The sequence below is a fragment of the Salinifilum ghardaiensis genome (genome assembly GCF_054491345.1).
The window spans coordinates 2,175,920-2,629,678 of sequence record NZ_CM137101.1 but is presented as its reverse complement, the minus strand read 5'-3'; the positions used below and the strand labels follow the sequence as shown (position 1 = coordinate 2,629,678).

The 453,759-nt window shown below is 72.2% G+C and carries 412 protein-coding genes, 2 rRNA genes, 13 pseudogenes and 2 riboswitches (2 of these 429 only partly in view); of the genes and pseudogenes, 189 read left to right on the top strand and 238 right to left on the bottom strand.

Annotation, left to right across the window (positions count from 1 at the left end; genetic code table 11):
- A protein-coding gene (locus ACVGV0_RS12070; protein WP_459155761.1) for an alpha-hydroxy-acid oxidizing protein crosses the window boundary here: on the bottom strand, nt 1–522 show its 5' end (the start). The gene continues 636 nt to the left of window position 1, outside the view; only the first 522 of its 1,158 coding nucleotides appear in the window; the start codon lies at nt 520–522; the stop codon falls past the left edge of the window.
- A gap of 211 nt (nt 523–733) precedes the next feature.
- Here ACVGV0_RS12070 and ACVGV0_RS12065 point away from each other — a divergent pair, with 211 nt between their 5' ends.
- Together ACVGV0_RS12065 and ACVGV0_RS12060 are read left to right on the top strand one after the other, a co-directional pair.
- A complete protein-coding gene (locus ACVGV0_RS12065; protein WP_459155760.1) occupies nt 734–3,187 on the top strand; it encodes a PEP/pyruvate-binding domain-containing protein in 2,454 nt (817 codons plus the stop codon).
- 325 nt (nt 3,188–3,512) lie between these two features.
- Nucleotides 3,513–3,986 (top strand): erythromycin esterase family protein, encoded by a 474-nt coding sequence (locus ACVGV0_RS12060; RefSeq protein WP_459155759.1) that lies wholly within the window; start codon nt 3,513–3,515, stop codon nt 3,984–3,986.
- Between the two features lie 21 nt (nt 3,987–4,007).
- Here the strand turns inward: ACVGV0_RS12060 and ACVGV0_RS12055 are convergent, their stop codons facing one another.
- From ACVGV0_RS12055 to ACVGV0_RS12040, 4 genes are all read right to left on the bottom strand, one after another.
- Complete coding sequence (locus tag ACVGV0_RS12055; protein ID WP_459155758.1) at nt 4,008–4,811, bottom strand: ABC transporter ATP-binding protein; 804 nt, start codon at nt 4,809–4,811, stop codon at nt 4,008–4,010.
- Complete coding sequence (locus tag ACVGV0_RS12050; RefSeq protein ID WP_459155757.1) at nt 4,808–5,851, bottom strand: FecCD family ABC transporter permease; 1,044 nt, start codon at nt 5,849–5,851, stop codon at nt 4,808–4,810. Before ACVGV0_RS12050 ends, ACVGV0_RS12055 begins: the two co-directional genes overlap by 4 nt.
- A complete protein-coding gene (locus tag ACVGV0_RS12045; protein ID WP_459155756.1) occupies nt 5,848–6,885 on the bottom strand; it encodes an ABC transporter substrate-binding protein in 1,038 nt (345 codons plus the stop codon). Before ACVGV0_RS12045 ends, ACVGV0_RS12050 begins: the two co-directional genes overlap by 4 nt.
- Nucleotides 6,886–6,947: 62 nt before the next feature.
- Nucleotides 6,948–7,157: riboswitch (cobalamin riboswitch) on the bottom strand.
- Nucleotides 7,158–7,313: 156 nt separating this feature from the next.
- A complete protein-coding gene (locus ACVGV0_RS12040) occupies nt 7,314–10,526 on the bottom strand; it encodes a UvrD-helicase domain-containing protein (RefSeq protein ID WP_459155755.1) in 3,213 nt (1,070 codons plus the stop codon).
- Between the two features lie 69 nt (nt 10,527–10,595).
- Here ACVGV0_RS12040 and ACVGV0_RS12035 point away from each other — a divergent pair, with 69 nt between their 5' ends.
- Nucleotides 10,596–11,744 carry a hypothetical protein gene (locus ACVGV0_RS12035; protein WP_459155754.1) on the top strand — a complete coding sequence of 383 codons (1,149 nt, stop codon included), beginning with the start codon at nt 10,596–10,598 and terminating at the stop codon, nt 11,742–11,744.
- Nucleotides 11,745–11,995: 251 nt separating this feature from the next.
- Nucleotides 11,996–12,433, top strand: coding sequence for a PepSY domain-containing protein (locus ACVGV0_RS12030; RefSeq protein ID WP_459155753.1), 438 nt, complete (start codon nt 11,996–11,998; stop codon nt 12,431–12,433).
- A gap of 91 nt (nt 12,434–12,524) precedes the next feature.
- On the opposite strand, the gene ACVGV0_RS12025 is transcribed toward ACVGV0_RS12030, so the two are convergent.
- The 7 genes and pseudogenes from ACVGV0_RS12025 to ACVGV0_RS11995 all read right to left on the bottom strand — a co-directional run bounded on the left by ACVGV0_RS12025 (nt 12,525) and on the right by ACVGV0_RS11995 (nt 17,844).
- Entirely contained in the window at nt 12,525–13,601 is a 1,077-nt protein-coding gene (locus ACVGV0_RS12025; RefSeq protein WP_459155752.1) for a cation diffusion facilitator family transporter, read from the bottom strand.
- A gap of 114 nt (nt 13,602–13,715) precedes the next feature.
- The gene (locus ACVGV0_RS12020; RefSeq protein WP_459155751.1) at nt 13,716–14,129 is read right to left on the bottom strand and encodes an MmcQ/YjbR family DNA-binding protein; all 414 of its coding nucleotides are present in this window, start codon (nt 14,127–14,129) and stop codon (nt 13,716–13,718) included.
- Nucleotides 14,130–14,355: 226 nt separating this feature from the next.
- Entirely contained in the window at nt 14,356–14,541 is a 186-nt protein-coding gene (locus tag ACVGV0_RS12015; protein WP_459155750.1) for a hypothetical protein, read from the bottom strand.
- 464 nt (nt 14,542–15,005) lie between these two features.
- A pseudogene (locus tag ACVGV0_RS12010) lies at nt 15,006–15,389 on the bottom strand (peroxidase-related enzyme); the annotation flags it as partial.
- Between the two features lie 250 nt (nt 15,390–15,639).
- On the bottom strand, nt 15,640–16,626 hold the full coding sequence (locus ACVGV0_RS12005) for a malate dehydrogenase (RefSeq protein WP_459155749.1): 987 nt from the start codon (nt 16,624–16,626) through the stop codon (nt 15,640–15,642).
- Between the two features lie 161 nt (nt 16,627–16,787).
- Complete coding sequence (locus ACVGV0_RS12000) at nt 16,788–17,438, bottom strand: acetoacetate decarboxylase family protein (RefSeq protein WP_459155748.1); 651 nt, start codon at nt 17,436–17,438, stop codon at nt 16,788–16,790.
- Nucleotides 17,439–17,541: 103 nt separating this feature from the next.
- Complete coding sequence (locus tag ACVGV0_RS11995) at nt 17,542–17,844, bottom strand: helix-turn-helix domain-containing protein (protein ID WP_459155747.1); 303 nt, start codon at nt 17,842–17,844, stop codon at nt 17,542–17,544.
- Between the two features lie 117 nt (nt 17,845–17,961).
- Between ACVGV0_RS11995 and ACVGV0_RS11990 the strand changes: the two genes are divergently transcribed.
- Nucleotides 17,962–18,684, top strand: coding sequence for a 3-keto-5-aminohexanoate cleavage protein (locus ACVGV0_RS11990; protein WP_459155746.1), 723 nt, complete (start codon nt 17,962–17,964; stop codon nt 18,682–18,684).
- Between the two features lie 11 nt (nt 18,685–18,695).
- On the opposite strand, the gene ACVGV0_RS11985 is transcribed toward ACVGV0_RS11990, so the two are convergent.
- Together ACVGV0_RS11985 and ACVGV0_RS11980 are read right to left on the bottom strand one after the other, a co-directional pair.
- Nucleotides 18,696–19,418: an alpha/beta fold hydrolase gene (locus ACVGV0_RS11985; protein ID WP_459155745.1), complete on the bottom strand. Its 723-nt coding sequence runs from the start codon at nt 19,416–19,418 to the stop codon at nt 18,696–18,698.
- Nucleotides 19,419–19,706: 288 nt separating this feature from the next.
- On the bottom strand, nt 19,707–20,147 hold the full coding sequence (locus ACVGV0_RS11980) for a VOC family protein (protein ID WP_459155744.1): 441 nt from the start codon (nt 20,145–20,147) through the stop codon (nt 19,707–19,709).
- Nucleotides 20,148–21,179: 1,032 nt separating this feature from the next.
- Here ACVGV0_RS11980 and ACVGV0_RS11975 point away from each other — a divergent pair.
- The 6 genes from ACVGV0_RS11975 (at nt 21,180) to ACVGV0_RS11950 (ending at nt 25,955) form a co-directional block, all read left to right on the top strand.
- A complete protein-coding gene (locus ACVGV0_RS11975) occupies nt 21,180–21,686 on the top strand; it encodes a hotdog fold domain-containing protein (protein ID WP_459155743.1) in 507 nt (168 codons plus the stop codon).
- 42 nt (nt 21,687–21,728) lie between these two features.
- The gene (locus ACVGV0_RS11970) at nt 21,729–22,577 is read left to right on the top strand and encodes an NmrA/HSCARG family protein (protein WP_459155742.1); all 849 of its coding nucleotides are present in this window, start codon (nt 21,729–21,731) and stop codon (nt 22,575–22,577) included.
- 36 nt (nt 22,578–22,613) lie between these two features.
- Nucleotides 22,614–23,597, top strand: coding sequence for a ring-cleaving dioxygenase (locus ACVGV0_RS11965; protein ID WP_459155741.1), 984 nt, complete (start codon nt 22,614–22,616; stop codon nt 23,595–23,597).
- Complete coding sequence (locus ACVGV0_RS11960) at nt 23,594–24,217, top strand: alpha/beta hydrolase (protein WP_459155740.1); 624 nt, start codon at nt 23,594–23,596, stop codon at nt 24,215–24,217. The genes ACVGV0_RS11965 and ACVGV0_RS11960 overlap by 4 nt, the downstream gene beginning before the upstream one ends.
- Nucleotides 24,218–24,343: 126 nt before the next feature.
- A complete protein-coding gene (locus ACVGV0_RS11955) occupies nt 24,344–24,949 on the top strand; it encodes a DedA family protein (RefSeq protein ID WP_459155739.1) in 606 nt (201 codons plus the stop codon).
- Nucleotides 24,950–25,136: 187 nt separating this feature from the next.
- Nucleotides 25,137–25,955 carry an SAM-dependent methyltransferase gene (locus ACVGV0_RS11950; RefSeq protein WP_459155738.1) on the top strand — a complete coding sequence of 273 codons (819 nt, stop codon included), beginning with the start codon at nt 25,137–25,139 and terminating at the stop codon, nt 25,953–25,955.
- Between the two features lie 72 nt (nt 25,956–26,027).
- Here the strand turns inward: ACVGV0_RS11950 and ACVGV0_RS11945 are convergent, their stop codons facing one another.
- A complete protein-coding gene (locus ACVGV0_RS11945; protein ID WP_459155737.1) occupies nt 26,028–26,438 on the bottom strand; it encodes a nitroreductase/quinone reductase family protein in 411 nt (136 codons plus the stop codon).
- 237 nt (nt 26,439–26,675) lie between these two features.
- On the opposite strand from ACVGV0_RS11945, the pseudogene ACVGV0_RS11940 reads away from it, so the two are divergent.
- A pseudogene (locus ACVGV0_RS11940) lies at nt 26,676–27,776 on the top strand (IucA/IucC family C-terminal-domain containing protein); the annotation flags it as partial.
- 165 nt (nt 27,777–27,941) lie between these two features.
- On the opposite strand, the gene ACVGV0_RS11935 reads toward ACVGV0_RS11940, so the two are convergent.
- The 5 genes from ACVGV0_RS11935 to ACVGV0_RS11915 all read right to left on the bottom strand — a co-directional run bounded on the left by ACVGV0_RS11935 (nt 27,942) and on the right by ACVGV0_RS11915 (nt 32,255).
- Entirely contained in the window at nt 27,942–28,583 is a 642-nt protein-coding gene (locus ACVGV0_RS11935; RefSeq protein WP_459159994.1) for a DJ-1/PfpI family protein, read from the bottom strand.
- A gap of 171 nt (nt 28,584–28,754) precedes the next feature.
- Entirely contained in the window at nt 28,755–29,816 is a 1,062-nt protein-coding gene (add, locus tag ACVGV0_RS11930) for an adenosine deaminase (RefSeq protein WP_459155736.1), read from the bottom strand.
- 257 nt (nt 29,817–30,073) lie between these two features.
- Nucleotides 30,074–30,799, bottom strand: coding sequence for a class I SAM-dependent methyltransferase (locus ACVGV0_RS11925; RefSeq protein ID WP_459155735.1), 726 nt, complete (start codon nt 30,797–30,799; stop codon nt 30,074–30,076).
- Between the two features lie 293 nt (nt 30,800–31,092).
- A complete protein-coding gene (locus tag ACVGV0_RS11920; RefSeq protein WP_459155734.1) occupies nt 31,093–31,656 on the bottom strand; it encodes a dihydrofolate reductase family protein in 564 nt (187 codons plus the stop codon).
- Nucleotides 31,657–31,811: 155 nt separating this feature from the next.
- The gene (locus ACVGV0_RS11915) at nt 31,812–32,255 is read right to left on the bottom strand and encodes a GNAT family N-acetyltransferase (protein WP_459155733.1); all 444 of its coding nucleotides are present in this window, start codon (nt 32,253–32,255) and stop codon (nt 31,812–31,814) included.
- Between the two features lie 217 nt (nt 32,256–32,472).
- On the opposite strand from ACVGV0_RS11915, the gene ACVGV0_RS11910 reads away from it, so the two are divergent.
- The 4 genes from ACVGV0_RS11910 to ACVGV0_RS11895 all read left to right on the top strand — a co-directional run bounded on the left by ACVGV0_RS11910 (nt 32,473) and on the right by ACVGV0_RS11895 (nt 37,219).
- The gene (locus ACVGV0_RS11910) at nt 32,473–34,278 is read left to right on the top strand and encodes a flavin-containing monooxygenase (RefSeq protein ID WP_459155732.1); all 1,806 of its coding nucleotides are present in this window, start codon (nt 32,473–32,475) and stop codon (nt 34,276–34,278) included.
- A complete protein-coding gene (locus ACVGV0_RS11905; protein WP_459155731.1) occupies nt 34,268–35,857 on the top strand; it encodes a Vgb family protein in 1,590 nt (529 codons plus the stop codon). Before ACVGV0_RS11910 ends, ACVGV0_RS11905 begins: the two co-directional genes overlap by 11 nt.
- A 161-nt stretch (nt 35,858–36,018) precedes the next feature.
- A complete protein-coding gene (locus ACVGV0_RS11900) occupies nt 36,019–36,633 on the top strand; it encodes a class I SAM-dependent methyltransferase (RefSeq protein WP_459155730.1) in 615 nt (204 codons plus the stop codon).
- Between the two features lie 58 nt (nt 36,634–36,691).
- Complete coding sequence (locus tag ACVGV0_RS11895) at nt 36,692–37,219, top strand: dihydrofolate reductase family protein (RefSeq protein ID WP_459155729.1); 528 nt, start codon at nt 36,692–36,694, stop codon at nt 37,217–37,219.
- A 183-nt stretch (nt 37,220–37,402) separates the two neighbouring features.
- Here ACVGV0_RS11895 and ACVGV0_RS11890 read toward each other — a convergent pair whose 3' ends face one another.
- From ACVGV0_RS11890 to ACVGV0_RS11865, 6 genes and pseudogenes are all read right to left on the bottom strand, one after another.
- A complete protein-coding gene (locus ACVGV0_RS11890; RefSeq protein ID WP_459155728.1) occupies nt 37,403–38,647 on the bottom strand; it encodes a cation:proton antiporter in 1,245 nt (414 codons plus the stop codon).
- Between the two features lie 81 nt (nt 38,648–38,728).
- Entirely contained in the window at nt 38,729–39,211 is a 483-nt protein-coding gene (locus ACVGV0_RS11885) for a cation:proton antiporter regulatory subunit (protein ID WP_459155727.1), read from the bottom strand.
- Nucleotides 39,212–39,895: 684 nt separating this feature from the next.
- Nucleotides 39,896–40,117, bottom strand: a pseudogene (locus tag ACVGV0_RS11880) (VOC family protein); the annotation flags it as partial.
- A gap of 61 nt (nt 40,118–40,178) precedes the next feature.
- Nucleotides 40,179–43,073 carry an FAD-binding and (Fe-S)-binding domain-containing protein gene (locus ACVGV0_RS11875; protein ID WP_459155726.1) on the bottom strand — a complete coding sequence of 965 codons (2,895 nt, stop codon included), beginning with the start codon at nt 43,071–43,073 and terminating at the stop codon, nt 40,179–40,181.
- 96 nt (nt 43,074–43,169) lie between these two features.
- A complete protein-coding gene (locus tag ACVGV0_RS11870) occupies nt 43,170–44,351 on the bottom strand; it encodes a mandelate racemase/muconate lactonizing enzyme family protein (RefSeq protein ID WP_459155725.1) in 1,182 nt (393 codons plus the stop codon).
- 90 nt (nt 44,352–44,441) lie between these two features.
- The gene (locus tag ACVGV0_RS11865; protein ID WP_459155724.1) at nt 44,442–45,590 is read right to left on the bottom strand and encodes a M24 family metallopeptidase; all 1,149 of its coding nucleotides are present in this window, start codon (nt 45,588–45,590) and stop codon (nt 44,442–44,444) included.
- 72 nt (nt 45,591–45,662) lie between these two features.
- Between ACVGV0_RS11865 and ACVGV0_RS11860 the strand changes: the two genes are divergently transcribed.
- From ACVGV0_RS11860 to ACVGV0_RS11850, 3 genes are all read left to right on the top strand, one after another.
- A complete protein-coding gene (locus tag ACVGV0_RS11860; protein WP_459155723.1) occupies nt 45,663–46,598 on the top strand; it encodes a LysR family transcriptional regulator in 936 nt (311 codons plus the stop codon).
- Nucleotides 46,599–46,882: 284 nt separating this feature from the next.
- Nucleotides 46,883–48,400, top strand: a complete 1,518-nt coding sequence (locus tag ACVGV0_RS11855) for an NAD-dependent succinate-semialdehyde dehydrogenase (protein WP_459155722.1) — start codon at nt 46,883–46,885, stop codon at nt 48,398–48,400.
- Nucleotides 48,401–48,758: 358 nt separating this feature from the next.
- Nucleotides 48,759–50,084, top strand: coding sequence for an MFS transporter (locus ACVGV0_RS11850; RefSeq protein WP_459155721.1), 1,326 nt, complete (start codon nt 48,759–48,761; stop codon nt 50,082–50,084).
- 13 nt (nt 50,085–50,097) lie between these two features.
- Here ACVGV0_RS11850 and ACVGV0_RS11845 read toward each other — a convergent pair whose 3' ends face one another.
- Nucleotides 50,098–50,523, bottom strand: a complete 426-nt coding sequence (locus tag ACVGV0_RS11845) for a pyridoxamine 5'-phosphate oxidase family protein (protein ID WP_459155720.1) — start codon at nt 50,521–50,523, stop codon at nt 50,098–50,100.
- Nucleotides 50,524–50,612: 89 nt separating this feature from the next.
- On the opposite strand from ACVGV0_RS11845, the gene ACVGV0_RS11840 reads away from it, so the two are divergent.
- A complete protein-coding gene (locus ACVGV0_RS11840) occupies nt 50,613–51,011 on the top strand; it encodes a cupin domain-containing protein (protein ID WP_459155719.1) in 399 nt (132 codons plus the stop codon).
- Between the two features lie 73 nt (nt 51,012–51,084).
- Here ACVGV0_RS11840 and ACVGV0_RS11835 read toward each other — a convergent pair whose 3' ends face one another.
- From ACVGV0_RS11835 to ACVGV0_RS11800, 8 genes are all read right to left on the bottom strand, one after another.
- Nucleotides 51,085–51,711, bottom strand: a complete 627-nt coding sequence (locus ACVGV0_RS11835) for a hydrolase (RefSeq protein WP_459155718.1) — start codon at nt 51,709–51,711, stop codon at nt 51,085–51,087.
- Between the two features lie 73 nt (nt 51,712–51,784).
- Nucleotides 51,785–52,267, bottom strand: a complete 483-nt coding sequence (locus ACVGV0_RS11830; protein ID WP_459155717.1) for a carboxymuconolactone decarboxylase family protein — start codon at nt 52,265–52,267, stop codon at nt 51,785–51,787.
- A 4-nt stretch (nt 52,268–52,271) separates the two neighbouring features.
- Nucleotides 52,272–52,610 (bottom strand): GNAT family N-acetyltransferase, encoded by a 339-nt coding sequence (locus tag ACVGV0_RS11825; protein WP_459155716.1) that lies wholly within the window; start codon nt 52,608–52,610, stop codon nt 52,272–52,274.
- A gap of 9 nt (nt 52,611–52,619) precedes the next feature.
- Complete coding sequence (locus ACVGV0_RS11820) at nt 52,620–53,219, bottom strand: FMN reductase (RefSeq protein ID WP_459155715.1); 600 nt, start codon at nt 53,217–53,219, stop codon at nt 52,620–52,622.
- Complete coding sequence (locus ACVGV0_RS11815) at nt 53,216–54,307, bottom strand: LLM class flavin-dependent oxidoreductase (protein ID WP_459155714.1); 1,092 nt, start codon at nt 54,305–54,307, stop codon at nt 53,216–53,218. Before ACVGV0_RS11815 ends, ACVGV0_RS11820 begins: the two co-directional genes overlap by 4 nt.
- A gap of 108 nt (nt 54,308–54,415) precedes the next feature.
- A complete protein-coding gene (locus ACVGV0_RS11810) occupies nt 54,416–54,565 on the bottom strand; it encodes a hypothetical protein (RefSeq protein WP_459155713.1) in 150 nt (49 codons plus the stop codon).
- Nucleotides 54,562–55,083: a MarR family winged helix-turn-helix transcriptional regulator gene (locus ACVGV0_RS11805; protein WP_459155712.1), complete on the bottom strand. Its 522-nt coding sequence runs from the start codon at nt 55,081–55,083 to the stop codon at nt 54,562–54,564. The genes ACVGV0_RS11810 and ACVGV0_RS11805 overlap by 4 nt, the downstream gene beginning before the upstream one ends.
- Nucleotides 55,084–55,237: 154 nt before the next feature.
- Nucleotides 55,238–56,293 carry a tyrosine-type recombinase/integrase gene (locus ACVGV0_RS11800; protein ID WP_459155711.1) on the bottom strand — a complete coding sequence of 352 codons (1,056 nt, stop codon included), beginning with the start codon at nt 56,291–56,293 and terminating at the stop codon, nt 55,238–55,240.
- Nucleotides 56,294–56,553: 260 nt separating this feature from the next.
- On the opposite strand from ACVGV0_RS11800, the gene ACVGV0_RS11795 reads away from it, so the two are divergent.
- The 3 genes from ACVGV0_RS11795 to ACVGV0_RS11785 are packed head-to-tail and all read left to right on the top strand — an operon-like array spanning nt 56,554 to nt 57,090.
- Nucleotides 56,554–56,742 carry a hypothetical protein gene (locus ACVGV0_RS11795; RefSeq protein ID WP_459155710.1) on the top strand — a complete coding sequence of 63 codons (189 nt, stop codon included), beginning with the start codon at nt 56,554–56,556 and terminating at the stop codon, nt 56,740–56,742.
- A 25-nt stretch (nt 56,743–56,767) separates the two neighbouring features.
- Entirely contained in the window at nt 56,768–56,929 is a 162-nt protein-coding gene (locus ACVGV0_RS11790) for a hypothetical protein (RefSeq protein ID WP_459155709.1), read from the top strand.
- Nucleotides 56,926–57,090 (top strand): hypothetical protein, encoded by a 165-nt coding sequence (locus ACVGV0_RS11785; RefSeq protein ID WP_459155708.1) that lies wholly within the window; start codon nt 56,926–56,928, stop codon nt 57,088–57,090. Before ACVGV0_RS11790 ends, ACVGV0_RS11785 begins: the two co-directional genes overlap by 4 nt.
- A 285-nt stretch (nt 57,091–57,375) precedes the next feature.
- Here ACVGV0_RS11785 and ACVGV0_RS11780 read toward each other — a convergent pair whose 3' ends face one another.
- From ACVGV0_RS11780 to ACVGV0_RS11760, 5 genes are all read right to left on the bottom strand, one after another.
- Nucleotides 57,376–59,358, bottom strand: a complete 1,983-nt coding sequence (locus tag ACVGV0_RS11780; RefSeq protein ID WP_459155707.1) for a primary-amine oxidase — start codon at nt 59,356–59,358, stop codon at nt 57,376–57,378.
- Entirely contained in the window at nt 59,355–59,948 is a 594-nt protein-coding gene (locus tag ACVGV0_RS11775) for an alpha/beta fold hydrolase (RefSeq protein ID WP_459159993.1), read from the bottom strand. The genes ACVGV0_RS11780 and ACVGV0_RS11775 overlap by 4 nt, the downstream gene beginning before the upstream one ends.
- 121 nt (nt 59,949–60,069) lie before the next feature.
- Nucleotides 60,070–60,516, bottom strand: coding sequence for a PPOX class F420-dependent oxidoreductase (locus ACVGV0_RS11770; protein ID WP_459155706.1), 447 nt, complete (start codon nt 60,514–60,516; stop codon nt 60,070–60,072).
- A gap of 94 nt (nt 60,517–60,610) precedes the next feature.
- Nucleotides 60,611–61,648, bottom strand: a complete 1,038-nt coding sequence (locus tag ACVGV0_RS11765; protein WP_459155705.1) for a methyltransferase — start codon at nt 61,646–61,648, stop codon at nt 60,611–60,613.
- A gap of 61 nt (nt 61,649–61,709) precedes the next feature.
- Nucleotides 61,710–62,621, bottom strand: a complete 912-nt coding sequence (locus tag ACVGV0_RS11760; RefSeq protein ID WP_459155704.1) for an alpha/beta fold hydrolase — start codon at nt 62,619–62,621, stop codon at nt 61,710–61,712.
- 191 nt (nt 62,622–62,812) lie between these two features.
- Between ACVGV0_RS11760 and ACVGV0_RS11755 the strand changes: the two genes are divergently transcribed.
- The 6 genes from ACVGV0_RS11755 to ACVGV0_RS11730 all read left to right on the top strand — a co-directional run bounded on the left by ACVGV0_RS11755 (nt 62,813) and on the right by ACVGV0_RS11730 (nt 68,793).
- Complete coding sequence (locus tag ACVGV0_RS11755) at nt 62,813–63,439, top strand: TetR/AcrR family transcriptional regulator (protein ID WP_459155703.1); 627 nt, start codon at nt 62,813–62,815, stop codon at nt 63,437–63,439.
- 697 nt (nt 63,440–64,136) lie between these two features.
- The gene (locus tag ACVGV0_RS11750; RefSeq protein ID WP_459155702.1) at nt 64,137–64,436 is read left to right on the top strand and encodes a hypothetical protein; all 300 of its coding nucleotides are present in this window, start codon (nt 64,137–64,139) and stop codon (nt 64,434–64,436) included.
- A 452-nt stretch (nt 64,437–64,888) separates the two neighbouring features.
- The gene (locus tag ACVGV0_RS11745; protein ID WP_459155701.1) at nt 64,889–66,130 is read left to right on the top strand and encodes a hypothetical protein; all 1,242 of its coding nucleotides are present in this window, start codon (nt 64,889–64,891) and stop codon (nt 66,128–66,130) included.
- Nucleotides 66,131–66,219: 89 nt separating this feature from the next.
- Nucleotides 66,220–66,933: a VOC family protein gene (locus tag ACVGV0_RS11740; RefSeq protein WP_459155700.1), complete on the top strand. Its 714-nt coding sequence runs from the start codon at nt 66,220–66,222 to the stop codon at nt 66,931–66,933.
- A gap of 262 nt (nt 66,934–67,195) precedes the next feature.
- Nucleotides 67,196–67,786: a TetR/AcrR family transcriptional regulator gene (locus tag ACVGV0_RS11735; RefSeq protein WP_459155699.1), complete on the top strand. Its 591-nt coding sequence runs from the start codon at nt 67,196–67,198 to the stop codon at nt 67,784–67,786.
- The gene (locus ACVGV0_RS11730) at nt 67,783–68,793 is read left to right on the top strand and encodes an EamA family transporter (RefSeq protein WP_459155698.1); all 1,011 of its coding nucleotides are present in this window, start codon (nt 67,783–67,785) and stop codon (nt 68,791–68,793) included. The genes ACVGV0_RS11735 and ACVGV0_RS11730 overlap by 4 nt, the downstream gene beginning before the upstream one ends.
- A 165-nt stretch (nt 68,794–68,958) precedes the next feature.
- On the opposite strand, the gene ACVGV0_RS11725 is transcribed toward ACVGV0_RS11730, so the two are convergent.
- From ACVGV0_RS11725 to ACVGV0_RS11715, 3 genes are all read right to left on the bottom strand, one after another.
- Complete coding sequence (locus ACVGV0_RS11725; RefSeq protein ID WP_459155697.1) at nt 68,959–70,173, bottom strand: erythromycin esterase family protein; 1,215 nt, start codon at nt 70,171–70,173, stop codon at nt 68,959–68,961.
- A gap of 219 nt (nt 70,174–70,392) precedes the next feature.
- Complete coding sequence (locus tag ACVGV0_RS11720; RefSeq protein ID WP_459155696.1) at nt 70,393–71,673, bottom strand: MFS transporter; 1,281 nt, start codon at nt 71,671–71,673, stop codon at nt 70,393–70,395.
- A 162-nt stretch (nt 71,674–71,835) separates the two neighbouring features.
- Nucleotides 71,836–72,495, bottom strand: coding sequence for an ArsR/SmtB family transcription factor (locus ACVGV0_RS11715; RefSeq protein ID WP_459155695.1), 660 nt, complete (start codon nt 72,493–72,495; stop codon nt 71,836–71,838).
- Between the two features lie 73 nt (nt 72,496–72,568).
- On the opposite strand from ACVGV0_RS11715, the gene ACVGV0_RS11710 reads away from it, so the two are divergent.
- Both ACVGV0_RS11710 and ACVGV0_RS11705 read left to right on the top strand, forming a co-directional pair.
- Nucleotides 72,569–73,930 (top strand): MBL fold metallo-hydrolase, encoded by a 1,362-nt coding sequence (locus ACVGV0_RS11710; protein ID WP_459155694.1) that lies wholly within the window; start codon nt 72,569–72,571, stop codon nt 73,928–73,930.
- A complete protein-coding gene (locus ACVGV0_RS11705; RefSeq protein WP_459155693.1) occupies nt 73,927–75,177 on the top strand; it encodes an MFS transporter in 1,251 nt (416 codons plus the stop codon). The genes ACVGV0_RS11710 and ACVGV0_RS11705 overlap by 4 nt, the downstream gene beginning before the upstream one ends.
- Here the strand turns inward: ACVGV0_RS11705 and tnpB are convergent.
- From tnpB to ACVGV0_RS11690, 3 genes and pseudogenes are all read right to left on the bottom strand, one after another.
- A complete protein-coding gene (tnpB, locus tag ACVGV0_RS11700; RefSeq protein WP_459155692.1) occupies nt 75,163–76,533 on the bottom strand; it encodes an IS607 family element RNA-guided endonuclease TnpB in 1,371 nt (456 codons plus the stop codon). The two genes, ACVGV0_RS11705 and tnpB, sit on opposite strands and share 15 nt — an antisense overlap.
- Nucleotides 76,530–77,081 (bottom strand): annotated as a pseudogene (locus ACVGV0_RS11695) (IS607 family transposase); the annotation flags it as partial. The gene tnpB and the pseudogene ACVGV0_RS11695, both read right to left, overlap by 4 nt.
- A 173-nt stretch (nt 77,082–77,254) precedes the next feature.
- Entirely contained in the window at nt 77,255–78,382 is a 1,128-nt protein-coding gene (locus ACVGV0_RS11690; RefSeq protein WP_459155691.1) for a Gfo/Idh/MocA family protein, read from the bottom strand.
- 295 nt (nt 78,383–78,677) lie between these two features.
- On the opposite strand from ACVGV0_RS11690, the gene ACVGV0_RS11685 reads away from it, so the two are divergent.
- From ACVGV0_RS11685 to ACVGV0_RS11665, 5 genes are all read left to right on the top strand, one after another.
- Nucleotides 78,678–80,069, top strand: a complete 1,392-nt coding sequence (locus tag ACVGV0_RS11685) for an MFS transporter (protein WP_459155690.1) — start codon at nt 78,678–78,680, stop codon at nt 80,067–80,069.
- 171 nt (nt 80,070–80,240) lie between these two features.
- On the top strand, nt 80,241–81,389 hold the full coding sequence (locus ACVGV0_RS11680) for a Gfo/Idh/MocA family protein (protein ID WP_459155689.1): 1,149 nt from the start codon (nt 80,241–80,243) through the stop codon (nt 81,387–81,389).
- Entirely contained in the window at nt 81,386–82,561 is a 1,176-nt protein-coding gene (locus tag ACVGV0_RS11675) for a dihydrodipicolinate synthase family protein (RefSeq protein ID WP_459155688.1), read from the top strand. The genes ACVGV0_RS11680 and ACVGV0_RS11675 overlap by 4 nt, the downstream gene beginning before the upstream one ends.
- A complete protein-coding gene (locus tag ACVGV0_RS11670; protein ID WP_459155687.1) occupies nt 82,558–83,412 on the top strand; it encodes a sugar phosphate isomerase/epimerase family protein in 855 nt (284 codons plus the stop codon). Before ACVGV0_RS11675 ends, ACVGV0_RS11670 begins: the two co-directional genes overlap by 4 nt.
- 494 nt (nt 83,413–83,906) lie before the next feature.
- Complete coding sequence (locus tag ACVGV0_RS11665) at nt 83,907–84,419, top strand: GNAT family N-acetyltransferase (protein WP_459155686.1); 513 nt, start codon at nt 83,907–83,909, stop codon at nt 84,417–84,419.
- Between the two features lie 90 nt (nt 84,420–84,509).
- Here ACVGV0_RS11665 and ACVGV0_RS11660 read toward each other — a convergent pair whose 3' ends face one another.
- From ACVGV0_RS11660 to ACVGV0_RS11630, 7 genes are all read right to left on the bottom strand, one after another.
- A complete protein-coding gene (locus ACVGV0_RS11660) occupies nt 84,510–84,794 on the bottom strand; it encodes a hypothetical protein (protein WP_459155685.1) in 285 nt (94 codons plus the stop codon).
- Nucleotides 84,795–85,004: 210 nt separating this feature from the next.
- Nucleotides 85,005–85,769 carry a cation transporter gene (locus ACVGV0_RS11655; RefSeq protein ID WP_459155684.1) on the bottom strand — a complete coding sequence of 255 codons (765 nt, stop codon included), beginning with the start codon at nt 85,767–85,769 and terminating at the stop codon, nt 85,005–85,007.
- Nucleotides 85,766–86,119, bottom strand: a complete 354-nt coding sequence (gene cmtR / locus ACVGV0_RS11650; protein WP_459155683.1) for a Cd(II)/Pb(II)-sensing metalloregulatory transcriptional regulator CmtR — start codon at nt 86,117–86,119, stop codon at nt 85,766–85,768. Before cmtR ends, ACVGV0_RS11655 begins: the two co-directional genes overlap by 4 nt.
- 71 nt (nt 86,120–86,190) lie before the next feature.
- A complete protein-coding gene (gene rox, locus ACVGV0_RS11645; RefSeq protein WP_459155682.1) occupies nt 86,191–87,618 on the bottom strand; it encodes a rifampin monooxygenase in 1,428 nt (475 codons plus the stop codon).
- Between the two features lie 475 nt (nt 87,619–88,093).
- Nucleotides 88,094–88,459: a hypothetical protein gene (locus tag ACVGV0_RS11640; protein ID WP_459155681.1), complete on the bottom strand. Its 366-nt coding sequence runs from the start codon at nt 88,457–88,459 to the stop codon at nt 88,094–88,096.
- Entirely contained in the window at nt 88,456–89,286 is an 831-nt protein-coding gene (locus ACVGV0_RS11635) for an alpha/beta fold hydrolase (RefSeq protein ID WP_459155680.1), read from the bottom strand. The genes ACVGV0_RS11640 and ACVGV0_RS11635 overlap by 4 nt, the downstream gene beginning before the upstream one ends.
- Nucleotides 89,271–89,981 (bottom strand): DUF998 domain-containing protein, encoded by a 711-nt coding sequence (locus tag ACVGV0_RS11630; protein ID WP_459155679.1) that lies wholly within the window; start codon nt 89,979–89,981, stop codon nt 89,271–89,273. Before ACVGV0_RS11630 ends, ACVGV0_RS11635 begins: the two co-directional genes overlap by 16 nt.
- A gap of 89 nt (nt 89,982–90,070) precedes the next feature.
- On the opposite strand from ACVGV0_RS11630, the gene lysX reads away from it, so the two are divergent.
- Complete coding sequence (gene lysX / locus ACVGV0_RS11625; protein WP_459159875.1) at nt 90,071–93,394, top strand: bifunctional lysylphosphatidylglycerol synthetase/lysine--tRNA ligase LysX; 3,324 nt, start codon at nt 90,071–90,073, stop codon at nt 93,392–93,394.
- A 241-nt stretch (nt 93,395–93,635) separates the two neighbouring features.
- A complete protein-coding gene (locus ACVGV0_RS11620) occupies nt 93,636–93,818 on the top strand; it encodes a hypothetical protein (protein WP_459159874.1) in 183 nt (60 codons plus the stop codon).
- A 164-nt stretch (nt 93,819–93,982) separates the two neighbouring features.
- On the opposite strand, the gene lacZ is transcribed toward ACVGV0_RS11620, so the two are convergent.
- Both lacZ and ACVGV0_RS11610 read right to left on the bottom strand, forming a co-directional pair.
- Nucleotides 93,983–97,108, bottom strand: a complete 3,126-nt coding sequence (gene lacZ, locus ACVGV0_RS11615; protein ID WP_459159873.1) for a beta-galactosidase, LacZ type — start codon at nt 97,106–97,108, stop codon at nt 93,983–93,985.
- Nucleotides 97,109–97,335: 227 nt separating this feature from the next.
- Nucleotides 97,336–98,787, bottom strand: coding sequence for an Nramp family divalent metal transporter (locus ACVGV0_RS11610; RefSeq protein WP_459159872.1), 1,452 nt, complete (start codon nt 98,785–98,787; stop codon nt 97,336–97,338).
- 235 nt (nt 98,788–99,022) lie between these two features.
- On the opposite strand from ACVGV0_RS11610, the gene ACVGV0_RS11605 reads away from it, so the two are divergent.
- The 6 genes from ACVGV0_RS11605 (at nt 99,023) to ACVGV0_RS11580 (ending at nt 105,571) form a co-directional block, all read left to right on the top strand.
- On the top strand, nt 99,023–99,745 hold the full coding sequence (locus ACVGV0_RS11605; RefSeq protein WP_459159871.1) for a GntR family transcriptional regulator: 723 nt from the start codon (nt 99,023–99,025) through the stop codon (nt 99,743–99,745).
- Between the two features lie 96 nt (nt 99,746–99,841).
- Entirely contained in the window at nt 99,842–100,978 is a 1,137-nt protein-coding gene (gene solA, locus ACVGV0_RS11600) for an N-methyl-L-tryptophan oxidase (protein WP_459159870.1), read from the top strand.
- A gap of 15 nt (nt 100,979–100,993) precedes the next feature.
- Nucleotides 100,994–102,433: a sodium:solute symporter family protein gene (locus tag ACVGV0_RS11595; RefSeq protein ID WP_459159869.1), complete on the top strand. Its 1,440-nt coding sequence runs from the start codon at nt 100,994–100,996 to the stop codon at nt 102,431–102,433.
- Entirely contained in the window at nt 102,430–103,596 is a 1,167-nt protein-coding gene (locus ACVGV0_RS11590; protein WP_459159868.1) for an NAD(P)/FAD-dependent oxidoreductase, read from the top strand. Before ACVGV0_RS11595 ends, ACVGV0_RS11590 begins: the two co-directional genes overlap by 4 nt.
- A gap of 97 nt (nt 103,597–103,693) precedes the next feature.
- Entirely contained in the window at nt 103,694–104,623 is a 930-nt protein-coding gene (locus ACVGV0_RS11585; protein WP_459159867.1) for a hypothetical protein, read from the top strand.
- Between the two features lie 252 nt (nt 104,624–104,875).
- On the top strand, nt 104,876–105,571 hold the full coding sequence (locus tag ACVGV0_RS11580; RefSeq protein WP_459159866.1) for a GntR family transcriptional regulator: 696 nt from the start codon (nt 104,876–104,878) through the stop codon (nt 105,569–105,571).
- A gap of 145 nt (nt 105,572–105,716) precedes the next feature.
- Here ACVGV0_RS11580 and ACVGV0_RS11575 read toward each other — a convergent pair whose 3' ends face one another.
- The gene (locus ACVGV0_RS11575) at nt 105,717–107,141 is read right to left on the bottom strand and encodes an NCS1 family nucleobase:cation symporter-1 (protein WP_459159865.1); all 1,425 of its coding nucleotides are present in this window, start codon (nt 107,139–107,141) and stop codon (nt 105,717–105,719) included.
- A 436-nt stretch (nt 107,142–107,577) separates the two neighbouring features.
- Between ACVGV0_RS11575 and ACVGV0_RS11570 the strand changes: the two genes are divergently transcribed.
- Nucleotides 107,578–107,781: a DUF4158 domain-containing protein gene (locus ACVGV0_RS11570; protein WP_459159864.1), complete on the top strand. Its 204-nt coding sequence runs from the start codon at nt 107,578–107,580 to the stop codon at nt 107,779–107,781.
- A gap of 70 nt (nt 107,782–107,851) precedes the next feature.
- On the opposite strand, the gene ACVGV0_RS11565 is transcribed toward ACVGV0_RS11570, so the two are convergent.
- On the bottom strand, nt 107,852–107,986 hold the full coding sequence (locus ACVGV0_RS11565; protein ID WP_459159863.1) for a helix-turn-helix domain-containing protein: 135 nt from the start codon (nt 107,984–107,986) through the stop codon (nt 107,852–107,854).
- A 6-nt stretch (nt 107,987–107,992) separates the two neighbouring features.
- Between ACVGV0_RS11565 and ACVGV0_RS11560 the strand changes: the two genes are divergently transcribed.
- Both ACVGV0_RS11560 and ACVGV0_RS11555 read left to right on the top strand, forming a co-directional pair.
- Nucleotides 107,993–109,126 carry an FAD-dependent oxidoreductase gene (locus ACVGV0_RS11560; protein ID WP_459159862.1) on the top strand — a complete coding sequence of 378 codons (1,134 nt, stop codon included), beginning with the start codon at nt 107,993–107,995 and terminating at the stop codon, nt 109,124–109,126.
- A 270-nt stretch (nt 109,127–109,396) separates the two neighbouring features.
- Entirely contained in the window at nt 109,397–109,642 is a 246-nt protein-coding gene (locus tag ACVGV0_RS11555; protein ID WP_459159861.1) for a VOC family protein, read from the top strand.
- Here the strand turns inward: ACVGV0_RS11555 and ACVGV0_RS11550 are convergent.
- The 3 genes from ACVGV0_RS11550 to ACVGV0_RS11540 all read right to left on the bottom strand — a co-directional run bounded on the left by ACVGV0_RS11550 (nt 109,615) and on the right by ACVGV0_RS11540 (nt 110,673).
- Nucleotides 109,615–109,836, bottom strand: coding sequence for a DUF4158 domain-containing protein (locus ACVGV0_RS11550; protein ID WP_459159860.1), 222 nt, complete (start codon nt 109,834–109,836; stop codon nt 109,615–109,617). The two genes, ACVGV0_RS11555 and ACVGV0_RS11550, sit on opposite strands and share 28 nt — an antisense overlap.
- A gap of 143 nt (nt 109,837–109,979) precedes the next feature.
- On the bottom strand, nt 109,980–110,195 hold the full coding sequence (locus tag ACVGV0_RS11545) for a hypothetical protein (protein WP_459159859.1): 216 nt from the start codon (nt 110,193–110,195) through the stop codon (nt 109,980–109,982).
- Nucleotides 110,196–110,208: 13 nt separating this feature from the next.
- Complete coding sequence (locus ACVGV0_RS11540; protein ID WP_459159858.1) at nt 110,209–110,673, bottom strand: hypothetical protein; 465 nt, start codon at nt 110,671–110,673, stop codon at nt 110,209–110,211.
- Nucleotides 110,674–110,814: 141 nt separating this feature from the next.
- On the opposite strand from ACVGV0_RS11540, the gene ACVGV0_RS11535 reads away from it, so the two are divergent.
- The gene (locus ACVGV0_RS11535; RefSeq protein WP_459159857.1) at nt 110,815–111,000 is read left to right on the top strand and encodes a hypothetical protein; all 186 of its coding nucleotides are present in this window, start codon (nt 110,815–110,817) and stop codon (nt 110,998–111,000) included.
- Between the two features lie 230 nt (nt 111,001–111,230).
- Here ACVGV0_RS11535 and ACVGV0_RS11530 read toward each other — a convergent pair.
- Nucleotides 111,231–111,973 (bottom strand): annotated as a pseudogene (locus ACVGV0_RS11530) (SAM-dependent methyltransferase).
- A 199-nt stretch (nt 111,974–112,172) separates the two neighbouring features.
- Between ACVGV0_RS11530 and ACVGV0_RS11525 the strand changes: the two are divergent.
- Nucleotides 112,173–113,189: a DUF4185 domain-containing protein gene (locus ACVGV0_RS11525; protein WP_459159856.1), complete on the top strand. Its 1,017-nt coding sequence runs from the start codon at nt 112,173–112,175 to the stop codon at nt 113,187–113,189.
- 31 nt (nt 113,190–113,220) lie between these two features.
- On the opposite strand, the gene ACVGV0_RS11520 is transcribed toward ACVGV0_RS11525, so the two are convergent.
- On the bottom strand, nt 113,221–114,576 hold the full coding sequence (locus tag ACVGV0_RS11520; protein ID WP_459159855.1) for an MFS transporter: 1,356 nt from the start codon (nt 114,574–114,576) through the stop codon (nt 113,221–113,223).
- Nucleotides 114,577–114,734: 158 nt separating this feature from the next.
- Nucleotides 114,735–115,379: a GntR family transcriptional regulator gene (locus ACVGV0_RS11515; protein WP_459159854.1), complete on the bottom strand. Its 645-nt coding sequence runs from the start codon at nt 115,377–115,379 to the stop codon at nt 114,735–114,737.
- 76 nt (nt 115,380–115,455) lie between these two features.
- On the opposite strand from ACVGV0_RS11515, the gene lhgO reads away from it, so the two are divergent.
- The 10 genes and pseudogenes from lhgO (at nt 115,456) to ACVGV0_RS11465 (ending at nt 124,422) form a co-directional block, all read left to right on the top strand.
- On the top strand, nt 115,456–116,697 hold the full coding sequence (lhgO, locus tag ACVGV0_RS11510) for an L-2-hydroxyglutarate oxidase (protein WP_459159853.1): 1,242 nt from the start codon (nt 115,456–115,458) through the stop codon (nt 116,695–116,697).
- A gap of 100 nt (nt 116,698–116,797) precedes the next feature.
- Nucleotides 116,798–118,096, top strand: a complete 1,299-nt coding sequence (locus ACVGV0_RS11505; protein ID WP_459159852.1) for an Nramp family divalent metal transporter — start codon at nt 116,798–116,800, stop codon at nt 118,094–118,096.
- Between the two features lie 328 nt (nt 118,097–118,424).
- Nucleotides 118,425–118,808, top strand: a complete 384-nt coding sequence (locus ACVGV0_RS11500; protein ID WP_459159851.1) for a helix-turn-helix domain-containing protein — start codon at nt 118,425–118,427, stop codon at nt 118,806–118,808.
- 172 nt (nt 118,809–118,980) lie between these two features.
- Nucleotides 118,981–119,412, top strand: coding sequence for an ImmA/IrrE family metallo-endopeptidase (locus tag ACVGV0_RS11495; protein WP_459159850.1), 432 nt, complete (start codon nt 118,981–118,983; stop codon nt 119,410–119,412).
- Complete coding sequence (locus ACVGV0_RS11490) at nt 119,412–120,647, top strand: MAB_1171c family putative transporter (protein ID WP_459159849.1); 1,236 nt, start codon at nt 119,412–119,414, stop codon at nt 120,645–120,647. The genes ACVGV0_RS11495 and ACVGV0_RS11490 overlap by 1 nt, the downstream gene beginning before the upstream one ends.
- Nucleotides 120,644–121,864, top strand: coding sequence for an amidohydrolase family protein (locus ACVGV0_RS11485; RefSeq protein WP_459159848.1), 1,221 nt, complete (start codon nt 120,644–120,646; stop codon nt 121,862–121,864). Before ACVGV0_RS11490 ends, ACVGV0_RS11485 begins: the two co-directional genes overlap by 4 nt.
- A pseudogene (locus ACVGV0_RS11480) lies at nt 121,861–122,154 on the top strand (NAD-dependent epimerase/dehydratase family protein); the annotation flags it as partial. The gene ACVGV0_RS11485 and the pseudogene ACVGV0_RS11480, both read left to right, overlap by 4 nt.
- Nucleotides 122,070–122,795 (top strand): NAD-dependent epimerase/dehydratase family protein, encoded by a 726-nt coding sequence (locus tag ACVGV0_RS11475; protein WP_459159847.1) that lies wholly within the window; start codon nt 122,070–122,072, stop codon nt 122,793–122,795. The pseudogene ACVGV0_RS11480 and the gene ACVGV0_RS11475, both read left to right, overlap by 85 nt.
- A gap of 98 nt (nt 122,796–122,893) precedes the next feature.
- On the top strand, nt 122,894–123,604 hold the full coding sequence (locus tag ACVGV0_RS11470; RefSeq protein ID WP_459159846.1) for a DsbA family oxidoreductase: 711 nt from the start codon (nt 122,894–122,896) through the stop codon (nt 123,602–123,604).
- Nucleotides 123,601–124,422: a maleylpyruvate isomerase family mycothiol-dependent enzyme gene (locus ACVGV0_RS11465; RefSeq protein ID WP_459159992.1), complete on the top strand. Its 822-nt coding sequence runs from the start codon at nt 123,601–123,603 to the stop codon at nt 124,420–124,422. Before ACVGV0_RS11470 ends, ACVGV0_RS11465 begins: the two co-directional genes overlap by 4 nt.
- Nucleotides 124,423–124,454: 32 nt before the next feature.
- Here the strand turns inward: ACVGV0_RS11465 and ACVGV0_RS11460 are convergent, their stop codons facing one another.
- Both ACVGV0_RS11460 and ACVGV0_RS11455 read right to left on the bottom strand, forming a co-directional pair.
- Entirely contained in the window at nt 124,455–124,811 is a 357-nt protein-coding gene (locus ACVGV0_RS11460) for a histidine triad nucleotide-binding protein (protein WP_459159845.1), read from the bottom strand.
- A gap of 81 nt (nt 124,812–124,892) precedes the next feature.
- Complete coding sequence (locus ACVGV0_RS11455; RefSeq protein ID WP_459159844.1) at nt 124,893–125,903, bottom strand: GlxA family transcriptional regulator; 1,011 nt, start codon at nt 125,901–125,903, stop codon at nt 124,893–124,895.
- Between the two features lie 99 nt (nt 125,904–126,002).
- On the opposite strand from ACVGV0_RS11455, the gene ACVGV0_RS11450 reads away from it, so the two are divergent.
- The 9 genes from ACVGV0_RS11450 to ACVGV0_RS11410 all read left to right on the top strand — a co-directional run bounded on the left by ACVGV0_RS11450 (nt 126,003) and on the right by ACVGV0_RS11410 (nt 133,245).
- Complete coding sequence (locus ACVGV0_RS11450; protein ID WP_459159843.1) at nt 126,003–126,641, top strand: HD domain-containing protein; 639 nt, start codon at nt 126,003–126,005, stop codon at nt 126,639–126,641.
- A 210-nt stretch (nt 126,642–126,851) separates the two neighbouring features.
- A complete protein-coding gene (locus tag ACVGV0_RS11445) occupies nt 126,852–127,952 on the top strand; it encodes an LLM class flavin-dependent oxidoreductase (protein ID WP_459159842.1) in 1,101 nt (366 codons plus the stop codon).
- The gene (locus ACVGV0_RS11440) at nt 127,942–128,178 is read left to right on the top strand and encodes a hypothetical protein (RefSeq protein ID WP_459159841.1); all 237 of its coding nucleotides are present in this window, start codon (nt 127,942–127,944) and stop codon (nt 128,176–128,178) included. Before ACVGV0_RS11445 ends, ACVGV0_RS11440 begins: the two co-directional genes overlap by 11 nt.
- Nucleotides 128,179–128,327: 149 nt before the next feature.
- Nucleotides 128,328–128,810 carry a VOC family protein gene (locus ACVGV0_RS11435; protein ID WP_459159840.1) on the top strand — a complete coding sequence of 161 codons (483 nt, stop codon included), beginning with the start codon at nt 128,328–128,330 and terminating at the stop codon, nt 128,808–128,810.
- A 351-nt stretch (nt 128,811–129,161) separates the two neighbouring features.
- On the top strand, nt 129,162–129,725 hold the full coding sequence (locus tag ACVGV0_RS11430; RefSeq protein WP_459159839.1) for a hypothetical protein: 564 nt from the start codon (nt 129,162–129,164) through the stop codon (nt 129,723–129,725).
- 283 nt (nt 129,726–130,008) lie between these two features.
- Nucleotides 130,009–131,253 (top strand): MFS transporter, encoded by a 1,245-nt coding sequence (locus ACVGV0_RS11425; RefSeq protein WP_459159991.1) that lies wholly within the window; start codon nt 130,009–130,011, stop codon nt 131,251–131,253.
- Nucleotides 131,250–131,594, top strand: a complete 345-nt coding sequence (locus ACVGV0_RS11420) for a VOC family protein (protein ID WP_459159838.1) — start codon at nt 131,250–131,252, stop codon at nt 131,592–131,594. The genes ACVGV0_RS11425 and ACVGV0_RS11420 overlap by 4 nt, the downstream gene beginning before the upstream one ends.
- A 51-nt stretch (nt 131,595–131,645) precedes the next feature.
- Complete coding sequence (locus ACVGV0_RS11415; RefSeq protein ID WP_459159837.1) at nt 131,646–132,167, top strand: GNAT family N-acetyltransferase; 522 nt, start codon at nt 131,646–131,648, stop codon at nt 132,165–132,167.
- A 49-nt stretch (nt 132,168–132,216) separates the two neighbouring features.
- A complete protein-coding gene (locus ACVGV0_RS11410) occupies nt 132,217–133,245 on the top strand; it encodes a translation initiation factor eIF-2B alpha/beta/delta subunit family protein (protein WP_459159836.1) in 1,029 nt (342 codons plus the stop codon).
- A 5-nt stretch (nt 133,246–133,250) separates the two neighbouring features.
- Here the strand turns inward: ACVGV0_RS11410 and ACVGV0_RS11405 are convergent, their stop codons facing one another.
- Genes ACVGV0_RS11405 through ACVGV0_RS11390 form a run of 4 tightly spaced genes read right to left on the bottom strand, consistent with a single transcriptional unit; the run spans nt 133,251 to nt 136,427 of the window.
- Nucleotides 133,251–134,006, bottom strand: coding sequence for a M24 family metallopeptidase (locus tag ACVGV0_RS11405; RefSeq protein WP_459159835.1), 756 nt, complete (start codon nt 134,004–134,006; stop codon nt 133,251–133,253).
- 29 nt (nt 134,007–134,035) lie between these two features.
- Entirely contained in the window at nt 134,036–135,226 is a 1,191-nt protein-coding gene (locus tag ACVGV0_RS11400; protein ID WP_459159834.1) for an RtcB family protein, read from the bottom strand.
- A gap of 16 nt (nt 135,227–135,242) precedes the next feature.
- Nucleotides 135,243–135,674, bottom strand: a complete 432-nt coding sequence (locus tag ACVGV0_RS11395) for a DUF6314 family protein (protein WP_459159833.1) — start codon at nt 135,672–135,674, stop codon at nt 135,243–135,245.
- A 48-nt stretch (nt 135,675–135,722) separates the two neighbouring features.
- Nucleotides 135,723–136,427: an MSMEG_4193 family putative phosphomutase gene (locus tag ACVGV0_RS11390; RefSeq protein ID WP_459159832.1), complete on the bottom strand. Its 705-nt coding sequence runs from the start codon at nt 136,425–136,427 to the stop codon at nt 135,723–135,725.
- A 160-nt stretch (nt 136,428–136,587) separates the two neighbouring features.
- Here ACVGV0_RS11390 and ACVGV0_RS11385 point away from each other — a divergent pair, with 160 nt between their 5' ends.
- Both ACVGV0_RS11385 and ACVGV0_RS11380 read left to right on the top strand, forming a co-directional pair.
- The gene (locus ACVGV0_RS11385) at nt 136,588–137,565 is read left to right on the top strand and encodes a YncE family protein (protein WP_459159831.1); all 978 of its coding nucleotides are present in this window, start codon (nt 136,588–136,590) and stop codon (nt 137,563–137,565) included.
- Nucleotides 137,562–137,792 (top strand): DUF5703 family protein, encoded by a 231-nt coding sequence (locus ACVGV0_RS11380; RefSeq protein WP_459159830.1) that lies wholly within the window; start codon nt 137,562–137,564, stop codon nt 137,790–137,792. The genes ACVGV0_RS11385 and ACVGV0_RS11380 overlap by 4 nt, the downstream gene beginning before the upstream one ends.
- A 47-nt stretch (nt 137,793–137,839) precedes the next feature.
- Here the strand turns inward: ACVGV0_RS11380 and ACVGV0_RS11375 are convergent, their stop codons facing one another.
- Together ACVGV0_RS11375 and ACVGV0_RS11370 are read right to left on the bottom strand one after the other, a co-directional pair.
- Nucleotides 137,840–138,253, bottom strand: a complete 414-nt coding sequence (locus tag ACVGV0_RS11375) for a hypothetical protein (protein ID WP_459159829.1) — start codon at nt 138,251–138,253, stop codon at nt 137,840–137,842.
- Between the two features lie 89 nt (nt 138,254–138,342).
- On the bottom strand, nt 138,343–139,392 hold the full coding sequence (locus ACVGV0_RS11370) for a lipoate--protein ligase family protein (RefSeq protein ID WP_459159828.1): 1,050 nt from the start codon (nt 139,390–139,392) through the stop codon (nt 138,343–138,345).
- A 234-nt stretch (nt 139,393–139,626) separates the two neighbouring features.
- On the opposite strand from ACVGV0_RS11370, the gene ACVGV0_RS11365 reads away from it, so the two are divergent.
- On the top strand, nt 139,627–139,794 hold the full coding sequence (locus tag ACVGV0_RS11365; protein ID WP_459159827.1) for a hypothetical protein: 168 nt from the start codon (nt 139,627–139,629) through the stop codon (nt 139,792–139,794).
- A 193-nt stretch (nt 139,795–139,987) separates the two neighbouring features.
- Here ACVGV0_RS11365 and ACVGV0_RS11360 read toward each other — a convergent pair whose 3' ends face one another.
- Complete coding sequence (locus ACVGV0_RS11360; protein ID WP_459159826.1) at nt 139,988–141,142, bottom strand: GDSL-type esterase/lipase family protein; 1,155 nt, start codon at nt 141,140–141,142, stop codon at nt 139,988–139,990.
- 203 nt (nt 141,143–141,345) lie between these two features.
- On the opposite strand from ACVGV0_RS11360, the gene ACVGV0_RS11355 reads away from it, so the two are divergent.
- Complete coding sequence (locus ACVGV0_RS11355; protein WP_459159825.1) at nt 141,346–142,731, top strand: MFS transporter; 1,386 nt, start codon at nt 141,346–141,348, stop codon at nt 142,729–142,731.
- 48 nt (nt 142,732–142,779) lie between these two features.
- On the top strand, nt 142,780–142,926 hold the full coding sequence (locus ACVGV0_RS11350) for a hypothetical protein (RefSeq protein WP_459159824.1): 147 nt from the start codon (nt 142,780–142,782) through the stop codon (nt 142,924–142,926).
- A gap of 287 nt (nt 142,927–143,213) precedes the next feature.
- Here the strand turns inward: ACVGV0_RS11350 and ACVGV0_RS11345 are convergent, their stop codons facing one another.
- Nucleotides 143,214–143,954 (bottom strand): TetR family transcriptional regulator, encoded by a 741-nt coding sequence (locus ACVGV0_RS11345; protein WP_459159823.1) that lies wholly within the window; start codon nt 143,952–143,954, stop codon nt 143,214–143,216.
- 128 nt (nt 143,955–144,082) lie between these two features.
- Here ACVGV0_RS11345 and ACVGV0_RS11340 point away from each other — a divergent pair, with 128 nt between their 5' ends.
- Nucleotides 144,083–145,237 (top strand): acyl-CoA dehydrogenase, encoded by a 1,155-nt coding sequence (locus tag ACVGV0_RS11340; protein WP_459159822.1) that lies wholly within the window; start codon nt 144,083–144,085, stop codon nt 145,235–145,237.
- An 11-nt stretch (nt 145,238–145,248) separates the two neighbouring features.
- On the opposite strand, the gene ACVGV0_RS11335 is transcribed toward ACVGV0_RS11340, so the two are convergent.
- The 6 genes from ACVGV0_RS11335 to ACVGV0_RS11310 form a co-directional block, all read right to left on the bottom strand.
- Nucleotides 145,249–146,013 carry an SDR family NAD(P)-dependent oxidoreductase gene (locus ACVGV0_RS11335; RefSeq protein WP_459159821.1) on the bottom strand — a complete coding sequence of 255 codons (765 nt, stop codon included), beginning with the start codon at nt 146,011–146,013 and terminating at the stop codon, nt 145,249–145,251.
- Between the two features lie 66 nt (nt 146,014–146,079).
- Nucleotides 146,080–146,889, bottom strand: a complete 810-nt coding sequence (locus ACVGV0_RS11330; protein ID WP_459159820.1) for an SDR family NAD(P)-dependent oxidoreductase — start codon at nt 146,887–146,889, stop codon at nt 146,080–146,082.
- A 37-nt stretch (nt 146,890–146,926) separates the two neighbouring features.
- Entirely contained in the window at nt 146,927–148,297 is a 1,371-nt protein-coding gene (locus ACVGV0_RS11325; protein ID WP_459159990.1) for an MFS transporter, read from the bottom strand.
- A 137-nt stretch (nt 148,298–148,434) separates the two neighbouring features.
- Entirely contained in the window at nt 148,435–149,586 is a 1,152-nt protein-coding gene (locus ACVGV0_RS11320) for an NAD(P)/FAD-dependent oxidoreductase (RefSeq protein ID WP_459159819.1), read from the bottom strand.
- Between the two features lie 3 nt (nt 149,587–149,589).
- The gene (locus ACVGV0_RS11315; protein ID WP_459159818.1) at nt 149,590–149,784 is read right to left on the bottom strand and encodes a ferredoxin; all 195 of its coding nucleotides are present in this window, start codon (nt 149,782–149,784) and stop codon (nt 149,590–149,592) included.
- Between the two features lie 13 nt (nt 149,785–149,797).
- A complete protein-coding gene (locus ACVGV0_RS11310; protein WP_459159817.1) occupies nt 149,798–151,018 on the bottom strand; it encodes a cytochrome P450 in 1,221 nt (406 codons plus the stop codon).
- 157 nt (nt 151,019–151,175) lie between these two features.
- Here ACVGV0_RS11310 and ACVGV0_RS11305 point away from each other — a divergent pair, with 157 nt between their 5' ends.
- On the top strand, nt 151,176–151,640 hold the full coding sequence (locus ACVGV0_RS11305; RefSeq protein WP_459159816.1) for a MarR family winged helix-turn-helix transcriptional regulator: 465 nt from the start codon (nt 151,176–151,178) through the stop codon (nt 151,638–151,640).
- Nucleotides 151,641–151,844: 204 nt separating this feature from the next.
- The gene (locus tag ACVGV0_RS11300) at nt 151,845–152,735 is read left to right on the top strand and encodes a dihydrodipicolinate synthase family protein (RefSeq protein ID WP_459159815.1); all 891 of its coding nucleotides are present in this window, start codon (nt 151,845–151,847) and stop codon (nt 152,733–152,735) included.
- A 114-nt stretch (nt 152,736–152,849) separates the two neighbouring features.
- Here ACVGV0_RS11300 and ACVGV0_RS11295 read toward each other — a convergent pair whose 3' ends face one another.
- The gene (locus ACVGV0_RS11295; RefSeq protein ID WP_459159814.1) at nt 152,850–153,677 is read right to left on the bottom strand and encodes a class I SAM-dependent methyltransferase; all 828 of its coding nucleotides are present in this window, start codon (nt 153,675–153,677) and stop codon (nt 152,850–152,852) included.
- Here ACVGV0_RS11295 and ACVGV0_RS11290 point away from each other — a divergent pair.
- Complete coding sequence (locus ACVGV0_RS11290) at nt 153,627–154,880, top strand: NAD-dependent epimerase/dehydratase family protein (protein WP_459159813.1); 1,254 nt, start codon at nt 153,627–153,629, stop codon at nt 154,878–154,880. The two genes, ACVGV0_RS11295 and ACVGV0_RS11290, sit on opposite strands and share 51 nt — an antisense overlap.
- A 123-nt stretch (nt 154,881–155,003) precedes the next feature.
- On the opposite strand, the gene ACVGV0_RS11285 is transcribed toward ACVGV0_RS11290, so the two are convergent.
- The 3 genes from ACVGV0_RS11285 to ACVGV0_RS11275 all read right to left on the bottom strand — a co-directional run bounded on the left by ACVGV0_RS11285 (nt 155,004) and on the right by ACVGV0_RS11275 (nt 158,566).
- Nucleotides 155,004–155,807: a sulfite exporter TauE/SafE family protein gene (locus tag ACVGV0_RS11285; protein WP_459159812.1), complete on the bottom strand. Its 804-nt coding sequence runs from the start codon at nt 155,805–155,807 to the stop codon at nt 155,004–155,006.
- Between the two features lie 197 nt (nt 155,808–156,004).
- Nucleotides 156,005–156,994 (bottom strand): LLM class flavin-dependent oxidoreductase, encoded by a 990-nt coding sequence (locus tag ACVGV0_RS11280; RefSeq protein ID WP_459159811.1) that lies wholly within the window; start codon nt 156,992–156,994, stop codon nt 156,005–156,007.
- 339 nt (nt 156,995–157,333) lie between these two features.
- Entirely contained in the window at nt 157,334–158,566 is a 1,233-nt protein-coding gene (locus ACVGV0_RS11275; protein ID WP_459159989.1) for an MFS transporter, read from the bottom strand.
- A gap of 75 nt (nt 158,567–158,641) precedes the next feature.
- Here ACVGV0_RS11275 and ACVGV0_RS11270 point away from each other — a divergent pair, with 75 nt between their 5' ends.
- Nucleotides 158,642–159,613, top strand: a complete 972-nt coding sequence (locus ACVGV0_RS11270) for a LysR family transcriptional regulator (protein WP_459159810.1) — start codon at nt 158,642–158,644, stop codon at nt 159,611–159,613.
- Between the two features lie 110 nt (nt 159,614–159,723).
- On the opposite strand, the gene ACVGV0_RS11265 is transcribed toward ACVGV0_RS11270, so the two are convergent.
- Nucleotides 159,724–161,364 (bottom strand): thiamine pyrophosphate-binding protein, encoded by a 1,641-nt coding sequence (locus tag ACVGV0_RS11265; RefSeq protein WP_459159809.1) that lies wholly within the window; start codon nt 161,362–161,364, stop codon nt 159,724–159,726.
- 118 nt (nt 161,365–161,482) lie between these two features.
- Between ACVGV0_RS11265 and ACVGV0_RS11260 the strand changes: the two genes are divergently transcribed.
- A complete protein-coding gene (locus ACVGV0_RS11260) occupies nt 161,483–162,679 on the top strand; it encodes a PucR family transcriptional regulator (RefSeq protein WP_459159808.1) in 1,197 nt (398 codons plus the stop codon).
- Nucleotides 162,680–162,756: 77 nt separating this feature from the next.
- Here ACVGV0_RS11260 and ACVGV0_RS11255 read toward each other — a convergent pair whose 3' ends face one another.
- From ACVGV0_RS11255 to ACVGV0_RS11240, 4 genes are all read right to left on the bottom strand, one after another.
- The gene (locus tag ACVGV0_RS11255; RefSeq protein WP_459159807.1) at nt 162,757–163,551 is read right to left on the bottom strand and encodes an aldo/keto reductase; all 795 of its coding nucleotides are present in this window, start codon (nt 163,549–163,551) and stop codon (nt 162,757–162,759) included.
- Nucleotides 163,552–163,729: 178 nt separating this feature from the next.
- Nucleotides 163,730–164,377: an MBL fold metallo-hydrolase gene (locus ACVGV0_RS11250; RefSeq protein ID WP_459159806.1), complete on the bottom strand. Its 648-nt coding sequence runs from the start codon at nt 164,375–164,377 to the stop codon at nt 163,730–163,732.
- Nucleotides 164,378–164,407: 30 nt separating this feature from the next.
- Nucleotides 164,408–164,803 carry a VOC family protein gene (locus ACVGV0_RS11245; RefSeq protein WP_459159805.1) on the bottom strand — a complete coding sequence of 132 codons (396 nt, stop codon included), beginning with the start codon at nt 164,801–164,803 and terminating at the stop codon, nt 164,408–164,410.
- Between the two features lie 55 nt (nt 164,804–164,858).
- Nucleotides 164,859–165,449: an NADPH-dependent FMN reductase gene (locus tag ACVGV0_RS11240; protein ID WP_459159804.1), complete on the bottom strand. Its 591-nt coding sequence runs from the start codon at nt 165,447–165,449 to the stop codon at nt 164,859–164,861.
- Nucleotides 165,450–165,570: 121 nt separating this feature from the next.
- On the opposite strand from ACVGV0_RS11240, the gene ACVGV0_RS11235 reads away from it, so the two are divergent.
- On the top strand, nt 165,571–168,858 hold the full coding sequence (locus ACVGV0_RS11235) for a BTAD domain-containing putative transcriptional regulator (protein WP_459159803.1): 3,288 nt from the start codon (nt 165,571–165,573) through the stop codon (nt 168,856–168,858).
- A gap of 172 nt (nt 168,859–169,030) precedes the next feature.
- Here the strand turns inward: ACVGV0_RS11235 and ACVGV0_RS11230 are convergent, their stop codons facing one another.
- Nucleotides 169,031–170,569, bottom strand: coding sequence for a class I adenylate-forming enzyme family protein (locus ACVGV0_RS11230; protein WP_459159802.1), 1,539 nt, complete (start codon nt 170,567–170,569; stop codon nt 169,031–169,033).
- The gene (locus ACVGV0_RS11225) at nt 170,566–171,558 is read right to left on the bottom strand and encodes a phosphotriesterase family protein (RefSeq protein WP_459159801.1); all 993 of its coding nucleotides are present in this window, start codon (nt 171,556–171,558) and stop codon (nt 170,566–170,568) included. Before ACVGV0_RS11225 ends, ACVGV0_RS11230 begins: the two co-directional genes overlap by 4 nt.
- A 268-nt stretch (nt 171,559–171,826) precedes the next feature.
- Here ACVGV0_RS11225 and ACVGV0_RS11220 point away from each other — a divergent pair, with 268 nt between their 5' ends.
- Nucleotides 171,827–172,345, top strand: a complete 519-nt coding sequence (locus ACVGV0_RS11220) for a DUF309 domain-containing protein (RefSeq protein ID WP_459159800.1) — start codon at nt 171,827–171,829, stop codon at nt 172,343–172,345.
- Between the two features lie 168 nt (nt 172,346–172,513).
- Complete coding sequence (locus ACVGV0_RS11215; RefSeq protein WP_459159799.1) at nt 172,514–173,209, top strand: hypothetical protein; 696 nt, start codon at nt 172,514–172,516, stop codon at nt 173,207–173,209.
- A gap of 75 nt (nt 173,210–173,284) precedes the next feature.
- Here the strand turns inward: ACVGV0_RS11215 and ACVGV0_RS11210 are convergent, their stop codons facing one another.
- The 5 genes from ACVGV0_RS11210 to ACVGV0_RS11190 form a co-directional block, all read right to left on the bottom strand.
- Complete coding sequence (locus ACVGV0_RS11210) at nt 173,285–174,064, bottom strand: 3-oxoacyl-ACP reductase (protein WP_459159798.1); 780 nt, start codon at nt 174,062–174,064, stop codon at nt 173,285–173,287.
- Nucleotides 174,065–174,157: 93 nt separating this feature from the next.
- Nucleotides 174,158–175,156: an LLM class flavin-dependent oxidoreductase gene (locus ACVGV0_RS11205; RefSeq protein WP_459159797.1), complete on the bottom strand. Its 999-nt coding sequence runs from the start codon at nt 175,154–175,156 to the stop codon at nt 174,158–174,160.
- Between the two features lie 65 nt (nt 175,157–175,221).
- On the bottom strand, nt 175,222–176,718 hold the full coding sequence (locus ACVGV0_RS11200; protein WP_459159796.1) for a purine-cytosine permease family protein: 1,497 nt from the start codon (nt 176,716–176,718) through the stop codon (nt 175,222–175,224).
- A gap of 39 nt (nt 176,719–176,757) precedes the next feature.
- Entirely contained in the window at nt 176,758–178,365 is a 1,608-nt protein-coding gene (locus ACVGV0_RS11195; protein ID WP_459159795.1) for a thiamine pyrophosphate-binding protein, read from the bottom strand.
- Between the two features lie 78 nt (nt 178,366–178,443).
- Entirely contained in the window at nt 178,444–179,883 is a 1,440-nt protein-coding gene (locus ACVGV0_RS11190) for a sodium:solute symporter family protein (RefSeq protein WP_459159794.1), read from the bottom strand.
- A 142-nt stretch (nt 179,884–180,025) separates the two neighbouring features.
- On the opposite strand from ACVGV0_RS11190, the gene ACVGV0_RS11185 reads away from it, so the two are divergent.
- Entirely contained in the window at nt 180,026–181,399 is a 1,374-nt protein-coding gene (locus tag ACVGV0_RS11185; protein WP_459159793.1) for a PucR family transcriptional regulator, read from the top strand.
- A gap of 160 nt (nt 181,400–181,559) precedes the next feature.
- Here the strand turns inward: ACVGV0_RS11185 and ACVGV0_RS11180 are convergent, their stop codons facing one another.
- The 4 genes from ACVGV0_RS11180 to ACVGV0_RS11165 all read right to left on the bottom strand — a co-directional run bounded on the left by ACVGV0_RS11180 (nt 181,560) and on the right by ACVGV0_RS11165 (nt 187,835).
- On the bottom strand, nt 181,560–184,583 hold the full coding sequence (locus ACVGV0_RS11180; protein WP_459159988.1) for an alpha-mannosidase: 3,024 nt from the start codon (nt 184,581–184,583) through the stop codon (nt 181,560–181,562).
- Nucleotides 184,584–184,665: 82 nt separating this feature from the next.
- The gene (locus tag ACVGV0_RS11175) at nt 184,666–185,577 is read right to left on the bottom strand and encodes a carbohydrate ABC transporter permease (protein ID WP_459159792.1); all 912 of its coding nucleotides are present in this window, start codon (nt 185,575–185,577) and stop codon (nt 184,666–184,668) included.
- A complete protein-coding gene (locus ACVGV0_RS11170; RefSeq protein ID WP_459159791.1) occupies nt 185,574–186,515 on the bottom strand; it encodes a carbohydrate ABC transporter permease in 942 nt (313 codons plus the stop codon). The genes ACVGV0_RS11175 and ACVGV0_RS11170 overlap by 4 nt, the downstream gene beginning before the upstream one ends.
- Before the next feature lie 48 nt (nt 186,516–186,563).
- Nucleotides 186,564–187,835, bottom strand: coding sequence for an extracellular solute-binding protein (locus tag ACVGV0_RS11165; protein ID WP_459159790.1), 1,272 nt, complete (start codon nt 187,833–187,835; stop codon nt 186,564–186,566).
- Between the two features lie 269 nt (nt 187,836–188,104).
- Here ACVGV0_RS11165 and ACVGV0_RS11160 point away from each other — a divergent pair, with 269 nt between their 5' ends.
- A complete protein-coding gene (locus ACVGV0_RS11160; RefSeq protein WP_459159987.1) occupies nt 188,105–189,094 on the top strand; it encodes a LacI family DNA-binding transcriptional regulator in 990 nt (329 codons plus the stop codon).
- Nucleotides 189,095–189,188: 94 nt separating this feature from the next.
- Nucleotides 189,189–190,394: an AGE family epimerase/isomerase gene (locus tag ACVGV0_RS11155; protein ID WP_459159986.1), complete on the top strand. Its 1,206-nt coding sequence runs from the start codon at nt 189,189–189,191 to the stop codon at nt 190,392–190,394.
- Between the two features lie 25 nt (nt 190,395–190,419).
- Here the strand turns inward: ACVGV0_RS11155 and ACVGV0_RS11150 are convergent, their stop codons facing one another.
- On the bottom strand, nt 190,420–192,417 hold the full coding sequence (locus ACVGV0_RS11150; protein ID WP_459159789.1) for a neutral/alkaline ceramidase: 1,998 nt from the start codon (nt 192,415–192,417) through the stop codon (nt 190,420–190,422).
- A 301-nt stretch (nt 192,418–192,718) separates the two neighbouring features.
- Here ACVGV0_RS11150 and ACVGV0_RS11145 point away from each other — a divergent pair, with 301 nt between their 5' ends.
- Complete coding sequence (locus ACVGV0_RS11145; RefSeq protein ID WP_459159788.1) at nt 192,719–192,910, top strand: ferredoxin; 192 nt, start codon at nt 192,719–192,721, stop codon at nt 192,908–192,910.
- Nucleotides 192,911–193,082: 172 nt separating this feature from the next.
- Here the strand turns inward: ACVGV0_RS11145 and ACVGV0_RS11140 are convergent, their stop codons facing one another.
- Nucleotides 193,083–194,525: an MFS transporter gene (locus tag ACVGV0_RS11140; protein ID WP_459159787.1), complete on the bottom strand. Its 1,443-nt coding sequence runs from the start codon at nt 194,523–194,525 to the stop codon at nt 193,083–193,085.
- A 285-nt stretch (nt 194,526–194,810) separates the two neighbouring features.
- Here ACVGV0_RS11140 and ACVGV0_RS11135 point away from each other — a divergent pair, with 285 nt between their 5' ends.
- From ACVGV0_RS11135 to hutH, 5 genes are all read left to right on the top strand, one after another.
- Nucleotides 194,811–195,839 (top strand): Lrp/AsnC family transcriptional regulator, encoded by a 1,029-nt coding sequence (locus ACVGV0_RS11135; protein WP_459159786.1) that lies wholly within the window; start codon nt 194,811–194,813, stop codon nt 195,837–195,839.
- 163 nt (nt 195,840–196,002) lie between these two features.
- Nucleotides 196,003–196,773 (top strand): histidine utilization repressor, encoded by a 771-nt coding sequence (hutC, locus tag ACVGV0_RS11130; protein WP_459159785.1) that lies wholly within the window; start codon nt 196,003–196,005, stop codon nt 196,771–196,773.
- 349 nt (nt 196,774–197,122) lie between these two features.
- Nucleotides 197,123–198,454: a YjiH family protein gene (locus ACVGV0_RS11125; RefSeq protein WP_459159784.1), complete on the top strand. Its 1,332-nt coding sequence runs from the start codon at nt 197,123–197,125 to the stop codon at nt 198,452–198,454.
- A 168-nt stretch (nt 198,455–198,622) separates the two neighbouring features.
- On the top strand, nt 198,623–200,089 hold the full coding sequence (locus ACVGV0_RS11120) for an amino acid permease (RefSeq protein WP_459159783.1): 1,467 nt from the start codon (nt 198,623–198,625) through the stop codon (nt 200,087–200,089).
- Nucleotides 200,086–201,657: a histidine ammonia-lyase gene (gene hutH / locus ACVGV0_RS11115; RefSeq protein ID WP_459159782.1), complete on the top strand. Its 1,572-nt coding sequence runs from the start codon at nt 200,086–200,088 to the stop codon at nt 201,655–201,657. The genes ACVGV0_RS11120 and hutH overlap by 4 nt, the downstream gene beginning before the upstream one ends.
- A 102-nt stretch (nt 201,658–201,759) precedes the next feature.
- Here hutH and hutI read toward each other — a convergent pair whose 3' ends face one another.
- Genes hutI through hutU form a run of 4 tightly spaced genes read right to left on the bottom strand, consistent with a single transcriptional unit; the run spans nt 201,760 to nt 207,131 of the window.
- Nucleotides 201,760–202,917: an imidazolonepropionase gene (gene hutI / locus ACVGV0_RS11110; RefSeq protein WP_459159985.1), complete on the bottom strand. Its 1,158-nt coding sequence runs from the start codon at nt 202,915–202,917 to the stop codon at nt 201,760–201,762.
- Nucleotides 202,914–204,212 carry a formimidoylglutamate deiminase gene (locus tag ACVGV0_RS11105; protein ID WP_459159781.1) on the bottom strand — a complete coding sequence of 433 codons (1,299 nt, stop codon included), beginning with the start codon at nt 204,210–204,212 and terminating at the stop codon, nt 202,914–202,916. The genes hutI and ACVGV0_RS11105 overlap by 4 nt, the downstream gene beginning before the upstream one ends.
- Entirely contained in the window at nt 204,209–205,453 is a 1,245-nt protein-coding gene (locus ACVGV0_RS11100; RefSeq protein ID WP_459159780.1) for an allantoate amidohydrolase, read from the bottom strand. The genes ACVGV0_RS11105 and ACVGV0_RS11100 overlap by 4 nt, the downstream gene beginning before the upstream one ends.
- Nucleotide 205,454: 1 nt before the next feature.
- Nucleotides 205,455–207,131, bottom strand: coding sequence for a urocanate hydratase (gene hutU, locus ACVGV0_RS11095; protein ID WP_459159779.1), 1,677 nt, complete (start codon nt 207,129–207,131; stop codon nt 205,455–205,457).
- Nucleotides 207,132–207,320: 189 nt separating this feature from the next.
- Between hutU and ACVGV0_RS11090 the strand changes: the two genes are divergently transcribed.
- On the top strand, nt 207,321–208,139 hold the full coding sequence (locus ACVGV0_RS11090; protein ID WP_459159778.1) for a bifunctional allantoicase/(S)-ureidoglycine aminohydrolase: 819 nt from the start codon (nt 207,321–207,323) through the stop codon (nt 208,137–208,139).
- Nucleotides 208,140–208,235: 96 nt separating this feature from the next.
- Here ACVGV0_RS11090 and ACVGV0_RS11085 read toward each other — a convergent pair whose 3' ends face one another.
- The 3 genes from ACVGV0_RS11085 to ACVGV0_RS11075 all read right to left on the bottom strand — a co-directional run bounded on the left by ACVGV0_RS11085 (nt 208,236) and on the right by ACVGV0_RS11075 (nt 212,901).
- On the bottom strand, nt 208,236–209,582 hold the full coding sequence (locus ACVGV0_RS11085) for a DUF2252 domain-containing protein (RefSeq protein WP_459159777.1): 1,347 nt from the start codon (nt 209,580–209,582) through the stop codon (nt 208,236–208,238).
- A 96-nt stretch (nt 209,583–209,678) separates the two neighbouring features.
- Nucleotides 209,679–211,295, bottom strand: coding sequence for an amidohydrolase (locus ACVGV0_RS11080; protein ID WP_459159776.1), 1,617 nt, complete (start codon nt 211,293–211,295; stop codon nt 209,679–209,681).
- Between the two features lie 76 nt (nt 211,296–211,371).
- Nucleotides 211,372–212,901: an APC family permease gene (locus tag ACVGV0_RS11075; RefSeq protein ID WP_459159775.1), complete on the bottom strand. Its 1,530-nt coding sequence runs from the start codon at nt 212,899–212,901 to the stop codon at nt 211,372–211,374.
- Nucleotides 212,902–213,167: 266 nt separating this feature from the next.
- Between ACVGV0_RS11075 and ACVGV0_RS11070 the strand changes: the two genes are divergently transcribed.
- Nucleotides 213,168–213,788: a TetR/AcrR family transcriptional regulator gene (locus ACVGV0_RS11070; protein WP_459159774.1), complete on the top strand. Its 621-nt coding sequence runs from the start codon at nt 213,168–213,170 to the stop codon at nt 213,786–213,788.
- Nucleotides 213,789–214,150: 362 nt separating this feature from the next.
- Nucleotides 214,151–215,752 carry a hypothetical protein gene (locus tag ACVGV0_RS11065; protein WP_459159773.1) on the top strand — a complete coding sequence of 534 codons (1,602 nt, stop codon included), beginning with the start codon at nt 214,151–214,153 and terminating at the stop codon, nt 215,750–215,752.
- A 133-nt stretch (nt 215,753–215,885) separates the two neighbouring features.
- On the opposite strand, the gene ACVGV0_RS11060 is transcribed toward ACVGV0_RS11065, so the two are convergent.
- Nucleotides 215,886–217,931 carry an NB-ARC domain-containing protein gene (locus ACVGV0_RS11060; RefSeq protein WP_459159772.1) on the bottom strand — a complete coding sequence of 682 codons (2,046 nt, stop codon included), beginning with the start codon at nt 217,929–217,931 and terminating at the stop codon, nt 215,886–215,888.
- A gap of 386 nt (nt 217,932–218,317) precedes the next feature.
- Between ACVGV0_RS11060 and ACVGV0_RS11055 the strand changes: the two genes are divergently transcribed.
- A complete protein-coding gene (locus ACVGV0_RS11055) occupies nt 218,318–219,760 on the top strand; it encodes a YfcC family protein (RefSeq protein WP_459159771.1) in 1,443 nt (480 codons plus the stop codon).
- A 47-nt stretch (nt 219,761–219,807) separates the two neighbouring features.
- Here the strand turns inward: ACVGV0_RS11055 and ACVGV0_RS11050 are convergent, their stop codons facing one another.
- The 7 genes from ACVGV0_RS11050 to ACVGV0_RS11020 are packed head-to-tail and all read right to left on the bottom strand — an operon-like array spanning nt 219,808 to nt 227,957.
- Nucleotides 219,808–221,397 (bottom strand): ABC transporter ATP-binding protein, encoded by a 1,590-nt coding sequence (locus tag ACVGV0_RS11050; RefSeq protein ID WP_459159770.1) that lies wholly within the window; start codon nt 221,395–221,397, stop codon nt 219,808–219,810.
- Nucleotides 221,394–222,206, bottom strand: a complete 813-nt coding sequence (locus ACVGV0_RS11045; protein WP_459159769.1) for an ABC transporter permease subunit — start codon at nt 222,204–222,206, stop codon at nt 221,394–221,396. Before ACVGV0_RS11045 ends, ACVGV0_RS11050 begins: the two co-directional genes overlap by 4 nt.
- Before the next feature lies 1 nt (nt 222,207).
- Complete coding sequence (locus tag ACVGV0_RS11040; RefSeq protein ID WP_459159768.1) at nt 222,208–223,152, bottom strand: ABC transporter permease; 945 nt, start codon at nt 223,150–223,152, stop codon at nt 222,208–222,210.
- Entirely contained in the window at nt 223,152–224,693 is a 1,542-nt protein-coding gene (locus ACVGV0_RS11035; RefSeq protein ID WP_459159767.1) for an ABC transporter substrate-binding protein, read from the bottom strand. Before ACVGV0_RS11035 ends, ACVGV0_RS11040 begins: the two co-directional genes overlap by 1 nt.
- Before the next feature lie 2 nt (nt 224,694–224,695).
- Nucleotides 224,696–225,976 (bottom strand): MFS transporter, encoded by a 1,281-nt coding sequence (locus tag ACVGV0_RS11030; protein ID WP_459159766.1) that lies wholly within the window; start codon nt 225,974–225,976, stop codon nt 224,696–224,698.
- On the bottom strand, nt 225,973–227,097 hold the full coding sequence (locus ACVGV0_RS11025; protein ID WP_459159765.1) for a PLP-dependent cysteine synthase family protein: 1,125 nt from the start codon (nt 227,095–227,097) through the stop codon (nt 225,973–225,975). The genes ACVGV0_RS11030 and ACVGV0_RS11025 overlap by 4 nt, the downstream gene beginning before the upstream one ends.
- Complete coding sequence (locus ACVGV0_RS11020; RefSeq protein ID WP_459159764.1) at nt 227,094–227,957, bottom strand: Rossmann-like domain-containing protein; 864 nt, start codon at nt 227,955–227,957, stop codon at nt 227,094–227,096. Before ACVGV0_RS11020 ends, ACVGV0_RS11025 begins: the two co-directional genes overlap by 4 nt.
- Nucleotides 227,958–228,122: 165 nt before the next feature.
- Nucleotides 228,123–228,322, bottom strand: a riboswitch (cobalamin riboswitch).
- A 178-nt stretch (nt 228,323–228,500) separates the two neighbouring features.
- On the opposite strand from ACVGV0_RS11020, the gene ACVGV0_RS11015 reads away from it, so the two are divergent.
- Nucleotides 228,501–229,061, top strand: coding sequence for a GNAT family N-acetyltransferase (locus ACVGV0_RS11015; RefSeq protein ID WP_459159763.1), 561 nt, complete (start codon nt 228,501–228,503; stop codon nt 229,059–229,061).
- A gap of 195 nt (nt 229,062–229,256) precedes the next feature.
- Here ACVGV0_RS11015 and ACVGV0_RS11010 read toward each other — a convergent pair whose 3' ends face one another.
- The 11 genes from ACVGV0_RS11010 to ACVGV0_RS10960 form a co-directional block, all read right to left on the bottom strand.
- Nucleotides 229,257–230,585, bottom strand: coding sequence for an MmgE/PrpD family protein (locus tag ACVGV0_RS11010; protein ID WP_459159762.1), 1,329 nt, complete (start codon nt 230,583–230,585; stop codon nt 229,257–229,259).
- Nucleotides 230,582–231,592 carry a glycine betaine ABC transporter substrate-binding protein gene (locus tag ACVGV0_RS11005; protein WP_459159761.1) on the bottom strand — a complete coding sequence of 337 codons (1,011 nt, stop codon included), beginning with the start codon at nt 231,590–231,592 and terminating at the stop codon, nt 230,582–230,584. The genes ACVGV0_RS11010 and ACVGV0_RS11005 overlap by 4 nt, the downstream gene beginning before the upstream one ends.
- Before the next feature lie 22 nt (nt 231,593–231,614).
- Nucleotides 231,615–232,418 (bottom strand): ABC transporter permease, encoded by an 804-nt coding sequence (locus ACVGV0_RS11000; RefSeq protein WP_459159760.1) that lies wholly within the window; start codon nt 232,416–232,418, stop codon nt 231,615–231,617.
- Nucleotides 232,419–232,422: 4 nt separating this feature from the next.
- Nucleotides 232,423–233,589: an ABC transporter ATP-binding protein gene (locus tag ACVGV0_RS10995; RefSeq protein WP_459159759.1), complete on the bottom strand. Its 1,167-nt coding sequence runs from the start codon at nt 233,587–233,589 to the stop codon at nt 232,423–232,425.
- Between the two features lie 16 nt (nt 233,590–233,605).
- Nucleotides 233,606–234,244 carry an ABC transporter permease gene (locus ACVGV0_RS10990; RefSeq protein WP_459159758.1) on the bottom strand — a complete coding sequence of 213 codons (639 nt, stop codon included), beginning with the start codon at nt 234,242–234,244 and terminating at the stop codon, nt 233,606–233,608.
- An 11-nt stretch (nt 234,245–234,255) separates the two neighbouring features.
- Nucleotides 234,256–235,191 carry an alpha/beta hydrolase gene (locus ACVGV0_RS10985; RefSeq protein WP_459159757.1) on the bottom strand — a complete coding sequence of 312 codons (936 nt, stop codon included), beginning with the start codon at nt 235,189–235,191 and terminating at the stop codon, nt 234,256–234,258.
- Nucleotides 235,192–235,218: 27 nt separating this feature from the next.
- Nucleotides 235,219–236,094, bottom strand: coding sequence for an IclR family transcriptional regulator (locus ACVGV0_RS10980; protein WP_459159984.1), 876 nt, complete (start codon nt 236,092–236,094; stop codon nt 235,219–235,221).
- Between the two features lie 5 nt (nt 236,095–236,099).
- Nucleotides 236,100–238,973 (bottom strand): FAD-binding and (Fe-S)-binding domain-containing protein, encoded by a 2,874-nt coding sequence (locus ACVGV0_RS10975; RefSeq protein WP_459159756.1) that lies wholly within the window; start codon nt 238,971–238,973, stop codon nt 236,100–236,102.
- Nucleotides 238,974–238,998: 25 nt separating this feature from the next.
- Nucleotides 238,999–239,829, bottom strand: a complete 831-nt coding sequence (locus tag ACVGV0_RS10970) for a DUF6282 family protein (protein ID WP_459159755.1) — start codon at nt 239,827–239,829, stop codon at nt 238,999–239,001.
- A gap of 63 nt (nt 239,830–239,892) precedes the next feature.
- A complete protein-coding gene (locus tag ACVGV0_RS10965) occupies nt 239,893–240,744 on the bottom strand; it encodes a nitrilase-related carbon-nitrogen hydrolase (protein WP_459159983.1) in 852 nt (283 codons plus the stop codon).
- A 273-nt stretch (nt 240,745–241,017) separates the two neighbouring features.
- Complete coding sequence (locus ACVGV0_RS10960) at nt 241,018–241,737, bottom strand: DUF2278 family protein (protein WP_459159754.1); 720 nt, start codon at nt 241,735–241,737, stop codon at nt 241,018–241,020.
- 404 nt (nt 241,738–242,141) lie between these two features.
- Here ACVGV0_RS10960 and ACVGV0_RS10955 point away from each other — a divergent pair, with 404 nt between their 5' ends.
- Nucleotides 242,142–243,353 (top strand): YncE family protein, encoded by a 1,212-nt coding sequence (locus ACVGV0_RS10955; RefSeq protein ID WP_459159753.1) that lies wholly within the window; start codon nt 242,142–242,144, stop codon nt 243,351–243,353.
- 110 nt (nt 243,354–243,463) lie between these two features.
- On the opposite strand, the gene ACVGV0_RS10950 is transcribed toward ACVGV0_RS10955, so the two are convergent.
- A complete protein-coding gene (locus tag ACVGV0_RS10950) occupies nt 243,464–244,087 on the bottom strand; it encodes a TetR/AcrR family transcriptional regulator (RefSeq protein ID WP_459159752.1) in 624 nt (207 codons plus the stop codon).
- A 211-nt stretch (nt 244,088–244,298) separates the two neighbouring features.
- On the opposite strand from ACVGV0_RS10950, the gene ACVGV0_RS10945 reads away from it, so the two are divergent.
- On the top strand, nt 244,299–245,273 hold the full coding sequence (locus ACVGV0_RS10945; protein WP_459159751.1) for an aldo/keto reductase: 975 nt from the start codon (nt 244,299–244,301) through the stop codon (nt 245,271–245,273).
- A gap of 71 nt (nt 245,274–245,344) precedes the next feature.
- Here ACVGV0_RS10945 and ACVGV0_RS10940 read toward each other — a convergent pair whose 3' ends face one another.
- Nucleotides 245,345–246,142 carry an SAM-dependent methyltransferase gene (locus ACVGV0_RS10940; RefSeq protein ID WP_459159750.1) on the bottom strand — a complete coding sequence of 266 codons (798 nt, stop codon included), beginning with the start codon at nt 246,140–246,142 and terminating at the stop codon, nt 245,345–245,347.
- Nucleotides 246,143–246,317: 175 nt separating this feature from the next.
- On the opposite strand from ACVGV0_RS10940, the gene ACVGV0_RS10935 reads away from it, so the two are divergent.
- Both ACVGV0_RS10935 and murJ read left to right on the top strand, forming a co-directional pair.
- Nucleotides 246,318–246,791: a DoxX family protein gene (locus tag ACVGV0_RS10935; RefSeq protein ID WP_459159749.1), complete on the top strand. Its 474-nt coding sequence runs from the start codon at nt 246,318–246,320 to the stop codon at nt 246,789–246,791.
- Nucleotides 246,792–246,899: 108 nt separating this feature from the next.
- Entirely contained in the window at nt 246,900–248,540 is a 1,641-nt protein-coding gene (murJ, locus tag ACVGV0_RS10930; RefSeq protein WP_459159748.1) for a murein biosynthesis integral membrane protein MurJ, read from the top strand.
- A gap of 56 nt (nt 248,541–248,596) precedes the next feature.
- Here the strand turns inward: murJ and ACVGV0_RS10925 are convergent, their stop codons facing one another.
- From ACVGV0_RS10925 to ACVGV0_RS10895, 7 genes are all read right to left on the bottom strand, one after another.
- Nucleotides 248,597–249,313, bottom strand: a complete 717-nt coding sequence (locus ACVGV0_RS10925) for a type 1 glutamine amidotransferase (protein WP_459159747.1) — start codon at nt 249,311–249,313, stop codon at nt 248,597–248,599.
- On the bottom strand, nt 249,310–250,725 hold the full coding sequence (locus ACVGV0_RS10920) for a DUF1727 domain-containing protein (protein ID WP_459159746.1): 1,416 nt from the start codon (nt 250,723–250,725) through the stop codon (nt 249,310–249,312). The genes ACVGV0_RS10925 and ACVGV0_RS10920 overlap by 4 nt, the downstream gene beginning before the upstream one ends.
- Before the next feature lie 621 nt (nt 250,726–251,346).
- The gene (locus tag ACVGV0_RS10915) at nt 251,347–251,973 is read right to left on the bottom strand and encodes a transglycosylase family protein (protein ID WP_459159745.1); all 627 of its coding nucleotides are present in this window, start codon (nt 251,971–251,973) and stop codon (nt 251,347–251,349) included.
- A 572-nt stretch (nt 251,974–252,545) separates the two neighbouring features.
- Entirely contained in the window at nt 252,546–253,538 is a 993-nt protein-coding gene (nrfD, locus tag ACVGV0_RS10910) for an NrfD/PsrC family molybdoenzyme membrane anchor subunit (protein ID WP_459159744.1), read from the bottom strand.
- Nucleotides 253,535–254,419, bottom strand: a complete 885-nt coding sequence (locus ACVGV0_RS10905; protein ID WP_459159982.1) for a 4Fe-4S dicluster domain-containing protein — start codon at nt 254,417–254,419, stop codon at nt 253,535–253,537. Before ACVGV0_RS10905 ends, nrfD begins: the two co-directional genes overlap by 4 nt.
- A gap of 2 nt (nt 254,420–254,421) precedes the next feature.
- Nucleotides 254,422–257,655 carry a formate dehydrogenase gene (fdh, locus tag ACVGV0_RS10900; protein ID WP_459159743.1) on the bottom strand — a complete coding sequence of 1,078 codons (3,234 nt, stop codon included), beginning with the start codon at nt 257,653–257,655 and terminating at the stop codon, nt 254,422–254,424.
- 133 nt (nt 257,656–257,788) lie between these two features.
- Nucleotides 257,789–259,504, bottom strand: coding sequence for an MFS transporter (locus ACVGV0_RS10895; RefSeq protein WP_459159742.1), 1,716 nt, complete (start codon nt 259,502–259,504; stop codon nt 257,789–257,791).
- Between the two features lie 112 nt (nt 259,505–259,616).
- Between ACVGV0_RS10895 and ACVGV0_RS10890 the strand changes: the two genes are divergently transcribed.
- Nucleotides 259,617–260,357, top strand: a complete 741-nt coding sequence (locus tag ACVGV0_RS10890; protein WP_459159741.1) for a TetR family transcriptional regulator — start codon at nt 259,617–259,619, stop codon at nt 260,355–260,357.
- A gap of 128 nt (nt 260,358–260,485) precedes the next feature.
- Here the strand turns inward: ACVGV0_RS10890 and ACVGV0_RS10885 are convergent, their stop codons facing one another.
- The 9 genes from ACVGV0_RS10885 to ACVGV0_RS10845 form a co-directional block, all read right to left on the bottom strand.
- Nucleotides 260,486–261,190 (bottom strand): methyltransferase, encoded by a 705-nt coding sequence (locus ACVGV0_RS10885; protein WP_459159740.1) that lies wholly within the window; start codon nt 261,188–261,190, stop codon nt 260,486–260,488.
- Nucleotides 261,191–261,295: 105 nt separating this feature from the next.
- A complete protein-coding gene (gene selD, locus ACVGV0_RS10880) occupies nt 261,296–262,294 on the bottom strand; it encodes a selenide, water dikinase SelD (protein ID WP_459159739.1) in 999 nt (332 codons plus the stop codon).
- Between the two features lie 46 nt (nt 262,295–262,340).
- Nucleotides 262,341–262,751, bottom strand: coding sequence for a PPOX class F420-dependent oxidoreductase (locus ACVGV0_RS10875; protein WP_459159738.1), 411 nt, complete (start codon nt 262,749–262,751; stop codon nt 262,341–262,343).
- 80 nt (nt 262,752–262,831) lie between these two features.
- On the bottom strand, nt 262,832–263,344 hold the full coding sequence (locus ACVGV0_RS10870) for a YbaK/EbsC family protein (RefSeq protein WP_459159737.1): 513 nt from the start codon (nt 263,342–263,344) through the stop codon (nt 262,832–262,834).
- 207 nt (nt 263,345–263,551) lie between these two features.
- Nucleotides 263,552–264,535, bottom strand: coding sequence for a transketolase family protein (locus ACVGV0_RS10865; RefSeq protein WP_459159736.1), 984 nt, complete (start codon nt 264,533–264,535; stop codon nt 263,552–263,554).
- Nucleotides 264,532–265,416: a transketolase gene (locus tag ACVGV0_RS10860; protein ID WP_459159735.1), complete on the bottom strand. Its 885-nt coding sequence runs from the start codon at nt 265,414–265,416 to the stop codon at nt 264,532–264,534. Before ACVGV0_RS10860 ends, ACVGV0_RS10865 begins: the two co-directional genes overlap by 4 nt.
- 69 nt (nt 265,417–265,485) lie before the next feature.
- Nucleotides 265,486–266,823 (bottom strand): GntP family permease, encoded by a 1,338-nt coding sequence (locus ACVGV0_RS10855; RefSeq protein ID WP_459159734.1) that lies wholly within the window; start codon nt 266,821–266,823, stop codon nt 265,486–265,488.
- Between the two features lie 87 nt (nt 266,824–266,910).
- Nucleotides 266,911–267,678: an SDR family NAD(P)-dependent oxidoreductase gene (locus tag ACVGV0_RS10850; protein ID WP_459159733.1), complete on the bottom strand. Its 768-nt coding sequence runs from the start codon at nt 267,676–267,678 to the stop codon at nt 266,911–266,913.
- A gap of 71 nt (nt 267,679–267,749) precedes the next feature.
- Nucleotides 267,750–268,517 (bottom strand): sugar phosphate isomerase/epimerase family protein, encoded by a 768-nt coding sequence (locus tag ACVGV0_RS10845; protein WP_459159732.1) that lies wholly within the window; start codon nt 268,515–268,517, stop codon nt 267,750–267,752.
- Nucleotides 268,518–268,714: 197 nt separating this feature from the next.
- Here ACVGV0_RS10845 and ACVGV0_RS10840 point away from each other — a divergent pair, with 197 nt between their 5' ends.
- Nucleotides 268,715–269,383, top strand: a complete 669-nt coding sequence (locus ACVGV0_RS10840; RefSeq protein ID WP_459159731.1) for a GntR family transcriptional regulator — start codon at nt 268,715–268,717, stop codon at nt 269,381–269,383.
- A gap of 215 nt (nt 269,384–269,598) precedes the next feature.
- Nucleotides 269,599–270,498, top strand: coding sequence for an amidohydrolase family protein (locus ACVGV0_RS10835; protein WP_459159730.1), 900 nt, complete (start codon nt 269,599–269,601; stop codon nt 270,496–270,498).
- Nucleotides 270,499–270,560: 62 nt separating this feature from the next.
- Here ACVGV0_RS10835 and ACVGV0_RS10830 read toward each other — a convergent pair whose 3' ends face one another.
- Genes ACVGV0_RS10830 through ACVGV0_RS10820 form a run of 3 tightly spaced genes read right to left on the bottom strand, consistent with a single transcriptional unit; the run spans nt 270,561 to nt 273,622 of the window.
- On the bottom strand, nt 270,561–272,066 hold the full coding sequence (locus tag ACVGV0_RS10830) for an ABC1 kinase family protein (protein WP_459159729.1): 1,506 nt from the start codon (nt 272,064–272,066) through the stop codon (nt 270,561–270,563).
- A 25-nt stretch (nt 272,067–272,091) separates the two neighbouring features.
- Nucleotides 272,092–272,463, bottom strand: coding sequence for a hypothetical protein (locus tag ACVGV0_RS10825; RefSeq protein ID WP_459159728.1), 372 nt, complete (start codon nt 272,461–272,463; stop codon nt 272,092–272,094).
- A gap of 58 nt (nt 272,464–272,521) precedes the next feature.
- Nucleotides 272,522–273,622 (bottom strand): polyprenyl synthetase family protein, encoded by a 1,101-nt coding sequence (locus ACVGV0_RS10820; RefSeq protein ID WP_459159727.1) that lies wholly within the window; start codon nt 273,620–273,622, stop codon nt 272,522–272,524.
- 361 nt (nt 273,623–273,983) lie between these two features.
- Here ACVGV0_RS10820 and ACVGV0_RS10815 point away from each other — a divergent pair, with 361 nt between their 5' ends.
- Nucleotides 273,984–275,048 (top strand): terpene synthase family protein, encoded by a 1,065-nt coding sequence (locus ACVGV0_RS10815; RefSeq protein ID WP_459159726.1) that lies wholly within the window; start codon nt 273,984–273,986, stop codon nt 275,046–275,048.
- 308 nt (nt 275,049–275,356) lie between these two features.
- On the opposite strand, the gene ACVGV0_RS10810 is transcribed toward ACVGV0_RS10815, so the two are convergent.
- Together ACVGV0_RS10810 and ACVGV0_RS10805 are read right to left on the bottom strand one after the other, a co-directional pair.
- Nucleotides 275,357–275,791 carry a DoxX family protein gene (locus tag ACVGV0_RS10810; protein ID WP_459159725.1) on the bottom strand — a complete coding sequence of 145 codons (435 nt, stop codon included), beginning with the start codon at nt 275,789–275,791 and terminating at the stop codon, nt 275,357–275,359.
- 51 nt (nt 275,792–275,842) lie between these two features.
- Nucleotides 275,843–276,622 (bottom strand): dioxygenase family protein, encoded by a 780-nt coding sequence (locus ACVGV0_RS10805; RefSeq protein ID WP_459159724.1) that lies wholly within the window; start codon nt 276,620–276,622, stop codon nt 275,843–275,845.
- 90 nt (nt 276,623–276,712) lie between these two features.
- On the opposite strand from ACVGV0_RS10805, the gene ACVGV0_RS10800 reads away from it, so the two are divergent.
- The 4 genes from ACVGV0_RS10800 (at nt 276,713) to ACVGV0_RS10785 (ending at nt 280,139) form a co-directional block, all read left to right on the top strand.
- Nucleotides 276,713–277,183 carry a MarR family winged helix-turn-helix transcriptional regulator gene (locus ACVGV0_RS10800; protein ID WP_459159723.1) on the top strand — a complete coding sequence of 157 codons (471 nt, stop codon included), beginning with the start codon at nt 276,713–276,715 and terminating at the stop codon, nt 277,181–277,183.
- 137 nt (nt 277,184–277,320) lie between these two features.
- Nucleotides 277,321–278,724: a TrkH family potassium uptake protein gene (locus ACVGV0_RS10795; protein WP_459159722.1), complete on the top strand. Its 1,404-nt coding sequence runs from the start codon at nt 277,321–277,323 to the stop codon at nt 278,722–278,724.
- Between the two features lie 248 nt (nt 278,725–278,972).
- Entirely contained in the window at nt 278,973–279,149 is a 177-nt protein-coding gene (locus tag ACVGV0_RS10790) for a hypothetical protein (RefSeq protein WP_459159721.1), read from the top strand.
- Nucleotides 279,150–279,293: 144 nt separating this feature from the next.
- Nucleotides 279,294–280,139, top strand: a complete 846-nt coding sequence (locus tag ACVGV0_RS10785; RefSeq protein ID WP_459159720.1) for a SigB/SigF/SigG family RNA polymerase sigma factor — start codon at nt 279,294–279,296, stop codon at nt 280,137–280,139.
- Between the two features lie 172 nt (nt 280,140–280,311).
- Here the strand turns inward: ACVGV0_RS10785 and ACVGV0_RS10780 are convergent, their stop codons facing one another.
- The 6 genes from ACVGV0_RS10780 to ACVGV0_RS10755 all read right to left on the bottom strand — a co-directional run bounded on the left by ACVGV0_RS10780 (nt 280,312) and on the right by ACVGV0_RS10755 (nt 284,302).
- Complete coding sequence (locus ACVGV0_RS10780; protein ID WP_459159719.1) at nt 280,312–280,521, bottom strand: DUF2795 domain-containing protein; 210 nt, start codon at nt 280,519–280,521, stop codon at nt 280,312–280,314.
- 78 nt (nt 280,522–280,599) lie between these two features.
- Complete coding sequence (locus tag ACVGV0_RS10775; RefSeq protein ID WP_459159718.1) at nt 280,600–281,016, bottom strand: DUF2267 domain-containing protein; 417 nt, start codon at nt 281,014–281,016, stop codon at nt 280,600–280,602.
- A 21-nt stretch (nt 281,017–281,037) separates the two neighbouring features.
- Nucleotides 281,038–281,346, bottom strand: a complete 309-nt coding sequence (locus ACVGV0_RS10770; RefSeq protein ID WP_459159717.1) for a DUF2267 domain-containing protein — start codon at nt 281,344–281,346, stop codon at nt 281,038–281,040.
- A gap of 132 nt (nt 281,347–281,478) precedes the next feature.
- Nucleotides 281,479–282,120 (bottom strand): TetR/AcrR family transcriptional regulator, encoded by a 642-nt coding sequence (locus ACVGV0_RS10765; RefSeq protein WP_459159716.1) that lies wholly within the window; start codon nt 282,118–282,120, stop codon nt 281,479–281,481.
- 164 nt (nt 282,121–282,284) lie between these two features.
- Nucleotides 282,285–282,974, bottom strand: coding sequence for a PIG-L deacetylase family protein (locus ACVGV0_RS10760; RefSeq protein WP_459159715.1), 690 nt, complete (start codon nt 282,972–282,974; stop codon nt 282,285–282,287).
- A gap of 83 nt (nt 282,975–283,057) precedes the next feature.
- Nucleotides 283,058–284,302, bottom strand: coding sequence for an alanine racemase (locus tag ACVGV0_RS10755; RefSeq protein ID WP_459159714.1), 1,245 nt, complete (start codon nt 284,300–284,302; stop codon nt 283,058–283,060).
- A gap of 75 nt (nt 284,303–284,377) precedes the next feature.
- On the opposite strand from ACVGV0_RS10755, the gene ACVGV0_RS10750 reads away from it, so the two are divergent.
- On the top strand, nt 284,378–285,682 hold the full coding sequence (locus tag ACVGV0_RS10750) for a D-arabinono-1,4-lactone oxidase (protein ID WP_459159713.1): 1,305 nt from the start codon (nt 284,378–284,380) through the stop codon (nt 285,680–285,682).
- 195 nt (nt 285,683–285,877) lie between these two features.
- On the opposite strand, the gene ACVGV0_RS10745 is transcribed toward ACVGV0_RS10750, so the two are convergent.
- Together ACVGV0_RS10745 and ACVGV0_RS10740 are read right to left on the bottom strand one after the other, a co-directional pair.
- A 23S ribosomal RNA gene (locus ACVGV0_RS10745) occupies nt 285,878–288,961 on the bottom strand.
- A gap of 186 nt (nt 288,962–289,147) precedes the next feature.
- A 16S ribosomal RNA gene (locus ACVGV0_RS10740) occupies nt 289,148–290,682 on the bottom strand.
- The 16S and 23S rRNA genes sit together here, the layout of an rRNA operon.
- A gap of 474 nt (nt 290,683–291,156) precedes the next feature.
- Between ACVGV0_RS10740 and ACVGV0_RS10735 the strand changes: the two genes are divergently transcribed.
- Entirely contained in the window at nt 291,157–292,890 is a 1,734-nt protein-coding gene (locus ACVGV0_RS10735; RefSeq protein ID WP_459159712.1) for a TIGR03767 family metallophosphoesterase, read from the top strand.
- A 133-nt stretch (nt 292,891–293,023) separates the two neighbouring features.
- Here ACVGV0_RS10735 and ACVGV0_RS10730 read toward each other — a convergent pair whose 3' ends face one another.
- The 5 genes from ACVGV0_RS10730 to ACVGV0_RS10710 form a co-directional block, all read right to left on the bottom strand.
- Nucleotides 293,024–293,263 carry a hypothetical protein gene (locus ACVGV0_RS10730; protein ID WP_459159711.1) on the bottom strand — a complete coding sequence of 80 codons (240 nt, stop codon included), beginning with the start codon at nt 293,261–293,263 and terminating at the stop codon, nt 293,024–293,026.
- Between the two features lie 177 nt (nt 293,264–293,440).
- Nucleotides 293,441–294,193, bottom strand: coding sequence for a Crp/Fnr family transcriptional regulator (locus ACVGV0_RS10725; protein WP_459159710.1), 753 nt, complete (start codon nt 294,191–294,193; stop codon nt 293,441–293,443).
- Between the two features lie 83 nt (nt 294,194–294,276).
- Nucleotides 294,277–295,089, bottom strand: coding sequence for a class I SAM-dependent methyltransferase (locus ACVGV0_RS10720; protein WP_459159709.1), 813 nt, complete (start codon nt 295,087–295,089; stop codon nt 294,277–294,279).
- Entirely contained in the window at nt 295,086–296,717 is a 1,632-nt protein-coding gene (locus ACVGV0_RS10715) for a radical SAM protein (RefSeq protein WP_459159708.1), read from the bottom strand. Before ACVGV0_RS10715 ends, ACVGV0_RS10720 begins: the two co-directional genes overlap by 4 nt.
- 83 nt (nt 296,718–296,800) lie before the next feature.
- Nucleotides 296,801–297,232: a hypothetical protein gene (locus ACVGV0_RS10710; protein WP_459159707.1), complete on the bottom strand. Its 432-nt coding sequence runs from the start codon at nt 297,230–297,232 to the stop codon at nt 296,801–296,803.
- Nucleotides 297,233–297,433: 201 nt separating this feature from the next.
- On the opposite strand from ACVGV0_RS10710, the gene ACVGV0_RS10705 reads away from it, so the two are divergent.
- Nucleotides 297,434–297,820: a hypothetical protein gene (locus ACVGV0_RS10705; protein ID WP_459159706.1), complete on the top strand. Its 387-nt coding sequence runs from the start codon at nt 297,434–297,436 to the stop codon at nt 297,818–297,820.
- 47 nt (nt 297,821–297,867) lie between these two features.
- Here ACVGV0_RS10705 and ACVGV0_RS10700 read toward each other — a convergent pair whose 3' ends face one another.
- Nucleotides 297,868–298,548, bottom strand: coding sequence for a GntR family transcriptional regulator (locus tag ACVGV0_RS10700; RefSeq protein WP_459159705.1), 681 nt, complete (start codon nt 298,546–298,548; stop codon nt 297,868–297,870).
- 76 nt (nt 298,549–298,624) lie between these two features.
- On the bottom strand, nt 298,625–300,250 hold the full coding sequence (locus ACVGV0_RS10695; RefSeq protein ID WP_459159704.1) for a thiamine pyrophosphate-binding protein: 1,626 nt from the start codon (nt 300,248–300,250) through the stop codon (nt 298,625–298,627).
- 246 nt (nt 300,251–300,496) lie between these two features.
- Here ACVGV0_RS10695 and ACVGV0_RS10690 point away from each other — a divergent pair, with 246 nt between their 5' ends.
- Both ACVGV0_RS10690 and ACVGV0_RS10685 read left to right on the top strand, forming a co-directional pair.
- Complete coding sequence (locus ACVGV0_RS10690) at nt 300,497–301,114, top strand: TetR/AcrR family transcriptional regulator (RefSeq protein ID WP_459159703.1); 618 nt, start codon at nt 300,497–300,499, stop codon at nt 301,112–301,114.
- Between the two features lie 58 nt (nt 301,115–301,172).
- The gene (locus ACVGV0_RS10685) at nt 301,173–301,721 is read left to right on the top strand and encodes a carboxymuconolactone decarboxylase family protein (RefSeq protein ID WP_459159702.1); all 549 of its coding nucleotides are present in this window, start codon (nt 301,173–301,175) and stop codon (nt 301,719–301,721) included.
- 241 nt (nt 301,722–301,962) lie between these two features.
- On the opposite strand, the gene ACVGV0_RS10680 is transcribed toward ACVGV0_RS10685, so the two are convergent.
- Both ACVGV0_RS10680 and ACVGV0_RS10675 read right to left on the bottom strand, forming a co-directional pair.
- Entirely contained in the window at nt 301,963–302,331 is a 369-nt protein-coding gene (locus ACVGV0_RS10680) for a substrate-binding domain-containing protein (protein ID WP_459159981.1), read from the bottom strand.
- Nucleotides 302,321–302,611, bottom strand: a complete 291-nt coding sequence (locus tag ACVGV0_RS10675) for a hypothetical protein (RefSeq protein WP_459160132.1) — start codon at nt 302,609–302,611, stop codon at nt 302,321–302,323. Before ACVGV0_RS10675 ends, ACVGV0_RS10680 begins: the two co-directional genes overlap by 11 nt.
- Here ACVGV0_RS10675 and ACVGV0_RS10670 point away from each other — a divergent pair.
- Nucleotides 302,601–302,984, top strand: coding sequence for a hypothetical protein (locus ACVGV0_RS10670; RefSeq protein ID WP_459159701.1), 384 nt, complete (start codon nt 302,601–302,603; stop codon nt 302,982–302,984). The two genes, ACVGV0_RS10675 and ACVGV0_RS10670, sit on opposite strands and share 11 nt — an antisense overlap.
- Before the next feature lie 27 nt (nt 302,985–303,011).
- Here ACVGV0_RS10670 and ACVGV0_RS10665 read toward each other — a convergent pair whose 3' ends face one another.
- The 3 genes from ACVGV0_RS10665 to ACVGV0_RS10655 form a co-directional block, all read right to left on the bottom strand.
- Entirely contained in the window at nt 303,012–303,431 is a 420-nt protein-coding gene (locus ACVGV0_RS10665) for a GNAT family N-acetyltransferase (protein WP_459159700.1), read from the bottom strand.
- 249 nt (nt 303,432–303,680) lie between these two features.
- Nucleotides 303,681–304,790, bottom strand: coding sequence for an NDMA-dependent alcohol dehydrogenase (locus ACVGV0_RS10660; RefSeq protein ID WP_459159699.1), 1,110 nt, complete (start codon nt 304,788–304,790; stop codon nt 303,681–303,683).
- Between the two features lie 220 nt (nt 304,791–305,010).
- Nucleotides 305,011–306,969 (bottom strand): primary-amine oxidase, encoded by a 1,959-nt coding sequence (locus tag ACVGV0_RS10655; protein WP_459159698.1) that lies wholly within the window; start codon nt 306,967–306,969, stop codon nt 305,011–305,013.
- Nucleotides 306,970–307,157: 188 nt separating this feature from the next.
- On the opposite strand from ACVGV0_RS10655, the gene ACVGV0_RS10650 reads away from it, so the two are divergent.
- The gene (locus ACVGV0_RS10650) at nt 307,158–307,763 is read left to right on the top strand and encodes a TetR/AcrR family transcriptional regulator (protein ID WP_459159697.1); all 606 of its coding nucleotides are present in this window, start codon (nt 307,158–307,160) and stop codon (nt 307,761–307,763) included.
- A gap of 15 nt (nt 307,764–307,778) precedes the next feature.
- Here ACVGV0_RS10650 and ACVGV0_RS10645 read toward each other — a convergent pair whose 3' ends face one another.
- The 5 genes from ACVGV0_RS10645 to ACVGV0_RS10625 all read right to left on the bottom strand — a co-directional run bounded on the left by ACVGV0_RS10645 (nt 307,779) and on the right by ACVGV0_RS10625 (nt 311,823).
- A complete protein-coding gene (locus tag ACVGV0_RS10645) occupies nt 307,779–308,243 on the bottom strand; it encodes a PPOX class F420-dependent oxidoreductase (RefSeq protein WP_459159696.1) in 465 nt (154 codons plus the stop codon).
- 189 nt (nt 308,244–308,432) lie between these two features.
- The gene (locus ACVGV0_RS10640; protein WP_459159695.1) at nt 308,433–308,810 is read right to left on the bottom strand and encodes a DUF2255 family protein; all 378 of its coding nucleotides are present in this window, start codon (nt 308,808–308,810) and stop codon (nt 308,433–308,435) included.
- A 243-nt stretch (nt 308,811–309,053) separates the two neighbouring features.
- On the bottom strand, nt 309,054–310,016 hold the full coding sequence (locus tag ACVGV0_RS10635; RefSeq protein WP_459159694.1) for an NAD(P)/FAD-dependent oxidoreductase: 963 nt from the start codon (nt 310,014–310,016) through the stop codon (nt 309,054–309,056).
- Between the two features lie 366 nt (nt 310,017–310,382).
- A complete protein-coding gene (locus ACVGV0_RS10630; protein WP_459159693.1) occupies nt 310,383–310,742 on the bottom strand; it encodes a hypothetical protein in 360 nt (119 codons plus the stop codon).
- Nucleotides 310,743–310,803: 61 nt separating this feature from the next.
- The gene (locus ACVGV0_RS10625; protein ID WP_459159692.1) at nt 310,804–311,823 is read right to left on the bottom strand and encodes an NAD(P)/FAD-dependent oxidoreductase; all 1,020 of its coding nucleotides are present in this window, start codon (nt 311,821–311,823) and stop codon (nt 310,804–310,806) included.
- Between the two features lie 79 nt (nt 311,824–311,902).
- Between ACVGV0_RS10625 and ACVGV0_RS10620 the strand changes: the two genes are divergently transcribed.
- Nucleotides 311,903–312,490, top strand: coding sequence for a helix-turn-helix domain-containing protein (locus ACVGV0_RS10620; RefSeq protein WP_459159691.1), 588 nt, complete (start codon nt 311,903–311,905; stop codon nt 312,488–312,490).
- A gap of 148 nt (nt 312,491–312,638) precedes the next feature.
- Here the strand turns inward: ACVGV0_RS10620 and ACVGV0_RS10615 are convergent, their stop codons facing one another.
- Nucleotides 312,639–314,597, bottom strand: a complete 1,959-nt coding sequence (locus ACVGV0_RS10615) for a YhgE/Pip family protein (protein ID WP_459159690.1) — start codon at nt 314,595–314,597, stop codon at nt 312,639–312,641.
- 18 nt (nt 314,598–314,615) lie between these two features.
- Nucleotides 314,616–317,339, bottom strand: a complete 2,724-nt coding sequence (locus tag ACVGV0_RS10610) for an MMPL family transporter (protein ID WP_459159689.1) — start codon at nt 317,337–317,339, stop codon at nt 314,616–314,618.
- Between the two features lie 210 nt (nt 317,340–317,549).
- Here ACVGV0_RS10610 and ACVGV0_RS10605 point away from each other — a divergent pair, with 210 nt between their 5' ends.
- Complete coding sequence (locus ACVGV0_RS10605; protein ID WP_459159688.1) at nt 317,550–318,254, top strand: TetR/AcrR family transcriptional regulator; 705 nt, start codon at nt 317,550–317,552, stop codon at nt 318,252–318,254.
- Nucleotides 318,255–318,401: 147 nt separating this feature from the next.
- Here ACVGV0_RS10605 and ACVGV0_RS10600 read toward each other — a convergent pair whose 3' ends face one another.
- Both ACVGV0_RS10600 and ACVGV0_RS10595 read right to left on the bottom strand, forming a co-directional pair.
- Nucleotides 318,402–318,848 carry an XRE family transcriptional regulator gene (locus tag ACVGV0_RS10600; protein WP_459159687.1) on the bottom strand — a complete coding sequence of 149 codons (447 nt, stop codon included), beginning with the start codon at nt 318,846–318,848 and terminating at the stop codon, nt 318,402–318,404.
- Nucleotides 318,849–319,058: 210 nt separating this feature from the next.
- The gene (locus tag ACVGV0_RS10595; RefSeq protein ID WP_459159686.1) at nt 319,059–321,050 is read right to left on the bottom strand and encodes a cation:proton antiporter domain-containing protein; all 1,992 of its coding nucleotides are present in this window, start codon (nt 321,048–321,050) and stop codon (nt 319,059–319,061) included.
- Nucleotides 321,051–321,250: 200 nt separating this feature from the next.
- Here ACVGV0_RS10595 and ACVGV0_RS10590 point away from each other — a divergent pair, with 200 nt between their 5' ends.
- The gene (locus ACVGV0_RS10590; protein WP_459159685.1) at nt 321,251–321,790 is read left to right on the top strand and encodes a class I SAM-dependent methyltransferase; all 540 of its coding nucleotides are present in this window, start codon (nt 321,251–321,253) and stop codon (nt 321,788–321,790) included.
- A gap of 173 nt (nt 321,791–321,963) precedes the next feature.
- Nucleotides 321,964–322,737, top strand: a complete 774-nt coding sequence (locus ACVGV0_RS10585; protein ID WP_459159684.1) for a VOC family protein — start codon at nt 321,964–321,966, stop codon at nt 322,735–322,737.
- 36 nt (nt 322,738–322,773) lie between these two features.
- On the opposite strand, the gene ACVGV0_RS10580 is transcribed toward ACVGV0_RS10585, so the two are convergent.
- Entirely contained in the window at nt 322,774–323,487 is a 714-nt protein-coding gene (locus ACVGV0_RS10580; RefSeq protein WP_459159683.1) for a FadR/GntR family transcriptional regulator, read from the bottom strand.
- Between the two features lie 141 nt (nt 323,488–323,628).
- Here ACVGV0_RS10580 and ACVGV0_RS10575 point away from each other — a divergent pair, with 141 nt between their 5' ends.
- From ACVGV0_RS10575 to ACVGV0_RS10560, 4 genes are read left to right on the top strand one after another with little or no spacing between them, the layout of a single operon-like run.
- Nucleotides 323,629–325,098, top strand: a complete 1,470-nt coding sequence (locus tag ACVGV0_RS10575; RefSeq protein WP_459159682.1) for a sialate:H+ symport family MFS transporter — start codon at nt 323,629–323,631, stop codon at nt 325,096–325,098.
- A gap of 37 nt (nt 325,099–325,135) precedes the next feature.
- A complete protein-coding gene (locus ACVGV0_RS10570; RefSeq protein ID WP_459159681.1) occupies nt 325,136–326,065 on the top strand; it encodes a dihydrodipicolinate synthase family protein in 930 nt (309 codons plus the stop codon).
- On the top strand, nt 326,062–327,009 hold the full coding sequence (locus ACVGV0_RS10565) for an ROK family protein (protein ID WP_459159680.1): 948 nt from the start codon (nt 326,062–326,064) through the stop codon (nt 327,007–327,009). The genes ACVGV0_RS10570 and ACVGV0_RS10565 overlap by 4 nt, the downstream gene beginning before the upstream one ends.
- Nucleotides 327,006–327,758, top strand: coding sequence for an N-acetylmannosamine-6-phosphate 2-epimerase (locus tag ACVGV0_RS10560; RefSeq protein ID WP_459159679.1), 753 nt, complete (start codon nt 327,006–327,008; stop codon nt 327,756–327,758). Before ACVGV0_RS10565 ends, ACVGV0_RS10560 begins: the two co-directional genes overlap by 4 nt.
- A 63-nt stretch (nt 327,759–327,821) precedes the next feature.
- Here ACVGV0_RS10560 and ACVGV0_RS10555 read toward each other — a convergent pair whose 3' ends face one another.
- Nucleotides 327,822–328,784 (bottom strand): LacI family DNA-binding transcriptional regulator, encoded by a 963-nt coding sequence (locus tag ACVGV0_RS10555; RefSeq protein ID WP_459159678.1) that lies wholly within the window; start codon nt 328,782–328,784, stop codon nt 327,822–327,824.
- Nucleotides 328,785–328,936: 152 nt separating this feature from the next.
- Between ACVGV0_RS10555 and ACVGV0_RS10550 the strand changes: the two genes are divergently transcribed.
- The 3 genes from ACVGV0_RS10550 (at nt 328,937) to ACVGV0_RS10540 (ending at nt 334,187) form a co-directional block, all read left to right on the top strand.
- On the top strand, nt 328,937–330,457 hold the full coding sequence (locus tag ACVGV0_RS10550; RefSeq protein ID WP_459159677.1) for a sugar ABC transporter ATP-binding protein: 1,521 nt from the start codon (nt 328,937–328,939) through the stop codon (nt 330,455–330,457).
- Nucleotides 330,450–332,387: an ABC transporter permease/substrate-binding protein gene (locus tag ACVGV0_RS10545; RefSeq protein ID WP_459159676.1), complete on the top strand. Its 1,938-nt coding sequence runs from the start codon at nt 330,450–330,452 to the stop codon at nt 332,385–332,387. Before ACVGV0_RS10550 ends, ACVGV0_RS10545 begins: the two co-directional genes overlap by 8 nt.
- Nucleotides 332,388–332,660: 273 nt before the next feature.
- A complete protein-coding gene (locus ACVGV0_RS10540; protein ID WP_459159675.1) occupies nt 332,661–334,187 on the top strand; it encodes a sodium-dependent transporter in 1,527 nt (508 codons plus the stop codon).
- Nucleotides 334,188–334,337: 150 nt separating this feature from the next.
- On the opposite strand, the gene ACVGV0_RS10535 is transcribed toward ACVGV0_RS10540, so the two are convergent.
- The 12 genes from ACVGV0_RS10535 to ACVGV0_RS10480 all read right to left on the bottom strand — a co-directional run bounded on the left by ACVGV0_RS10535 (nt 334,338) and on the right by ACVGV0_RS10480 (nt 345,063).
- Nucleotides 334,338–335,720: an MFS transporter gene (locus ACVGV0_RS10535; protein WP_459159674.1), complete on the bottom strand. Its 1,383-nt coding sequence runs from the start codon at nt 335,718–335,720 to the stop codon at nt 334,338–334,340.
- A gap of 142 nt (nt 335,721–335,862) precedes the next feature.
- Nucleotides 335,863–336,531 carry a dienelactone hydrolase family protein gene (locus ACVGV0_RS10530; RefSeq protein WP_459159673.1) on the bottom strand — a complete coding sequence of 223 codons (669 nt, stop codon included), beginning with the start codon at nt 336,529–336,531 and terminating at the stop codon, nt 335,863–335,865.
- A gap of 12 nt (nt 336,532–336,543) precedes the next feature.
- Nucleotides 336,544–338,175, bottom strand: coding sequence for a thiamine pyrophosphate-binding protein (locus ACVGV0_RS10525; protein ID WP_459159672.1), 1,632 nt, complete (start codon nt 338,173–338,175; stop codon nt 336,544–336,546).
- Nucleotides 338,176–338,192: 17 nt separating this feature from the next.
- Nucleotides 338,193–338,969 carry an SDR family oxidoreductase gene (locus tag ACVGV0_RS10520; RefSeq protein ID WP_459159671.1) on the bottom strand — a complete coding sequence of 259 codons (777 nt, stop codon included), beginning with the start codon at nt 338,967–338,969 and terminating at the stop codon, nt 338,193–338,195.
- Between the two features lie 12 nt (nt 338,970–338,981).
- On the bottom strand, nt 338,982–339,731 hold the full coding sequence (locus tag ACVGV0_RS10515; RefSeq protein ID WP_459159670.1) for a 3-oxoacyl-ACP reductase family protein: 750 nt from the start codon (nt 339,729–339,731) through the stop codon (nt 338,982–338,984).
- Entirely contained in the window at nt 339,728–340,516 is a 789-nt protein-coding gene (locus tag ACVGV0_RS10510; RefSeq protein ID WP_459159669.1) for an alpha/beta fold hydrolase, read from the bottom strand. The genes ACVGV0_RS10515 and ACVGV0_RS10510 overlap by 4 nt, the downstream gene beginning before the upstream one ends.
- Nucleotides 340,513–341,295 carry an aspartate dehydrogenase domain-containing protein gene (locus ACVGV0_RS10505; RefSeq protein ID WP_459159668.1) on the bottom strand — a complete coding sequence of 261 codons (783 nt, stop codon included), beginning with the start codon at nt 341,293–341,295 and terminating at the stop codon, nt 340,513–340,515. The genes ACVGV0_RS10510 and ACVGV0_RS10505 overlap by 4 nt, the downstream gene beginning before the upstream one ends.
- The gene (locus tag ACVGV0_RS10500) at nt 341,292–342,227 is read right to left on the bottom strand and encodes a VOC family protein (protein ID WP_459159667.1); all 936 of its coding nucleotides are present in this window, start codon (nt 342,225–342,227) and stop codon (nt 341,292–341,294) included. Before ACVGV0_RS10500 ends, ACVGV0_RS10505 begins: the two co-directional genes overlap by 4 nt.
- A 15-nt stretch (nt 342,228–342,242) precedes the next feature.
- On the bottom strand, nt 342,243–343,292 hold the full coding sequence (locus ACVGV0_RS10495) for a Rieske 2Fe-2S domain-containing protein (RefSeq protein WP_459159666.1): 1,050 nt from the start codon (nt 343,290–343,292) through the stop codon (nt 342,243–342,245).
- The gene (locus ACVGV0_RS10490) at nt 343,292–343,519 is read right to left on the bottom strand and encodes a recombinase-like helix-turn-helix domain-containing protein (protein WP_459159665.1); all 228 of its coding nucleotides are present in this window, start codon (nt 343,517–343,519) and stop codon (nt 343,292–343,294) included. Before ACVGV0_RS10490 ends, ACVGV0_RS10495 begins: the two co-directional genes overlap by 1 nt.
- 62 nt (nt 343,520–343,581) lie before the next feature.
- Nucleotides 343,582–344,523, bottom strand: coding sequence for a PDR/VanB family oxidoreductase (locus ACVGV0_RS10485; RefSeq protein ID WP_459159664.1), 942 nt, complete (start codon nt 344,521–344,523; stop codon nt 343,582–343,584).
- A gap of 21 nt (nt 344,524–344,544) precedes the next feature.
- Nucleotides 344,545–345,063 (bottom strand): cupin domain-containing protein, encoded by a 519-nt coding sequence (locus ACVGV0_RS10480; RefSeq protein ID WP_459159663.1) that lies wholly within the window; start codon nt 345,061–345,063, stop codon nt 344,545–344,547.
- A gap of 216 nt (nt 345,064–345,279) precedes the next feature.
- On the opposite strand from ACVGV0_RS10480, the gene ACVGV0_RS10475 reads away from it, so the two are divergent.
- Entirely contained in the window at nt 345,280–346,758 is a 1,479-nt protein-coding gene (locus ACVGV0_RS10475) for an aldehyde dehydrogenase (protein ID WP_459159662.1), read from the top strand.
- 46 nt (nt 346,759–346,804) lie between these two features.
- Here ACVGV0_RS10475 and ACVGV0_RS10470 read toward each other — a convergent pair whose 3' ends face one another.
- Nucleotides 346,805–347,341 carry a MarR family winged helix-turn-helix transcriptional regulator gene (locus tag ACVGV0_RS10470; RefSeq protein WP_459159661.1) on the bottom strand — a complete coding sequence of 179 codons (537 nt, stop codon included), beginning with the start codon at nt 347,339–347,341 and terminating at the stop codon, nt 346,805–346,807.
- A 149-nt stretch (nt 347,342–347,490) separates the two neighbouring features.
- Between ACVGV0_RS10470 and ACVGV0_RS10465 the strand changes: the two genes are divergently transcribed.
- The 3 genes from ACVGV0_RS10465 to ACVGV0_RS10455 are packed head-to-tail and all read left to right on the top strand — an operon-like array spanning nt 347,491 to nt 349,599.
- Complete coding sequence (locus tag ACVGV0_RS10465; RefSeq protein WP_459159660.1) at nt 347,491–348,102, top strand: TetR/AcrR family transcriptional regulator; 612 nt, start codon at nt 347,491–347,493, stop codon at nt 348,100–348,102.
- 31 nt (nt 348,103–348,133) lie between these two features.
- A complete protein-coding gene (locus tag ACVGV0_RS10460; RefSeq protein ID WP_459159659.1) occupies nt 348,134–348,868 on the top strand; it encodes an ABC transporter ATP-binding protein in 735 nt (244 codons plus the stop codon).
- A complete protein-coding gene (locus tag ACVGV0_RS10455; RefSeq protein ID WP_459159658.1) occupies nt 348,865–349,599 on the top strand; it encodes an ABC transporter permease in 735 nt (244 codons plus the stop codon). The genes ACVGV0_RS10460 and ACVGV0_RS10455 overlap by 4 nt, the downstream gene beginning before the upstream one ends.
- Before the next feature lie 106 nt (nt 349,600–349,705).
- On the opposite strand, the gene ACVGV0_RS10450 is transcribed toward ACVGV0_RS10455, so the two are convergent.
- From ACVGV0_RS10450 to ACVGV0_RS10435, 4 genes are all read right to left on the bottom strand, one after another.
- Nucleotides 349,706–350,488: a sulfite exporter TauE/SafE family protein gene (locus tag ACVGV0_RS10450; RefSeq protein ID WP_459159657.1), complete on the bottom strand. Its 783-nt coding sequence runs from the start codon at nt 350,486–350,488 to the stop codon at nt 349,706–349,708.
- 111 nt (nt 350,489–350,599) lie between these two features.
- Nucleotides 350,600–351,202: a rhodanese-like domain-containing protein gene (locus ACVGV0_RS10445; protein WP_459159656.1), complete on the bottom strand. Its 603-nt coding sequence runs from the start codon at nt 351,200–351,202 to the stop codon at nt 350,600–350,602.
- A 50-nt stretch (nt 351,203–351,252) separates the two neighbouring features.
- Nucleotides 351,253–352,680, bottom strand: coding sequence for an MBL fold metallo-hydrolase (locus tag ACVGV0_RS10440; protein WP_459159655.1), 1,428 nt, complete (start codon nt 352,678–352,680; stop codon nt 351,253–351,255).
- Between the two features lie 124 nt (nt 352,681–352,804).
- A complete protein-coding gene (locus ACVGV0_RS10435; RefSeq protein WP_459159980.1) occupies nt 352,805–353,074 on the bottom strand; it encodes a metal-sensitive transcriptional regulator in 270 nt (89 codons plus the stop codon).
- Nucleotides 353,075–353,625: 551 nt separating this feature from the next.
- On the opposite strand from ACVGV0_RS10435, the gene ACVGV0_RS10430 reads away from it, so the two are divergent.
- The 3 genes from ACVGV0_RS10430 (at nt 353,626) to ACVGV0_RS10420 (ending at nt 357,077) form a co-directional block, all read left to right on the top strand.
- Nucleotides 353,626–354,939, top strand: a complete 1,314-nt coding sequence (locus ACVGV0_RS10430) for an MFS transporter (RefSeq protein WP_459159654.1) — start codon at nt 353,626–353,628, stop codon at nt 354,937–354,939.
- Nucleotides 354,936–356,156, top strand: a complete 1,221-nt coding sequence (locus tag ACVGV0_RS10425) for a M24 family metallopeptidase (RefSeq protein ID WP_459159653.1) — start codon at nt 354,936–354,938, stop codon at nt 356,154–356,156. Before ACVGV0_RS10430 ends, ACVGV0_RS10425 begins: the two co-directional genes overlap by 4 nt.
- 93 nt (nt 356,157–356,249) lie before the next feature.
- Nucleotides 356,250–357,077 carry an IclR family transcriptional regulator gene (locus ACVGV0_RS10420; RefSeq protein WP_459159652.1) on the top strand — a complete coding sequence of 276 codons (828 nt, stop codon included), beginning with the start codon at nt 356,250–356,252 and terminating at the stop codon, nt 357,075–357,077.
- 14 nt (nt 357,078–357,091) lie between these two features.
- Here ACVGV0_RS10420 and ACVGV0_RS10415 read toward each other — a convergent pair whose 3' ends face one another.
- Entirely contained in the window at nt 357,092–357,970 is an 879-nt protein-coding gene (locus tag ACVGV0_RS10415; protein ID WP_459159651.1) for a polysaccharide deacetylase family protein, read from the bottom strand.
- Nucleotides 357,971–358,014: 44 nt separating this feature from the next.
- Entirely contained in the window at nt 358,015–359,490 is a 1,476-nt protein-coding gene (locus tag ACVGV0_RS10410) for a purine-cytosine permease family protein (protein ID WP_459159650.1), read from the bottom strand.
- Between the two features lie 112 nt (nt 359,491–359,602).
- Between ACVGV0_RS10410 and ACVGV0_RS10405 the strand changes: the two genes are divergently transcribed.
- The 7 genes and pseudogenes from ACVGV0_RS10405 (at nt 359,603) to ACVGV0_RS10375 (ending at nt 366,238) form a co-directional block, all read left to right on the top strand.
- Nucleotides 359,603–361,114 (top strand): PucR family transcriptional regulator, encoded by a 1,512-nt coding sequence (locus ACVGV0_RS10405; protein ID WP_459159649.1) that lies wholly within the window; start codon nt 359,603–359,605, stop codon nt 361,112–361,114.
- A gap of 493 nt (nt 361,115–361,607) precedes the next feature.
- Nucleotides 361,608–361,910 carry an urease subunit gamma gene (locus ACVGV0_RS10400; protein ID WP_459159648.1) on the top strand — a complete coding sequence of 101 codons (303 nt, stop codon included), beginning with the start codon at nt 361,608–361,610 and terminating at the stop codon, nt 361,908–361,910.
- A pseudogene (locus tag ACVGV0_RS10395) lies at nt 361,907–362,188 on the top strand (urease subunit beta); the annotation flags it as partial. The gene ACVGV0_RS10400 and the pseudogene ACVGV0_RS10395, both read left to right, overlap by 4 nt.
- 185 nt (nt 362,189–362,373) lie before the next feature.
- The gene (locus tag ACVGV0_RS10390) at nt 362,374–364,083 is read left to right on the top strand and encodes an urease subunit alpha (protein ID WP_459159647.1); all 1,710 of its coding nucleotides are present in this window, start codon (nt 362,374–362,376) and stop codon (nt 364,081–364,083) included.
- A gap of 11 nt (nt 364,084–364,094) precedes the next feature.
- Nucleotides 364,095–364,763, top strand: coding sequence for an urease accessory protein UreF (locus ACVGV0_RS10385; protein WP_459159646.1), 669 nt, complete (start codon nt 364,095–364,097; stop codon nt 364,761–364,763).
- Nucleotides 364,756–365,457 carry an urease accessory protein UreG gene (ureG, locus tag ACVGV0_RS10380; RefSeq protein WP_459159645.1) on the top strand — a complete coding sequence of 234 codons (702 nt, stop codon included), beginning with the start codon at nt 364,756–364,758 and terminating at the stop codon, nt 365,455–365,457. Before ACVGV0_RS10385 ends, ureG begins: the two co-directional genes overlap by 8 nt.
- A 7-nt stretch (nt 365,458–365,464) precedes the next feature.
- Nucleotides 365,465–366,238, top strand: coding sequence for an urease accessory protein UreD (locus ACVGV0_RS10375; RefSeq protein ID WP_459159644.1), 774 nt, complete (start codon nt 365,465–365,467; stop codon nt 366,236–366,238).
- Between the two features lie 150 nt (nt 366,239–366,388).
- On the opposite strand, the gene ACVGV0_RS10370 is transcribed toward ACVGV0_RS10375, so the two are convergent.
- The 3 genes from ACVGV0_RS10370 to ACVGV0_RS10360 form a co-directional block, all read right to left on the bottom strand.
- Complete coding sequence (locus tag ACVGV0_RS10370) at nt 366,389–368,884, bottom strand: penicillin acylase family protein (RefSeq protein WP_459159643.1); 2,496 nt, start codon at nt 368,882–368,884, stop codon at nt 366,389–366,391.
- A gap of 156 nt (nt 368,885–369,040) precedes the next feature.
- On the bottom strand, nt 369,041–370,339 hold the full coding sequence (locus tag ACVGV0_RS10365) for an MFS transporter (protein WP_459159642.1): 1,299 nt from the start codon (nt 370,337–370,339) through the stop codon (nt 369,041–369,043).
- A 114-nt stretch (nt 370,340–370,453) separates the two neighbouring features.
- The gene (locus tag ACVGV0_RS10360; protein ID WP_459159641.1) at nt 370,454–371,665 is read right to left on the bottom strand and encodes a M20 metallopeptidase family protein; all 1,212 of its coding nucleotides are present in this window, start codon (nt 371,663–371,665) and stop codon (nt 370,454–370,456) included.
- Nucleotides 371,666–371,791: 126 nt separating this feature from the next.
- On the opposite strand from ACVGV0_RS10360, the gene ACVGV0_RS10355 reads away from it, so the two are divergent.
- A complete protein-coding gene (locus ACVGV0_RS10355; protein ID WP_459159640.1) occupies nt 371,792–372,817 on the top strand; it encodes an Lrp/AsnC family transcriptional regulator in 1,026 nt (341 codons plus the stop codon).
- A 15-nt stretch (nt 372,818–372,832) separates the two neighbouring features.
- On the opposite strand, the gene ACVGV0_RS10350 is transcribed toward ACVGV0_RS10355, so the two are convergent.
- Nucleotides 372,833–373,015 (bottom strand): hypothetical protein, encoded by a 183-nt coding sequence (locus tag ACVGV0_RS10350; protein ID WP_459159639.1) that lies wholly within the window; start codon nt 373,013–373,015, stop codon nt 372,833–372,835.
- Between the two features lie 27 nt (nt 373,016–373,042).
- A complete protein-coding gene (locus ACVGV0_RS10345; protein ID WP_459159638.1) occupies nt 373,043–374,311 on the bottom strand; it encodes an NAD(P)/FAD-dependent oxidoreductase in 1,269 nt (422 codons plus the stop codon).
- Nucleotides 374,312–374,581: 270 nt separating this feature from the next.
- Here ACVGV0_RS10345 and ACVGV0_RS10340 point away from each other — a divergent pair, with 270 nt between their 5' ends.
- Nucleotides 374,582–376,123, top strand: a complete 1,542-nt coding sequence (locus ACVGV0_RS10340) for a PucR family transcriptional regulator (protein WP_459159637.1) — start codon at nt 374,582–374,584, stop codon at nt 376,121–376,123.
- Nucleotides 376,124–376,190: 67 nt separating this feature from the next.
- Here ACVGV0_RS10340 and ACVGV0_RS10335 read toward each other — a convergent pair whose 3' ends face one another.
- On the bottom strand, nt 376,191–376,880 hold the full coding sequence (locus ACVGV0_RS10335; protein WP_459159636.1) for a DUF1028 domain-containing protein: 690 nt from the start codon (nt 376,878–376,880) through the stop codon (nt 376,191–376,193).
- 109 nt (nt 376,881–376,989) lie between these two features.
- On the bottom strand, nt 376,990–378,069 hold the full coding sequence (locus ACVGV0_RS10330; protein ID WP_459159635.1) for a YeiH family protein: 1,080 nt from the start codon (nt 378,067–378,069) through the stop codon (nt 376,990–376,992).
- 11 nt (nt 378,070–378,080) lie between these two features.
- Between ACVGV0_RS10330 and ACVGV0_RS10325 the strand changes: the two genes are divergently transcribed.
- The 5 genes from ACVGV0_RS10325 (at nt 378,081) to ACVGV0_RS10305 (ending at nt 381,906) form a co-directional block, all read left to right on the top strand.
- Nucleotides 378,081–378,992, top strand: a complete 912-nt coding sequence (locus ACVGV0_RS10325; protein WP_459159634.1) for a LysR family transcriptional regulator — start codon at nt 378,081–378,083, stop codon at nt 378,990–378,992.
- Nucleotides 378,993–379,144: 152 nt separating this feature from the next.
- On the top strand, nt 379,145–379,516 hold the full coding sequence (locus ACVGV0_RS10320; protein ID WP_459159633.1) for a BlaI/MecI/CopY family transcriptional regulator: 372 nt from the start codon (nt 379,145–379,147) through the stop codon (nt 379,514–379,516).
- Nucleotides 379,513–380,463, top strand: coding sequence for a M56 family metallopeptidase (locus tag ACVGV0_RS10315; RefSeq protein WP_459159632.1), 951 nt, complete (start codon nt 379,513–379,515; stop codon nt 380,461–380,463). The genes ACVGV0_RS10320 and ACVGV0_RS10315 overlap by 4 nt, the downstream gene beginning before the upstream one ends.
- Before the next feature lie 424 nt (nt 380,464–380,887).
- On the top strand, nt 380,888–381,505 hold the full coding sequence (locus ACVGV0_RS10310) for a class I SAM-dependent methyltransferase (protein WP_459159631.1): 618 nt from the start codon (nt 380,888–380,890) through the stop codon (nt 381,503–381,505).
- 89 nt (nt 381,506–381,594) lie between these two features.
- Nucleotides 381,595–381,906 (top strand): monooxygenase, encoded by a 312-nt coding sequence (locus tag ACVGV0_RS10305; protein WP_459159630.1) that lies wholly within the window; start codon nt 381,595–381,597, stop codon nt 381,904–381,906.
- Here the strand turns inward: ACVGV0_RS10305 and ACVGV0_RS10300 are convergent.
- On the bottom strand, nt 381,878–382,363 hold the full coding sequence (locus ACVGV0_RS10300; RefSeq protein ID WP_459159629.1) for a hypothetical protein: 486 nt from the start codon (nt 382,361–382,363) through the stop codon (nt 381,878–381,880). The two genes, ACVGV0_RS10305 and ACVGV0_RS10300, sit on opposite strands and share 29 nt — an antisense overlap.
- Before the next feature lie 202 nt (nt 382,364–382,565).
- On the opposite strand from ACVGV0_RS10300, the gene ACVGV0_RS10295 reads away from it, so the two are divergent.
- Entirely contained in the window at nt 382,566–383,543 is a 978-nt protein-coding gene (locus tag ACVGV0_RS10295; RefSeq protein ID WP_459159628.1) for a TRAP transporter substrate-binding protein, read from the top strand.
- Between the two features lie 34 nt (nt 383,544–383,577).
- A pseudogene (locus ACVGV0_RS10290) lies at nt 383,578–383,976 on the top strand (TRAP transporter small permease); the annotation flags it as partial.
- Here ACVGV0_RS10290 and ACVGV0_RS10285 read toward each other — a convergent pair.
- Complete coding sequence (locus tag ACVGV0_RS10285; protein ID WP_459159627.1) at nt 383,964–384,104, bottom strand: hypothetical protein; 141 nt, start codon at nt 384,102–384,104, stop codon at nt 383,964–383,966. The pseudogene ACVGV0_RS10290 and the gene ACVGV0_RS10285 sit on opposite strands and share 13 nt — an antisense overlap.
- On the opposite strand from ACVGV0_RS10285, the pseudogene ACVGV0_RS10280 reads away from it, so the two are divergent.
- Nucleotides 384,104–384,958: pseudogene (locus ACVGV0_RS10280) on the top strand (TRAP transporter large permease); the annotation flags it as partial. The gene ACVGV0_RS10285 and the pseudogene ACVGV0_RS10280 sit on opposite strands and share 1 nt — an antisense overlap.
- An 82-nt stretch (nt 384,959–385,040) precedes the next feature.
- On the opposite strand, the gene ACVGV0_RS10275 reads toward ACVGV0_RS10280, so the two are convergent.
- The 9 genes and pseudogenes from ACVGV0_RS10275 to ACVGV0_RS10235 all read right to left on the bottom strand — a co-directional run bounded on the left by ACVGV0_RS10275 (nt 385,041) and on the right by ACVGV0_RS10235 (nt 395,728).
- Nucleotides 385,041–386,471 (bottom strand): phytoene desaturase family protein, encoded by a 1,431-nt coding sequence (locus ACVGV0_RS10275; protein ID WP_459159626.1) that lies wholly within the window; start codon nt 386,469–386,471, stop codon nt 385,041–385,043.
- Nucleotides 386,472–386,759: 288 nt separating this feature from the next.
- Nucleotides 386,760–387,776, bottom strand: a complete 1,017-nt coding sequence (locus ACVGV0_RS10270) for a class I fructose-bisphosphate aldolase (RefSeq protein WP_459159625.1) — start codon at nt 387,774–387,776, stop codon at nt 386,760–386,762.
- Between the two features lie 382 nt (nt 387,777–388,158).
- The gene (locus ACVGV0_RS10265; RefSeq protein ID WP_459159624.1) at nt 388,159–388,875 is read right to left on the bottom strand and encodes a GntR family transcriptional regulator; all 717 of its coding nucleotides are present in this window, start codon (nt 388,873–388,875) and stop codon (nt 388,159–388,161) included.
- A gap of 214 nt (nt 388,876–389,089) precedes the next feature.
- Nucleotides 389,090–389,875 (bottom strand): SDR family NAD(P)-dependent oxidoreductase, encoded by a 786-nt coding sequence (locus tag ACVGV0_RS10260; RefSeq protein ID WP_459159979.1) that lies wholly within the window; start codon nt 389,873–389,875, stop codon nt 389,090–389,092.
- A gap of 71 nt (nt 389,876–389,946) precedes the next feature.
- A pseudogene (locus ACVGV0_RS10255) lies at nt 389,947–390,177 on the bottom strand (SDR family oxidoreductase); the annotation flags it as partial.
- Nucleotides 390,178–390,238: 61 nt separating this feature from the next.
- Nucleotides 390,239–390,823, bottom strand: a pseudogene (locus ACVGV0_RS10250) (SDR family NAD(P)-dependent oxidoreductase); the annotation flags it as partial.
- Nucleotides 390,824–390,884: 61 nt separating this feature from the next.
- Nucleotides 390,885–392,140: pseudogene (locus ACVGV0_RS10245) on the bottom strand (alanine/glycine:cation symporter family protein).
- A gap of 706 nt (nt 392,141–392,846) precedes the next feature.
- Complete coding sequence (locus tag ACVGV0_RS10240; RefSeq protein WP_459159623.1) at nt 392,847–394,190, bottom strand: aminotransferase class III-fold pyridoxal phosphate-dependent enzyme; 1,344 nt, start codon at nt 394,188–394,190, stop codon at nt 392,847–392,849.
- Nucleotides 394,191–394,216: 26 nt separating this feature from the next.
- Complete coding sequence (locus tag ACVGV0_RS10235) at nt 394,217–395,728, bottom strand: CoA-acylating methylmalonate-semialdehyde dehydrogenase (protein WP_459159622.1); 1,512 nt, start codon at nt 395,726–395,728, stop codon at nt 394,217–394,219.
- Nucleotides 395,729–395,847: 119 nt separating this feature from the next.
- Here ACVGV0_RS10235 and ACVGV0_RS10230 point away from each other — a divergent pair, with 119 nt between their 5' ends.
- The 7 genes from ACVGV0_RS10230 to ACVGV0_RS10200 all read left to right on the top strand — a co-directional run bounded on the left by ACVGV0_RS10230 (nt 395,848) and on the right by ACVGV0_RS10200 (nt 403,571).
- The gene (locus ACVGV0_RS10230; RefSeq protein WP_459159621.1) at nt 395,848–397,506 is read left to right on the top strand and encodes a PucR family transcriptional regulator; all 1,659 of its coding nucleotides are present in this window, start codon (nt 395,848–395,850) and stop codon (nt 397,504–397,506) included.
- Nucleotides 397,507–397,821: 315 nt separating this feature from the next.
- A complete protein-coding gene (locus ACVGV0_RS10225; protein WP_459159620.1) occupies nt 397,822–399,093 on the top strand; it encodes an NAD(P)/FAD-dependent oxidoreductase in 1,272 nt (423 codons plus the stop codon).
- Nucleotides 399,094–399,133: 40 nt separating this feature from the next.
- The gene (locus ACVGV0_RS10220; RefSeq protein WP_459159619.1) at nt 399,134–400,036 is read left to right on the top strand and encodes a dihydrodipicolinate synthase family protein; all 903 of its coding nucleotides are present in this window, start codon (nt 399,134–399,136) and stop codon (nt 400,034–400,036) included.
- 10 nt (nt 400,037–400,046) lie between these two features.
- Complete coding sequence (locus ACVGV0_RS10215; protein ID WP_459159618.1) at nt 400,047–401,006, top strand: proline racemase family protein; 960 nt, start codon at nt 400,047–400,049, stop codon at nt 401,004–401,006.
- On the top strand, nt 400,901–401,161 hold the full coding sequence (locus ACVGV0_RS10210) for a proline racemase family protein (RefSeq protein WP_459159978.1): 261 nt from the start codon (nt 400,901–400,903) through the stop codon (nt 401,159–401,161). The genes ACVGV0_RS10215 and ACVGV0_RS10210 overlap by 106 nt, the downstream gene beginning before the upstream one ends.
- Nucleotides 401,158–402,645 carry a gamma-aminobutyraldehyde dehydrogenase gene (locus tag ACVGV0_RS10205; RefSeq protein WP_459159617.1) on the top strand — a complete coding sequence of 496 codons (1,488 nt, stop codon included), beginning with the start codon at nt 401,158–401,160 and terminating at the stop codon, nt 402,643–402,645. The genes ACVGV0_RS10210 and ACVGV0_RS10205 overlap by 4 nt, the downstream gene beginning before the upstream one ends.
- 326 nt (nt 402,646–402,971) lie before the next feature.
- Complete coding sequence (locus tag ACVGV0_RS10200; protein WP_459159616.1) at nt 402,972–403,571, top strand: short chain dehydrogenase; 600 nt, start codon at nt 402,972–402,974, stop codon at nt 403,569–403,571.
- Between the two features lie 208 nt (nt 403,572–403,779).
- On the opposite strand, the gene ACVGV0_RS10195 is transcribed toward ACVGV0_RS10200, so the two are convergent.
- The 4 genes from ACVGV0_RS10195 to ACVGV0_RS10180 all read right to left on the bottom strand — a co-directional run bounded on the left by ACVGV0_RS10195 (nt 403,780) and on the right by ACVGV0_RS10180 (nt 408,096).
- On the bottom strand, nt 403,780–404,673 hold the full coding sequence (locus ACVGV0_RS10195) for a PrsW family intramembrane metalloprotease (protein WP_459159615.1): 894 nt from the start codon (nt 404,671–404,673) through the stop codon (nt 403,780–403,782).
- Nucleotides 404,674–404,828: 155 nt separating this feature from the next.
- Nucleotides 404,829–405,935 carry a mandelate racemase/muconate lactonizing enzyme family protein gene (locus ACVGV0_RS10190; RefSeq protein WP_459159614.1) on the bottom strand — a complete coding sequence of 369 codons (1,107 nt, stop codon included), beginning with the start codon at nt 405,933–405,935 and terminating at the stop codon, nt 404,829–404,831.
- Between the two features lie 184 nt (nt 405,936–406,119).
- Complete coding sequence (locus tag ACVGV0_RS10185) at nt 406,120–406,902, bottom strand: SDR family NAD(P)-dependent oxidoreductase (RefSeq protein WP_459159613.1); 783 nt, start codon at nt 406,900–406,902, stop codon at nt 406,120–406,122.
- A 57-nt stretch (nt 406,903–406,959) separates the two neighbouring features.
- Nucleotides 406,960–408,096 carry a mandelate racemase/muconate lactonizing enzyme family protein gene (locus ACVGV0_RS10180; RefSeq protein WP_459159612.1) on the bottom strand — a complete coding sequence of 379 codons (1,137 nt, stop codon included), beginning with the start codon at nt 408,094–408,096 and terminating at the stop codon, nt 406,960–406,962.
- 113 nt (nt 408,097–408,209) lie between these two features.
- Here ACVGV0_RS10180 and ACVGV0_RS10175 point away from each other — a divergent pair, with 113 nt between their 5' ends.
- The 4 genes from ACVGV0_RS10175 (at nt 408,210) to ACVGV0_RS10160 (ending at nt 412,605) form a co-directional block, all read left to right on the top strand.
- Complete coding sequence (locus ACVGV0_RS10175) at nt 408,210–408,884, top strand: GntR family transcriptional regulator (protein WP_459159611.1); 675 nt, start codon at nt 408,210–408,212, stop codon at nt 408,882–408,884.
- 530 nt (nt 408,885–409,414) lie between these two features.
- Nucleotides 409,415–410,659 carry an MFS transporter gene (locus ACVGV0_RS10170; RefSeq protein WP_459159610.1) on the top strand — a complete coding sequence of 415 codons (1,245 nt, stop codon included), beginning with the start codon at nt 409,415–409,417 and terminating at the stop codon, nt 410,657–410,659.
- Nucleotides 410,660–410,983: 324 nt separating this feature from the next.
- Nucleotides 410,984–411,712 (top strand): DsbA family protein, encoded by a 729-nt coding sequence (locus ACVGV0_RS10165; protein ID WP_459159609.1) that lies wholly within the window; start codon nt 410,984–410,986, stop codon nt 411,710–411,712.
- The gene (locus tag ACVGV0_RS10160; protein ID WP_459159608.1) at nt 411,709–412,605 is read left to right on the top strand and encodes a cytochrome c biogenesis CcdA family protein; all 897 of its coding nucleotides are present in this window, start codon (nt 411,709–411,711) and stop codon (nt 412,603–412,605) included. The genes ACVGV0_RS10165 and ACVGV0_RS10160 overlap by 4 nt, the downstream gene beginning before the upstream one ends.
- Nucleotides 412,606–412,853: 248 nt before the next feature.
- On the opposite strand, the gene ACVGV0_RS10155 is transcribed toward ACVGV0_RS10160, so the two are convergent.
- The 3 genes from ACVGV0_RS10155 to ACVGV0_RS10145 all read right to left on the bottom strand — a co-directional run bounded on the left by ACVGV0_RS10155 (nt 412,854) and on the right by ACVGV0_RS10145 (nt 416,038).
- Nucleotides 412,854–413,588 carry a haloacid dehalogenase type II gene (locus ACVGV0_RS10155; protein WP_459159607.1) on the bottom strand — a complete coding sequence of 245 codons (735 nt, stop codon included), beginning with the start codon at nt 413,586–413,588 and terminating at the stop codon, nt 412,854–412,856.
- A gap of 1 nt (nt 413,589) precedes the next feature.
- Entirely contained in the window at nt 413,590–415,023 is a 1,434-nt protein-coding gene (locus ACVGV0_RS10150) for a sodium:solute symporter family protein (RefSeq protein ID WP_459159606.1), read from the bottom strand.
- Between the two features lie 109 nt (nt 415,024–415,132).
- Nucleotides 415,133–416,038, bottom strand: coding sequence for a MurR/RpiR family transcriptional regulator (locus ACVGV0_RS10145; protein WP_459159605.1), 906 nt, complete (start codon nt 416,036–416,038; stop codon nt 415,133–415,135).
- A gap of 95 nt (nt 416,039–416,133) precedes the next feature.
- Between ACVGV0_RS10145 and ACVGV0_RS10140 the strand changes: the two genes are divergently transcribed.
- Both ACVGV0_RS10140 and ACVGV0_RS10135 read left to right on the top strand, forming a co-directional pair.
- The gene (locus ACVGV0_RS10140; protein WP_459159604.1) at nt 416,134–417,363 is read left to right on the top strand and encodes a metal-dependent hydrolase family protein; all 1,230 of its coding nucleotides are present in this window, start codon (nt 416,134–416,136) and stop codon (nt 417,361–417,363) included.
- A gap of 115 nt (nt 417,364–417,478) precedes the next feature.
- The gene (locus ACVGV0_RS10135; RefSeq protein ID WP_459159603.1) at nt 417,479–417,721 is read left to right on the top strand and encodes a phosphate acyltransferase; all 243 of its coding nucleotides are present in this window, start codon (nt 417,479–417,481) and stop codon (nt 417,719–417,721) included.
- Nucleotides 417,722–417,886: 165 nt separating this feature from the next.
- Here the strand turns inward: ACVGV0_RS10135 and ACVGV0_RS10130 are convergent, their stop codons facing one another.
- Nucleotides 417,887–419,299, bottom strand: coding sequence for a CitMHS family transporter (locus ACVGV0_RS10130; RefSeq protein WP_459159602.1), 1,413 nt, complete (start codon nt 419,297–419,299; stop codon nt 417,887–417,889).
- Between the two features lie 207 nt (nt 419,300–419,506).
- Here ACVGV0_RS10130 and ACVGV0_RS10125 point away from each other — a divergent pair, with 207 nt between their 5' ends.
- The 4 genes from ACVGV0_RS10125 (at nt 419,507) to ACVGV0_RS10110 (ending at nt 423,593) form a co-directional block, all read left to right on the top strand.
- Entirely contained in the window at nt 419,507–420,430 is a 924-nt protein-coding gene (locus tag ACVGV0_RS10125) for a LysR substrate-binding domain-containing protein (RefSeq protein ID WP_459159601.1), read from the top strand.
- Between the two features lie 131 nt (nt 420,431–420,561).
- Nucleotides 420,562–421,779: a CaiB/BaiF CoA transferase family protein gene (locus ACVGV0_RS10120; RefSeq protein WP_459159600.1), complete on the top strand. Its 1,218-nt coding sequence runs from the start codon at nt 420,562–420,564 to the stop codon at nt 421,777–421,779.
- Entirely contained in the window at nt 421,769–422,689 is a 921-nt protein-coding gene (locus ACVGV0_RS10115; RefSeq protein WP_459159599.1) for an HpcH/HpaI aldolase/citrate lyase family protein, read from the top strand. The genes ACVGV0_RS10120 and ACVGV0_RS10115 overlap by 11 nt, the downstream gene beginning before the upstream one ends.
- Before the next feature lie 382 nt (nt 422,690–423,071).
- Complete coding sequence (locus ACVGV0_RS10110) at nt 423,072–423,593, top strand: DUF488 domain-containing protein (protein ID WP_459159598.1); 522 nt, start codon at nt 423,072–423,074, stop codon at nt 423,591–423,593.
- A 28-nt stretch (nt 423,594–423,621) separates the two neighbouring features.
- On the opposite strand, the gene ACVGV0_RS10105 is transcribed toward ACVGV0_RS10110, so the two are convergent.
- The gene (locus ACVGV0_RS10105; protein ID WP_459159597.1) at nt 423,622–424,572 is read right to left on the bottom strand and encodes a LysR family transcriptional regulator; all 951 of its coding nucleotides are present in this window, start codon (nt 424,570–424,572) and stop codon (nt 423,622–423,624) included.
- Between ACVGV0_RS10105 and ACVGV0_RS10100 the strand changes: the two genes are divergently transcribed.
- The 3 genes from ACVGV0_RS10100 (at nt 424,556) to ACVGV0_RS10090 (ending at nt 426,307) form a co-directional block, all read left to right on the top strand.
- Nucleotides 424,556–425,452: an SLC13 family permease gene (locus ACVGV0_RS10100; RefSeq protein WP_459159596.1), complete on the top strand. Its 897-nt coding sequence runs from the start codon at nt 424,556–424,558 to the stop codon at nt 425,450–425,452. The two genes, ACVGV0_RS10105 and ACVGV0_RS10100, sit on opposite strands and share 17 nt — an antisense overlap.
- Before the next feature lie 95 nt (nt 425,453–425,547).
- Entirely contained in the window at nt 425,548–425,817 is a 270-nt protein-coding gene (locus tag ACVGV0_RS10095; RefSeq protein ID WP_459159595.1) for a hypothetical protein, read from the top strand.
- A gap of 190 nt (nt 425,818–426,007) precedes the next feature.
- Nucleotides 426,008–426,307: a hypothetical protein gene (locus ACVGV0_RS10090; RefSeq protein WP_459159594.1), complete on the top strand. Its 300-nt coding sequence runs from the start codon at nt 426,008–426,010 to the stop codon at nt 426,305–426,307.
- 19 nt (nt 426,308–426,326) lie between these two features.
- Here the strand turns inward: ACVGV0_RS10090 and ACVGV0_RS10085 are convergent, their stop codons facing one another.
- Complete coding sequence (locus ACVGV0_RS10085) at nt 426,327–426,788, bottom strand: SRPBCC family protein (protein ID WP_459159593.1); 462 nt, start codon at nt 426,786–426,788, stop codon at nt 426,327–426,329.
- A 227-nt stretch (nt 426,789–427,015) separates the two neighbouring features.
- Nucleotides 427,016–427,621, bottom strand: a complete 606-nt coding sequence (locus tag ACVGV0_RS10080) for a glycoside hydrolase family 25 protein (RefSeq protein WP_459159592.1) — start codon at nt 427,619–427,621, stop codon at nt 427,016–427,018.
- Between the two features lie 205 nt (nt 427,622–427,826).
- Here ACVGV0_RS10080 and ACVGV0_RS10075 point away from each other — a divergent pair.
- Nucleotides 427,827–428,043 (top strand): annotated as a pseudogene (locus tag ACVGV0_RS10075) (LysR family transcriptional regulator); the annotation flags it as partial.
- Nucleotides 428,044–428,512: 469 nt separating this feature from the next.
- On the opposite strand, the gene ACVGV0_RS10070 reads toward ACVGV0_RS10075, so the two are convergent.
- The 4 genes from ACVGV0_RS10070 to ACVGV0_RS10055 all read right to left on the bottom strand — a co-directional run bounded on the left by ACVGV0_RS10070 (nt 428,513) and on the right by ACVGV0_RS10055 (nt 433,508).
- Nucleotides 428,513–429,004 carry a hypothetical protein gene (locus tag ACVGV0_RS10070; RefSeq protein WP_459159591.1) on the bottom strand — a complete coding sequence of 164 codons (492 nt, stop codon included), beginning with the start codon at nt 429,002–429,004 and terminating at the stop codon, nt 428,513–428,515.
- A 110-nt stretch (nt 429,005–429,114) separates the two neighbouring features.
- Nucleotides 429,115–430,515, bottom strand: coding sequence for an APC family permease (locus ACVGV0_RS10065; protein WP_459159590.1), 1,401 nt, complete (start codon nt 430,513–430,515; stop codon nt 429,115–429,117).
- A gap of 117 nt (nt 430,516–430,632) precedes the next feature.
- Nucleotides 430,633–432,000 carry an aminotransferase family protein gene (locus ACVGV0_RS10060; protein WP_459159589.1) on the bottom strand — a complete coding sequence of 456 codons (1,368 nt, stop codon included), beginning with the start codon at nt 431,998–432,000 and terminating at the stop codon, nt 430,633–430,635.
- A 23-nt stretch (nt 432,001–432,023) separates the two neighbouring features.
- Nucleotides 432,024–433,508 carry an aldehyde dehydrogenase gene (locus ACVGV0_RS10055; RefSeq protein WP_459159588.1) on the bottom strand — a complete coding sequence of 495 codons (1,485 nt, stop codon included), beginning with the start codon at nt 433,506–433,508 and terminating at the stop codon, nt 432,024–432,026.
- A gap of 153 nt (nt 433,509–433,661) precedes the next feature.
- Here ACVGV0_RS10055 and ACVGV0_RS10050 point away from each other — a divergent pair, with 153 nt between their 5' ends.
- The 11 genes from ACVGV0_RS10050 to ACVGV0_RS10000 all read left to right on the top strand — a co-directional run bounded on the left by ACVGV0_RS10050 (nt 433,662) and on the right by ACVGV0_RS10000 (nt 443,908).
- Nucleotides 433,662–434,297, top strand: coding sequence for a TetR/AcrR family transcriptional regulator (locus ACVGV0_RS10050; RefSeq protein WP_459159587.1), 636 nt, complete (start codon nt 433,662–433,664; stop codon nt 434,295–434,297).
- 54 nt (nt 434,298–434,351) lie between these two features.
- Entirely contained in the window at nt 434,352–435,260 is a 909-nt protein-coding gene (locus tag ACVGV0_RS10045) for a LysR family transcriptional regulator (RefSeq protein ID WP_459159586.1), read from the top strand.
- Between the two features lie 412 nt (nt 435,261–435,672).
- Nucleotides 435,673–437,115: an aspartate ammonia-lyase gene (locus ACVGV0_RS10040; RefSeq protein ID WP_459159585.1), complete on the top strand. Its 1,443-nt coding sequence runs from the start codon at nt 435,673–435,675 to the stop codon at nt 437,113–437,115.
- Between the two features lie 63 nt (nt 437,116–437,178).
- Nucleotides 437,179–438,525, top strand: a complete 1,347-nt coding sequence (locus tag ACVGV0_RS10035; protein ID WP_459159584.1) for an MFS transporter — start codon at nt 437,179–437,181, stop codon at nt 438,523–438,525.
- A gap of 141 nt (nt 438,526–438,666) precedes the next feature.
- A complete protein-coding gene (locus tag ACVGV0_RS10030; protein ID WP_459159583.1) occupies nt 438,667–439,953 on the top strand; it encodes a flavin-containing monooxygenase in 1,287 nt (428 codons plus the stop codon).
- A gap of 18 nt (nt 439,954–439,971) precedes the next feature.
- Nucleotides 439,972–440,439: a RidA family protein gene (locus tag ACVGV0_RS10025; protein ID WP_459159582.1), complete on the top strand. Its 468-nt coding sequence runs from the start codon at nt 439,972–439,974 to the stop codon at nt 440,437–440,439.
- Complete coding sequence (locus ACVGV0_RS10020) at nt 440,436–441,104, top strand: DUF1028 domain-containing protein (protein ID WP_459159581.1); 669 nt, start codon at nt 440,436–440,438, stop codon at nt 441,102–441,104. The genes ACVGV0_RS10025 and ACVGV0_RS10020 overlap by 4 nt, the downstream gene beginning before the upstream one ends.
- Nucleotides 441,104–442,273 carry a M20 family metallopeptidase gene (locus tag ACVGV0_RS10015; RefSeq protein WP_459159580.1) on the top strand — a complete coding sequence of 390 codons (1,170 nt, stop codon included), beginning with the start codon at nt 441,104–441,106 and terminating at the stop codon, nt 442,271–442,273. Before ACVGV0_RS10020 ends, ACVGV0_RS10015 begins: the two co-directional genes overlap by 1 nt.
- A gap of 124 nt (nt 442,274–442,397) precedes the next feature.
- The gene (locus tag ACVGV0_RS10010; RefSeq protein ID WP_459159579.1) at nt 442,398–442,700 is read left to right on the top strand and encodes a putative quinol monooxygenase; all 303 of its coding nucleotides are present in this window, start codon (nt 442,398–442,400) and stop codon (nt 442,698–442,700) included.
- A 27-nt stretch (nt 442,701–442,727) separates the two neighbouring features.
- On the top strand, nt 442,728–443,522 hold the full coding sequence (locus tag ACVGV0_RS10005; RefSeq protein ID WP_459159578.1) for an acetoin reductase: 795 nt from the start codon (nt 442,728–442,730) through the stop codon (nt 443,520–443,522).
- Entirely contained in the window at nt 443,519–443,908 is a 390-nt protein-coding gene (locus tag ACVGV0_RS10000) for an isocitrate/isopropylmalate family dehydrogenase (protein ID WP_459159977.1), read from the top strand. The genes ACVGV0_RS10005 and ACVGV0_RS10000 overlap by 4 nt, the downstream gene beginning before the upstream one ends.
- 113 nt (nt 443,909–444,021) lie before the next feature.
- Here ACVGV0_RS10000 and ACVGV0_RS09995 read toward each other — a convergent pair whose 3' ends face one another.
- Nucleotides 444,022–444,267 (bottom strand): ion channel, encoded by a 246-nt coding sequence (locus ACVGV0_RS09995; protein WP_459159577.1) that lies wholly within the window; start codon nt 444,265–444,267, stop codon nt 444,022–444,024.
- Nucleotides 444,268–444,299: 32 nt separating this feature from the next.
- Nucleotides 444,300–444,443 carry a hypothetical protein gene (locus tag ACVGV0_RS09990; protein ID WP_459159576.1) on the bottom strand — a complete coding sequence of 48 codons (144 nt, stop codon included), beginning with the start codon at nt 444,441–444,443 and terminating at the stop codon, nt 444,300–444,302.
- 295 nt (nt 444,444–444,738) lie between these two features.
- On the opposite strand from ACVGV0_RS09990, the gene ACVGV0_RS09985 reads away from it, so the two are divergent.
- The 5 genes from ACVGV0_RS09985 to ACVGV0_RS09965 all read left to right on the top strand — a co-directional run bounded on the left by ACVGV0_RS09985 (nt 444,739) and on the right by ACVGV0_RS09965 (nt 450,310).
- A complete protein-coding gene (locus ACVGV0_RS09985; protein WP_459159575.1) occupies nt 444,739–445,746 on the top strand; it encodes an NAD(P)-dependent oxidoreductase in 1,008 nt (335 codons plus the stop codon).
- Nucleotides 445,743–446,834 (top strand): DUF1015 family protein, encoded by a 1,092-nt coding sequence (locus ACVGV0_RS09980; protein ID WP_459159574.1) that lies wholly within the window; start codon nt 445,743–445,745, stop codon nt 446,832–446,834. Before ACVGV0_RS09985 ends, ACVGV0_RS09980 begins: the two co-directional genes overlap by 4 nt.
- A 514-nt stretch (nt 446,835–447,348) precedes the next feature.
- Nucleotides 447,349–448,476 (top strand): amidohydrolase family protein, encoded by a 1,128-nt coding sequence (locus ACVGV0_RS09975; RefSeq protein WP_459159573.1) that lies wholly within the window; start codon nt 447,349–447,351, stop codon nt 448,474–448,476.
- On the top strand, nt 448,476–448,859 hold the full coding sequence (locus ACVGV0_RS09970) for a Rieske (2Fe-2S) protein (protein ID WP_459159572.1): 384 nt from the start codon (nt 448,476–448,478) through the stop codon (nt 448,857–448,859). The genes ACVGV0_RS09975 and ACVGV0_RS09970 overlap by 1 nt, the downstream gene beginning before the upstream one ends.
- 26 nt (nt 448,860–448,885) lie before the next feature.
- Entirely contained in the window at nt 448,886–450,310 is a 1,425-nt protein-coding gene (locus ACVGV0_RS09965) for an FAD-dependent oxidoreductase (protein ID WP_459159571.1), read from the top strand.
- Between the two features lie 30 nt (nt 450,311–450,340).
- Here ACVGV0_RS09965 and ACVGV0_RS09960 read toward each other — a convergent pair whose 3' ends face one another.
- Nucleotides 450,341–451,102, bottom strand: coding sequence for an IclR family transcriptional regulator (locus tag ACVGV0_RS09960; protein WP_459159976.1), 762 nt, complete (start codon nt 451,100–451,102; stop codon nt 450,341–450,343).
- A gap of 440 nt (nt 451,103–451,542) precedes the next feature.
- Between ACVGV0_RS09960 and ACVGV0_RS09955 the strand changes: the two genes are divergently transcribed.
- Complete coding sequence (locus ACVGV0_RS09955; RefSeq protein ID WP_459159570.1) at nt 451,543–452,400, top strand: hypothetical protein; 858 nt, start codon at nt 451,543–451,545, stop codon at nt 452,398–452,400.
- A gap of 209 nt (nt 452,401–452,609) precedes the next feature.
- Here the strand turns inward: ACVGV0_RS09955 and ACVGV0_RS09950 are convergent, their stop codons facing one another.
- Together ACVGV0_RS09950 and ACVGV0_RS09945 are read right to left on the bottom strand one after the other, a co-directional pair.
- Nucleotides 452,610–453,158 (bottom strand): MFS transporter, encoded by a 549-nt coding sequence (locus ACVGV0_RS09950; RefSeq protein WP_459159569.1) that lies wholly within the window; start codon nt 453,156–453,158, stop codon nt 452,610–452,612.
- Nucleotides 453,159–453,160: 2 nt separating this feature from the next.
- Nucleotides 453,161–453,649, bottom strand: coding sequence for an MFS transporter (locus tag ACVGV0_RS09945; RefSeq protein ID WP_459159568.1), 489 nt, complete (start codon nt 453,647–453,649; stop codon nt 453,161–453,163).
- 59 nt (nt 453,650–453,708) lie between these two features.
- Here ACVGV0_RS09945 and ACVGV0_RS09940 point away from each other — a divergent pair, with 59 nt between their 5' ends.
- A protein-coding gene (locus ACVGV0_RS09940) for an alcohol dehydrogenase catalytic domain-containing protein (protein ID WP_459159567.1) crosses the window boundary here: on the top strand, nt 453,709–453,759 show its 5' portion. Its footprint extends 354 nt past the window's final position; 51 of the gene's 405 nt are visible here — the first part of the coding sequence; its start codon is at nt 453,709–453,711; its stop codon lies off the right edge, out of view.

The following is a 453,759-nucleotide window of genomic DNA, read 5'->3' as shown; positions in this document are numbered from 1 at the left end:
CTGGTAGCCGGCGCGTTCGGCGCGGTGGACGAGGCTGAGCATCAGCTCCTCGTCCTTCGGCGGGTACAGCTGGAACATCCCCGGCGTGCCGTCGAGGGCCGCGGCCACGTCCTCCAGCGGGTCCTGGGTGAGGGTGGAGGTGCTCAACGGCACGCCGGTGCGGGCGCAGGCGCGCGCGGTGGCCAGGTCGCCGTGGAAGTCCTGCGAGCACAGTCCGAGCACGCCGATCGGGGCGAGGAACAGCGGGTGCGGCCAGGTGTGGCCGAACAGCGTCACCGACAGGTCGCGTTCGTAGGCGCCGTTGAGCATGCGCGGCACCAGGCCCCACCGGTGGAACTCGGTGGTGTTGCGCTGCTGGGTGTTCTCGTCGCCCGCCCCGCCGGCGACGTAGGAGTGCACCCACCACGGCAGGACTTCGGCGGCCTTGCGCTCCAGGGAGGGCACGTCCACCGGGTAGGTCGGCATCTGACCGGACAGACCGCCGAGGTAGATCTCGTGCTGGAAGTCGCCGTACTGGGCCATGGCTGCGCCTCCTGCGCCGGAGTTCGGACCGCGGATGATCGCCGCCGACCCTAGCCGCCGCGCCAGTGCGGCGGCGAGCACTCGCCGCAGCCGGTGGTTGACGGCTGCCCGCGGCGGGAGCAGTGTCCGGTTCGGAAACACCACCGCTCTTCCGCGCGGCGGTGGTCACAGAGGACAGCACCGCGCAGCGCTGCCGGGGAGAGGACCGCCCGTGCTCGTCGTCGACCTCGACGCCGTCGACCCCGCCGCGCAGCCGCTCGTCGGCGGCAAGGCCGCCGGGCTGGCCCGGCTGCGCGCCGCCGGGGAACGCGTGCCCGACGGGTTCTGCATCACCACCGAGGCCACCGGCCTCGACGAGGACCTGCGCGAGCAGATCGCCGCCGCCTACGACCGCCTCGGCGGCGGGCCCGTGGCCGTGCGCTCCAGCGCCACCACCGAAGACCTGCCGCAGGCCAGCGTCGCCGGCCAGCACACCACCGTCTGCGACGTCACCGGGGCGGGGCAGCTGCACACCGCGGTGCAGCAGTGCTGGGAGTCGCTGCGCACCGACCGCGCCACCGCCTACCGCGCCCACCACGACCTGCCGGTGCCGCGCATGGCCGTGGTGGTGCAGCGCATGATCCCGGCGGCCGTGTCCGGGGTGCTGTTCACCGCCAACCCGCTGACCGGCAGCCGCGGCGAGATGACCGTCGACGCCGCGCCCGGGCCCGGCAGCCGCGTGGTCGACGGCACCGTCACCGGCGACCACTACGTGCTCGCCCACGCCGACACCTCCGCGCCCGCCCCGCACGGCTGCCTCGCACCGCCGCAGCTGCAGCAGCTGCGGCGGGTGGGACGCCGACTGGCGCGGCAGTGGCCCGCACCGCAGGACGTGGAGTGGACGATCGACGGCGACGGCGCGCTGTGGCTGCTGCAGGCCCGCCCGATCACCACCCCGTACCCGTTGCCGCCGGAGACGAGTCGCCCCGGACCGCGGGTGTACCTCAACGCCAGCCACGTGCAGGGCATGCGCCGCCCGTTCACCCCGATGGGCGCGGCGCTGATGACGCAGGCCGCCGCCGTCGCCTACGACGCGTTCGGCCTGGCCGAGGCCGACCACGTCGGCGAGAGCATGCCGGTGATCGGCGGGCGCCTGTTCGTCGACATGACCGCGTTCGTGCGCGCCGGCGCGGGACGCGCCGGCCTGGTCGGGGGAATGCGCACCCAGCAGGGCCCCACCGCCGCGGCGGGGCTGGCCGCCGTGCTCGAGGACCCGCGGTTCGCCCCGACGCGGCGGCTGCCGGTGCGGCTGCGCGGCGTGGCCCGGTTCCTGCGGCGACTCGGACCGTCCCTGACCAGCGGCACGGCCCGCGCCCTGGCCCGCCCTGCCGCGGCCCGCGCCCGCGCGTTCGCCGCGGCCGAGGTGGTGATGCGCGTGCGCGGGCCCGGCGACGGGGCGAGCGCGCACGAGCGGCTGCAGTTCGTCGACACCGCCCACCAGCGCCTGTTCACCCCGCGGGTGTTCGAGCGCATGCTGTGGCCGCTGCACGCCGGGCTCGCCGCGGGCAAGGCCCCGCACGGGCTGCTGTCCGGCATCGCCGCCGACGGCGAGGTCGACGCGGTGCTGCGGGGCATGCCGCACAACCCGACCACGGACATGGACCTGGCCCTGTGGCGGCTGGCCCGCGACGCCGCCGCGCACCGCGAACTGCTGACGAACACCCCGCCGCAGCAGCTGGCCGCCGACTACCAGCGGGGCCGGCTGCCCGACCTCGGGCTGGCGGCGTTCCTGGCCCGCTACGGGCACCGCGCCGCGGCCGAAGTGGACGTGGGCACGCCCCGCTGGCGCGAGGACCCCACGCCCGTGTTCACCGCGCTGGCCAACTACCTGCGCGTGACCGACCCGTCCGAGGCGCCCGATCGCCGCTACGCCACCGCGGCGGCCGAGGCCGAGGCCACCCTGGACGACGTGGTGGAGCGCGCCCGGGGCGAGCGGCCGCTGCGGGCCCGGCTGGCCGGGTTCTGCATGCGCCGCGCCCGCGCCCTGTCCGGGCTGCGGGAGCTGCCGAAGTCCGCCTGGTCCCACCTCATCGGCGAGGTCCGCGAGCAGCTGCTGGCCGTCGGCGCCGAACTCGCCGCCGCCGGGCGGCTCGACACCGCCGAGGACGTGCTGTTCCTCGAGGTGCTCGAAGTCCGCGCCGCCGTCGACGGCGGCGTCGACCACCGCGCGCTGGTCGCGCAGCGCCGCGCCGAGCACGCGCGGGAACAGCGTCGGCCCCGCGTGCCCGAACTGCTGCTGTCCGACGGCACCGAACCGGAGCTGCTCGCCCCCGAGGACGGCGGTGACGGCGCGTTGCGGGGCACCTCCGGCGCGCCGGGACGCGTCACCGGCACCGCTCGGGTGCTGTCCGACCCGCGCACGGCGCGGATCGATCCGGGCGACGTCCTCGTCGCCGCGACCACCGACCCGGGGTGGACGCATCTGTTCCTGACCGCCGGCGGGGTGGTCACCGAAAGCGGCGGGCCCAACGCGCACGGGCCCACCGTGGCCCGCGAGTACGGCATCCCCGCCGTCATCGGTGTTTTCGGCGCGACCCGCCGCCTCGTCGACGGGCAGCGGGTCACCGTCGACGGCACCGCCGGCACCGTCACCGACGCCGGCGCTGCTGCGGCGCGCGGCGGGTGAGGCCCTGCGGTGCCGGCAGCGCCGCCCCGCTCGGTGCCGCGTCCGGGGTGGGGGACGACGCGGTCTTCCGGTGTGCTCGCCACCCCGGACGGTGGTGTCCGTCCGGGGCTTTCAGCGGGAGAGCCGTCACCTTCGCAGGGGCGGACCGTCAAGACTTTCGGGGCTGTTTGCGGAAGGCCAGGGCCGCGAGGCTGATCAGCACTCCGGACAGGGCGAGGATGCCGGCGGATCGCAGTAGTGTGCGCACGTCGTTCTCCAACTCGTGTGATGTGCACTGACATGTCGCCGGTCGGCGCACCGCCGCGCCCGCACCGGCGGAGTTACGGTGGCACTCCACACTGGAGTCGGCCAGCCAGCTCACCCGGACGGATGGGCGGGGCGGCGGGATTCGCCAGCTCAGCGTCGCGAGGGGCTGCCACCGCGGACTCGCCCCGGCGGCGGCACGCACCGCAGTTCCGGCGGGCACCTCCGCGCCGAGCTCGGCGACGGCTGCGTCGCGGTCGCGGCCACCGTCGGGGAAGTCGACGACGGATCGGTCCCGCCGACCCCTGCCCAGTTCACCGAGGCGCCGCTGTCGGTGATCGACGCCGGCTCGCTCCCACTCCGGGACGTCGAGACCCCGCCGGCGGTGCAGGACTGGCTCGACGGACCCTGGCGGACCCGGCTCGTCGGCCCGCACTACGACCCTGCCGCCGATGCGGACCACCACGTCACCGGCCCGTCGGTGCGCGACGCGCTCGACGGGTTCCTGCACGTGCGGCGCAGCGCGCCGATGCGCCCGCTCCGCAGCACTGCATGAAACCGGGAACCGGCACCCGGCCTACCCGGAGGGCGCGGCGGCCCGCGCGTCGCGGCGCGCGGGCACGAACCGCACGTGCGGGTATCCCTCGGGTTCGTGCGTGACCACCGCGGTCACGCCCCACACCTCGGCGATGCGCTCGGCGGTGAGCACCGCGTGCGGCTCCCCGGCGGCGACGACGCGGCCCTGGTCGAGCACGACGACGTGGTCGCAGTACATCGCGGCGACGTTGAGGTCGTGCAGCGCCACCACGGTCGTCGTCGGCAGGTCGACGAACAGGTTCAGCAGGTCGAACTGGTGCTGGATGTCCAGGTGGTTCGTCGGCTCGTCCAGCAGCAGCTCCCGCGGCTGCTGCGCCAGGGCGCGGGCGATCTGCACCCGTTGGCGCTCCCCGCCGGACAGCGTCTGCCACCGCCGGTCGGCCTTGCCGGCCAAGCCGGTGCGCTCCAGCGCGTCCTGCACCGCGGTCTCGTCGGCGGCCGAGGCGGGCTGCCACGGCCGGCGGTGCGGGATGCGGCCCAGCCGCACCACCTCGACCACGGACAGCGGCACCTGCGTGTCGCTGTGCTGCTCGACCACCGCCACTCGCCGGGCCACGGCGCGGCGGCCGAGGTCCGCGAGCGCGCGGCCGTCCAGCGTGACCACTCCCGCGGTCGGGGAGAGCACCCCGGCCAGCAGCCGCAGCAGCGTCGACTTGCCGGACCCGTTCGGTCCGAGCACGCCGACGGTGGAACCCTCCTGCGGGGTGAGGCTCACCCCGTCGAGGACGAGCGCGCCGCCGAGCGTGCGGGTCACGCGGTCCGCGGCCAGTCCGTCACCGGTCATCGCGTCTCCCGGGCGCGGTAGAGGATGAGCACGAACGCGGGCACGCCGATCAGCGCGGTCATCACGCCCACGGGGATCTCCTGCGGGTCGAGCAGCGTGCGGCCGAGGGTGTCCACCCACACCAGGAACACCGCCCCGGCCAGCGCCGTCACCGGCAGCAGCCGCGCGTGGTTCGCCCCCGCCACGGCGCGCGCGGCGTGCGGCAGCACCAGGCCGACGAACCCGATCGCGCCGACGGCGCTGACGACCACCGCCGTGAGCAGCGCCGTGGTGCACAGCAGCACCAGCCGCGTGCGGGCCACCGCCACGCCGAGAGCGGCCGCGGCGTCCTCGCCGAAGGCGAACGCGTCCAGCGACCGGGCGTGGCCGCCGCAGAGCACCAGCGCCACCGCCAGCGCCGCGGTGCACGTGGCCACCTCGGTCCAGGCGGCGTTGCCCAGCGACCCCAGCAGCCAGAACATCACCCCGCGCGTGGTCTGCGCGTCGGCCGAGGTGAGCACGATGAACGAGGTCAGCGCCGAGAACAGCTGCATCGCCGCCACCCCGGCCAGCACCACCCGGTCGGTGGTGCCGCCGAGCAGGTGCGCCAGCACCAGCACGAGGGTGAACGAGACGATCGCGCCGGCGAACGCGCCGGCCGACATCGACACCGCCCCGCCGCCGAAGCCGAGCACGAGCACCAGCACCGCCCCGGTCGACGCGCCGGAGGACACGCCCAGCACGAACGGGTCGGCCAGCGGGTTGCGCAGCAGCGACTGCATGATCGCCCCGCAGGTGGCCAGGCCCGCGCCGCACACCGCGGCCAGCAGCGTGCGCGGCAGCCGCAGGTTCCACACGATGCCCTCGCGGATCAGCGACAGCGAGGACTCGCCGAGCCCGAGGCGGGCGGCCACGGTGGCGTACACGTCGCCGACGCGGATCTCGGCCGGGCCGATGGTGATGGCCACGGCCACCGATCCCGCCAGCGCGGCCAGCCCCACCACCAGCAACAGCGGCAGCCACGCGCGCCGGGCCGCGCGGGTCGTCCCGGCCGCGCTCACCGGTCGCGCCCGAACTCGCGCAGCTTGGCGGCGACCTTCTCCACTCCGGCCACGGTGCGGATCGACGGGTTCATCGCCTGCCCGCTCAGCCGCACGTACCGGTGGTTCTCGACCGCGTCCATGTGGGCCGTGGCCGGGTGCGACTCGAGGAAGGCGATCTTGGCGCGCGCGGTCTCGGCCGTCTCCGACCGGCGCGAGAGGTCGCCGAGCACGAGCACGTCCGGGTTGCGCTCGGCCACGGTCTCCCAGTTGATCTGCGGCCACTCCGCGTGCGTGTCGGCGAAGGCGTTGCGCGCGCCGACCTGGTCGGTGATGATGCCCGGCGCGCCGCAGCAGCCCGCCAGGTAGGGCGACTCGGAGTTGGCGAACCAGAACATCAGCGACGTGCCGGAGGCGTCGAGGCCGCGGGTGGCGCGGTCCATGCGTGCCTGCAGGTCGGCGACGAGTCGTTCGCCGCGCCGGGGCACGTCGAACAGCTCCGCCAGCTCGCGGACCTCGCGGTAGAGGGTCTGCATCGACAGCGGGTGCTGCCGCCGCCCGTCGCCGGAGCCGCTGTTGTCCTTGGCGCAGTCGGCGGGGGAGAGGTAGCTGTTCACGCCGAGCTCGGCGAACTGTCCCCGCGTGGCGACCCCGCCGGGGCCGAGGGTGGACACGAACGAGGCGGTGACGAAGTCGGGTTCGGCGGCCAGCACCGACTCGAACGACGGCATGTCGTCGGCCAGGCGCGGCACCGACGCGTTCGCCGCGGCCAGTTCCTGCGGCAGCGGGTCGGTCCACATGGACGTGCCCACGATGCGGTCGCCCAGCCCGAGCGCCAGCAGGATCTCCGTGGTGCCCTGGTTCAGCGACACGACCCGCTGCGGCGGCCGGTCCAGTTCGGTGCGCGTGCCGCAGTTGTCCACGGCGCGGGGGTAGCCGGGGGCGGGCGGTTGCTGCTGCGGCGCCGCTGCGGTACCGCAGCCGGCCAGCAGCGCGAGCGCGGACAGCAGGGACAACGGCAGAGCGAGGCGGTGCAGTGCCGACAGCAAGCGCACGAACGCTCCTCGGTGTCGAAGGGGCCGAGACGCGGGCCCGCGGGTGCATGACAAGACCCGGCCGCGCGGGCCGGGAGCCAGCAGGTCTTCGGACTCGGGGTCTTCCGGGCGGAACGCCTTCCCGGAGGGCGTGCTCCAGTGGCTGAGCCCGGGGCCGTTCCACGACTCCGTGTTCCGCCCGTCGCCCACACCGCTGCGCGTCAGTTCCGGATTCGCACCGGATTCCCTGACTCACGTCGCGCGTGAGTTCGACTGGCGAACGACAACGTACCACCCGCGCCGACCCGGCCCACCCGCCCCGGCGAAACCCCTGGTCACGCCGCGATCCGGCGGGTGAGGGGTGAGTTGGGGCACCCCCGCGGCCCCGCCCGGACGACCCGGGCGGTCGGGTCAGGCAGCCGCGGCGGCACCCCCAGGCCGTCGAGGAGTCACAGCAGGCTCAGCTGCCGCGGCCGCGGCTGGCGCCGCACCGGCTGCGCATCGACGACCGCATCGCCCAACCCGTCCAGCAACGGGCTGCGGCGCCGGTCGCGACCGCCGCGGCGCGCCGCACCGGTGAGGTACAACCGCTCGTGCGCGCGGGTCATGCCCACGAACACCAGCCGCCGCTCCTCGGCGAGCGCCTGCTCGTCCGGCGGGGACTGCGGCCACGACAGCGGCAGCAGCCCGTCCTCGCAGCCGGCCAGGAACACCACCGGGAACTCCAGGCCCTTGGCCGCGTGCAGCGTCAGCAGGCACACCGCCTCGGCCCGCGGGTCCAGCACGTCGACCTCCGCGCCGAGCGCGACCTCGCGGGCCAGCTCGGTCACGTCGCGGCAGCGGCGGGCCAGCGGCAGCAGCAGATCCACCGCGTGGTGCACCTGCGCGGCCGTCTCGTCCGGCACCCGCCCGGCCACCACCTCGGCCGCCCGCCGCATCCCGGTGACCACGTCGTCCGCGGCGCCCCCGCCGGCGCGGGCGAGTTCGTCGGTGACCAGCCGCACCCCGGTGCGCTGGGCCAGCCGCTCGTGCGAACGGCGCTGCACCGGCAGGCCCTGCCGGTCCAACGCCTCGGCCAGGGCGTGCGCCTGCGCCTCGGTGCGGTAGAGCACGGCGACGTCGCCGAAACCGAACCCGCCGCGCTCGTGCCCGCTGGCCCGACCCGCGTCCAACGCGTGGAACGACGCCCCGCCGAGCAGCTGCTCGACCGTGCCGGCGATGTAGGCCGCCTCGGCGTGCTCGTCGGCGGCGGTGTGCCGCACGATCCGGTGCGCCGGCCGGTCCCCGGCCGCGGCCAGCACCCGGTCCGGCACGAACGTCGACGCCGCCACCGCCCGCTGCGCCGCGGTGAGGATGTGCGCCCCGCTGCGGTAGTTGCGCTGCAGGTGGCACACCCGCGCGGTGGGGAAGTCCGCGGTGAACCGCAGGAAGTAGCCCACGTCGGCGCCGCGGAAGGCGTAGATCGCCTGGTCCGGGTCGCCGATGGCGGTCACGTTGCCCTCCGGCGGGGCCAGCTGCCGCAGCAGCCGGTACTGCACCGCGTCGACGTCCTGGTACTCGTCGACGGTGATCCACGCGAACCGGTCCCGCCACGCCGCGGCGGCCTGCGGGTGCTCGGCGAGCACGGCCACCGCCGCGTCCAGCAGCCCGTCGAAGTCGACCAGGTCGCGCTCGGCCAGCGCCTGGTGGTAGCGCCGCACCAGCGCGGCCACGTCCTCCTCGACCGGCTCGCCCAGCCGGACGCGGCCGGCCGCGTCCGCCAGCCGCCGCGCCCCGCCCTGGTCGCCGGCCAGCGCCAGCCGCAGGTCGTGCTGCACGGCCGCGTCGGCGATGCCGAACCCGGCGGTGAGCCCCGCCGCGTCGGCGTGCTCGCGCAGGATCCGCAGCGCCAGGCCGTGGAACGTGGTCACCGTCATCTCCGCGGCCGGAGCACCGAGCAGCCCCTCCAAGCGCTGCCGCATCTCCGCCGCGGCGCGGCGGGTGAACGTGACCGCCAGGCACGTCCGCGGGTCCGCGCCGCGCTCGGCGACCAGGTGCGCCAGCCGGTGGGTGACCGTGCGGGTCTTGCCCGTGCCCGGTCCGGCCACGATCAGCAGCGGCCCGCCGGCGCAGGCCGCGGCCGCGGCCTGCGCACCGTCCAACCCGGCCAGCAGGCCCGTCGCCGCGACCGCGTCCGGCTCCGGGGGTTCCGTGCCGTCACCGGTCTGCTCAGCGCCGACCGCGACGCCCGGGCGGGCGGGCGCGGCCTGACCGGGGGGCTCCTCGGCAGCCTCCCTGCCGCCGGTGGCCGCATCCGCGTGCTCGCCCGCCCCGGCTGGCGCCGCAGCCCCGCCCGGCGCGTCCGCAGCGCGCCGGGCCGGCACGGTGGGGGTCGGCGCGTCGAACAGGGCTAACGCGGACCCGCCCCACTCGGCCGCCTCGCCCGGGTCGAACAGGCGGATCACCCCGTACTGCCCGTCGAAGCCGGCCTCGCGGCGCACCCGCCCGGCACGCAGCCGACGGATCGCCTCACCCAACGCGGGATCGTGCCCGGCCAACTGCTCGACCGGCACCTCGTCGAGCACGTGCAGCTCCGGCCCGAACGCGGCGGTCACCCGGGAGGTTTCCGCGAACACCGTCTTGCTCTTGGGCCCCACGCCGCGCAGCTCGCCGATGATCTCCGGTAGCGGGATGCGGTTGCGGTAGTCCACCGCGCCCTGCGGGCGCGCCCCGGCGGGCCGGTCGGCCACCGCCGCGACCCGGTTGAGCACCCCGACCGTCAGCGCCTTGCCGCAGTCGGGGCACACCCCGCCGTGCGCGGCGGTGTCCTCCGGGGCGCAGCGCAGCCCGCAGCCGCGGTGCCCGTCGAGGTGGTACTTGCCCTCCTCGGGGAAGAACTCCACCGTGCCGGCGTAGCCGCGGCCGGTTTCCAGCGCGGACTTCACCGCGAAGTAGTCCAGCTCCACGTCGAACGCTGTCGCCTCGCGCGCGACCATCGGCGGCGAGTGCGCATCCGAATAGCTCACCAGCGTGTAGCGGTCCAACCCGGACACGCGCCAGTTCATCTCCGGATCCGACGACAACCCCGTCTCCACGGCGAAGACGTGCCCGGCCAGGTCCCGGTAGCACTCGTCGAGCGAATCGAACCCGGCCTTGGAGCCGAGCGCGGCGAACCACGGCGTCCAGATGTGCGCCGGCACCAGGTACGCCCCGTCGCCGGATTCGAGGGTGATCTCCAGCAAGTCGCGGGAATCCAGCCCGAGGATCGGCCGCCCGTCCGAGGCGAGGTTGCCGATCGTCGACAGCCGCGCGATGAACCGCTCCGCCGCGGCGAAGTCCGGCAGGTAGCACAGGTGGTGCACCTTGCGGGTGTGCCCGCCGGCCTTGTAGATCGTGGAGATCTCCACCGACAGCGCGAACCGCACCGTCCCGCGGCACGACTCCGGCAGGGTGGCCAGCACCTCGGCGTCGACGTCGTCCCGCAGCCGGTACAGCCCCGGCTCCTCGGCCGGCGTCAGCATCTCCTGCGCGTGCGCGAACCAGGCCGGATGGGTGATGTCGCCGGTGCCGAGCAGCGCAACTCCCTTGCGCCGCGCCCACCAGGCCAGGTTCGGCAGCGTCCCGTCCTTGCTGCAGGCCCGCGCGTACTTCGCGTGGATGTGCAAATCGGCGTAGAAGCGCACGCGGAGATCCTGCCAGCCGGCGTGCCCACCGCCCCTGCCGGGGCGATCACCCTGCTAGCGTCGGCCACCGTGAGCGAGGCCGAGGTCGACACCGCGGGCGTGTGCAAGTTCCCCGGCTGCGACCGTCCCGTGGCCGCCGCCTCCGGGCCCGGACGCCCCCCGGAGTACTGCGACCTGCCCGAGCACACCCGCTGGCGCGCGTGGAAGGAGCGGCAACGCCGCGCGGGCGAGACCACCGGCGGCGAGGCCGGCGCGGACGGCGCCACCTCCGACCGGGAGGCCACCCGGCTGCACACCGCCGAACTGCTGCGCCAGTACCGCAGCCTCTCCGAGCAGCTCTCCCGCACCCTGCACGGTGCGCTGGAACACCTCGACGGCCTCACCGACCCCAGCACGGCCGACGCCCAGGTGCGCGCCGCCCACGCCGACGCGGCCGGCCGCGTCGCCCGGGCCGAGCAGGAACTGGCCACCGCGCTGCACCGCGCCGAGCAGGCCGAGACGGCCCAGCAGCAGGCCGAGACCGACCGCGACGCGGCGCGCGCCGACGCCGAAACCGCGCGGCAGCAGGCCGAACAGGCCCAAGCCGACCAGCAGGCCGCCGAGCAGCGCGCGAGCCGCGCCGAGGCCGACGCGGCCGAGCAGGTCGAAACCGCCCGCAACGAGGCCGACGTGGCCATCGACGCCGCGGCCCGCGAGGCCGACCAGCGCGCCGCCGACGCGGAAGCCGCCGCCGAACAGGCCCGCACCGAGGCACGCGAGACCGCCGAGGCCGCCCAGCAGCAGGCCCGCGACGACATCGCCGCCGCAGCAGCCGACCGCGACACCGCCCACGACCGCGCGGTGCGGGCCGAACAGGCCCGCGACACCGTCGAGCAGCAACGCGACGAGCTGCGCGCCGAACGCGACACCGCCCGCCAGCAGCTGCGCGAGGCCCAGGCCGAAACGGACCGGCTGCGCCGCGAGCACGACGAGGCGCTGGGCCGCGAGCGGCAGCAGGCCCAGCACCTCGTGCAGCAGGAACGCGAGGCCGCCGAGCAGCGCGTCGCCGCCGTCGAAGCCGCCCGGCGGGAAACGCTGACCCGGGCGCAGCGCGCCGAGACCCAGCTGGACCAGGCCCAGGCCGACCTGCGGCGCTGGCAAGCCGCCGCGGCCGGGCGGAACGACTCGGAGGAGACCGACGCCGCAGCCGCGAACGCCTCCGGCGAGGCCGCCGGCTGAACGGTGGGCGGATGCCCCGGCGCGAGGCGGGGGCGCGGAGCCGAACCGCGGGTAGTGCTCGGCGTGAGCGCTGACGGGGCACCGCACGGCGGGGCACGAGCTGCCACCGCATTCGGCGCACTCGTGTGACCTGCAGTGATGCTTTTTAGCGTTTTCTTAGTGTGCGAGTAGTGCGCTCTTAGCTGCCGCGTTGCGACTGTGGTGATCGACGGCGGCGAGGGGCCGCCGACCGCGACGAAAGGGCGGAGCACATGCGCAAGAAGCTGATCGGCGCGATCGCGGTGACGGGCGGCCTGCTCGGCCTGGGCGGCACGGCCGTCGCCGTCGGCGGCGCCAACGAACCGGACCCGCAGGACCAGGTCCAGCCGGCGGCTGCGCAGGCCGATCACCGCGTTGACCGTGACGACGACCGTGACGACTGGGACGACGCCGAGGAAGGCCGGCCGCACCGCGGCAACCCCTGGCCCGAGCACTGCAGCACCGGCGAGCCCACCATCAGCGGGAAAAACGCGGAGCAGCTCGCGAAGACCCGGGCTTCCGGAGCGGAGGTCACGGAGATCAAGCTCGACCGCTGCTACGGCCCCGAGTGGGAGCTCGAACTGCGCGAGGGCAATCTCGAATACGACGTGGACGTCGATGCGAACAGCGGCAAGATCGTCGAGTTCGAAACCGAACGCGAGGACGACTGAGCGGCACGCGAACTCGCAGGTCTCGACAACGCGTGTCGACGAACAACGCCGAGTACCCCGCAGGGCCCCGAGTCCGGTGGCGGTGCGGCTGTCAGGTCGGGCGCTGCCGGTGGTGGGCGAGCGCCGCGTGCGGATCGTGCCCGGCGGTGGGGGCGGGGTCGGTGTGCACGGTGGCCCGGGCCAGGCGGGTGACGGCGTGCAGCAGGCGGTGTTCGGCGTCGGCGGTGATGGCGTGCGCCTCGAGCACCGACAGCTCCGCGTCGACGACCAGGTCGGTTTCGGCGTGCAGCTGGTGCCCGACCCAGCGCATGCGCAGCGCCCCCACACCGCGCACCCCCGGGGTGGTGCGGAGCGCGGCACGGGCCTGCTCGACCAGGGCGGGGTCGACCGCGTCGAGCATCCGGGCGAAGACCTGCTTGGCCGCCCCGGCGAGCACGGCCACGATCGCCGCGGTGATCACCAGCCCGGCCACCGGGTCGGCCCACTGCCAGCCCAGGGCGGCACCGCCGGCGGAGAGCAGCACGCCCAGCGAGGTGAACCCGTCGGTGCGGGCGTGCAGCCCGTCGGCGACCAGCGCGGCCGAGCCGATCCGGCGCCCGACGACGATGCGGTAGCGGGCCACCAGCTCGTTGCCGGCGAAGCCGACCACTCCGGCCGCGGCGACCCAACCGAGGTGGGGCAGGGGTTGCGGGTGCACGAGCCGGTCGAGGGCCGTCCAGGCGGCCAACCCGGCCGAGGCGGCCATGACCAGCAGGACCACCAGCCCGGCGAGGTCCTCGCTGCGGCCGAGCCCGTAGGTGAACCGCCGCGTGGCCGCGCGCCGGCCGAGCAGGAACGCGATCGCCAGCGGGACGGCGGTCAACGCGTCGGCGAGGTTGTGCAGCGTGTCGCTCAGCAGCGCCACCGAACCGGTCATCGACAGCAGCACCGCCTGCAGCAGTGCGGTGGCCGCGAGCCCGGCGAAGGAGACCCACAGCGCCCGCATGCCGGTGCGGCTGGTCTGCAGCGCCTCGTCGACGCTCTCGGTGCTGCCGTGGCTGTGCGGCACCACCGCGTGTTTGACCCGCGACCACAGGCGCAGCGCCCGGGACCCGCCGCGGGCACCGCGGTGGTCGTGCCGGTGCTGTCCGTGCTCGTGCTGGCCGTGGTGCTGTTCGGTCACGGTCATCCACTCCCGGGTGGACGGAGGATGGTGACCAGCCGAGCGTATGCGCCCCTGTGCGCAGGCGACAATCCTGCAGGTGCTGGGGGAGAACCGGGCAGCGGGGCTGGGCGGGAGCGGTCAGGAACCGACCGCCTCCGGCGGCACGGGCCGACGAGTGCGGGGAAGCGCCTCGAGCACGATCCGGTAGGAATCGGTCACCAGCTCCTCGACCCGCTTCTTGGTGAGCGAACCACCGGGCCCCAACGTGATCCAGTGCCGCTTGTTCAAGTGGTAGCCGGGAGTGATGTCCGCATGCTCCTGCCGGAGAGCCGCGGCGTCGCTCGGATCGGCCTTGACGATCACGACCGGCTGGCCGGCCACGACCCTGCCGTCCCGCACGCGGGAGTGCCGCGGGACGTCGGTCATGAGCATGAACACCTTGCCACCGACCTTGTACACCTCCCAGTCCGGTCCGAAGGGGTGTTCGAGCGCCACCGCGGGCAGGTTCTCCGCCCGCTCGTGCGCCGTCCCCTGCAGGGTTCTCCCCTTCATCAACACTCTCCTCATCACCACGAGCACAGCCGCACCACCGGCGCACAGTGGACTGGTCACCGTCCACGGTGACCAGCACCGGCCTCCGTCGGGTCAGGGCTGCGAGGCCTCGGCAGCCCGCCACAGTGGACGAGCGTCCCGCCGCGAACCCCGAGAAGCAACGACGCCGGCGGCCTCGGCGAACCGAGACCACCGGCGTCGCGGGCCGCGCTTCCTGCGCGGCGTGTCACATGTCCTCGTCCTCGTCCACGAGGAGCTCACCGCCGCCCACGTCGTCCAGCTGACGACGGGCGCGGGTGAGCGCCTGCGTGCGGGACCCGTTGATGTGCGCGGTGTGCTGACCTTCACCATCGGTGATGATCCAACCGCGCAGCAGTCCCGGGCTGACACGTCGACGGTGCGTGATCGTCATGAGGAACCCTCCTCCTTCGTGTCCAACGGGCGGACCCACCGCCCGAGCACGAGCCACACCGGGGAGAGGTCTGCACGCACGGCCGCACTCGACGCGCACCGGCACCGCGCGGGGCACCCCGTGCCCCGCCGCGACAGCCATCGCGCGGATGCAGCACCGACGCGGCACCAGCGCCGCGCGTTCACACGCAGACCACAGCGTCGTGACCAGGAGCACCTGAACCGGCTCCACCCGACTGTCACGACAGGTCGCGCAACCGCCACCTCGATCAGCCGCCACCGTGCTCGGCGATCGATTCCCCGTGGCTCGTCACCACCCACCATACACCCGTTCGACGCGCGCGTCCACGCGCAGCGCGCACGGGGGCCACGCACGGCAACACCGCGCGACGGCCGTCGAACCCGTCGGGCGCGACCAAGTTCCGATGTGGGCGGTGGAGCGCCCCGACGGTCACCGGGGGACGGTCACCGGGGAAGCCGCCCCATGAGGAAGAACTCGGGGTCGGGTTGCAGCGCGGTCAGGTGGGCCATCCGGTTGGACAGGCCGAACAGGGCGGTGATCGCGCCGATGTCCCAGACCTCGTCGTCGGTGAGGCCGGCGGTGCGGGCGGTGTCGAGGTCGGCGTCGGTCAGGGTCGCGGAGCGGGTGGCGATGAGCAGGGCGAGGTCGACGATGGCGCGCTCGCGGGGGTTCAGCCACACGCCGCAGGGGTTGGTGGCGACCCCGTCGGCGATCTCGGCGTCCTTGGCGCGGACGCGCAGGATCGCGCCGTGGGCGACGACGCAGTACGTGCAGTGGTCGGCCCCGGAGGTGGCCACGACGACCAGTTCGCGCTCGGCCCTGCTCAGGTCGGACGTGGTGCCCTCAAGCACCTCGCCAGTCTGCTCGGGCAGCAGGAAAGTGGCCAGGCAACCGGAAAAATCCAGCACCCGCGACGCCTACGACGCAACGAGAGCGCACCGGACGGCACCCGCCGCGACATGCACCGGCAACGTTCCCGCGGGCAGCAGCGCCACCACCCGCCGCTGCGCAACGGGGCGGCCGGCGTCCACACCGGACACCGACCGCCCCGCGGTCACCTGCGCAGTCGCGCCGCGGTCACACCAGCCCCAGCCGGCGCACCGTGTCGCGCTCCTCGACGAGCTCGTTGACCGTGGCGTCGATCCGCTCGCGCGAGAACTCGTTGACCTCCAGGCCCTGCACGATCTCGAACTTCCCGTCGCGCGCCCGCACCGGGAACGAGGAGATCAAGCCCTCCGGCACGCCGTAGGAGCCGTCCGAGACGACCGCCGCCGAGGTCCAGTCGCCCTCGTCGGTGCCGTTGACCCACGTGTGCACGTGGTCGATCGCCGCGTTCGCCGCCGACGCCGCCGAGGACGCGCCGCGCGCCTCGATGATCGCCGCGCCGCGCTGGGACACCGTGGGGATGAACTCCTCGGACAGCCACGCCTGGTCCACCTGCTCGGCCACCGGCTTGCCGCGGGCCTCCGCGTGGAACACGTCCGGGTACTGCGTGGCCGAGTGGTTGCCCCAGATGAACAGACGGCGGATGTCGGCCACCGACACGTCCAGCTTCTTCGCCAACTGGGTCAGCGCCCGGTTGTGGTCCAACCGCGTCATCGCCGTGAACCGGTCGGCCGGGATGTCCGGCGCGTGCGCCTGCGCGATGAGCGCGTTCGTGTTCGCCGGGTTGCCCACCGCGAGCACCCGCACGTCCGAGGCCGCACCGGCGTTGAGCGCCTCGCCCTGCGGGCCGAAGATGCCGCCGTTGGCCTCGAGCAGGTCACCCCGCTCCATGCCCTTGCCGCGCGGCCGCGCACCCACCAGCAGCGCGACGTTGGTGCCGTCGAAAGCCTGCCGCGCGTCATCGGTGATGTCGATGCCGCTCAGCAGCGGGAACGCGCAGTCGTCCAGCTCCATGGCCGTGCCCTCGGCGGCCTTGACCGCCTGCGGGATCTCCAGCAGCTTCAACCGCACCGGCGTGTCCGGGCCGATGAGCTGGCCGGAGGCGATGCGGAACAACAGCGCGTAGCCGATCTGACCGGCGGCACCGGTGACGGTCACGGTAACGGGCGTGGGGGTCATCAGCGTTGATCTCCTGCTAGCCGGGTCGATTACCTAGCGGGATGCTATCCGGCCAGCGCAGCCAGCCAATGCACCCCGCTGCGGATCACATCCGGCGCGTTCGAGAGGTGTGCCACACCGCCCGCTGCGCGGCCTCGGGCCCAGCGCCCGCGGCGGGCCGGTCACGGCCGGCAGCGGTCGACCGCCACGCCGAACAGCACCGCCGCGTCCGCCACCACCGCAGCGGCCACCGGCCGCACGCCGTGCAGGAACCCCAACGGCCCCGAGGGGTCGAACTCCCACGCGGCCCGCATCCCGCGCACCCGACCCAGCAGCAGGTTGTGCGCCACGATGCTGCGGCCCTGCCACAGCTGCGCCGTCGACAACGGCACCCGACGCCGCCCCGGCAGCACCGCCCGCCCGTCACGCGCCCGCAACCGGACCACCGAACGATCACCGACCCGCAGCACCGCCTCCATCGCCGCACCTTCCACGCGGCGCTCGAAGGAACCGAGCTGCTTGGGAATGCCCCACAGCTCGCGGCCCCCGTGCTGCGCGCGCTCGTCGTCCACCCAGATCCGCGGAATCGAGCAGTGCACCCGCACACCCCGCCGCACGGCCACGGCCAGCAGCAGCTCCTCGTACTGCAGCACCCCGCCGGGCGCGTAGTGCACGAACGCCACCCCGAGCGTCACCCGTCCACCGAACGTACTCAACCGGTGCCCCGGCGGCACGTGCGCGAACACGTCACCGGGAACCGCCGCCACCGGCACGCGGAACACCGACATCCGCAGCGTCCCGCCCAGCAACCACGGCTCCGGCGGATAGTCCACCCCCGCGGCACCGCGCCACCACCCCGATCGCTGCACGCCGCTCACCGCCTTCCCACCGACAGCCCGCGCCACCCGCCGCGGGCGAGGGGAGAGGTCCGGCTGGTCACGCACCCGAACCGGACCAGAAAGCCCGCCCCACCTCGGACAGGTGAAACCCCTCCGGCGCCGACTCCACCAGCCCCAGCTCGCGCAACCGCCACACGTCCGACTTCACCCGCGACACCGGCCGGTGCACCTCGGCGGCCACCTCCGCCGCCCGCACCGGACCGCCGCACAGACGCCCCAGCAACCACCGCGTCCACGGACCCCGATGACTCGACGTGTCCAACCGCGCCAGCCCGCGCTCGATCGCGTCCTGCTGCCGCTGCGACAACCGCCCGCCGCGGGCGTAGACCCCGCCACTCACAGCGCCCCACGATAACCGCGCCAACCGCCCGCCGCCGACACCGCGATCACCACCGGCAAGAACGCAGCGCAGCGCCTCGACTACCGCACGAGGGCCACAGCGGCGACAATGGGGACCATGTTGCAGGTCTGCCTCAACGGTGCGCGCTCCGCGCAGGAACACTTCGACCTGCCCGTGCGGGCCGAACAACTCGCCCGGGCCGCCGCCGACGCGGTCGCGGCCGGCGCCACCGACATCCACCTGCACCCCAAAGGCCCCGACGGCACCGACGACCTCTCCGCTCCCGCCGTGGCCGCCACCCTCCGCGCCGTGCGCGCCGCCACCCCCGGCGTCCGCATCGGCATCGCCACCGGCTCGTGGACCATGCCCGAACCCCGCGCCCGCCTCCGCACCATCAGCTCGTGGACCGTGCTGCCCGACCACGCCGCGGTCAACTGGCACGATCCCGCCGCCGACGACATCGCCCGCGCCCTGCTCGACCGCGGCATCGGCGTCGAAGCGGGCGTGCACTCCGGCACCGACGGCGACCAGCACTTCCTGCGCTCACCCCTGCGGCACCACGTGCTGCGCGTGCTCGCCGAAATCACCGACACCACCGCCCGCGGCGCCGAGCGCACCGCCGCCTCCCTGCTCGAACGACTCCGCCCGGTGACCGTGCCGATCCTGCTGCACGGCGAAGGCCCCGGCGCCTGGACCGTCCTCGACGTCGCCGCCCGCCGCGGCCTGGACGCCCGCATCGGCCTGGAAGACACCCTCCACCTGCCGGACGGCGACGTCGCCACCGACAACGCGGCCCTGGTCACCGCCGCGCTGCACCGATGGGAGAGCCGCGTCGGCTGACCCGGCCGGGCTCAGGCCGAGGTGTCACCACTGGCGGTGACCACGTCCGCCACCGCACCGGCCACCAGGTCCGGACGGCTCCAGTTCGGACAGTGCCCGGTCGGCAGCACCACCGTCGACACCGACTGCCACGGCACCTGCGCCGACACCAGCTCGGGCAGCCGGTCCTGCGCGCACCGCAGCACCGTCGTCGGCACCGACCGCCACGCCGCCGCACGCACTCGCTGCGTGCCCACCTCCGGATTGCTCGGCCGCAGCAGCGCGCACGCGTCCCGCACCCGACGCGCCGAGCAGTCGTGCAGCAACGCGTTCCGCGCCGACTCGTCGGTCAACTCCACCAACCCGTCGGTGCGCCACCGCACCTCCTCACCGGCCGCCGACGGGGCAGGGGTGGGCGAGAGGTCCGCCATGCTCTCACCCACGTCAGGCATCGCCGCGGCCACGTACACCAGGTGCCGCACCGCCGGATGCGGCCCCGCAGCCGCCTCCGTGATCACCACACCGCCGTACGAGTGCCCGCACAGCACCGCCGGCCCGGACAACTGATCCAGCACCGCCCGCACGTGCGCGACGTCGTCGTGGAGATCTCCCGGCGCCTGGAACAGCCCGCCCCCCGCGCTCGGCAGGTCCACCGTGACGCTGGGAACCTGCCGCGCGTCGAGATCCGCCACCACGTCCTGCCACGACCACGGGCCCAGAAAACTGCCGTGCACCAGCACCACCGTCGTCGCCATATCGAAACGCTAGCGCGTCACCGCCGGGAGCAACACTCCGCGGCACGCCGGACCCGCCGCGGAACATCCGTCCACACGCGACACCGATCGCGACATGCCGGGACCGGACGGCTGCTCGCGCTGCGAACGCGCACCCGCACCGAGGCCCGGGGAAGGACGGTGGGAGCGGATGGCGCCCCGACCGGTCCGTTGTCGAGGCCGCGTCCGGGAGCGCCGATCCGACGGTGCAACTGCGGTTCCTGGCCGGCCCGAGGGGGGCGTTCGGCGCCCTCTGATCCGGCTGCTGGTTCACCCGAGTTCCTGTGCCAGCCCGACGATGATTCCCTCCGGGCCGCGCACGAAGCACAGCAGGTAGCTGTCCTCGAACTGCGCCACCTCGCCGACGAGCTCGGCACCGTGGGCGCGAAGCCGGGGGAGGACCTCGTCGAGATCGTCCACGGCGAACATGATCCGCCGGATCCCCAGGGCGTTCACCGGCGCATCCGCCGGCTCGGCCCGGATCGCCTCGGGCTGGTGGAACTCGGACAGCTCCACCCGGCCGTGCCCATCGGGGGTGCGCAGCATCGCGATCTCGGAACGCGCGTCGTCGATGCCGATCACGCGGTCCGCCCAACGTCCTTCGATCGTCGTGCGGCCTTCGAGCTCCATGCCGAGCTCGGTGAAGAACGCGATGGCGGCCTCCAGGTCGTCGACGACGAGGAGGACGTTGTCCATCCGCTGCAGCGCCATGCCCGGCAGCGTAACCCGCCCGCTGAGGGCCGGCACCGTTCGACGATGCGCCGTCGGAGGAGGGGCCGCCGACTCATACTTAACATAATGTGCATTATCGGACCGCGAGATGCCCGTGGTGATCATTCACGAGAGCGGTTCGCGCCGCCCGTTGCGACGTCGCGAACGCGCGGCGCGCCACCGGCCTCGTGCCGGCCGGTCGGCTGCCGGCGCCTGCTGCTGCCACGTCGCCGGTCCGGATCAGCCGTGACGCGGTCGCACGCGCGATTCCGAGCGCATCGCAACGGCCGCGCGGTCGCTGTTGATCATCGATGGCCGGACCGATCATCGGTGACCGGGTCGTGCGCCCCCGCGGTCGGACGCTCCTGCGCCGCCTCCGCGGCCCTGCGGAGGAGCTCGACGGACGTGGCTGCGCGGGCCCGTTCACTCGTTGTCGCCACGAGACCCTTCACCGGTCCTGCTGTTTCCGCCCGGGTTTGTTCACCGCACTTTCGTCACTGTGACGAATTCCGAGGGGTGGGGCTCGAGGTTGAGCGGCTGCCGGCGAGCAGTCGTTCCGCCGCAGCCGGCCCGTGCGGCGACCTGGCGCGGGCACGACGTGTCGGCGCTCGACCCCGGCTGCGCTGAGTTCGTGCCCGCCGGATCGGTTGCCCCGCCGGGTCGTTGTGCATCCGGGTGCGGGTGGCGAACGCGCGGAACGGTGGGTGCGCGACCTCTCGGGCGGCGGACGTGCGGTCTCGCCTGCCCCGCGACCGCTCTCCCGCGCTGATCTTTTTTCATGCATAATGTACGTTATGCATGAAATATGAGGTTCCGATCCGCACGTGCGCGGCGGTCCCTCGTCGCCGAACCTCTCGTCGGCCGTCCGCGCTCCCCGCGCGGACCACTTCGCTCCCCCGTCCGGACTCGTCGCCTGCCGCTTCCCCGCGGCCACGCGCTCCCCCTCGCTCCGCCGGCGTGCACCGAGTCCCCCTCCCCGATCGCGCCGAGGCCGGTTCCCCCATTTTGTTACTTCCGAGTAGCATCCTGGGCATGGCTGATGTCGACCCCGGGACGAACCCCGCCTCCCACCCCACCGGGACGCTGAAGACGTGGCAGCGGCTGTCGGCCCGCCCGGGCGGGCGCATGTTGTTCTCCCTGGCCACGGCGCTGCGCGCGCCGTACTTCGGCACCGTGCTGCCGAAGGTGCGCGAGATGCGCCCCGGCCGGTCCGTGGTGACCGCGCCGAAGTGGTGGGGCGTGCACAACCACATCGGCACGTTCCACGCCATCGCGGCCTGCAACCTCGCGGAGATGGCCATGGGGATGCTCGCCGAAGCCACCGTGCCCACCACGCACCGGTGGATCCCCAAGGGCATGCGCACCTCCTACGTCGCCAAGGCCACCACGGGCCTGCGCGCCGTGGCCGCGCTCGACCCGCTGCCCGCGTTCGGCGAGCAGGGCCAGGAGATCGACGTCCCCGTCGGCATCTACGACACCGCCGGCACCGCCGTGGTCGAGGTGACCATCACGATCTGGGTGACGCCGAAGAAGCGGTGAGCCACCGGGCGCCGCGTGCGCCCCGCTCGCACCCTGAGGAGCATGGACGAGCCCACCACGACCGTGCTCGGCGCGACCGGAGGGCAGGGCGGCGCGGTGCTGCGGGCGCTGCGCGCCGGGCGGCACCCGGTGCGGGCGGTCGTGCGCGAGACCACCTCCCCCGCGGCGCAGCGGCTCGCCGGCGAGGGGGTGGAGGTCGCTGCGGCGGACCTGTTCGACGCGGACGGCCTCACCCGCGTGTTCACCCACGCCTCCGCGGCGTTCGCCGTGACCACCCCGTTCGAATCCGGCGCGCAGGCCGAGGTCGCCCAGGGCGAGGCGATCGCCACCGCCGCCGAACGCGCCGGGTTGCCGTACCTGGTGCTGGCGTCGGTGGCCAGCGCCGACCGCCACACCGGGGTGCCGCACTTCGACAACAAGGCCGCCGTGGAGCGGCGGCTGGCGGACACGTCGGTGCGGCACGCGGTCGTGGCACCGACGTTCTTCTACGACAACGTGCTCGGCGATCCGGCCATCGGTGAAGGGCGGCTGCCGCTGGCGCTGCCGGGTGACCTGCCGCTGCAGCAGACCGCCCGCGAGGACGTGGGGGCGCTGGTGGCGCACCTGCTCACCCGCCAGGACCCGCCGGTGGGCGTGCGCATCGAGGTGGCCGGGGACGATCCCACCCCGCGGCGGATGGCCGCGGTGATCACCGCGGCCTCCGGGCACCCGGTGCACCACGACCACGTGCCGGTGGAGGCGGTGCGGGCCGACAGCGCTGATCTGAGCGCGATGTTCGCCTTCCTGGCCGAGACGGGCTACCAGGTGGACGTGCCCGCGCTGCGGCGCGCTTTCCCGGGAGTGCCCTGGACGGGTTTCGCGTCGTGGGCCTGGCGGCAAGCCTGGCCGTAGCGAGCCGAGGCCGACCGGTTCCGGGAGGCGAGGATCATGCCGAGCGTGCCCGCAGGGCTGCACCACGTCACCGCGATCGCCACGGATCCCCAGCGCAACGCGGATTTCTACCACAGCGTGCTGGGGCTGCGGCTGGTGAAGACGACGGTGAACTTCGACGCGCCCGAGACGTATCACCTGTACTTCGGCACCGAGGAGGGCGCACCGGGCACGTTGATCACGTTCTTCCCGTGGCCGCAGGCGCCGCGGGGCCGTCCGGGCACGGGGCAGGCGACGACGGTGGCGTTCTCCGTGCCGAGCGGGTCGTTGGGCTGGTGGCAGCGGCACCTGCAGCAGGCCGGTGCGGCGGCCTCCGCCCCGCACGCGCGGGAGGACGAGGAGGTGCTGGGGCTGCGCGATCCGGACGGGTTGGCGCTCGAGCTCGTCGCGCACTCCGGCGGGGACGAGCGTCCGCCGTGGCCGGGGGGTCCGGTCCCGGTCGAGCACGCGATCCGCGGGTTGCACGCGGTGACGGTGACCGAGGCGAGTCACGAGCACACCGCGGCGTTGCTGTCGGAGACGTTGGGTTTCCGGCTGGAGCGCGAGCAGCGGGCGCGGTTCCGGTTCGGCGCGGGGGCCGGCGGTCCGGGTGCGCGGGTGGACGTGCTGTGCAGTCCGGAGGCGCCGCAGGGCCTGGTGGCCGCGGGCACGGTGCACCACATCGCCTGGCGCACCCCCTCGGACGAGGAGCAGGTGTCGTGGCGGGAGACGCTGGTCGACGAGGGGTTGAACGTGACGCCGGTGCTGGACAGGCAGTACTTCCACTCGATCTACTTCCGCGAGCCGGGTGGGGTGTTGCTCGAGATCGCCACGGATCCGCCGGGGTTCACCGCGGACGAGCCGTTGATGGCGTTGGGGCGGGCGTTGCGATTGCCGCCGTGGTTGGAGCCGTCGCGGGCGGAGATCGAGCGGAACCTGCCGGCGTTGCGCTCGCCCGGCCCGGACGAGGAGCTGCTCGCGGGCGGCAGCGGTGGGTCGTGATCGGTGAGCTGGTGCACCGGTTCGTGCCGGCGGGGCGCGGCGAGGCGCTGACGCTGGTGCTGCTGCACGGCACCGGTGGTGACGAGCACTCCCCGGTCGGATGCGGTGCGCGGTTGGACCCGGGGGCGGCGCTGCTGTGCCCGCGCGGTCCCGTGGGGCTCGGCGGCGGTGGGTTCGGCTGGTTCCGCCGTGACGACGCGGGCGCTGTGCTCGCCGGTGATCTCGTGTCCTGCGGGGCGTTGCTGGGCGCGTTCCTGCCGGCCGCGTGCGTGCGCTGCGGGGTGGATGCGGCGCGGCTGGTGCTGGTCGGCTGCGGTGATGCGGCGACCGCGGTCGCCGCGGTGGTGCTGCAGCAGCCGCAGCTGGTGCGGGCGGCGGTGGTGTTCTCGCCGGGTGTGCCGTTCGACGCGCCGCCGGCGGTGGATCTGTCGGCGGTGTCGGTGTTCGTCGCGGCCGAGCGCGCGGGTCCCGGCGTGCCGCCGCGGCAGGCGGTGCGGTTGGTCGAGCAGTTGCGCAAGCGGGGCGCGCCGGTGCGGACGTGCTGGGACGGTGGTGCGGCCGAGGTGGTGTCGTGGTTGGCGGCGCTGCGCGTGGCGCTCGGGGTGGGTTCCGCGCCGTGAGGCGGGTGGGAGCTCGCGCTGGCCGCATTCGACCGCTTCGCCGCTGGCTGAGGGCCCACCGGATGCGGTGCGCGGAACTGCGGGATGGTTGCGGGGACGGTGACGCGGTGCCGGGGAGAGAGCGCGATGGTTCCTGTGGAGGCGGTCCTCGCCTCGGGGTGGGCTCCGTTGCTCATCGCCCTGGTGATCCTGGGGTCAGCCGTGTTCCCGCCGCTGCCGAGCGAAACGGTGCTCGTCGCCGCCACCGGTGCGGCCCTGGCCGGTGGTCTGCCCGTCACGCCGGTGCTGCTGGCGACCACGAGCGGTGCCCTGCTGGGGGATGTGGCGGCGTACGCGCTCGGGCGCGTGCTCAGCCGTCGCGCACGCGGCGTCGCTGCTCGCCCGATGCGCGGCCGGCGCGTGCTGCGCTGGCTGGAGGAGCGCGAGACCACCTGGGGGGCGGGGATGGTGGTCGCCGGACGTTTCGTCCCCGGCGGCACCACCGCCGTCGGTGTCTCGGCCGGTGTTCTGGCGTATCCGTTTCCGCGTTTCCTCGCGGCCGCCGCCGTCGGGGCGGTGCTCTGGACGGGCTACGGGCTGACGTTGGCCTCCCTGGGCCGTGCTGTCCTGCCCGGCAGCTCCTGGGGCGGTGTTCTGCTGGGCATCGCGCTCACGCTGACCGTCGCCGGGCTGCTCCGCCTCCTCTGCGGCGTGCGCATCCGGGGGCGTCGCACTGCGCGTGCGCAGCGGTAGCGCGGTCCGGGCAGCAGGCGTTTCACGTGGGCGTGCTGATGCGGGCGGTCCACCGGCGGGTGGAGGTCGTTTCGCGTGCGGAGGGTTCCTCCGCCGGGGGTGACGCCGGGGTGCGTGCGGCGTTCGCCGGGGACGGGTGGTGTAGAAACGGGGTGATCGCCCCTTGCGTCGAGATCCGGGAGTGCGGATGAGTGCCGAGTCGCCGATGAGCATGCAGCCCCCGCCCGAGGTCAACGATGCGCAGCCGAACTCGGCGCGGATGTACGACTTCCTGCTCGGCGGGTCGGCGAACTTCGCCGTCGACCGGGAGGCCGTCGCCGACATGCAGCGCGTCTTCCCCGACGCGGCCCACTACGCGGGTTGCAACCGCGCTTTCCTCGGCCGCGTGGTGCGGTACCTGTGCCGGATCGGCATCGACCAGTTCCTCGACCTCGGTTCGGGGGTACCCACTGTCGGCAACGTCCACGAGATCGCTCTCGCCGAGAACCCGGCCGCGCGGGTGGCCTACGTCGACCACGAACCGGTCGCGGTGCACCACGCCCGGCGGTTGCTCGGTGCGGGCGAGGAGCGCGTCAGCGTCACCCAGGCCGATCTGCGGGATCCCGATGCGGTGTGGAACGCGCCCGGTGTGACCGGGTTGCTGGATCTCACCCGTCCGGTGGGGTTGCTGGCCGTCGGGGTGCTGCCGTTCGTGCTCGGTGGGGAGGCGCGCGCGCTGATGACCGAGTACCACCGTCGGCTGGCGCCCGGCAGTTACGCCGCGGTCAGCCACCTGGCGCAGCTGGGCATGACCGACGAGCAGCTCGCCGCCGGGTTGGAGGTCATGCGCCGCACCCCCACCCCCGAGGAGCCCCGCACCGTCGACGAGGTGCGCGAGGTCCTGGCTGCTTACGCACTCGTCGAGCCCGGCATCGTGCCCGTGCCCACCTGGCATCCGGAGTCCTCGCCCAGCGAGGACGAGGTCCAGCGCAGCAACTGCATCGGCGGGATCGGCCGCCGTGCGTAGCGGGGTGTCCCGGCGCGTGCCGGGGTGCGTGCGCGTCGTCGCTGGTCGGCTTCGCCTCCCCCGGCGGCTGCGTCACCGCGGGTCGAGGCGGATGGTCAGCAGTTCGGTGCCGAATCGCCGCACGGCCGCGGCGTGGGCGGGGCGGTCGAAGCTGTCCAGCCGGGCCTGCGGGTCGTCCTGGCCCAGCACGTGGGCGGTGGCGGGGAACCAGGTGCGGTCGAGGCGCAGTCGCACCTGCGGGTCGGCGCGCAGGTTGGCCACGTAGCCCGCGTGGCGGCCCTGTTCGGCGACGATCCATCCGCTGCCGCCGGCCAGGTGCAGGCCGACCGCTGTGCGGCGGGTCCGGCCGGTGCGGCGTCCGGTGGTTTCCAGCAGCGTGTAGCCGGGGGTGAGACCCGCCCACGCGGCGAGTTTGATCGGCGGGTTGAGCAGGTACTTCTGCAGCAGCCGCACGCGTCGGCGGCGCAGGGCGGCATCGGCCACGATGCGGGCTCCTTCCGCTGGGGTGTGGTGTCCCGGGTCAGTGTGCGCGGGGGGACCGGTGTCGTGGAGACGCCGCGCCGCGATGGACGTGCCACCGTGAGATCGCCGCATACCGCCGCCCGGGCGGTGTGCGGGGTGAGATGGCCTTCGCCGTTTCGAACCACGCAGCGGCCTGCGCGCGGGCCGTAGGATCGGCGCGCCACGCGCCGCGACGTTCCGGAAGGGGCATCGACATCCATGTTGCTCGACGGGACGGGAGGCTGGCTGCGCACGTGGCAGGAGTCCGAGCGCTACGCCGGCGGCGGCACGCGCGACTACAGCCGCTTCGCCGCGGACATGGACATCGCGGCGGCCTACCACCCGCAGCGCGGTGCGGAATCCTTCACCGTGCCCACCTTCCGCATCGCCCCGGAGCGCGGGCGGTTCCTGCGGGGCGCGTTGGCCTCGCCGGTGGTGGAGCACTACCGCTGCGGCGACGGGTTCGTGCTGCCGGTGCATCCGGAGACGCTGACCGTGCCCGACCTGCTCGGGCGGGAGGAGTTGCTGGCGTGCCCGCGTGGACCGGATCTGGAGGTGGTGCCCTCGGCGAACGCGCGCACCGTGTTCGTCGAGAGCATCGGTGGTGAGCCGGTGGAGCCGCACTTCGTCAAGCTGCACTACCCGAAGCGCCTGTCGCGGTTCACCCGCAGGCTGCGGCAGCCGATCATCCGGTTGCAGCTGTGGGCCGCCGCGGAACTGGTGGCGGTCGACGTGCCCTTGGTGGCCGAAGTGGCCGGTGGGGTGTTCGGGCACGACGAGCGGGACGCGTGGGGTTTCCTCGTGCGCGAAGCCCGTCCTCGCCTGACCGGCGGTGGGGTGGGCTCCGCGTCGGAGTACGTGCTGCCGCTGCTCGCGCTGTACGGCCGGGACGTGCGGAGTCCGGGTGATCCGCCGCTGCTGCGGCAGTTGGTCGACCGCAGCGGTGAGGATCCTGGTGAGTGGCTGGCCCACCGGGTGGTCGCCCCGGTGGTGCGGTTGTGGGTCGAGACCCTGCGGCGCACCGGGTGCGTGATGGAACCGCACGGGCAGAACACGTTGCTGGCCACCACCGCCGACGGGCGGGATACGCGGGTGCTCTACCGGGACTCCGACGTGTACGTGGACCCGGTCATCCGCCGCGGGAGGGGGTTGACCGGCCCGCTGCCGCCGGTGAACGTGATCTCCCACGATCTGCACCGCCCGCGGGAGCACGTCTTCAGCCTCACCTACGACAGCTTCATGGGGCATCACACGCTCGATCGGCTCGCCCGGTGCGTCGAGGAGGTGTACGGGGTGCCGCCGCGGCGGTTGCAGCGGGTGGCGCGGGAGATCTTCGTCGAGCAGGCGGGGGCGGCGCTGCCGCTGCCGGGTTCGGTGCACTACTACGACGATCAGCTGCACCCCGATGGCGGGTGGCGGCTGGTGGACACGGGGGAACTGCCGCGGTGGCGGTCGGTGAGTGGTGCGCGAGCCGGCCGGTGTCGGTCAGGACTGTCCGGTGTGGAACCGGCTGGTGCTGCGCAGGTCCGCGACCAGTTCGGCGGGTGCGGTGCGCGGCGAGCCGGCCGCGTGGGGCGGGTGCGGGTCGTATTCGATGCCGAGTTGGATGCGTTGCGCCGCCGCGTCGCCGGCCAGTCGTCCGGCCAGGGTCAGGGCCATGTCGATACCGGCGGACACACCGGCGGCGGTGAGGTACTTGCCGTCGGCGACGACGCGTTCGTCCGCGGCGGTGGCGCCCCAGGTGGTCAGGTGTTCGCGGCCGAGCCAGTGCGTGGCCGCGCGGCGGCCGGACAGCAGCCCGGCGGCGGCGAGGACGAGCGTGCCGGTGCACACGCCGGTGGTGTAGGTGCTGGTCGCGTCGGCGGTGCGCAGCCAGCGGTGCAGCGGCCCGTCGGCCATGTGCTCGCGCTGCCCCGGGCCGCCGGGGACGAGGACCACGTCCGGGGCGGGCACGTCGGTGAAGGCGGCGTCGGCGGTCAGCGCGAGCGTGCCGGCGTTGTCGCGCACCGGTCCGGGCTGTTCGGCGGTGAGGACGACGTCTACCCCGTCGATGCGGTGCAGCACTTCGTAGGGGCCGACCGCGTCCAGCGGGGCGAACCGGTCGAACAGGGCGATCGCGATGCGCATGCTCCTCCTCCGCTCGTGTGCGCCGCGTGTCTCCGCGTCGTCGGCGACTGCCAGCCAACCAGCTCGGCCGTCGGAGATCAATCGGTGCTGGGCAAGGTCGGTGCCGGCAAGCGCGTCATGCAGCTGCTCTGGTGAGGTGCCCGGCGCTGCCGGGCACGAGAGCTCTCCGAGTCACAGCACGTCCTCGCTTCCTGCTGCCGGTGGTGACGGTGCTGCGGCGTCCGGGACCGGGATGGCGTCGATCTCGGCGAGCAGCGCGGTTTTGCGTGCCGGTTCGGCGAAACTGGCGTGCACACCGTTGCGGGCGAGCTGGGCCAGGGCGGCGGGGTCGAGCCCCATCGCCGCGGCGGTGCGGTACTCGCCGGTGAGGTCGGTGCCGAACATCGGCGGATCATCGGAGTTGAGGGTGACCAGCAGTCCGGCCTCGAGCATGCGCGGCAGCGGATGCTCCTGCAGCGAGGGCACCGAGCGGGTGCACAGGTTGGAGGTCGGCGAGACGTCCAGCGGCAGCTGCTGTTTGCGCAGGTGCTCGACCAGGGCGGCATCGCGCACGCTGCCGATTCCGTGGCCGATCCGTTCCGCTCCCAGGGCGTGGATCGCCGACCACACCCGCTCCGGTCCTTCGGTTTCGCCGGCGTGCGGCAGGCTGCGCAAGCCGTGCGCGCGGGCGCGGGCGAACAGGTCGGCGAAGGGATCGCGGTCGACTTCCAGCCCGCCGATGGACAAGCCCAGCACGCTGGCCGGGCCGTGTGCCAGCACCGCCGCCAGGGTGTCCTCTCCAGCGGCGACGCCGTAATCGCCGGCGAAGTCCGGTACCCAGCGGATGGTGATGTCGTGCTCGGCTTCGACCTGCTTGCGTCCCCGCTCGAGTCCGGCGAAGACGACTTCGGCGGGGATGCCGCGTTCGAGGTGGTCGCTGAGGCTGACGTTGACCTCGGCGTAACGCACGTTCTGCCGCGCCAGGGAGCGGGCGGTTTCGGCGGCCAGCAGGGCGAAGTCGTCCTCGTCGTGCAGGACGCGCACGGCGTTGCGGTACACCTCGAGGAAATGGCCGAAGTCGCGGAAGGCGTACCAGGAGCGGATCTCGGCCAGCGAGCGCCGCAAGTCACCGATCCGGTGCTTGCCGGCCAGGGCCAGCAGCGTGGCCGGCTGCATCGAGCCTTCCAGATGCACGTGCAGCTCGACCTTGGGCAGCGCGGCGAGGAACTCCTCGAACGAAGCGGCCGCGGTCATCACGGGTTTCCTCCAACGGTCAGCTCGCACCGTACACACGCACTCTGCTGAGTGCGCGGCGGGGGGCGGGAACGGCGAGGGCGTCTCCAGCCCATTACCAGGCGAGATCGCCGCGTTCGTGCTCCTGACCGTAGAGCGGCAGTGCGGGCACCACCCACCCCACAACGCTGTTGGAAGGCGCCCACGTCAACACACCCGCATACTAGATCACCGCGCGAGCCCCGTCGACTCCGCAGCGTGACGCTCGGAGGCAGAACTCACACGACGCGTGCCACGCACAGGACCGACTGGCCGAACGGCACCCTGACGAACCGCTCGATGCCCCGGGTCACCGGCACCGCGCAGCGGTCGTAGAGCGAGACCAGCTTCGGGTTCGGCGCAGCGACACCGCCCTTGCGGACCGCGGCCCACCAGGCGAACCCGCCGAGGAAGTTCACCGGCCGCGCCAGGTCGACGTGCAGCCCCGCAGCGCGCACCGCCGCGCTGAGGGTGGCGGGCGTGTAGCGGCGGACGTGCCCGACCTTGCGGTCGAACTCGCCGTAGAGGCGCTGGTAACCGGGCACCCACAGCACGATCGTGCCGCCCTGCACCACCGACTTCGCCAGCCCCTGCAGGGCGGCGACGTCGTCGTCGATGTGTTCGAGCACGTTGATCGAGACCAGGGAGGCCACCGGCTCGGACAGCGGCGTGGACCCGTCCACGTCGAACGTGCCGACTTCGACCTCGGGCCGGTCGGCGAAGCGCTGCCGCATCCGCTCCACCGCTGCCGGATCGACGTCGGTGACGACGTAGCGGTCCCGGCCGGTGAACCCCTCGGCGAACTCGCCGAGGCCGGCGCCGACTTCCAGCACCGTCCGACCGCAGTACTGGCCGATCAAATCGCGCTGGTACTGCAGGTAGTTCGGCTTTCCGCGGTCGTTCTCCAACGCACGCCCGGTCGCCGCGGTGAACGCGCCCTCACCGTGTCCGCCGTCCTCGCACATCCCCTGCTCCGGTCCCCGCTCGCCTGGCCGTTGGTCACGTGTTCGGAGCAGGCCCGGGCGCGATGCGTCAGCGAAAGCCGGAACCGCCCCGGAGCAGTCCGAAATGCCCTTGATGTCCACGAAGTTCGAGCGAACCGTAGCAGCGCATCCCTGTCGTTGGGGACGATCACCACGCGGGCGCTGCGATTGTCACCGGAACGTGTGTGCTCGAGCAGGGCTGCCGCAGGTTCCCCGAGCACGATGCGCTCCCGGTCGAAGGCGGCCGAAACCCGCGCCGATCCGAGGTCGGGCACTCAACGCCTGGTCTCGTACCTGGTCAGGACCACGCCGTCGGGAAACGTCCGCGTCTCCACCAGGGTCAGGTTCACCCAGTTGTCCAGGGCCGCAAAGAACGGCGTGCCGCCGCCCACCAAGACCGGTGCGGTGGCCAGCACGTACTCGTCGATCAACCCGGCCCGCATGGCCGCCGCGGCGAGTGTGGCGCCGCCGATGTCCATGGGGCCGCCGTCCTCGGCCTTGAGCCGGGTGATCTCGGTGACCGCGTCGCCGGTGACCAGGCGGGTGTTCCAGTCGACCGTGCTGGTCGTCGCGGAGAACACCACCTTTGGCATGTCCCGCCAGCGGCGGGCGAACTCAATCTCCGCCGGTGTGGCGCCAGGCTGCTGGTCGGCGGTCGGCCAGTGGGAGCTCATCGTCTCCCACAGTTTGCGCCCGTACAGCGCCAGGCCCGTCGCGCCCACCCGGTCGGACCACCACTGGAACAGCTCGTCGCTCGGGACGCTCCAGCCGAGGTCACCGCCGGGCGCGGCGACGTAGCCGTCCAGGCTGAGGTTCATGCCAAAGGTCAGTTTCCGCATAGCGTCAGCCCCCCGTTGGTCGGTATTTCGGCGTGCAGACCAGCACAGTGCGGAAAAATCATCGCTCAGGACACACCGAGAGCCGGTTGACCACCGCGCTAAGTGGATGCTGCGTGCAGCAGGTCTTCGGCGGGAAGTACCTGAGCAGCGGTAGTTCACGGCCGGGTATCGAGCCGGACGCGGCAGCGCCGACCAGGTCGGCTCCGCGCGACTGGTAGAAGGACGTGGCGTCGGGGGTCGGACGCGATGCGGACCTGACGGAAGCCCAGCCTGCGGGCGGTGTCGCACATGTGGTTCCAGAGCTGTCCGCCGATGCCGTGGCCGACGGCGGACGGCTCCACGAACAAGTAGCCCAGCTCCCCCTCCGGGGGCTGCCCTTCCAAGCTGTAAAAGCCCATGGGTCTGCCTCCGCTGTCCGCGACGATCACCCGGCGCGCCTCCAGCTCCGCCGGGTGCAACGTCAGCTCGTCACGGCACGCCTCGAGGAACGTCCGGTCGTATCCCCAGCAGCCTTTCGAGCGCAAGGCCAACTCCGTCAAGACGCCCACCTCAGCAGCGGCCGCGGGCCGCAACACGATCTCCTCCAGCACGCGTGCCACGCCACCAGCCTGCATCGGCAGCGATCATCCGGGCCGCGGAATTTCAGTTGCGGACCCCCTTGCGTGCACCCGCGGACGCGGCGCTCAGCGGGGTGTGGCCTGGACCTGCGGTGTTGCAGATGCACGGAAGCCGCACGCGCGGTCTCGGCGGCGGCGCTGCGGGGCTGCTACCGTTGTAAGTCAGTTGACTGATTTAGATGGTGGGAGGAAGGTCGGCATGGTGCCATCGCGGTCCCCGCGAACCCCCGAGGAGCTCGACTTCGACCCCGAGGAGCTCCGCGCCCGCTACCGGGCCGAGCGCGCGCGCCGCGTCCGCCCCGACGGCAGTGCGCAGTACCGCCGCGCGGCCGGCGAGTTCAGCGACTACGCCGAGGACCCGCACGCGCAGCCCCAAGCTCGGGATCCCCTGGTCGACCGCGTGGACGCGGTGGTCATCGGCGGGGGCTTCGGCGGACTGCTCGCGGGCGCGCGCCTGCGGCAGCAGGGGCTGGAGCGGATCCGCGTGGTCGAGAAGGGCGGTGACTTCGGCGGCACGTGGTACTGGAACCGCTACCCCGGCATCCACTGCGACATCGAGTCCTACGTCTACCTGCCGCTGCTGGAAGAGGTCGGCCACATCCCCGAGTGGAAGTACTCCCCCGGCGAGGAGATCCGCCAGCACGCCATGGCGATCGGCCGCACGTTCGACCTCTACCGCGAGGCGTGCTTCCACACCGGTGTCACCGAGCTGCGCTGGGACGACTCCGAGTGGGTCGTGCGCACCGACCGCGACGACGAAATGCGCGCGCACTACGTGGTGGTCTCGAACGGAACGCTCGACCACCCGAAACTGCCGGGCATCCCGGGCATCGAGGAGTTCGCGGGGCACATGTTCCACACGAGCCGCTGGGACTACGACTACACCGGCGGCGACGCGAACGGCGGCCTCGCGGGGCTGGCCGACAAGCGCGTCGCGATCATCGGCACCGGCGCCACGGCGATCCAGGCGGTGCCGCACCTGGCACGCGACTGCCAGCACCTGTACGTGTTCCAGCGCACGCCCTCGGCGGTGGACGTGCGCGCCAACCGCCGCACCGACCCGGAGTGGGCCGAGTCGGTACGGCCCGGTTGGCACGCCCGGCGCCGGGAGAACTTCCAGGCGCTGGTCACCGGCCACGAGGTGGACGAGGACCTCGTGGACGACGCGTGGACCGCGAGCGGCCACCTGCTCGGCAAGATCACCCCGACCGACGCCCGCGCGCACCGCGACCGCGACGAGTGGGAGCGCACCGAGGAGCTCCTCGACTTCGAGAAGATGAACCGGCTGCGCGCCCGCGTCGACGACGTCGTCGACGACCCGGCGACGGCCGAGCTGCTCAAACCCTGGTACCGCTACGGCTGCAAACGCCCAACCTTCAGCGACGAGTACCTGCAGGCGTTCAACCGGCCCAACGTCACGCTGGTCGACACCGCGGACCGCGGCGGAGTCGAGCGGATCACCAGCAACGCCCTCGTGGTCGGCGAGCAGACCTGCGAGGTGGACTGCGTCATCTTCGCGACCGGTTTCGAAGTGGGGCGGTCGGACGTGCTGACCGGGCGACTGCCGGTGCGCGGCAGGGACGGCGTCAGCCTGCTCGAGTCGTGGCGCGCCACCGGGACGCGCACGCTGCACGGCTTCTGCAGCAACGGGTTCCCGAACCTGTTCCACCTCGGTCCGCTGCAGAACGCCCCGTCGGTGAACTTCACGCACGTGCTCGACGAGCAGGCCGTGCACGTCGCCGCCGTCATCGCCGAAGCCCGCCGCCGCGGGGTGAAGTGCGTCGAACCGACCGTCGAGGCGGAAACCGCCTGGGTGGAGACGATCCGGCGGACGGCGCCGCAGCAGGAGTGGTTCGACGCCGAGTGCACACCGGGCTACTACAACAACGAGGGCGATCCGCGCACCCGGCAGATCTACGGCCGCGGTCCCGCGGCGTTCCACCAGCTGCTGCGGGAGTGGCGCTCCGGCGACGGGATCAACGAGGTGCTCGGCGATGCGCGTTGACCCGACCCGCGGCAGCGCGCACCCGCGCGACGAGCGGTGGCGGGCCGCGCGCCTGACCGGAACCAGCCCGCTGCAGGGGTCCAACGGTGTCGCGTTCGGACCGGACGGCCGGCTGCACGTCGCCGAGTACCTCGCCGGGCGGATCAGCGCCGTCGACCTCCCCTCGGGCGAGGTCGAGGTCGTCGTCGACGGGCCCGTGCAGTCGCCCGACGACCTCGCGTTCGGCACCGACGGCTCCATGTACATCGCCGACCTCACACCGGGCCGGGTGTGGCGGCGCAGCCCCGACGGCGAGTTCGCGCTCGTCGCCGAGGTGCCGGTGCCCAACGGCATCACCTGCCTCGGCGACCGGTTGTTCGTCAACGAGATGCGGATGGGCGGCCGGGTGCTGGAGCTGTTCCCCGGCGGAGGGGATCCGGTGGTGCTCGCCGAGGGGCTCGCGATGGGCAACGCGATGCAGTTCGGACCCGACGGCTACGTGTACTACCCGCACATGCTCACCGGCGAGGTCCACCGCGTGGCACCGGACGGCGGCGGGGCGGAACTGGTCGCCGAGGGCGTGCACGCGCCCGTGGCCGTGCGGTTCGACCGCAGCGGGGTGCTGACCGTGCTCTCCCGCGGGCAGGAGGGCATCGTCACCCGGATCGACCTGTTCGGCTCCGGTGCCCGCACGGTCGGCGCCACCGAGCTGTCCGGCATGGACAACGCCGCGTTCGACGCGGACAACCGCATGTTCGTCTCCAGCTTCGCCGAGGGCGGCATCGCCGAACTGGCACCCGACGGGCGCGCGCGCCGGATCGTGCCGACCGGTTTCTGCGGCCCGTACGGGGTGGCCGTCGACTCCTCCGGGGCGGTGTTCGCCGGGGACAACTACCGGTTGGCCGAGGTCGAGGGCGCAGCGGCGCGGACGCGGGAACTGCTCGTGCTCAGCCACGGGGTCGTCGCCGACGACCGCGGCCGGGTGCACCTCACCTCGCAGTACGGCGCGGTCAGCAGTTACGAGCCGGACCGGCGGGAGCTGACCAGGCGCGCTGCGGAGCTCGACCAGCCCATGGGCCTGGCCGCGCGGTCCGACGGCGCGCTCGTCGTCGCCGAGGCCGGCGCGGGGCGCGTCGTGACCATCGACGAGGACGACGTGCTCGACGTGCTCGTCGGCGGGCTGGACGCGCCGGTGGACGTCGCCGTCGACGCGGAGGATCGCTGCCACGTCTGCGACGAGCGGCGCGGCGCGGTGGCGCGCGTCGACGACGGCGCGCTCGTCCCGCTGGCCGAGGGGCTGGATCGCCCGCAGGGCATCGCCGTGCACGGCGGTGAGCTGTTCGTCGTGGAGGTGGGACGGCGTCGGCTGCTGGCGATCGACCTGGGCAGCGGTGCGAGCACCGTCGAGGCCGAGGAGCTCGGCGTCGGGCCGCCCGCAGGGACGTCGCGGGCCCAACCGGCGCTGTTCAACCACGGCCTGCCCGGGGTGCCGGCCCCGTTCGCCGGGGTCGCGGTCGGCGGGGACGGTGCGCTGTACGTGTCGGCCAGCGACGCCGGCACCGTGCTGCGCCTGCAGCGCAGCGGTCGGGCGCCGGCGTGATCCGGTACCGCTGCGCGAGGGGGCGCGCTGCCGGTGTGCCGGCCGGTGCGGCGAGTCGCACACTGGAGGCTCGCGGACGTGCCGGAGGCGGGGCGTGCTCCGGCCCGACCCGCCTCGACCCCGGGCACGCCCCGCCCCGAGACCACCGGAAAGAGCGCGCCATGACGTGGGACGAGCGACACGAGGGCGTGGGCGCTCGCCTGCTGCGCCGCAGCTTCGGACGTCCGAGCGGGCTGCTGGGCCGCGTCGGCGGATGGGTGATGGCGCGGGGGAACGCCGCCACCGAACGGCACGTGGTCGAGCTCGCGGACCTTCGCCCCGAGGAGGTGGTGGTCGTGCTCGGGCCCGGGCCCGGCCTCGGTGTGCAGGCCGCAGCGCAGTGGTCGGGACACGTCATCGGGATCGACCCGTCCGGGGTGATGCTGGCCAGTTGCGCGCGACGCTGCGCTGGGCTGATCGACCGGGGCAGGGTCCGACTCCGGCGGGGCACCGCCGACAGCACCGGCCAGCCCAGCGGGTCGGTGGACGTGGTGCTCGCAGTGAACACCGTCCAGCTCTGGCCGGACTGGGACGCCGCGCTGGCCGAGCTGCACCGCATCCTGACCCCGGGCGCGCGCCTCCTGCTCTCCGCGCACCGCAGGTGGCTGCCCGGCGGGTTGGCCGCGCACGTGGAACGAGCGGGGTTCGACGACATCCGCACCTGGAGGTGGGACCCGCCCGGCCGAGGCGCTGCTACCGCGGTGCAACTGCGCGCTCGACGCGCCGAACACGCATGAGCCGATCAGCTGGTCGTTCGGTGTCGGCGGCCAGGAGAGGATCCACGGAGGCGAGGCCATGGCCAAGCTGCTGTACTCGGTGAGCATGTCCCTCGACGGCTACATCGCCGGCCCCGGCGGCGACATGTCCTGGCTCACCGAGCACCTCGCAGGTGAAAACCCAACGGCGGAGCGCTTGCTCGCCAACGTGGGCGCGATCCTCGCCGGGAACACCACGTTCGGCGGTGACGACCCGAACCGCGGCACCGACAGCGAAGGCGCGTTCGGCGGTCGCTACCACGGCCCGGTGTTCGTGCTGACCCATCGACCACCGGTCGAACCGCCCGCGGGTGTCACGTTCCTGACCGACCTGCGCAGCGCGATCACCCGGGCGGGGGAAGCTGCGGGCAATCAGTACGTCACCGTCCTCGGGGCGAACGTCGCCGCGCAGTGCATCGAGCGGGAACTGCTCGATGAGGTCCTGGTGTTCCTCGTTCCGGTGCTGCTCGGCGATGGCGTGCGCATGTTCGACCGCCCGGGGGGAACGAACGTGCGGTTGGAACCGGTTCCCGGCGAGGCGGCGCACTGGTACACCGTCTGCTACTGATCCGGTACCGGCGGAGAACTCCCGGCGACGGGGTCACGCCCGGTTGCGTCGCTGTGCCCGTTGACGTGGTGCCGGCGGATCTCACCGCACTGCCCGGCAGCTGAGCGCGCCCACCCGGGGCGCTCGGCCCCGAGCCGCCGTCTACTGCCCCGCCCCGGAACGTGAATCCGCGAGGAGGCACCGCTACTGCCCTGATCCGTCCACCGGACCGGGTGCGGAGGAGGTCGTGCTCGCCACGCGCGGCTGCGTCCCCGTGGCAGAAGTCGATCGGTGCGGGAGGAGGCGGCGCGCCAGCGGTTCCACGAAGCGGGCTGCCACCGGCCCGAGGATCGCCATGAGCAGGACGTAGGCGGTGGCCAGGGCGGCCAGCTGCCCGGACACCGCGCCGGAGGACACCGCCAGTCCGGCGATGACGATAGAGAACTCCCCGCGGGCGACCAGCGCCGCCCCGGCCCGCAGGCGCCCCATCCGGCCCAGACCCTGCAGGCGGGCGGCCAGCCACCCGGTGAGGACCTTCGTCGCGGTCGTGGCCAGCGCGAGCAGCAGCGCGACCGCCAGCACGGGCGGGATCTCCGCCGGGTCGGTGTTGAGTCCGAAGACCACGAAGAACACCGCCGCGAACAGGTCGCGCAGCGGCTCCAGCATGCGGGTGGCGTTGGCCGCGGTGGAACCGGAGATCGCGATCCCCAGCAGGAACGCCCCGACCGCGGCCGAGACCTGCAGCTCCGAGGCGACCCCGGCGACCAGCAGCGCCGCGCCCAGGAGCCGCAGCAGGAACACCTCCGAATCGGGGCTGTGCACCAACGCCGAGACGTACTTGCCGAAGCGCAGCGCGACCACCAGCACCAGGGTGATCACCACCATCGACACCCCCACCGCGGTGAGCCCGCCGAGGAAGCCGACCCCGGCCAGCAGGGCGGTCAGGATCGGCAGGTAGATCGCCATCGCCAGGTCCTCGAACACCAGCACCGACAGCACCACCGGGGTTTCCCGGTTCCCCAGCCGGCCCAGGTCACCGAGCACCTTGGCGACGATCCCGGAGGAGGAGATGTAGGTGACCCCGGCCATGGTCAGCGCCCCGATCGGCCCCCAGCCCAGCAGCCAGGCCACGAGCGCGCCCGGCGCCGCGTTCAGCGCGATGTCGGTCAGACCGGCCAGCCAGGACCGGCGCAGCCCGGTGACCAGTTCGCTCGCGGAGTACTCCAGGCCCAGCAGGAACAGCAGCAGCACCACGCCGATCTCGGAGGCCAGGTGGGTGAACGGTGCGATGCCGTGCAGCGGGAGGAGCCCGCCGGAGCCGAAGGCCAGCCCGCCCAGCAGGTACAGCGGGATCGGGGAGATCCCGATCTTCCAGGCGAGTCTGCCCAGCAGGCCGAGGCCGAAGAACACCGCTCCCAACTCGATCAGGGAGATCGCCGTGTCGTGCACCGTGTTTCCTCTCGCATGGTCCTGCCTATGGAGTTGTCGCGCGGCACGCCCGCTGCGGGCGGGCAGGCGGGTGCTCAGCGCTCAGCCGCGTTCCAGGATGCCGTTGGCGTCCCGCAGCCCTTCGACGGTGCCCACGGCCACGACGAGGTCGCCGGCGGCGAAGTGGAAGTCCGGCCGCGGCGAGGGGTGCACGTCGCCGTCGCGGACCACCGCCACGATCGACACGGACGTGCGGGTGCGCATCTCGGTGGCGCCGAGGGGGCGGTCGACGTACGGGGATCCGGCGACGACGGGCAGCTGCCAGGTGGTGACCCCCGTGACTTCGCGCTGCTGCTCGGTGAGCTGGGCGACCAGCTGGGGAGCGCCCAGGAGGTTGGCCAGCGCGCTGGTCTCCTCGGTGGTCAGCTCGACGGACGCGGCCACCGCGTCCCGGTCCTGCCCGTCGGAGACGATCAGCTCCAGCCGACCGTCCCGATAGGTGATCACCCCGACCCTGCGCCCGGACCGGGTGATGAAGTCCTGCTGCGTGCCAAGCCCCGGAAGCGGAGTCACCGTCACGTCCACGCCGGGGAGCCTACGAGCACGCGCCCCGGCTCCCCAAGCCGGCGCGGCACCGCGGTACGGGACATCACCCCGTGGTCGGGGCGCGACGTCGTGCGCTCGACTCGGACGAGATCAAGGGCCCTGGACGCTGGGCCGACCTCCGGGACGTGCAGGACTGAGCGGGGCGCCGCAACCCGCGCCGTCCGCTGCTACGACCACTCCCGGCGGCAGCCTCCGACCGGAGTCCGGGTCTGCACCCTGGCGAGTGCCTCGCCTAAGGGGCTGCGCGGATTGGCGGCCATGTGCTCGACCGCACCGGCCCGTCAGGCAAGCGGCGCAGCCGCTTCATCGCCACGTACGCAGAGCGTCCCGCCGCGGGTTCTCCGGCGCCGCCTCGCGAGGACAGCCCCGACGTTGTGTAGGTGGCTACTCGATGTCGGGGATCCCGGAGCGAGGTGCCGCCGGAGGTTCCGCTACCGGCCCCACGACCCCGGCCAATCCGCGGACTCTCTAAGGCTCGGCGGTGTAGGCACGGTGTACGACCGACTCAATGGCCGTGGCCGTCTCGTCGGCGCGCGGAGCGCGGGAGGGGATCGCTTGTTCGTTCTCCGTACGCGGAAAGTCTTCTCATGATTCCTCCCCCATGCGGAACGCCCCACCGCAGGGGTGGTCGTCCTCCGGCCCGGAACGGAGCGTGTTCCGGGCCTAGTGGTGCTGGGCGATCTGGATCAGGTTGCCGCAGGTGTCGTCCAGAACCGCGGTGGTGACCGGTCCCATGGCGACCGGTTGCTGGGTGAACCGCACGCCGAGGCCGCGCAGGCGCTCGAACTCCGCGGGGACGTCGTCCACGGCGAAGGAGGTGGCGGGGATGCCGTCCCGGACCAGCGCCTCCTTGTAGGGCTTGACGGCGGGGTGGGTGTCCGGTTGGTGGACCTCCGTGCGGGCCGCCTGATCCCTCAGCTCCGCATTCGGCGACGTGCCCGGTAGGTTACAACTCCTCGACGGCGCGGGCGACGAGGCTGGCCAGGTGGTCCGGTTCGACGCCGGCGCTCTGGCGAAGCTGGGTGCGGCAGCTGAAGCCGTCGGCGATGACGCGCGTGCCCGGTTCGGCCGCGCGCACGGCCGGCAGCAGGGCCTGCTCGGCGCAGGCCACGGAGACGTCGTAGTGGCCGCGTTCGAACCCGAAGTTGCCGGCGAGGCCGCAGCAACCGGAATCGAGGACCTCCGCCCGGATCCCCGTCGCCTCCAGCGCGGACCGGTCGGCGTCGAAGCCGAGTTCGGCGTACTGGTGGCAGTGCATCTGCACCAGTGCCCGTTCGCCCCCGGTCTCGACCTGCCAGCGCTCGCGGGTGGGGGCGACCTGCTCGGCGAACGAGCGGGTCGCCCCCGCGAGGGCCTGGACGTCCTCGTCGTGCGGGGCGAGTTCGAGCGCGTCGTTGCGCAGGAACGCGGTGCAGCTCGGCTCCAGGCCGACCACCGGCGCGCCCCCTCGCACGGCGGGCCGCAGCGCCCGGGCGGTGCGGCGCACCGCGGCCCGCGCGATGCCGAGCTGGCCGGTGGAGGCCCACGTCAACCCGCAGCAGACCTGCTCGCGGGGCAGGTGCACGGCGAAGCCCAGCCGTTGGAGCGCGGCGATCGCGTCCCGGCCGACGTGCGGGTCGAAGTGGTTGGTGAAGGTGTCCGGGAACAGCAGCACCGGGTGATCGCCGCGGCTCCGGGGCCTGCCGCGCCGCGCCCACCAGGCGCGCAGCGTCCGGTGGGCCAGCCGTGGCAGGTCGCGTTCGGGGGCGATCCCCCCGAGGCGTTTGAGCGCTCCGGCGGCGGGACCGGCCATCACCCGGTTGACCAGCCCGGGGGCGTGCTGGCCCAGGGCCAGCCACGCGGGCAGGAATCCCATCGAGTAGTGCGAAGCCGGGCGCAGGCGACGCCGGTAGTGGTGGTGCAGGAACTCGGCCTTGTAGGTGGCCATGTCCACACCCACCGGACAGTCGGTCTTGCAGCCCTTGCAGGACAGGCACAGGTCCAGCGCCTCGCGGACTTCCGGCGAACGCCAGCCGCCGGTGATCACGTCGCCGGCGAGCATCTCGTAGAGCAGGTGCGCCCGCCCGCGCGTGGAGTGCTGCTCGGCACCGGTGGCCCGGTAGCTCGGGCACATCACACCGCCGGAGGAGTTCAGGCACTTGCCGACGCCGACGCAGCGGCGCGTGGCCGAGGCGAGGTCGCCGTCGTCGGCGTGCAGCGCCAGTTCGGTGCGGGTGGGCAGGCGGGCCGGTGCCACGAGCGGGCGCAGGTCGGCGTCCACGGGCCGGGGTCGGGCGATCTGTCCGGGGTTGAACAGCCCGTCGGGGTCGAAGGCGTCCTTGAACGTCTCGAACGCCGTGATCAGCCGCGGCGAGTACATCCGCTGCAGCAGTTCCGAACGGGCCTGGCCGTCGCCGTGCTCCCCGGACAGCGAGCCGCCGTGGGCGACGGTGAGGTCGGCGGCGGCCTCCAGGAACGCCCGGTAGTCGCCGGCGCCGGCCTGCGACAGCAGGTCGAAGTCGATGCGGACGTGGATGCACCCGTCGCCGTAGTGCCCGTAGGTGACGCCGCGGCGGCCGAAGCGCTGCAGCAGCTCGTCGAACTGGCGCAGGTAGGTGCCGAGCCGTTCGGGGGGAACGGCGGCGTCCTCCCAGCCGGACCACCGCTCGGAGCCGTCAGCCATCCGCGTGGAGTAGCCCGAGCCCTCCTCGCGGATCTTCCACAGCGCTGCCATCTTCGCCGGGTCCGTGTGCACGGCGACCTCGGCGCGGCCGTCGAGGGCGCGGGCGATGCGCTCCGCGGCGGCGCGGGCCTCGCCCACCTCGCTGCCACCGGTTTCCACCAGCAGCCAGCTGCGTCCGCCCGGCAGCAGCCGCAGGGCGGGTGACCGGGGGTTGCGGTCGCGGACGACGTCGACGAGGTCGGTGCTGATGCCTTCGACGGCCAGTGCGCCCTGCCCGGTCAGGCGGGGCACCTCGTCGGCGGCGGCGTAGGTGTCGTCGAAGCCGAGGACGACCACCGCCCGGGCGCGGGGCGCGTCGACGAGCCGCACGTCGGCGTCGAGCACGATCGCGCAGCTGCCCTCGCTGCCCACCAGCGCCCGAGCCACGTGGAACCCGTTCTCCGGCAGGAGCTGGTCGAGGTTGTAGCCGGAGACGCGGCGGGGCAGGTCGGGGTACTCCCGGCGCACGTCGTCGGCGGTCGCGGTGCTCAGCGCGCGCAGGTCGCGGTGCAGCGCGCCGGTGCGGTCCTGCCGCGCGCACAGCCGGTCGAGCTCGGCGGGGTCGGCGGGGCCGAGCTCCAGCCGGGTGCCGTCGGAGAGCAGCACGCGCAGGGCGTGCACGTTGTCGACGGTCTTGCCCCAGGCCACCGAGTGCGTGCCGCAGGAGTTGTTGCCGATCATCCCGCCGAGGGTGCACCGGCTGTGCGTGGAGGGGTCCGGGCCGAAGGTGAGGCCGTGGCTTCCGGCGGCCGTCCGCAACGAGTCCAGCACCACGCCCGGCTGGACCCGCGCGCGGCGCCGGCTCGGGTCGACGTCGAGGATCCGGTCGAGGTAGCGGGCGCAGTCCAGGACCAGCCCGGGTCCGCAGGCGTTGCCGGCGATGCTCGTGCCCGCGCCGCGGCTGGTGATCGGCACCTCGTGGTGGCGGGCGTGGGCGACGGTGGCGAGCACGTCGTCTTCGCTGCGGGGGCGCACCACGCCGACCGGCACCTGGCGGTAGTTCGAGGCGTCGGTGGCGTACAGCGCCTGCGATCCCGCGTCGAACAGGACGTCGCCGCTGACGTCGGCGCGCAGAGCGGTTGCGAGCGCGCGGTCCCGCGCCGCCGTGCCCGGCGCTCCCGGGTTCGCTGCAGTGCTCATGGTGCTGCCGTCCCCTCGTTGGTGGTGTGCGTGCCGGTGCCCCGCCGCGCCGGTAGCGGGCGGCGGCCGGTGCGGCGGGGCGGGCGGGTGGTGGGCTCAGGCTTTGGGAAGTGCCGGAGCCGCGGTGTGCTCCCCGTCGCTGAAGGAGAAGTCCTGGCTCTTCTCCTGGTACAGCTCGGCGTAGCCGGCGACCTTGTCGGTGTCCAGCTCGACGCCGAGGCCGGGTGCTGCGGGAACCGCGAGGCAGCCGTCGCGGTAGTTGCTGTCCGGGCCGCCGAATGCCGTGGTGACGTCGTCGGACAGCAGCGCGCCGTAGGCCTGGTTGGCGTGGCGGAAGTTGGGGGTGGCGGCCACCACGTGGGTGGCGGCTGCGAGGGCGACCCCGAGTTCGCCGAGGCTGTGCTTGACCACCGGCAGGCCTGCGGCCTCGCAGATGCCGGCTGAGCGCTTGAGGTTGAGCAGCCCGCCGTCGGCCTGGTTGTCCGCGGAGAGCACGTCGGCGGCGCCGGCGCGGATCACCGCCAGTTGGTCGTGGCGGGTCCAGCAGGCCTCGTTGGCCAGCAACGGGGTGTTGGTGCGGTGGCGCACGTAGGCCATCTCCGCGAGGTTGCGGCCGGAGACCGGTTGTTCGATGAGTTCGAGCTCGGCTTCCTCCATGGCCCGGATGGTGCGGACCGCGGTTCCCGGTGACCAGGCCTCGTTGGCGTCCACCCGGATCTGCATCCCCGGGCCGACACCCTCCCGCAGGGCGGTGACCCGCTCGACGTCGGTGCGCGGGTCGTCGTGGACCGCCTTGAGGTAGCAGGTGCCGAATCCGCCGGCCTGGGCGCGGCGGCCTTCCTCGGCGACCTCGTCGGGGCGGGTGCGCGCGACGTAGTAGAAGTACTCGACGGTGTCGCGGAACCGACCGCCGAGCAGGGTGACCAGGGGCTGCTGGCAGACCTTGCCGAGGATGTCCCAGCAGGCCATCTCCACGGCGGCGATCGCGGGGCTGCTGGCCTTGACGTGGTGCCAGGTGCCGATGAGGTCGATGCGGTGGATGAGCCGCTCGATGGCGAGGGGGTCCTCGCCCACGACGAGGGGTTCGATGCTGCGGAAGACGGCGAGCACGATGTCGGCGCTGGGGTAGGCGGCGGCTTCGCCGAGCCCGATCAGCCCTTCGTCGGTTTCCACCTCCAGCAGCACGCTGATGTGGCCGGAGCGCTTGCCGAACGCCCAGACCTCCTCGGTGCGGTAGGGGACGGCGACGGGGGTGGTCTTGAGTCCGGTGATGCGCACGGTGGGTTCCTCCCGCGTGGTGTGACGGATGGTTGGCGGGTGCGTGCAGGGCGGCGTGGGGTTTTCAGGGTGGGCGCGGACGCCGCGGGGTCAGGACGGTGCTGCGAGCGTGCGCGGCAGGGTGGTGAGCAGTTCGCTGCCCGTGGCCGTGACGAGCGCGGTGTCGGAGAGCACGTGCCCGACCGGCTGCGTGATCCAGGACATGAGGTGGAAGGTCATCCCCGAGGTGATCTCGGTCCGGCCGCCGGCGCGGATGCCCAGCACTTCCCCGCCGCCCGTCCAGCTGGGCGGGAAGCCGATGCCGATGAGGTATCCGCAGTGGTGGCGCAGCGGGCCCGCCTCGTCGGAGACCGCGTGCTGCCACGCGCGGTAGACGTCGCCGGTGCGGGCGCCGGGACGCAGCGCCTGCTGGGCCGCTTCGAGGCCCGCGTGCGCGGTCGCGGCCGCTTCCGCGGCCCCCTCAAACGGGTGTCCGATGTAGGTGGTCCGGCTCATCGGGGCGTGGTACCGGTGCACGCTCGCCCCCAGTTCCAGGAACAGCCCCTGGCCCGGTTGCAGGGTGCGGTCCCCCCACGAGACGTGTTCCTGGTGGAGCAGGGAGGTCGGGCGGATCAGCGGGGGGAAGCCAGGAGGGTCCCCGCCCGCGTCGATCATGGTGCGGTAGACGTCCGCCGCGACCGTGCGTTCGGAGGCGCCGGCCTCGGCGGCGTCGAGGCCGGCCTGCATCGCGGCGTCGGACAGCGAGGCCGCGCGGCGCACGCACTCGAGCTCGGCGGGGGATTTCACCGCGCGCTGCGCGGTGAGCAGATCCGTGCCGGAGCGCCACCGCACCCCGGAAAGCCCGTCCCGGATCGCGGCGGCGATCGCCGGGGGGAAGAACATCGAGTCCTCGTCCAGGGCGACGGTGCCGCCGTCGCCGAGGAGTTCCCCGAGCGCCGCCACCACCGCGCCGGCCGGCGTGTCACCGTCCTGGAAGGTCACGTGCCGGCACCACGGCACCTGCGCGCGGATCGTCGGCCGCTCCATCGCCCGGGTCACCAGGACCGGCTGCTCCTCCGCGGGCACCACGAGCAGGGTGAAGGCGAAGTAGCCGAGGTGGTCCAGGCCGGTCAGGTAGTAGATGTTCTCCGGGCTGGTCAGGGCGGCGGCGTTGATGTCCTCGGACCGCATGCGCTCGCGCAGCGCGACGAGGCGCTGCCTGTGCTCAGCGGCACCGTCAGCAAGCGAATCGACTCTCACGCCGCCCAGGCTGGAGCAGCACTACCGTTAGAACAATCAAATATTTTTGACGAGCTCCATTAGCCTAGCTGCATGCTGGATGTGCGCCGCCTTCGGCTGCTCCGGGAGCTCGCCTCCCGCGGCACCATCGCCGCCGTCGCGGAGGCTTGCTCGCTGACGCCGTCCGCGGTCTCGCAGCAGTTGTCGCAGCTGCAGCGGGAGGTCGGCGCTCCGCTGCTGCTCCGGGACGGGCGACGGGTGCTGCTCACCGAGGCCGCGCAGGTGCTGGTCTCCCACACCGAGCGGGTGCTGGCCGAGCTGGAAGCCGCCCGGGCCAGCGTGGCCGCGCTGTCGGGCAGCGTGGCCGGCAGCGTGCGGCTCGGGGCCTTCGCCACCGCGGCCAGCGCGCTCGTCCCGCCCGCCCTGACCTCCTGCCACCGGGACCACCCCGACCTCAGGGTCGTGCTGGAGGAGTGGGAGACCCCGGACGGCATCGACGCCCTCAAGGCAGGCAGCATCGACGTGCTGCTGACCTACGAGTACAACCTCCTGCCCGCCATCGATGATCCCGGCGTCGAGCTCACGCCGCTGCTCACCGAATCGCTGCTGGCCACCGTTCCGCCCGCGTTCGACATCCCGCCCGGTCAACTGCGGCTCGAGGCGCTCCGCGACGAGCACTGGATCGCGCCCCGCAGCGACACCGCCCTGCGGGCGACCCTGGAACGCGCCTGCGGACTCGTCGGGTTCGCCCCCGAGCTGGAGCACACCAGCGACGACTACACGGTGGTGCTCTCGCTGGTCAGCGCCGGACTCGGCGTCAGCCTCGTGCCGCAGCTGGCCACCGAGCGCCTGTCCTCCGCAGTGCGGCTGCTGTCGGTCACCGAGCCGCTGCTGTCCCGCAAGGTGTCGGTGGCGGTGCGGGCCGGCACCAGCGGCGTGCCGAGCCTGGCCGTGCTCATCAGCGCGTTGCGCGAAGCCGCGACGCAGCTGAGTCTCGACACCGCGCGGCCGACCCACCCGGAGGGGTAGTTCAGCTGCGCTAACCAATGCTGAAGCAGCAGTTCAGCTGAGCTGCGCCGATTTCGACGCGGCCTGCCAGTTCCGCCGCGAAGTCCGCGCCCACCACCGCAGCGTTCCCGCCGCCACAGCGGATCCTGCCCCGCCTCCTGACGTAGGATTGTTGACAATCTCCGCTGAGATGGAACGATGACGCCCCGTCGGCGTGCCCCTCCCCGTCCAGCACGCCCCGTCCGCGAGCGGAGAAGCAGAGCGAACAGCTCCCGCTGCAGCACGCACAACGGAGGTTTCCCACCATGACTCCACCCGACGCACTCGCGGCCCCGTCCGCGCCGTCCCCGTCCGCCTGCGAACGCACCGACGAGGAACGGTCTGTTGTGGATGCCGTGCCCAAGCAGCTGCTCATCGGCGGTTCGTGGCGCGCGGCCACCGGCGAGCGGACCTACGAGGTCGAGGACCCGTCGACGGCGTCGGTGCTCTGTTCCGTCGCTGATGCCTCCCCTGCTGACGGGGTGGCGGCGTTGGCCGCCGCGGCCGAGGCGCAGCAGAGCTGGTCGGCTCACCCGCCGCGGGAACGCGGTGAGATCCTGCGTCGCGCCTACGAGCTGATGATGCAGCGTCGTGAGGACCTCGCGCTGTTGATGACGTTGGAGATGGGCAAGCCGCTGGCCGAATCGCGCGGGGAGATCACCTACGCCGCGGAGTTCTTCCGCTGGTTCGCCGAGGAGGCCGTGCGCATTTCCGGCGACTACGCGGTGGCCCCCCACGGCACGAGCCGCTTCCTGGTGATGCACCAGCCGGTCGGCCCGGCCCTGTTGATCACACCGTGGAACTTCCCCGCCGCGATGGGTACCCGCAAGATCGGTCCGGCCGTGGCGGCCGGCTGCACCATGGTGGTCAAACCGGCCCACCAGACCCCGCTGTCCATGCTCGCGCTGGCCGAGATCCTCGGCGAGGCCGGCCTGCCCGACGGCGTGCTCAACCTCGTGCCCACCCGCCACGCCGGAGAGCTCACCGAACCCCTCATCCGTGACGGCCGGGCGCGCAAGCTGTCGTTCACCGGTTCCACGGCGGTGGGCCGCACCCTCATCGAGCAGTCCGCCGAGCAGGTGCTCAACGTGTCGCTGGAGCTGGGCGGCAACGCCCCGTTCCTCGTCTTCGACGACGCCGACCTCGACGCCGCCGTCGACGGAGCCCTGCAGGCGAAGATGCGCAACATCGGCCAGGCATGCACCGCGGCCAACCGGTTCTACGTGCACACCGCCGTCGCCGAGGAGTTCTCCGACCGATTGGCCGAACGGATGGGCGCGCTGCACGTCGAACGCGGCGTCTCCGAGGACTCCCAGGTCGGCCCGCTGGTCGACACCGCGCAACTCGACAAGGTCGCCGAACTGGTCGACGATGCGGTCCGGCGCGGCGCGCGGGTGAGCACCGGCGGCAACCGCTGCGAAGGGCGGGGCTACTTCTACCCGCCGACGGTGCTCACCGACGTGCCCGCCGCCGCGCGGATGCACCACGAGGAGATCTTCGGCCCCGTCGCCCCGATCACCACCTTCACCACCGAAGGCGAGGCGCTCGCCGCGGCCGACGACACCGAGTACGGCCTGCTCAGCTACGTCTACACCACCGACCTCCAGCGGGCGCTGCGGATCTCCGAGGCGCTGGACAGCGGCATGGTCGGCCTCAACCAGGGCGTCGTGTCCAATCCGGCCGCCCCCTTCGGCGGGATCAAGCACTCCGGCCTCGGCCGCGAAGGCGGCAAGGTCGGCATCGACGAGTTCCTGGAGACCAAGTACGTCGCCGTGGGGCTGTAACCCGCGGAATCCCGCGCCCCCGCAGCCGGCCCCACGCCGCACGAGGGGAACGTGCGGATCGCTCGGCGCGGGTGCGCCCGGATCCGCGATCCACCGAATCCGGTTCCTTTCTGTCCGGTTCCTTTCTGTCCGGTTCCTTTCCGGCGGGGTCGTTCCGCGGAAGTGCGGGATTCCGCGGAACGACGCCGGAACGATCATTCAGCCGACCTGAGGCCGCACATTAAGTTCTTTTGCTTGTAGCGGCGAGAATTCTGACGCAGCCTGTGTGGCCAGAGCACCACGACATGTGATCCGCAATACACCTGAAAGCTGCTGCAGCACGTGCGCCCCCGGCGTGCGCGTGCTCGAGGAGAGCGCTATGACCACCGCGGAAACCGAGAGAGGGTCGGAAGTCGACCAATCGACCGTGCGCAGGGCGGTTATGGCCTCGGCCATGGGAAATGCCGTCGAATGGTACGACTACGGCGTTTTCACGTCCGGGGCGCTCACCGTTGCCGTCGGATCCCAGTTCTTTCCCGGCGACGAGAACAGCGTGCTCAAGTCGCTCGCGCTGGTCGCCGCCGGGTTCATCGTGCGCCCCCTGGGAGGCGTCGTTTTCGGCCCGCTCGGCGACAAGCTGGGACGCCAGCGCGTGCTGGCGGCGACCATCCTGCTGATGTCGGGCTGCACGTTCCTCGTCGGTGTCCTGCCCACCTACGCCGGGCCCTACTCGTTCGGGATCGGCGCATCGCTGATGGTCCTCGCGCTGCGGATCGTCCAAGGGTTCTCGACCGGCGGCGAGTACGGCGGAGCGGCGACCTTCATCGCCGAGTACGCCCCCACCGCGCGCCGCGGGTTCTTCGGCAGCTTCCTGGAGTTCGGCACGTTGTCGGGCTACGTCCTCGGCAACGCCGTCGTGCTCGCCACGGTCTTCTCCCTCGACGCGGACTCGATGGCCTCCTGGGGATGGCGCCTCCCGTTCCTGCTGGCGCTGCCGCTCGGCCTCATCGGGCTGTACCTGCGGACCAAGCTGGAGGACACCCCGGAATTCCACAAGCTCCTCGAACGCGACGGCAACCCGCAGAAGGCCCCGCTGCGGGAGACGCTCGTCCAGCACTGGCGCATGATCCTGAACTTGTTCGGCATCGTGTTCCTGCTCAGCGTCGCCGACTACATGCTGCTGACGACCATGCCCTCCTACCTGCAGGAGCACCTCGACCTCGACGACACCGCCGCCGGGGGGATCATCGTCTTCGTGGAGATCGTCCAGATCCTGGTCATCGTGCCGCTGGGAGCGCTGTCCGACCGGATCGGGCGCAAACCCCTGCTGATCACCTCCGCCCTCGGTTTCATCTTCCTGAGCTACCCCTCGCTGCAAGCGATGCAGACCGGCAACATCGCCTTCCTGCTGGCCGGCTTCCTGACCATGGCCTTCCTGCTGGTTCTGATGCTCGCGGTCATCGGTTCCACGTTCCCCGCGATGTTCCCCACCCGGGTGCGCTACGGCGCGTTCGCGATCGGCTACAACATCTCGGTGTCGCTGTTCGGCGGGACGTGCGGTGCGCTCGTCGAGTTCTTGATCCAGATGACCGGGGACAACGACATTCCCGCCTACTACCTGATCCTCGCCGGCGTCATCGGGATCATCCCCATCCTGAAAATTCCGGAAACCGCGCGGGTTCCCCTCGACAGCATCGGCCGGTGACGGCCACGGAGCGCTACAGAGCGCCCAAGTCCCCGGAGAGCCAGTGCTCCGGCCGCATGGAGATGACGACGTGCTCACCGAGGTGGGCCCGTTCGTACTCGACGAATTCGGCGGCCTTGTCCGGCGGGAGGTACCGCGCGGCCATCTCCCAGGACCGCTCGCGGCTTCCCGGTTCCGTCCCGGTCACCGGGCCCTCCACGGACGCGTAGCGCACCGTCGGTTCGGTCCGCTGCACCATGAGGCTGAAACGCCCTGCCGAGGAGATCGCCCGCGCCTTCCGGGAATCGGAGCCGGTGTACACCCACAACGGCCCGCCCGGGGCGTAGTGGTACCAGATCGGGACCGTCAGCGGGGCGCGCTCGGACCGTTCGACGACGGACAGCGCACCGATGTGCGGTTCGGCCAGGAACTGCTCGCGCTCGAGCTTCGACAACGCCATGGGGCAGACCGTACTGACGAGCCCCGACAACCGCCCGTTCAACTGCACCCGAACTGGGCCCGCGGGCCCGCCCTGCTAGGGTGCGCCCGATGACCAGCGAGCAGCCCGAGCCCGACGCGCCGCACCTCACCGCGCTCGGGGACGTCGAGGTCGTGCAGCCGGACAGCACCAGCGGCAGCGGCGGTGTGCTGTGGCGGCTGCAGCGCTCCGATCGCCAGCTGGACGCCAACGTGGTGCACCTCCCCCCGCGGGAGCACGTCGATTGGCACGTCGAGCACCAGCGGGACGTGCTCGTGGTGGTCCTGGCCGGTGCGGGCACCGTGCGCACCGATGCGGGGCGAGCTCCGCTGGCCACCGGCGCGGTGGTGTGGCTCCCCCGCGGCACCCGGCGCAGTCTCGCCGCAGGTCCGCGCGGGATGTCGTACGCGACCGCCCACCAGCGCCGCCCCGGACTGCAGATCCGGAGCCGCACGGACCCGGCCGGTTGACCGCGGTCCCGCGTCGTCGGCGAGCCGTTCGCCGACGACGCGGACGAGCGAGTGACCGCGCTCGTCGTCGGCGTCACCCGTTGGCGCGAATCTCCTGCAGCCGGGGGAAGTACCAGCGCAGGATGCTGCGGAGGCTGTCCGCGTTGGCCCGGCCCCAGTCGCGTTGCAGTTCGGCCACCAGCGAGATCGCAGTGACCGGTTGCGCCCCGGCCTGCAGCACGCGCTGCATCGCGTTGTCGTGGGCGTCGCGGCTGATGCCGCCGATGGCGTCGGCCACGGGGTAGACTTCGTAGCCCTCGCGCAGCATGTCCAGGGCCGGGAAGGCGACGCAGACTTCGGTCCACAAACCGGTCATGATGATCTTCGTGCGGCCCGTCGCCTCCACGGCGGCCCGGAAATCGGGATCTTCCCAGGAGTTCAGCGTGGTCCGGTCGATCTCCCCGGTGGGTGGTAGCGCGTCGCGGAGTTCGGCGATGGTGCCGCTGTTGGCCCCGAGTTCGACGCCGACGGTGCTCAGCACGACCGGGAGCTGGTAGGAGCTGGCCGCGCGAGCAACAGCGGTCACGTTGAGCATCAGCTCGTCGTGGCCGATGGAGCCGACGGTGCCGACCTGTTCGGGCTGGTAGTCGATCAGCACGAGCGCGGCGTTGTCCGGGGTCAACAAGTGGTCGTTGCTGCGGGCAGGCGTTTCACCGGCCATGTCGTTCTCCTCGAGGAGTCGTGGGGCTGTGCTTTGTCGATGATGGTGCCCAGCGCCGCGACCGGCCGCCACCTCATGAGTCCGGCTCCCCGGAGGCGCGGTGCCGAGCGCGGACCGGGTGGTGCGAGAGGATGGAGACGCGGTTGAAGGCGTTGATGGCAACGGCCGCCCAGGCCACCAGCGAGACCTCGTCGTCGGTGAGCACCGTGCGTGCTCGCGCGCAGTCGGCGTCGTCGGGGTGCTGCTGGGCGACGAGGGTCACCGCTTCGGTCAGCTCCAGGGCCGCCCGCTCGCGCGGGGTGAACAACTCGGTGTCGCGCCAGCCCGGCAGCACGGCCAGCCGCTGGGTCGTTTCACCGGCGTCGAGGGCGCGGTGGGTGTGCAGGTCCAGGCAGTACGCGCACGCGTTGATCTGCGACGCGCGGATGTTGACCAGTTCCAGCAGCGCGTGCTCCAGGTCGAGCTCGTTCGCCCGAGCGCGGATCTCGGCTGCGGTCGCGGCCAGCGCCTTGAACACCGCCGGTGTCTGCTCGTCGAGGAAGATCCGGTCCGACATCGGCTCATCCGGTCCGTTCCCGCACCGCGGCGAGCGCCTCCGGGGTGACCTTGTCGACGACGTCGTCGACCTCGTGGTGGTTTTCCAGGTACTTCTGCACGAACGGGCACACCGGCACGAGGCGCAGGCCGGCCGTCCGGGTATCGGCCAGCGCCCGGCCGATCAGGGTGCTGCCCAGCCCGCGTCCACCGAAGTCCGCGCCGATTTCGGTGTGGTAGAAGATGCGTTGCTCGCCCCGGTCGACGTAGGCGGTGTGGCCCGCTCGCTGGCCGTCGACGGTGATCTCGTAGCGGTCCCGGTCGGCCGAGCGGGCGACCGCGACCTCGGGGGATTCCTCGGACATGGTGCTCCTTCAGCGCGTCGTGTTCTCGTGCAGGAGTTGTTCGAACGGTACGGGATCGGTGAACGGGTCGGTCTTCTTCTGGTCCGGCCGGGCCTGCACGGCCGCGGCGAGTTCGCCCGCCGCTCGGGTGATGCGCCGGGTGAGGTCGGTGTCGTTGCCCCAGTCGGCGCTGGCGGCGTAGACGGCGGTGGGCACGGCCGGTGCGCGCAGGTAGGACAGCAGCGGGCGCAGCGCGTGCTCGAGGACGAGCGAATGCCGCTCGGTGCCGCCGGTCGCGGCCAGCAGCACCGGTGTGCCCTGCACCGACTCCGGTTCGACGATGTCCATGAAGGACTTGAACAGACCGCTGTAGGAGGCGGTGAACGTCGGGCTGACCAGGATGAGCCCGTCGGCGGCGTCGACCTGCTCCAGCACGGGCCGCAAGCGCTGGTTGGCGAAGCCGGTGAGCAGGTGATCGGTGATGTCGTGGGCGTAGTCGCGCAGCTCGACCACCTCGGCGGTGGCTTCTGCGCCCAGCTCGCCGCGCGTGGCCGTGACCAGTCGGTCGGCGAGCAGCCGGGTCGAGGAGGGCTGCGACAGGCCCGCGGATACCGCGAGGACGTGCGTCATGCCGCGCTCCCTTCTGCGTGCTGTGCTTGGACCAGGGATTCGTGGGTGGGCGCTTCGGGCACGTGGGCGGGTGTGCGGTCGGCGAATTCCTTGCGCAGCACCGGGACGACCTCCTCGCCGAGCAGGTCGAGCTGTTCCAGCACGGTCTTCAGCGGCAGTCCGGCGTGGTCGATGAGGAACAGCTGGCGCTGGTAGTCGCCGACGTAGTCGCGAAAGCCCAGGGTGCGGTCGATGACTTGCTGCGGGCTGCCGACCGTCAGCGGGGTCTCTTCCATGAACTGCTCCAGCGAGGGTCCTCCGCCGTAGACCGGGGCGTCGTTGAAGTACGGGCGGAACTCCTCCACCGCGTCCTGCGAGTTGGCTCGCATGAAGACCTGCCCGCCCAGGCCCACGACGGCCTGGTCGGCGCGGCCGTGGCCGTGGTGCTCGTAGCGCTGCCGGTAGAGCTGCACCATGCGTTGGGTGTGTTCTTTCGGCCAGAAGATGTGGTTGTGGAAGAAGCCGTCGCCGTAGTAGGCGGCCTGCTCGGCGATCTCGGGGCTGCGGATCGAGCCGTGCCAGACGAACGGCGGCACCCCGTCCAGCGGCCGCGGGGTGGCGGTGAAGCCCTGCAGCGGGGTGCGGAACGTGCCCTGCCAGTCGACCACGTCCTCGTGCCACAGCCGGTGCAGCAGGTGGTAGTTCTCGATCGCCAGCGGGAGGCCCTGGCGGATGTCCTGGCCGAACCACGGATACACCGGGCCCTGGTTGCCGCGGCCCAGCATGAGGTCCACGCGCCCGCCGGCCAGGTGCTGCAGCATCGCGAAGTCCTCGGCGATCTTCACCGGGTCGTTGGTGGTGATCAACGTCGTTGAGGTGGACAGGATCAGCCGCTCGGTCCGGGCGGCGACGTAGCCGAGCATCGTCGTCGGCGAGGACGGCACGAACGGCGGGTTGTGGTGCTCACCGGTGGCGAACACGTCCAGGCCGACCTCCTCGGCCTTCTTGGCGATGGCCACCATCGCCTGGATCCGCTCGTGCTCGGTCGGCGCCCGTCCGGTGGTCGGGTCCGGGGTGACGTCCCCGACCGTGAACACTCCGAACTGCATCGCGATCTCCCCAATTCCTTCAGATTTTAAGTAATGGGGGAACGGGTGCGGCGGGAGCGCTATTCCCCGCCGGCCGGGCGCAGTGCTGCACACCACACCTGCGCTGGCTCAGCGATGCGGCGGGTAGCGCTCCTCGGCCGTCAAGCGCGCGTTCGGCAGTGCGGGCGCCGGCAACAGCTCCGCGTCCGGCTCGGCCACGAGGGTCACCTCGGCCGAGCGCACCGCCTGCTCGGCGGGATCGTGCCCGCCATCGCTCATGCGGAGCTCCTGCTCCGCTCCCCCGGCCCGTCAGCGCCGGGCGCGACTCCCCCGCCCGCCTGCTCGCCGGATCCGTGCAGGCGAGACCGCAGCCGGGTGAACACCCCTGCGAGCACGTGCAGTTCGTGCTCGTCGAGATCATCGGTGAACAGCCGCTGCACCGTCGCGATGTGGTGGCAGTCCGCCGCGCGGAACGCCTCGAGCCCGGTCGCGGTCAGCACCGCGTGATTGACCCGCTTGTCCTCCGGTGCGGGTTGCCGCAGCACCCACCCGTGCCGCTCCATCACCTTGACCTGATACGTCAGCCGGCTCGGGGAGAACACCATGCGCGCTGCCAGCTCCCCCATCCGCAGCCGGTGCGCCGGGCTCTCCGAGAGCACCAGCAACACGTGGTAGTCCATCAAGCTCATTCCGGCGGCCGCCCGCAAGTCCTCGTCGAGCTGGGTCTGCAGCAGCACGCTCGCCTCGATGTACGGGCGCCACGCCCGCCGCTGCGGCGAATCCTGCCAGGTCGACATACCGGCAAGCATACCGTTTTACTTCAAATATCGAAATAGTTCCGGTCCGCCACACCGGAGGGCGCACGCCGACGAGCGGCAGTCCGCGCCGCCCCCACCGCTCGGGAGCCCCCGGGGCTTGAAGACCGGTCGCGCCACAGCTCCACATTTTTCGTCACCGTGACGAAGACCCCTCGGACCGCTGCTCCGATGAATCATGGTCCGATTCGTCGGTTCCGGTGGCCGCGGCGACGAGGTGCGCGGGATCCTGGTGCAGCGACAGGGCCACGTGGTCGTAGAGCTGCGTGATTGCCGCCGAGGAGTGGCCGAGCGCATCGCGGCGGTCTTCCAGCGCGGCCCCGCCCTCCCGGGCGAGCGTGTTGAACGTGTGCCGCATCGCGTGCGGGGTGATGCGCTCCGGTGCGGGCACGCCGGCCTGCTGGGCCATGCGCTGCACGAGGCGGTAGACCTGGTGCCGCGTCAGCCGGGTGGCCGCGCGCGTGGTCACCAGCGGATCCCGGTCCCCGACCCCGGAGCGGGTGGCCAGGTGCCGGTCGATCGCGGCGGCCGCCGCCGGCGGCAGGGGCCGCGTGCGGGTGGTGCCGCCCTTCATCCGCACGGTGAGCACGCGCATCCCCTCGCGCGCGCCGAGGTCGCCGACGGCGGCCTGGCACAGTTCGGACACGCGCACGCCGAGGTCGACCAGCAGCCGCATGACCACGGCCGTCGCGTGCTCGTCGAGGGTGCGGTGCGCGTACCGGGTGCTGGCGGCGAGCATGCCGCGGGCCTGCTGTTGGGAGACGCTCGCCGTCGGCGAGTGCCCCCGGTCGTAGCGGGGGCGGGCGACGTCGCGGGCCGGGTTGGCCTCGAGCGTGCCGGCGCGGACGAGGAAGGTGTACCAGCTGGACACCGCGGCGAGCTTGCGCGCGCGAGTGTTGGCGGCGAGAACGCGGCCGGTGCGGGGATGTTCCGCACTGGCCAGTTCGGTGGCGTACATCTGCACCTCCGGCAGTCGCACCGACAGCGGGTCCAGCTCGCGGCGCAGGCACCAGCTCAAATACTCGTGCACATCGCGGCCGTAGGCATCGCGCGTGGCCGCGGACTCGCTGAACGAGCCGAGCCAGGCGGCCACGAGCGCGCCGAGGCGGTGACCCGTGCGGGTTTCCGTGCCGAGCAATTCCGTTGGCCCCGTGCTCGCGGCGGGGCGCGGCCGCTGCCCTTCGATCGCCATCACGATCATCCTACCGCACATAAGCCGGATTATGCGCGGTGCTCATCCCGCCGTCTCCCCTCGACATCGTTCTGTTTAGTATCGTTGGTTACGTTATATAAACGGTTACGAAAAAGGGGGCGTGCGACTGGGACCCGGGCGCGGAGGGGCACCTCCGCCGCAACGGCGGGCGCGACGCCGCGCGGGTGCGAGCGCAACGCATCGGGGTGTCGTGGTGCCGGTCAGGAACGCGTCACCAGCCGCCATCGGGCTCTGCCGAGGTGATCGGTAGCGTTCGCGCATGGCGCGGGCAGTTGGCTCAGGACGAGCTGGTCGAGCACTGGACGCTGATCGGTGACGATCTGGACCGGGTGGCGGGCAAGCGTGGTGCGGCGAAGCGGGGCTTTGCCCTGTTGCTGAAGTTCTTCGCCGCCCGCGGTCGGCTTCCCCGGCCCCCGGGGGCGCAGTGAGCTGCCGCCGGCGGCGGTGGAGTTCGTGGCCAAGCAGCTGCAGGTTCCGGCTGCTGATCTGGGGTTTTACGAGTGGTCGTGGCGCAGCATCGAGCGCCACCGTGCGGAGATCCGCGAAGCGTTGGGTTTCCGCGAGTGTTCGGTCGCCGATGCCGACAAGCTCCCGACTGGCTGGTCGCGAACGTGACGCAGGCTGAACGCCGGGCGGATCAGGTGCGGGCCGCTTTACTGCAGCGGGAAATCAACGCCGGGCTCAACGTCGCCGAGAGCTGGAACCGCGCCAACGCCGAATCTTCTGTGGCAAAGCCCGCGACATCGCCTCCCACCGCCGCGACGAGCAGGAAATGAGCGTGCTGTGCCTGCACGCCCTGCAAGCCGCCGTGGTCTGCGTGAACACCCTCCGAGCTACGCGCAGGTCGCTGAGTGACCGGTACGGCCTCTGCGGGCGTGGCCACCGGAGCAGCGACTGTCGCCTCGCTCGCGGCCGGCGGCAGCTCCATTGCCGGCAGGCCGGATCCAGGAGTGGCAGATGTCCGGGACGTGCCGCCTGCGCCCCTCCGGGGCGGGGTGGATCCGGTCCGCCGCAGCGGGGCGTCGGACCGGATCGTGGTGCCTGGTGGGGCGGTCGCCGGATTACTCCTGGTGGCAGGTGTGGCTGCCCTGGGAGGAGGCAGGCAGGTTGAGGGCGGGATTGCCGGCGTGGAAGCCGACCGGGCTGAGGGTGAACCCGATGTGTTCGACGGGCATCACGGGCCAGTCCTCGGGGCGCACGATGTGGTTGGTCCCGAAGGTGTGCCAGAGCACGACGTCGGTGTCGACGAGGCCGCGATCGGCCTGCACGTAGTCGGCGATGCCGTCGGAGCCTTCCCGCTGATTGGGGTAGTCGCCGGCAGCGAAGTTCTCGTCAGGGTGATAGCGCGAGACCCACAGGTGGCGGGAGATGAAGGTGGCGCGCCGGCGAGCGGGATTGTCCTCCCGGGTCAGGGGCCGCACACAGCTGGTGGGCGTGAGCTTGTAGCTCACCGGCGTGCCCAGGGCGTTGCTCCGCGTCGAATTCTCGATCTTCCAGTACCGCCCGGCCAGGGGATCGGCGAGCCGCTGGGCCTGGCTCTCGCGGGCGAGCTCATGTTGCTGCCCGATCCAGGCGTTGCCGCGGGGGTTGTCCACCCCCACCGGCTGGGGGGCGGGGTCGACCTCGTGGACCGTGTTCTGCCGCCCGTCGACCTCCATGTCCAGCCGGGCGGAGACGAAGTGCTGGTGATTCGGACCGTAGAGCCCGGGGGCGACCAGTGTGCCGAACCGCGGGCGCTGTCCGTCGGCGACGGCTCCGGTGGAGATGATGCCGGTCAGTTTGACTTGGCATTCGAGGGTGCCGTCGAGGTAGAAGTACCAGTAGAAGGCGTACTCGTAGTTGGCCACCGTGGCGATGAAGGACACGACGAGCCGACGCGATCTGCGCACCTCGCTGCGCCCCGTGCGCAGGTCGAGATGCTTCCACAGGATCCCGAAGTCTTCCTCGTGGATGCAGATGGCGTTGGTGACGGTGGCGGGCGTCCCGTCGTTGCGCACGTTGACCGCGTCGAGGTAGCGGATCTCGCCGAGGCAGTCACAGCCCCGCTCCAGCGAGTTCGCGAGTACTCCGAGCCCGTACTCGCCCGAGTCGAAGGCGTTCTTGCGCCAGTGCGTGGGGGCCGGGTCGCCGTAGGGCACGAACAGGTCGGTGATCGAGGCGCGGTGCACCACCGGACGCCAGTCGTCGCCGTCGCGCCACCGGATGCGGTGCAGCACCAAGCCTTCACGGGCGGTCCAGCCGAGCACGAAGCTCCAGTTCGCCCAGGTCAGCTCCCGGTCGGTGATGCTGAAGCTCGGCCCTTCGGGCTGCACGATGTCCAGCGGTTCGAGTTGCGGTGCGGCGGAGTCGAATCGCGGGAAGTTGTCCTCGCGGCTGATCTTGTCGGCTTCGTAGTTGCCCCCCTTCGGCGGGACGGGGACGACCCCGTGGTCTTCGACGTCGAGCACCTGGAGCTCGTCGAGGTCGAAGACCGTGATCAGACCCTCGACCGGGTGCGCGTAGGCGTTGTCCCCGGGTGCGGACCGCACCCACGTCAGCGCCAACAGCCGTCGGGTGTCGGGCTCGTCGTCGGCCTGGTAGTGACCGGCTGACCACGGGTCCACCAGCGCGTCCTCGGGGTTGGTGATCCCCCTCTTGCGGAGGGCTTCTTGCCAGCGGGGGTCTTGTTTGACCGCCTGTTCGCACTCGTCGAACTCCTCGGCCGTCACGGCGGGCTGCACTCCGGGCAGGACGCGCAGGTGCTCGACCGCTCCCGACTCCACCGCGACCGTCGCCTCGACGGTCTTGCGTCGTCCCCGATCCCGCAGGACGACTCGAGCCCGACGCGGTGCCGGAACCGGGTCCCCGGCCTCCCAGTGATCGACGTCGGCCTTGGCCGGCTCCACGAGCGTGACCGAGACGAACGCGACTCGGTCGCTGAGCTCCCCGGTGGTTTTCACGGCGGTCGTGGCGCGTTCGATTTCTTCCGCGCGGAGCGGGGTCAGCGGGTGGGCCGCTGCTACGGGGGTCTCACCGGATGGTTCCCTCGATCGTGTCGCTGTCATGATTTCTCCTCGGCTGTTGCTGATCGCGCTTGCGATGCATCGGATTCCCGCTCCCCGGGTGAGCGCGTTCCTCGGTGCTCTCCAGCACGACAGGATCGATGTTTTCGTAGCGGTCTGGTTGGCGTCAGCGTAGATGACGTTCCGGGAGCAGGCGCGCAGAAAGCAACGCGGAGTGACCGCGGATGCTGGCCGCGGTCGTCGAGTTCCCACGCGAGTCCTCGTCGCCAGCACCCGCGGAGGGGCCGCTGGGGGAACCATCCTGGGGCGGGCTGCGCGAAGGGCGACGTGAGGTGGGCCAGCAGCTGTGCCGGTGCGTCCTCCTGCAGGACGTGGCCGGCTCCTTCGATCCAGTGCAGCTCGGCGTGCGGGATCCGGTCGTGCAGCCAGCGCGCGTAACCGGGTGGGAGGATGCGGTCCTCGGTGCCCCAGATCAGGCGGGTCGGGATGGTGATCTCGCCGAGCAGGTGCTCGTAGGCTGCCGTGTGCTCCTGCTTGATCTGGCTGTACTGGCGGTAGAAGGCGGCCTGTCCGGTGTCACCGCGCCAGGGGGCGAGGAACGCGTCGAGGACCGCCGGCCGGTAGCCGAGGATCTGGCCGATCGCCCGTCCTCCCGCTAGCCGGGATCGGGGAAGAATCGAGCGATGCGCAGATCAGGAAGTGCGCGCTGCGACACCTTCCGAACGGAGCGAGGCGGGATATCCCGGTGGTCGGTCAGGAAGCGGGGACGGGACCGCCGGGTCGGAACCGCTCCACTCCGATGATGTGCCGCACCTTGACCGGCCGCACGATCACCGCGACCCGCTCCTCCCCCGGCATGATCCACTCGAAACGCTCGTTGCCCAGGTACTTCTGGGCCAGCCGGTCCATCCGGTCGTGCGCCTCCTCGCCTTCGATGAAGCGGGCCACCTCGCCGCTGATCTGCACCCGGTCGAAGGGGTCGGCGGCATCCGCGTGCGAGAGGTAGACACGGGGATCGCGGCGCAGGTTCTCCTCCTTCACCCGGCCCACCGAGGTGTTGAACGCCAGCTCCCCCTCGCCTTCCAGCGCCACCCACATCGGACTGACCTGCGGCGCTCCGTCGGCGAAGACGGTGCCGACGTACCAGATGTTGGGGGCTTCCAGCCGGGCTCGGACGGCTTCGTCGAAGTGCGCAGTCATTACGGCAAACTACCAATGCTGGGCCAGCGGAAAACCACAGGCCGCGATCCCGCGGCAGCGACTCCGGCCGCCGCGGTTCACCGGGAGAACCGGATCACTCGCTCGGCACGGCTTCGAGGATCACCTTCTCCGAACTCGTCCGCGTCAGGTTCGACCGGCTCAACCCGGCCGCGGCGAACAGCGCGTCGTACTCCTGCAACGTGCGTTCCTTGCCGGACACCACCGCCAGCATGTTCATGTCCATCAGCGGTGCCAGCCCCGGCTCGCCGAGCTCGCCGATGAGCAGCTCCACCACCGCGACACGGCCGCCCGGGTTCAACCCGGCGCGGCAGTTGCGCAGGATGCGCACGCAGGCCTCGTCGTTCCAGTCGTGCAGGATGAACTTCAGCAGGTGCAGATCCGCTGCCGGCACCGATTCGAAGAAGTCCCCGGACACGGCCACGAACCGCTCCGACAGCCCCTTGTGCTCCGCCGCGGCCTCCGCGTCAGGGACCACGTGCGGGTGGTCCAGCACGCTGCCGTGCAAATCCGGGTTCGCCCGCATCAGCGCGTGCACGAGGCTGCCGCTCGCCCCGCCGATGTCCACCGCAGTCTTGGTCGCGGACGTGTCCAGCAGGCGGGCCGCGTCATCCACCACCATCGCCGACAGCTCGTCCATGGCCGTGGTGAAGACCGAGCCCTCCTCCGGGAACTGGGCGTAGTAGTCCCACAGCTCCGGCCCGTGGTACTCGGGGGGCTGCCGTCGGCCCGCGCGCACCGCCTCCGGGAAGTTGCCCCATGGTTCCCAATGCCCCGGCGCGCCCTGCGCCACGGCCCAGCCCTTCAGCGATCCCGGCACGTCCGGGAGAAGCGTGCGCAGCAGCTCCGTCGCGGCGAAGTGCACTCCGTCGTCCGAGGTGACCAGCCCGAGCGCAGCGGAGGTGCGCAGCAGCCGCCGCGTCGCGTCCACATCCAACGACTCCGCTGCGGCGACCTGCTCCGCCGTCGCCGGGGATCCGGTCAAGTGCTCCGCGAGCGAATACTGCGCCACCGTGCGGACGACCTGCGTCACCCAGTGCCCGGTGACCATCGACATCATCCGGTCGTAGTGCTCCCCGGTCGGGGAACCGGCCGATTCAGATGCGCGTTCCATGGCAAGCCCTCCGTTCGTCGATCTCGGGAGCTTCACTGTAGGGGAGTCCGATCGCGTGGTGTCATTGCGGTGGCTGCGGTCTCCTGGCCGCGACGCCGGCTGGTTGGCCGACGTCGTGCTGCTCGCTGCGGGATCCTCCTGCGGCGGGGCAGGCGGGCTGCTCGAAGGGCGACGTGAGGTGGGCCAGCAGCTGTGCCGGTGCGTCCTCCTGCAGGACGTGGCCGGCTCCTTCGATCCAGTGCAGCTCGGCGTGCGGGATCCGGTCGTGCAGCCAGCGCGCGTAACGGGGTGGGAGGATGCGGTCCTCGGTGCCCCAGATCAGGCGCGTCGGGATGGTGATCTCGCCGAGCAGGTGCTCGTAGGCTGCCGTGTGCTCCTGCTTGATCTGGCTGTACTGGCGGTAGAAGGCGGCCTGTCCGGTGTCACCGCGCCAGGGGGCGAGGAACGCGTCGAGGACCGCCGGCCGGTAGCCGAGGTTGGTGGCGTGGCGCATGTGCCCGGCGACGAGTTCTCGGTGGACGTAGTCGGGAAGCTGGTGGAACACCTCGGGGTGCTCCAGGATGAGCTGGAAGAGGCCGCGTTCCCACTCGCCGCCGCTCACGGCGTCGAACAGGGTGAGGTCTCGGAAGCTCGCCCCTTCCAGCAGCATGCTCCGCAGCGTGACCGCCCCACCGATGTCGTGGGCCACCACGCTGGGGTGGGACAGTTCCCAGTGCTCGAGGAGCCGGGCGAAGTTCCGGGCGTGCGCGGCGAGGCTGAGGTCTTGACCCTCGCGTTGCTCGGACTGGCCGAAGCCGAGCAGGTCGAATGCGTAGACCCGCCGCGTTCGAGCGAGTGCCGGCGCGAGGTCACGCCAGAGGAAGGACGAGTACGGCGTGCCGTGCACGAGCACGAGCGGCTCCCCGCTTCCCAGGGCCGTCCACCGGATCGTCCCGCCCGGTGTTTCGAACTCGTCGTCCAGTGACCAGGTCATCGTGGTCCTCCCGTTGTGAGTTCCTGCTCGCCAGCGCGAAGGAGCCGTGCCGGATCGGCGCGGGCGGTGCGATCCGCTCCCGGCCTCGCGCGCACTCGGGCAACCGGTGCACCGCCCGCACGCCTCCTACACTGGTCTGTGAAGTTACCGGCCCGACCATAGGTACACAGGTCTGTGAAGTCAATGGAGTGATGATGAGCACCGACACCGGTCCGGACCGATCGCTGACGCGGGGTGCCCAGCGGATCCTCGACGTCGCCTCCGAGCTGTTCTACTGGCGCGGCATCCACGCCGTCGGCGTCGACACCATCGCCGCCGAATCCGGCGTGACCAAGCGGACCCTCTACGACCGGTTCGGGTCGAAGGACAACCTCGTCGCCACCTACCTGGACGCCCGGGACCGGCGCTGGCGCGAGACGGTCACCACCCGCCTCCACGACGCGCCCCCTGACCCCGTGGCACGCGTACTGGTGCCGTTCGACGTACTGCCCGACTGGCTCACGCCGAGCACCCGGGGCTGCGGCTTCATCAACGCCTTCGCCGAGCTGCCCGAGCCCGACCACCCCGGCCGGCGAATCGCAGTCGCCGAGAAGGCGTGGTTACGCGCCCTGTTCCGCGACCTGCTCACCGAGGCGGGCGCAACGGGCAACGACGTCGAGACGCTCGCCACCCAGCTGCTGAGCCTGCACGAAGGCGCCATCGTCAGCTACGCCATCACGAACGACACGTCAGCCGCGGCCGCCACTCGCGCGGCCGCGAAGACCCTCGTGACCGGCGCGTCACCCGGCCCTCCGGCCGACAGCCCCTCGTCCCGCTAGCCGGGCCCGGGGAAGAGCCGAAGGTGCTGCTGCCGGGGATCGCCACCAGCTCCAGCGCAGGAAACGACCGCAAACGTGAGGAGGCCCCGGTTGCCGGTGTCTCCGCGGCAACCGGGGCCTCGCAGTGCACCGCTGCCCCCGACGCGGTGGCGGACCGGCGTCATGATCTCGGAAAGCCCTCCCAGGCGGAACCGCGCCCAGCGGGATGCCGGCTCCCGTTCAGGCGGTTCACGAGCAGCGCGTTCTCGGATTCGTAGGTCGAGTTCCGCCCTTCATCGCTGTGTTCAGGGCGTTTTCGCACGCCACTGGCAGCGCAGGAGATGACCACATCGCCCGTAAGAATGCTCTTGAACGGCTCCGACCGCCCTCACCTACCGAAAACCGTTGCGACCAGCAGGAATCGACCCGCGAACCGCCACGGATCCCGTCGGGCGGAGCGGCGCGCGTCGATCGCGACCATCGGCGCACATGCGGACTTCTCCGTTCACGCCCGGATCGTCCGGTGATCTCCGATCCACGTCCACATCGGTCTGTTCGGCGGATGCGAGTGGAGGTGAACCGCCGTTGAAGGTGCCGCATCGAAGTCCCTTCGAGTGAACGTGGATCGCATCTCACCGATGAGACTCCAAGATCAACTACGCTCCGGTGCCGCGTCAGCACGCTCCGGCTGCCGCACGAACTGTCGAAAGGATTGAACGTGTCGATTTTCGATGACATCGGTAACGGCTTCAAAAAGGCGGGACAGGCCATCTTGGACGGCACCGGAAAGGTCAACGGCGCCATCCTCAACGGTTTGGGCAAGGTTGTGCACGTCGAGGGCTTCTCCAACGAGGAGCTGGCCGAGCTTCCGGACGGCGTGACGCCGAGCGAGAGCTGGGCCAAGCTGTCGGCAGCCCTGGCGGAGGCGGAACAGCACGCACAGGTGCTGGCCGACGACTGGGACAACCAGAAGCACGTCGCCGCTCTCCTGGAGAAGGAAACGGCGCAGACTGGATAACGTGCTGGGCGGGTGGCCCGTTGCGGGCCACCCGCCCAGCCGCACCGGGGACGCGGTCCTGCCCGCAGGCGACTGCTTGCGCAACGCGGTCCGCGCATGCGGATCGACTACGGGTGGTGCGCCCCGGAGTTTCCGAACTCGCAGCAAGGGCATCTCAGCAGTCGTCCGGTCTCGATCTCGCGCGGGGTTTCCGGTGAGATTCCGGCCGCGCACGCGACCTGCTCGAGAGCGCGCCCTGCTCGCGCGTCGCGCAGCAGCGTGCCGTGGCGCCTGCCGATTCCGCTCTGTTCGGCCACGCCGCACTGCTCCACGCGATGCCCACCACCGGCACTTTTGGTGTTTTTGCCTTGATCTCGCCCTGGTGTCGTTGTCACCATCCGCCACCGGTGATGCGGAGAGTGATCTCCACATCACCGAGAGAAGAGGATCAGGCATCAGGAACAGGAGCAGGCATGACCGCTGAGGCGCCGAACGAACGCGCACCCGGGGGCAGTGGTTTCGAGCGCAGGAACTTCATCAAAGGCGGCGCGGTCGGAGCCGCCGGAGTGGCCGGACTGGCCCTCACCGGCGCTTCGGGAACTGCGGCGGAGCGAGCGGGGCGGCGCGCTCCGCTCGAGGCCGTTCGCCACTTGCCGGATCCCGCACCGGAGGACCTCGAGCAGGGAGGCGGGAAGACCTACAACGGCGGCCCGGGCGGCCAACCCGCGTACCGGGTCGACGACGCGAAGGGGCTCAAACGGGCCCTGTCGAAGGCGAGCAGCGGCGAGATCATCCGGGTCGAGGACGACGCGGTGATCGACCTGACCGGCGACGAGGGCCTGTCCGTGCCCTCCGGAGTGATCATCGCTGGTGGGCGCGGGAACAACGGGAGCAGCGGCGGTGTGCTCCTGACGCAGCGGAACACGACCGGCACGCCGGACGAGGACCTCCCGCTGTTCGCCGTCGAGGGCAGCGGGGTGCGGTTCACCGGGTTGCGCATCCAGGGACCGCGGCTGGCCGACTACTGGGACCCGGAAGGCTACGACACGCCGGGCGAGCACACCGAGTACAAGACCCGGATCATCGGCGGTCTGAAATTCCTGGGGGACGACGGCCGCGTGGACAACTGCCAGATGTACGGGTTCACGCACGCGGCGGTGTCGTTCGGTTACGCGAAGTCCTCCGGGGCGTCCGGCCGGGTCGAGTACTGCAGCATCCACAACAATCCGATGGAGCACTACGGCTACGGCGTCAACGTGTGGGGCGTCGGCAGCGCCGCGATCATCGAGTGGAACTACTTCGACTACAACCGCCACTCCATCGCCGGGTACGGCGGGGCGGACAACCACTACACCGCCCGCAACAACCTCGTCGGGCCGAACCCCATCAGCCATGCCTTCGACATGCACGGCAAGAGCGGCGTCGCGGGCGGCACCATCCTCATCCACCACAACACGTTCCAGTTCAGCGAGAACACCGACGACGCCTACCCCGCCGAACGCAGCCAGGAGGCGATCAAGATCCGCGGTGTTCCCGACGGTCGCTGCGACATCAACAAGAACTGGTTCCACCACACGTACAAGCCGACGGACCCCGACGGGGAACCGGCGCAGGCGTACCGGCAGAACGGTGTCGACAGCTGGACCAACATGTACGCGGACGGCAACCACTTCGGCAGCGACGAACCCTCCACCGACATCGGCCACCCGCGGTGACGCCGCCGCCCCCGCGGTGCGGTTCGCGGCTGCCGCGCGGGCGCGGAAAATCCCTTGCCCACCACCGGTCGCCCGACTAGTAAGAGTCCATGCACTTGGAGAACATCGTCTGGGATGCCCGTGACCCGCATCGACTCGGTGCGTTTTGGAGCGCTGCGCTCGATGCTGTTCCGATCACCGACGAACCCGACGGGTACGAGGCGCGGATGAGCTTGGGCGCCGATGTCTTCCTCGATCTGGGCTTCCAACGCGTCGGGGACGTGTCGACGTCACCGGCGCGGTTGCATCTCGACCTGGCCGGCGACGACGAGCGGGCTGAGCGCGTGGAACAGCTGCTCGACCTCGGCGCCGAGCACACCGACACGGGCCAGGGCCAGACGTCACGGGTGGTGCTGGCCGACCCGGAGGGGAACGCCTTCTGCGTCAGGGAGCGCCGGGAGGCCCACCGCGCGACCGGCCCGCTCGCCGCGCTTCCCGTGGACAGCGCCGACCCGGCCCGTGATGCGGAGTTCTGGGCACGGATCACCGAGTGGGTCCCCTGCGGCGGAGCGGCTCCGGCGTCGCTGCGGCACCGGTCAGGCCGCGGCCCTGCCCTGGAGTTCCACCATGAACCCGAACCCAAGCAGGGGAAGAATCGACTGCACCTGGACGTGCGCCCCGCCCCCGGCGAGACGAACATCGTCTCCCGGGTGCTCGCTCTGGGCGCGCGCCGTATCGACGAGGCCGAGGGCCTGCCCTGGGAAGTGTTCAGCGACCCCTCGGGCAACGAGTTCTGCATCCTCGCCCCGCGCGAGCGTTCTTGACCGCGTTCTCCGCCCGCGTCCGGTTGCCCCCGGTGCGGCGGGGTCGTCGGGGTGGTTGCTCATGCCCGCGGCGGAACCGGCCGTGCTGCTGACTCGGAGTCCGATCCGCGGTTGGGTGGCGCGACCGGTCCTCAGTTCCGGCGATGGTCGGTGCGCCGCTCGGGATCCTGGGGGCCGAAGTCGTGCCAGCCGCCACTGTTGCGGCGCTCCCCGACCTCCCGCGTTAAGGTAGACCAGTCTACCTAGTCATGGGGAGGAACGGATGGTGCGCGCGGCAACGGGAGCCGGTCGAGCGGGCTCGGCGCGTGCTCGCCTGCTCGATGCGGCCTCGCGGTTGTTCTACGCCGACGGGGTGGCCGCCACGGGCATCGATGCGATCACCGCCGAGGCCGGCGTGGCGAAGATGAGCCTGTACAACAACTTCTCCTCCAAGGAGGAGCTGGTGTCGGCCTACCTCGAAGACCGGCACGCGGAATGGCTGGAGCTCTACCGTGCGCGCGCGGAAGCGGCCGCGACACCGCGCGAGGGGGTGCTGGCGGTGTTCGACGCCTACGTCGACCACGCCTCGGCGGAGTACGCGCGCGGGTTCCGGGGGTGCGCGTTGCTCAACGCGGCCGCAGAGTTCCCCGCCGCCTCCCCCGGCCGGGAGGTGGTGCGCCGGCACAAGGAGCAGGTCGAGGCGGTCCTGGTCGAGCACCTGGCGGCGATCACGTCGGCGGAGCAGGCAGCGCAGGCGGCTGAGCACTGCTCCTTCCTGCTGGAAGGCGCGATGTCCCGCGCCGGGTTGGAAGGTCGGCCCGATCGGCTGACCCGTGCCCGCGGCGTCGCCTCCGCACTGGTGGACGCCCTGTGAGCGGCGGCCACCGCGCCGGCCTCGGCGCGATCACGGTCACCTCGATCCTGTGGGGCACGACCGGAACGGCCGCCACGTTCGCCCCCGCGGCGGGGCCGCTGGCCATCGGCGCGGCGGCACTGGGCATCGGCGGGATCCTGCAAGCGCTGATCGCGGTGCCGGCGCTGCGTTCCGCGCGGTCGGCACTGCGCCTGAACCTGCCTCTCGTGGCCGTGGGGGCGGTGGCCGTCGCGGTCTACCCGCTGGCCTTCTACAGTTCCATGCACCTGGCCGGGGTGGCGGTCGGCTCGGTCGTCTCACTGGCTTCGGCCCCGCTGGCCTCCGGTGTGCTGGAACGACTCGTCGACCACCGCAGGTTGAGCCGCTGGTGGGTGCTCGCCGCCGGTCTGGGAATCCTCGGCAGCGCGCTGCTGTGCCTGTCCACGATGCACGGCACTGCTTCCTCGACCCCGGCGACGCTGGCGGGCATCGCGCTCGGCCTCGTGGCCGGAACGACCTACGCGGCGTATTCGTGGGTGGCGCACCGCCTCATGACCCGGGGCCTCGGCCGGGCGGCTGCCATGGGAGCCGTCTTCGGGGCCGGCGGAACGCTGCTGCTGCCCGTGCTCGCGGCGACCGGTGCCCCCTTGATCGCCGCACCCGAGGCGTTCCTCGTGGCCGCCTACATGGCGCTGGTGCCGATGTTCCTCGGCTACCTCCTCTTCGGCTACGGCCTGACCCGCGTGCCGGCCAGCACGGCCACCACCGTGACGCTCAGCGAGCCCGCGATGGCGGCGCTGCTGGCCGTCGTGGTCGTCGGCGAGCGGTTGGCCCCGGCCGGGTGGCTCGGATTGGCCGTCATCGGCCTGGTGCTGGTCCTCCTCGCCGTCGCCCCCACCAACGCTGCCCCCTCGACGGGAGCGCGTCGGAGCGGACCGGGGTTCCCCGAACGCGGTGGAAGTGCTGCGGTGCCCCGGGAGCGCGAGGGGGGAGCGAGCGAGCTCGCCCGGCACCACGAGCGGGGGTAGGGGCGGTCTTCGCCGAGCTGTTCCCGCGGCCCGACCGCGCCCACGTCAACGAACGCGCCCGCACCGGGCGGGGAGGGCGGCCCCGCTACGACTTCCGCCACGTCCTCGACCGCATCGCCGCCGGCGATCCCCCGACCTGCTCGCCCGCGCGGTGGGCGCCGAGGTCTACCACTCCTCCGGGGTGTCCACCGACCGCTCATCGGTGGCGCCGCGTGCCGGGGTGATGTGCTGCACGTGGACGACGGCGTCGAACGCCTGGTGCGGGTCGAGGTCCACGAGCAGGGTCCGGTGCGGGGTCTGCGCCCGCGTCGCGGTGATCCCGCCGAGGGCCTCCGGCGGGGTGCGGCGCAAGTCCACCAGCTGCAACGGATGTCCGGTGGCGTCCAGGGCTGCTTCGAGGGTGCGCGGCTCCGGGGGCGGCGGTGCGGGGCCGGTGACCGGGTAGCGCCCCTCGGGGCCGGCGTCGAGGTCGAGGTCGGGGATCGCTCCCGCGGTGTGGGTCCCGCCGATCACCACGAGATCGTCGCCGAGCTCCTCGGCCAGCACCATGCCGATGGTGGCGGTCCCGTCGAACGAGGGACTGCGCTGCAGGTGCATGTTGTGCGCGCCGACCACGACCCGCTGCTCGCGGCCGAGCAGCGCGCGCAGGTTCTCAGCCATGACCTCGTTGCGCAGATTGCGCCCCGGCGCGGGGCAGAGACCGCCCTCGAGGAACTCCACCACGCCCAGGGCGCTGCGGGCGCACTGCCGGGCCGTGTCGTCACCGGCGGCCTCGGCCCGCTCGACCAGCTCGGCGATCCGCGCAGCCAGCCCGGGCGGTACGCCCGGTGCGCCGGCCGCGTCGGCGGCGGGTGCCCCGGCAGGGGTGCCGAGGTCCGCGGCCGCGAGCAGCTCCCGGTCCCCGGGACGCGGATCCAGGCGAGCGAGGCAGGCCTGCACGCCGGGCCCGGGGTTGGTGCACCAGCCCGGGACGTCCATCCCGTGGAAGCTCACCGGACGCGCGGCCGCGGAGTTGTGCTCGCGCAGCCACCGCAGCTGGGCGTGCATCTCCGCGCAACGCCCCATCGCGTAGGTGATCCCGCTGCGCGCGACGGCGGAGAGCGCGCCCGGTCCACCGCGCACCCAGCGGTCGACGAGCAGCCCTTCGGGCAGGCCGGACTCCAGCACGAACGCGGAGAACCCCAGCTCCCGCACCAGAAACCGCGTCAGGCGATCGCGCAGCCGGGTGAACTCCGAGACGAAGTGCGCGCTCTCACCCAGGAACACCACGCGCGCACCACCCACGACCTCGCGCAGCACCTCGAGGTCGGAGTCGTCTCCGGAGTCGGGATCCAGGCCGCGCAGCGGTGTCGCAGCATCGGCGAGCAACGTCGGGGACATCAGCAACCCGTCTTCCGATCGGTCGGCGTCGTGGCGCGGTCGGGGCGCCGCACCTCACCACCCGAGGTTCCCAGAGGTGGGGTGCGGCGCTCCGACGGGTGCGCGGAGGCGGTCCGTGCTGCAACGCAACGCCTTTCCGGAGGACCTCGCCGGGGCGGTGCTCGCCCCGGCCTGCCGTTCCGGTCCACCGGATTCCCCGACGACGGCGACGTTTCAGGCTCACCGGCTGGTCGATGTGGAGGTGGTTCGGCGGGTGCGGGAGCGCGGTGTGCCGTCGGCTCGTGCGACGTGCACGAGGACTGGCAGCAGGGCTGCTGCGATGAGACCTCCGGTGAGGGCGAGCAGGGCATAGCTCCCGGCTGCCACGACCACGCCGGAGGCCAGCCCTCCGCCGGCTCCCGACGCGGCGATGGCGACGTCGACCAGGCCCTGGGTCTTGGCGCGCGTGGCCAGCGGGGTGTTGTCGGTGATGATCGCGGTGCCGCTGACCAGCCCGAGGCTCCACCCCAGGCCCAGCAGGCCGAGTGCGACGGTCAGCAGCGCGACCGAGGAGGGCGGGGCGAAGGCGGCCACCAGTCCCGCGACCAGCAGGGTGGCCCCGGAAGCGGCGGCAATGGGCATCCGGCCGAAGCGGTCGACCAGGAAACCGCTCAGCGGCGACGGGAGGTACATCGCCGCGATGTGCACGGCGATGACGAGTCCGGCCACGCCCACGGAGTGGCCGTGGTGCTGCATGTGCACCGGCGTCATGGTCATGATCGCGACCATGACCAGCTGGGAAATGACCATCACCGCCGCCCCGAGCAGCACCGGGCGCCGGTTGCCGGTTGTCGTGCTCGACCGAGCCGTGTGGGACTCGGCGCCGGAATCGGCCAGCGTGCGCGCCGTGAGCAGCGGGTCGGGGCGCAGCAGCAGCCACAGCACGAACCCGGCGGCGGCGTAGGCGGCAGCGGCCAGCAGGAACGGGCCGGCCAGCGGGGGGACGCCCCAGGCCAGGGCCAGTGCGCCCAGCGGGGTGAGCAGGTTGGGGCCGACGACGGCGCCGAGGGTGGTGGCCACCAGCACGGTGCTGAGGGCGCGAGCGCGGTGACCGGGGGTGGCCAGGTCGGCTCCGGAGTAGCGGGCCTGCAGGTTGGTGGCGGTCCCGGATCCGTAGACGACCAGGGCGAGGAACAGCAGCCCGACGTTGTCGGCGGCGGCGGCGACCACGACACCGGCAGCGCCCAGCGCCCCGGCGGCGTAGCCGGCCGCGAGCCCGGTGCGCCGGCCCAGGCGTTGGGAGGTGCGTCCGATCAGGGCGGCCGCAGCGGCCGAACCGCCGGTGAACAGGGCGCTGGGCAGGCCGGACAGGCCCGTCGTGCCGAGCATGTCCTCGGCCAGCAGGGCACCGGTGGTGACGCCGGCGGCCAGCCCCGCACCGCTGAAGACCTGGGCGGTGACGAGGACGGCGAGGATCCGTCGTTGGGCGGGGTGCAGTGCGGCCGCGGTCGCGGTGGCCATCACGGTCCCTTCGGGGCAGTGGGGGAGCAAGCAGCGGTGCCGGGCAGGCCCTCGTGGCAATCCCGCGTCCAGTCGGCCCGGGAAAAGCCGCGCTCGACGGTGCTCCCGTCGGCAGGCGAGTCGTCAGCGGGCGCGCTGCATCCGCGAGGTGCGCGGTGCTCGTCAGGTGGTGGCCACGGGCAGGTCGGCGAGTCGCCATTCGAGCATCCCGTCGTCGAGCCGGCGGGCGGTGCGCCCGTGGTCGGTCAACAGCCGCACCGCGTCGTGGGCGAGCACGCAGTAGCGGCCGCGGCAGTAGGCGACGACGTCCTGGTCGGCCGGGATGGTGTCGAGCTTGCCCGCCAGTTCCTCCACCGGGAGTGACACCGCGCCGGGGATGTGCCCGGCCTCGTATTCCTCGCGCGGGCGCACGTCGAGCACGACCACGTCCTCGTCCTGGACTCGCCGGAGCAGTTCCTCACGGCTGACGTGCTCGGCATCGTCCGGGCCGAGGTAGGCGGCGCTGGCCGCCTCCACGTCGGGCAGGTGGGCGCTGGCCACGCTGCGCACCAGCGCGTAGAGGGCGGCGACGTCGGTGCCGGCCAGCCGGTAGTAGCTCTTGGTGCCTTCCCGGCGGGTGGTGACCAGGTTCGCTTGCTTGAGGGTCTGCAGGTGCGCCGAGGTGGTGGTGGTGCCCAGCTGGGCCGTGCGGGCCAGCGATTCGACGGTGCGCTCGCCCTGGGCGAGCAGGTCGAGCAGTTCGAGCCTCTTGCCACTGCCCAGTGCCTTGCCGACGCGGGCGAACTGGTCGAACAGCGCCGTCTTGGCTTGTTGATCAGCCATCCTTTCTCCAATCTTCCTTGGAATAGTGTATAACTGGTGCTGCGGAAAAGCCACCCCGGCAGGAGGTGCTGCGATGAGCACGGTGGATCTGGTCCCGCTGCTCGACGAGGGCCTGGGCAACTCCGCCTACCTGGTCGACCTCGGCGACGGGCGGGCCTTGGCGGTGGACGTGAGCCTGGACCTGCGCGGCGCCTGGGAGGCAGCCCGGCGACGCGGCGTGAGGTTGGCGTTCGCCGCGGACACGCACCTGCACGCCGACTTCGTCTCCGGCGTGCGCCAGCTGGCCACGACCGAAGGAACCCAGGTGCTCGCCTCGGCCGCCGGGCACCGCGAGTTCGCCCACACCGGACTGCACGACGGCGACGAAGTCGACCTCGGCGGATTGCGGCTGCGGGCGCTGGCCACACCCGGGCACACGCGCGAGCACCTGGCCTTCCTGCTGCTCGACGCCGACCGACCGCTCGGCGTGTTCACCGGTGGCTCGTTGATCGTCGGGGCGGCCGCGCGCACCGACCTGGTCTCGCCGGAGGAAACCGAATCGCTGGCGCGGCAGCAGTACGCCTCGCTGCAACGCCTGACCGGCCTGCCCGACGACGTCGCGGTCTGGCCCACCCACGGCGCCGGATCGTTCTGCTCGGCCCCGCCCGGTGCGCAGCGCACCAGCACCATCGGTGCGGAGAAGACCGGCAACCCGCTGCTGCAGGCCCGGGACGAGGACGCGTTCGTGACGGCCCTGCTCGACTCGCCGGGCAGCTTCCCGCCGTACTTCCTGCGGCTCGCCGAGCACAACCGGCGCGGGCCCGCCGTGCTCGACGCCGACCCCGCCCTGCCGGCGCTGGACGTGGCACGGGTGCGGTCGCTGCAAGCCGAGGGCGCGCAGGTGGTCGACGTGCGCCCGGTGCGCCAGTTCGCCACCGGCCACGTCCCCGGGGCGCTGTCCATCCCGCTGCGACCGGCGTTCGCCTCCTGGCTGGGCTGGCTGACCTCGCCCGAGCACCCACTGGTGATCGTCCGCTCGGAGGAGCAGGACCCGGCCGAGATCGCCTGGCACGCCGCCAAGATCGGCCGCACCGACCTCACCGGCGAACTGTCCGGCGGCATGCCCGCCTGGACCTCCGACGGGCAGCTCACGGCCAGCACCCGAGTGATCAGCGCCGACGAGATCACCCACCAGCGCGTCCTGGACGTGCGCCAGGACGCCGAGTTCGCCGAGGCGCGCGTGCCCGGGGCCGCCCACGTCGAACTCGGCGCGCTCGCCGAGCACGTCGAAGCCCCGCCCGCCTCGCCGACGGTGGTGATGTGCGGGCACGGCGAGCGCGCGATGAGCGCGGCCAGCCTGCTCGAACAGGCCGGGCACCGCGACCTCGCCGTCCTCGAAGGCGGCCCGCAGGACTGGGCCGCGAGCACTGGGCGTTCCCTGGAGGGGGGAGCATGACCACCACCGGCCTGCGATTGGGTCTGCGCGCCAACCTGGCCCAGTTCAGCCTGCTCGTGCTCGTCAACGCCCTGGTCGGCGGCATGGTCGGCCAGGAGCAGACCGTGCTGCCGCTGCTGGCCGAGCAGGAGTTCCACCTGGCCGGCTACACGTTCCTGCTGAGCTACGTGCTCGTGTTCGGGCTCAGCAAGGCCGCCACCAACTACTTCGCCGGCACCTGGTCGGATCGCTTCGGCCGCAAACCCGTGCTGATCGCCGGCTGGCTGATCGCCGTCCCCGTGCCGGCGATGCTCATCTTCGCGCCCAACTGGGGCTGGATCGTGGCGGCCAACCTCCTGCTCGGCATCAACCAGGGACTGACCTGGTCGACCACCGTGATCATGAAGGTCGACCTCGTCGGCCCCCGCCAGCGCGGCCTGGCGATGGGCTTCAACGAAGCCGCCGGCTACGGCGCGGTCGCGATCACCTCTGCCCTGGCCGGCCACCTCGCCGAGCACTTCGGGCTGCGCCCCGTACCGTTCCTGCTCGGCGCGGCCTACGTCGTGCTCGGCCTCGCCCTGTCGACGCTGGCAGTCGGCGAAACCCGCGAGCACGCCCGCCTCGAAGCCGCCCACTCCACCGGCAGCTCCGACGAGGGGCACACCGAGCTGACCAACCGGCAAGTCTTCACCCGCACCACCCTCACCGAACCGGCCTTGTCCTCGGCCAGCCAGGCCGGCCTGGTCAACAACCTCAACTTCGGCCTGTCCTGGGGCCTGTTCCCACTGCTGTTCGCCAGCGCCGGACTGCCCGTCGGCCAGGTCGGCCTGCTGGTCGCGCTCTACCCCGCGGTCTGGGGGGCGGGCCAACTCGCCACCGGAGCGCTGTCCGACCGGTGGGGCCGCAAGCACCTCATCACCGTCGGCATGCTCACCCAAGCCGCGGCCCTGGCGCTCATCGCCGTCGCCGGCGCCTTCCCCACGTGGGCGCTCGCCACCGTGCTGCTCGGTGCCGGTACAGCGATGGTCTACCCCACGCTGCTGGCCGCCATCGGCGACGTCGCCCGCCCCAGCTGGCGCGCTCGCTCCGTCGGCGTCTACCGCCTCTGGCGCGACAGCGGATACGCCGCCGGCGCCGTCCTCGGCGGCATCGTCGCCGACCTCACCGACCTGCGCGCCGCCGTCTGGGCCGCCGCCGCCCTCAGCCTCACCTCCGCCTGCAGCCTCGCCCTGCGCATGTACGAAACCCACCGTTCAGGAAACGTGTGAAAACGTTCCGGAGCCGTCGCCTTGCGGCGCGGCGTTGACCCCGGCCCGATGAGCTGGGGTCTTCCCGTGGCGATACCCGCTGCCAGCATGGCTGGTCTTACGTGGGTTTCCAGCGGGCTCGTTTTCCGTCGCCCCGCAACTCGGGGAGGACGCCAGGCCCGCGAGGTTGCGAGCCGCGTTGAGATCGCGATCAGCCGTGTGGCCGCAGTGATCGCAAGTAAAGGTCCGCTCGGACAGGCGCAGTTTGGCTTTCACCGCACCGCAGTCTGAGCAGGTTTTCGAACTGGGGTAAAACCGGTCAGCCACCACAAGGTGACGTCCTGACCAGGTAGTTTTGTAGTCGAGCTGGCGACGCAACTCGCTCATGCCAACACCGGAGACGGCGCGGGCCACCCGGCGATTGCGCACCATTCCAGTGACGTTGAGGTCTTCGACCACGACGGTGTCGAACTCGGCGGAGAGTCGGGTGGAGAGCTTGTGCAGCCCATCGCGGCGCGCGTTCGCCACGGCGGTGTGTAGCTTGGCGATGCGTGCTTGGGTGTTGTGCCACCGGTTCGACGGTGTGCGCTTGGTGCGCCTGTCCGGGCCTTGTCGACGGGCGGCTTGGCGCTGCAACCGGCGCAGCTCTCGCTGCGCAGCTTCGAGGTGCTTCGGGTTGGCGATGGTTTCGCCGGTGGACAGCACTGCCAGGTGCTTCACGCCGAGGTCCACACCGACCGCCCCGCCCTTGGTGGCGGGTGCGGGCTCGGTCTTGGTGATCTCGACGGAGAACGACACGTACCACCGGCCGCGCTGGAACGACACGGTGGCCGATCGGATGCGGGCGGTGCCGCGTTCGACGTGTCGGGCGAGTGTGCGGGTGGACTCGTGGGTGCGGACCAGCCCGATTCGGGGCAGCTTCACATGCCGCCGGCCCGAATCGGACAGCCCGAACGAACCGGTGGAGAACCGGCACGAAGAGCGGTGGCGCTTGGACTTGAACCGGGGAAACCCGATCCGCTTGCCGGCGCGTTTGCCGGTGCGGGACTTGTGCCAGTTGCCCAGAGCATCAGCCAGATTGGCCAGCCCCGAGGCGTAGGCTTCCTTCGAGTTCTCGCCCCACCACGGGGCCACCTCGTTCTTCGCCGCGTTCCAGGATTTGCGCAGGGAGTAGGCCGACCAGTTCATCGCCGGGGTGAGCTGGTCCTCGGCGAGACCGTAGGAGCGTTCGGCTTCCCGCTGGTTCATCACGGCCCTGACCTGCGCGAGCGCCCAGTTGTAGGCAAACCGGGACGCGCCACAGTGCGACGACAACATGGCCTGCTGCTGCTCGGTCGGGTCGAGCGCGAATTGGTACGCCTGCAACACCGTGCTCATCGCGGCGGCACCTCCGCCGCTTTCAGTGCTGCTTTCGCGCGCTTGGCCGCCGACCGGCGCCCGTAGAGTCGCGCACACATCGAGGTCAGCACCTCGGTCACGTCGCGCACCAGGTCATCGGCTACCTCAGCGTCGTCGAGCACGACAATCCGGCGGGACTGGGCGGACAAAGCAGATTCCAGGTGTTCCACCCCGAACCGGGCCAACCGGTCGCGGTGCTCCACCACGATCGTGGAAGCGGTCGGATCGGCCAGCAGCTTCGCCAGCTTGCGCCGGTTTCCGTTCAGCCCCGAGCCGATCTCGGTGACCGTGGAATCCAGTGTGAGACCACGGCGAGCGCACTCTTGGGCCACTCGACCCGCTTGCCGGTCGAGATCGTCGCGCTGATCGGCACGAGATACCCGGCAGTAGGCCACCGCCCGTCCGGTGTCGGCGCTGGGCGGTTCGACCAGGATCGTGCCGGTGGGGAGCTGGCGAGCGGAGGCGGGCAGGGTGCCCGCGTGGAACCAGTTCAACGCGGTCCGGTACGAAACCCCCTGCTCCCGCGCTCACTCCTTCAGCCTCATGGGGACAGTTTAACGCAGAGCGACATGAAATTACGCAGAAGCCCAAACGGTTGCCCCACCCCCGCACCCAGCGCACCGCCGAAAGCACAACCTGACAACGTCCCGAGAACATCGGCCGCTCAGCGCCGCCTGCCGTTCCGATGTTCCTCGAGCCCTCAACCGCCGGGAAAGCCCAGCGCGGACAGCGGGACGAGCTCGTGGGCCGCACGCACGACCGCCGCGTCGACGCCCCGCACGACGCACCGCGGATGCCTCCCGGAGCGGTCGACGTCGACCCGCTCCGCCGGGATCTCCCGCGGATCGGGCGCGAGGCGCACCGCCTCCAGCACCTGCATGAACGGGCGCGTGGACGGCAGCGGCACGAGCAGCGGAACAGCGGGATCGCGCGCGTGCGCCGCCAGGTTCTCCAGCAGGTCGGTGGAACCGTGCTCGGTGGTCTCCACCCGTCCGCCGGCTTCCAGGCGGACCCGGCCGGTGCGGTAGGTCAGGACGATGCGGCCGCGGGTGCCGTGCACCACGACGTGCGGGGCGACCTCGTCCTCGGCGCACAGCGTGACCGCCACCGCGACCGGGGTGCCGCGCCCCGTGACCAGGCGCAGGCACGAGGTGTCGTCGGCTTCGACGGCGTTCGCCCGGTACAGCTCCACGTCGAGTTCCCGCAGCCGTTCGTCCCCGCGAGCACCGTCGAGGGCCAGCGCGGTGGCGGTGGCGTGCGCGAACGCGTTGGTCAGCGCGCCGTCGACGACCGGGTGCCCGTCCAACGTGCGGCGGCCGGCCCACCGGGCACGCGCGTAGTACGCCGCGTCGCGCTGCCACGCCCCGGCCGCGCCGATGCCGACGACCTCCCCGATCGCGCCGTCGGCCAGCAACGCGCGCACGTGGCCGAGGGCGCGCGACCCCAGGCTCTGGAACCCGACCTGGCACGCGCGGCCGGTCGTCGCGATTCCCGAGGCGAGCCGGTCGAACTCGGCCAACGTGGGCGTCGGCGGTTTCTCCAGCAGCACGTGCGAGCCGGCCTCGGCGGCCGCGACCGCCAGGTGGGCGTGGGTGTGGATCGGTGTGCAGATGATCGTCACGTCCGGGCGCACCTGCGCGAGCAGCTCGTCGAGGCCGGCGGCGACGGGAACGCCCCCGAGGAGGTCGCGCTGCTCCTCCTGCGGTGGCCGCGGATCGCAGACCCCGACCAACCGCACCCCCGCCCCCCGCAGCCGTTCGAGGTTGGCCAGGTGCCACTGGCCGTGCCCGTGCACTCCTGCCAGGACGACGGTGCTCGGCTCGGTCATCGGTTCCTCGCAGGGGGTTTCGGCTCGGTCGTTGGCATCGTAACGAGGCACCTCCTCTCTGGAAAGCGCATTCCACAAAATAGCAGACCGGCCTGCGACAACTGCGTGCTTCCACCTCTCAGCAGTGCGCTCTCGGGCAGCTGCGGCCGCGCTCGGGCATTGACAGCGAGGAATACGGCCTGTCCTATGGAAAGCGCTTCCCGAAAAGCCGCGTGCGAATCCGCACCGACCGCGCAGCGGCCCGCACCCCGCTGATCGGGACGACGACGTGCCTGCACCACGCGGAGGAGAAACAGTGACAAGCGAAGTCGGGGAATCCGGCGCCCCGTCGAAGGATTCCCGGAGAACGTCGAAGAAGGCCGCCGCGAGCGGGTGGGTCGGCAGCGCGCTCGAGTACTACGACTGGTTCGTCTACGCGCAGGCCGCCGCGCTGGTCTTCCCCAGCATCTTCTTCCCCGCCGGTAGCCCCACCGTCGCGCTGGTCTCGTCGCTCGGCACCTACGCCGTCGGCTACGTCGCGCGCCCCCTCGGCGCGCTCGCCCTCGGGCACTGGGGTGATCGCCGGGGGCGCAAGAACGTGCTGGTCCTGGCGATGCTGATGATGGGCCTGTCGACCTTCGCGGTCGCGCTGCTGCCCACCTACGGCCAGGTCGGCCTGCTGGCGCCCGTGCTGCTGGTGCTGCTGCGGTTCGTGCAGGGCTTCGCGGTGGCCGGCGAGCTCAGCGGCGCCAGCGCGATGATCGTCGAGCACGCGCCGTTCGGCCGGCGGGGCTACTACGCGAGCTTCAGCCTGCACGGCACGCAGGCCGGCCAGGTCATCGCCGCCGCGGTGTTCCTGCCGCTGTCCGCGGTGCTGTCCGACGAGGCCTTCAACGCGTGGGGCTGGCGGGTGCCGTTCCTGCTCAGCGCGCTGGTCGTCTTCGCGGGCTACCTGATCCGGCGCCGCGTCGAGGAAACCGAGGTGTTCCTGGACGAGCAGGGCGAGCAGCAGGCGGCCACGAGGCCGAAGACCCCGTTCGTGCAGGTCTTCCGGGAGTGCGGGCTGGACGTTCTCCGGGCGGTGTGCATGACGCTGGTCAACGTCATCGGCGTGGTCGTGTCGGTCTTCGGCGCGGCGTACGCGACGCAGGCGGGCTACGGCATCGAGATGAGCAGGAGCATCTACCTGTGGATCCCGGTGGTGGCCAACCTCGTCGCGCTGGCGTTCATCCCGTGGTTCGCCATCCTCTCCGACCGCTTCGGCAGGCGGCCGCTGATGATCGTCGGCTCGCTGGGTTCGGGACTGCTGTCCTACGCCTACCTGTGGGCGGTCAGCCAGAACAACGTACCGCTGACCCTGCTGCTGGCCATCCTCACCTGGGGCGTGCTGTACCAGGTGTGGAACGCGACGTTCGCCAGCTTCTTCCAGGAGTTGTTCCCGGCCCGGGTGCGGGTCACCGGTTTCGCCGTCGCGCAGAACATCGGCCTGGCCATCTCCGCGTTCCTGCCGAGCCTCTTCACGCTGGCCGCCCCTCCGGGCTCGGCGCACGTACCGCTGGTCATCGGCACGCTGGCCTTCGGCATCACCGCGATCGGCGCGGTGGCCGCGTACTCGGCGCGGGAGACGCACCGCCTCCCGGTCGAGGATCTCGGCAACCCCGAGGCCGCTCCCCTTCCCCGGGAGGAGTTCGAGCGTCTGCGCACCTGATCCCGCTGCACCGGTGGGTCCCGATCATCCCGGCACCCACCGGGCGCAGCGCGGGCAACTCCCGGCGCAGGTGCGCACCGCGCCATTCGGAAATCGCTTTCCCGCGATGCTTGCACCGGTTCCCCGACGCGACTTACGCTTGGTAAGCGCTTTCCAGAAAGGTGGTACGGCATGGCCGAGCGAAGGCTGGGCGTCGTCCTGAACGGCGTGACCGGCAGGATGGGGTACCGGCAGCACCTGCTCCGATCGGTGCTCGCCCTGCAGGAGCGGGGCGGGGTCGAGCTCTCCGACGGCACGCGCGTGCAGCTCGACCCGCTCCTGGTCGGCCGCAACGCGGAGAAGCTGCGGGAGCTCGCCGAGCAGCACGGCCTGCAGCGCTGGACCACCGACCTGGACACCGCCCTGTCCGACTCGGACGAGCTGTACTTCGACGCCCAGCTGACCACGGTGCGCGAGCCCGCCATCGCCGAGGCGATCGCCGCGGGCAAGCACGTCTACACCGAGAAGCCGATCGCCGAGGACTGCGACGGCGCACTGCGGCTGGCCCGGCTCGCGCGCGACGCCGGCGTGAAAACCGGTGTGGTGCACGACAAGCTGTACCTGCCCGGGCTGCGCAAACTGCGGCGGCTGGTCGACAGCGGTTTCTTCGGCCGGGTCCTGTCGGTGCGCGGCGAGTTCGGCTACTGGGTCTTCGAGGGGGACCTGCAGCCGGCGCAGCGCCCGAGCTGGAACTACCGCGCCGAGGACGGCGGCGGCATGACCGCCGACATGTTCCCGCACTGGAACTACGTGCTGGAGAACCTCTTCGGCCGGGTGGAGGCGGTCATGGCGAAGACCGCCACGCACATCCCCGAGCGGTGGGACGAGCGCGGGCAGCGCTTCACCGCGACCGCCGACGACGCGGCCTACGGCATCTTCGAGCTCGCCGGCGGCGCCATCGCGCAGATCAACTCCTCGTGGGCGACCCGGGTGCACCGCGACGAGCTGGTGGAGTTCCACGTGGACGGCACGCACGGCAGCGCGGTCGCCGGGCTGCACCACTGCACCGCGCAGCACCGCAACCACACCCCCAAGCCCGTGTGGAACCCCGACCTGGTGGAGACGACCCCGTTCCGGCAGCAGTGGTCCCCCGTGCCGGACAACGCGGAGTTCGACAACGGTTTCAAGGCGCAGTGGGAGGAGTTCATCCGCTTCCTGTCCGATGACGGCCACCACCCGTACGACTTCCTGGCCGGGGTGCGCGGCGTCCGCCTGGCGGAGGCCGCGCTGACGTCCTCGCGCGAGGGTCGCCGCGTGGAGCTCGGGGAGGTGGAACTGTGACCGCGCTGCCACTGCCCCGTCCCGACGGGAGCCTCGCCGAGCACGTGCTGCGCGGCCCGCGCGAGTGGCCGCTCCCCGGAAGTCCGCTCCGGACGCGCGCGGCCTACGCGGCCGCGCACGTGGTGCCGCGGGTGCTCGGTGAGAACGTGCCGGGCGCGCCGGCGGACATCGACTGGGACGCGACCCTGGCCTACCGGCACCGGTTGTGGTCCTACGGTCTCGGCGTGGCCGAGGCGATGGACACCGCGCAGCGCGGCATGGGCGTGGGCTGGCAGCAGGCCGCCGAGCTCGTGCGGCGTTCGGCGGCCGAGGCGCGCTCCGCCGGTGGCGCGATCGCCGCTGGGGCGGGCACGGACCACCTGGATCCCGCGGACGTGCCGCCCGGGCGGGCGGGCCTGGCCGCGGTGCTGGCGGCCTATCGCGAGCAGGTGGAGGTCGTCGGCGGCAGCGGGGCCCGGGTCATCCTGATGGCCTCCCGCGCGCTGGCCGCGGTGGCGCGGTCGGCGGAGGACTACGCCGCGGTGTACGGCACGCTGCTGGAGGAGTCCGACGAACCGGTGATCCTGCACTGGCTGGGGCCGATGTTCGACCCGGCGCTGGCCGGCTACTGGGGCAGCGAGGACATCGCGGCTGCCACGGAGACGTTCCTGGAGATCATCCGCGCCCGCCCGGACAAGGTCGACGGGGTGAAGGTCTCGCTGCTCGACGCCGAGCACGAGGTCGCGCTGCGGCGCCGGCTTCCGGGGGGCGTGCGGCTGTACACCGGCGACGACTTCAACTACCCGGAGCTCGTCGTCGGCGACGGCGCGGAGCACTCGGACGCGCTGCTGGGGGTGTTCGCCGCGATCTACCCCGCCGCGTCCGCGGCGATCCAGGCCCTCGACCGGGGCGAGCCGGCCTCGGCGCGGTCCATCCTGGACGAGACCGGGCCGTTGGGCCGGGTGCTGTTCGCAGCACCCACCTACCACTACAAGACGGGGATCGCGTTCCTGTCCTGGCTCAACGGGCACCAGCCCGGGTTCGCGCTGGCGGGCGGTCTGCACGCGGGCCGTTCGGTGCCCCACCTGGCCGAGGTGTTCCGCCTCGCCGACCAGGCGGGGTTGCTGCGCGACCCGGACCTGGCGGCGGGTCGGATGCGGCAGTTCCTCGCGGTGAACGGAGTGCAGCAGTGACCGAACAGGACGGACTGGCCAGGCTCTCGCTGAACACGGCGACGACGAAGGCGTGGACGGTGCGCGAGGCGGTCGACGGCGCGGCGCGGGCCGGGCTGCCCGCCGTCGGGCTGTGGCGCGACCGGGTGGCCACGGCCGGGTTGGACACCGCGGCGAAGGTCGTCCGCGATGCGGGGGTGCGGGTCTCCAGCCTGTGCCGGGGAGGTTTCCTCACAGCCTCCGATCCGCGGGGCGTGCAGGCCGCGCTCGCGGACAACCGCGCCGCGGTGGTCGAGGCCGCCACCCTGGGCTCCGACGTGCTGATCCTCGTGGTCGGCGGTCTTCCCGCGGGCGAACGCGATCTGGCGGGAGCGCGGTCGCGGGTCGCCGACCGGCTGGCCGAACTGGTGCCGTTCGCCCGCGAGCACGGGGTGCGCTTGGTGCTCGAGCCGCTGCACCCGATGTACGCCGCGGACCGCGCGGTGCTCTCCACGCTGGAGCAGGCGCTCGACCTCGCCGAGCCGCACCCGGCGGAGGCCGTGGCCGTGGTCGTGGACTCCTTCCACGTCTTCTGGGACCCGAAGGTGCAGCAGAGCATCGCGCGGGCCGGTCGCGCGGGGCGCATCGCCGTCTACCAGGTGTGCGACTTCAACCTCCCGATCGCGGCCGATCCGCTGCTGTCGCGAGGCATGATGGGGGACGGCGTCATCGATTTCGCCGCGCTGACCCGCGCGGTCGCGGCCGCCGGCTACACCGGTGACGTGGAGGTGGAGATCTTCAACGCCGACGTCTGGGCCACTCCCGGGGATGCGGTCATCGCCACGATGGTCGACCGCTACCGCGAACTGGTGCTGCCGCACCTGGAGGGGTGAGCGCCGGTCGCGCGGCGGGGTGGGGAACACTCGCGGACGTGGAGCTACCGGAACCGATCGCGCCCGAGCTGGACGCGCTGGCGCTGGTCCTCGTCGGCGTGCAGCGGGCGTTCGACGACGCGGCGCCTCGACGCCTGGCTGGGTTCCCCGGGGCCTGGACGGCTTCGTGCTGGCCGGGATCACCACCAACCACTGCTGCGAGACCACGGCCCGCGTCGGCGGCAGCCTGGGCCCCACCGCGTCCTGCTGGCCCTGGACGCCACGCACACCTTCGACCGGCGCGGCCCCGACGGGACACCGGTCACCGCGGAGGAGCTCACCCGTATCACCGCCGCCAACCTCCACGGGGAGTTCGCGACCGTCGTCAACACCCACCAGCTGCTGCGGTAGGACGTCCCCGCGAGCGCGCTCCGGCGCGCCCGCGGGTGCCCCACCTGCTGGACACTTCTCGATGCCCGCACGAACCTCGCTGCAGAAACGGATTTCCACCCGCCATGCGCACCACGTGGAGCACGCGCGCCGAGACCGGCGCCGACGTCCCCGTCATCCGCGAGATCAACCTGGCGGCCTTCCCCACCGCCGAGGAGGCCGACCTCGTCGACGCGCTGCGCGCCGACCCGGCCGCGTGGATCGAGGGGTTGTCGCTCGTCGCTGCGGACGAGAACGGCGAACTCGTCGGCCACGCGCTGCTGACCCGCTGCCACATCGGCGAGGTCCCGGCGCTGTGCCTGGCCCCGTGCGCCGTGCTGCCCGAGCGGCAGCGCAGCGGGGCGGGGTCCGCGGCCATCCGCGCGGCCCTCGCCGCGGCCGCGACCATGGGTGAGCACCACGTCGTCGTGCTGGGGCATGCGACGTACTACCCCAGGTTCGGCTTCACCCGCGCCTCGGCGCACGGCATCGGGCTGAGCGTCGACGTCCCGGACGAGTCGTTGATGGCCCTGAGCCTCGACGCCGAGCACCCGCTGCCGAGCGGAACCGTGCACTACGCCGCCGCGTTCGGGATCTGATCCCTCCAGGCCCTCGGCGCCGCGCGGGGCGGGGCTCGGCCAGGCTTGCCTGGTCGTGGCTCGTCTCGCCGACGTCGGCCGGACCGGCTCCTACTGGACGCCTCCCGAGGCCGCGGGCAGTTCGGGGGCGCGGCGCCACAGCTGCAGCGTGCGGGTGCGCAGTTCGCCGCTGTCGGCCACCGGGCCGCCGTGCGCCGAGGCGCACGTGACGTACCAGGGCGCGCATTCCAGCATCGTCTGCAGCACGTCCAGGTAGGCGACCTGCTCGCAGGTGCCCCACTCCAACCAGCCGGCGATCCACCGCAGCGGTGTCCAGTCGCCGTCCATCTCGTCCACGTGCGCGGCGAGCGCGTTGAGCAGCGTTGTCTCCGGCACCGTCGTGTGTCCCCCTTTCGGAGTTGCGTCCGTCCTGGGGGTGCGACGGGCACGACGGCGGGGCATGACGCCGACCTCGGCCGACCGCCTGCGTGTCGCGGCGGCCACGCGTGGTGACGGGTCCGCGGGCGCCCGCCGCTCCGGCCGCGGCAGTGGGCGCAACCCCCGCCGCGCGAACGGCGTGGTGGCGGCGTCCGCGCGGCGGGCTCGTCAGCAGCACTGGTCGCCGTCGTCGGTGCGCGGTGTGGCCAGGGCCAGCCCGGTGGGGGCGCAGCAGTTGTCGCCCCGCCAGGCTTCGCGGCCTTCCTTGATCGCGACCACGGCGAGGACCAGCGCCACCGCCGGATCGGCCCACGACCAGCCCAACAGGCTGTTGAGCAGCAGTCCGACCAGCAGCACGCCGGAGAGGTAGGTGCACAGCAGCGTCTGCTTGGAGTCGGCCACGGCGCTGGCCGAGCCGAGCTGCCGCCCCGCGTGGCGCTGGGCCAACGACAGGGCCGGCATGATCGCCACCGACAGGGCGGCCAGCACGATGCCGACCGTGGAGGGCTCCGCACCGGCCCCGCCGGCCAGCGAGCGGATCGCCTCGACGGTGACGTAGGCGGCCAGCACGAAGAACGACACGGCGATCACGCGCAGCGCGGTGCGCTCGCGGGACTGGCGCGCCGCGGCGTCGCGGGCGGAGAACTGCCAGGCCACGGCGGCGGCCGAGGCGACCTCGATGACCGAGTCGAGGCCGAAGCCGATCAGCGCGGTCGACGAGGCCAGCACACCGGCGGTGATGGCCACGACCGCCTCGACGACGTTGTAGCTGATCGTGGCCGCGACGAGCAGCCGGATGCGCCGGGACAGCACCGCCTGGCGCTGCGGGGTGGGGCCGCTCGTCGCGGTGGCGGGTGCGGGGCAGCAGCCGTCGGCGCAGGCCTCGTCGCTCGCGGCCGCTGCGGAGGTCTCGTCGCGGGGGTGCGTGCTCATGCCGTGGCCACCTCCCCGGCCGCGGTGGCGGGTGGCTCGTCGAGGCAGGCCTCGGACGTGTCGACGGCCAGGACCACCTGGACGAGTTCGCGCAGCGCCTCGGCCAGGTGCGCGTCGGCGAGGTCGTAGCGCACCTGCCGTCCTTGGTAGGTGGCCGCGACGAGTCCGCAGCCGCGCAGGCAGGCCAGGTGGTTGGACACCTTCGACCGGCTCAGGCCGAGGGCCTCGGCCAGTTGTCCCGGGTAGTGCGTGCCGTCCAGCAGCGCGGTGAGGATGCGGCACCGCGTCGGGTCGGCCAGGGCCCGGCCGACCCGGACGAGCGCGTCCTGGCGGGTCTCACCTGTCAACATGCGTCCAACAGTACAGCAGAAACTGAATTACAGTACAGGCTGAACTGTTCGGGCCCGGGCCACCGGCGCGTTCACCCGGCGGACGCGCCGAACCACCTCGGCAGCTGGCCGAGCAGCTCCGCCTGGTCCTCACCGGCCCAGGCCACGTGACCGTCCGGCCGCAGCAGCACCGCGGGCACGTCCAGCTCCTCGCTGCCGTCCACGACGTGATCGACCCGGTCGGACCACCCGGCGACCGAGAGCCGACCGGTGCTGTCCAGCAGCAGCCCGCGACCGCCGCGCAGCAACTCGTAGAGGCGGCCCCGCTGCAGGGCGATGTCGCGCATCCGCTTGCCGAGCAGCTCGTGGCCGTCACCGAAGTCGTAGCGGACCCCGAGCGCGGTGATCTTCTCGATCAGGTACCGGTTCACCTCCTCGACGTCCATCAGCTCCGCCACCAGCCGCCGCACCGACCGCGGCCCCGGCTCGGAGGACAGCAGCTCGGTCTGCGCGCGGGTGTTCTCCAGCACGTCGGCGGCCACGGGGTGCCGTTCGGTGTGGTAGCTGTCCAGCAACCCCTCCGGGGCCCACCCGCCGACCTCGGCGGCCAGTTTCCACCCGAGGTTGAACGCGTCCTGGATGCCGAGGTTGAGCCCCTGCCCGCCGGTCGGCGGGTGAACGTGCGCCGCGTCGCCGGCCAGCAGCGCCCGGCCGCTCCGGTAGCGCTCGGCCTGCCGGGTGGCGTCGCCGAAGCGGGAGAGCCAACGCGGTGCGTGCACGCCGAAGTCGGTCCCGGCGATCGCCCGCAGCTGTTGTTTGAGCTCCTCGAGGCTCGGCGGGACCGAGCGGTCCGCGGCCACCCCCTCGGCGGGCACGATGACGCGGTACACCCCTCCTCCGAGGGGAACGGTGCCGAACCGCTTCTGGCTCCTGCGGACGTCGGCCACCACGGCGGCCAGCGTCTCCGCCGGCACGGCCACCTCCACCTCGCCCAGCAGCGTCTCGACCCTGGTGGGCTCGCCCGGGAAGCCGATGCCGAGCAGTTCGCGCACCGCGCTGCGGCCGCCGTCGCAGCCGACGAGGTAGCGCGAGCGCAGCTGCGTGCCGTCGGCCAGCTCGGCGGTCACCGCGCGTTCGTCCTGGCGCAGCGCCACCAGTTCGCAACCGCGGCGGATCTCGGCGCCGAGCTCGGTGGCGTGCTCGGCCAGCAGCGCCTCGGTGGTGCTCTGCGGGATGGCGAGGACGTACGAGTGCGCGGTGTCCAGCTGGTCCGGCCACGGTTTGTCGATGCCGGCGAAGAAGCCACCCGCCACGACCTGCTCGCCGCGCGCGAGGAACCGCTGCAGCAGTCCGCGCTGGTCCAGCACCTCGATGCTGCGCGCGTGCAGCCCGAGCGCGCGGACGTGCCCGGTCGGCGCCGGCTCCCTCTCCAGCACGAGGGTGCGCACACCGTGCAGCCGCAGCTCGCCGGCCAGCATCATGCCCGTCGGCCCGCCCCCGACCACGATCACGTCGATCACGAAACCCCCCGTGCGGCGAGGTCGAATTCAACACCGCGAACGCGTTGCGCGTGCTCGGAGTCCGGGCAGAACGCTTTCGGAGGAACTTGTGCTGCTCTCCGGCGAGCACGGTTTCGCGGTGACAGCGGCACACGCATCTCACGACCCCATTTCCGCAGATTCCGGCAACGACCGGCGAATTCTGCGGTACGACCCGGGTCTTGCCGCAAGTACCCCGGTGCGCTACAAAATGAGAACGGGACGGAGCGCTCCCCTCGTCCCGCCTCTGCCCTCCTCTCGCCGTCGCCGGATTCGCCGTCCTCGTCCGTCGTGGACGGACGCGCTCCCGCGCAGCGGTTCCGCACCGCATTCCCGGATCGCGGTCCGGGGGACTGTCCGAGCCCGGGGAACGCAGCCGCGGAACGCGGAGCTCCTCGTCCCGCTCGGCGGACCGGTTCGAGCACCGCCGGGTGCGCCGCCGTTTCCGTGGAATCCGTCACCGGGGCTGCCCGAGGTGCTCGGTGCGGAACACCTCGGTGCCGGCGAGCAGCACGCGGAAGCTCACCTGCTGGTGCTCGGTGCCGGCCGCGGTGACCCGCCCGAACGCCACGACCGGTCGTCCGCGGGCGGTGACGGCGGTGCAGCGCGTGCTGAACGCCTGAGCGGGGCGGATCCGCGCAGCACCCGGGCTGCGGCACTCCGGTCCGCGGGCCGCGGCGATGCCGTGCCGGTCGAACGCGGTGCGCAGGTCCCGCTGCACGGCGTTGTGGTAGGCGGTCACCGAGACGACCTTGCCCGGATCGGCGCACCCGGCCAGGGTCGCCAGCACCAGCGCGACGACCAGCAGCCCCCGCCCGCTCATCGCGCTGCCCCGCTGCCGGCGACGGCGGCCACGGCCGCCACCACCCGGTCCGGGCGCTCCCACGCGAGGTGGTGGCGCGCCGCGGGCAGGAGCTCGTGCTCGGCGCGCAGCACCCCGGCGAGTCGGCGGTGGCACCGCCGCCAGCGCCGCGCCGCCGGTGACGGCATGCCGGCGGTGGCGGTGAGGATCCGCACGGCCACCGCGGGAAACCGCGTGCGCTGCCGCAGCGCGACGAGATCACCCAACATGCCCGGGTAGGCGAGGTACTCCTGCCAGGCGGCGGTCCAGGCGGTGGCCGAGCGGAACGCGGCACGCCCCCGCCTGCGCACCTCCTCGGGAACGGGCCTGCTGGTCTGCCCGCGCGCGACGAGCGACCACGCGGCCGGACCGAGCCGCGCGGTCACGCCGAGGTGCTGCGCGCCGTCCGCGAACGCGCGCCCGCAGCGCTCGGCCGCGCCCCGCCACCGCTGCGGCCGCCCCGGGCTGCCCGGTCCGCAGCTCGGGTCGAGCAGGACCAGGCCGCGCACCAGCTCGGGGTGGCACCGGGTCATCGCCTCGGCGTGCAGGCCGGCCACCGAGTGCGCCACGAGCACCACCCCGCCGGGCACGTCGGCGGCGACGGCGGCGAGCGCACCGGCCTCCTCGCGCAGGCTCGGCACTCCGGCACGCGGCGGGGCGCTGCCCAGGCCGGGCCGCTCGACGCGGAGCAGGCGGTGCCGCCGGGCCAGGTCCTCGACCACCGGCAGCCAGTCGTGGGCGGTGCCTGCCATCCCCGGTGTCAGCAGCAGCGGCGGGTCGCCGGACCCGCCGGTCACGACGTTGAGCACGTCTCCCCTCCCCCCTCGCAGACGGCCAGGGCCACCAGCCAGGTCGAGATCCCGGCGAGCTGCACGCGCTGGAGCACTCCGGCGCCGGTGCCGAGCACCAGCGCCGCCAGCGTGAGCACCGTCGCCGCCGCGGTGACGGCCAACCACGTCCACGCCCACCGCGGCGGCGGGCCCGGGCCGCCCTCGCGGGCCGCGGCGAGGGCGAACGCCGCCATGCCGGCCAGGGCCGCCGCGCCGGCCAGCGAGCTGGTCAGGGCGTGCAGCTCGTGCGACAGCGACAACGTCCCGGCGAGCTCGCGCACCGCGCAGGCCGCGTCGACGAAGGGGGCGCAGTCCATCGGCGTGAACGCCGCGTCGGTGGTGGTGGCCAGGCCGAACACCGCGACACCGGCCCACCCGGTCACCGCCCGGCGACCCGGTCGCCGCCGCAACCCGCCCACCGCGGCGGCGGTGGCGCACAGCCCGGCGAGCACGTCGCCGGTGCGGAAGAACGCGCTGCCCGGTTGGTCGCGCGCGGCGAGCTCGCTGACGTAACCGTCGACCACGTCCATCCCGGGGTTGACCCACGGGCCGGCCAGCCACGCGGCGTAGAGCAGGCCGGCGGCCAGCAGCAGGACGCAGCGGCCGCGCCCGGCCGGTGGACTACCACCGGTGGCGGTGCCCCGGCAGGTGCGGGCACCGGACTCGTCGACCATGCGCCGTCCTAAGCTCCCGGTTGGCATTGCTGGTTCGATCTGTGGTCGCCGACCCGCGCTCGCAGGGGCGCACGAACGCGGAGGAGTCGATGAACCGGAGGCCCGTCGGCACGCCGACCGAAGTGCTCCAGGCCGCCCAGTCGAGCTGGACCGCCCGCGTGCCGCGCGTCGTGGTCGCCGCGCTGGTGGTGATCTCCGTGCTCTCCGGCCTGTCCGCGGTCGGTTCGGTGTTCCACGGTAGCCAGCCGGTGCGCGAGTTCGTGGACGAGTACGTCTTCCCCGCCCCGGCCAACCTCGGCTACGCCGCGTTCGTGCTGGTGCTGGCCGCGGCGCTGGCCCGGCGCAAACGCGTGGCCTACTGGATCCTGCTGCTCGTGCTCGGGCTGCAGCTGGTGCTGGCGGCCCTGGCCGGGCTGGTGCTGGTGCTGGCGCCGGCGCAGCAGCTGGGAGCGCGCCTGCCGCCGTGGGTGCCGTGGGCGCTGGCGGGCACGGTGCTGTTCACCGCCGCGGTGCTGGGGGTGCTGGCCGCGGCGAGCCGCCAGTTCTACGGCCGGGTGCAGCGGGGCAGCGTGCCGCAGGCGTTGAGCGTGTTCGCGCTGCTGGTCGCCACCTCCGTGGGTCTCGGGTACGCGCTGGTGAGCCTCTTCCCGGGCTCGTTGGAGAGCCCGGCCGACCGGTTGAGCTGGACGGTCGAGCGGGCTCTCGGCGGCGCGGTCACCTTCGACCTCACCCGCTTCGGCCACGCGCCGGGCTGGGTGAACCTGGTGCTGGGGCTGCTCGGCATGACCACGATGCTGGCGACTCTGGCGGTGATGTTCCGGGCGCAGCGCACGGCCTCGGAGCTGCACGCCGCGGACGAGCGGCGGGTGCGGGCGCTGCTCGACGAGTACGGCGAGCGGGACTCGCTGGGCTACTTCGCCACCCGCCGGGACAAGGCGGTGCTGTTCTCGCCCAGCGGCAAGGCCGCCATCAGCTACCGGGTGGTGGCCGGGGTGTGCCTGGCCAGCGGTGACCCGATCGGGGATCCGGAGGCCTGGCCGCCGGTGATCGACCGGTGGCTGGCCCTGTGCCGGGAGTACACCTGGCGACCGGCGGTTCTGGGCGCGGGTGAGCAGGGCGCGCGGGCCTACTCGCGGGCGGGTGTGAAGATCCTGCAGCTCGGTGACGAGGCGGTCGTGGACACCGCGGCGTTCACCCTCGCCGGGCGGGAGATGCGGCCGGTGCGGCAGGCGGTGCAGCGGTTGCAGCGCGACGGGTACGCGGTGCGCTGCCGCCGCCACGGCGACGTGCCGGCCGCGGACATGGCCGAGGCCGTGCGGCTGGCCTCGGCCTGGCGCAGCACCGACGCCGAACGCGGCTTCTCCATGGCGCTGGGCCGGTTGGGCGATCCCGCCGACGCGGACTGCGTGCTCGTCGAAGCGCTCGACCCGCGCGGTCAGGTCCGCGCGCTGCTGTCGCTGGCCCCGTGGGGGCGGCGCGGGTTGTCGCTGGACCTCATGCGGCGCGACCGCGAGGCCGACAACGGCCTGGTCGAGCTGATGGTGTGCACGCTGATCGGCGAGGCCTCCCGGTTCGGGGTGCGGCGGATCTCGCTGAACTTCGCGGTGTTCCGCTCCGCCTTCGAGGAGGGCGCCCGCCTCGGCGCCGGGCCGGTGCTCAAGATCTGGCGCGGGCTGCTGCAGTTCTTCTCCCGCTGGTGGCAGCTGGAGTCGCTGTACCGGTCGAACGCGAAATACCACCCGCACTGGGTGCCGCGTTTCGTCGGCTTCACCGACCGGCGCGACCTGGGCCGGGTCGGCCTGGCAGCGGGGTTGGCCGAGGGGTTCGTGCCGGACCTGGGCCGCACCCGCCGGCGCGCCGCGGTGGCCGACGCGCCGGAGCAGCGGGTGCCGCAGCGGTCCGAGCCCGTCGCCGAGGAGGAGCACCAGCGGCTGCCCGAGCAGGTGCGGGTCCGGCGGCAGAAGCTCGACGAGCTGCGCGCCGGCGGCGTCGAGCCGTACCCGGTGGCGGTGCCGCGGGAGACGAGCCTCGGCGAGCTGCGCGCGCAGCACGAGGGGCTCGCCGCGGACACGCGCACCGGCGTGCGCACCGCGATCGCCGGGCGGGTCATGCTGCTGCGCGACCACGGCGGGCTGTGCTTCGCCACCGTGCGCGATTTCACCGGCACCCTGCAGGTGATGCTGTCCACCCAGGACACCGGTGCGGAGTCGCTGCGGTCGTGGCGCCGGCAGGTCGACCTCGGCGATCACGTCTCGGTGCGCGGTGAAGTGATCACCACCCGCCACGGCGAGCTGTCGGTGCTGGCCGCGTCGTGGACGCTGGCGGCGAAGTGCCTGCACCCGCTGCCGGAGAAGCACACGGGACTGTCCGATCCCGAAACCCGCGCGCGGAAGCGGTCGGTGGACCTGCTGTCCGGTTCCGCGGGGCGGCAAGTGCTGTCCGCGCGCAGCGCCACGATGCAGGCGCTGCGCGCGACCCTGCTCGAGCAGGACTACCTGGAGGTCGACACCCCGATCCTGCAGCCGGTGCACGGCGGGGCGACCGCGCGGCCGTTCTGCACCCACCTCAACGCGCACAACATGCCGATGTACCTGCGGATCGCGCCCGAGCTGTACCTCAAGCGGCTGTGCGTCGGCGGGGTGGAGAGGGTCTTCGAACTCGGCCGCACGTTCCGCAACGAGGGCATCTCGCCGAAGCACAACCCCGAGTTCACGATGCTGGAGGCCTACCAGGCCCACGCCGACTACGCGGTGATGCGCCAGGTGTGCCGGCAGCTCGTGCTGGCCGCGGCCAGCGCCGCCCTCGGCACCACCGTGCTGCAGCAGCCGGGTCCGGACGGGCAGCTGGCGAAGGTCGACCTGGCCGCGGACTGGCCCGTCGTGCCCGTCCACGAGGCCGTCTCGCGGGCCGTGGGCGAGCCGGTCACGCCGGACACCCCGGTGCGGAGGCTGCGTGGGATCGCCGAGCGGTCCGGGGTGCGCTGCACCGCCGACGCGGCGGGCGAGCTCGTGCTGGAGCTGTACGAGCAGCTGGTCGAGCGGCACACCACCGCCCCGGTGTTCTACACCGACTTCCCCATCGAGGTCTCGCCGCTGACCCGCCAGCACCGCGCGGATGAGCGGCTGGCCGAGCGGTGGGACCTGGTGGCCTTCGGGACCGAGCTGGCCACGGCCTACTCGGAGCTGATCGACCCGGTCGAGCAGCGGCGGCGGCTGGTGGAGCAGTCGCGGTTGGCCGCCGGGGGCGATCCGGAGGCGATGCAGCTCGACGAGGACTTCCTCGACGCCCTCGAATACGCCATGCCCCCCACCGGTGGTCTCGGCATGGGCGTCGACCGGCTGGTGATGCTGCTGCTGGGCAAGTCGATCCGGGAGACGCTGCCGTTCCCGTTCGTGCGCCCCCGACGGCCGTGAGCTGGGCGCGGAGCCGTGCTGGCGCTCGCCGCACCCGCGAGGGGCGGAACCACCGGCGGTGCGGCACCGCGGTCGTGGCACCGGTTGCCGGCACTCCTCCGGGGGCGGAATGCCGGAGTTCGGCGGCACCTCGTGTGTTCTGCCCTACAGCAGCGAAGACCACACGTGCTCGGTCCCGGCGCGGCCGGGAACAATGGAGCTTCGTCCCCCGTCCGTGTCCCGAAGCCTGCAGCGAGGCGTGATGTCCGAGCACGAATACACCGCCGCCGGTCTGCCCGTTCGCCGTCCCCAGTGCTCCGAGGGGGCCGTGCTGGACGCGGCCTGGCCCGAGGCGGAACGGGTGACTCCGCGCGCCGAACCGTGCCGCGACCTGGACGTGCTCGCGGAGGTGGCGGCGCAGCTGCAGCAGCTGCCCACCACCTGACCCGCGCCCCGGCCGCCCGGCCGCGGTAACGTCCAGATGTAGCGGAAGAACCCGGGTGAGAAGCGTTCCGGGCAACCGTCTGCCTGCCGTGCCCGCCCGTTGTGGCGCAGCACGCGGGCAGGGTAGCGCGCGCAACGGCGTCACGGTGGTGCGCACCGCTTTCCTCATCCGGCGGGGCGGATCCGGTAGGAGTAGCTGTAGGGCCGGTCGGCGTGCAGCAGGTACTGCTCCAGCGGTGCCGCACCCCACGAGTCGTTGCCGCCCACACCCGTCTGGCGGTGGTTGATGCCGAGGACCACCTCCTCGCGGCGGCGCAGTTCGTGCGGGTGCTTCGGCCCGTCCAGGTCGAACGGGGTGTGGTGCAGCGCGCTGAGCTCCAGCGGGTCCGCGCCGGGGTCGGTGCGCAGCGCCAGCCCGGCACCGGACTCGTCGGTGAGGGAGGCCGAGCGCACGTCGGTGACGTTGCCGGTCTGCTGCGGCCGCACGTACGGGGTGAACTGCTCGTCGACGGTGCTGCGGTGGGCGCCGCGGAACGCGCCGGTGCGGCGGTCGATGTAGTTCTCGTGCGGCCCGCGGCCGTACCAGGAGAACGTCTCCAGCCCGGCCGGCAGCGTCCACAGCGTGCCCACCAGCGGCAGGTCCGGCAAACCGGGTCCGGGCCGCAGCGTGTGCCGCACGTGCAGCTCCCCGTCACCGCGCAGCGTGTAGGTGCTCTCCCAGCGGGACCGCGACGGTTCGGTCGGCAGCGCGGCGACGACCTCGATGGTGAGCTCACCGGGGTGCGGTTGCGACACGCGCACGTCGGTGACGGTGCGCTCGCGGCCGGCCTCGCGCCAGGTACGGGAGGTGAGGTGCGCGTCCCGTCCCCTGTCGTTGTCCAACGGGGCGCGCCAGAAGTTCGGCACGGGCCCGCTGATCAGCAGTCTCCGGCCGCGGTGGCGCAGGTCCGCCAGCACGCCGCTGGTCTTGTCCAGCACCAGCTCGACCGCCCCGGCCCGGGCTCGCACCCGCCCTCCGCTGTCGGTGACCTGCACCGGACGTTCGGAGCGGACCGGTGCGGCGGGTTCGGCGCGCCAGGGCAGGGGGAACTGCTCGGCGGCGACGGGGTGGCCCGCCGCGGCCCAGGTGGTGTCCTCGGACAGCACCGCGGTCACGGTCAGCAGGTATTCCGCCCCGGGGCGCGGCGGGGGTTCGGTCAGCGGGAGTCGCACCGTCCCCTCCCCGCCCGGCGGCACGTCCGGCGGGGCGAGCGCGCCGCGCTGGATCGACCGGCCGTCCTCGGTGACCTCCCAGCGCAGCTCGTAGCCGTCGAGCCCGGTGAACGCCTGCCGGTTGAACAGGCGCACCGTGTCCGGGCGGGTCGCGGTCATCCGCACCGGCTGGTAGACCTTGGCGACTTCCCGCGCTTCCGGCTCGGCCCGCCGGTCGGGTGCGAACAGCCCGTTGCAGCAGAAGTTGCCGTCGGTGGGGTGGCCGGGTTCCCAGTCGCCGCCGTAGGAGAAGTACGTGCCACCGCCGGGCAGCGGCAGCGCCACCGCCTGGTCGACGAAGTCCCAGACGAACCCGCCGTGCAGGTTCGGGTACGTCTCGAAGACGTCCCAGTACTCCTGCAGGTTGCCGACGCTGTTGCCCATCGCGTGGGCGTACTCGCACAGCAGGAACGGTTTCGGGTTGCCGGACCGGCCGTAGGCCTCGACCTCGGCCGGTTTGGCGTACATGCGGCTTTCCACGTCGGCGACGCTGTTCATGCCTTCGTAGTGCACCGGTCGGGACGGGTCGCGCCGGCGGGTCCAGTCGGCCATGGCGGCGAAGTTGCTGCCGCTGCCGGCTTCGTTGCCCAGCGACCACAGGACGACGCACGGGTGGTTCTTGTCGCGTTCCACCAGCGAACGCACCCGGTCGAGGCACGCCTCGGTCCACTCGGGAAGGCTGCCGGGCAGCACGTCGCGCACCCCGTGCGATTCCACGTTCGCCTCGTCCACCACGTACAGGCCGTGCTCGTCGCACAGTTCCAACCACCGCGGGTGCGGCGGGTAGTGCGAGGTGCGCACCGCGTTGATGTTGTGCTGCTTCATCAGGCGGATGTCCTCGACCATCCGCTGCTCGTCCATCACCTGGCCCGTGTGCGGGTCGGTTTCGTGCCGGTTGGTGCCGCGGAAGACCAGCGGCGCGCCGTTGAGCGTGAACTCGCCGGCCTGGCAGGTGATCGTGCGGAAGCCGGTGCGCACGCGGTGCACCTCGTGGCTGCCGCCGGGACCGTGCAGCGTGAGCACGAGCGTGTACAGGTTCGGGGTTTCGGCCGACCACAGCGCCGGGTTCGGCACGGTGGTGCTCGGTTCCACCGCGGTCTCGTCGCCGTCGAACCGGACCGGGCTGGACAGTGCGGCCACCAGCTCGTCGGCGGGGTCGTGCACGGCCACGTCGAGCCGGTGCTCGCCGGCGGGGGCGCCGCTGCGGTTGCGCACCGCGGCGCGCACGGTCAGCTGTCCGTGCTGGTCGGCTTCGGCGAACACGTCGTGCAGCCCGACCTGCGGCACCGAGTACAGGTACACGTCGCGGACGATGCCGGACAGGTCGATCATGTCCTGGTCCTCGAGCCAGCTGCCGTCGCACCAGCGGTAGACCTCGACGGCGAGGAGGTTCTCCCCCGCGGTGAGCGCGTCGGTGATGTCGAACTCGGCCGGGGTGTAGCTGTCCTCGCTGTAGCCGATGCGCCGCCCGTTGACCCACACGAACAGGGCGGATTTCACGCCCTGCAGCGACAGCACGGTGCGCCGCCCGGACCACTGCTCGGGCACGGTGAAACGCCGCCGGTAGGAGCCGACGGGGTTGAACGCGCGCGGTGCGCGCGGCGGTGCGGGATCGTCGTGGCCGATCCACGGGTAGCGCTCGTTGAGGTAGGTCGGCTCGGCGTAGCCTTCGATCTCCCAGTTCGCCGGTACCGGGATGGTGTTCCACGCGCCGTCGTCGAAGTCGGTGCGGTGGAAGCCGGCGGGTCGCTCGTCGGGGGTGGGCGACCAGTGGAACCGCCAGGTGCCGTTGAGGCTGCGGAAGTGCGGTGAGCTCTCGAGGTCCCCGGCCAGGGCGCCGGCCGCGTCGGCGTACGGCACCAGGCGGGTGCGTGCCGGTTGCCGGTTGACCTGGAAGATCTTCGGCGCGCCGTCCCACTCGAGGCCGGGCTCGGCTGCGGCGTCCGCGGCGAACGCGGCGCGCTGCGCGGCGAAGGCCGTCCAGCCGGCGAGTGCGGTTCCGGCGACGAAGGACCGACGAGTGAGCCGACCGGCGCGCATGGGGACCTCCCGGGATCCATCGACAGCAGCGGCGGGTTCGGCCCGAACCCGCCGTGCAGTCAATCGATCGGGCACTGCCCCAGAATACCGCCGGAGGTGTGGACGATGTTCGATGAGTCGGACGTGCGTGTCGGGGTGGGCCGCGGGTGCCGGTGCCGCGGCCACTGCCCCGCTGTCCGCGATGCCCGCGGGCCGGCGGTTCGGCACTGCCTCCGGCCGCGCCGGCCTCAGGCGACCGGCTCTCCGCGCAGCACGGCGAGCACGGTCAGCACCGCCAGCAGGCCGAAGAACACGAACGCCGCGAGCAGGATCGCCGCGCGTGCCCGGCCGATCCGCAGCGGCCCGGGCAGGGCCCTGCGGTTGAGCGCGACCAGCAGTCCGGAGTAGACGAACATCTGCACCCCGGCGATCGAGGAGGAGATCACCACCAGCAGGAACGGTTCTTCGAGGCCGAGCAGGAGGATCGCGCCGCCGGAGGCGATCAGCAGCCACACGACCGCGGCGTAGATCTTGCTCTCGCTCCAGACCCGGCTGCGCGCCAGGGCGTGGATCTTGACCTGGTCGGCGATCAGCCGCGCGGTGTAGTCGATGATGCCCAGGTTCGTCGACAGCAGCGCGACCGCGCCGGCCAGCCAGAACGCCACGCCGAACCAGGGGGCGACGTTGCGCTGCAGCGCCTGGCCTTCCTCGAAGACGAAGGCGACCTCTTCGGAGTCCACCTGGCCGACGGGCAGGTTGGCGTAGGCCAGCACCGACAGCATCACCAGCGTGACCACGCCGACGAGCAGGAACGTCAGCAGCTGTTCCTGGTTGGCCACGCGCCACCACCCGCGCCAGCGGCGCAGGTTCTCCGCGTCGGTGCGCGGGTAGTAGCCCAGCGACGGCACGCTCGTTTCCTGCCCGGTGACCGGGGAGACGACCCGGGGCAGGAAATGTCCCATGCCCATGCCCTTGTCCCGGATGTAGTTGCTCTGCACCAGGTTGTTGGCACCGCCGGCGCCGGCGAAGGCCAGCGCGCCCAGCAGCAGCGCCGTGCCCAGACCGGCCTGGCCGACGGGGAAGCCCGGTTCGGTGACCGTGGTGCGCGCGGCGTCGACCCAGTCGGAGCCGCTGGTGGCGACCACGACCGCGGTGATCACGATGACCATGATGAGCGCGACCATCACCATCTGGATGCGCTCCACGGCCTGGTAGACCACCGGCGCCAGCGTCAGCACCAGTCCGATGGCCACGAGCATGCCGACGGTCAGCGGCACCACCACGCTGCCGTCCCAGCCGAACACGAACGTCAGCACCGTCGCGGCGCTGGTGGCCCAGCCGGGCCAGAAGTTCTGCGCCAGCGCGAAGAGCACGAACAGCCACCACCAGTGCGACCACAGCCGGGCGAACCCGGTGAGCGCGGTCTCACCGGTGGCCAGCGTGTAGCGCTCCACCTCCATGTTGAGGAAGTACTGCAGGGCGAATCCCGCGATCGCCGCCCAGAGGAAGACGAAACCGATCTGCGAGGTGATGTAGGGCCACAGCACGTACTCGCCGGAGCCGAGCGCGGTGGCGAGGATGATGACGCTCGCGCCGGTGATGCGTCGCAACCGCACGGGTTCGGGCAGGTCGTGCGGGGAAACGCCCGGGAGGTGCTTGGCCGGCAGGGTGCTGCCCCGCAGTGCGGCGCGCTCGCTCAACGCTTCGCCTCCGATCGTGACGCGAATGCGCAGCAGGTTACTGCGCGACGCAGATCACGTCAGCTCGCGTTTCGGTGAGCAGAATCCCGCGCACCGGCGGTCCGGCATGCCGCAGCGGAGCAGTTCGCCCCGCGGAAAGGACCGCGCGAACACGGCAGGACCATTCAATTCTTCCGGAATTGAACGGTCGAAAAGATTATTGACCGGAAAATGCGGCGCGGGCTACGTTCACCGCGTGTCTACCCCGGTGTACTTGCGCATCCGCACCGAACTGGAGCAGCAGATCCGGTCCGGTGCGCTGCCGCCGGGCGCCAAGGTTCCCACCGAGGCCGAGCTGCAGCGGCGCTACGCCGTCGGCCGGGCCACCGCGCAACGGGTGCTGACCGAACTCGCCCACGCGGGCCTGGTGCACCGCCGCCGGCGGCGCGGCACGTTCGTCGCCGAAGGGCCGCGGCAGGAGAACCTGCTGCGGACGGTCTCCCCCGCGTTGCACGGCCCCGAGATCCCCGGCAGGCACGCGGTGGAGTCGGCGGCGGTGGTGCCCGCCGGTGACGCCGACGTCGAACTGCCCGGCATCGTCGAGGACGCGCCGGTGAACCAGCTGCGGCGGCTGAAGTTCGACACCGAGGAGCACCCCATCGCCGTCGAGCTCGCCGCGGTGCCGTTCGCGCACGCCCCGCGGTTGCTCGACGAGGACCTGGCGCACCTGACGGTGCACGACTACTTCGCCCGCCACCGCATCCCGGCGGCGAAGTCGCGCGTGTACGTCGACCCGGTCCTGCTCGACGGGGCCACGGCGGGCCGGCTGCGCATCGCCCCCGGCCAGGCCGTGCTGCGCCTGCGCCGGTTGACCTGGTTGACCGACGGGCAGCTCGCCGAGGCGATGTGGCACATCATGCGGCCCGAACTCGTCGAGTTCTTCCTCGAAAGCACCGCTCTGTCCACACCGGATTCCTGACCCCTTTCCACCCGGAACCACGATCAGCAGCCCGCCATTCCCGCGGACGAGTCCACCCATTCCACGCAGGACGCCATTCCACGCAGGACGGGAGTGATGATGTCCCGACAACGCATCGCGGTGATCGGCACCGGGGCCATCGGCGCCCTCACCACCTGGCAGCTGGCCCGGCGCGGCGCCGAAGTCCGCGCCTTCGACACCTACGCACCCGGCCACGACCGCGGCGCCTCCGCCGGGGAGTCGCGCATCTTCCGCACCGCCTACAAGGAGGGCGCGCACTACGTCCCCCTGCTGCAGCGGTCCGCCGCCCTCTGGCGCGAGCTGGAGCGGGACAGCGGTGCTGATCTGCTGACGATGTGCGGAGGACTGACCATCGGTCCGGCCGCGCACCCCGACGTGCGCGCGGTGCGCCGCTGCGCCGAGCAGCACGGCCTCGCCTGCGAGGTGCTCGACGCCGGCACCGCCCGCGCGCGGTTCCCGCAGCACCACCTCGACGACGACGAGGTGGCGGTGCTCGACCCGAACAGCGGTGTGCTGCGGCCCGAACCGGCCGTGCAGGCCGCGCTGCGCACCGCCGAACGGGCCGGCGCGCGCGTCCTGCCCTACCACCGCGTCGACGACCTCGCCGAGACCAGCGGCGGCTGGCGGCTGACCAGCGGCGGCAGGCGCTTCGACGTCGACCACGTCGTGTTCGCCCCCGGACCGTGGGCACCGGGGCTGGCACCGCTGCGGGACCTGCCGGTGCACGTCCGCCAGATCACCGCCTGCTGGTTCGCCGCCCACGACCCGGGCACGCACGGACCCGAGCACCTGCCGATCGCGGTGCGCCGCCACCGCGAGGCCGGGTTCTCCTGCTTTCCCGCGCTGGACGGCGTCGCCGTCAAGATCATCCCGCACCACCTCGACCGGCCGGTGCTGGAAAACCCGGAAGCCCTCGGGCGCAGCGCGCCGGTGGAGTTCGCCCGCGCGGCCTCGGCCGCCGCGGAGCGCCTGCTGCCCGGGCTCACGCCGCACCCGGTGCGCATCACCCCCTACGCCGAGGGGTTCACGCGCGACGAGCACGCGCTGGTGGGGCCGCTGCCCGGCCACCGCAACGCCACGGTCATGGCCGGGTTCTCCGGCCACGGCTTCAAGCTCGCCCCCGTCTTCGGCGAGATCGGCGCCGACCTCGCCCTGCACGGCGGCACCGCGCACGACATCACCCCGCTGGATCCCGCGCGCACGCCGCGGTGACCGAAAGAGGCGCCCATGTCCGCTGGATCCACCGGCGACATCGCCGGCATCGTCGCGGCGAGCCTGCTCGTGCTCGCCGCCGGAACCGCCATCTCGATCCACTTCGGACGCAAAGCCACGAGCGCGCGGGACTGGCTCTCCGCCGGCGAGTCGCTGCCGCTGCCCGTGGTCGTCGTCACCCAGTTCGCCACCGCCACCGGCGGCGGGGTGCTCATCGCCCACGTCGGCATCGGCTACCGCGGCGGCTGGTCGGTGTTCGTCTACGAGGGCTGCGTGATCGCCGGATTCCTCGTGCTGATGCTCATCGCGCGGTGGCTGCGGCAGCAGCGGTTCACCACCGTGCCCGACATCATCGCCCGCCTCTTCGGGCGCAGCCGGCTGATGACCGCGATCGCGGCGCTGGCGGCGCTGGTCGTGCCGTTCGGCTGGCTGGCGACGCAGTTCGTCGCCTTCGCCCAGCTGTTCACCCGGCTGACCGGGCTACCACCAGCAGTGCTGATCGCGGTGATGACGGTGGCCTCGCTGCTGTTCGTGCTGCCCGGCGGGATGACCTCGGTGGCGTGGACGGATTTCGTCTTCGGCCTGTTCATGATCATCATGTCGCTGGGCGTCGCGATCTACAGCATCCACCTGGCCGGCGGCTGGGGGCACATCACCGCCACGGTGCCGCAGCGGCTGTGGGGCTGGCAGGGCGTCACCGCGGTCGGCGGCGAGCAGATCTGGTTGTGGATCGCCGCGATCCTGCCCGGCACGCTGACCAACCAGCTGTACTACCAGCGCGTGTTCGCCACCAAACACCTCCGCGACGCGCGGCGCGGGCTCGCGCTGTCCGGCGCGGCGATGCTCATCGGCGGGATCTACGCCGGGTGCCTCGGCCTGTCGGTGCGGTCGATGCAGCCGGGTCTGGCCAACGAGGAGCACGCCGCCGGGTGGCTGCTCGCGCAGCTGCCGAGCTGGCTGATGGTGCTGTTCGGCGCGTTCTTGGTCTCCACGATCGTGTCCACCACCGGTTCGGCGCTGCAGTCCGTCGTGGCCAACCTGACCCGCGACGTGTACCAGAACATCACCGGCTCCGCCCGCGGCGAACGGCAGACGCTCGCGCTGTCCCGCACGATCACCGTGGCCGTGGCCGTGCTCGCCGCGGCCCTGGCGATCCTGCTGCCGCATGCGCTGACCTGGCTGGAGGCCAGCTACGCCTACTCCGCCGCCGCGTTGGCCGCGCCCGTGTTCCTCGGCTACCTGCTGCACCGGCGCCGTCGGCTGACCCCGGCTCCGGCCATCGCCGGCATGCTCGCCGGAGTGCTCGGCTGCGCCGCGGCGCAGCTGGCCGGTACGACCGTGCCGTACGCGGTGTACGGCATCGCCGCCTCGACCGCCGTGCTGGTGGTGTCCGCACTGGCCACCTCCGGCGGGCGAAGCGGGCAGCCCCACGACGAGATTGCGAGGAAACCTTGAAGATCGCGGTGATCGGACTCGGTGTGCTCGGCGCGAGCGCGGCGCGCTCGCTGGCCCTGCAGGGGGCGCAGGTGACGGTGTTCGAACGCAGTGCCCCGCTCGCGGGCACTTCCGGCACCTCGTTCGCCTGGACCAACTCGCACGGCAAGAACCCGCGCGCCTACCACGACCTCAACGTCGCCGGCATGCGCGAGCACGACGCCCTCGCCGCCGAACCCGGGCCGGTGCCACCGTGGTTCGCCCGCACCGGCAACCTCGAGTGGGCCGAGGACGAGGCCGGGGCCGAGCGCTTGAGCTCCGCGGTCGCGGCCCTGGCCGACCGCGACTACCCCGTGGCGTGGATCGGCCCCGACCGCGCCCGCGCGCTCGTCCCGGACCTGCGCGTGCCCGCCGGAGTCGACCGGATCGCCCACTACCCCACCGAAGGGCACGTCCTGCCCGCGCTGCTCGTCGCCCGCCTGTGGGGCGAGGCGGCCGACCACGGCGCCGAACTGCGCTGCCCCGCAGCGGTCTCGGCGCTGTCCGAGCGGAGCAGCGGAGTGCAGGTCACCTGCCCCGAGGGCACGGCCGAGTTTGACGCGGCGGTGCTCACCACCGGCCGCTGGACCGAGGAACTGACCGCCGCGGCCGGGTGCCGCATCCCCATGGCCGCCCCCGAGCGGCCGGGCTCGGCCGCGGTCGGATTCCTCGGCTACACCGCTCCGGTGCCGAGCCGGCTGGACCGCGTGCTGACCACGCCGCGGCTGAACGTGCGCCCGGACGGCGGCGGTCGCCTCGTCGTGCAGGCGCTCGACCTCGACACCGCGGCCGACCCGGCCGACCCGCCGCAGGGGGACGGTCCGCACGCGCAGCAGCTGCGCCACCGGCTGGCCGGCCTGCTCGCCGGCTGCGGTGGTGCGCGGTGGGAATCGCTGCGCGTGGGCCAGCGGGCTCTGCCCGCCGACGGGCTGACCGCCGCCGGGTTCCTCGGCGCCAGCGCGCGGACCTACGTGCTGACCACGCACAGCGGCATCACCCTCGGTCCGCTGCTGGGCCGGCTCGCCGCGGACGAGCTGGTCACCGGCGCGCCCGCGGAAGAGCTGGCGCCCTTCCGGCCGGACCGCCTGGCCGACCGCGGCGACCTGCCGGAGCCCGCCCCGGCCCGCCGCCCGGGCCAGCAGTGACCCGCCGGCCGGGGTGTCCGCAGCGGTGATCGCCCACCGCGCGCGATAGGCTGGCCGGTCCAGGTCCGAGGTGCGGCTGCTGACAGGGGGTGCTGGCGTGGTCCGCGAAACACCGTGGCCGGACAAGGTCGTGCCCGCCGACGGCGAGCAGGGCCGCCGTGCCACCGAGGCGTTGTTCCGCGAGTTCCAGTGGAACGAGCCGCGGCGCAGCAGCGTGCTCGACTACCTGCAGCGCTGGTACGACGCCGGGTGGAGCCCGCAGGCGGTGAAGGTCGCGCTGCAGTCCACTCCGGACGGTGCGCACCAGCGGCCGCGGGGTCCGGGCGAGGACGTCGAGCACTTCCTCAAGGACCGCCTGCGGCCCTGGTACGCCGACGAGGCCGACTCGGAGCGCGGATCCCGCCGGGCCCCGCCCCGTCAGGGGATGGACTACCAGCAGTGGTGGCGGATCGCCCAGGCCGATCGGGAACGCAGCGGCGTCCGCCGCCGGCAGCGGTTGGGCCGGCGCGGCCGGCGCGCCCGCGAGCAGGCCCGGCGGCAGGCGAGCACCGCGCGCAAGGACGCGCTCACCCGCGGTGCCGAGAAGGACGCGCGCATCGCCGGCGCGTTCGCCTCCCTCGACGACCTGCTCAGCTCCACCCCGGGCGGACGCGTGCCGACCGGCGGTGCGGCAGAGCCCGCGGCCGCACCGCGGTCCCGGTCCCGCATGGCCGCGGCCTACGCGGGACGGCGGTCGACGATCTCGCAGCACCCCACGATCCGGCGGATCGTGCAGCGCCTCGTCGACGAGGACCGCCGCCCCGGCGACTCGGAGCGGCAGGTGCTGCGCAACGCCCTGTCCGAGGCGAAGGCCCAAGCGGCCCTGGGCACGCTGGAAGCCAGCTGCGCCGCCGAGACCGGCGAGGAGCTCAGCGACAGCGCCCGGCGCATCCTCGGCTACCTCGACCACGCCGGCGACGAGAACGTGCCGCTGGAGGCGCTGCTGGTGCTGCTCGACCGGCACACCGCCCGTCCCCGCGGTGGCTGAGCCACCGCCCCGGCGAACGCGGCGCGAGCTTGACGCGAGACCTGGATACCCCTATATTTTAGAATTCAGAAAAATAATTCCGTATTACGAAATCCCGGAGGATCGCGGACAGCAGGACGACCGCCACCGCACCGAGACATCGCAGCAGTTCGGAGCAGTCGAGGCCACCCGGTCCCGTGCCCGCGCGGCGCGATCCGACTGCGCGCCCCGGCGCGAGCGCCCCGAACCGAGGTGAGCGACGAGGAGGAATGCGTGTCTGCCGGGAGGTTCAGCACGGACTCGCGCGCCCCGTTGCGCGAACGGGTGCGCAACACCCTGCACGCGCGCATCGCCGAGGGCGAGTTCCGCCCCGGTGACCGCCTGCTGGAACACGAGATCGCCGCCGAGCTCGGAATCTCGCGGGTGCCGGTGCGCGAGGCCATCCGGATGTTGCAGAGCGAGGGCCTGCTCGAGGTGCTCCCCCGCAGGGGCGGTGTGTTCGTGCGGAGCCTGCATCGGCGCGAGATGGAGGAGCTCTTCGACGTGCGGGAAGCCCTCGAGGTGCTGGCGGCGCGACGGGCGGTCGAGCAAGCGGCCCCGGGCCAGGCGGATCGCATGGGCGAGCTCGTCGCCGAGGCCCGCGAGGCGTTGCGAGCGGGCGACCTCGAGGGGATGTTCCAAGCCAACGCGGCCTTCCACGACGAGCTCGTCGCGCTCTCCGGCAACGACTTGCTGATGTCGATGCTGGAACCGCTCCACGGCCGCTTGGCCTGGTTGTTCCGGTTGAACCTCGAACCCGAGCGGGTGTGCCGGGAACACGCGGAGCTGCACGCCGCCATCGCGCTCGGGGACGCCGAGGCCGCTGCCGAGGTGGCCCTGCGGCACGTGCGCTCCAGCCGGCACATGGTGCTCGAGCACGTCATGAACGCGGCTGCGGGGGCACCGGAATCCGCGCACCAGGCGACGTGAATCCCGCCCGGCGCGGTCGTGGTGGTGACGTTGACGACGAGAACGCGCGCAGCGGACCTTCCCGCTCATCCCCCGTTCGTCTCCGCGGGAGCGAGCCGCGTCCTCCGCTCGCGCTCGGGGCGGGAACCCGCGGAGCCGTTCGTCCCTACTCGGAGGCCACGGCGATGGACTCGCCGTCCACATCGCGCGCGTCGGGTTTGCGGTCGCCGATGACGACGTAGAAGACCGCCCCGAGCAGCGCCCCGATGAACCAGGAGAAACCGGAGACAGCGCTGAAGGCGGGCACCAGTGCCAGCACCACGGCGATCGCGGCCGAGGGGATGAACGCCCACACCGCCTTGGGGTTGTGGCCGCGCCGGTAGTGGTACTCGCCCTGCGCGTCCTCGGTGTAGAGGTCCGGGACGTTCACCCGGGTCCTGCGCAGCAACCAGTAGTCGGCCATGATGACGCCGAAGAGGGGACCGAGCAGCGCACCGAGCCCGCCGAGGAAGTAGTTCACCACCACGGGGTTGTTGTAGAGGTTCCAGGGCAGGATGACCAGACCGATGAGTGCGCTCACGACTCCCGCTCGGCGGAAGTTCAGGTGCCGCGGGAAGAGGTTCACGAGAACGTAGATGGGCGCCACGAAGTTGGCCAGCAAGTTCACGGCGATCGTGAGGACGATCAGGGCGACCGAGGCCGCGACCAGCAGGAACATGTTGGGAATCGTCTGGACGATGTCGGTGGGGCTGGTGATCACGCGTCCGTTCAGCTTGAACTGCGCCCCGCTGAGGACGACCACGATGACCGCGAAGAAGAGCATGTTCACCGGGATCCCGACCAGGTTCCCGCGGACGATCGACTGGCGGCTCTTGGCCGAGCGCGTGAAGTCGCAGAAGTTCAGCACGAACGTCCCGTAGATCACGACCCAGAGGGCGGCGCCCTGCAGGATCTGCAACCACATCGCGCCACCGGTCAGCGGGTCCGCCGTGGACAGGGAGAGGGAGCCGCCCGCTTTGATGAACAGCCAGACCGCCAAGCCGCACATCGTGATGAGCGTGGTCGGCGCCGCTATCGCCATGTACTGGCGGATCACGTGCATGCCGTAACTGACGATGACGACTTGAACGACCCAGAGAGCGAGGAAGGTGATCCAGCCGAGCAGCGACAATCCCAGCACCGCCTGGTCCTCCAGCACTCGCGCGGAGGGGAACATGGCCACCAGCAGCGTGCTCAGCACAGCCGACGCGAGGTACGTCTGGATCCCGAACCACGCGATGGCGACCAAACCTCGGACGCCTGCCGGTATCTGCGCGCCCTTGATCCCGAAGGCGATACGACTCATGACGGGGAACGGCACGCCGGTCTTGTGCCCCATGTAGCCGGACAGGTTCAGAAGCAGGAACAGGAAGACCGAGGCGAGCGCGAAGGCTGCGAGGATGCCCCACACGTTGAGGCCGAGCGCGAACAGGCCGATCGCGAAGGTGTAGTTCCCGAGGCTGTGCGCATCGTTGGCCCAGAGCGTGAAGACGTTGTAGGCGCCCCAGCGGCGCCCTTCCCGCTTCGTCGGAGCGAGATCGTAGCTGTACAAATGGGAGCTGGTAGCTCCTCTGGTTTCCACAGCCGACTGCTCGTCCGTGGTTGTCATCTCCCGCCTCCAAGTTCCACTGGGCAGTGTTCGGTTTTCTCGTCTCCGGCACAGCTCGACGGACGCACCGCGGGAGGGAGACGCACCGCCCGGCCCGGGCGGATCCGAGGCCGAGCCAGATCTCGGCCGCCTCCGCGGCCGAGGGAGCCATCGCCGTCAGGACGCGCCCGGTTGCCACTTGATTCCGTATTGCGAAAGTATACTTTCGTGTGATGCAAGGCACGTTAACCGTGCTCTCACTCCACGTCAAGACTGCTCCCGAAGGGATCGGACCGGGCTCCACCAACGAGGGGTGCCTGTAAGGACCGTGTCACCAGCCGCAAACGGGGTGTGCGGCCCTGATCAGGAGGGTGGAGTGGTTGGGCGGTAACGTCCGCGCGTGGCTCAGGAGCCGGATCAAGAGGAGCTGATCGATCGCTGGGTGGCCGGGAAACGCGGCCCTCCCCGGCTCGGGTTCGCTCTGATGCTGCGGTTCTATACCGAGCGGGGCAGGTTTCCCCGTGGCCGGCATGAACTTCCTGACGCTGCGGTGCAGCACGTGGCGCGGCAGGTGGACGTGTCCGCATCCGACCTGGGGCTCTAGTAGGGCTTTGTTAAGGGGTCTGGGGAAGAACCGGGACAGATTGATTGAACGCTAAGCCCTTGATCGCAGGTCAGCGTGGTTGCCCGTCTGGGCCGCGCTGGAGGGTGCGGTAGACGGTCGGCCGGGATACGGAGAACAGCTCGGTGAGGTCGGTGATGGTGTAGTCGCCGCTGGCGTGCATGCGCCGCAGTCGCTCCGCGATCATGTCCTGGTGAGTGTTCGGAACGTCCTTGTGGTCGGCGCGGGTATCGCGGGTTCGACTCTGGCCTACTGGTTGGCGCGTTATGGGGTCGAAACAACCGTTGTCGAGCGAGCAGCAGGTCAGCGTTCGAGCGGGAGCCCGGTGGACGTTCGTGGTCCCGCCCTGCCGGTGGTCGAGCGGATGAACTTGCTGGGTCCGTTGCGCGAGGCGGCCACGCTCGCGCGCTCGCTCACCGTCGTGGACAGCAGCGGTGGTCGGGTCGGCTGGATCCCCTCCCAAGCCAGCGCTGACGCGGTGGAGATCCCGCGGAGCACCCTCGCCGGGATTCTGAACCGTGCGGCAAGTGCGCATGCCGAGGTCATCTACGACGACAGCGTGCTGACCTTGCACGACGACGGGCAGGGCGTGGATGCGACCTTCGAACGGTCCGCGTCGCGCCGGTTCGATCTCGTGGTCGGCGCCGACGGGCTGCACTCGCGGGTGCGCCGACTCACCTTTGGGCCCGAGTCGCAGTTTCTCACCCACCTTGGCCTCTACATCGCCACGACGCCCTTGCAGCAGGCTTCGGCCAACCGGACGGTGCTCATGCACAACGCACCTGGCCGGGCGGTCGCGGTCCATCCCACCGCCGGTCGCGAGATCGCGGCCTTCATCTTCCGCGGTCCTCAGCAGTCGAACTTCCGCGACCAGGGCATAGATCAGAACAAGCAAATGGTGGTCGACGCCTACAGCGGTATGGGATGGCGGGTGCCCGAACTCCTCAACCGAGTCCGGGACAGCGAGGACCTCTACTTCGACTCCGTCAGCCGAGTACGCCTCGACTCCTGGGCACAGGGCCGTATCGTCCTTGTCGGCGACGCAGCGAGCTGCGTCTCGTTGCTCGGCGAGGGATCCAGCATGGCCATCGCGGGCGCAGCCACCCTCGCGCACGAGCTCGGCACCTACGCGGACGAGCCCGCTGCAGCATTGCGCCGCTACGAACACGCGCATCGGAAACGAGTTGTGCGACGCCAGCGTGGCGTCGCGATCGCGTCCCGTCTACTCGTCCCGGCGACCCGTGCAGGAACCACCGTCCGCAACATCCCGTTCCGGCTCTGGCCGGTCCTGGCGTCAGTACGTAGAACCGAGCGACGTCCTAGCTAGCACGTCCGCGGCGGGAGCGATGCTCGAGATAAGAGCTGCTCGTTGGGAACGGCACGGTTGGTTCGGGTGTTTCGATTGACGTGACCAGCCAGGACGAAGCTCGCCAGATGAAGCGCCAGCGCGCCGACTCGTCAGACCTTGCCGAGCCCCGGGTTCTCATCCGCGTGTTCCTGCACCCCCGGGCAGCTCGAGGATGGCGTCGCGTTCTACGAGAAGCTGCAGGGCACTGGGGCCGACGCCCGATGGTCGTACCCGGCCAAGAACCTACGGTTGGCCACGGTCGGCGCTTTCGTGCTCATCGAGGGCGGCGACGAGGACCTGCGCCCCTTCCGCAGCACCACGGGCACGCTGCTGGTCGATGACGTACAGCCCTACTACGACCGACTTGTCGCCGAAGGCGCAGAAATCATCTTCCCACTGCAGCACGTGCCCACCGGAGCAGCGTTCAACGCACGCCACCCTGACGGCACGGTGGTCGAGTACGTACATCACCGCCCCACCGGAGACGAGCGCTGACTGGCCAGAAACCGGGACATCCTCATCCCGAAACGCGTCCGCAAGACCACTGCGCCCACGGGAAACCGACCACGAGCAGCGAAGAACTTCAGCAACAGGGCAAAACCCAGCTTCGCCGCGCCACGCTTGCCCGCCACCCGGTCCAGATCGTCACCGATCAGCGTCCAGTGCTCGACCAGCTCGTCCTGATCCAACTCCGCGCCATGCACGAATGCTACCGATCACCCGAACCGAAACGAATGGCGGCTCATGACCCGTTCCTGACCGGCACCCCGCCTCAGGACAGCCTCGGTGGCCCGCACCGGTCCGGCGCGGGCCACCGTCGTACGAGGTGCTGTTACCCAGCCGGCGGGGTGCGCCGCTTGCGCGTGAACCGGTTGGCCAGGTGCAGCAAGCCCCACCCCACCAAGAACAACGCCACCAACGCACCAGCCAGCAGCCACGTCATTCCGAGGCCGTCGCGCAGGGCAAACACCAGATACATCAACAGCGTCAGCTCGAGCGCTTCCCAAAACGCGGCATGCCCAGGCGAGACTCGGTCCTCTTCCGTCACGGTCCGCCGCCCATCACTTCGGGCCCATCTGGACGATCAACCAGATGATGGCCCCGGCGACCTCGCCGCTGATCTTGCGCGCCACCGGCTTGCTGATGAACGGCACCACGCCGGTGATGCAGCCCACGCAGGCGTCGACGACGAGGTCCTGGGCCTTGCCCAGCTCATTGTTCTTGACGTAGTTGCTGATCTGGCCGATCACAGCCCCAGACAGCGATCCCCACACGCACCGGGCGATGACAGGCAACGCCGCCGCGACGATGGCGGGCAGGGCCTTGGCGGACGGTCCTTCGACCTCGGCCTGCGCCTGGGCCAGCCCATCGCGCAGGGCCTGTTCCCGACGCAGGAATTCGGCGCGCAACTCCTCGTCGTCCGGAAACAAGCACTCAGCGGCCTGCTCGGGCGTCGCATCAGCCGGCACGGACTCCAGCTTGCTCTCGACCGCGTCGGCGTCGAACTCGGTCACTGCTTCACTCACGGGTGTTCCTCCCCCATCGTTGTCCTTCCCCAGTTGTCCCCCAGTCACCCGGGCAGAGTTCGATCTTGAACTCTGATCATCAGGATGCCAGACCGCCCCACTCACGCGAGGGAAACCACAAAAATCGCCCGCACGCATCACGTGCGCCGCCACGCACCCGCGCACCGCCTCCTCGGTGTCCTCGGCGAGCTGCACGCGGTCGACGCGGCGGCCACCTGCCGCAAATGCCCCTCCCACGACGAAGACGGGCAGATGGCCTTCACCTTCACCGAACCCGAGCCCGAGCTGGCGCTGTTCCCCCTCGACGAGCCCGCCAGGCGGCAGTAGTCGCCAGCCGGTGGTGCACACCCGCCGCCGAGACGTGATCATCGTGGGATGAACAGCAACAGCGAGCGCCCGCCGATGTTCGATCGAGCGCGCGAGGACGTGCGCGGGACTGTCAGCTGGTTCTGACGGACCCCACTGGCGTCGGTCGATCGATGTCCTTGAGCTCGATCCGGGAGCTGAACCGGAGATTCAGCCGCGACGGCTCGCTGGGGCGAGGAGATCGACCGGGCTCACTGCAGCACGCCGACGGCGGCGTAGCTGTTGGACCGGCGGGCCTGCGCGTCGCTGACGGGCGCGTCGGGGCGCCAGGCGGCGCTGGGCACGACTCCGGGCTCGAGCAGGGTGTAGTCGGTGAACAACGCGGCGATCTCGTCGCGGTCGCGCAGGTGCAGCTGCGGCGTGCTGGTGCGGGAGAACACCTGCTGGGCGCCGTCGCGTTCGGCGTCGGTGAGTTCCAGGTCGGCGCTGTGCGAGACGACCAGGGCACTGCCGGGCGCGCACGCGGCGCGGTAGGTGGCCAGCAGCGCGGTCGGGTCGGCCTCGACGATGTCCAGCACCGCCACGGCCAGCACCGCCACGGGCCGGGTGAAGTCCAGCAGCCCGCTCACCCCGGGGGCTTGCAGCACGCTCCGCGGTTCGCGCAGGTCGGCCCGGGTGACCGTGACGTGGGAGGCGCCCTGCAGCAGGTGCCGCGCGTGGGCCACCGCGGTGGGGTCGATGTCCACGTAGGCCACCCGCGCGGCCGGGTCGGCCGCTGCGGCGATGTCGTGCACGTTGCCCTCGGTGGGGATGCCGGAGCCCAGGTCGAGGAACTGGTCGATGCCCCGGTCGCACAGCGCGCGCACGGCGCGCAGCAGGAACGCGGTTGATCTGCTACCCACGCCTGGTTGCCGGGGAAGGCGGCGAGCAGCTGCGCCACGGCCTCGCGGTCCACGGGCAAGTTCGCCGACCCGCCCAGCAGGTGATCGTACATCCGGGCGATGTTCGGGGTGGAGGCGTCCACCCCGGGCAGTGCGGAGGGGTCCACGGGCTCGCTGGTCACAGGGGCACCTTTCGCTGCGGCAATGCTGCTTTCCGGGCGGCGGGCGCAGCGCCGCGCCCGGCGAGGTCATGCTGCGGCCTGCGCGGCCGCGGCGGCAACACGGGTGGCACGACTGCGGCACAGTGGGGGCATGGTGCGCACGCGCAAGATCGCCGATCTCACCGGGCCCGGGCTGACCGACGCGTTCGGCATCGGCGGTACGGACCTCGGCGTGGTGACCACGGCCCCGGACGGGCGGCTGGTGGCCGTGTTCGGCGACACGTTCGAGCACGCCACGGTGGGCGGGCCCGGCTGGCGCTCGCCGGTGGTGCTCTTCGCCGAGGCCGGCAGCGCGCTGGAGGGACTGCGGTGGACCGGATCCGGCGGCGACCGCACCGCCCGCGCGCGGCAACTCCTCACCTACCCCAGGGCCGGGCTGCTGCGCCGACCGCGGTGCTCCACGATCCTGCCCACCGACGTGCTCACGCTCGGTGATGCGATGTACCTGCACGTCATGGCCTGCCGCGGGCTCGGCAACGTGCTCTTCACCGACGTGCTGGTCTCGCGCGACAACGGCGAGACCTGGCGCCGGGCGGGCGTCGAATGGCCCGGGTCGGCCTGCGGCGGGCTGTTCCAGATGCTCACGTGGGAGCTGGCCGACGACGGCTACGTCTACGCCTACACCACCGGGTTCCAGCGCAACGCCGGGCTGCTGCTGCACCGCGCGCCGGCCGAGGCGCTCACCGACGCGCGCGCCTGGCAGCCGTGGGGTTTCGCCGAGGGCCGGTGGGCCTGGGGCAACGCGGCCACGGTGACCCTGCCCGGCGCGCACGGTGAGCTGTGCCTGCGGCGGGTGCCCGGACCGGACGGGCGGCGGCACTGGCTGCTGGTGTTCTTCGACGCCGGTGGTTACCGCATCGACGCGCTGCTGCTCGACCGGCCCAACGCGAACCTGCACGAGGCGCCGCGCGCCACCGCGCTCGCGGGCACGGCCTGGGACGGCGAGGACCACGCCACCGGCCGGGTGGCGCAGCTCTACGGCGGCTACGTCGTACCCGGATCCACTGTGGACAACCTGCACCTTGTGGTCAGCCAGTGGAACACCAGCACCAACTGGCCCTATCGCGCGATGCAGTTCGCCACCGACCTCTCCGAACTGCTGCGGTGAGCGCGGCGGCCCGTCCGCCGAGCTCACCGCCCTACAGCGGCGAGAGCTCCGACTCGGCGGAGGACAAGTCCCAGGAGCGCCGCCGAATCCGCACCGGGACCTCGTCGCCGCGGTCGATGGCGGCGAACACCGCACCGCGCGCCCGGCGCCACCACACCAGCACGCGCCAGGCGCCGACGAGCAGCACCGCCACGACGGCGAGCAGCGCCACGCGGTACTGCCCGCCGGAGACCTGCACCAGCATCCCGACCAGCAAGGAGGCGATGGTCGTCGCCACGAAGCCGCCCACGTTGACCACGCCGGTCGACGTGCCGACCCGGTGCATCGGGTTGTAGTCGCGGGCCAGCATGAAGCCCACCGTGGACACCGGACCGCCCAAGGACAGCAGCGCGAAGGCCGGGAGCAGCACCCCCAGGGGGATCGAACCGGGCCAGCTGAGCAGAACCGCCCACACCAGCAGCGCCCCCATCAGGTAGGCAGCGGTCAGCGGCATGCGCACCCACGCCTTGCGCGCGATCACCGCCCCCACCGCGGGACCGCCGAACATGGAGCCGAACACGAACACCATCAGCACGGCGCTGGCCGCGGCGGGCTCGAATCCCTGGCCCTGCACCAGGAACGGCACGCCCCACAGCAGGGTGAGCACGTTCGGGGCGAACATCGTGGAGAAGTGCACCCAGAAGCCCAGCCGCGTGCCGGGCACCCGCCAGGCACCCGACACCTGCTGCAGCAGCGAACCGGAAGCGCTCCCCTCCTCGGACCGCGTCGCGTGCGCGGTCGCCGCGCGCGGCGCGTCCCGCAGGCTCAGCGCGGCGACCGCGGCGAAGGCGGCCGTGCACAGGCCCACCACGAAGAACGTGGGCGTCCAGCCCTGACCTGCCAGCGCCATCGCGAGCGGGACGGTCGCGGCGAGGTTGCCGACGTAGCCCATGGCCGTGGTCAGCGAGGTGACCAGCGGGTAGCGCCTGCCGGAGAAGTGCGCGGCGATCAACCGCAGCACGCTGACGAAGGTCAGCGCGTCCCCGAAGCCGAGCACCCCGCGGGCGAGCAGCCCCGTCGGGTAGGACTGCGCCGCGGCCAGCAGCACCTGGCCGAGGCCGAGGAACAGCAGCGCCGCCGTGAGCACCTTGCGCGGCCCGAAGCGGTCGACCAGCACCCCGGTCGGGATCTGCATCGCCGCGTACACGCCGACCTGCAGCACGGTGAACGTGCCCAGCGCCGCGGGACCCACCGCGAAGCGCTCGGTCGCGTACAGGCCCGCCACGCCGAACGAGGTCCGGTGGAACACGGAGAGCAGGTAGATCAGCGCCCCGACGATCCAGATCAGCCAAGAACGAGTGCTCGCACGGTTGTGCTCGCGCTGCTGCGGCGGCCGTGGCCGGGACACTGCCTCTCCTCCCGCTCGACGTCACGCACCTCCAATGGTTATATCGGCTAACCAACCCCGTGGCTTACGCGTGGCCGCGGTAAGCTTGCCCACATTCGCCGGAGCACCCGGGGCTGCGCGGTCACCGGTGGTGTCCCGTGCCCGGCGCCGCTGCCGCGTCACCGCTGGTGGGCGGCGAGCACGTGAGCGCGGGCCCCGTCGATGTGCGCGGTGATCACCTGCCGCAGCGCTTCGGCGTCGCGCGCCGCGAGGGCATCGACCATGCGCTGGTGCTCCTCGTCGATGCGCTGCAGGTCGTGCCCGGAGCGCACCCACCGGCGGCTGTAGGGCTCGACCAGGTGCAGCAGCTGGTCGACGAACCGCAGCGTCAACCGCCGGTCGGCAAGCTCGTAGATGTGCCGGTGGAACCGGTAGTTCACCGCGGCCCGCGCGTCGGCGTCGGCGCCCTGGGCGCGCATCCGGTCGGCGAGCTGCTGCAGCTGCTCGCGGTCGCGGTCGCGGCAGCCGCGCACGACGTCCTCGGCGAGGCCGGGTTCGAGCTGCCGGCGCAGGTCGAACAGCTCGGCGATGTCGTCGCCGTTGAGCTCAGCGACGGTCATGCCGCGCGGGTGCACCTCGACGAGTCCTTCGGCGGCCAGGGCGTGCAGCGCCTCCCGCAGCGGGATGCGGCTGACCTCCAGCTCGGCGGCGAGGTGCTGCTGGATCAGCCGCGTACCGGGCGGCAGCTGCCCGCTGCGGATGCAGCTGCGCAACTGCTCGGCGATGGCCGCGGCGCTGTGGGGTGTGTGGGCAGCACGGATCACGGGCGCGAGAATACTGGTTGAACCGGACGCAGCGTCTGTATACACTCGCTGCCCACTGCGGCGAGGGGAGATCCGGATGGCCGTCGACACCGACATCGTGATCCTCGGCGGCGGCATCCTCGGCCTGGCCACGGCACGTGCGCTGCGCCGCGCCCACCCGGCCGCGTCGGTGACCGTGCTGGAGAAGGAGTCCCGCTGGGGTGCGCACCAGTCCGGGCACAACTCCAACGTCATCCACAGCGGGCTGTACTACGCCCCGGGCAGCCTCAAGGCCCGCCTGGCCCGCACCGGCGGCGAGGAGATGATCCACCACTGCCGCGAGCACGGCGTGCCCGTGCAGCGCACCGGCAAGCTCGTCGTCGCCACCCGCGACGCGGAACTGCCCCGCCTGGCCGAACTCGCCCGCCGCGGCGCGGCCAACGGGGTCACCGCGCACCGCCTGGACCGCGCCGAGATCGCCGCCCGCGAGCCGCACGTGGCCGGCATCGCCGCCCTGGCCGTGGAGGACACGGCGATGACCGACTTCGGCGCGGTCTGCCGCGCCCTGGCCGCCGAGGTCGCCGCGAGCGGCGCCGAGCTGCACCTGGGCACCGCGGCCCGCGGCATCACCCGCGCCGGCGGGCGCACGGTGGTGCGCACCGACCGCGGCGAACTGCGCGCGCGGGTGCTGGTCAACTGCACCGGGCTGCACAGCGACCGCATCGCCGCGGCCGCCGGCGCGCGGCCGCCGGTGCGGGTCATGCCCTTCCGCGGGGAGTACGCCGCCGTGGCGCCGCAGCGGCGCGATCTGATCACCAACCCGGTCTACCCCGTGCCGGACCCGGAGCTGCCGTTCCTCGGCGTGCACATCACCCCGATGCTCGACGGCGCGGTGCACGTGGGACCGAACGCAGTGCCCGCGCTGGCGCGGCAGGGCTACCGGTGGCGCGACGTCGACCCGCACCTGCTCGGCGAGCTGGCACGCGATCCGGCGCTGCGCGGACTGGCGCGCCGGTACTGGCGCTCCGGTCTGGCCGAGGTCGCCCGGTCGCTGGTGCCGCCGCTGTTCGTGCGCGAGGCCCGCCGGCTGCTGCCGGCGCTGACCGCGCGGGACCTGCGCCCGCACGGGGCGGGCGTGCGGGCGCAGGCGATCACCGCCGACGGGCGGCTCGTCGACGACTTCGTCCTCGACCACTCGCCCGGCGCGGTGCACGTGCTCAACGCGCCGTCACCGGCGGCCACGGCCAGCCTGCCCATCGGCCGGCGCATCGCCGCCGACGTCTGCGAACAGCTCGACCTGCCCGGGCTGGCCCGCGACCTGCGCGCCACCGGCGACTGACCACCGTCCCCGTCGCTCCGCTCGTCCCGACGACCGCCCACTCCCGGAAAACCCGTCGTTTCCCGCTCCGTTCTCCGTCCACGGCGAATCGAGGACTGCCATGAGCGCACCGCAGCAGCACGGAACGCAGCCCGAGGTCCCCGCCCCGCCGATCGGGTGGCGGGCCAAGGCCAAGCAGATCGGGCCCGGGATCATGGCCGCGGCCACCGGTGTCGGCGCCGGTGACCTGGTGGCCTCCATGGTCGCCGGTTCCCAGTACGGCTACACCCTGCTGTGGGCGGTGGTGCTGGGCACCGTGTTCAAGCTCGGCCTCGGCGAGGCCGTCGGCCGGTGGCACCTGGCGTCGAACCGCACCATGCTGGCCGGGTGGCGGGCTCTCGGCCGGTGGGCCACCGGGTTCTTCGGCGTCTACATCGTCATCTGGGGCTTCATCTACGGCGCCACGGCCATGTCGGCCTCCGCGCTGCCGCTGAACGCGCTGTTCCCCGCCCTGTCGGTGCGGTCGTGGGCGGTGCTGTGCGGACTGGCCGGGCTGGGGCTGGTGTGGTTCGGCCGCTACGCCGTGCTCGAGCGGATCATGACCGTGCTGGTGGGGGTCATGTTCGTCACCGTCGTGGGCACCGCCGTGCTCGTGGCGCCGAACCTGACGCTGCTGGCCGGCGGGCTGGTGCCCTCGCTGCCGGAGGGGTCGCTGGCCTACGTCCTCGGCCTGATCGGCGGTGTCGGCGGCACCATCACCATGGCCTCCTACGGGTACTGGACGCTGGCCAAGGGCTGGCGCTCGCCCCGCTGGCTGCCGTTCATGCGGTTGGACAACGCCCTCGGCTACACGATGATGGGCGTTTTCGTCGTCGCGATGATGATCATCGCTGCGGAGCTGCTGCTGGGCCGGCCCGTCGTCGACGGCGATGAAGGGCTGCTGCAGCTGGGCGCGACGTTGGCCGCGGATTACGGCCAGTGGGCGCGGTTGCCGTTCCTGGTGGGTTTTTTCGCCGTGACGATGACTTCGCTGATCGGCGTGTGGAACGGGGTGAGCCTGCTGTTCTCCGACTGGTGGCGCACCTGGCGCACGCCCCGGCAGGCTCCCGCCGAGACCGTCGACGCCTATGCGGAGCACGCCGGCGAGCACAGCCGCCCGTTCCGGGTGTACCTGCTGTGGTTGACGTTCCCGCCGATGAGCCTGCTGTTCCTGGACAAGCCGTTCCAGGTGACCATCGTCTACGGCGTGCTCGGCGCGCTGTTCATGCCCTTCCTGTCGGGCACGCTGCTGGTGCTGCTCAACTCGCGGTTCGTTCCCGCCGCGCACCGCTCGCGGTGGCTGTCGAACGCGGTGCTGGCGCTGTGCCTGGTGCTGTTCGCCGTGCTCGCCGTCGACCAGATCGCCGGCTACCTCGGCTGAAGCGCACCGCCCGGTGCGGACCGCAGGCCCGGGTGGCGCACCGCCCGGGCGGGCGAGGCCCCTACCCCCAGGAAGGGGCCTCGCCGCGCCGGTGTCGGAGGCTTCGGCGGCACGGGATCCGGCCGCACGCCGCCGGCAGGGCCGGCGGGCGCCGCCGTCGTGCACCCGCGGATCACCTCGGCGATTGAGGAGATCAAAGGTGTCATCTATAGTTTACGATGGCACGGCAACAGTACTGTCAGCGCGTCACGCAGTCAACGGACTCCGTCAACGGCACGCGACAGCACGTCATGCTGCCGACCGCGGTCGACACTGGCGAGGAGGGGCCATGAGCGACGACACCGCAGACAGCCGGGCCGCGTTCGGCGAACGGCTGCGCTGGCTCATGCAGACCTGCCCGCAACCGGACGGACGACCGTGGACCCCGGGGGCGGTGGCGAAAGCCCTCACCGCCGCCGGCCACCCCGTCTCCCGGCAGCACGTCTGGAAACTGGTGCGCGGCGGAGCGCAACCGAGCTTCGCCCTCGTCGACGCGCTGGCCGACGTCTTCGGCGTGAGCGTGGAGACCTTCAGCGGACGCACCGCCGATCCCGAACTGCCCGCAGCGCTGTACCGCGCCGGCGAACTCCCGCCCGAACAGCTGGCCCACCTCGCCCAGTACATCCGGTTCCTCGAATCCCAGATGGACCGCAACAGCGAGGAACCGCAATGATGTCCCGCGGTGCACAGACCCGCACAGACCTGCACGGGCCGCCCCGGACGTGCACCGCCAGCGGAGGTGAGCAGCGCTGAACGGAGAGGGAGCGCGGGCGCGGCGCGGCCGCGAACGACGCCTGCGGCGCGCGCTGCGCGCCACGCTGCGCACCGCCGGCATCGACCACCCGATGGACATGCTGGAGGTGTGCCACCGGCTCTCGCAGCGACGCAGCCGACCGATCCACGCCACCGCGTACCCGCTGGCGGCCAACGGCCCGTTCGGACTGTGGATCCCGGGCCGCAAGGCCGAATGGATCCTCTACCAGCAGCGGACCACTCCCCTGCACCAGCAGCACATCATCGCCCACGAACTCGGCCACATTCTCTGCGGCCACCGCCCGGACCCGATCCACCCCGCGGACGGGGTCGACACCGACGCCTTCGACTGGGGAACGCTGCGCCGCACCGCCTACGACACCACCCAGGAACACGAGGCCGAGACCGCCGCCACGCTGCTGCTGGAGACCGCGCGCACCCGCACCGAAGTGGCACTGCCCACCGGATCGTCCCGCGCGCAGCGCGCGCAGGAAGCACTCAGCCACGGGACGCGGTGGCCGTGATGCTCTGGCCGGTCACCAACCTCGTCGTCTGCGCGGTGCTGGCGGTGTTCCTCGTCCGCCTCGTCCGCGCCCCCGGCAACCGCGCCCTGTGGGCGGTGGTGGCCTGCCTGCTGCTGCAAGCCGGCGGCTACGGGCTGCAGCAGCTGGCCTACCTCGCCGCCGCGAACCCCGAGGCGGGCCACGGAGCGGCCAAACTGGCCCAGAACGTGGTGCTGCACGCGAAGTACTACGCGCTGGCGCTGTTCTTCCTGCTCTCGGTCGGCGGGGACCGCGCCCGGCGACGCGCGAAGCGGGAAGGCGCCCTGCTGGCGGTCACCGCCGCCCTCATCACCACGGCGATGTACCTGACCCCGCCACCGCTGCGCGACCACTCCTTCTCCACCGCGGACATGCAGGTGGCACCCATCGCCGCGTTCTACCTCATCGCCGGCGGGTACTTCATCCACATCACCGGCGCGGCCGCCCGGTGGTCCTGGCTCTACGGCGCGGAATCCGACCGGCGGCTGCGCGCGGGGCTGCGCACCGCCGCCGTCGGACTGGCACTGCAGGCCGCGGCCAGCCTGCTGCGCGCGGTGTTCGTGGTGGTGCGCTCCTCCGGCGGCACGATCCCCGAACCGGTCAACACCACCGCCCTGGCGATGCTCATCATCGCCAACCCGCTGTTCCTCGCCGGGCTGCTGCTGGCGCTCGTGCTCACGCAGCTCGCCCGGCTGCGCACGTGGCTGCGCCACCGGCGCCACTGGTACGCCCTGCGGCCGCTGTGGGACGTGCTGCACCCGCTCTACCCCGAGGCGACCCTGGACCCGCAGGCCCCCTCCGCCGGTGACCGGTGGCGCGCGGCGCGCGTGCACCGCCGCTTCTGGCGCCGCTACGTCGAGTGCCGGGACGGGATCGTGCAGCTCAGCCCCGACCTCGCCGCCGCGGGCTACGACCCGCAGGACCCGCCGCGGGCACAGGCCGCAGCGCTGCACGAGGCCGTGCAGCGGCAGCTGGCCGCCCGGCAGCCGCACCTGTCCCGCGCCGGCTACGACCCGCGAGCGCCCGTGGAACAACGCGCGGAAGCCATGCGCACCGCGCTGCGCCAGCAACGCGCCTGCGCCGAGCACACCCCCGACCTGCGCGCCGCCGTGCCGGTACTGACCAGCACCGACGCGGACGCCGACCTCCACCAGCTGCTGACCCTGTCGCAGGCCGTGGCCAACCATCCCGAAACACGCGAAAAGGCCAGTTCATGAGACTGATCACGGCGGAACGCGTCCTGCTCGGCCCCGCCGGGCAGAACCTGCACGACGGTGCGGTGCTCTGCGACGGCGACCGCATCCGCGCGGTCGGGCCGCGCAGCGAACTCGCGCAGCAGGCCCCCGCCGGAACCACCCGGGAAGACCACCCGCACGCGACCGTGCTGCCCGGACTGGTCAACGCGCACGTGCACCTGGCCTTCGACGGCGGCACCGAGCCCGTCACCGCGCTGCACCAGCGGGACGAGCCCAGCCTGCTGGCCGGCATGCTCGAACGCGCGCAGCAGGCACTCGCGGCGGGGGTGACCACCGTGCGCGACCTCGGCGACCGCGACGGCGCCGCCTTCCGGCTGCGCGAGGCCATCACCCGCGAGGACCTGACCGCCCCGCGGATCGTCGCCGCCGGAGCCCCGCTGACCGTGCCCCGCGGGCACTGCTGGTTCCTCGGCGGCGTCGTCGAGCACGAACGCGACATCCGCGAACGCATCCAGCGCACCGCCGAGCAGGGCGCCGACGTCATCAAGGTCATGGCCTCCGGAGGCCAGCTCACCCCCGAATCACCCCCCATGTGGCAGTCCCAGTTCACCCCCGCCGAACTGGCCCTGGTCGTGGACGAGGCCACGCGGATGGGCCTGCCCGTGGCCGCGCACGCGCACGGCAGCGACGCGATCGCCGCCGCCGTCGACGCGGGGGTGAGCACCGTGGAGCACTGCACCTGGATGGGAGCCGACGGGCCCGACCGCCGCGAGGACGTCGCCACGACGATGGCGCAGACCGGCATCTACGCCTGCGCCGCGAGCTCCCGCAACTGGCGCGCCCTCGCCGACAAGGCCGGACCGGAGAAGGCGCAGGCCATCTACGGCCGGCTCACGTGGATGGCCGACCTCGGCGTACCGCTCATCACCGGCACCGACGCCGGCCTGCCGGGCTCGGTGTTCGACGACGTCGTCGGGGCCCTCGAACTGTACGAATACCTGGGCTTTTCCCCCGCGGCGATCCTCGAGATGGCCACCACCACGAGCGCCACCGCACTCGGCCTCGGCGACTCCGCCGGACGCATCGCCCCGGGCTACGCCGCCGACCTCCTCGTCGTCCCCGGCGACCCCCGCGCCGACCTCGCCGTGCTGCGCCACCCGCACCGCGTCCTCGCCCGCGGACGCGCGGCGCTCACCGACGAGCACCCCCAGCAGGCCCCGCACCGCTCGCTCGAGTGATCTCGGTTCCGCGCCACGGACCGGCCGCCCGCCGAGCCCGGTTCCCTCAGCGGAACGGGGCGCGCGGCGCAGGAGGCGGGCTAGGCTGCCGGACCGTGCAACGCGTTGTGGTGACGGGCTCGTCCGGCGCGGTCGGTGCGGCGATCAGCCGCGAGCTGCACGCGGCGGGCCACCACGTGCGCGGCTGGGACCTGCGCCCCGGCGTGTGGACCGCGCACCGGGGGGACGTGCGCGAGGTGGCGCTGCGGCGCCGCCTGCTCGACGGGGCCGACGCCGTGGTGCACACCGCCGCGCTGCACGCCCCGCACGTGGGAAATGCCGCGGAGGACGAGTTCCACGCGGTCAACGCGCCGCGACCGCCGCGCTGCTGCGCGCGGCGCGCGCTCGCGGGGTGCGGCGGTTCGTCCATACCAGCAGCACCTCGGTCTACGGCCACGCGCTGGTGCCGCACGGCCGGGCGGTGTGGGTGGACGAGCAGTTGCCGCCGCGGCCGCGCGACGTCTACGACGAGACGAAACGCGCCGCGGAGCAGCTGGTCGGCGCCGCCCACGGCAGTGATCCGTCCACAGTGGTGCTGCGCATCGCCCGGTGCTTCCCCGAACCGGCGGCCGCGGCAGCTGCGCACCGGCTGCACCGGGGCGTGGCGCTCGACGACGTCGCGCGGGCCCACCGCCTGGCCGTGCAGCACACCGACGTCGGCGGGGTGTTCGTCATCGCCGGACCGCTGCTGTTCCACCGCAGCGACGCGGCAGCGCTGCGGCACGACGCGGCGTCGGTGCTGGCCGAGCGCGCACCGCGGGAGGTGGCGGTGTTCCGGTGGCAGGGCTGGTCGCTGCCGGACCGCCTCGACCGCGTCTACGACTCCACCGCCGCAGCGCGCCATCTCGGCTACCACCCCGTCCACGGGGTGCGCTCCCTCGCCGAGGAGTGACAGTCCCGCGCGGAACCGGGTAGGGGCGGCGGCCGACCGCGCCTGGGCCGAGGAGCCGTGCTTGACCGGGCGGGGTGCTGCTCGTAGCGTGCGCGGCCGTGATCGACGCGGCGCAGCACGAGGTGGACTTCCACCTCGATCCGATGTGCCCGTTCGCGTTCCAGACCGCCCGGTGGATCCGCGAACTGCGGCAACGGCTCGGCCTGGTGGTGCACTGGCGGTTCTTCAGCCTCGAGGAGATCAACCGGGCCGAGAGCCAGAAGCACCCGTGGCAGCGCGACTGGTCCTACGGCTGGTCGCTGATGCGCATCGCCGCGTGGCTGCGCCGCCGCGACGCGGCGCTGTGCGATGCGTGGCTGCAGCAGATCGGCTCGGCGTTGCACGAGCACGGCCGCAAGCCGCACGAGCCGGACACGGCGCGGCAGCTGCTGACCGACCTCGGCCTCGCACCGGGCGAACTCGACGCCGCGTTGGCCGATGCGTCCACCCACGACGACGTGTGGGCCGACCACCAGCGCGTCACCGCCGCGGGCGGTTTCGGCGTGCCGACGCTGTTCTTCGCCGACGGGCAGTGCCTGTTCGGCCCGGTGCTGGTCGACCCGCCCACCGGTGCGGCGGCCGAACGGCTGTGGCACGTGGTCACCGGCATGCTCGAGTTCGGCACGGTCTACGAACTGCAGCGGCCGAAATCGCCCGCCGACCAGGAGACCATCCACCGGGTGCTGCGGCCGTACCTGGCCGGGCGGGATTGGGTGAGCATCAACCGCGGCGAGGTCGTCGACGTCCCCACCACCGAGGAGGCCCCGTGAACGACGAGTTGTCCCCGCAGCGCCTGGTTCCCGCGCTGCAGCAGGAGTGGCGGGCGCTCGAGGCGCTGCTGGCCGACCTGCGCGAGGACGAGTGGTCGGCCCCCAGCGGACTGCCCGGGTGGAGCGTGCAGGACGTGGCCGCGCACATCATCGGCACCGAGCGGATGCTCTCCGGTGAGCCCACCCCGCAGGTCGAGGTGGACCCCTCCACGTTGCCGCACGTGCACAACGACATCGCCGCGCGCAACGAGTGCTGGGTGCGCTCGCTGCGCGGGCACTCCCCCGCGGCGGTGCTGGCCGCGTTCCGGGAGGTCACCGCCCGGCGGCTGGAGGCGCTGCAGGCCATGGGCACCGACGACTTCGCCGCCGCGGTGCCCACCCCCGTCGGCCAGGCCTCCTACGGCCGGTTCATGCGCATCCGCGTGTTCGACTGCTGGCTGCACGAGCAGGACATCCGCCACGCGCTCGGCCGCCCCGGCCACGAGGGCGGCCCCGTCGTCGACGCGGCCTTCGAGGAGATCACCGGCGCGCTGGGCTACCTCGTCGGCAAGCGCGCCCAGGCGCCCGACGGGGCGCGGGTGCGGCTGGAACTCACCGGCGCGGCCGCGCGCACGCTGCACGTGGCCGTCGACGGCCGCGCGGCGGTCGTGCCCGCGCTGGACGGTCCCGCCACGGCCGCGCTGCGGCTGGACGCGGTGTTGTTCGCCCGGCTGGTCGGGGGCCGCACCACCGCGGCCGAGCACCGCGCGGCGATCGCGGTGGACGGCGACGCCGAGCTGGGCAATCGCCTGGCCGAGCACCTCGCCTTCACGATCTGAGCGCGGCCGGCGGCGGCGCGCCGTGCGCGCCGTCAGCCGGGTGGCCAGCTGAACCGGCGTCCGCCGAGCACGTGCCAGTGCAGGTGCGAGACGGTCTGGCCACCGTCCCGGCCGGTGTTGCACACGAGGCGGTAACCGCTGTCCGCGATGCCCTCGTCCAGCGCGACTTGGTGCGCCTCGAGGATCAGCTCGCCGGCGAGTGCGCCTCCACCGGCCCGCAGCGACGCGAGGTCGGGGTGGTGTTCCTTCGGGACCACCAGCACGTGGCACGGCCCCTGCGGGTGCAGGTCGCGGAAGGCGAGCACGCGCTCGGTCTCGCGGACCACCGCTGCGGGCGCGGCGCCCCGCACGATCTCGCAGAACGGGCAGTCGTCGGTCGTTGTCGCCACGGTGCTCCCCCCCGCGTTCGTCGTTCTCGGGTTCGTCGTCGCGTGCTCAGCGCGGAGCCGGCTCCTGTTCCGGTCTCCTGCTCAGCCGGGGTCGCGTTCCTGCTCCTCCGCCGTGCCCGCCCCGGCCCGGGCGCCGCGGCGGGGCGGGCCGGTGGTGGTGAAGCGGTGGAGGTAGGTGGTGGGGGTGGTGCCGAGGTGGCGGGCGAAGGCGCGGCGGAGGGTTTCGTCGCTGCCGAGTCCGCTGCGCCGGGCCGCCGAGGTGACGCTGTGCCCGTCGAGGAGGAGTTGCTGCGCCTGGTCGAGCCGGATCCGCTCGACCCAGCGGGCGGGGGTGGTGCCCAGTTCGCTGCGGAACAGCCGGGTCAGGTGCCGGGGGCTGACGGCCGCGGCGCGGGCCATGGACGGCAGGTCGTGCTCAGCGGCCGGGTCGGCCAGCACGGAGTTGATCAGGGTGCGCACCGTCTCGGTGCGCGCGGGCGGAGTGGTGGCCGTGGTGAACTGCGCCTGCCCGCCGGGGCGGTGCAGGAAGACGACCAGTTCGCGAGCGATGCGGCGGGCCGCCTCGGCTCCGTGGTCGTCCTCGACCAGGGCCAGCGTCAGGTCGATGCCCGCGCTGATCCCCGCGGAGGTGACGAAGCGCCCGTCGCGGACGTGGATGGCGTCCGGTTCGACGCGCACCCGGGGGTGGCGGCGGGCCAGCGCGGTGGCGTGCCGCCAGTGCGTGCTCGCCCGGCGCCCGTCGAGCAGGCCCAGCTCGGCCAGGACGAACGCGCCGGTGCACACCGCGGCGACCCGCGCCGCTCGTGCCGCCACCGCCCGGCTCACCGCCAGCAGCTCCGCCTCGAGGGGCTGTTCGGCCAGGCGGTCGCCGCCGGCGACGAGGACCGTGTCGAGCCGGCCCGCCTCGGCCGCCGGCACGGTGCCGCTCAGCGCCGGTCCGGCCGCGGTGGTGACCTCCCCGCCGCGTGCGGAGATCAGCACCGGTTCGTAGTGGTGGCCGAGCCGGTCCGCCTGGTGCAGGACTTCCGAGGGGCCGCTGACGTCGAGCAGGGTCACGCCGTCGAACACGACGATCCCCACGCGGTGCGTCATGGCCGGATCCGTGGTTTCTCTGTCGGAACGGACATGGCGCCAGGCTACGCGCCCGGCGATGCTGGGGGCAGCAGTGCCGAGACGGGATGAGGAGAGAGCGTGAGCGAAACGATCGCGGGGGTGCGGATCCCGGACAGCGCCCTGGCGCGGGAGGCGACCGAGCTGGTGCGGGAGGCGGCGCCGCCGCTGCTGTTCGACCACTCCCGCCGGGTGTTCCTGTGGGCGTCGCTGCGCGGGCACGAGCAGGGGCTCCGGTTCGACGCGGAGCTGCTGTACGTGGGGGCGATGTTCCACGACCTGGGGTTGACCGAGCGGTTCCGCCGCACCGACCAGCGCTTCGAGGTCGACGGGGCCGACGAGGCCCACCGTTTCCTGCGCGCCCGCGGCGTCACCGGTGAGCAGGCCGACCGGGTGTGGACGGCGATCGCGCTGCACACCACCCCGGAGATCCCGCTGCACATGGCCTCCGAGGTCGCCCTGGTCACCCGGGGGGTGGAGCTGGACGTGCTGGGCATCGGCTACGACGCGGTCTCCGCGGAGCAGCGTGCGGCCGTGGTCGCCGCCCACCCCCGCCCGGACTTCAAAAACCGGATCCTGGCCGCGTTCACCGAGGGCATCAAGGACCGCCCGGGGACCACCTTCGGCAACGTCAAGGCCGACGTGCTGGCCCACTGCGTCCCCGGGTTCGTCCGCGACGACTTCGTCGAGGTCATCAAGAATTCCTCCTGGCCGGAGTGAGCGCGTCCGCGGGGCCGCTTCGGCGGTGGGCGTCGCCGCGGCGGGTTCGCTGTGTTCCTCCCCCCGAGCCCGGCGGGTTCGGGGGGGGGGACACCGAGGAGCCCGGTTGCCCCCGGTCGGCGGGGCGGGCGCTAGGCTGGGGAATGCATCTCGCGCGTAAAATGTTTCTACGCGAGAGATTCGCTCGGCGCCCGACCACGGAGGCACGCGATGCAGTTCGGCATCTTCACCGTCAGCGACGTCACCCCGGACCCGACCACCGGCCGCACCCCCGACGACACCGAACGCGTCCGGTCGATGCGGACCATCGCCCAGCACGCCGACCAGGCGGGCCTGGACGTGTTCGCCACCGGTGAGCACCACAACCCGCCGTTCGTCGCCTCGTCGCCGACGACGCTGCTCGGGAACCTGGCCGGCACGACCGAGAACATCGTGCTGTCCACCTCGACGACGTTGATCACCACCAACGACCCGGTGAAGATCGCCGAGGACTACGCGATGCTGCAGGTCCTCGCCGACGGGCGGATGGACCTGATGCTGGGCCGCGGCAACCAGGGCCCGGTCTACCCGTGGTTCGGCTACGACATCCGCCAGGGCCTCCCGCTGGCGATCGAGCACTACGCGCTGCTGCGGCGGCTGTGGGAGGAGGAGGTCGTCGACTGGCAGGGCACGTTCCGCACCCCGCTGCAGGGCTTCACCTCCACCCCGCGGCCGCTGGACGGGGTGCCGCCGTTCGTCTGGCACGGCTCGATCCGCAGCCCCGAGATCGCCGAGCAGGCCGCCTACTACGGCGACGGCTTCTTCCACAACAACATCTTCTGGCCCCTGCACCACACCAGGAAGATGGTCCAGCACTACCGCCAGCGGTTCGAGCACCACGGCCACGGCCGCGCCGACCAGGCCGTCGTCGGCCTGGGCGGGCAGGCGTTCATGCGCCGCAACTCCCAGGACGCCTGGAACGAGTTCCGCCCGTACTTCGACAACGCCCCCGTCTACGGCCACGGGCCGACGATGGAGGACTTCACCACCACCACGCCGCTGACCGTGGGCAGCCCGCAGCAGGTCATCGAGCGCTACGCGGCCATGGCCGACGAGGTCGGCGACTACCAGCGCCAGCTGTTCCTCATCGACCACGCCGGACTGCCGCTGAAGACCGTGCTCGAGCAGATCGATCACCTCGCCGAGGACGTCGTGCCCGTGCTGCGCAAGGAGATGGAGTCCCGCCGGCCCGCGCACGTGCCCTCCGACCCGCCCTCGCACGCCGAGCGCGCCGCGGCCCGCCGCGCCGAGCAGCACTCCGGTGACGCCTGAACCCCACCGCGCAGCCCGCCCCGGCTGCAGGTCGGTCGAACCGCTCGTGCCCATCTACCGCGATCTCGGTTTCGACGACCTCGAGGCCCGCGCCCGCGCCAGCCTGCTCATCTCCGGACTGCGCGGGCTGTGCCCGGACCGCATCGTCACCGGCGACATCCCCCGCATCGACGCCGCCGCGGAAGCCCTCATCACCACCGCCACCGCTCTGCCCGACGCGCACTGACGCGGGCGATCCCAACCCCGACGCGGGGGCCAGCGCGTGCGGACGGGACGTTGTTCCCTGTCCGCGCCGCCGTCGACGAAGCACCGTGGGGGAAAGCCCATCCTGCAGCGCCGCCGCCCGGCGGCGCCTCGGCAAAGGCGAGGGTCGTCATGACGACGTCGGTGATCCCCAATCTGTGGTTCGACGGGCAGGCCGAGCAGGCCGCCCACTTCTACACCAGCGTGTTCCCCCGCTCCCGCGTGGTGGCGGTGACCCGCTTCCCCGAGGGCGCGCCGCGGCCGGCGGGGTCGGTGATGACCGTCGAATTCGTCCTCGACGGCCACCGGTTCATCGCCCTCAACGGCGGGCCGGAGTTCACCTTCAACGAGGCGGTGTCGTTCCAGGTGCCGTGCGCCACCCAGGACGAGATCGACTACTACTGGCGCCGGCTCACCGAAGGTGGCCGGGGAGGCCCGTGCGGTTGGCTGACCGACCGGTTCGGCCTGTCCTGGCAGATCGTGCCCACGGTGCTCGAAGAGCTCGTCACCGATCCGGATCCGCAGCGGGCGCGGCGGGCCACCGAGGCGATGCTGGGCATGGGCAAGCTGGACATCGCAGCGCTGCAGCGCGCCGCCGAGGGCCAGCCCGCCTGAGCGGGGTGCTCCACCCGCCGCGCGGAACCGCGCGGGGTGCGCAACGCGCGGCGCCGCGCGGTTCGGGAGTAGCGTTGATCACACCGGCGCCGCGTCGCTGCGTGCTGCGCATCCCACCGGTGTGATCACGATGCGTGCCCTCCGGTGGGGACGGCGACCGCAATTCCACCAGGGCGGTCACGGAGCGTGCCGACCCGCCTCCCCCGAGCAGCGGAAGGTGGCATGTCGCACGCGGTTTCCGATGCCGGAGAGGGTTGAGCTTTATCGCACCGTTACCGGTAGGGTCTAGATCCAACCGGACCACCCCGGCCGGTGACAGTGACCAACACGCCCCCGTAAAGTCGATCAGGGATGACTGTTCAAGACGATCTCACCCGACCGTGGTTCCAACCGGTGCTGCCGTCGGAGTCCGCCCGCCCGCAGCACCCGCACCCTTCCCCGGACAGCGGATCGGACGCGACCGGACCGCTGACCACCCGCATCGAGGGGAACTTGTCCTTCGAGGACGCGGCGCACCCCCCGACCGCCACGTCCGCCCCCGCTCCCGCCCCCGCGGCCCCGGCCGACGGCCACGCCGTCGACCAGGTCGAGGTGACCCAGCCCTACATCCCCGCGATCCGCAACGAGCAGCCGGAATTCGCCAAACGCCTCAACCCCGACCCGCGCGGTGACACGCCCCCACCGCCGCCACCGGCCGCCCCGCACTCCCCGGCGGCCACCACCGCCCCAGCGGCAGCTCCGGCTGCTCCGGTGGCCGAGCCGACCGCCGAAACCACGATCGACACCACGCCCCAGCACGACGGCCCCACCCCCGAGGCCCGGCCGCGCAAGAGCTGGCTGCGCCGCGCCGTGCGCGCGATCATCGGCCCCGACCTGCTGCGCAAGGACCCGCCCAAACCCGCCAAGCGCTCCTGACCCCGCGGGGCGCTGCCGCACGAGACCCCCGCAGCCGAGCCGGCCGGCACCGGCAACAACCACAACGCGTGAGGGCACGTCGCACCCCGCAGGCCGTGTCCTCGGCCACATCCGCCGCGCAGTGGTTTCCCGCCGCGGACGGCGCGGAAATCCCGCCGCCGTCACCCGCCCACCGGCCCCGCCGCCGCATCCCGCGGCGGTCCGACCGGCCGCGGCGACCGCGCAGCGGACCAGGAGAGGTATGAGCACGCGTGAACAGGCCGGGCACCCCCCGGCCGGGACCGTGCGGATGGCCCTGATCGCCCTCGCGCTCGGCGGATTCGGCATCGGCACCACCGAATTCGTGATCATGGGCATGCTGCCCGACGTCGCCGGCGGCATGCACGTCGACATCCCCACCGCCGGCGGCCTCATCTCCGGCTACGCCCTCGGCGTCGTCCTCGGCGCACCGCTGCTGACGGTGCTGACCGTGCGCCTGCCCCGGCAACGCGTCCTCAACGGACTGATGGGGCTGTTCACCCTCGGCAACCTCGCCTCCGCCCTGGCCCCCACGTTCACCCTGCTGCTGGCCGCCCGATTCGTCAGCGGCCTGCCGCACGGCACGTTCTTCGGCGTCGGCGCCGTCGTCGCCGCCGGCCTCGTACCACCCCGCCGCCGCGGCAGCGCCGTGTCCATGATGTTCCTCGGCCTGACCATCGCCAACGTCATCGGCGTGCCCGCCGGCACGCTCATCGGCCAACAACTCGGCTGGCGCTGGACCTTCGGCATGGTCGCCGTGCTCGGCGCCGCAGCCACCCTCGCCGTGCTCACCCTCATCCCCGCCCACGCCGGCCGCGCCGCCACCGGTTCGCTGCGCGCCGAAGTCGGCGCGCTCGTGCGGCCGCGCGTGCTGCTGTCACTGGCGGTGATCATCACCGGCTTCGGCGGACTGTTCGCCTGCTACAGCTACATCACCCCCATGATGACCCGCGTCGGCGGGTTCCCCGCCGACGCGATCACCGCGCTGCTGGTGGTCATCGGCCTGGGCATGACCGTCGGCTCCTACGTCGGCGGCCGCCTGGCCGACCGCAGCCCGCTGCGCACCCTCACCACCGGGCTCGTCGGCGTGGTCACCGCGCTGTGCGCGCTCACCCTCGCCGCACCGGTGCCGTGGCTGGCCGTGCCGCTGCTGTTCGCCATCGGCATGTTCAGCCTCTCCCTCGGCCCCGCGGTGCAAACCCGCCTGCTCGACCAGGCCCGCGACGCCCCCTCCCTCGTGTCGGCCGCGCTGCAGTCCGGGGCGAACCTCGCCAACTCGCTCGGGGCGTGGCTGGGCGGGCTGACCATCGCCGCCGGCTACGGCTACGCCTCCCCGAACCTCGCCGGCGCGGCCCTGGCCGGCACCGGACTGGTGCTGCTCGGCGTGTCCGTGGCCTACGAGAGGCGCCGCGGCCGGCCGAACCGCCGTGCGCCCGCGCCGGAAACCCTCGTAAGCTCCTCGGGGACGGGACACCGCAGGGCTCCCCCACCGGAGGAGATCGCGGAATGACGATCGAGAACGTGCTGGCGCAGATGACCGTGACCGACCTCGACGCGGCGGCGGCGTGGTACGCGAAGCTGTTCCACCGGGCGCCGGACACCCGCCCGATGGACGGCCTCGTCGAGTGGCACCTCGCCGACACCTTCGGTGTGCAGGTGTGGGCCGAACCGGACCGGGCCGGACGCTCCTCGATGGTCCTGCACGAGTCCGACCTCGACGCCCGCGCCGCGGACCTGGACCGCGCCGGCATCCCCTACGACGGTCCGCAGGAAGCGACGGCGGTGCGGCTGCTGGTACTGACCGACCCGGACGGCAACCGCATCGTCTTCACCGGATCCCGCACGACCTGAACCCCGCACCACCGGCGGAAACCCGTTGCCCCGCTCGGGCACACTGGCCTGGTGGACACGTCGTTTCCCCTGCGCGCGCCGCGCGTGCTGATCCGCCCGTTCGCCCCGCACGACCAACCGGCGATCCACGCCGTCTACGCCGACCCGCGCGTCATGCGCTACGTCGGCCACGGCCGGCCGATGACCGCGGAGCAGACCGCGGCGCTGCTCGAACACGCCGAATGCCACCAGCGCGAGCACGGCTTCGCCGTGTGGGCCCTGCTCGACCGCGGCACCGGCGGCATCACCGGCGACATCGGCTTCGAAACCACCACGCACGGCGTCGAATTCGGCTACACCCTCGCCCGCGCGGCGTGGGGACGCGGCCTGGCCACCGAAGCCGCCCGCGCCTGCCTGCAGCACGCGTTCCACACCCTCGACCTGCCCGAGGTCTACGCCCTGGTCGACCCGCGCAACACCGCCTCGGCCCGCGTGCTGGGCAAGCTCGGCTTCACCTACCACCGCACCCGCAGCGCCCACGGCCGCCCGCACCACGAATACCGGCGCGCCCGAGCGCACCCGCCCGCCCCGTAACCTGGAAGCAGCACCCACCCGCGGCAGCGACGACCGGCGAGGACCACCCATGACCACCACCGACACCGCCCCCGCCCTGGCGCGCAGCGTGCAGCTGGACGACGACGGCGTGCACCTGCTCGACCGGCGCGTGTTCCCCTTCGAACACCGGTGGGTGCACGCGCGCACCGTCGAGGACGTCGCCCGCGCCATCGAGGACATGGTCACCCAGTCCTCCGGGCCCTACTTCGCCGTGCTCGCCGGCCTGGTGCTGGCCGCCCGCGACACCACCGGCCAACCACCGCAGCACGCCCGCGCCCACCTGGCCGCCGCGGCCGACCGGCTCATCGCCACCCGCCCCACCAACGAACAACCGCGGCTGGCCGCCGGGTGGGTGCTCGACACCGTCGACACCGCCCTGGCCGAGGACACCGACGCGGACGTGCTCACCGCCGCGGCCCGCGGCGCCCACGCCGGCGAGACCGACTACCGCGACCGCAGCGCCGCCCTCGGCCGGGCCGCCGCCGCGCTGCTGCCGCACACCGGCCGGGTGCTCACCCACTGCTGGGGCGACCTGTACCTGGTCGAAACCGTCCGCGCCGCCCAGCAGGCCGGCAAAACCCCCGCGTTCACCTGCACCGAAACCCGCCCCTACCTGCAAGGCGCCCGGCTGACCGCCGAAACCCTGGCCGAAATGGGCACCGAGGTCACCGTCGTCACCGACGGCATGCCGGCCGCGCTCATGCGCGCCGGCGAGATCGACGCGCTCGTCACCGCCAGCGACCGCGTCACCCTCGACGGGCACGTCATCAACAAGGTCGGCACGCTGCAGCTGGCCACCGCCGCGCACACCTTCGGCGTGCCCTTCCACGCCCTGTGCCACGCGCCCGACCCGCAGGCCGCCACCGGCGCCGACGTGCCCATCGAATACCGCGACGGCGACGACGTGCTGCACGCCCTCGGCACACGCACCGCCAGCCACCGCGCCACCGGGCTCTACCCGGCATTCGACGTGACCGACCCGCAACTGGTCACCACCATCGTCACCGACCGCGGCGCCTACCCCCCCGACCGCGTGGGCGAGTACTGGCGCAGCTGAACGGCCTACACCCGGGTGGCCACCACCGGCCCGTCCTCGGTGACGACGACCGTGTGCGCCGCGTGCGCCGCCCACGCGCCCGACCCCGACCGCACCGACCCGTCACCGCCCCAGGTCACCGCAGCATCGCCACCGGCGACGAGCACGGGTTCAACGGTGCAGACCACACCCGGCCGCAACGGCACCCGCCCGGCCGCGTCGACCTCGCTCGGCACCACCGGCGGCTCCCACAACTCCCGACCGACGCCGTGCCCGCACAGCAGCCCCGGCACGCCGAACCCGCCACCGAGCGCCACCACACCGACCGCGTAGGCCACATCCGCCACCGCGCCACCCGGCCGCACCGCCGCCACCCCGTCGACCAGCGCCTGCTCCACCGCCCCGAGCAAACCCCGCCCGACCGCACCCACGGCGCCGACCGGCACCGTCTCCGCCGCCAACGCGTGCCACCCGCCGCAGCGCACCGCGCACGACAGCGACACCACCTCCCCCGCGGCCAACCGCCGCCCGTCCGGCACGCCCCGCACCAGCACCTCCCCCACCGACGCGGACAACGCCCCACCCGGCCGCAACCCCGGCCCCACCGGCGTCGCACCGTGCTCGGCCACCACCGCCGCAGCCGCCGCGTCCACCTCGACGAGCTCCACCCCGGCCGCCACCCGCGCCCGGGCAGCGGCCAACGCCGCAGCCACCACCCGCCCCGCGGCGCACACCCGCACCCGCTCCTCCGGGGTCTTCCACTCCACCGGACGACCGGCCACCGCGCCCCACCGTGCGGCCAACACGCGCGTCAGCCCTTCACGCACACCAGCGGCCGCACCCGCGCCACCGGATCCACCAGGTCCCGCTGCGCGGCCATCACCGCATCCAAATCCTTGTACGCAGCGGGAATCTCATCCAGCACACCCCGGTCGGTGCGGCAGCACACCCCGCGGGTCTGCCCCTGAAGATCGGCGGTGGAAAACGTCCTGCGCGCCTTCGCCCGCGACATGCGCCGCCCCGCCCCGTGCGCGGCCGAGCAGAACGACTCACCACTGCCCCGACCACGCACCACGTACGAACCGACCCCCATGCTGCCCGGCACCACCCCGGCCTGGCCGGCACCGGCGCGGATCGCGCCCTTCCGCGTGACCAGCACCTCCACGCCGTCGTGGACCTCCTCGGCGACGTAGTTGTGGTGGCACGAGACCGACTCCTCCACCGGCGCCGCACCGAACTCCCCCACCACGCACTCCCGCAGCAGCGCCATCATCACCGCCCGGTTGCGCCAGGCGTACTCCTGGGCCCAGAACAGGTCGTGCCGGTACTGCCGCATCTGCTCGGTGCCCTCCAGCAGCACCGCCAAGTCCCGATCCGGCAGATCCCGGTTGTGCGGCAACCCGCGGGCCACCTCGATGTGGCGCTCGGCCAACTCCTTGCCGATGTTGCGCGATCCGGAGTGCAGCACCAGCCACACCCGCCCCGGCCGCGGCCCCTCCTCCTCGGCGCACACCTCGAGGAAGTGGTTGCCACCGCCGAGCGTGCCCATCTGGCACCGCGCCCGCGCCCGCCGATCGGCCACCGCCGAGTCCAACGCGTCGAAGGCGTCCCAGAACCGGTTCCACCCGCCCGGCACGCCCAACCGCTCCGCATCCACCGGATCGGAGTGCATGCCGAACCCCACCGGCACCGACCTCTCGATCCGCCGCCGCAACCGCCCCAGATCAGCAGGCAGATCCTCCGCGGACAGGCCCAACCGCACCGCGTCCACACCACAACCGATGTCCACCCCCACCGCGGCCGGAGCGACCGCACCCCGCAACGCCAGCACGCTGCCGACCGTGGCGCCCTTGCCCACGTGCACATCCGGCATCGCCGCCACCCCGTGCACCCACGGCAGCGCCGCAGCCGCCCGCAACTGGCCCATCGCCGCCGGTTCGACCTCCTCCGGCGGCACCCACAACCGGACCGGCACGCGCCCACCCGGCACCGTCGTGTACACCTGCGCCTCCAGCACCTCAGCCGACGCGGCACAACCGCGTGGTGATCACGTGGTTCTTCTCCGGCCCGGTGACCACCCACCGCTGCCACCAGTGGTCCACGTCCACCACGCCGAACTCACCCCGGTACACGTCCGCCCGGCACGGATGCCGCGCCGTGGCGTACCCGCTGCGCAGATCCAACTCGTGGAAGAAGTCCCCGTAGTCGAAGAACACGCGCGCCTGCCCCGGCCCCGTGACGTGGTAGTGCAAGCACCGCGACGCCGGGCCCTCGTGCCCGCCCAGCCGCATCCGGCCCCGCTCCCGGTAGACCACGACACCGCCCTCGACCCGCGCCTGCGCAGCACCGGAGAAATCCCCCGCCGGACCACCGCTCGTGTCCACGATGTCGCGCTCCAACGACCAGTCCCCCACCAGGAACCGCCGCACATCCGTCACCGGGAAGTACACGCCCCCCATTGTCGCCGCCGGCGCACCGCAGCGGAAACAGCCACCCGGTCACGCCCCCGAGGTGCCCCCGGCCCGACCGGTGTCACCCCCCACGGTGGCCTCACCACCACTCGCCCCCTCCTGCGGCGCCAACCCGGACAGGTCACCACCGGTGTCGTTGAGCCGCAGCACGAACGGCCGCGAAGCGGTGTAGCGCACCACGCTCACCGACGCGGGCTCCACCACGATCCGCTGGAACAGGTCCAGGTGCGCACCGAGCGCGTCGGCCAGCACCGACTTGAGCACATCACCGTGCGAACACACCACCGCAACCCCGTGCTCACCGACCTCGGACTCCAACGAGCGGTCGCACTCGCGCGCGGCCGCCACCGCCCGCGCCTGCATCGCCGCCAACCCCTCACCACCGGGGAACACCGCCCCCGCCGGCTGCTGCTGCACCACCCTCCACAGCGGCAGCTCGGTCAACTCCGCCAACCGGCACCCCGTCCAGTCGCCGTAGTCCACCTCGGACCACCGCTCGTCGGTGACCACCCGCAACCCGCGCTCGGCGGCCACCCCCCGCACCGTGTCGCCGCACCGCCGCAACGGCGAAGCCACCACCCGGTGCAACGGCAATCCCCGCAACCGCCCCGGCAGGCCCGCCGCCTGCCCCCGACCGGTCTCGTCCAACTCCACACCCGGAGTGCGCCCGGCCAACGTGCCGGACCCGTTCGACGTCGACCGCGCATGCCGCACCAGAACCAGAGTCGCCACGCCCCGCGAGGGTAGTCACCCACCGCGCGCGCCGGACCACACCCGCACCGACCGCACGCCCAACCCGCCCACCACGCCCGCACCTCCGTCGGGGATGCTGGGCACGGGCCAACACCACGTGCGCCGCCCGCGGCGCGGCGCACCGCACGGGAGGTACGCGTTGCGTCGGCTACTGATCACCTGCCTGGCAGCCACCCTGCTCGCCGGATGCGGCAGCATGGACGCAGGTGACCCGCTGCAAGCCACCGACCAGCTCAGCGCCGCCACCCCCGCACCCGCACGCGCCCCCGCCGATCCGCAGGGCACCGTCCGGCCCGCACCCGCCGCCGGCACCAGCGCGTTCGACACCACCACCGGCACCCTGCTGCTGGCCGGCGACCAGGGGCTGACCCTCCTCGACCCGCGCACGAACCAGCAGCGCACCGTCCCGCTCGGCGCACCCGCCGCCAACGTCACCGCCAACGGCGGCACCGCCCTGGTAGCCGTGCCCGACCGCGGCGAGATCGCCCACATCGACATCCGCACCGGCCACCGCACCGGCACCACCCCCGCCCCCGGCGGACCCGTCGACGCGATCCGCCTCGACGACGGCGCCCTGGCCGTGGCCCAGCGCGACGCCGGTTCGATCACCATCCACGGCGACGGGCGCCCCCGCACCACCGGCGAGTTCGACGGGCCGGCGCGCCTGTTCGCGCAGAACGGCGAAATCCAGGTGCTCGACCGGCTGACCACCTCGCTGACCTCCGTCGACCCCCGCACCGGCGACGAGGGCGAGGCGCTGCGCGCCGGGCAAGGCGCCACCAACGGCGTCGCCGACCGCTACGGCCGGGTGCTCACCGTCGACACCCGCAAGAACGAACTGCTCGCCTTCGACACCAACAACCTGATCCTCAAGCAGCGCTACCCGCTGCCCGGCAGCCCCTACGGCATCGCCTACGACGCGCGCCGCGACCTCGCCTGGATCACCCTCACCGACCGCAACGAAGTCCTCGCCTACGACGTGGCCGGCGGCGAACCCGAACTGCGCCACCGGTTCCGCACCGTGGCCCAACCGCATACGGTGGCCGTCGACTCCCGAACCGGCGCCGCCTACATCACCTCCGCGGGCGGCGCCGGAGTACAGGTGGTGGAACCGTGAGCCGCAACAACCCCCAGGACGCCGCTGAGGCCGATTCCAAGTGGGAATACCAACCGCTGCGCCTGCCGCCCGGGACGACCCGGCTCAGCGCAGCGACCCAGCTGTCCGTGCACGCCGAGTTCGCCGACTGGGAGCTCTCCCGCGTGCTGCTCTACGCCGACGGCACCCGCAAGGTCTGGCTGCGCCGCAAGGCCGGGAGCCCCGGGGTCGCCAACCCCCTGCCCTGACCCGAGCAGCGCTCCCCGGCGCGGTGGCGCCGTGCTCACCGGCCACGTCAGCGCCGCACCGGCCGCCGGTGCAGGCCCTGCTGCAGCAGCGCGGCGAACACGCCCGTCACCGCGCCCCAGACGACGTTGACCACCAGCGTGGCGACCACGCCCACTCCCCACGGCGTGGTCAACGGCCCCTGCAGCTGCCCCGTCAGCAGCAGGGACCCGACCGCGCTCAACACCACCGCCAGCACGCCGTAGACCAGCCCCGCCCCCACGAGCGTGACCACCGGGTGCCGCACCCGCGAGAGGCCCACCACCACGATCCACACCGCTGAGATCACCGCGGTGAACGCGAGCGGAGCCACCGGCCTGCCCAGGTCATCCATCACCCCGGTCATCGACAGCAGCGGCCGCACCAGGGCGAACGCGCCCAGCGCCAGGGCCAGCGGCCAGGAAGCACCGTTGCACCGATCCATGCCCCCAGCATCGCTCCGCAGCACCGCCGCACCATCCGGAACGACCCGGACGTCTCCCCCGAGAGAGCGGTGCCGCCGCCGCACCCCTCTCAGGGCACGCGGTAGAACCAGCCCCCGGTGGCGAACTTCTCCTCGATCAGCTCCTGGGCCCGCTTCTCCTCCGCCGCCGTGACCGGCATGTCGCTGAGCCCGTACCGGCTGCGGAACCCGTCCACGAGCCGGTCGATGATCACCGACCGGTCCAACCCGGTCTGCCGCCGCAACGGGTCCACCCGCTTCTTCGCGCTGGCCACGCCCTTGTCCGACAGCTTCTCCCCGCCGACGCGCAGCACGTCGCCCAGTTTGTCGGCATCGACGTCGTAGGACAGCGTCGCGTGGTGCAGCACCGCTCCCGAGGCCACGCGCCGCTGCGCCGCACCACCGATCTTGCCGCCGTCCGAGGCGATGTCGTTCAGCGGCTCGTACCAGACGTTCAACCCCAGCTCGCGCAGCACCTGCAGCACCCAGTCGTCCAGGAACGCGTACGACTCGGCGAACGGCATGCCCGCCACCAGCGACACCGGCGCGTACAGCGAATACGTCACCGCGTTGCCCGGCTCGGTGAACATCGCCCCGCCCCCGGTGATGCGGCGGACCACCTCGATGCCGTAGCGCTCGGCTGCTTCCAGGTCGACCTCGTTGCTCACCGACTGGAAACTGCCCAGGATCACCGACGGCCGGGACCACTCCCAGATCCGCAACGTGGGCGCGCGGCGCCCCTCGGCGACCTCCTCGGCGAGCACCTGGTCCAGCGCCATGTGCATCAGCGGCGGCCGCGCCGCCTCGTGCACCACGCCCCACCGGTGGTCGGTCCACTGCGACGCCTGCGTGACCCCGCGGCGCACCGCGATCGCCACCGCCTCCGGCGAGAACCCCACCAGCCGCGCGTCGGAGGGCAGCCCGGACCGCATCCGCTCCACGAGCTCGCCCAGCTCCGCGTCGGAGGACGCGCCCGTCAAGCTCCGGTTGAGCTGCTCCAGCGCGTCGTCCGGCTCCAGGAAGAAGTCACCGCTGACCCGCACCTCGCTCAACCGCCCGTCGACGACGGCGGCGTCGACCTTCACGAGCTTCCCGTCCGGAACCTTGTACTCCCCGTGCACACGACCCTCCTGCTCGACTCGCAAGGCAACCTGCCCGGATCAACCCTCTCTTCTGTGCGAAATTCCCGTACCGCGGGTGAGGCCGAGCACCTGTGTTCGATTTTATTTCATTCAACACTGAAATGACAGAGGCAAACATATTGATGACACGCCAGGACGGGGGCGAAAGCATGCGTTCTGTGGCCTGCGCCACCATCATGAGGAGCGTCGAGCGTTGTCGAGAGGAGCCGAACGATGCGAACCACGGAGGCGGAAACCGCACAGCTGACCCACCAGCGGAGCACGAGCCCCGCCGGAAACCCCGAGGTCCCGGCGCACCCGCCCCAACTGCCCCGCCAGCTCCCCCACTCCCGGCTGGCCGACGCCGAGGACGAGCACCACCTCATCCGCGGCTACGACTGAGCCAGCGGTCTCCGCCCCCGGACAACGGCGCGTCGCGCAGCCGACGCGCCCGTCGTCCGCACCGTGCACCCGAACACCGCGCTGCGCTCCCCGCGCCCGGCCTTCGGACGCGCTCACCCCTGCCGCGACCCGCCACCAGTTCGAAGCCGGTCACCTCGAGCCGGGCCGCAGCGGAGCCAGCGAGGCCCCCTGCTCACCCTCCGAACGGGCCGCCCGCGCCGAAGGCGAACTCCGCGAAACGCCCGCCGATGCGCCGGTGCGCCGCCGCATCCGGGTGGAGCTGGTCCGGCAGCGGCAGGTCGGCGAAGTCCGCCTCCCCGTAGAGCTCGCGCCCGTCGAGGTAGTGCAGGTTCGGATCGTCGTCCGCCCGCTGCTTGACGACGCGGGCCAACTCCTCCCGGATCACGCCCAGCGTCAACTTGCCCGCGGCGCGCTCCGCGGGATCGCCCGTGGCGCGGAACCGGATCTGCTCCCCGCTGAAGTCCGGCGCGCCCGGCCCCGGCGTGTCCTCGTGGATCGGGCAGTACAGGGGCGAGACCACCAGCAGCGGCGTGGCAGGATGGCCCTCGCGGATGGTGTCGAGGTAACCGTGCACGGCGGGCCCGAAGGCGCGCAGCCGCATCAGGTCGATGTTGACCAGGTTGATGCCGAGCTTGAGGCTGATCAGCTCCGCCGGGGTGTCGCGCAGCGTGCGCGCGATGAACGGATCGAGCAGCGCACTGCCGCCGAACCCGAGGTTGACCAGCTCCACCCCGCCGCGCGCGGCGGCCACCGCCGGCCACGTCGTCGTCGGACTCGCCGCATCGGAGCCGTGGCTGATCGAACTGCCGTGGTGCGCCCACACCCGGCGCCGCCCCCGCGGCACGGGCTCGACCGGCGCGTCGCTGCGCAACGCGACCAGCTCGGTCAGCTCGTTGTGCGGCAGCCAGACCTCCACGTCCTTGTCCCGCGCGGGCAGACCGGTGAACCGGACCGTGCCGACCGGTCCGGACTCGCTGTCCACGGCCCCGGTGGTCATGTCCACGGTCTCCACGTCACCGCCGGTCGTGCTCGCCCGAGCCACCAACTCCCCGTCGACGAGCAGGTCGTACACGCCCTCCGGGCGCGGCCCCACGCCCCGATAGGCGATCCGCGTGCGCAGCGTGTCCAGCTCCACCGCGGTCGCGCGAGTGCGCAGCACCAACCGCACCCCGGACGGCTGGGCCTCCACCCTCGCCAGCTGCGGATCGCCGCACTGGGCGCGCGCCCACGCGGGCAGCCGGTGCGGCAGCACCCCGCGCTCGGTGGTCTCCAGCTCGAACGCGCCGCGCACGAGATCCGCGGACAGGGGCGTGGTGATCCAGTCCATGCACGCAGCCTAACGCGGCGCCCCGGTCGCCGCGGTCGCCGCGGCGCCCGGTGCGGCGACCGCGGTCCCCGCCGCGCCTTCCGCTGGGCGAAGGAGCGCTCTTCACGCCGTCCCGCGGCGTTGCCAAGCTCATCCGCCACGCGATCTCCGCCCGGTTCGCCCGGGTGGACGCCGAACGGAAGCGCAGCCGAGCAAGGGGCACGATGACCGCGGAGCAGGCACACCACCGGGCAGCGACCAACCAGCGGCGGGTCGCGGCAGCGACCGTCATCGGCACGACGATCGAGTGGTACGACTTCTTCATCTACGGCACGGCCGCCGCCCTGGTGTTCACCGACCTGTTCTTCGCCCCGGCCGGCGAGCGGATCGGGCTGCTGCTGTCGTTCGCCACGGTCGGCATCAGCTTCGTCTTCCGCCCGCTGGGCGCGTTCCTGGCCGGGCACTTCGGCGACCGCATCGGCCGGCGCGCGATGCTCGTGATCACGCTGCTGCTCATGGGCGGCGCCACGAGCCTCATCGGCCTGCTGCCCACGCACGGCAGCATCGGCGTGCTCGCCCCCGTCGCCCTGATCGTGCTGCGCGTGCTGCAGGGCATCTCCGCCGGCGGCGAGTGGGGAGGTGCGGTGCTCATGGCGGTCGAGCACGCCGATCCGCACCGCCGGGGCCGCTCCGGTGCCGTGCCCCAGCTCGGCGTGCCGCTGGGCATGCTGCTGGCCTCCGGGGTGATGGCGCTCATGACCGGCGTCCTCTCCCCCGGTGAGCAGTTCCTCCAGTGGGGTTGGCGAGTGCCGTTCCTGCTCAGCGTCGTGCTCATCGGCGTGGGCTACGTCGTGCGCCGCGCCGTGGACGAGAGCCCCGTCTTCGCCGACCTCGCCGAGCGGCGGCGCCGGACCACCGCACCGGTGCTGCAGCTGGCGCGGCACCACTGGCTGCTGGTACTGCTGGCCGCCCTGGTCTTCGCGGGCAACAACGCGGCCGGCTACATGGTCACCGGCGGGTTCATCACCAACTACGCCACCGATCCGAGCGGCCCGGCCCGGCTCGACCGCACGCCCGTGCTGCTGATCGTGTCCGCCACGGCCTTCCTGTGGCTGATCACGACGTACCTGTCCGGCATCACCGCCGACCTCCTCGGGCGCAAGCGCTCCTACCTGTACGGCTACGCGGCGCTGCTGATCACCGTTTTCCCGCTGTTCCTGCTCACCGCCACCGGCAGCGCCGGTCTGCTGATGCTGGGACTCGCCCTGTTCACCCTCGGCCTCGGACTGACCTACGGTCCGCAGTCCGCCTGGTACGCCGAGCTGTTCCCGGCTTCGGTGCGCTACTCCGGTGTGGCGATCGCCTACGCGCTCGGTTCGATCCTCGGGGGCGCGTTCGCGCCGACGATCGCCGCCTTCCTCGTGCAGTCCACCGGCACGGTGCTCGCCGTCGCCACGTACCTGGTGGTGATGTTCGTGCTCGCCACCGCGGCCGTGCTGTGCCTGCGCGACCGCCCCGGGATCGACCTCGGCATCGCCCACGAGCGGACGCAGAGCACCGGCGCGACCGTGTTCGACTCCCCGCGCGCGGAGGCGAGCACCGAGCGGTGACGCCGGAGCGCTCCGCCGAAAGCCAGGCTGCGCGGCTACGAGCACTACGTGTACCGCTTCACCGAGGGGCATCTCGACGCCGATCCGCCGGGCGATGTCGGTGTTGACGTGCACCTCAGTGCTGAACCGGTCACGCAGCTGCTGCTCAGCTACGGCCGCGTGGGGCCGATCCGGCCGGCCCTGACCGGCGGGTGACCGCGTGGGGCCGACGCCCCTGGTTGGCCCCGGGGCTGACCCGGCGTTTCCTCAACGCCTGAGCAGCTCAGCGGCACGCCGCCCGCGCGATCTGGTCCGGAGCGCTCGACTCAGCGAGATCGACGTGCGCTACCGGCACTCCCAGCGGGGCCCGGGCGGGCCTCTCCTCCGTCGTTGCTGTGGTTCCGGAGCAGGATCGGGATTTAATTTCATTCAACACTGAAGTAATCAATGCAATAAACACGCAAAGATGGCATCGAGTGCCGCTCCCTTCCGGCTGCTCGGGTTCAGTCGGCCGCGGCCTCGCGCAGCGCCTCGCGGACCTTCCGCAGCACCGCACCGCCGGTCGAGGACGTGCGCACGACGCCGACGATCACCTCGTCGTCCCGCTGCTCGGCCGCTTCCTCCGCGCCCACCGCCGCGAACACCTCGCCGAGCTCGGCCAGCGCCTCGTGAAGCAGCGCCCGCGCGTCGACCTCTCCCCCGCTCTTGAGCCACTGCCGCAGCACGTGGTTGTGCCCGGCCACGATCGCGGACGCGGCCACGGTCCCCCACAGCTCACCCCGCCTGCGCCCGGCGAAGCGCCCGCGCAGGAACCGCCCGAAGACCCGCTGGTACTGGTCGGTGCCGGTGATCTCCCTGTCCCGCAGCGAGGGCACCGCCCTGGTCAGCGCGAACCGCCGCAGCGAGATCTCCGGCTCCGCCAGGTACATCTCCAGCACGCGCTCGCTGGCCCGGGTGACGACCGCCCACGGGTCCGCCTCGGGGTCGGCCGCGTCGAGCATCTCCGAGACCTCCCGCACGCACTGGTCGTGCCCGGGGAAGACCGCGTCCTCCTTGGAGCGGAAGTAGCGGAAGAACGTCCGCCGCCCCACTCCCGCCGTGGCCGCGATCTGATCCACCGTGGTCGCCTCGAACCCCTGCTCGTCGAAGTGCTGCAGGGCGGCCAGCGTGAGGGCGCGCCGCACCCGCTCGGCCCGCTCGGCCCGCGCACCCGGTGCAGGGTCGTGGTCGGTCGCCGCGCACATGGGCGCACCGTAGCACCGACTCCGGTTGTTCGTGGCACTCAGTGCCGCTAACATCGCTGGCATCGCAACGTGTGCAGGACTCGCGCGCCGCGACGCGGTCGCGCGGCGGTGAACTTACGGAGGCCCCGGTGAACCCCGAATTCGACACCTACCAGCTCGCCGAGGAGCACGAGGAGCTGCGCCAGGCGATCCGCGCGCTCGCCGAGAAGGAGATCGCCCCGCACGCGGCGGAGGTCGACGAGCAGGAGCGCTACCCGCACGAGGCGCGCGACGCGCTGACCCGGGCCGGGTTCAACGCCGTGCACATCCCGGAGGAGTACGGCGGCCAGGGCGCCGACTCCGTGGCGACCTGCATCGTCATCGAGGAGGTCGCGCGGGTGTGCGGCTCGTCCTCGCTCATCCCCGCGGTGAACAAGCTCGGCACGGTGCCGATGCTGCTGTCCGCCTCGGAGGAGCTCAAGCAGCGCGTCTTCGGCGACATCGCCTCGGGCGCGGCCACCGCCTCGTACGCCCTGTCCGAGCGGGAGGCCGGTTCCGACGCCGCCTCGATGAAGACGCGGGCGCACGCCGACGGCGACAACTGGGTGCTCAACGGCACCAAGTGCTGGATCACCAACGGCGGCGAGTCGGCCTGGTACACGGTCATGGCCGTGACCGATCCGGACAAGGGCGCCAACGGCATCAGCGCGTTCGCCGTGCACCGCGACGACCCCGGCTTCGTCGTCGGCGGCAAGGAGAAGAAGCTCGGCATCAAGGGATCGCCCACCGTCGAGCTGCACTTCGAGGACTGCACCATCCCCGGTGACCGGATCATCGGCGAACCGGGCACCGGCTTCAAGACCGCGCTGAAGACGCTCGACCACACCCGTCCGACGATCGGCGCGCAGGCCGTGGGTCTGGCCCAGGGGGCGCTGGACGAGGCCACGAACTACGTGCAGGAGCGCCGCCAGTTCGGCAAGCCGATCTCCGACTTCCAGGGCGTGCAGTTCATGCTCGCCGACATGGCGATGCGCACCGAGGCCGCGCGGCACATGGTCTACGTCGCCGCCGCGCGAGCCGAGCGCGGGGAGGGCGATCTCGGGTTCATCTCCGCCGCGGCCAAGTGCTACGCCTCCGACGTGGCCATGGACGTCACCACCGACGCCGTGCAGCTGCTCGGCGGCGCCGGCTACACGCGCGACTTCCCGGTGGAGCGCATGATGCGCGACGCCAAGATCACCCAGATCTACGAGGGCACCAACCAGATCCAGCGCATGGTCATGGCGCGCTCGCTGTTGGGCTGACCCGCGGTGGTTCAGCGCAGCATGATCGAACCACCGTCGGCCATGAGGGTCTGCCCGGTCATGTAGCGGCTGTCGTCGCTGGCGAGGAAGACCACGACGGGAGCGATGTCGTGCTCGGGATCGCCCATCCTGCCCAGCGGGATCCCGGCCAGCACCTGCTCGTGCTGCTGGGGGTGGGTCTGCGCCCAGGCCTCCACCCCCGGCGTGCGGGCGATGGGGGAGATCAGGTTGACGCGGATGCCGTCCGGGGACCATTCGCGGGCCGCGACCCTGCTGATCCCCCGGATGGCCTCCTTCGCCGCGGCGTAGGAAGCCTGGTGGGGCTGCCCGTTCAGCCCCGCCCCGGAGGCGAAGTTGACGATGCTGCCGCCGCGCTCCGCCAGGCGCGGGTGGCACGTCCGCATCAAGTGGTAGGTGGCGAAGAAGCCGCTGTTGAACGACAGCTCGAACATCTCCGGGGTGTGCTCGAGGAGGGAGGCCTGCCGGGAGGCGTGGGCGTTGTTGACCAGCACGTCCAGGCCGCCGAAGGAGTCCACGGCGGCAGCGAGCACGTACGCGGCGGATTCGGGGCGGCTGATGTCGCGGGCGAGGAAGGTGACCCGTTCCGCGGCCTCGGGGACGGACTCGGCGAGTTCGCGGGCCGTCCCGGCAGCGGCGTGCTCATCGATGTCGACGAGCACGAGGTTGGCGCCTTCGGCGACGAGGGCCGCGCAGACACCCCGTCCGATGCCGCCGGCACCGCCCGTGACGATCGCCGTCTTGCCGTGCAGCCTCATCGTTGGACCTCCCGGGATCGTTGGTGTGCAGCGTCCGGTGCCTGGATGCCCAGGGCGGGTGGGGCGTCAGTCGCTCTCCCCGGTGGCGACGCCCGCCCTGCGTTGCGGTGCCAGGGCGCTCTGGCTGGTCGTGCCGCCGTCGACGACCAGGCACTGCCCCGTGAGGTAGCGGGATTCCGCGGAGGCCAGGTACACCATCGCGTGCGCGATGTCCGCCGGCTCGCCGACGTCCCCCACCGGGGTGTGCCGCAGGATCGACTCGAGGGCCTCGGCGAGCAGGTTGTCCCGCAGCGCGGGAGTCATGACCGCCCCCGGGGCGACCGCGTTGCAGCGGATCCCGCGGGGACCGTACTGCGCTGCGATGTAGCGGGTGAGGCTGATGACCGCGGCCTTGGCCGCACCGTAGGCGCACTGCACCGCGTCGCCTTCCACACCGGCGATGGAGGCGGTGTTGATGACGGAACCGCCGCCGGCGGCGATCATGTGCGGGATCGCGAGCCGCGAGGCCAGCACCGTGCTGCGCACGTTGCGGTTCATCGCCCTGTCCCACTCCGCCATGTCCATGTTCAGCAGGTCCAGGTCCCGGGCGGGATCGCTGCCCCCGACGTGGTTGCACAGCACGCGCAGCCCGCCGAACGCGGAGACGGCCTCGTCGATCATCGCTGCGATCGACTCCTCGTCGGCCACGTCGACGGTCGTGGCGCGGGCGGTGCCGCCCTCCTCGCGGATCTGCGCCGCCGCGTCCCGGCAGCCCTGCTCGTCGAGATCGGCGAGCAGCACCTGCGCGCCCTCCTCAGCCATCAGCCGGGCGGCGGCGAATCCGATCCCGGTGGCCGCTCCCGCGATGACGGCGGTTCTGCTCTCGAGCCTGTTCATCGGTTTCCTTTCGCGGAAGTTGCGTTCCCGAGCGGAGTCACTCGGCCGCGGCCATCGTCGCTGCGCTCGCGTCCCGTTCGGTCCGCTCGGAGATGGTCGACAGCTGCCGGGGCACCAGCGCGGTCAGCCCGACCCCGACGAGCGCGGCGGCGATGGCGAGCACGAAGGTCAGTTGGAACGCCCGCTCGGTCGGCACCGCGGCCGCGCCGAGCTGCACTGTCAGCTGGGCCAGCACGACGCTCATCACCGCGCTGGACGTCGACGTCCCGATCGAGCGCATCAGCGCGTTGAGCCCGTTGGCAGCTCCGGTTTCGGTCACGGGCACGGAGTTCATGATCAACGTGGGCATGGCGGAGTAGGCGATGCCGATGCCCGCGCCGGTGATGACCGTGGAGAGCACGATCTTCCACACCGCGTCCATCAGCAGCAGCCCGAAGCCGTAACCACCGGCGATGACGAGCAGCCCGACCATCAGCGCGACGCGCGCCCCCCAGCGGGCCGAGATCCGCGCCGAGACCGGCGAGAGCAGCATCATCACGATCCCCGCCGGCGCCAGGGCGAGCCCGGCGGCCAGCATCGACTGCCCGAAGCCGTAACCGGTGCTCGGCGGGGCCTGCAGCAGCTGGGGCACGGTCAGCGACATCGAGTACATCGCGAAACCCACCAGCACCGAGGCCGCGTTGGTGAACAGCACCGGCCGCCGCGCCGCCACCCGCAGGTCCACCAGCGGCTGCTCGGCGCGCAACTCGACGAACGACCACGCGAACAGGACCAACGCGGCCGCGGCGAACAGCCCCAGCGTGGTCGCGCTGCCCCAACCCCAGCTGCCGCCCTGGATGATCGCCAGCATCAGGCATCCCAGACCCGCCGTCAGCCCCAGGGCGCCCACCGTGTCGAACCGTCCCGACGTGCGCACCTGCGACTCCGGGACGAGCAGCACGACGAGCAGCAGGCACACCGCTCCCAGGCCGCCGGAGAGCCAGAAGAGCACGTGCCAGTCCGCGTACTGGGCCACCGCCGCGGCCAGCGGCAGTCCGATCGCGCCGCCGACGCCGAGCGTCGCGCTCATCAGCGAGACCGACGTGCCCACGCGTTCGGGGGGCATCTCATCGCGGAGCATGCTGATGCCCAGCGGAATGGCGCCCGTCGCGCAACCTTGGAGGAAGCGGCCGACCACCATCGGGGTGAGCGAGTCCGACACGGCGCACACGACGGACCCGAGCACGAGGGAGAACAGGCTGAGCACCAGCACGCGGCGCTTGCCGTACATGTCGCCGAGCCGCCCGCTGACGGGGGTGACCACGGCAGCGGCGAGCAGCGTCGCGGTGACCACCCACGCGGTGGAGGTGGGCGAGGCGTCGAGCAGCTGCGGGAGGGCGGGGATGATCGGCACGACCAGGCTCTGCATCAGCGACACGACGATGCCGCCGCCCGAGAGCACAGCGGTGATGGCACCGGAGGAGGCCCGGCGGAGCGAAGAGGGCACGGTGGTTCCTTCCGGCGGGGGCGTGCGGGTGGGCACTTCGGTGGGTCCCGGTGCGTGCCCTAGGTGAGCAGTGCACGTCGCAGCCGGAGCGCCTCCTTGGGGGAATTCCAGGACAGCACTGCCACGGCGCGGTCGTCTTCGTAGTAGGCACCGGCGAAACCGCCGTCGACGAGCGTTCCGCTCCCGAGCTCGAACCGCGCCCCCGCGGTGATGTGGCCGTGGACGGCGAGCTTGTTGGGGCCCTGGTCGCTCCAGAAGAACGGAACCGGGGTGGATCCTCCCTGCGCGCCGAGGATGGTGCGCGCGACCGACCGCCCCTGTGCACCGGCGTTCATCCGGTGTTCGACCCTGATGTGGCGACCGAGCCCGGAATGCCACCACCGCGCGACGTCACCGGCCGCGTACACACCTGGGGCTGCTCGGCCGGCCGCGTCGCACAGCACGCCGTCGGAGAGGTCGAGCCCGTTGCCGGCGAGCCACTCCACCCGGGGGTCCGCGCCGATCGCGGCGACGACCGCGTCGGCCCGCAGCGTGGTGCCGTCGGTCAGCAGCACGTGCTGAACGCCGTCCTCGCCATCACGGAGGTCGGTCACGCCGGTGGCGGTGCGCAGGGTGACACCGGCCTCGGCGAGCACGCAGGAGAGCACGCCACCGACCTCAGCACCGAGGCCCGGCAGCGGGGCCGGGTCGGTGCCGACCAGGGTCACCTCGCAGCCCAGCGCCCGGGCCGACCACGCCGTCTCGGTACCCAGGAATCCGGCGCCGATGATCACCACCCGCTTGCCGGGCCGCAACCGCTCGCCCAGCCGGTGGGCGTCCTCGACGGTGCGCAGTGTGCGCGGGGGCTGCTGCGCCGAGCACGCGGGGAACGGCCGCGGGGACGCCCCGGTGGCCGCCACCAGGTGATCGAACGGCACTTCCGCCCCGTCGTGCAGCGCGACGACGCCGCCCGCCAGGTCCGCCGCGACGGCGGTGAAGTCCGGCCGTGCCGCGATGTCCAGGTCCGCGAGCGCGTCGTGGCCCGGCAGGTGGAGCCGCTCCGCGCCCCACCCGTCGGTGAGGACCTGCTTCGACAGCGGTGGCCGGTCGTAGGGTGGCCGGCTCTCCTCCCCGATCAGCGTGATCGTGCCGTCGAAGCCGAGCGAGCGCAGTTCCCCGGCGGTGGACATGCCCGCCAGGCAGGCTCCGATGATGACGACGTCCTCCGCCACGGTTCAGTCCTCGATGCGGATCGCGGCGGCGGGGCAGACCCGGGCTGACTCCTCGACCTCCGCGCGGTGGTGCTCTTCCGGCTCGGCCACGATCGGGAAGGCGACGCCGTCCTCGTCGCGCTGGTCGTAGATCTCGGGTGCAGTCAGCACGCACTGACCGGCGCCGACGCACTTGTCCTCGTCGATGGACACCTTCATGGCTCGCGACCTCCTACCAAGTGACGTTGAGCGAGTTGAAACCGTGCACGCGGGAGTGCTCCTTGAGGTCGAACTCCGCGTCGGAGTCGACCAGTTCCAAGGTGGGCACGCGGGTGAACAGGCTCCGGTAGACCAGCACCAGTTCGCGGCGCGCCAGCGATTGGCCGAGGCACTGGTGGGTGCCGTAGCTGAAGGCCAGGTGGGAGCGGGCTTGCCGTGCGATGTCGAGCGCGTCGGGATCGCCGAAAGCGGAGTCGTCCCGGTTGGCCGAGGGCAGCGCGATCAGCACCCCTTCGCCCTGCCGGATCGTGCGGTCGCCGACGCGGGTGTCGGTCACGGCCGTGAACTGGCGGGGGTGCTGGGCGATGGTGAGGTAGCGCAGCAGTTCCTCGACGGCGTTGTCCTGCAGTGCCCGGTCCCCCTCCAGGAACGCAGCCAACTGGTCGGGGTGGCGCAGCAGCGCGGCGGTTCCCAGGCCGATCATGTTGCTCGTCGTCTCGAACCCGGCGACGAGCAGGGTCATGCCGATCACGACGGCCTCGTGCCGGTCGATGGTCCCGGGCAGCAGGTGATCGCGGACCAGCCGGGACAGCAGGTCCTCACCGGGGTCGTGGACCTTCTTCTCGATGAGCTCGTCGAGGAACGCACCGAGCTCGCCCAGAGCCGCGGAGACGGTGGCCTCGTCGGACCGGCCCGAGAGCGCCTCGGCGGACTTGCGCTGGAAGAAGGCGTGCTGCTCGTAGGGCACGCCCAGCAGCAGGCAGATGACGCGCGAGGGGACGGGCAGGGCGATCCGCGCCACCAGGTCGGCGGGCTTGCCCGCAGCCAGCAGCCCGTCGATCGACTCATCGACGATCCGCTGGATCTCGGGTTCCATCGCGTTGATCCGCTTGACGGTGAACTCGCGGGTCAGACGCCGCCTCTTCTCGAGGTGTTCGGGATCGTCCGTGCGGATGAGGCTGGTGTTCCGCTCCTGCTGGGACTGCTGGACGTCGGCGGCCGACATCAGCGGGTATCCGGGCTTGTCCATCCGGGCGCTGAAGTCCGGACTGGACAGCACGGCCTTGGCGTCCTCGTAACGGGTGATGAGCCAAGGCTCCGTGCCGCCGTAGGTGCGCACTGCGGGGAAGCCGGCGGTCTCGCGCAGTTCGGCGAAGGCATCAGGAGGGCTGAAGGGGCAGCTTCGCACGTACGGGTAGGTCTCCAGCGTTCGTGCGGGCCGGGTGGAAGTCATCGAGTTTCCCTTCCGCGCGGTCGTGCGAGGCGCCGGTGCGAACTCGGCGGCCACTTCCAATGTGCATCATACATATGGAATGTACTATGCACATTACTGTGACGCGGTTCACGGCGGGAGCATGGAAGCGGCAACGATGCGCACGAAGGAGACCGCAGTGGCAGAGCCCCAGCAGACGCTCAACGAGCTCGAGCGGGAGATCCTCCTGTTCGCCAGGCACCACCTCGCCACCCAGCAGTCCCGCCCCGGACAGCACCTGGAGCGCTCGGCCTACCTGCTGCTCACCCGCCTGGAGGCGGAAGGGGCGATGTCCCTGCGGGAGCTCGCCGAGGCGTTCCGCCTCGACGTTTCCACGGTCAACCGCCAAGTCGCGCCGCTGCTGCGACGGGGACTGCTCGAACGGTTCGCCGATCCGGAGGGAGGCATGGCGCGCAGGCTGCGCCCCACCCGGGAGGGACTGGCGCAGCTCGCCACCGACCGCGAACGCAACCGCGAGGGCGTGGAGATGGTCGTCGCCGACTGGCCGCAGGAGCGGATAGCCACCTTCACCGAGCTGCTCACCAGCTTCAACCTCAGCATCGAGGAGCTCGAGGGCAACCCCTGGCCGCGCGAACGCGGATGAGGACGAGGGGACCCCGGGCGCAGCACCCGGGTCCGGGCGCCTCCGATTCCGGGCCCGTGACGGCGCTGCGCGACCGCCGGCACCGTGGGCGGTGCACCGGAGCCACCCGGTTCCGCGCGGGCACCGCACCGGCCACCGCTCGCACGAGGTGGCAGAGTGTGCTGAACGTTGTCCGCCCGCTCCCGCTCCGTGGAGGCGACCCGCGTGTTCACCGGACTCAGCGCGTTCCCGCTCACGCCGCTCACCGCCGACGGCATCGACGCAGCCTCCTTCACCGGCCTCGTCGGACGGCTCGCCACCGCGGGCGTCGATTCGATCACCGCGCTCGGTTCCACGGGCTCGTACCCGTACCTCACCCGGCAGCAGCGCTCCCGCACCACGCGCCTGGCCGTCGAGCACGCGGGGGACGTCCCCGTCATCGCCGGCATCGGCGCGCTGTCCACACGGCACGTGCTCGAATTGGCCGAGGACGCGCAGAACGCCGGCGCCGCGGCCGTCCTGCTCGCCCCGGTGTCGTACCAGGCGCTGACCGACGAGGAGGTCTTCGGCCTCTACGCCGACGTGACCGCCAACCTGTCGGTGCCGCTGGTGGTCTACGACAATCCCGGCACGACCCACTTCACCTTCACCGGCGAGCTCCACGGCCGCATCGCCGAGCTGCCGCGCGTGGCCTCGATCAAGATCCCCGGGGTGCCGACCTGCCCGGAAGCGGCCGCGGAGCGCGTCTCCCACCTGCGCTCGCTGCTGCCCGCGGACGTCACTATCGGAGTCAGCGGCGACCCGAACGCCGCGACCGGACTCGCCAGCGGCTGCCAGGCCTGGTACTCCGCCATCGGCGGCACCCTTCCGGAACCGGCCTTGGCGCTCACCCGCGCGGCCCAGGCGCACGACCCGGAGACCGCCATGGCGGTCTCGCGGCGCCTGCAGCCGCTGTGGGACCTGTTCGCGCGCCACGGCAGCCTGCGGGTGATCTCCGCGGTCGCGGAGGTGCTCGGTCTGATCGGCCACCCCAACCTCCCGCGCCCGGTGCGCGAGCTCACCGGTGACGACCGCGCCGAGGTCGCGCGGGTCGTCGAGCAGCTCGGGCTGGGCTGACGCGGCGGAACGGTCCGGCCGAGACCGCGTCCGTGCACCGACCCCTCCGCGCGCCACGCTCGGACGCCGGGTGCTGCTGCTGAACGAACGGGCCGGGATCGAAGTGCGAGATCCTCACGGCGCGGTCTTCGCAGCGGCCAGCGAGTACATCAGGGGCAGGCGTGCAGACCGCTCGGGGTAGCGGAAGCGCGCCCCCTCGGCGACGAGCGCGGCGTAACGCTGGAACGGGATCGTTCCGTGCTCGTGGAAGAACTCGATCCGCAACCCGGCTCCCGCGACGGCGCTGATGACGTCGCCGAGGGTGTGGTGCCACTCGGTCGCGGTGTTGTGCGCGGTCTCGGCCCGCCAGTCGGCGTACGAGCCCGGGGAGTCGTAGGTGCGCGCGCCGCGGAGGAAGTAGTCGCGGGTGACGGTCGCACCGCGGTCGTCGTCGAGCACGTCGGTCAGCGGGTGGAACTCGGCGAGGTAGAGCCGGCCTCCGGGGCGCAGCAGGCCGGCTGCGGTGCGGGCCCAGCGCTCGATATCGGGCAGCCACATCAGCGCCCCGTTGCCGGTGTAGACGACGTCGAACGCACCCGCACCCAGCACGTCGACGGCAGCATCGACGTCGGCGGTCACGAATCGGGCCCGGTGGCCGAGACCGAGATCGGCGGCGAGGCCGGTCGCCACGTGGGTGGCCGGGGCGGAGAAGTCCAGGCCGACCACGCGGGCCCCGCGGCGGGCCCAGGACAGGGCGTCCAGCCCGATGTGGCACTGCAGGTGGGCCACATCGAGGTCGGTGACGTCACCGAGTTCGTCGAGCTGGAACTGGTCGAGGTCCTCGGCACCCGCCCGGAACCCGTCGAGGTCGTAGAACGAGCTCGCGGCGTTGATGGGGGCCCGCTCGTCCCAGTGGTGCCGGTTGGTCCTGATCAGGTCGGTGACGTCGCTGCTCCCGCTCACGCCGAAATCCTACGAGCGGACCGCACCGCTCCGGCAAGCGGTTTTCGCACGGCGCAGCTCACCACTCCGGCCGCGCCACCACGAGCACCACACGTGGCCAGCACGTCGCCGGAGGATCGGCAACCGCACCGCGGGGTCGCGGTTCGCCGTCGGCGAGCGCGACTGTCCTCCGCGGGCCCGCTGTGCGACCGTCACCGAGTGCGGGTACTGGTGCTGGGAGGAACGTGGTTCGTGGGTCGCCGCGTCGTCGAGCGGTTGCACGAGCGCGGTGACGAGGTTCTGGTCGTCCACCGGGGCCGCAGCGCGCCCGATCCGTGGGTGCCCGTGGAGCAGCTGCGGACCGACCGGCGCGAGCTGGCCGACCACGCCGCGGCGGTGCGCCGGTTCGCCCCGCAGGCGGTGGTGGACACCTGCGCGTTCACCGCGGCCGATGTCGAGGCTGTGCTGCCCGCGCTGCCCGAGGTGCCGGCGGTGGTGCTGTCCAGTCAGGACGTGTACCAGGCCCACACCGGCCTGCGCAGCGGGCGCTGCGAGGCACCGGTGCCCGTGACCGAAGAGGCCGAGCTGCGCCGCCAGCGCTACCCCTACCGCGGTGCCGGGTTCGCCCACGTACCCGAGGACTACGACAAGCTCGACGTCGAGGACCGGTGGCGGCCCCGCGGGGCCACCGTGCTGCGCCTGCCGCTGGTCTACGGCCCGCACGACTGGCAACGGCGCGAAGACGTCGTGCTGCGCCGGCTGCGCGCCGGACGGCGGCGCATCCCGGTGGGGGCGGCCAACCTGCTGTGGACCCGCGGGCACGTCGACGACCTCGCCACCGGTGTGCTGGCCGCCCTCGACTCCCGGAGGGCGGACGGGAGCACGATCAACCTCGGCGAGACCGAGACATGGCCGCTGTCCACGTGGTTCACCCAGATCCTCGAGGCCGCCGAGGCCGAGGCCGAACTCGTCCGGGTCCCCGAGGCAGCGCTGCCGGCGGACCTGGCGCTGACCGCTGCCCCGGCCCAACACCTGCTGATCTCGGTCGCCCGGGCTCAGGCCCTGCTCGACTGGGCCCCGGCCACCCCCGCCGAGCGCGTCACCGAATCCGTGCGCTGGCACCTCGCCCACCCACCCGCCGGATCCACCTGGACCGAAGCCGACACCGCCGCCGACGAAGCAGCACTCGCCGCCGCGCGGCACGAGCCCGGGCCGCACCGGTGAGCCTCCGCGACGGAGCTCGTGGCAAACACGTTGCGGAACGTCGGCGGGAATCGTGCCAGCGGGCGCGGAACACGGGTCAACCGCGAGGTCAGCCGACCTCGCGGGCGAACAGGTCACGGCACGTCAGCCGTTCGCGGGGATCACGAGCATCGTGCTCGTCACGGCGACGAGCAGGGCGAGGTAGGTGGCGGCGTGCACGCGATCCGGGATGCGGCCGGGGATCCTCCGGAGGAGCGCGATCGTCGGGATCGAACCGCACAGCAACGCGGCCGCGGCGACGAGGTCGACGTAGCCGATCCGGCCTGCCTGGGATGCCGCGGTCCCGGACCACGCGTAGATGACCGTGGCGACCACGGCGACCGGCGCGCTGAGCGGACTGGCCATCGAAGTGGCCGCGCTCATCGGCAACCCTCTGCGGCGCAGCAGCGGCACGGTGAGCACGCTGCCGCCGACCCCGAGGGCGCTCGCGATCGCACCGATGCCGATGCCGCCGACCGTGCCGCCGACCGGACCCAGCGGCCGCGGGGCGCCGTCCCCGCTCCGGGTGAGGAAACCGGAGCGCACCACGCAATCGACGATGGTGAGCACCATGTAGACCACGAACACGGCGTGCAGCACCCCGTCCTCCATCCGTGCGGCGGCCAACGAGCCGAGCGCCGCGCCGACGGCGATGAAGGCGGTCATCGGCCACACGTACTCCCGCCGGATCCGGCCCGCACGCGCGTGCGCCGCGGTCGCGGTCAGCGAGTTCACCACCATCACCGCCGTCGAGGTGGCGACCGCGACGTGCATGGTCGCGGCACCGGCGGTGGCCGCCGTGAACCCGAAGACCACCGGCACGGTGAGGAAACCCCCGCCGAAGCCGAACAGCACGGTGGTCACTCCTGTCAGCACCCCGAAGGCGAGCAGCAGCGCGAAAGAAGTCACCGCAGCACGATAGGACTCCGGGCACGGGGCGCCCTCGGCACCGCACCGACTTCCCCACCGAGTTCCCCGGAGTCCGGCCGCGTCCCGCTGCCGGCGGGCGGGGCCGCAGCCCCGGAGCCGTGCTCGTCCGCGGAGCACTGCGCCGAGCGCCGGAGCGACTGCCGCGCAGCCGCAGCCGCTTCACGGCCCGCGGGAGCTCAGCTCGGTTGCAGGCCCCACTCCTCGGCCAGCAGCTCGGCCGAACGCAGCCGCTTGTCCAACGTGGGCGGCTGGTGGGCGACGATGAGCTCGTCCGCGTCGGCGTGCTTGGTGAACCAGTCGAGGTACTCCGCGACATCGCCGGCCGTCCCGACCGCGGAGTACTTGACCATCTGGGTCACCGGCCTGCCCTGCGGGGAGTCCAGGATCTGGTCGGCTTCCGCGTCGGTCAACCTGCGGCCTCCGCCCGCCAGCATCTTCAACCGGGCGCGCTTGACGATCTGGAAGTCCGCGCGCGCCTGTTCCAGGGTGTCGGAGGCGAGCACGTTGACACCGGCGATCACGTGCGGTTCGGCCAGCTGCTGCGAGGGCTGGAACTCGGACCGGTAGGCAGCGACGGCCTCCTCGAGCGCGTCCGGCGAGAAGTGCGAGGCGACCGAGTACGGCAGCCCCAGCGAAGCGGCCAGCTTGGCGCCGAACAGCGAGGAGCCGAGCACGTAGAGGGGGATGTTGGTGTTCTTGCCCGGCGTCGCGTTCACCCCGGAGACCAGGGTCTGCTCGCCGAGGTAGCCCTGCAGCTCCTGCACGTCGCGCGGGAAGCCCTCCGCCGAGCTCGCATCGCGGCGCAGCGCCCGGAGGGTGTTCTGGTCGGTGCCCGGCGCGCGCCCCAGTCCCAGGTCGATCCGGTTCGGGTGCAGGGTTTCCAGCGTTCCGAACTGCTCGGCGATGGTCAGCGGCGCGTGGTTGGGCAGCATGACGCCGCCGGAACCGAGGCGGATCGTGCCGGTGTGCGCCGCGACGTGCGCGATGAGCACGCTCGTCGCCGACGAAGCGATCGACGGCATGTTGTGGTGCTCGGCGTACCACACCCGCCGGTAGCCGAGCTCCTCGGCTCGCTGGGCCAGCGCAACGCTGTTGCGCAAGCCTTCACCGACGGTCTCCCCCTTGCCGACCGTCGCCAGGTCGAGGATGGACAGCGGGACGGACATAGACGCAGGCCTTTCGTCGGGATCGTCGAACCACTCCGTTGCAGAGTCCCCCTCGCGAAACCCGCGCAGCAGCCGCAATATTTCTCGACGAGGAGGGAGTGACGCTCCTCACCGGCGCGCTCGCCCTGCTGCCCGGTTCGCCGCGCTCCCCCGGGGTCGGAGCAGGAGCGGCACGAGCCGGAGCGATCCGGCCGTCCGCGCGTCCGCGGCCGCGCCGGGCCGCAGTTCCACCGCGGGCGGCAGTTCCACTGTGGAAGGATCCCGGGAGGCACCACCGCCGGCCGCAGGGCGACCGCCGCACCGCGGCACCGGCGAGCCGGCGCCGCGGTGCGCTGCCCGTCAGACCGCGAGCGCCGCGCGCCGCCGGTGGCGCGTGAGCACCACCGCGGCGCCGGCGAGCGGCACGAGCACCGCGGCCACGCCCGTGACCCACGTCGTCGCCACCGCCAGCGAGGTGCCGAGCGTGATCAGACCGATGGCCACGGCGGGGACCCCGGAACCGAGGTAGAAGGCGAGGTAGAGCGCACCGGTGATCGCGCCGCGCTGCTCCTGCGGGGACACCTCGTCGACGACGGCCGCCGCGCCGCCGAAGGCCAGTCCGTGCCCGGCGCCGGCGACGACCGCGGCGCACAGCGTCAGCGCCGTCGACTCCGCCGCTGTCAGGGCCAGGACGAGGAGACCGGCCAGCAGGGCGGCGAGCCCGAGGAGCTGCGCGCGCCGCACGCCGAGCCGGGGCACGAGCGGCTGGGTGAGCACCGAGCAGATCAGCACCGCGCCGAGGACTCCGCCGGTGACGGCCAGGTTGGTCTGGTCGGAGCGGCCGAGCAGCGTCGGGATGACCGACAGGAACAGCCCGGCCACCGCCCAGGCCAGGAACCCGGTCAGCGCGGCGGTCGTGAACAGCAGGCGCATGCCGGCCGGGACGTGCGGGCGGGTCGGTTTCCACCGCCGCTTCCGCCGCACCGCGGGCAGCGCCGAGACGCGCAGCCAGGCGGTCCACAGCAGCGCCAGGTGCAGCAGGAACGGCAGCAGGTGCGGCGCGGGGGCGTACTCGGCCAGCACCCCGGCGGCGATCGGGCCGGCGGCCGTGCCGGCCACGAACGCGGTGCTCGTCAGCACACCTGCGCTGCTCCCCCGGCTGCTGCTCCGGTCACCCGCACCGGTGCTGATCAGCGCGCTCGCCGCCCCGGTGACCGCTCCCAGCGCGAGCCCCTGCGCGGCGCGCGCGGCGAGCAGCCACGCGGATCCGGAGGCGAACGCGAAGCCCGCCGAGCCGGCAGCGGCGAGCAGGAGGCTGATCCGCAGCACCGAGCGCGGCCCCACCGCGTCCGAGGCGGAGCCGAACAGCAGCAGCGCCGGTGCGCTGACCAGGGCGAACGTGGCGTAGATGAGCGTCATCACGAGATCGCTGCTGCCGAAGGCCTCCTGGTAGCCCGGGTACAGCGGGCTCGGCAGGTAGGCCCCGGCGGTGAGCACGACGAGCACGTACAGCCCGGTGCGCACCTCCTCGCCTCCGGTGGCGCGCGCTTTCGGGAGGGTTCCGCGGTCATCAGCAAGCCCCAGCTTCGTCATCACGCGTCCAGCTTGCCGCGGAACACCGCTGAAGAGAATCAGACGTTTCTCCGATGGACCGTGCAAAATGATTGCATGGTTGATGCGAAGCTCAAGGTGCTGCAGATGCTCGCCCGCCACGGCACGGTCACCGCCGCCGCGGCGGCGCTGCACTACACGCCCTCGGCGGTCTCGTACCAGCTGCGCCAGCTGGCCGAGGAGCTCGGCGTCGAGCTGCTGGTCCAGTCCGGACGGGGCGTCCAGCTGACCGCTGCCGCCCGCGCCGTGCTGCGGCACGCGGAAGCGCTGCAGGCCCAGGCCGAACGCGCCTACGCCGAGCTCGCCTCGGCCACCGAGGAACCCGCCGGGTCGTTCACCCTCTGCGGGTTCTCCACCGCGGCCACGCACCTGCTGCCGCCCGCGGCCGCGCATCTGCGGGAGCGCTTCCCCCAGGTGCACCTGCGCGTGATCGAGGCCGAACCGGCGCACTGCTTCGACCTGCTGCTGTCCGACGACGCCGACCTCGCCCTGGTGATCAACACCGCCGGCACGCCGTCGACGAGCGACGAGCGCTTCGACCAGGAACCGCTGCTCGACGACCCCCTGGACCTGGTCGTGCCCGGCGGGCACCGGCTGGCGGAGCTGTCCCGCGTCACGCTCGCCGACGCCGCGGACGAGCCGTGGATCGTCGGGAACATCGGCAGCACGTACCACCAGCTGGTGCTGACCGCGTGCATGTCCGCGGGGTTCACGCCGAACATCGCCCACTACGCCGACGAGTGGGACACCGGAACGGCCCTGGTGGCGCACGGTTTCGGCATCATCCTCGTCCCGCGGCTCGCACGGCTGCACGACCGGCCCGTGGTGCGGATCCCGCTGCACGGCGAACCCGCCCCGGCGCGCCGCATCATCGCCGCGACGCGGCGCGGCCGCAGCGAGCACCCGCTGGTCACGTCCGCGGTGTCCACGATCAGCGAGACCGCGCCGAAGCTGCTGCCCTCGCCGCAGTGGACGGAGGGCGGCGCTCGTCCGGTCGAGGACGGGCAGCATCCTGCTGCGCACGGGTGAAGCGGGGCGCCCGGCACCGCTTCTGCGCGCTCGGGCCGAGCGTCCTGGCCGTGGCCGGCTCCTGAGCGTGGTCATCCCGCGGCGCCGCCGGGTGCGGTCCCCGGTCCCGTTCACCCCGCCAGCGTCTTCTCGACGACCTCCCGCATGTGCGGTGCCACGACGGTGCGGGTGATCAGCACGTCGACGACGAGGGTGCCGCGCGCACCGGAGCGCACCCAGTCCTCGACGGCGTCGAGGTCGCGCAACGTCGCGGCGGTCACGCCGGTCGCGCCGAAACCGCGGGCGAGCGCCGCGAAGTCGGTCCGGTCGATGTTCATGACCCGCTCGTCGAGCCCGCGCGAGCCGTACTGGTGGATCTCGGCGCCGTAGCAGGCGTCGTTGACGACGAGCACGACCGCGCTGCGCGCCGCGCGCACGAGCGAGTGCAGGTCGGGCAGTCCCATGAGGCCGCCGCCGTCGCCGGTGACCACGACCGTCGTCGCCTCCGGCCGGGCGCGGGCGGCACCGGGGGCCGACGGGAACCCCAGCCCGATCGACTGGTAGTGGGTGCCGACCATGGCCAGCTCGTCCGGTGCGGCCACGTCCAGGTAGGTGCTGGGCCACTCGAGGAAGTGCCCGCCATCCGTGACGACCTGGCGCTCGCGCGGCAGGACCTCGTCGAGCCGCGCCATGGCGCTGCGGGGGTCGAGCCGCCCGTCCTGGGCGCACTCCTCGCCCCGGTCGCGGCTGCGGTGCAGCTGCGAGCTGCGGGCGTGCTGCGCCAGGCCGTCCCAGCGCTCCTCCGGGGGCGGCCCCGCGCCGAGTTCCTCCAGCAGCGCGGTGGTGACCTCCTCGGCGTCGCCGGCCAGGTGCCGGTGCGCCTGCGGGCACGCCGGTTCGAGGTCGACCTGGACGACCGTCGCCCCGCGGGCGAACTGGGCGCCGAACGCGGTGGTGAACTGGTTCAGCCCGGCGCCGACGGCGAGGACCACATCGGCCTGGTGGATGAGCTTGGAGCTCTCCTCCGAGGCGAACCCGCCGCACACGCCCAGGTCCCACTCCCGTCCGGTGAAGGTCCCCCGAGCGGGTGCGGTGCTGGCGGTCAGCGCGCCGAGGCGGTCGGCGAGTTCGCCGAGCCGCCCCGCGGCGCAGCGCGCTCCCCGGCCGGCCAGGACGAGCGGGCGCCGCGCGGCGGCGAGCGCGGAGCCCACCTCGGCCACGGCGGCGCGGTCCACCTCCGGGGTCGGCGCGGACAGCGGCATCCCGGCCCGCGGTTCCTCCTCGGCGGCTTCGCTCGTGGCGATGTCGTACGGGACCAGGAGCACCACCGGCACCCTCCGGGCGGCGGCGATCTCGAAGGCGCGGCGCGCGGCAGCGCGCGGGCCGGTCGCATCCACCGCCACCGCGGGCGCACCGACGGCCGCGGCCAGTCCCCGCTGGTCGACGTCGGCGGGGCGGGGCCCCGTGGTGGGGGCGTCGCCGACCACGTACACCAGGGGCGTGCGGGCCATGCGAGCTTCGGCGAGCGCGGTCAGCGCGTTGGTGAAGCCCGGGCCGTAGGTGGTGGTGGCCACGGCGGTGCGTCGGCTGATGCGGTGGTGGGCGTCGGCGGAGGCGACCGTCGCGGCCTCGTGGCGCACCGCGGTGATCGTGGTGCGGCCGTGCCGCGCCAGCGCGTCGGTGACGTGGGCGTTCCCGTTGCCCATCAGGGCGAAGACCTCGGTGGTGTGCTCGGCGACGACCTCGGCGACCGCCGCGGAAACGGTGGTCATCAGCCCTCCTCCCGTGTGCTGAGGCGGATCTCGCCCCGGGGTGCCCCGGAGCCGATCTCATCCTCGCGCCGCGCACGCGCAGTTGTCCCCGAACACGGGGCGGAACTAGGTTGTACACATGTCGAAACCGGGGGTCGGGGAGAACCTGAGCCGCGTGCAGTCCTTGGTCGACGAGCTGTCCCAGCAGCTGGGACGCTCCGTGGTCGTGGACAACGCGGCGCTGGAGTTCCTCTGCGCGAGCGCTCAGATCGGCGCGATCGACCACAAGCGCGTGGCCGCGATCATCGACCGGGCACCACCGCCCGACCCGGTGCCGTGGATCCTCAGCCACGGCATCGAGACCGCCCGCCAGCCGGTGCGCCTGCCGGACAACGAGGAGCACGGGATGCTCGCGCGGGTGTGCTTCCCGATCCGCCAGGAGGGCGCCCTCGCCGGCTACCTCTGGCTGTTCGACGAGCCGCCGGTCACCGCCGAGGAGGGGGAGGCGACGTCCCGCACCGTGCGGCTGCTGGCGCCGCTCATCGGCACCGAGGACGCCGCGCTGCGCGACCGCGCCGACGAGGTGCGGCGACTCGCCGGCGCGGCGCTGGTCCGGGCCACGTCCGAGTCCGCGGTGGAGGAGGCGCGGGCGCGCGCGCTCCTGCCCGAGGACGGCGAGCTCGTCGTGCACGTCGCGGAACTGCACCCGCAGCCCGCGGCGACGTGCTTCACCACGGACCCCCAGCTCGAACTCGCGCGCTCCCCGATCGGCCGGCCGCACCTCGCCCGCTGCGACGCGCACCGGCTCACCGCGATCGCCCGGCACACCTGCCCGCGCGAGGCCGAGGCGCTGGAGAACCACCTCCGGCAGCGCCTCCGGAACGCGGGCTACCGCGTCCAGGTCATCGGCCGGGCCGCGGCCGCCGCACCGCTCGCGGTGGAGAGCACCGCGGCCCGCGCCGGGTTCGCGGCCGCCGTCGCCGAACTGCTCGGCCGGGAGCGCGCGCTCGACTGGTCCGAGCTCGGATCGTGGCGCCTGCTGCACGGCTGGCCGCTGGAACCGGCCACCGTCCGCGAGCTCAGCGAGGACGCCGCCCGGTTGCTGGACCGGGGCACGCGGGAGCAGCAGCGGACCGCGCTGGCCTACCTCGACCACGGGCGCAGCGCCGTGCCGACGTGCCGGGCGCTGGCGGTCCACCGGTCCACGCTGTACTACCGGCTCGAGCGCATCCGCGATCTCCTCGGGGGCGGGGTGCTGGAGGACGGCTGGCGCGCCGCGTCCCTGCACGTGGCGCTCAAGCTGCACGACGCGCTGCAGGTCCGCGGGCGCGAGTAGCGGGCGCCGCTCGGGCGCCCGCTCCGCGGACCGGTGCCGGAAGCGCCTTCCCCGGTGGCTCCCGGCACCGGGCGCGTTCAGCCGATGCGGTCGAAGGTGTCCGGGTTGGGGCCGACGCGGCCGCTCTCACCCCGGTCCAGCGCGTCGATCTCGGACATCTCCTCGGCGGAGAGCTCGAAGTCGAACAGGGCGGTGTTGGAGGCCATGCGCTCGCGGTGCACCGACTTCGGGAAGATCACGTCACCGCGCTGGACGTGCCAGCGCAGCACGACCTGCGAGGGCTCCTTGCCGCGCGCGGTGGCGATCCGACCGATGACCTCGTCGTCGAGCAGCGTGCCCTGCCCCAGCGGACTCCACGCCTCCACCGCGGCGCCGTGGCGGGCCGTGGCGGCGCGGGCCGCCTCGTTGCGGAAGTGGGGGTGGACCTCGATCTGGTTGACCACGGGCGCGATCCCGGTCTCGCCGACGATCCGGTCCAGGTGCTCGGGCTGGAAGTTGGACACCCCGGCGCTGCGCAGGCGCCCGTCCCCGACCAGGTCCGCCATCGCCCGCCACGTCGAGACGTAGTCGCCGTCGTAGCGCGTGGGCAGCGGCCAGTGCACCAGGAACAGGTCGAGGTGGTCGACTCCGAGCGCGTCGAGCGTCTCGTCGAACGAGCTGCGCACATCGGACGGGTCGTGCTTGTCGTTGTTGAGCTTGCTGGTGATGTAGAGCTCGTCGCGGGGGATGCCGGATTTCGCGATCGCTTCTCCGACTCCCCGCTCGTTGCCGTACATCTGAGCGGTGTCGATGTGGCGGTAGCCCAGTTCGAGCGCGTGGCCGACGGCTTCCGCCGTCTCCTCCGGCGGCACCTTGTACGTGCCGAATCCCAACTGCGGAATGGTCGTGCTGTCGCGTAGCGCAATCCTCGGAATCACGGGCCCCACGGTATCGCCGCCCGCAGCGGTGCGGCTCCACCGGAGCACCGCCGCGGGCCTCGACCGGTGGTGCGCGGACCTGCGGTGGCCGGTCCGGCCACCGCAGGTCCGCGCCGACGCTGCGCGCGGCAACTCACCGCCGGCTGCGCTCGGGGCGCAGCGACCGCAGCGCTTGCTCGACGCAGTCGGCCCAGGCCCGCTCGCCCAGCTCGGTCACCCCGGTCTCCCCGACGAAACCGCTGGAGATCACGAGGTCCGGGCGCAGCGCCGCGAGCTCGGCAAGGCTCCGCTCCAGCGCCTCGCGGTCGCTCATGCCGGGGATGTGGCCCGCGAACCACCCTCCCTCGGCGTCGCGCACGATCGTGTCACCGGTGAGCAGGTAGGTCTCCCCCGCGGGCGAGTGCACGAGGAAGCAGGTGCTGCCCGGGGTGTGCCCCGGAGTGGGGATCACGTCGATCCCGTCCCGGGTGCGCGGCCCGTCGAACGCGTCGTCGACCGGGCAGGTCTCCCGCACGGCGGCCGCCTCGGCCGCGCTGGCGTGCAGGGACGCGCCGAACCGGTCCCTGATCGTGCGCAGCGAGGGCGCGATCTCGTCCTGGTGGCTCAGGTACTGGTGGTTCACCCCGCCGAGCTCGGCCACGCGGTCGAGCTCGGTGCCCAGGGTCGTGTTGTAGAACAGCACGTTCCCGCCCGGGGCGAGCCACAGGTAGGCGTGCGTGCTCAGTCCGGGAGCCGGGTACTCGGCCTCCGTCTCCCACAGGTCGTTCCGGATCTGCCGCATCGTCGTCTCCTCCTCTCCGCTGTTCGGGGGTCACCGCTGCGTCCGCCCGCTGCCGTAGGGGCGGGTGAGGATCTCCATGCTGTGCCCGTCGGGGTCCCTGAAGTACGCCCCGCGCCCGCCGTCGCCGTGGTTGATCCGCCCGGGCTGCTCGTGCGCGGGGTCGGCGTAGAAGGTCACGCCCGCCCGCTGGACGCGGTCGAGGACGACGTCGAACTCGGCCTCGGAGACGAGGAAGGCGTAGTGCTGCGGGCTGATCCGCTCCTGGCCGGCGTCGAGGTAGTCCAACGTGACCCGGTTGTGCGTTTCCACGGGCAGGAAGGGGCCGTAGGGCTCACCGACCTGCAGCCCGAGCAGGTCGGCGAGGAAAGCGGCCGAAGCCGCCTTGTCGCTGGCGGTGACGATGGTGTGGTTGAGCTCGACGGTCATGGTTGTTCCTTCGTGCGGTGTGCTGGTCATCTCGCGTTGTCGGGACGTGCCCCGCTCACGCGGCACCGGAAGTGCGGAGGGCGCGACGCGCCTCCGCGCCGAGCTCGGTGAGGATCTCCGCCAACTGCGCCCGCTGCCCCGGGTCCCGGAGCTCCTCGCCAGGACCGAACGCCTCGTCGACACGGGCGAGGCACAGGTGCCGCTCGACCACCTGCGCGCCGCAGGAGGCCACCGCCTTGCGCAATGCGGCCTGCGCCCACGCGGCGCCGTAGTCGGAGGGGCTCGCGCCGACCACGGCGATCGGCTTGCCGAGCAGCACGCCCTCCCCCTCGGGTCGGGATGCCCAGTCGACCGCGTTCTTCAACTGCCCGGGAACGGTGGTGTTGTACTCCGGGGTCGCGATCAGCAGCGCGTCCGCGGAGTCGATCGCGGCGCGCATGCGGCGCACCGCCTCCGCGGGGTGCTCCTCGTCGTCCTCGTTGAACGGCGGGACCTCCCCGAGCCCCCGCCACCGCGACAACCGCACGCCCGGCTCCGCCAGTGCGGCCGCGGCCCGCAGCACGGCCGTGCTGTAGGAGCCGGACCGCAGGCTCCCGGAGATCCCCAGGACCCGGACCGCGCCGTCACCGGCCGTCTCAGTGCTCATCGCTGCCTCCTCGCCGTGCTGTCGACTGCGCCCCTGAGCGTGCGCGCCGGCACTTGCGGAGCACTGCTCGTCGACTGACGTCGGCGGTCGGTGCGGCCGGTCCACGCCGTAACCTGGGCCCATGCGGTTCGGTGTGCTGGGGCCACTGGCGGTGTGGACCGAGGAGGGCGCGGCCGTGACCGTGCCCGGCCGCAAGGTCCGCGCCCTGCTCGCCTGCCTGCTGGTGCGCCCCGGCCGCGGTGTCCCCGCCGAGCGGCTGGTCGACGACCTGTGGGGAGCCGCGGCACCCCGGGACCCGGCCGCGGCCCTGCAGGCCAAGGTCTCGCAGCTGCGCAGGGCGCTGGGCAGCGCCGAAGCCGGGGCGCGCGGGCTGGTGGTCTCCACCGACGCCGGCTACCGCCTGGACGCCGCGCCGGAAGCCGTGGACGCCGGGCGGTTCACCGCGCTGCTCACCTCCGCGCGCGCCCTGCCCGACCCCGCGCAGCGGGCCGCGGCGCTGGGCGAGGCGCTGGCCCTGTGGCGCGGCCCCGCCTTCGCCGAGTTCACCGAGGACGCCTTCGCCCGCGCCGCGATCGAGGAGCTGACCGAGCAGTGGCTGGCCGCGGTGGAGGACCGCGTCGACGCGCGCCTGGCGCTCGGTGAGCACCACGCGCTCGTGCCCGAACTGGGCCGGTTGCTCGACGAACACCCGCTGCGGGAGCGGCTGCACGCCGCGCACATGCGGGCGCTGTACCGGTGCGGCCGCCAGGCCGAAGCGCTGGAGACCTACAGCCGGCTGCGCACCCGGCTCGCCGAGGAGCTGGGACTGGACCCCGGCCCGGAGCTCACCGAGCTGCAGCAGGCCGTCCTCGCCCACGACCCGGGCCTGCAGGGCGAGCAGCGCAGCGGAGCGGACAGCGGTGCGGCGGTGCGCACCAACCTGCCGGCACCGTTCGGCCCGCTGGTCGGCCGGGAGTCGGCCGCCGCCGAGCTGTCGCGCGAGCTGGACTCCGCGCGCCTGGTGACCCTGACGGGGCCGGGCGGCGTGGGCAAGACGCGCCTCGCGCTGGAGGTGGCGGCACGGCGCGCGGCGGAACGACCGGACGCGCTGCCCGACGGCGTCTGGGTCGTCGACCTCGCCGCGTTCGACCCGACGGCGCACACCGACGCGGTCGGCGCGCTGGCCGATCTGGTCGGTTCCACCCTCGGGGTGCGCGACGACGTGGCCGCGGCCGCTCCCCCGCCGGGTGAGCCCTGCCCCGCCGCAGAGCGGCTGGCGCAGGCGCTCGCGCCGCGGCACGTGCTGCTCGTGCTCGACAACTGCGAGCACGCCGTCGAACCGGTCGCGCGGATCACCGCGGCGCTGCTGGCCGCGGCGCCGCGGTTGCAGGTCCTGGCCACCAGCCGCGAACCCGTGGGCCTCGCCGGTGAGCGGCTGCAGCCGGTGCCGCCGCTGGTGCTTCCGGAGCCCGAGGCGGACGAGGCCGAGGTGGACGCCGCGGGACGCTCCGCGGCCGTCGAGCTGTTCGTGGCGCGCGCGGCCGCGGCGGTGCCCGGTTTCCGGCTCACCCCGGACAACGCGCGCGCGATCACGTCGATCTGCCGGCAGCTCGACGGGCTGCCCCTGGCCGTGGAACTCGCCGTCACCCGCGTGCGCGCGCTCGGCGTGCACGACCTCGCCGTCCGGTTGTGCGACCGCTTCCAGCTGCTCACCGCCGGTCACCGCGATGCTCCCGCGCGGCAGCGGACGCTGCGGGCGATGATCGACTGGAGCTGGGAACTGCTCGACGAGGGCGAACGCGCGGTGCTGCGACGGCTCTCCGCGCACGGCGGCGACTGCGCGCTCGATTCCGCCGAGGCGGTCTGCGCCGGCGAGGACGTGCCTTCCGGCCAGGTGGCGGGGGTGCTCGCCCGCCTGGTCGACCGGTCGCTCGTGGCCGTGTCGGACACCGCAGGGGGACGCCGCTACCGCCTGCTCGAAACCATCGCCGCCTACGCCCGCGAGCGCCTGGACGAAGCCGGCGAAGCCGAGCGGGTGCAGCTGCGGCACGCGCGCTACTACGCCGATCTCACCGAGCGGGCCGACCACTCGCTGCGCGGTCCCGAACAGCGGCACTGGTTGCAGCGCCTCGACACCGAAGCGGCCAACCTCCGCACGGCGCTGGCCACCACGGTCCACCACTGCGAGCCGGCGCTGGCGCTGCGCCTGGCCACCGCCGCGGCGTGGTACTGGTTCCTGCGCGGGACCTACCGGCAGGCGCACCGGTCGCTCGACCTGGCGGTGAGCATGCCCGGCGAGGCCCCCGCCACCGCCCGGGCCGATGCCACGGCCTGGCGGGCGGTGTTCGGCGCGCTCATCGGAACCGATCCGGCGCCGCTGCGGGAGAGCCGCTCCGCCCTCGCGCTGCACAACGGTCTCGACGAGCCCGCCGCGCTGGCCCGCGCGCAGTGGCTGCTCGGGTTCGTCGGCGGGTTGCGCGAGCAGGAGGCCGCCGAGGAGCTCGTCGACCAAGCGTTGCGGGGGTTCCGGGAGCTCGACGACCGGTGGGGCGTCGCCGCCGCGCTGTACACCCAGGCCGACCAGGCGGTGCTGCACGGCGATCTCGACGAAGCCCGCCGGCTCGGGCAGCAGGCCGCTGCGATGTTCGCCGAGCTCGACGACCGCTGGGGGCAGGCGCAAACGGCGAAGGTGCTCGGCATGCTCGCCGAGATCGCCGGCGAGTACGAACGGTCCGCCCGGTTGCACCAGGAGGCGCTGCGCAACGCCGAGGAGCTGGGCCTGTGGCCGACCGCGTCCGAGCAGCTCTCCCGCCTCGGCCGGCTCGCCCTGCTGGCGGGTGATCACCGCGCTGCCGACGCCTACCACCACCGGGCCCTGCGACTGGCCCACGAGCACTCGCACGAGGGAGGCGCCAACTTCGCCCGCGGCGGGCTCGGCCTCTCCGCCCGGCGCCAGGGCCTGCTCGACGACGCGGAGGACTACCTCCGCCCGGCGCTGTCCTGGGAGCGGCACATCGGCTACCAGGTCGGCCAGGCCTGGGTGCTCGCCCAGCTCGGGTTCACCGCCGAGCAGCGCGGCGAGGTCGACACCGCGCGCGGTCTGCACCTCGACGGGCTCGCGGCGGCGCGCGCCACCGGTGACCCGCGCGCGGTGGCGCTGGCGCTGGAAGGCCTGGCCGGCGTTCGAACGCTGGCCGGTGACCACGAGCACGCGGCGGCCCTGCTCGCCGCCGCGGCCGCTCGCCGCGACGCCGTGCACGCGCCGCTCCCGCCCGCCGAGCGCGGCGACGTCGACCGCATCGCGCAGTCCGTCCGGGAACACCTCGACGAGGCGGCGCAGGAGGCCGCCCGGCACCGCGGCGAGACCGCCGAGCTCGGCGCGCTGCTCGGGCCGCTCACCGGCGAGGAAGAGCGCTCGGGCACGGCGTAGCCGCCGGGCCCGTCGGTCCCCGCCGGATCGCCGCCACGGCGATTCGGCTGCCGCTCACGTCGAACGGGGCGCAGTTGGTCAGCACCCCCAGCGCCGCGGACAGGTAGACGTCCAGCGGGACACTCCGGCTCGCCGGCCAACCCGCGCGGTCCCTTGCCGGAACCCTCCGCCGCTAGCGTCCGCGCACCGGGGAGCCCCACTCGGTCTGCTCGCGCAGGTTGCCCTTGAGGAGTTTCCCGCCGGGGTTGCGCGGCAGGGGCTCGCTGCGCACGTCGACGTACTGCGGGACCTTGAAGTCGGCCAGCCGGGTGGACAGGTGCTCCAGCACCGCGTCCACGGAGAACTCGGAGCCGGGCACGGGCACGAGGACCGCCCCGACCTTCTCGCCGAGCACGTCGTCCGGCACGCCGACGACCGCGGCGTCGGCCACCCCCGGAGCGCCGGCGAGGGCGTTCTCCACTTCGACCGAGTACACGTTCTCCCCGCCCCGGTTGATCATGTCCTTGGCGCGGTCGACGACGTGGAGCAGCCCCTGCTCGTCGATGCGCGCGAGATCCCCGCTGCGCAGCCAACCGCCGACGAACGTCGCCGCAGTGGCCTCCGGTTTGTTCCAGTAGCCGGCGGCCACGTTGGGACCGCGGAGGAGCAGCTCCCCCACCCCTTCCGGGTCGGGTTCGTCGACGGCGAGGTCCACCACGGGCGCGGCGAAGCCGACCGAATCGGCGTGCTCGGCGGCCCACTCGTGCGGCAGGTAGGTCGCGATCGACGCCGTCTCGGTCAGGCCGAACCCGTTGCCGACGCGCGCGTTCGGGAACCCGGCCTTGATCCGCTCGACCAGCGACGGCGCGATCGGGGCGCCGCCGTAGGAGAGGTGCGTGACGCCGCTGACGTCGAAATCGCCGAAGTCGGGCTGCGACAGCACCAGCGCGTAGATCGCGGGAACGCTGGTGAGCACGTTGATGCGCTCCTCGACGACGGTGCCCAGGAACTCCTGCACGTCGAAAGCGGGCAGCACGACCGTGGTCCCGCCGATGGCCAGCTGCACGAGCAGCTGGCTGTTGCAGCCGGTGACGTGGAACAGCGGCACGGACACGAGGTTGCGCAGGTCCGGTCCGTCGGCCCGGTCGACGCCGATCACCCGGATCGCTGTTTCCACATTGGACAGGAAGTTCTCGTGGGTGGTCATCGCCCCCTTCGGCGATCCCGTCGTGCCGCTGGTGTAGAAGATCGCGGCGAGGTCGTCCGGGGCGAGGTCGTCCGCCGCGCACGGCTCCCCGTCGGGCAGGGGCTCCTCCGGGGTGAGCACGGCGCTCGCGCCGGAGTCGGACAGCACGTAGTCGACCTCGGGCCGGGCGAACCGGATGTTGACCGGGACGGCCACGGCTCCGGCGAGCTGCGCGCCGAGGAAGCCGAGAACCCAGTCCACCCCGGCGGGCAGCAGGTTGGCGACGCGGTCGCCGCGCCGGACCCCGGCCGCGCGCAGCCCGCCGGCCACGCGCGCCGAGCGGTCCCACAGCTCGCGGTAGGTCAACCGGGGTCCGCCGACCTCGACCACCGCTTCCTGGTCCGGGAGGTGCTCGACGGTGCGGCGCAGCATCTCCACCAGCGACGGCGCGAGGTTCGCGTAGTGGGCGAGGCCGCGCTCGTCGCGGACGATCCCGGAGGTGTCGAAGGGCGCGGCACCGCGCGCACGGGGTTCGGTGCTCGTCACCGGGATCCCTCCTCACCCGCGAAGTAGCGGCGCGGGTTGTCCACCAGCATCGTGCGGATCTGCTCCTCGGTGACGCCGCGCTCGCGCAGCGCGGGCAGCACGTCGTTGCTGATGTGCAGGTAGTGCCAGTTCGGGGCGGCCTGGGCCAGCGCCTGCTGGGCCGCCTCACCGCTGAAGAAGTCCATGTAGCAGGCGGCGTCGTGGGACAGCACGATGCGGTCGGCGTATCCCTGCTCGCACAGCGACGCGATGGTGGCCACGCGTTCCGGGGTGGGGTTGAACAGGTCGAGGCCGAAGCGGTCGCAGCCGATCGACGCGCCCCGGTCCATGATCCACTTGAGGTAGTCCTGGTCGTTGGTGTCACCGGCGTGGCCGATGACGACCTTGGTGAGGTCCACCCCGCGGGAGGCGTAGAAGTCCAGCGCGAGCCGGCCCGTCTGGTGCGCCGCGTTGGTGTGCACCGTGATCGGCACGCCGGTCTCCTGGTGGGTTTCGCAGATGGCCTGCTGCACGCGTTCCTGGTCCCCGGTGAGACCGCGTTCCTCCACGACGCACTTCAGCAGCGCCGCCTGCACACCGGTCTGACCGATGCCCTCGCGGATGTCGCGGACGAACATCTCCGTCATCGGCTCGGGACCGCCGAGCATCGTCCCCGGACCGCGGTAGTGGAAGAAGTGCGGGATCTCGTCGAAGGTGTACAGACCGGTCGCGGCCACGATGTTGATGTCGGCCTCGGCGTTGACCCGCTGCACCCGCGGGAGGTAGCGGCCGAGCCCGACGACCGTGGGGTCGACGATCGTGTCCACGCCGGCCTGCTTCAGCTCGCGCAGCTTGGTGATCGCGTCGGCGACGCGCTCCTCCTCGTCCCACCACTCGTCGCCGTAGTTCTGCATGACGTCCGGCGTGAGCACGAAGACGTGCTCGTGCATCAGCGTCACGCCCAGCTCGTCCACGTCCACCGGGCCGCGCACCGTCTCCACGGAACCCATAGTCCTCCTTCGCCGCACCACCCACCGACTGGCCGGTATGTGACGGCGATTACACGAGATGCGGCCGGGTTCGTCAAGCGGGCGCGCGCCGCCGGGGTGCGGTGTTCGCCAGCTGGGCCGCCGCTCAAGACCTGCAGGAGGAGGCGGAGCAGGTCAGCGACCGCAGCTGGCGCCGGCGGCACTTCGCCGGTGCCGCGCGTCGCGGGCACCGTGGGAAGGTGGGGGTGGAGCCGGGGAGTTCCGGCTCCACCCGATGGTGGAGACGACGATGAGCACACGTGACCGCAACGTCCGGGGCCGGGCGGAGAACGCGCGACCGCGGGACGGGCTCGGTCGCCCCCTGCCGCGCGGCAGCGCCGGAGTCGAGCGGGTCAACGAGGACGTGGTGATGACGCCCGCGGAGAGCCTGCGCGAGGGGCAGCGCCTGCTCACCGCACAACGCCCCTTCCACGCGCACGAAGTCCTCGAAGCGGCGTGGAAGAACGCGCCCGATCCGGAGCGCGGGCTGTGGAAGGCCCTCGCCCAGCTCGCGGTCGGCCTCACGCACGTCCGCCGCGGCAACGCCAAGGGCGCCGCGTCCCTGCTGCGCCGCTGCAGCGACGGCATGGCTCCGCACACCGCCGATCCTCCGCACGGCATCCGGGCAGCTGAGCTCAGCGACCACGCCGCGGAACTCGCGACGCGGATCGAGCGGGCGGGCCTGGACGCGGTCGACGAGGCCGAGCTCGATCCGCAGCTGTCCGAAGGTTCGCGGCCGCCTGCCGAGCAGCGCACCGCCGACGGCTGACACCACGGGCCGCGCGGGCCCGCACCGCCGGTGCGGGCCCGTCCGCTGCGGTCCTTTCCGCGGAGTTCGCGCTCCTCCTTCGCCGCGCCACCCACCGACTGCCCGATATGAGGCGGCTGTTGCAAAAATGCTGCGGCCTGCGTCGAGCGAACGCGGTACGGTCCTGCTATGTCCCGATCACCCCGGGCGGGACCCTCCCGGTCCCCCGTCACCGCGGACGACCTCGACCTCGCAGTGCAGCTCGCCGTGACGGCCCTCCGCGAAGCGCCCCCGGTGGCGTGGGACGGCAAGGCCGGTTCGCTGGAGTGGGACTGCTGGGAAACCGTCGAGCACCTCAGCGACGACCTCTTCGCCTACGCCGCGCAACTGGGCCCCAAGGCCCCTCCGCAGGAGGACCGAGTGCCCTTCGTGTGGGAGAGCCGGCGACCGGGCGGGCCGGCGAACGCCATTCACGCGAACCGCGAGGCGGGGCCCGCCGGCCTGCTGCAGGTGCTGGAGGCGAGCGGTGCGCTGCTCGTCGCCGTGGTGCGCACGGCACCTCCGCGCACCCGCGCCCACCACGTCTTCGGCGCCTCCGATCCCGAGGGCTTCGCCGCGATGGGGATCGTGGAAACGCTGGTGCACATGCACGACCTCGCACGGGGGCTCGGGCTCGCCTGGAACCCGCCCGCCGGCCTGTGCGCACGAGCGCTCACCCGGTTGTTCCCGGACGCACCGGAGTCCACGGATCCCTGGCCCACCCTGCTGTGGGCCACCGGACGAGCCGAGCTGCCCGGGCGCCCCCGCCTGAAGGCGTGGCGCTGGGACGGTAGGCCCCGTGACCAGGACCGGATTCCTCCGGCGCAGTCCGGCGAGCACCGTTGACGACGAGGACCGGGCGCCACCGGTCCACCGGCGGTCCGGGGCCCGCCCGCGGCAGCCCCCCGGTGCGGCCGCAGGTCAGTCCTTGACCAGTCCCCCGTCGACGACGAGGTTCTGCCCCGTCACCGCGCGCGCCCACGGGGAGGCGAAGAACAGCGCCGCGTCGGCGAACTCCTCCGGCGTCACCACCCGGCGCAGCGGTGTGCTCCGCGCGATCCCGTCGAAGACCTCCTCCGGCGTGTCCGCGCTGGCGTCGGTGGTGCGCAGCAACCCCCCGGAGATCATGTTCGCGGTGATCCCGTCCGGGCCGAGGTCGGCGGCCAGCGTGCGCGTCAGCGACAGCAGCGCGGCCTTGGCGGCCGTGTAGTCGTGGTACGGCACCACCGGGTCCTGGAAGAGGTTGGTGCCGATGTTGATGATCCGCCCACCTCCCCGCTCGCGCATGCCCGGCAGCGCGGCCTGCGTCGTGTGCAGCGCGGCGCGGACGCTGCCGTCGAACTGCGCGGAGAACTCGCCCCAGCCGATCTCGTCGGCCTTCGAGCGGGCCTCCCCGTTGAAGGAGAAGTCGGCCAGCGCGTTGTTGACCACCGTCGTCGCGGGGCGGCCGAAGCGCGCCCGGATCGCGTCGAACAGGGCGTGGACCTGCTGCTCGTCGGTGACGTCGGCGCGCGCGGCCATCGCGCGGCCCTCGCCGATCTCGTCGACCAGCGCGTGCGCCTGCTCGTGGCTGTGCCGGTAGTTGACCACGACGCGGGCGCCCTGGCCCGCGAACGCGCGCACGAGGGACCGGCCGAGCCCTCGCCCGCCGCCGGTGACCAGGACGAGTTGGCCGTCGATTCCCGCACCGAGCTCGCTCATGGCCGCCACCGTATCGGGTGGACCCGCGCGGCACGCGGGCCGCCGCGCGGACGCGGACGCACAGGAACCTCCGGCCGACCCGGTCGCCACCGCTCAGCGTTGCTCGGGGATCAACCGCGCCAACCGGCGGTACGAGTCGAGCAGGGCGTCCTCGTCATGACCACCGCTGGTGGTGACCAGCACCTCGTCCGCACCGGTGCCGTCCACGAGGGACTGCAGCGCGCGGGCGACCTCCTCCTCGGTGCCGTGCACGTGGCCGCGCATCGCCCGGTCGAACTGCTCGCGCTCCCACCGGCCCATCTCCCGGGCGAGGACGTCGTCAGCCGGCAACAGGGGCGGGAAGACGCCGTGCACGCGCGAATACGCGGTCGCCCACGCCTCCGGGACCAGCAACCGGCGGGCCTCCTCGGTGCTCGCGGCGACCGCCACGGAGCGCGACAGCACCACGTAGGGCTGCGCGGACCACGGTGACGGGCGGAAGCGCTGCCGGTAGTGCTCGATGGCGCGTCGCAGCGCGTCGTCACCGCGCACGGCGGCGATCACCAGCGGCAGCCCGGCCCGCGCCGCGTGCTCGGCACCCGCCCCGGTCGCCAGCACGAACACCGGCATCCGAAGCCCTTCGGCCGGGACGGCCCGCACCTGCGCGTCCGCTCCGCCGGCGAAGTAACCGAGCAGTTCCTCCAGCTGCGTCCCGAAGCGCTCCGCGTCCTGCCGGCCGCTTCCCAGAGCACTGCGCACCGCCGCGGTGAAACCGAGCGAGCGCCCCAGGCCCACGTCGATCCGGTCCGGGTGCAGCGAGGCGAGCACGCCGAACTGCTCGGCGACCACGAGCGGCTGGTGGTTCGGCAGCATCACCCCGCCCGTGCCCACCCGGATCCGCGAGGTCGCCGAGGCGGCCGCCGCGGCCAGCACCGTCGGAGCTGAACCGGCCACACCCGGAACTCCGTGGTGCTCGGCCACCCAGAACCGGTGATAGCCCAACGCTTCGGCTTCCGCGGCGAATCGGACGGTGCGGTGCAACGATTCCGAGGGGGGCCGCCCGTGCCGCACGAGCGAGCGGTCCAGGACCGAAAAGCGCAGCGGTGTCGTCACACCGGTGGCAACGCCAGCGGGAACGGTTGGATTCCGCGCGTGGGGCGCCCGTCGAGCGCACCGGCTCAGCCGCGCACGGGCGCCTCGGAACCGGCCCGCACCGGTCGAACGGCGGCGACCGGCCGGTCGGCAGCGCGCACCAACCGCGGGCCGGCCGGGCCGAACACCGCGCGCGGCTCGGGGAACAGCTGCAGCATCGCCAGGTACAGCAGTGCGGCCGCGACGAGCGTGGCGGGCAGGCTGACGTCCACACCGCCCGCGACGCCCGCCAGCGGGCCGACGATCAGCGGTGTGTTCGCCATCAGCAGCCCGACGGCGGTCGCGGGGATCCAGGCGGCCATCGCGCGCCAGTTCACGCCGCGCGCGTACCAGTAGACGCCGCCCCGCTGCCCCCGGTTGAACACCTGCAGGTCGTCGGGCAGGTAGTGGCCGCGCCGCACCCAGTACCCGATCATCATGATCACCATCCACGGCGAGGTGCACAGCAGGATCAGGGTGACGAACGCGTTGATGCTGGCGACCACGTTGAACACGAACGCCCCGAGGAAGATGAACACCACGGCGAAGGTGCCCACCAGCGCGGTGGCCCGCACCCGGGACAGCGCGGGGAACATCGAGCTGAAGTCCAGGCCGGTGCCGTACAGCGCGGTGGTGCCGGTGGAGAGCCCGCCGATCAGCGCGACCACGATCAGCGGCAGCGCGTACCACGGCGGGGAGATCGCGGTCAGGCCGGCGATGTAGTCGTCCGGGTCGGCGACCAGCGTGGCGGTGGCGATGCCGAACCCGAACGGGAGCAGGGTGGCCAGTTGCGCCCCGAACGGAGCCGCGAGCACCGCCGGTTTCGGCGCGCTGTCCGGGATGTAGCGGGACCAGTCGCCGAGGAAAGCGCCGAACGAGACGGGGTTGGCCGCGGCGGTCAGCACGGCGAGCACCCAGGTCGGCCAGAACTCCCCGAGCGCGTAGCCGGCGTGCCCGGCGAACGTCGGGTCGAATTCCCCGGCGTAGGCGGCGAATCCGAGCAGCATGACCGCGCTGCACGCGATGACGGCGACCCGGTTGACCGCGAGCATCAGCCGGTAGCCGTAGAGGCACACCACCAGGGTGGCCACGGCGATGACGCCGTAGGAGACCCCGCGCAGCACGTCGCCACCGTCCACTCCGAACAGTCGGTGGACCGCACCGGTGAGCGCGTCACCGGAGACCCACACCGAGATGGAGAAGAAGGCGACGGCGGTGAGCAGGGACAGGAAGGACCCGATGATCCTGCCGACCACGCCGAAGTGCGCACCCGAGGACACCGCGTTGTTGGTGTGGTTCTTCGGCCCGAACAGCGCCATGGGCGCCAGGACCGCCCCGCCGAGCACCACCCCGACGACGGTCGCGGTCAGCGCGGGGAGGAACCCGAGGCCGTAGGCGATGGGCAGCGACCCCAGGACGACGGTGGCGAAGGTGTTGGCCCCGCCGAAGGACAACCGGAACAGGTGCCACGGCGTCGAGGTCCGCTCCGCCGCGGGGATCGGTTCGACGCCGTGCACTTCGATGTCGGTGGCGCGCTCGCCCATGTCCTCTCCTGCTCAGCTCGGCTCGGTGCGGCTCGCTCGTCACGCACGGTGCGTCGGCGCGAAGAGCTCCAGCCGCCGGCGCAGCAGCACCACGCTCGGGCCGGGTTCGGCCAGTGCCGCCGCCAGGTCCTCGCGCAGCGACCGCACCGCGGTCTCCCGCGCGGAGACCCCGAACGACTCCGCCAGCGCGACGAACTCGGGACGGGCCAGCTCGGTCGCGGTGCTCTCGCCGAACGCGCCCCGCATGTACTCGCGCAGGATGCCGTAGCCGCCGTCGTCGACGATCAGCCAGGTCACCGGCAACTGGTGCTGCACCGCGCTGGCGAGCTCGGCGATGCCGTACAGCGCGCCGCCGTCACCGGAGACGGCCAGCGCGGGGGTGCCGGTCGCCGCGCACCCGAGCGCGGCGGGGAACCCGTAGCCGAGGCCGCCCGCGCCCTGCGCGGAGTGCATCCGCCCGGGCCAGGCCGACCACGCCCAGTACCCGAGGACGGTCATGTCCCAGCAGCTGGGCGCGCCCTCCGGCAGCGCCGCCCGCACGTCCTCCAGCACCCGGCGCTCCACGTCGAGCTGCTGACCGTCCAACCGGGAGCGGATCCCGTCGAGCAGGGCCGCGACGGCGGTTTCCGCCACCCCGTCGGCGGGCCGGGCGCGCACCGCGGCGGCCAGTTCCCCGAGCGCCTCGGCGGCATCGGCGTGCAGCCCCAGCGCGGGGTGGTTGGCGCCCAGCTTCTCCGCGTCCGCCTCCACCTGGACGACCGTCCCCTGCGGGCGGAAGGTGTGGTAGTTGCTGGACAGCTCCCCGAGCCCGGAGCCGACGACCAGCAGCACATCGGCCGCGGCGAGGAACTCGGTGCTGTGCCGGTCCTCCAACCAGGACTGCCCGGAGAGGGGGTGCTCCCAGTCGAACGCGCCCTTGCCGCCGAAGGTGCACAGCACGGGTGCGCGCAACTTCTCCGCGAGCGCGCGCAGCTGCTCGTGCGCTCCCGCGCGCACCACGCCCCCGCCGGCCAGGACGACCGGGTTCGCGGCGCGGTCCAGCAGCCGCGCGGCCTCGGCGAGCGCTTCGGGTTGCGGGGCGAGCTGCGCCCGCTGCACCGGGAGCTCGTGCACCGGCGGCAGCACCGCCGGCCCGCGCAGCACGTCCTCCGGGACCTCCACCCACACCGGGCCCGCGGGCGCGCTGGCAGCGGTCCGCCAGGCCTCGCGCAGCACCGTCGGCAGCTGCGCGGCGTCGCGCACCACGTGCGTGGACTTCGCGATCCCCGCCGCGCTGGCCTGCTGGTCGGGCAGCTCGTGCAGGTAGCCGTGCCGCCCGCCGCCCAACCCGGCGCGCGGGACCTGGCTGGAGATGACCAGCACCGGAACCGAGGAGGACCGCGCCTCCTGCAGCGAGGCGAGCGTGAGCAGCGCGCCCGGCCCGGTGGACACCAGCAGCGGCGCCACCTGCCCCGTTTCGCGGGCGAAGCCGTCGGCGGCGAACGCCGCGTTGTTCTCCACGCGCGAGGCGACCAGCCGCGGATCACCGCTGCGGCGGAGCGCGTCGAACAGGCCGAGCGCGTGCTGCCCGGGGATCCCGAACACGGTGCGCGCCCCGAGGGCGCGCAGGGACTCGACGATCAGGTCGCCTCCGGTGCGCTCAGCCACGCTCGTCCTCCGCACCACGCGGGGCGGTCACCGCGGCCCCGCCGGTGCGCGGGGGACCCGGTGCGGCCGTCGGACCGGTCATGCGTGCTCCTCCTCCGCGACGGGCTCGCCGGCCAGCCGCTTCTCCCAGTTGTCCAGCACTTCGGGTTCGGTGCGCGCGGTCATCAGGCTCACCAGGACGTAGCCGAGCAGGCTCGCACCGAGGCCGTAGTAGATGGCCTCCTCGGCGAGCAGCCCCTCGGTGACCATCGTGACCAGCGCGGTGAGCGTGCCCGCGATCATCGCCGCGGCGGCGCCCGTCCGCGTGGCCCGCCTCCACACCAGCGCACCGAGGATCGGCACGAGCAGGCCGCCGACGAGGATGTTGTAGCCGACCGTCAGCGCGGCCACCACGTCGTTGACCGCCACGGAGATGCCGATCGCGAGGACTCCGAGCAGCAGCGTCGCCAGCCGGTTCGAGCCGACCTCGCCCTCCCCGGCTCGGCCCCGCCGGTTGCGCAACCGGGACCAGATGTCGTTCGTGCTCACCGTCGAGCAGGCGATCAGCGCCCCGCTCGCCGTCGACATCAGCGCCGCGAGAGCGGCCACGAGCACCAGCCCGCGCAGCCCCGCCGGCAGCATCCCCTGCACGATGGTGGCGAACGCGGTGTCGGGATCGGCGAGGTCCGGGTACAGCGCGCGGGCCGCGGTGCCGATCAGCGCACCGGCGGCGGCGTACAGCACGCAGTACACCCCGGAGGCCAGCCCGCCGCGGGTGGCGATCCGCGGAGTGCGCGCGGTGAACACCCGCTGCCAGATGTCCTGGCCGATCAGCAGGCCGAACACGTAGGTGAACACGTAGGACAGGATGGTGGCGCCGCCGATGTTGGTGATGTCGAAGAACTCGGGGCCGACCCGTTCGGCGAGCCCGTCGAAGCCGCCGGCGGAGACCAGGCTGATCGGCAGCAGCAGGAGGAACATGCCCACCGTGGTGATCAGGAACTGCACGATGTCGGTCAGCGTGATGGACCACATGCCGCCGAGCACCGAGTAGCAGACCACGATGCCGCCGCCGATCGCGATGCCGCCGATCGCGGGCATGTCGAACAGCACGGTGAACACGGTCGCGAAGGACAGGATGGAGGTCACCGAGAGCATCAGGGTGTAGCCCCACATCACCACCCCGGAGACCAGGTCCACCGCGCCGCCGTAGCGCAGCTTGAGCATCTCGGCGACGGTGTACACCTTCAACCGCACGATCCGGCGCACGAACAGCGCGTGCAGCAGCAGGATGCCCAGCCCGATGGAGCTCACCAGCCAGGCGCCCGAGATGCCGTAGGTGTAGCCGAGCCCGACGCCGCCGATCGTGGACGCACCGCCGAGCACGATCGCCGACATCGTTCCGGAGTACAGGAACGTGCCGAGCCGACGACCGGCGACCAGGTAGTCGCTGCGCGTCTTCGCGAGCCGCGCCCCGCGCCAGCCGATGCCGAGCATGCCGGCCAGGTACAGCCCGATGACCAGGTAATCAAGAGCCATGGCGCCCCCGGGGAGGAAATGGAGAACGAACGAGGAAGTGCCGCGTGGTGACCCGCACCACCGCTTGCGGGAGACGTTAGGCAGCCAGCAAGCTCTTCGGTAGTAGACCTTTTGTCCACACGATCGACTCCTCTTGGATGAAATGACCAGTGCAGAATTCCTCCCGGCCACGGTTCCCCTGCGGGCTTTCGTCGACCGCGACGACCTGGGCGCGGTCCTGCTCGCCGGAGCGGACGAGGCGCTGGAGCGGCCCGTGCGCTGGGCGCACGTCAGCGAGCTCACCGACCCGGTGCCGTACCTGCTCGGGGGCGAGTTGCTGCTGTGCTGCGGGGTGGAGCTCGTCCCCGGGCCGCAGCCCACGGACGACTACGTCCGCGGACTCGTCGGCGCGGGCGTCACCGCCCTCGGCTTCGGCGTCACCCCGGTGTTCGATGCGGTGCCGCCGGCGCTGATCGACGCCTGCCGCAGGCACGGGCTGCCGCTGCTGGAGATCCCCGAGCGCACCCCGTTCCTCGCGGTGTGCCGAACGGTCGGGGAGGAGCTGAACACGCGGGCGCAGGCCTCGCTGCGCCGGCTCACCGAGGCGCAGCGCGCGCTCACCGCCGCAGCAGCGCGGCCGGCACCGCGCACCGGGGTGCTGCGCGAGCTCGGCAGGTGCGTCGGCGGGTGGGCGGAGGTAGTGGAGCCGAGCTCACCCGTCCCGGACGCCGTGCACGAGCTCGCCGAACGGGTGCGCACCGGTGTCGCCAGCGCGGCCACGGAGCTCGCGGACGGCACGCAGGTGGTGGCGCAGCCGGTCGGTCCCCGGGTGCTCACGGTGGGCAAACCGGGGCGTTTCGACGGCACCGACCGCGCCGTGATCGCCGTGGGGCTCGCACTGCTCAGCGTGGTGGCCGGGCAGGTGGCGAGCGCGTCGCTGGGGTCGTTGGCCACGGCGCTGCTGTCCGGCGCGGGCGCGTCCGAGTCGCTGCTCGACGCCGTGTTCGGCCGCCGGGGCGGGCAGTACCGGGTCGTCGCCGCCGAGGCCGGTGCGAGCCTGGACGGACTGGCCACGCCGCTGGTCGGCGAGGACGGCCGCACCGCGATCGTGGACACCGACATCGACGTGTCCCACGTGGACGGTTTGCTCGCGGTGAGCGGGCCCCACCCCGCCGGGGAGCTGCCGGAGGCGGCGCGGCAGGCGCGGCAGCTGCTCGACCGGGCGCGCTCGGTGGGGCGCTCGTTGCACGCCGAGCACGCCGGCACCGGCTTCGCCTCCGCCGTGCGGCCCGCGGCCGCGCGGGTGTTCGCGGACGAAGTGCTCGCACCGCTCGACGGGCACCCGCAACTGCTCGAGGCGCTGCGAACCTGGTTGTCCCAGCACGGCAGCTGGGACCGCACGGCGGCCGCGCTGGGGGTGCACCGCAACAGCGTGCGGCACCGCATCGGCAGGGTCGAGCGATTGCTCACCGCGGACCTCGCCGACCCGCAGGTGCGCATGGAGCTGTGGTTCGCGCTGCAGTGGCGCACGCCCTGAGCGCACCCGGCGGTGTGCGCCGGTGGCGGGCACCCCTCGGGAGCGGCCGCGCCACCGGTCCTGCCCGACTCCTGCCCGGGCTCCGGCGAGGCCGCGTGCGCGTCCCCGGGCAGGCGCACTCCGTCCCCGCCTGCGTGCGGGACCGCAGCGCGGGTGGTCGTCACGACCGCCGCAGTCGCAGGGTTCGGATCTCGAAGGGGCGCAGGGCGAGGTGCAGCTGCTGCTGCGCGAGCTCGTGCTCCACCGGGGAGTCCCAGTCCCTCTCGAGCAGGTCGGTGGAGCTCGCCCGCAGCACCGGGAATCCGGCCGTGACGGTGGTGGCGGTGCGCCCCCCGCGCGACTCGTACAGGCGCACGACGAGGTCACCGGACCGGTCGTCGGCCATCTTCACCGACTCGACGACCACCGCGGGTTCGTCCACCTCCACCAGCGGTCGCACGGCCTGTCCGCCCCGCACCGTCCGCGCGGGCAGGTTGAGCCGGTATCCCTCGCGCACGGCCTCCCCCACGTCCGCGCCGGGCACGAGAGCGTGCCGGAACCGGTGGCGACCGTGGTCGGTGTCCGGGTCCGGGAACCGCGGCGCGCGCAGCAGCGAGGCGCGCACGGTCGTGCAGGTCCCGCCGGAGGGCTTGGCCCAGCGCGAGACGTCGTGCCCGTAGGTGCGGTCGTTCAGCACGGCGACGCCGAACCCCGCCTCGGCCACGTGCACCCAGCGGTGCGCGCAGATCTCGAACTTCGCGGCGTCCCAGCTCGTGTTCTCGTGCGTCGGCCGGTGCACGTGGCCGAACTGGATCTCCGAGGCGCAGCGGTCGGTGTGCACGTCGACCGGGAAGGCCAGCTTGAGGAACTTCTCCGTCTCGTGCCAGTCCACTTCGGTCTCGATGTCCAGCCTCCGCTCCCCGGCGCGCAGGCCGAGGACCTGCGTCACGGTCGAGCGGGAGAAGCGCCGTTCGACGCGGACGGCGCTGCGCTCCGGCGCGTCGCTGTCCACGGCCAGCGCTTCGACCTCGGTCACGTCGGTCGCGGAGTTGCGGTAGAACGCGTCCACGTCCCAGGCGTCCCACGCGTTCGGCAGGTCCGGGTGCACCTGCAGCACGTTCGCCGCGCGCTCCGCAGGAACCGCTTCGCGGCCGGACTCCCGGTCGAACAGCGAGGTGACCGCGCCCCGCGCGTCGACGACCACGCGGAGCGCGTCGTTGTCGAGGACGAACCCGCCGCCGTGCTCGGTCACCCGCGCCGCCGCTGCCGGCGGGGTCGGCTCGCCCGCACCTCCGGCGGGCACGCCGTCCCGTTCGTGGGGCGCGGCGTTGAACGCGATCGACCGGTCCCCCCGCCCCGCGAGCGCCTCCTGCGCGCGGGTGATGACGACCTCCAGCTCTTCGGCGAGGAGCTCGTACGAGGCTTCGGCCTCCCGGTGCACCCAGGCGATCGACGATCCGGGGAGGATGTCGTGGAACTGGTTGAGCAGCACGGTCTTCCAGAGGCGGTCGAACTGCTCGTACGGGTACGGCGACCCGCACCGCACCGCGGCGGTCGCCGCCCACAGCTCGGCCTCCCGCAACAGGTGCTCGCTGCGGCGGTTGCCCCGCTTGGTTCCGGCCTGGCTGGTGTACGTCCCGCGGTGGAACTCCAGGTACAGCTCTCCCACCCACACGGGCGGATCGGTGTACTCCGCGGCGGCCTTGCGGTAGAAGGCGGACGGCGGCTCGATGCTCACCTGCGGCGATCCCTCGAGGTCCGCCTGCCGCGCGGCGCGGGCCAGCATCTCCCGGGTCGGACCACCGCCGCCGTCGCCCCAGCCGAACGGGATGAGGGAGCGGCGGGCGGCTCCCTTCTCCGCGTACCGGGACGACGCGCGGGCGAGCTCGGCGCCGGAGAGCTCCGCGTTGTAGGTGTCGGCGGGTGGGAAGTGCGTGAAGATGCGCGTGCCGTCGAGCCCCTCCCAGGAGAACGTGTGGTGCGGGAAGCGGTTGGACTGGTTCCACGAGATCTTCTGCGTGAAGAACCACGACGAGGCCGACAGGGCGACCAGCTGGGGCAGCGCCGCGCTGTAGCCGAAGGAGTCCGGCAGCCACACCTCCCGGGTCTCGACGTCGAATGCGTCGAGGAAGAACCGCTTGCCGTGCACCAGCTGCCGCGCCAAGGCCTCGCCGCCCGGCATGTTGGTGTCCGACTCGACCCACATGCCGCCGACGGGGAGGAACTGCCCCGCCACCACCTTCTCCCGCACCCGCGAGTACACGGCCGGGTGGTGCTCCCGCAGCCAGGCGAACTGCTGGGCCTGCGACATCGCGAACACGAAGTCCGGGTACCGGTCCATCAGGTTCGTCACGTTCGACGCCGTCCTGGCGACCTTCCGGACGGTTTCCCGCAGCGGCCACAACCAGGCCGAGTCGATGTGGGCGTGCCCCACGGCGGACAGCTGGTGCGCGCTGGCCTGGGCCGGCTGGGACAGCGCTCCTGCCAGCTCGGCCCGCGCGGCCTCCGCGGTGCTTCCCACGTCCTGCAGGTCGAGCGCGTCCAGGGCGCGTTCGAGGCAGCGCAGGATCTCCCACCGGCGCGGGTTGCCGACGTCGAGCTCGCGCATGAGCTGGTCGAGCACCTCGACGTCGCCGACCAGCTCCCACACCTGCTCGTCGAGGACCGCCAGCTCGGCCCGCCGCACCCGGTAGAGCGGTTCTCCCCCAGCGGTCCCGGGATCGCCGAGCGAGGTGGCCGCGAACGGCGGCTCTCCGAGGATCACCGGGTTGGCCGCCGCTTCCACGAAGAACTCGACCCGGTGATCACCACCGGTGGAGCCGTCGACCGGGATCCAGGTGTTGCGCGGGTTGAGCCCTTTCACCGGTGTCCCGTCGGGCCGGTGGACCAGCCCCTCGCACTGGAATCCCGGGCGGTTCTGGTGAAATCCGAGGTCGAGCAGCGCTTCCACCGCGCGGCCGGTCCACTCGTGCGGGACCTCGGCCCGAACGCGGAACCAGGTGGTGCTCCACGGCGGTCCCCAGCAGTCCCCGACCCGGAAGTCCGAGTAGTCGGCCGCCAGGGCGGTCTCCACCGGTACCGGCTCCCCCGGGGCGTGCCACGCCTGCAGGTGCACCGGGACGGATTCGGGGTGGACGGCGGGCCGGATCCGTTCGCGCAGGACTCGCTGGATCCGCTCCTCGGTGGTGCGCCGGTCGTCGTGCATCGGTGTCACGTGCTCCTCACTGCTCCGCGGTGTCCGGTGGTTCCGTGGACGTCTGGTGTTTCGGGAGCCGGTGCTTCCGGGTTCAGCCCTTGAGGCTGCCGGCGGTGAGAGCTCCGACGATGTGCCGCTGCAGGACGACGAACAGCACGACCACCGGTGCCACCGCGAGCAGGCTTCCCGCGGCGAGGTACTGCGTGGTGACCGCACCGCCGTCGGCGGTGTCCTGCAGGTTGACCACTCCCACCGAGACCGGGTACATGCTCGAGTCGTCGAGCAGGACGAACGGCACGACGAACTGCGACCAGCTCAGGACCGCCACCACGATGGCTGCCGAGGCGATGCCGGGCGCGGCCGCTGGCAGCACCACCGACAGCAGGGCGCGCGGGCGCGAGCACCCGTCGACGAGCGCGGCGTCGTCGAGCTCCGCGGAGACGGAGTCGAAGTAGTTGCGCAGGAACCAGGTCAAAAACGGCGCGGCCACCGCCACGTACACGAGGACCAGGCCGAGGTAGTTGTTGATGAGGCCGACGGCGGTGAACACCTGGTACAGCGGCACGACCAGCACCAGCGGTGAGATCAGCTGGCACGCGAGGACGGCGCGCGCGAAGGCGCGGCGCCCGCGGAAGTGCATCCTGGACAACGCGTACGCCGCGGGGACGCAGACCGCGAGGCATCCCGCGACGGCTCCGGTCACCACGGTCAGCGAATTGAGCAGGTAACCGCCGATCTGCGTGGTGGCCAGGACGTGGCCGTAGTTGCCCCACTGCGGCTCCGACGGGATCAGCGGTGGCGGTGTCGCCACGACCTCGCGGGGCGTGCGCAGCGACAACGACAGCACCCACAGCAGCGGGAAGGCGAACGCGGCGATCGTCACCGCCATCGCGAGGTACAGCCCGGCGTTCTGCCACAGCAGCGGTTTGCGCCGGCGCGGGGCGCCGGCGGAGGTGGGGCGCGCGGCGCGCGCGGTCCGGGGCGTCGCCGTGTCGGAGGTCATGCCTTCGCCTCCCGCCAGGAGTCGTACCGGAAGTACAGGACGATCATCGCGGCGTTGATCAGCAGCAGCACCGCCGCCATCGCCGCACCGCGGCCGAGGGAGAGCTGGGTGAAGATCTGGTCGTAGATCTTCAGCGACAGCACCTGGGTGGCGGTTCCGGGACCGCCCCCGGTCAGCGCCATCACCATGTCGAAGGTGTTGAACGTCTCCACGGTGATCGTCACCAGGTTGATCGTGATCAGCGGCAGCAGCGCGGGAAGCGTCACCGCGCGGAACGACTGCACGGGCCCGGCCCCGTCGATGCGCGCCGCCTCCAGCAGGTGGCGCGGGACCGTCTGCAACCCGGCGTACATCAGGATCATGGACAGCGCCGTGCCGCGCCAGATGTTGGCGATGGTCACCGACAGGAGGGCGTTGTCCGGATCGGACAGGAAGGCGATCTCCCCCGAGAGCCCGACGAGGCCGCCGAGGTGGTTGAGGATCCCGGAGGAGCTCTCCTGGTACAGCAGGCTCCAGATCACACCGGTGACCACGCCCGGGATCGCCCACGCGGTGAGCACCACGGTCCGGGTCAGCAGCGCTCCGCTCAACCGCCGGCGCCTGGCCGTGTCGACCAGCAGCGCGATCGCGAAACCCAGCAGCAGCTGGAAAACCACGCTGCAGCTGACGAACAGGAACGTGACCCGCAGCGTTGCGGCGAAGTCCCGGCCGAGCACCACGCTCTCGTACGGCGCTGCCGTGTACCGGTAGGGCTCGCCCGCGACCACGCTCGCGTCGGTGAAGCTCAGCCGGAGGATCTCCACCACCGGGTAGCAGAACACCACCAGCAGGACCAGGCCCAGCGGCAGCAACCACAGCAGCGGGCGGCTGGTCGCCGATGTCCCGGCACCGCTGGTCCGCGGTCGGGTCGGCGCTGCTCGCGGGATTGACGTGCTCATCTCGGCACGGCCTCCTCCCTGGGCGGTGTCACCGGTGCGGTACGAGGTTCACACGATCTGCGCGAGCGCCGCGTCGACCGCGGCTTCCGGCTCCGCCTCCAGCGACAGGACCGACGACAGCGCGGTCTGCATCGCGGTGGAGACCTGCTGGTACTCGCGCTGCAACGGGCGCGCCCGCGCGTAGCGGGCGAGGTGTTCGCGGAAGCGGGAGGTGAACGCGTCACCGGCGTAGTCGGGGTGCTCGTACACCGAGGTGCGCGGCGGCAGGTACCCGCCGAGCGTGCACCACCTCGCCATCGCCGCGTCGTCGACGAACGCGTCGATGACGAACGCGGTGCTCCGCCGCAGGACCTCGGGTTCCTCGGCGAAGCAGGCCCACGTCCACCCGCCGGCCACGGAGGCGTGGTCCTCCCCGGAGCGGCTCGGGATCGGCGCGATGTCCCACTCCGCGGCGAAATCGGACTCGGTGAGCAGATCCTGCAGGTCGGCCGCCTGCCAGCTCCCGCCGAGGAACATCCCCACGCGGCCGGCCACGACCTCGGGGTTGACGTCGTCCTCGCTCTCCATCGTGGCGATGCGCTGCGGGCTGATGCCCTCGGTGATCAGCCGGCGCAGGTACGCCAGGCTGTCGATCATCGCCTGCCTGCCGGGCCCGGAGGCGAACGCGGGAGAACCGTCCGGGGCGAGGATCCGCCCGCCCTGCGACCAGTACTGCGGCCACAGCGCGGTGTTGACGCCGGACTCGGAACGCCCGCCGCAGAACTGGAACGTCTTGCCCCGCGCGGCGAGCCGGCGCCCGACCGCGAAGACCTCCTCCCAGCTGGCAGGTGGTTCGGGGACCAGGTCCTTGCGGTAGTACAGCACCCGCACGTCAGTGGTGAACTGCAGCGCCCTCGTGGGGCCGCCTCCGGCGGTCATCACCGCGCGGAACTGCGGGTACCAGTCCTGCAGCGGAATGCCGGCCCGGTCGACGGCTCCGCCGAGGTCCCGGGCGTAGTCGGCGAACCGCGGGAAGACGTAGGAATCCACGGCCGCCACCTCGGGGGCACGTCCCTGCGATGCCTGCAGGAGCAGCTTGGCCATGGCGGCGGTGATGTCCGAACTGCTGATTTCCGGCAGCACGCGCCAACCGGAGGAGTGCTGGTACCGCCGCAAGGCCTCGCGCAGGTATCCGGGTATGCCCTCGGTGGTGGCTTGCAGGGAGAACGACGGGATCGCCTGCCACCGGAAGCTCCGCGGAGCCGGTTCCCGGGAACCGGCGCAGCCCGCGGCGCCCAGCGCCCCGGCTGCCGCCCAGCCGAGGAGGCTGCGCCGGGTCACCGCCGAAGCTCGTCGTATCCTCCGGTCCTTCACTCGGATCACCCCGCGGAGGCGGATCGGTCGTCGACGGCGCAGGCGTCGACGGGGCGGACGAAGGGGTGCGGGGGCGCGGCGTGCGGGCCGTCGCCCCGATCGAGAAGTGTGGTCTCGATCACTGCTGGACGTGATGGGCGACCCTAGGCGAAGCCGAGCGCTTAAGCAAGCGCTTGCGGAGTGCTAGATTCGCAGCGGCGAACACCGCGACGACACGGGAGGCGGACGTGGCGACCATGGCGGACGTGGCGCGGGCCGCGGGCGTCTCCGTCACGACGATCTCGCACGTCCTCAACGGCACCCGGGCGGTGCGCGCGGAGACGAGCGAGGCCGTCTGGGCCGCGGTCGCGGAGTGCGGCTACGTCCACAACACGTTGGCCCGTTCGCTGGTCACCACGCGCACGCAGACGCTCGGCGTGGTCATCTCGAGCGCCAGCACCGCGTTCTCCACCGAGATCCTGCGCGGGATCGAGGCCGAAGCCGTCGAGCACGGCTACACCCTGCTGGTCGCGGACCCCCGCGACGAACCGGCCCACGAGCTCCGGGTCGTCTCCAGCCTCGTCCAGCGACGGGTGGACGGACTGGTCCTCGCTCCTTCGGGCGAGCCGTCCCGGACGGTGCGCTACCTCGCCGAGCAGCAGGTCCCCGCGGTCCTGGCCGACCGCGTGCTCGACGGCGACCACGACGGGGTCAGCGCCGAGAACCACGAGCCCACCGCGCTGCTCGTCGACCACCTGGCCGAGCTCGGGCACCACCGCATCGGCTTCCTCTCCGGCATCGAGGGAATGAGCACGACGGCGGAGCGGCGCGCGGGCTACCGGGAGGGACTGCGGCGCAACGGGATCCCGGAGGCCGCCGAGCTGTGCCGTTCGGGCGGTTCCGAGTTCGACGCCGCGCGCCGCGCGACGGCGGAGCTGCTGGCGCTGCCGCAGCCCCCGACCGCGTTGGTCACAGCGAACAACGCCATGACGATCGGGGCGATGCAGGCCCTGCGCGATCGCGACCTCCGGGTCCCCGGGGACCTGGCGCTCGTCGGGTTCGACGACTTCCCCTGGGCCGATCTGTTCGCTCCGAGGCTGACCGTGATCGCGCAGCCGAGCCAGGACATCGGGGGGAGGGCCGTGCAGCTCCTCCTCGACCGACTGGAGCATCCGGACCGGCCGCCGCGCGAGCACAGGTTGCCGTCGCGGTTCGTCCACCGCGACTCCTGTGGATGTCCGCAGTGAATTCCGCCGGGACGCCGGAAGCGGTGGTGCCCGCTCCCGCATCACCCGGCGCACCGGAGCACCGATTCTGCGAGGAGGACCTCCCGTGACCGAAATGGACTCCGCCGAGCACCGCGAGCGGTTGGCTGCCGAACGCGCGAGGATCATCGACTTCGTCAGCGCCGCCCGCGCCCCCGAAGGCGGGTTCGGCTGGCTCGACCGCGCGGGGCAGCGGGAGACCGAGCGCCCGGTGGCGACGTGGCTCACCGGCCGGATGACGCACGTGTTCAGCCTGGCGCACCAGCTCGGCACCGCGGGGGCGGCGGACCTCGCCGACCACGGTCTCGCCGCGTTCCGCGGCCTGCTCCGCGACGGCGAGCACGGAGGGTGGTACTCCAGCGCGGCGGATGCGACGAAGGCCGCCTACGAGCACGCCTTCGTGGTGCTCGGCGCCGGCAGCGCCACCGCTGCCGGGCGCCCCGGCGCCGCGGACGTGCTGGCCGAGGCGCTCGACGTCGTCGACACCCGGTTCTGGGACGAGCAGACCGGTCTCGCGCGGGAGAGCTGGGACCGGCAGTGGCGGGAGACCGAGGACTACCGGGGTGCCAACAGCAACATGCACCTCGTCGAGGCGTTCCTCACCGCCGGCGACGTCACCGGCGACGGCTCCTGGCACCGGCGGGCGCTGGGCATCGCCGAATTCCTGATCGACGAGGTCGCCGCGGCCTACGACTGGCGGTTGCCGGAGCACTTCACCGCGGACTGGAAACCGGTCGCGGAATACAACCGCGACCAGCCCGCGCACCCCTTCCGCCCCCACGGGGCGACGGTCGGGCACTGGCTGGAGTGGGCGCGGCTGCTGCTGCACCTCGAGGCCTCGCTCGGATCGCAGGCACCGGACTGGCTGCTGCCCGACGCGCGGAACCTCTTCGACTCCGCCGTCCGGCGCGGCTGGAACGCCGACGGCCACCCCGGCTTCGTCTACACGCTCGACTGGGCGGACCGCCCCCAGGTCTCCGAGCGCATGCACTGGGTCATCGCCGAGGCGATCATGGCCGCCGCCGCGCTGCACCGCCGCACCGGCGAGGTCGGGTACGAGCGCTGGTACCGCTCGTTCTGGGACCACGCCGAGAGCCGCCACGTGGACCGCGAGGCGGGCAGTTGGCTGCACGAGGTCTCCCCGGACGGTTCGCCCTCGGCGACCGTGTGGCCGGGCAAGCCGGATCCGTACCACGCCTTCCACGCGGCGCTGCTGCCCGAGCTCCCCCTCGCGCCGGCCGCCGCCCTGAGCGCCCCGGCGCTGCGCGACGCGCGCACGTGAGGCTGCGCCGCTGTCGCCGCAGGTGTCAGGACACGCGAAACGCCCGGCTGGCCGCGGTGAACGGGGTGACGGTGCCGCTGGCGGCGTCCTTCCAGTCGCCGTGGTGGACCACCCGGTAGCGGCCACCGGGCGCGGTGGCGGGGACGTCCCAGGTGATCGTCGCCGTCGAGGCCGCCGCGCCGCTGCGCTCCCAGTGGTACCTGGTGGACCAGTCCCGGTCGTCGGCGACGGTCTCCCACCGTCCGCTGCGCCGCCGCTGGATCTCGGCGAAAGTGCCGCCCCGGTGCAGGTCGTTCTTCGGGTGTCCGGTCGCGAACACCGCCGTGACCCGCTCACCTCGGCGGTGGTGGCGGGCCGGCTGGGCCAGCACATCGCCGAACGACCGCCCCGGCGGTGCGGCGTCGCCGACCACGCCGGGCTGCAGGTCCGGCAGCGTGCCGCTCATGTCCGGCGGGACCGGCCCGCGCGGGAGCTGCCCGCCGGTGCGCATCGCCGCGGCCAGCCGGGCGAACTCCTGCTGGTAGGCCGGCAGCGTGTACCGGCCGAACAGGGTCGAGGCTCCCTCGTACTGCTGGGAGTCGTACTCCTCCGGGGTCGTGACGTACTGGCTGTAGGCGTTGGCGTAGCCCTGCACCAGCACGTCCTCCAGCGGAACCCCCAGCTCCGCGGCCACCGCGCGGCGGATGCGCAGACCGGCCACGACGGTGAACTCCGCGGGACCGGCGACGAGGTGCAGCTCGCCGATGCGCAGCAGCTGCAGCGGCAGCACTTCCGGGCACCACGGGTAGGGGCGCATCGCGCCGAAGGGCACCGCGACGGGTTTGGGCGCCTGCTCGTCGGCCAGTTCCGGCGGGATCGGCGCATCCGCTCCGCCGAGCCACTCGGCCAGCGGGTTGCGCACGCCTTCGCCGACCGGGATCCCCGGCCCGTCCTCGGTGCTGCCCGCCAGCATGGACACCCCGATCGCCGCGGTGGTGGTGCGGTGCCGCTCCCCGTCCGGGGTGTAGCGACCGTCCACAGTGACCTCGGACATGTCCGCGTAGCGCATCCGGTGCTCGACCGGACCGGTCACCGGCCGCGCGGCGCGGAAGGCCTGCGCGGCCGCGCGCAGCTGGCGTTCGCCGATGATGCGCGTGTTGGCGAACTCGTCCTCGGTGGGGCCCGAGCCGGGCCGCAGGTTCAGGTTCGGTGACATGTCCCCGGCGTTGGTCTGGGCGAAGCAGGCCACGAACCCGTCCGCGGCGCGTTCCCAGGCGTGGGCGGCGTAGCCCTTGTTGTCCGAGCTGATCAGGTGGTTGGTGTTGGTCATCGAGGTGCCGTGGGTGGCGAACCAGCTGATCGCACCGATGTCCCGCCCGCCGCGGGAGAACCGCAGCACGGTCACCGCCGGGTCGATGGCTTGCGGGAAGTGGTCCCTGTCCGCCTGCGGGTTGCGGTCGAAGGCGCTGCGCGAGCGGTTCGCGCTCGCGTCGGCCAGCTCGGCGCGCCCCAGGGCGAGTGTGCCCGGTGCGAGGTCCTCGTGGGCCCGCCCGATCGCCTCGGTGATGCCCTCGACCACCGCGGTGAAGGTCTGCTGCTGGAACCCGAACGTGGCCAGGGCGTAGGCGGCGTAGTGCGAATCGCCGCCGCAGGCGGCGTGCGTGTGCGTGGCGTTCAGCAGCACGTTCTGCTCGGTGTAGCGCCCGTCGTGGGAGCGCTCAAGCCTGCGCAGGACTTCCTGGTGCACGGACTGGAACAGCGCCCCCAGCTCGGCGGTGGCGAAGACGACGCGGCGCCGGCCGTCGTCGACGATGAACGCCCGCACCAGCGTGCGCAGGTGGATCCCCGCGGTCTGCTGCTGGGGCATCGAGTAGCCCATCATGCCGTTCTCGGCGGCCGGGCCGGTCACATCGGCGACGCCCCGGCCGATCAGGTAGTCCGCCGTTTCCGGCTCGGTTGCGGCGGTCCCGGTCGCGCCGAGCGCGGGCGCGGCGAGCGGTGCAGCTGCCGCTGCGGTGAGTACCCGTCTCCTGGCAACCGGCATGTGCCCGCACCCCTCGTTATGTGAACCATATTCGCATTCGTGGACGGCGGAAGATTACGCGCAGCGGCCGCGCCGTGCCAAGGAGTTCCAGCGGCGGTCCCGCCCGGGACGGGGCGTTGCGGCGCAGCGGCCGGTGCCGATCGGCGCGCGCCGCAGCCGGGAAGGCGACACGCTCCCGCTCCCGGCGTTATGGTGCGCGCACCGCCACCGGTGCGCCCAGCGGGCCCGCAGGTGATGTCCCGCCACGTCACCGGCCCGGGCGCAGCGGACCGGACGAACCGCCGGGAAGGGGTGAACGCCCGTGAGAGTCAGCGTGGACAACGACCTGTGCGACGCCCGCGGCCAGTGCAACATCGTCGACCCGGAGCTCTTCACGCTCGACGAGCACGGCTACAGCGACATCGGCCAGGGCAAGGAGGTCCCCGCCGGCAAGGAAGGCGCTGCGGAGCAGGGCGTGGAGGCCTGCCCCGTGGAGGCGCTGCGCATCGACTGACCGACCGCCGCCCACCACCGCGGAGCGGGCGCGGGCAGGCGCTGCAGTGGGCGGGGTGGGTCGCCATCGCGGCCATCGTCGCCGCCAACACCATCAGCATCCGGTCCGCGCGACCACGTCCCGCGGACCGGGCCGGGGCGTAGGAGCCGCGGTCCGGTGCGGCGGTCGTGGGTCAGCGCGCCGAGCGCTCCTGCGCGCCCCGCGGCGGCGCGGTGGGGCGCTGCAGCTCTTCCAGGGAACGCCCGGCGGTGCGCAGGCCGAACGCCGCCAGCACCACCGTTCCCACCAGCAGCAGCCCGCACAGCACGGCGAAGACGCCGCCGAAGCCCAGGGCGGCGTGGAGGTAGCCGATGGCGACCGGTGCGAGGATCGCTCCCATCCGGGCCACCGCGCTGGCCTGGCCCATGCCGGTCGTGCGGCTCTCGGTCGGGTAGATCTCCGCCGTGTAGGTGTAGATCGGCCCGCCGATCCCGTTCATGAAGAACGACAGGGCGATCGTGCAGGCGAAGATCGTCACGGCGCTGTCGGCGGCGCCGAGCCCCGCCGCGCACCCACCGCTGGCCAGCAGGAAGAGCACGACCGACCACTTGCGGTCGATCCGCTCGCTGATCGCGGCGGCCACGTAGTAACCGGGGATCTGCGCGAGCGCCCCCGCCAGGCCGAAGGAGAAGCTCTCCGCGATCGAGAAGCCCTTGAGCACGAGGAGCGTCGGCAACCAGGTCGAGTACCCGTAGTGCGTGGCCTGGTAGGTGAACCACAACGTGCACACGACCGCCGTGCGGGAGGCCATCCCGCGGCGCCACAGCGCGCGGAGCTGCTCCCGCGCACTGCGCGGGGACGCCGAGGAGGCGCGCTGAGCGTCATCCGGCTCGGCGGGCGGCGCGGTCCCGCCGACCTCGCCGGTCCGGCCGTCCGCAGCGGACTCCCGCTCGAACCGCTCGACGACGGCCGCGGCCTCGTCGATCCGCCCCTGCGCGATGAGGAAGCGCGGCGATTCCGAGAGCGTGCGCCGCCACCACAGCAGGAGCAGCACCGGTGCGGCACCGATCAAGCAGGCGATGCGCCACCCCGGCTCGGGCATGGGGCTGATGACGAGCACGGCCGTGAGCGCGGCGAGCGAGTAGCCGACGCCGAGGAAGATCATCGTGTTCGCCGCGGCGCGCCCCCTGCTGCGCGCGGGCAGGAACTCCGAGACGTAGGGGATGATCATGGTGGCTTCCGCGCCGATCCCGATGCCGCCGAGCACCCGCCAGACGATGAGCTCCCCCGCGCTGGAGGAGGTCGCTGCGAGCAGGGTGAACACCACGTAGACCACCAGCGCGTACATCAGCACCCTGCGGCGCCCGATCCTGTCCGCCACCACGCCGGAGATCAGCGCACCGATCAGGAAGCCGATGAACACCGAGGACAGCAGCCAGCCGGCCTGGGTCGATCCGACCGACCACAGGGCGATGACCGCCGAGGCCGCGTACCCGAGCAGCACGCCGTCGTAGCCCTCGAACATCCACCCCATCCCGCCTTGCAGCAGGACGCGGCGGTGCGGCTTGGACACCGGCAGGCGGTCGAGCCGGGCGAGCAGGTCCTCGCCGGAGGGCTGGTGGGAAGCTCCGTGCACAGTGTCCTCCTGGAGTCCGCAGTGGACGGTTTTTGAGCTCGCGCGGGGCGTGCTCCGCGCGCAGCGAGGACCCGTCGGCGGGAACGGCCGCCCGCGTGCGCGGCAGGTGCGGCCCCGCTCCCGGTCGCCGGTGCGGCCCGCGGCGCAGCTCACCGAGGTCCCACCGCAGGTGCGCGGCACCGGTGCGGGCGGTCATCGCGCCTCCTCCCGTCAGGTGCCGGCATGATGCGGCGATCCGGCATCACCTGTGGCCGGAACGCGGAGAAATCGTCACAATGATCCGCGGTGGGAGGCGGATCGATCACGCTCAGCGAATCCGACCTGGCGCTGGTCAACGCGCTGCAGATCTGGCCCCGGGCGCCCTGGTCGGTCGTGGCGCGCTCGCTGGGGACCAGGGCCGACGCGGCGTCACGACGCTGGGCGCGACTGCGCGCGCGGGGGGACGCGTGGATGACCGCGTACTTCGGCGCCCGGACCACGGGCATGTACTGCGTCGCGATCGTGTCCGTGCGCTGCAGCCCCGGCGGCAAGGAGGAGGTCGCGGAGGAGCTGGTCCGCGACGCCTGCTGCGTGAGCGTGGAGATCACCGCCGGGGCGCACGACATCGTGCTCACCGTCTCCGCGCAGGACCTCGAGGCGCTGCACGACTACCTGGCGCAGCGCCTCGAGCGGACCCCCGGCGTGACCGCCACGTCGACCTCCCTGGTCACGCACCTGCACAGCGAGGGGACGCACTGGCGCCTGCACGCGCTCGAGCCGTCCGCGCACGACCTCCTGCAGCAGCAGGCGGAACAACTCCGCCCCGCCGAGACCGCCGAGCCGGACGAGCTGGACCGGCGGCTCGCGGCACTGCTGTCGGTCGACGGGCGGGCGAGCTGCGCCGCGCTCGCCCGCGCCGCCGGGACGAGCACGGCCACCGCGCGCCGCCGGATCGCCGCGATGCTCCGGTCTCGGGTGCTGTCGCTGCGCTGCGACGTGGCCGCTCCCCTCGTCGGCCTGCCGGTGACGGCCACGATCCGCGGGCGCGTCCGACCGGACCGGGCCGGGGAGGTGGCCGCGGGGCTGGCGGGACTTCCGCAGGTCCGCCTGTGCGCGACGCTCACCGGCGAGCACAACCTGCTCGCCACGGTGTGGGTCCGCTCGGTCGGCTCGATCCAGCGGCTCGAGCAGTCCCTCTCCCGGAAGTTCCCGGGCTTCGACCTCCACCACACGCTCGTCAACCTGCGCACGCCGAAACGCATGGGACGCCTGCTGGACCGCTCCGGCCGCGCGAGCGGTCACGTGCCGATGGCACCGCGGACGAGGCAGGCGTAGCGGAACCGGAGAGCGCCGGCAGCGAGGGGCTCCTGCCCCACCACCGGCGGTTCGCCGCCAGCGGTCGGACGTTCCGCGGCACCGGACCACCGTCATCCGCGCACCGGCCGCGCGCGGACGCTCGATAGACTGCCGGACAGTCCGCACAGCACGGTGAATGGAGATGGCGGTGGCCTCGGTGGCGATCGATCCGGCAGACATTGCCCGACGTTTCCGCGAGTACCGTGCGGACTCCGGGCCCGCGTACCAGCGGTTGAAGGACCTGATCTCGGAGCAGCTGCTGACGGGGCGCTGGCCGCAGGGGGAGCTGCTCCCGTCCGAGAGCCAGCTGGTCGACTCGCTGGGGCTGTCGCGGATGACGATCAACCGCGCGCTCCGCGAGCTCAGCGCGGAAGGCTTGGTCACGCGGGTCCGCGGTGTGGGCACGTTCGTGGCGGACCGCAAGGGGAGTTCAGCCCTGTTCGAGGTGCACAACATCGCCGACGAGGTCCGCTCCCGCGGGCACGAGCCGCGCACCGAGGTGGTGCTGCTGCAGGCGGAGCAGGCCGATCCGCGCACGCGCCACCTGTTCGACCTCCCCGCGGACAACGTGATCTTCCGTTCGCGCGTGGTGCACTTCGAGGACGAGGTGCCGATCCAGCTGGAGGACCGCCACGTCAACCCGGCGGTGATCCCCGGCTACCTGGACCGGGACTTCGCGCGGCAGACGCCGAACGACTACCTCTCCGCGGTCGCTCCCCTCACGGCGGGCGAGCACGTGGTGGAGGCGGTGCTGGGAACCGTCGAGGAGTGCGCGCTGCTCCGCGTGGATCCCGCGGAGCCGTGCCTGCTGATCCACCGGCGCACCTGGTCGCAGCAGCAGCTGGTGAGCGCGACGCGACTGCTGCACCCCGGCTCGCGGTACCGCCTGGAAGGGGCTTTCGAGTCGCCCTGAGCGTCCGCTCCGCGACAGGTCCGGGCCCGCGTCCGCGGAAGACCGACGTGCACATCCCCTTGCAACTTGTATGTACAGGCATATACCTTCCCTCCTACCGGTCGGTCGAACCGCACGTGCGCACCCGCACCCCGACGCCGCCGCCCCTCCGAGGAGGCTCCGCGCAGCAGGAGGGACCGGCACCGGGTCGGAGCTCGGGAACTCCCGGCAACCGGCGGTCCCGGCGCGTCCGCCCCGGAGCCTCCCGGACGAGGCGCGGCGACCGGTCGCACCGCAGGCATCGGCACGAGCGAGAACCGGAACCGCTGCCGAGCACCGGCAACGACCACGGCGGACGGAGGCATCGCAGATGGCGGCAGAGCAGCGCAGCGAGGAGGCGGTCCCCGAATCCCGCGCGAGCGCTCCGATGTGGAAGTTCTTCGTCTACAGCCTGATCGGCGCGCTCGTCTTCTTCGTACCGCTGGAGATCGGCGGGAAGAGCTCCATCCTGCTCGACCACGCGGTGACCGCCCTCGAGTCCTGGATCCCGGGCGCGCTGCCGTACTACGCGCTCGCGGTGATCCTCGCGGGTGCCGTCCACCCGTTCGCCTCCGGGACGTGGAACCGCTCCGCCGTGGCCGCGGTGTTCTCGGCGTTCAAGGTCATCGGCGCGGTCGTGGGCGCGCTGCTCGTGTTCGGCTTCGGCCCCGCGTGGTTGTTCGACGAGGAGATCGGCCCGTTCCTGCTCGACAAGCTCGTCATCCCGGTGGGGCTGCTGGTGCCGATCGGCGCGGTGTTCCTCGCGCTGCTCGTCAACTACGGCCTCCTGGAGTTCCTCGGCGTGCTGCTCCAGCCCATCATGCGGCCGGTGTGGAAGACCCCCGGGCGCTCCGCGATCGACGCGGTGGCCTCGTTCGTCGGCAGCTACTCGCTGGGGTTGCTGATCACGAACCGCGTGTACAAGGAGGGCAAGTACTCGGCGCGGGAAGCGGCGGTCATCGCGACCGGTTTCTCCACGGTGTCGGCGACGTTCATGGTGGTCGTGGCCTCGACGCTCGACCTGATGAGCAGCTGGAACACGTACTTCTGGACCTCCCTGGGCGTGACCTTCCTGGTGACGGCGGTGACCGTGCGCATCTGGCCGCTGTCGAAGATCGGCGAGGACCACTTCCCGGGCAGCACGCCGCAACCGGAGCGGAGCAGCCGCGGACAGCGGCTCGCCCGGGCGTGGGGCGAGGCCAGGCGAACGGTCGCGGAGGCGCCGTCGCTCGGCCGGAACGTCGCGCGCACCGTCAAGGACGGGCTGCTGATGGCGATGGCGATCCTGCCGTCGATCCTGTCGGTCGGGCTGCTCGGACTGGTGCTGGCGACCTACACCCCCGTCTTCGACTGGCTCGGCTACCTCTTCTACCCGTTCGCGTGGATCCTGCAGGCGCCCGAACCGCTGCTGACCTCCAAGGCTTCGGCGGTCGGGATCGCGGAGATGTTCCTGCCCGCGCTGCTGGCGGCGGAGGCGGCCGCGGCGACGAAGTTCATCGTGGCCGTCGTGTCGGTCTCCCAGGTCATCTTCTTCTCGGCCCAGGTGCCGTGCGTGGTGGCGACCGAGATCCCGATCTCGGTGCCGCGGATGGTCGTGATCTGGTTCGAGCGGGTGGTGCTGACCCTGGTCTTCGTGACCCCGGTGGCGTTGCTGCTGTACTGACCGCCGGGCGGAGGAGCGCCGCGCGGGTCGGCCGGCCCTGGCCGAACGACCGGCGCGCATGCTCTTGCAACTTGTATGTACAGGCATATACCTTCCCCCCGTTCGGTTGATCGAACCGCACGTGCACACCCGAACCACGACAACGCCGTCGTCACCAGGGAGACCGCTGTGAAGAAGGAGAAACCGGCGCTGAGCCGGGGCCTGAAGGCCCGACACATCAGATTCATCGCACTCGGTTCGGCGATCGGAACCGGCCTGTTCTACGGGTCCTCGGAGGCCATCGGCCTGGCCGGCCCCTCGGTGCTGCTGGCCTACCTCATCGGCGGGCTGGCGGTGTTCTTCGTCCTGCGCGCCCTCGGCGAGATGGCGGTCGACGACCCCGTCCCCGGCTCCTTCGGCGAATACGCCGCGCGCCACCTCGGCCCCCTGGCCGGTTTCGTCACGGGCTGGACCTACACCTTCGAGATGATCATCGTCTGCATCGCGGACGTGACCGCCCTCGCCGTCTACATGGGCTTCTGGTTCCCCGACGTGCCGCGCTGGATCTGGGTGCTGGCCACCCTCGCCGTGCTCGCGCTCGTCAACCTCCTCAGCGTCCGCGTCTTCGGCGAAGTGGAGTTCTGGTTCTCGCTGATCAAGGTCGTCGCGATCATCGCCATGATCGCGGGAGGACTGGTGGTGCTCCTCTTCGGACTCGGGTTCGGCCACACCGACCCCGGGCTGGCGAACCTCACCGCGCACGGCGGGTTCTTCCCGACCGGCATCGAAGGGTTCATCGCCTGCTTCGCCGTGGTCATGTTCGCCTTCGGCGGCACCGAGATCATCGGCATCACGGCCGGCGAGGCCGACGACCCGCAGCGGGCGATCCCCCGCGCGGTGAACACCGTGCCGGTCCGCGTGCTGCTGTTCTACGTCCTGGCGCTCGGCGTGATCATGACCATCACCCCGTGGAACGGCATCGGCGAGGACGGCAGCCCGTTCGTGCAGATCTTCACCGGTCTCGGGCTGAACTCCGCCGCGGCGGTGCTCAACGTCGTCGTCATCACCGCCGCCCTGTCCGCGATCAACAGCGACATCTTCGGCGCCGGCCGCATGCTCTACGGCATGGCCGACCGCGGCCAGGCCCCCGCTGTCATGAGCCGCCTGTCCCGCAACGGCGTCCCGTGGATGACCACCGTCATCATGATCGCGGCACTGCTGGTCGGCGTCGTGCTCAACTACCTCATGCCCGAGCGGGTGTTCACCATCATCGCCTCCCTGGCGACCTTCGCCACCGTCTGGGTCTGGCTGATGATCCTGCTGTCCCACTTCGCCGCCCGCCGGCGCATGAGCTCCCAGCACCGCGCCCGGCTGCACTTCCCCGTCCCCTTCTGGCCCTACGGCCAGGCGCTTACCACCCTCTTCATCACCGGCGTCATCGTGGTACTGGCGTTCAACGCCGAAACCCGGGTCGCCCTCGCCACCGGCGTGATCTGGCTGGTCCTGCTGACGACCACCTACCTGCTGCGGTTCCGGAACCGACGCGGACCCGCAGCCGCGTCCGGGAGCGCACCGGTGGAGAGCGTGCCGGAAGGCGCGGTCCCGCCGGGCTCCCGGCAGCACTCGACAACGCGAAACGAAACGGAGAACTCGTGACCACCTTCGCCAACCCCGCCACCTCGACGGACACGCCGGTCACCGTCGACGTCGGCCCGCTGGACGCCGCCGACGTGGTTCGCGTCGCCCGCCACGACGCCCCGGTGCAGCTGTCCCCCGCGGCGCTGGACGCGATCGCGGACAGCAGCGCGCACGTCCAGACTCTGGCCCACGACGCCAAACCCGTCTACGGCGTGTCGACGGGCTTCGGGGCCCTGGCCACCCGGCACATCCCCGTGGAATCGCGAGCCCAGCTGCAGAAGAGCCTGATCCGCTCGCACGCGGCCGGCTCGGGACCGGAGGTGGAGCGCGAGGTCGTGCGCGCGCTCATGCTGCTGCGGCTGTCGACGCTGGCCACCGGGCGCACCGGGGTGCGCCCGACCGTGGCGCGGACCTACGCCGACGTGCTCAACGCCGGGATCACGCCGGTCGTGCACGAGTACGGCAGCCTGGGCTGCTCCGGCGACCTGGCACCGCTCGCGCACGTCGCCCTCGCCCTCGAGGGCGAGGGCGACGTGCGCGACAACGCCGGCGAGACCCGGCCGGCCGCCGAGGCCCTGGCGAGCGCGGGCATCGAACCGGTCGAGCTCGTCGAGAAGGAGGGCCTCGCGCTGATCAACGGCACCGACGGCATGCTCGGCCAGCTCGTGCTGGCCGCCCACGACCTGCGCAAGCTCGTGGCCCTGGCCGACATCACCGCCGCGATCAGCGTCGAATCCCTCCTCGGCACGGACCGCGTGTTCGCCGCGGACCTGCAGCAGCTGCGCCCGCACGCCGGGCAGGCGGCCTCGGCGGCCAACATGGCGCGCGTCCTCGCCGACTCCGGCATCGTCGCCAGCCACAAGGGGCCCGACTGCACCCGCGTGCAGGACGCGTACTCGCTGCGGTGCTCGCCGCAGGTGGCCGGCGCGGTCCGGGACACGCTCGCGCACGCCGAGTCCGTGGCGGCGGTGGAGCTGTCGAGCGCCGTGGACAACCCCGTGGTGACGCCGGACGGCCGCGTGGAGTCCAACGGCAACTTCCACGGCGCCCCCGTGGGCCACGTGCTCGACTTCCTGGCCATCTCCGCCGCGGACCTGGCCAGCATCAGCGAGCGGCGCACCGACCGGTTCCTCGACCCCGCGCGCAACCACGGCCTCACCCCGTTCCTCGCCGACGACCCGGGTGTGGACAGCGGGCACATGATCGCCCAGTACACCCAGGCCGCGATCGTCTCCGAGCTCAAGCGGCTGGCCGCACCGTCCAGCGTGGACTCGATCCCGTCCTCGGCGATGCAGGAGGACCACGTCTCGATGGGCTGGTCGGCCGCGCGCAAGCTGCGCCGGGCTGTCGACGGGCTCACCCGGGTGCTCGCCATCGAGCTGCTCACCGGGGTGCGGGCGCTGGACATGCGCGCCCCGCTGACCCCCTCCCCGGCCACCGGCCGCGTGCGCGACCGCGTCCGCGAGCACGTCGCGGGCCCCGGTGCGGACCGCCACCTCTCCCCGGAGATCGAGGCGGCGGTCGAGCTGTGCCGCTCCGGCGCGATCGTGTCCGAGGTGGAAGCCGTGCTCGGCGAGCTCGCCTGAGAACGCCCCCGAACAGCGAGGTCCGGGCGCTCCCGATCGGGAGCGCCCGGACCTCTTTCGTCCTCCCGGACGGCGTTCTCGGTTCTGCTCCGGTGCTGCGGATCAGTGCACGCGCCGTCCGCGGCGCCACACCGCCGAGGTCAGCGGAACGCCCGGCCGATAGGCCAGGTGCGTGATCGACGGCGCGTCGAGGACCTGCACGTCGGCGCGCGCACCGGCGCGGAGCGTCCCGACGGCTCCGTCACCGGTGTCCCGGCGCAGCGCGCGGGCCCCGCCGGCGGTGGCCGCCCGCACGGCCTCCCGCACCGACATCCCCATCTGGAGCACGGCCGTGGCCACGCAGAAGGCCATCGACGTGGTGTAGGACGATCCGGGATTCGCGTTGCTCGCCAACGCGACCGCGGCGCCCGCGTCGAGCAGCCGCCGCCCCGGTGCGAGCGGGTGCTTCGTGGACAGGTCGCACGCCGGCAGCAGGGTGGCCACCGTCCCGGAGCCCGCCAGGGCCTCCACATCGGACTCGGACAGGTACGTGCAGTGGTCCACGCTCGCGGCACCTGTATGCACCGCGAGCCCGACCCCGGGGCCGTACCCGAGCTGGTTGCCGTGCACCCGGGTGCCGAGCCCGTGCCGCTCGGCCGAGCGCAGCACGCGCTCGGACTGCTGCTCGTCGAAGGCGCCCTGCTCGCAGAACACGTCGACCCAGCTCACGTGCGGGGCCGCGGCGTCGAGCATCTCGCCGCACACGAGGTCCACGTAGGGCTCCGCCCGCGAACCGGGCGGGACGAGGTGGGCACCGAGGAACGTCACCTCATCGGCCACCTCACCGGCGATGCGCGCCATCCGCGCCTCGTCGGCCACGGTCAGCCCGTAGCCCGTCTTCGTCTCCAGGCACGTCGTCCCCTGGGCGGCGGCCTCGTCGACGTGCCGCCGCAAGTTCTCGGCGAGCTGCGCGTCCGAGGCGGCCCGGCTCGCCTCGGTCGTCACGCTGATCCCGCCGGCCGCGTAGGGCTCGCCGGACATCCGCGCTTCGAACTCGGCCGTGCGGTCACCGGCGAAGACCAGGTGCGTGTGGCTGTCCACCCACCCGGGCAGCACCGCGCGGCCGGCGACGTCGACCTGTTCGTCGGCCGGTGGTGCGGAGGCCGCCGGCCCCGCCCAGGCGACCCGGTCGCCGTCGAGCACGAGGGCCGCCTCGCGCCGACCGTCGTGCTCCGGATCGTTCGTCGTGAGCTCACCGATCCCGGTGATCACCGTGCTCACTGGCACAGCAGTGCCACCTCCTTCCCCAACAGGCCGGCGGCGTCCGGCACGTGCTGGTGCACGCCGTCCCGGACGACCCAGCGGCCGTCGACCAGCACCGAGCGGACGTCGGCGGCCGTGGCCGCGAACAGCGCACCGCTCGGTTCAGCACCGGCCGTGCGCTCCGTTTCGAGGTCCACGACGAGCAGGTCGGCGCGCGCCCCTTCCGCGATCGCGCCGACGTCCCCGCGACCGAGCGCGTGGTGGGCGGTGCCCGCGGCGACGAGCTCCTCGGCGGTGAAGCACCCGCGCCGCTCGCTCCGGAGGCGCTCGTCGAGCTCGACCGCGCGGACCTCCTCGAAGGCGTCCACGACGGCGTTGCTGTCGCTGCCGACGCCCAGCCGCACCCCCGCGTCGGCCAGGTCGCGGGCGGGGCCGATCCCGTCGCCGAGGTCCCGCTCCGTCGTGGGGCACAAGCTCACCGTGGTACCGCTGTCCGCGAGCGCGGAGACGTCCGCACCGGTGAGGTGCGTGGCGTGCACGGCCGTGGTGCGCGGGCCCAGCACGCCGGCCTCGGCGAGCACCTGCGTCGGCGTCGCGCCGTGGTGGCGCAGGCAGTCCTCGTTCTCCGCGCGCTGCTCGGACACGTGCACGTGCAGCGGCCGGTCGCCGGACCGCTCGGTCACGACGCCGAGGTCCGCGGGCCCGACCGCGCGCACCGAGTGCACGGCCGCACCCAGCACGACGTCGCCGCCGGGCCGGAACCGGTCGACCCGGTCTGCCCACGCCTCGGCGCTGCCGTCGCCGAAGCGCCGCTGGTGCGGGGCGAGGTCCGCGTCGAACCCGCCGCGCAGGTAGCAGGTGTCCAGCAGGGTCAGCCGGATCCCGGCGTCGCGGGCCGCCGCCGCGAGTGCGGCGCCCATGGCGTTGGGGTCGGCGTAGGCGGACCCGCCCGGGGCGTGGTGCAGGTAGTGGAACTCGGCGACACCGGTGTAGCCGGCCAGCACCATCTCCGCGTAGGCGGCCCGGGCCAGTCGGTAGTAGGAGTCCGGGTCCAGGCGCGCGGCGAGCTCGTACATCCGCTCCCGCCAGGTCCAGAACGTCCCGCGGTCGTGGTGGGTCCGCCCGCGCAGCGCGCGGTGGAACGCGTGCGAGTGCGTGTTGGCGAAGCCGGGCAGCACCATCCCCGGCAGCTGCGTGCCGCTGCGCGGCGCGCCGGTCTCGACGCGGGTGAGCACGCCCTCGGAGACGTCGAGGCGCACCGCCGAGGCCGGTCCGCCCGGCAGCCACGCGTGCTCGCACCAGTAGGTGGTCACTGTCCAGCACTCCTCTCCAGCACCCGGGCGAGGGCCCGCGCTCCGGCTTCGACGTCGTCGGGTTCGGCGAACTCCTCCGGCGCGTGGCTGATCCCCGTGGGGTTGCGCACGTACAGCATCCCGGCCGGCACGTGCGCGGCCAGGATCGCCGCGTCGTGGCCGGCCCCGGTGGGCAGCTCGGCCGCCCCGCCCAGCGCGCCGGAGAGCTCGGTGCGCAGCGCGCCGTCGAACGAGACGCGGTCCGAGTAGGACTCCTCGGAGACGGTGACCTCGCAGCCCTCCTCGGCGGCCGCGCTCCTCGCGAACTCGGCCAGCTCGGCCACGAGCGGGCGCGTGCCCCCGTCGCCGGGCACCCGCGCGTCCAACCACAGCCGCACCCGCGCGGGGATCACGTTGGCACCGCCGGGTTCGGGCACGAGCTTGCCCACGGTCAGGCGGGATCCCTCGGCCGCCGCGGCGATGCGCCGCGCCGCCGAGACGATCGCCGCGGACGGCACCATCGGGTCGCGGCGGTCCCCGAGCGCCGTCGCTCCGGCGTGGTTGCCCTGCCCGGAGACGGTGAAGCACCAGCGACCGTGCTCCAGCACCGTGCTGCCGACGGCGACGGGCGCACCGAGGTCGACCAGCCCCCTGCCCTGCTCGACGTGCAGTTCGACGAACCGGCCGATGCGCGACAGCGCGGACGGGTCGGGGCCGAACCGCTCGGGATCGTGGCCCGCCCTCCGGGCCGCCTCGGCGAAGCTCACGCCGTCCCCGTCGGTCAGGCCGCGGGCGCGGTCGGGGTCGATGGCACCGGTGAGCAGGCGCGAGCCGAGGCAGGGGACGCCGAAGCGCCCGCCCTCCTCCTCGGCGAAGGCGACCACGGCCAGCGGCCTGGCCGGGGTGCGGCCGCTGCGGCGGAGCTTGCGCACCGCGTCGAGCGCGCTGACCACGCCGAGCGGTCCGTCGAACGCGCCGCCGCCCGGCACCGAGTCGAGGTGGCTTCCGGTGACCACCGCGTCCGGTCCGGGATCACCCCACCAGGCCCAGAGGTTCGCGTTGCGGTCGGATTCGACGGCGAGCCCGGACCGCTCGGCCTCCTCGGTGAACCACGCGCGCATGTCGCCTTCCGCGGCGGTGAACACGTGGCGCGAGTAGCCGCCGCGCGCGCGGTCGCGGCCGACGTCGTCGAGGGCCGCGAGCAGCTGCGCCGCTCCGGCGGGTTCCTGCGCGGACGTCGTCGCGCGTTCCTCTGCGGTCACGTCACCCCTCCTGCATCGGAACGCGCACGCCCCGCTCGGCGGCGACGTCGCGCGCGTGGTCGTACCCGGCGTCGACGTGCCGCACGACACCGGTTCCCGGGTCGTTGGTCAGCACGCGGGCCAGCTTCTGCGCGGCGAGGTCCGTCCCGTCGGCGACGCAGACCTGCCCGGCGTGGATGGACCGTCCCATGCCGACCCCTCCACCGTGGTGGACGGACACCCACGAGGCTCCGGAGGCGGTGTTGAGCAGCGCGTTGAGCAGCGGCCAGTCCGCGATGGCGTCGGAACCGTCGCGCATGGACTCGGTCTCGCGGTACGGCGAGGCGACCGAGCCGGAGTCGAGGTGGTCCCGACCGATCACGATCGGGGCGGAGAGCTCGCCGGAGGCGACCATCTCGTTGAACCGCAGTCCGGCGAGGTGCCGTTCGCCGTACCCGAGCCAGCAGATCCGCGCCGGCAGGCCCTGGAACTCGACCCGCTCGCCGGCCATCTCGATCCACCGGCGCAGGTGCTTGTTCTCCGGGAAGAGGTCGAGGATGGCCCGGTCGGTCGCGGCGATGTCGGCGGGGTCGCCGGAGAGCGCGGCCCAGCGGAACGGCCCCAGCCCCTCCTCGAAGAGGGGGCGGATGTGCGCCGGCACGAAGCCGGGGAAGTCGAAGGCCCGGTCGTAACCGGCCTTGCGGGCTTCGTCGCGGATGGAGTTGCCGTAGTCGAACACCTCGGCACCCGCGTCGAGGAATCCGACCATGGCCTCCACGTGGCGGGCCATCGACTCGCGCGCGGCGCGGGTGAACCCGTCGGGGTCCCGTTCGGCCTCGGCGCTCATGTCGGCGAAGGAGGTGCCCGCGGGCAGGTAGGACAGGGGGTCGTGCGCCGAGGTCTGGTCGGTGACGACGTCGATCGGCGCTCCGGCGGCGAGCAGCTCGGGGAACACCTCGGCGGCGTTGCCCTCGAGGCCGATGGACAGCGGGCGCGCGGCGTCGCGCGCTTCGACGGCCAGGCGCATCGCCTCGTCCACGCCGCCGGCGCGGGTGTCGAGGTAGCCGTCGGCGATGCGCCGCTCGATGCGGCTGGGGTCGCAGTCGACGCACACGGCGACGCCGTCGTTCATCGTGACCGCCAGCGGCTGGGCCCCGCCCATGCCGCCGAGGCCGGCGGTGAGCGTGATCGTGCCCTGCAGGCTTCCGCCGAACCGCTTGCGGGCGACGGCGCCGAACGTCTCGTAGGTGCCCTGCAAGATGCCCTGCGTTCCGATGTAGATCCACGAGCCAGCGGTCATCTGGCCGTACATGGTCAGGCCCAGGGCCTCGAGGCGGCGGAACTCCTCCCACGTGGCCCAGTCGCCGACGAGGTTGGAGTTGGCGAGCAGCACCCGGGGAGCCCACTCGTGCGTGCGGAACACGCCGACGGGCTTGCCGGACTGCACCAGCAGCGTCTCGTCGGATTCGAGGGTGCTCAGGGTGCGGACCAGGGCGTCGTAGGACCCCTGGTCGCGGGCGGCGCGCCCCGTTCCGCCGTAGACGACGAGGTCCTCGGGGTGCTCGGCGACCTCCGGATCGAGGTTGTTCATCAGCATCCGCATCGCGGCTTCCTGCTGCCAGCCGCGGGCGCTGAGCGAAGTGCCGCGCGGTGCGCGGACGGATCGGGGGCTGTGCGGGCTCATCCCTGCTTCGGCCATGACTTCTCCCGGTGTGCCGACTGGTCGTGGTCGTTGGTCCAACAGAACGCTGGTTTATGTATAGTCATGTATATACAGGTAGTCAACTCCCCCTCGGCGCACTAAGGTGTGCCTCAAGGACACGCCGCTCCGGCCCCGCCCGGCAGGCCGCGGCGGCTGTCGCAACCTCGAGCAGACAGGAGTCGCTACGTGAGCGAGCCGGCGTACTACGCCCCCGAGGGTGGCCTCCCCGACCAGAGCACGCTGCTGACCGACAGGGCCGTCGTCAAAGACGCGTACACCGTCATCCCGCGCGGCGTGCTGCGCGACATCGTCACGAGCAACCTGCCGGGTTGGCACCGCACCCGCTCGTGGATCCTGGCCCGGCCCATCGCGGGGTTCGCCACCACCTTCGCGCAGTACATCGTCGAGGTCAGCCCCGGCGGCGGCAGCTCCACCCCCGAGCCGGAGAGCGGCGTCGAGTCGGTGCTGTTCCTGCTCACAGGCACGCTGCACGTCGCCATCGAGGGGGAGACGCACGTGCTCACCCCCGGCGGGTACGCCTACCTGCCGGCCGGCGGCACCTGGTCGGTCGCCAACGAGTCCGGCGAGACCGCCACGTTCACCTGGGTCCGCAAGGCCTACGAACCGCTGGAGGGCCACGCGCCGAAGGCCTTCGCGGTGCAGGAGCAGGACATCGCCCCCACCCCGATGCCGGACTGCGACGGCGTGTGGTCCACCACCCGGTTCGTCGACCCGGACGACATGGCCCACGACATGCACGTCAACATCGTCACGTTCGAGCCGGGCGCGGTGATCCCGTTCGCCGAGACCCACGTGATGGAGCACGGCATCTACGTGCTGGAGGGCAAGGCCGTCTACCGGCTCAACGACGACTGGGTCGAGGTCCAGGCCGGTGACTTCATGTGGCTGCGCGCCTTCTGCCCGCAGGCCTGCTACGCCGGCGGTCCCGGCAAGTTCCGCTACCTGCTGTACAAGGACGTCAACCGCCAGATCAGCCTGACCTGACGCGTCCGCCCGCTCCCCGGACGGCTCCGCCCTCCGGGGAGCGCCCGGGCGCGCGGCGGCGTGGGCCGGCGCGCGGGAGGCCGCCGCGCGGCGCCCTCAGCCGCGGGTGGAGCTCACCCCGGGGATCTCGCCGTTGCGGAACGCGTCGACGAACAGGCGGTGGTCGTCGCGGACCACCTCGGCGTAGGCACTGGCGAACTCCCACAACCACTGCGCGAACTCCTCCTCGCGCCCCTCGAGGACGGCGTCGATGGCGTCCTCGGTCTGGAACGGCACCAGGGTCTGGTCGGAGTCCGAGTCCGAGACGCAGTGGATCTTGGCCACCGCCCGGCCGAGGTAGCCCAGCACGGGCACGATGTCCTCCGGCTCGGTGAGCTCGCCCCAGTCCAGGTCGGACTCGTACGGCGAGACCTCGTCGACGACGTAGCCGACACCGTCGATGTCGGTGTAGCCCAGCATCGGATCCGCGTGGGCCTGCAGCGCGCGCTGCGACAGCGCGGTGCGCTGACCGTGGTGGCGGAAGTAGCTGCGGATGCCCTCGTCGCGCACCACCCGCGCGGGCGCGGCCACGTTGCCCTGCTTCATCGACAGGATGATGTCGTTCTCCAGGGCTTCGTTCTCGCCTTCGACCAGGAAGCTGTAGGCGGGCAGCCCGGCGCTGCCGATGCCGAAGCCGCTGCGCCCCACGACGTCCTTGATCGTGTAGGCCACCTCGCGCATCTTCTTGTCCTGCGGGATCGTGCCCAGGTAGCGCTCGAACGCCGCGACCACCCTCTCCCGTTCCTGCTCGCCGAGGCGCCGCACGCCCGCGCCGTCGCGGAAGCGCCGGTCGTAGCCCTCGGTGACGGTCTCCCGATCGAGCAGCGCTCCCCTGCTGCGCAGCCGCGCGTCCAGCAGGACCTCGCGGACCGCGCCGTCGGTGGTGGTCAGGTTCAGCGAGAAGGCGGCGTCCTGGCCGCCGCGGACGAACCGGCGCACCTGGTCGATGTACGCGTGCGCAGCGGTGCGGACGAACCGCTCGATCTCCGCGTCGGGCAGCGCCTTGCTCCACCCGAGCAGCGCGATGCTGGCCGCGAAGCGCTGCAGGTCCCAGGTGAAGTGGCCGAGGTAGGCCTCGTCGAAATCGTTGACGTCGAAGATGAGCCTGCCCTCGCCGTCCATGTAGGTTCCGAAGTTCTCGGCGTGCAGGTCCCCCTGCAACCACACGCGGCTGGTGCGCTCGTCGGCCCACGGATCGGCCAACCGGGCCACGTCGGCGAAGAACAACGCTGTGGTCCCCCGGTAGAACGTGAACGGCGAGGCGGCCATCTTGCGGAACTTGTTCCGGAACGCCGCGGGCGCCGCCTCCATGAGGTCCGCGAAGGCCTCGACGAGGGTGTCGACGATGTAGCCGCGTCGCCGGTCCGGATCGTCGACGTCGAGCACGCGAGCCAGTTCGGACATGTTCCGCCTCCGCAGCGCGGGTTCGAAGGGCACGTTCGCGCCGGATCACCGTACTCCCCTCCCATCACCGGCGCTGCGCTGCACGGCGAGGGGAGGTCACGCCCGGTGGGCCACCCGGCCGTCGACCACGGTCGCGCGCACGGGCGCCTCGAGCAGTTCGGAGGCCGGGACGACCAGCGGATCCACGCCGAACCCGGTCAGGTCCGCGCGGAAACCCTCGCGGACGCGCCCGGCCCGGTGCTGCTCCCCCGCGACGAGGGCCGGGGCCGTGGTCATGGCTTCCAGCGCCTCGCGCGGGGTCAGGGCCTGCGACGGCTGCACGGGAGCGCGGTCGGGCTGCCCCGGCAGGTGCCGCAGCCGGGCGGCGGCGAGGACCTCGCGCGGGTCGTAGTGCGCGATGGGCCAGTCCGACCCGAGCACCAGCGGTGTTCCGGAGCGGAGCAGATCCGCGCAGCGCCAGGCCCGCTCCGCGCGGTCGGTGCCGAGCCGGGTCGACCAGTTGTCGGTGTGGTCGGCGAGCGCGTACTGCACGTGGCTCGGCTGCATGGAGGCCACCACCCCGGAGACCGCGAACCGGGTGATCAGCTCGTCCGGCGCGGTCTCGATGTGCTCGATGCGGTGCCGCGCCGCAGTGCTGCCGGGACTGCTGTGCGGTGCCAGGCACTCGAGGGCGTAGGACACGGCGGCGTCGCCGATGGCGTGCGTCGCCGTCGGGACACCCGCCCCGGCCAGGGCGCGGACCGCGTCGGCGTACTCCTGCGGGGGCAGCCAGAAGGGTTCGGTGGACTCCCCGTGGCAGTCGGGGTGGTGCAGCCAGGCGGTGCCGTTGTCGATCGTGCCGTCCATGAACAGCTTGACCCCGTCGACCCGCCACAACCGGCCACCGGTGCCCTGCAGGGCGATCAGCTCCCGCAGCCCCTCGCCGTCGACACCGGGCTGGCACCAGGGCGCCATCCGCAACCGCAGGCTCACCGCGCCGCGCTCCTCGAGCGCGCGCAGCACCGGCAGGCTGCCGTCGTTGAGGTCCATGGCGTGCCCGCCGGTGAGCCCGACCGCGTTCATGCGGGCGAACACCTCCCCGAGCAGATCGGCGGTGTGGGTCACTCCCCGTTCGGGGGCCGCGCGCTCGACCAGCTCCACAGCGGGCTGCTCCAGCAGCTCCCCGGTGGGGGTTCCGTCGGAGTCGCAGACCACCGCGGCGTTGCCCGGCACGTCCACCGGGCCGGTGATCCCGGCCAGCTCGAGGGCCCGCCCGGAGGCCAGCGCCGCGTGGGCGTCGAAGAGGACGAGCAGCGCGGGCACCTCGCCCAGCACGTCGTCGATCAGCCGGTGGTGCGGGCGCTGGCCGTCCAGGACGTTCGGGTCCAGCCCGAAGCCGCGGATCCACTCCCCGGAAGCGGCGCCGCGCCGCGCTTCGGCGAGCGCGGTGCGGAGGTCGTCGACGCTGCGGCAGGTGGACAGGTCGATCCCGCTGGTGAGCGATGCGCCGTGCACCGGGTGCAGGTGGCCGTCGGTCAGTCCGGGGGTGAGGGTGGTGCCGGTGCCGTCGATGACTTCCGTGCGGGCGTCGCAGACCTGGCGGACCTGCGCGTCGTCGCCGACGGCGGTGATGACGCCGTCGCGCACGGCGACCGCGGTGGCGGTCGGCCTGGCGGGGTCCATGGTATGCACGGTGGCGCCGAGGACGGCGAGATCAGCGCTGATGCGGGACACGGTGCTCCTCGCGGTGGTCGAGCTTGCGGTGGTCGGGTCGGGCGTTGCCGGTGCCCGGAAGGGCCCGGCGAACGGCTCAGGGGCCGGACGAGTCGGGGTCGAACGGGTCGGGGGACGCATCCGCCCTCCCCTCGGAGGTGACCCCGAGGGCGGAGAGGTCGCGGCCGGGGCGACGGGAGAAGTGCAGCGCGCCGGCGATGGCGACGGCCAGGGTGAGCGCGGTGAAGACCCAGTACGTGTCACCCGGTGCGGGCTGGTCCGGCCGCACGTTGCCGTAGACGCCCCAGCCGATGACGCCGATGCCGATCAGCGGCACGCACAGGTGCGGGAGGGGGCGCAGCCGCTCCCCCGGCGCCCGCCACACGTACAGCGGCAGGGCGACGAGCGTGACCAGCACGCTCAGCAGCAGCGGCACGGTGCCCATCCCGGCCTCCCACGCCGAGATGGTGGCCGGACCGGCTTCGGTCAGCAGCAGCGGTAGCAGGATGCTCAGCACGATGAGCCCGGTCCACATCAGCGTCGAGCCGACCGGAACGCCGTTCCGGGAGGCCCGTCCCAGCAGGCGCGGCAGCATCCCGGCCCGGGCGGCGGCGAAGGAGATGCGGGACAGGCCGATGAGCGCGGCGATCAGGCAGGCCACGGAACTGACGGCGCCGATCACGGCGAGAACGGCGTAGGCGGCGGGCAGGTAGTGCTGCGCGAGCTCGAGGAACGGTGCCGTGTTGGCCGGGTCGCCGAACCGGTCGGCTCCGGCTGCCGCGCCCCGCCAGTGCGCGTACGCGGCCAGGCCGGCCCACGTGGACAGTGCGTAGGTCCCGCCGACGATCGCGATGGCGGCCACCACGGTGACGGGAACGACGCGGCGGGGGCGCCGCAGCTCCGCGGACATCGTCGCGGCGTTGTCCCACCCGATCATGCCCGCGACCGCGAGCGGGAAGGTCAGCCCGGTCAGTCCGGCCAGTCCGCCGGGGTCGCCGCCCGCTGAGCGCAGCGGGACGTCGGCGCTGCCGCCGGAGGCGACCAGCAGCGCGAGGGCGAATCCGAGCAGCAGGGCGATCTGGACGGCGGCCAGGGCCAGGGACACGGCGCTGGAGGTGACGATGCCGCGCAGCACGACGGCGGTGGCGAAGGCGACGACGCAGAGCGAGGCCGCCACCCACCAGAGCCCGCCGAGGCCGAGCGAGGCCGTGATCCACTGCCCGGAGAACACGGCCACGGCGCCGACGGTCAGCGGTCCGGACACCAGCGTGGCGTAGAACGTCGCGCTGGACACCCGGAGGCCGAGTCCGGGGTGCACGGCCTCGAAGGAGTGGTAGGCGTAGGCGACGAACGACCCGGGCGAGACGATGCGGCGCGCGAAGGAACCGACCGTCAGCGCCGCGGCCAGCATCCCGAGCGTGGCGAGCAGGAAGGCCCACGGGGCTCGGGTGCCCATGGCTGCCGCGATGGCGGGTGCGGTGAGGAAGACGCCGTTGACCGGCGCCATGTTGGACAGGGTGACGCCGAGAGCCCCCGGGAGACCGACCGCGCCGGCGCGCAGCCCTCCTGGGTCCGCCGTCGCGGCCTCGGGGTCGTGCCTGATCGTGTTCGCGTGCTCTGCGCCCACTGTTCCTCCAGGTGCGGTGGCGTGCGGCAGTGGGATCGGGCACCGGGCCGCGGAACCGTGCGCCCGGCGCACCCCGAAAGCTAATCTGATTAGCTTTCGGTGCCGCGCAAGCTACTACGCCCGGCTCCCGGAAAGGAAGGGGTGCCGCACATCTCCTCCTCGCGAGGCTTCCGCGCTGCACACGCTCGCAACGGAGGGGAGCGGAACAGGATCTAGGATCGACGGCGTCCGCGTCCCGACGACACCCCTCCCGAGGTGGCCCAGGAATGCCCCGCCAGCCGTTGATCTCCCGCGCCGCGGCGGTCACCGAAGCCGTGCACCTCCTGGACGAGCACGGCTCCGGCGCGCTGTCGATGCGCAGCGTCGCGCAGCGACTCGGCGTGCGCAGCCCATCGCTGTACAAGCACTTCCGCGACCTCGACGACCTGCTCGACGCCGTCGCCGAGGGCATCATCGACGGACTGCTCGCCGACCTCCCGCACGAGACGACCTCGTGGCGGCGCGAACTGGACCAGCTCGCCCGCGCCTACTACCGGACCTTCCAGCGGCACCCGCACGCCATCTCCCTGGTGATGGGCCGCCCCCTGCGCAGCACGAGGTCGATCGCCGGGCTCGACGCGCTGCTGCAGATCCTGCTCGACGACGGGTGGAGCACGAGCAACGCGGGACGCGCCCTGCTCCTCGTCGAGTCCTACGCGCTCGGCGCCGCGGTCACAGCGGCCAGTGCGGGGTTCGCCGCCGCGGACGGCGAGTGCGACGAGCACCCCGCGCTGTCCGCGGTGCTGGCGGACTCCCACCCGCACCTGCAGCTCGGCGCGCGGGATTTCGAGCACGGCTTGGCGATGCTGCTCGACGGCATCGCCCGCGACCTCGCCCCGGCGGCGTGACGGCGACCGAGGACACCGCTCCGGCGGGCGCGGCGCGGACACGCCACTCCGGAACCGCGGCCGTTCCCAGAACACCGGAAGAAATCGTGCGCCCCAGAACGGTCAGCCACCCCGGAAACGGAATCCGCGGCGAATGCGCAGAGAGTCCACAACCGCCACCGCGCGGAAAAGCCGCGGATGCGCCACCAATTCGCTGGATCCGAAAATTCCCGTGACGTATCATTGATTGAAATGAGCACCGAGCACCGAGCACCGAGCACCGAGCACCGAGCACCGAGCACCGAGCACCGAGCACCGAGCACCGAGCACCGAGCACCGAGCACCGAGCGTGGCAGACGCTGCCGGCGCAGCGTTCCGTGCTGGTGGTAGCGCGCACGGTCGCGGCGTTGACGCGGCTGCTCGACGTGGTGACGTTGCTGCGCGCTGACACGCGGGTGCAGGTGCGCTTCACCGACGACCCGGACAACCCCGCGCACTTCAGCACCGGGACCCGCGAACTGCTGGAATCACTGGAGGTGGACCTCCTGCCGTGGAATCAGGTGCTCGAGGAGTGCTTCGACCTCGTTCTCACCGCCAGCGAAAACGACCGGATCGAACACGTGCGAGCGCCGGTGCTGCTGTTTCCGCACGGACTCGGATTCCAGAAATACTATCCCGGCTCGGAAACGGTAGCGGGAATGAATCCGCACCGGCTGGTGCACCGGGGAGAGGTGCTTCCGTCGCTGATCGCCCTGTCGCACGGTCAGCAGCGGCGCGAACTCGCAGCGGCGTGCCCAGCGGCGGCCGAGCACTCCGCGGTGCTCGGCGACCCCTGCGTGGACCGGTTGCTGGAGAGCCGGCACCTCGCCGAGGAATACCGCTCCGCGCTCGGGGCGAGCGGGGCGCGACTGGTGGTCCTGGCCTCCACGTGGGGAAGTCATTCCCTGTTCGGCACCGCCCCGTGGCTGGCCGAGCGGTTGCTGGAGGAGTTGCCGCTCGACGAGTACCGCGTGGCGCTCGTCCTGCACCTCGGGGTGTGGTCGGCCCACAGTCCTTGGCAGATCCGCACGTGGCTGGCGCGCGCACGTGCGTGCGGCCTGCGGTTGCTCCCGCCGCAGGAGGGCTGGCGGGCGGCCGTCACAGCTGCCGCGTGCGTCATCTCCGACGAGGGCTCGGTGGCGCTGTACGCCGCTGCCGCGGACAAACCCCTCCTGCTGGCGGGCACGCCGAGCGCGTCCACAGTGCCCGGTACTCCGCTGGCGGCGCTCGCCGCGAAAACACCGTCCTTGGACTTCCACGCACCCCTGCGGGAACAGGTCGACCAGGCGGTGCGCGAGCACGCACCCGGAGAGCACGAGGCGATCGCGAGCAGCGCGGTTGCGCACTCCGGGGAGTCCGCACCGCGGATCAGGAAGGCCCTCTACCGCACGCTGGAGCTGCCGGAACCCGCCGCGGACCCGGTCTTTCCCCCTGTTCCACCGCCCGGCCCCGAGTACTCGACGCCGGCCGTGCTCGTCGCCGGCGGCACCCTGTCAGCAGCGCGGGCGGCCCTCACCCGCCATCCCGCGACCGACGCGGGACGGGCCCCGCACGAGCACCTCGATCACCGGCACCTCGTGGCCGACGTCCACCGCGCCGACCGGCGGCACCTGGAGTCGGCGAGCGTCCTGCTGCTGCGGCTCGAACCGGGCGGCACGGAGCAGTTCGACGGCGTCGCGCGGTCCGCGCTGGCGAGGTGGCCGCACGCCGACACGGCCGCTGCCGCCGTCGACGGCACGACGTGCCTGGTGGCGGTGCGCGGCGGCCCCACCGTGACGATGGCACTGCACGGGCAGGCCCCTGCTCCGGACCCGCTGGTGCTGGCCTCGCTGGTGCACGTGCGGATGCGGCGCGACGGAACCCTCCCGGCACGCGACGAACTGCACCTCGGCGAGCGGGTCCTGCACGTCACGGTTGCTCCCGCGGAAACCGGTTCAACTCCCTGAGGTACACCTCGGCCTTGCCGTGCCCGGCCTGCTGGTACCACTTCGCCAAGGATCCCCACAGCGAGCGGGCGCGCGCGTAGTCCCCCCGCAGGCACGCGATCCTGGCTTCGATGTCCTGCCACTCCGCTTCGTACTACGTGGCGGCACCGTCCGGCACCAGGGCGCGGGACTCGTGCACCGCGGCTTGAGCGCGTTCCGGGTCCTGTTGGACCACATGGGCCTTCGCCCGCACGGTGTGCACGCGGGACAGGTTCCGCGGTTCCAAGCGGTGCGCCGCCTCGGCCTGTTCCAGCAGCCGCAGCGCCCCGGCGGGCCGAGCGCTCTTCACCTCGACGTTGGCCAGCATCCGCAGGTGCAGCGCGAGCGCGCGTGGCGGACCGCAACGCCGGTCGAGTTCCACCGCGGCCGAGAAGGCCTCCCGCGCCGGGGTGTAGTCGTAGTGGCCCGCCGCTTCGGCCCACTCCTCGTACAGGCGCGCGCGGAACTCCAGCACCGAGGCCTCGACATCACCTCTGCCCAGGCCCGCGAGCAGCCCCGCGGCTTCGTTCAGTTCGGTCTCGGCCCGCGGGAAGTCGTGCAGCTGGGTGGAGATGCGACCGAGCATCGCGTGTCCCCGCGCCTGCCACGCCGGTTCGCCGAGCGCCTCCGCGCTGGCGATACCGCAACGGGTGACCCGCTCGCACGTGCGGTGGTGGCCGCGCCGCAGCAGCACGAGCTCGAAGGCCCCGCTGATCCGGCACACGTCCTCGTGCAGACCTCGCTCGTGGGCCAGCTCAGCGAGTTCGGCCAGCACGTGCCGCTCGTCCGCCAACCACGCGACGGCTTCAGCCTGGCTCGCCGTCCACGGCGCGCACTCCGGCTTCCGGTACGCGCGCTGCCGCTGGTCGTCCTCCAACGCGTGGTCGGCGGCCACAGCGGTGTCCACGTAGTACCGGAGCACGCGGGCCACGGCGCTTTCGCGGTCCACCTCGAGGTCCGCGCGCTGCCGCAGGTAGACGCGCGTCAGGTACGGCAGGCGGTAGCGGCCCGGCGCGCCGGGGGCGAGGACCCCGGCGTCCTGGGCGAGGTCCAGCACCGGCCTGGCCGGGGCGCCGAGCCAGAGCGCGGCGCTGTCGACGGTGAAGTCGGAACCCGGATGCTCGGCCAGCAACCGGCACTGCCGCACGAAATCCTCGGGCAGTTCCGCGAAAGTCGCGTCGAGGCAGAACCGGACCAGCTCCGCGCCGCGCCGCACCCCGCTGCCGGACAGCTCCTCGAGCAGCTCCGCCACCGGCTGCCGTTCGTACCGGCGCCGCTGCAGGACGGTGCCGACCCGCTCGACAGCGTACGGCACGTAGTCCGTCACCTCGAGCAGCCGCGCGGTCGCCGCCGGCTCGGCCTCGAGCTTCTCCCTGCCGCACTTGCTGGCCAGCAGCTCCCAGGCGCCCTCCTCCTCCAGCCCGAGGAGCTCCCGACACCGCTCCGCGGGATACCGCAGCCGGAACTCCTCGGCGAGGAACCGCGTCGCGGCCAGGGTCAGGGTGTGTCCGGAGTCCGCAGGCAGCACCGCGTCGAGCTCGGCGGTGCCGAGCACGTTGTCGCACACCAGCAGCAGGCAGCGGCGCGCCGTCACCCTGCGGTACTGCTGGTCCAGCGCGGCCGGGGCTGTTTCGAGCACCTGCACGCCGAGCTGGCTGAGCACCTCGCGCTGCACCGCCGAGACGGCGAGGGCGTCCCCGTCGCGGTGTTCGTCGAAGTCGACGTAGGCGTCGTCGCCGAACCGGCCGTGCAGGTCCTCGGCGAGCTGCCGCACCAGGCTGGTCTTGCCGATGCCGTGCTGCCCGGAGAACACCAGCACCCCGTGCAGCGGCGTCTCCGCGACGGCGCCCCGCACTCCGTCGCGGTCGAAGAACGGGACCGAGCGGTCCCGCGAGAGCGTCATCCCCCGCGCCGGGTTGGCGGCGATGTGCGCCTCGACCAGCTCACGCGCCCCCTCGGGATCGTCCCGTGAGTATTCCTCCAGCAGCCGGGCCAACTCGTCCGGGTCGGCGAGCACGTCCTCGTCGCTCACCCCGCGTGAGCGCAATTTCTGCCACACCGACTGCGCGAGCGACCCCGCCGCGGACAACGCCACCGAGGTCCCCGCACTGGCCATGTCGCCCGCGACGGTGCCTGCGAGCTGCTCGAAGGTCTGGTCCACGCTGCACTCCCCTCATGATCATCCACATGCTAGGGCAGCACGAGCGCGGGACGAAACCCGCACCGGCGGACACGGTGCGTGATGAACTGCGGTTCCGCGCGCCGGGCGCCACCGGAGCGACCGTCCCCTGTACACGGAAACGGCTCCACGAGGGAGGGCCGCTCCGTGCAGAATGGACGACTTCCAATCTGTCCTCAACAACTTGTTGAGAGGCCTGGTGGCGGCCCCGCAGGGGGCGAATGATGAATATTTGTCGAATATGCCTGCTTGACTGCGCAACCGGCCGGGCCCAGACTTCGGTCTGAACTGCGGAACCCGCCTTCCGCATCGTGGATTCTTTGCAGGCGAGTCGGTCGCCGGACCCCTGCCCGAAGGAAGGGACAGCCGTGCACGAGGGAAGCGAGACCGCGGCCGCCGCGCCGCGGAAGGCGAAGAAGTCGTTCCGGATGCCGCACATCTACGTCATCCTCTTCGCCTTCAGCGCACTCGCCGCCATCACCACCCACTTCGTCCCCGCCGGGCACTACGACCGGGTTCCGGGTCCCGACGGGAAGACCGCCATCGACCCCGATTCCTTCCGCCTCATCGAGTCGGACCCGGTGGGGCTGGTCGGGTTCATGACGGCCGTCCCCAACGGATTCATCGCGGCCGCCGAAGTCGTGTTCTTCACCTTCATCATCGGCGGCATGTTCATGGTGATCCGCGAAACCGGGATCATCGAAACCGCCGTGGACAAGCTGACCCGCCGTTTCGCCGAGCGGCGCGTCCTCGTCATCCCGGTGCTCATGGTGCTGTTCGCCGTCGTCGCCAGCCTCATCGGAACCCAGGAACTGGCACTGGTGTACGTGCCGGTCATCCTGCCGCTGATGATCGCGCTGGGGTTCGACTCGATGACCGCCGCCGCCGTGGCGCTGTGCGCGACCTCCGCGGGGTTCACAGCGGGGGTGCTGAACCCGATCAACACCGGCCTGGGGCAGAAGATCGCCGGTGTTCCGGTGTTCTCCGGCATCCCGCTGCGGCTGATCGTCCTGGTCCTGCTCCTCGGCACCGCCATCGCCCACGTCATGCGCTACGCGTCGAAGGTCCGGGCCTCCCCCGAGCGGAGCCTGGTGCACGGAGAGGCCGAGGAAACCGAGAAGCAACGCCTCTACCAGCACTCCCTGACCGAAAGCGCACGGACCTTCAGCCCGCGGCAGAAGGCGGCGGGCCTGGCCGCGCTCGCCCTGTTCGGCGTGCTCGTGTGGGGCGTGCTCGCCCGGGGCTGGTTCATGGTCGAGATGTCCGGGCTGTTCATCATCATCGGCATCGCGGCCGGTGTGATCGCGGGTCTGACCGCGACCCAGATCTGCGAGGCCTTCAACAAGGGCCTCAACCAGGTGCTGGTCGGCGCGATGATCGTGGGCGTGGCCCGCGCCGTCGCCGTCGTGCTCGAAGAAGGCCGGATCATGGACACGCTCGTGCACGGCCTGGGCGAGCTGGTGGGCGGTTTCCCCGGCGTCCTCTCGGCCGTCGGCATGTTCCTCGCGCAACTCGGGTTCAACTTCCTCGTGCCCTCCGGCAGCGGCCAAGCACTGGTCACCATGCCCATCATGGCGCCGCTGTCCGATGTGCTCGATGTGACTCGCCAAACCGCCGTGCTCGCCTACCAGCTCGGCGACGGGCTCGGCAACATCCTCTACCCGACGTCGGGCTACTTCATGGCCGCGCTCGCCCTGGCCGGAGTCCGGTGGGACAAGTGGGTCCGCTTCTTCCTCCCGCTGTTCGCGATGTGGATCCTCATCGCCGCGGGATTCACCATCTACGCCCAGGCGACCCTCTGGAGCGGGTGAGGCGGTGAGAGCTCGTCGCCGCGGACCGCGCTGCGAGCGGGCGGTCCTCACCTGGCGGCTCCCGCGTTCCGGGAGGCGGCCGCGACCAGCTCCACCGCTGCCGCGGACCGCGGACGCGCCAGCAGCGCCCCCGTCGCCGCGGTCTCGACGCACCTGCCGTGCTCGAGGACGTGCACCTCCTCGGCGATGCTCGACAGCGCCGCGAAGTCGTGGCTGATCACGACCAGGCTCGTGCCCGTGGAGGCCGCCGTCCGCGCGAGGACGTCGAGCAGCTCCGCCCGGGTGACCGCGTCGAGCGATGCGGTGATCTCGTCGCAGACGAGGACGTCCGGGTGGGCCAGCAGCGACCGGGCCAGGGCCGCGCGCCGCAGCTGCCCGCCGGACAGCCCGTCCGGCCGTCGCTCGACGTGGGGCGCGTGCAGCCCCAGCGAGGCGAGCATCGCCAGCGCTGCTCGACGGGACTCGTCCGCGGAGAACCGCAGCAGCAGACGCGCCGTCCTGGCGACCTGGTCGAGCACCGGGCGGTGCTCGTCGAAGGACGAACGCGCGTCCTGGTGCACGTACTGGACCCTCCGCCGCTGGTCCGCGGTGCGTCGCCGCGCCGCGGCGGGCAGCGGAGAGCCGTGCAGGCGGAGCCGGCCGGCGTCCGCGGAGGTCAGCCCCGCCAGACACCGCCCCAGGGTGCTCTTGCCCGCTCCCGAGGGCCCCGCGATCGCGACGTGCCGGCCGCGCTGCACGGAGAGATCCACCTCCGCCAGCACCCGGGTCCCGCCTCGCGACGTCTTCCCGAGTCCCTCCGCGGTGAGCACCGGCACCTCCGCCTGGTCCGCCGCGGGGACCTCCCGCGGAGCGCCCGCCGCGGAGGGTTCCGGCAAGCGCGGTTCCGCGGCCAGCAGAGCACGGCTGTGCTCGTGCTCCGGGGCGCGGAGCAGGCGCGCTGCCGGACCGTGCTCGACCGCGCGTCCGCGCTGCAGCACCAGCACCTCGTGCGCCAGTTCCCGCGCGAGGCCCAGCTCGTGGGTGAGCACCACCAGTGCCGTGCCGCCAGCGGCGAGAGCGGCGAGCGCGTCGGCCGTGCGCGCCTTCGCCGCCGTGTCCAGACCGGTGGTGGGTTCGTCGAGGACGACGACCTCGGGATCGGTGATCAGCACCTGGGCGAGCGCCGCCCGCTGCTGCTGCCCCCCGGAGAGCTGGTGCGGGTAGCGGCGGAGCACCTGCTCCCCGGCCGGCAACCGCGCCGCCTGCAGCGCCTGCTGGATCGCCTCCTGCCGCGCCGCGCGCTGCCGGTGCCGGAGAGCGGCCAGCTCCGCCAGCACCTTCCCCACGCGGCGGGCCGGATTGAGCGTGGCGGCGGGGTGCTGCGGCAGGTAGCCGAGGACGCCTGCGCGGGCCGCGCGGCGCGCGGACGTGGCGATTCCGAGCAGCTCGGTCCCGCGCAGGCGGGCGCTCCCCGCCAGGGCGGTACCGCGCGGCGGCTCCCCCTGCAGGGCGAGGCCGAGCGTGGTCTTGCCGCTCCCCGACTCGCCGAGCACGACGAGGACCCGCCCCGCGCGCACGTCGAGGTCGACGCCGTCGAGGAGCCGGTGCGACCCGGCGCTGGCGCTGAGGTCGCGCGCCGCGAGCACCGGTGCGCTCATGCCGTCACCACCTCCCTGCTCGCCAGGACGCGGTCGACGACGAGGTTGAGGCCCGTGCACAGGGACACCAGCAGGGCCGCCGGGACCACGACCGCCAGCGGCTGCAGGAACAGCGCCTCCCGGTTGCGCTCGACGAGCACCGCCCAGTCGCTGGCCGCCGACGTCATCCCGATGCCGAGGAAGTTGGCCGAGGCGATCAGGTAGAGCACCGCGCTCAGGCGGCTGCCCGCATCCACCGCGACCGGACCGAGCACCGAGCGCCCCACGTATCCGATGTGGACCCGCCACCACGGTTCGCCCTGCATGCTCATGGCCTCCACGGCGGTGCGGCACCCCGGTGCGAGCGCGGCGCTGCGCACCAAGCGCACGACCCCCGGCAGCTGCAGCACCGCCACGGCGACCACGACGGCCGCCGCTCCGCTCGTCCCACCCGCGGCCAGCACCAGCAGAACCAGGAGCCCGGGCAGCGCGAGCAGCAGGTCCAGCAGGCGCAGCACGGCCTCGTCGAGCCAACGACTCCCCCAGCCCGCTGCGACGAGGGCCAGCGGCGCTCCGACGGCGTAGGACAGCAGCAGGGCCAGCCCGGCGAGGCTCAGCACGGAGATTCCCCCGGTCAGCGCCAGGGCGAGCACGTCGCGCCCGAGAACATCCGTGCCGAGCGGGTGAGCGGTGCTCGGGGGGAGCAAGGGGTGCGCGGCGGAGCCGGTGGGCCCGGCCACCAGCGGCCCCGCGGAGGCCGCGGCGAGCGGCACCGCCAGCAGGATCCGCCCGAGCACGCCTGCGATGCCGGGCCTGGGTGGGCGCCGCACGTCACAACACCTCCCGTTGCGGCACCAGCCGGTGCGCGGCGAGATCGGCGAGCAGGTTGACGAGCACCGTCGTCAGGGCGAAGACCAGGGCGTAACCCTGCACGGCGGGCAGGTCCCGCGCCCGGACGGCCTCGAGGAATCCGGACCCCATGCCCGGCAGGGCGAACAGCGCCTCGACGACGACCACCCCGCCGAGGAGCCCGTCGACGGTGCGGGCGAGCTGCTGGACCGCGGGGACGAGCGCGTTCGGCAGCACGTGCCCGAGCACCACCCTCCGCTCGGGCAGGCCCAGCAGGCGCGCGTGGACCGCGTACTCGGCGCGCGAGCACTCGGCGACGCCGATGCGCACCTGCCGCGACAGCGCGCAGAGGTGCTTGGCCGCCAGGACCGCCACCGGCAGCACCAGCACGGCCGGATCGGACAGCAGCGACCACCCGGACAGCCCGGCCGCCGTCGCGGGCAACCATCCCCACCGGACCGCCAGCAGCCCGACCAGCACGAGCCCGAGCGCGAACTCCGGCACGGAGGTCAGCAGCACCGTCGCGGAGTTCAGCGCGCGGTCCGCGCGCGAACCCTCCCGCAGTCCGCTGCGGACTCCGATCACCAGCGCGAGCGGAAGCACGATCACCAGTGCCGGGATCGCCAGCAGCGCGGTGGTGGCGGCGTCGCGGGCGAGCTGCTCAGCCACCGGTGTTCCGGTCAGCAGCGACGTTCCGAGGTCCCCGCGCAGCAGCGCGCCGATCCAGTGCAGGAACCGGACGGGCGGCGGGCGGTCCAGGCCGAGCTGTGCGCGCAGCGCGGCCACCTGCTCCGCGTCGGCGTGCTCGTCGAGGATCACCGCGGCGGTGTCCCCGGGCAGCAGGGAGGTCAGCGCGAAGACCACGACCAGCACCGCGAGCGTCTGCGCACCGGCGGTGAGCAGGCGCCCGGTCACGTACCCGGGCATCAGCTCAGGTGCGCCCGGTCGAAGCGCGCCCAGTCCAGGGAGTTCGGCGGAGCGGCGCGCATCCCGCGCAGCGCGCTGGAGACGCCGACGTTGTAGTCGCTGAACCCCCAGACCAGCATTCCGCTGTCGTCGCGGGCCCGCCGCTGCGCTTCGTCGAGCAGGCGGGCGCGCTCGGCCTCGTCGGCCGTGCGCAGCGCGCGCCGGAACACCGCGTCGAACTCCGGGGAGGCGTAGCCGGTGTAGCTGCTCTCCGTGCCGCCGCTGAGCACGCGCTCCGCCAGGTAGGTCACGATCGGCAGCGCGGCGGTGCGGACGTGGGCCGCCACGCCGTGCTCGGTGATCTCGGAGTAGTACGCCTCCGCGGACCGCTGCCGGGGCGCGGCCTCGACGCCGATCCCTCCGAGCTGCTCGGAGATCAGCGTCGCCGCGCGCTGGAAGTACGGGTCGGCCGTGCTCGTGTCGAGCGGGAACGCCGGATTCCGCATCCCGGCCGCGCGCAGCAGCGCGCGGGCGCGCTGCGGGTCGTGGTGGCGCTGCCGGAGGCCCTGCGGGTAGTACTGCAGTCCTCTGCCGAAGAGGTCGTCGCCCAGCTCGCCCCGTCCGCTCAGGACGGTCTCGACCAGCTGCCGCCGGTCCACGCCCAGCTGGATCGCCCGCACGAGGCGGCGGTCGGAGAACGGGGGTCGGTCGACCTTGAGGGACACGGCCTGCATCGTGGCACCGGGTGCGGCGAGGACACCGGTGCGCCGGTCCCGTTCCAGCAGGGTCGCCGAGTTCGCGGTGACGTCGGGGGCGTAGTGGATCTGGCCGGACAGCAGGGCGTTGACGCGGGCGCTCTCCTCGTCGAGGGAGACGAACTCCAGCTCGGCCGGTGCGGGTTCGCCCGTCCAGTGCCCGCTGAAGGCGGTGAGCACCGCCGAGGAGTTCGGCTCGAAGGAGCGCAGGCGGAACGGTCCGGAGCCGATCGGTGCGGAGAAGTCGGTGCTCCCCTCCGGCACGATCTCGGCCGCCGGCCCGCCCCAGGCGACGGGGAACTCGAAGTTCGGTTCGTGCAGCACCAGTTCGAGCTCGCGCTGCGAGGAAGCCCGGCTCGCGGTGAAATCCACGCCGCGGAATCCCGAACGGGCCGGTGATGCGGTGGCGGGATCGGCGATGCGGCGGTAGCTGTAGAGCACATCGGCGGCGGTGACCGGCCGGCCGTCGTGGAAGCGGGCGCGGCGCAGCCGGACCCGCCACCGGCGGCCGGTGGCGTCCGGCTCCCACGACTCGGCGAGCCGCGGCACGAGGCGCATGTCGTCGTCGTAGCCGACGAGCCGATCGAACAGGGCCTTCGCGCGGGCCTGGTCGACGAACATCGAGCTGGTGTGGGGGTCGAGGGACTCGGTCGCCCCGGCCGTGGGGAATCCGACGCGGATGCGCTCCCCCGCCCCGCCCGGACCGCCGGGGCCGCAGCCGGCGAGCGGGGCTGCCGCGGCGGCCCCCAACGCCGTGGTCAGCAGGCGCCGTCGGTTCCACGGCCCGCCGTTGCCGTGCGCGGCCATGATCACGTGCTCCTTCCGGTCGGTGCGGCGGACTGCTCGGGCTCGTCCGCGGTGAGCAGTCCCCGGCGGTGCATGCGCGCTGCCCCGGCCGAACCGGCCAGACCGACCAGCAGCAGCGCTGCCCAGGGACCCCATCCGAGGTGCGTTCCCCGGGCGCCGTCCAGCAGCGTGCCGCTCACCCAGCTCACCCCGGCGGCGATCAGGCTGGAGACGAGGTAGTAGAAGCCGTAGTAGGTCCCCGCCAGGCGCTGGCTGCCCACGACGGGGAGCAGCTCCATCGCGAAGGGGTTGGTCACGGCCATGCCCACCGTGAACACGACCGTGGTCAGCAGCAGTGGCAGGCACGCCACCACCGTCGTGAGGCCGGGTGCGGTGGGCTGCTGCGTCGGCAGCAGCGGGCTGCTGATCATCAGCGGCACGAACGACAGGCCCATGGCGGCCAGCCCCAGCACCACGCACCTGCCGGGGCTGAACCTCCGGCGGCACCAGTCGGTGATGCGCACCTGCCCGAACACGCCGATCACCGTGGACACGGCGAACACGCCGGCCGTCGCACCGGCGAACCCGGACACGCGCTGCGCCTCCAGCGGCAGGGCGAGGTAGAGCTGGTTGTACAGCCCGAAGTAGGCCGACAGCGCCAGGGTGAACGCGACGAAGCGCCGATTGGCCACCACCTCGCGCCAGCTGCCGAGCACGCTCGTGCGCTGCGCTTCGATCGGCCGGGCGGGCAGGACGAACCACTGCAGGACCGTCAGCACCGCGAACACCGCGCAGGCCAGCAGTGCGACGGCGCGGAAATCGGTCGCCAGCAGCGCGGCTCCGAGCAGGGGACCCGCGAACGTCCCGGCGTGGCCGAAGACGTTGAACACCGCGAAGGCCTCGGCACGCCGATCGCCGGCCTCGTGCATCAGGTAGGTCCGCACGGCGGGGTTGAACAGGGCCCCGGCCAGCCCGGTGAGCACCGTGGCGAGGACCAGCCCCGGCAGGGAGGTCAGCACGCCGAACAACCCGAACGACAGCACGCGCAGCGCACAGCCCGCGATGATCATCGGGCGGCAGCCCAACCGGTCAGCAGCGGTTCCACCGAGCAGGAACATGCCCTGCTGGCTCAGGTTCCGCACCCCCAGCACCACACCGACCAGCGCGGCACCGTATCCGAGGTCGTCGGTCATGTAGGAGGCGAGGAAGGGCAGCAGCATGTAGAAGCCCAGGGTGATCCCGAACTGGTTGATCACCAGCAGCCTCGCCGGCCACGACAGCATCCGGAATCCGCTTGTTCTCACGAGTTCTCGTCCTCTTCGCACACGTCGCAGCGCTCGCGCGCCGAGCTCCGCCGGGGGCAGGGGTCGGTGATGGTGCCGCACCTGCTCCACCCCAGCGGTGCGGCGGCGGCCGGGTCGTCGACCTCGACCGGCTCCGCGGCGCTGTGCCCGTCCAATCCGTTGCGCTCGCGGAAATCGTCGTCGTAGATCGTGTCCCAGTAGCGGTGGGGACCGTCGGGGAAGACCGCGACCACCTCGTGCAGGCCGGCCTGCTGCGCGCACCAGGCCGCGACCGTGGCGGCGGCGCCGGTGCTCCACCCGCCCGTGGCGAAGGCGTGCCCGGCCAGCCTGCGGCACGTGTCGACGGCCTGCGCCGCGCCCACCCAGTGGACCTCGTCGAAGGCGCGGTAGTCGACGCTGCCCGGGTGGATGCTGCTGCCCAAGCCCCGCATCAGCCGCTCTCCGGCGGGATGGCCGAACACGGTCGAGGCCGGCGCGTCCACGCCCACGATCCGCACCTCGGGCCGGTGCTCGCGCAGCACCGCGGCGATGCCGGCGCTGTGCCCACCGGTGCCGACGCTGCACACCACGGCGTCCAACCGGTCGAACTGGTCCACGAGCTCCAGTCCCAGCCCCCGGTAACCGGCGGGGTTGTCCGGGTTGTTGTACTGGTCCGGCCAGTACGCGCCGGGAAGCGAGTCCACCAGTTCGCGGACCCGGTCGCGCCGCGCCCGCTGCCAGCCACCCCGCGGGTGGGGTTGGCGCACGACCTCCACGCGCGCGCCGTGCGCCCGCAGCAGCGCGCGCGTCATCCCGTCGAGCTCGTCATCGGCGACGATGACCAGCGGGTGCCCCAGGGCCGCGCAGACGTAGGCCAGTCCCACGGCCAGGGTCCCGCTGCTGGATTCCACGACCGGTGCTCCGGGCAGCAGCTCGCCCCGGTGGCGCGCTCCGTCCAGCATCGACAACGCCGCTCGGGCCTTCATGGTCCCGGGAGCGAGTCCTTCCAACTTGGCCCAGAACCCCGGGTGCCGGCGCGGCAGCGGAGTGTCCACACGCACCGCGGGGGTGTTCCCGATCAGGTCCAGCAGGGAGAGGCACTTGGCGCCGCCGGTCTTCGCGCCCGCGTGCGTCAGCGTCACGGCCGACCACCGCCCGCGGCCGAGTAGAGGTGGATCTCGGTGGCATCGCCGGTGAGCCAGAAGAAGGGGTACGGCTCCGCCGACAGGGCGTCGACGCCGGAACCGAGCAGTTCCCGCGCGACCGCGCTGCCGGTCTGCGCGAACATCGTCAGGGCGAGACCGCGGTCGCGGCACAGCCCGGCGATCTCGTTGAAGGTGTCGTTGCCGAGCACCATCCCGGAGGCGAGGACCGCCCGGGCTCGGCCGATCGCCTGCCGGTGGCACTGCAGCACCGGTTCGTCCCACTCGGTTCGCCCGCCCCTGAGGTCGCAGGCGACGTAGTCGACACCGCGCTCGCGCAGCGCCGACAGCAGCGAGTTGACCACGCCGATCACGGCGACGCGCCCGCCCGCGGGCACGTGCACGAGCTCCGCGACCGCCCGGGCCCGGGCGGTGGACTTCTCCAGCGAACCTCCCGGGGGCAGCCGCACCGTCCTCCTCCGCGGGTCGCTGATGTGCGGTCGCACGCAGGTGAGGTACGCGTCGAGCGCGGCCACCCGCACGGCGGGTTCGGGGTGGGACAGCAGGGCGTCGACGCGGCAGCCGACGATCTCCTGCACCTCCCGCTCCCCGAGCTCACCGGGTTCCACGGCGCACGAGCCCACGGCATCGTGCACGCGGATGCTGAGCACCGTGTTGACGTAGCTGCTCCTCCTGCCGGAGTGCTGCGAGCCCTGCACGGTCAGGAACGCGACCGAGGCGCTGAAGGACTGCGGGAGGTCGTCGCGGTCCCGCGCGAACTGCCCGCCCAGCGCGCGCTGCGCCAGCAGGTCCGGCGAGGTTCCGTTGCGTCCGGCCGGGGCCGAAGCGGTCGAAAGCACAGTCGTCTCCGTACGATCCACGTGAGTTGAGGGGTTGCCAGCGGTGCCGGGGCTTTTCACGCGCCCTGCGGGTCCACCGCCGCACGCGGGTCGTTCGGGGACGGCCGTGCGGTGCACGTGTCGTGACGCACCTGTGTACCTCCTTCGGGGCTCCGCGACCCCGCTTCGAGTCGGCGCGACGGCGTCAGTGTCCTGACTCGTGGATTCTCGCCGCCCCTCCGGCCTTCCCACCGGGCTCTCCGGCAGTGGCCGCGGGTGGAGGGAAGCTCCCCACTCACAGTGGCGGGACCGTGCCGGATTCGCACCGGCTTCCTGGTCGCCGTCGCAGTACGTGATCCAGAAGTACGCAGCCGCCCCACCGGATGTCAAGCCGCCCCGAGCGGTTCCCCGCCGGTGCCACCGGAGCGCCCGCGCACCGCCGAACCCGGCATGAGCAGCTGTTCCCCGCGGAATCCCGCGCTTTCAGCATCGATTTTGCTGTTGCAAGCGTGTTGCATTAGTCTCGGACACGTGGATCGGAACGGACGTTCGAGGAGCCAGGACATGCCCGGGGGAAGCGATCGAGCGCTCGGCGACTACACCGTGCGGCGCGCACGCCTGCACGACGTCGAGGGAGCGCGCACGCTCATGCTCGACACCTTCTACCACGTGCTCGGCCACGGTTACGTCCCCAGCTGGCACGCCGACGTGATCCACCTCGAGGACACCTACTTCCGCACGCCCGGCCACGCCCTGTTCGTGGCCGCGCTGGAAGACGAGGTCGTCGGAACCGCATCCGTGCGCTCGGACGGGCCGAAGAGCCCACCGCATCCACAGTGGATCGCCCAGCGCTACGGCACCGCGGAGACGGCGCAGATCTTCCGCACCTACGTCCGCCCCGAGCACCGCAGGAACGGCCTGGCCCGCGCGCTCGTCGGCCTCGCCTGCGAATTCGTCGCCGCGGCCCCCGAGTACACCACGCTCTACCTGCACACGAACCCGGCCGTGGACGGGGCGGAACCGTTCTGGCGCAGCCTGGCCACGGAGATCCACGACGGGCGGCAGGACGGCCGGCACAGCCCGTCCGTCCACTTCGAACTCCCCGTGCGCCCGGCCGCGGTGTGAAGCGCTTCCGGCGAACCACAGTGGATGGAGGAGTTGCGGTGGGAGGAGTACGACATCGTCGACCACCACGCGTGAGCGCGACTGCGGTCGCACGTTCCCGCGCTCGGGGTTGTCGGCGGTGCTCCGACAGGCCGAGCGCGCTCGCGAAGCGCGAGCCGCAGCACGCACCGGGCGCCCGCAGCCCCGGGAACTACCTCACAGCGGGCCGGTGATCTCGGCGAGGAGCGCGTCGTAGCGCTCCGGCACGTCCGGCAGCCGGCCCATCTCGCCGGAGAGCGTTGCGATCCGCTCCGCACGCTCACGTCCCAGCACGGGTGCGGCCAGGTTCCGGAACTTGCCGGTGATCTCCCGCCCCGTCATCGGTGATTCGGGACCGCCCGGCGCCGAGACCGCTCCGGACCGGAGACTGCGGCCGTCGCGGAGCACCAGCGTCGCCTCGGCCCAGCGCTGCTCCGGGAAGACCCGCTCGAACTCGGGCGCGACCTGCACGCGCAGCGACCGGCTCAGCCTCCGCAACTCCGCCCCCGCCCCGCTCGGCGCCGCCAGCAGTTCGGCGCCGACCCGCCCGTGCACCGCCGCGGCGGCCACGGCGAACGGCAGGCTGTACTGCGCCTGCTCGGTGCTCGCCGGTTCCCGGGCGGCCAGCCGGGCAGCGGCCGCGAAGGTGCGCACGTCGATCCGCGCGATCTCCCGGCACCCGACGTCGGACGCTCGCATCGGGCCGAGCACCGCCTCGATGGCAGGATGCGCCCACCGGCACACCGGGTAGGGTTTGAAGTACTGCTCCCGGATGCGCCACCGCACCCCGAGGTCGCCCCAGAGCTCCGAGTGCTCGACGAGGCCCGCGGGCGCACCCGTGAACCCCCGGGCAGCCAGAACCGCCGCGTGCACACCCGCGTGCGCGCCCCACGCCGAACCGTCCTTGACCATCGCGGGGCGGTCGACGCAGCGCATCATCGGACTGCGGGGAGCGTGGTACTCGGCGATGCCGAGGGCGTGCCCGCTCTCCTCCGGACCGATCCCGAGCGAGCGCGCTGCCACGGCCGCGCACCCGAGGGCGTTCCAGCCGCCCGAGGCGTGGTACTCGGAAGTGGCCGCGTGCAGCGCGATCCCGGCGCGGGTGGCGATCTCGTAGCCCACGACCAGAGCCGTGATCAGCTCCCGCCCGGAGCGCGCACCGGTGCTGGCGAGCACGGCGGGCAGCACCGCCGCACCCGCGTGGCCCTTGGTCAGCGCGTGCCCGTCGTGCCCGTCGAAGCTGTCCAGCACGGCGGCGTTGGCGAACGCCGCGCCCGCCGGGGAGGACAGCCGACCGTCGAACCACAGCTCGGCCCACCTCGCACCAGCGGGCATCTCCGCGGCGGCGTGTTCCAGGGCGATCCGCGCCATCGGCGTGCGCGCCCCCGCCGCGGCCACGCCGAGCAAGTCGAGCAAGCACCACCGCGCCCGTTCGACGACCTCGGGGGGAAGGTCGGCGAAGCGCAGCTCGCAGGCGAACGCCGCCGCCGGGTTCGTCCCGGTCATCGCCGATCACCGCCGATGTAGCCGTGCTCGCGCAGGAAGTGCAGCGCGGCCTCCTCCGGAGTGGCGCCCCGCATGTCCACCATCCCGTTGAGCTCGATCATGGTGTCCATGGTCAGGTCCTGGCCGATGCGCCGCGCGAGCTCGCGGATCTGCGGGTGCTCCCGCACCGTTTCCTCCCGGACGGTCAGCGCGGCCAGCTGCGTGTCGAAGTGCGTCCGCGGGTCCTCGAGCACCTCAAGGTTCAGCGACTTCAACCGGGCGTCGGTGGTGAACACCTCGGCGAAGTTGCACGGACTGCCCTTGGCCGCGTTGACGAAGTTCAGCGCGAAGTCGTTCTGGTAGGTGTGCTTGGAAGGGATCCGGAAGTCGTACGTCTGCTGCATCGGCCCGAACTCGCGGTCCAGGAACTCGGCCGCGCCGCAGATGCTGGCCTCCTCCGGACGGCGCTCGGCCAAGCGGGCGAGCTGCTCGAGGTCGTCCACGCGGCCGGCCGGACCGCTCGCGTCGGCGGCTCGAGCGATCGCGTACTTGTTGCCGAAGCGCGCCGGCCCCAACCAGGCGATGCCGTTGCGCTGCTCGTCCTCGCGCTTGACGGCCTCGTACTGGGCGCGCTCGCCGGGGACGGGGTCGTCGTGGCCGAGGTACAGCGACCACGCGGTGCCGCTGTACTCCCAGTACATGTCGATCTCGCGGTTGGTCAGCGCCTGCCGGGTGATCGTCGATCCGGACAGGCCGGTCTGGTCCTGCGTGCGCGCACCGGCCGCCCGCAGGGCGTTGCTCATGATCTCCCCGAGGATGGTCTGCTCGGTGAACTCCTTGGAACCCACCGTGAACTCAGCACCGCGCAGGTCGTACTCGCGCGCGATGGATCCTCCCCGCAGGTCCGCTCCGGTGGAGGTGCCGTTCCCCTCGCCGCTCACGCCGGCGCAGCCGCTGACGAGCACGGCGACGAGGCCCAGCAGCGCGCCCGCGGCGCGGAGCCGTCGGTGGTGCGGTGGTCGCAGCACGGGAAACCTCCCTGATCCGCGGCTAGTCATGATCGCCGCTCCGAATCCCCCGCGGGTGCAGGAACTCCTCGGCGATCCCGGCGAGCCAGTCGATCAGCAGCGCCAGCACAGCGACCAGAGCGCTGCCGGTGACCAGCACCAGGTTCCGGTTCGAGTTGATGCCGTTGGAGATGATGTCGCCGAGCCCGCCGGCGCCGACGAACGTCGCCAGCGCCACCGTTCCCACGGTGATGACCAGGGCGGTGCGGATGCCGGCCAGCATCACGGGCACGGCCAGCGGCAGTTCGATCTTCCACAGCACCGCCGTGCGCGTCATGCCCATCCCGCGGGCCGACTCGATCACCGCGGAGTCGACCTGCTGCAACCCGGCGAGCGTGTTGCGCAGCACCGGGAGGATGCCGTAGACGACGAAGGCGATGATCGCGATCTCGTTGACCCCCAGGCTGAGGAAGGTCACCGCGAGCAGCACGACCAGTCCGATGGAGGGAACCGCCTGGCCGAGGTTGGCCACGGTCAGCAGCGGGGCGGCCAGCGACCTGCTCCAGGACCGCGTGAGCAGCACGCCGGCGGGGATCGCGATCACGAGGATCAGGCTCGCCGCCGCGGCGCTCAGCAGCAGGTGCTGGACGACCCTGCTGAGGATGTAGTCGGGGTTGAGGCTGCGCGCCTCGATGAGGTCCAGCGGCTGGGCCGAGACGTGGACGTACAGCGCGGTCAACACCGCTGCCAGGACCACCGGCCTCGCCGCGTAGCGCCCCGCCGCCACGAGCCCGGCCGGTGCACCGCGGGCGAGCCGGCCGGTGGGGTCGCGGGTGAGAACGGCCATCGCGCTACACCTCCTGCAACTCGTCCGGGGTGTTCGCCGCGCCGGTGCCGCGGGTGTGCATCAGCTCGCGGAGCGAGTCCAGCTCCAGCACTCCGCGGTAGGCACCGCGCTCGTCGACGACGACCGTCGCCGAGGAGTTGTTCGCCAGCATCGCGTCGAGCGCTCGGAACAGCGTGTCGGCCGGGCCGAGCGGGGAGAGCAGCGGGATCTCCGCGTCGTCCGCGCCCGCCGCGCGCGGCAGCCAACCGGTCGGGCGGCCGTGCGAATCGAGCACCGGCAGGAACTCCTCGTCGCGCTGCCGGAGCAGGGCGGCCTGCTCGTCGCCGCTCATGTCCTCCCGCACCGCCGGCCACCGCGGCACCGGCACGGATCCGAGGGGGGTCAGCGAGAGCCGTTTGACGGCCGCGCCCGCGCCGAGGAAGTCGGCGACGAACGCGTCGGCGGGTTCGGCGAGGATGTTCTCCGGGGTGTCGTACTGCGCGACGGTGCCGCCCTCGCGGAAGATGGCGATGCGGTCGCCCATCTTGATCGCCTCGTCGATGTCGTGGGTGACGAACACGATCGTCTTGCGCAGTTCGGACTGGATGCGCAGGAATTCGTTCTGCAGCGCTTCGCGGTTGAGCGGGTCGATCGCGCCGAACGGTTCGTCCATGAGCATCACCGCCGGATCTCCGCCGAGGGCCCGCGCGACGCCGACGCGCTGCTGCTGCCCGCCGGAGAGCTGCTTGGGGTAGCGACCGCGGTGGCGGGACGGGTCCAGGCCGACCAGTTCGAGCAGTTCGTCCACGCGTGCGCGGACGCGCTCGGCGCGCCAGCCGAGCATCCTGGGCACCGTGGCGATGTTGTCGCCGACCGTGCGGTGCGGGAACAGCCCCGTCTGCTGGATGCTGTAGCCGATCGTGCGGCGCAGTTTGGCCGGATTCACCTCGGTGACATCGGTTCCGTCCAGGTGGATGCGTCCCGAGGTGGGTTCGATCAGCCTGTTGATCAGCTTCATCGTGGTGGTCTTGCCGCAGCCCGACGGCCCGACGAACACCACGATCCTCCCCGCGGGGACGTCCAGGTCGAGGTGCGCGACCGCGGCCGCGGACTGACCGGGGTACGACTTGGTCAGGCCTTCCAGGCGGATCATGGTCCGCTCGCCGCCGCTCGCGCGCGTCGTGTGGGTCATGTGTTGCCTCCGGCGGTCACCGAGGGGGTGTGGTGAGTCGGTTCAACAGGGCGAACAGGGCGTCGAAGAGCACGGCGAGCAGGACGATCCCGGCGATGCCCTCCAACGTCAGGTAGATCGCGAACGGCGTGCCGGCCTTGGCCAACCCGTCGAGGATGAGGTTGCCCAGTCCGGGGCCGTTGACCGCGGCGGCGATCGCCGCGATCCCCAGCAGCAACTGCGCGGCCACCCGCAGGCCCGTGATCACGACGGGCCAGGCCAGCGGGAACTCGACCGAGACGAGCCGGCGCAGCCGGTTCATGCCCATCCCCTTGGCCGATTCGACGACCGCGGGGTCGACCTCCCGCAGCCCCACCACCGCGTTGCGCATCACCGGCAGCAGCGCGTACATGGTCAACGCGGCCACCGACGGGCCGCTGCCCAGTCCGAGCGGTGCGATGAGCAGCCCGAACAGGGCGTAGGAGGGAATGGTCAGCAACGTGGACGTGAACCCCAGGACGAGGGTCCGCGCCCGGTCCGCGCGGTAGGTGGCGACGGCCAGCGGAACGCCGATCAGCACCGCCAGGCCGAGTCCCTGCAGCACGAGCACCGCGTGGTCGAGCGTGGCCGCCGCCACCTCCGGCCAATTCCCGGCGAGGTATTCGAGGAACTGCATCGCGCCTCACCTCACGGCTGAACGGTCATCGGGGCTCGTCCGGCACCGACGGAACCGAGCGGTTCGGCGAGGAAGGAGTCGACCATGCCGACCAGGTCGTGGAAAGCCGGGTGCTCGTCGAACATCCACTCCGTGTGACCCCGACCTTCGAGGATCTCCAGGCGCTTCGGTTCGGCGGCGCGCGCGTACAGCGAATGCGCCTCGGCGGGCTTGTGCAGCTCGTTCTCGCCGCCGTGCACGATGAGCAGGGGACGGGGTGCGAGCTGGTCGGCGACCGCCTCGGGCCGGAAGCGCAGCAGCATCTCGGCGGATTCCAGCGTCACGCCGGAGCCGAACCCGGGGGCGCGGTACAGCTCGTCGCCCACGTAGCCGTCGGTGGCGGTGTCCAGGTCCAACCGCACGATGTCCCACGGCGAGGCCACTTCGGACCGGCCCAGTTCCGTCCGCCGGGCGCGGTCGGCGACCACGCGCTGCAGCAGGCGCCGCCAGCTGTCGTCGTCGTGCATCGCCCTGGTCGACCGGTTGCCGTCACCGATGCCGTTGGCGCACACCACCGCCCCGATGCGGGGGTCCTCGGCGGCCTCGGCCACCACGACGCCGCCGCCCATGCCCCAGCCCAGCAGGCCGACCCGGTCGGCATCGATCTCCGGCAGGGCCGAGACGCGGTCCACCGCGGCGCGGAGGTCCTCCACCCACTCCTGCGGGACGAGCCGGCCGCGTTCGCCCTCGCTGAGACCGAAACCGCGGTAGTCGAAGGCCAGCACCGCGTAGCCGCGCGGTGCCAGCGCGCGGGCGAAGCGCTCGGGGTGGATGACCTTGAGCCCCTGATAACCGGAGGAGGGGATCACCACCGGGTACGGGGCGCCGGCCCCGTCGTCGTCGGGCAGGTGCAGGTCGGCGTCGAGCCGCAGACCGCTGCTGAAGAACGGCAGAGCGCGTGAGCGCACGATTCCTCCTGGTGAGTTGCAACTGTGTCAGGGCCGACCTGGTTCGGCCGGCTCGTTCGGCACCGACGGCAGCGGTTCCTCGCCCGCCATCGCCTTGGAGACCTGGCCGGCGGCGGCGCACACGATCCGGCCCGCCTTGTCCAGTTCCCGCCGCAGTCGGAACTTGGGTGCGGAGATGTTGAGCGCGGCGATCACCCGCCCGCGGAAATCGCGGATCGGCGCGGCCGCGGCGACGAGCCCTTCCTCGAACTCCTCGTCCACGAGGGCGTACCCGCGCGCCCGGGCCCGGTTCAGCCGCTCCAGCAGTTCGGCGACGTCGCGCGGAGCGCCGGGCCCCGCACCGTCGAACGAGGCCTCCGCGAGGAGCAGTTCGACCTCGTCGTCACCGTGGTCGAACAGCAGGGCGCGACCGGAGGAGGTGATGTGCAGCGGGGTCACGCGGCCCACCCAGCCCGCGGTCTGCACGGCCCGCGCGGGGCTTTCCGACAACAGCGTCAGCGCGCCGTCGCCGTCGAGCACCGTCAGGTGCGCGCGCTCCTTGCTGGCCGCGACCAGCCGGCGCAGCACTCGCGGTGCCTCCGCCAGCAGGCGCTGCCGCCCGACGTTGACGGCCATGCTGAACAGCCGCCAACCGAGCCGGTAGCCCATGGTCTCGGGGTCGCGCTCGACCATGCCGCTGTCCTCGAGCTCGCGCAGGGCGCGGGAGATCTGCGTCTTCTCCCTGCCCACCCGGCGCGCGATCTCCACCACGCCGAACCCACCGCGCTCGGTGGCCTCCGCCGATCCGAGGACGGACAGGATCGCCACCGCGCGGTGAACACTGGACGTCGCCTCCGCTGCCATGGCGGAAATCGTGGCGCTCGCCGGCGCGGGGGACAACGGTGGTTGCCGGTACAGCAACATCTCGATCACGCCTCCGCGCCGCCGTCGCCGCGCGCCAAGCCCGCGGACAGCACCTCGACCAGGTGCGACGCGCGCCGCCGCGTCCCCTGGCCGATCTGCGTGCGGCAGGAGAAGCCGTCGGCCAGGACGAGCACCTCGGGCGAGGCTTCGCGCACCGCGGGCAGCAGCGCCCGCTCCGCGCACGCCTGCGAAACCTCGTAGTGGCCGCGTTCGAAGCCGAAGTTCCCGGCCAGCCCGCAGCAGCCCGATTCCAGCCTCTCCTCGCCGATACCGGCGCGCCGCATCAGCGACCGCTCGGAGTCGAACCCGAGCACCGCGTGCTGGTGGCAGTGCACCTGCGTGATCGCCGAGCGGTGCACGCCCGGCGGGGACCAGTCGGGCGCGGCCGCGTCGAGGAACTCCGCCAACGTGTGAACGCGGCGGGCGATCCCCGCGGCCTGCTCGCCGCCGAAGAGCTCGACGAGATCGGTGCGCAGCGCTGCCGTGCAGCTCGGTTCCAGCCCCACGATCGGCAGGCCCTGCAGGGGCGCGAGCGCCGCCACGGCCCGCCGCATGACCTTCCGGGCGAGGTGGAGCTGCCCCGTCGAAACCCAGGTCAGCCCGCAGCAGACCGGGCCGCGCGGCAGCAGCACGCGAAAGCCCGCGTCCTCGAGCACGGCCACGGCCGCTCGCCCGACCTCCGGGGTGAAGAAGTTGTTGAACGTGTCGGGCCAGAGCACCACGGGAGGTCGCTCGGCCCCGCCGGCACCGGCGCGGCGGGCGAACCAGGCGGTGAAGCTCCGCTCGGCGAAAGCGGGGATGTCCCGCTGCGGTGCGATGCCGCCGGCGCGCTTGAGCGCTCGAGCCAGAGCCGGGTTCCCGGTGGCCGCGTTGACCACCCGCGGCGCCGCCCGCGCGAGGCGCGACCACAGCGGCAGCCAGCCCATCGAGTAGTGCGCGGCCGGCCGGAGGCGGCGGGCGTAGTGGTGCTGCAGGAACTCCGCCTTGTACGTGGCCATGTCCACACCGGTCGGGCAATCGGTCCGGCAGCCCTTGCACGACAGGCACAGGTCCAGCGCCTCGCGCACCTCCTGGCTGCGCCACCCGTCGGTGACGAGCTCGCCGGTGAGCATCTCCGACAGCAGGTGCGCGCGCCCGCGGGTGGAATGCCGCTCCTCCCCGGTGACCTGGAAGCTCGGGCACATCACGCCGGGGCCGTCGTCGCGCCGGCACTTCCCGACGCCGACGCACCGGCGCACGGCGCGGGTGAAATCGCCGTCGTCGTGCGGGTAGGAGAACAGCACGCCGCCGCTGCCGCCGCGCAGCGTCGTCGGCGGCCGCAGGTCCTCGTCGAGCGCCGCCGGTCGCACGAGCACACCGGGGTTCATCAACCCGGCCGGGTCGAAGATCGCCTTGAACTCGGCGAAGGCCTCGATCAGCTCCCGCGGGTACATGCGGGGGAGCAGTTCGGAGCGGGACCGGCCGTCACCGTGCTCACCGGACAACGATCCGCCGTGGGAGGCGACGAGGTCGGCGGCGTCGCTCATGAACGCCCGGAAGCGCTCAGCACCGCTGTCGGTGAGCAGGTCGAAGCCGATGCGCACGTGCAGGCACCCCTCGCCGAAGTGCCCGTAGACCACGCCCCGGTAGCCGTAGGAGCTCATCAGCTCGTCGAAGGCGCGGAGGTAGCCGCCGAGGTTGCGGGGAGGCACCGCGGCGTCCTCCAGACCGGGCCAGGCCTCCGAACCGTCCGGCAGGCGGGTCGCGATCCCCGCGCCCTCCTCCCTGATGCGCCACAGACCGCGCTGCTCGGCCGGGTCGGTGACCAGGCGGGCGCGTTCGGGCTCGCCCAGCGCATCCAGCACCGCACGGCCGGCGGCCTCGGCTTCGCCGGGATCCCCGCCGGCCAGCTCGACGAACAGCCAGGCGCGGCCCTCGGGCAGCGGCACGGGTTCCCCGTGCGCGGCGCGCCAGGCCTGCACCAAGTGCTGGTCGATGCCCTCCACCGCCAACGGGCGGTGCCGCAGCAGCTCGGGCACCGCGTCGCCCGCGGCGGGCGCGTCGGGGTAACCGATCACCGCGAGCACGCGCGCGTCCGGTTCCGGCACGAGCCGCAGGGTGGCCCCGAGGACCAGCACGCAGCTGCCCTCGCTGCCGGTCAGCGCGCGGGCGGCGTTGCAGCGGTTCTCCGGTAGCAGCTGGTCCAGCGCGTAACCGGAGACCCGGCGGGACAGCGCGGGCAGTTCGGTGCGCAGTCGCGCCAGGTTCCGGTCCGCCAGGTCCCGCAGTCGCGCGTACACCTGCCCCGCGCGGTCCGGGCGGCCCGCGAGCTCCTCGATCCGCTCGGCCGAGGCCGGCCCGAGCGTCATGCGCGTGCCGTCCGGCAGCAGCACCTCGAGCGACTCGACGTTGTCGGCGGTGGTGCCCCAGGCGACCGAGTGCGACCCGCAGGCGTTGTTGCCGATCATCCCGCCGATCGTGCACCGGTCGTGCGTGGAGGGGTCGGGCCCGAAGGTCAGACCGTGCGCGCGGGCGGCGGCCCGCACGTCGTCGAGGACGGCGCCGGGCTCGACCCGCACCGTGCGGGTGCGCGGATCGACCTCGCCGATCGCCGTGAGGTGCCGCGAGGTGTCGATCAGCACGCCGCCGCCGAAGGAATTTCCCGCGACGCTCGTGCCACCGCCGCGGGCGACGATCGGCACGCCGAACTCGTGGCAGGCGGCCACGGCCGCGACCACGTCCTCGGTGTCGCGGGGGAGCACCACGGCGTCCGGAGCGCTGCGGTAGTTGGAGGCGTCGGTCGTGTACAGCGCCCGCGTGGCCGCGTCGAACGCGACGGTGCCGCGGACCGCGCGGCGCAACCGGTCCGCGAACGAGGACGCACCTGTCCCCTTCTCCATGGTTCTCCTGGTGGTGGAACGGGGGTCACACCGGCTCGACGAGGGACGCGGGCGCGTCACCGGCGCACGCGAGCAACTGCCCCCTGTCGAGCCCCTGACGGGCCAGCACGTCGACGAGCGCGGTCAGCGCCTCGGGCGGCTCCGGTGAGTCCGGCTGCCCCGCGTCCGAGGAGAGGACCACGCGCTCGAGGCCGACCGCGTCGGCGAACGCGGCCAGCCCTTCGGGAGTGCATCCCGGTTGGTGCAACAGTTGGAACGTGGTGATCTCGACGAATCCGCCCCGGTCGGCGAACTCGGCCGCCTCGGCCGCGCTCATGGCCGGAACGGTGTAGGAGGGGTGGGTGAGCAGCAGCCGGCGCACGCCGCTCTCACCCGCCGCGTCCAGCAACCACCGCACTTCCGGGGTGCTGATGTGCCCGGTGGCGAGCACGGCGTCGGCGTCGGCGACGAACCGGCAGATCGCGCGCACGTCCTCGGCGACCGACCAGTCCACCGGTGGGATCGCGTACGTGCGCGTCGGCAGGTCCGGCACCGAGCAGCACAGCCGCGGCAACTCCGCGGTGCGCTGCGTGTGCGCATCGGCCGTGGGCATCCACACCACTCGCCCGCCGGCGCTCAGGCACGCCGCCACGGCGGTGGGGTTGATCCCGCCCACGTGCTGGTTCAGGGCCACACCGCCGTACACCCGCAGCGGCTGCCCGCTTCCCGCAGCCGCGGCGCGACCGACCGTCGACTCGTAGTGTCCTTTTAGGACACAACCGTCGAAACCCGCCGCGGCGTAGGAAGCCACCGTCTGCCGGTCATCGGCGCGCCGCTCGGTCACGTCCGGGGCTGCGTGCACATGCAGGTCGAACACGCCTCCCACACTGACCTCGCCGGCACCGCCGCGCAACGCTCGTTGCCGAGCCAGCAACACGGATCACTCGGCGCCCTCGTCGGCCAGCCGCCGGGCCTCCCGCGCGACGAGTTCGCACCGCGCTTCCTGCAGCAGGGGCAGCTCGCGCCGGCAGCGGCGCGCCCGGGCAACGTCGATGTCCACTGTGGTCAGATCAGGTTCGCGCAGGGGCGCCTCGGCCACCACCTCTCCCCACGGCGCGACCACGCGGGAACCGCCCCAGAACGACACGCCGTTCTCCTCGCCCACCCGATTGACGAAGACCACCCAGCACTGCTGCATCCGCGCGATGAACAGCACGAGCTCCCGCCAGTACGCCACCGTGTCGACGGCGCCGTCCTCGACCTCCGCGCCGGGCGACGCCAGGGGGGTGGCGCTGTTCGTCGGGACCAGCAGCACCTCGGCACCGTCCTGCGCGGCCAACCACGGCAGCGGGGGTTGCCAGGCGTCGTTGCAGATCAACGTGGCCATGCGGCCGTGCGGGGTGTCGTAGGCCCGCAGGCTCCGCCCCGGGGCGGCGTGCTTGCGCTCCTCCCAGTCGAGGTAGTTGACCAGGTACAGCTTGCGGTGGTTGTGCAGCAGCGCGCCGCCGGTGAAGTAGCCCGCCGCGTTGAACCTCCGCACACCACCGCTCTCGTGGGCACCGAGGAGCACGTCCGGGCCGTACCGGGAGAGGTCCGCGAGCCGCTCGTCGGCCATGTCCACCGAGCGATCACCGGGCACGCGCCCGAGGGCGTAACCGTGCAGGCTCAGCTCGGGGAACACCACCAGGTCGGCGTCCTCGGCCGCCGCCCTCCGCACCATCCGGTGCGCCTCGTCGAGGTTGGCCTGCACATCACCGAGCACGCAGTTGGTCTGGGCCCACGCCACCCGCATCGACATCCCTCCGCTCCGCTGCCGCGGCGCCACGCGGCGCCCGCGAGCGGCAGTTCTAGTCGCACGGGCGCTCAGCGGCAAGCGCGGTTGCCGAGCGGACAACCGCGCGGGGGCGCGTCCCCGCCGGCGGTGGCCCGCGGGGGCGGGTGCTCCGGTGCCGCTGCCGCGCCCCGGACCGCAGCACCCGCCCGGGCAGCAGCGAGCCCGCCGGGAACAGCACTCGCGGTGCTCCCGGCGGGCTCGCGCCGTTCGGACCAGCAGCGGCCGGAGAGGTCAGGAGACGATCGTCGATCCTTCCGCCGGGCTCTCCTCCGCCTCCGATCGCGCGCCCGCTCCTTCGAGGGGGTGCCCGGTCTCGTCGTCGGTGCGCCACGCCTGGCTCTGGAACGCGAGGAAGATGGCCACCCAGCGGTCCTCGCCGGCGAAGTGCAGCAGCAGCCCGCCGTCCTGCCACACGCCGTTGTCGTCGCGGTACTCCTCGCTGTTGCCCTGGTTCATGTGCACGCTGTGCACCCCGTTGCCCGGCTGGAACCCGAACACCTCGTCCGGCTCCTCCTCGGGGCCCCAGGGCTCGCCGAACACGTAGGCGTGCGCCGCGGGGTCCTGCTTCGCGCGGTGCACGTGGTGGTCCAGGAAGTCGGCCAGGTCGTTGCCGGGGCCGTCGGCCTCGGCCGGCACGGGCCGCATCTGCTCCCGCCGCACCAGGTCCGCGCGGACGTAGTCCAAGCTCGCCCCGTCCGGTTGCGACGGCAGGGCGTTCCACCCCGACCCCGCCTCGGGCAGGTGCGCGGTCAGCGGGTGCCGGAAGTCGTCGGCGGCGAAGTACAGCAACTCCCACGGCGGCTGCGCCGACTTGACGTTGACGGCGGCGCGGTAGTGCGTTCCCGCGTCGTCGGTGAGGTGGATCTGGTAGTGCGGCGTGTCATCGGAACCGCCCTCGCGGCGCGTGTCCACGACTCGGGCCGTCAGGACCCCGTACGACTGCAGCGGCATGGCGCTTCGCTCCTCCCCCGTCGCACGCCCCCTGCGAGCCGGGGCGTCGCTTCGATCAATTGCCCCGAACACAGTGGACGTGCTCGACCGCGGGAGGCAACACCTCCGGTGATCATTTGACCCGCCCGCCCGCCCGTCGTCATCCGTGCGCGCGGTGGCGTTCACGGGGGTTTCAGCGCTCCGCGCGCGACGATCACGGCGGTGAACTACTCGATGGTGTGGACGCCCCACGATCGAGGCCCGCCCGCACCCGGCGGGGACGACGGGCCGTCACGCTTCGTGCGAGCGCCCGCCGCTCCTGCATCCCCGCATCGCGGCAAGCGGTCCCCGGCGAGATCCTCGCCGCGCCGGCGCAGGCGCGCGCTCCGCTGCCCGCAGTCCTGCGCGGAGATAGCGTTTGCGCCGTGCGGACGAAGATCTTGAGCCTGTGCGCGGGAATTCTGACGACCACCTCGGTGCTGGCGGGATGCGCCGGCGAACCCGTCCTCAACAGCGAGCACGGTCAGCTCTCCGCCCCCGGCGACGAGCACTCCGACCAGGGCGCGCACTCCCCGGGCGAGGAGGCCGCTTCGCGGTTGCCGGGCATGCCGCCGAACGAGGACCCGGGGAACATCTACGCCTCCACGACGCGGGCCGACCAGCTCAGCGAACCGATGCGCGCGGCCCGGGAGCTCGTGTACGTGCCGAACAGCCGCGACGACACCGTCTCGGTCATCGACCCGAAGACGTTCGAGGTCATCAACACGTTCCCCGCCGGGGACGAACCCCAGCACGTGGTTCCCTCCTACGACATGCGCACGCTCTACGCCGCGGCCGACAAGGTGCCCGGCGGGTCGCTGACGCCCATCGACCCGAAGACGGGCGAACCGGGAGATCCGATCCCGGTGCAGGACCCGTACAACCTGTACTTCACCCCGGACGGGAAGTCGGCCGTCGTCGTCGCGGAGGCCTACAAGCGCCTCGACTTCTACGACCCGAAGACCTGGCAGAAGCAGGGCAGCCTGCCCGTCCCCGAGTGCGGCGGTGTGAACCACATGGACTTCACCGCCGACGGCAAGCGCGCCCTGATCGCCTGCGAGTTCGCCAACAGGATGATCACGCTCGACGTCGCGAACCGCCGGGTGATCAAGCAGTTCGACCTGCCGGTCACGGCGGGCGGCAAACCGCAGGACACCCGGCTGTCGCCGGACGGGAAGACCTTCTACGTCGCCGACATGGTCGCGGGCGGCATCTACCGCTTCAGCGGTGACGCCATGCAGTACCGCGACTTCATCCCGACCGGATCGGGAGCGCACGGGATCTACTTCTCCCGGGATGCGAAGCGGATGTTCGTGACCAACCGCGGCGAGGGCAGCGTCAGCGTCCTCACCGCGAACTCGCGCGAGGAGATCGACAAGTGGCAGATCCCGGGCAGCGCCAGCCCGGACATGGGCGCGCTGTCCACCGACGGTTCGCAGCTGTGGCTCACGGGGCGCTACGACAGCGAGGTCTACGTCCTCGACACCGCCACCGGTGAGCTGATCGAGCGCATCCCCGTGGGCAACGGCCCGCACGGGTTGACCTACGTGCCCCAGCCCGGTCGGTACTCCTTGGGCCACACCAGCAGCATCCGGTAGCCGGATCCCCTCCGCCGCCCTCCGGCGCCCTGCCGGAGGGCGCAGCAGGTGGGTGGCGCGGGGCGCCGCGCTCGCCGCTGCGGCACCGGGGCCGCACCGGCGAGCGCGGCTCACCCCGGTCCGTCGGTGCCCAACCCGCCGGTCCCCAACCCGCCGGTCCCCAGCCCGTCGGTGCCCAGCCCGTCGGTGCCCAGCCCGCGCAGCAGGGTGTCGACGACGCGGGTGGACAGCGCGTCGACGTCGCCGCCGTACCGCCCCTCGTCCGCGGCCTCGCACAGCAGCGCGAAGTACGCCCGGCGCGTCCAGTCACGTTCGCAGTCCGCGCGCAGCACACCGGCCTGCCGGGCGCGCTGGAACAGCGCGCCGCACCGGCGCTGCACCTCGTCGCGGAGCCGCTGCACCTCCGGATCGCTCGAGACGTCCATGCGCTCCACGGCGTAGCCCCAACCGATCTTGACCTCGAGGAGGTTGACGGTCACCTGGTACAGCGCGACGAGGGGTGGTGCGCTCTCGGGCCGCGCGGCGTCGACGGCCCCGGAGAAGCGGCGGGCGGCCCAGCCGACCATCGCGTCGACGAGCGCCTCGCGGCTGGCGAAGCGGCGGTGCACCGTGGTGCGGGCGACCCCGGCGGCTTCGGCGATGCGCTCCATCGTGGCGGTGGGATCGGCGCTGAGGACGCGCTCGGCCGCCTCCAGCACCGCCTGCGCGGTCCGCTCCGCGTCCGCACGCACCATCGGGCACCTCGTTTCCGCTCCGGGAATGTCGAATTGTACACGATCGTGCTGAATTAACCCTTATCTGCAACAGATGTGTTGCAGTTGCTACTCTGAACGCGCCGCCGGAGACTCCGTTCGCCCGCCGACCGCGCGGTTGGACGGAGCACCAGCGGGGAACCCTCCGGCGGAACCGGAGCACTGCATCGATCACCCCGCGGAGGAGACACGCATGCGGACCATCACCCTGGGCAGGACCGGACTGGAGGTCTCCCGGATCGCCTTCGGTACCTGGCAACTCGGCGGCGAGTGGGGGTCCTTCGACGAGGACGGCGCGATCACCGCCATTCGCCACGCCCGGGAGCTCGGCGTCAACTTCTTCGACACCGCCCAGGCCTACGGCTTCGGCAAGTCCGAGGAAGTGCTGGCCAAGGCGCTGCGCGCGGAGCTCGACCGCAACCGCGACGACCTCGTCATCGCCACCAAGGGCGGGGTCAACCCCGGCGGTGAGCGTCCCCGCGACGCGCGCCGCGACTTCCTGCGCGACGGGGTCGAGTCGAGCCTGCGCGCGCTCAAGCTCGACCACATCGACCTGTACCAGGTGCACTGGCCGGACGAGCAGACGCCGGCCGAGGAAACCGCCGCGGCGCTGCAGGAGCTCGTCGACGAGGGCAAGATCCGCCACGTCGGCGTCTCCAACTACACCGTCGCGCAGATGGCCGAGTTCGACCGCACGCGGCCGGTGGAGACGCTGCAGCCGCCGTACCACCTGTTCCGCCGCGGCATCGAGGACGAGGTGCTGCCCTACACCCGCGAGCACGACATCGGCGTGCTCGCCTACAGCCCGCTGGCCAGCGGGCTGCTGACCGGCCGGATGACCACCGGGAGCACCTTCGAGGACGCGGACTGGCGCGCGCAGTCCTCGGCGTTCTCGGGCGAGACGCTGCGGCGCAACCTCACCGTGGTCGACCGGCTGTCCGAGTTCGCCGCCGCCCGCGGCCACTCCGTCAGCCAGCTGGCCATCGCCTGGGTGCTGGCCCAGCGGGGCGTGCACGTGGCGATCGTCGGCGCGCGCAGCGCCCGCAACATCGAGAACAGCCTCGCGGCCGCCGACATCGACCTCAGCGCGGACGACCTCGCCGAGATCGAACGGCTGACCGCCGATGCGGTCTCCATCGAAGGCGCCGCCCCCGAGGGCGTGGTCTGAGGCCGCCGTTCCCGGAAGGCCCGGAGCAGCGCCGTGCGCGGCTCCGGGCCTTCAACCGTTCCCGGGGGCCTTCAGCCGTCCTTGCGCGCCACGACCGCGAATCCGGGGAAGTCCTCGTCGGCCGGCGCCGGCTCCCGCTCGGGGTGCCACAGCGGCACGCGCACCAGTCCCGGCTCCACCGGTGTGAAACCGGCCAGCAGCGATTCGATCTCGTCGCGTTCGCGCAGCACGACCGGCCGGGCGGTGGAGCGGTAGACATCGGTGAACTGCGCGACCTCCTCCGGCGGCAGGCCGGAGCGGCTCATGTGCGACAGGGCGAGGTAGCTGCCGGGAACCATGCGCTCCCGGTAGCGCGCGAGCACGTCGCCGGGGCGGCGCTCGTCCGGCACGAAGTGCAGCACCGCCGAGACCAGCAGCGCCACCGGCCGGTTCCAGTCGAGGTGGGCCGAGGCCCCGTCGAGGACGGCGTCCACATCGCACATGTCCGCCCGCACCACTCCGGCCAGCGGGTTGCCGGCGAGCATGCGGGAGGTGTGCGCCGTGGCGACCGGGTCGATGTCGACGTAGACGACGCGGCAGCTCGGCTCGTCGCGCTGGGCGATCTCGTGGACGTTGCCGACCGTCGGCACCCCGGAACCGAGGTCGAGGAACTGCCGCACCCCCCGCGCCACGAGGTCGCGCACGGCCCGCCCGAGCCACGCCCGGTTGACCTGCGCTCCTGTTTCGGTGAACGGCATGGTGGCGATGGCGCGCTCGGCCGCCTTCCGGTCGACCTCGAAGTTGTGCGCGCCGCCGAGGTAGTAGTCGTACATCCGAGCGGGGCTCGGCTGGTTGAAGTCGATGCCGTCGGGCACCCACGAATCGGACACGAACACCTCCCACGTCTTTCCGCTGCCGGCACAGCGTAGCGGCAACGGTGCGCGAGCAGCGCCGCCGAGACCGATTCGTTCCCGCCCGATCGCGGCACCACCCGCGGTGCGCACTGCCGCACCGGCAGCGAGCGGCGAGAATGGTGCCCGCCCCGAGACGCCGCGGGAGGCCGCCATGCACACCCTTCGGGATCTGTTCGCCCTGGTCGCACGGGTGGGCATCGGCGTGGTGCTCATCGCGCACGGCTGGCAGAAGTTCGTCGACTGGGGAATCGCGGGAACCGCGGAGAGCTTCCGCGGGATGGGGGTGCCCAGCCCCACCGCGGCCGCCTGGTTCGCCGCGGTCGTGGAACTGGTCGGCGGGGTGCTGCTCGTCCTCGGACTGCTGCTGCCGCTGGTGGGCGTCGCGGTGGCGGTGGACATGGCCGGGGCGGCGCTGTTCGTCCACGCGGGGCAGGGATTGTTCGTGCCGGACGGGGTCGAGCTGGTCCTCGTCCTCGGCGTGGCCACCCTCGCGCTGGGCTTCGGCGGAGGGCGGTGGTCGCTGGACCACGGCCTGTTCCGCCGCCGCGGCGGGCGGGCCGACAGGCACGCCCGCGCCGACCCGCGCGCCGGCGCGGGCGACCAGCCACCGGGAGCGGGCCGGTAGCCGAGCACCTCCCGCGTTCCGCTCACCACGCCGCGCGGTGGCGAGCGGGCGGTGGTCATCCGTGGCAGGGTCGAAGCGCTCCGTCCACCGTGCGCGCCGGGAGAGAACGTGGTCGACCAGGCCGAGACAGCCGGGAACCGAGCCCGGGGACCGTCGCTGGCGCGGGCGAGCAGCGCGATGGCCGTGGCCACCGCCACCAGCCGCGTCAGCGGCCTGGCAGCGAAGGTGCTGCTGGCGACGGTGCTGGGCATCGGCGTGGTGCACGACTCCTACACCGTCGCCAACACGCTGCCGACCGTCGTCAACGAACTGGTGCTCGGCGGGGTGCTCACCAGCATCGCCGTGCCGCTGCTGGTACGCGCCCAGCGGGACGGGGACCGCGCCGGCGAGGCCTACGCCCAGTGGATGATCACCATGGCCACGGTGGTCCTGCTGGTGACCGCCGTGCTGGCGGTGCTGCTCGCCCCGGCGCTGACGCAGCTGTACCTGGGCACCGACAGCCGCGCGAACTCGGCGCTAACCACGGCGTTCGCCTACCTGCTGCTGCCGGGCCTCGTCTTCTACGGCCTGTCGGCGCTGCTGCAGGCCGTGCTCAACACCCGCGGGGTGTTCGCCACACCGGCCTGGGCGCCGGTGGCCAACAACGTCGTGCTGCTGCTGACGATGGCGGCCTACCTGGCCGCGCCCGGTGAGATCTCGACGAACCCGGTGGAGATGGGCGAACCGAAGCTGCTGGTGCTCGGGCTGGGCACGATGAGCGGTATCGCCGTGCAGTGCTCGATCATGGCGGTGGCGCTGCGCCGCACGGGGTTCCGCTACCGGTGGCGCTGGGGGTGGGACCACCGGCTGGCCGAGTTCGGCGCGCTGGGCGGCTGGGTGCTGGCCTACACGACGGTCAGCCAGCTCGGCATGATCGCGGTGATCCGGGTGGCCGCGCACGGAACCCCGGGCAGCGTGACCACGTTCAACTACGCGTGGCTGCTGTCGCAGGTGCCCTACGGGGTGCTGGGGGTGTCGCTGCTGACCGCGCTCATGCCGCGGATCAGCCGGGCCGCGGCCAACCGGGACGCGCCCGGGTTCGTCGCCGACCTGTCGCTGGGAACGCGGATGAGCTCGCTGCTGCTCGTGCCGATCAGCGGGCTGATGGTCGTGGCCGGTCCGGCGATCGGCGTCGCGTTCTTCTCGCTCGGCGCCAGCGGGGTGGCCGCGGCCGACCGGCTGGGCATGGCGCTGGCCGCGGCAGCGCTGGGCATCGCCCCGTACGCGGTGACCATGCTGCAGATGCGCGCGTTCTACGCGCTCAAGGACGCCCGCACGCCCACGTGGATCAACCTCGTCAGCGTGGTCGTGCGGGCCGCGCTGTGCGCGGCCTGCCTGGTGCTGCTGCCGCCGGAGGAGGTGGTCATCGGTGCGGCGGCGGCGATGTCGGTGAGCTTCCTGTGCTCGGCGGTGCTCGGCCAGGTGTGGCTGCGCCGGCGGATGGGCGGGATGCGCACCGCGGGGATCGTGCCGAGCCTGGTGCGCACGACGGCGGTGACGGTGGTGGCCTGCGCCGCCTCGCTCGGCGCGATGGCGGCGCTGGGCCCCGCCACCGCCTCCCTCGGGGCGATCCCGGAGGCGTGGGTGGCGCTGGTGGTGCACACGCTCGTCGTCGGCGCGGTGGCGCTGGGGCTGCTGGCGCTGGTGCGGGCGCCGGAGCTGAAGCCGGTGCTGCGGCGGGTGCGGTCGGTGCTCGGCCGCGGCGGGTAGCAGCGCCGACCGCACCGCAGCGCTCGGCCGCTGCACCAACCGATCCGCGAGCTCCCTCACTTGCGCTGCCGCGCGGGCCGGTGCATCCGCTCCTCGCGCAGCGCGGCGATCTCCGCGGGTTCCTCGACCGGTTCGAGCGGTTCGCCGAGGGCCCACTCCAGCAGCAGGTCGGCCAGCGCCGGGTTGCGCGCGAGCACCGGGCCGTGCAGGTAGGTGCACACCACGTGCCCCTGCACCGCTCCTTCCGCGACCCCGTCGCCGTTGCCGATGCCGCTGCTCAGCCGTCCGAGCGGTTGGGAGTCCGGACCGAGTGCGGTGCGGCCGAGGTGGTTCTCGAAACCGGTCAGCGTGCCGACCCCGGGCAGCGTGCACTCGGTGGTGATCTCGCCGATGGACCGGCCGGCACCGGGCTCGGTGCTGGCGTCGACGAGGCCGAGCCCTTCGTGGCGCATGCCGTCGCCGGTGACGAAACTGGTGCCGAGCACTTGGAACCCGCCGCAGACGCCGAGCACGGGTACTCCGCGCTCGGCGGCGTGGCGCAGCCCGGGGCCGCGGGTGAGCACGCGCACCGCGGCGACCTGCGCCACGTCCTCCCCCCCGCCCAGCAGGTACAGGTCGCACTGGCCGGGCACTTCGGCCGCCGAGGAGTGCACGGTGACGGTCTCGGCATCGAGGCCGCGCCAGGCCAGCCGCTGCGTGAGCACCAGCACGTTGCCCCGGTCACCGTAGGTGCCGAGCAGGTCCGGCAGGACGAAGGCGATGCGCACGGTCATGCGGCCCCCTTGTGCGCGAGCAGATCGCGGAACGCGGTGTAGTTGGCGAGCACGTCCGGCTCGTCGCCGGGAACGGCGCTCAGCGCCTGGTGCGGGCTGCCGGCCACGTTGCAGGTCACGCCCGCGTAGCGCAGCCGCACGGCCACGTCGTAGGCGCGTTCACCGCTGACCCACACCGTTCGGCCGGCCAGCAGGCCGAAGTCGACGTCCCACAGCCACGACACGTCGTGCCCATCGGCTTCCCTGCTGTTGACCACGAGCAGCAGCGGCCGGTCGTTCTCGGCGACGAGGTGCAGCATCTCCAGCCAGCTGGCGGGGTTCTTCGCCAGCAGCAGCCGCGCGCGGCGGCCGGCCAGCCGCACGACGCCGTAGCGGCCGCTGGCCTGGTGCATGGTGCGGATGCGGCCCAGCATGGCGTCCTCGTCACCGCCGAGCTCCGCGCCCGCGGCCAGCGCGAAGGTGGCGTTGACGCGGTTGACGTGTCCGGGCAGCCGCAGGTCGAGCGAGTGCTCGGCCCCCTCGGGGCCGACGACGCCGCGGTCGGTCACGCTCCAGTCGGCTTCCGGCCGGCGCAGCCCGCACACGCATTCCCACGCCTCGTCGAGTTCGCCGAGGAACGTGCCGCAGCGGGGGCAGTTCCACGCGTCGTCGCGCCAGTGCACCCCGGCGGCGACCCAGGTGACCGCGTCGTGCTCGGCCACGGCCAGCACGATGTTCGGGTCGTCGCGGTTGGCGATGACCCGCGTGTTCGGCGCGCGTTCGAGGGCGCGGCGCAGGCTGGCGGCGACGGTGCGGACCTCGCCGACGCGGTCGAGCTGGTCGCGGCTGAGGTTGAGCAGCACGATCACCGCGGGTTCGATCTGCTCGGTCACCCGCGCCAGGTGCAGCTCGTCGACCTCCAGCGCGGCGAACGGGGCGCGGCGGTTGCTCATCAGGGCGGTCACGTGCCCGTCGGGCATGTTCGCCCCGGTGGCGTTGCTGACGGCCGGTGCCAGCGAGCGCAGCGCCTCGGCGGTGAGCTGCGTGGTGGTGGTCTTGCCGTTGGTGCCGGTGACCATGACCACGCGCCGCGCGCGGCTCAACCGCCGCAGCAGGTCGGGCTGCACGGTCAGCGCCACGCGGCCGCCGATCATGCCGCCGCTGCCGAAGCGGGTCAGGCGGGACAGCAGCGCGGTGGCGCGGCCGAGCTGGACGGCGAGCGCGGTGCGCGGGTCGGTGCGGCGGCGCGCCGGGACGACGCGCCACTCGCGGTGCTCGGGCGCCTGCTCGGGCGGCCGCGACGGGGCCGGTGTCGACGGTTCGGAGGGCGGCGCGGGGCTCGGAACGGCCTGCTCGCCCTCCCGCGAGGTCTCACCCCGGGCACCGGTGCCGAGCGCGCCGCGCGAGGTTCGGTCCCGTGCTCGGTCTGTCATTCGAGGCTCCCCTCGGGCAGCCGTCCCCATTTGCACTGCTGCGACCGGCGGGCCGGGACACGGAGGACACCGCGGGTGTTCGGCGGTCGCATTGCGGCCAGTGTGGCCCGACACGGGCGTGCCAGCCCGACGATCAGGCGACCGCTGCGGGGGCGCGGAGCGCTGCCGGACCGGACACGACGACCCGAGCAGGGATTTCCCGCTTTTCGGGCGGATCAGGCGAGCAGCGTCACACTGCGATGTTGACTGCCGCGGGAGCAGGCGCGTGCGCCGGGCGGATGCCGGCGCGCGAGGCGGACGTCTCCCGCCGGGGCGGGAGTCGCCGGGTCACGCTGACGGGCGATCAGCGCGGTCGTGTCCGAACCTCGGAGGTGACGGAGCGCAGCGCGGGAGCGCGAGTTTCGGGGGGAGGGGAACCGTGGTGGTGCTGGTGCTGGTGCTGGCCGCGTTCGTGCTGGCGGCACTGGTCTGGACGCTGTGGGACGTGCTGTCGGCGTGGCGCCGGCCGCGGTTATGAGGGACCGGCGGCACGGAGCCGGGGACCCCGCCGGAGAGAGGCAGGCGGGGTCCCCGGGGAGCGCCCGGTGCGCGCACCGGGCGAGTCGTGCCCCGTCTCGGTGATCAGACGGCCAGCTGCTGACCCGGCAGGATCAGGTTCGGGTTGTCGAGCACCTCGCGGTTCTGCTCGAACACGTCCCGCCAGTTCACGCCGTACTGCTGGGCGATGCTGCCGAGGGTGTCGCCCTTCTGGACGGTGTGCTCGTCGCCGGAGCTCTGCTGGGCGGGCTGCTCAGCGGGCGCGGACTGGGCCTCGGCGGACTCCTGCGTCTCGGTCTGGGCCTCGGCCTCGGCCTCCCCGGAGCCGGAGGAGACGTCCTGGTTCTCCAGGCCACCGCCGGCGGTGAGTCCGGCTTCCTGGCTGCACACGGGCCAGGCACCGGGGCCCTGCGCCTGCAGCACCCGCTCGGCCACGGCGATCTGCTGTTCGCGGGTGGCGTCGGCGGCGTTCGACGCGTACTCGGTACCGCCGTAGCCCTCCCAGGTGGACTGGTTGAACTGCAGGCCGCCGTAGTAGCCGTTACCGGTGTTGATGCTCCAGTCGCCGCCGCTCTCGCACTCCGCCACGGCGTCCCAGGTGGCGTCCGAGGCCGCGTTCGCCGCGGGCAGGGTCAGGGCGAACGGAGCGGCCACAGCGGCACCGGTCAGGGCGACACGCGCGATGTTGCGAGTAGTGCGATTGTTCGGCATGGTCTCTTCTCTCCAGTGGCGCCTGCGAGTGCGACCTCGCCCCTGCTCCTTGCACGATCTCGGGGGTGGGAAATCCGCCGGCAGGGTTCGGCGCTGCGCATTTCCGGATCTTTGCTCACGGCCGGCTCGGGGAAACCGGCCAGGCATCACGCTACGGAGTGAGTCGCGGCGCGCCAAAATTCTCAGCGAGTGGCCCTCGTCATAGAAACACGCGCACGATCGCTCACGATTGATCTCATTTTTCCTGGGCACGAGACGACGAAAAAGATCGCGCCGGAAAGAACTCGATCTTGCCAGGTGTGAACCACACCACCACACCTGTTTCTTTTCGCATCACGCAGCGCGGCAGCGCGCACGCACTCCGTGGGAGCGATCGCCGGCGCCGCTTCAGCCGAGTCGATCTCAGCGCCTTCGCAGCCGTTCCGTGATCGTGCCGTGATCGGAACGCCCGCAGATAATTTCACTCTTCACTGAAGAGGCGAACGACATTGACACACGGGGCGCCGGTCCGCCGCCCGCACCCCGTCTCCTCCGCTCGCGGCCACCCCGGTGAGGACGTTTCCGAACGGGGCTCAGGCCGTTCCGCGAGTCCGGCTGCCGTCCGGCTGCCCGGTTCGGTCGGGGCGCAGCGCGGTGCTCCCGCCGCGGCCGCGCTGCGGTTCGACGGTGTAGCGCGGATCGCGCGCGGAAACCCGACCGGCCTCGAAGATCCCGTAGCGCGTCGCAGCCGCCGCGGCCGTCAGGCACGCGCCGGCCACCACCGCGGAGAGCCGCCCACCGCGCCGGGACCGCAGCGCGGCCAGCGCTCCGAGCCCGGTGGCCACCCGCGCGGCCCGCAGAGCCGCTCCCGAACGGCCCTGCCGCAGCGGCTCACCGGCGAAGCCGGCCTCGCGCCGCATGACCTCACCCGCGGTGAGCTCGACCGCCGCACCGGCCAGCGCCATCCGCCGGGCCGGTGCGGCTCCCCCCGGCGGCACGGCGCACAGCGCCACCGCCCCGGCGCTGGAGACCGCGCTGCCGGCGAACACGAACGGCAGACCGCGGTAGCAGGCGTGCCAGGCGGGCACGGCCGTGTCGGACAGCAGCACCGCGGTGTAGGTCGTCATCGCCGGTCCGAGCGCCCCCGCGAGCACGCCCGCAGCCCCTCCCGGCCCGCGCAGCAGGCCGGTGACCTCGCTGGCGGCCGCAGCGGAGGCCAGCCCGGAGAACGGCGCCAGGATCCACGAGCCCACGCTCAGCGGGGAGGTCGGTTTGAACACCCGCAGCATGTTGAGGAACCGGTGCGGCCGGCCGAGGTCGTGCACCAGCGCGCCGACGCTGGCCGCGGAACCCGCAGCCGCGGCCAGCCGCCCGACGCGGACCAGATCGGGCCGGGAGGTGATCTCCGCGGCCAGCGCCATCGTCGACGCGGCTCCGGCCATCCCGCCGAGGTAGAGGTACGCGGGCACGTCCGGGACCTTCCACACCGGTTCCTTGATGATCGGCCTTCCGTAGTAGGAGCCGGCCTCGCTCCCGTCCACGCCCCCGGCGTCGGAGCGGCTGCTGTTCGCGGGTGCGCCGGTCACCGCGCCCTCCTCCCGACGAAGCATCCCGCGATCACAGCGGCCGTCGCGGCCGCCGCGGCGGCGGCGTGGCGCCACATCGACGGCAGGTCCCGCGTGGTCACCACGGGATCCGGCGGCAGGCCGTACACCTCGGGCTCGTCGAGCAGCAGGAAGAACGCACCGTCGCCGCCCACCCCGTCCTCGGGGTCGTGGCCGTACAACCGCGCGCTGCTCACCCCTTGCTCGTGCAGCTCGTCGACCCGCTGCTGGGCCCGCTCGCGCAGCTCGTCGAGCGGGCCGTACTGGATGGACTCGGTGGGGCACGCGGTGGCGCAGGCCGGTTCCTGCCCCGCCCCGAGCCGGTCCTGGCACAGCGTGCACTTGGCCGCGCCACCCGTGTCGCCGCGCATGTCGATCACGCCGTAGGGGCAGGCGGGCACGCAGTAGCCGCAGCCGTTGCACACGTCGTCCTGGACCACCACCGTGCCGTGCTCGCTGCGGAACAGCGCACCCGTGGGGCACACGTCCAGGCAGGCGGCGTGCGTGCAGTGCTTGCACACGTCCGAGGACATCAGCCAGCGGATCGACTCCCCCGACTCCGAGTCCGCGCCCATGCCCGGCATGCCCAGCTGCACCGGCGCGGCGGCCGCTTCGGGCACGCGCTGCTCGACGAAGGCGACGTGCCGCCACGTGGTCCCGCTGAGCTCGCCGGTGTTGTCGTAGGACATGCCGAGCACGTCGCCGTCCTCGGCGGGTAGCAGGTTCCACTCCTTGCAGGCGACTTCGCAGGCCTTGCAGCCGATGCACACGCTGGTGTCGGTGAAGAACCCGACCCGCTGCGGGTGGTCGGCGTAACCGGCTTCGGCGGCTGGGTCGTCGAGCGGCCCGCTGAGGCGATTCATGCTCACCGCCCTTCTCCTCGGTGCGCCGGATCCGGTTCCAGCCCGGCCCGGCGGCGGTATTCGGCGACGAGGCGGAGCAGCTCGCGACCCTGCGGACGGCGTCCCGGGCGGAGGTCGCAGGTGCCCGCCTTGGTCTCCATGATGTGCACGTTCGGATCCAGCGCCACGCTGATGAGCTCGTTGGCCGCATCACCGACCGTGAGTCCGTTCGGTCCCCAGTGCCACGGGATGCCGATCTGGTGCACGGTGCGGCCGCCGACGCGCAGCGGCCGGATGCGGGAGGTGACCAGGACCCTGCCCTCGACCGCGCTGCGCGCGGTGACGACCGTGGCCCAGTCGCGCTGCACCAGGCCGACCTCGGCGGCCAGTTCCGGCGAGATCTCGAAGAACATGCCGGGGGCCAGTTCCGACAGCACCGACAGCCACCGGCTCATGCCGCCGGCGGTGTGGTGCTCGGTCAGCCGGAACGTGGTGAACGCGTGCGGGAAGACCGCGCTGCCCGCGGCGCTGCCGGAGGGGTGGTACGGGTTCTCCGGGCGCAGCAGGGTCTGCCGGGCGGGATTGCTCGCCCGGTTCGGGTGCAGCGCGTTGTCCACGGGGGACTCCTGCGGTTCGTAGTGCGTGGGAAGCGGCCCGTCGACCACGCCCGCCGGGGCGTACAGCCAGGCGCGCCCGTCGCTGTGCATCACGAACGGGTCGGCCCCGCCGAGCCCGGCCGGCCCGGTGCGGTCCTCGTCGGGCACGTAGTCCGGCGGCTTCGTCCGCACGAAGTCCGGCACGTCGTGACCGGTCCACTCCCCTCGCCCGGCGTCCCACCACACGTAGGCCTTGCGGCTGCTCCACGGCTGCCCGTCGGGGGCGGCCGAGGCGCGGTTGTACAGGATCCGCCGGTTCAGCGGCCACGCCCAACCCCACTCGGGGGCGACGCGGGACTGCTCCCGGCCGGGTTTGCGCCGCGCCGCCTGGTTGACCCCGTCGGCGTACACGCCGCAGTAGATCCAGCAGCCGCACCGGGTCGAGCCGTCCTCCCGCAGCTCGGTGTAGCTCGACAGCGGCGCGCCCGCCTCGTCGGTGCCGTTGATCTCGGCGAGCACCGCTTCCGCGCTCGGTTCGGCCAGCGCTCCCTCCACGGGGTAGTCCCAGGTGAGCTCGAGGAGCGGCCGGTCGCGCTCGCGCGGCTGCTCCCCGCCCTGCCGCGCGGCCAGCTTCTGCCGGAGGCGGCGGCCCAGGTGGTAGAAGAACCACAGGTCGCTGCGCTGGTCCCCGGTGGGTTCGACGGCCTTGTGGTGCCACTGCAGCAGGCGCTGGGTGTTGGTGAACGTGCCGTCCTTCTCGGTGTGGGCGGCCGCTGGCAGGAAGAACACCTCGGTGCCGATCCCGGCCGGGTCGGTCTCACCGGTCTGGACTTCGGGGCCGTCCTTCCAGAAGGTGGCCGTTTCGATCATGTTGAGGTCGCGGACCACCAGCCAGTCCAGGTTGGCCAGTCCGGCCCGCTGCTGGCGCGCGTTGGCGGTGCCCACGGCCGGGTTCTCGCCGACGACGAAGTAGCCCTTGCACCGGCCTTCGATCTGGTCGATGACGGTGCGGAACGTGCTGTGGTCGCCGGTGGTGCGCGGCAGCCGGTCGAAGCCGAAGTCGTTGTGCGGGCCGACGGCCTCGCCCCACCAGGCCCGCAGCATGCTCACCACGTAGGAGCGCAGGTTGGCCCAGTAGCCGCGGGCGTGCTCGGCCTCGGTGACGAAGTCGTCGACGTCGGCGTCGTGCTGGCCCGCCTGCGGCATCGGGATGTAGCCCGGCAGCAGGTTGAACAGCGTGGGGATGTCGGTCGAACCCTGGATGCTGGCGTGCCCGCGCAGCGCCATGATGCCGCCGCCCGGCCTGCCGATGTTGCCGAGCAGCGTCTGCAGGATCGACGCGGCGCGGATGTACTGCACGCCGACGGTGTGCTGGGTCCAGCCCACCGAGTAGACGTAGGCCGTGGTGCGCTCCGGTCCGGAGTTGGCCGCGATGTCGCGGGCGAGCTCCAGGAACCGCTCGCGCGGCACGCCGCAGACCTCCTCGACCAGCTCCGGCGTGTAGGAGGCGTAGTGCTTGCGCAGCAGCTGGTAGACGCACCGCGGGTGCCGCAGCGTCGGGTCGGTGCGCGCGGGTGCCGGGTAGGTCGGCCCGCCCGAGCCGGCCCGCTCCGGGTTCTCACGGTCGAACGGGAAGTCCGCCGAGGGGGCGCGGTGCTGCTCGTAGGCCCAGCTGCTCGTGTCGTAACCGCCGCGCTCGGGGTCGTACCCGGAGAACAGCCCGTCGAGCTCGGTGGTGTCGGCAAAGTCCTCGCCCACGATCATCGCCGCGTTGCTGTAGGCCAGCACGTACTCCCGGAAGTCCAGGTGGTTTTCCAGGACGTAGCGGATCAACGCGCCGAGGAGGACCAGGTCGCTGCCGGCGCGCAGCGGCACGTGCCGGTGGGCCATGGCCGAGGTGCGGGTGAACCGCGGATCGACGTGGATGATCCGCGCTCCCCGGCGCTTGGCCTCCATCACCCACTGGAACCCGACCGGGTGGGCTTCGGCCATGTTGGACCCCTGCAGCACGATGCAGTCCGCTTCGGCGAGGTCCTGCTGGAAGGTCGTGGCGCCGCCGCGCCCGAAGGAGGCTCCCAGACCGGGAACCGTGGAGGAGTGTCAAATGCGGGCCTGGTTCTCCACCTGAAGAGCGCCCAACGCGGTGTAGAGCTTCTTCATCAGGTAGTTCTCTTCGTTGTCGAGCGTGGCCCCGCCGAGGCTGGCGATGCCGAGGGTGCGGCGCACGCGGTGGCCGTCCTCGGCGTGCTCCTGCCAGGTCTCCTCCCGCGTGTCGAGCACGCGCTCGGCGATCATGTCCAGCGCCGTGTCGAGGTCGAGCTCCTCCCACTCGGTGCCGTGGGGACGGCGGTAGCGCACGCGCGTCTCCCGCCGCGGGGAGGTGACCAGCTCCCGGCTGGCCGAACCCTTCGGGCACAGGCGGCCGCGGCTGATGGGGGAATCCGGATCTCCTTCGATCTGGGACACCCGGCCGTCGCGGACGTAGACGCGTTGCCCGCAGCCCACGGCGCAGTAGGGGCAGATCGACCGCACGACCTCGTCGGCCTGCTGGGTGCGCGCCTGCCAGTGCTCGGTGCCGCTGCTGCGGGCCGCTGCGCCGCGTCCGAGCGGATCCGCTCCGGTGAGCTGGCGCAGCACCGGCCACCGCAACCACTCGACCATGACCGCTCCCCGATGCGAGGGCTCGTTCGTTCCCCAAGGGAAACCCGCCGGAAGGAGCCGTGCAAGCCCGACACGCGGAGAGCCCGCCGGGCGGACCGGCGGGCTCTCCGCCGCGCGGGGAGCTGTCCTGCCGCTACGGGCGCGGGGACGAGGTCGTGCCCTCCTCGCTCGGCTGCGCGGAGGCGGGTGCCTCCGCGGCGGCACCACCGGATCCCGCCTCATCCCCGCCCTCGTCGGGGGCGGCGTCCTGGGCCGGGGCGTGCACGGGCAGCCACAGCCACGCGACGGCCGCGGCCACGAGGATCAGCCCGGCGCCGACGAGGTGGGCCACGTGCAACCCGTCCATCCAGGCGTGCACGACCCTGTCGGCCAGGGCCAGACCCCGCTGGCCGAGCTGCTGCGCCACGGCCAACCCTCCCGGCAGGGACTCGCTGGCCAAGTCCTGCAGCCGCTGCGGCAGCCCGGCCACCGCATCACCCAGGTGGGAGGCGTAGCTGCTGCCGAGCACGCTGCCGAGCACGGCCACGCCCAGCGAGGCGCCCACTTCCCGGGTGACGTCGTTGGTGGCCGATCCCATGCCGGCGCGGTGCCGGGGCACGTTGGCCATGAGCTGGTCGGTGGCCGGGGCCATGGCCACGGACATGCCCAGCGAGGTCAGCGCCAGCCCGGCCAGGAAGTGCGGGTAGCCGGAGTCGACGCCCAGCGTGCTCAGCACGGCCATGCCCGCGGCCGCCAGCACCATGCCCGAGGCGATCGTGGCGCGCGGTCCGAAGCGGCGCACGATCTTCGGCACCTGCGGCGCGATGAGGACCATGACCACGCTCATCGGCAGCATCGACGCCGAGGCGGTCAGCGGTGAGTACCCGAAGACGAGGATCAGCGTCTGGCTCAGCGAGAAGAACACGCCGACCATCGCGAAGAACACCAGCGTCAACGCCACCGCCGCGGCGGAGAACCCGGTGTTGCGGAACAGCGAGATGTCCAGCATCGGGTCGCTGACACGGCGTTCCCAGAGCACGAACAGCGCCACGAGCACCAGGCCGAGGGCCACGAGGATCCACGTCAGCGGCGCCGTCCAGCCGACTTCCTGGGCCTGGATCAGCGCGTAGACCACGAGGGTGATGCCGGCGGTGGACAGGACCGCGCCCGGAACGTCGATCCCGCCCAGCGTGGCGTCGCGGCTGCCCTGGTGCTTGGGCACGTAGGGGATCCCGGCGAGCACGCCGACGGCCACCACGGGGATGTTGATGGCGAACACGGCGTGCCAGGTCGACACCTCCAGCAGCAGCCCGGCGAGGACGGGGCCGAGCGCGGTGCCGCCGCCGGAGACGGCCGCCCACATGCTCACCGCCTTGGTCCGCTCGTGGCTGGGGAACACGCTGGTGAGGATCGACAGCGTCACGGGCATGATCATGGCGGCGCCGAGGCCGAGCACTCCGCGCGCGATGATCATCTCCGCGCTGCTGTCGACGAACAGCCACACGTAGGCCGAGGCGAGGCCGAACACCACCATGCCGGCCTGCAGCATCCCCTTGCGGCCGTAGCGGTCGGCCAGCGCGGAGGTGGTGAACAGCAGCCCGGCGAACACCAGCGCGTAGGCGTTGTTGAACCACTGCTGCTGGGCCATGGAGGCCCGCAGGTCCTGCGCCAGGTACGGCAGCGCCACGCCCAGGGACGTGTTGGCGAGCATGGTCGCCGACAGGGCGAGGCACAGCACGAGCAGGGTGATCCAGCGGTGGCGGTACACCTGCAGGTCGATGCCCTCGGCCAGCGCCGCGCGCTCACCGGCGTTCCGCGCCGCTTCCCCTCCGCTCGCGCCTGACGTGCCCATCCCGGATCCGATGGACAAAGTTCCTCCCTCTGCGGTCGCTTGCACCCCCAGGTTATGTCATGACTGACATCTGTCACTCATGACGCTGAACACCATTGACCTGCACCCGCCCGTTCACGAAGCTGGAGGCATGACGATCGCGTCCCCGACCGGCCGGATGCCCGGCGCCGAGGCCGCACCGGACGAGCCGGAACCGGCCGCGGCACCCCCCGACCCAGCGGGCACGGGGTGCGAACCGCCCGCCGCGGAGTCCGCGGTCCCCGAGGACCGCCGCCACCGGCGCACCCTGCGCACCCGGCAGGCCATCGAGAGCGCGGCGCTGCGGCTGTTCCAGCAGCAGGGCTTCGACCCGACCACGGTCGAGCAGATCGCTGAGGAAGCCGACATCGCGCCGCGCACCTTCTTCCGCCACTTCCCCAGCAAGGACGCCGTGCTGTTCGGCGACTCCAAGCGGGAGACCGAGCAGATGCGGCGGGTGCTGACCACCCGCCCCGCCGACGAGCACCCGCTGCGCTCGCTGACGATGGCCCTGGTCGACTCCGCCGAGCGCGTGGAAGCCGACCGGAAGCGCCACCTGGTGCGCGCCCAGCTGTTCACCGAGCTGGAGGGCAACCGGGACTACGAGAAGCACCTCATGCGGCAGCAGTGGGTGCAGGACTACACCGACCTCGTCGCCGAGCGCCTCGGCACCGACGTCGACGACCCCCGCGCCAGCGCGTGGGCGCTCATGCTCGCCGGGGCGTTCGGCTCAGCCATGCACGCCTGGCTGCTGTCCACCGACGGCACCCCGCTGCGCACGATCCTGCTGCGCCTGCTCGCCGACACCAGCGCCGGACTCGCCGAAGCCACCGCGGAGACGCCCGATCCGTGAGCGCCCCCTTCCTGGAATCATTCCAGGGAGCGCGATTTTCAGGAAAATTGGGCGCTGTCCCCACACGTTCGGGCGATCAACTGTCCTCACCCGATCGGCGGCGCATCAGGTCGGCGGGTCGCGGGCGCTCACCGCGGCACCAAGCGGAACGTGCGGTACTCGGTCGTGCGCCGCCGCCGGGTGACGTGCGTGCGCGCCACAACCTCGCGGCGGAAGCCCGCCCGCTCGCCCAGCCGGTGCAGGTAGCGGACGTCGCCGGAGGTACCGAAGAACACCAGTACCCGCCCGTCGGGGGTGAGGTGTTCGCGGACTTCCTCGAAGAACGCGGTCAGCGCCCGGTAGTTCTCGTCGGTGATCGCCGCCTCTGCCAGGTCCCGCGGGGCGAACCAGCGGAACGGCGGGTCGAACACGACGAGGTCGAACCGCTCCGGCACCGCGGCGAACACGTCGCTGCGGCGCACCTCCACGGCCTGATCGAGGCCGTTGCGCGCGGCGTTCGCGCGGGCCGCGGTGACCGCCTCGGGGTTGACGTCGACCGCCACGACCGATGCGGCGCCGCGGGCGGCCACGAGGGCGTTCACCCCGGAGCCGGTGCCCATGTCGAGCACGCGGCGCACGGCCGGATCGGCGACCTCCTCGGCCACGGCGGTGCCGAGCAGGTGCGAGGTGTCCACGATCGGCATCACCCCGGGCGGGACGACGAGCTGCAGACCGAGGTAGTCGATCTCCTGCGGCCGCACCCGCGCGCGGAGCTCCCGACGCGCCCGCTCGTGCCAGCGGCGGATCCGCCGGCGTTGCCGCCACGTCAACGGCGGCGGTTCGCGATCGGACATCCCGCCTCCCTCCGATCGCCGTGCGGAGCGCCGCTCACGGTAGCGCCCGCGGAAATCGCGGTACGAGCGGTCCTTGTCGCGGCAACGCCGCTGCGGCACCGGGGGTCAGCGCACGCGGATCGGTGGACCGCCGTCCGCGGGCACGAGCTCACCGATGACCGGCGCACCCGGGACCTCCCCGGCCACGAGCAGGCCACCGGAGGTCTGCGCATCGGCCAGCAGCAGCGCCTCGTCGCCGTCCACGCCCGCGAGGTCGCAGTGCGGCCGCACCCAGTCGAGGTTGCGCCGGGTGCCTCCGCTGACGTACCCGCCGGCGAGCGCCTGCCGCGCGCCGGCGACATAGGGCACCGCGGTCGAGTCGACCACAGCGCCCACCCCGCTGCCCCGGACGATCTCGAGCAGGTGGCCGAGCAGGCCGAACCCGGTCACGTCGGTCGCGCACCGCACCCCCGCCGCGACCGCGTCCCGCGAAGCCCGGTCGTTGAGCGCGGTCATCCACGCCACCGCCTCGTCCGAGACCTCGCCCGTGGCCTTGTGCCGCGTGTTCAGCACACCGATGCCGAGCGGTTTGGACAGCGACAGCGGCAAGCCCGGCCGACCGGCGTCGTTGCGCAGCAGCTCCTCGGCGGCGGCCGCGCCGGTGACGGCCATGCCGTACTTGGGCTCCGGGTCGTCGACGCTGTGCCCGCCGGCCACGGGGCAGCCGGCCTCGGCGGCGACGGCCGCGCCGCCGGACAACGCCGCGCGCGCCACCTCGGTCGGCAGCGTTTCCCGCGGCCAGCACAGCAGGTTCACCGCCAGCAGCGGCCGCGCCCCCATCGCGTACACATCGGACAGCGCATTGGCCGCTGCGATGCGGCCCCAGTCGTAGGGATCGTCGACGACGGGGGTGAAGAAGTCCACCGTGCTCACCAGGGCGCGCTCCGCGTCGAGGCGCACCGCCGCGGCGTCGTCGCCGCTGTCGAGGCCGACGAGCACGTCGCCGGCCCACGGGGCGTCGATGCCGGCGACCATGTCCTGCAGCTCCCCCGGCGGGATCTTGCACGCGCAGCCGCCGCCGTGCGCGTACTGCGTGAGCCGGAGGCGTTCCGCCGTTTCCGTCATGCCGGGAGCGTAGGACGGCGGCGCCGGCGCGGCCCGGCAACACGCCTCACCCGTGCCGGTCGGGGCCCGCGCGGGTGAGCTCGACGCGGACGAGCACGCGCCGCTGCTCGCGCATGGCCGCGCGGTAGGCGTTCCAGTCCTCGTGCTCGCCGTTGATCGCGCGGTAGTAGGCCACGAGGCCGTCCAGGGCCTCCGGCAGCGGCACGACCTCGGCGCGGCCGTCGATCTGGATCCACGACCCGAAGAACGCCTCGGTGAACACGCACAGAGCCACCTGGTGGTCCCGGCGCACGTTGTGCGTCTTCGCCGCGGTCTCGCGGGTGCTGATGACGGCGCACCCGTCCTCGTCGAGGGCGACCAGCACCGGCGACAGCTGCGGGGAGCCGTCGCGGTGGCGGGTCATGAGCACCGCGCGGTGGTGCTGCCGCAGGAAATCGCGTGCTTGCCCGAGCTCCATGGCTCCATCATCCCGCCTCGCGCGGCGGGGTCAACGCGCCGCGCGGGCGCGTCGCGGGCCGCCGGCTCGAGCCGGTGCGCTCAGACCGCTGCCGACTCGCCGACGTCGGCGGCGGTTCCCGCCGTGACGCGGAGGAGCTCCGCGAAGTCGGTGGCGAACATGGCGTGCCGGCTGCCGGCACCGGCCCAGACGACGTCGTGGCCCTCCAGCCCGGTGTCGACGACCGTGCGCAGCGGTTCGGGGTGCCCCACCGGCGCGACCCCGCCGACGGGCTGGCCGGTGGCACCGGTGACGAACTCCGGGTCGGCGCGCTTGACCTTGCGCTTGCCCACCCCGAGCAGGCCCGCGAGCCTCCCCGTGTCGACGCGGTGCCCGCCGCTGGCGACGACCAGGACCGGGTCGCCATCGACGGCGAACACGAGGCTGTTCGCGATCGCGCCCACCGCGCAGCCCAGCCGCTCGGCGGCGACCGCCGCGGTGGGCACGGCCTCGTCGAAGGTGACGACCTCGCCCCGGACACCGGCCTCGCGCAGCGCCCGCTCGTGCTCCGTCCCGGTGCCGTGGTGCGACTCGGTGCCCTGCGTTCCCTCCACGCCGCCGGATCGTAGCAGGACCGGTACCCCGTCCGGGGGTATCGCCCGGTGGCCTGCGCCGCCGGATCGCAGCGCTGCGCCGCCGGTCCTGCGCGCAGCCGCGGCGGCATCGCCCGCCCCCGGGATCGCGCAGCGGTCGTCAGCCCCGGTCGCGGCGGAGCGCGAGCACGGCGCCACCCCGTCCGGAGCGGCCGGTGCCCACCTCGGTCAGCCGAGCTCGGCGAGCACGCGCTGCACGATCCGGTCGGTCGCCAATCCGTAGCGGTCGTGCAGGGTGGGCAGCGCGCCAGCACCGAGGAACTCGTCGGGCAGGCCGATCTGCGCCATGCCCCGGGCGCAGTTGTTCGTGACCAGCGCGCTGGCGACCGACTCGCCCAGCCCGCCGACGACGGTGTGGTTCTCGAGCGTGACCAGCAGCCGGTCCGAGTCGGCCGCCCGCAGCAGAGCGGGCACGTCGAGCGGCTTGATCGTCGGGCAGTGCACCACGGAGACGTCGACGTGGTGTTCGGCCAGCTTCTCCGCCGCGGACAGCGCCCGCATCGTCATCAGCCCGCTGGAGACGAGCACGACGTCGCGACCGCTGCGCAGCTCGGCGGCCTTGCCCACCTCGAAGCGGTAGTCGTACTCGTCGAGCACGGTGGGCACCTTGCCGCGCAGCAGCCGCAGGTAGGTAGGTCCGTCCACATCGGCCAGAGCGGGCACGGCCTGCTCGATGTCCACCGAGTCGCAGGGGTCCACGATGGTCAGACCGGGAACGCCGCGGAAGATGGCCACGTCCTCGGTGGCCTGGTGACTCGGACCGTAACCGGTGGTCAACCCCGGCAGCCCGCCGACGATGTTCACGTTGAGCCCGGGTTCGGCGATGTCCAGGCACAGGAAGTCGTAAGCGCGCCGGGTGGCGAACACCGAGTAGGTCGAGGCGAACGGCACCAGCCCGGTCTCGGCCATGCCGGCCGCCGCGCCGAACAGCAGCTGCTCGGCCATGCCCATCTGGTAGTAGCGGTCCGGGTAGTTCTCGGCGAAGACGTGCATGTCGGTGTACTTGCCGAGGTCGGCTGTCATGCCGACGACGTCGGCGCGCTCCGCGGCCAGGCGCGACAGGGCGTGGCCGAACGGTGCGGCGGTGGTGCGCTGGTCCGCCTCGGCGAAGGAGGCGATCATCGCCGAGGTCGTCAGTCGCTTCGTCGTCATCGTGCGCTCCCGTCCAGTTGTTCGCGGGCGATCTGCCACTCGTGTTCGTCCACGCGCATGAAGTGCGCGCGTTCCCGGTTCTCCAGCAGGGGCACGCCCTTGCCGATCGTCGTGTCGCACAGCAGCGCGCGCGGGCGGTCGTCGGCGAAACCGCGAAGGGTCTCCAGCCCCCGCAGCAGCGCGGTCACGTCGTTGCCGTCGACGCGCAGGGCGTGCCAGCCGAACGACTCCCACTTGTCGACGAGCGGGTCGGCGGACAGCACCGAGGCGGTGGGTCCGTCGGCCTGCAGGGCGTTCAGGTCGACCAGGGCGATGAGGTTGCCGAGGCGGTGGTGTGCCGCGCCCATGGCCGCTTCCCACGTGGAGCCCTCGTTGAGCTCCCCGTCGGAGAGGAAGTCGTACACCAGCGCGTCGTTGCCCTGGTGCCGCAGGCCGAGGGCCATGCCCGCGGCGACGGGCAGTCCGTGGCCCAGCGAGCCGCCGGAGATCTCCATGCCCGGGGTGTAGGAGGCCATGCTGGACATGGGCAACCGGCTGTGGTCGGTCGCGTAGGTGTCGAGTTCGGACACCTCGAGCACGCCGGCTTCGGCCAGCGCGGCGTACTGGGCGATGGCGTAGTGGCCGATGGACAGCAGGAAGCGGTCCCGCTGCGGCCAGTGCGGGTCCTCCGGGCGGTACCGGAGCTGGTCGCAGTAGACCGCGGCGAGCAGGTCCGAGACCCCGAGCGCTTGCCCGACGTAGCCCTGCCCCTGGGCCTCGCCCATGTCGATGATGTGGTGCCGCATCCGGTGCGCGAACGCGGCCACGGCCTCCTGCCGCTGCGGCGGGGGTTCGGCTGCCGTGAACGCCGCGGACGCGGGACCGGCCGTTCGTTCCGTCATGGACACTCGCTCCGTTCGTTTCTCCTTCGGTCCCGGTGCGCCCCCGTGCGCCGGCGCACCGGGACGGACTCACACGACCACGCCCAGTCCCAGCACCACGGCCAGGCCGACGACCGAGATGATCGACTGGGACAGCGTGTAGATCTGGAACGCGCCGCGCGTGGACAGTCCCAGCAGGGCGCGGAACATCCAGAAGGTGTTGTCGCTGACGTGCCCGCCGAAGCTCGCACCGGCCGCTGCGGAGAGCAGCACGAGCACGGGCGCGGCGTCCACGCCGCCCAGCACGGGGGCGAGCAGGGTGGACGCGGTGATCGCGGCGACCGATCCGGACCCCTGGGCCAGGCGCAGCAGGGCGGCCACGAGCCACGCCAGCAGCAGCGGCGAGGCCGAGCTGGCCTGGAACAGGCCGGAGATGATGTCGCCGATGCCGGTGCGGCTGATCACCTCGCCGAGCGAGCCGGCGACACCGGTGAACAGCAGGATCGTGCCGCTGGTCGCGGCGCCCTTGCCCAGCGCCCGCTCCAGGGTCTCGCGCGAGAGCATCGTCGCGGTCACGGCGCAGGCGACGAGCAGGCCCAGCAGCAGCGCCACGACGGGGTCGGACAGGAACCCCACGAGCCCGTTGCGCACGCCGGCGGTTTCGGCGATCGTGCCGAGCACGATCAGCGCCAGCGGCACGAGGACCGGCAGCAGCGTCACCGGCAGCGGCAGGTGGCGGCGCGGCGTTTCGGCCTCGGCCACGGCCATGCCGTCCACGCCCCCGTTGAGCGGGGCTTCGTCCTTGTCCGGGTTCCAGGTGCGCCGCATGAGCACGCCGTGCAGGAAGACGCCGCCGAGGATGGCCACGATGCCGACCGGGATGCCGAACAGCAGCATCGTGCCCAGCGGCACGTTCAGCGCTCCGGCACCGGCCAGCGCCGCGGCCCCGGGCAGCACCATGAGCAGGCCGACTTCCAGGCCGATGGCCAGGGACCCGCCCACGACGGCGATGCTGATGCCGGTGCGGGCGGCGACGGAGCGGGCGATCGGCGCGAGCATCACCAGCGCGACGTCGAAGTAGATCGCCGGGAAGACGATGCCGGAGGTCAGCCCGAGGACGTAGGGCGACTTGCCCCGTCCGCACGCGCGGAGGAACAGCTCGACGATGCGCTGCAGCGTTCCGGTGACCGACAGCAGCGAGCCGAGCAGCACGCCGAATCCGATGATCAGACCGACCTCTGCCATGAGGTCGCCGAACCCTTCGGTGACGGCGGTGGTCGTCTGGTCGAAGCCGAGACCGGTGGCCAGACCGAGGTACAGCGATCCCAGCACGAGAATGACGACCGGGTTGATGCGTGCCACCACGATCAGCAGCACGATGCCGAGCACCGCGATCGCGGTGTGCATCAGGATGAGCGAATCAGACATGCCCGTGTCTTTCCGTCGACCTCGTCGTCGAGGCGGGTGCAGGTGTGCGCGGGAGGACGCGGAAGGGCCCGCGCCCGAGCGGCCCGGTCAGTGGATGTGCGAGCCGCCGTTGACGTCGAAGGTGGAACCGGTGACGTAGCCGACGCCCTCGCCGGCCAGGTAGGTGATCATGCCGGCGACGTCGGCGGTGCGGCCGTTGCGGCCGACGGGGATGCCGGCGACGAGCTCCTCCTTGCGCTCGCCGCTGAGCAGCCCGCCGGTGATGTCGGTGTCGATGAGCCCGGGGGCGACGGCGTTGACCACGACGCCGTGCTCGCCGACTTCGCGGGCCAGCGCGCGGGTGAGGCCGAGGACGGCCGCCTTGGCCGCGGAGTAGTGCGTGCCGCCGAAGACGCCGCCGCCGCGCTGGGCGCTGACCGAGGAGACGTTGACGACGCGGCCGTAGCCGCGGTCGATGAGCCCGGGCAGCACGCGGCGGGTCACCTGGTAGGTGCCGGTGACGTTGACCTCGAAGACGAGGTCCCACTCGGCGCGGTCGATGTCGAGGAACTTCGTCGGGCGGGTGATGCCGGCGTTGTTGACCAGGGCACCGATCGCGGGCAGTTCGGAGGACTCGACCGCGGTGACCGCCGCGTCGACCGAGTCGGCGTCGGTGACGTCGGCGGCGACGCCGAGCACGGGCACGGCGTGCTCCTCGCCGACGACGGCGGCGGTGCGCTTCGCGGCGGCTTCGTCGATGTCGAGCACGGCGACGGCGAAGCCGGCGGCGGCGAGCTGCCGGGCGGTCTCCCGGCCGATGCCGCGTTCCGAGCCGGCGCCGGTGATGACGGCGGTCCGCTGGGTGCTGTCGGTCATGCGTTCCCTCCCTGGGGTCGGTGGCGGCCTCCTCGCGCGGGGCTCGCCGGGGTTTGCGCAGCGCGGAGCGCTCAGGCCGGTAGCAGCGCGGCGATCCCGTCGCGCGCCCGCGCGGCGACCGCGGGACGGTCGGGTTCGTCCACGTCGTGGGTCTCGAGTTCGAGCACGTAGCGGCCGGTGCAGCCGCGGGCGGCGAGCGCGCCGACGACACCGGCGAAGTCGACGCTGCCGCGACCGATGCTGAGGTTGATCTCGCCGGGGGCGGCGTCGCGCAGGTGCACGTGGGCGATGCGGTCGGCGAGCTCACCGGCGAGGGCGACCTCGTCGATGCCGCCGGCGACGACGTGGCTGACGTCGTAGACGAGGCCGGCCACCTCGGCGGGCACGCGCTCCAGCAGCCCGCGCAGCCGCGCGGCGGTGTGGCAGAAGCGGTGGTGGTGCAGCCCCTCGACGAGCAGCCGGGTGCCGTGCTCGGCGGCGAGCTCGCCGAGCAGCCGCAGCCGCCCCGCGATGCGGTCGAGATCGGTGGCCTCGTCGGTGCAGGGCTCGCGCGAGGCGGCGCCGCAGGGCACGATCACCGCTGCGCCGAGCCGCGCGGCGAGGCGCACCAGGTCGGAGCCGCTGCGGGTGAGCTCGTCCGCGGAGAGGCCGGGGTCGTTGAGGGGGCCCGGGTCGACGTTGATGGCCCAGACGTCGAGGCCGGCGGCGTCGACCGCCTCGGCCAATCGCTCGGCGTGCGGACCGGCCGGGGTCGGGACGTGGTCGCAGACACCGGGCAGGCCGCCGAGTTCGATGCCGGTGAGGCCGAGAGCGGCGATCTCGGCCAGCGCTTCCGGCAACGGTCTGTTGCGGAAAGTGATTGTCGAACAGCCCAGTTCATGCATCCGTGGCCCCTTCGTGCCCGACGCTCCGTCGTTGGATAGCGGACAGTGAAGCGCACCACCTTGTTGACTGTCAACAGACGACTGGCAGCTGGACGCTGCGCGATCGATTAGACTGGGCGGGCACTTCCGTCGGCCCGAAAGGCGAGCATCCGGTGTCCTTGGACGTCCCCGCCCTGAGCGGCGTCGATCGCAACACGCTGCGCGAGCAGAGCCTGCACAAGCTGCGGGAAGCGATCAGCAGTGGTCAGCTCGTCCCCGGAACGCGGCTCATCGAGACCGAGCTCAGCGAAGCCCTGGCCGTCTCCCGCGGCACATTGCGCGAAGCCCTGCGCCACCTCGTCCAGGAAGGGCTCGTCGTCTCCGACGAACGGGGCCGGCTGCTGGTGCGGGCGCTGACGGTCTCCGAGGTCCGCGACATCTTCGCCGTGCGGCGCTCGCTCGAGACGCTCGCCGCGGAGACGCTGTGCGAGCTGCCCGACCGCACCGACGTCGTGCGGTCACTGCGGCAAGCGCTGGAGGAGCTGCGCAACACCGAGCAGGACCTCGCCGCCCTCGTCGAATCCGACCTGGGCTTCCACCACCGGCTGTGCGCGCTGACCGGCAACCAGACGCTGGTGCAGTCGTGGCAGCACATCTCCGGACTGACCCGGGCGACCATCAGCCGTTCCGGGCAGGAGCTCGCGCTGCGCAACACCGACTGGCAGCGGCACTCCCCGATCGTCGACGCCATCGAGGCCGGCGACGCGGAGCGCGCCCGCGAGGTGGTGCGCGTGCACATGCAGGAGACCACCGAGCGGATCGTCGCCCTGCTCGAGGCCTAGCAGGACTTCGCCGGGAGCAGCCGGGAGGCGGTCCGACGCGATCCCTGCCGATCATCAACAGGCGACTGTTAACAACCACCAGCGGAGCGCTCCATATTGATCGGCCAACGCAGCCACCCCGGTGGCCGGCCCGGGCCGGAGTTCCGGAGGCGCTCCGGCAGCTCCCCTCCAGCGCACGCGCGCCGGCACGGCCGGCCGAGACGGACGGAGTTCCCATGGCCGCACCCGACGTCCCGCTCATCGATCCGCACTTCCACCTGTGGAACCTCGACGAGAACTACTACCCGTGGCTCTCCGACGAGGTCGGCCCCGCCGCGTGGGGCAGCTGCGAGGGACTGCTGAGCAACTACCTCATCGACGACTACCTCCGGGACGCCGAGGGGCAGGAGCTCGTCAAGAGCGTGCACCTGGACGTGGGCTGGGACCCGCGGGACCCCGTCGGGGAAACGCGCTGGCTGCAGCGGATCGCCGACCAGCGCGGCTTCCCGCACGGCATCGTCGGCTACGCCGACCTCACCAGCCCGGAGGTCGAAGCCGTCCTGGACGGCCACATGGAGCACGCGAACTTCCGCGGCGTCCGGCAGTCGATGAACTACCACCCGGAGCCCGCCAAGACGTACCTGAGCCGGCCGGAGGTCAGCCGCACCGCCGAGTGGCGACGCGGATTCCGCCAGCTGCGGAAGCGCGAGCTGTCGTTCGACCTGCAGCTGTACTACCCGCAGGCGGAGGAGTTCTTCGAGCTCGCCGCCGAGCACAGCGACGTCCCGATCATCGTCAACCACGCCGGGATGCAAGTGGACGGACCGGAGCACTTCGAGGCCTGGCGCGCGGGGATGGCGGTGCTCGCGCAAGCGCCGAACGTGGCCTGCAAGATCTCGGGCCTGGGGATGGGCGAGCACGACTGGACCACGGAGTCCATCCGCCCCTGCGTGGAGTCCGCGTTGGAGCTCTTCGGCGTCGAACGGTGCATGTTCGCCTCGAACTTCCCGGTCGACAAGCTCTTCTCCGGTTACGCCGAGATCTTCGGCGCCTTCCGCGAGATCACCCGGGAGTACTCGCGGGACGAGCGCACGGCGCTCTTCCACGACAACGCCGCACGCTACTACCGCCTCTGACGAGCGCGGCCGGCCCTCCTGGGCACGGCCGCACCGGCGCGGGCCACGCGCGGGCTCCGCCGTCAGTTCCGATTGCGGCGGTGGTGCAGCCACAGCGCCGCCCCGCCCAGGACCAGCAACGACCGCGGGACGCGCGGCTGCTCCGACTCCCGGTTCTGCTGCTCGCCGAGGTTCAGCGCGAACTCCCGGTTGGACAGATCGCGCACGAGCGTGCGCAACTGCTCCGGCACGGCGTCGAGATCGAGCATCGCCTCCGTGGTGAGCCGCGCCAGGCGCGTCCCGGAGCACTGCTCGCGGACCAGTACGGACATGATGCTCTTCATCTGGCGGTGGAACACGTCGGTGATGGACAGTTCCGGGGCGAGGCAGCGCACCGACCCCTCGATGTTCGCGAACGCCTTGCCGAGCACGGAGATCACCGGGTTCGTCTTGATGCCGCGCTTGGTGGACTGCTCGAGCACGCTGGTCAGCGTCACGCCGAAGTCCAGCTCCGACAGCGAGGCCGAGGCGATCTTCGGCGTCAGCCTGGACATGTCCGACACGAACGCCGGCACGTCCGCCCAGGACGTGGCATGCCCCAGCTCGATCCACGACTTGGCCAGGGCCTGCCCGTCGTTCTCGGCGAGGTTGAGCAGCACCAGCATGATCATCAGGCTCGTGCGCCGGTCGAGCCGGCCGACCATGCCCCAGTCGATGAGCGAGGCGGGCGCGCCCGGCTGCACGAAGATGTTGCCCGGGTGCGGATCGGCGTGGAACATCCGGTTCACGAAGAAGCCGTGGTAGGTGAACGCGAGCAGGTCTTCGCCGATGGCGGTGCGCTCCGCCACCGACATCGCCGAGCGGTCGACCGCGCGGATCGACTGCCCCGGCGCCAGCGTCTGCACGAGCACGCGCTTGCTCGCCCACACGACCTCCGGCACGGACAGGTGCCGGAAGTCGCGCACGGCGCGCCTGGCCTCGTCCATGTGCCCGGCCTCGACGGTGAAGTCGAGTTCCGGGCGCATCGCGTCGAACAGCACCTCGAGCATCGCCTCGATGTCCACCACGGAGTGGAACCGCGGGGCGCAGCGGCCGACGAGCCGCGCGGCGCGCCGCATCATCCGCATGTCCTCGAGCACCGTGCCGCTGATGCCCGGGCGCTGGATCTTGACCACCGCGGAGCGGCCGTCCCGCAGCGTCGCACCGTAGACCTGGGCCAGGGACGCGACACCGAGCGGTTCGAGGAGTTCGACGTGCTGGAAGCGCTCCTTCCAGTCGGGGCCCAGCTCGTCCTCGAGCACGGGCTCGAAGGTGCTGAACGGCGCGGCCGAGACGCGGTCGTGCAGCTTCTCCAGCTCGCCGATGACGGCCGGCGGGACGATGTCGGGGCGCGTGGACAGCATCTGCCCGAGCTTGATGTAGAACGGGCCGAGCCGCTCCAGCCCGAGCCGCACGTCCCGGGCGCGCAGCTGTTCCCGCCCCGCCTCCGACTCGTCCTCGGCGGTGCGGGCGCCGAACGCCCGGGTGAATTCGTTCTTGAAGAGTCCGGAGAGGACCTCGGTTACGAGCTTGAGCCGTCTCGCACCCAAGGCGTCCCCGTCCGGTCCGCAGTGCTCACGACTTCTTCCCGTTGCCGGCGGTGGCCTTGCCGACCGCCTCGCCGACCTTGCCCGCCTGTCCGGCTGCACCCGCGGCGTCACCGACGCCGGGGACGTTCTGCAGCGCCTGCACCAGCGAGTTCACCGTCTCGGTCAGTTCGGCGACCTGCTTGGGCAGCGTGGCCACCGCGGTGGCGCTGTCGGCCGCACCGCTGACGGCGCCGGCTGCGCTGCGCACGCCGCCCGCGGCCTCTCCCGCCGCGGGCAGCCCGGAAGCCCCCGCCGCAGCACCGTCGGCGTCCTCGCGATCGAGCAGTTCGTCGAAGGCCTGCTTGGCGTCATCCGCGACGTTGCCGATGAAGTCCTTCAACGTGTCCTTCGTACCCATGTCACTGACCTGCCTTTCTCTCTTCGACCACCGCAGTGGACACTTCTCGCCGGGCGGATCACCGCGCTCGGTCCGTGCTCCTGTCCGCGAGCTCGCCCAGGACCGCGCGCGCCCACGCCGGCATCGCCGGGTCGTCCAGAGCCCGCAGCGCCCGTTCGCGCCGCGCGGCGATGAGCTGTTCGACCTCCGCTTCCGCACCGGTGTCCCGGATGACCGCGCGCAGCCGCTCGGCTCCCGCGGCGTCCAGCCGGCGGGCGCCGTGCAGCTGCCGGATCACCCCGCGCTGCTGCTCGTCGGCGCGTTGCCAGGTCAGCCGCATCAGCATGGTCCACTTGCCCGCGCGCAGGTCGTCGTCGGCGGACTTGCCTGTCGTGGCGGAGCGGCCGAAGACCCCGAGCAGGTCGTCGCGCAGCTGGAAGGCCTCACCGAGCGGGTTGCCGTACTCCGCGCAGCACTCGAGCACCGGGGCGTCGGCCCCCGCCAGGAGCGCGCCCAGCTGCAGGGGGCGGGTGACGGTGTAGGCGGCGGTCTTGTGCCGCACGACCCGCCAGGCGCCGTCGAGGGCCTCGCCCGCGGCCGCCACGTCCAGGTCCAGGTACTGGCCTGCCATGATCTCGGTGCGCATGGTGTTGATGAGCGAGCGCGCGGCGTGCAGCCGCTCCGGCGGTACGCCCGAACCGTGCAGGAGCTCGTCCGACCACACCAGGCAGAGGTCGCCGAGCAGGATCGCCGCGCTCACGCCGAAGTGCTCGGCGGACGGCCCTTCCGGCGCACGCCGGGCGAGGACGCGGTGGACGGTGGGCTGCCCCCGCCGCGCGTCCGAGGAGTCCATCACGTCGTCGTGGATGAGGGCGAACGCGTGGAACAGCTCCAGCGCGGCACCGATGCGCATCGCGGCGGGGTCGTCGAGATCACCTCCGCCCGCCGCCCAACCGCACGCGCAGAACAGCGGGCGGAGGCGCTTGCCCCCGGCGAGGAAGTCCCGCACGACCTCGACCAGCGGAGGTACGCACGCGTCCGGCGCCTCGTGCTCCTGGACGTCCAGGAACCGCGCGAGCTCGTCGTCGACGTCACGGCGCAGCCGCCGCAGCAACGCCTCCACCGAGGAACCGCTGGGCACCTCGGCCGCGGGGGCTGGGCGCAGCGTTCTCCCGGACATGTGCCCTCCGATTCGTGCGTGCTCCCGCCCGGCCCGCGAACCGGCGGCGGGCGGGAGCTGCGGTGAGCGCACCGCGCGCAGCGGCGCCGTCGTTGATCAACAGCGACCCTAGCAACGGAGCACCGCGTTTCAACACGCCCATTCGGGAGTCATTCTTCCGCGTTCCCCTTCGGTCACGTTGCACACCATCGTGTGTATTTGATTGACAGTTCAGCGGGCGACCAGTAATGAATCCGCGTTCTTGCCGCGCAATTCGCCGCTTTGGTACAAAGCCTGTTGATCATCAACGGCCGCCGCCAGCCGCGACCTTCCCAGCACCGCAGAAACCGGACAACGAAGCAGCGCCGACCGAGGAGAATTCGTGACCGCGACCGGAACGCATTTCGCGATGCCGCCGTTCTACTGCCCGATCGATCCCGCCCTGCACCCCGATGTCGACACGATCGAGAAGCAGGCGATCTCCTGGATCGACGACATCGGAATGTACGAGGACGCCACGCGCCGCCGGCACGTCATCAAAAGCAACAGCGCCGAATTCTTCGCGCGCTTCGCCCCGTCCGGAATCGCCGAGAACGTGCTGCTCGCGGCCAAGTGGGTCTACTGGGGATTCGCCTTCGACGACGTGCGGTGCGACAACGGTCCGCTCAGTGCGCGCCCCGAGGAGTTCGTCGCCGTGGCCGGCCGGGTCCAGCGCGTCCTGGAAGCGCCGCACAGCCTGGACGCCGAGGACCCGTACCTGCGCGCGCTGCACGACATCGGCCTGGCGATGCGCCGGCAGGCCACGCCGACGCAGGTGCGCCGGTTCATCGACGCCCACCGCGCGTGGTTGCACGGCGTCGCCTGGCAGATCGGCAACCAGGCGCGCGGCGTCCTCCCGACGTTGAACGACTACCTGGCCATGCGCCTGGGCAGCTCCGGCGGCTTCCCGACCATGGCCCTGCTCGAGATCGCCAACGGCGCCGAGGTCCCCGACGGCGAGATGGACCACCCTGCGGTGCGCGCCGCGAGCGAGGCCGCCGTGCTCACCGCGGGGCTGGACAACGACCTGCACTCCTACCGCCGCGAGCGGCGCGACCGGCACGCCGACCAGAACATCATCACCGTGCTGGTGGAGAACGAGGGGTACTCCGCGGAGGAGGCGCTGACCGAAGCGGTCGCGCTGCGCGACCGGATGATGCAGGTGTACCTGCGCCTGCGGGAGCAACTGCTGCCCGATGCCGGCCCCGAGCTGCGCACCTACCTCTCCTGCCTCGGCGCGGGCATCCGCGGCAACATCGACTGGGGGCTGCGCGTGCCGCGGTACACCGCCCACGACGGCCCCGGCGAGTCCGGGCACCCCGGATGGGCGCGCGTGCCGTCGGATCCCGACCCGACCGCTCCGGCGCTGCCGGCCATCTCCTGGTGGTGGCAGCACGTGCGGGGGTGAGCTACCGGCGCAGCACCGCTCCGAACCGAGCGCTCGGGTTGCAGCGGTCCGTCGGGCAAGCGGCGCAACCGCTTCCTCGACGCGTGCGCAGAGCGCCTCGGCGCGGGTCCTCCGGCGCCGCCTCGCGAGGACGGCCCCGGGCGATGCTGCCCCCCGTCCGCTGTCCGGGGAAGGAGGTCGGGGGCGGCTGGGAGCAGGTGGCTACCCGAGGTCGAGGATCCCGCAACGAGGCGCCGCCGGAGGTTCCTCCCAGCTGCCCCCAATCGCCCACCCCCCAACAGCCACCCCGCGGACTCTCGAAGCGGAGGTCACCGCGCCGCCGCCGGATGGGACCTCCGCCCCGGACCGAGCCGGTCGAGCGCGTACGCACCGCCGTTGAAGCCGAGCGCGAGGGCGGCCACCGCGAGCACGAGCACGTACTCGAATCCCCCGTCGGTGACGAACAGCCCCTGGCCGGTGTGCGCGGTCAACCACGCGCCGAGCATGGTGCACGCGAGCAGCACCCCGGCCAGCGGCAGCGCGGCGCCCGCGATCAGGGCCAGACCGCCGAGCGTTTCGACCAGCGCAGCGGTCCAGGCCGCGAGGCCGGGCACCGGCACCCCCATCTCGGCGAACGACGACGTCGTGCCACTGATCCCCCACTGCGCGAACTTCTGCAGGCCGTGCGCGATGAACACGACGCCGAGGGCGATCCGCGCGAGGAGCAGCGCGAGATCGCGGATCCACTCGGGCGGCTGCGGCATGGGTGTTTCCCTTCCTGTCGTGCCCGGCGGACCGGGCGGTTGCGTGCGGGATCAGCCGAACTGGAGGGATCGCTTGGCGAGCCCGCACCAGAACCCCTCGATGGGCGTGTGCAGCTGATCCAGGTCCCCCGCCGCCTCGGCGGCGCCGAGGGTGACGAACAGCGGGGCGAAGTGCTCGGTGCTCGGGTGGGCGAGCACCCCGGCGGGCGCCTTGTTCCGGAAGTCGAGCAGCTGATCGACATCCCGCTCCCGGAGGACCCGCCCGCCCCACTCGTCGAACTCGACCGACCAGCTCGGCGTGGCGGGTTCGCCCATGGCGCGGAGGTTGTGCGTGAAGAACCCGCTGCCGATGAGCAGCACGCCCTCCTCGCGCAGCGGGGCGAGGAGGCGTCCGAGGTCGAGCAGGCGCTCCGGGTCCAGCGTCGGCATGGACAGCTGCAGCACCGGCACGTCGGCTTCCGGGTACATCTCCACCAGCGGCACGTAGGCGCCGTGGTCGAGCCCCCGGTCGGGCTGGTCGTGCACCGGCGTTGCCGGCCCGCGGAGCAGCGCGCGCACGCGCCGGGCGAGCTCGGGAGCTCCGGGCGCGGGGTAGCGCACGGTGTAATAGCGCTCCGGGAAGCCCCAGAAGTCGTACACGAGCGGAACCGTGGTCGTGGCCCCGAGCGTGGCCGGCGCCTCCTCCCAGTGCGCGGAGATCACCAGGACGGCGTCCGGCCGCGGCAGCGCGCGGGCCCAGTCCGCGAGCTCTCCCGGCCACACCGGGTCGTCGGCCAGGGGCGGGGCGCCGTGGCTGAGGTACAGCGCGGGCGTGCGGTGTCCGGTGGTCATGGTCGCCTCGGAACAGCGGTCGTTTGAATTCGAACTACATGGTGGACCGTACCCGGTTGTTCGTATTCGAACAACCCTTAGGGTGGGTGCATGGAACAACCTCGCTGGCTCGACTCCCGCGAGATGGCCGCCTGGAACGCGTTCCTCGAGGCCAGCCACCTGGTGCCGCGCCGCGTCGAGCAGCAGCTGCGGGACGCCGAAGGGCTGTCCCACCCGCAGTACGAGATCCTCGTCCGCCTCGCCGACGCCCCGGACGGGCAGATGCGCATGAGCACCCTCGCCGAGGAGGTCGTGACCTCGAAGAGCGGACTCACCTACCAGATCGGTCAGCTGGAGAAGGCCGGTCTGGTCCACCGCTGCGCCTCGCCCGGTGACGACCGCGGGGTGCACGCCGCGCTGACGCCGCAGGGGCGGCGGAAGCTGGAGGACGCCGCGCCCGGGCACGTCGCAGCCGTGCGCGCCTGCCTGATCGACCTGCTCAGCCCGGAGCAGCTCGACGCCCTCGCCGAAGGGCTCGGCACCGCCGGCAGCCGGATCCGCTCCGGCGGAACCGGCGCCTGAGCCCGAGCGGTGCTGCTCACCTCGCCCGCGCGGTCGAGCAGCGCGCTCGGGCGTGGCGTGCGGCACGCGACCGCACCGGACGGCCGACGCGCGGAGCGCGGGCGGCGTAACTTCTCCAGCCGATGCCGTGGGAACGAGTGAGTGCGCACAGCGGGATGCGCGCCGCCGCCGGAAGGCTGGCGCGCGCCGGCAGCGTGGCGCGCCGCGCCTTCGCCGACGCCGGGGCGCCCGCGCGGATGGTCGTCACCGGCTTCGCCGCCGCCATCGCGGTGGGGACCGTGCTGCTCATGCTGCCGATCGCCGGTGCCGGCGGGGAGGCGACCTCGTGGGTCACCGCCCTGTTCACCGCGACCTCGGCGGTGTGCGTCACCGGGCTCGTCGTCGTGGACACGGGCGGGCACTGGTCCCTGTTCGGCGAAACGGTGGTGCTCGGGCTCATCCAGATCGGCGGCCTGGGGATCATGACCCTGGCTTCCCTGCTGGGGCTGCTCGTGTCGCACCGGCTGCGCCTGCGCCTGCAGCGCGGCGCGCAGACCGAGATCAAGAGCCCGAGCCTCGGCGACGTGCGCCGACTCCTCGTCGGCGTGATCACGCTGAGCCTGCTGGTCGAGGCGATCGTGGCGGGGGTGCTGACGCTACGGCTCGTGCTCGCCTACGGGCACGACTGGCTGCACGCCGGGTACCTGGGCGTGTTCCACGCCATCTCGGCGTTCAACAACGCCGGTTTCGCGCTGCACCCGGACAGCCTCACCCGCTACGCCGCCGACGGGTGGGTCTGCCTGCCGGTCGCCGCGGCGTTCGTCCTGGGCGGTCTGGGGTTTCCGGTGCTCATCGAGATCTCCCGCCACCTGCGCCAGCACGGCGCGCGCTGGTCGCTGCACGCGCGGGTCACCCTGGTGACCTACGCCGTCCTGGCCGCGGTCGGGGTCCTGGCCGTGGCCGGTCTCGAGTGGTCCAACCCCGCCACCCTCGGAGCGCTGGACGTCCCGGGCAGGCTGCTCGCCGCGCTGTTCCACGGGCTCACGCCCCGCACCGCCGGGTTCAACACGATCGACGTCGGCGAGATGCATCCGACCACGCTGCTGCTCACCGACGTGTTCATGTTCGTCGGCGGCGGCAGCGCGGGCACGGCCGGCGGCATCAAGGTCACCACGTTCGCCGTGCTGGCCTTCGTCATCGTCACCGAGATCCGCGGTGAGCCGAACGTGCACGTCGCGGGCCGCAAGCTCCCGGTCGAACTGGCGCGGCAGGCGCTGACCGTGGCCCTGCTCGGGGTGGGGATGGTGTTCACCGCCACGCTCGTGCTGCTCAAGATCACCCCGTTCAGCCTGAACTCGGTGCTGTTCGAATCGGTCTCCGCGTTCGGCACCGTCGGCCTGTCCACGGGCATCACCGGTGCCCTGCCGCCCGCTGCGCAGTTGCTGCTCGTCGTGCTCATGTTCACCGGCCGGCTCGGTCCCATCACCCTCGCCTCCGCACTGGCGCTGCAGGAGCGGGGACGGCGGTTCGACCGCCCGGAAGAACGCCCCATCGTCGGCTGATCCGCACCGCGGCGAGCCCGGGGCGACCACCCCGCGACCGCTCGGGAATCCGCACGAGCAGCCCGTCGCGCGGGCCCAGCTGTACCACCCCGACCGACGTGGCGGGTAGCGTGGGCGGCGGGAGCCGCGCCCGCCGCGGCGACTCGGCGGGAGCACCTCGCGCTGAGGCCTTCCGCGGGGAGGTTTCAGCGCCCGCCCCGCCCGGAAACGCTCAGGGGAGCACGACTCGCCTACGGAAGGAGGACGGCGTGGTAGCTCTGACCACACCGCAACCGCTCCCTCCCCAGGCAGGCACGTGCGCCGCCCGGCCCGCGGTGCGCACCTTCACCGCCGGACGGGACGTCCCCGGCGGCGCCGTCGTCGACCTCCGCACCGCCGCCGACGAGGCGTGCGCACTGCTGCCACCCTCGCACCCCCGCCCGTGACACCGCGCCGGTCGTGCACGACCGGCGAAACCAGCAGGCCTGCGCCCGCGGGACCGCGGGCGGGCCGCACCGCGCCGCATCCGCGCGGCCGACGACCTCCGCACCGCGCGGAGCGCGCCCTCGACGCGAAACCGGGGGACCAGCATGACCGATACCGCGACCACGACTGCGCGTGAGAACACCACGTACGACGCGCTGCTGCCCTTCTTCGACGAACTGCGCACATTGGACAGCGACAGCGCGCGCAGCAAGCTGCGAGACGAGCTGATCACCGAGCACCTGCCGCTTGCCGAACATCTCGCTCGGCGGTTCCGCGACCGCGGGGAGTCCCACGACGACCTGGTGCAGGTCGCCAACCTGGCCCTGGTCAAGGCCGTCGACCGGTACGAACCGGACCGGAGCAGCGATTTCGTGAGCTTCGCGGTGCCGACCATCATGGGCGAGCTGCGCCGCCACTTCCGCGACACCGGCTGGTCCGTGCGGATGCCCCGGCGGCTGCAGGAGCGGTACCAGCAGGTGTCGAAGGCGATCTCCGCGCTGTCCCAGCAGCTCGGCCGCGCTCCGGCACCGAGCGAGATCGCCGAGCACCTCGGTGTCGAGCTCGACGACGTGCACGAGGGCATGCAGGCCGGGCACGCCTACCGCAGCAGCTCGCTCGAGGCGGTGCTGCAAGGATCGGACTCGCTGACCGTGTCGCACACGCTGGGCATCGAGCACCGCGAGATGTCCGATGTGGAAGACCGGGCCGAGCTGCGGCCGCTGCTGCGCAGCCTGCCCGAGCGGGAGCGGCGTCTCATCGCCCTGCGCTTCCTGCGCGGGATGACGCAGTCGAACATCGCGCAGGAGCTCGGCATCTCGCAGATGCACGTCTCCCGCCTGCTCACCCAGGCGCTGCAACGAGCCCGGGAGCAGGCCGAGGAGGCGGACAACGTCCCGCCGCAGTGGCAGCAGGCGGCCGCACAGGCAGCACCCGCCTGCGGGACGACGTGACGGCCCGCCGCGCGCACCGCGGTAGCCGGGCGGGGCGAAGGCTCTGAGAACGCGCGGGCACCGCCGCGGTCGCTGCGGCGGCGCCCGCGCGCCGCCCGGCGACACGCGGTGCCGCGCGCGTGGCAGGACCACCCGCGCACGCCGGGGCCGGCACGCGCGGTGGGCGTGCGGTTCAGGAGATCTCCTGCTCGGGCCGCTGCGGAACGGACGCGACCACGTCCTCGGTGCTGGTGTACTCGCGGTCGTCCAAGCCCTGCAGCGCCCGCATCGTCTTCGGGTCGGCCTCGCGGGTTTCGGCGTACTCGAGCAAGGACTCCTTGTTCACCGGGAACTCCAGTCCTTGCAGGATTTTGCGGACCCGGCGTTGATCGGCGTCGGTCACGACGTCCTCCTCGGATCGTCCCTCGTGGTCACTGCTCCGCTCGCGTCCCCGCCCGCTGCGCACCGGGCGGGGCTCGGGTCAGCGGGCCAGCGCGTTCACCTCCTTCGGCAGCTGGCTCAACGTCGCGTCCACTTCGTCCGGTGCCCACTGCTCGAGCACGGTGAACACCGCCGCGGTGTCCTCGCGCACCCGCTTCGCGGTGGTCGCACTCGTGCGGATCGCCACCTCCTCGAGGAACTCGTCGGCCTCCGTGCGCGGTGCCGAGCGCCGCGCGTCGAGCGCATCGCCGAAGTCGGCCGGCAGGCGCGCCGCCAAGTCCCCGGCCTGGCCCGCGCTGCTGTGCTCGGCGAGCACTCCCAACACCGCCTCGGTCAGGTCCCGCGCCTGCTCGAGCGTCTCCGCGCCGCTGCGCTTGCGCACCTCCGCGAGCAGGGCCTCGGCCGATCCGGAGAGCCCGATGCTGCCGGGAACTGCGTCGCGGAACTCCGCGGGCAAGGCTTCGACCAGCTCCCGCAGCTACCCGGCGGTCACGGCCTCGGCCAGCCCGGCGAACGCCGCCTGCACGCGGTCACTCGCGCCTTCCGGTTCCGCGAGCCCGGAGATCTCCCCGACGCGCACGACGAACTCGTCCCACGACCGCTCCGGGGCCAGCCCCGCCGGTTCCACACCGGCGATCTCCCCCGGCAGTTGGGAACGCAGGTCCTCCGTCGCCGCTTGCGCGGTCTCCCCGAGCGCCTGCACGGTCGCGGCCAGCGTGGCCTCGGCCTGCTGCCAGTCGAGCGAGGCGTCCTGGCTCAGCCGGTGCACCATGTCCTCGTAGCGCACGGAACCTCCTCGACCCCGTCGCATCACTTCGATTCCGGTCGACGGCGACGTACCCCGCGCGGCCGCCGGCGAAACGCCCGGGAAACCCGCGCCGGCGCGAGCGGGGGCTCGGGCGCTGCGGGCGCACCCGCCTCACTCGTTGACCGGGGCGAGCCAGATGGCCGTGATCGCGTCGATCAGTCCGGTACCGGCGGCGCGCCAACTGCTGCGCGGGGTTTCCGCCCCCTCGGCGAGGGCGCGTTCCCGTTCGGCGCACATGTGCACCATGAGCTGGCGAGCCATGTCGGCGCGCTCGGCGCGCACCTCGGCGGGCAACGCGGGCAGGCAGGTGTGCAGCCCGTCGAGGATGCGGTGCAGCGCGGACGAGTTGAGCGATTCCTCGACCATGATCGGGCGCATGGCCGGATCGGTCATCACCTGCGCGCCGAACCGCGAGAACCAGGTCGGGCTGCCCAGCGAGGCCAGGTGCTCCGTGCTCGGCCGCACCAGGCACGCCACCCACTCCCGCGCCCCGGCGCGTTCGTCCAGCTCGTCGAGCATCCGCACGCGCAGCTGTTCGATGTGCTCGGTGTGCTGGCGCACGATCGCCCGCACCAGGTCGACCTTCGTGCCGAAGTGGTACCCGACGGCGGCGTTGTTGCCCTGCCCGGCGGACTCGCTGATCTGCCGGTTGGACACCGCGAACACGCCGTGCTCGGCGAAGAGGCGTTCGGCGGTGCTCAGGATGCGTTCGCGCGTGGTGCTGATCCGCTCCAGCCGCGTGCTGCCCGCCATGCTCACCTCCTCGCGGTGCGGTCGCCGACGGGCCCAGTTTAAGCCGCGCGACTGAGCGCGACGAGCGGGCCGCGCGCAGCCCGCGCCCGGAACGGTCCCCCACCCTGCTCAACGGCCCACCGCCTGGCCGACGGGGTCCCTGGCCGACGGGGTCGGGCAACCGGTCATTGCCAGGCGAGCAGCTCGAACGCCGCCGCGTAGTCGGTGCCGTAGCGGCGTCCGGCCTCGCGGGCGTTGCCGCGGACGTGCTCGACGGACCACTCCTCCCCGCCGAGCGCGGCGAGGTAGGCGCGGTGCTCGCGCAGCGCCCGCAGGCCCGTCTCCATCCAGTCGGTGACGTCCGCGGCGTGGTCGATCCCGGGCGAGTCGGCAACGGCGACCCAGCGCAGCGTCGGCACCGGGGTCTCGCGCAGCGCCTGCAGCACCGCCTCGCCGGAGTTGCGGTGATCGGCGGAGTTGCTGCCGCCGTAGGCCCAGCGGGCGCGGTGGTTGAGCACCACCACCAGCTCAGGGGCGCGGCTGCCCACCTCCCGGGCGATGTCCTGCCGGAGCGAGGCGGTGTTCTCCAACGCCGAGTCCGGGTGGCGCAGGAACGCGAGGTCGTGCACGCCCACGTGCGCTGCGGCCGCGCGTTCCTCCCGCTCCCGCAGCGGTCCCGCTTCGGCGGCCGGCGTGCCTTCGATGCCCTGCTCGCCGTCGGAGGCGGTCACGTAGCTGACGGTCTTGCCCTGGGCGGTCCAGCGCGCCACCGCGGTGGCCGGGCCGTACTCCATGTCGTCGGGGTGCGCCACCACGCACACCGCCGTCGACCAGTCCTCCGGCATCGGGTGCAGGGACGGGGCCGCTGGGTTCATGGCCACCTCGTGACGTCGTGGACGCTGCGGACGTCCATTGTGCACGCCCCTGCCGCGGAGGTCCCGTGCCTGCCCGGCGCGTCTCACCCGAAGTTGCGGTCCTCACCGCGGTAGGTGGGCACGCTGGCGACGCGTTCGCCACCGCGGACGAGGTGGTAGGTGTCGAAGCGTTCGGCGGGCTCGCCGGCCTTGGCGTGCCGCAGCCACACGCGGTCGCCGAGGCGCAGCGCACCTGCCGCGCGGCCGCGCACCGGGGTTTGCACTTCCCCGGCCCCTTCGGCGCGGGTCAGCCGCAGCCCGCGCGGCAGGTGCGGCCGCGGCACCCGGTCGGGGCCCGGAGGCCCGGAGGCGACGTAGCCACCGCTGTAGAGCGTGGCGATGCCGCGGGCGGGGCGGTGCACCACCGGCAGCCCGAACAGCAGGGCCGGCCGGGGGCGGAAGGCGCGGTAGGAGTCGAACAGTCCGGGTCCGACCAGTCCGGACCCGGCGGCGAGTTCGGTCACGCCCGCTTCCGCACCGGTGAGCTCGAGGCTGCCGGTGCCGCCGCCGTTGACGAACTCCAGCTGCGCCAGCTCGCGCACCGCGGCGACCGCGTCCGTGCGGCGGCGTGCCAGGTCGGCGGCTGAACGGCGGCGCACCCACCGCACGGCCGCGCCGCGCGCGCCGCCGGGATCGTCCGGCACACCGGCGATCTGCCCCTCGTAGGCGAGCACCCCGGTGAGCTGGAAACCGGGGCGTGCGAGCACCGCGCGGGCGAGCGCGGCCAGCTGCCGCGGGGTGCGCACCGGGGAGCGCCGCGCGCCCACGTGCAGCGCGGGCACTCCCAGCGGCCGCCACGAGGCGTCGAGCTCCAGGCAGACCCGGACGGGTGCGTGCGCGGCACCACCCAGCGCGGCGTCGACGACGTCGAGGTGTTCGACCGAATCCGCGGTGATCGTGATCGCCCGGCGGGCGTCCGGGTCGGTGGCGAGTTCGCGCAGCGCCGCGCGCTCCACGCTCGGGTAGGCCACGAGGATGTCCGCGGAGGTCCCGGTGCGGTGCAGCCACAGCGCCTCGGCCAGCGAGTAGCACATCGCCCCCGCGAACCCGGGAACCTGCAGCGCGCGGTGCACGAGCTCGCGGCAGCGCAGGGACTTCGTCGCCACGCGGATCGGCGTGCCGGCGGCGCGGCGGACCAGTTCGGCGGCGTTGGCCTCGAACGCCTCCAGGTCGACGACGGCCAGCGGTGCCTCCGCGTCCGCCGTGGCCGCGTCGAAGCGCGTGGCGTGCTGCGGTGCCGGTGCGTGCGCGCCCCGGTGGGCGCGGCGTGCCGGGCGAGCGGTGAACATGTGCGGACTGTATCTGGTCGATCTTGCTAAGTGAAAGAAATTCACTTAAGTTGCTGTCCCGCGGAAGGAGATTCCATGCAGGACACCTGGACGAACTGGGCCGCCACGGCCAGCGCGAGGCCGGCAGCCGTGCACCGGCCGCGGAACCTCGCCGAGGCCGCCGACGTGCTCGCCACCGCCGAACGCCGCGGCCTGCCGGTGCGCGCGCTCGGCAGCGGTCACTCGTTCAGCCCCGTCGCCGCCCCCACAGGCCTCGCCCTGGACCTGTCGGCGTTCAGCGGGATCGAACACGCCGACCCGGGCACCGGACTGGTCACCGTCAGCGCGGGCACACCGCTGCACCGGCTCAACGCCGAGCTCGACCGCATCGGGCTGGCCATGCCCAACCTCGGCGACATCGACCGCCAAACGATCGCCGGAGCGCTCGCCACCGGCACGCACGGCACCGGAGCGCGGTTCGGCGGGTTGGCCACCCAGGTCCGCGCCCTGCAGCTGCTGCTCGCGGACGGGACCGCGCACCGCTGCGCGCCGGAGGAGAACGCCGAGCTCTTCGCCGCGGCCCGGGTGGGCCTCGGCGCGCTCGGCGTCATCACCAGCGTCACGCTGCAGTGCGAACCCGCGTTCGTGCTCGAGGCCGAGGAGCACCCCGAACCGCTGGACTCCGTGCTCGAGCGGTTCGACGAACTCGCCGCCGGCAACGATCACGTCGAGTTCTACTGGTTCCCCTACGGCAAGAACGCCCTCGTCAAGCGCAACAACCGGTTGCCGCCGGAGGCGAGCCCACGCCCGCTGCCACCGCTGCGGCACTTCCTCGAGTACCAGGTCGTGGAAAACGCCGCGTTCGGCCTGCTGTGCCGGCTCGGACGAGCCGTCCCCGCCTCCGTTGCCCAGCTGAACCGGCTGTCCTCGGCGGTGCTGTCCCGCCGCTCCTACAGCGACCGCTCCCACCGGGTGTTCACCAGCACCCGCTCGGTGCGCTTCGTCGAATCCGAGTACGCCGTCCCCGCCGAGGCCCTCGGCGAGGTGCTGCGCGAACTGCGCGCGGCGCTGCCCCGGTTGGAGCACCCGGTCATGTTCCCGGTGGAGATCCGCCTGGCAGCGGCCGACGACATCTGGCTCTCCACCGCGCACGGGCGCGACACCGCCTACATCGCGGTGCACCAGTTCCACGGCATGCCCTACCGGCACTGGTTCGAGGTCTTCGAGTCGATCGCCGGCGCGGTCGGCGGACGACCGCACTGGGGCAAGATGCACAGCCTGGACGCCGAGGGGTTGCGCGAGCTCTACCCGCGCTTCGACGACTTCCGCCGCGTGCGCGACGCGGTCGACCCGCAGCGCCGGTTCACCAACCCGCACCTCACGCGGGTGCTCGGCGCGTGAGGCGCCCACCCGCTGCCGTGCCGACGCGCGCAGCCCGGCGACGGCCACCGCGGGCCCGCTGCCCGGCTCGTCCGGCCGGACACGCGAAACGCCCCGCCCTGCACCTCGCACCGGGTTCCGGCACGACGCGCACGACGGGGCGTGCACAGCTGACGCAGGGGCATCTCGAGAACTCCACAGCGGACGCCGCGATGGTGGAGCAAGCCGCTCGGCCGATTAGTACCGGTCAGCTGAACCCGTTGCCGAGCTTTCACCGCCGGCCTATCAACCCAGTCTTCTTCTGGGGGCCTTAACCCACGTGGGGAGGGACACCTCATCTTGAGGCTGGCTTCCCGCTTAGATGCTTTCAGCGGTTATCCGTGCCGAACGTGGCTAACCAGCCGTGCTGCTGGCGCAACAACTGGCACACCAGAGGTTCGTCCGTCCCGGTCCTCTCGTACTAGGGACAGCTCCTCGCAAGTGTCCTCCGCGCGCGGCGGATAGGGACCGAACTGTCTCACGACGTTCTAAACCCAGCTCGCGTGCCGCTTTAATGGGCGAACAGCCCAACCCTTGGGACCAACTGCAGCCCCAGGATGCGACGAGCCGACATCGAGGTGCCAAACCATGCCGTCGATGCGGACTCTCGGGCATGATTAGCCTGTTATCCCCGGGGTACCTTTTATCCGTTGAGCGACACCCCATCCACCTGGTAGTGCCGGATCACTAGGACCTGCTTTCGCACCTGCTCGACCCGTCAGTCTCACAGTCAAGCCCCCTTCTGCCCTTGTACTCAGCGCTTGATTCCCAACCAAGCTGAGGGGACCTTTGTACGCCTCCGTTACTGTTTGGGAGGCAACCGCCCCAGTTAAACTACCCACCAGGCACTGTCCCCAATCCGGATCACGGACCAAGGTTAGATGCCCGGAACGGCCAGAGTGGTATTTCACCAATGACTCCGCGGACACTGGCGTGCCCGCTTCGCAGTCTCCCACCTATCCTACACAAGCCGCACCAAACACCAATGCCAAGCTGTAGTAAAGGTCCCGGGGTCTTTCCGTCCTGCCGCGCGAAACGAGCATCTTAACTCGTCTTGCAATTTCGTCGAGTCCGCGGTTGAGACAGCGCCCGATTCGTTACGCCATTCGTGCGGGTCGGAACTTACCCGACAAGGAATTTCGCTACCTTAGGATGGTTATAGTTACCACCGCCGTTTACCGGCGCTTAGGTTCAGAGCTTCGCCCGCGCAGGGCTAACTCCTCCCCTTAACGTTCCGGCACCGGGCAGGCGTCAGTCCATATACTTCGCAAACACGCTTCGCATGGACCTGTGTTTTTAGTAAACAGTCGATCGGGCCTCTTCACTGCGGCCGACCGGCGCTTCCGCCGCCTGGGGCGTACACGCCAACCGGCTCCCCATCTCCCGAAGTTACGGGGATATTTTGCCGAATTCCTTAACCACGGTTCGCTCGCTCGCCTCGGTATGCTCTACCTGGCCACCAGTGTTGGTTTCGGGTACGGACCGCCGACGCGTCCGCTAGAGGCTTTTCGAGGCAGCATGGGCTCACCCACTTCGCCACGAAGGCTCGGCATCAGGTCTCAGGCACGTGGTGCACGGATTTTCCTGTGCACCGCCCTACACCATTACCCCGGCACAACCACCGGCCGGGTTGGGCTACCCTTCTGCGTCCCCCCATCGCGGGCCCGAACATCAGGCGCCCCGCCACGGTCCGTTTCCGACGCGCGGCACGAGGCCGCACGTGCGGAAGGACGATGGCAGCAGCGCCGGCGATGCCGGGCGGGTCAGCGCCGGCGGGTACGGGAATATCAACCCGTTACCCTTCGACTACGCCTGTCGGCCTCGCCTTAGGATCCGACTCACCCAGGGCGGATCAACCTTCCCCTGGAACCCTTGGCCATTCGGCGGAGGAGATTCCCACTCCTCAATCACTACTCATGCCTGCATTCTCACTTCCAGGCGCTCCACGCCCGGTTTCCCGAACGCTTCACAGCACCCAGAAAGCTCCCCTACCCGGCGAGTCGTGGACTCGCCGCCACGGCTTCGGCGGTGTGCTTGCAAGCCCCGCTGAATTTTCGGCGCGGAGTCGCTTAACCAGTGAGCTATTACGCACTCTTTCAAGGATGGCTGCTTCTAAGCCAACCTCCTGGCTGTCACAGCGACTCCACATCCTTTCCCACTCAGCACACACTTCGGGGCCTTAGCCGGTGGTCTGGGCTGTTTCCCTTTCGACCATGGAGCTTTTCCCCCACAGACTCACTGCCGCGCTGCACCCGGACGTATTCACCGTTTAGCTGATCTCGGTAACCGAAAAGGCCCCTCGACCAACCAGCGCACTACCCCGCCCGGGAACCACGCGACGCTGCACCTAAATGCATTTCGGGGAGAACCAGCTATCACCGAGTTTGATTGGCCTTTCACCCCTGCCCGCAGCTCATCCCCCAGGTTTGCAACCCTGGTGGGTTCGGGCCTCCACCCGGTATTACCCGGGCTTCACCCTGGCCACGGGAAGATCACTCGGTTTCGGGTCCAGGGCACGCGACTCCGACGCCCTCTTCGGACTCGCTTTCGCTCCGGCTCCCCCTCTCACGGGTTAACCTCGCCACGCACCACTGACTCGCAGGCTCATTCTTCAAAAGGCACGCCATCACTCCGCGAACGGAGCTCTGACGGTTTGTAGGCGCACGGTTTCAGGGACTGTTTCACTCCCCTCGCGGGGTACTTTTCACCTTTCCCTCACGGTACTGATCCACTATCGGTCACCAGGGAGTATTTAGGCTTACCAGGTGGTCCTGGCAGATTCGCACGGAATTTCTCGGGTACCGTGCTACTCGGGTGCGGTTCGGACTTCCACGACGGTTTTCGCCTACGGGGGTGTCACCCGCTTCGCCGACGCGTTCCAGCGCCTTCGGCTAACCGTGCTTCCGTCCCGCCGGGTCGGCAGCCCCGGCACGAACCGTCCCGCTACCCCGGATGCGCAACGCCTGCCGGCTTCCCACGCACCCGGTTTGGCCTGTTCCCTTTTCGCTCGCCGCTACTCGGGGAATCGCTGTTGCTTTCTCTTCCGCCGGGTACTGAGATGTTTCAGTTCCCCGCGTTACCGCCCGCTGCCCTATACATTCAGGCAGCGGCGACCGGACATCACTCCGGCCGGGTTTCCCCGTTCGGAAATCCTGGGGTCACAGCTCGGTCGGCAGCTCGCCCAGGCTTATCGCAGCCACCCGCGTCCTTCTTCGTCTCCTGGTGCCAAGGCATCCACCGTGCGCCCTTATCAACTTGCTCACGACAAGACCATCGCGACGCCCACTGTGCAGTTCTCAAGGTGCTCCGAGGTGCTCTGCTCGCACCTCCAGAGCCCGACAGTGCCACCGAACCGCGCGTTTCGCGCGGTGCTGCGGGCCGGACGTCGTCCCACGTTCGGGTACATGGTGCTCAGCTTCGACCCGTGAGCGGGTCGGTGCTCCTTAGAAAGGAGGTGATCCAGCCGCACCTTCCGGTACGGCTACCTTGTTACGACTTCGTCCCAATCGCCAGTCCCACCTTCGACCACTCCCCCCGGGCGCACCGGTTGGGCCATGGGCTTCGGGTGTTACCGACTTTCATGACGTGACGGGCAGTGTGTACAAGGCCCGGGAACGTATTCACCGCAGCATTGCTGATCTGCGATTACTAGCGACTCCGCCTTCACGGGGTCGGGTTGCAGACCCCGATCCGAACTACGACCGGCTTTGGGAGATTCGCCCACCCTCGCGGGATCGCCACCCTTTGTACCGGCCATTGTAGCATGTGTGAAGCCCTGGGCATCAGGGGCATGATGACTTGACGTCGTCCCCACCTTCCTCCGAGTTGCCTCGGCAGTCTCCCGTGAGTCCCCAACCGGATTGCTGGTAACACGGGACAAGGGTTGCGCTCGTTGCGGGACTTAACCCAACATCTCACGACACGAGCTGACGACAGCCATGCACCACCTGTCCACCAGCCACGGAGGGAAACCCCATCTCTGGGGCGATCTGGTGGATGTCAAACCCAGGTAAGGTTCTTCGCGTTGCATCGAATTAATCCACATGCTCCGCCGCTTGTTCGGGCCCCCGTCAATTCCTTTGAGTTTTAGCCTTGCGGCCGTACTCCCCAGGCGGGGCGCTTAACGCGTTAGCTGTGGCACGGAAACCAATCTGGTCCCCACACCTAGCGCCCAGTGTTTACGGCGTGGACTACCAGGGTATCTAATCCTGTTCGCTCCCCACGCTTTCGCTCCTCAGCGTCAGGAACGGCCCAGCAAGCTGCCTTCGCCGTCGGTGTTCCTCCCGATATCTGCGCATTTCACCGCTACACCGGGAATTCCGCTTGCCTCTACCGCCCTCAAGTCTGCCCGTATCGGCCGCCAGCCCGCGGTTGAGCCGCGGGATTTCACGGCCGACGTGACAGACCGCCTACGAGCCCTTTACGCCCAGTAACTCCGGACAACGCTCGCACCCTACGTATTACCGCGGCTGCTGGCACGTAGTTAGCCGGTGCTTCTTCTGCCCCTACCATCAGTTTTGTCGGGGCCGAAAGAGGTTTACAACCCGAAGGCCTTCCTCCCCCACGCGGCGTCGCTGCGTCAGGCTTTCGCCCATTGCGCAAGATTCCTCACTGCTGCCTCCCGTAGGAGTCTGGGCCGTGTCTCAGTCCCAGTGTGGCCGATCACCCTCTCAGGCCGGCTACCCGTCGCCGCCTTGGTGGGCCGTTACCCCACCAACCAGCTGATGGGCCGCGAGCTCATTCCGGATCGGAACCGGACCTCGCGGTCCGGAACCTTTCCGTTCCGCCGGATGCCCGGCGGGACGCATATCCGGTATTAGCCCCGGTTTCCCAGGGTTATCCCGGAGTCCGGGGTAGATTGCTCACGTGTTACTCACCCGTACGCCGCTCGGTTGTCTCCCGGAGGAGACACCTCGCTCGACTTGCATGTGTCAAGCGCGCCGCTAGCGTTCGTCCTGAGCCAGGATCAAACTCTCCAACAATGAATGTTGCGGGGACGCGTCCGGCACTGCCCACTGCAGCGGGCAGTGGGCCCGCATTCGGCACACTGTCGAGTTCTCAAGGTGCGAGTTCTCGATATGAACATGCCGTCTCGGCGACTCACCAGCACCGTAACGAGGCGCCGGCGAGCTTTGCAAATGATCCCCAGCCGCCCCGGCCGGGGACGGTGCCAGCCCCGGGTGAACTTCCCGTGGCTGGCTCGCCTTACTCAGTTTAACAACGCGTGCACCGTTGTCCAGTGGGAGCTCGGAGCGAAGCTCGGCGTGCCGATCAGGGGCCCCGCCGGCGGTCGCAGCACCCTCCGCCCCGCGGCAACCGGACCCTCGCTGGAGCGGCCCCGCGCCGTTCTCGAGGTGTTCGCGCAACGATCACCTGCCCGGTGGTGCCCCGGGCCGACCAAAAATGAAAGATTCTCGCTTCGGTTGCACGACCGCACGCACGAGCGAGGATCCGAGATGGCAGCGTTGAACAGGCGCCGTTTCCTGCTGACCGCAAGCGTCACCGCGACCGCGCTGGGCAGCGGGGTGCTCGGTGGCGCGCCGGCCGCGAGCACCTCCCCGCGGCCGGTCCCCCCTGCCGCACCGGAGGGGACCACCCTGCGCACCGCCGCGGCCGCGGAGACCGGTGAGGGTTACCGCAGACTGACCGCGGGGCCGGGGTGGCCGGTGGTGGTGCGCACCGACCTCGTCGAGGCCGACGCCGCGCGGGAGGAGCGCCGCGAGCCCGTCGCCGCGTTCACCCAGTTCACCGACCTGCACATCACCGACGCCCAGAGCCCGGTCCGGTTCGAGTACCTGCACCCGCTCATGTCCGGCGCGTTCCGACCGCAGGAAACGCTCGGCGCGCTGGCCGCCACCCGCCTCGTGCGGCAGGTCAACCGGCTGCGCGGCGCCCCGGTCACCGGCCGCCCGCTGGACTTCGCGATCACCACGGGCGACAGCACGGACAACCACGAACGCGCCGAGCTCGACTGGTACTTCACCGTCCTCAACGGCGGTCGGACGGCCCAGAACACCGGTGCGGACACCTACGAAGGCGTGCAGGACTCCGGGGACCCGCTGTACTGGCACCCCGGCGGCGGCGTGGCCGACCGCTTCCGGGAGCGCGGCTTCCCCGTCCTCCCCGGCCTGCTCGACGACGCGCTGCGCCCCTTCGACAGCCCCGGGCTGCAGCTGCCCTGGTACGCCGCGTTCGGCAACCACGACAACACCGTCGTCGGCACCCTGCCCGACCCGCTCATCCCCGGCCTGGAGGAGCACTACACCGGCTCGCACAAGATCATCGGACGGGACCGGCGCGACGCGCAGCGCGTCGCGGAACTGCTGCAGGACCCGCGTCGCCGCGAAGAGGCAGGTCGCGCACTGGACCGCAACGGCGGTGCCGTGCGCGAAGTGACCCCGGACCAGCACCGCGCACCGTTCAGCACCCAGGAGTTCCTCGAGGCCCACCTCGATCCGGTCAACGCCGGCCCCGGCCCGGTGGGGCACGGCTTCGGGCCGGAGAGCGCTGCGGCCGACACCGCCCACTACACCTTCCGCATCGCCGCCGGTGTCACCGGCATCGTCCTGGACAGCACGAACACGGCCGGTTTCGCCGAGGGCTCGCTCGGGCTCGCGCAGTACCGGTGGTTGGAGCGCACGCTCGCCGCGGCGAGCTCGCGCCACTACGACGAGCTCGGCCGCGAGCAGCGCCAACCGGTGACCGAGGAGTTGTTCGTCCTGTTCAGCCACCACACCAGCGGCACCATGAACGCGCTGCTGCCGGACTTCCGGCGTCCCGGGGAACCCCGCAGGTCCGGGGACGACGTGGTGCGCCTGCTGCAGCGCTTCCCGAACGTGCTGGCGTGGGTGAACGGGCACAGCCACCGCAACGAGATCACCGCGCACGCCGCTGAGGACGCCGCCTGCGGCTTCTGGGAGATCAACACGGCCTCGCACGTCGATTTCCCGCAGCTGGCGCGCGTCGTCGAACTGGTCGACAACCGGGACGGCACGCTGTCGATCCACGTCACGCTCGTCGAAGCCGACAGCCCCTACCGGGCCGACCACGACGACCGCTCCCCCGGCGCCTTGGCCGCGCTGTACCGGGAGCTGGCGTTCAACGACCCGCACACCGATCCCGCCGAGCTCGGCGAACTCGGCGACCGGAACGCGGAACTGCTGGTGCCCGGTCGGCTGCCCGTGCGCTGATCGCGGCCGGCCCGGGCAGCGGGGAGCAGCTGGTGCACCGCAGCTCGAGCGGCGCGCTCAGCGGCTCGAGCCCCCGAACCGCGCTCAACGCGCGGTCGGGGCCCGCGGTGGTCGCTCGCTGCTGCTCCACCCGCTACGGCCCCTCGCCCAGGACCTCCGCCAAGTCCTCGGGCGAGACGCCCGCGTGCTGGGCGATCAGACCGCGGTCGAGCTGTCGGCCGTCGAAGCGCAGCGCGGCCACGCGCCGCAGCGCCGCGGCCATGAGGTCCCAGGCCTGCTCCGCGTCCTCCCCGCCGATGAGCGACCGGTGCCGGCGCAGGGCGTCCAACCAGTCCCAGACATCCTGCTCCTGCGTGAACACCGGCTCGCCCATGGTCGTCCCTCGTCCCCTCCAGCGCAGCACACGAACGCGGCGTGCGCGAGGAGGCGAAAGCCCCGGGACGTCCGCTCGGGCGTCCCCACCGGCAGGACGGGCCCGACGCGGCGGTGCGGCGGAGTTGCCGGTGGTCGCCCGGCGTGCGGAGGCGTGCAGCGGAGTCCGCGAGGCCGCTCACTCGCAGGACGCGGCGAGCGCGTCGGGGTTTCGGAGGGTCACGCTGCCGTAGCCGAGTTCGACGAACCCGCGCCGCTCGAAGTCCTTGAGCACCTTGTTCAGCGAGGGTCGCTGCACGCCGATCATCGCCGCGACGGTCCGCTGCGGCAGCAGCACCTCCCCGTCGACGGCTTCGTCCAGCAGCAGCCGGGCCACCTGCTCCTGCAGGGTCCGCCCGAGCAGACCGATCACCCGCTGCTGGCTCGTGGCCAGGCGCTGGGCCACGCTGGAGAGCCACCGGCGGGAGATCGCGGGACGTTCGGTCAGCAGCCCCTCGAACGCCTCCGCGTCGAGGAACAGCGCCGTGACCTCGTCCAGCGCCCGCGCCCCGTAGGGGAAGGGCATGTCGAGCAGGTGCTGGACGTCGCCGTCGACGTCACCGGGGTGCAGCACGTGCACCACGGAGCGGCGCGGGCCGCTGCCGGTGGCGAGTTCCACCCGGCCGCTCTGGAGGATCCACACGCCCCCGTGCTCCTCGGACGCCCCCGCGCCGAACACGGGCTGGCCCTCGGCGAAACGCCGGGCGTGCAGGAAGGCGGCCAGGGCCGTCACGTCCTCCCGCCCGAGCGGGGACATCGCACCGCGCCCGACGCAGCGCGCCACCCACGCGGCCTGCCGCAGCGCCGTTTCCGCGGAGTCGCCGGAGTCGCGGCCGCCGAACAGCCGCATCGCCTGCTGCCGCACGCCGGACGGGAACTTCGCCGAGGCCATGCTCCTCATGGTGGCACCGCGCGGACCTCCCGCGGGCCGCGGGCCGCGTCGGTCGGGCAGGGCACCGGGTGCTGCGGAGCCCCTCACTCCGCGGGTTTCTCGGCGACGATCAGGGCGTAACCGAGCGTTCCCCGTTCGACGGCCCCGGCGGCGATGCGGGTGTGGTGCAGCACGGTCCCGACATCGACCCCCGCCGCGGTCAACTGCTCCGGTGCGGTCATGCGCAGCAGCTTGATCCGGGCCTCGATGGTGTCGACCATCCCGCGCAGGGCTTCGTCGTGGCGCTGCGCGCGCACGGTGCGCAGCCCGGCCGCGTGCAGCAGCGCCGCGTACTCCTCGAGCGGGCGCGCGTCGGCGATGCAGGCGATCCACGCGGACAGGCCGGTGAGCTCCTCGGGCAGCTCGTCGGTGCGGGCGGTGATGTCGGTGATGCCGGCGCGCCCGCCCGGTGCGAGCACGCGGGCGAACTCGGCCGCGGCGGCGCGCTTGTCGGGAAAGGTGCAGAAGGCGCACTCGCAGACCACCGCGTCGCCCGCCGCGTCCGGCAGCGGGAGGCGTTCGCCGTCACCGACCTCGAAGCACACCGAACCGTCCAGACCCCCGCGGGCCGCGGACCGCCGCGCCCGGTCCACGGTGTCCGCGTTGAGCTCGACCCCGGTGACCTGCACGCCGCGCTGTTCGGCCAGCAGGCGGGCGGTGGCTCCGGGGCCTGCGGCCACGTCGACCACGCGCTGTCCGGAGCGCAGGTCGAGGGCGTCGGCGAGGCGTTCGGTCAGGGCGCGGCCACCGGGGTGGTAGTGCTCGCCGAGCAGCAGGGCGAGCGCGTCCTGACCGTACGCCGCCGCGCAGCAGCTCTTGATCTCCGCGGGGTCCGGGGTGCCGTGCGGGGTCATCATTCCACCGCCTTGCGGCCGACGTTCGTGGTGTCCGGGGCGAGGGGGAGCTCGTCCCGGTGCCCGTCCTCGGTGCCGTTGCGGGCGATCTTCGAACCGTAGGGGGAGTCGGCGACGAGCCCTCGCAGCTCGGTGGCGTTGGGCACCACCCCGGCGACGTCCACACCGGACTGCTGCGCGCGGACCTGCTCGCGGTAACCCACGGAGTTGTAGGCGCAGAACGGGATCATCCGCCCGTCCGGGGTGATCTCCTCGACGCAGCACTTCATCAGCTGCTTCACGTTGAGGGTGTAGGGGTCCTGGAAGTCCTGGACGACGATCATGAACGCCTTGTCGCCGAGGTCCTGCGCGGCTTCGGGCAGGTCGATGCCGCAGGCCTCGCACTCCACCTGCGCCGCGGTGGTCTCCAGGTTGGACGCGGTGGTGTCGGTGCCCATGAAAGCCGAGGCGCTCCACAGCTTCTCCAACGCCTCCCGCACGCCCTGGTCGGGCAGCACCCGGTTGCTGACGTGGTCGAGGTGCTCGCTCACGTCGAGCAGCCGCGGGACCGGCACGACGTCGGTGCGTTCGGGCTTGTCGTCGACGAGCAGGTAGGTCACCGACCGGCAGGTGGGAAAGCAGCACGGCACGGGGAAGAAGTCGCTGGCGCGCAACCAGTCCGGGCACTGCCCGGCGACGAGCTCGATCACGTCCGAATTGGTCAACCGGTTCAGCGGATCGAACTCGACGTGCCGGCCCGAGTGGGTCACCGGTTGGAACGCCACCGAGCGCACGGCCGGGTGCTGCACGCCGAAGCGGACGATGTCGCCCGCTTCGTGCTCGTTGAGCCCGCGTTCGAGCGCGGCGACCAGGGTCACGGTCAGCCCGGCCTCGGCGCAGTTGTCCAGAGCCCGCTTCTTGCGCTCGCGCAGGTCCTTGCCGCGGATCTCCTCGTGCGTGCGCTCGTCGAAACCGTCGAACTGCAGGTAGACGTTCACCCGCCGACCGGGGCGGTTGCGCCGGCCGAGCTCGTGGACGAACCGCTCGTCCGTGGCCAGGCGGATGCCGTTGGTGTTGAGGTTGACCGCCTTGATCGGGCGCTGCTGCGCGAGGTCGACGAAGTCGAGGATGTTCTTGTGGATCGTCGGCTCGCCGCCGGAGAACATCACGACCTCCGGTTCGCCCTCGGCCTCGACGAACACGTCCAGCATCCGCGCGCACTGCTCCTGCGTGATCGAGTAGCCGTCGGGCTGGTGCCCGGAGTCGGCGAAGCAGATCGGGCAGTCCAGGTTGCAGTTCGTGTTCACCTCGATGATGCCCAGGCACGCGTGCTGCTTGTGCTCCGGGCACAGCCCGCAGTCCGACGGGCAGCCGTGGTTGACCTCGGTCTGGAAGCTCAGCGGGATCGTGCCCGGCTTGTTGAACCGCGCGGAGTCCACGTACGCCTGCGCATCGCCGTAGACCAGGGCCTCGAACGAGCCGTGCTCGGCGCAGCGCTTGCGCAGGTAGACCTTGTTGTCGCGGATGTTGACCTGGCCGTCGACCACGACCTTGCAGACCGGGCAGACGCTCTTGGTGTACTCGACGAACACCTCGTCGCGATCGCGTTTGGCGGGCGGGGTCGGGTGCGCTCCGTCGTGTTGTTCCGTCACGCCGCCAGCTCACCACCGGTGCGGCCGGGTCGCAGTCGCACTGTCCGCGAGGCAACAGTTCTCCCCCGTTAGTCCTCCCCCGTTCAGCCGCGCGCGGTGCCGACCCGGCGGGCGGTGCGCCCGCCGGGTCGGCAGACGAACTGGGCAGCCGCCTGCTGGACGGCCAGGGACCAGCTCGGGTAGGCGTGCACCGCCTGCGCCAGACGGCCGGCGAACATGCCGGTGCGCATGGCCAGCGCCGGTTCGTGGATCATCTCGCCGGCGCGCGCCGCCGCGATCGTCGCGCCGACCACGCGGCTCCCGCCGAGGTGACCGGTGAGTCGCCGCGGTGCGGCGAGCAGGGTGGTGAACCCGCGCGTGTCGCCGGCGGTGAGGGCCCGGTCCACCTCGCTCATCGGCAGGTGGGCGACGCGCGCGGGACTGCCGAGCAGCTCGTCCTCGGTCGCGCCGACGGCGGCGACCTCGGGGTCGGTGAACACCACCTGCGGGATCGGTCCCGCGCCGAGCACGGCCATCGACCGGGGTGCTTCGCGCAGTCACGAGAACACCGCTGTCGCGCACACCCGCACCCCACCACTCCCCGGGGTGCCGCGGACATCGCCGTGTCAGGTGGCGGACAGTCCCCACCGACCGTGTCACCGCGCTGACACTTCCCTGCCCGGCGCGTGACGACGTGCGGTGCACTGGGGGTGGAGGTACGAAGGAGGTCCACCGCCATGATCCGCGCCGCGCACCACGGCGAAGCACGGGCCGACGACCCCCGCACCGGTGCGCTGCCGGTGTGGCGGATCGGGCTGACCGGCGGGGCCGTCGGCATCCTGTGCTGCGCGGGACCCACCGCGCTGGCCCTGCTCGGCGTCATCAGCGCCGGCACCGCCTTCACCTGGGCCACCGAGCTCTACGACGGCTACGCCTGGTGGTTCCGGCTCGGCGGGCTGGCGGTCATCGCGCTGCTGGTGTGGCGTTCGCTGCGGCGCCGCGAGCAGTGCAGCATCGCCGGGGTGCGCCGCTGGCGCTGGCGGCTGGCCGGGGTGCTCGCCGTGGCCGCGGCGACCTACGGGGCGCTGTACGCGGTGACCACCTGGCTGGGCACCCTGGCGTGAGCGGCGGCCCGCGGTCGGTGGCGCTGGGCCCGAACCTCGTCGACGACTCAGCCGGAGCTCTCGTCGATGACGGCGCGCAGCGATTCCACGGCGTGCGCCCGGTGCTCGTCGAGCAATCGCACCAGGCGGTCGGCGTCCTTCGCGCGCAGCGCCTCGACGATGGCCCGGTGCTCCCGGTCGACCCGGGTCCGGTTGGCCGTGTCGCCGTAGTACACGGCGCGGTAGGCGTCCGTGGAGTCCCACAGCTGCCGCACGAACCGCAGCAACCGCGGCATGCCGCACGCGTCCAGCAGCGTGAAGTGGAACCGCCGGTTCGCCGCGGTCATGGCCCGGACGTCCCCCGCAGCACCGGCGCGTTCCACCTCGTGCTGCGCCTCGGCGATCCGCTCGAGGTCCTCGGCGGTGACGCGGTCCACCGCCACCCGCGCGGCTTCGTCCTCGAGCAGCGCGCGGATCCGGTAGACCTCGAGCAGGTCGTCGAGCGAGAGCTCGGCGACGAAGTAGCCCCGGTGCGCGCGGTAGACGACCTGCCCCTCGCCTTCCAGGATCTTGAGCGCCTCCCGCAGCGGAACCCGGCTCACGTCGAGCTTCTCGGCGAGCAGGTCCTGCCGCACCGGCTGGCCGGGGCGCAGTTCGCGGGAGACGATCGCCTGGCGCAGTGCGGACAGGACGTATTCCTGCTTCGTCGGCGGCCTGCCGCGCGCGGGGCCCGCCGTGTCAGCCGTCATGATCCATCACCGCGCACACACTCCGGAGACTACCAACGTCGTCGCTGGCTGGGCGCCGATCGGCGGCGGGGCCCGCTCAGTCGTGCCAGCGCGGCGAGGTGGTGCGCGGCGGCAGGAACGCCGCCCGCAGGGTGATCAGCCGGGGCTTCCGGCTGCCGGCCGCCTCGGCGAGAGCTCCGGCGAGGTCGTCTCCGGACTCGGCCACGACGCGGGACTCGATGCCGAAGCTCTCCGCGAGCACCGCGAGATCGGGGCCGACCAGGTCGACACCGCGCTCGGCATCGCCGGCGTGCTGCTGGTCGTAGCGCAGCATGCCGTACCCCCCGTCGTCGACCACGAGCACCGTGACCGGCAGCTGCTCCTGGACGATCGTCGCGAGCTCGCCGACGCCGAACAGCAGTCCGCCGTCGCCGCAGACGGCGAGCACCGGACCGCGTCCCGCAGCGGCCGGGCCGAGCGCTGCCGGCAGGGCGTAGCCCAGCGTGCCCCAGCCGTAGGGGCACTGCAGCTGCCGCGGACGGGACAGGGCGGTGTATCCGCAGGCCCAGTACCCGGCCACGGCCATGTCCGCGACCAGCGTGCCGCGCTGCGGCCACGCCCGGTCGAGCGCGTCGACCAGCGCCATCGCGCCGGTGGTGCGCGGGTCCTGGTGCAGCCGCTCGCGCGTGGCCTGCCGCAGCTGCTGGACGTCCGGACCGCCCGTGCCCGCGGAGCCGGTCAGCGCGGGGAGCAGCGCGTCGATGCCGGCCGCGGCGTCGCCGAGCACGGCGACGTCGGGGGTGTAGTTCTTGCCCAGTTCACCGCTGTCGACGTTGATCGAGAGCAGTCGCGGCGGCAGCGGCATGGACCAGTTCCGCGTGTGCACGCCGTCGAAGTCGGTGCCGATGCCCACCAGCACGTCGGCACCACCGATGAGCTCGGCGACCTCCGGCTCGTGCGGCGGGAGTCCGATCATCCACGGGTGGTCGGAGGGCAGGATCCCGCGGCCGCTGTAGGTCGTCACCACCGGTGCGCGCAGCCGGCGCGCGAGGGCGTCGACCTGCTGCGCCGCCTCCGACTGGACGGCGCCGCCGCCGACCCAGAGCACCGCCGTGCCCGCGTCGTCGAGCAGCCGCGCCGCGGCGGAGATCTCCGCGGGGGCGGGCACCGGCCGTTCCGGTGCGCTCGGGGTGATCTCCGGTGCCGGTGCGTCGAGCAGGTCGGTGGGCACGTCGAGGTAGACGGGACCGCGCGGCCACGCCAACGCGGTGGTGATCGCCTCTCCGACCGCCGCGGCCGCGTGTTCTGCCGAGCGCGGCCGGAACACCGCCTTCGCCAGTGGTTCGAACAGGCCCGCCTGGTCGCGGGACTCGTGCAGCATCCCGCGCACCGCGCCGGGCGCGCGCAGGCGTTCGGGTACTTCGCTGGCGACGACCAGCACCGGGCTGGACGAGGCGGCCGCCTCGCCGAACGCGCCGAGCGTGTTCGCCGCCCCCGGCCCGGTCGTGGTCAGCGCGGCGCCGAGGCGACCGGTGGCGCGGGCGGCGCCGTCCGCGGCGTAGACCGCGGCCTGCTCGTGGCGCACCCCGGTGATGTCCGGTCGGCCTCCGCGCAGCTCGCGCCAGAAGGCGAGGTTGTGCACACCGGGCAGGCCGAAGGCCTGCTCCACCCCGTGGGCGGCCAGCGCGTCGAGGATCCGTCCCGCCACCGTCGGCTGCGGCATCACGCTCTCCCGTCGACAACGACTCCCGGACAACGGCTCCAGGTCCCGTGCGCACGTCGCGGCCGCTCCGCGACGAAAATTGGATCCATAATACAGAGCGGTGATCGGAGCACCAACCGCTTCGCGGCGGCCGGGGCACCGCGGAGCCGCTCGACGCGCGGGCCGGCGGTTGCCCCGCGAGCGCGGGCCGCGTTAAGTTGGAACGGACGTTCCAAGTTGGTTGGCGATCTCCGGTGGAGGCGAGCGGTGCCCGACGTCAAGCACTTCGACTCCGACGCGGTGATCACCCGGGTCGTGCCGCTGCTGTGGCAGCGCGGATGGGCACGCACGGGGGTGCAGGAGATCGTCACCGCCACGGGAGTGAGCCGCTCCAGCCTGTACGCGACGTTCGGCACCAAGGACGAGCTGTTCCTGTCCGCGCTGCGCCGCTACCTGAGCGAGCACGTCGACCCGGCGTTCCGGCAACTCGAAACCGATGATCGCGGACTGCCGGGCATCGCGGCGTTCTTCGGCGCCCTGATCACGGCACGCTGCTGCGGTCCGCGCGCCCGCTGGGGCTGCCTGGCCACGAACCTGCAGGTCAGCGCCGAAGCCGCGGAACCTGGCGTGCGGGAGGTGCTCACCGGGCACCAGCAGCGGTTGCACGCGGCGATGCGCACCGCGCTCACCGCCGCGGCACGGCACGCCCAACTGCGCGCGGACGCCGAACTCGACGTCTGCGCCGAGCACCTCGCTCTGCTCGCCCAGGGGGTGAACCTGCGCTCCCGCGCGGGAGCCGACCCCCGCAGCCTGCGTTCGGCCGTGGCGGCCGCACTCGGCGCGCTGCGCCACCCGGACAGCCACGTCGACGTCCGTCCCCGTTGACCCGGGAACGTCCCCGACGGTCCGCACATCTTCCCCGCAGAAAGGACTCCCATCCCCCATGGTGGACTTCCCCATCCACAACGAGAGCACCGCGCCGCAGGAGGTCGCCTCCGCACTCGCCGACACGAGGAAGAACCTGGGCATGATCCCGAACCTGCACGGGATCTTCGCCGAATCGCCCCAGGCCTACCACGCCTACCAGGCGCTGACCGAGCAGTTCCGCAACACCTCGCTGTCCACGACGGCCCAGCACGTGGTGCTGCTGACCGCCAGCCGCCAGAACTCCTGCCACTACTGCATGGCCGCGCACACCGCACTGGCCAAGCAGGCGGGGGCGGACGAGGCGATCATCGACGCGATCCGGGAGGACAAGCCCGTTCCGGACGAGTCCGCGGAAGCCGTCCGCCGGTTCACCCAGGCCGTGGTGACCCACCGCGGCCTCGTGCCCGAGGACGACACCGCGCACTTCCTCGCCGCGGGATTCACCCGCCGGCAGATCCTCGACGTCGTGCTCGGCGTGACGATGAAGACCCTGTCCAACTACACCAACCACTTCGCCGAAACCCCGGTCGACGAAGCGTTCCAGGAGCACGCCTGGAACGTTTGATCCTCCTCGTGCGCGCGGCGAGCTCCACGCTCCGGGGTGCTTCCGCACCCTGCGCGGTCTCCGTGCTCCAGTGCTCCACCACGAGCCGGCCGGCGGCCCCGGTCCCGGGACCGGGCCGCCGTCGTGGCACGAGTTCGTCGCGGCCGCGCACCGGCAGCGGCACGCACCCCCGGTTCTTCCGGAGAGGTGCCCTCCCCACCCGCGCAGGAAGCGATCGCGCGTCCGCAGTGGACTGCCAGCTTCACGCCCCGGGCGGCGGCCCCGTGCTCCCGCGCACGGCGAGCCTCGGCGTGAGCACCAGTTCCTGCTCGGCGGCGCGCTTCTCGTCGAGGCGTTCGGCCGCAGCGCGGACGGCGAGCTCACCCATCTCCACCGCGTCCTGGTGCACGCTCGTCAAGTCCATGTAGGACAGTCTGGCGGTGCGGCTGTCGTCGTAGCCGACGACGACCGAGATGTCCTCCGGGGCGTGCACACCCGCCCGCACGAGCGTTTCCAGCAGCCCGGCGGCGCACAGGTCGTTGCCCGCGAGCACGCCCGTGGGCCGGCCGCGGCGGGACAGCAGTTGCCGCGCCGCCCGCGCCTCGGACTCCTCCGCGTAGTCACCGGGCAGGATGTCGATGTGCGCATCGAGGCCGCGGGAGCGCAGGCCCGGTGGTAGCCCTCGCGCCGCTCCTCCGCACCAGGCAGGGAGCCCCGTCGACGTGGGCGATCGCCCGGTGTCCGTGCTCGACGAGGTGGTCCGCGGCCAACCTCGCCCCGTCGACGTCGGCGGTGCGCACGCTGTCGATGCCGGCCGCGCCCGTGTGCTGGCCGATCTCCACGACCGGGACCCGCTGCGCCACCTGCGCGAGGTAGGCGGGGGCCTCACCGGAGAGTCCGATGAGGATCACGGCCTCGCACCGCAGCCCGAGCAGTTCGTCGACGGCCTGGCGCACCCCGCGGCTCGGCAGCATCGCGCCGCTGCAGGTGCTCGTGATGCAGAAGGCGGGCCGGGCGCCGACGTTGGCGGCCGCGTCGAACCACTCGGCGTTCAACCTCGCCAACGCGGGTGGGGCCTGGCTCGGCGGTGCGGGCATCAGCGCCGGGCTCGGGTACGCCTCACCGGCGGTGGTCGGCGCGGTGCTCGCGGTCGTGGGCCTGGCCGTGGCGGTGCTCTCCGGCCGGCTGGATCCCGGGCGGGACACCGCGGGACCGCGCTCCGTGGTCAGCAACACCGCGGCGGCGGGAGAAGACGAGACCGTCCCGGCCTGCGACGTGCGGTGACGGCCTCCAGCACGGTGCGCACCACGATCACCCGTCGAGCGCGCGCCAGTAGTAGAAGGCGCGCTCGCCCGAGCCCGGTTCGGTCGTGCGGAAGCCGTGGCGCTCGTAGAAGCGCCGCGCGGCGACGTCGCCTTCATCCACGTTGATCTCGACGAGGCCGACCCCTTCGGCGACCGCGTCGGCGAAGATCCGCTCCACGAGCGCCGATCCGATGCCGCGCCCCCGCAGGTGCGGAACCACGTAGAGCTCGTCGAGCAGGGCGACCGGACCGGCGAACCAGACGTTCGGCCGCCGTGTGAGCAGAGCGAGCGCCACGGCCGGGTCCCCGGCGAGCAGCGCCGTGGTCGCCTCGCCGGCGAGCAACCGCCGCAATCGCGCGGTGAGCACCGCCACCCCGGGCGTGGGTGCGTCGAACTCGGTGTTGAAGTCGTGCAGCAGTCGCGCCACGACAGCTGACTCCTCGACCGCGGCCTGCCGGACCGCTGCGGCACGCACGAGCACCCCCGTTTCCGAGGCGGACGTCGCCTCCGCGCGCACGCGGCTCGGGGAGCGCCCCCACCCGCGCGCTCCCGCCGGCGCCGGAGCGGAGCTCGGCGAGCAGCGGCACCGCCGCCCGCCGTCAGCGCCGTGCGCGGCGGCGACCGCGGGCGGCGGGCTCTCCCGCACGGCGCGGTGTTCCGCTGATCCGCTCCCGGGTCAGTCGAACCTGATCACACCGCGGATGTTCTTGCCGTCGCGCAGGTCCTGGTAGCCCTGGTTGACGTCTTCGAGCCGGTAGGTGTTCGTGACCAGCTCGTCGAGCTTGAGCTGACCGGCGTCGTAGAGCCGCAGCAGCTTGACGATGTCGTACTGCGGATTGGCGGAGCCGAACAGCGTGCCCTTGACGGTCTTGCCGAACAGGGTCATCTCGCCACCGGAGAGGTGCACGGTCAGCTTGGCCGGGTCGGCCAGGCCGGTGATGACCACGGTGCCGCCCTTGCCGATGGTGCTGAACGCTTCCGAGACCACGGCTTCGTCGACGGTCCCCACCAGGATGAGCGCGGTGTCGGCGCCCTGCCCCCAGGTCAGCTCGGTGACCTTGGCGCGGGCTTCGGCCGGGTCGGCGAAAGCGTGCGTGGCGCCGAACTTCAGCGCCGTGGTGCGTTTGAACTCGACCGGATCGACCACGACGACGTGCTTGGCACCCGCGTGGACCGCCCCCTGCACCGCGTTGACCCCGAGCCCGCCGGCCCCGTAGATCACCGCGGTGTCGCCGGCGCGGACATCACCGGCGTAGACCGAGGTCCCCCACCCCGACGGCACGCCGCAGCCGACGAGCACAGCGGTCTCCAGCGGCAGCCAGTCGTCGACCTTGACCACCGAGTGCTGGGAGATCGTGGCGTGCTCCGAGAACGTGCCCAGCATGCACATCGCACCGTAGTCCGTGCCGCCGTTGTGGAAGCGGAACGTGCCGTCGGGCATGCTCCCGTCGAGGATGGTGGCTCCCATGTCGCAGAGGTTCTGCCGTCCCGTGGAGCAGTAGCGGCAGGTGCCGCAGTTCGGGATGAAGCTGCACACGACGTGATCACCGGGTTCCACCTTCGTCACGCCCGGGCCGACGTCCTCGATGACGCCCGCGCCTTCGTGCCCGCCCACGACCGGGAACCGCGGGGGCAGGTCCCCGTCGGCCAGGTGCAGGTCGGAGTGGCACAGCCCGGCGGCGACGTAGCGGATCAGGACCTCTCCCGCGCCGGGGCCGTCGAGGTCCAACTCCATGATCTCGAAAGGCTGGTGCACGTCGGTGAGCACTGCAGCTTTGGTCTTCATGGGGCCTGTCCCTTCACTCGGGGAGCTGACGGACACCGCACGTCAGACCGGGACCCCGCGCCGCACGGCCGTGCGGCGCGGGGTCCCGACGCATTCGGACCCGTTCATGCGATGTGCGGCCCCAGCCTGGCGCAGTGTGACCGCGGGCACAACAGCGGGAACCGGGTGCCGCGCCGGTGCTCCCGGTGCACCACTCCACCGGAGTACCGCCGCGGACCGCTCAGCAGCACGAGCCCCGCGCACGGCTGTCGACGGAGCGCACCGCGGCCGGTTCGGGCACGTCGAGCGTCGGGTTGCGGTCGAAGAAGCCGACCGGTTCGAGGGCGAAGCCGCAGCGGTCGACCGGCATGACCGGCCAGTCCTCGGGGCGCGGGAAGTGGGTCATGCCGAACGTGTGCCAGACGACGACGTCCTCGCCGTCGATCGGCCGGTCCTCGGCGGCGCAAGCGGGAAGGCCCGCGCCGCCCGGGTTCTGGTTCACGTACTCGCCGGCGGGCCACCGCCGCCCGGGCTCCGCGCGCGTGACCCACACGTGCCTGGTCGCGAACTGCGCGCGGCGCGCGATCGCGGAGTCCTCGTCCGCGAGCAGCGGCGGCGAGCCCTGCACCCGCAGCTGGTACCCCACGGGACGGCCGAGGCGGTTGGTGGCGGCCTCGTTGACCACGTGCCAGCTGCGCCCCGCCGCGGTGTCGGCCAGGCGCGCGGCCTCGCCCTCGGAGGTCAACCGCGTCGCCCGGCGGGTGAACGCGTTGCCGTACGGGTTGCCCTCGCCCGCGGGGACGCGCTGGACCTCGACCTCGTCGACGGCGTTGCGCTGCCCGTCGACGGCCATGTCCAGGCGCGCGCAGAACAGGTGCTGGTGGTACGGCGCTGCCAGACCCGGCGCGACCTCGCCGGCCCACTGGTGCTCACCGCCGGGATGGCTGCCGGTGAAGACCACCCCGGTGGCCTTGCACTCCAGCTCGATCCTCCCGTCCAGGTAGAAGTACCAGTAGAAACCGTAGTCGTAGTTGCCGACGGTGACGAAGAAGGAGATCACGAGCCGGCGCTGCCGCCGCACCTGGCGGGATCCGGTGAAGACGTCGGTGTGCTTCCACAGCACGCCGCAGTCCTCCTCGTGCATGCAGATCGCGTTGTCCAGGGTCAGCGGTTCGCCGTGGTCGTCGGCGACGACGGCGTCGAAGTAGTGGATCTCGCCGAGGCAGTCGCAGCCGAGCCGCAGCGAGTTCGCCTGCTTGCCGAGCAGGTACTCACCGGCGTCGAAGTAGTTCTGCCAGAAGCGCACCGGGCTGGGATCGCCGTAGGGCACGACCATCTCGGCGATGGACGCGCGGTGGACGATCGGGCGCTCGCGGTCGCCGTCGCGGTAGGAGATCCGGTGCAGCACCAGGCCTTCCCGGGCGTCGAAGCCGACACGCAGGCTCCAGTCGTGCCAGCGCACCACATCACCGTCCACGCGGAAGCTCGCCCCCTCGGGCTGGACGACCTCGATCGGCCGGAGGTCCTCCCGCGGCGGGCCGACCGCCGCGGGATCGTCGAAGTTGCCCTCCTCGGACGGGATCGGCATCACCGCGTGGTCGATGACCTCGACGACCCGGCGGTCGACGAGGTCGACGTAGGCGACGAGCCCGTCGATCGGGTGCGCCCAGGGGTGGTCCGCGGGCCTGTGCTGGAGGAAGCCGAGCACGCGCATCATGCGCCTGCCCCGCTCGCCGGGGATCTCGAACACCCCGGCGGAGAGCGGGCAGGCGCACACCTGCGCGGGGTCCTCGATGCCGCGTCGCGCGAGGGCGTCGGCCCACCGCTGGTCGGCCCCGACGATGTCGCCGACGCCGGCGAACTCCTCGCCGAGGATCGCGGGTTGGCCCTCCTCCGCCACCGCGATGTCGCGCACCGCCTCGACGGCGGAGCGGGCGAGCGAGACGGTGGCTTCCCGCGCGGCACCGGAAGCCGTGTCCAGCAGCACCGCCTGCACGCGGCGCTGCGCGGAGTCGCCGGGCGCGTGCTCGGCGATCTCCTGCTTGGACGGTTCGACGAGGCCGAGGTAGGCGAACCGGGTGTCGGGACCGAGCAGACCGGTCCGGTCGAGAATCCGCCGGGCGGTGTCGATCTCCTCGGCGCGCAGGCGGTCGAGGGGGTGGGCGGGTGCGCTCGCGGGCGTGGTGGTGCTGGATTCCATCGCTGGTCTCCTCTGAGGCGGTGCACGACGTCCCCGCGCTGCGGAGCTCCGGCGGGAACGGAATATCCGACTGGGCGTGGTGCACATCACCGCGGTGCGAGTTTTATTCTACGGACGTCCGTTGAAAAAACAAGGGTGCCGCACTCCCGCGCGCTACCCTGCTCCCAACCGCTCCGGAACGGACCACGATGCCGAAACTCGTCGACCACCAGACCCGCCGCCACGCGATCATCAGCGCCGTGCTGCGGCTCGCGGCCCGCGGCGGCCTCGACGCCGTGACCATGCGCGACGTGGCCGCCGAAGCCGGCTTCGCCAACGGCGCCCTCACCCACTACTTCCGCAACAAGGACGAGCTGCTCATCGCCGCCTACCAGCACATCTACGACCGGACCAACCAGCGCACCGAGACCGCCACCGACGGGGTGAGCGGGCTGACCGCGCTGCGGCGGCTGTGCCTGGAGATCCTGCCGCTGGACGAGGAGCGCGTCGTCGAAGCCCGCGTGGCCGTGAGCTTCTGGGGCCGCGCTCTGCACAACCCGGACATGTCGGCCCTGCACGGGCGGGTGCTCGACGACTGGCGCGCGCGGATGCTGCGATGGCTGCGCGAAAGCAGCGACAGCGGCGAGATCCCCGAGGGGACCACCGCCGAACGCGTGGCCGACGAATTGCTCGCCGCGCTGATGGGAGCCCAGGTGAACGCCACCATGGCGCCCGGTATCAGCGCGCCGGAGCGCCTCGAGGCCGTTCTCGACGGCATCCTCGAACCACTGCTCAGCGGCGCGCCGCGGCAGTGACGCGGCGGACGAGGTTCAGTCCTCGGCCAAGCGCGCGGGGAACCCCCCGGTGGCGATCGGCCCCCACCGGTCGATGTGGACGCGGATGAGCGACTTGTTCTGCCGCGCCATCGCCTCGCGGTACTCCGCCCAATCGGGGTGCTCGCCGGAGATGCAGCGGAAGTACTCGACCAGCCCGTCGAGCGCCTCCGGCATGTCCAGCACCTCGGCGCGTCCGTCGACCTGGACGTACGGGCCGTCCCACTCGTCGGAGAGCACGCACACCGACACCCGCGGATCGCGGCGCGCGTTGCCCGCCTTAGCCCGCTCCGGGTAGGTCGCGATCACGATGCGCCCTCCGTTGTCCACCCCGCAGGTGACCGGGGACATCTGAGGGCGGCCATCGGAGCGCGCGGTGCTGAGCAGAGCGCGGTGGCGCGGCCGCAGGAACTCCAGCAGCGCGTCGAAGTCGACGCGCTCGGCGGTGGCGATGCGTGGCATGCGGTGACCTCTCCCCGTTCCGGCGAGTTCCGTGTTCACTGATGTTGACGCGGTGCGCCGGCGGGCGGACGTGCTCCTGCCGACGCCTCGCCCCCGGAGCCTGCACCGCAGCCTCGCACATCTGCCCACCCGACCGACGACACGTCGACAACGCCCGTCGCGCGGGGGCGCACCGTCTCGCCGCTCCGCTCAGCGCGGCAGGAGCTTCAGCGTCGTGCCGCGCGCCTGCGGGGTGAGCATCGGCGGCACGTAGGTGTCGAGGTGCGCTCGGTACTTGCTGCGGTAGGCCTCGTCGATCGCGTCGTTGATGCCGTCGTCGGTCACCTCGGCGACCGCGACCTCCGCAGCCACCCCGCCGGCGCGGATGTGCGCCTTGCCGCTGGCGTGCGCCGCGCGGAACCATGCGCCGTCCGGACCGCGGTACGAACGCACGTAGAGGTCGTCACCGTGCGGCACCACCCAGATCGGCACCGGTTCCCGCGTGCTGCCGTCGCTGTTCTGCGGGGCGATCTCCACCTCGTCGGCGTGCGCGATCCTGGTGAACTCGTCCGGGTCCCACGTCGTCATCCTCGCTGCCTCCCTGTTCGCCTGGGTGAAGGTGCAGCCCTTCCCACCGGCGGGGAGGGCGGCGCGCTCCCGCACCATGGTCGGCCCCGGAACGGCTGATCGCAGGACTCCGACGGCCGGCGGGAACCGCCGCGGGCTGGGGCGAGGCCCGCCCCGCACCCGCTGCGCGCAGAAGGCGAGCCGCCCGCGCCCCGCGCGGAAGCGGATCCGGGTGGAAGCGGGCCGGGACGGGGCCGCCGATCGTCATCCCCCGTCCGGGACCGACGTCCCCGCCGAGCGCCGCGCAGCGACCGCCCGGTCCACGTCCGCGGCGAGCAGCTCGTGGTTGAGGCCGATCCCCGCGGTCGTGCCCGCGCTCGCGGCGTTGATGACCTGGGCAGGGTTGTCGACGACGTTTCCGGCCGCCCACACCCCCGGCACGTTCGTGCGCCCCGCGGGGTCGGCGGAGACCCAGCCGTCGTCGCCGAGCGCGCACCCGAGCTTGCGGAGCAGGTCGTCGCGCGGGACGAACCGGGGCCCGACGAACACGACCTCACGAGCGAACACCTGCCCATCGGCGAGCTCCACACCGGACACTCCGCTGCCCCCGGCGCGCACTCGCGCGACCTCGCCGTCGACGATCCGCACCCCGCGGGCCTGCAGGCGCTCGCGTTCGCTCTCCTCCAGCGCGATCCCGCCCGGGAAGAACACGACGTCCTCGGACCACTGCCGCACCAGGTGCGCCTGGTGCAGCGTGAACGGCCGGTTCTCCCCGCCGAGCACGGCGAAGGCGCTGTCGCGCACCTCGTGGCCGTGGCAGTAGGGGCAGTGCAGCACGTCCAGCCCCCACCGCTCGCGAACACCGGGGACGTCCGGAAGTTCATCGACCAAGCCCGTCGCCACGAGCACCGTCCGGCTCGTCACCGCGCGCCCTCCGGCGAGGTGGACGACGAATCCGCTGTCCGCACCCTGCTCGACGGTGTCCACGCGCTCGCCGCACAACTCGCCGCCGTAGCGGCGCACCTCCTCGCGGCCGACCGCACCCAGCTCCCGCGGGGACTCGCCGTCCCGCGAGAGGAACCCGTGCAGGTGCTCGGCCGGCGCGTTGCGCGGTGCGCCGTCGTCGACGAGCAGAACCCGCCGACGGGACCGCCCGAGCACCGTGGCCGCGCTCAACCCGGCCGCACCGCCGCCGATCACCACGGTGTCGTACTCCGCTGCCGCCATGCCTGTCCTCTCCGCTTCCGCCCGCACCCGCGCACCGGGCGGGCTGATCGTCCGTTCCTGCTGCACCTCGACCGCGTGACGAGGGCGGGCAACGGTCGCGAGCGCCCGCCGGGACGTCAGCTGAAGCCGCTCAACGCAGTTCCGAGCAGAATCGCAGGCGAGCACGCGCAGCCCGAGGATCAGCTCGGGCAGCACGGGTACGCGGACCGCTGTCCCGGAGGCGGGCGGGCGGCCTCGCGGCCGGATCTCGACGCGGTCACCACCGCCCCGAGCCGGTTGTCCGAACGTGCGCGGGAGATCCGCACCTGTCACGCGCGGATGCGGCCCACGGCCAGCCGACCTCGATCAGCGGCGGGAACGTTCACCCTACCAGATCTCGATCAACACCGCGGGCGAGAACGACCCCTCCGCACAGGTGGAACCGCGCCACGCGCCGAACGCCACCGCCCCCGCGGCCACCGCCGCGGCACGGGGGGAGAACTCGCCCGCACCGGCTGCCGCAGGTTCGTCCACTTCGGACGGAATCACCGCTTGATGCCGCCCGCGGACCGGATCTTCGCGCGTTCCGGTGGTCGACGGATTCGTGCTCCTCCGCGCGCCGCTGCGAGCGGTGGACGACCCCGGGCCCACGACGTCGAATCCGGTGAACAGCGCGGCGGCCTGCGCGCGCCGCCGGTACTTGAACGGCTCGCTCGTCTCGTCGAAGACCTCGCCCACCTCGCGCATCCGATCGGGCGGAGTCCGCGTCCCGTCGGTAGCGCGCAGAACCTCTTGCGACGACCTCCGGTCACACCCCGTGGCGGCGCTGGCCCATCGCCACCGCGCACGTGCGGGCCTCGTTCGCTCGCGAGAACACGCCCCGGTCGGCCCGCACCGCGCGGTCGGTGTCCTCGGTGACCAGTTCGGCGTTGATCTGCGCCGCCGCAGCGGCGCCCGCCGCTGCGGCGGTTCCGACCTGCGCGGCAGGATCGGTGACGTTGCCGGCCACGCGCACTCCGGGGACGTCGGTGCGTCCCGCCGCGTCGGCGGGGACGTGCTCACCGGCACCGGCGGGGTGTTCGACCGGGTGCAGCCCGAGCTCGGCCAGGAACCCGGCCCGCGCGACCATGCGCGGCGCGATCGCCAGCGCGTCGCGGGCCACCACGGTGCCGTCGCGCAGCCGCACGCCGGTCAGCCGGTCCTCGCCGCCCTCCAACGCTGCCACCTCGCCGGGTTGCACGCGGATGCCGCGGGCGGTGAAGCGCGCGGCCTCCTCCTCGGTCGGGTCCGCTCCGGTGTGCGGGAAGAAGACGACGTCGGCGCTCCACTGCCGCAGCAGCAGTGCCTGGTGCACCGACATCGGCCCGGTGGCCAGCACGCCGATGCGCTGGTCGCGGACCTCCCAGCCGTGGCAGTAGGGGCAGTGCAGCACGTCGCGCCCCCACCGCTCCGGCAGTCCCGGGATGTCGGGCAGCTCGTCGACCACCCCGGTGGTCACGAGCAACCGGCGTGCGCGGAGGGTGCGCCCGTCGTCGAGCACCACCGCGAACCCGTCGCCCTCACGGGTTGCTCCCGTGACCTCACCGTCGACGACGTGCCCGCCGTAGCCGCGCACCTCCGCGCGCCCGCGTGCGAGCAGTTCCCCCGGCGGCGTCCCTTCCCGGCCGAGGAGCGCGTGCACGCCTTCGGCCGGCGCGTTGCGCGGAACGCCCGCGTCGATCACGGCGACGGAGCGGCGGGCGCGGCTGAGCGTCAGCGCACCGCTCAGTCCCGCGGCACCACCACCGATGACCACCACCTCGTGGTCTCCTGCCAATCGATCCGTCATGTCGACCACCTCCGCGACCACCCTGCTCCGGCGAGCAGAAGGGAGGCAAAGTTCTTTGCCGGAATGGCAAACTGATGGGATGGAGGAAGACCTCGACCGGGCTCTCGGCTCGGTGGGACCGCGACTGCGCGCGCTGCGGCAGCAGCGCGGCACCACCCTGGCCGATCTGTCGGAGACGACGGGCATCTCGGTGAGCACGCTGTCGCGGCTGGAATCCGGGGAGCGGCGGCCGGCGCTCGAACAGCTGCTCCCGCTGGCCAAAGCGCACGGCGTGACGCTCGACGACCTCGTCGGCGCCCCGCCCACCGGGGACCCGCGCATCCACCTGCGCCCGGTCACCCGTCACGGCATGACCCTGCTCCCGCTGACCCGCCGCCCCGGCGGCATCCAGGCGTACAAGCTCGTCATCCCGGGGAAGGACCAGCCGCAGCAGCCCGATCCGCAGACCCACGAGGGCTACGAGTGGCTCTACGTCCTCAACGGACGGTTGCGGTTGGTGCTCGGTGCGCACGACCTCGTGCTCACCCCCGGCGAAGCCGCCGAGTTCGACACCCGCGAACCGCACTGGTTCGACGCGGCCGGCGCCGAACCCGCGGAGTTCCTCAGCCTGTTCGGCAAGCAGGGCGAACGCGCGCACCTGCGCGCCCGCCCCGAGCGGGACCGGTGACCCTCGGCGCCCTGCGGCACGCGCACCCGGCTGGCGCGGCGGTCCCGACCGGCCCACCCGGGCGCGGCCGCACCGCCGCCGGCCGGTCGCAGCGGGCGGTTCCGAGCGGACGCGGATCCGCCCGGAACCACCGGCGCGTCCCCGCGTCCTAGGCGGGTCCGGTCGCGCCGCGGAGCCTGCCGCCGGAGCGCAGATCCGCCGTCCGGACGGTGCGGCTGCGCTCCACGACCAGGAAGCTGATCACCAGTCCCGCCAGCAGCCACAGCACCAGGACCACGACACCGCCCGCCGAAACGGTCGAACCTTCCACGATCGCGCGCAGTCCCCGAGTGGCCGGTCCCGTCGGCAGCACCGCGGCGATGCTGCCGAGAGCCCGCGGCACGGCGGCGATCACGCCGGTGGCCACGGCGGCCAGCGCCACGAGCATCGACAGGAACCGCCCGGCCCCGCCGAACGCGGCCGCCAGCGCCTGGTTGACCGCGGTGAACGCCACGGCGGCGAGGGTGAGCAGGCCCGCGGCGCTGAACCACTGGCCCACCGACAGGTCCTGCACGAGGCCCAGCACCGCGGTGACCAGCAGTCCTTGCACGACGGCCAGGCCGGCGGACGGACCGAACCGCCTCAGCAGCAGCCGCGGCGCCGAGCGGGTGCTGCGCAGCACGTCCGCGGGCAGCGCGCGCAGCACGAGGAACGTGGCCAGCGCGCCGATCCACAGCGCCAGCACGGCGTACAGCGGCGTGCCGGAGGTGCCGACGCCGAGACCGCCGCTGTCCCCGGTGGTCGTGACCGGGTCGGCCACGGTGCGGGCGAGCCGATCGCGCTCACCGTCGGGATAGCTCGGCATCTCCTCGACGGCGGTGTGCAACCCCTGGCTCAGCTGCTCCGAACCGTTGCCGAGCTGGTCGGCGCCGCCGTCGAGCTCCCGGATGCCGCCGGCGAGCTGGTCGGCGCCGTCGGCGAGCTGGTCGGCACCGCCGGTGGTCCGGGAGAGCCCGTCGGACAGCTGGCCGGCGCCGCCGTCGAGCTGCTGCGCGCCCGCGGCGAGCCGGTCGATGCCGCCGGCGAGGGCGGGCAGGCCGCCCCCGGAGTCGGGGCTGCGGCCGGCGAGCCCGTCGAGTCCGGTGGAGATGCCGTCACTGGCCTGCTGGACCTGTCCGGCACCCTCGCTGAGCGCCTCGGCCTTGGCGGCCTGCACGGCGATCTTGTTGCAGATCGGCAGGGTCCCGGGCGGACATTCCTTCGACATCTCGGACAGGTCCTGCGACATGGTCCGCAGCTGGGTGTTGAGCTGCTGCACGCCTCGGTTCTCCTGCGCCGAGACGTCGGCCAGCGTGCCGACCTGCTGCGGCAGCTGCGCGGTCTGCTCCTGCATCTGCTCCAGACCGTCGGCGAGTCCGCTCGTGCCCTGCGACAGCTGGGCGGCGCCGTCGTCGAGCTGTCCCAGGCCGTTGGACAGCTGGCGCGTGCCGCCGGCCAGTTCGTCGGCGCCGGTCGCGAGCTGCTCCGTTCCGTCGGACAGCTGCCGGGCGCCGTCGGCCAGGGACGTGGCGCCGTCCGCGGCGTCTCCGAGCCGATCGCCCAGGGTGTTGAACCCGATGTAGAGGTTGTCCAGGTAGGTGGTGGTCAGCTGGTCGCCGAGCAGCTGGGTGGCGGTCCGCGTGACTTCGCCGCTGATCGCCTCGTCCGCCGGTTTGCCGCGGTCGCCGGTGGTCACGTCGATCGTGGCCTTCTCGGCCTGGCCCGGGTCACCGGAGAACGAGGTCGCCGCTGCGGAGAAGTTCTCCGGGATGGTCACCACCGCGGCGTAGGTGCCGTCGTCCAGCCCCTCCCGGGCTGTTTCGGGGTTGGCGAGTTCCCAGTCGTAGTTGCCGTCGATGTCGTCGCCGACGAGTGTGGCCGACAGCTGCCGCCCCAGCGGGGTGGGCTTGCCGTCGACCTCGACGGGGTCGTCGTTGTTGACGATGGCCGCTTTCACGCCACCCATCCGGTCTTGCGGCTGGCCCAGTGCCCAGGTCAGCACACCCGTGATGGCCACCGGGACCAGCAGCAGGCCCACGAGGGTCAGCGAGACCGACAGCCGGGAGCGGCCGTTTCGTAGCGCACGCACAGCGAGGACCTCAGCTTTCTAGCGGATCGCGTCGGAGAGGGCACGGGTCGGTGCCGCCTGCTCTTCGGGCAGCTCGGTGAGACCGGTCGGCACGTGGGCGGGCAGCATGTCGCGGGCGTCCGCGGTGCCCGTCGTGCCCAGCAGGACGGCGGCGCGGGAGCCGGTGACGAGCTGTTGGACGCGCCGCCGCGCTGCGGCGTCGGCGAGCCGGTCGGTGCGGTCGAGCACGAGCAGCTGCGGGTTCTCCCCCAGCGCCTCGGCGACTCCCTCGGGGCCGGACTCGCCCACGTCGACGTAGGCCGCGCGGGAGCGCACGGCCGAGGCCCGCGCCGGCAGTGCCAGCCCGAGCACCTTGAGCTTGCCGGTGTCCGGCTTGATCCGCCCCGCAGCGGTGAGCAGGACCGCGGTGACGGCGACTTCACCGGGGCCGCGCACCACGTGCGCGCCCTGCCGGGCCAGGCGGAAGGACACGTCGCGGTACACGGGAGCCTCCGAGGCGGGATCGGACAGTCCGAGCCCTGCGCAGGCCACGGCGTCGTCCGCGCCCGGGTGCGGCCAGTCGGCCAGTTCCAGCTCCTCGCGCAGGTTCTCACCTTCGACATCGAACGAGGGCAGCATCCGGTCGAGGCGGCGCGGGATCCACCAGGCGCGGCGGCCGAGCAGCGCCAGCACCGCCGGGACGAGCGTCATGCGCACGATGAAGGCGTCGATGAACACGCCTGCGGCCAGGCCGAACGCGATCGGTTTGAGGTTGGCGTCCCCGCTGGGCACGAACGCGGCGAAGACCGCGAACATGATCACCGCCGCTGCGGTGACGACCTTGCCGGAGGAGACGAAGCCGGTGTTGATCGCGCCGCGCGCGTCGCCGGTGCGCACGTACTGCTCGCGCATGCGGGAGACGAGGAACACCTCGTAGTCCATGGCCAGGCCGAACAGCACGCCCATGAGCACGATCGGCATGAAGCTGATCACCGGGCCGGTGCTGTTCACACCCAGTGCGCCGGCCAACCAGCCGTCCTGGAAGACGAGCTTGAGCAGGCCCATCGACGCGCCGATGCTGAGCAGGTAGCCCAGCGTCGCCTTGATCGGCACGGCCACGGAGCGGAACACCATGGTCAGCAGGATCAGCGACAAGCCGACCACGACGATGCCGAACGGCAGCAGGGCCTGCCCCAGTTTCTCGGAGACGTCGATGCCGACGGCGGTGAAGCCGGTGACGGAGATCGTGACGCCGTGGGTGTCCTGGAAGTGGCCGCGCAGCGAGCGGATCTTCTCGACGAGCTGCTTCGTCTGCTGCGAGTCCGGCGCGCCTTCCGGCATCACCTGCACGATTCCGGTGTCCGCGGTGGGGTTCGGCGTGGCCAGCGGCACGTCGGCCACCCCGGGCAGCTGCTCGATCTCGGCTTTCAGGTCGTTCATCAGCCCCAGCGGATCGTTGCTGGTGACGATGTTGGCGCTGACGATCAGCGGGCCGTTGAAGCCTTCCGGGAAGTGCTCGGAGACGAGGTCGTAAGTCACCCGCGCCGGGTCGTCCTTCGGCATCGCACCGGCGTCCGGCAGGGCCAGCCGCAGCCCGGCGGCCGGCACCGCGGCCAGGCCGAGAACGGCGACGACGGCCACCACCGTCACGACGGGGAACCGGGTCACGGCCCGCACCCAGCCGGAGAAGAAGCGCGTGCCCACCGGCTGCTTCCCGGAGCTGCGCCGCCCCGCGCGGGCACGCGGGCGTATCCGGCCGCCGGCGAAGCCGAGCAGCGCCGGCACGAGCGTGAGCGTGACGAGCACGGCGATCCCCACACCGCCGGCGGCGGCCACACCCATCGTGGTCAGGAACGGGATCCCGGCCACGCCGAGGCCGAGGAGCGCGATCATCACCGTCAGTCCGGCGAAGATCACCGCCGAGCCGGCGGTGGCCACCGCTCGGGCGGCCGCTTCCTGCGGCGGTACGCCTTCGGCGAGCTCTTGCTGGTGGCGGGAGAGGATGAACAGCGCGTAGTCGATGCCCACGGCCAGGCCGAGCATCAGCGCCAGCATGGGGGTGGTCGCGTTGATCGATCCGAACAACGTGGCCAGCAGGATCAACGTGGTGGAGATGCCTACGCCGATCAGGGCGTTGACCAGCGGCATCCCCGCGGCCACGAACGAACCGAGCGTGATCACCAGCACGACGACGGCGACGATCAGGCCGATCACTTCGACGATGCTCAGGCCGGGGAACTCCTGCGCGAACATCTCCCCGCCGTGCGAGGCCTGCGCCCCCGCGGGCAGTCGTTGCTGCAGATCGCCGGCGATGTCGGCGATCCTGTCCTTGGTGGCGTCGCTGACGGCGGTGGTCTGGACGTCGAGCTGGACGTTGATCAACCCGGCGCGACCGTCCGCGCTGATCGCCCCTCCGAGGTCCTCCTGGTAGGGCGAGACGACCTGCGCTGCGTGGTCGAGCTGTTCGAGCTCGTCGACGGCCGTTTCGACCTGCTGGCGCACGGCGGGCTCGCGCACGTTCTCGCCTTCCGGCGCGACGACCACGAGCTGCCCGGCGGCACCGCTGGTGGACGGGAACGTCACCGACAGCCGGTCGAGCGCCTGCTGCGCCTCGGTGCCGGGGATGGTGACGTTGTTGTCCATCTCCTCGCTGAACAGTCCCGCCGCACTGCCCGTGATGGCGAGCACGAGCAACCACACCACGAGCACGGCCCTGCGGGCCGCGAAGGCCCTGCGGCCCAGTGAGTACAAGAAAGACGACACGCCAGACTCCTACCGCCGGTCACGCCGGACGATCCCGAACTCCCGGAACGCCGTCGGCGCCCCCGGGCGAGGTACGATCTTCCACCTCGATACGGAATCGTATCCGATACATATTTGTATCTGATGCAGGGCCGTATCGGATACCATGGGCGCCACGCAGAGAGGCGGGGCACGACGCCCGAGCACCGCCGCAGGAAAGGACACGCGGGTTTGAGCAAGAGCAGGCCGGCCACGCCCGAGACCGGCACGAGCGCCGCCCGGACGCGCGAGACCGCGCGCCGGGCCCGGACGCGCGAGCGGCTGCTGGACGCCGCCTACCGGCAGTTCTGCGCGCACGGCATCAACGGCACCTCCATCGAGGCGATCACCGACGATGCCGACTTCACGCGCGGCGCCTTCTACTCGAACTTCGGCAGCAAGGAAGAGCTGTTCCTGGCGCTCGTCGAACGCGAGCACCACGCCCGCCTGCAGGCGCTGCGGGAGGAGTTCCACGAGGCGATCGCCCCGCTGCGGCGCGCCGAGGGCAAACCCGAGCCCGAACTCATCGAGGAGGTCATCGCCGACCTGCTCGCCAGCCAGCCCGAGGCCCGCCAGTGGTGCCTGCTCAACACCGAGTTCCGACTGCTGGCGATGCGCGAACCGCAGGTGGCCGCGCGCTTCCTCGAGGTCAAGCACGCCTTCCAGCGGCAGCTCGCCGAACTCATCGACACGGCGATGGCCTCCATCGGACTACGGTTCTCCGTGGGGGCGGAGCAGCTGACCCAGATCCTGCTCGACCAGTTCGAAGCGACGATGCAGGACGCGGTGCTGTCCGGTGCGGACGATCCGGAGCGGACCGCGCGCGCCACCATCATGCGCACCCTGCCGCAGCTGGTGCACAGCCTCACCGAACTGCGCGACGACGAGAAGCGCTGAGGCTGCCGCGGACGCTGGGCAAGCCCGCCGCGGCCGATCCGGCACCACCGGTACCGGAAGTCCTCAGTGGACCTGCACGCGGGGCGCACCGCGCAGAACGACGGCGAACGACCGGTCAGCCCCGCCCTCCCGCGCTCGCGGGCTCGTTCACACCTCGTCACCGGCGGTGGAGCGCCTGCCCCGGCGCCCCCGTCCGCGGTGCTGCCGCTCGTGCTCGGCGAGCTGGTCGATCACGGTGGACACGGCGTTGCGGTGCTCGGGGCTGAGCGCGTGGAGGCGCCGCACGAGCCGCCCCTCCTCGGTCTCGCGCCGGCCGGTCGCCCCCTCGCTCCCCGCGCCGTCCTGGCGGGCCGCCTCGTCGTCGAAGAAGTAGCCCACCGGAACGCCGAAGAACCACGCCAGCGCCTCGATGTAGTTCTTGCGGGGGTTCGGCTGCTTGCCGTTGGCGAGCTGCTGCACGTAGGCGGCCGTCATCGCTCCGGGGTGGTCCTTGATCGCGGTTTCGATCTCCCGGTACGAGTACGGCCGCCGGTCCGGAGGGTGCACGGTCTGGATCAGATGGGTCAGTTTCTCGGCGAAACTCCGCTCAGACACTCCGTCCCGCTTCCTTTTCCCCGGTACCCCTCGGCACCGCGCCTGACCGGTCTTACCACGCGCCAACAGCTGTTGACGCGTCCATGGTACTCGGTCGCAGCACGCGCACACCGATCCGCGCGCCCGCGCGGCCACCGCACCGCGAGCACGGCGATCCCGGTGCGGCGGGGCTCCCGGTGCGGCGGGGCCCGCACCTCCCCGGGCTCCGGATCAGGGCTCCTGCCGGGGTACCTCGGTGCGGTCGAAGAAGCACCACGCCCACGTCTCCCCCGGTTCGGCCGAGGCGGCGACCGGATGGCCGGCCGCCGCGCTGTGCCCGGAGGCGTGCCGGCCGGGCGAGGAATCGCAGCAGCCGACGTGCCCGCAACGCAGGCACGTGCGCAGGTGCACCCAGTCGCTCCTGCCCGCGCGCAGGCAGTCGAGGCAGCCGGCGCTGCTCGGCAGCACCGGTCGGATCTCACCGGTGTGCGGGCACTCCGCACCGCTTCGCGGGGCGAAGTCGAGGATCACCCCGGGGTCGGGATGGCCCCGCCCGGCCTCTGCCAGTCCCAGGTGCCGCAGCACCGCCGAAGTCAACGGCTCGGCCACGGCACGCGGGGTGTCGACGACGCGATCGACCCCGGCCGGGGCCAGCGTCGGCGCGTCCGCCTCGTCGCGCGGGCGCAGCACGATCGGCACCGACGGTGCCAACTGGCGGATCACCGTGGCGATGTGCGCCGCGTCCTCCGCGTCGTTCTCGCAGATCACCACCAGCTGCGCGGTGTGCAGGCCCGCGTCGCGCAGCACGTGCTCCTTGACCGGATCGCCCCGCACCACGGTGTGCCCGGCCACTTCCGCCGCCGCGGCCAGGTCCGGGCCGAGGGTGGTCACCCGGACCGGCACGCCGCGGTCGGCCAGGGTGCGCGCCAGCCTCTCGGCCACCGGGCCCCAGCCGGAGATGAGCACCCCGGCAGCGGTGTCCCCACCGCCCGGTTCCGGTGCGGCCGCGGCCTCCCCTGCACCGCGGGCGGACACGGCGCGGCCCAGCCGGTCGCCGCCCCAGGCCAGTGCCGGAGTGGCGATCATGAGCACCACGGTAACCGCGATGAGCACCTGCTCACCCGCGGCACCGAGCCCGGCCGGGCTCAGCCCCGCCTCGCTGCCGGAGCGCTGCAGCACGAACGAGAACTCCCCGATCTGCGCCAGCAGCAGCGACCCGGCCAGCGCGGTCGGGAACCGCATGCGCACGGCCAGCAGCGCAGCCAGCGCACCGACCGCCTTGAGCACGACCACGGCCAGCGCCAGCAGCAGCACCAGCCACCACATCCGCGCCAGCGCGGCGAGGTCCAGCAGCATGCCGATGGACGCGAAGAACGTCGCGCTGAAGACGATCTGCAGCGGCAGCACCTCGCTCAACGCGTGGATGCTGTGCCGGGACTCGCTGACCACCAGTCCCGCCAGGAACGCGCCCAGCGCCACGCTGACCCCGGCCAGCGAGGTGAGGTACGCGGTCCCCAGGCCGATGGCGACGACCGCGAGCAGGAAGACCTCGGGCGAGCAGGTGCGCGCCACGCGCTCCAGCAGCGGCGGCATCACCTTCCGCGCCACCAGCAGCACCACCGCCAGCACCGCGGCGGCCGTGCCGAGGGCGCGCAGCAGTTCCCACGGCCCACCGCCGGAGCCACCGGTTCCGAGCAGCGGCACGACGAGCACCATGAGCACCACGGCGAGGTCCTGGAAGATGAGCGCACCGATCGCCGAACGGCCCACCGGTCGCGTCGTGCGCCCCGAGGCCGACAGCACCTTGAGCACGATCGCGGTCGAGGACAGCGCCACCAGGAACCCGGTGAACAGCGCGGTGCGCACGTCGACGCCGAACGCGGCGACCGCGGCCGCGGTCAGCGCGGTGGTGACCACCACCTGCACGCCGCCGCCGAGCAGCACCATGGCCTTGATCGCGGCGAGCCGCTCCAGCGAGAACTCCACGCCGATCGTGAACAGCAGCAGCATGACCCCGATGTCGGCCGCGGCGGTGACCGTGGCGGTGTCGGAGACCAGGCCCAGCTGGTGCGGGCCGATGAGCACACCGGCCAGCAGGAAGCCGACGATCGGCACGATCCGCAGCCGGACGCTGAGGTAGCCGATCACGCCCGCGGCGACGAGCAGCGCCACGACCGGCCCCAGGTACGTGGGGCTCTCCCCCGCCGCCAGCAGCACGTGCACCACTCCTCCCCCGCGGTTGCCGGACAGTGCACCGGAACACCCGCCGGGGCGCAAACGGCGCGGTTCCGCCGACCTCGAACCGACGAGCGAGGCCAGCGCCCGCTACTGGGCCGGCGTGGCGCGCGAGCCCCAGCGCCTCCCTGCCGCCCGCGGCCCTGCCACTCGGTAGGCTCAGGGCGACGAGCAGCGAGGGGAGCTCCATGTCCTGGAACGGAGACGAGTACCAGAGCCGGTTCGACGACCTGGCGGCGGCGGGCCACCACGTGCACGGAGAAGCCGACTTCGTCCTGTCCTACCGGCCCGCGAGCGTCCTCGACGCCGGCTGCGGCACCGGACGGGTCGCCGTCGAACTGGCCCGCCGCGGCGTCGAGGTCGTGGGCGCGGACGTCGACGCGTCCATGTTGGCCACCGCGCGCAGCAAGGCACCGCACATCACCTGGGTGCAGTCCGACCTGGCCGAGCTCGCCCTGGAGCGCACCTTCGACCTCGTCGTCCTGGCGGGCAACGTCCCGCTGTTCACCACGCCGGGCACCGAGGAGGCCCTCGTCGCCGGGGCGGCGCGCCACGTGGCACCGGGTGGTCGGCTCGTCGCCGGGTTCAGCCTCGACCGCGGCTACTCGCTGGCGGATTACGACGCGCACGCGAAGGCCGCGGGACTCACCCCCGCGGAACGCTTCGCCACCTGGGAGGGCGCGCCGTTCGCCGACGGCGCCTACGCGGTGTCCGTGCACATCCGCTGACGCGCTGCCGCGGGCGCACCGCCCCGGTGGCGTCGCCCCGGCGGGGCGCACCGCCGCTCGGCGGCAGCGGTGTGCGCACGTCCGATGCTCTCGAGGTGCGGTCCGACCGAAGCTGCGGCCGCGGGGGCGCGCACCTATCGTCGTCGGCACGCGACCGCGGCGAAGGGACGACGATGAGCGAGCTGACCACCGCACAACCGCCGGGCACTCCCACCTGGATCGACCTCGGCATCCCGGACCTCAACCGGGCGATGGACTTCTACGGGGCGCTGTTCGGCTGGCAGTTCGCCGTGGGCTCCGAGGAGGTGGGGCAGTACACGCTGTGCCTGCTGCGCGGCAAACCCGTCGCGGCGATCATGCCGAACCCCGACGAGGGAGCCGAGCAGTTCTGGTGGAACGTCCACTTCGCCACCGAGGACTGCGACGCCACCACCGCGCGGGCGGAGGACGCGGGCGGCACGGTGCTGGTCAGCCCGATGGACGTGATGGACCAGGGCCGCATGGCCGTGATCGCGGACCCCACCGGTGCCCAGTTCGGGCTGTGGCAGGCCGCGGCGCACATCGGCAGCCAGATCGTCAACGAACCGAACGCCCTGCTGCGCAACGACCTCGTCACGCCCCACGCCGCGACCGCACGTGATTTCTACGCCGCGACGTTCGGTTTCACGCTGGACGCCAACCCGGACATGCCGGACGCCGACTTCGCGTTCCTGCGACGGCCCGACGGCCACGAGATCGGCGGCATCCTCGGCGACCCGGCCGCCGGGCGTTCCCGCTGGGGGACGCTGTTCCAGGTGGACGACGCCGACGCCGCGGCCCGCCGGGCGGTCGACGCGGGCGGCGCGGCCGAGGCGCCCTTCGACATGATCTACGGGCGGCTCGCCGACATCACCGACCCGTTCGGCGCCGAGTTCCAGGTGGGCGCGCCCGGCGGCGGAAGCCGGTAGCGAACGCGCGGCGCCGGGCCGGCGCCCGCGCGGCCCTCAGCGCCTGCGAGCACCGAGGTCGAGGCGGTCCTTGATGTCGGCGAAGTGCTCCAGCATGGCGGTGCGCAGCTGGCGGGAGTCGCCGGCGCGGAGCGCCTCGACGATCGCGCGGTGCTGGGCGACCGTGCGGGCGCTGTCGGCGGCCGCGGGCAGGGTGAGAGCGTCCTCCGCTGCGTGGTAGGAGTCCCAGAACACGTCGACGAGCTGCCCCACCAGGGGGTTGTCCAGGCGGGCGTGGAGCGTCCGGTGGAACTCCCGGTCGACGTCGGGGTCCAGGTCGGTGCGCTCCATCTCGTCGCACAGGGCTGCCAGGTGGTCGAGGGTCTCGTCAGGCAGCGCGCCGACGAGCCGCTCGACCACGCCGACCTCGACCAGTTCGCGGATGTCGACGAGGTCGCGCAGCCCGCCCAGGTCCTCGGAAGACCGGTCGGCGAGAGCGCGGAAGGTCAGCGCGGGTGAGAGGGCGTGGAGGGGCGCCTCGCCGACGAAGGTGCCGTGCCCGTGGCGGATGTCGACGATGCCGAGGGCGCGGAGGGCCCGGACGGCCTCGCGGACGCTGTTGCGGGAGACGGACAGCTCCTCGATGAGCTCCAGCTCGGTGGGCATGGAGTCGCCGACGCGCAGTCCCCGTTCGTGGATCAGGGTGAGGATCTGCTCGGCCAGCGGGTCCAGGGCTGCCCGGCGGGGATGTTCACCGATCGTGCTCGTCATCTTCGAAAGCTCCCGTCGTCGATCCGCTCGCGGCTCTTTACAGCTCCTCGGCTGCGCTCTAGTGTACCGCCCAACATAGGACGTCCCACGTCCAACGTCCCCGATCGCGAGGTTCGTGGCCGGCGAGCGGGAGGAGGAGCTGTGAGCGAGGACGCGAGCGCGCACGTGCGCTGGTACCGCCAGATCACCGCTGCGCAGTGGAAGTCGTTCCTGGCAGCCTGGCTCGGTTACCTGCTCGACGGCTTCGACTTCGTGCTGATCACTCTCGTGCTGACCGAGATCAGCGAGACCTTCGACCTGAGCACCGTGCAGGCGGCCAGCCTGATCTCCGCAGCGTTCATCTCCCGGTGGGCCGGCGGCATGGCGCTCGGGGCGCTCGGTGACCGCTTCGGCCGGCGGATGGCGATGGTCCTCAGCATCGGGCTGTTCTCGGTGGGCACGCTCTTCTGCGGACTCGCTCCCTCCTACGGGGTGCTGTTCGCCGCGCGCCTGATGATCGGGCTGGGCATGGCCGGCGAGTACGGGGCCAGCTCCACGTACGTGATCGAGTCCTGGCCCCGCCACATGCGCAACAAGGCCAGCGGCTTCCTGATCTCCGGCTACTCGTTCGGCACCGTTGTCGCCGCGGGCGCGTACCAGGTCGTCGTCCCGGCGCTGGGCTGGCGTTCCCTCTTCTACATCGGACTCGCGCCGATCGCCGTCGCGCTCTGGTTGCGGCGCAGCTTGCCGGAGTCGCACGACTGGGCGCAGAACGCCGCGCACTCCAAGCAGCCGACGATGTTGAGCGTGCTCTTCCGCGGGCGCCGCGCACCGACCAACCTCCTGCTGGCCGCCGCGGCTTTCACGGCGCTGACCCTGATCTTCACGCGAACGGTCACCGAGCCGGTGCTGACCGGCGCGCTCGGCGTGGTGGCCGCCGCGGTGTTCGTGGCCTACATGGTGCAGTTCAACGGTCCACGGTGGCCGGTGGGCGTGATGGTGATGATCATCGTGTTCGCGGCCTTCCTGTACTCCTGGCCGATCCAGTCACTGCTGCCGACCTACCTGAAGTCCGGCCTCGACTACAGCGCGGCGGAGGCCAGTGCGGTGCTGTCCTTCTCGGGGCTCGGCGCGGCCGCGGGCTGCTGGGTCGCCGGCTTCACCGGGGACCGCTTCGGCACCGCGCGCGCCTACTGGGGCAGCCTGCTGATCTCGCAACTGCTGATCTTCCCCGTGTTCCTGATCGGCGGGCGCAGCCTCGTCGCACTCGGTGCGCTGCTGTTCGCCCAGCAGATGTTCGGACAGGGCATCGCCGGTCTGCTTCCGAAGTGGATCGGCGGCTACTTCGACGTGCACTCACGGGCGGCCGGACTCGGCTTCACCTACAACGTGGGGGCTCTGGGCGGGGCCGTCGCCCCCGTGCTCGGAGCTGGCCTGGCCTCGACGATGAGCCTGGGCACCGCACTGGCGGTGATCTCGTTCACCCTGACCCTCGTGGTGATCGTGCTCATCGGGATCGACGCCCCGACGCGGCTGCAGCGCCTGCTGCGGCCGGACGCCCTGCGAAGCCGTGATGCGATCGACGCCAGCGCGATGACCGCATCCCGCACAACTGCCAGCGCGCGGGACTGAACCGCGCGGCACGAACGAGAAGAACGAGGAATCCACAGTGAACGCCGAAGCACTGCACGGAGTCGTACCTCCGGTGTGCACACCGCTGAATCCCGACTGGACGGTGGACGTCCCTTCCCTGGAGCGCCTCGTCGACTTCCTCCTCGAGGGGGGCGTGGACGGCCTGTTCGCGCTCGGTTCGACCAGCGAGGTCGCCTTCCTGCCCGACGACCACCGCCAACAGGTCCTCGAGACCGTGGTGGCCCGCACCGCGGGCGAAGTGCCGGTGCTGGCAGGCGCCATCGACATGACCTCCCTCCGCGTGCTCGACCACGCGCGTGCCGCGGCGAAGGTCGGCTGCGACGGGCTGGTCGTCACCGCCCCGTTCTACACCCGCACCCACCCCGCCGAGATCGAGCGGCACTTCCGCACGGTCGCCGAGGGCACCGACCTCCCCGTCTACGCCTACGACCTACCGGTGTCGGTGCACACCAAACTCGACACCGACATGCTCGTGCGGCTGGCAGCCGAGGGCGTGCTGGCCGGGGTGAAGGACTCCAGCGGCGACGACGGTGCTCTCCGGCGTCTCGTCCTCTCCGCGCGGCAGACGGCTCCCGCCCCCTTCAGCGTGCTGACCGGATCCGAGCTGACCACCGACGCGGCGCTCCGGATGGGAGCGCGCGGTGCCGTGCCCGGCCTCGCCAACGTGGACCCCCGCGGGTACGCGCGGTTGTACGAGTACTGCGCAGCGGGCGAGTGGGACGCCGCGGCCGCGGAGCAGGAGCGGTTGATCGCCCTCTTCGGACTCGTCGACGCCGGCGAGGCAGCGCGGATGGGACGGGGATCCTCCGCCCTCGGGGCGTTCAAAGCAGCCCTGCAGTTGCGGGGGATCATCGACCACGCGACGACGGCGCCACCGCAGTTCCCGCTCGACGAGGCCGAGACCCGGTGCGTGCGGTCCCGACTGGAAGCGGCGGGATTGCTGTGACCCGCGCGGAACGGACCGACGCGGAACGCGCGCCCGCGATCGGCGTCGACATCGGCGGCACCAAGATCGCGGCAGGTCTCGTGGAACCGCCAGGAAAGGTGGTCCGCAGCGTGCGCGCGGCGACGCCGACCGCGGGTGGGCAGGCGGTGCTGGACACCGCCGCGACCCTGATCGGCGACCTGGCCGCTGGTGGTGGCATCAGCGGGGTCGGTGTCGGCGCGCCGGGGATCATCGACCCCGTCGAGGGCGTGGTGCGCTCGGCCACCGACACCGTCCCCGGCTGGGCCGGGGTAGCAGTGCGCGCCGGCCTGCAACGGCGCACCGGTCTTCCTGCCGCCGTGGACAACGACGTGCGCGTGATGGCTCTCGGAGAAGCCGCCGCCGGAGCCGGTCGGGACCGCGCCGAAGCCCTGCACCTGTCGGTCGGCACCGGGATCGGCGGGGCCCTGCTGCGCAACGGCCGGCTGGTGCGCGGCGGTCACGGCAGCGCGGGGGAAGTCGCGCACGTGCTGGTCCCGGCCCGGGGGCGGATCCCGTGCGGTTGCGGGCGCCGGGACCACCTCGAAGCGGTGGTGGCCGGGCCCGCCATCGCCGCCGACTACGCGGCCCGTTGCGGCGCTGCCGACGTCCCCGGTCTGCCGGAGGTGGCCAGCAGGATGCGCGCCGGTGACGAGGACGCGCGCACCGCGATCACCAGTGCGGCCACCCTGCTGGGGCGATGCCTCGCGGGGATGGCCACCGCGTTCGACCTCGACGCCGTGATCCTCGGCGGGGGTGCCGCCCAGATCGGCGCGGAGTTCCTGCACCCGCTGTCGAACGCCCTGCGGGCCGAGGTCCGCCCGCCCGGCCGAGCGATACCGGTGCATCCCGCGCAGCTCGGCACGGACGCTCCGATCATCGGTGCCGCCCTGCTCGCACGCGAAACGCCCGCGGAGAGGACATGATGGACTCGTCCACACCAGACCGGGGGAGGACGCTGCAGCGTCTTCTGCAGCACATCGGCCAGCGCTTGGTCGTCTCCTGCCAAGCGGGCAGCGATCACGCGCTGCGCGACACGAGCACCGTGGTGCGGATGGCCCGCGCCGCGGAGGACGGAGGTGCGGCCGCGATCCGCTGCGGAGGGGTCGGCGGAGCCGCGGACGTCGCTGCGATCGCGCAGGCCGTGCGCGTCCCGGTGATCGGGCTGACCAAGGACGGCACCGACGGCGTCTACATCACCCCGACCGTGCGGGCTGCGCTGTCCGTCGTCGAGAGCGGAGCCGACGTGGTCGCCGCCGATGCCACCGACCGCCCCCGTCCCGACGGTGCGGTCTTCGGTGACACCGTCCGGGCAGTGCACGGTGCCGGGCGACTGGTGATGGCCGATGTGTCCACGTTGGACGAGGGGATCGCGGCCGCCGAGGCCGGGGCCGACCTGATCGCGACCACCCTTTCCGGGAACATCGCACCGCAGCCCCGGCCGCGCGCACCCGATCTCGACCTGGTCGCGCACCTGCGCAGAACCCTTCCCGACATCCCCGTCGTCGCCGAAGGACGGTACTACCACCCGCGCGATGCGGCCGCGGCCGTGTCAGCCGGAGCGACCGCCGTCGTCGTCGGCACGGCCATCACCGACCCCACCTGGATCACGAGCCGGTTCGCGGCGGGGCTGGGGCTCGCGCACGGCGATGACGCGGTGCCGCCCGAGCGGTGATCCCCCGCGGGGGAGCGCCCGCGGCGGCTCCGCCCGGAGCGCCGCCGGCCGCGCTCGCCGCGATCAGGCCGAGGTGCGCACGACCAGCTCCGGGGCCACCGCGATGCGCCGGTCGGCTCGCCCCTCCGAGAGCATCCGGACCGCCTCGGCGGCGATCTGCTCCTGCGGTTGGCGCACCGTGGTCAGCTGCGGCTGCGCCAGCTCCGCGTACGGGATGTCGTCGAAGCCGGTCACGCGGACGTCGTCCGGCACCCGCACACCGCGCCGGTTCAGGGCGCCCAGCACGCCGAGCGCGATGGTGTCGTTGCCGCAGACGATCGCGTCGGCGAGCCCCTCGGCCAGGAGCTGTTCCGCGGCCCGCTCGCCCCACTCCTTGCTGAAGTCTCCCAGCAGGACGGCGTCACCGGAGTCCCCGGCCGCGCGCCGGTACCCGTCGAGCCGGGCCTGCGCGGCCGAGTCGGTGGGTTGCGCGCCGACGAACACGAGCCGCTCGGCGTCGACCGCGGTGAGGTGCTGCAGGGCCTGGACGATGCCCGCCTCGCTGTCCACGCCGACCCAGCTGCCGCTGAAGCCGTCCACCCGCAGGTCGAGCTGCACGACGGGGACCCGCGCGGCGGCGGTCCGCACGGCCTCGGCGCTGCGCTGCCGGTGGCACGGGATCATGATCAGCGCGTCGACCCGGCGGTCCAGCAGGGCGCGGACCTGGCGCTGCTCCGTCTCCGGTTCGTAGTGCGAGTTCGCCAGCAGCAGGCTGCGCCGCCCACCGTGCAGTTGCTCCTCCACGGACTCGACGAGCGTGGCGAAGAAGGGGTTGGCGATGCCCGGCACGACCATGCCGATGGTGTGCGTGGTCCTGCTGCGCAAGGCGGCGGCGACGACGTCCGGCTCGTAGTCGAGCTCGCGCGCGGCCGCGCGGACCTTCTCCCGGTTCTCGGCGCGCACGCCGCGCTGACCGGACAACGCGCGCGAGGCCGTGGCCACGGACACCCCGGCCCGCGCCGCGACATCGTGGATGTTGACGGTCACTCCACTCCCCTCGTCGGCTTCCCGCTTCCACCACCGTAATCGATTTCTTACGGGAAAAGCTCTTGACGCTCCCAATTTCGTCGGTCATCGTCACTCGTTGCGGAAAACGATTACACCTTCGTTCCCGCCGGATTGACGAGAGTGGAGCGCACATGGCCGACGACGCGCCCCCGGGGCACCTGGAGCTGACCGGGGTCTCCAAGGCCTACCCGGGCGTGCGCGCGCTGGACGCGGTCGACTTCGACCTGCGCCCCGGCGAAGTGCACGTGCTGCTCGGCGAGAACGGCGCGGGCAAGAGCACGCTGATCAAGATCATGGCGGGGGTGCACCAACCGGACACCGGCGACGTGCGCGTCGACGGCCGAGCGGTGCGGCTGCACGGGCCCCGCGACGCCGAGCGGCTCGGGATCTCCACCATCCACCAGGAGATGGCCCTGGTCCCGCAGCTGACCGTCGCGGAGAACATCTACCTCGGCCGACCCCCGCGCCGGTTCTGGGGCGTCGACCGCGCCCGGATGCGGCGGCAAGCCCGCGAGCTCGTCGAGCGCACGGGTCTGGACCTCGACGTCGACGCGGTGGTCGGCGATCTCGGAGTGGCGCAGCGCCAGACCGTGGAGATCGCCAAGGCGCTGAGCCTGGACGCGCGGTTCCTGATCATGGACGAGCCGACCGCCGTGCTCAGCCGCGGCGAGGTGGAGCGGCTGTTCGGCATCGTCCGGAACCTCACCGGCAGCGGGGTCGGCGTCGTGTTCATCTCGCACCTGCTGCACGAGGTGGCCGAGATCGGCGACAGGGTCACGGTGCTGCGCGACGGGGCCAAGGTGGACGAGGCACCCGCCGGTACCGACCCGGACGAACTGGTACGGCTGATGGTCGGCCGCTCCGTCGACCAGCAGTACCCGCCGCGGGAGGCGGAGATCGGCGAGGTGCGGCTGGAGGTGCGGGACCTGGCCGCGGACGGCGTGCTGGAGGGCATCAGCTTCACCGCGCGCTCCGGGGAGGTCCTCGGCATCGGCGGGATGGTCGGTGCCGGACGCACCGAGCTGGTCCGCGCGTTGTTCGGCGCCGATCGCTACGACCGCGGCGAGGTGCTGGTCGGCGGCAGGCGGGTCCCTCCGGGGGACGTCGCCGCCGCCCGGGCCGCCGGGCTCGCGCTGGTACCGGAGGACCGCGCCGGGCAGGGGTTGGTCCTGGGCACCTCGGTGGCCGAGAACCTCGGACTCGCAACGCTCTCCGAGCGCACCCGGTTCGGCCTGGTGGACCTGGACGAACAGCGGCGCCGGGCCGAGGAGTCGGTGCGGCAGCTGCGGATCCGGACCGCCGGCCCGGAGCAGCCGGCGGCCACGCTCTCCGGCGGCAACCAGCAGAAGATCGTCATCGGCAAGTGGCTGCTGGCGCGACCGCAGGTGCTCATCCTCGACGAACCCACCCGCGGCATCGACGTCGGCGCGCGGGCCGAGATCTACCAGCTGATCGGCGAACTCACCCGCGAGGGCACCACCGTGCTCGTCGTCTCCAGCGACCTGCCCGAGCTGCTCGGGCTCAGCGACCGGGTGCTGGTGCTGGCGGACGGACGGCTGCGCGGGGAACTGGACGGTGCCGAGGCGACCCAGGAGCGCGTCCTGGCGCTGGCCGTCTCGGCCGGGAACGCACGAGGGGGAAGCGATGGCTGACAACGAGGTCGGCGCACGGCCGCGCCGGCCGGTGGCGCTCGGGCGCGCCGGCGGACCGCTCGGGGGCCTGCTCGCGCTGGTGGTGCTGCTGGCGCTGTTGTCGCCGGACTTCCTCACGGCGAACAACCTGCTCAACGTCGGCGTGCAGGCGTCGGTGGTCGCGGTGCTCGCCTTCGGGCTGACGTTCGTGATCGTCAGCGGGGGCATCGACCTGTCCGTGGGCAGCGTCGCCGGCCTGGCCGGGATCGTCGCGGGGTGGGCGATGAGCGGCCTGGGCCTGCCGCTGTGGTTGGCGATCCCCTGCGGCCTGGCGGCGGGCGGAGCGGCCGGGTTGGTCAGCGGCGTGCTGGTGACCGCCGGTCGCGTTCCTCCGTTCATCGCCACGCTGGCGATGCTGACCATGGCGCGGGGGCTGGCGCTGGTGATCGCCGACGGCCGTCCGATCACGATGGACGGCTGGTTGGCCGGCCTGGGCAGCGGCGAGCTGTTCGGGGTCGTGCCGTACCCGGTGCTGGTGATGCTGGCGATCGGGGTGATCACCGCGTTCGTGCTGCGCCGCACGTACGCGGGGCGCGCGATGTACGCGATCGGCGGCAACGCCGAGGCGGCGCGGCTCTCCGGCATCAAGGTGACGCGCCAGCGGTTGCTGATCTACGCGCTGTCCGGACTCTTCGCCGCGGTGGCCGGCATCCTGCTGACCGCGCGGCTGGCCTCGGCGCAGCCCGAGGCGGGAACCGGCTACGAGCTGGACGCGATCGCCGCGGTGGTCATCGGTGGGGCGAGCCTCGCCGGTGGCGTCGGCTCGGCGCTGGGCACGTTCGTCGGGGCGCTGATCCTCGCGGTGCTGCGGAACGGGTTGAACCTGCTGGACGTTTCGGCGTTCTGGCAGCAGGTCGCGATCGGCGCCGTCATCGCTGCCGCGGTGCTGTTCGACACGCTGCGCCAGCGGCGCCGCTCGGGCGGCGGGCGTCCCGCGCTGCGCACCCCGGCGTTGCGCCGGGGCGTGGCGGTGGTGACCGCGTTGCTCGTCGCGGGGGCCGGCTGGGCCGTGCTCGAGCGGCAGAACGCGGCGGACGACGAGCGGCCGACGATCGCGCTGTCGCTGTCCACCCTGAACAACCCCTTCTTCGTCGACGTCCGCGCCGGGGCTCGGGCCGAGGCGGAGCGCCTCGGGGTCGAGCTCGTGGTCAACGATGCCGGGGAGGACGCCTCGCAGCAGGCCAACGCGGTGCAGAACGCGATCGCGCGGAACGCGGACGCGATCGTCGTCAACCCCGTCGACTCCGATGCCGTGGTGCCGTCGGTGCAGGCCGCGAACGACGCGGAGATCCCGGTCATCGGTGTGGACCGCGCGCCCAGCGACGGCACCGTCGTCACCACCGTCGCTTCGGACAACGTCACCGGTGGGCGGCTCGCCGCGCAGCAGCTCGCCGAGCTCGTAGGGTCCGGCCCGGTCGCGGTGCTGGAGGGCCAACCGGGGACGTCGGCGGCGCGGGAACGCGGCGAGGGCTTCACCCGGGAGATCCGCGAGCACCCGGACGTCCGGGTCGTCGCCTCGCAGCCGGCGGATTTCGAGCGCGCCAAGGCGCTGGACGTGATGCAGAACATCATGCAGGCGCACCCGGAGGTCCGGGGCGTGTTCGCGGCGAACGACGAGATGGCGCTGGGCGCCACCAAGGCGCTCGGCGGGCGGGCCGGCTCGCAGGTGCAGGTCGTCGGCTTCGACGGCACGCCCGAAGGGCTGGCAGCGGTGCGGGCCGGCACCGTCAGCGCGGACGTCGCCCAGCAGCCGCGAAAGCTGGGCGAGGCCGCCGTGGAACAGGCCGTCCGCGCCGCCCGCGGCGGCCGCTCCGGCCCGGGAGAGCCGACGAGGATCCCGGTCCGGGTCGTCACCGAGGACACGGTGGGGGCGTTCCTCCGCGGGAAGTGACAACGCCGGACGAGGGCCCGCCGCGGGGACCGGACCCTGAAACGATGTCGATGCAGTATCGAGAGGTTCCTCCTCCGCGCGGGGCCTTGACCGCATTCGCGGCGATGAATGACGCTCCGCGCAATGACGGCCCCTGATCCGCAACGCGGGGCTTGCGACCGGGGAGGACACGCGATCGGTGACCGCAGCGGAGAACTCGGCCTCGGTCGTCCCGGGGCCCGGTCCTGCGGCACCGACCGGTGTTGCCTTCTGAGCGGAAGGTAGGGACGTGTCGTGGCACGAGAGATGTTCAAAAGCAGGTTCGCCTTCATCGCCGCCGCGGTGGGCATGGCCGTGGGAACGGGCAACGTCTGGAGGTTCCCCCGCGTCGTCGGCGAGTGGGGCGGCGGCTCGTTCCTCATCGCGCTCATCATCGCGAACCTGGTGTGGGCGGTCCCCCTCCTGATGGCGGAGTCCCTGCTCGGCTCCCGGTCCCGATTCGGCACCGTCGGCGCCTTCCGCGATTTCATGGGGCGGAAGTTCGCCTGGCTGGGCGGCTTCATGGGCTTCATCGGCGTGGGGATCCTCTTCTACTACTCCGTGGTGTGCGGATGGGCGCTGCGCTACCTCGTTTACGCGATCACCGGAACGCTGCGGTCGGGCGTGGACACGCAGGCGCTGTGGGACGATTTCAGTTCGAGCCCGCTGCAGACCATCGGTTTCCACGCCCTGTCGATCCTGCTGGTGGGGTTGATCGTCTACCGCGGACTCCGGAAGGGCTTCGAGTCGCTGCTGCAGGTCGTGATCCCCGCGCTGTTCGTCATCCTCGCCGTCCTCGTCGTCCGCGCGGTCACCCTGCCCGGAGCCGTCGAGGGCCTGCGCCACATCTTCGTGCCGGAGTGGGGCCGCCTCGGCGAGGCCGAGGTGTGGCTGCAGGCGTTCACCCAGATGGCCTTCTCCACGGGAGCCGGCTGGGGGCTGTACCTGACCTACGCTGTCTACATGCGCCGCCGCGAGGACATCGGGCTCAACGCGTTCGTCGTGTGCGGGTCCAACCTCATCGCCTCGCTCATGGCGGGAATCGCCGTGCTGTGCTCGGTCTTCGCGCTCCGCGGTGCCGAGTTCGCCGCCGAGGCCGCCGAAGCGGGCAACCAGGGCCTGGCGTTCATCTACTTCGCCGAACTGCTCACCCAGATGCCCGGCGGACCGTTCTTCGCCGTGCTGTTCTTCCTCGCGCTGTTCCTGGCCGGCATCTCGAGCCTGATCGCGATGATGGAGCTCGCCACCCGCAACGTCGTGGACATGGGACTGTCCCGCCGCAGCGCGGTGCCGTGGATCGTGGGCGCGGCGTTCCTCGCCGGCATCCCCTCGGCCTACAGCGTCGGATTCCTGACCAACCAGGACAACGTGTGGGGCATCGGACTGCTGCTGGGCGGGTTGTGCGCGGCGTTGGCCGTGCTCAAGTACGGCGTGCAGCGCGCGCGGCAGGAGATCGACTCCGTCAGCGACATCCGGGTCGGCCGGTGGTGGAACGCGTGCCTCTACGCCTTCCCCGTGATGTTCGCGCTGCTGTTCGGCTGGTGGATCCTGCAGGCCGTTGGCGAGCCCCAGTGGTGGAACCCGTTCCAGGAGTTCAGCCTCGGGACGCTGCTGCTGCAGTGGGGACTGGTGGCCGTGGTGATGCTGCTGCTCAACCGGTTCCTGGCCGGCCGGGTCGGCGCGGGACCGATGAGCCCGTCCCGAACCGGCGAGAGCGGACCGGAGAGCGGCGAACCCGGTGAACCGGGAGATGACCGGCCGGGCCCCTCCGACGAGAGCTGAGTCCCCGCGCCCCGGCAGCCGGTTCGAGCACCGCGGCCCGGGACGGGGACCGACCTGCTTGCCGAGGCCCTGCTCGTTCTCCACGTTCGGCGGCATCCGCGGGCACCGGTGTCGCGCCGGCGGCCCGCGGATGCGCGCGCGGCGAACCGGTCACGGCGAGAGCTCCTCCAACGTGCGGCCCTTGGTCTCCTCCGCGAACAGCAGCGTCACCAGCGTGCCGATCAGCGTGATCCCGCCGATGACGAAGAAGACGCCGGAGAGGTTCGTGCCGCCGGCGTAGATGGCGCCGACCAGGATCGGGCCGGTGATCAGGCCGAGGCGGTTCATCATGCCGCCCATGCTGCAGCCCAGCGCTCGACTCCGCGTCGGGTACAGCTCCGGCGTGTACAGGTAGAGGGTGACGTTCACGGCGAAGTTGAACACGGCCGCGACCGCCGAGAGCACCGCCAGCTGCGGAGCCGCGGCGGCCCCCAACGCGGCGAGGACCAGCAACGGCAGCGTCGTCAGCCCCAGCCCGAGTCCGAGCACGAGGCGGCGTCCCAGCTTGTCGACGGTGAGCGCGGCGGCGAGGCAGCCGAACAGCCCGGCGACCGACGCCGAGGTGCTGAACCACAGCGCCGTGCCGATCGGTAGGTGGTAGACGTCCCTGTACAAGGTCGGCAGCCAGGACGTGATGCCGTAGTTGGCCAGGTAGCCGACGAACCAGACCACCCAGACCACGAGGGTGCGCCGGCGGTAGCGCCCGGTGAACAGCTCGCGGAGCGAGCTGGTGCTGTGCTGCGCGGCCGGCACGGAGGCCGCAGGTGCTGGTGCGGCCAGCACCTGCCCGGTCGAGCGGCGCACTTTCCCCTCGATGTGCTCGAGGGACCGCACCGCCTCGTCGGTGCGGCCCCGGGCGGCCAGCCACCGCGGCGACTCCGGAACGCCCCGCTGCACCGCGACCGCTGCCAGCCCCGGGATCGCGGCGAGCAGGAACAGCGTGCGCCAGCCCCAGTGCGGAACGACCCACGCCGAGGCCAACGCGCCCACGGCCAGACCGGCCGGGAAGACGATCTCGTAGAGCAGCACGAACCGGCCGCGGCCCTTCGTCCGGCTGAGCTCGCTGATGTAGGACGCCGCGGTGGGCACCTCGCCACCGATCGCCAGCCCCTGGACGAACCGCAGGACCAGGAACGGCGCCAGTGAGGTGCTCAGCGTCATCCCGGCACTGCACAGCGCGGTGACCGCGACGCACAGCGCGATCACCCGGACGCGGCCGACGCGGTCGGCCACCCACCCGGCCGCCAGGGCGCCCAGGAGCATGCCGACGGAACCGACGGTGAACGTGGTGGTGACACCGGCCGCTGACAGGTCCCACTCGCGCGAGATCTGCGGCATCGAGTAGGCGATCAACAACTGGTCGAACGCTTCGAAGAAGGTGACCACGCCGATGACGAGGCGCACGGTGACGTGCCAGCGCGACATCGGCAGTCTTTCGAGTCGTGCGACGATCTCCTGTTGGAGCACGGGATCCGATGAGGCCGCGGTCGTCATGCGTCCCTCCTTCCAGGGACGGCCATGCCACGTGGTGGGAACGGTTGGCATGGAGGGGTGTTCGCCGGGTTTCCGGTGGGCCGTGCCCGACCGGTCTGCGCCTTCCGCACGAGTGCGGGCCGGTCCTCCCCGAGGACCGGCGTCAGCGGAGGTGGGCGTCCAGGAAGCGGACGGTCTCCTCCCACCAGCCGTGCTCGGCGTCGCGGGCGGGCACGACGACGTCCTCGGTGAGCGCGAGCAGCGGGCGGGGGTTCTCAGGCGGGGCGAACCCGAGCCACGGGGAGCGCAGCTCGCTGAGCGCCTCGGCCACCGACGGCGCACCGCGCCACGGTGCGGTCTCCACGCCGAGGGGCTCGTGGGCGACGGCCGCGGCGAACTCGTGCACCGCCGCTGCCCACGTCGCCAGGTGCCCGCCCATGCCGAACCCCAGCACGGCGGTGGCCCCGACCCGCACGCCCACGCGCTCGCGCAGGTGATCGGCCGCCGCGGTGAGGTCGGCGGCGAGGTCCTCGGCGGCCAGCAGCTCCATGGCGGCCCGCGCGGTCTCGGTGTTCTCGGGGCGGAACTCCTTCCCGCCCGTCTCGTAGTAGAGGAACGGTGCGACCACGACGCAGCCGAGCCGGGCCAGGGAGCGGCAGTGCTCCTCGACGGACTCGGTCAGCCCGCAGACGTCGTGCAGGACGATCGCTCCCGCGCGCGGTGTCCCCTCCGGGAACCGCACGAACAGCGGTGCGGCGGTGCGCAGCACGCGGCGCCTCCGGTTGGCCGGGCCGTGCGCGCGGTGGTGGTGTTCGATCAGTTCGGTGGGCATCAGGCCGCTCCTTCAGCTCGGCACGTGCACCGGCGGCACGAACGGCACCGGCATCGGTTCGAGTGCTGTCACGTCGACTTCGACCAGGTACGGCCCGCCGTGGTCGACCGCCTTCGCGAACACCTCGGCGAAGGAACCGGACCGGTTCACCAGCGCGTGCGGCACGTCCAGCGAGTGCGCCAGGCGGGCGAAGTCCGGTGTGAACAGGTCGACGCCGCTGCGCCGGCCGACGTGTTCGTCCTGCATGTTGCGCAGCACGCCGTAACCGCCGTCGTTGAACACGACCACGACCAGCCACGGCCGTTCCTGCGCGAGCGTTGCCAGCTCGCCGAGGTGCACCGCCAGTCCTCCGTCACCGACGAGCAGCACCGCTGGCGCCTCCGGACTGCCCAGCGCAGCACCGATGCCGGTGGCCAGGCCCTGGCCGATCCCCCCGCCGACCGGGAAGACGTTGGTGCTCGGATGCCGGATCTCCAGCAACCGGTTGCCCCACTGGCTGGACGGGATCGTCACGTCCCTGGCCACGACCGAGTCCGCCGGCAGGGTGCTGCGCAGGGCGTCGCAGATCCGGGCGTACGGGCCGATGGTCTCCCGCAGGTGGTGGCGCACCGCAGCGCGGGTCTCGCGGACGCGATCCCGCCAGGCCGCCTCCGCTCCGGTGTCGCCGATCTCGGTGAGCAGCCGGCGGAGCACCTCCGCGGCCTCGCCCACCAGCCCGACCGTCGCGGGGTGCACCCGCCCGACGGCCGCCGGGTCGACGTCGACCTGCACGTGGCGTTCGGGCAGTTCCAGGCCGTAGTGCCCGGTCTCGTTGGAGCGGAAGTGGGTGCCGATGCTCACCAGGAGGTCGGCCTCGGCCAGCAGCTCGGCGGCCTTCGGGCTGGTCGCGAAGTTGCCGATCACCAGCTCGTGGTCCTCCGGCACGGCCCCGCGACCGGAGTTGCTCGTCAGCACACCGGCGTCGAGCCGCTCGGCGAGCTCGCGGAGCGGTTCGCGGGCCCGCGCGCCCCCGCCACCGACCCACAGCAGCGGATGCCGCGCCTTCCGCAGGAGCTCCGCGGCGCGGTGCACCTGCTCCTCCGCCGCCGGTTCCGCCGGCTCGCCGCGCTCGGCCGCGCCGGGTTCGATCCGCTGCTGCGCGTACTGCAGGTCGATCGGCCACTCCACGCTGGTCGGCCCCGCGGGAAGCGTGCGGGCCGTGCGGACCGCTCCGCGCAGCGCGGACTCCGCGTCCGCGGCGGAGGTGATCGTGGTGGCGTGCTTGGACACCGCGGTGAGCATTCCCAGCTGATCGCGGGTCTCGTGGATGACACCGCGGCCCTGGCCGAGGTACGGGGAGTCGATCTGCCCGGTCACGTGCAGCACGCGGCTGCCGGCGGTCAGCGCCTCCACCATCGCCCCCGCTGCGTTGCCCGCACCGGTGCCGGTGCTGGTGATCGCCACGCCCGTACCACCGCGCGCACGGGCGTGGCCGTCGGCCGCGTTGACCGCGGCGGCCTCGTGGCGGACGGGGACGAACCGCAGTTCGCGGGACACGGCCTCCACCAGGGGGAGGTTGTGCACGCTGACGACGCCGAAGGCCGTGTCGGCCCCGTTGTCGCGCATAACCTGGACGAGCAGGTCACCGCCGTTTCCTCGATGCATGTGCAGTCCTTCGCGGGTCAGACGTGGCGGGCGATGCCGCCGCCGACGTCGAGGGAAGAGCCGGTGATGTAGGAGGCGCGGGGGGACAGCAGCGACGCGACGGCGTAGGCGACCTCCTCGGCGGTGCCCAGCCTCCCGAGCGGAATGCCGCGGTCCGCGGCCAGTTCCGCGCTCCAGTCGGTGAAGTCCAGAGCGGAGTCCGATTCCTCGTGGCGGCGCCGCCACTGGCCGGTGTCGATCAGGCCCAGGCACACCGAGTTCACCCGGACCGCGTCAGCGGCCAGGTCCGAGGCAAGCGTCTTGGTGAGGTTCAGCAGTGCGGCGCGCGCCGCCGAGGTCGCCGCCAACCGCGGCTCCGGCTGGCGGGCGAGGATCGCGTTGACGTTGACCACCGCGCCGGCGTCCGAGCGCCGCAGCCACGGCAGTGCGGCCCGGACCAGGTGCAGGACACCGCAGATCTTCAGGTCGAACTCGTCCCGCCACTGCTGCGCGCCGGTCTCCTCCGCCCTCGCCACCAGCGAGCGCCCGGCGTTGTTGACCACGCCGTCCACACCGCCGAACCGCTCCGCCACCTGCTCGACGAACGCCCGCACCGCGGCCTCGTCGGTGACGTCGCAGGCGGCGGTGTGCAGCGTGCCGTCCGCACCGCCGAGAGCCCGCTCGAGCCGGTCGCCGTCCCGGGCGCAGGCGGCGACGCGGGCGCCCTCGGCGAGCAGCATCCGCGCCGTGGCGAGTCCCACGCCGGAACTCGCTCCGGTCACCACCACCGCGCGGCCGGTGAATCCGAGATCCACGTGCTCCTCCTCCTATCTGCAAACAAAACCACCGTCGACCGGGAGCGTCTGCCCGGTGACGTAGGCGGCGGCGTCGGACAGCAGGAACCGCACCGCGCCGACGAGGTCCTCGGGCTGCTGGGGGCGGTCCAGGGCGCGGTTGCGCCGGTAGAGGTCGTGGCGCTCCGCCGGGATGTCCCGGGTCGCCTCGCACTCGGTGATGCCCGGTGCGACGGCGTTGACGGTGACCCCGTCCGGCCCCGCGTCGCGGGCCATCGTCCGGGTCAGCGCGACCAGGGCGCCCTTCGAAGCCACGTAGTGCGCCAACCGGGGCGGGCCGTAGAAGGCCACGTCCGAGGCGACGTTGAGGATCCGCCCCCCGCCCCGGGCGCGCAGCTGCGGGTACAGCGCCCGCGAGACCAGCCACGTCCCCCGCAGGTTCACCGACATGACGCGGTCGAACTCGCCGGGTTCGATCTCGTGGAAGGCCTTCCCGCCGACGCCGTCGGCGAGGGCGGCGTTGTTCACCACACCGTGGGCACCGCCGATCTCCGCCACCCGGGTGGACAGGTTCTCCACGGATTCCACATCGGACACGTCGGTGTCCACCCGGTGCACCGCGCAGCCGCGCGCGCCCAGGTCGGCGACCACCGCGGCGGCCGATTCCGGGTTCCGCTCGGCCACCACCACCTGCGCGCCCGCCGCGGCGAGGTCGCGGGCGATCGCCCGCCCCAGTCCTCGCCCGGCACCGGTGACCACCACCGTCCGCCCCTGCAGGTTCATCGCGCACCTCCGTCCACACCGTCCAGGAACCGGCGGACCGCTGCGTTGAACTCGTCCGGCCGCTCCTGGTTGGCCGCGTGTCCCGCGCCGGGGACCACGTCGAACCGCGCGCCCGGGATCCCGCCGGCCAGAGCACGGCTCTCCGCCACCCCGGTCACCGCGTCCTCGGCGCCGACCACCACCAACGTCGGCGTGGTGATCGCGGCGAGCTGGTCGGAGTGGTCCGTGGCGGCCATGGCGCGCGCGGCGTTGCGGTAGCCGGTCAACCGCACGCGCGACATCTGCACCAGCACCTGCTCGGCCACACCCGCATCCGCGTCCCGAGCGGTCAGGCGCGGGCCCCGCCGCTCGGCGAACGCGCCCGCACCCAGCCGGGTCAGCTCCTCGACGCGGTGCGCCATCGCCGCGCGAGCCTCGGCCGTGCGGCCGGAACCGCGCGAGGAGTCCGCGAGGACCAGCGAGCGCAGCAGGTCCGGGGCCGTGAGCGCCATCCGCGTGGCGATGACCCCGCCCCACGACACTCCGAGCACGTGGGCCGGAACCGCGCCGAGACCGCGGAGGACGGCGACGGCGGTCCCGACGTAGTCGTCGAGCGCCGGCTCGCCCGGCAAGTCCGCGGAACCGCCGTAACCGGGGGCGTCCCAGGCGAGGGTCCGATGACCGGGCAGGCCGGACATCTGCGCGGTGAACGCCTCGGCAGCCCCGCCGATCCCGTGCAGCATCAGCACCGGGACGCCCGAGCCCTCGTCCAGGACCTCCGTGCCGGAGAGCCGCACCCTGCTCATGCGAACACCCCGGTCGGTCGGGCCAGTCTGGCGACGGCGGCGAGGACGGCGTGCGGAACAACACCGCTGGTGGCCGGGTTGTCCGGTGACGGGCGGTTGCCGATCTCGAACCGGTACTCGCCGGCGCTGCCCGCGGCGCTGATCACGTGGCTGGTCATCGGCGCGCGCGGGTCGGCGACCACGGTGGCCTCCACCCGGTCCCAGCTGCCCACCGCCAGCGCCACCGAGGCGGCCACGTTCGCCGAGGCCGGGAACGCGGCGGTGACCTCGCGCGCAGGACCGCGCATCAGCTCGACCGGCTCGGTGGCGGCGCGGAGGCGCTCCTGCTGCTCGGCACCCATCCACTGCTGGACCAGGGCGGAAGCCTTCTTCGTGGTCGCGATCCGCACCGCATCGAGACCGCCGCCGCGCGCGGTGGCGGCCAGCAGGTCGAGACCGCCGATCGCGCCGGTGCACAGGTGCAGCCTGCCCGGTCCGGCGTCGCGCAACTCGGCCAGCAGGCCGTCGTCGGTCAGCGCGCCGACCGAGACCACCAGCAGGTCGGCGCCCGACGCGACGACGGACGGGCCGAGCTCCGCCAGCGCGCGCTGCCCCGCGCACTCGACGACCAGCTCGGCGTCCTCGCTCGCGGATCGACTGCCGACCACCGGCAGGTCGGGTGGATCGACCGGTTCGGTGTGCACGACCCCGACCAGTTCGGCTCCGGGGACCGCACCGTCGCGGACCGCGCGCGCCACCACTCCGCCGATCGCGCCGCAGCCGAGAATCGCCACCTTCACGACCGCACCACCTCCAGGTAGCCGGGATCGGGCTTGCCCGCCATGTGCGCGCGGGCGTCCTTGGAGGGCGGCCCGGCGGTGCCCCACTGGTCGGACAGCTCCGGGGTGCGCCGCCACACGCGGCACAGCCACGCGTCCTCGTCGACCTGCTCGACCTCCGAGGTGTACTCGCAGACCAGCCCGGCGGGGTCGGCGAAGTAGGAGAAGGTGTTCGATCCCGGTCCGTGCCGCCCCGGTCCCCACAGCGGGGTGATGCCGTTGTGGCGCAGCCGTCCGATCCCCCGCATGAAGTGGTCCACAGTGGGCATCTCGTAGGCCACGTGGTTCACCGAGGTCCACTCGGCCTGGTTGAACGCGATGACGTGGTGATCGGAGTTGCACCGCAGGAAGGCCATCTGGTGCTCGGACCAGTCGGAGATCCGCATGCCGAGAACCCCCGTGTAGAAGTCGCAGGCGGCGTCGATGTCGGTCGTGTTGAGCACGACGTGGGCGACCTTGCGGGGCACTGCGGAGAACCCGTCCGGGTCCTGCGGCACGACGGCCTCGACGTTGCAGGACAGCTCGACGAGGCGTCCTTCCGGGTCGACGAGCCGGAGACCGTAACCGCCGCCGATCTGGTCGAGCCTGCCCGGCTCGGTCAGCATCGGGACTCCCAGCGCGTCCAACCGCCGACCGGCCTCGTCGATCTCGGCGGGCGTGCCCACGGCGAAGGCGATCTTGCCCAGGCCGTTGCGCTCGGCCTGCTGCAGCTCGACGATGTGGTGCTCGGGTCCGGTGCCGCGCAGCCAGGCCGCGTCGCGCTCGGCCTCGACCGGGGTGAGGCCCCAGATCTCGCGGTAGAAGTCGGCGGACTCGGCGAAGTTCTCGGTGCGGAGGCTCACCGAGCGCAGCGCGCGGAGCCTGCCGACCGGTTCAGCGGGGCGTGCGTGCATGACGACCTCCATCGGTCAACGGGTTGCCGGGACGCGGGCGTGCTCGTGCTCGGTCAGCGCGGCGGCCTGCCGACCGGCTTCGCGGCGCAGCACCCGGCGCAGGCGGACGAGGGCGATGTCGTGCTGGTAGAGGTTCTCCCGGGACCAGGCGTCGCCGGGCATCGCCTCGGCCATCTCCCGGTCCTGTTCCAGCACCTGCCAGTGCCGCTCCTCCAACCGGTTCTTGTACAGGAAGCGCCAGCTGTCCCGCTCCCATCCGGTGACCTCGCGGCAGCGCCAGAAGAACCCGGCGTGCTGCTGCTCGTTGATCGCGGTCACGCAGGCGACGATCGTGAACGGGCCGCCCGGACCGGCCGTGTCCGGGTAGGGGATGTCCAGGGTGACGCACTGGAATCCGCCGTGGTCGATCCACTCGGACCAGTCGAAGTTGACGCCGCGCTGGTCCGTCTTCTCGAAGACGAAGCCGGTGTCGGTGTCCCGGACCTGGAACTCGGCCGCGCGCTTGCCCGTTCCCATGGTGTGGCTCTTGCGGTGCAGGAAAGCACCGTGCATCGGGTCCATCAGGTTGTCCAGCGACAGCAGGCGGGAGCAGTCCCACTCGACGTAGCAGAGGAACTCCTCCCACTCGCCCCCGGACAGCGCTGCCGGCAGCTGAAGCGGCGCGGGGTCGGCTTCCTCGTCGAGCCCGAACCACGCGAAGATCGCACCTGCGCGCTCCTCGACCGGGAACACCCGCAGCGCCCGGCGGCCTTCCAGCGCGCAACCCGGACTGCCGGGCACGGAGGCCACGACGCCGTCGGAGTCCAGTTGCAGGCCGTGGTAGTTGCAGGCGATGCGGTCTCCCATGTGGACACCGCGCGACAACCGCGCCGCGCGGTGCGGGCACCTGTCCTCCTGGACGTGGACCCGGCCGGCGCTGTCCCGCCACAGCAGCAGTTCCTCCCCGGCGCGGTCGAGCCGCACCAGTTCACCCGGGCGCACGTACTGGGAGGGGCACACCGCGTACCAGCGGTCGCGCAAACCCAGCTGGAGCAGACCGTCCTCAGTGCGCAGTGACGTCCTCATCAGCGTTCCTCCTTCGCGCCGAACCGGGCGAGCTCGCGGGTGAACGTCCCCTCCGTCCACTCCGCACCGTCCGGCGGTCGGACTCCGGTCTCGTTGAGCGCGGCCACGACTCCGCCGAGGTCGTGGATGCCGCGCCCGTAGATGTCCTCGAGCTCGTCGGCGAAGGCCTCCTCGTAGCTGGTGGACGGTCCCGTCCGGCTCTGCACCGGTTCGAGGTTCAGTGGCATGTCAGTTCTTCTCCTGGTGGGTTGTCAGCCTCCGAGCGCGGGCCGGCCCGATCCCGCACCGTTCACAGGTCCAGCACCAGCTCCGCCGAGCTGCAGCGGGACACGCAGATCATCATCGTGTTCCCGGATTCCTGCTCAGCAGGGCTCAGCACGAAATCGCGGTGGTCGGGCCGACCGCTGAGCACCTTGGTCTCGCAGGTGCCGCACACGCCCTCCCGGCACGAGCTCGGCACCGCGACCCCGGCCTCGCCGACCGCGTCCAGCACCGACCTGCCGGCCCCGACGGGCACGCGGGCCCCGGAAGACGCGCACACCACCTCGAACGATTCCCCGTCCGCCGCGCTCTGCGAGGTCTCCGGCGCGTGGAAGCGCTCGACGCGCAGCATCGACGGGTCGGGCAGGGCCGCCTCCACCGCGCTGATCAGCGGTTCGGGTCCGCAGCAGTGCACCAGCGTTGCCGGGGGGAGATCGGCGAGCTCGGCGGCCAGCTCGGGCGGGCCGCCGTGCTCGTCGTCGGCGTGCACCCGGATCCGCTCGCCGCAGAGGCCGACCAGGTCGTCGAGGAAGGCCATGCTCGACCGCGACCGCCCGCAGTAGAGCACTCGCCAGTCCGCGCCCTTCCGGTCGAGCTCCTCCGCCATCGCCCGCAGCGGTGTCACGCCGATCCCGCCGGCGATGAGGAGATGGCGCTCGGCGGTCTCCAGCGCGAAGTTGTTCTGCGGACCGTCGACCTCCAGGAGGGTTCCCGCGGTCAACCGCTCGTGCACCCACGCGCTCCCGCCCCGGGACTCCGGCTCCCGCAGCACCGCCACCGTCCACTGGTGACCGTCCGCGGGGTCTCCGCACAACGAGTACTGCCGAACCAGGCCGTTCCCCAGGTGCAGCGAGAGGTGCGCTCCCGGTTCCCAGCGCGGGAGCTCGTCGCCGGCCGGATCGCGGAAGTCGACCTGGACCACTCCCTCGGCCAGCCACGTCGTGCGGTGCACCCTGACCGTGCGCGCCATGCTCCTCACCCCGATCAGCCGTCAGTCCCGCGTCACGCCGTGCATCGGGGAGGTCGGCGGGTAGGTCGGGATCTGCGGCTTCTGCGCTCCGATGACCACGCAGAACAGCGCGTCCCGGTCACCGACCGTCCGCAGGCTGCGCGGCACCCCCGCGGGAACCCGAATGAGGTCGCGGTAGCCGAGCGTGCGCGTGGCGGTCTTCGTCCCGTCGTCCACGTCGTGGACGTTGACCTCCAACTGCCCTTCCAGCACGAAGAAGACCTCCTCGACGTCGTGGTGGGTGTGCTCGGGACCCACCGCACCCGCGGGCAGCCGCATGTTGGAGAACGTGAAGTGCTCCGAGGGCAGGGTGCGGCCGTCGCCTTCGTGGTTGCCGGTGGCACCGGAACCGATGTAGCGGACCTGCGCCCGCCGGAACTCCTCCCCCGCCTTGGCCTGGAACGCCAGCGTGTCCCAGTCCTCGTTGCGGGACTCCCGCGAGGCGATGCACCCGTCGATCAGTTCCTCCAGGTGCGCGTGCCGGGTTTGCGATGCGGTCATCTGTCCCTCCAAAAGACTTAGCATTAAACGAGCTAGCGGTAAGGACTATGACCAACCACCTGTGATGCGGACAACCCCTGCAAGGATTCAGCGGGAGAAATTTTTCATATCGACTGCGCACAGGCTTGCTCAACTGCGGAAGATGCGCACCGCGGTACCCGCTATTGACTTACCAGTAAGCTATTTGAGTAGACCATGCACACCTGGAGGTGCACCGTGACCGTTGCGGAGATCCCCGACGAGATCCACGCCGCCGGCCGCTGGCGGCGCGGCGGCGGCGCCCCGCTGGAGTCCGCGGACCCGGCCACCGGCGAAGTGCTCGCCGAGCTGACCGCGGCTTCTGCCGAGGACGTCGACGAGGCCGCGCGCGCCGGCGCCGAGGCCGCGGCACGGGAGTCCTGGCGCGACCTGCTGCCGCACGAACGCGCTCGGCTGCTGCACCGGGTCGGTGACCTGGTCGAGCGCGACGCCGAGGAGTTGGCGCTGCTGCAAACGCGCGACACCGGCAAAGCGCTCGCCGAGACCCGCGCGCTGGTGGCCAGCGCCGCCGGCACGTTCCGCTTCTACGCCGCAGCGCTGGAAACCGCGGAGACCCCGCTGACCCCGCAGCGCGGCCCGTACCTCGCGATGAGCGTGCACGAACCCGTCGGAGTCGTCGGGGCCATCACCCCGTGGAACTCCCCCATCGCCAGCGACGCGCAGAAGATCGCGCCCGCGCTGGCCGCCGGCAACGCAGTCCTGCTCAAACCGGCCGAGGCCACGCCGCTGGTCTCCCTCGGCCTCGCCCGGCGGGTGGTGGAGGCCGGGGTGCCGCCGGCCCTGCTGTCGGTGCTGCCGGGAACGGGGCCGGTGGTGGGCGACGCGGTCGTGCGCCACCCCCTCGTCGGACGCGTCTCCTTCACCGGTGGCACGCGGACCGGCCGCGCGATCGGCCGCGCGGCCGCGGACAAGATCATGCCGCTCACCAGCGAGCTGGGCGGCAAGTCGCCCACGGTGGTCTTCCCCGACGCCGACCTGGAGCAAGCGCTGGCGGGGGTCCTGTTCGGGATCTTCTCCTCGACCGGGCAGAGCTGCATCGCCGGTTCCCGCATCTTCGTGCACGAGTCGATCTACACCGACTTCGTGGATCGCCTGGTGGCGGCGGCGCGGTCCCTGCGCGTCGGTCCGGGGACCGCGCCGGGCACCCAGGTCGGCCCGCTGGCCACCTTCGCGCACCGCGACCGGGTGGCTTCGCTCGTCGACCGAGCCCGCGCGGAGGGCGGCCGCGTGCTCTGCGGCGGCCGCGTGCCCGACGACCCGGAGCTCGCGCGCGGCGCGTACTACCTGCCGACGCTGCTCGACGGCCTGGCCAACCACAGCGCGACCTGCCAGGAGGAGATCTTCGGCCCCGTCGGTGCGGTGCTGCCCTTCCGCGACGAGGACGACCTCGTGTCCCAGGCCAACGACACCGTCTACGGCCTGGCCTGCGGCCTCTGGACCACCGACTACCGCCGCGCCTGGCGCGTGGCCCGCCGCGTCGAGGCGGGCACGGTGTGGATCAACACGTACAAGCGCCTCAGCATCGCCACGCCGTTCGGCGGCACCAAGCACAGCGGTCTCGGCACGGACAAGGGACGCGACGGGATCCTGCAGTACACCCGGCAGAAGAGCATCTACTGGGGCCTCGACGAGCAGGAACGCCTCTGGCGGCTCTGAACGCCGGGAGGCCGTGCGGACCCGACGTCCCGGCCCTCCGGGGCCCTCAGCCTTCCGGCTCCAGCTGGGTGGCGGAGTGGTCCAGGGAGATCTCGAGCCTGCTGAGCAGGTCGGCCAACCGGTCGCGCTCGGTCGCGGTCAAGCCGCTGAGCATCCGCTTCTCGTTGTCGAAGTGAGCGGTGGCGACCTCGCCGACGAAATGCACCCCCCGCTCGGTGAGCTGCACGTAGACCACCCTCCGGTCCTCGGGGTCCCGCACCCGCGTCACCAGGCCCGCCTGCTCCAGCTTGTCCACGCGCTGGCTGATGCCGCCGGTGGTGACGAGGAGGGCGTCGGCCAGTTCACCCGCGGTGCGGCGGTACGGCGGCCCCGCCCGGCGCAGCGAGGCCAGGATGCTGAACCCGGCGACCGTCAGGTCGAACGCGCCGAAGATCCGCGTCAACTGGTCCTGGTAACGCTGGTAGGCGCGGTGCAGCCGCCCGAACACAGCCAACCCGGAGGGGTCCATGTCGGGACGTTCCCGTTCCCACTCCGCGAGCATGTAGTCGACCGCGTCGGGCCGGGAACGGCTGCGTCGTGCCACGAGAGACCTCCTGCGTCCCGAACGATTAAGCATCTTTCCGCTAAGACTAACGTCGCTAAGGCAAGATACCACCGCACCGCGTGCGGACCGCCGAACACCGCCGGGAAGGTCCGCGCACCGGCGCCGCCGGTTTCGGCTAGCCTCGACGCATGGGCAAAGCGGGCCGTCGACCGGGACGCAACGACACCCGCGAACAGGTCCTGACCGCCGCCCGCGAGGTGTTCGGCGATCGCGGTTACGACCGCGCCACGGTCCGCGCGATCGCGGCCGAGGCCGGAGTCAGCCCGGCCATGGTGCACCACTACTTCGGCAGCAAGCAGCAGGTGTTCGTCGCAACCGTGCAGCTGCCGTTCGACCCGAGCCGGGTGAAGCGCAGCCTGCTCGAGGGCCCGCGCGAGCAGGCCGGCGAACGCGTGGTCCGCACGTTCCTGGCGATCTTCGCCGATCCGGAGGTCCGGGCCCCGTTCGTGGCCGCTCTCCGCTCGATCACCGGCGACGAGGAGACCACGGCGCTGCTCCGGGAATTCATGGACAGCTCGATGTTCGGCGTCGTGGCCGAGGCGCTGGGCGTCCCCGCGGCCCGCTTGAACGCCGCGGCCGGGCAGATGATCGGCCTGGTGATGACCCGGTACGTGCTCCAACTCCCACCTATCGCCACCGCCACCGACGACGAGGTCGTCGCCATGATCGCCCCGGTGATCCAGTACTACCTCGACGGCACCGCGCTCCCCCGAGGTGCGCCCCCTTCCCCCGGGGCTTGACGGTGCCGGGCGCGCGAGGGAAATTAAACACATGGCCAATTCTTCCGGGGAGGTCATCACCGCTCAGGACCTCCGGGTGAACCGGGGCGGACGCGCGGTCCTGCGCGGCGTGGACTTCGCGATACCCCGCGGCAGCATCACGGGCCTGCTCGGGCCCAGCGGCTGCGGCAAGACGACCCTGCTGCGGGCGGTCGTCGGAGTGCAGGTCATCGCCGCGGGCACCGTCACCGTCCTCGGCCGCCCCGCTGGCGCACCGGCACTGCGCAAGCGCATCGGCTACGCGACCCAGAACCCGGCGATCTACCCGGACCTGACCGTGACCCAGGCGCTGCGGTACTTCGCCGCGGTGCTGCGCGCCCCCACCTCGGACGTGCCCCGCGCGATCGGCGAGGTGGGCCTGACCGAGCACGCGGACGCGCTGATCGGAACCCTCTCCGGCGGGCAGCGCAGCCGGGCTAACCTCGCCGTCGCACTGCTCGGCACCCCCGAGCTGCTGGTGCTGGACGAGCCGACGGTCGGACTGGACCCGATGCTGCGCGACGAGCTGTGGGGGCTGTTCCACCGCCTGGCCGCGCGCGGCGTCACGCTGCTGGTCTCCAGCCACGTGATGGACGAGGCGGCCCGGTGCGGACGGCTGCTGCTGATGCGCGAGGGCGCCGTGCTCGCCGAGGACACCCCGCACGGCCTGCGCAGGCGCACCGGGCACGAGGACCTCGAGCAGGCGTTCCTCCGGTTGATCGAGCAACGGCAGGTGCAGCAGTCATGAGCCCCGCGAGCGCGCTGGCCACGACGCGCCGGATCCTCACCCAGCTCGCCCACGACAAGCGCACCGCAGCGATGCTGATCGTCGTGCCCTCGCTGCTGATGGTGCTGCTGCGGTACGTGTTCGACTCGGAGGTGCTGTTCTCCCGGATCGCACCGGCGCTCCTCGGCGTCTTCCCGTTCCTGATCATGTTCCTGATCACCTCGATCACCACCTTGCGGGAGCGGACCACCGCCACGTTGGAGCGGCTGATGACCCTGCCGATCGGCAAGCTGGACCTGCTGCTGGGCTACGCCCTCGCCTTCGGCGCGATCGCCCTGGTGCAGGTGTCCCTGGCCGCGGGCGTCTCCGTGCTGTGGCTGGGGCTGGACATCGCCGGCTCGGTCTGGACGCTGCTGCTGATCGCCGTGCTGGACGCGCTGCTCGGCATGGCCATGGGCCTCTTCGTCAGCGCCTTCGCGCGCACCGAGTTCCAGGCTGTCCAGTTCATGCCGGTGATCGTGCTGCCCCAGTTCCTCCTCTGCGGCCTCCTCGTCGCCAGGGACGAGATGCACCCGGTGCTGCGCTGGGCTTCCGACGTCATGCCCCTGTCCTACGCGGTGGAAGCGCTCACCCGGGTCACCACCTCCGCCGAACTCGGCGGCGTGATCCTGCGCGACGTGCTCGTCATCGCCGGCTGCGCGGTGCTGGCGCTGCTGCTCGGCGCGGCCACCCTGCGCAGGCGCACGCCCTGAAGCACCCACCGCGCGGGCACCCGACCGAACGCGGAAGCACCGCGAGAGCGCTCGGCGGATCCGCGACGGGCCTCCTCCGACGAGCGGACGCGTGCCGGGGCCCGCTTCAGCCCAGCGCCGCGGGCGCGAGCACGGCTGCCAACGCGACTCCGGCGGCGACTGCGAGGACGACGTGGGCGAACCAGCGGCGCAGGGCGTCGGCGGGCAGCTTCGGGGCCAGGCGGCCGGCGGCGGCGGAAACCACCAGCGCGGCGCCGGCGAACGCGAACAAGATCGCGTAGTCGAGGTTCGCCGCCGCGCTGGCGTGGGCGGACAGTCCGCCCGCGGCGTTGATGAGCACGATCACCAGCGAGGTCGCGACGGCCGCCTGGGTTCCGAGGCCGAGCAGCACGCTCAGGGCCGGGACGATGACGAAGCCGCCCCCGACTCCGAACAGGCCGGTGAGCACGCCGACACCAGCACCGGCGCCGAGGGCCTTGGGCAGGCAGCTGCGCCAGTTGACGCCGCCCGCGCCGGTGCGGCAGGCCCCGGCGCGGTTCGCACCGCCGCGGAGCATGCGCACCGCCACGACGACCATGAGCGCGGCGAAGGCCAGCAGCAGCCAGCGCTGCGGGAGCAGGCGTCCCAGGGCGGTTCCGGCGAAGGCGGCCGGGACACCGGCGGCGCCGAAGACCAGCGCCACCGGCCACTGCACGTGAGCGCGGCGAGCTCGGGAGGCGAGGCCGCCCAGGGACGAGACCGCGACCACGGCCAGCGACGTGGGGATCGCCGTGTGCAGCGGTTGCCCCACGCCGTAGACCAGCGCGGGCACGGCCAGGATCGAACCACCGGCACCGAGCAGGCCCAGGGCCAGTCCGATGACCGCGCCGAAGACGCCTGCCAGGACCATCGTCGTCTCCTGTTCCCGACGGCGCGGTGCGCCGCGGAAGCCAACCGGAATGGGGTGGGGAGGCGGGCGTGCCGCGGGAGGGGCTGCGGGCACGCCCGCCGGCGGGGCAGGTCAGCGGGAGGGGGTGTCCGCCGGGGCCTGCTCGCTGGTCAGGGCGCGGAGCGCGCTCGCCGCGTCCGCCTCGCGGGTGCGGTTGTGCGGCAGCAGTCCCAGAACCCGGGACATGGCGCAGGTGTCGGTCACCGCGGCGAAGGTCAGCCCCGCGCCGACGAATCCGGCCACCCACTTCAGCGGTGCGTAGGCGGTGCTGGCGAGCACCCCGGACAGCACCAGCAGCCCGGCGGTGAGCCGCACCTGGCGCTCCATGCCCCACGTTCCCGAGCCGCGGTTGACCGGGGCGTCGTGCTGCTGCCACCCGGTCATCCCGCCTTCCAGCACGGAGAGGTGCCCCAGACCGGCTGCTGCCAGCACGCCGCGGGCCTGCTCGGCCCGGCCACCGGAGGCGCACACGAGCACGATCGGGTCCTCGTGCGCGGTGGTGAGCTCCTCGCGGTGCTCGCGCAGCAGGTCCAGCGGCGCGTTGTGCGAGCCGGGGATGTGCGCGGCGGCGAACTCGCCGGGGGTGCGCACGTCGATCAACCGGGTGCGCGGGTTGCTCTCCAGCAAGCTGCGCACCTGCGGGGTGTCCATGCTCACCGGTGTCGTGGCGGACATCGGTCTCCTTTCCTCGTGCCTTCCCGCTTCGGGCCGCGGGATCGTGGTGATCAGGCGGCGGCCGCCAGGGCGAGCCCCGCCTGCTCGGCGTTGCCGAAGGAGTCGTCGACGAGCACGACGTCGCGTCCGGCACCTTCCAGCAGCGAAGCCGCGGCCGCGGCCCGGTAGCCGCTGCCGCAGTGCACCCACACCGTGCCCGCGGGCACCTCGCCGGTGCGGTCCTTGAGCTCGTACAGCGGGACGTGCACCGCCCCTTCCACGTGCGCGGCCGTCCACTCGTTGTTCGTGCGCACGTCCAGCACCACGTCCGCCGCCGGCAGCCCGTCGCCGCGGCCGTCGCGGGCGGCGGCGAGTTCGGCGAAGGTGGCCGCGGTGGTGCTGCGCAGCTGCGCGGGATCGGCGGCGAGCTCGTGCGGCTGGCCCGCGGCCGCCGCGGCGAAGGAATCGATGCCGATGCGGGCCAGCTCGCGCTGCGCCTCGGACACCTGCTGCCGGCTCCGCCCGAGCAGCGTGATCGGCGCGCCCCAGTCGAGCATCCACCCGAGCCAGGTCGCCATCGGGCCGTCCAGGCCCAGGCTGACCGTGCCCGCCAGGTGCGAGTCGACGTAAGCGGTGCGCGAGCGCAGGTCCACCACCCACTCGCCGGCCGCCAGCCGCTGCCGCAACTCCTCCGGGCTCGCCCGGTCGGGGGTCCGCAGGTCCAGCGGCTCGGGTCCGGCGGTGTTGCGCACGCCCATGTGCGCGTAGTAGGCGGGATAGGCGTCCAGCCCGGACAGCATCTGCTCGACGAAGTCGCCCTGCGCCAGCGTCAGCGCCGGGTTGAACTGCTTCTGCTCACCGATCGTGGCCGAATCGCCCGAGGCCTGGCTCGCCGAGCAGAAACTGCCGAAACCGTGCGTGGGCCAGATCTGCGCCCCGTCCGGCAGCATCTCCACCAGCTTGCGCGCCGAGGCGTGCTGGTGCCGGGCCAGCTCGTGGCTGTGCTCCTGCCCGAGCAGATCGGTGCGGCCGGTGGTGCCGAACAGCAGCGACCCGCCGGTGAAGACCCCGACCGGGCCGTGCTCGCCCTCCAGCACGTAGGACAGGTGGTGGTAGGTGTGCCCCGGCGTGGCCACCGCCCGCACCCGCATCCGGGGCGACACGTCCACGACATCGCCCTCGGACAGCGGCGTGCGCGCGAACGGGACCTCGTCCGCCGCCGCGACCCCGTAGTCGGCCCCGGTCAGCCGGGCCAGCTCGAGCCCACCGGAGACGTAGTCGTTGTGCACGTGCGTCTCCAGCACCAGCGCGATGCGCACACCCCACCGCCCGGCGGCGGCGAGGAACCGGTCCACATCGCGCTGCGGATCCACCACGACGGCCACGTCCCCGTCCGCGGCCAGGTAACTGCGATCGCCCAACGACGAGGTGGCGATCACCTCCACCGCCAACCCGCCGGCGAGCTGGTGGTCGGGTTCGGCGTCTCGGGCAGCGCTCATCGTGCCTCGCTCCTTCGCTCTCAGTTCGTCCCTCCCGGGCACGGGACTCGTCACAAACCCCCCGGGGTATTACTTCCGCGCGGGCGTGCCCGCCGCTGGCAGGGAGCAGCGGGCGAGGCGCGGATCAGGCCAGCGAGAGGAACAGCCGCTCGAGCTCCTGCTCCGTCATCGGCGGTTCCTCACCGTCCTCGCGCGCCTGCTGGCAGTACCGCATACCGCTGGCCACGATCTTGAATCCGGCCCGGTCCAGCGCTCGGGAGACAGCAGCCAGCTGCGTCAGCACCTGAGCGCAGTCCTCGCCCTCCTCGATCGACTCGATCACGCCGGACAACTGGCCCTGCGCCCGGCGCAGGCGCGTCAGCGCATCGCCGACCCGCTCCGGCTGCATCTCCATCACAACCACCTCCAGCTCCTCCAACAGCGGATACCCCATAGGGTATTCCACCTCCGGCGACGGGTCCACCACAGGCCGACCCCGGACCCCGGCGGCCCGCCCGCGCTCCCCGGCGGGACCCGGAGCCGAACGAGCGAGGGTTCGTGATCCAGGACATGCTCCATGTTGCTTTCAATACAACCGAGTTGCACAAGAAAGACCTAGGAGCAGAGCTCGTAGCCGACCAGGGACGACCGACCCGACGAACAATTCCGCATCAAAGCGAGCAATCAGCAGATCGACCCGCGGACCCCACCGGATGTTGACACGAAGCAAGACGCTGCTTACGTTTCGTTCAATGCAACGCAGTTGTACTTTTCAGTGCGGCTTCGAGGAAAACGAACCCGCCGGCGCGCTCCTGCGCGGTCGGCTCGACCCGCTCGGGAGTGGACACCATGCCTCCAGACCCCTCTGACCCCGATCACCACCCCCGGTCCCCGGAGTCGGAGTCCCCGGAGTCGGAGTCCCCGGAGTCGGAGCCCCCGGCGCCGGGGACTCCAGCACCGGCGACGATGCGCCGCGTCGTCAGCGCGAGCTTCATCGGCAACCTCGTCGAGTGGTTCGACTACGCCGTCTACGGCTACCTCGCCACGACGATCGCCGGCGTCTTCTTCCCCGAAACCTCCCCCACCGCCGGACTGCTGGCCACGTTCAGCGTTTTCGCGCTGTCGTTCGTCATCCGCCCCGTCGGCGGCCTCTTCTGGGGGCACTTCGGCGACCGGGTCGGCAGGCGCACCGCGCTGTCGCTGTCCATCCTGATCATGTCCGCCGCCACCTTCGTGATCGCGCTGCTGCCCGGATACGCCCACGCGGGCCTCGCAGCCCCGCTGTTGCTGCTGGTCACCAGGCTCGTGCAGGGGTTCTCGGCAGCGGGCGAATACGCCGGAGCTTCGGCGTTCCTGTTCGAGTACGCGCCGCGGAACCGCAAGGGCTCCTACACCAGCGTCGTGCCGGCCAGCACCGCCGCGGGGCTCCTGCTGGGTTCGGTCGTCGTCACCCTGCTGACCACGGTGCTCTCGGACGAGGCGATGTCCTCGTGGGGATGGCGCGTCCCGTTCCTGCTCGCCGCACCGCTGGGGCTGGTGGGCCGCTACATCCGGCTCAAGCTCGAGGACACCCCCGAGTACAGGGAACTGGAGGACCGGCAGTCGGCGGAGCAGGCGCCGCTGCAGCAGACCTTCGCGCGCAACAAGCGCCGCCTCCTGATCGCGTTCGGCGCGACCAGCCTCAACGCGGTCGGGTTCTACATGCTCCTCAGCTACATGCCGACCTACCTGTCCACCGAGCTCGGCATGGGCGAGACGAGCGCGTTCGCGTCGACCACCGTCACCCTCGTCGTCTACATCGCCGCCGTGTTCGCGATGGGGCGCCTGTCCGACCGGGTCGGCCGCGCGAGGATGCTCACCACCGCCGGAGCGCTGTTCGCGGTGCTGGCGGTCCCGGTGTTCCTGCTCCTCGGGGTCAGCGGCCTGCTCGGCGTCGTGCTGGTCCACACGGCACTGGGGATCCTGCTCAGCACGAACGACGGCACCCTCCCCTCCTTCCTGGCCGAGCTGTTCCCGACGCAGGTCCGCTACAGCGGTTTCGCGTTCAGCTTCAACACGGCCAACGCGCTCTTCGGCGGGACCGCGCCGTTCGTGGCCACGTCCCTGATCCACGCGAGCGGAAGTCCTGCCGCCCCCGCGTGGTACCTCGCAGCCGCCGGGCTCGCCGCGGCGCTGGTCATGCGCGCCGCGGCGCGCAGTTCTCCCGGAAACGCCCCCGTCGGGGCCGTTCCGGGCAGCGCACAGCACAACACCGAGCACGAGAAAGGATCCGTTCGATGAGCATGGAACGCCTCAAGACCATCCACAACGGGCAGTCCGCCGTCCCGACGTTCTCCGATGCGGAGATGCAGCGGCGGGTGGACGCGCTGCGCGCGCACATGTCCGAGTCCGGTGTGGACGCTGTGGTGTTCACCAGCTACCACAACATCAACTACTACAGCGACTTCCTCTACACCGCCTTCGGGCGCAACTACGCCCTGGTGGTCACGCACAGCAGCCACGTGACGGTCTCGGCCAACATCGACGCGGGCCAGCCGTGGCGGCGCAGCTTCGGCGACAACATCGTCTATACCGACTGGCAGCGCGACAACTTCCAGCACGCCATCGCCACGGTGCTGGCCGACGCCGGAGTCACCCGCGGGCGCCTCGGCGTCGAGGACGACGAGGTCTCGCCGGTGCTGCGCGCGCAGCTCGCCGAGGCCTTGCCCGGTTTCGAGCTCGTCGACGTCTCCGCGGCCACCGCGGCCCAGCGCATGATCAAGTCCGGCGAGGAGATCGCCCTGATCAAGGAGGGGGCGCGCATCGCCGACGTGGGCGGTGCCGCCGTGGCCGAGGCCGTCACCGAGGGCGTCCCCGAGTACGAGGTCGCCCTCGCGGGAACCCAGGCCATGGTCCGGGAGATCGCGCGGACCTTCCCCGATGCCGAGCTGCGCGATACCTGGGTGTGGTTCCAGTCCGGGGTCAACACCGACGGGGCCCACAACTGGCCCACCTCCCGGCGGGTCCAGCGCGGCGACGTGCTCAGCCTGAACTGCTTCCCCATGATCGCCGGGTACTACACCGCCCTGGAGCGCACCCTCGTGTACGGCGAGCCCACCGAGGCGCAGCTGCGGTACTGGAAGGTCAACACGGCCGTGCACGAACGGGGGCTGGAACTCATCCGGCCCGGTGCGGTCTGCGCCGACATCGCCGCCGAGCTGAACAAGCTCTACGCGGAGGAGGGGCTGCTCGGGCACCGGACCTTCGGGTACGGCCACTCCTTCGGGGTGCTGTCGCACTACTACGGCCGCGAAGCCGGTCTGGAGCTGCGCGAGGACATCACCACCGCTCTCGAGCCGGGAATGGTGGTGTCCATGGAGCCGATGATCACCATCCCGGAGGGACAGCCCGGAGCCGGTGGGTACCGCGAGCATGACATCCTCGTGGTCACCGAAAACGGCGCCGAGAACATCACGCGCTTCCCCTACGGACCCGACCACAACATCCTCCCCGCCTGACGGCGCTCCGCAGGCGATGCCGGTCCTCGGCCCTCGCCGGGGGCCGGCGTCCTCGCGGCCGGAGCGGTGCGCGGGGGCACAGGAGCAGCGAGCATGACCGACAGCGACGAGCTCGACCGGCAGGAGCCCAGGAACGCGTCCTCGATGCTGCGCAACGGCATCAGCATCCTGCACGCCTTCTCCGTGGACGAACCGGCCCTCGGGGTCACCGAGATCGCCCGCAGGGTGGACCTGCACAAGAGCACGATCTCCCGGTTGCTGCACCAGCTCGAGCAGATGGACCTGGTCCTGCGCGACCCGGAGAGCGGGCGCTTCCGGCTCGGTCTGGGCCTGATCGGCATCGCCGGGCCCCTGCTGGCCAACCTCGACGTGCGCCGACTGGCCTACCCCTCCTTGGAGCGCCTCACCGAACGCACCGGCGAGACCAGCGCCCTGGTCGTGTGGAGCGGCCACGAGTCGCTCTCGGTCGAGCAGGTCGCCAGCCCGAAGCAGGTCAAGCACACCACCCCCATCGGGACCCGCTACACCACCGCGGCCAGCGCTTCGGTGCAGGTGTTCCTCTCCGAGCTCCCGGAGGGCCGTGCCCGGGAACTGCTGGAGCGGGGGCTGCTGCGCTCCGCGCACCCCGACGAGTCCGAGATGGGCGCCTGCCTCGAGCGGCTCGCCGCCGTCCGCCGCTCGGGCGTGGCCGTCAACGCGGGCGAAACCCACGTGGAGGAAGTCGGCATCAGCGCACCGGTGCGCGACCACCGCGGTCACCTCGTCGCCGCGCTGCTGCTGTCCGCCCCCAGCTTCCGCGTCTCATCCGAGCTGCGCACCCAGCTGGCCGGAACCGTGCGCGAGACCGCCGCCGAGGTCTCGGCGCGGCTCGGCGCGAGCACGAACGGGGGCGGCGGCACCGACGCGCCGCCGCGGCCCTGACCCGCGCCGCTCGATCACACCGGCGCGTCGACGAGCCGCTCGTGCACCCGCGGGGGGCCGCACACCGGTTGCGCGTGCGCGGCGATCTCGGCCAGCGGGGCCACCCACATCCCGTCGAGGGAGCGGAGCAGCTCCAGCAACCGCTCGAGCATGTCCGCCTTCGCGGGACGCCCGGACAGGAACGGGTGCGTGGTCAGGACGAAGCAGCCGCCCTCGGCGTGGCGCGCCCTCGCCTCCAACGACCACATCTCCAGGGACTTCTCCGGGCTTTCGATGACACCGCTGCCCGTCCACCCCGGATAGAACGCGAACTGCTCCCAGTCGTCGAGCGCCCAGTCCACCGGGATCTCGAGCAAACTGGCCGAGCCCGGTCCCGACGTGGCCATCAGGTACGGGACGTCGTCGTCGAGCAGGCTGGAGTCGTAGGCGAAGCCGCGCTCCGCCAGCAGCCGCGGGGTGTGCCAGTTCATCTCCCACCAGGGCGCCCGGTACCCGGTCGGCCGCACGCCGGCGACCCGCTCCAGCGCATCGAGCCCCCGGTCCAAGTACTCCGCCTCCGCGGCCTCGTCGAGCCCCCGCATGGCCTCGTGCACGTAACCGTGGTGCGCCACTTCGTGGCCCTCGTCGACGATGGCCCGAACAGTGTCCGGATAGCACTCGGCGGTGTAACCGGGGACGAAGAAGGTCGCGCGCACGTCCTGGCGCCGCAGCACGCGCAGCAGGCGCGGCACCCCCACGCGGGGGCCGTAGGACTGGTGCCCCATCAACGACATGCGGTCCACCGCCGTCGGGTCCTGCACCAGGACGCAGGACTCGCCGTCCACGTCGAAGGTCAGCGCCGCTGCTGCCCGCACGTCGTCCTGCCAGGGGAACTCACCGGGGTTCGCGGACATGTTCGACCTCGTTCCACATCGGAGCAACACAGTTCAGGGACGGTTCAGGAAAGGGAGGGGCTGCGCGTTCCGGCGGCTTCCCCGGGTTCGCGCTCGGGGAGGTAGCGGCGGTGCACCCGCGGCCCCAGCGAGGCGTAGAGGGCAGCCGAGACCAGGCCTCCCGCCAACCAGGACAGGTCGATCCCTCCCATCGCGCCGGCGATAGGACCCTGGAAGACGTCCAGCACACCGTGCATGAACAGCCAGGTGGCCCCCACGCCCGCGCCGAAGGACACCACGGCGGCCCAGTTGACGTCGGGGAGGCGGTCGCTGCCGACGGGGGCGAACAACCGCTCCGCGTGCCGGCCGTCGCGCTCGAGCCGGAAGAAGTGGACGAGCATGATGCCGGCCCACGACGCGACCCAGGCCACCAGGGAGACGAGCCAGGAGTCCAGCACCGCCGCGAAGTCGCCGTGGAAGACGAACAGCACCACGCACAGCATCGAGAACACGCCCACCAGCAGGCTCAGCGTGCGTCGGGAGGCCCTGATGTCCAGGGCTTGCGTGGCGACGCCGAAGGTGTAGATGTTGAGGATGTTCGTGGCGATCGGTCCGTGCACCACGAGGAACAGCACCGGCACCGCCAGCGAGCCGTAGTTGTCGACGATCAGGCGCCCGGGATCGGCCTGGCCGTTCTCCGTCGCCAGCGACGCGCCGAGGACCCCGAGCCAGACCACGGGCAGGAACTGCCCCAGCGTGCTGGCGAGGTAGAGCCTGCGGCGCGGCACCGCGGTGCTGACGAACCGCGAGTAGTCCGCGGCGTAGGTGAACCACGTGATGCCCCACCCGATGCCGATGGCGGTCATGACGGCGGTCATCGCGCTGATCCGCTCGAGCCCGGTCAGCACCTCGCCCGGCGGGCCGGCGTAGCTCCAGTCGATCTCCAGCTGCGTCCACGCCACCAGCGACATGAGCACCAGCACCACGATCGTCGGCGGCACGGTCCAGCGCTCGAAACCGGAGATGGCCCGGTAGCCGATCCAGGAGATCACCACCTGCACGGCCATGATCCCCGCTGCCACGGCGATCTTGGCGGTGTAGTTCCCGGCAGCCGGGTCGACCAGCCCGAGCTCGCCGAACAAGGCCATGACCAGGTCCAGGATGATCCACGTGTTGACCGCGCACCACCCCACGGCGAGCAGCGCCTGGATCGCGGCGGGCAGGTACCCGCCGCGGCGGCCGAACGCGGCCCGCGCCAGCACCATCCCGGTCACACCGGTGCGCTGGCCGAGCAGCACGAACAACCCGAACAGGGACATCCCGACGAAGTTGCCGGCGATGAGCACGACCAGCGTGTCGGACAGGCCCAGCCCCAGTTGGATGCCGAGGGCGCCCAGCACCCAGTTGATGGGTGCGATGTTCGCTCCCGCCCAGATCCAGAACTGTCCTGAAACTCTCCTCGTTCTGGCTCTCTCCGGTATCGGCTGAAGGGACTCTTCGAGATCACCCGCCGCGGGGTCGTCCGTCGTCGCGCTCGTCATCTGTGCTCGCCTCCAGGCCGGTCACTGTTGTCCGCCCATGCTTCTGGCCGGGGAGGAACGAGACAAGGTACATTCCGTCAACCATCGTTCGCCTTCCATTGGACATTTCGTCATGCCGACGACACTCGACGAGGTGCTGCGCCACCCCAGCGTGCTGCGCGGGGAGCCGGCGCTGCTGACCGGAGCGGCCCACGGCGCGCGCGCCGTGCGGTGGGTCCACTCCAGCGAAGTCGTCGACATCGCCCCGCTGCTCCGGGGTGGTGAGCTGCTGCTCGCCGGCGGAGTCGTGCTCTCCGGGATCGACCCGTCCCGTCAGCGCTCCTACGTCCGCGAGTTGACCGCTCGGGGGGTCTGCGCACTCGTCGTCGAGACGGCCAGCACCGGCGTCGGCCTGCCCGAGGCCCTGCTCGACGAGTGCCGGCAGCAGGACTTTCCCCTGATCCAGCTCACCCGCACGGTCCCGTTCGTGGAGATCGCCGAGAGCATCAACGGCCTCCTGGTCAACGAGTCGGTGCAGCGGCTCCGCCTCGCCGACTCGCTCTCCGACGCGCTGTCGGCGCAGCTGACCTCGGGAGCGGATCTGCAGCAGCTCACCGACACGCTCGCGGAGAGCACCGGGGCCGGGGTCGCGGTCCGCGACAGGGCCGGGCAGGTGCTCGCGACGGCAGCGCACCCCGATCCGGAGCTCGGGGCGGAGGTCGAGCAGCGACGCGCACCCATCACGGTGCACGGCGTCACCACCGCCCACCTCGACGTGCTGTCCCCTCCCGGCGCCGACCCGGCCGCGCTCGAAGCCGCCCTCGACCGCGCTCCCCAGGCCTTCGGGCTCGCCCTGCTGCGCGCGCAGCCGCCCACGCCCGGCGCGCGTGCGGCTCGTGCCCTGTTCCAGCACCTGCTCGACCCCACCGCCCGCAGCGCCGACCTCGACACCTTGCTCGCGAAGGCGGGGCTGGACGGCACCGACTCGTTCGTCGCCGTCGTGGCCGCCCACGCCGAGCCGGGGGTGCACGGAACCCTGGAGCAGGTCCTGCAGCGCAACGGGCGGAAGGCGCTCACCCGCATCGAGGAGCACGAGCTCCTCGCCCTGGTGGCCCTCGAACCGCACCACCCCGAGCGCTCCCGGCAGTGCCTCGTCGACGACGTGCGCCAGCTCGGCGATCTCGCGGCCGAGCGTTCGACCATCGGCATCGGCCCGCTCGCCACCGGCAGCGGTGAGCTCCCGCACGCCGTGGCCGAAGCGCGCCGCTGCCTGCGGTTGGACCTCGCCGGGCCGGGGGGCACCGGGATCATCGACGCCGCCGCCTGGTCCCTGCACAGGCTCGTGCACCAGCTCGACGCCGACGAGGCCTTGCACCGGTTCGTCCGCGAGCAGCTCGGAGCGCTGCTCCACGAACCGCTCGAGACCAGGCAGCGATTGCTGCGCACCCTGCAGATCTTCTTCGACTGCGCGGCGAACAAGACCCGGACCGCGCAGCGCCTGCACGTGCGCAGGCAGACCCTGTACCAACGGCTCGACAAGCTGTCCGCCTGCCTGGGCCGCGACGTCACCGACCCCGAGAAGCTCGCCGATCTGCAGGTGGCGGTCCGGCTCCGGAACGTCCTCAGCGGACACGAGGGCGGGTGAACGGCCGCGCCCGACCGCGCCGGAGCGGGACGCGTTCCCCGCACGTCCGGCTCGCCGTGCGAGCACCCCGGCGAACGCGACGGCGGACGGCCACCGCGTGCGGAACGAGCCGGGAGGGGTGCCGAAGGAACTGCGGATCCGGCAGCGGGAATGAAAATTTCCTGGGGCGCGGCGACCAACCGGAAAGAATTGCTCCGCCTCCCGGGGAGATCGATTTCCCCGACCGGCGGAGGCGAACGGATCCGAAGCCCCCTTCCGCCTCTCCGCGCTGCGCGCGTGTGTCGAGAACCACCAATTTTTCCGCGGCCGGACATCCCCGCCCGCGGCGCGCGAACATGCGCGAAAACCGCCCCGCAGCACCCCCGGAAGGCGCCGCGAACAGCGAATTCACCGGTTTCCGGAGGCGTTTTTCCGATTCCTGACCTCGATGTGCGAGCAGTCGGGGGCAGCCTTACAGTCGATCGCGAACGACTCAGCGATGTGAGGTGTTCTCATGAATCTCACTCCGTCCGACGCGGAGAAGTTGCTGTTGAGCGTGGCCGGCATGATCGCCCGGGACCGGCGGGACCGCGGTGTCCGCCTCAACCACCCGGAGGCGGTGGCCCTGCTGTCGTGCTGGGCGATGGAGCGCGCACGCGAAGGGTCCACTGTGGATGAACTCATGAACGAGGGCCGGCGCGTCCTCGTGCGCGACGACGTGATGGAGGGAGTCCCCGAGATGCTCTCGGACGTGCAGGTGGAGGCGACCTTCCCGGACGGTCGCAAGCTCGTCACGATCACGGAGCCGATCTCATGATCCCCGGAGAGGTACGCGTCCGCGAGAGCCCGATCACGCTCAACTCCGAGCGCGCGCGGTGCACCCTCCTCGTCGTCAACGACGGGGACCGACCCATCCAGGTGGGGGCCCACCTGCACTTCCCCGATGCCAACCCGGCCCTGAACTTCGACCGGGACGCGGCCCAGGGGTACCGGCTCGACTCCCCCGCCGGGACATCGGTGCGCTTCGAACCCGGCGTGAGCAGAACGGTGGAGCTGGTCGCGCTCGGCGGGAGCCGGCACGTGCCGGGCCTGCAGGTCCGCGAGCGGGAGCTCCCGACGCACGCGAGGGAACCGAAGAAGGTCGTCCCGTTCGGGACGCCGGGATCCGAACCCGCGACGCCCACCACCGCCTCGCCACCGGCGCGGGCCCGGGTCGCCGAGGAGGCCGCGCGCGACGAGCGCGACGGAGAACCTCACCAGCAGCAGTCCGAGGAGGGTCAGTGAGCCAGATCAACCGCCGCGAGTACGCCAAGCTGTACGGACCGACGACCGGCGACCAGGTGCGGCTGGGTGACACCGACCTGTGGATCGAAGTCGAGCAGGACTTCTGCGTCGGCGGTGACGAGTCCGTCTTCGGTGGCGGCAAGAGCATCCGCGAGTCGGGGGCGCAGGGCACGACCACGCGCTCGGAAGGCGCCCTCGACCTGGTCATCACCAACGTGATCGTGCTCGACCACTGGGGCGTCGTGCGCGGCGACGTCGGCGTCCGCGACGGGCGCGTCGTCGCCGTGGGCAAGTCGGGCAACCCGGACGTCATGGATGGCGTGCACCCGGACCTGCGCATCGGCCCGAGCACCGACGTCATCGCCGGTGACCGCAAGATCCTGACCGCCGGCGCGATCGACACCCACGTGCACCTGCTCACCGAGATCGAGATGGCCGAGGCCCTGGCCACCGGCACCACGACCGTCGTGGGCGGCGGCACCGGCCCCACCGAGGGCTCGAAGGCCACGACCGTCACGCCCGGCGCGTGGTCGCTGGCCATGATGCACCGGGCCCTCGACCACCTGCCGCTGAACGTCATCCTCTTCGGCAAGGGCAGCACGGTCAGCGCGGACGGGCTCGCCGAGCAGGCGCTGGCCGGTGCCGGCGGGTACAAGGTGCACGAGGACTGGGGCGCGACCCCGGCGGCCGTCGACGCATCGCTGCGCGCCGCCGACGAGTTCGGCCTGCAAGTGGCCCTGCACGCGGACAGCCTCAACGAGACGGGCTACGTGCAGCACACGATCGACGCGATCGACGGCCGGGGCATCCACGCGTTCCACTCCGAAGGCGCCGGCGGCGGGCACGCGCCGGACATCATCCTCGTCGCCGGGGAGCCCAACGTGCTGCCGGCGTCGACGAACCCGACCCTGCCGCACACGGTCAACACCGCCACCGAGCACCTGGACATGTTGATGGTGTGCCACCACCTGAATCCGCAGGTCCCCGAGGACCTCGCGTTCGCCGAATCGCGCATCCGGCCGACGACGATGGCCGCCGAGGACATCCTGCAGGACATCGGAGCGATGTCGATCACCTCCTCCGACGCGCAGGCCATGGGCCGCATCGGTGAACTGGTGTGCCGCACGTGGCAGGTCGCGCACGTGATGAAAGCGCAGCGCGGCGCCCTGGGCGCGTCGCTGCCCGCGGACAACGAGCGCGCCCGCCGCTACGTCGCCAAGTACACGATCTGCCCCGCGGTCGCGCACGGCATCGACCACGAGGTCGGCTCGGTCGAGCCCGGGAAGCTGGCCGACCTCGTCCTGTGGGACCCGGCCTTCTTCGGCATCCGCCCCTTCACGGTGATCAAGGGCGGCGCCGCGGTGTGGGGTGCGCTCGGCGACCCCAACGCGACGATCCCCACGCCCCAGCCCGTCGTCATGCGCCCGGCGCTGCCCCAGGGCCCGTCGTCCGCGCCGCACCTGTCGGTGAACTTCGTCGCCCAGTCCGCATTGGACGACGGGATCGCCGAAAAGCTCGGCCTGCAGCGCAGGCTCGCCGCGGTGCGCCCCACTCGCGGGGTCACCAAGCAGGACATGCCGAACAACACCGCGCTGCCCCGACTCGACGTGGACCCGGAGACCTTCGCCATCAGCATCGACGGCGAGCGCGTCCGCCCGAACCCCGTCGAGGAGGTGCCGCTGGGCCAGCGCTACTCGTTCTTCTGAGGGGGACGTCAGTGGACCCGAACCTGGGAGCCATGCTCCTCGCCGACGCCCGCCTGCCCACGGGCGGGCACGCGCACTCGGCAGGTCTCGAACCAGCGCTGGCCGCAGGTCTGGGCAGCGGGGAGGTGCCCGAATACCTCCGCGGCCGGTTGCGCTCGGTGGCCCTGGTCGACGCCGCTGCCTCGGTCCTGGCCCTGCGGGCGTCCCGCGAACGGCCGGTCCGGCTCTCCGCCGTCCACGACGCGCTGCTCGCGCGCACGCCGACCGCGCCGGTGCGCGAGTCCTCCGGGCTGCTCGGACGGGGCCTGGTGCGGTTGGCCGCACGGCTGTGGCCCGAGCACCCGGCCGTGGCCGCGCTGGGCGAGATCGGTCCGCGGCCGCAGCGCCCCGTGGCGCTGGGGGTCGTGGCAGCAGCGATGGGACTGGACGAGCGGCACGTCGCCCGGGCCTGCTTGTACGAGGACGCCCAGACCGTGGCGGCGGCCGCGCTCAAACTGCTCCCCGTCGACCCCGCCGAAACCGCACGCTGGGTCTGGGAGTCCGCCGTGGTCGTCCAGGAATCGGTCGAGCGAGCCGTCGCCGTCACCCGCCCCACCGAGCTCCCCGCCGTCAGCGCCCCGCTGGTCGAGCGCTGGGCGCTGCAGCACGACACGCGCACGAGGAGGATCTTCGTTGCTTGATCACGAACACCGCGAGGGCACCGCACCGTCCCGGCCGCTGCGGTTGGGGATCGCCGGCCCGGTCGGCACCGGCAAGAGCACGCTGATCGGGACGCTGTGCCAGCAGCTCTCGACCGAGCTCGAGCTGGCTGTGGTGACCAACGACATCTACACCGACGAGGACGCGCGCATGCTCCGCGCCGCCGGCGTCCTGCCCGTCGAGCGGATCCGCGCCGTGGAAACCGGTGCCTGCCCGCACACGGCGATCCGCGACGACGTCACCGCCAACCTCATCGCCGCGGAGGACCTCGAGCGCGCGTTCGCACCGCTGGACGTCGTCCTCGTCGAAAGCGGCGGGGACAACCTCACGGCGACCTTCAGCCCCGCCCTCGTCGACGCCCAGATCTTCTGCATCGACGTGGCCGGTGGTGGTGACGTCGCCCGCAAGGGCGGCCCCGGCATCGAGCGCGCCGACCTGCTGGTGGTCAACAAGACCGATCTCGCGGAGCACGTGGGCGTGGACGTGCCCCGCATGGTCGCCGACGCCCGGGCGGTGCGCTCCGGCCTGCCGACCCTGGCGCTGTCCCGCACCGATTCGGCGGCCGTCGCCGAACTGCGCGACTGGGTGCAGCGCCTCGTCTCCGAGCACCGCAGGGGTGCGCGCACCGCCGCGGACCCGGGTCCGATGGCCCCCCACGTCCACCAGCACGGGTGATCCCGCGATGACGACGGTGTCGATCGACCTCGTCGACGGCGCTGCGCGCACCGCGGTCCTGCGGGGAGGGGGCTACCTGCGCCCCCTCCTGCTCGGCACCGACGGCCCGTGCGCGCGCATCGCTCTCGTCGGCGTGTGCGCCACGCTGCTCGCCGACGACGACGTGCAGCTCCGCATCGAGGTGGGCAGCGGCGTGCACCTCGAGCTCGTCGAGCCCTCCGGCGTGGTCGCCTACGACGCTCGAGGCGGCAGCGCTCGCTGGGCGGCCAGCGTGCACGTCGGCGCCGGTGGCTCGCTCACCTGGCGCGCCGCTCCCTTCGTCGTCGCCGAGGGCGCCGACGTGCAGCGCCGCACCGAACTCGCCCTCGACGAGGACGCGCTGGCCCTCGTGTCCGAAACCCTGGTGCTCGGCCGCAGCGGCGAAGACGGCGGAAAACTGCACTCGACGCTGCGAGCCACCCGAGCCCGGCACGAGCTGCTGGTCGAGGAACTCGACCTGCGCTCGTCCGAGCTGCGGGCGTCCCCCGGGATCCTCGGGTCATCCCGCGTCCTCGCCACGGTCGCGCTGCTCGGCACCTGCCCGCCCGAGCCGATCTCCCCGCCGGAAACGCCCCTCGCCGGACCCGGTTCCCTCGCCCGGGAGCTCGCGCGGGACGCCCACAGCGCCGACGAGGCGCTGCGGAGCACGTGGGAGCGCTGGCGGGGCCTCCTCGAGCGCGCCACGTCGACGCAGCAAGGTCGTTCGTCCGGGCTCCCCGAGCGGGACTCGCTTCCGACGTGATCGCGTGCCGCCCGGTTCCCGCGAGGGCTCGGGGGACCGCCGCGAGCGAGCCCGGACCGCGGCGCAGCAGCGCCCATCCCCACCCGAGCGGTTTCGCGGGGCGCCGGGCACGAACTGCTCGGCGCCGCGCGGACCGCGGCGCTCCGGTGCTCACTCCCGCAGGGTGCGGACCGATTCGCGGTGGGCGAGCACGTCGCTGCGGCGCAACCACACCGGTTTGTGGGCGAAGTCGAAGAACAGTCCGAGCTGGTCGCGGTAGTGCGGGCCCGTCGCCCCGTCCGGGGCGACGAATCCGCTCTGCCCGGGCGCGACCACCTCGACGGCCTCGACGCGGCCCGGTTCGAGACTGACCATGTTGTTCTCGCTGCCGCGGTTGGCGAAGACGCCCTGCTCGACGGCTTCCCGTTCCCCGGCTTGCGGCACCCCGGTGAAGTTGGCCGTGCCGAACGTGGCCGGCACGACCGGGGCGCGCCACGCCCGCATGTCCGGACCGTGCTGCTCGCGCAGGTCGCGCAGGGCCGTTGCCAGCGCCGCGCGGACCACGGCGTGCGGGTCGCGCCCGGCGAAGAGGTCGACCTGCTGCTCGACCCCGGAGTCGGCTCCACGCAGGGCGTTGTGCAGCAGTTGCGCACCCGGTTGGACGTTGACCGAGGCCACGCCCCCGCTGGAGTCGAGGTAGCCGGCGTCGGCGTAGCGCTGGTACGTGCGCGGCGGCAGCTCGCCGGCGAGGACGTGCTCGAGCATGCGCTCCAACCACCGCCGCATGATCGCTCCGCCGGGGTGGTCGTAGTGCCCGTCGCCGTCGCGGTCGACGTTGGTGCGGTCCCAGGAGCGCACCAGTTCCACGGCGCGACGCTGCTCCGATCCGGGCGGCAGGTCGGCAACGGCCCGGACCAGGTGCTCGACGAAGTAACGCGCGTTGACGTCGACGAACGAGGTGTCCCGGATGACCTGCCACGCCTGCTGCGGGGTGATCCCGGAACGCCCCGCGAGCTGCTCGTCGATCTCGCGAACCCGGTCGGCCGCTCCCCACAGGCCCGAGCCCTCGTAGCCCGGGGCCGGTTTGTTGTTCCAGTTGGTCAGGAATCCCTGCTCCGGGTTGAGCACCTTCGGGTTCCAGGAGAACGGCTGCAGCCCGCGCCACTCCATGTCGCCGGTTCCCGAAGCGGGAAGCCGGGGGTCGGCGTCGGGATGCCGCCTGGGGTACGCACCCGTGTGGACGTAGCCGATGTTGCCGCGGCGATCGGCGTAGTACCAGTTGATCGTGGTCGCGTTCCGGGAGGCCTGCCGCAGCCACTGCGACCACGAGCGGGCGCGTGTGGAGTCGATCCAGCCGAGCAGGGACTCGACCTCGAGCCCGGCCCAGGAGCGCTTCTTGCTGTAGGCCACGCCCCGGTCGGGATCGCTGGCGACGACCGGTCCGTGCACCGTGGAGCGCACGGTCACCTCCACCGGTTCCCTCCCGCGCACGGCGATGGTCTCGGTGCGCTCACCCATCCGCCGGTAGGAACCGTCGAACAGGTACTCGCGCGGGTCCTCCGGGTTGAGCTGCTCGGCGTAGACGTCGACGGTCGCCCCCATGCCCGCGGTCGCTCCCCAAGCGATGTCGCCGTTGTGCCCGAACAGGATCGCCGGGTACCCGAAGGGCGTGTTGCCCACCACGTCGAACCCGGCGCCGTGCAGTCCGACCGAGTAGGTGTAGGCGGGCTGGAAAAACCCGAACTGCGGCCCGTTGACCAGGATCGCTCCTCCGGAGGCGGTCTTGGCCCCGCCGATCAGCCACGCGTTGCTGAAGCGCGCGCGATCTGCCGGCGAACCACCCCCGGCCAGTCCCACGGCCGCGGTGTGGGCCGGGGACGCGTCCGCGCCCGCGCGCGGCGCGGTGGCGGGGGGAACGTCGATGCTCGGGAGGCGCCTCTGCCGGGCATCGAGCCGTGCGCTGCCCCGCGGTGATTCCCGCCGTTGCGCGTCGCTGGGGGGAACCGTCGTCGGGGCATCCGGATCGTCGCGCCAGACGATCTGCTGGAACAGTCGCTCGCCCTTGGCCTCGCCGTGGTGCTGGACCAGTTCCCGCAGCACGGCGAGGTTCTCGGGCTGCGAGGTGGCGTCCGAATAGCGGTGCGCCATCGTGGCCACGAAGATCATCACCACGTCCAGGCCGGTGAACCGGTCCGGTCGGAAACCGCTTCGACCGTACTCCTCGGGCAGCAGCGAACCGGTGTCCGCCAGGACCTCGTCGATGCGGGCGTTGACCCCGTCGGCGTACCCCTCGAAGATCTCCCGGTCCCGTTGGGACAGCTCGCCGTACTGCTCGCGCACCGAATCCGCGTCCACGTCGGAGCGCAGCGAGCGGTCGTGCTCGATCCAGTCCGGCCCCAACACTTCGGCCACGCGGCCCGTGAACGAGCGCCGTGCCATGTCGAGCTGGAACAGCCTGTCCTCGGCGATGCTGTACCCGTAACCGTAGAACAAGCCGTGCCGGCTCGCCGCGTAGATGTGCGGAGTTCCCCAGGTGTCTCGGACCACCGTGACTCCGGCGCCCAGCGACCGGCCGGCCGCACCGGCCACCGGAGCAGCGACCGCGGAAGCACCCAGCGCGGCGGCGGCAGCCAGCGTGCTGCGGCGACTCACTCCACCCGGATCCATACCGCTCCTCCCATCCCGCAAGCGCGCCCTCGATCAGCGGCCGCGATCGGGAGTCCACGGTGGACCACCGATGCACGGCCGCCGAACGCCTACCGACCGATCGGTCAGTATTTCGGTGTGCGCAGTCAAGCACGCGCGATCACCGCTGTCAACGCCTCAGCGCCCCGGCCCGGTTTCGCGCACGAGGACGGCGGCGACCAGGGAGATCACCGCGGTGCCGGCGAGGTAGATCCCGGGGGACAGCTGGCTTCCCGTCACCCCGATGAGAGAGGTGAGAACCAGCGGGGTGAATCCGCCGAAGACGGACACCGCCGTGCTGTAGGCCATCGACAGGCCGCTGTAGCGGACCTCCGTGGGGAACAGCTCCGACATCACGGTCGCCAGCGCCCCCATGGCGGGCGAGAGCGCCAGCGCGAGCGCGACGTAGGCGATGACGGTCGTGGCGAACGTCGCCTGCAGCAGCAGCGCGTAGATCGGAACGGCGAAGACGGCCAGCCCCAGCGGGGAAGCGATGAGCAGCGGCCTGCGCCGCCCGATGCGATCGGAAAGCAGCCCCCACAGCGGAATCAGCACCACCAGCAGCGACACGCCGAGCAGCATGGCCGTGAACATGTGCCGCTGGGGGATTCCGACGTTGTTCACGAGGTAGGCGGGGAAGAAGGCCTCGATCATGTAGGTGGCCGTCGTCCCCGAGATGATCATGCAGACGATGGCGAGCACGCTGCGCCAGTGCTCCTGCAGCGCCGCGAGGAGGGGTGCCCGCTCGGCATCGCGCTCGTGGTCGGCCTCCTTGAACTGGGGCGTCTCGTCGAGCCGCAGGCGCAAGTACAGCCCGAGCAGTCCGAGCGGCAGCGTCAGCAGGAACGGGATGCGCCATCCCCAGGCGGTGAGGGCCTGCTCGGACATCCCGATGCTCAGGGCGGTTCCGACGGCGGAGGCGAGCAGCGCGCCGAGGAACTGGGTGAAGAACTGCCAGCTGCCGTAGAGCGCGCGCCGGCCCTCCGGCGCGTACTCCACCATGAACGCGGTCGCTCCGCCGAACTCGCCTCCCGCGGAGAACCCCTGCACGACGCGGGCGCTCAGCAGCAGGGCCGGAGCGAGCACGCCGACCGAGTCGTAAGTCGGCAGCGCTCCGATGACGAACGTCGCAGCCGACATGCCGACGATCACCGCGGCGAGGATGCCGCGCCGCCCCATCCTGTCCCCGAGGTGGCCGAACGTCAGCGCCCCCAGCGGGCGCAGCACGAACGCCACCCCGAAGACCGCGAAGGTCGAGATGAGCGACGCGCTCCCGGCCGGGAAGAAGTTCGTGGCGATGGCCGCCGCGAAGAATCCGAAGAGGGTGTACTCGAACCACTCGATGAAGTTGCCGATCGACGCGGCGAGGACGGCCTTCCTGCGCGTGGCGGTGGGAACGGCCGGTGCGGTCCCCGCGTCCCGGGTTGTTGAGGTCATCGTGCTGCCTTGGGAGTTCGGGAATTTCTCGGGCTGGTGTTCCGGTGGGAGAGGTGGAACCGTCGTCGTGCCCCGACCGCCTCCGCCGCCCGCACCCGGGCGGTGGACGTCGAGTCACCGCACCTCCCGGCGGTGCGTGCCGCGGGTGCGCGCGAGGGCGAGTTCCGCGTAGAGCGTCGCCCCGTCGGCGAGCACCGCGTCGTCGTACTGCGCGCTCGGCGCGTGGTTGAACGGCGCCCGCCCGGGATCGCGCCCGGTCGGCACGGCACCGAGCCCGACGAAACTGCCGGGAACCGCGCCGAGCACGCGGGAGAAGTCCTCGGAGCCGGAGAGCGGGTTCGGCAGCGTCTCGTGCCGCTCGGGGCCGAAGAGCTCGCCGATCGTCTCCGCCACGAACTCGGTCTCCGCGGCGTCGGTGACGCTCGGCGGGTACCCCGCCGACCACTCGACCTCGACTTCGACGTCGTGCGCGGCGGCGATGCCGCGCAGGAGGGCGGGGGCGGACTCCAGGACCCGCTCCCGCGCCGGGTCGGAGAACGTGCGCACGGTGGCTTCGAAGGTGGCCGTCTCCGGGATGACGTTGGCCGCCGTGCCCGCGTGCAGCGAGCCGACGGAGACGACGACCGGATCGAAGACGTCGAAGCGGCGCGTGACCATGGTCTGCAGCGCGGTGACCATCTCGCTCACCGCTGCCACCGGGTCCCGCGCGTTCTGCGGGCTGGAGCCGTGCCCGCCCGCGCCGCGCACCGCGACGTGCAGTTCGTCCGAGGCCGAGAGCATCGTCCCGGGCCGGGTGACGAACCGCCCCTGCGGCACGTGCGCGGAGAAGACGTGCATGCCGTAGGCCGCGTCGACCCGCTCGCCCGCCGCCTCGAGGACGCCCTCGGCGAGCATGACGTTCGCGCCGTCCCAACCTTCTTCGCCCGGCTGGAACATGAACACGACGTCGCCGCGCAGCCGGTCGCGGTGCTGCGCGAGCAGCCGGGCCGCCCCGACCAGCATCGTCGTGTGCAGGTCGTGCCCGCAGGCGTGCATCCTGCCGTCGATCCGCGACCGGAAGTCGAGCCCGGTGCTCTCCTGGACCGGGAGCGCGTCCATGTCGCCGCGCAGCAGGACGGCCGGGCCATCGCCGCCGCCGCGCAGCACCCCCGTCACCGAGCTGGCGCCGGAACCGGTCGTGATCTCCAGCCCGAGACCGTCCAGCGCGGCCAGCACCTTCTCCTGCGTGCGCGGCAGTTCCAGGCCGACCTCCGGTTCGCCGTGGAGCTCGTGCCGCAGCGCGGCGAGCTCGCCGTGCATCGCCTGCGCGTCCTCGTGCACCGCCATCCGCCGAGCCCTCCCTGTGACGTGCGCCATCCGTGACGTGATCGGCGGAGAGTGTGGGATCGTCACGGGGATCGCTGGGCGAGATCGGCGGATTCGTGCAGATCCCGGTCCTGTGGGAGGTGGTTCGTGAACACGCACTTGGACGAGCGGGACCTGGCGCTGCTGCACGCCCTGCAGCTCTCACCGCGGATCAGCTGGGCGGAGGCGGCGCGCGTGCTCGGTTCGACGGCGAGCACGCTCGCCGGCCGCTGGCACCGGCTGCGCTCCGAGGGGGCGGCGTGGGTGACGGTGCACCCGGGACGCAGCCTGACCGGCGTGACCGTCGCCTTCATCGACATCGACGTCGCGCCCACCGAACGCGACGAGGTCGTCCGCGCGCTGTGCCGCGACCCCCGCGCGGCGACGATCGAGGAAGCCGCCTCCGGCCGGGACTTGCTGGTGACGGTGTTCGTCGCGGACCAGGACGCGCTCGCGCGCTTCGCGCTGGGGGACCTGGCGAGCCTGCCCGGCGTGCGTCGGATCGACACCCGCGTGGCCACTCGGATCCACTGGGAGGGCAGCCAGTGGCGGCTGGACGCGCTCGACCGGAACCAGCAGTCGAGGCTGAGGTCCGCGCGGGACAACGACTCGGAGCCGGCGCTCCCGCCCAGGGACTACTGGCCCCTCGTGGACGCGCTGACCCGCGACGGGCGGTGCAGCGCCGCCGACCTGGCGCGGCTCACCGGGCGCAAACCGGCAACCGTCCGGCGGCAGCTCGCCCGGTTGATCTTCTCCGGACTGGTGTCCTTCCGCTGCGAGATCGCCCAGCTGCGGTCGCGGTGGCCGGTGATCTGCACCTGGTTCGCCCGGGTGCCGCAGCAGGAGCTGGAGCGGACCGTGCAGTCGCTGACGACGCTGCCGGAACTCCGGCTGTGCGCGTCGGTCAGCGGCGAAGCCAACCTGATGTTCACGGTCTGGGCAGGTTCCCCCGGTGATCTCCTCGCGCTGGAACGGCGGATGAACGAGAAGCTGCCCTGGATGACCCTGGTCGAGAGCGTGTTCGGGCTCCGCACACCGAAGCGGATGGGCTGGATCCTCGACTCCTCCGGGCACAGCACGGGCCAGGTCGTCGTCCCCCTGTCCGCGCACGCTTCGCAGCGCAGCAGTGGTTGAACCCCCGCCGAGGTGTCAGCCGCCCCCGCCCCAGCCGGCCGGGAGGAACCCGGCGTCCTCGGCGAATTCGGTGGCGATCCGCAGCAGCACGTCCCGCTCGGTGCGCAGGAGCGCGTTCTCGGTCCGCAGCCAGTCCAGTTCCGCCCGCTCGTCCGCGGCGAGCGGGGCGCGCCGCTCGGAGCGCTCTGCTCCGCACATGGCAGCTCCCTTCGGGCGCGGCGGGGTTCAGCGGACGGGGGTGAACGCGCGGAGCGCCTCGCTGCGCTTGCCCGTGGTGACGGCCTCGGCGAGCATCCGTCCCGTGACCGGCCCGTGGGTGAGTCCCCACATGCCGTGCCCCCCGGCCACGTAGATGCTCGCGTCGGAGGTCAACGACCCGATCAGCGGGTAGCCGTCCGGGGTCACCGGACGGGGGCCCACCCATTCGTCGGTGCGCTCGTCCCACCTGACCCCGGTGAGGTACGGGCGTGCGGAGGCGATGATCGCCTCGATCCGCGCCGGGTCGAGCGCGTCGTCGGAGTCGCGGAACTCCATCGTGCCCGCGACCCGGAGACCGCCGCGGTAGGGGGTGCAGGCCACGCGTACCCCGGGCAGGTACATCGGGCCGGGAACCGGCTCATCGGTCGGGACCGTGAACGAGTACCCCCGCCCGGCCCGCACCGGTGCCCGCAGCCGCCGGGGTTGGACGAGCTGGCCCAACCACGAGCCGGTGGCCAGCACGGCCACCTCCGCGGTGAGGCCCTCCCCCGCGTGCGACGTGGCGGTCACGCCGCGGTCGCGGCGGTGCACGTCGGCCACGTCGAATCCCGCGCGGATCGTGCCGCCCCGCTCCCGCACCGATTCCGCCAGCGCTGCGACGAACGCGCCGGGATCGACGAAACGCTGCCCGTCCAGCCGGATCCCGGCACCGATGCGCTCGGAGACCTGCGGCATCCGCGCGCGCACCTCGTCGGCGGTCAGCGCTGCGTGCTCGACTTCCTGGCCGGCCTGCGACAACCGCCGGAACTCGTGCAGCAGACCGGTGGCCTGCCGGCGCGTCTCGAACAGGGCGGTGATCGGCGCTTCGACCGTCGGCGCCTGCACGCCGTTGGCCGTGAGCACGTCGAAGGCTTCCAGGCACTCGGCGTTCAGCGGCAGGTTGGCGCGCATCGCCCGGTTCCAGCCGCCCCAGGTGCAGCGGGCCGCGAACTGCAGCAGGAACCGCCACAGGCCGGGGTTCCACGAGAGCGGAACGTGCAGCGGGGCACCCGGATCCAGCAGCGAGCGCAACCCGTACCGCAGGACGGCCGGCTCGTTCAGCGGCACCGCCAACCCGGGGGAGAGCAGTCCCGCGTTGCCCCAGGAGGCCCCGGCGGCGACTCCGCGACGATCGAGAACGGTCACCTCGACACCGCGCTCCTGCAGGAACCACGCCGTCGAGAGCCCGACAACCCCGGCACCGACCACCACGGCGGTGCGCGGACCTCCGCTCGTGCGCGCGCCATCCCGCTCCATGCTCACCCTCCACGTCCGGACACGGCTTCCTCCCCGCCGAGGATGTCCGAGGAAGCGCCCGCGCGGGTTGTACCGGGCGAACAATCGGTACCGAGGAGCTTGTTCGTTCGCGTCAAACAGCGGCGGTTCGGCGCCCGGGCGGAGGTGACCGCGGCGGGCGGTCCACCGGTGGCGCGGTCCGCCGGCCGGGCACCGAACCGCGTGCGTACAGTCCCGGCAGGGGACGCCGGTGCGTCCGGGTGCCGCGCAACGTGCAGGAGGCGTGTACACGTGGTCAAGTTGGATCGGCTGATCACCGTTCTCGGCGGTTGCGGTGTCCGCCTGGTCGGGCCGGGTGCGGCGCGCGAGGCCGAGCTGCGCAGCATCGCCATGCACGACCCGACCGAGGCCGCGCCTCCGGCCGGGGACGTGTTCCTCGCAGTCGGAGTGGAGTCGCCGCGTCGCGCCGTGGAGCTCGCCGCCGCGGCGCACGCCCTCGTGGTGCTGCTGCGCGGCGAGTCCGACGTCGTCGACGAACTCCACCGGAGCGGCGAACAGCACGGGGTCATCACCCTGGTCGTCGACACCGCGGTGTCGTGGAACCAGCTCGCCGAGATCGTCTACGGCCTGGTGTTCGAAGGCCGGGAAACGGAGGCGGGACGGGGACCCAGCGACCTGTTCGCCCTCGCGGACACCATCGCCGCCGCGGTGGAGGGGTCGGTCACGGTCGAGGACCGGCTCTCGCGCGTGATGGCCTACTCGAGCCTGCAGCAGGAGGTCGATTCCGCGCGGCACGAGACGATCCTCGGCCGGCGCGTTCCCGAGGCCATCTGCCGGCTGTTCACCGAGCGCGGGGTGTTCACCCACCTGTCCACCTCCGACGAGCCGCTGTTCGTGCCCGCCTCACCCCGCCACGGACTGGGCGGACGCACGGTCATCGCCGTCCGGGCGGGGCGCGAGCTCCTGGGATCGCTGTGGGTCGCCTGCGCGGCTCCGCTGTCCGAGCAGGGCGCTCGGATCCTGCGGGACAGCGCCCGCACCGTGGCGCTGCACCTGCTGCGTTCGCGCGTCAGCGCCGACCTGGAGAGGCAGGTCGAGTCCGAACTGGTCATCCAACTGCTCGAAGCCGGCCCGGACACGACCACGGCGCTCGGGAAGCTCGGCCTCGGTTCCGGTCCGTTCCGCGTGGTGGCCCTGCAGGCGCACGCCCGCGGCGAGCGGCACGCGGCGGTCCTGCTCGCCTTCGAGCGCGCGACCACCGGCTTCGGCTGGTCGCGCCCGGGGCGCAGCGCGCTGTTCGGCAACACCGTCTACACGGTCCTGCCCTGCGGTGACGACCCCGCCCCAGCGCGGGAGTGGGTGCGGACCACCACCGCGAGCCTGCCCGAGCACGTCACGATCGCCGCCGGCATCGGCGCGCCCGCCGCGCCCAGCCAGCTGCCGACCAGCAAGAACGAAGCCGAGGAGAGCATGGCGCTGCACGCGGACCGGGCGGACTCCGCTCCGGTGGTCAGCTACGACGAGTCGTGGGACCAGATCCTGCTGCAGCGGTTGCGCACCGCTGCCGCGTCCGGGCGCGTCCCCGCGCGCGGCCCCCTCGCCGACCTCGCCCGGCACGACACCGCGCACGCCACCTCCTACCTGCCCACGTTGCGCGTGTGGCTGCAGGCCCAAGCAGACCTCGCCGTCGCCGCCAGACGTCTCGAGGTGCATCCCAACACCGTGCGCTACCGCATCCGCAAGATGCACGAGATCACCACCCTGCACCTCGACGACCCGGACGAGCGGCTGGCCATGCTGATCGCACTCGCCGTCGACGCCGAGCCCGCGTGATCGGCGCTGCCGTCCGCGCTCGCGCTTCTTCACGTTCCCGGCCGACCGGCGAGCAGCGCAGCAGTGATCACGGCTCGCCGCCGAGCAGCCGCTCGAACGCGCCCGCGGGACGAGCGCGCGTCGGCAGCGCCTCCACGAACGGCAGCAGCTCCCGCTTCGCGACCTCGTAGACCCGGCGGAGCTCGGCGACCGGATCGGGGTGCTCGTCCACCCGCAGGTCCAGGTACGGATACGGGTGACCGCTGTGGACGTACAACGCGGCGCTCTGCTTGCCCCGCCGGTCCCCGCCGGCCTCCTGCCCCGCCTCCAGCGAGGTGAGCAGCCGTTCCGCCAGCGAGTCCCCCGCAGACCCCTCGAACCGGTCGGCCATGGAATCCACGGTGCCCCCGTCGACGAGGGTGTTGCCCGCCACCGCGTAGCCGTCGCCCGAGCGGTGACCGCTCCACGGCTGGGTCTCCGATCCGGTGTGGACGGCGGCACGGCCCGAGCTGTCCACCACGGCCACCTGCCGCGCTTCCGCAGCGGGGTCCGCACCGCGGACGTGTGCCAGCGCCTCCTCCGCCGAGTGCTCCCGGAGCAGTTCCAGACCGTCCGCACCCGCCAGCGGGTTGACCAGCGCCTGCGTCGCGATCGCCCCCGCAGCGGCGTGGGCGAACACCGCCAAGCCGCCGATCGCCGGCATCCGCGTGCTCATCGCAACACCGCACATCCCGGCCGCGGTGTCGCAGGCGACGATCGAGAACGTACCCGCACGCATCGGACCGATGCTACAGCGAGCCACCCAGCCCCACTCCTGCCCCGCTCGTCGCCCCCGCACACCGCCGAGACCGGCGGCCCGTGCGCGCACGCCCCGCCGCGGGAACCGCTCAGGCACCGGTCACCGCGAGAACGCCGAGGCCCACCAGGGCGACCAGCACCGTCGACAGCCCCCCGAGGGCGAGGCCTCGACGCCCGGTGCGCAGCAGCGCCCCCAACCGGACCCCGCTGCCCAGGCCGAACAGCGCAGCGGCGAACAGCCACGTGGTGAGCAGCGAGGACGCGGACACCACCGCGTCCGGAACGAGGCCGGTGGAGCGCACCACCATCAGCAGCAGGAAGCCGACCACGAACAGCGGTACCAGCGGGGGCCGCTCGCCCGCACCGGTGCGCCCCCGGCGGCGTTCCACCACGCTCACCCCCGCCACCACCGGCGCGAGGAGCACCACGCGGGTCAGCTTCACGACCACCGCGAGTCCCACCGCGGCGGCCCCGGCCGGCGAGACCGCTGCGACCACCTGGGCCACCTCGTGCACGCTCAGCCCCGCCCAGATCCCCAGCTGCTCCGGGACCAGCCCGAGCCCGGACCCGATCAGCGGCACCAGCCCGATCGCCGCGCTGCCGTAGAGGGTGACCAGGGTGATCCCGGTGGCCACGTCCTCCCTGTCCGCCTCGGTGACGCTGTCCACCGCGGCGATGGCCGAGGCCCCGCAGATCGAGAAGCCCGTGGCAACCAGCAAGGTCAGCCCGCGCGCCACGCCCAGCAGGCGCCCCAGGGCGAGGGTGCCGAAGAAGGCGATCAGCACGGTCGCGCACACGGCGAGGAACGTGCCGAGGCCCAGCCCGAGCACTTCGCCGAGCCCGAGCTGCAGCCCCAGCAGGACGACCCCGATCCGCAGGAGCTTCTTCGTCGTCCAGTCCAGCCCCTTGCGAGTCGGCTCCGGGAGGAACCGGCCCACCAGCACGCCCAGGACGACCGCGGTGGTCAGCGCGCTCAGGGCGGGCAGCAGCGTGTTCACCGCGAAGGCGATGGCGGTGCCGATCGCCGCGACTGCCAGTCCGGGCAGCAACGAGCGGAGCTCGGCGGCCGCCCGTCGTCCACTGCCGGTTTTCCTTCCAGCGATGGTCATGGACACGACCATCGCCGACCGAGCCGGACCTCGGCAGACGTCGATTCGGTTCGAGGTCATAACCTGTCGTTATGAGCAGGGTGCCGGACCTCGAATCGCTGCAGATGCTCGTGCAGGTCAGCAGTTGCGGAAGCCTGACCGCTGCCGCCCGGGAGGGCGGGATCAGCCAACCCGCGGTCAGCAAGCGGATCGGCCTGCTGGAACGCAGGCTCGGGGTCCGCCTGCTCGACCGCAGCCAGCGCGGCTCGACGCTCACCGAGGCCGGCGAGCTGGTCACCGGGTGGGCGCAGCGCGTGCTGGACGAGCTCAAGGTGCTGACCGACGGCGCGGAAGCGCTGCGCCGCGAGAGCGCTGCGCACCTCACCATCGCGGCGAGCATGACCGTCGCCGAGCACCTGCTGCCGATCTGGCTCGGCGAGTTGCGCCGGGCGGACCCGGAGCTGCACGTCGGGCTGCAGGTCACCAACTCGGCGGAGGTGTGCGACCTGGTGCGCGCGAAGTCGGTGGACCTCGGCTTCATCGAGTCGCCGGGCGGGCTCGGCGGGCTGCGCCACCGGGCGGTGGCGAAAGACCGGTTGGTGCTGGTCGTGGCACCGGACCACCCGTGGGGCAGGCGCCGGCGTCCGGTCACGGTGGGTGAGTTGGCGCGCACGCCGCTGATCAGCCGCGAAGAAGGTTCCGGCACGCGGGACACCGCGGAGCGCGCGATCTCCGCCTCGGGCGAGCGGCTGGTCCCACCGCTGCTCGAACTGGGCTCGAGCGCGGCGATCCGCAGCACGGTCATCTCGGGCGGCGGCCCGGCGCTGATCAGCAGGCTCGTGGTCGCCAACGACATCGCCAACCGCGCGCTGGTCGAGGTGCCGACGACGGGCATGGACCTCGGCCGGACGATGCGCGTGGTGTGGCACGCCGAGCACCCTCCCGGGCCACCTGCTGAGATGCTCCTCGCCCACGCCGCGCGCAAGCGATCAGCACGGGGGTGACCCGCCCGGGCCCCTCGCCGGCCCGCGGCCGAGCCCCGGCGAGGCGCCGCGAGTGACGGTGCCCATCCGCGCGGCCGCGGCTCCGCCGAGCGCAGCGGACCACTTCCGCGCACGTGCCCGGACCTCCGCCCGGGCCGGTTAGACTCGTCCACGTGCTCGGGTTGGGTGAGCTGGAACTGAAGGTCATGGACGTGCTGTGGGCGGCCGGTGAGCCGCTGCGGGTGCGGGACGTGCTGGAACGGCTCGCCGAGGACCGGCAACTCGCCTACACCACGGTGATGACCGTGCTCGACCACCTGCACACCAAGGGGTGGGTGCAACGCGCCAAGGCGGGCAGGGCCTACAGCTACACCCCGGCGCGCAGCCGCGAGGAGGCCGGGGCCGGGTTGTTGCGCGAGGTGCTCGAGTCCTCCGGGGACGCGGAGTCCGTGCTGCTGCACTTCGCGCGATCGGCGTCCGACAGGGAGTCGCAGCTGCTGCGCCGCGCCCTGGACAGCGAGCAGAACGGTGACGGTGACGCATGACCCTCGCGCTGGGGATGCTGGCCACGGCAGTGCTCGTCGGCGCGCTCGGGCCGGTGTACCTGCGGGGGACCGTGTCCCCCCGCATCCGCCCCGGTCTGGCGCTGACCGGCTGGATCGCCTCGGTGCTGGCCGTGGCCGCTTCCGCCGCGGCGGGGGCGGCCCTGCTGGCCGTGCCGCACTCCTCCACCGCCGACGGCCTCATCGGCATGGCCACCGCCTGCGTCAACACCGGGCAGTACCTGGGGGAGACGATCCTGCGGTTCACCGGGATCGCGGTGGTGCTGGCCGCCGTGCTGCGCACCGCGTTCGTGGCCGTCCGCGCGGGCAGGCGCAACTCCGAGCACCAGCACCGGCACCTGACGGCGCTGCGGTTGCTCGGCAAGACCGATCCCGACGAGCACGACCCGCTGTTCTGGCTGCGCGAGGACACGCCCGCGGCTTACAGCATCGGAGGGCGCGCGGGAGCGATCGTGGCCACCACCGGCGTCGCCCGGCTGGATCCGGGGACGCGGCGCGCGATCCTCGCGCACGAACGCGCACACCTGCGCGGACGGCATCACGGCCTGGTGCTGCTGGTGGAGGTGCTGGCCCGGTCGCTGCCGTTCGTACCGCTGTTCCGCGCCGCTCCCCCGGCGGTGCGGGTGCTGGTGGAGCTCTCCGCCGATGCCGCGGCGGCCCGGGCCTGCGGCCGCGACGGGGTCCGGGCCGCGCTGCGCGCGGTCAGCGCTGACCTCGTTCCCGCCGGATCGCTGGCCATGTCCCGGGAGTCGGTGGCGCTGCGGCTGCACTGGCTGGATCCGCAGCGCCGCCAGGACCGGGGAGGTGTGCGCCACCGCGCCGGTTACGCGGTGGCGGTGCTGGCCTCGCTCTCACCGACCGTGCTCGGAGTCGGGGTCATCGCGGGTCTCGTCCTGGTGCTGTGCCTGGGTCTCGGCTCCCCCGGGTGAGCACTGCGTTCCGCCGCAGTTGCGATGCTCCGTAGTAACTCCGCGGGGGCGGAGCGCGGCATGGGCGCCCAACCCCTGTGGGAGTTCGTCCCGACCGTCGAACGGGCCGAGGAGGCCGCCGGAGGACCGGCATCGGACTGCTCGGCGCGGCCGCGTCCACCGCGAACGGGTCTCGCGCCGGGGAGGCCGGCTGGGCCGGCCGCGCACCGCGGCGTCCGCGACTGCCGAGCCGGTCGCGGCCCGGCGTCGCGGCGCGGTGAGCGCCGGAGGTGTTCGTCACCGGGAGGGGTCCGGCAGCACCGGCGGGCCCCGCCGAGCGGCCGCCGGGGGATGCTCCAGAGGGGCCGGGGAATGCTCCGGGAGGCGGGCACGTTCGAGGCAGTGGAGGGGCCGGAGCAGGAACCCGCGTGAAAGAGGTGACGACGTGGAAGCCCACGACTGGGACCAGCGCTACCGCGAGACGACGTTGCTGTGGACCTCCGGGCCCAACCGGTGGGTCGAGCAGCACACCGCGGATCTCCCACCCGGGCGTGCTCTGGACCTGGCCTCCGGCGAAGGGCGCAACGCCCTCTGGTTGGCCGAACGCGGGTGGCGGGTGACCGCCGTCGACTTCTCCCCCGTGGGCGTGGACAAGGCCCGCGAACTCGCGAACGAGCGCGACGCCGCTGCGGCCGAGCGGGTGCGGTGGGAGGTCGCCGACGTCCTGTCCTACACCCCCGACGGCCAGTACGACCTGGTCCTCGTCGTCTACCTGCACCTGCCCGCCGACCAGCGGCGCACCGCACTGCAGCGCGCCGCGGCGGCCCTGGCCCCCGGCGGCACGCTGCTGGTGATCGGCCACCACAGCGACAACTTCACCCGGGGAGTCGGCGGGCCTCCGGACCCGGCGGTGCTCTACGACGAGCACGACGTGCTCGCCGACCTCGCCGACCGGGAGGACCTCACGGCCACGGCGGCCGGCATGCGCGAGCGGGTCGTCGCCGAGCAACCTCGGCCCGCGCTCGACGTCCTCGTCGAGCTCCGGCGCGACGCCGAATCCTGAGACATCCCGCACCGGCGGCCGCTCCCGGAAGCGGAAAGCGGCGGGAGCGGCACCGGCGCGGGGCGACGACCGGCGAAGGAGCAGAGCTCATGCCCCACCTGCTGCAAGTGGACTTCCCCACGCAGGGCCCGTTCGGAACGGCGATGACCGATGCGTTCGCGGAACTCGCCGAGAGCATCAACGACGAACCCGGCTTCCTCTGGAAGATCTGGACGGAAAACCGGCACGCGGCCGAAGCCGGCGGCATCTACCTGTTCGCGTCGCACGAGGACGCGCAGCGCTACCTGAACAAGCACACCGAGCGCTTGAACGGGTTCGGCATCACCGGCGTCACCGGCAAGATCTTCGAGATCAACGAGGCCCTGTCGGCGATCAACCACGCTCCCCTGCCGCAGGAGTAGACCCCGCCGCAGGAGCAGGTACCGGGCAGCTCCGGGCACTGCGCAAGCGGCTGCGCAGCGCGGTGCCGAGCAGGGCCAGGGACAGCACCGCCAGCACCGGCTGCAGCGGCTGGAACCAGGTCACCGCTCCGCTGGCCCCCACCGCCAGCACCACGGGCACGTTGCACGTGGGGCACCCGACGGCGAACCAGGCCAGCACCCCGGCTCCGAGGCCGCGGCGCTGGTGCTGCCGCGGCCGCACCCCCTCCCCCGGGCCCTGCGGAGCGACGTACGTCCCGACGAGCAGCCCGAGCAGCACCGACGTGAGGATCCACACCGGATAGGCCCACCACGGCGTGGGAATCATCCGCACGAAGACCGGGTTCTCGATGATCGCGGTGGCGAGCCCCACGAGCAGAGCTACCGCCGTCGCCGAGACGCCCGCGACGACCCACTGCCGCACCGTCCACATGCGCATCGCGCACCGCCTTCCTCCGTCCGCGGACCGCATGCCCGGGCCTCCGCCTCGGAAGCGGCGGGGAGCGGCGAAGCCGCTGCTGCGGCACCGAATCGAGTACTACCCACCGTAGTGGGGGACTGCTCGCGGGCGCGACCCGGGTCCGGAGGGGCCGGCCGGCAAACCGCTCCCGTTCGCGGCCGCGCTCGGCGTCCTCCTGCTGGTGCTGGCCGGGTGCGGGCCCCGCGGCGAGGCCGGCGGCGAGCACACCGGCGGGAAGAGCGGCGGGACGCTGCGCCTGGCCCTCAACCAGTCCGAGGACCACCCCTCCTCCGCCGCGCTGGAGAACTTCGGCGAACGGGTCCGCGAACGCACCGGGGGGCGGTGGAACATCGACGTCCACCCCAACGAGAACCTGGGCGACCAGCAGGAATCCCTGCAGTTGACCAGTGACGGCAGCGTCGACCTGTCGATCGTCTCCGGTACCCAGCTGGAGAACCTCAACCCCGACTTCACCGTGTTCAACCTGCCCCACGCCTTCGACTCCACCGAGCACCAGATGGAGGTCATCACCGACCCGGACATCGTCGGCGGCCTCCACTCCTCGCTCGAACGCAGGAACCTGACCGTGCTCGGCGGACTCACCCAGGGGGCGCGCAGCATCTACAGCTCCCGCGGCCCCGTCGCGGAGCCCGCCGACCTGGCAGGTCAGAAGATCCGGGTGCAGGAGAGCGAGGTGCACTCCGACATGATCGACGTGATGGACGGCTCAGCCACCCCGATGGCCTACGGCGAGGTCTACACGGCGCTGCAGTCCGGGGTGCTCGACGGGGCGGAGAACAACGAGGTCTCCTACCTGACGCAGAAGCACTGCGAAGTCGCTCCGCACTTCTCCCGCACCGAGCACGTCGTCGGTCTCGACTACCTGGTCGCCAACACGGAGCGCCTGGCGCAGATGTCTCCCTCCGACCGCGCGGTCTTCGACGAGGAGTGGGCCGCGAGGATGCGGGACTTCACCGCCCGCTGGCGCGGGGCCACGCAGGAGGCCACCGCCGAACTGCGGAGCGAGGGCGTCCGGTTCCACGAGGTCGACGAGGCCGCCTTCCGCGAAGCCCTCGCACCGCTGACCGAGCGGCGGCTGAGCACCGCCAGTTCCACTGCGCGCCGGATCTACGAGAAGACCCGGGCGGCAGCGCCGTGATCCGGCAACGGGCAACGAACTCGCGGGACCGGGGGTGAGAGCGCTGAAGAGGATCTCCGACGGAGCTCTCGCCACCACCTGCGTGACCCTGTTCGCGCTGCTGGTCGTCACGGTGAGCTGGCAGGTGTTCACCCGTCAGGTGCTCGGCGAGCCCCGCAGTTGGTCCGAGGAGCTCGCCAAGTACGTGTTCGTCTGGCTCGGGACGTTCGGCGCCGCCCTCGTGTTCTCCGAGCGCGGGCACATCGCCGTCGACGTGCTCGTCCGGAAGTTCCCCGCCCGGCCCCGGCGCGTCGTCGCCGCGCTGGTCCAGCTGGCCGTCCTCGCCTTCTCCGCCCTGGCACTGGTGTGGGGCGGAGCGCGCCTCACGAGCGTGGCCTGGGGCCAGCGCCTGGCAGCACTGCCGGGGCACCTGGGAATCGTCTACGTCGTCATGCCGATCACCGGGGTGATCATCGCGGCGTACGCCCTCCACCACGCGCTCGCGACCCTGCGGGGGAAGAAGCGCCGTTCGAGGCCGAGGACGCGGCCGGAGGAGTCGAGGAGCAGTGGTGGATCCGGCAATGCTCGCAGGGTTCGTCCTGCTCATCGGCATCAGCAGCCTGATCCTGCTCGGCGTGCCGGTCGCCGTCGCGATCGGGCTGTCCTGCACCGTAGCGGCGATCGCGGTGCTCGGAGCCGACCACGCCGTTCTCGTGGCCTCCCAGCAGATCGCCTCGGGCACCAGCTCGTTCACCCCGCTGGCGATCCCGTTCTTCGTGCTGGCCGGGGTCCTGATGAACAACGGCGGCATCGCGGGCCGTCTCATAGACGCGGCCAAGGTCCTCGTCGGACGGATGCCGGCGTCGCTGGCGCAGACCAACGTGGTGGCCAATGCGATGTTCGGATCGGTCAGCGGCGCTGCGGTGGCTTCTGCCGCGGCGGTGGGCAGCGCGATGGGACCGCGGCAGGAGAGGGAAGGCTACGACCCCGCTTTCTCCACGGCGGTGAACGCGGCGTCCGCACCGGCAGGGATGCTGCTCCCGCCCAGCAACACGTTCATCGTGTACTCGCTCGTCAGCGGAAGCTCGGTCGCCGCGCTGTTCGTGGCGGGATACGGTCCCGGGTTGCTGTGGGCGCTGGCCTGCGTGCTCGTCGTGCTCGCGCACTCCCGGAACCGCAGCGGGCTCGAGGGGACCGAACGCGTGACCCTGCGCCAGGCACTGGTGGTGATCTGGCGGGCCGTTCCCGCGCTGCTGATGATCCTCATCGTCATCGGCGGCATCCTGGTCGGGTTCTTCACGCCGACCGAGTCGGCGGCGATCGCGGTGCTGTACTGCCTGGTGCTCGGGTTCGCCTACGGCGGCATCGCGTTCGCAGACCTCCCCGGCATCCTGCTCAATGCGACCCGCACGACCGCGATCGTCATGCTCCTGATCGGGGTCTCATCAGCCGCTCTCGACAGCTGGTCGTGGGGCGATGGGCGTGACCAGGACGGTGCTGCTCGGCGGCCGCAGAGCCTCAGGGGCGGTGCCCGCAGCCGCGCAGGTAGCGCAGGGCCCGCTCCGCGGCGTGCGCACCGCACATGCCGTGCGCACCCGGCCCGGGCGGGGTCGCCGCCGAGCAGAGGAAGTGCCCCGGCACCCCCACGTCGTAGGGCGCGAGCGTGGTGCGGGGACCGAAGACGAGCTGGGGGACGTTCTTCGCCCCGGTCATGATGTTGCCGCCGACGTAGTTCGGGTTGTCCGCGGCGAACCCGCGCGGCGTGCGCACCGCGCTGCCCACGATCCGCTCCCGGAAACCGGGGGCGAAGCGCTCGATCTGCGCGATGACCGCACCGGTCGCGTCACCGGTGTAGCCGTTGGGGACGTGCGCGTAGCTCCACACCGGATGCACGGTTCCCACCGACCGCTGCGGATCGGCCAGGTACTGCTGGCCGACCAGCACGAACGGGCGCTGCGGCATCCTGCCCGCGTGCACGGCGCGTTCCGCCGCGGCCACCTCGGCGAAGGTGCCACCGACGTGCACGGTGCCCGCCCGCCGGGCCGGCTCGGCCGTCCACGGCACACCCCCCTCGACCGCGAAGTCCACCTTGAACGCTCCCGGGCCGTAGCGGAACCGCCGATACGCCCGCGCCACGCGCGGCGGCAACCGCTCCCCCAGGATGTCGGCCACCGCCGTGGGGGCGAGGTCGAACACCGTCACCTCCCCCGCCGGCAGGTCGGAGGCCGAGCGCACACGCACACCGGTCTCGATCCTGCCGCCCAGGTCGAGCAGCAACCCCGCCATCGCCTCCGCGATCGACCGCGACCCCCCGGCGGCGACCGCCCAGCCGTGCCGGTGCCCGGCCGCGAGGATTCCCAGCCCGATGCTGGAGCTCAGCGGCCGGTGCAACGGGTGCAACGCGTGCGCCGCCACCCCGCCGAACAGGGCCCGCGCCGCCTCCCCCGCGAACACCCCCGCCAGCACCGAAGCCGGCAGCACCGCCCGGGCCCCGAAGCGCGCGAGGCGCAGCGGGTGGTGCGGAACCCGCAGCAGCGGCCCGAGGACGTCCTCCGCCAACGCCTCGTACTCGCCGGCCGGTCCGGCGAACATCCGCGACCAGCGGGCACCGTCCGCACCGAGACCAGCAGCGGTCTCGGCGACGGAGCGGTGCAGCACCCCCGCGGTACCGTCGTCCAGCGGGTGGGCGCAGTCCACCTCGGCGAGCCGCCACTGCAGGCCGTAGCGCTCCAACCCCAGTTCCCGCAGGAAGCCCGAGCCCGCGGCCAGGGGGTGGAACGCCGAGCAGTGGTCGTGGACCAGCCCGGGCAGGAGCGCCTCGCCGGAGCGCGTGCCACCGCCCACTTCGGTCGCGGCCTCGAGCACCGTGACCCGCACCCCCGCCCGCGCCAGAACGAGGGCGGCAGCGAGCCCGTTGGGCCCAGCACCCACGACCGTCGCCGTGCTCATGCCGAACTCCTCACCGCCGAGCCGGCCCCACGGTGCTGCGCCGCCGCGCCCCGGGGGTGGCCACCGCGCCTGCCGGGGCCGGAGCAACGCCGCCTCGGCGAGGTCCTCCCGGGGCTCGCCGGACGAGCCCCGGGACCGCACGAAGCCCTGCGCTCCTCCGCCGCCCGAAGCGCGGAAGCCACCAGCGCCGCAGGAAACGCCTCGACCCCGGATCTCACCTGCGGACGGAGCGCGGTGCGCGGATCACCGCCGCGCGGCTGGTGGTCCAGGACCGCTTCCGGCCGCGGTTCAGCCCCGCTCCTGCCCGGGCTCGTAGCGGCCGTCCCGCGCTGCCGCGTTGAGCTGCGCACGACGGGCCAGCGCCTCCTGCGCCGGCTGGACGTTGTCGCTCTTGCCGGCCCACTCGTGCAGCGCGGGCGCGAGCAGCCCGCGTCCGAAGGAGAAGGTGGCCTGCCACGGCAACGGGCCGCGCTGGTTGATCGCGTTCAGGTTGACGGTGGCCGTCTCGTCGCTCTGGCCACCGGAGAGGAACGCGATGCCCGGCACCGCCGGTGGCACCGTGCGCTGCAGCGCGCGCACCGTCGCGTCGGCGATCTCGCCCTCGCTGGGCTGCACGGGGTGGCCCTTGCCCGCGACGACCATGTTCGGCTTGAGGATCATCGCCTCGAGCTCGACGCCCTGCACGGCCAGCTCGTCGAACACCCGCCGCAGCGTGCTGGTGGTGGCCTCCTCGGCGGCCTCCAAGGAGTGGTCACCGTCCATGAGCACCTCGGGCTCGACCATCGGAACCAGGCCCGCCTCCTGCGACAGGGCGGCGTAGCGGGCGAGCGCGTGCGCGTTGGCGTGGATGGCCCGCGGACTCGGGCGCTGCTCGCCGATGTCGAGGACGGCGCGCCACTTGGTGAACTTCATCCCGAGCTGGGCGTACTCCTCGAGGCGCTCCCGCAGCCCGTCCAGCCCCTCGGTGACCTTCTCGCCCTCGGTGCCCGCGAGCGGCTTCGCGCCCCTGTCGACCTTGATGCCGGGGGTCACGCCGTTGTCGATCGCGATGCGGTACAGCGGGGTGCCGTCCTGGGAGGTCTGCCGCACCGTCTCGTCGAAGAGGATCACGCTGCTGATCCAGTCGCCGAGCTTCGGCGTGGACACGATCAGCTCCCGGTACTGCCTGCGCACCTCCTCGGTGGTCTCGAGGCCTTCGGCCTCGAGCCGCTTGTTCATCGTGCCGGTGCTCTCGTCGGCGGCGAGGATCCCCTTGCCGGGCGCCACCATCTGCTGCGCTGCCAGCCGCATGTCGTCACTCGGCATGTGCGCTCCTCCTGCGGTGTTGTCGTGGTGATGACGCACCTGCGCCAGTCGGGAGGTGTCATCGGGGGCGTTGGTTTGTTTACCAGAACCGGCGCGACGCGGCTGCCGGTGATCACCGGGCTCGCCGGGGCCGGTCGTTCCGCCGGTCGCGGAATTGCCCTGACGCCCGCTCGGCGAAACCCGCCGGTACCCGCCCCGCAGCGTAGGCAATCACGGATGCCGCCCTCAACGCAGGTCGCTCGGAACGGGTCCGTCTGCGCTGGTTGTTCACCCCAGCTCGCGGCCCGGGTTCCTCCTGCGCGCGGAGTACGAGGGCAGCCGGTTCCGCCCGTTCACCACTGCCCGCGACCGTCGCGGCTGGACCGTTCCAGCGCGCCGTTGCTCACTCCCGCTGCCCCTGCTCCATGATGGCGATGAGTTCGCGCGCGCTGCCGATCGTGTGCTCCTCGAAAGCGGCCTCGGCCCGCGAGCGGTCCCGCGACAGCAAGGCGTCGATCAGGCGGTGGTGCACGCGCTCGGCCCGCGCCGGATCCGAGCGGATGGCCTGGTCGTGGGCCAGGGCGATGGTCAGGTGGGCTTCGGTCACCGGCCACATCCGCAGCAGCATCGCGTTCTCGGCCGCCACCCAGATGCCGCGGTGGAACGCCACGTGCGCCTCGTGGCGGGTCAGGGGGTCCGGATCGACCTCCCACCGGGAGAACTCCGCCCAGTACTCCTGCACAGCGGCCATGCGACGACCGCTGTCGTCCTCGAGGACGCAGTCCACGGCGAGCATGTCCAGCGCGTGGCGGGCCCGGGCGATGTCGAGGATCTCGGCGGGTTCCAGGCTCGCCACGTGCAAACCGCGGTAGGGCTCCTGGACGATCAGCCCCTCCTGCGTCAGCTGGCTCAGCGCTTCGCGGACGGTGGGGCGGCTGACGGCCAACGTCGTCGACAGGTTGACCTCGGTCAGCTTGTCCCCCGGCCGCAGCTGTCCCCGGACGACGGCCCGGCGCAGTTCCCGGGCGACGCTGTCCCGCCGGGACAGGATCGGTGCCGGGGAGAGCTGCTGGTCCGCCGCGCCGGACTCCGAGGCGGCCGCGGACGAAGGCTGGGGCATCTCGGTCCTTTCCCATCGAGCAGCCGGAACGGCTGATTGTTTGACACTCTTCACCGCATCGTAGTAGCAGCGTGCGGCGCGGTCATCCGCACCGCACGCCGGTGCGGCCCCACCGCCCCCGCGCCTGAGCGCGCCCGGTGGGCCGTTCCTGGTTGAGCGGACGCTGCACCGGCGGATTCGCAGCAAGCAACGTCGACGGCGTCCTCGCAGCTGCTCACAACTCCTCCGGGTCCGCCACGACGAGACGACCTTCCATGCCGCCAGCGACAGTGAGCACCTCACCGGAGCACATCGCTGATGCGGTGGGAGACGCCAGCCACACGATCGCAGAGGCCACATCCCCAGGTGCCGCGAGTTCCTTGAGGGGCCTCGTGGCCGTGGCGCGTTGCACTGCTCGGTCATCGAGGGAGGCACCCACTTGATCGGTCAACGTCCAGCCGGGTGCGACGACGTTGACCCTGCCGTCGGGCGCGATGCGGATGATTTCGTTTTTGAGCGTTCTGGCGAAGCCGTAAGCCAGCGCCGCTTTCGCCGCCGCGTAGTCGGCTTTGCCCGCCTCCCCGAAGATCGCGCTGGTGGACGATACCAGCACGATGTTCCCGCACCCCGTTCCTTCGACGTGGCGCAGGTATTCGCGACACGTCAGAAACGGGGCCGTCACGTTGTCCTCGGTCGCGCGGTGGAACCGCTCCGAGGACATCTCCCACACGGGAACGTCCTCGTCTTCCCAGCCACCGCTGTTGGCGACGCAGACGTCGATGGTTCCGACCGCAGCGGCGGCATCGGCCACGACCGACGCCGCCTCGTCGGGGCGACGGAGGTCGCCCCGCACCACGTGACCACCGGTCGCGGCCGCGAGGCGCTCAGCGCGGTCGCGGTTCCGGAAGCAATGAACGACGACTCGCGCTCCTTCAGCGGCGAAGGCTGCGACCGTCGCCGCACCGATCCCACCGCTCGCACCGGTTATCAAGACACCGCGCTCCGCAAGGCCGTAGTCCACTCGTCGTCCTCCTCGGTCGCAGTCGGAACAGCGCAGTTCGCGACGAGATCGCCAGCTCCGCGCGGGCCTGCTCATCCCACTGCTTGCGCGCCGGTGATTTCCACTACCGAACCGCACGTGAAGGACGCCTCGCCCGAAGCGAGGAAAGCCACCAGTGCAGCGACTTCCTCCGGTCGACCGATCCGGTCGAAGGGAACCCGCGCGTCGAGATCGGCAGTGCTCCTGCCGGTGCGGGCCAGGTTGTCTTCGAGCATGGGTGTGCGGATTTCCCCCGGTGCGACGGCGTTGACGCGGATGTGGTGGGGGGGCGTAGTCGCGGGCCAAGCTCTTGGTGAACGCCACGACCGCTGCTTTGGAAACGTCGTACGCGATGTGGCCCGGTGCGGGGGACAGTCCCCGCTGCGAGGCCGTGTTCACGATGGAGCCGCCTCCAGCGGACATCATGGCGGGCGCAACGGCGCGGCACATGTGGAACAGCGCGTCGACGTTGACCGAGAAGCTGAGGTCCCAGTCTTCGGGAGCGAGTGAGAGGAGATCCCCGCGGGGGTTCGTACCGGCGTTGTTGATGAGCGCGTGCACGTTTCCACATCGGTTCACGATCTCCTCGACCGCGGTTGTGCACTGAACGGGGTCGAGCAGGTCGAAAACCTCGGCTTCCGCGCTGTGGCCGGAGGAAACGAGATCTGCAGCGAGGTGTTCAGCCGCATCGCCGTCGATGTCGCACACGACGGCATGAGAACCCTCAGCCGCCAGCCGGCTGCTGATGGCCGAACCGATGCCTCCGGCAGCACCGGTCACGATGGAAGTCGTACGTCCGAATCGCCGCACGTTTCCTCCTGCTCTCGCTGCGCGTGAACGATTCCCGGTTCCCTCGGACGCCCCGGGAAGAAAGTTCGCAGGTGCTCGTCCGATCACGGGCGCATCCTGATCAGCACGTGGTCGCGCCATCGGCACGTCGGAACATTTCGGCACCGTCGAGCGAATCCGCATGCCAACCGCTCGTCATTCGTCACTCAACTGCGCTCTGCTGTGCGTGCCTGCTGCGGGAATCCCAGAAGGTGGCTCCCCTGATGCCGGCCCGTTCGGGGTCGAGCCCCTCCTTCTTCTGGCGTTCGTAGTCCCGCAGCGCTCGGAGCGCGGTCGGCACGAGCAGGGCGATGGCGATCATGTTGAACCACGCGATGAGCCCGTAGCCGATATCGCCGAGGGTCCACACCAGCTCGGTGCTGCGCACCGTGCCGAGGTACGCCGACAGCAGGACGAGGACCTGCAGGACGCGGGCCGGGACCCCCCGGTCGCTGCCGGTGAGGTACACGATGTTCGTCACGCCGTAGTAGAAGTACGACAGCAGCGAGGTGAACGCGAAGAAGAGGATCGCGATCGCCACGAAACCGGGGCCGATGTTCACGCCCGGGATGAGCGTGCCGACGGCGGTCTGCGTGAACGCGGCCCCCGGCTCCACCCCCGGCAGGTTCTCGACGAGCGGGGGCCGCCCCTCGGGCAGGACGTTGTACGCCCCGGTCGACAGGATCATCACACCGGTCGCCGAGCAGACCACCAGGGTGTCGACGTACACGGAGAACGACTGGACCAGTCCCTGCTTGACCGGGTGGGAGACCGAGGCGGAGGCACCGGCGAAGCCGCCTTCGCCGACACCGGCGACGTTCGAGTACAACGAGCGCCGAACGCCCCAGGACACCGCGGCTCCCACCAAACCGCCGAAGACCGCGTCGATTCCGAACGCCGAGGACAGCACGAGTCCCGCGACCTCGGGAACGACCCGGAAATTCACGACCACGATGGCGAGGGCGATCACCACGTAGCACACGGCCATGACGGGCACGACCTTCTCGGCGAACGCGGCGATGCGCCGTGTACCACCGAAGACGACGAGCCCGAGGAAAGTCACCAGGAGCAGTCCGGAGATCCACGTCGGCACGCCGAACGCGGACTCGAGCGAGGTGACGATGCTCGAGGACTGCACACCGGGGATCAGCAGCGCGTAGCACAGCACCGCCACGCCGGCGGCCGCGACCGCCGGCCACCGCAGGCCGAGCCCCTTGTCGAGGTACCAGGGGATGCCGCCGCGGTACTCCCCTGGGACTTGACCTTGTAGATCTGGCCGAGCGTGGCCTCGATGAACGCGCTGGACGCGGCGAGGACGGAGGTGGCGATCATCCAGAACAGCGCGCCGGGGCCGCCGGAGGCGATCGCGATGGCCACGCCGGCGATGTTGCCCACGCCGACACGTCCGCCCAGAGCCATGGCGAATGCCTGGAAGGGGGAGGTGCCGGTCTCGGATTCGGCGCGCCGGAACAGGCACTTGACCATGCCCGGCAGGTGCCTCACCTGCACCGCGCGCGTGGCGATGCTGTAGGCGAGACCGCTGAGGAGCGTGACGTACACCAGCGGTTCCCAGATGATGTCGTAGGTTCTGTCGAGAAGGGCTTCCACGTGAAACTCCCGCTGCGCGAAGAGACGTCCCTGCTTCTGGAGAGGTGCCTGCCTCTGGAGAGGTGCTTGCCCCCGGAGAGGTGTTCCGCAGTCCGCGGGGGCTCAGCCCCGCCCGAGCGGCCGGGCCCGGCGGCCGGGTGAGATGAGATCCCGAACCTCGCCGGACGTGAACGCGGACGAGTGGACCGGTTTCCACCTGGAAGTCAAACTGTCAGACAATCTTGCGGGAGAGTGCAACACGTGGCCCCGGTCACGTCCACCCCTCGGGCGGAAAAGAATCCGTTCCCTCGCCGGGCCGCGGGCCGCGGCACGACGGGGCGCGTTCGACGCGCAGCGCGAAACGCGGTATTTCCGCGGGATTCTGGAACCGTCCGGGGCGAAACGTCGAGCACGCGCCGGATCGCCCCGCGCAGCCCGGAACACGCCTGCGGCGGAGTGCTGCCGCTTCCGGCAGCGCCCCGCCGCAGGCGCGGGCCGCCCCGCGTCGAGTGGCGAGAACGCGGGGCAGCGGGGAGGTTCAGCCGTCGAGGCTCCGGTCGACCGCGTCGAGAGCCGCGTCCAGGACGGCGAGTCCCTCGCGCGCATGCCGTTCCGTGACGGTGCACGGCGGTACCACGTGGACGCGGTGCTGCGCCGTGGGGATCAGCAGTCCGGCCTCGGCGCACTCCGCGACGAGCCGCTTCATGACCGGGCTGGAGCCGCCGTACGGGGCCACCGGTTCCTTCGTGGCGCGGTCGGTGACGAGCTCGAGGGCCCAGAACACGCCGAGACCGCGGACGTCCCCGATGCACGGGTGGCGTTCGGCGAGGGCGCGGAGCCCCGGTCCGAGCACCTCCTCACCGACGGCGGCGGCGTTGTCCACGATGCCCTCGTCCTCCATCGCGGTGATGGCGGCGACGGCGGCGGCGCAGGCGAGCGGATGTCCCGAGTACGTCAACCCGCCGGGGTAGACGCGGTCGTCGAAAGTGGACGCGATCGGTTCGTTGACGGCGACGCCCCCGAGCGGCACGTAACCGGAGTTGACCCCCTTCGCGAAGGTGATCAGGTCCGGGACGACGCCGTAGTGGTCGACGGCGAACCAGGCGCCGGTGCGGCCGAATCCGGCCATGACCTCGTCGGCGACGTAGACGATGCCGTACCGGTCGCACAGCTCGCGCACGCCCTGCAGGTAGCCGGGTGGTGGCGGCATGATCCCCGCCGTTCCGGGGATCGTCTCGAGCACGACCGCGGCGATGGTCGAAGGGCCTTCGAGCTCGATGACCTGCTCGAGGTGTTCGAGCGCCCGCCGGCACTCCGCGGCCTCGTCGTCCGCGTGGAACGGGGACCGGTAGGGGTGGGGCCCGAAGAAGTGGACCGCGCCCGCACCCGCCTGCTCGTTGGGCCAGCGCCGCGGATCGCCGGTCAGGTTGACCGCCGTCGAGGTGGCACCGTGGTACGAGCGGTAGCGCGCGAGCACCTTGTGGCGCCCGGTGTGCAGGCGCGCCATCCGGACGGCGTTCTCGACGGCTTCCGCTCCCCCGTTGGTGAAGAAGATCTTGTCCAAGCCCTCGGGGGTGCGTTCGGCGATCAACCGCGCGGCCTGGCTGCGGGGCTCGGTGGCGCAGGCCGGGGAGATCGTGCACAATTGCTCGGCCTGGGAGCGGATCGCCTGCACCACGGCGGGGTGCTGGTGCCCGATGTTGGTGTTGACCAGCTGGCTGGTGAAGTCGAGGTAGCAGCGCCCGTCGGCGTCCCAGACGTGGACGCCTTCCGCGCGTTCGACGACCATCGGGTCCAGTCCCGCCTGGGCCGACCACGAGTGCATCACGTGGGCCCGGTCGAGCTCGTAGGTTCGCGCGGTCGGTGGCGACGTGAGCGACATGAGGATCCCTGTCTCTGCGAGGGCGGTCAGGTGTTCTGCGGGAAGCCGAGGTCGACCCGCTGCTGCCCGGACTCGGGCCAGCGCGTGGTGACGGCCTTGGTGCGGGTGTAGAAGTGCACCCCCTCCGCGCCGTAGGCGTGCGTGTCGCCGAACAGCGAGTCCTTCCAGCCGCCGAAGGAGTAGTAGGCCACGGGCACCGGGATCGGCACGTTGACGCCGACCATCCCGACCTCGACCTCGCGCTGGAAGTGCCGCGCCGTGCGGCCGTCGCCGGTGAACAGCGCGACCCCGTTGCCGTACGGGTTGTCGTTGATCAGCTTCAGCGCCTCGTCGTAGGAGGGGACCCGCAGCACCGACAGCACCGGCCCGAAGATCTCGTCGGTGTAGATCGACATGCTCGGTGCGACGTGGTCGAACAGGGTGGGGCCCAACCAGAAGCCCTCGCCCGCGCCTTCCGCGGTGACCTCGCGCCCGTCGACGACGAGCGAGGCCCCCTCGTCGGCGCCCGCCTGCACGTAGCCGGCGACCCGGTCGCGGTGGGCACCGGTGACGAGCGGGCCCATGTCGGTGCCGCGCCGGCCGTCGCCGATCCGGAGGTCGCTGATCTTCCCGCGGATCTTCGCCACGAGGTCATCGGCGATCGAGTCGACCGCCACGAGGGCGCTGACGGCCATGCACCGCTCGCCCGCGGAGCCGAATCCGGCGTTGACCGCCGCGTCGGCCGCCTGGTCCAGGTCGGCGTCGGGGAGCACGAGCATGTGGTTCTTCGCCCCGCCGAGAGCTTGGACGCGCTTGCCGCGGGCGGTCCCCTTCTCGTACACGTACCGCGCGACGGGCGTGGAGCCGACGAACGAGACGGCCTTGGTGTCGGCGTGCTCCAGCAGTCCGTCGACCGCCTCCCCGTCGCCGTGCAGCACGTTGAACACGCCAGGCGGAAGGCCGGCCTCGGCCCACAACTGGGCCAACCAGTTCGCGGCCGTGGGGTCCTTCTCGCTCGGCTTGAGCACGACGGTGTTGCCCGCCGCGATCGCGAGCGGGAAGAACCACATCGGCACCATGGCCGGGAAGTTGAACGGACTGATGACGGCGACCGGCCCCAGCGGCTGGCGCAGCGAGTGCACGTCCACACCGGTGGAGGCGTTGTCGGTCATCTCGCCCTTGAGCAGGTGCCCCAGCCCGCAGGCGAATTCCACGACCTCCAGCCCCCGGGTGATCTCCCCGAGCGCGTCGTCGAGCACCTTGCCGTGCTCGGCGGTGATGATCTCGGCCAGTTCGCCCTTGCGCTCGGCGAGGAGCTCGCGGAACCGGAAGAGGACCTGCGTGCGCCGGGTGAGGGAGGTGTCGCGCCACCCGGGGAAGGCGGCCCGCGCCGCATCGACGACGGTGTTCACGTCGGCGGGGTCGGCCAGGCGCACGTGCCGTCGCGCCGTGCCGGTCGCCGGGTCGAAGACCTCGCCGCTGCGGGGGCCGACGCCCTCCCACGGCTTGTTGTCCACCCAGTGCGGCAGTGCGGGCAGGCTCGAGCTGTCGGATGTCATGGGGCTCCTCACTGTCGACGATTGCGGTTCATCGTCGGGTTCACCACGACCGGCCGACAACTGACGAAGCGTCACCCTTCACTGGCGCTTCCTGACAACTCGTCAGTAGGATCGCGCGCATGGTGCGGCAGCTGACCGTGGGCGACATCCTCGCCCTGCCCCTCGTCCAGGAGGCGGTGCCGGAGCTCCTCTCCCCCGCCACCGCCGATCGCGCGGTCCGCTGGGTCCACGTCAGCGAGCTGGACGACCTGTCGGCGCTGCTCAAGGGCGGCGAGCTGATCCTGACCACCGGCATCGGGATCGGCCGCACCGAGAAGGAGCAGCACGACTACCTGGAGAACCTCGACCGCGCGGGCGCGGCGGGGCTCGTGCTCGAGCTCGGGCGGCGGTTCGAGCAGCCCCCGCGCGGCCTCGTCCGCACCGCGCGCCGACTGGGGTTCCCGCTCGTGGTGCTCCACCGCCCGCTGCGGTTCGTCGCGCTCACCGAGGCGGTGCACGCGCGGATCGTCGACGAGCAGGTCGAGCGGCTGAGCTTCTCCGAGCGGGTGCACCGGACCTTCTCGGAACTCGCCGTCGAGGCCTCCGGCGCCGAGGAGATCCTCCACCAGGGACAGCTCCTGGCGGGGGCGCCGCTGGTGCTGGAGGACCTCGGGCACCGCGTGATCGCGTACGAGCTCGGCGCCGCACCGGCCGCCCAGGTCCTCGACCAGTGGGAACGGCGCTCACGCGCAGCCGGTGACGGCACCAGCATGCCGTTCGGCAACGAGCGCTGGACCGCTGCGCTGGTGGGGCCCCGCCGCAGCCCGTGGGGCAGGCTCGTCATGCTCGGCGGAACGCTGGAGGACGACGCGGCGCTGACGGTGCTCGAGCGAACCGCCCAGGCGTTGACCGTCGCCCGCCTGATCGAGCGGGAACGGCGCGGTGAGGAGCACCGCACGCACGCCGGGCTGCTGGCGGAACTGCTGGCCGGGCGCGCGGTCGACGGTCCGGACCTGCGCGCCCGCGCCTCCGCGGCCGGTCTCACGCCCCGCGGCCCCTACCTCCCGCTCACGCTCATCCCCAGCGGTGGCCGGCCCGCCGAACCCCGCGGCGAGGCCGGCGCACCGGGCAGCGACCCGGCCGCCCGCGTGCGGGACGTCGTTGCCGCCCACCTGCGCAGGACGGGCCAGCCGGGGCTGGTCGCCTCCACCCGGCCGGGCACGGTCACGGCCGTGCTCGGCCTCGCCGCCGAGGACGAGGACCGGGTGCTGCACCGGTTCGCCCCGGCGGTGCACGAGGGGATCGCCGCGGAAGGCGACGGGTCGTCCTGGGTGATCGGCGTGGGGCGTTCCGGCGCCGCGCTCGCCGGAACCGGTCCGCTGATCGACGAGTCCGCGCACGCCGCCGAGGTCGCGGCCGTCCAGCAGCCGCGCACCCCCGGCAACCGGCTGTTCCACCGCAGCGCTGACGTGCGCCTGCGCGGTGTGCTGTCACTGCTCCGCGAGGACCCCCGGCTGGTCGCGTTCGCCGAGGCGGAGCTCGGTCCACTGCTGGCGCACGACGCGGAGCACCGCACCGACCTCGTCGGCGTTCTCGGGGAGTTCCTGCGGCACGGCGGCAACAAGACGGAGCTGGCGAGGCGTTCGCACCTCAGCCGACCGGCGCTGTACAACCGCCTCGCCACGATCGAGTCCGTGCTCGGCGTGGACCTCTCGGATGCGGAATCCCGCGCGTCCCTGCACGTCGCCGCGCTCCTGCGCGAGCTCCGGAGCGCGCGGGGCGGCGCCGCCGGGGAATGATCCGTTCCCCGCTCACCCGCCGGTGCGCGGGCTCGGAGGTTCGAGCGGCAGGAACCCGGTGCCCGCGGAGCCGGGGCGGTCCGTCCGCGTCCGCACCGGTGGAGCTGCTCGATGCGCTCTCCACTTCCCGACCGCATCGATGCAGTCGGGATGCAGCCGGAGGGATCGTCCGTTCCCATTGACACGACCACGCGACAGCTCTAGTGTCACCGCTCACACGGTGCAGATTGTTTGACAATCTTCACCAGCTCGGGGATTGCTCACCCCGTTGCCGCAACGGATCTTTCCCCACCCAGCTCAGGAGGTCGAACCGTCATGCGGATCGTTGTCGTCGGGGGCGGTGTCGTCGGTCTCGCCAGCGCCTACCGGCTGGCGAAAGCCGGCTGCGAAGTCGTCGTCCTCGAAGCGCGGACCGCCGGATCCGCGGCGTCGCACGGCAACGCCGCGAAGATCGCACTGGCCGAGAGCGGCCCCGTCCCGGCCCCGGGCGTCATCCTGCAGTCACTGCGCTGGTTGCTCAAACCCGACAGTCCGCTGTGGATCAGACCGTCGCCGGCACCGGACTTCGTCAAGTTCATGGTGGCCATGGCGCGCCACTGCAACGAACGCGACTTCAGGACCGGGTTGCACACGCACCTCCGGCTGGCCGCCGATGCGGTCGACCTGCTCGACGACTACGCCGCCGACGGGATCGACTTCGAGATGCACCAGGCCGGGGTGCTGCTGGCGTTCGAGACCGAGCAGCGCTACCGGGAGCAGCTCGGTTCCCTGGACGTCTTCGAGAGCTTCGGCATGCACCCGGAACGGCTCGACGGCGACGAGGTCCAGAACCGGGAACCCGCGCTGTCGTCCCGGATCCGCCACGGGCTGCACTTCCCCGACGACCGGCAGGTCGAGCCCGACTCGCTCACGAGCGGACTGGTCAAGCGCTGCCGCGAGCTCGGGGTCGAAATCCGCGAGAACACCGATGTGCAGCGGTTCCTGCGCACCGGCGACACCGTCACCGGGGTGGTGACCGATACCGGCGAGGTCACCGGCGAGGCGCTGCTGCTCGCCGCCGGCGCCTGGAGCGGACCGCTGTCCAAGCGCCTGGGCTCCCCCGTGCCCATCCGACCGGGCAAGGGCTACAGCATCGACTACTCCCCCAACCCGATCCGGTTGCGCAGCGCCCTGACCCTGGAGGACGCCCGCGTGGCCGTGACGCCGCTGAACGGGATGCTGCGGATCGCCGGGACCATGGAGTTCGGCGGGCTGGACGAGCGGATCAGCACCCCCCGCGTGCGGGCCGTCGAACGCGCCGCGGCCGAGGCGTTCGCCGACTGGAACGACCCGCCCGGCAGGGCCGAGCCGTGGGCCGGGCTGCGCCCGATGGCCCCGGACGGCCTGCCGGTCATCGGGCGACTCGACGGCCTCACCAACGCCTACATCGCCTCCGGGCACGGCATGTTGGGGCTGACCCTGGCACCGACGACGGCGGAGCTCATCACCGGGGCCATCACGCACCGGAGCCAGCCCCCGGTCGCGGAGGCGGTCTCCCCGGAGCGCTTCGCCCGGCGCCGCCCGGCCGCTCGCCGCGGCCGCAGATGACGCGCAGCACCGACGGTCCCACCACCGAAGGAGAAGGACCATGAGCACCGAATTCACGGGAATCCTCGCCGCGGTCGCGACCCCGTTCACCGCGGACGCGTCCGAAGTGGACGCCAAGGGTGTCGAGAAGCAGACCGAGCACGTCCTCGCCGGGGGGATCAACGGCCTCGTCCCCGGAGGCAGCACCGGCGAGTTCACGACGCTGAGCACGAACGAGCGCAAGCAGGTCACCGAGCTCTACGTCGACGCCGCCGGAGGCCGCGTGCCCGTGGTCGCCGGCACCGGCGCGCTGAGCACGGCCGAGACCGTGGAGCTGAGCCGCCACGCCAGCCGGGCCGGGGCGGACGCCGTGATGGTCGTCCCCCCGTTCTACGACGCCCCGTCCTGGGAGGAGCTCCTCGCGCACTACGGCGCCGTTTCGGACGCGGTGGACGTGCCGATCATGTACTACAACATCCCCGCGGCCACCGGTGTCCACCTCAGCGCGGAGCAGCTCGGCGAGCTGGGCCGCAGAACCGGGGTCACCTCGTTCAAGGACACCGGAGGCGACGCGCCGAAGTTCACCGACGTCCTGCACAACCACGCGGACGACATCACCGCCCTCAACGGCTTCGACACGCTGTCGTTCCACGGACTCGCCGTCGGTGCGAAGGCGAGCGTCTGGGGAACCGCGAGCGTGATCCCCCAGCTCTGCGCGGAGTTCTACGACGCGCTGGCGGTGCGCGGTGACCTCGCGGCCGCTCGTGCGCTGTGGTCCAGGATCTTCCCGATCTGCCAGTTCCTCGAATCGCACAACTACGCCTGCGCGGTCAAGACGGGCGTCGAGCTCGTCGGGCAGGACGCGGGACCGATGCGGCGCCCCGCGCTGCCGCTGGCACCGCAGTACCGCGAGGAGCTCCGGCAGCTCCTGCGCCAGGCCGGTGCGACCGTGACCGGGAACTAGGAGGCGCACCGTGATCCCGAGGCAGATCCTCCACACCGTCGACGTGCACGCCGAAGGCGAGCCGGGACGCGTGGTGATCGGCAGCCACCTGCACGTCAAAGGCGCGACCACGGCCGAACGGCTGCAGTACTGCCGCGAGCACCTCGACGCGCTGCGCCTGCGCCTGCTGCGCGAACCCCGCGGCTACCCGGGTCTGTGCGGCGTCCTGGTCCTGCCGCCCGCCGACCCCGCCGCGGACTTCGGCCTGGTCGTGCTCGAGCAGGGCGGTTTCCGGCCGATGTCCGGCAGCAACCTCATCTGCGCGGTGACGGCGCTGCTGGAGACCGGGGCCCTCCCGGTCGAGGAACCGGCCACCGAGCTCGTCGCGGACACCGCGGTCGGTCTCGTCCGGATCCACGCGGAGGTCGCCCGCGGCAAGGTCACGCGCGTCACCTTCCGCAACGCACCCGCTTTCGCCGTGGCGCTCGGCCACGTGCTCGACCTCCCCGAGCACGGGCAGGTCCCGGTGGACATCGTCTTCGGCGGGCAGTTCTTCGTGCAGGCCAGAGCGGCGGACCTCGGGGTGGAGCTCGTTCCCGCCGCGGCCAAGGAGCTCACGCGGGTCGGCGCCGTGCTGCGCACTGCCGCGCAGCAGCAGTTCCCGGTCAGCCACCCGCACCACCCCGACCTCGACCACGTCGCGCTGGCCATGATCCACGGGGGATCGCCGACCCCCGGTGTCTCGGGCCGCAACACCGTGGTCCTGCCCAGCGGGGAGGTCGACGTGACCGACCCGCGGACCTGGACCGGATCGCTGGACCGCTCCCGTGCGGAACGGGGACCTGCGGCCGCATGGCGGCCCTGCACGCGCGCGGGGAGCTCGCGCTGGGCAGCCCCTTCGTCCACGAGAGCCTGCTCGGCACGACGTTCACCGGAACCCTGCTCGACACCACCGACGTCGGGCCGTACGCGGCGGTGTCGCCGAGCGTGAGCGGGCGGGGCTGGATCACCGGGTTCTCCCAGCACGTCCTCGACGACGAGGACCCCTTCCCCGAGGGCTACACCCTGGGGGACCTGTGGGGGCCCGAGACCGCTGCTCCCACCGCCGCCCACCTGCCCGAACAGCGAATCTTGGAGGACGGATGAGTCCACGAGGGCTCCAGTTCATCGCCGGAGAGCACCGCGAAGGCCGCGGCGACGCGTTGCCGATCACCGACCCGTCGACCGGCGAGGTCATCAGCACCGGAGCGGCCGCCACCGCTGACGACGTGGACGACGCGGTCGCCGCCGCTCACCGGGCGTTCACCGGCTGGGCCGCCACGCCGCCCGGTGAGCGCTCGACCGCGATGCTGCGCTGGGCGGAGCTCATGCAGCAGCGCAGCGGCGAACTCGCGGCCACCGAGAGCCGCAACGGCGGCAAGCCGATCAAGCTCGCCGAGGGCTTCGACGTACCGGGCGTGATCGACAACATCGCGTTCTTCGCCGGCGCCGCCCGCAACCTCGAGGGCAAGGCGGCCGCCGAGTACTCCGGTGAGCACACCTCGACCATCAGGCGGGAACCGGTCGGCGTCGTCGGTGCGATCGCGCCGTGGAACTACCCGCTGCAGATGGCCGCGTGGAAGGTGCTGCCCGCCGTCGCCGCCGGCAACGCGATCGTGCTCAAGCCGTCCGAGCTGACGCCGCTGAGCGCGCTCGTGTTCGCCGAGACCGCCTGCGAAGCGGGCATTCCCGCGGGTGTCGTCAACATCGTCACCGGCTGCGGCGAGACCGCGGGGCGAGCGCTCGTCGAGCACGACGACGTGTCCATGGTCTCCTTCACCGGTTCGACGACCGCGGGCCGCCAGGTCGCCGCCGCAGCAGCGGGGGGCGTGAAGCGCGTCCACCTCGAACTCGGTGGCAAGGCACCGTTCCTCGTCTTCGACGACGCCGACCTGGAAGCCGCCGCGCGGGGGGCCGTGGCCGGCGCGCTCATCAACACCGGCCAGGACTGCACCGCGGCCACCCGGGCCTACGTGCAGCGCCCGCTGTTCGACGCGTTCGCGCAGCGCGTCGCGGAGCTGATGGACGAGGTCCGGCTCGGACCGGCGGACGACCCGGCCACCGACATGGGCTCGCTCATCTCGCTCGAGCACCGCGACCGGGTCGCCGCCATGGTCGACCGCGCGCGCGGCGCCGGCGCCAAGGTCGTGCGCGGCGGGAACGTCCCGGCCGACATGCCGGAGTCCGGGGCTTACTACGAACCGACGCTGATCACCGGTGCCGCGCAGGGCTCCGAGATCGTCCAGCGGGAAGTCTTCGGCCCCGTGCTGGTGTGCCTGCCCTTCGACACCGACGACGAAGGGCTCGCGCTGGCCAACGACACTCCCTACGGACTCGCCGCCTCCGCGTGGTCCCGGGACGTGTTCCGCACCCAGCGGGCCAGCCGCGAGATCCGCGCGGGATGCGTGTGGATCAACGACCACATCCCGATCATCAGCGAGATGCCCCACGGCGGGTACCGGTCCTCGGGCTTCGGCAAGGACATGTCCGCCTACTCGTTCGAGGAGTACACCAACGTCAAGCACGTGATGTCGGACATCGCCGGCGAAAGCCGCAAGGGCTGGCACGACCTCGTCTTCACCGCGGACTGAGCCCGCACCGGACCGGCACGCCGGTTTCTCCGGAGGCCGCACCGCGCGGTGCGGCCTCCCCTGCTGCCGCGCTCGCCCGTTCGCCGCGCTCCCCGCGCGTCGTCGGGGTGCCATCCCGCACAGATTGTTTGACAATCAAGCCGCAATGCGGTGATCATCGATCGGTCTGCGAGCTCGTGCGCACGAGCCGTGCGCGCGGCCGCGCCAGACCGGACCAGCCCACCGCTGTCCGCGGACAGCGCGAAGCACAACCCGCACGGCGCCCGCACCCGGCCGTGGTGCGCGCCGTGGTCACACAGACGTCCAACAAACCAGGTGGTTCGACAATGCGGATCCTTCTCATCGGCAACACCGGCCGACTCGGCAGCGCGGTGCAAGCGGTGTTGCAGGAGCGCGGGCACGAGGTGGTCGAGGCGAGCCGCTCGCACCAGGCGCACCCGGTGGACATCAGCGACGCCGGGTCGATCTCGCGGCTCTACGACACCGTCGGGCCCGTCGACGCCGTGGCGTGCGCCGCGGGCCACGTCGTCTACGACCGCGTCCGGTCGCTCAGCCACGAGGACTACCGCGAAAGCCTCATGGACAAGGCGCTGGGCCAGATCGAACTCGTGCGGCGCGGCATCGCGGCCCTCCCGGAGCGGGGATCCTTCACCCTGATCACAGGGGTGCTCGCCAAGGAACCGGTCGTGACGAGCTCGGCCGCGTCCGCCGCCAACGGCGCGGTCGAAGCGTTCGTCCGCGCCGCCGCGCTCGAGATCGCCCCGCAGCGCGTCAACGCCGTCAGCCCCACCGTCTTCGCCGAGTCGATGGAGAAGGTCGGGCACCTCTTCCCCGGTGAAGAGCCCGTCCCCGTCCGGAACGTCGCCAACGCCTACGTCCGGTCGATCGAAAGGGCGGAGACGGGCCGCGTCTACCAGCTGCCGTGACACCGCCGCGTGACACCGCGAACGCGGCGCGGCGTGCCGCGCCCCTCGGAAGGTGCGGCACGCCCGCTCGCTCCGGCTCCGCAACTCAGCGTTGGGAGGAAAACCGCAAGACCGGGTCGGATGCACCGTCGACCGGTGGGACGCTGCGGCTCCTGTGGTGAGCACGACCCCGCGCGGGCTGCCGCAGAGCAGGCTCTCCCGAAGCGGCCTACTGCGGTTCTCCCCTCGGTGCCGATTCGGTGGGGGCCTCGGTCGGTTCGGACCCTGCGCCCGGCGCGCTGCGCTGCTCCGGGACACGGCCGGGGCGGGTGGTGGTGAGGTCGCGGGTGACCCGGAGGAAGAGCACCAGCGCGGGAATCATGACGAGGAGCGTCAGCGGAAACGTGACCAGCGGGGGAAGCGGCAGGGACATCTGCATCAGGTCGAACACCGAGTGCAGGGCCATCACCGTCGCGAGGATCGCCACGACGGACCAGCTCAACGACACTCGGCCACGTCGTTGCCAGGCGGCGAACATGACCGCGCAGGCGGCGCCGGTCCAGATCTGGTGGGTGAACGGATCGGTCAACCCGCGCATGATGAGGTCGGTTTCGGCACCCGCGAGGCCCCCGGGTGCGTTGAGCGCACCGTAGGCGTATCCCATCGACTCCAGCACGGCGAATCCGGTCGCCGCGGCCATGCCGAGCGCCACTCCGGAGAGCTTGGTCAGGTATCGGCCGGTCAGCGCGAGCGCGACGGGGAGGATCAGCTTGGCGATCTCCTCGATCGGCCCGACGTAGAGGATCTTCCACGAGTTCACGCGAGTGATGAGGAGGGTGTCGAAGACCCCGCCGACGAGCAGCGCGAATGCACCACCGACCACCATCGTCAGCAGCATCGTCCCGGCGGGAACGCTGTTGAGCACCTCGGTGCGGCGGTGCGTCGCCACGAGGAGGCCGACCGGGCCTGCGGCGGCACCGATGAGGAACGCCGCCGGTTGCAGCACGTCGTCGCCCGTGAGGGCCAGCGTCGCGATCATGACCGCGCTCAACGCGACCATCAGCGCCCACGCCCGCACACCGCGGTTGTGCGCGATGAAGAGGAACGGACGCGCGACCGACATACGAGCACCCTCCGCAGGCGTTCTGCATTGCTGCGCAGGTGCACGACCGTACCCCGGGAGCGTGCGGCGGGGGCCGGAACTGGCGCCGATTTCATCCGGAAGTGCTTCCTGCGCACCGATTTCGGCGGCTCAGGGTCCGGTGTGCACACCGGTGCTCACGCGTGGGCGGAGAACAGGAGCTCGCCGGCCAGGTCCGGATCCACCTGGATGCCGAGCCCGGGCGCGGTGGGGGCAGCTCCGCGACCGCGGTCGGAGCGGGGCTCGTGGCCGGCGACGTGGCCGTCGGTCCAGTCGTTGTAGAAGGAGGCGTGCAGCAGGTTCTCGGTGCGGGTGCCGGCGGCGAGGTGGCTGACCGCAGCGGTGGCGACGTCACCGCCCCACGTGTCTTCCAGGCACAGCGCCAGACCGAGCTCCTCGGCCGCGTCGCGGAGGCACGCGGCCCTGGTCAACCCGCCGATCCTGCCGATCTTCACGTTGACCGCGACAGCACCGGCCTCGAACTTCGCCGCGTGGAGATCGCGCACCCCCAGCACGGACTCGTCGAGGACCAGCGGCACCGCGGAGCCCCGGTGCACCAGGGCGCAGTCCTCGGTCGTCCGGCAGGGCTGCTCCACCAGCACGTCGAGCTCGCCCAACCCGCGGAGCGCCCGCCGGGCCTCGAGCAGGCTCCAGCCCGTGTTCGCATCGGCGATGATGACCGCGTCCTCGCCGGCCGCTTCGCGGGTCGCCCGGGTGCGCGCGACGTCGTCGGTCGGCTCGTTGCCCACCTTGAGCTGGAACCGCGTGATCCCGGCGGACGTGCGGGCGGCCGCGAACTCCGCCATGGACCCGGGCGAGCCCAGCGGAACGGCCTCGTAGAGGGGGAAGTCCTCCTGCAAGCGCCCGCCGAGCAGATCCACCACGGGCCGCCCCACCGACTGGCCCAGCACGTCCCAGCAGGCAACGTCCACCGCGCTCTTCGCGGACTCGTGGCCCGCCAGGGCCTCGTCCATCGCGGCGTTGACCCTGGCCAGGTTCGTCGGATCGGCACCGAGCAGCACCGGAGCCAGGTGCTGCAACGCGGCGCGCACGCCGCCCGCGAACATCGGCAGGTAGGTCGCCCCGAGCGGGGTCGCCTCGCCCCACCCCTCGAGACCGTCCTCGGTGCGCAGGCGAACCAACGTGCCGTCCTGGGCGGACGCCGCGCGCCCGCCGGACATCACGTACTCGCCGTGGGCGTAGCGGACGGGGTAGGCGAACACGTCCACGGAACCGATCTGCACGGGATCCTCCTCCGACGGCGCTGCGGTGCCACCAGCATCCGGTGTCCCGAGCTCTCCGATCAAGCCCCGGTGCGCGGCAACGGCTCGGTCGGCAGCGCTGCGCTGCGGACACCTCGCCCGCCGAGCGCGATGTCCCGCACCGAGCCTCCGAACCGCGGGAGCAGCGCCGGGATCACCTCAGCGGTCAGAAGCTGATCGAGCCCTTCGCCAGCACGCCCCCGTCGCAGACCAGATGGCTACCGGTGACGTAGGAGGCCTCCGGGCCCAGGAGCCACGCCGCCGCGCGTGCGGGCTCCTCCGGATCGGCGAGCCGGCCGAGGGGGATCTCGCTGCGGATCGCAGTGCGGAGCCGCTCGCGCTCAGCCTCGGGCGTGCCCGTCCACATCAGGGGAGTTTCCGTGGCTCCGGGGACGATCGCGTTCGCGCGGATGCCGTACGCCGCGTAGTCGACCGCGAGCGTGCGGACCAGGGCGGAGACACCGCCTTTGCTGGCGGCGTAGGCGTTCGCGCCGCCAGCGGCGAAGGCCACTTGGGCGGCCGGGGACGAGCACAGCACGAGAGAGCCTGGTGTCCCGGTGGCGACGAGGTGCCGCAGAACGGCCTGCGCCGCCAGGAACGACCCGGTGAGGTTGACCTCGAGCACGCGTCGCCAGTCCGCGGAGTCCAAACGGTGCACCCGACCGCTGATGTCCAGGCCCGCTGCTGCCACCAACCCGCGCGGAGGTGCATCGTTCTCCCCCACCGCGATATCTACCGCCTGGTTGAGCTGGCTCTCATCAGTCACATCGCAGGGCCGGGCTGTCGCCGCAGGCGCTCCAGCCTCCCGGGCCGAGGCAGCCACCTCCGCAGCCGCTGCTTCGTCCTTGTCGACGACGGCAACGGGCACCTGCGAACTCGCGAGCAGCAGAGCGACAGCTCGACCAATGCCCGATCCCCCACCGGTGATCACGATGAAGGGTTCGCTCATCCCGCTCTCCATCCGTCCGTCCCCACCCGGCAGCCACTGGCGCGTGCTGTCCCCCGATCAGGCCGCGAGCAGAACCTCGCCTCGCGTGTGGTGCGCGACCTGGTCCGGGTCGAGCGTGATGCCGATCCCCGGACCCGCGGGGATCTCCAGCATCCCCTCGGCATCGAGCCGGAACGGTTCGGTGGTGAGTCCGTCCACGTAGGCCGAACCTGTCTTGTACTCCACGAGGTCGGTGTCGGCCAGTGCCGAGGCCAGCTGGAGATCGGCCGCCAACCCCACCGCGGTGTTCCAACCGTGCGGAATCAGCCGAGAGCCGTTCTCCTCGGCGAGCCAGCCCACGCGTCGGCTCTCGCTGAGACCGCCCACCTTGGTGACATCGGGTTGGACGATGTCGAAGCAACCGGCCTGCAGGTACGGGCGGAACGCCTGACGGCGCGTGAGGACCTCGCCGCCGGCGATCGGAACCGGAGCGCGGTGACGCAGAGCCGCGAACTCCTCGACCGCGTCCGGGCGCAGCGGTTCCTCGAACCACGCCACCTCGTAGTGATCGAGCATCGACGCCGTCCGCAGCGCCCACTTGTAATCCCCCCGCCAGAAGGCGTCGCTGCCGCCCGCGTCCACGGCCAGCAGGCGCTGGTCCCCGATCGCCTCCCGAGCCGCGGCGACGACCCGCTCGTCCTGGCGAGCGCTTCCCCGGCCGATCGGTCCCCAACCGATCTTGAAGGCCCGAAAGCCCTGGTCGACCAAGTCGCTCAGGGTGTGCTTCAGCGGGCCCGGCTCGTCGGCGAGCACCGAGGCGTACGGCAACACGCGCTCGCGGTGGCGCCCTCCGAGCAACCGTCCCACGGGCTGACCCGTGATCTGGCCGAACAAGTCCCACACCGCCAGATCGATCCCGCTGATCGAGTGCGTGAGCGCTCCCCCGCGACCCGACCAGAAGGTGTGCTGGTGCAACCGCTCGGTCAGCCGCTCCGGTTCGAGGACGCTCTGCCCCTCGAGCAGCGGCCACAAGACCTCGAGGGAAGCCTTCACCAGCTGATCGTGGGTGAAAACGCTGCCCACACCCACCAGCCCCTCGTCCGCGTGCACAGCGAGCAGCGTGTGCACGACGTCGTCCGGCTCGAGCTCGGCGGACCACCCGCCCGGCGGCGTGGCTCCGCGCAGTCCCACAGCCCGGATGTCACGGATCTGCACAGCACGTCCTCCCTCAGCTGTCACGCACAGGGCACCACTGTATGCTGATTATCGATAATCGGCAATACGCTGGTCCAGCGCGTACACTCACCGACAAGCAGCCGAGGAGGATCGTGGTGCACAGCACGGCCAGCGCCGCCCGTTCGACCAGAGGTTTCGTCGTCGACTCCCTGCGGGAGGCGATCGTCGAGGGTCGCTTGCCGGCGGGATCGCGGCTCGGGCAGGACCAGCTGCGCGCCGAGTTCGCGACCAGCGCCGCCCCGGTCCGCGAAGCTCTCCGCCAGCTCGAGAGCGAAGGCTTGGTCGTCCACTACCCCAACCGCGGCTCGTTCGTCACGGAGGTCGACGCCCACGAGCTTCGCGGAGTCCTCCTCCCCGTCCGCCTCCAACTCGAACAGCACGCCGCCCGCCACGCGAGCGCGCACGCCGCCACCGCCTTCTGGGACGGGCTCGCCGAGATCGTGCGCGCCATGCGCTCAGCCGCCGACCACGGCGACCTCCGCGCCGTGACCGAGACCGACGTGCGCTTCCACCGAACGCTGATCAGCGAGGCGCACTCGGTGCACGCCACCCACATCTGGTCCGGCATCGAATCCCGCATCCGCATGCAGTTCCACATCCTCGGACGACCGCAGCACCGCCTGCACTCCATCGCCGAAGAGCACGAACAGCTGCTCGACGAGTTGCGCAGCGGGGACCGCTCACGCGCCGATGACGCGCTCCGAGAACACATCGTCGACGCCGCCGAACAACTCCTCGACAAGCCACCCAACGACACCGCGCCCTGATCGAGGCGGAAGCTCCGCTCCGAGCCAGCGGTGCGGATGCACACCACAGGAATCCGGGGTGTCCGGTCGCGCGGATCCGGACAGGCGAAACCACCGCACAACGCCGCAACTACCCAGCGCGGAGAAGCTCGACCACAAAACCCGGCACGCAGAATCGCTGAGGGTTTCGACTGCGCCGAAGGGACGAGTCGGGCCGCATCCCGCGGTCGCGCAGAGCGCTGAGCTGCGTCCGGGCGCGTCGCCGCGCGGGGCTCCCCGCGCTCCCCTCCCGGCCGCGCACCCACCGCCGATCTGGCCGAGGCCACCTCGGTGAGTCGAGCACCGGCCTGCGGTGCGCCCCGGTTCCGATCCCTGCCAGCGCTGGAGTACCCTGGTCGGTGATCGGGCGGGATGACCGCCCGCGCGACCGGCCTCGACGGTCCTGGTCGCCGTTTCCTGCACAGCACTTGCATCGGGCACGAGCGTGCCGGGGGTGGGCGGGCACGCGAGAAAAGTGAGGCGTCGTGCCGGAGCGCGTCTCGTATCGAAACTTGTTCACCTTGTGCGGCCCCGTGCTGCCGCTGGCCTCGTTCCTGGCCCGAATGCCGCAAACCATGGCGCCGATGGGGGTGCTGCTGCTGATCAGCACCACCCAGGGCAGTCTCGGCGCCGCCGGACTGGCCTCGGCTGCGCTGGCGATCGGACAGGCCGTCGGCAGCGCGCTGATCGGACGGCTCACCGATCGGCACGGACAACGCGCGGTGGTCACCACGGCTGCCCTGGTCAACGCCGCACTGCTGGTCGTGCTCCCCCTCCTCGCGGTGCACGGTGCCGCGCTGTGGCTGTGCGCCGTTGCCGCGTTGCTCGCCGGACTGACCATCCCCCCGGTCGGACCGCTGTCCCGCACCCGCTGGATCCACCTCGTGCGGCGGCACGAACGTCCCGCCGCCGCCACGAGCACCGCGTTCTCCTTGGAGGGAGCGCTCGACGAGCTCGGTTTCGTCGTCGGACCGGCGCTGGTGGGGCTGTTCGGGGCCGCCGCGGGCGTGGAAGCCGCGTTGCCCTTCGCCGCGGTCCTGGGCGGTGCGGCGGGCACGATGTTCGCGCTGCACAGAACGGCCCCGACGGGTCGGGTGGACCACGCCCGCCCCGCCGGCGGAATCGGGCGGGGCGAGAGGCGGCGAACGGTCGGCCCGTTGCTGTTGGCGCTGCTGGCGGCCATGGTGCTGCAGGGCGTGATCTTCAGCAGCGTGCAGACCGGGACGACCGCGCTGGCCGGAGAAGCCGGCCACCCGGGACTGGCCGGTGCGCTCTACGCGACGATGGGATTGACCAGCGCGCTCGCGGGGCTCGGAACAGCCGCCCTGCCCGGGCGTTTCGACCTGCCGGCGCGGTTGCGGGCCACGACCGCGGCGATGCTGGTCCTCTCGATCCCGGTGGTGCTGCTCGCCAACAGCACGGGCTCGCTGGCAGGGTTCCTGCCGCTCCTCGGCGCGGCCGTCGGTCCGTACATGATCACGGTGTTCAGCCTGGCCGAGCGGGTCGTCCCCGCCGAGCGGCTGGCCACGGCGATGGGTGTGCTCAACAGCGGTGTCGTCGCGGGCTACGCGGTCGGCTCCTCGCTGTCCGGCCAGTTGTCCGATGTGCACGGTGCGACGGCGGCTTTCGGGATCACCACGTCGGCGGCGCTGGCGGCGTGCCTGCTGGCGCTGTTCACCGCGGGCCGCTACGCCCGCCGTCGGGATCCCGTTTCCGTCACCGGGCACGCGGCTCGCACCGAGCTGGACCGGGCCTGATCCGCGGTGCGCGGGCGGTGCGGGCGCGCAGGTCGATGAGCATTCCGGGCAGGACCGCTTCCGCGGCCCTGCCCGGAGAGCCCTGCCGCGGAACCTCGCCCGGCACGTGAAGACCGGATTCAGGGTGAGACCGGTCACGCTCCCGCGTCGGCTGCGTCGACGGCGGGTGGCGACGTGGTCGACCACCGGCGTGCGCCCCGCTGCGCATGGTTGCCCATCTCTCCCGCGGGGCTCGCACGGCGACGCGACGGCTTCTACTACGCTTTATAGTAGTTACGCTGAAACCTCCAGCGAAGTCGTCTGCAGCCGTGAGGAGCGAGGGATATGGCGTCGGTGAGCGGAAAGCGATCGACCTGGATCGCGTGGGTGTTCGCCGCGGTGGGCGTGGTGGCCGTCGTGGCACTGGTCTGGGGCGCTTTTGTTGGAGGGGAATCCGGCCAGCGGGCCGGCTCGCAGCAACAAGCCCAGTCCCAGAGCTCGGAATCCTCCGGGGGGCTCGAATCCCTGCAGCGGCGCGAACCGGGCGATCCCATGGCACGGGGCCGCGCCGACGCACCCGTGGTGATGATCAAGTACGAGGACTTCCGCTGCCCGTACTGCGCGAAAGCCGCCACCGACATCGAACCGGAGCTGATCAAGCGCTACGTCGACAGCGGGACGCTGCGCATCGAGTGGCGCGACTTCCCCATCTTCGGCCAGCAGTCCTACGCGATGGCCAAGGCCGGCCGCGCCGCTGCCGAACAGGGCAAGTTCTGGCAGTTCCACGACGCGGCCTACGAGATCGGCGTGCAGGCGGGCCAGGGCCACCCCGACTTCCCCGACGAGCGGATCCAGGAAGTGGCCCGCGAGGCCGGCATCCCGAACATGGAGCAGTTCAACGCCACCCGCAACAGTCCCGAGGTCATGCAGGCCATCGATCGCGATCTTCGCGAGGGTGAGCAGATCGGCGTGTCGAGCACGCCCACGTTCGTGATCAACGGACAAGCGATCCTGGGCGCGCAGCCCCTGCAGCAGTTCATCAAGGTGATCGAAGAAGAGAAGGAAAAAGCATGAACATCGGGTACCTGGGCGCGTTCCTGGGCGGCGTGCTGTCCCTGCTGAGTCCCTGCTCGGCACTGCTGGTGCCCGCGTTCTTCGCCTACGCCTTCGCCGACCGGGTGCGGCTGCTGATGCGCACCGCCTTCTTCTACCTCGGATTGGCGACCACGCTGGTCCCGATGGGTGCTGCCGCGGGCTCGATCGGTGCGGTGCTCAACCAGTACCGCGACGTCGTCGTGCTGATCGGCGGCCTGCTCATGGTCGGCCTGGGCATCGCGCAGATCGTCGGGTTCGGTTTCGGGTCGAACGCCGCCCAACGGCTCAGCGGGCGGATCAACATCTCCTCCGGCGTGTCGGTGTACTTGCTGGGCACGGTGTACGGGCTCGCGGGGTTCTGCGCCGGTCCGCTGCTGGGCGCCGTGCTGTCGATGGCGATGACCGGGGCCAGCCCCGCTTACGGCGGGATCCTGCTGGCGATCTACGCGCTGGGGATGGCGCTGCCGCTGTTCGTCATCGCCGCCCTGTGGGACCGGTTCGACCTCGGGCGACGCTCGTGGCTGCGCGGACGCGCACTGAACCTGGGCGTTCTCCGGGTGCACAGCACCACGCTGATCGCCGGACTGGTGTTCATCGCACTGGGTCTCGTCTTCCTCCTCACCGACGGCACCGGCTCGCTGGGCGGTGTTGTCGGCATGGACGCGCAATTCGCCCTGCAGGCCTGGGTCCAGCAAAGCGCGAGCCTGGTCTCCGACCAGGTGGTCGTGCTGCTCCTGGTGCTGATCGCCGCGGTGATCGCCGGCGTCTGGGCCCTGCGCGCGCACCGCCGACGCCGTGCGCGGACCGCGGAGGAAAGCTCCGAGGACGCCGCGGAGAAGGCCACCGCCTCCCCGACCACGGAAGAACCGTGAATCCTTCCCCGCCTTCAGGCGGGGACTTCCACGCAACGCCTGGTGAAACGCTCCGGCCTTCTCCGCGGCGGCCGCGGATCCGGGATGTTCCTCCGCAGCGACCGCGGACGGCAGCGGGAGCACGACCGGCCACTCCCTCCGACCGCACAGCGGCGTGTCCGGCTTCCGGGGGGAGGTCACGTGGTCTTCGGCGGGTCCGGCGGTGAAGGTCTTCCGCGGGCGGGCGAGCCCTGCTCCCGGCCGTTCCGTCACGCGGAAGCGGCCCACTGGCGGTCGGCTTCGTCGGCGAACGCGGCCATGGAGGGGAACTCGGCGTCGTAGCGCCAGTCCTCCGCCGGTTCCGGAGTGGCGCCCCAGCCGGGCCGGTCGTGGCGCCGGTTGATCCAGGCCGACGCCAACCCGCGGCGGCGGGCCGGTACGTGGTCGTGGAAGAGGCTCTGCGCGACGTGCAGGAGCTCGTCGCGCCCGCAGCCGAGCTCGCCGAGCGCTGCGTCCAGCGCCTCGAAGTGCGGGTCGGCGGGTTTGTAGGCGCCGACGTCCTCCGCGGTGATGATCCGGGTGAAGTCGCCGCGCAGGTGCTCGTTGCTGCCGGCGAACCCGCCGCGGTGCACGTTGCTCACGATCACCAGGTCGTAGTGGCGGCGCAGCCGGGCGAGCGCGTCCGCGGAATCCGGGAAGGCGGGCCAGTCCGGGACCGATTCGCCGAGCTGCTCGGCCCGTTCCCGGTCTACCTCCGTCCCTGCGGAGGAGCCGGTCCGGACGAACGCCTCGGCGAGCACGTCGGGGTAGAGCCACGTCGGGTGCTCGCGCATGACCGCCGCCTCGTGGCCGGCGTAGGTCTCCAGCAGGTTCTCGCTGTCGTGGTCGAGGCCCCGCTCGCGGGCCCAGGCCGCCAGGACGGCGGTGATCCCGCGCTCCCAGTCGATGAGCGTGCCGTAGCAGTCGAAGCTGAGGACTCGGAACGCCGTCAGGTCGATGGACATGTCACTCCTCACTGCGGACGGTGTCGGTGCGGCTGACCGCGTCGTGCCGGCCCGCGCCGCGGTCGGGCAGGGCGAGGCTGGTGACGACCAGCGCGGCCAGCGAGACCGGCAGCGAGACCAGCACCGAGTTCAGGTCGTGCGGCTGGTCCAGCTGTTCCCAGACGATGGTCACGACGGTGCCCAGCCCCATGGAGCTCAGCGCACCCCACTTGCTGGCCCGTCGCCACAGGAAGACGGCCAGGACAGGCGGGGCGAGCGCGACGCCGTAGACGGTGTAGGAGTACATCTGCAGTTCCAGCACGCTCGGGAAGAACCTGCCGAGCACGTAGGCCACGACTCCGATGATCAGCACGGCCAGGCGGTGCACCACCAGCCGTCGGCGGCCGCTCATCCGCACGCCGAACAGCCGTTGCGTCCCGTCGTAGACCACGTTCCCGGCACAGGAGAGCAGGAACGAGGATCCCGTGGTGATGATGAAGGACAGCGCACCGGCCAGCAGCAGACCGCCCATCACGGCAGGCAGGTAGCTCTCCCCTGCCAGGGACAGGACCGCCGCGTCCGGGTCGATTCCGGGCATCAGGATGATCGCTGCTGAGCCCAGCAGCACCACGGGCACGGTGACAAGGAAGCTGGACAGGAAGAATCCGCCGGTCGACCTGCGCGCTTCGGACTCGTCGCGGGCCGCGCCGAGTCGTTGGTACATGTTCTGGTCGGCCAGGATCAGCAGGAACAAGGGCAGGAAGTAGCCCGACAGCTGCAGCGCGGTGAGTCCCCCGCTCAACGTCGCGTGGCTCCGAGGAAGATTCTGCCAGTACTCGCCGATACCGCCGAGCTCGTTCCCCAGCACCAGCGGGACCGCGGCGATGAGGATCGTTACGATCACGAGGGCGGACAGGAAGTCGCTCCAGGCGACCGACTTCAAGCCGCCGCCCACCGCGAGAAAGGTGACCAGCAGCGCCACCGCGATGGAGCCCTGCTCGGGCGGGAGCGGGGTGATCACGCTGATGATGTGGCCGCCTCCGGTGAACTGGTAGGCGGTGATGCCGGTGTAGGCCAGCACGGTGATGAGCGCAGCGATCACGCGGACCGCGATGCCGTAGCGCCGTTCCAACAGCTCGGGAACGGTGTACGTCGACTCCCGGCGGATGCGGCGCGCCAGGCAGTAGAGGACGAGGATCCCCGCCGGCGTGCCCCCGAGGAAGAAGAGCGAGGCCAACGGGCCGTAGTCGTAGGCGAAACTGGCGCCTCCGATGATCGTTCCCGATCCGACCCAGGTGACCAGCAGCGTGCCGATCATCACCGGGCGCGGCAGGTTCCGGTTCGCGAAGACGAAGTCGTCGCCCGTCGCGACCTTGCCGGGGCGGGTGAACCACGCGCCGATGCCCGTCATGACCAGCAGGTACAGCACGAGAACGATCACGTGGGTCGTCTGCATGGACCCTCCGGGACGATCGGGGGCGGCCGCGTGGACGTCCCGGCAGGTCGGGGGACCCCTCCGCCGGGGTGCGGCCATGGAACCGGTTCCGACCACCGGAACGCAATGGTCATTGCAGACGTTCTTGCTGATCGGGAAACAGGCCGTAGCGCGACCACAACTGCTCGATCCCGTCGCTCCACGCCGCGGCGGCGGCCGGATCGCAGGCCACGAGCGCGGCGAGGATCGCCTGCACGATCGTGGTCGCGGCCACCAGCGAGGGGAACATGCTGGCCCCCTCGCTGGGCATCACCACCAGCTCGTCGGCCAGTCCGCGGACGTCCTCGCGGACCTGGTCGCTGACCAGCACGATCGAGACCCCGGCCGCGGAGGCCACGTGCACGGCGCGCAGGATCTCGTGCGGTGTGCGCCAGAGCTGGAAGACCACGAGGCAGTCCTCCGGCCCCAGCAGCGACACCGCGTTGAACAGCGCGGTCCCACCGACGCGGTGCAGCCGCACGTCGTGGCCGATGGTCTGCGCCAGGTGGGAGAGCTGCAGGCCGGGGGCGGCGAAGCTGCCCGCTCCGAGGACCAGCGTCGTGCCCGCTGCGCGGATGGTCCGGGCCACCCGCCGCACCTGCGGTTCATCCAGCAGCCGGGCGAGGTCGTGCAGGTTGTGCAGGTCCCGGCGCAGCGTGGACCACGCCGGTCCCCGGTCCGATTCCTCGTGGTGCTCGCTGAGCACCTCCGAGGCCGACAGCCCCGACAGGTAGCGCGAGCGGATCTCCGCCCGCAGCGCTGGCCAGCCGCTGAAACCCAGCTGCTGGGCCGTGCGCACCACCGTCGCGACGTTGACCGCGGCCGCGGCCGCCGCTGACGAGGTGCTGGCGTAGGACATCTGCCGCGGCTGGGCGGCGATCACCGCCAGCACCCGCCGCGCGCCGGCGGCCGGCCTCCGGTCGCCCAGGCGGGAGACCAGCCAGCCGGGCAGCACCTGCTCGCGGGGTTGCTCCGCTGCGTTCTCGGAAGAACTCATCCCGACCATTGTGCAACAACTGTTGCACTCGTGGGGGGCGCTTGGCACGATCCTGAATGCCAGGAGTCCGGTGATCGCACCGCGGGAAGGGACTCATGACCTCGAACACCCTCATCCTCCGCCGCGGAGTCGTCTGCGACGCCGCGACGGGCGAAGCGCAGCGGGCGGACGTGCTGGTGCACGACGGCCGCATCCAGGAAGTGGGAAGCGCGCTGCAAGCGCCCGGCTCGGCCGAGGAGATCGACGCCACCGGGCGGTACCTGGTCCCCGGCCTCATCGACGCGCACGTGCACGCCACCGCCGCGAGCGCCGACCTCGGAAGCGTCGCGGAGCAGTCCCCCTACTACGTGGCCGCCCACGCGAGCGGGATCCTGCGGGCGATGCTGCACCGCGGCTTCACCACGGTGCGCGACGTCGGCGGCGCCGACCACGGCGTGGCCGCGGCCGTGGAGGAGGGGCTCTGGCCCGGCCCGCGCGTGGTCTTCGGCGGCAAGGCCCTCTCGCCGACCGGCGGGCACGCCGACATGCGCAGCGCCGGCCGGCAGGTCCTCGACGACCACGCCTGCTGCCCCACCATGGGCCTGGTCTGCGACGGCCCCACCGAGGTGCGCCGCGGCGCACGGCACCAGCTGCGGACAGGTGCCCACCACATCAAGCTCATGCTCTCCGGCGGAGTCGCCTCCCCCACGGACCGGGTGGACTCGATGCAGTTCTCGGCCGAGGAGGTCCGGGCGGCCGTGGAGGAGGCGCGCAACGCCAACCGCTACGTCACGGGGCACGCCTACACGGCCAGTGCGGTGAACCGGGGGCTGGAGCTCGGCGTGCGCTGCATCGAGCACGGCAACCTCATCGACGACTCCAGCGTGCGGCTCTTCGTCGAGCACCAGGCGTTCCTGGTGCCCACGCTGACCACCTACGAGTACCTGCACCGCGAGGGCGCCGCCGCGGGTCTGCCCCCGGCCGGCCAGGCCAAGGTGGCCGACGTGCTCGAAGCCGGCCTGCACGCCCTGGATTCGGCCCACAAGGGCGGAGTCCAGCTGGTCTTCGGCACCGACCTGCTCGGCAGCATGCACGTCCACCAGAACGACGAGTTCCGCATCCGCAACCGGGTCCAGCCCGCGCACGAGGTGCTGCGCGCGGCGACGGTGAACGCCGCTGCGCTGCTGGGTCGACGGGGCGAGCTGGGCGTCATCGCACCGGGCGCCACCGCCGACGTCCTGATCGTCGACGGGGACCCGTTGACCGATGCCGAGGTCCTGGCGCGGCCGGAGCAGCACCTGCGCGCGGTGGTGCAAGGCGGAACGCTCGTCGCGGGACGGCCCTGAGGTCCCGTCCGGTGGAGTTGCGGCATCTCGAGGGGTTCGTGGCGGTCGCCGAGGAGTTGCACTTCGGCCGTGCTGCCGCGCGGCTGCACGCCGCACCGCGGCGCAGAACGATCCGGTGCAGCTCGGGGCGGCGGCGCTGCGCGCCGGACTTGTCGACTGCTGCGTGGCGGGAGCGTCCTGGCCGACAGCGGACGTGCTGCGGGCAAGTATCCGCACGGTCGGGTTGCGGCCGGATGTGCGCACGCTGAGCAGCGCGTTCCTGATGGCATTGCCGGACGGTCGGTGCGGGCGGGCGGCGAGCCGCTCCCCACCATTCCGGTCGCCACCGAGCACCGCCGTCCGCTGCCGTGGCCGGTGAAACCCCGGCCAGCCGCTTGCCCCCGCCGGTTCTGCTCCTGCGGGTAGCGCACCGGGGTTTTCCTTGTCGGAACCTCTGGTGCGCCATCCGGGACGATCCTTGACCGGGGCGCGGTGCGTGCCCGATGGGACGGGGCGTGGTCCGCACCGGATCACTTCCCGCTCATCATCCGGCCCAGACCGGGACGACTCCGGTGACGACGGCAACGGCCAGTGCGAGCAGGCTGATTCCCCACGCCCACGGAGCCATGTGCCGGATGTGGTGGCCGATGTCGACCCGGGCCAGGCCGACGAGCAGGAAGAAAGCTCCGGTCATCGGGGTGAGCGGGAATCCGATGGTCTCCTCACCGAGGATCGAGGCCTGCGCGAGCTCCTCCGGAGCGATGCCGAACTGCTCCCCCACCCCGATGAGCACGGGCAGCACGCCGAAGTAGTACGGGTCGGGTCCGAACAGGAACGACATCGGCACCGCGAGCACTCCCACGAGCAGCGGCAGCAACGGCCCCAGTTGGGGCGGAACGCCGCCGGCGAGTGCCGCGGCCATCGCCCGGATCATGCCGGTTCCCCCCATGATGCCGAGGAACGCCCCGGCTGCCAGCAGTGTCGTGGCCATGAGAACGGCCGATTGGGCGTGGGCGTCGATGCGCGCGTTCTGGCGACGCATACCGGGGTAGTTGACGACCAGCGCGAGCACGAGCGCCACCATGAACACTGCTGCCGGCGGCGCGATGCCGGAGATGAGCACCCCGACGGTCATCGCGGTCAGCACCAGGTTCGGCCAGAACAGCCGCGGCCGGGTCAGCTGCGCGTCGCTGGAGGCGGTCGCCGTCGCCGACTCCTCGAGCACGGCCACGCCTGCCCTGTCATCGGCGCTGCGTGCCGCGGTCCCCGCCGCGGCATCGCTGACGGTGGCGGCGCGCAGGCGGTCTCCACGGCTGAGCCGCAGGGTTGATTCCGCGCCGGTGGCCAGGCGGAGCTTCTCCCTGCGTCCCAACCAGGCGGCCGCACCGAGCACCGCTGCGATTCCGGTGAGCTGTGCGGGCAGCAACGGGGTCCACAACGCGTTCGCGTCCACGTTGACGACGCTGGAGGCGCGGGCCGTGGGACCGGCCCACGGGAGCATGTTCATCGTCCCGGCTGCCAGGCCGGTGACGGTGGCCAGCACCAAGCGGCTCATGCCCATCGCGTCGTAGAGCGGCAGCAGCGCCGAAAGCGTGATGACGAACGTGGTGGCGCCGGCGCCGTCGAGATGGCACACGAGTGCCAGCAGGGCGGTGCCCACCGCGATCGTGACGGGATTGCTGCCGGCGTACTGCAGGATGCGCCGCACGATCGGATCGAACATCCCCGCGTCGCGCAGCACGCCGAAGAAGAGGATGGCGAATACGAACATGGCGACCACGCCGACGATGTCGCCGATGCCGGATCTGATCATCTCGCCGATCTCGGCCGGCCCGTGTCCCGCGAGCAGTGCGGCCAGCACCGGCACGCCGATCAACGCGGCGACGGCGGCGACGCGGCTGGTGATCAGCAACAGGAGGATCGCGGCGATCGTGGTGAAACCGAGCGCGGTGAGCATGCGGCCTCATTCGGTCGAGGGCGGATGGATCCACTCGCGTGGTGTGCACCGCAGGCGGGGCGAGTGCCGGTCATTCTTGGTCGCGTTCGTTTGCTTGTCCAGCATCGTTGGGACATATGTCCATGCGCTCAGCGCATCGGCTCGCTGCGCGGGAGAAGCCGCGGCGTCCGTTCGCAACCGCGGCCGCGCGGCTTATGCTCCCGGACCATGGATGCCACTGTGCGCCAACTCGCCGCGTACGCCGCCGTCGCCCGGGCGGAGAGCTTCACCGCGGCGGCAGCGCAGCTGCACGTGTCGCAGTCCTCGCTGAGCCGCACGGTCGCGGAGCTGGAGCGCTCGCTCGGTGCGCAGCTGGTGGAACGCGACACGCGCAACGTCGCCTTGACTCCGGCCGGCGCGGAAACGCTGCGGGTCGCCGACGAAGTGCTCAACGCCCACCGAGCGGGGATGCAGGAGCTGGAGCGGTTCGTGCTCGGGGAAGCGGGGACGGTAGCGGTGTCCACCCTGCCGTCGATCGCGGCCGTGCTGTTGCCGGAGGTCATCACGCGCTTCCGCAGTGAGCACCCGCAGGTGGCGGTGCGGATCATGGACGGTCTGGAGCGCGCGGTGCTGCAGCGAGTCGCCTCGGGCGATGCGGATTTCGCGATCACCACGGTCGGCGGGCCCGCGACCCGCCTGGAGCGCAGGCCGTGGGTGCGGGACCGCTTCGTCGCCGTGCTGCCGCAAGGACATCCGCTCGCCGCACGCGAGGAGGTGACCTGGCGGGAACTGGCCGCCGAACCGCTGCTCGCCGTGGGAAGCGATTCGAGCGCGCGCCGACTCGCCGATGCGGCGTTCGCCCAGGTCGATGTGCGGGCGACTCCGGCTGCCGAGGCGGGCAGCATCGCCACCGTGGGCGGCTTGGTCTCCGCCGGTTTGGGAGTCGCGGCGATGCCCGCGCTCGTGCTGCCACTGATGGCCGCCGACGCCGTCGTGCACCGCCCGCTGGTCGAGCCGGTCGTCGACCGGCGGTTGGAACTCGTGCAGCGGGCGCGGCGGCCGCTGACCGCGGCGGGTCAGCGTTTCCTGGACGTGCTCGAACAGTGCCGGTGCAGTGAGGCCGCACTACCGGCGGGTGTTTCCTGGTCCTGACCCGCGGGGCCCGATGCATCATCCGCATGAATCGATCCAAGGCTCTTGCTGGACGCGCATGCGCGCCGCTCGACACACTGCGATCCCGACCGGGAACGGTCGACCGACCACGCACCGAGGGGAATGCAGCGATGTCGCAACAGGATCCCGAGACCGGCGGACGGGGCCAGCTGGGTGGGCTGAAAGTCGTCGAGTTCGCCCACGTCGTGGCCGGGCCGATGGCGGGCTCGATGCTCGCCGACCAGGGCGCGGACGTCGTGCACGTCGAACCGCCGGGAACCGGCGACGCGGCCCGCACGATGGGCCCGAAACGCGACGGCACCCCCCTGTGGTTCAGCGTGGCCGGACGCAACAAGCGGTCGGTGACGCTGGATCTCCACCAGGAATCCGGCCGCGACGTCGCCCACCGGCTCGTTGCCTGGGCCGACGTCGTCATCGTCACCGTCCGCACGGGACGCCTGCGCGAGTGGGGCCTGGATTGGGAGTCCGTGCACCGGCTCAATCCGACGGCAGTCCTGCTGCAGATCTCCGGGTTCGGCGCGAACACCTCACTGGCCGACTCCCCCGGATTCGGAAAGATGGGCGAGGCGCGCAGCGGCGTGGTGCACCTGACCGGGTTTCCCGAGGGCCCCCCGGTGCACACGGGGTTCTCCCACGGCGATGCGGTCACCGGGCTCATGGGCGCCTACGCAGTGATGGCCGCGCTGTACCGGCGGGCGACCGATCCCGACTTCGACGGGGAGTGGATCGACCTGGCCCTGTTCGAGCCCCTGTTCCGGCTCGTGGAATGGCAGGTCGTGCTGCACGACCAGCTCGGCTCCACGCCCGGGCGTTCGGGCAACCAGCTGGCCGTCGCGCCGGCCGCGGTGATCAACACCTACCGGTCCGGTGACGACGACTGGATCACCGTCACCTCGGCCACGCCGCGATCGGTGATCAACGTGGCGGAGTTGCTCGGCTTCGACGCGGCCGAGTTCGCCACCGCGGAGCAGCAGCAGGACCGCCGGCACGAGCTCGACGACGCGCTGCGGAAGTGGGTCGGCGCGCGCAGCACCGAGCACTGCCTGGAGGCGTTCGCGCAGGCGGAAGTCGTGGCCTCCCGCGTGTTCACCGCTGACGACATCGCCACCGACCCCACCTACGCCGAACGCGGCGACATCGTCACAGTCGACGACCCCGAGCTCGGTCCGGTGCGGATGCAGGCCGCACTGCCGCACTTCCGGCAGCGTCCCGGGCACGTGTGGCGCACGGGACCGGCGTTGGGCCAGGACAACCACCTCGTCTACGCGGACTGGCTCGGTCTGGACCAGGAGGAGCTCGCGCGTCTGGAGGACAACGGTGTCGTCTGAACCCCACCACGAGGTGTCCCGCGCTCCGCTGCGGTCGCTGTTGTTCGTTCCCGGCACGAAAACCGAGTGGCTGGCCAAAGCGGCGCGGGCGGGGGCCGATGCCGCGGTCATCGACCTGGAAGACGCCGTGCCCGACTCGGGCAAGGCCGATGCCCGGAGCGGTGTGGTGGCCACGTTGCAGCAACACCACGTGTCGACCCGCGAGCAGCCGCCGGCGCTGTTCGTCCGGGTCAACGCGCTGGACACGTGGGACGGTGCCGATGATGTCCGCGCTGTGGCACGCCCCGGACTGCACGGCATCGTTCTCCCGAAAGTGGACGGTCCGGAAGATGTCCGCGTGGCCGATCGGTTGCTGACGTGGTGCGAGCGCGAACGGGGTCTGCCCGTGGGATCGGTGGCGCTGGTGCCCCTGCTCGAAACCGCGCGCGGCCTGCGCGAGGCCCACGACGTCGGAGCGGCAGCGCGGCGTGTGGCCTACCTCGGCGCGCTCACCGCCGACAGCGGAGATGTCGCGCGGGCCGTCGGGTACCGCTGGAGCCCGCGCGGCACGGAAACGCTGGCGCTGCGCTCCCGTGTGCTGCTCGACGCACGCGCCGCAGGCGTCGAGCATCCGGTCGCGGGGTTGTGGACGCAGCTCGACGATCCCGCTGGCCTGCGCGCCTTCGCCGAGCAGAACCGGTCCCTGGGTTACGCCGGGATGATGGCCATCCACCCCGCGCACGTGCCGATCATCAACGAGGTCTTCTCCCCCAGCTCCGAGGAGCTCGCGCGCTGGGAACGCCTCGTCGCCGCCGTGGAGCAGGCCCAAGCCCGCGGCGAAGGCGCGGTGGCGTTCGAAGGGCAGATGGTCGACGAAGCCATGGCAGCCACCGCCCGGCACGTCCTGGCCCGCTACACCGGCTCGGTTTGACGCCTCAGGCGGCGACATCCATGACGTTCTCGTCAGCCGGGCCCGGCACCGTGCTCGTCAGCGCCGGCGCCAGTAACCGTCCCGGCTCGGTGACGCAGCGGCCCGGAATCCCGAACCGGCCGTCACTGACCCGGGCAGCGGCGAGCTCGACAGGAGATGCAGTCCCGGGCGGAAGTGATGTTGCGCTGCCTCACCCGGTGCTGCTCGGAAAGATCCACTCGGCAGGCAGCGCCTCTCCGGTGCCCGCGCCGGAGCACCGCGAGCCCGTTCCGGCCCGGCCGTGCTGCGACGTGGTGCCGGGCGGGGCTGGCGGCTCGGTGCGGGACCCCGCCCGGTTCGATAGGTTCCGGCGGTACGACCCCGGGAGTCGGAGGTGACGCCGATGGAGTTGCTGACGTTCGGCCACGGCACCGCGTCGGAGAACGAGATCACCGCATTGCTGCACGCAGCAGGGGTCCGTTCCGTGCTCGATGTGCGCAGCGCGCCAGGGAGCCGCCGCAACCCGCAGTTCGCGCGCGGGGAGCTGCAGCGGTGGCTTCCGGAGTCGGGGATCTCCTACCGCTGGGACAAGCGGCTCGGCGGTTTCCGCAGCCTCCCCCACGACTCCCCGGACTGGGTGTGGCGCAACGAGGCGTTCCGCGCTTACGCGGCGCACATGCGCACCCGCGAGTTCACCGACGGCATCGACGAGCTCGCCCACACGCAGGTGGCCGTGATGTGCAGCGAAAGCCTGTGGTGGCGCTGCCACCGCCGGATGCTCAGCGACTTCGTGCAAATCCTCCGCGGAGTTCCGGTGGAGCACCTGACGCAGCGAGCTGGGCGCGACGACCACGAACCGATCGAGGGCGTGCGCATCAACGACGACGGCTACCTCGTCTACGACGCCGGACAGCCCACGCTGTAGCAGGCGCGTGCGGCGCGGATGACGCGATTCACCGCACGCGGACGGTGCCCAGTTGGGTCAGGTGCAGGTTGGTGTCGGCGAACTTCGACGCCACCGCCCGCAACGTATCGATCATGACTTCGGTGGCGGGTGTGGGTGTCCGATTGACGGGCCGGGCCAGCAGAATCCTCCGGGTCGGAGCGGGCACGCCCGAGTCGAAGCTGATCAGCCGGACGTCGTGGCGGCGGTTGGTCAACGCGAGCCGCGGCGCGATGGCGATGCCCAGTCCTGCGGCCACCATCGCCTGCGCTTCCTGGTAGTCGTGCGACTCGTAGGAGATGGTCGGTTCGAAACCCGCCAGGCGGCAGCTACGGTACAACACCTCGGCGACCGGGTGGTTGTCCGCGCGCGTGATCCAGTGCTGGTCGACCAGCTCGGACAGCTCCACGCGCGGTCGTTCGAGCAGTTCCGAATTCGCCGGGGCCACCAGCACCGTCGGGTCGTCCAGCAGGTGCGTCATCCGCAGCGACTCGTCCTCGATCCGGTTCCACTCGTAGTCCCAGAGGATCGCCAGTTCGGCCTCACCGGAGTGCAGCAAGTCCAGCAGGCCCACCAGCAGCGATGACTGCACGGTGACCCGCACGCCGGGATGTTTGCGGGAGAACCGGGTCAGCGCCAGCGGCAGTATCGAGGCGCTAGCTGTCGGGAAGGCGCCCATCTTCAGCGCGCTCTGGTGCAACCGCGCGAACGAGTCCAGGTCCGCCTGCGCCCCCCGCAGTTCGCTGCGGATGCGGCGGCCGCGCACGGCCAGCGCCTCACCCGCGTCGGTGAGCCGTACTCCGCGCGGCAACCGCTCCACCAGCGGCTGACCGACTTCGACCTCCAGCCGCGCGATCTGCTGCGAAGCGGCGGAGGCGGTGATCCCGAACGCCTCCGCTGCCGCACTGAGCGATCCGCGATCGGCTGCTTCGGTCAGCAACACCATGCGGCGCACGTCCATGCGCACTCCCCTCGACATTAGCTGCGCACTGCTCATCGGCGCGGTGCTCGTGGCGGGCGCGCACGCCGGTTCGTTCTCCCCGATCGCGGTTTCCGGTGCGCTCGTGCTGGGCATGATCGAGCAGACGCCGCTGCACATCGCTCCGTCCGCGCTGTTCTTGGCCAGCTTCGCCTTCAACGTTCTGATCGCGGTCGTGAGCTTTCTGGCCCTGGGCGGCCACCGGCGGGCTGGAACTCGGGACTTCGCTTCGGAGCGCCAGGAGGAGACCGAAACGGCGACGACGGTCGACTGGCGGCAAGTGTTGACTCTCGCGACGCTGGTCTTGCTGGTGCTCGGCGCCTTGGTGTTCCAGCTGGAGATCGGTTTCCTCGCGCTGAGCGCCGGTGCCCTGCTCGCACTGGTCGACATCAACCGGCAGTCCCGGGCGATCGAGGGAATCAGCTGGTCCACGATCCTGCTGATCGGCGGAATGATCACCTACGTGGGGATCCTGGAACAGGCGGGAACCATCGACGCGATCTCCCGCGGTGCGTCCCGCCTGGGTAGTCCCCTGCTGGTGGCATTGCTGCTGTGCCTCGTGGTGGCCGTGGTCTCCGCTTTCGCTTCATCGACCGCCATCCTCACCGCGATCATCCCGATCGCGGTTCCGCTGCTGCTATCCAGCGACCTCAGCACTGCGGGCCTGGTCGCCGCCCTGGCCGTGTCTGCCACGATCGTCGACACCTCCCCGTTCTCCAGCAACGGCGCACTCGTGCTGAGCAACGCCAACGGCTCGGACAGAACACGAATCTACCGGCAACTTCTCGGTTACACCGGCACCATCGTCGCGGTCGGACCGCTCTTCGCATGGGGGTTTTTGGTCGTACCCGGCGCTTTGTGACCAGCGCTACCCGAATCAGCACCGCGGTAGGCCGAAACCAGGAGGCTTTCCGGGGGTGCAGCGGTGGGCGGCAGCGCGACCGAGTTGCTCCCGAGGTGCGCAACACCGACCGGCGTCGCGGGGGCGAGGTGCAGTGGTTCTCGGTGGTGCTGCACCACCGAGCGATCGTGATCGTCCTGGTGCAGGTGCCCGAGGTATCAACGAGACCACCCGGGTGCCAGCGCTGCTGGCCCGTGCCGACCTGGCAGGCGTGGTGGTCACCGGCGAGGCCGCGCGCCCAGCACGCCACCGCCGCGCAGCAGATCCGCCGCGCGATCGACGACGGCACCCTCGGGCCCCGCGTCTCGGGCACGTCTCGGTCCTGATGCACCGCGACACGTCCTACTACACCGCCGAAGCCTGGCGCGGCACGTGGGCCACCGGCGGTGGAGGGGTCCTTGACCCAGGCGGTGCACCACCTGGACCTGCTCCAGTGGTACATGGGCCGCGCGGTGGATGTCTCCGCCGCGCACGTCACCTTCGAGCACGACGAGGCGATCGAGGTCGAAGACGTCGTTGCCCACCGCGGTCGGACCGAACGCGTTCGCGCCCGGCGCGGGATCGTCCTGGCCTGCGACGGATTCCCCCGCGAGCCCGCAGCTGCGCGCGCAGCACCTGCCCGCGGTGCTGCTGCGGCGCTACGTCGGCAGCGGGTACCTGCACCGCGGGCGAACTCCGCGCGAACTCGCGCTGTCCATCGGTGTGGATCCGGCCGGGTTGACCTTCGGCTACCTCGCGGCGCTGCACGCGGCGGGGCCACAACGGGCGGACCATTGCCAACCCGGGGGGTGCCGCGCAGGACTGAGCGCAAGCTGAAGCATGCGCAGCGGGACCGCTATCCTTGTTGCTGTTCGAGGTGCTGCTTGGCGAGTTGGATCTCCGCGCGCACTTCGGGTTCGAGTCGACGCCGGAACAGCGGTTCGAGCAGCCAGCGCAGCGCGGGGGTGAACTGGAACTCGAGCGTGCGGATGAGGTGCGTGCCGCCCTCGACCTGGTGGCACTCGAAGCTGGCCTGGAACCGGGCCAGGGCATGCGCGAGTCGGTTGGCGGGCAGGGGGACCAGCCCGATGTCGATCCGCTCACCAGGGGTGAGCTGCGCATACTGCACAACTTTGGGCTGGCGCAGTCCCACGAGCTTCGGCCGGCAGGCGAACCGGACGACGTTCCCGTCGCGCTGGTGCCACAGCACGGGTCGAATCTTCTTGTCCACCCGGGCGTAGCGTTCGATATCCATGACCAGGGACAGGACCTGCTCCACGGAAGCATCGACCACCTCGTCGACCAGCACCCGGACCATGGTCCAGAGCGTACCGCTCGGCCGGGAACACGTCAGGCGGTGCACGCGACGCGCATCCGCCGCAGCTGGGCGTGCAGCTCAACGCAGCGACCGACGCAGCCGGTCAGAGCGTGCGGGCGAACTGTCCGAACTCGCCCGCCGCCCCGTGCTCCGCCCGCGGAACCCCGCCGCGGGGTCTCGCTGCGCCAGCACGAGGCCGGCCTCGGTGCGGTCGCTTCACGGCCAGTTCAGATCGTGAACGCGCCGAGGGTCCAGTCCCCCACGGTGGCGTTCCGGTCGACGTCACCGGGTATCCCCGGCACGGTGCCGGAATTGCTGTGCTGGTGCAGGGCCAGTCGGGGGTGGCTCCACCCGGGATTTCCGGGGTCCCCGTTGTACCGAGCGACCCACAGGAGCACATCGTCCCCGGCCCACAGGTTCGGATCGATGATGTTCCGGAACCAGTTCAGGTTGGCGTAGACGAGCACCCCGGGCACACCGGTTGCCGCGCGCAATTGGCGGATGAACTCGGGGATGAACGCGTTCGGGTCGGGGATGTCGGTGTCCTCCATGTCCAGCATCGGCCACAGGTTTCCCGGCTCCTTCAGCCCGTGCTGACCCAACCACCACGCGAAATGCCCCACCTGCGGGTCGATCCCGCCGGGACGGGCGAAGTGGTAGCCACCCGTGACGATGCCGGCGCCCCGCGCCCCCGCCACATGCGCACCCGCCTGCTCATCGACCCATGCCCGACCTTCGGTCACCTTCATGCACGCGTAGGTGATGTTGTTACCCCGCACCGCGTGCCAATCGTCGACTTGGTTGTAGTGGCTGATGTCGATTCCGTAATCCACGTGGACCTCTCTGCTGTGCGCGGGGCGCGACGAGGGGCGCCCGGGCAAATCTAACGTGCCAGTCGGGCGCACCGCGATCAAATGTCGAGATCTCGCCAACAAGACCACCCCGGCCGTAGCCATATACCAGCCCGCGAGTGGTTCAGGGCGCGGGGCGAGTCGTTCGTCGACTCGCCGGGCTTTGCCGGTCTGAAATCCTGCCCAGGTGGAGTTGCGGCATCTCGAGGGGTTCGTGGCGGTCGCCGAGGAGTTGCACTTCGGCCGTGCTGCCGCGCGGCTGCACATAGCTCAGCCGCCGTTGAGCCAGTACATCCGCCTGCTCGAGCGGGATCTCGGCGTCACGCTCTTCGAACGGAGCACGCGCTCGGTGCGCTTGACCGCAGCAGGACGTTCACTGCTCGAGCCGGCACGGCGAGTGCTCGCGGAAGCGGCGGTCGGGCATGGTCAGCGCACGGCAGTCGTCGCCGCCGCCTACGTCGAACGGCTCCTCGGGGCCTCCACGACGCCGGCGCACGAGCGGGCGCTCGCGTACCTGGACGAGCTGGTCGACGGCAGCGATGTTCCACCGGCCGAATGATGCACCGACCGGTAACCACGCACATCAGCTCCGAGGTGTGAGGAGAACATGAGCTCGCCAACATCCACCACCGCCGCCCCGCTGCGGGGGCTCCGCGCCGCCGACCCTCGGACAGCACAACGAAGAAGTGCTCCGCGAACTGGGCTGCGACGACAGCGCCCAGCGCCTCGGGTCGGCGAGCCAGTGAGGTGGCCGCTGCGAGCGACCGGGGGCAGCACCGCCACGAACCCGGTCCTTCGCAGCGATCGCCGGTGTCGAGGAGGCGGTTCCGGAGGCCGTCGTGCGCCGCTCCGATCCCCCGCAGGCGGTCTTCGTCAACCGGACGCTCCCCACCCGGCCAGGGCATCGGCGAGCTCGTGCAGTGCTGCGGTGGTCGCTTCGAGCTCGGTCAGCGTGTTGGTGTAGGTCATGGGAGGAAGCAGGAGCCGCAGGTGGTGTCCCCCGTAGGGCGCGATGCACACGCGCCAGCGGCGGGTACGAGCGGTCCAGGACGCGGTGCACGCCGCCAGGTCGACGGTGCGGACGAGTTCGGCGAGGGCGGGACCGGACAGCCGGGCGGCGATCTCGTCCGGGAACGCCCCTCCCCACCCGAGCTCTTTCCACCGGTGCGCCTTCCGGCGTGCGCCCCGGACGCGCAGCTCGAGGGTGCAGTCCTCGCCGGGTCCGGACGCGCCGTCAACCGAGGTGGCGACGTGCAGCTGGTGGATCCGGAGCAGGAGCTGCTTGCGCGTGCAGTAGGCGAGCCGGACGTCCCCGTCGCGCCCCGTCATGCGCACTCCGCTGCCGCTGCGGTCCACAACGGACATGCCGGATCTCCGGAACGGGAGCGACTGCTGGTGCAGCGAGTGCGCAGCGGGAGCGTCGAGGGGCCCGGAGGGGAGGAAAGCCGCATCCGCCGCTCGCCCGGACGGCGGGGTCATGACCGCGCTCCACGTGCCGGTTCCTGCGCGTCCCGGGAGATGGAATCCGAACCCACCAGCGGCGTGGGCGTGAAGAACGGGACCTTCTTGACGAGTTTGAGCCAGATGAAGGCGTAGCCGAGGATCACCGCGGTGCAGCAGGCGGCCCCGAGCCAGACGGTCGCGCGCATCTCGGCGTCGGGGTGGATGCCGACGATCATCCCGAGGCACGCTGCGATGCCGATGATCTGCGGCAGGGGGTACAGCGGTGCGCGGAAGGATCGCTGGGCGTCGGGATAGCGGTGGCGGAGGACGATGACGTCGACCTGCGCGAGGATGTAGGAGGCCAGCCACATCACGGTGGCCACCAGCACGAGGGTGAGGACGGCGTCGTTGCCGGCGATGGTCACCAGCGAGGCGATGATGATGCCGGACACGGCGAGCACCGAGACCCACGGGGTGTGGAACCGGGGGTGCACCCAGGCGAACGCGCGCGGCAGCATCCCCCTGCGGGCCAGGCCGTAGAGCATCCGCGGCACCGCGGCGAGGATCGCCGAGACCGAACTCGCCGACGCCAGGATGGTCGCAGCGGTGAGCACGACCAGACCGGTAGGTCCTGCGATGGCTTCGGCGATCAGCAGGTGCGGGGTCTCCGAGTTCGCCAGCTCCCCCAGCCCCACGTAGCGCATCCCGGCGAAACCGAACAACATGTCCACCAGGTAGACGAGGACCACTCCGCCGATCATGGCGCGCGGGATGATGCGCCCGGGATTGCGGATCTCCTCGCTCATGGGGCAGACGAATTCGATCCCGATGAACAGGTACGCCCCGATCGCGACGAGCTGCACGACTCCGGCCCAACCGGCGGGATTGAGCGGGACCGGTTCGGCGGTGGGAGCGTTCCCGGCCTCCAGCAGGCCCACCAGGCCGAAGCCGATGAGCGCGAGGATCATGACGCCGGTGACCACCATCTGGGCGCGGCCGAACGATTTCACGCCGACGAGGTTGATGACGGTGAACAGCGCGGTGAGCGCCACGGCGAACGACGTCGGCGGGATGCCGGTGGCGAGTTGGTGGGCGGCGAGGCCGGAAACCATGAGTTCGGCCGGTTCGACCGTGGCCACGAGCACGATGTAGCCGGCCAGCACACCGAAGATCGCCGGCCCGCGGCCCAGCGCCGGAGCGGTGTAGTCACCGATCATCCCCGCTCCGGGGATGAGGGTGGCCAGTTCGGAGTAGGAGAACGCGATCAGCGTCGTGATGACCAGCGCGGCCAGGCCGGCCAGGGCGAAAGCCGGCCCGCCGAGCCCGAAGCCGTTGCCCAGCGAGGTGAGCGTGGTCGAAGCGACGACGAGTCCGATGCCGGTGACCAGGGCGCTCCAGAAGCCGAGGGTGCGCTGCAGGGTGGGGGCGCTCATGGGCGGCCGACCTTTCAGGCGAGTCCTGGTGCTTGGTTGCCGGAGTTCCCTCCGGGGATGACCTCGGTGCTGCGGGCGAGACCGCCGTGGCGACCGGCCTCGCCCGCGGGGTGCTGCTCAGACGTGCACCGCTCCGGACGCGTCGGTGCGTTCGAGGACGTGGCGCAGGGCCGCCGCGATGCGGTCGGCCTCGCCGCGGTCCAGGGTCAGGGCCGGCGACAGCACGATCCCTCGTGCGGAGTCGCGCACGATCACGCCGTGCTCGCGGCGCACCGCGTCGGCCACGGCTCCCGGATCGGGCAGCGGGGCGCGACTGGTGGTGTCGGTGACCAGTTCGATGCCGAGCATCATGCCGACGCCGCGCACTTCGCCGACGACCGGCACGTCGTCGAGTTCCGCGGCGATCTTCCCCGTGAGGTAGGCGCCGATTTCGCTCGCGCGGGCGAGGAGCCGTTCGCGCTCGATGATGTCGAGGTTGGCCTGGGCGACCGCGCAGGCCGTCGGGTGGCCGTTGTAGGTGTATCCCATGGGAAAGCCGTCCCGACCGAGTGTTTCGGCGATGTGGTCGCCGACGAGGACGGCGCCGAGCGGGAGGTAGCCGGAGGTGATGCCCTTGGCCGTGATGATGATGTCGGGCCGCACCCCGAAGTGTTCCGCGGCGAACCAGTGGCCGGTGCGGCCGTAGGCGGTGACGACCTCGTCGAAGATCAGCAGGATCCCGTGCCGCCGCAGCACTTCCTGCACCCGTGGCCAGTAGTCGTCCGGGGGGACGACCATGCCGGCCACGCCCATGATCGGCTCGCCGATCATGGCTGCGATGTTGTCCGCGCCGATCTCCGCGATGGTGTTCTCGAGCTCGCGGATGCACACGTCGGTGCAGTCGTCCTCGCCGAACAGGTCGGTGCGGTAGGGCCACGGCGGGGTCAGGTGCGCCACGTTCGGCAGCATCGGTCCGAAACCGTCGTGGTAGAGCGGGAATCCGGTCGCGGAACCTCCGCCGTAGGCGACGCCGTGGTAGGCGCGGTGCCGGCCCAGGATCCACGTGCGGTCGGTCTCCCCCCGGCGGTGGTGGTGGAACCGCGCCATCTTCAGAGCCGCTTCGACCCCCTCGGAGCCCCCGCTGGTGAAGTACACGTGGTTGAGCGGCTCGGGCGCGAGACCGGCGAGGCGTTCGGCGAGTTCGATGGCGCGGTTGTTGGAGAATTCCCAGAAGCTGGTGAAGTACTCCAACTCCCGCATCTGCGCGGCGGCGACCTCGGCCAGCTCCTCGCGGCCGTGGCCGATCTGGGCCAGCCAGAGACCGCCGGTGGCGTCGAGGTATTCGCGCCCGTCGCAGTCCCAGAGCTGCGAACCGCTCCCCTTGGTCATGACGACTCGTTCGGTCGTGGCGTCCGGCAGGTACGGGTGGATGAGGTGGGCCCGGTCGCTCTCGACCAGCTCGCTGCTGTCGAGGCGCGCGGGTGCGGCGGTGTCGGCAGTGGTCATGTCGAAGCCCTTCCGTCGTGGGGTCAGTGCTTGATCCAGGTGGTCTTGAGACCGGTGAACTTGTCCAGTGCGTGCAGCGAGAGGTCGCGGCCGTATCCGGACTGGCCGAAGCCGCCGAACGGCGTTTGCGCGCTGAGCGCGTCGACCGTGTTGACGGAGACGGTTCCGGCCCGCAGCGCGTCCGAGACGCGCAGCGAGCGGTCCAGGTCGTCGGTCCACACCGAGGCGGCCAGCCCGTACTGGCTGTCGTTGGCCAGCTCGAGGGCCTGCTGCTCGCTGTCGAACGCGGTCGCGCACAGCACGGGCCCGAAGATCTCTTCGCGTTCGACGCGGGTGCCGGGCTCGACATCGGCGAACACGGTCGGTTCCACGAAGCAGCCCGCTCCGGCGAGTCGCTCACCTCCGGTGAGCAGGCGGGCGGTGCGCTTGCCCTCGTCGAGGAAGTCGACGACGCGGCGGGTGTGGTTCTCGTCGACGAGCGCGCCCATCCGGCTCGCCGGGTCGAGCGGGTCGCCCGGGCTGTACTCCCCCGCTCGTTCGACGATCCGGGTGAGGAGGTCGTCTTCGATCTCGCGTGCGACGAGCAGGCGCGAGTTCGCCGAGCACACCTCTCCCTGGTTGGTGAAGATGCCGGCGCAGGCGGCCTCGGCGGCCGCGTCGAGGTCGGCGCAATCGGCGAAGACGAGGTTCGGGCTCTTGCCGCCGCACTCGGGCCAGACCTGCTTGAGGTTCGACTGGGCGGCGTACTGCAGGAACTGCTTGCCCACCTGCGTGGAGCCGGTGAAGGCGATGCAGTCGACGTCGGGGTGCAGTCCGAGGGCCTTGCCCGTGACCTCGCCGAGGCCGGGCACGACGTTGAGGACGCCGTCGGGAAGCCCGGCTTCGGCGGCGAGTTCGGCCAGTCGCAGCGCGGACAGCGGGGACTGCTCGGCTGGCTTGAGCACCACCGAGTTGCCCGCAGCCAGGGCCGGGGCGAGTTTCCAGGCGGCCATGTCCAACGGGAAGTTCCAGGGCACGACCGCGCCCACGACACCGAGCGGCACGCGGTTGATCAGGGCCAGGTCACCCGGGGCGGTCGGCGCGATCTCGCCGTAGGACTTGTCCAACGCCTCGCCGTACCACCGAAACAGCTCGGCGGCGAAGGGGACGTCGATCCCGTGCGCGTCGGTGACGAGTTTTCCCATGTCCAACGAGTCGAGCAGCGCCAGTTCTGCACCGTGCTCGGTGATGAGTTCGGCCAGGCGCAGCAGGACGCGCTTGCGCTCGGCCGGGGCGGCTCGCGACCACCGGCCGGAGTCGAAGCGGCGGCGCGCCGCGGCCACCGCGGCGTCGACGTCGTCGTGCCCGCACGCGGCGACGTCGGCGAGCTCGTCACCCGTGGCCGGGTTGATCGAGGGGAACGTGCGTCCGGACGCGGCGGGAACGGGTTCGCCGTCGATGACGGCGTCGGTGCGAGGGCGTATCCGGGCGGCCAGCCCGACCCAATGCTCATGAGTCAGCGCGGACATCGGTCTCCTTGTGAAGATCGCCTGACGACGGATCAAGTGTGCTCCGCATCACTTGCCGTGTTTGAACAGCGATTCAACTCCTGAGCTCCCGCGCATGTCAACGGAGCGAATTGAGATTGCCAAAATTGAATCAGCGCATCAATAATGTTGGGCATGACACGGTCGAAGAAGCACCGGACGCGCCGCGAGCAGCTCATCGGCGCCACCTCGCGGGCCATCACCGAGCGGGGTCGGGACAACCTGCGCATCCGGGACATCGCGGCGCAGGCGGGGGTGTCGCCGGGCTCGGTGCTCTACCACTACCCCGAGCTGGACGAGCTCATGTTCGACGTCCACCGCAGCGTGGTCGAGCGCTTCTACCAACGGCGACTGGCCATCGTGGAATCGGTGGAGTCGGCGGGGCACAAGCTGGTGGCGAGCATCGACTCGGGGCTGCCGGCCGGACGAGATGACGAAGTGACCCGCGTGCTCTACGAGATGCACGACCTGGCCGACCGCAGCTCGACGCACGCGGCGCTGATGACCAGCCTCTACGACCGGGAGGTGGCCCTGTACTCCACGGTGCTGGAAACGGGGCGGGCCAGCGGGGAGTTCGTCCTCACCCGACCGCTGCGCGAGGTGGTGCACACCCTGGTCGCGCTGGAGGACGGGCTCGGGCTGCACCTGTTGAGCAACAACACGTCGGTCGACCTGGAGCACGCCAGGGGCTTGCTGACCGCCTACGCCGGACAGGCCACCGGTTGCGCGTTGCCCGCGGAAGCCGCCGGCGACCAGCCCGCGGAGGACTGACCGAGCAGGTCCGCGATCCACACCTCGAATCCAGATGCGGAGGTCGGTCCAACCATGTCCGTCGACTTCACCCTCGTCCAGCTGCGCTACTTCGTCGTCGCCGCTGAGTGCGGCTCGATGACGGCGGCCGCGGACAAGCTGCGCATCGCCCAGTCGGCAGTCTCCTCGGCCACCACCAACCTCGAGCACGAACTGCGCGTCCAACTGTTCATCCGGCACCGGGCCCGGGGCTTGACCCTCACGTCGGCAGGTGAGCGCCTGCTGCACCAGGCCCGCGACCTCCTGACCCGCGCTCGCGACGTGGAGGCAGAAGCCCGCGGCAGCGGCGGTTCGCTGACGGGACCGGTGACGCTCGGGTGCTTCGTGACGCTCGCGCCGTACTACCTGCCCGCCCTGTTCTCCGCCTGCAACACCCACTACCCGGACATCGAGCTGAACGTGGTGGAAGCCGAGGCCGAGCACCTGCACCAATCGCTGCGCACCGGCGGCATCGACTTCGCGCTCACCTACGACCTGAGCACGTCAACGGACACCGATCTGCACCGCGAGGCGATCGACCGCGCCCCGGCGCACGTCATCGTCCCGGCAGACCACCGCCTGGCGGACCGCACCGCGGTCGATCTCGCCGACCTGGCGCCGGATCCGATGGTGCTGCTCGACCTGCCCCACAGCCGGGACTACTTCCGCGCGCTCGTGGCGGCCTCGGGCACCGCCCCCGACGTGCGCTACCGCAGCCAGAGCTACGAGACCGTGCGCTCCCTGGTCGCCCGGGGGCTCGGCTACTCCGTCCTCAACCAGCGGCCGCGGACCAACCAGACCTACGGCGGCGGGGAGGTCGTGGCGCTCGACCTGCACGGCGAACACCCCCCGCTGGAGGTGACGATCACCGTCGTGGACGGTGTGCGCCAGACCGCGCGCGCTCAGGCCGTCATGGAGCTCCTGCGCGGGAGGTTCCGGGGCTGAGGCGACGCACGGCAGGCCTCAGCGGCGGAATCGGCGGGGACGAGCTCCCGGCCGGTGGGCGCTCCTGCTGACTCCCCGTCCCGTCGTCGCGGATCGCGACGCCGCCCCGCGCGGAGGCAGCCCCTGTCCCGGAACCGCTGAGCTGTCCGCTGCTCGCCCGCTCACGAGCACCGGGCCGCACGGGGCCGCCGACAATTCATCAGTTTTCCCGATCCGCCGCAACGAAAACATCTGTTGGACGAATCCCCGGCTCCCGGGACAGGCTGACCTGCATGGATCCCGCCGCCCGAGTCGAAGTCGCGAGCGCAGCGAAGCGACATCACCGCGCCGCGCCCCGCGGCACCGCCGAAGAACCCTCCCGCGAACCGGCGTGCACCGCTCCCCCGAGCCCCGATGAACGCGGAGGACGCCGATGCCCCTGAGTCCCCGCCCCCGGCACACCGCTCCGAGCGGCGCCGGGCACCGCACGGAGCACGACATGCTCGGCGACATCGACGTGCCGGTGGACGCCTACTACGGGGCGCACACCGCTCGCGCGCTGGCCAACTTCCCCCTCACCGGGGAGACGCTCGCCGCGCGTCCCCACCTCATCAGCGCCCTGGCGGCGGTGAAGCGCGCCGCGGCCAGCGCCAATTCCGAAGTCGGCGCCTTGGACGAGGCGCTCGCCCGGGTGATCGCGGACGCCTGCGCCGAAATCCAGGACGGCGCGCTCCGCGACCAGTTCGTGGTCGACCTCGTCCAGGGCGGGGCCGGCACGTCGACCAACATGAACGCCAACGAGGTGATCGCCAACCGCGCGCTGGAGCTGTTCGGACACGCCCGGGGGGAATACTCCGCTCTGCACCCCCTCGACCACGTCAACCTCGGTCAGAGCACCAACGACGTCTACCCGACCGCGGTGAAGCTGGCACTGGACGCGCACATCGCGGAACTGCTCGCCGCCCTGGCCGGTCTGCGCGCGGCCTTCGAGGCCAAATCCGCCGATTTCGCCGACGTGCTGAAGATGGGCCGCACCCAGTTGCAGGACGCCGTCCCCGTGACGCTGGGGCAGGAGTTCGGCGCGTTCGCCGCCACCACCGCCGAGGAGGAGCAGCGGCTGGCCGAGGCCCGATCGCTGCTGCACGAGCTCAACCTCGGCGGCACGGCGATCGGCACCGGCCTCAACGCCCGCGCGGGCTACCGGGAACGGGCGGTGGAGCACCTGCGGCTCCTGACGGGCGTTCCGACGCTCGTGTCCGCACCCGACCTCGTCGAGTCCACGCAGGACGCCGGGGTCTTCGTGCAGCTGTCCGGCGCGCTCAAGCGGGCCGCCGTGAAACTGTCCAAGATCTGCAACGACCTGCGTCTGCTGTCCTCCGGCCCGCAGGCCGGTCTGGGCGAGATCGACCTGCCTGCGCGGCAGGCCGGATCGTCCATCATGCCCGGCAAGGTCAACCCGGTGATCCCCGAAGCGGTCAACCAGATCGCCTTCGAGGTCATCGGCAACGACGTGACCGTCACGCTCGCCGCTGAAGGCGGCCAGCTCCAGCTCAACGCCTTCGAACCGATCATCTACCGGAGCCTGGGCGCCGGCCTCGACCACCTCACCGCGGGAATCGGCGTCCTCACCGAACACTGCGTGCGCGGCATCACCGCCAACCGGCACCGGCTCGCGGAGACCGTGGCCGCCTCCACCGGACTGGTCACCGCGCTCGGCCCCGCGCTCGGCCACGAGACGGCCTGCGCCCTCGCGCTGGAGGCGCATCACACCGGCAGGAGCGCGCTCGACCTGATACGCGAGCGCGAGCTGCTGACCGAGGCGGAACTCCGCACGCTCACCAGCCCCGCCGCCCTGACCGGCCTGTCCTCGCCCTGAGGCACGGGTGCCGGGGCTCCCGCAGACCCCGGCTTCTCCACCCATCCGCACGAGGAGGTGCGAATGCTCACCACCAACAGCGGCGTCACGACGACGCGGGGCGAGCGGACCGGCGACGTCGTCGCACTGCGCCGAAGCGTTGTTGCGGGAGCCGTCGGCGTGTTCGTCCACTGGTTCGACTGGGCCGCGTACGCCTACCTCGCCAGCACCGTCGCGACCGTCTTCTTCCCGGCCGGGAACAGCACGACCGGATTGCTCGCCGTGTTCGGCGTCTTCGCCGTGTCGTTCGGCATCCGGCCGATCGGTGCGATGGTGTTCGGACCGCTCGGTGACAGGATCGGCCGCAAGCGGACCCTGTCGCTGGTCATCTTCATGATGTCCGGGGCGACGCTCACGATCGGCCTGCTCCCCGGCTACGCGTCGATCGGGGTCGCCGCCCCTGCGCTCCTGGTGCTCCTGCGGCTGGTGCAGGGCTTCGCCGCGGGCGGCGAGTTCGGCAGTGCGGCGAGCTTCCTCGCCGAGAGCGCCCCGCGGCGCCGTCGCGGATTCGGCGTCAGCTGGCTGGAAGTCGGCTCCCTGCTGGGCTTCCTCACCGGTTCCTTCGTCTTCTTCCTGCTGTCCGCGGGACTCGACGACGGCCAGCTCACCTCCTGGGGCTGGCGCATCCCCTTCCTCATCTCCGCACCGCTCGGCGTCATCGGCGTCGTGATCCGCAACAAGATCGAGGACACGCCGGAGTACCGGGCGCTCGAAGCCAACGACACCGTCCCGCGCAGTCCCGTGCGGGACATGCTCCGCTCCAACAAGCGGCAACTGCTCCAGGCGTCGGGCCTCATGGTGGCCATGCACGTGCCCTTCTACATGGTGCTGACGTACCTGGTCACCTACCAGACCGACCACCTGGGGCACTCGGCCGACAACGCAGCGCTGCTGTCCACTGTGATCTCGCTGCTGGGACTGGTGCTGGTTCCGGTCTTCGGCCTCCTGTCCGACCGCGTGGGGCGCAAACCCGTCTTCGTCGGTACCAACGTGGCCCTGCTGGTGCTCGCCACTCCGGCGTTCCTCCTCATGCGGACCGGACTGCTCGGAACCTGGGTCGCCAGCTTGCTGCTCGGCGTGCTCCTCGCGGCGATCCTCGGCACCCACGCGGTGTGGTCGGCGGAGGCCTTCCCCACCCGCACCCGCCAGAGCGGCCTGTCCCTCGGCTACAACCTCACCGCTGCCCTGTTCGCCGGCACGGTCCCGTACGCGATGACCGTGCTCATCGCCGCGACCGGAAGCACGTTGGTGCCGGGCCCGTACGTGATGGTGTTCGCCGCGGTGGGCCTCGTCGCCGCCCTGTCGCTCCGGGAGACCGCCGGCTGCGCCCTGCTGCACCCCGAGGACGTCGCCGACGCGCCTCCCCGCTGAAGGCGACGGGTCATCGAAAAAATCGAACCGGAAGAGCAACAACATCTGTTGGACGGAAAAGCAGCTGTGCCCGAGGATTTCCAGTGCGGAAGCACAGCCGACTCGGCACCGAGACGGGCTACCGCACGAGTGGAGGTTGGAATGTCGAGCGAAGAGACCGAAGTGGTCGTCGTCGGGGCCGGCCAGGCCGGGGTGGCGATGAGCGAGCACCTGGGGTCCTGCGGCGTACCGCACATCGTCCTGGAGCGGCACCGCATCGCCGAGCGGTGGCGTTCGGAGCGGTGGGACTCCCTGGTCGCGAACGGCCCCGCGTGGCACGACCGCTTCCCCGGACTGGAGTTCTCCGGCGTCGCACCCGACGCCTTCGCGTCGAAGGACGAGATCGCGGACTACTTCGCCGCGTACGCGGAGAAGATCGACGCCCCCATCCGGTGCGGTGTCGAGGTGACTTCGGTGCGGAAGAACGCCGGCCGTCCCGGATTCCGGGTCGAAACGTCGGAGGGGAGCATCGACGCGCGCTTCGTCGTGACAGCGACCGGACCGTTCCAGCGACCGGTGATCCCGCCGATCGTCCCGGACCGCGACGCCGCCGTGCAGATCCACTCCAGCGGGTACCGCAACCCCGAGCAGCTGCCGGAGGGCGCGGTCCTCGTCGTCGGGGCCGGCTCCTCGGGGGTCCAGATAGCCGACGAGCTGCGCCGGTCCGGTCGCCGCGTCTTCCTCTCGGTCGGCCCCCACGAGCGCCCTCCGCGCGAGTACCGCGGACGCGACTTCTGCTGGTGGCTCGGCGTGCTCGGCCTCTGGGACGCGGAAACGCCTCCCCAGGGCGCCGAACACGTGACCATCGCCGTCAGCGGTGCCCGCGGTGGACAGACCGTGGACTTCCGCGCCCTGGCCGACGCGGGCATCGAACTCGTCGGCATGACGGCGTCCTACGACAACGGCACGCTGCGCTTCGCGCCGGACCTCGGCACGAACCTCGCGCTCGGGGACGCCAAGTACCTCGAGCTCCTGCGGGCGGCGGACGAATACGTCGAACGCAACGGACTCGACCTCCCCGAAGAGCCGGAAGCGCACGTGCTCGGTCCGAACCCGGAGTGCGTGACCGACCCCCTGCTCGAGCTCGACCTGGCCGAGGCCGGCGTCACCTCGATCGTCTGGGCGACAGGTTTCGCCAACGACTACAGCTGGCTGCAGGTCGACGCGTTCGACGAGAACGGCAAACCGAACCACCGCCGCGGCGTGTCCTCCGAGCCCGGCGTCTACTTCCTGGGACTGCCTTGGCTGTCCCGCCGCGGATCGAGCTTCATCTGGGGCGTCTGGCACGACGCGCGGCACATCGCCGACCACATCTCGACCCAGCGCGCCTACCTCGCCCACGACGCCGCCGAGCGGGCCGTCGTCGGGTCGGCCACCCGCGAGAACTGAGGAGTTGAGGAGCAGACGATGACCTCCACGAGTGAGGGCCGCCAGGCGAAAGCACCCATCACCGCCGGTGGGCACACGCGGATCAGGCCTTTCAACACCAGCGACACCTACCCGGAGCAGAACCTCGACAACGACCTGTGCCAGGCCGTCGTCGCGGGCAACACCGTCTACGTGCGGGGCCAGATCGGGCAGGACCTTGACACCAGCGAGTCCGTCGGCATCGGCGACGTAGGTGCCCAGGCGGAACGGGCGATGGCGAACATCGACCTGCTGCTGGGAGAAGCAGGCGCTCGCATGGAGCACCTGGTCAAGCTGACCACTTACCTCGTCGACCCGCGTTACCGCGAGACCGTCTACCGCACCATCGGGCGCTGGACCCGAGGAGTGCACCCCGTTTCCACCGGGCTCGTGGTCTCCGCGCTCGCCAGGCCCGAGTGGCTCGTCGAGATCGATGCCGTCGCCGTTGTTCCGGAGGGTGAGCAGTGACTTTCTCCGTACTGGCCACCGACGGCCACGGTGCCGTGGGAATGGCCGTGACCTCCTCCAGCCCGGCCGTGGCCGCCCGGTGCATCCACCTGCGCGCCGGGGTGGGCGGCGTGGCGTCGCAGAACGTCACCGATCCGCGACTCGGCACCGCGCTCCTGGACGAGCTGGAGAGCGGCAGCGACGCGCGCAGCGCGCTGGACGCAGTGGTCCAGGACCGCGACCTGATCGAGCACCGCCAGCTCACCGCCCTCGGGCTGAACGGCGAGGGCGCCGCGTACTCCGGAGCCGAGTCCCTCGGCGTGCACCACGACCGCGTCGGCATGCGCGTCGTCGCCGCCGGGAACATGCTCTCCTCGCCCGGGGTCGTCGACGCGATCGTGGAGTCCTTCGAGGATTCGACGGGCGAGCTCGAGGAACGGTTGCTCTCCGGCCTCTCCGCCGGGCTGTCCGCCGGAGGGGAGGCCGGCCCGGTGCACTCCGCCGGGCTCGCCGTCATCCGCGAGGTGCCGTGGTGCGAGACCGACCTGCGGATCGACTGGGGCGAGGCGCCCATCGCCGACCTGCGGGCCCTCCTCGACATCTGGCTGCCCCAGCGCGACGACTACGTGACTCGCGCGCTCAACCCCGCCTCCGCACCGGCGTACGGCGTCCCCGGGGACGAGTGATGGGCGACGACGTGGCTGAGCAGCACCTCGATGCGGCGAAGGAACGTGCGGCCCGCACCGTGGCCGCGGACGCCGAACGGCTCATCGGGCTCTCCGAGCAGCTCCACGCCCACCCGGAGACGGCGTGGCAGGAGCACCGCTCGGCACGTTGGGTGGCGGAGGTCCTCGAGGAGGCCGGGTTCGCGGTCACACCGGCCTACCTCGGGCTCGACACCGCGTTCCTCGCGACCTGCGGCAGCGGTCCCTTCCGCCTCGGGCTCTGCGCGGAGTACGACGCCCTGCCCGGCCTCGGGCACGCCTGCGGGCACAACCTGATCGCGGCGATCGCCGTGGGCGCGGCACGGGCCCTGGCGCCGCTGGCGGACACCGCGGGGCTCACGATCGAGGTGTACGGCACCCCCGCCGAGGAGGGCGGGGGCGGCAAGATCGAGCTGCTGGAGCGCGGGGCGTTCGCCGGGCTGGACCTGGCCATGATGGCGCACCCCGCCCCCGTCGACGTCGCGGAGGCGGAGCCGTTCGCGGTATCGCACTCCCACGTTTCCTTCCAGGGCAGGGCGGCCCACGCCGCGGCCTACCCCGAGCACGGCGTGAACGCCGCCGACGCCTTCACCATCGCCCAGGTCGCGATCGGGTTGCTGAGGCAGCAGTTGCCACCCTCGGTCCGGGTCCACGGCGTGATGACCAACGGCGGGGAGGCGCCGAACGCGGTCCCCGCCCGCACCGACGGCCGGTGGTACGTCCGGGCCGGGAGCCTGGAGCAGCTGGACGCCACCGAGCAGAAGGTTCGGCGCTGCTTCGAGGCGGGCGCCCTGGCCACCGGGAGTTCCCTCGAGTTCACGCCGGAAAGCAAGCCCTACGCCGAGTTCAGCAACTACCGGCCGGCACTCGACGCCTACATCCGCAACGCCGGGCGGCTCGGCCGCACTTCCGACCGCAACTCCCCGGGAGGGCGGATGAACCGCGCATCCACCGACATGGGCAACGTCTCCCAGGTGGTGCCCGCGATCCACCCCTACGTCGGGATCGGCTCGCTCCCGGCGTTGAACCACCAACCCGAGTTCGCCGCCCACTGCGTCGGAGGTGGCGCCGAGAAAGCCCTTCTGGACGCCGCCACCGCGCTCGCGTGGACGGCCCTCGACGTCGCCGCGGGTGGCGAGGCCCCCCGATGACATCACGCCCCGTGGGAGGTGCTCTCAGGAAGGAGGGTGGATGCCGTACCGCGCGATCTTGCAGTAGATGGTCGCTCGGCTCGTGCCGAGGACGTCGGCGGCGCGGGTGACAGTGGTTCCCGGAGTGGCGGGGCAGCGAGCGATCTCGTCGCGTTCGACGGTTCCGATCCGGGTCAGCGTCCGTGCCGAACCCGGCTTCCTGTGGTTCACTTGGTCCCGCAGCATCGAGGATCCCACCGAGTACGTGCTGCTCGAGTCCTACCGCGACCAGCAGGCCGGAGTTGAACACGTGCAGTCCGCGCACTTCAGGGCTGCCCAGCGGGCGTTGCCGCCGTACCTGGCCGAGACCCCGCGGGTGGTGAACACGGCGGTCGACCAGGACGACTGGCCCCAGCTGGGCGAGATGTCCGCGCAGGACCACGCATGACCACGTTCAACGAATTCGGAGGAAATCATGGCCGTCCAAGAAGGATCCCCGCGGACCGCGCTCGTCACGGGGGCTGCCAGGGGCATCGGTCGGAGCATCGCCCTGCGACTGGCCGCCGATGGTCTCGACGTGGCCCTCAACGACGTCGAGGCCAACGAGGACCAGCTCCAGGGCGTCGCGGACGAGATCGCGTCCACGGGCAGGCGGTCGGTGACGGTGACAGCCGACGTCTCCGACCAGGAAGCGGTCCGGAACATGGTCGAGCGCGTGGCCACCGACCTGGGCCCGCTCAACGTCATGGTGGCCAACGCGGGCATCGCCAACGTGAAACCGCTGCTGGAGATCACTCCCGAGGAGTTCGACCACCTGATGTCGATCAACCTCCGCGGGGTGTACCTGTGCTACACGGCGGCAGCGAGGCAGATGATCAGCCAAGGCACCGGCGGCAAGATCATCGGTGCGGCCTCGGTCGTGGCCTACCGGCCGTTCCCCCTGCTCGGGACCTACTCGGCCTCCAAGTGGGGTGTTCGCGGCCTCACCCAAGCGGCCGCGATGGAATGGGCGCAGCACGGCATCACCGTGAACGCCTATTGCCCGGGCATCGTCGGCACGGCGATGTGGGACCACATCGACGAGAAGCTGGCGGAGAACGAAGGGCTGCGCAAGGGCGCGGCGATCGAGAAGTACTCGGAACTGATCCATCTCGGCCGGGTCTCAGTGCCCGAAGACGTGGCCAAGTTCGTCTCCTACCTCGCCTCCGCGGACTCCGATTACATGACCGGCCAGTCCGTGATGATCGACGGCGGCATCCAGTTCTCCTGAACCACCGCGGACCGCACCTTCCACTGCGGTGGTACTCCGGAGGCGGAACGTGGGCCGCGACCGCACCGAGGAACACCCCGAAGCCGCCGACGAGGTACGCGCAGCAGTACGCACCGTGCTGTCCCGGACCGAGGTCCGCGCCCGACATCGCCGGCCAGGACGTCGCCAATCCCATCGCGATGATGCTCTCCAGCGGCATGCTGCTGGAATGGCTGGCCGGCCGCCACGAAGACGAGGACCTGCACCGAGCGGCAGCGCTGCTGGACTCGGGCGTCGCGCGCACGGTGGCGACCGGAACCTGCACACCGGACATGGGCGGCTCCACCGGAACCGCCGCGTTCGCCGAGGCGGTCGCCAACGCCATCCGCACCGAGGCGGTGGTATGACCGGTCCGCTCGTGGCCTTCGGCGTGATGGTGGACGCCCGGCCGTTCGCTCCGATCCCGAGAGCGGCCGGTGGCGTCTCCCGAGGTGGCGGTCCCGGGCACGAAGCGTTCCCCCTACCGATCGGACCGCCACCCGAGCACGATGCGCGCGGTCGAGAACCGCGCCGTGGTGGGACTGCTCGGCGCTGCCGGATCGCTGCCCCGTCTCCGGAAAGCCGAGACCAGCCACGCGACGAGGGTGACCGGGAAGATCTGCCCGACCAGTGATTCGAGTGCGGCAACCGCGCGCCCCGGGCCGGTGGCCGCGGTGAAGTCGCCGTGCCCGGGAGTGGTCGGCGTCGTGAAGCTGAACTGCTGCAACGTCCCGGGAGTCGCCGGCTCGCCGGCGGCGCTCAGGTGGCGACGAACTCAGCGCTGACGTGGGCACCACCGGGCCGCAGCACATCGTGCCCGTGTTCCGCATCCCGACCGGCGAAGGCCGCCTTCGGGGAGGCGAGGCTCGGCACGAGGCCCTCGACCCGGCCGACCTGTTCCACCGCCTCCGCGCACCCCAGGAGGAGCTCCAGTTCGAGTCCCCCACCGAGGCGAACGGCGGCGAACGCAGGTCGGGAGCGCGAGGCGGCGCTCCCGTCACGCCCCGAACGGGGTGTTGACGCGCTCGGAGCGCCACCCGCACGATTGCGCCATCAGCAATCGGGTGCACAATGAGCAACACCGGCCCCGTGTGTGGCGTCGACCTCGGGCTGCAGGGTTCGCTGATCGTTTCAAGAGGATCACCCGGCACTCGTTCGTCCGACCGGGTGCGGGGACTCGCAGGACACTGGAGGGTTGATGAGGATCCTGGTCGCCGACGCCTTCCCCGAGCAGTACCGGAACCGGCTCGCCGAGGCGCACGACTGCGCCTACGAGCCGGACACGACCGCGGACGAGTTGCCCGCCCGGCTCGCCGGGTGCGAGGTGCTGGTCGTGCGCAGCACCCGCGTCACCGCCGAGGCCCTGGAGTCCGCCGATTCCCTGCGCCTGGTGATCCGGGCGGGATCGGGAACCAACACCATCGACCGCGACGCCGCTTCCCGCCTGGGGGTCCACGTTTCCAACGTGCCCGGACGCAACGCGATCGCGGTCGCCGAGCTGGCCTTCGCGCTGTTGCTGGCCCTCGACCGCAACGTTCCCGACAACGTCGCCGACCTGCGCGCCGGGCGGTGGGACAAGAAGCGCTACTCCCGGACGCGCGGGCTCTTCGGCCGCAACGTCGGCGTCATCGGCCTGGGCCAGATCGGGCTCGCGTTCGCCGAACGGGCCGCGGCCTTCGGCACGCACGTGCACGCCGTGACCAAGCCCGGCCGCGACCGCGAAACGCTGGAGCGCGCCCAGGCCATCGGGATCACCTTCGTCGACGACCTCCCCGAGCTCGCACGCACGTGCGACGTGTTGTCGCTGCACGTGCCCGCCGCTGACGCCACCCGGCACCTCGTCGACCGGGACCTGCTGGCGCAGGTGGGCCCCGGTGCGATCGTCCTCAACACCGCGCGCAGCGAGCTGGTCGACGAGGACGCGCTGATCGAGGCGATGGACACCAAGGGCGTGCGGGCCGGGATCGACGTCTTCGCCGACGAGCCCGGAACCGGCACCGGCACCATCGATTCCCGGCTGGCCGCGCACCCCAACACCTACGGCACCCACCACATCGGAGCGTCTACCGAACAGGCGCAGGAGGCGGTGGCCGCCGAGATCGTGCGCATGGTCGAGGAGTTCGCGGCGGGGACCGTGCTGCACTGCGTCAACCCGGAGGCGGCCCGCTCGTTCGTGCCGTCGCTGTCCGTGAGCGAGGCGTCATGAGCGCCCCGCGCACCGAGGCCCCGACCGCGGGGGTCACCGCGCGGCTGCCGCGCAGCCTGGTGCTGGACCACCGGTGGGACGCGAACCCGGGCGACGCGGCGCGGATCCGGGAGTCCTTCGACTCGGGCCGGTACCCGCGCCTGCCCGAACCGGCGGTCGTCGTGTACCGCATCGCGGAAGGGGAGCACGAGCAGACCGGCGTCGTCGTGGAGGTCTCCGTCGACGACTACCGGGCCGGGCGGGTCCGGCGGCACGAGGCCACGCAGCTCGAGCGGGAGCGGCTGCTCGACGAGTTCACCGAGCTGTCCGGGATCGAGCAGATGCCCGTGACGCTCGCCCACTCCCCCGACGAGGCGCTGCGGTCGGTGACCGAGCGGATCACCTCGACCGAACCCGAGGTGGACCTCGCGGCCGGGGACGGAACCCGGCACACCGTGTGGGTCCAGCGGGACCCCGGGCTCGCGCGGGCGGTCGAGCTGGGCGTCAGCGGGGTGGACGCCCTCTACATCGCCGACGGCCACCACCGGATGGCCGCGGCCGAGCACTACGCCGCGCGACGCCACCACCTCGGTTCGGACCACCCGGCCGCGTTCACGCTCGCCGCGCTGTTCCCCGCCGACGAGATGCGGGTCTTCGGCTACCACCGCTGCCTCCCCGTTCCCGGCGGGGCGGCGGCCGGGGTGTTCGAGAAGCTGGTGTCGCTACCCGTGATCGCGCGGTGGGAGGACTGCTCGGTCACGACCCCGGAGCCGGGAGTCGTGGTGGTGCGCTTCGCCGACGAGTGCTACCGGATGGTCCTGCGGCCGTCCGGCGCGAACGGGCACGTGCGCGCGTCGCTGGACGTCGTCACCCTCGACGAGGAAGTGCTGCCCGAGCTCGGGATCACGCCGATCTCGTGCGGCAACGGCGCGCCCGAGAACTGCCGGCACCCCGCCGACGAGGCGGTGCGGTTCGTCGCCCGCCCCCCGAGCATCGAGCAGATCATGGCGGTCTCGGACGCCGGTCTCGTGATGCCGCCGAAGTCGACGTGGTTCGCCCCGAAACCCGCACCCGGCCTGTTCCTGCGCGACCTGACCGGCCTGGCGTGAGCCACACGACCTGACGACGTCCGCACCGACCACCGGTGCGGACGTCGACGCGGGTGATCCGCTCCGGGCGCCCGGCACGAATCCGCGCCAGAATCAGCGGGCTCCGCAGGCGGTCCGCAGTGGACACGGCATCGGGGATTCGGCGGGAAGCGTCGTCCAGTGTCGACCTCGGGGTGGGGATATGTGCGCCACGGGGCGCCTTTCGCAATACCGCGTGCGCGCTTGCCGGCGTTGTTGTCCCGGGTGTCTCGTCCCCGCCCGCAACGTGCGGGTGCAGCGCTGGAACGTGCGGATGAGGTCGGTCGCCGAAAGCCCGGGCGCAACTGCGGCGACTTCAGGACGCCATCGAGACCGGGGCCTGCCACCACGCGTTCAAGCACGGTGTCATCGCTATCGATGCGCGCCCCCGTGCGCGGGCAGCGGCGCACTCGATCGTCGGGGTCGTGCCGAGTCATTGACGACACGCGGGCGCTGCATCATCCTTGTGTTGCCATTTGACATCACTGTTGACGATATGGCTACAAGCTGGGAGCTGGCTGTGATCGATTGCGATGTGCACAACGCCTGGACCTCTGCGGAGGTGTTGTTGCCGCACCTGTCGCCGACGTTTCGGGAATACCTGGTGCGCGGGGAGAAACCGGGGCCGGCGGGGGCGTTCCCGCACGCGCACCGGCCGTGGCTGCATCCGGAGGGATTCATGCGGTACGACGCCATCCCCGCCGACGGGACCGCGCCGGGGTCGAGCTACGAGCTGATGCGGGAGCAGCTCGTCGACCACTACGACCTGGAGTACGCGATCCTCACCGGAGACGAAGCGATCGAGGTTTCCACGCTGGCCAACCCGTACTACGCGCAAGCGCTGGCCAGCGCCTACAACGACTGGCTGATCGAGCAGTGGCTGCCGCAGGACGCGCGGTTGAAGGGTTCACTCGTGGTCGCCCCGCAGGACCCGGCCCAGGCCGCTGCCGAAATCCGGCGCGCCGGCGAACACCCCGACATCGTGCAGGTCCTGGTCTCCAGCGGATCGCAGCGCCCCTACGGTGACCCGTTCTTCCACCCCATCTGGCAGGCCTGCGCCGAGCTGGATCTCCCGTTCGCAGTGCACCTGGGCGGACAAGGCGGGTTGAACGCCAACCCGATCGGCTGCGGCCCGACCACGTTCTTCTGGGAGACCCACGCGCTGCTGTGCGAGACGGGCATGGCGCACCTGGCGAGCACGATCGCGCACGGGGTGTTCGAAAAGTGGCCCACCGCCCGGATGGTGATGATCGAATGCGGTGTCGCATGGGTGCCGAGCATCCTGTGGCGGCTGGACGAGGACTACCGCGCGCTGCGCAAGGAAACTCCCTGGGTCAAGCGGCTTCCCAGCGAGTACGCCCACGACCACGTGCGGATCACGACGCAACCGTTGGAACAGCCCCGCACGAAGGGCGCCTTGTGGCCAGCGCTGGAGGACATCGGTGCCGAGGACATGCTGATGTTCGCCTCGGACTACCCGCACTGGGATTTCGACGACCCCAACTTCCTGCGGATACCGGAGAACTGGCGCGATCGCGTGCTCGCCGAGAACGCCCGGAACGTGTACCGACTCCCCCGGCGGGTCGAGCAGGGTCCCGGAGGCACCGGAGAGGCGGTGGCGTGATGCGGCCGGGAACGACTTCCACCGCGCGCCCGTCGCGACGACACGTCGTCTGCTCGGTCGAGGAACTCCCTCCCGGCCAGCGGCTCATCGTCGAGCTCGGCGGACGCAGCGTCGGCGTGTTCAACGTCGACGGCCGGTACTACGCGCTGCACAACGGCTGTCCGCACAAAGGCGGAGCTCTGTGCGAAGGCCCGATCTGCGGCACGACCCTCCCCACCGAGGATCGGGAGTTCACCTACGGCCGCGACGGGCAGATCGTGCGTTGCGCCTGGCACGGCTGGGAATTCGACATCACCACCGGTCGAGCCCTGGCCGATCCGCGGGTGCGCGCGCGCACCTACCCCACCACCGTCGAGGACGGCCACGTCGTGGTGTTCACCTGACCGCTCCCGAGGAAGGGCACAGTCCTTTGTCCAGATCACCCGCGCTGCCGCCGCTGCCGACTCCGTCCCGCGTCGTGATCGTCGGTGCTGGGGTTTCGGGTACTCGGTGCGCCTTCGCGCTTCGCGAACGCGGCTACACCGGCTCGATCACCCTGCTCGGTGCTGAACCGCGAAGCGCCTACGACCGCACCTTGTTGTCCAAGGACTTCCTCGGCGGCGAAATCGCCCACGAGCAGCTGGCGCTGCACGCGCCAGCCGATTACGCAGCCCACGACATCGACCAACGCATCGGCACCGAGGTGACGAGTCTTGAGCCGCGCCACCAGCGGGTCGTGCTCACCAACGGCACCGCACTGGACTACGACCGGCTGGTGCTGGCCACCGGGTCCCGCGCAGCACGTCCGGCCGCGTTGGACCACCCGGGCGTGCACGTGCTCCGCGATCTGGAGGACGCCGCGCGGATCCGGCGCCAGCTGGCGACCTGCCGGCGAATCGTGATCGTCGGAGGTGGGTTCATCGGCTGCGAACTCGCCGCCACCGCCAGCAGCTCGGGGATCAACACAGTGCTGGTCGAGGCCGACGAGGCGCCTCTGGCCCGGCTCGTCGGCCCCCAGGTCGCGCAACTGATCGGCGAACTGCACACCGCCCGCGGCGTGCACCTGCGCACGGGGCGGGCCGCCGTCGGGGTCCGGGCAGACCGGGGCAGCCAGCTGACGGTGTCGCTGGCCGACGGCAGTGAGGTCGCGGGCGACACCGTCGTGCTCGGCGCGGGCAGCACTCCGATCGCCGGGCTCGGCCCGAACTCGGGCACAGCGGGAATCCCGACCGACGCCTGGTGCCGCACCGCCGCCCCGAACGTGCTTGCCGCCGGGGACTGCGCCCGCTGGTTCCACCCCGGATACCGCGACTACCTCCGGGTCGAGCACTGGAAGACCGCGCGCCGGCACGGAGCTGCTGCCGCGGGGACGATTCTCGGTGCGAACGAGCCCTTCGCCCCGATCCCGTTCTTCTGGTCGCACCAGTACGGCACCCGACTGCAGTGGGTGGGCCACCGCCCCGGTGTGGGACAGCGTGAACCTCGAACCCGGTACCGCGCCGGACAGCTTCGTGGCCCGCTACCACCACGGAGGGCGATTCGTCGCCGCTCTGGCCGCCAACGACCCACGCGCCGTCGCCGCCGCCCGCACCGAACTCGCCTCACTCCAACAGGAGGAAGCCGCATGAGCACCTCTGAGCACACCGACGTCCCGGCCCGGGTCAGCATCGACGAGTCGATCTGCATCGGCGCAGGCAGCTGCACGCGACTGGCCCCGGGGGCCTTCCAGATCAATTCGTCCCGGGAAGTCGCCGAGCTGGGCGACCTCTCCGCCGTCGACCGCGAACAGCTGCGGCAGGCCGAACGATCGTGCCCCACCGGCGCCATCTTCCTCGAGGAGGAAACACCCCATTGATCGCGCCACCACAGGTCCCGGGGCCGCTATCTATCGATCGACAGGTGTGGACGAGTATCCCAGTCGTGCGCTCAGCTGCCCGGCGGCCTCCTGCACCTCCGCGGCCATGCCCGCCAGCCGGCTTTCGGGAATCCGGTATTCGGGGCCGGAGACGCTCAACGCAGCCACGCACAGCCCGCGGTGATCGCGCACCGGCACGGCGACCCCGTGGAGACCCTGTTCCAACTCGCCTCGCGCCGCGGCCCACCCCTGTTGGCGCACCTGCTCGACCTCCGCACGCAGTGCCGCCGCATCGGTGATGGTGGTGCCGGTGACCGGTGGTCCGAGCGCGTCGTCGACATCGAGTTCCGCGAAGGCCAGGAACACCTTCCCGTCCGAGGAGGCGTGCAGCGGAGAACGACGCCCCAACCACTGGCGGGCCCCGACCAGGTAGGCGCCGCCGGCCTGTGCCACGTCCAGCGACTCGCCCCGATCGTACACCGAAAGCACCACCGTTTCCCCGGTTTGCTCAGTCAGCGACTGCATCACGGGGTGCGCATCGCGGAGGAGGTCCCGGCCCGGCATCACCAACATGCCCAACCGCGCGACCTCCGGGCCCAGCCGGAACGCCTCCCCGTTCTCGGAGCGCTCCAGGAACCCCCGCTCGGCCAGGGTCGCCGCGAAGCGGGAGGCGCTGCTGCGGTGGATGCCCAAACCCGTCGCCAGCGCACTCACGCTCATCTGCTGATCAGGACGATCGAACAGCTGCAACAACTGCAGAGCCCGATCAACGGTTTCCAGAGTCCGCACCATCCCACCGATCACCATCTACCACCACCCCGCGCAGCGAGGTGATCCCGAGCAGGCCGGCGACCAAGTGTAGTCGACCGGACGCCGACCTCGCCGAGGTCGGCGTCCGGCATCCCGCCGCCTCGGCGCGTCCCGGCCGACCGCACCGAAAACCACCGCGTCGAGCGAGATGATCACCGGCACGGCACGAGCGGCCCCGGAGGGGCCGTTCGAACCGGCAGTCACCCGGTGCGCGAGGGCGCGAGGGCGCCAGCGAGCCACGCCGGCCCGACATCCGGCTGCCGGAGGTTTGTCGCCTTCGCGGCGATCCGCCCGGTGCGCGGACGTACGAGCGATGCGCTGCGTAGCAGCACGATCTCAGTCCGCACCCGAAGCGCGGCTTTCCGACGAGAGTTTGTTCACCCGCTGTGTCTGCGCCGCGCACATGTGCCACTCTGAGCGCAATGCGAACGCTGGATCTGATTACTTGGTGTGCTGCCGGCGTGGCGATCATTGCCGTGACCCTGGCCTGGTGGCACGTGCGGCGTGCGCACAAGCAGGCCCAGCAGGTGGCGCAGCAAGCAAGTCGGGTTTCCCAGTTGACCACAGCGGCGGAAGACCACGCCGAGCAATCCTCGAAGGCGGTCCAACGCGCGCAAAGCCAGGCGGAACGGGCCTGGGAACAGGTCAAGTTCGCCAACGAGCAGCTCGAGCAGGCGCGTCAGGAACACCGCGCGAGCGCCCGGGCGGAGCTGTGGGAGTGGGCCTACGCCCTGACGAAGGCGAGCGGTGAGCTGGTGGAGGCGAGCCAGGAGCTGCTCCGCATCGCCTTCGATCCGCACGTGGCGCCGCACTACCGGTTGTCCACCGACCGCCACTACCGGCAAGCGTGCCAACGCTGGCAGGACACGGCCTTCAAAGCCGTGGCCCGGGCGTCACCACCGCTGGAACAGCAAAGCCAGATCATCACCTTCGCGGACGTGCACCACCGCCTGCACGGTCAGATCGAAGTGGTGTTGCGCGCCGCCGAGACCGGCACCTTGGCCGGCGACACCGCGCTGGCGCAGCAAGTCTTCAAGCTCCAACAAGAGCTGGGCAGCGCCCACCGGCAATTGCAGCGCACCGTCAGCGCACACCTGAGCACCGCCGAGGACCAGACCCCCGAGGACCAGACCCAACACGTCACCGGAGCGCAGGTCGGCACGCCAGCACCGAACGGGGCGAGCGCGCGAACATCCGCGATGATGTCGGGCGCCCATCGCCAGTCCGCCGCGGCAGACGGGTCACGCGCCCCTTCGGCCGGAACGACGGGGACCGTCTGAACACCGCGCCGGGTCGAACGTTTCGCACCCCCTGCCGCGCTCCGGCGGTTGGCCTGCCCCGGTCACCGCACCGCTGCGCTCAGGAGGATGCGCACTCGAGCCGAAGAGGAGTCGAACCGAATCCCGAGGCTCGTGCAGGCCGCTGAGCTCTGACCGGGACTGTTCCACTCCGGACGAGTCCTACGAAGAGCACCCGATGAACCGTTCCGTCATGCGCGCGCCGGTTCGGGGACGGCACTGGGTTCGACCGCGGGACGCAGGGTCAGGGCGACCAGAGCCGAGACGAGGCAGCCGAGGCCGAGGTAGGCCGCCACCCAGTGCCAGGCGCCGTCGCCGAACATGACGAGCGCGGTGGCGATGGCCGGGGTGAACCCACCGCCGATGGCCGCGGCGACCTGGTAGCCGAGCCCGACCCCGCTGTAGCGGTACTCGGCGCCGAACAGCTCGGTGGGCAGCGGCTGCTGAACGCTGACGATCATGTCGTGGGCGATGTTGACCAGCACGACCGAGGTCACCACGATCATGATCTGCGAACCCGCCTGCATGGACAGGAAATAGGGCACCGTACCGATGACCCCGACGACGGCACCGGCGGTGAACACGGTCTTGCGCCCGTAGCGGTCGGACAGCCAGGCGAAGAACGGGATCGTCACGATCCCGGGACCGCCGACCAGGAGGGCGACGTTGAGCATGAAGCCGGAGCTGAAGTCGTACTGGTCGGTCGCGTAGGACAGGGCGAAGGTCGTGACGATGTACATCGTCAGCAGTTCACCCAACCGCAGGCCGATGATCTGGAAGAACGCTGCGGGTGCTGCCGGAGCGCATCGAGCACCGGAAGCTTGCGCTGCTTCGGCGCCTGTTCGGCGACCTGTTTGCGGAACACGTCGCTTTCCGGGACGCCCGCGCGGATCCACAGCGCGACGGCCACGAACACGACGCTGAGGAGGAAGGGGATGCGCCAACCCCAAGCCTGGAACGCGGCATCGCTCGTGAGGGCCTGCATCACGCCCACGGCGCCGGTGGCCAGCAGCAGCCCGACGGAGTAGCCGACCTGGACGCCGCTGCTGAACAACGCCTCGAGCTTCGGCGGAGCGCTTTCGACGGCCATCAGGGCAGCGCCGCCCCACTCCCCGCCGACGGCGAAGCCCTCCCCCGCGCAGGGCGCGTGGCCCCCGCGAGCCCCAGGAAGATCACCCAGGCCAACACGCGCGCCCTGCAGCCTCGGACGCAGGAGCTTGAAGATCCCCATGGAGACGAATACGGCGCGCTATCCGCACATTTGAGCGTATAGCGCACACCGGAGGATCGATGAAAGCAGCAGCCCTGACCGCACCGGAACGCATCGAGATCATCGACGCC

Bases quoted from the DNA above. Each gene is read 5' to 3' on its own strand.
- ACVGV0_RS12055 (WP_459155758.1), bottom strand. From the start codon at position 4,811: ATGACCGGTGACGGACTGGCCGCGGACCGCGTGACCCGCACGCTCGGC.
- ACVGV0_RS12030 (WP_459155753.1), top strand. From the start codon at position 11,996: ATGCGCAAGAAGCTGATCGGCGCGATCGCGGTGACGGGCGGCCTGCTC.
- ACVGV0_RS12025 (WP_459155752.1), bottom strand. From the start codon at position 13,601: ATGACCGTGACCGAACAGCACCACGGCCAGCACGAGCACGGACAGCAC.
- ACVGV0_RS12020 (WP_459155751.1), bottom strand. From the start codon at position 14,129: ATGAAGGGGAGAACCCTGCAGGGGACGGCGCACGAGCGGGCGGAGAAC.
- ACVGV0_RS12015 (WP_459155750.1), bottom strand. From the start codon at position 14,541: ATGACGATCACGCACCGTCGACGTGTCAGCCCGGGACTGCTGCGCGGT.
- ACVGV0_RS12005 (WP_459155749.1), bottom strand. From the start codon at position 16,626: ATGACCCCCACGCCCGTTACCGTGACCGTCACCGGTGCCGCCGGTCAG.
- ACVGV0_RS11990 (WP_459155746.1), top strand. From the start codon at position 17,962: ATGTTGCAGGTCTGCCTCAACGGTGCGCGCTCCGCGCAGGAACACTTC.
- ACVGV0_RS11985 (WP_459155745.1), bottom strand. From the start codon at position 19,418: ATGGCGACGACGGTGGTGCTGGTGCACGGCAGTTTTCTGGGCCCGTGG.
- ACVGV0_RS11980 (WP_459155744.1), bottom strand. From the start codon at position 20,147: ATGGCGCTGCAGCGGATGGACAACGTCCTCCTCGTCGTCGACGACCTG.
- ACVGV0_RS11975 (WP_459155743.1), top strand. From the start codon at position 21,180: ATGGCTGATGTCGACCCCGGGACGAACCCCGCCTCCCACCCCACCGGG.
- ACVGV0_RS11970 (WP_459155742.1), top strand. From the start codon at position 21,729: ATGGACGAGCCCACCACGACCGTGCTCGGCGCGACCGGAGGGCAGGGC.
- ACVGV0_RS11965 (WP_459155741.1), top strand. From the start codon at position 22,614: ATGCCGAGCGTGCCCGCAGGGCTGCACCACGTCACCGCGATCGCCACG.
- ACVGV0_RS11955 (WP_459155739.1), top strand. From the start codon at position 24,344: ATGGTTCCTGTGGAGGCGGTCCTCGCCTCGGGGTGGGCTCCGTTGCTC.
- ACVGV0_RS11950 (WP_459155738.1), top strand. From the start codon at position 25,137: ATGAGTGCCGAGTCGCCGATGAGCATGCAGCCCCCGCCCGAGGTCAAC.
- ACVGV0_RS11935 (WP_459159994.1), bottom strand. From the start codon at position 28,583: ATGCGCATCGCGATCGCCCTGTTCGACCGGTTCGCCCCGCTGGACGCG.
- add (WP_459155736.1), bottom strand. From the start codon at position 29,816: ATGACCGCGGCCGCTTCGTTCGAGGAGTTCCTCGCCGCGCTGCCCAAG.
- ACVGV0_RS11925 (WP_459155735.1), bottom strand. From the start codon at position 30,799: ATGTGCGAGGACGGCGGACACGGTGAGGGCGCGTTCACCGCGGCGACC.
- ACVGV0_RS11920 (WP_459155734.1), bottom strand. From the start codon at position 31,656: ATGCGGAAACTGACCTTTGGCATGAACCTCAGCCTGGACGGCTACGTC.
- ACVGV0_RS11910 (WP_459155732.1), top strand. From the start codon at position 32,473: ATGGTGCCATCGCGGTCCCCGCGAACCCCCGAGGAGCTCGACTTCGAC.
- ACVGV0_RS11905 (WP_459155731.1), top strand. From the start codon at position 34,268: ATGCGCGTTGACCCGACCCGCGGCAGCGCGCACCCGCGCGACGAGCGG.
- ACVGV0_RS11900 (WP_459155730.1), top strand. From the start codon at position 36,019: ATGACGTGGGACGAGCGACACGAGGGCGTGGGCGCTCGCCTGCTGCGC.
- ACVGV0_RS11895 (WP_459155729.1), top strand. From the start codon at position 36,692: ATGGCCAAGCTGCTGTACTCGGTGAGCATGTCCCTCGACGGCTACATC.
- ACVGV0_RS11875 (WP_459155726.1), bottom strand. From the start codon at position 43,073: ATGAGCACTGCAGCGAACCCGGGAGCGCCGGGCACGGCGGCGCGGGAC.
- ACVGV0_RS11860 (WP_459155723.1), top strand. From the start codon at position 45,663: ATGCTGGATGTGCGCCGCCTTCGGCTGCTCCGGGAGCTCGCCTCCCGC.
- ACVGV0_RS11855 (WP_459155722.1), top strand. From the start codon at position 46,883: ATGACTCCACCCGACGCACTCGCGGCCCCGTCCGCGCCGTCCCCGTCC.
- ACVGV0_RS11850 (WP_459155721.1), top strand. From the start codon at position 48,759: ATGACCACCGCGGAAACCGAGAGAGGGTCGGAAGTCGACCAATCGACC.
- ACVGV0_RS11845 (WP_459155720.1), bottom strand. From the start codon at position 50,523: ATGGCGTTGTCGAAGCTCGAGCGCGAGCAGTTCCTGGCCGAACCGCAC.
- ACVGV0_RS11840 (WP_459155719.1), top strand. From the start codon at position 50,613: ATGACCAGCGAGCAGCCCGAGCCCGACGCGCCGCACCTCACCGCGCTC.
- ACVGV0_RS11835 (WP_459155718.1), bottom strand. From the start codon at position 51,711: ATGGCCGGTGAAACGCCTGCCCGCAGCAACGACCACTTGTTGACCCCG.
- ACVGV0_RS11830 (WP_459155717.1), bottom strand. From the start codon at position 52,267: ATGTCGGACCGGATCTTCCTCGACGAGCAGACACCGGCGGTGTTCAAG.
- ACVGV0_RS11825 (WP_459155716.1), bottom strand. From the start codon at position 52,610: ATGTCCGAGGAATCCCCCGAGGTCGCGGTCGCCCGCTCGGCCGACCGG.
- ACVGV0_RS11820 (WP_459155715.1), bottom strand. From the start codon at position 53,219: ATGACGCACGTCCTCGCGGTATCCGCGGGCCTGTCGCAGCCCTCCTCG.
- ACVGV0_RS11815 (WP_459155714.1), bottom strand. From the start codon at position 54,307: ATGCAGTTCGGAGTGTTCACGGTCGGGGACGTCACCCCGGACCCGACC.
- ACVGV0_RS11810 (WP_459155713.1), bottom strand. From the start codon at position 54,565: ATGAGCGATGGCGGGCACGATCCCGCCGAGCAGGCGGTGCGCTCGGCC.
- ACVGV0_RS11805 (WP_459155712.1), bottom strand. From the start codon at position 55,083: ATGTCGACCTGGCAGGATTCGCCGCAGCGGCGGGCGTGGCGCCCGTAC.
- ACVGV0_RS11800 (WP_459155711.1), bottom strand. From the start codon at position 56,293: ATGGCGATCGAAGGGCAGCGGCCGCGCCCCGCCGCGAGCACGGGGCCA.
- ACVGV0_RS11780 (WP_459155707.1), bottom strand. From the start codon at position 59,358: ATGACAGCGACACGATCGAGGGAACCATCCGGTGAGACCCCCGTAGCA.
- ACVGV0_RS11770 (WP_459155706.1), bottom strand. From the start codon at position 60,516: ATGACTGCGCACTTCGACGAAGCCGTCCGAGCCCGGCTGGAAGCCCCC.
- ACVGV0_RS11765 (WP_459155705.1), bottom strand. From the start codon at position 61,648: ATGGAACGCGCATCTGAATCGGCCGGTTCCCCGACCGGGGAGCACTAC.
- ACVGV0_RS11760 (WP_459155704.1), bottom strand. From the start codon at position 62,621: ATGACCTGGTCACTGGACGACGAGTTCGAAACACCGGGCGGGACGATC.
- ACVGV0_RS11755 (WP_459155703.1), top strand. From the start codon at position 62,813: ATGATGAGCACCGACACCGGTCCGGACCGATCGCTGACGCGGGGTGCC.
- ACVGV0_RS11745 (WP_459155701.1), top strand. From the start codon at position 64,889: ATGACCGCTGAGGCGCCGAACGAACGCGCACCCGGGGGCAGTGGTTTC.
- ACVGV0_RS11740 (WP_459155700.1), top strand. From the start codon at position 66,220: ATGCACTTGGAGAACATCGTCTGGGATGCCCGTGACCCGCATCGACTC.
- ACVGV0_RS11735 (WP_459155699.1), top strand. From the start codon at position 67,196: ATGGTGCGCGCGGCAACGGGAGCCGGTCGAGCGGGCTCGGCGCGTGCT.
- ACVGV0_RS11725 (WP_459155697.1), bottom strand. From the start codon at position 70,173: ATGTCCCCGACGTTGCTCGCCGATGCTGCGACACCGCTGCGCGGCCTG.
- ACVGV0_RS11720 (WP_459155696.1), bottom strand. From the start codon at position 71,673: ATGGCCACCGCGACCGCGGCCGCACTGCACCCCGCCCAACGACGGATC.
- ACVGV0_RS11715 (WP_459155695.1), bottom strand. From the start codon at position 72,495: ATGGCTGATCAACAAGCCAAGACGGCGCTGTTCGACCAGTTCGCCCGC.
- ACVGV0_RS11710 (WP_459155694.1), top strand. From the start codon at position 72,569: ATGAGCACGGTGGATCTGGTCCCGCTGCTCGACGAGGGCCTGGGCAAC.
- ACVGV0_RS11705 (WP_459155693.1), top strand. From the start codon at position 73,927: ATGACCACCACCGGCCTGCGATTGGGTCTGCGCGCCAACCTGGCCCAG.
- tnpB (WP_459155692.1), bottom strand. From the start codon at position 76,533: ATGAGCACGGTGTTGCAGGCGTACCAATTCGCGCTCGACCCGACCGAG.
- ACVGV0_RS11690 (WP_459155691.1), bottom strand. From the start codon at position 78,382: ATGACCGAGCCGAGCACCGTCGTCCTGGCAGGAGTGCACGGGCACGGC.
- ACVGV0_RS11680 (WP_459155689.1), top strand. From the start codon at position 80,241: ATGGCCGAGCGAAGGCTGGGCGTCGTCCTGAACGGCGTGACCGGCAGG.
- ACVGV0_RS11665 (WP_459155686.1), top strand. From the start codon at position 83,907: ATGCGCACCACGTGGAGCACGCGCGCCGAGACCGGCGCCGACGTCCCC.
- ACVGV0_RS11655 (WP_459155684.1), bottom strand. From the start codon at position 85,769: ATGAGCACGCACCCCCGCGACGAGACCTCCGCAGCGGCCGCGAGCGAC.
- cmtR (WP_459155683.1), bottom strand. From the start codon at position 86,119: ATGTTGACAGGTGAGACCCGCCAGGACGCGCTCGTCCGGGTCGGCCGG.
- ACVGV0_RS11640 (WP_459155681.1), bottom strand. From the start codon at position 88,459: ATGAGCGGGCGGGGGCTGCTGGTCGTCGCGCTGGTGCTGGCGACCCTG.
- ACVGV0_RS11630 (WP_459155679.1), bottom strand. From the start codon at position 89,981: ATGGTCGACGAGTCCGGTGCCCGCACCTGCCGGGGCACCGCCACCGGT.
- lysX (WP_459159875.1), top strand. From the start codon at position 90,071: ATGAACCGGAGGCCCGTCGGCACGCCGACCGAAGTGCTCCAGGCCGCC.
- ACVGV0_RS11620 (WP_459159874.1), top strand. From the start codon at position 93,636: ATGTCCGAGCACGAATACACCGCCGCCGGTCTGCCCGTTCGCCGTCCC.
- lacZ (WP_459159873.1), bottom strand. From the start codon at position 97,108: ATGCGCGCCGGTCGGCTCACTCGTCGGTCCTTCGTCGCCGGAACCGCA.
- solA (WP_459159870.1), top strand. From the start codon at position 99,842: ATGATGTCCCGACAACGCATCGCGGTGATCGGCACCGGGGCCATCGGC.
- ACVGV0_RS11595 (WP_459159869.1), top strand. From the start codon at position 100,994: ATGTCCGCTGGATCCACCGGCGACATCGCCGGCATCGTCGCGGCGAGC.
- ACVGV0_RS11565 (WP_459159863.1), bottom strand. From the start codon at position 107,986: ATGATCGCGGAGCGACTGCGGCGCATGCACGCCAGCGGCGACTACACC.
- ACVGV0_RS11525 (WP_459159856.1), top strand. From the start codon at position 112,173: ATGGTGCGCACGCGCAAGATCGCCGATCTCACCGGGCCCGGGCTGACC.
- lhgO (WP_459159853.1), top strand. From the start codon at position 115,456: ATGGCCGTCGACACCGACATCGTGATCCTCGGCGGCGGCATCCTCGGC.
- ACVGV0_RS11505 (WP_459159852.1), top strand. From the start codon at position 116,798: ATGAGCGCACCGCAGCAGCACGGAACGCAGCCCGAGGTCCCCGCCCCG.
- ACVGV0_RS11500 (WP_459159851.1), top strand. From the start codon at position 118,425: ATGAGCGACGACACCGCAGACAGCCGGGCCGCGTTCGGCGAACGGCTG.
- ACVGV0_RS11495 (WP_459159850.1), top strand. From the start codon at position 118,981: ATGGACATGCTGGAGGTGTGCCACCGGCTCTCGCAGCGACGCAGCCGA.
- ACVGV0_RS11490 (WP_459159849.1), top strand. From the start codon at position 119,412: ATGCTCTGGCCGGTCACCAACCTCGTCGTCTGCGCGGTGCTGGCGGTG.
- ACVGV0_RS11485 (WP_459159848.1), top strand. From the start codon at position 120,644: ATGAGACTGATCACGGCGGAACGCGTCCTGCTCGGCCCCGCCGGGCAG.
- ACVGV0_RS11455 (WP_459159844.1), bottom strand. From the start codon at position 125,903: ATGACGCACCGCGTGGGGATCGTCGTGTTCGACGGCGTGACCCTGCTC.
- ACVGV0_RS11445 (WP_459159842.1), top strand. From the start codon at position 126,852: ATGCAGTTCGGCATCTTCACCGTCAGCGACGTCACCCCGGACCCGACC.
- ACVGV0_RS11435 (WP_459159840.1), top strand. From the start codon at position 128,328: ATGACGACGTCGGTGATCCCCAATCTGTGGTTCGACGGGCAGGCCGAG.
- ACVGV0_RS11430 (WP_459159839.1), top strand. From the start codon at position 129,162: ATGACTGTTCAAGACGATCTCACCCGACCGTGGTTCCAACCGGTGCTG.
- ACVGV0_RS11420 (WP_459159838.1), top strand. From the start codon at position 131,250: ATGACGATCGAGAACGTGCTGGCGCAGATGACCGTGACCGACCTCGAC.
- ACVGV0_RS11410 (WP_459159836.1), top strand. From the start codon at position 132,217: ATGACCACCACCGACACCGCCCCCGCCCTGGCGCGCAGCGTGCAGCTG.
- ACVGV0_RS11375 (WP_459159829.1), bottom strand. From the start codon at position 138,253: ATGGATCGGTGCAACGGTGCTTCCTGGCCGCTGGCCCTGGCGCTGGGC.
- ACVGV0_RS11365 (WP_459159827.1), top strand. From the start codon at position 139,627: ATGCGAACCACGGAGGCGGAAACCGCACAGCTGACCCACCAGCGGAGC.
- ACVGV0_RS11360 (WP_459159826.1), bottom strand. From the start codon at position 141,142: ATGGACTGGATCACCACGCCCCTGTCCGCGGATCTCGTGCGCGGCGCG.
- ACVGV0_RS11355 (WP_459159825.1), top strand. From the start codon at position 141,346: ATGACCGCGGAGCAGGCACACCACCGGGCAGCGACCAACCAGCGGCGG.
- ACVGV0_RS11345 (WP_459159823.1), bottom strand. From the start codon at position 143,954: ATGTGCGCGGCGACCGACCACGACCCTGCACCGGGTGCGCGGGCCGAG.
- ACVGV0_RS11335 (WP_459159821.1), bottom strand. From the start codon at position 146,013: ATGAGGCTGCACGGCAAGACGGCGATCGTCACGGGCGGTGCCGGCGGC.
- ACVGV0_RS11330 (WP_459159820.1), bottom strand. From the start codon at position 146,889: ATGAACAGGCTCGAGAGCAGAACCGCCGTCATCGCGGGAGCGGCCACC.
- ACVGV0_RS11325 (WP_459159990.1), bottom strand. From the start codon at position 148,297: ATGCAGAGCCTGGTCGTGCCGATCATCCCCGCCCTCCCGCAGCTGCTC.
- ACVGV0_RS11315 (WP_459159818.1), bottom strand. From the start codon at position 149,784: ATGAAGGTGTCCATCGACGAGGACAAGTGCGTCGGCGCCGGTCAGTGC.
- ACVGV0_RS11310 (WP_459159817.1), bottom strand. From the start codon at position 151,018: ATGACTTCCACCCGGCCCGCACGAACGCTGGAGACCTACCCGTACGTG.
- ACVGV0_RS11280 (WP_459159811.1), bottom strand. From the start codon at position 156,994: ATGTCCGTCCCGCTGTCCATCCTCGACCTGGCGACGGTCGGCAAGGGG.
- ACVGV0_RS11275 (WP_459159989.1), bottom strand. From the start codon at position 158,566: ATGACGAAGCTGGGGCTTGCTGATGACCGCGGAACCCTCCCGAAAGCG.
- ACVGV0_RS11270 (WP_459159810.1), top strand. From the start codon at position 158,642: ATGGTTGATGCGAAGCTCAAGGTGCTGCAGATGCTCGCCCGCCACGGC.
- ACVGV0_RS11265 (WP_459159809.1), bottom strand. From the start codon at position 161,364: ATGACCACCGTTTCCGCGGCGGTCGCCGAGGTCGTCGCCGAGCACACC.
- ACVGV0_RS11260 (WP_459159808.1), top strand. From the start codon at position 161,483: ATGTCGAAACCGGGGGTCGGGGAGAACCTGAGCCGCGTGCAGTCCTTG.
- ACVGV0_RS11250 (WP_459159806.1), bottom strand. From the start codon at position 164,377: ATGCGGCAGATCCGGAACGACCTGTGGGAGACGGAGGCCGAGTACCCG.
- ACVGV0_RS11245 (WP_459159805.1), bottom strand. From the start codon at position 164,803: ATGACCGTCGAGCTCAACCACACCATCGTCACCGCCAGCGACAAGGCG.
- ACVGV0_RS11240 (WP_459159804.1), bottom strand. From the start codon at position 165,449: ATGAGCACTGAGACGGCCGGTGACGGCGCGGTCCGGGTCCTGGGGATC.
- ACVGV0_RS11235 (WP_459159803.1), top strand. From the start codon at position 165,571: ATGCGGTTCGGTGTGCTGGGGCCACTGGCGGTGTGGACCGAGGAGGGC.
- ACVGV0_RS11225 (WP_459159801.1), bottom strand. From the start codon at position 171,558: ATGGGTTCCGTGGAGACGGTGCGCGGCCCGGTGGACGTGGACGAGCTG.
- ACVGV0_RS11220 (WP_459159800.1), top strand. From the start codon at position 171,827: ATGAGCACACGTGACCGCAACGTCCGGGGCCGGGCGGAGAACGCGCGA.
- ACVGV0_RS11215 (WP_459159799.1), top strand. From the start codon at position 172,514: ATGTCCCGATCACCCCGGGCGGGACCCTCCCGGTCCCCCGTCACCGCG.
- ACVGV0_RS11210 (WP_459159798.1), bottom strand. From the start codon at position 174,064: ATGAGCGAGCTCGGTGCGGGAATCGACGGCCAACTCGTCCTGGTCACC.
- ACVGV0_RS11200 (WP_459159796.1), bottom strand. From the start codon at position 176,718: ATGGGCGAGCGCGCCACCGACATCGAAGTGCACGGCGTCGAACCGATC.
- ACVGV0_RS11190 (WP_459159794.1), bottom strand. From the start codon at position 179,883: ATGGCTCTTGATTACCTGGTCATCGGGCTGTACCTGGCCGGCATGCTC.
- ACVGV0_RS11185 (WP_459159793.1), top strand. From the start codon at position 180,026: ATGACCAGTGCAGAATTCCTCCCGGCCACGGTTCCCCTGCGGGCTTTC.
- ACVGV0_RS11180 (WP_459159988.1), bottom strand. From the start codon at position 184,583: ATGCACGACGACCGGCGCACCACCGAGGAGCGGATCCAGCGAGTCCTG.
- ACVGV0_RS11175 (WP_459159792.1), bottom strand. From the start codon at position 185,577: ATGACCTCCGACACGGCGACGCCCCGGACCGCGCGCGCCGCGCGCCCC.
- ACVGV0_RS11170 (WP_459159791.1), bottom strand. From the start codon at position 186,515: ATGAGCACGTCAATCCCGCGAGCAGCGCCGACCCGACCGCGGACCAGC.
- ACVGV0_RS11160 (WP_459159987.1), top strand. From the start codon at position 188,105: ATGGCGGACGTGGCGCGGGCCGCGGGCGTCTCCGTCACGACGATCTCG.
- ACVGV0_RS11155 (WP_459159986.1), top strand. From the start codon at position 189,189: ATGGACTCCGCCGAGCACCGCGAGCGGTTGGCTGCCGAACGCGCGAGG.
- ACVGV0_RS11150 (WP_459159789.1), bottom strand. From the start codon at position 192,417: ATGCCGGTTGCCAGGAGACGGGTACTCACCGCAGCGGCAGCTGCACCG.
- hutC (WP_459159785.1), top strand. From the start codon at position 196,003: ATGGCGGTGGCCTCGGTGGCGATCGATCCGGCAGACATTGCCCGACGT.
- ACVGV0_RS11125 (WP_459159784.1), top strand. From the start codon at position 197,123: ATGGCGGCAGAGCAGCGCAGCGAGGAGGCGGTCCCCGAATCCCGCGCG.
- hutU (WP_459159779.1), bottom strand. From the start codon at position 207,131: ATGGCCGAAGCAGGGATGAGCCCGCACAGCCCCCGATCCGTCCGCGCA.
- ACVGV0_RS11085 (WP_459159777.1), bottom strand. From the start codon at position 209,582: ATGTCCGAACTGGCTCGCGTGCTCGACGTCGACGATCCGGACCGGCGA.
- ACVGV0_RS11070 (WP_459159774.1), top strand. From the start codon at position 213,168: ATGCCCCGCCAGCCGTTGATCTCCCGCGCCGCGGCGGTCACCGAAGCC.
- ACVGV0_RS11050 (WP_459159770.1), bottom strand. From the start codon at position 221,397: ATGAGCGCACCGGTGCTCGCGGCGCGCGACCTCAGCGCCAGCGCCGGG.
- ACVGV0_RS11040 (WP_459159768.1), bottom strand. From the start codon at position 223,152: ATGCCCGGGTACGTGACCGGGCGCCTGCTCACCGCCGGTGCGCAGACG.
- ACVGV0_RS11035 (WP_459159767.1), bottom strand. From the start codon at position 224,693: ATGGCCGCGCACGGCAACGGCGGGCCGTGGAACCGACGGCGCCTGCTG.
- ACVGV0_RS11015 (WP_459159763.1), top strand. From the start codon at position 228,501: ATGCCCGGGGGAAGCGATCGAGCGCTCGGCGACTACACCGTGCGGCGC.
- ACVGV0_RS11010 (WP_459159762.1), bottom strand. From the start codon at position 230,585: ATGACCGGGACGAACCCGGCGGCGGCGTTCGCCTGCGAGCTGCGCTTC.
- ACVGV0_RS11000 (WP_459159760.1), bottom strand. From the start codon at position 232,418: ATGGCCGTTCTCACCCGCGACCCCACCGGCCGGCTCGCCCGCGGTGCA.
- ACVGV0_RS10995 (WP_459159759.1), bottom strand. From the start codon at position 233,589: ATGACCCACACGACGCGCGCGAGCGGCGGCGAGCGGACCATGATCCGC.
- ACVGV0_RS10990 (WP_459159758.1), bottom strand. From the start codon at position 234,244: ATGCAGTTCCTCGAATACCTCGCCGGGAATTGGCCGGAGGTGGCGGCG.
- ACVGV0_RS10980 (WP_459159984.1), bottom strand. From the start codon at position 236,094: ATGTTGCTGTACCGGCAACCACCGTTGTCCCCCGCGCCGGCGAGCGCC.
- ACVGV0_RS10975 (WP_459159756.1), bottom strand. From the start codon at position 238,973: ATGGAGAAGGGGACAGGTGCGTCCTCGTTCGCGGACCGGTTGCGCCGC.
- ACVGV0_RS10965 (WP_459159983.1), bottom strand. From the start codon at position 240,744: ATGCGGGTGGCGTGGGCCCAGACCAACTGCGTGCTCGGTGATGTGCAG.
- ACVGV0_RS10960 (WP_459159754.1), bottom strand. From the start codon at position 241,737: ATGCCGCTGCAGTCGTACGGGGTCCTGACGGCCCGAGTCGTGGACACG.
- ACVGV0_RS10950 (WP_459159752.1), bottom strand. From the start codon at position 244,087: ATGGTGCGTGCGGACGCGGAGCGGACCGCGCAGGCGGTGCTGGAGGCG.
- ACVGV0_RS10945 (WP_459159751.1), top strand. From the start codon at position 244,299: ATGCGGACCATCACCCTGGGCAGGACCGGACTGGAGGTCTCCCGGATC.
- ACVGV0_RS10935 (WP_459159749.1), top strand. From the start codon at position 246,318: ATGCACACCCTTCGGGATCTGTTCGCCCTGGTCGCACGGGTGGGCATC.
- ACVGV0_RS10925 (WP_459159747.1), bottom strand. From the start codon at position 249,313: ATGACCGTGCGCATCGCCTTCGTCCTGCCGGACCTGCTCGGCACCTAC.
- ACVGV0_RS10920 (WP_459159746.1), bottom strand. From the start codon at position 250,725: ATGACAGACCGAGCACGGGACCGAACCTCGCGCGGCGCGCTCGGCACC.
- ACVGV0_RS10915 (WP_459159745.1), bottom strand. From the start codon at position 251,973: ATGCCGAACAATCGCACTACTCGCAACATCGCGCGTGTCGCCCTGACC.
- ACVGV0_RS10905 (WP_459159982.1), bottom strand. From the start codon at position 254,419: ATGAATCGCCTCAGCGGGCCGCTCGACGACCCAGCCGCCGAAGCCGGT.
- ACVGV0_RS10890 (WP_459159741.1), top strand. From the start codon at position 259,617: ATGACGATCGCGTCCCCGACCGGCCGGATGCCCGGCGCCGAGGCCGCA.
- ACVGV0_RS10885 (WP_459159740.1), bottom strand. From the start codon at position 261,190: ATGTCCGATCGCGAACCGCCGCCGTTGACGTGGCGGCAACGCCGGCGG.
- selD (WP_459159739.1), bottom strand. From the start codon at position 262,294: ATGACGGAAACGGCGGAACGCCTCCGGCTCACGCAGTACGCGCACGGC.
- ACVGV0_RS10875 (WP_459159738.1), bottom strand. From the start codon at position 262,751: ATGGAGCTCGGGCAAGCACGCGATTTCCTGCGGCAGCACCACCGCGCG.
- ACVGV0_RS10865 (WP_459159736.1), bottom strand. From the start codon at position 264,535: ATGACGACGAAGCGACTGACGACCTCGGCGATGATCGCCTCCTTCGCC.
- ACVGV0_RS10860 (WP_459159735.1), bottom strand. From the start codon at position 265,416: ATGACGGAACGAACGGCCGGTCCCGCGTCCGCGGCGTTCACGGCAGCC.
- ACVGV0_RS10855 (WP_459159734.1), bottom strand. From the start codon at position 266,823: ATGTCTGATTCGCTCATCCTGATGCACACCGCGATCGCGGTGCTCGGC.
- ACVGV0_RS10850 (WP_459159733.1), bottom strand. From the start codon at position 267,678: ATGACCGACAGCACCCAGCGGACCGCCGTCATCACCGGCGCCGGCTCG.
- ACVGV0_RS10835 (WP_459159730.1), top strand. From the start codon at position 269,599: ATGGCCGCACCCGACGTCCCGCTCATCGATCCGCACTTCCACCTGTGG.
- ACVGV0_RS10825 (WP_459159728.1), bottom strand. From the start codon at position 272,463: ATGGGTACGAAGGACACGTTGAAGGACTTCATCGGCAACGTCGCGGAT.
- ACVGV0_RS10820 (WP_459159727.1), bottom strand. From the start codon at position 273,622: ATGTCCGGGAGAACGCTGCGCCCAGCCCCCGCGGCCGAGGTGCCCAGC.
- ACVGV0_RS10810 (WP_459159725.1), bottom strand. From the start codon at position 275,791: ATGCCGCAGCCGCCCGAGTGGATCCGCGATCTCGCGCTGCTCCTCGCG.
- ACVGV0_RS10805 (WP_459159724.1), bottom strand. From the start codon at position 276,622: ATGACCACCGGACACCGCACGCCCGCGCTGTACCTCAGCCACGGCGCC.
- ACVGV0_RS10800 (WP_459159723.1), top strand. From the start codon at position 276,713: ATGGAACAACCTCGCTGGCTCGACTCCCGCGAGATGGCCGCCTGGAAC.
- ACVGV0_RS10785 (WP_459159720.1), top strand. From the start codon at position 279,294: ATGACCGATACCGCGACCACGACTGCGCGTGAGAACACCACGTACGAC.
- ACVGV0_RS10765 (WP_459159716.1), bottom strand. From the start codon at position 282,120: ATGGCGGGCAGCACGCGGCTGGAGCGGATCAGCACCACGCGCGAACGC.
- ACVGV0_RS10760 (WP_459159715.1), bottom strand. From the start codon at position 282,974: ATGAACCCAGCGGCCCCGTCCCTGCACCCGATGCCGGAGGACTGGTCG.
- ACVGV0_RS10755 (WP_459159714.1), bottom strand. From the start codon at position 284,302: ATGTTCACCGCTCGCCCGGCACGCCGCGCCCACCGGGGCGCGCACGCA.
- ACVGV0_RS10750 (WP_459159713.1), top strand. From the start codon at position 284,378: ATGCAGGACACCTGGACGAACTGGGCCGCCACGGCCAGCGCGAGGCCG.
- ACVGV0_RS10735 (WP_459159712.1), top strand. From the start codon at position 291,157: ATGGCAGCGTTGAACAGGCGCCGTTTCCTGCTGACCGCAAGCGTCACC.
- ACVGV0_RS10730 (WP_459159711.1), bottom strand. From the start codon at position 293,263: ATGGGCGAGCCGGTGTTCACGCAGGAGCAGGATGTCTGGGACTGGTTG.
- ACVGV0_RS10725 (WP_459159710.1), bottom strand. From the start codon at position 294,193: ATGGCCTCGGCGAAGTTCCCGTCCGGCGTGCGGCAGCAGGCGATGCGG.
- ACVGV0_RS10720 (WP_459159709.1), bottom strand. From the start codon at position 295,089: ATGATGACCCCGCACGGCACCCCGGACCCCGCGGAGATCAAGAGCTGC.
- ACVGV0_RS10710 (WP_459159707.1), bottom strand. From the start codon at position 297,232: ATGGCCGTGCTCGGCGCGGGACCGATCCCGCAGGTGGTGTTCACCGAC.
- ACVGV0_RS10705 (WP_459159706.1), top strand. From the start codon at position 297,434: ATGATCCGCGCCGCGCACCACGGCGAAGCACGGGCCGACGACCCCCGC.
- ACVGV0_RS10700 (WP_459159705.1), bottom strand. From the start codon at position 298,548: ATGACGGCTGACACGGCGGGCCCCGCGCGCGGCAGGCCGCCGACGAAG.
- ACVGV0_RS10695 (WP_459159704.1), bottom strand. From the start codon at position 300,250: ATGCCGCAGCCGACGGTGGCGGGACGGATCCTCGACGCGCTGGCCGCC.
- ACVGV0_RS10685 (WP_459159702.1), top strand. From the start codon at position 301,173: ATGGTGGACTTCCCCATCCACAACGAGAGCACCGCGCCGCAGGAGGTC.
- ACVGV0_RS10670 (WP_459159701.1), top strand. From the start codon at position 302,601: ATGAGGATCACGGCCTCGCACCGCAGCCCGAGCAGTTCGTCGACGGCC.
- ACVGV0_RS10660 (WP_459159699.1), bottom strand. From the start codon at position 304,790: ATGAAGACCAAAGCTGCAGTGCTCACCGACGTGCACCAGCCTTTCGAG.
- ACVGV0_RS10655 (WP_459159698.1), bottom strand. From the start codon at position 306,969: ATGGAATCCAGCACCACCACGCCCGCGAGCGCACCCGCCCACCCCCTC.
- ACVGV0_RS10650 (WP_459159697.1), top strand. From the start codon at position 307,158: ATGCCGAAACTCGTCGACCACCAGACCCGCCGCCACGCGATCATCAGC.
- ACVGV0_RS10645 (WP_459159696.1), bottom strand. From the start codon at position 308,243: ATGCCACGCATCGCCACCGCCGAGCGCGTCGACTTCGACGCGCTGCTG.
- ACVGV0_RS10640 (WP_459159695.1), bottom strand. From the start codon at position 308,810: ATGACGACGTGGGACCCGGACGAGTTCACCAGGATCGCGCACGCCGAC.
- ACVGV0_RS10635 (WP_459159694.1), bottom strand. From the start codon at position 310,016: ATGGCGGCAGCGGAGTACGACACCGTGGTGATCGGCGGCGGTGCGGCC.
- ACVGV0_RS10630 (WP_459159693.1), bottom strand. From the start codon at position 310,742: ATGCGCGAGGTGGGCGAGGTCTTCGACGAGACGAGCGAGCCGTTCAAG.
- ACVGV0_RS10625 (WP_459159692.1), bottom strand. From the start codon at position 311,823: ATGACGGATCGATTGGCAGGAGACCACGAGGTGGTGGTCATCGGTGGT.
- ACVGV0_RS10620 (WP_459159691.1), top strand. From the start codon at position 311,903: ATGGAGGAAGACCTCGACCGGGCTCTCGGCTCGGTGGGACCGCGACTG.
- ACVGV0_RS10590 (WP_459159685.1), top strand. From the start codon at position 321,251: ATGTCCTGGAACGGAGACGAGTACCAGAGCCGGTTCGACGACCTGGCG.
- ACVGV0_RS10585 (WP_459159684.1), top strand. From the start codon at position 321,964: ATGAGCGAGCTGACCACCGCACAACCGCCGGGCACTCCCACCTGGATC.
- ACVGV0_RS10580 (WP_459159683.1), bottom strand. From the start codon at position 323,487: ATGACGAGCACGATCGGTGAACATCCCCGCCGGGCAGCCCTGGACCCG.
- ACVGV0_RS10560 (WP_459159679.1), top strand. From the start codon at position 327,006: ATGATGGACTCGTCCACACCAGACCGGGGGAGGACGCTGCAGCGTCTT.
- ACVGV0_RS10550 (WP_459159677.1), top strand. From the start codon at position 328,937: ATGGCCGACGACGCGCCCCCGGGGCACCTGGAGCTGACCGGGGTCTCC.
- ACVGV0_RS10545 (WP_459159676.1), top strand. From the start codon at position 330,450: ATGGCTGACAACGAGGTCGGCGCACGGCCGCGCCGGCCGGTGGCGCTC.
- ACVGV0_RS10535 (WP_459159674.1), bottom strand. From the start codon at position 335,720: ATGACGACCGCGGCCTCATCGGATCCCGTGCTCCAACAGGAGATCGTC.
- ACVGV0_RS10530 (WP_459159673.1), bottom strand. From the start codon at position 336,531: ATGCCCACCGAACTGATCGAACACCACCACCGCGCGCACGGCCCGGCC.
- ACVGV0_RS10525 (WP_459159672.1), bottom strand. From the start codon at position 338,175: ATGCATCGAGGAAACGGCGGTGACCTGCTCGTCCAGGTTATGCGCGAC.
- ACVGV0_RS10515 (WP_459159670.1), bottom strand. From the start codon at position 339,731: ATGAACCTGCAGGGGCGGACGGTGGTGGTCACCGGTGCCGGGCGAGGA.
- ACVGV0_RS10510 (WP_459159669.1), bottom strand. From the start codon at position 340,516: ATGAGCAGGGTGCGGCTCTCCGGCACGGAGGTCCTGGACGAGGGCTCG.
- ACVGV0_RS10500 (WP_459159667.1), bottom strand. From the start codon at position 342,227: ATGCACGCACGCCCCGCTGAACCGGTCGGCAGGCTCCGCGCGCTGCGC.
- ACVGV0_RS10495 (WP_459159666.1), bottom strand. From the start codon at position 343,292: ATGAGGACGTCACTGCGCACTGAGGACGGTCTGCTCCAGCTGGGTTTG.
- ACVGV0_RS10490 (WP_459159665.1), bottom strand. From the start codon at position 343,519: ATGCCACTGAACCTCGAACCGGTGCAGAGCCGGACGGGACCGTCCACC.
- ACVGV0_RS10485 (WP_459159664.1), bottom strand. From the start codon at position 344,523: ATGGCGCGCACGGTCAGGGTGCACCGCACGACGTGGCTGGCCGAGGGA.
- ACVGV0_RS10480 (WP_459159663.1), bottom strand. From the start codon at position 345,063: ATGACCGCATCGCAAACCCGGCACGCGCACCTGGAGGAACTGATCGAC.
- ACVGV0_RS10465 (WP_459159660.1), top strand. From the start codon at position 347,491: ATGGGCAAAGCGGGCCGTCGACCGGGACGCAACGACACCCGCGAACAG.
- ACVGV0_RS10460 (WP_459159659.1), top strand. From the start codon at position 348,134: ATGGCCAATTCTTCCGGGGAGGTCATCACCGCTCAGGACCTCCGGGTG.
- ACVGV0_RS10455 (WP_459159658.1), top strand. From the start codon at position 348,865: ATGAGCCCCGCGAGCGCGCTGGCCACGACGCGCCGGATCCTCACCCAG.
- ACVGV0_RS10450 (WP_459159657.1), bottom strand. From the start codon at position 350,488: ATGGTCCTGGCAGGCGTCTTCGGCGCGGTCATCGGACTGGCCCTGGGC.
- ACVGV0_RS10445 (WP_459159656.1), bottom strand. From the start codon at position 351,202: ATGTCCGCCACGACACCGGTGAGCATGGACACCCCGCAGGTGCGCAGC.
- ACVGV0_RS10440 (WP_459159655.1), bottom strand. From the start codon at position 352,680: ATGAGCGCTGCCCGAGACGCCGAACCCGACCACCAGCTCGCCGGCGGG.
- ACVGV0_RS10435 (WP_459159980.1), bottom strand. From the start codon at position 353,074: ATGGAGATGCAGCCGGAGCGGGTCGGCGATGCGCTGACGCGCCTGCGC.
- ACVGV0_RS10430 (WP_459159654.1), top strand. From the start codon at position 353,626: ATGCGCCGCGTCGTCAGCGCGAGCTTCATCGGCAACCTCGTCGAGTGG.
- ACVGV0_RS10425 (WP_459159653.1), top strand. From the start codon at position 354,936: ATGAGCATGGAACGCCTCAAGACCATCCACAACGGGCAGTCCGCCGTC.
- ACVGV0_RS10420 (WP_459159652.1), top strand. From the start codon at position 356,250: ATGACCGACAGCGACGAGCTCGACCGGCAGGAGCCCAGGAACGCGTCC.
- ACVGV0_RS10415 (WP_459159651.1), bottom strand. From the start codon at position 357,970: ATGTCCGCGAACCCCGGTGAGTTCCCCTGGCAGGACGACGTGCGGGCA.
- ACVGV0_RS10410 (WP_459159650.1), bottom strand. From the start codon at position 359,490: ATGACGAGCGCGACGACGGACGACCCCGCGGCGGGTGATCTCGAAGAG.
- ACVGV0_RS10405 (WP_459159649.1), top strand. From the start codon at position 359,603: ATGCCGACGACACTCGACGAGGTGCTGCGCCACCCCAGCGTGCTGCGC.
- ACVGV0_RS10400 (WP_459159648.1), top strand. From the start codon at position 361,608: ATGAATCTCACTCCGTCCGACGCGGAGAAGTTGCTGTTGAGCGTGGCC.
- ACVGV0_RS10375 (WP_459159644.1), top strand. From the start codon at position 365,465: ATGACGACGGTGTCGATCGACCTCGTCGACGGCGCTGCGCGCACCGCG.
- ACVGV0_RS10370 (WP_459159643.1), bottom strand. From the start codon at position 368,884: ATGGATCCGGGTGGAGTGAGTCGCCGCAGCACGCTGGCTGCCGCCGCC.
- ACVGV0_RS10365 (WP_459159642.1), bottom strand. From the start codon at position 370,339: ATGACCTCAACAACCCGGGACGCGGGGACCGCACCGGCCGTTCCCACC.
- ACVGV0_RS10360 (WP_459159641.1), bottom strand. From the start codon at position 371,665: ATGGCGGTGCACGAGGACGCGCAGGCGATGCACGGCGAGCTCGCCGCG.
- ACVGV0_RS10350 (WP_459159639.1), bottom strand. From the start codon at position 373,015: ATGTGCGGAGCAGAGCGCTCCGAGCGGCGCGCCCCGCTCGCCGCGGAC.
- ACVGV0_RS10345 (WP_459159638.1), bottom strand. From the start codon at position 374,311: ATGGAGCGGGATGGCGCGCGCACGAGCGGAGGTCCGCGCACCGCCGTG.
- ACVGV0_RS10335 (WP_459159636.1), bottom strand. From the start codon at position 376,880: ATGCGTGCGGGTACGTTCTCGATCGTCGCCTGCGACACCGCGGCCGGG.
- ACVGV0_RS10330 (WP_459159635.1), bottom strand. From the start codon at position 378,069: ATGACCTCGAACCGAATCGACGTCTGCCGAGGTCCGGCTCGGTCGGCG.
- ACVGV0_RS10325 (WP_459159634.1), top strand. From the start codon at position 378,081: ATGAGCAGGGTGCCGGACCTCGAATCGCTGCAGATGCTCGTGCAGGTC.
- ACVGV0_RS10315 (WP_459159632.1), top strand. From the start codon at position 379,513: ATGACCCTCGCGCTGGGGATGCTGGCCACGGCAGTGCTCGTCGGCGCG.
- ACVGV0_RS10305 (WP_459159630.1), top strand. From the start codon at position 381,595: ATGCCCCACCTGCTGCAAGTGGACTTCCCCACGCAGGGCCCGTTCGGA.
- ACVGV0_RS10300 (WP_459159629.1), bottom strand. From the start codon at position 382,363: ATGCGCATGTGGACGGTGCGGCAGTGGGTCGTCGCGGGCGTCTCGGCG.
- ACVGV0_RS10275 (WP_459159626.1), bottom strand. From the start codon at position 386,471: ATGAGCACGGCGACGGTCGTGGGTGCTGGGCCCAACGGGCTCGCTGCC.
- ACVGV0_RS10270 (WP_459159625.1), bottom strand. From the start codon at position 387,776: ATGCCGAGTGACGACATGCGGCTGGCAGCGCAGCAGATGGTGGCGCCC.
- ACVGV0_RS10265 (WP_459159624.1), bottom strand. From the start codon at position 388,875: ATGCCCCAGCCTTCGTCCGCGGCCGCCTCGGAGTCCGGCGCGGCGGAC.
- ACVGV0_RS10240 (WP_459159623.1), bottom strand. From the start codon at position 394,190: ATGTCGCTCACGTCGCCACCGACCGCGCGAACCTACGAGCTCGACCGG.
- ACVGV0_RS10235 (WP_459159622.1), bottom strand. From the start codon at position 395,728: ATGACATCCGACAGCTCGAGCCTGCCCGCACTGCCGCACTGGGTGGAC.
- ACVGV0_RS10230 (WP_459159621.1), top strand. From the start codon at position 395,848: ATGGTGCGGCAGCTGACCGTGGGCGACATCCTCGCCCTGCCCCTCGTC.
- ACVGV0_RS10225 (WP_459159620.1), top strand. From the start codon at position 397,822: ATGCGGATCGTTGTCGTCGGGGGCGGTGTCGTCGGTCTCGCCAGCGCC.
- ACVGV0_RS10220 (WP_459159619.1), top strand. From the start codon at position 399,134: ATGAGCACCGAATTCACGGGAATCCTCGCCGCGGTCGCGACCCCGTTC.
- ACVGV0_RS10205 (WP_459159617.1), top strand. From the start codon at position 401,158: ATGAGTCCACGAGGGCTCCAGTTCATCGCCGGAGAGCACCGCGAAGGC.
- ACVGV0_RS10200 (WP_459159616.1), top strand. From the start codon at position 402,972: ATGCGGATCCTTCTCATCGGCAACACCGGCCGACTCGGCAGCGCGGTG.
- ACVGV0_RS10195 (WP_459159615.1), bottom strand. From the start codon at position 404,673: ATGTCGGTCGCGCGTCCGTTCCTCTTCATCGCGCACAACCGCGGTGTG.
- ACVGV0_RS10185 (WP_459159613.1), bottom strand. From the start codon at position 406,902: ATGAGCGAACCCTTCATCGTGATCACCGGTGGGGGATCGGGCATTGGT.
- ACVGV0_RS10165 (WP_459159609.1), top strand. From the start codon at position 410,984: ATGGCGTCGGTGAGCGGAAAGCGATCGACCTGGATCGCGTGGGTGTTC.
- ACVGV0_RS10160 (WP_459159608.1), top strand. From the start codon at position 411,709: ATGAACATCGGGTACCTGGGCGCGTTCCTGGGCGGCGTGCTGTCCCTG.
- ACVGV0_RS10155 (WP_459159607.1), bottom strand. From the start codon at position 413,588: ATGTCCATCGACCTGACGGCGTTCCGAGTCCTCAGCTTCGACTGCTAC.
- ACVGV0_RS10150 (WP_459159606.1), bottom strand. From the start codon at position 415,023: ATGCAGACGACCCACGTGATCGTTCTCGTGCTGTACCTGCTGGTCATG.
- ACVGV0_RS10145 (WP_459159605.1), bottom strand. From the start codon at position 416,038: ATGAGTTCTTCCGAGAACGCAGCGGAGCAACCCCGCGAGCAGGTGCTG.
- ACVGV0_RS10140 (WP_459159604.1), top strand. From the start codon at position 416,134: ATGACCTCGAACACCCTCATCCTCCGCCGCGGAGTCGTCTGCGACGCC.
- ACVGV0_RS10130 (WP_459159602.1), bottom strand. From the start codon at position 419,299: ATGCTCACCGCGCTCGGTTTCACCACGATCGCCGCGATCCTCCTGTTG.
- ACVGV0_RS10125 (WP_459159601.1), top strand. From the start codon at position 419,507: ATGGATGCCACTGTGCGCCAACTCGCCGCGTACGCCGCCGTCGCCCGG.
- ACVGV0_RS10120 (WP_459159600.1), top strand. From the start codon at position 420,562: ATGTCGCAACAGGATCCCGAGACCGGCGGACGGGGCCAGCTGGGTGGG.
- ACVGV0_RS10110 (WP_459159598.1), top strand. From the start codon at position 423,072: ATGGAGTTGCTGACGTTCGGCCACGGCACCGCGTCGGAGAACGAGATC.
- ACVGV0_RS10100 (WP_459159596.1), top strand. From the start codon at position 424,556: ATGCGGCGCACGTCCATGCGCACTCCCCTCGACATTAGCTGCGCACTG.
- ACVGV0_RS10105 (WP_459159597.1), bottom strand. From the start codon at position 424,572: ATGGACGTGCGCCGCATGGTGTTGCTGACCGAAGCAGCCGATCGCGGA.
- ACVGV0_RS10085 (WP_459159593.1), bottom strand. From the start codon at position 426,788: ATGGTCCGGGTGCTGGTCGACGAGGTGGTCGATGCTTCCGTGGAGCAG.
- ACVGV0_RS10070 (WP_459159591.1), bottom strand. From the start codon at position 429,004: ATGTCCGTTGTGGACCGCAGCGGCAGCGGAGTGCGCATGACGGGGCGC.
- ACVGV0_RS10065 (WP_459159590.1), bottom strand. From the start codon at position 430,515: ATGAGCGCCCCCACCCTGCAGCGCACCCTCGGCTTCTGGAGCGCCCTG.
- ACVGV0_RS10060 (WP_459159589.1), bottom strand. From the start codon at position 432,000: ATGACCACTGCCGACACCGCCGCACCCGCGCGCCTCGACAGCAGCGAG.
- ACVGV0_RS10055 (WP_459159588.1), bottom strand. From the start codon at position 433,508: ATGTCCGCGCTGACTCATGAGCATTGGGTCGGGCTGGCCGCCCGGATA.
- ACVGV0_RS10050 (WP_459159587.1), top strand. From the start codon at position 433,662: ATGACACGGTCGAAGAAGCACCGGACGCGCCGCGAGCAGCTCATCGGC.
- ACVGV0_RS10045 (WP_459159586.1), top strand. From the start codon at position 434,352: ATGTCCGTCGACTTCACCCTCGTCCAGCTGCGCTACTTCGTCGTCGCC.
- ACVGV0_RS10040 (WP_459159585.1), top strand. From the start codon at position 435,673: ATGCCCCTGAGTCCCCGCCCCCGGCACACCGCTCCGAGCGGCGCCGGG.
- ACVGV0_RS10035 (WP_459159584.1), top strand. From the start codon at position 437,179: ATGCTCACCACCAACAGCGGCGTCACGACGACGCGGGGCGAGCGGACC.
- ACVGV0_RS10030 (WP_459159583.1), top strand. From the start codon at position 438,667: ATGTCGAGCGAAGAGACCGAAGTGGTCGTCGTCGGGGCCGGCCAGGCC.
- ACVGV0_RS10025 (WP_459159582.1), top strand. From the start codon at position 439,972: ATGACCTCCACGAGTGAGGGCCGCCAGGCGAAAGCACCCATCACCGCC.
- ACVGV0_RS10015 (WP_459159580.1), top strand. From the start codon at position 441,104: ATGGGCGACGACGTGGCTGAGCAGCACCTCGATGCGGCGAAGGAACGT.
- ACVGV0_RS10005 (WP_459159578.1), top strand. From the start codon at position 442,728: ATGGCCGTCCAAGAAGGATCCCCGCGGACCGCGCTCGTCACGGGGGCT.
- ACVGV0_RS09985 (WP_459159575.1), top strand. From the start codon at position 444,739: ATGAGGATCCTGGTCGCCGACGCCTTCCCCGAGCAGTACCGGAACCGG.
- ACVGV0_RS09980 (WP_459159574.1), top strand. From the start codon at position 445,743: ATGAGCGCCCCGCGCACCGAGGCCCCGACCGCGGGGGTCACCGCGCGG.
- ACVGV0_RS09975 (WP_459159573.1), top strand. From the start codon at position 447,349: ATGGCTACAAGCTGGGAGCTGGCTGTGATCGATTGCGATGTGCACAAC.
- ACVGV0_RS09970 (WP_459159572.1), top strand. From the start codon at position 448,476: ATGCGGCCGGGAACGACTTCCACCGCGCGCCCGTCGCGACGACACGTC.
- ACVGV0_RS09960 (WP_459159976.1), bottom strand. From the start codon at position 451,102: ATGGTGCGGACTCTGGAAACCGTTGATCGGGCTCTGCAGTTGTTGCAG.
- ACVGV0_RS09955 (WP_459159570.1), top strand. From the start codon at position 451,543: ATGCGAACGCTGGATCTGATTACTTGGTGTGCTGCCGGCGTGGCGATC.
- ACVGV0_RS09950 (WP_459159569.1), bottom strand. From the start codon at position 453,158: ATGTACATCGTCACGACCTTCGCCCTGTCCTACGCGACCGACCAGTAC.
- ACVGV0_RS09945 (WP_459159568.1), bottom strand. From the start codon at position 453,649: ATGGGGATCTTCAAGCTCCTGCGTCCGAGGCTGCAGGGCGCGCGTGTT.